Source organism: Flavobacterium hydrophilum, assembly GCF_003202405.1.
In the GTDB taxonomy this organism is placed as follows: Bacteria; Bacteroidota; Bacteroidia; order Flavobacteriales; family Flavobacteriaceae; genus Flavobacterium; species Flavobacterium hydrophilum.
Map to the genome: position 1 here is coordinate 1,095,614 of NZ_QJHL01000001.1, position 461,373 is coordinate 1,556,986.

The window sequence follows — 461,373 nt, forward strand, 5'->3', positions numbered from 1 at the left end:
GTTTTGAAATCTACCTGTGCAGAACAGGCAGTTGTTGATAACTGGAATCCAAAGAAAATCATTAATTTATACAAAAAATAAAATAAACATTCATTAAAACTAATGTCAGGCTGAGCGGAGTCGAAGCCTCTTTTTAATTTTAATCAATTTCTCAACTTATTAAAATAACATTCTATGTATTAAAAATTTTATTGCAATCAACTTTACTAACCAAATTAACCAAACCATGAACCAAAAATTACAAACCATTCTTTTCAAAAAGACAGTCTTTTTACTTCTGTTTTTATTTGGGATAACAAATCAAATAACTGCTCAGCGGAATGTTGAAAAACTAAATCGAGGCCTTATTGCTACCAGAATCGACGCCAATAAGGTTTATATAGGCTGGAGAATGTTAGGGACAGAACCTACAGATGTTAGCTACAACTTATATTGTGACGGAATAAAATTAGCAGCAAGTCCGTTCACAACTACCACAAACTATACTCATGCGACCACAGCCAACGGAAGTTATACAGTCCGTGCTATTATTAACGGTGTGGAAGAACCATCTTCGGAAGCTGCAACTGTTTGGGCGAATCAATATTTAGACATTCCCATGCAGATTCCTCCCGGAGGAACTACTGTAAGCGGATCTTATACTTACGACGTAAATGATTGCAGTGTAGGAGATGTAGATGGAGACGGACAATATGAAATCTTCGTTAAATGGGATCCTTCCAACTCAAAAGACAATTCTCAACCAGGTTTTACAGGCAATGTTTACATCGATTGCTATCGTTTAGACGGAACACGTTTATGGAGAATTGATCTGGGAAAAAATATACGTGCCGGTGCACATTACACTCAGTTTATGGTATATGATCTGGATTCAGACGGTAAAGCCGAAATGGCTTGCAGAACTGCAGACGGAACCATAGACGGAAGCGGGATTGTTATTGGTGATGCAGCAGCAGATTACAGAAATCCTAATGGAAGTACAACTTCAACAAGCACTTATGGTGCTGTGATATCTGGCCCTGAATTTTTAACTGTCTTTAACGGATTAACAGGAAAAGCAATGGCTACAACTAATTATTTGCCTGCACGCGGAACAGTATCTTCCTGGGGTGATAGTTATGGAGGCCGTTCAGAACGTTTTGTTGCAGCCATTGCTTATCTTGACGGATCTAAACCTAGTTTAATAATGGGACGCGGTTACTATACAAGAATGGTTCGTGTTGCCTGGGACTGGAGAAACGGTACGCTTTCTCAACGGTGGATTTTTGACAGCACAACTTCCGGAAATGCTGCTTATGCAGGTATGGGAAATCATCAAATGACCGTAGGTGATGTTGATGGCGACGGCAAAGACGAAATATTTAACGGTTCCAGCGGTATCAATGACGACGGGACAAAATTATATGCTAATTCTTTAGGCCACGGTGATGCTTTACACATGACCGATATGGATCCGGATCGTCCCGGAATGGAAATATGGCAATGTCTGGAAGAACCGGCTAAATACAAAACGAACGGCCTGGTTTTCTTAGACGCTCAAACAGGGGCAACATTATGGGGAATACCCGCAAATACAGATGTAGGCCGTTGTAATGCTGCAGACATCGACCCACGTTACAAAGGATATGAATGTTTTGGCAGCGCTGGAATAAAAGATGCTGGTACAGGGGTTACAACTACTACAAACTTTTTAATGGATTGTAAAGGAAACCTGATCAGCAATAAAAAACCAACGCAGAATTTTTCTATCTGGTGGGATGGGGATTTGAACCGTGAATTATTAGATTCAAACAAAATTGACAAATGGGATTATATGAATGGAAAAACAGTTAATATGTTAACTGCTACAGGATATAGCTCAAATAATACTACCAAAGCAACGCCCTGTTTAAGCGCGGATCTTTTTGGAGACTGGCGTGAAGAAGTGATATTTCGAAAAACAGATAATACTTCTATCCGAATTTACACTACCAACATTTCAACCACTAACAGATTATATACCTTGATGCACGATCCTCAATACAGAGTAGCGATAGCCTGGCAAAATTCAGCTTACAACCAGCCGCCGCATCCCGGGTTTTATTTAGGCGTAGATATGGCTCCTCAAACGAAACCAAATGTAGTTATATCAAACGAAACCTTATCGACAGATAATTTTTCAAATGGAAAATCTTCGCCAAATGCAGTTGTTTATCCAAATCCGTCAAACCAGACTTTTACTATTGCTGCAGAGGGTAAATTTAGTTACACTATCCACAATATCCTTGGACAGCAAACGGGTAAAGGTAAGGGTGAAAATGAATTGGAAGTGAAAGATATTGCAGCTTTACCGGGAGTATATATTGTTACCATTAAAACTGAAAGAGGAGTTTCTACCATAAAACTGATTAAAGAATAATCTGAAACGGGTTAACTAATATAAAATTAATGAATAAGACTAAAATCACTGTAATTTTTATATGGGTATTGACAGGTATTTTTCAGGTTAATGCACAGCAAAAATTAAAGCTGCAATATGATAAACCCGCCACAAACTGGAATGAAGCTTTGCCTCTTGGCAACGGTCGTTTGGGGGCAATGGTATTTGGAAATCCACAAAAAGAAGAACTTCAGTTAAACGAAGAAACAGTTTGGGCTGGTGAACCCGGAAATAATGTGCCTAAAAATGTATTTTCAAATATTGAGGAAATCAGAAAATTAATATTTGCAGGAAAAAATAAAGAAGCTCAGGATTTAGCCAATACAACATTTCCCAGACAAACTCCAAAAGATTTAAATTACGGGATGCCTTACCAAACAGTGGGAAGTCTGTGGCTGGAATTTCCGGGTCATGAAAAGTATGCAGATTATCAACGTGATTTAGATATACAAAAAGCGGTTTCATCTGTAACTTATAAAGCAAATGGAGTAAGTTATAAAAGAGAATTTTTGACTTCTTTCTCTGATGATGTTATTTTGATCAAAGTGACCGCGAGTAAGAAAAAAAGCATTAGTTTTTCTTTATCAGCGACAAGTCCTCAATTGTTGAGCAATTTCAAAACTCAGGAAAATAAACTGTTTTTTGAAGGAACAACGGGAAGTGTAGACAATAAAACCGGGAAAGTAAAATTTGTTGGTCAGGCCGCCTGTACTTTAAAAGGAGGAAATTTAACTTCGATAACTGATAAGCTAATCATAAAAGATGCTGATGAGGTTCTTATTCGTATTGCTATTGCTACCAACTTTAAAAATTACAAGGACCTTTCTGCAAAACCAACTGAAAAATCGAATGCAGTTTTGGCGAAAGCCTCTCAAAAAAGTTATGCCGAATCTTTTAAAAACCATGTAACAGCGTATCAGAAATACTTTAACAGAGTATCATTGTATTTGGGAGATTCACCACAGTCCAATAAAACTACTGATGTGAGAATAAAAGAATTTGCCAACTCTTATGATCCGCAGCTGGTGGGACTTTATTTTCAGTTCGGAAGATATTTGCTGATTTCGAGTTCACAGCCGGGAAATCAGCCGGCAAATCTTCAGGGAATCTGGAATCATAAATTAAATCCTTCCTGGGACAGCAAATACACGGTAAACATTAATACCGAAATGAATTACTGGCCGGCAGAAATAACGAATCTGAGCGAAATGCACCAGCCTTTATTTAGTATGCTGAAGGATTTGGCAATAACAGGAAAAGAAAGTGCTTCCGAAATGTATCATGCCCGTGGCTGGAATCTGCATCACAATACCGATTTATGGCGTATGACAGGAGTTGTTGATGGCGGTTTTTACGGACTTTGGCCTATGGGTGGTGCCTGGCTTACACAACATTTATGGCAGCATTATCTGTACACAGGCGATCGTGAATTTTTAAAAGAATATTATCCTGTTCTAAAAGGAGCCGCCCAATTTTATCTGGATGTGCTTCAGGAAGAACCGGAACATAAATGGCTGGTAGTCGCACCGTCAATGTCTCCTGAAAATACATACGAGAAAAGTGTAGGTGTTTCTGCTGGAACAACAATGGACAATCAGTTGGTTTTTGATACTTTCAATAATATTGTGAATGCATCTAAAATTTTAGAAACCGATAAATCTTTTGCTGATTCGGTTGCAGTTGCATTAAAGAGATTGCCTCCAATGCAGGTGGGACAGTATTCGCAACTGCAGGAATGGCTTCACGACTGGGATAAGCCCAACGACCATCACAGGCATATTTCACATCTATACGGATTATTTCCTTCCGGACAAATTTCACCATTTAGAACACCTGAGCTTACAGAAGCAGCAAAAAATACCCTGATATCAAGAGGTGATGTTTCAACAGGCTGGTCTATGGGCTGGAAGGTAAACTGGTGGGCAAGATTATTGGATGGTAACAGGGCTTTTAAATTGATAAAAGACCAATTGAGTCCTGCGCCAACAGAAAGTAAAGGAGAATCGGGAGGAACTTATCCCAATCTTTTTGACGCGCATCCGCCATTTCAAATTGATGGTAATTTTGGATGCACAGCAGGAATTACCGAGATGCTGCTGCAAAGTTATGACGGGGCAATTTATCTGCTGCCTGCTTTACCGGATGATTTTAAAACCGGAAAAGTTACGGGTCTGAAAGCCAGGGGAGGTTTTGAAGTGGCTATCGAATGGGAAAATGGAAAAGTAAAACAGCTATCCATAAAATCTTCTTTAGGAGGAAATTGCAGGTTGCGTCTCGCAGCAGATGTTAAATTGAATGGGGCGATTCAGCTTAATGAAGCCAAAGGAGAAAATTCTAATACTTTTTATAAAGTTGAAAGTATAAAAGAGCCTTTAATTGCTGAAAAAGCAGTCTTAAAAGGCTATAAATCACCTGATACAAAACTATATGATTTTAATACCTTAGCAGGAAAAACATATACTTTCAAAGCAAAATAATTTCTATTAACTAATAATATCTCAAAATGAAAATTTATAAATCAGTAATAAGCCTGTTTTTTGTGCTTTTATCTTTATCCTGTTCTTCTGATCACGATGAAAAACCAGTAAAAATAACCTCAATGGTGATAAGCGGTGACAATACATTAAGTGCCGAATCAAAACAGCTGACTGTAGTAGTTACACCAAGTAATGCTGCAAACAAAGAAGTTACATGGAGTGTTTCAGATCCGGCAATTGCTGTAATTACCGAAACAGGTCTTTTGACAGGTATAAAAAATGGTACAGTAAAAGTAACGGCTGCAGCCAAAGACGGCTCTGGTGTTAAGGCAGAAAAAAACTATACGGTTTCAGGAATCACTGAACCTGTTGTTCTGATTCAGAGTATCACAATTAATCAGGCTGTTGTAACCGATGGAAAGCCAATTCAGTTGAGCGCACAGATTGCTCCGGCAAATGCGACTACTAAAACACTGACCTGGACCACTTCAAGCCAGGCGATTGGACCAATTAGCGCTGATGGATTACTGACTCCAAAAATGAACGGTACGGTTACACTAACAGCAACTTCTGCAGACGGAAGCGGGAAAAGTGCTCAGCTTCAGATTGTTATTTCGGGTGTTACAACAGTTTACGCAACAACAGTTAGAGCAGAAAGTATATTGGTTTGGCAAAGAAATAACGGAGGCTGGGGCAAAGCTGTTGCCGATTTAAATGATTATAATACAGCACAAACACAATCTCAAATAACAACAGCATTAAATTCTAAGAACAATACAGATACAACTATTGACAACGGACACGTAGTAACAGAACTAAGATGGCTTCTGGCAGATTATAAAACAACGAATAATCCAAATTATTTGCTTGCGGCCGAAAAAGCACTTGATTTTTTGTTTACAGCGCAATATGCCAATGGGGGATGGCCTCAGTATTATCCTGATAAAAGCGGCTACAGACACCAAATAACCTATAATGACGGGGCAATAGCCAATGTAATGAATGTGATGTGGGATATCCAAAAAGGGAAAAACAATTTAGAACTGACTAACCCGACTTATAAAGAAAAAGCAGTAACAGCTTTCAATAAAGGAATTGATATTATTCTTAAAACTCAGATTACGTATAAAGGCAAAAAAACGGTTTGGTGCGCCCAGCATGATGAAGTGACTTTATTGCCTGCTTTGGCAAGAGCGTATGAATTGCCAACATTCAGCGGTTCGGAATCTGTGGGGATTGTACGAGTTTTAATGTTGGTTGAACAGCCTTCTGCAGAGATAAAACAAGCTGTTAAAGACGCTGTTGACTGGTTTAATGGTGCTAAACTTACCGGAATTGCAACTCAAAAAATCAATGACGCCAATCAGCCTTCCGGGCAGGATGTAATCGTTGTTTCTTCTCCGGGGAATGTTATATGGGCAAGATTTTATGATTTACAAAATAATTTACCTTTGTTCTGTGGACGTGACGGAATTCCAAAGTTGACACTGGCCGAAATTGAAAACGAAAGAAGAGTAGGTTATTCGTGGTATGGCAACTGGCCGTCAGGCTTAATAGGTTCTGAATACACGAACTGGAAATCGAAACATGGTTTATAAAATAATAACCGATTAAATAATAGTAATGAGAATAGTACAAAAGTTTTGCAAAAGTGGAAGACTGAAAACAATATTGTTTTTGGTAATTTCTTTCCAAAGTTTAAATGCACAATATCTTGAAGGAATAACAAATGTAAGAGACACTTCTTTTGCTACATCTACTGCTTTCAAGAAAACGCTGAAATATTTCCCAAATATTACGATGGTTCCGGAAATGCATTTTGATTTTGTAAAACAAAAAAATGATATTGTGTACTGTTCTTATGGAAAGCGTAAAATGAAACTGGATGCTTTTTTTTCTAAAAATGAAAAGAAAACCCAAACGGCAATCATTATCATTCACGGTGGTGGCTGGCGTTCCGGAAGCAGACAGCAGCATCATCAAATGGCACAAAAGCTGGCAAGTTTGGGCTATGTATGTTTTACGCCCGAATATCGTCTTTCAACTGAAGCACTTTTTCCGGCAGCTGTTTATGATGTAAAGGCTGCTATCCGTTGGGTTCGGGAAAATGCTAAGCAATACAATGTCAATCCAAACCAAATTGTATCACTTGGGTTTTCAGCAGGTGGAGAATTAGCCGCTTTTATGGGGACCACAGGAAATATGCCGCTCTTTGAGGGCGTTGTTACCAATTCAAGCTCAAAATCACAGGTAAATGCAGTTGTGGACATCGATGGTACATTGGCATTTATACATCCTGAATCTAGTGAAGGTGATGACAGCAAAAAAAAATCGGCTGGAACGTATTGGTTTGGCTATTCCATGAAAGAGAATCCAAAGTTGTGGGAAGCTGCAGCTCCATTGAGTTATGTAAATGCGAGTACACCACCAACCTTATTCATCAATAGTTCGGTTGCCAGAATGCATGCCGGACGTGATGATTACAGAAAGGTCTTGGATGCAAACGGTATTTATTCAGAAGTGCATGAATTCGAAAATTCTCCGCATGCTTTTTGCCTTTTTAACCCGTGGTTTGAACCCACTATTCAATATATAGATGCATTTTTAACTAAAGTTTTCCCAGTTAAATAACAACTTTGGATCACAGCTTAATTACTATTTAAACGTATGAAATCAACAGTAATAAAATCAATAGCTTATTTAACCATATTAGGTTTTCTAATGGCTTTTAGCCTGAAGTCAAAAAAAGTAACTACAATATACTTAATTGGAGATTCTACTATGGCAGATTATGCCAACAATTATGAACCTGGTAAAGATTATATGAAAGTAAGATATCCGGTAACAGGCTGGGGACAGGTTTTTCAGCAATTTATGACATCGGACAGTCTTCATAAAATTAAGAATATCATTAAAACAGATAGTGTATTTGTTGATGACAGGGCACGCGGAGGCAGAAGTACGAGAACATTTTTTCAGGAAGGACGCTGGCGTTCTGTTTATGCAAACCTTAAAAAAGGTGATGTTGTCATAATGCAATTCGGGCATAATGACGGAGCAAAAGACAAAACAGAAAGATATGTAGATGTTGAAGGATATAAGGAATTTTTAAGATTATTTGTATCCCAGTCAAGAGAAAAAGGAGCATATCCAATAATTCTGACACCGGTAGCCAGAAATTTTCCATGGAAAGATAATGTATTAAATGATGTTCATGGAGAATACGATCAGGCTCCAAAAGATGTTGCAAAAGAGCTGAATGTTCCATTAATTGATTTGAATAAAGACTCAAGAGACTTTTTTACCAAAAAAGGGAAAGACTTTGTTACTGAAAATTATTTCATGAATTTTCCTGCAGGGCGATATGAAGCATATCCGGAAGGACAAAAAGACAATACGCATTTTCAGACTGCGGGTGCAAAAGAGGTAGCAAGATTAGTGTTTACAGGCTTGCAAAATATCAAAAACATAAAATAATAGAATTAAAATTATCGAAATGCACTATTCTGCCAAAATTATATTTGCCGTTTTAAGTCTTGCTTTGTTTTCTTTAAATGCCAATGCACAACTGTCTAATAAGCAATTAACAATAAACGAAGTCTACAAAAATGTAGAATTCCCAATGCCAAAAGTAAAAGAGGCTGCATTTCCTGCTTACGAAATAACTATTTCTCAATTTGGCGCAATTGGTGATGGCATATTTAAAAACACCGAAGCAATTGCTAAAGCGATTAATCATGTTTCAGTGAAAGGAGGAGGAAAGGTAATTGTTCCTTCCGGTATCTGGCTTACGGGTCCGATAACACTTAAAAGCAACATTAATTTACATCTGAATAATGGGGCTATTTTACTTTTTAGCCGTGATTTTAACGACTATCCTTTGCAAAAAGTAAGCTTTGAAGGCTTAAATTCGTATCGTTGTGTTTCGCCAATAAATGCAAAAGGAGCAAAGAATATCGCCATGACAGGCGAGGGCATTATTGACGGAAATGGTGACGCCTGGAGACCAGTCAAAAAAATGAAAATGACCGATAATCAGTGGAATAATATCGTAAAATCAGGGGGTGTTTTGTCTAATGATGGCAAAATGTGGTTTCCTTCTGAAGGGGCAAAGAAAGGAAATGAGGTGATAGCAACAATTAATTTTCAGGTCGATGAAAACGATAAAGAACTAAATGCAATAAAAGATTTTTTGCGTCCGGTTATGGTTAGTTTGGTAGATTGCAAACAGGTAGTATTAGATGGTCCTACGTTTCAAAACTCACCTGCATGGAATCTTCATCCTTTAATGTGTGAGGATGTTATTATAAGGAACCTGTCGATTAGAAACCCATGGTATTCGCAGAATGGTGATGGTTTAGATTTAGAATCATGCAAAAATGTACTGGTTTACAATAATACTTTTGATGTAGGAGATGATGCTATCTGCCTCAAATCCGGGAAAGATAAAGATGGAAGGGACAGGAATTTGCCAACAGAAAATGTTATCGTGAAAAATAATGTGGTATACCATGCCCATGGCGGATTTGTTGTAGGCAGCGAAATGTCCGGTGGTGTTAAAAATGTGCATGTTTCCAATTGTTCTTTTATAGGAACAGATATTGGTTTGCGTTTTAAAAGCACCCGCGGAAGAGGCGGAGTTGTTGAAAATATTTATATTTCGAATATTAACATGACCAATATCGTGACAGAAGCCATTGGTTTCAATCTTTTTTATGGCGGAAGCATACCAAATTTAGAAGATCAGGATTTAAAAGCTCAGATTAAAGAAGATAAGCAATATAAGATTACAGAGGAAACGCCTTCTTTTAAAAACATTTTCATGGAAAATATTCAGGTGGCAGGAGCCGATAAAGCAGCTTTTTTTATGGGATTGCCTGAAATGAATTTAAAAAATATCCAGTTAAAAAATTCGATATTGAAAGCAGACCACGGAATCGAAATCATTGACGCTGACGGAATGCAGTTTACGAACGTAAAAATAATATCCCCAAAATCTAATGAAGTAACTATTTTTAACGGGAAAAATTTAAAATTTCAGGGTATTGCATTTGATGAAGTTTCAGATACAAAAGTTAGGATTTTAGGTGCTGAAACGCAAAATATTTCTTTTAGAAAAAAAGATTTTAAAACATCTGACAAACCAATCCTATTTAGTGAAAAAGTAAAAACTTCTGAAATTATTTATGAGTAAAACACAATCAGATGTTTTGCCTTTATACTGAAAATACGTTTGATGTAATTGATTAAAGTTAATTGCATCAAACGTATTTGTAATTTTTAGCAAATCTTCCCTTTTAGCCCCGATTGTAGTGGAAATCCTTGTAAGCCGGGGTTCGGCTTACAAGATTGTAGCGGAAAGCGGGACGATGCCGGCTGAAAATGCCAAATGATGCTGCTTCAAAAAAAATAATTAAACTGAGATCAAACGGTTCAATCTGTTTTTTGTTTAAGATAATCGGATGGTGCTATTTTAAAAATTTCTTTAAAACAGGTACTAAAATAGCCTGCACTATTAAAACCCACTTTATAAGCAATATCAGCAATATCCGTTTCACCTGCATCAAGGAATTGTTTCGCTCTTTTTACCCGCATATCTTTAACAAATTCTACAGGAGTCATATTGGTAAGGCTTTTAAATTTTCTGTTGAATGTTACCCGAGCCATATTCATTGAATTGGCTATAACATCAATATTGAATTTAGGATTTGTCAGACCTTCTTCTACGATAGCAATTATGTCTTTTAAAAATTGTTCATCCTTAGTTGTGATAACGATTTCTCCCGGTTCTAATGTTATGGTTTTTACGTTCGTCTGTAAGTTTTCAAAAAACTTCTTTCGCTGACTGATTAAATTTTCAATAGAAGCCAGTAGGAAATCAGTATCAAAAGGTTTTGTAATATAATAGTCTGCTCCATAATTTAAACCTTCAATGTGACTTTCTACAGAGGATTTGGCAGTTAATAAAATGACAGGTATATGACTGGTTTCTATTGTTTTTTTAAGAGCGTCAAGAAGTTCGATTCCATCCATTTCAGGCATCATAATATCGCTCAAAATCAAATCCGGCAGTTTTTCTGTTGCTATTGCCAAACCTTCTTTTCCGTTTTCAGCTTCCAATATGCGGTAATATCGATGCAACTGACTCTTTAAGAAAGATCTCAACTCAGTATTGTCTTCTACAATAAGAATTACAGGTAAGTTAGTATTGTTATTATGTTGTAATACTTCATTTTCTTTATGCTGTTTATTAGTGATAATATGTTTCTGTAATTTTTGGTTTGTCTGACTTGTTTTATTGTTGTTTTGAAGAATTTCATTGCTCAAATCTATTTGTATAGAAACTGTCAGGCCTCCATTACTGTTGTTTTCTGCATAAATTCGGCCCTGGTGTAATTGTACATATTCTTTGCAAAGAGCAAGCCCGATACCGGTGCCCACATTTTTGCTCTTGCCTGTATCTGTTTCGTAATACAGCTTAAAGATATCCTCAAGCTTATTCTCATCTACACCGGTTCCCTGATCAGCAACATTGATTTTTAAAAAAGTATTCTCTACTTTAAGTTTTATGGAAATTGTACTGTTGTCTGGAGAAAATTTAATGGCATTCGACAATAAATTATAGATTACAATATCTATTTTCTCTTTGTCCAGATTGACATAAAGGGTTTCAGAATCCGATTGTGTTTTGATCTTTATATTCTTTTCGTAAGCAATCTGAGAAAACAAAGCATTAATCTCATTTACAAAAGAAACCAATTCTATAGATTCAATATGAAGCTGTTCATTTCCGCTTTGCACTTTTCTAAAATCAAGCAGCTGATTAACAAATCGTACAAGGCGATTCGTGTTTTTTCTGACGGTTTCAATATAATCATTGCCTAAAGGGCTTAATTGCTCGTTTTTGGCAATTTCGTTTAAAGGATTAACAATAAGGGTAAGCGGTGTTCTTAATTCGTGAGAAATGTTGGTAAAAAAACTTAATTTCAATTCTGTCATTTTTTGTTCTACAACGACTTTGTTTCGTAATTCAATCATCGAATACGCAATCCTTCTGGCAATTTCCAGTAAAACTACGCAGATAACAAAATATAGAAAATAAGCCCAATAGGTTTTCCAGAAAGGAGGCGTAATGGTAAAAGTGAGGTTTTTTTGCGGAATGTTGGTGTACAATTCCGGATTCAGGCATTTTACTTCAAACTGATAATCACCGGGCGGCAAATTGGTAAAAGTTGCCTTTTTCTGGTTTTTTACAGGATGCCACGTATCATCAAAACCCTTTAATCTGTAAGCATACAATTGTTTGTTGCTGGACCTGTAATCTAATACCGTATAATAAATGCTGATGGTATTTTGCTGGTAATTTAATTGAATCTTTTTGCTATAATTTATATCCAGTTCCAAAGGATATTCCAATGATTTTACATTGGAGTTTTTATTGTTGATTTCAAAATTGGTAAAAACCATTTTTGCTGTAATTTTTTGGTTTTCAGTTTTTTTTGGGTTGAAGGAGAGATATCCGTTTCTGGAACCAAAAATTAAATTTCCATTAGGTAATTTTAAGCTCGATGATTCTGAAAATCCGGTTTTAACCAAACCATCATAAGAATCAAAATTTCTAAAAGTATGGTTTGCTAAATTAAATTTTGAGATTCCGTTTTCTGTAGCAAGCCACAAATTCTTGTCTTCGTCTTCAATCATACTCAGGATAAAATCGCTTGGCAATCCATTGTCTTTTGTGAAGTTTTTGAATTTTAAACGACTTTTTTCTGCTTGCATAGCCAGGTTGAGTCCGCCTCCGGCAGTAGAAAGCCACACTTTCTCATCAGAATCTTTATAGATAAACAAGACATCGTTACTCCCAAGACTGTTTTTATCGCTGGAGATTTTCACGTATCTCGAAAATTTTATTTGGTGTGGATTGTAATTTTCGGGGTTAAATGTTACTAATCCGTTCGTTGTTGCGACCCAGATTTGTCCTTTGTAACCTTCTGTCAGAAATCTTACTTTCGCTGATTCTATAATGGGATAATTCCTGAATTTTTTTATAAAGCCAGTCTCACCATTATTTTCTTGCAGTAAGTTAATCCCATTGCCATAAGTGCCTATCCAGATGCGCCCTTTTTTATCTTCTAAAATGGAGTAAATTAAATTACTGCCAATGCTTTTGGGATTATTTTTGTCCGTTTTAAACTGTTTTAATACAAATTGGGAATTTTGAGCATCAACAGGAGTTGCTTTATACAAACCATTTCCTTTTGTACCTAACCAAATATTTCCTTTTGAATCTCCAAGGATAGCATATACAAATCCAAGATCATCGTTTTTGTAATTTACAAACAGGTTTTTTACCTCTTGATTATTTTTATAAAATTTTAGTTTACCTGCTTTTGAAGAAACCCATAAACGATTTGATTTATCCGTAAAAAAGGCTCTGATATCATTCTCTGATTTATCTTTAGGATTGACTGCCAAAAGCTGCTGTTGAAAGATGTTTTTCTGGAAGATAATTTTATTGATTCCTCTGTCATTCGTACTGATCCAGAGAATTCCCGAAGGATCAAAATACATACTCGACAGTATATTTGAAAACTTCTGATTGTCGTCTCCCGGTTTGTTGAAAAAATAATCTAACGTACTGGTTTTTTGATTGTAATATCCAAATCCGCCACCGGCCAGTTTTACCCAGACCCTGTCAAAATTATCTTCAAAAACCCCAAAACTATGTTCGAGCTGTAGAAAAGTTGCATCGGTCTGCTGAGAAAAAAAATGTATGCTTTTTTGTTTTGGATTGACCATAAAAACACCATGTTTATGAGGTTCCACCCATAACAAGCCCTGTTTGTCCTGATAAATTTTGTGTACAGGTGAATCAGAAATTTTAAGCGTAGATTCTGTTTTTAAGGTTTGTATGTTAAATGCAATCAACTCTCCGGCAGAATTGGTGATGTACAATAAATTTTTATCTCTTGATTTTATAATCGAGTTGATGCCTTTATTGGATATGCTTAGTTTGTTGATTTTTTTCGAAATTACATTATAACCAATCAACACACCATCTTCAGTGCCAAACCAGGCAATATTATTAAGCGTTATCAGGCACTTAACATTGGTATTTTTTAATACATTTTTACTGGTATATTTTTGATTTTTAGATTTGGTTATGATATCTAATCCGTTTTTAGAGCCGGCCCAGAAAGTATTGTCCTTTTCTTCGGATACAAAATTTAATTCATTAGAAGCTAAAGCAAAATCAATTTTAGCACCTTGTTTGAAATGGACAATTTTTATTTGCCCTCTAACTCCTTTTTCCGCTAAAAAAACACCATTATTGATGGTCGTCAGCCATACATTTCCATTGCCCGACGGGATAATTTCTTCAAATGCAATTTTATTGGTTCCCAGGATATTTGCGATAGAGAGGAATGTCTCTGTGCTTTTTTCAAATCTGTAAATTTGATTGTCGTAAGCTTTAAACCAAATGTAGCCTAAAGCATCTTCTTTCATGACATCAATTCGGTTGTTGCCTAAACTACTGTTGTCGCCCGCAATTGCTTTATAAGTAACGAAATTTTTGCCGTCAAATCGGTTAATCCCGTCCCATGTTGCAAACCACATGAATCCTTCTTTGTCTTTTATGATGTCTCTGATAGCTTCATGAGAAAGTCCGTCTTCGGTAGAGTAGTGCTCAATTTTACATTTTATCTGAGCATTCAGTTTATTCATCTGAATGAAAAATAAAAGTGCAATTAAAGAAAAATCGAATAAAAGTTTTTTCATTTAAGAATTCTGATTTTTAAATCTAATACAGAAAAATTTAGTTCTTTAAAATTAATTTAAATGTTATAACAACACTTTTTAACCTTTGTAAATATAATAAGTAATTTGCTGAAATGGGATCTGAGGAGATAAATCTTCTGTTTGAAATCTGGGTATTAAAACAGGAAGATGTGATATATTTCAGGTGCTGCCGTATTATTATATTGATATGCCCCTTTTATTTTATTGTATAGCCCCTCTTGTAATATTTGGTGATATCTAAATTTGTGAACCTGCTTTTATTTCTGAATTAACTTCTTTGAAATAGAATCTGAAGTACTAAATTTTAAAACCTGATTTTATAAATGAAAAAAATTGTATTAGCACTTGCTTTATTTCTGAGTCTGCAAAATAATTACGCCCAGAATAATGAATGGGAAAACCCACAAATAGTTGATCGGGGAAAAGAAGCGGGCAGAAGTTCTTTTCTTTTATTCAGTAACGAAGCTGAGTTAAAAGCCAACAATCCTCAAAAATCAGCATTATATCAGAGTCTTAATGGAAGCTGGAAATTCAATATTGTTCAAAACCCGTCTCAAAGAGCCGCAGATTTTTATGCAATAAATCTGAATGATGCAGACTGGAAAAATATTCAGGTTCCTTCGAACTGGGAATTGCAGGGTTATGATATTCCAATTTATACGAATATTACGTATCCTTTTCCTAAAAATCCTCCTTTCATAAACGGTGATTACAATCCGGTGGCGACTTACAGACGTACTTTTACGGTTGCAGATTCATGGAATGATAAAGAAATCATACTTCATTTTGGTTCTATTTCAGGTTATGCAAGAGTATTTCTGAACGGAAAAGAAGTTGGAATGACCAAAGCATCCAAAACGCCTGCCGAGTTTAATATTACTTCATTTTTAAAAAAAGGAGAAAATTTAATTGCCGTTCAGGTATTCCGCTGGCATGACGGAAGTTATTTAGAAGATCAGGATTTCTGGAGACTGAGCGGTATCGAACGCGATGTGTATTTGCAGGCAATGCCAAAAACGACTGTTTTGGATTATTTTGTAAAAAGCGATCTGGATAATCAGTATAAAAACGGAATTTTTAATCTGGATGTGACTTTAAAACATTTTGAAAAGAATACAATCAAAAATCCGTCTGTTAAAGTAGAATTGTTTGACAAAGAAGGAAAAACAGTTTATTCTGAAAGTAGAAAAGTAAATGCTAAAGAAGAAAAAATCAGTTTTGCAGGTACGATTGAAAATGTAAAACAGTGGAATGCCGAAACGCCAAATCTGTACAGATATGCCATTACATTATTGGATAATAAAGGTAAAACGCTTGAAATTATTTCTAAAAGAACAGGTTTTAGAAAAGTAGAAATCAAAAATGCTCAATTGTTGGTAAACGGAAAAGCGGTTATGGTAAAAGGCGTGAATATTCATGAACATGATGACGAAACGGGACATGTTCCAAATGAAAAAACTTCATTGAAAGATCTTCAGTTAATGAAGCAATTCAATATCAATGCAATCCGAATGAGTCATTATCCACATGATCCGCATTTATATGAATTATGTGATGAATATGGTTTTTATGTTGTAGATGAAGCTAATATAGAGTCGCATGCTATGGGGGCCGAATGGCAAAACTGGTTTGACCAGAAAAAACATCCTGCTTACCTGCCGGAATGGGCCCCTGCACACCTGGATCGTATCAAAAGAATGTTTGCAGCTGACAAAAATCATCCTTCAATCATCATTTGGTCTTTAGGAAATGAATGCGGAAACGGTCCTGTTTTCTACGATGCTTATGATTGGTTAAAACAAGTCGATTCAACACGTCCGGTTCAGTTTGAGCAGGCCGGAGAAAACACGAATACAGACATTGTATGCCCAATGTATCCGGGAATTAAAAGCATGAAAAGTTATGCGGAGGCTGACAAAAAGCGTCCGTACATTATGTGTGAGTATGCACACGCAATGGGAAACAGCGGTGGAAATTTTCAGGAATACTGGGATATCATCAACAGCAGCAAACACATGCAGGGCGGTTTTATCTGGGACTGGGTGGATCAGGGTATCAAAACGAAGAACGAGCAGGGAAAAACGTTTTGGGCTTATGGCGGTGATTTAGGTGCTGAAAAACTTCAAAATGACGAAAATGGCTGTGCAGACGGTGTGATATTTTCAAACAGAACGCCAAAACCGGCTTTGTATGAAATAAAAAAGGTATATCAAAACATTCAATTTCAATTTAGTAGCGGATCTGAATTAACCGTAACCAACCATTATAATTTTACGAATCTTTCGGATTATACTTTTAAATGGGAACTGATTAAAAACGGAGAAAAAACAAAATCAGGTGAATTTAATGTAGAAGCCGCACCTGAAGAAAACAAAAAGGTAGTTCTGGATTTAGGACCAATTGATGATAGTTCAGAATATTATTTAAATGTTTATGCAGTTTCAAAATACGATGCACCTTTGGTTGCGAAAGGCCATGAATTTGCCAGAGAACAGTTTGCAGTAGGAAAAGGTTCTTATTTTAAAAATAACAGCATTGCAAAAAGTGCATTTAAACTGAAACATACGGTTAAGAATAATGTACTTTCTTTTGAGGCAGAAAACATTGCTGGAGAATTTGATCTGAAAAAAGGAGAAATCCTGAAATACAATCTAAAAAATGCTGATAACACTATTTTTACCAGTTTCCCAACGCCATATTTCTGGCGTGCCCCAACAGATAATGATTTTGGAAGCAATATGCAGGATAAATTAGTAATCTGGAAAGAAGCATCAAAAAATCCGACAGTTGTGAGTGTCAATTTGGATAAAAATACTTCGGAAGGTTTGCTCGTAAAGGTGATTTACAAATTGGCACAGGCGGAAGTTCCATACACTGTAAATTATCTGATTCAAAACGATGGGACAATTAAAGTTACTGCAGCTATTGATTTGACTGGGAAAGAATTGCCTGAAATGCCTCGTTTCGGAATGCGTGCCAAATTAAACGGAACGTTCGATAATTTGAGTTATTATGGAAGAGGACCCTGGGAGAATTATTCGGATAGAAATTCGGCAGCGTTTATTGGCGAATATTCAGATAAAGTGATTAATCAGTATACAAGAAATTATATTCGTCCTCAGGAAGGTGGTTATAAAACAGATGTTCGTTGGCTTACTTTAAAAAATGATAAAGGTCAGGGCATAAAAATTGAAGGATTACAAACTCTTGGTTTTAGTGCGCTGAATATTTCGACAGAGGATTTAGATCCGGGAAAATCTAAGGCTCAGCGCCATCCATCTGATTTGGATTTAGATTCAAAAGAATCAGTGTACCTTCACTTAGATTACAAGCAAAGAGGTTTGGGGGGCGATGACAGCTGGGGACGTTTGCCTCACGATCCGTACCGATTATTGGATAAGCAATACAGTTATTCTTATATAATTTCATTAATCAAATAATTTGACGTTTTTGTTTATGTTTGTGTAGAAAGAAAGCCTATGAATTGCTCATAGGTTTTTCTGATTTATCAATAATATTTAATTGTTAGAAGTAATTTAAAATGGCTGTCAGGCTGAGCGGAGTCGAAGCCCTTCAAAGGTAAATAGCCTCGACTAAGTTTATCATAAGCCAAGACAAATGATTCAGGATGACATTCGTTATCTAAAAATTTAAGATGTTTTTATTTCAGTTTATAATTGAATCGATTTGTATTTTTATAAAACTCATTTTACAATTAATAAGTTATATTTAGCTTTAAATACCTAATATTTTGAGAAATAAAGCCCTTTTGTTTTTACTGTTTTTAGTTTGCTTTACATCCAACTCACAGGCTGTAAAAACGGCTATTCCAAAATATGGACAGGAAAAATATGATATTGGTTACATCGGAATCAAAAACGGACTTGCTAATAATGCTGTAACTTCTGTTTACAAAGACAAACGTGGCTTAATGTGGTTTGGCACTTATGACGGAATCAGCAGGTATGATGGCTATAATTTTTTAAGTTTCAGAAACGAACCTAATGATTCCAATTCGTTAGTTAATAACAGGATTGTAAGTATTTGTGGTACTCAAAATGAAATTTGGATTGGTACCAAAGGAGGTATCAGTGTTTACGATTATCTAAGAAACAAGTTTACAACAAAGAGTTATGTGAACGCTAAAACTTCTCAGATTGAAGTGATTGATTTTGTAGTCAATCAAATCAGGGATTTTAAATCAAAAATGTACATCGGGACTGCAGGTAAGGGATTGCTTTATTATGAAGGCAATGAAGAAAAAATTATTCAGATTCCGCTTTATGTAAAAGGAAAACTGTTCTGGGATTATCATGTTCAGGAAATGGATTTTGATCCATCCGGTAAATTGTGGTGTTCTGTTGCCGGTGTTGGACTTGTTGCTATGGATGCATCCGCCAAAAAGCTTTCAGTTGTTTTTCCGGTTATTTTAGGCAGTGGTTGTCTTTTATACGATAAATTTTCAAATGTCTGGGTAGGAGCTGATCAGGGATTGCTAAAATACAATGTCATAAATAAAACGCATCATCTTTATAAAAATCAGGAAATTCAATATCCTGTTTCAGATTTGATGTGTAAACCGGATGCAAAAGAATTGTGGATCGCTACAAATGGTAATGGTGTTGTAAAATACAATTATACAACTAATAGTTTTTCTTTGTTGAATAAAGACCTGAATGAAGAAAAACTGAATAGTAATGCAATTTCATCCTTATTCAGGGATAATAAAAACCGCGTATGGATTGGAACTTTACGTGGAGGAGTTAACATCATTGAACAGAGAAAAAGTCCTTTTACGACAGTTTCAAAAAACGAAGAAATAAAAAATACACTGCCAAGTGATTTTATCCTTTCATTTTCAGAACAGGACAGTGAAAATCTCTGGATTGGAACAGATGGAGGAGGTGTAAGTTTATGGAACAGAAAGAATAATTCATTTACCAATTATTCCTATGAGGCTAATAATCCAAATTCGTTATCGAACAATTTCGTTTCAGCAATTATAAAAGATGCAAAAGGAATCTGGTTTGGAACTTACGGAGGAGGGGTTTGTCTGTTCAATTCCCAAACCCGAAGCTTTAAAAAATACAATCTTTTTAATCCTAAACTGAATGGGAATCAAAAAAATATCTGGGTACTCTTCCGAAGTAAAAACAATGTTTTATGGGCCGCTTCTCCGGATGAAGAAGGATTATATCGTTATAATGAAACAAAGGATCATTTTGATTTTGTGGATGCAGGAATCAGAGGGATCATTTCGATGGCAGAAGATAAAAATGGTAATCTTTGGATAGGAAATTTTTCAAAATTGTATCAGCTCAATCTTAAAACAATGAAACGGAAGGAGATTGATGTAAAATATCCGGTACGTTCTATTATTTCGCATTCGGATACAAAAATGCTCGTAGGTACAGAAGGTGGCGGTTTGATGCTTTTTAATCCACAGACTTTCAAAAGCAGCTTTTTAACCCAGAGAAATAAACTTCCCAATAACTCGGTTTTAAATATTGTTCAGGATAATCAGGGGAATTATTGGGGCAGTACTTATAACGGAATATTTGTTTACAATGCAGCTAACGGAAAAATAACAAGTTATCATGATGCTGACGGGCTTCAAAGCAATCAGTTTAATTATAATGCTGCGCTGAAACTTTCTACGGGTGAAATTGTATTTGGCGGAATAAAAGGTTTTAATATCATCAATACCAAAATTACGAATCAGTTTCACGATTTTCCAAAACTGATTATAACTTCGATAAAAGTAAATAATAAGGTTTATGATCAGTCGGGTTTCTCCGCTTTCGGAATTGATAAATTAAAATTACCGTATGACGAATCGATGCTCAATATTGAATTTGCCGCTTTAGAATATAGTTTGCCGGAGAAAATATCCTATGCTTATTTTTTAGAAGGATGGGATTCGCAATGGCATTATGTTGATAATATTCGGAATGCAAATTATTCCAGAATAACAGAAGGCGATTATGTACTGAAAATTAAATCTACCAACGCTGAGGGCATCTGGAACACAAAATCCATTTCATTGCCCGTTACCATCTTACCGCCTTGGTACAGAAGCGGTTTTGCATATTTCGTCTATTTTCTCCTTATCGGACTTATTATTTATGTAGTCGATAAATACCAGCGGCAGCAGGAAAAATTGAAATATGAGGTAAGGCTTTCTCAGGATTTGGCGAAGCAGGAAAAGGAACTGAATGAAAAGAAATTAACCTTTTTTACTAATATTTCACATGAATTCAGGTCGCCTTTGACCATGATTATAAATCCGTTAAAAGAAATCATTTACGGGACAGACCAGCAGATAGATCCGGCTGCGATAGAAATGGTATACAGCAATTCGAGAAGGCTGTTAAGTCTGGTCGATCAGCTGCTTCTTTTTAGGAAAACCGAAACCGAAACCGGAAAACTTAAAATTGGCCATATTGATATTGTAGAACTCTGCAAAGAGGTTTTTAGCTGTTTTGTACAGCACGCCAAAACAAAAAAAATCGATTATAGTTTTAGTATTTCCGAAGAAAAAGTACTGGTTTACGTAGATCGGGAAAAAATAGAAATGGCATTGTTTAATTTGATTTCGAACGCTTTAAAATTTACTGAAAAAGAAAATGGAGCCGTTACCGTTAGTTTGCGATGTTCAGAAAATGAAGTAATTATCAGTGTCATCGATAATGGAGAAGGAGTTCCGGATGGAGATAAAGACAAAATTTTTAATCTGTTTTATCAGTCCAATCAAAACATCCGGAATAACCGCAAAGGCTTTGGAATAGGTCTTTATCTGGTAAAACAGTTCATCACTCAGCATCACGGAAATGTCAGCTGTCGTGATAATGAAAATGGAGGGTCTGTTTTTGAAATTAAATTATTACCCGGAAAAGAGCATTTAGGAGATGTCGAAATCCGTGAAGATTTGAGTGACAGAACCTTATTTTTAGAAGAAGCTTTAGAAGATACCACAGTGGAGGAAAGTGTACTGCAAACTGTTGAAGAGCCTGACAATGTTAAAGATTTAATTAAGGATGCAAAAAGCATTTTGGTGGTAGATGATAATGTGCAGATAAGAAATTATTTGAAAAAGATTTTAAGTCCAAAATATCATATTACAGTTGCAGAAAATGCAGAAGCTGCTTTAGCCGTAATTAAAAAAGTAATGCCGGACCTGGTTATTTCTGATGTGGTGATGGGAGAAATGAACGGAGTCGCTTTTTGCAAACAAATTAAGTCGGATGAAGAACTAAAGCATATTCCGGTGATACTGCTCACAGGAGGAACATCGGAAGATGTAAAATTAAAAGGTGCCGAAGTAGGTGCTGATGATTACATTACCAAACCTTTTGATAACGACTATTTATTAGCCCGAATCAGCGGAATATTTGCCAGACGTGACAGTGAACAGAATTACCTGTTGAATTCGGTAACCAAAAAATCTACAACTTTAAAGTTATCTGACGAGGATAAAAAACTGATTGATAAAATCGTAGATATTATTGATGCAAATTTGGATGTAGAGCATTTTAATGTAAATGATTTGTCAGAACATTTAGGAATGAGTTATTCTTTGGTGTATAAAAAAATCAAAAAAATTACAGGAAAATCGGTTTCAGAGTTTACCCGAAACGTACGATTGAGAAAAGTAGCAACATTATTAATCACCACAGATTTGCAGATTAGCGAAGCGGCTTCGATTGCCGGTTTTGGTGATATTAAATATTTCAGGAAGCATTTTCAGCAATTTTATAATTTAAATCCTTCAGAGTTTAAGAAGAAATATCAAAACGTAAAGGATAATAAATACATTTTGAATGAAAGTTTCTGGAAATCAACCTGAATTGAAAACTACTGTCAGGCTGAGTCCATTCGGCTTCGTTCAGGATAAACTAAAGTCGAAGCCCTTTTCAAAACTCTTATGTTTAAAAGCCTTCGACTTCGCTCAGGATGACAATGTTATTCAGAAGAATAAAATTTAATAAATAAAAACAAATATATTTCTTTCACATAGCAAACTCTGTGTTTTTAAATAAGTGAAACATCTTTTTAAGAATGTAAAACTATGTTTCTATGTGTTAAGAAATTAATTATACGCAACGAGTTATGAGTAAATATTTTAGAAACGCTGTTTTATTAGGATTAATGTATTTAACTGGGATTAATACAATTCAGTCCCAATCAAAAAAGCTGGAAAAAGATTCGCCTAAAAAGGTCCGTGAATTTTTTGTGGCTTCATTGGTTAAAATTGGTGATCCGGTTTTAGACGCATTAAGCAAAAATGAATTGAAAGCAAAAATGCCTGTTGAAAGATCTCCGGGTGCCTGGGATGCGAGAACAAATGTAACTTATCTGGAAGCTTTTGGCCGGCTGCTTTCCGGTATGGCACCGTGGTTAGAATTAGGCCCTGACCAGACTCCCGAAGGAAAATTAAGAGCAAAATATATTGATTTGGCTCAAAAATCCATTCACAATGCAACAGATCCGAATAGCCCGGATTTTATGAATTTTGTCAATGATAAGCAGCCTTTGGTCGACGCCGCATTTTTTGCGCAGGCATTGCTTCGTGCACCAAAACAACTTTGGGAACCATTAGATGCAATTACAAAAGAAAATGTAATCAAAGCATTAAAATCCTCCAGAAAAATAGAACCGTATCAGAGCAATTGGCTGCTTTTTGCCGGAATGGTAGAAGCTGCCATCATTAAATTTGATAAAGATGAAGATCAAAAACGACTCAACTATGCTTTGGAACAGCATAAAAAATGGTATTTAGGTGACGGAACGTATGGCGACGGACCTGATTTTCATTGGGATTATTACAACAGTTTTGTAATTCATCCGATGCAATTGGATATTTACAATGTACTGAAAGATAAAACCAACGACTACAAAACCGATTTTAATACGGAGCTAAAAAGAGCCAGACGTTATGCGGCCATTCAGGAAAGATTAATTTCTCCTGATGGAACGTATCCTCCAATTGGAAGGTCATTGGCTTACCGTTTCGGGGCTTTTCAGTTGTTATCCCAAATTGCACTCTGGAAAGAACTGCCAAAAGAAGTTACCCCGGCTCAGGTTCGTTCGGCGCTTTATACTATGATTCATAACCAGATAAATGCAAAAGGAACTTTTGATAAAAATGGATGGCTTCAGGTAGGATTTTATGGTCATCAGAATAATATTGGCGAAGGATATATCTCTACAGGAAGTTTATATTTGTGTTCAGAAGCATTTTTAATTCTCGGTTTGCAGGAAACAGATGCTTTCTGGAGTGATGCGTATGAACCCTGGACACAAAAGAAAATATGGTCAGGTCAGGAAATTCCAATTGACCATGCTGAAAAATAATTTAAAAATAGGTGTCAGGCTGAGCGGAGTCGAAGCCCTTTTATTGTAAAATGCCTTCGACTCCGCTCAGGATGACACTATCTTCTGAAGAAATTAAGTTCGTTTTAAATCAATTACAACAAACAAATTAAAATACTAATTTAATCTCATAACCAAATGAATTTTAAAAAATCACTTTTTGTATTAATAAGTGCTGCTTCTGTAACAGTCTTTAGTTGTAAAAGCACTGCACAAAAAACAGCTGCAATAAAAGAATCAAAAAAAGAAGTGATTTCGATTATTGACAAAGTAAACAATCACTGGCAGGAAACCCATCCGGAATATGGAAATGCTTTTTGGCATGTTTCAGCTTATCATACCGGAAACATGGAAGCTTACAAAGTAACCCAAAACAAAAAATATCTGGATTATTCACTGGCATGGGCTGAAAAAAATCAGTGGATGGGAGCCAAATCAAATGATAAATCGGAATGGAAATACAATTACGGAGAAACTGACAAACATGTTTTGTTTGGAGACTGGCAGATTTGTTTTCAGACTTATATCGATTTATACAACTTTACAGGAAAAAAGGATCCACATAAAATTGCCCGTGCCCGTGAGGTGATGGAATATGAAATGAGTACCGAAGCCAATGATTATTGGTGGTGGGTTGATGGACTGTACATGGTAATGCCGGTAATGACAAAATTATATAAAGAAACCGGTAATGAAATGTATCTGGAAAAATTACATTCTTATTTGACGTATGCCAACGGAATTATGTACGATAACGAGGCAAAACTTTACTACCGCGATGCAAAATATATTTATCCAAAACACAAAAGCGCCAACGGTAAAAAAGACTTTTGGGCAAGAGGAGACGGTTGGATTTTTGCAGGTTATGCCAAAATTATTCAGGATTTGCCAAAATCGGCTAAACACAGAGCCGAATACATCAGTCGTTTTAAGGACATGGCCAAATCTTTGGCGGAAGCCCAACAAACTGAAGGTTACTGGACAAGAAGTATTCTGGATCCCGAACATGCACCGGGGCCTGAAACCAGCGGTACGGCATTTTTTACCTACGGATTTCTATGGGGAATAAATAACGGAATTTTGGATAAAAAGACCTATTTACCTGTAGTAGAAAAATCATGGAATTATTTAACCAAATTTGCGCTTCAGGAAGATGGAACAGTAGGCTATATACAGCCCATCGGTGAAAAAGCGATTCCGGGGCAGGTAGTAGATAAAAATTCTACAGCAGATTTTGGTGTAGGTGCTTTTTTACTCGCAGCATCTGAAATGTCCCGTTTTGTAAAGTGATTAATCTGATTTTATAACTAAAGGCTATCTTAACGGATAGCCTTTTTGTATTTGTACAGATGTAGAATTTAAAGTTTTTAGATGCCTTTTTAGTTATTATGAACCAGTATATTTTATATTCAAACATGATTTGAGCTTTACTTTAAATTCTTAAAAGATTGTGTATTGCGTATTTTAAATCATGCTTTTTTATCATACATGTAAAAATATCCTTTTTAAATAATAATATGCTGATTTGACCCTTTTATAATGCTGTAATTACCCCCCTTTGGGCGTAAGTGTTATAGTAGATTTGTGTTGCAATCTATATTTAACTACTTGACGATGTGTGCTCAGAATTTAAATTCTAAAAAAAAACACTTAAATATCATAGGTTCTATATTTTGCAAACTTAACTAATCAATTAACCAAAAATTACAACCAAAGATGACAAACTTTATTAGGAAAATCAAAGCTCCTGATTGCGTATCCGGATTTGATTTGAAAAAGAAACTTACAATATTTTGTGTATTGGTTTCTTTATCACAAATGAATGCCTACGCTGCCTCAGGAAGTGCAAAAGAACTTGAAAAAGTACAGCAGCAAAATAGTATAAGTGGACAGGTTAAAGATCAAACGGGTTTGCCGTTACCAGGCGCTACGGTTTCGATAAAAGGAACGAAAGTAGCAACTACAACAGATTTTGACGGAAAATTTAGTTTAGCCGGTGATCAGAATTCAGTATTAGTAGTTTCTTTTGTGGGATATGTAACTCAGGAAATTATTGTAAAAGACAAATCCAATATCATTGTACAATTAAAAGAGAATGCAGCTGCTTTAGAGGAAGTTGTAGTAGTGGGATATGGTAAAATGAAGAAAAAGGATTTAACAGGATCCATTGTTCAGGTTAAAGCGGAAGCTTTGGCTAATCAAAATCCACAGACTGTTCAGGATTTATTGCGAGGTGTTCCAGGTCTGAAAGTAGGTTATTCGGCTGATGCAAAAGGAGGAGGATCTTTACAGATTCGTGGTCAGACTTCTGTTTACAATCCTGATGGTGCGGGACATAATTCACCACTTATTATTTTAGACGGAATGCAGTTTTATGGTGAACTTTCAGAAATAAATCCTGATGATGTTGGTCAGATAGACATCTTAAAAGACGCATCTGCCACAGCTGTATATGGGTCCAGAGCAGCAGCAGGGGTTATTGTTATTTCGACTAAAAAAGGAAAAATTGGTAAACCTGTTATTAATGTTACTACCAACACGACAATTGTTAATGAAAGTGCCTACCGCGATGTGTATTCTCCGGAAGGGTATGTAAAATACCGTCAGGATTGGGAGACTGCTAAAACGTATGGCCAAAATACAGCAACCGGAAATTATGAGGCATGGATAACTGGAACAGCTGCTGGTAAAGCAGGTTATTACACAAATCCAAACCAATTAGATCAGTATGGTATAACTCAGGCGCAATGGTTAGCTTATCAGCCTGTTGGACAAACACAGGGAAAGAGTCTGAATGAAGTTTGGGGACTCCGCTTAGGAATTACGGATCCTTTACTTTTGAAAAATTTTACAGAAGGAAAAACACACAATTGGTATGATAGTACTTTTAGAACAGGAATCAATCATGACCATAATTTAAGTGTTTCCGGAGCAAGCGATAAAGTAAATTATTATATGTCTTTGGGGTATTTAACTTCAGAAGGAGCTATTCAGGGTAATGATTATGAAGCGGTTCGTGCCAATATGAAAGTGGATGCAAAGATTACGAGCTGGCTTGAATTTGGGGCAAACGTTAATTTCCAGGACCGTACAGATGGAGATATTGCCGTTGGTACCGGTACAAATTACTGGGATGCCAATATGTTAAGAAATAGTCCGTTTTCGGTTTTTAAGGAAGCAAACGGAGAGTATGCAAGACAGCCTATGGGGCAGACTATTGGAGGGTATAATTATTACTATGACCGACAATTTATACAACTTGAAAAAGGATATACGGTATTGAATACCATTTTTAATACTAAGGTAAATTTGCCTTTTGGGATTACGTATTCATTTAATGTCGCTCCACGCTATCAATTTTTTTACAATCGTTATTTTCAGTCATCAGGTCACAAAGGATGGAATGCTGCTACAATAGGAGTAGACAGGGAAAACGGTAAAAATTTTACATGGAACCTGAATAATACAGTAACATGGGATTATACATTTGCTGAAAAACACCATATTATAGCCACTTTTGTTCAGGAAGCTGAAGAACTCAGAACATGGTCAGATCGTATTGATGCAAATAATATTCTGCCTTCAGATGCCTTAGGGTTTCATAATATTGCTAATGCAACACTTGCCAACAGTTCGTTTACATCAAATGACACGCATCAAACGGCGGATGCATTAATGGCGAGACTTTTCTATTCGTTTAATGATCGTTATATGATAACAGGAACGATACGCCGAGATGGATATTCAGCATTTGGAGCTACATATCCGTATGGAACTTTTCCTTCTGTAGCAGCCGGATGGAGCTTTAATAAAGAAAGCTGGTTCAATTGGACGACTATGAGTACAGGTAAATTACGCTTGTCCTGGGGTAAAAACGGAAACAGAACGCTGGCCGATCCTTATTTAGCTTTGGCAAACTTAGCCTCAGGTACAGGCGCAACAATGGGGTATATTGATGCTTCAGGAAACATTGTTGATGTGAAATACTTAGGAATTGATCGTATGGCAAATCCAAATTTACAATGGGAAAAAACAGCTGCAACAAATATTGGTCTTGACCTTGGTTTCTTAAATGACCGAATTACAAGTACAATTGATATTTACAGATCAGTTACTCACGATATGATTATGAGTCAGCGTTTACCTGAGTTTACCGGTTTTGGATCAATTGCTACCAATCTTGGAGAGGTTGAAAATAAAGGGATCGAAATAAGCCTTAATACGATAAATATTAAAAATCCAAATTTTGAATGGACTACCAGTGTTGCTTTTTCATACAACAAGAATACCATTAATGCATTATACGGCAATATGGAAGACGTTAAGGATGCAAATGGAAACGTTATTGGAACTAAAGAATCAGACGATAAGACCAATAGATGGTTTATAGGCAGACCTATTTCTCAAATCTGGGATTATAAAGTTATTGGAATCTGGCAAAAAGAAGAGTTTGAAGAAGCTGCTAAATACGGACAACGTCCTGGTGATCCAAAAATTGAAAACAGTTACACTGCCGATGATGTCAATGGAAAACCAACTTATAATGAAAAAGACAAACAGTTTTTAGGACAGGAAGCACCGCCAATCAACTGGTCGTTACGTAACGAATTCAGGATTTATAAAAACTGGAATCTGGCCATTAACATGTATTCTTATATGGGGCACAAATCACTTGACGGACGTTATATGAATACTTACAATGATGGTAGTTTGTATACCAACAACTACAATCCGTTTGTGAATCCGTATTGGACAATAGATAATCCAACCAACGACTGGGCACGTCTTGATGCCAGAGGACCTGCAGGAGCCGGAACAGCAAAATTATACGATCGTAGTTTTATTCGTTTAGATAATATTTCGCTGGCTTATACGCTTCCTAAAGATCTTTTGGACCGCCTGCATGTTAGAAATTTCAAAATTTATGCTTCGGTTCAAAACGCTGCAACATGGTCTGCTTCCAAAGAATGGAAGTACTATGGAGACCCTGAAACAGGTGGATTAGCTACACGAATGTTTAATTTAGGTTTTAACGTTTCACTTTAATAATTATTCAACAATGAAAAAATATATAAAAAATAGCATCTCAACATTTTTGCCTTTAGTAGCTGCAGCTCTTTTGGTTTCTTGTTCAGAGGATTTTCTGGAGCCGGATCCGCTCTCGTTTTACGAACCGGAAACTACATTTACGACAGAATCCGGTTTGCAGGCAGTTTTGGCAAGTGCAGATAAACAATTACGTAATAATTATATTCATTACAATAATGCCGGTAATAGTGTGCCTATAGGTACAGAATATGTTTTCTCTGACATGGCAAAATATGGAAAAACGGATAACACCAGTACTATTTCGGATTTTGCGAATACTATAGTGCCTACCGGAAGTTTTAAAACGGCTACAAATGATGATTTTTACCTTGGATTTTATTGGGTTGAAGCTTATAACGGTATTAAACATGCCAATACCATATTGACCTATATTGATAAGGTGACAAGTTTAACTCAGGAAGTTAAGAATAAATATATCGGACAGGCCTATTTTCACAGAGCATACCGTTATCTGAATCTGGTATATCAATTTGGAGATATACCGTTAATTACTAAAATTCTGGAGGTTCCAAAACAGAGTTATTCTTCGACTAAGAAAGAAGCAATCATCGAAATGATCACAGCAGATATGGAAAAAGCTGTAGAATGGGTTCCGGAGCAATCTAAACTGCCTTATTTAGGTGTGGTGAATAAAGGGGCCTGCCGTCAGTTATTGATTAAATGTTATCTGGCATCAGGCAAATTTGCTGAAGCAGAAGCGCAGGCTAATATTCTGATTAACCAATCAGGTTACTCTTTAATGCAAAGTAATTTCGGAACTTTTGATCCGGGAGGAAATCCACAAACCTGGACCATTACAAGAAATGTTATCTGGGATTTGCACAGACCTGAAAACAAAATTATCGCTGCGAATAAAGAAGCTATCATGATAATGCCAAACGGAGGGGTACAATCCTTTTTACCTTTTGCTTCCATGAGAATTTTTGGACCTAACTGGAATTCCGGTACACTAACAACACCTGATGGTAAACAGGCAGCTGCCCGTTTTGCTTCAAACAATGCCAATTATCAGGTTAAGTATGATTATGCAAGAGCATTGGGGCGTGGTATTGCAACTATTAGCGCGTCTTACTATTCACAGCATCCTATGTGGGTTGTAAACGGTATTGAGGATAAGCAGGATCTTAGACATAATAATACTGTTGGAAACTGGGTGAATATGGAAGATCTTAAATACAGTGATAAGACTTCTGCATACTACCAGCAAAATTTTAGAATGAAAGAAGCAAATGTGCTGTTATCAAGAGATACCCTTCGTGAATGGTTTGATTTTCCGTTGTATAAAATCTATCTGCATGATGTTGTAAATGAAACCAATCCAAATGCAACTGATTTTCAGGGAGCCAGTACCGGAAGTAAAGCACATTGGTACTTATATCGCTTAGCTGAAACGTATTTGTTAAGAGCAGAAGCACGTTTTTATCAGGGTAATGTTGGCGGTGCCGCTCAGGATGTAAATGTTGTCAGAGCAAGGGCTGGAGCTTCTCAAATGTACGCTCAGGTAACCATTGGCGATATTTGTGCCGAAAGGGGAAGGGAACTTTACCTTGAAGAATGGAGAAATGTAGAACTAAAACGCATTTCGCACTGTCTCGCCCTTAGTGGAAAACCGGATGAATGGGGTCAGACCTACAGCTTAAGCAATTGGGACAAGCAGTCCGGAACTGACAATTCAGGAGGAAGTTATTGGTATCAGCGCATTGTGCATTACACGCTTTACAACAAATACTCAAGCGGGATTGTCGTACCAAACGGTACTAAGTTTTATACTATGGACAAACGTAATAACTACTGGCCTATTCCAAACAGTGCTATCACAGCTAATATAAAAGGCAAATTAAGTCAGAACTACGGTTATGACGGTTACGATGCCAACGTTAAAGTCTGGGATAAATGGCAGGATGCTGTCGCAGATGAAAGTGTATTATAGTATGCTGAAAATACCAATTTGAATGTAACAATACCACAAAGTGAATAGCTCAAAATTACCTAACATTTTGAGTATTTAAACCACAGTGCATTCATTTTGTAAAGAAATAATTTGCCCCTCAATTAATAGTTTTAAAATATCGACCACTAAAGCATTATCTGTAAAAGGATAATGCTGGCGGTCTTTATGAACCTGGATTTTAGACTGAAAGATATTTTTCTATTTCAGATCTGCTTCAATCCGGTTAGAATTCACATGAATCATACATTTTTACCGGTTAATAATTGCGGAAGTTTTTGGTTTCTGCACCAAATTAATTTGTTACAAACTAAAAAAGTAAAACAAAATTTTAAAACAATTTTAAATAGATTTCATATGAAAAAATTATACACCTTTTTATTTTTCGGGCTATCGGTCTTTCTGTTCCGGATACAGGCACAGGCTCCTAATCTTCCGGTCAGGGTAACTTTGGCAACAGCATTAAGCGGCCCCAAAACATTTAGCAATAATGCGGCTTCGGATGTGATATCTTTTCCATTATCCATTCAAACTGAATTTACCCTTGAAGTAAAAGCAAAAGTAAATGCAGCTCAGGGAAGAGGATTAGATGTCGAGGTTAAAAACGCAACCGGACTCGGATTTAGAACCTCTTTGGATAAAACCACTTTTAATCATTCCACAGTTTTATCAGCCATAGAAAATCTAAGTACTTCTGCTGATAATGCTCAGGAGCAAACGTACAGGTATGCGGTAAAAAACGGTTTTGTAAATATCTATCAGGATGGCCATTTTTTAACTTCAAAAGCACTTGATTTTATTATTGACAATTCAGTAACGCAAACGGTTTACGGCTCAGATAACCTGTTAGGAAGATGGGCAGGAGTTACAGGTAATAATTCTGGCAAACCAAATGATTATGGCTGGGCAAATACCGTTGCAACACTTCCGTGGAATACCGCTAATTCAACGAGTGGTGTCCGGTATCTGGATGTGACTTCAGGTCATACATTTGAATCCGATAATACAGCATACAATGGAAGGATCATGTACATACGCTGGGATAATAGCGCATACTCGACTTCAACTTACAGTTATCCTGTAAAATTAGAAAAAGATATTAAATATGAATTTTCATGGATTTATGAATATGTCTCCAATTCTGCTCCCGGAACTCCCATCAATGTAGCGATTTCAACAACGGCAAATGGAACAGGGGTTATTGCTTCTAAAAGTTTTGTTACAGGAAATGCCAATAAATTAAGAAAAGGTGATTTTTCTTTTATAGCAACAGCTGATGGTACATTTTACATTACCATTACCGCCGGATCCGGACTTATGGCAATTGGCGATTTAAAACTTAAATCGTCAAATTTAATCAATACCTGGGATGGTTTTGCGAATGATAATGCAGGAACTCCAGCTGTTTATGGCTGGACAAACTCTGTTTCTTCCTCGGTTTTTAATACGGCAAATGCTCCCAGTGGAGTTCGCTATATGGATGTGACTTCCGGACATGTACTAGAATCGGATGGTACAAATTATTCCGGAAGACTTCTGTACATTCGATGGGACGCCGCTCAGGAAAATTCAGTGTATTCTTTTCCCGTACAGCTGGAAGCTTCTAAGGATTATCAGTTTTCGTGGTTGTATGAGTATATCTCAAATTTAGCTCCCGGGTCTCAAATGAATGTTTCGGTTTCAACACTGGCTAACGGTGCCGGAACAGTTCTTTCAACCAAAAGTTTTACAACCGGAGATGTCAATAAACTGAAAAAAGGAGATTTGTCATTCCAGTCTCAGGCCGCCGGTACATATTACATCAACATAACTGGGGATAAAGCACTTTTCGGAATAGCCGATTTGAAAGTTCAGACGCAGCAAATAGCGAATATTGTGATTGGTAAAAATTATGCTGCAGGTGCCGTTGATATGGTTGTGAGTTCTGTAACTTTTGAAAATACAGCCTATGCTCCTGAAAAAGTAATCAGCCCTTCAACTGAAACGGCAGAAATTACAAGCAGCCTAAATGTTGGTGCTTATGCAAAATCAAGCGTGGTTTTGAACGGTGCTGCTTCTTTATATTTAAAAAATGCCAACAATCCATTAATTAATACAACAGTCAATTTAAATTCAGCAAACGCCCGATTGTATTTTGAAAACAAAAAACCGAGCGAGGTTATTAGTTCTTATCTACAGTACATTTCGTTGAATGGCGTTCCGGCCGGTAATGGCACAAATGTTCAGGTTACCAATTATGGAAGTGGTGCCGTAGTTGCTCCTTATTCGATAAACGAAATGCCTTTGGAGGTTTTTACAGCAGAAAATTTTGGAGGCACTTCCCAGCAATATGCAGCCGTAACCCCTCATGATAATTTGAGTTCGTTTGATAATACAATCAAATCCTTCAAATTGAAAAAAGGATACATGGCAACTTTTGCTTCAAATGCTGACGGAAGCGGATATAGCAGAGTTTATATCGCAGAAAATCAGGATTTGGAAATTGCAGTTTTGCCTGTGAATTTAAATGGAACTATTTCTTTTATCAGAACAATGAAATGGCATGAAGTCAACAAAAAAGGATTGGCAGGCGGAAGTACCGAGGCTATGGATGCCACGAATATTACCTGGTACTACAACTGGAATACCGGAATGAGTTCTACACCAAATATTGAATATGTACCGATAAGACAGACCAATTTCTGGCCTTCATTTACTCCTGCTTACACAAAAGAAGGTTATACGCATCTTTTAGGATTTAATGAACCAGACCGTCCTGATCAGGCCAATATGACAGTTGAAGCAGCGATAGCTTCCTGGCCGGCATTGATGAAATCTGGTTTAAGATTAGGCTCTCCGGCAACGTCAGATCCGTTCAATCCGTGGATGGGGACTTTCATGGCACAGGCTGAAGCCAATAATTACCGAATCGATTATGTAGCGATTCACTGTTATTGGTACAAAACTGCTGCTCAGTGGAAAAGTGATCTTCAGAATATCTATGACCGATACAAAAGACCGCTTTGGATTACGGAATGGAACATAGGAGCCAACTGGACAGCAAATAATTTCCCGGATGGGCCAACTTTATTGACGGATGCAAATGCAATCAAACATAAAAATGATTTAGCAGCGATATTAACCTTGCTGGAAACTACAGATTATGTAGAACGCTATTCAATCTATAACTGGGTTCAGGATGCAAGGGCAATGTATGTTACGATAGACGATGCCTTTAAGACCAGAAATCCGAACTGGCAAAATTATGTGTGGCTTCAATCTGCCCCTGTGATTTCAAGTACAGCTACAAGTTATGTGGTTTTAACCCCGGCAGGTGAATATTATGCCAATAATGCTTCGGCAAAAGCCTTTAGTTCGAATAGAGAATACATTCCAACCTGGAAAACAAAAGTGGAGACACTGAGTTATCAGCTGTCTTCAGATTATCAAAATATTACCGTAAACTGGACGGGTAATAATGCTGATTTAGTAAATAAATATATTTTGGAAAGAAAGTTAGACGGCGAAAATGACTTTTCTGTTTTTTATGAAACAACAGATTATAAAGTTATTAAGGAGGTTGATGTAGTTCATTCAAAAGCAGAATACCGAATCAAAGTGGTAGGTAAAGACAATACAGAATCAACGTACTCGGCTGTACTGGTTTTTGAGCAGTCTCCAATTGCCGCTACACCTTCCGATATCGTTGGAAAGGCATTATCGAAATCCATTATCAATTTAAAATGGCCGGCAGTTGCAGGAGCAGAATCCTACACAATCAAAAGATCGGAAACGGTGAATGGCACGTATGAAGATGTGGCTGTATATTTAAAGAAAACAACTTTTGATGATATTAATTTACAGGAGAATAAAGACTACTTCTATAAACTGGCTGCTGTAAATACAGGTGGTGAAAGTCCCTATTCTTCGCCTTTACAGGTTAAGACAATGGCGTTTGCAATTCCGCTTGCAGTTGAAAACGCAACTTTGGCTTACGGTGATGCAAGAGTTAATCTCAAATGGGATTTTATGTATGATGCCGGTTTTTATGTAAAAAGAGCCACTTCAGCCTCAGGTCCTTTTACGGTTATCGCAACGATTACTGCAAATGAATATGAGGATGTATCGGTTGTAAACGGAAATCCATACTTCTATAAAATCTCTGCTTACAACTCCTTAGGGGAAGGTCCTGATTCGGGCATTTTAAATGCAACACCTGCACAGGGTCAAAAAATTACGGGAAGTATAATTGGGCATCAGGGATCTTATAACAATAGTGGCTTCACAATCGAAAAGGCTTTTGATGAAGATATCACCACTTTCGTGGATGGTCCAACGGCAATTGGGTATTTAGGATACGATTTTGGAGCTGATAAAAAAGCGAGTTTGACAGACATCAGATATGTTCCCCGAAACGGATTTGGCAATCGTATGCCCGGAAGTGAAATTCGAGGCTCAAATAGCGAGGATTATCTGAATGTTTATGAGGTTTTACATGTGATTATGCAAACTCCTGCCAATGACCTTTTTGCAACAGACAGCGGTTTGGCTACTCCAAAATACAGATATATCTATTGGTACACGCCAACAGGTTACGGAAATATAGCAGAACTTGAATTTTACGGAAGTATCGATACAACATTATCAACAAATAAACCGCAGACAGGACTGGCAGGAAATATAACTGCTTTTCCAAATCCAACATCAGGATTTGTGGATATTAATTTCCCGAATGGCGATAATTCCCAAAAAATTACAGTTTATACGGTAGATGGAAAAATAATTTCTGAATCGGATTATACAGTTGAAAATGGAAAGGTTCATCTCAATCTGGAGCGTAACAGTGCAGGATTATATTTTGTAAAGCTGCATGCTTACCCGAATAAGACGATCAGAATTATCAAAAAATAACGATTAATTAAATCAAAAAATAAAGTTAGTTTGGTTTTATAATGTGTTTTGGAAAATGGGGGATTTTGAGCGATCCCCCATTTTTATCTGAAAATATAGAAAGACCAGATGATAAAAATGTATAAAATGAAGTTTAAAATCAGCAGTTATTTGGTTTTAGGAAGTGTAATAGGAGTATTGTACGGTTTCATTCCATTTGAAAATGAATTGATTAAAAATGAGCAATATTAATTAGTCTGGAGTGATGAATTTAATAAAGATGGTATTCCAGATGAAAAGAACTGGAATTACGAAACCGGCTTTGTGAGAAATCAGGAAGACCAATGGTATCAAAAAGAGAATGCCTATTGCAAAGACGGATTTTTGATTATTGAAGCCCGAAAAGAAAATCGGCTCAATCCGGATTTTGTATCTAAAACTTATGACGACTGGGCTAAAAGCAGAGATTCCATAAAAGTTACGTCTTCTTGTTTGATTACACGTGGCAAACATTCCTGGCAATATGGCCGGTTCGAAATGCGGGCTAAAATTCCTGTAGGAAAAGGAATGTGGCCGGCATTTTGGACTCTGGGCATAAAAGGGAACTGGCCTGCAAATGGCGAAATTGATATTATGGAATATTACACAGGAAAAATATTAGCAAATGCCTGTTGGAAATCAGATGAGTCAAAAACAGTCTGGGACAGTGCAACAAAAAGTCTGCGTGATTTTAAAGATAAATCCTGGTCAGATCAGTTTCATATCTGGAGAATGGACTGGGATTCGCAATGGATTAAATTATATGTGGATGATCAGTTGCTGAACGAAATCAGTGTTGCAGAATCAATAAAATATAAAAATCAAAAGATAAAGCCCTTTCAGCAGCCACATTATCTCTTAGTAAATCTGGCAGTAGGAGGAATGAATGGCGGTGAATTTACAACTGATGATTTGCCGTCACAATACATAATAGATTATATCAGGGTTTATCAAAAAAAAGCAATAAAATGAAATTAAAATATTCGATACTTATAAGTTTTATATGTGCCTTTGTTTTCGGTCAGAACAATCATTTTGCACCGGGAAAAGAATGGAAAGATACAGATGGAGTGCATATTAACGCTCATGGCGGCGGTATCATTTTTATGGATGGGACTTATTATTGGTATGGTGAATTTAAAACCGAAGGCAAAGGTGGAAATACCGCTTTAAAAGGTGTCAGCTGCTATTCATCAAAAGATTTGTACAACTGGAAAAATGAAGGCATTGTTTTAAAAGTAGAAGAAGACCGCAATTCTGAAATTACAAAAGGCTGTATCATGGAGCGTCCAAAAGTGGTTTTCAATAAAAAAACAGGTAAATGCGTTATGTGGTTCCATCTGGAATTGAAAGGACAGGGCTATGATGCTGCCATGGCCGGAGTTGCTATTAGCGATTCGCCAAAAGGACCTTTTACATATATAAAATCATACCGCCCCAATAAGGGAGTCTGGCCAATAGATTTTAAAGAAGAGTTTAAATCAGCTTCAGCCAATACACAAAATTTGAAATCCTGGACACCCGATTGGCTAACAGCAATACAAAATGGCATGCTGGTTCGCAGGGATTTTCAAAAAGGGCAGATGTCAAGAGATATGACGGTTTATGTGGATGATAACGAGAAAGCGTATCTGATTCACTCATCTGAGGATAATTTAACACTGCATATTTCGGAATTGACAGATGATTATCTGGATTTTACTCAAAAATGGACAAGAGTAGCACCTGCCGGTCATAATGAAGCACCCGCAATTTTTAAAAAAGACGGAATGTACTATATGATTACTTCCGGTTGTACGGGCTGGGATCCTAATGAGGCACGTTCGTTTAAATCGGAATCTATCTGGGGGCCATGGGAATCTTTGGGAAATCCTTCCTTTGGAAAAGATGCTGAACTGACTTTTCATTCACAAAGCACTTATATTTTTCAGGTTCAGGGCAAAAAAGACCAGTTCATTTTTATGGCAGACCGCTGGAAACCAGATAATCCAATTGAGGGAAGTTATGTATGGTTACCAATTATAATCGAAAATGAAAAACCCATCCTGAAATGGTCAGACGAATGGACTCTCGATGATTTTAATCAAAAGAAATAAAAGTAAAACATAAGCGTAATATTTATATATTTGAAAGTGTTGTTTTTACACTTGTTTTTAAAATATCTTATATATAAAATTAAATGAAAGAAAATATAAAAACGTTATTCATAATTAGTTTACTATTAATTGGAATTTCTAAAAGTTTAGCACAAAATAGAGATGTGGAGCGAAAACAACGGTTTAATTCGGATTGGAAATTTGCTTTGGGAGATGTTTCTGAAAGCAGCAACCCCAATTTAGATGACAGCAGTTGGAGAAAATTAAGTATACCTCACGATTGGAGTATTGAAGGAAAATCAGAAAAAAACAATGTAAGTGCCGGAGATGGCGGTTTTTATCCAATGGGAACCGGCTGGTACAGAAAAACATTTTCAATTCCTGCAGCATGGGCAGATCAAAAGATTTCAATCTATTTTGAGGGCGTTTACATGAATGCTGAGGTTTTTATTAATGGTAAATCAATAGGTTTTCAGCCTTATGGTTATACTTCTTTTGAATTTGATCTTACACCTCATTTAAATTTCGGACGGCAAAATACAATTGCCGTTAAAGTTGATAATTCACAACAAAAAAACTGCAGATGGTACAGCGGCTCTGGTATTTACCGCAATGCATGGCTGATGGTCAAAAACCCGGTTCATGTGAAAAACTGGGGTATTGCGATTTCTACCTTAGAAGTTAAAAATAACAAGGCTGCAATTCAGGTTAAAACGGTTGTTAAAAACGAAACCTCAATTTCACAAGATTTTTTGCTTTCAACAGTTATGAAGTTTAAAAAAGATAAAAACCCTGCCATTTCTGAAAGCAAAATTACAGTACTGCCAAATGAAGAAAAAGAAATCACACAAATACTGACAGTAGAAAATCCAAAATTATGGACAATTGAAGTACCTAACCTTTATGAAGTGAAATCCGTAGTTAAAACAGCTTCAAAAATATTTGATGTGGTAACAACAGATTTTGGAATCCGAACCATAAATTTTAGTGCTGAGAACGGTTTTTTATTAAACGAAAAAAAAATAAAATTAAACGGAGGCTGCGTACATCATGACAATGGAGCTTTGGGTGCAGCGGCTTATGACCGTGCTGAGGAGAGAAAAGTAGAGTTATTAAAAAAAGCAGGATTTAATGCTGTCAGAACTTCGCATAATCCGCCTTCTGAAGCTTTCTTAAATGCCTGCGATCGATTGGGAATACTTGTAATTGATGAAGCTTTTGATGGATGGAGAGAGAAAAAAAACGATTATGATTATGCTATAATTTTTGATAAATGGTGGAAGCATGATGTAGAATCTATGGTGCTGCGTGACCGAAATCATCCATCTGTAATTATGTGGAGTATTGGCAATGAAATTATAGAGAGAACCAAGCCTGAGGCAGTTGAAACAGCAAAAATGTTAGCCAATGCCATTCGAGATATAGACGCTACTCGTCCCGTTACATCGGCAATGACTACCTGGGATCAGGGATGGGATATTTTTGATCCTTTGATGGCAGCTCATGATGTTGCCGGTTATAATTATCAGCTGCATCGTGCAGAATCAGACCATGAAAGAGTACCTTCAAGAATTATTCTACAGACCGAATCGTATCCTAAAGATGCTTTTATCAACTGGAATTTGGTTCAGAAACACAATTATATACTAGGCGATTTTGTATGGACAGCAATGGATTATTTAGGTGAATCAGGTATTGGCAGTTATGTCTATCCGGGAGAAGCTGACGGAGAACACTGGACTGCTAATTTATACCCCTGGCATGGTGCATACTGTGGTGATGTGGATTTAATGGGCTGGAGAAAACCAATTTCGCATTACAGAAGTATGCTGTATAATGACAGCGAGAAATTATATATTGCTGTTCGTGAACCAAATCCTGAGAGCGGAGCCATTAAATTAACATCCTGGGCTGTTTGGCCAACTTGGGAAAGCTGGACATGGCCGGGTTATGAAGGCAAAAATATCGAAATCGAAATCTATTCTAAATATCCGAAAGTAAGACTGTATCTGAATGGAAAAAATATCGGTGAGAAAGAAACTTCAAGAGCACAGGAATTTAAAGCCACTTTTGCGATTCCATATGCAAGTGGTGAACTAAAAGCGGTTGGTTTAGAAAATGAAAAAGAAGTGGAATCGGTTTCGTTAAAAACAGCCAATCAGGCTTCTAAAATTAAATTAACAGCTGATCGTAAAACTATAAAAGCTGATGGTCAGGATTTAGTTTACATAAGCGTTGAAATCACAGATGATAAAGGTCTTTTGGATCCAAATGCAGGAAATGAACTTACTTTTAGTGTTTCAGGCGCCGGAACAATTGCAGGAGTAGATAATGCCGATTTAAAAGATCCTGATTTGTATGTTGCGAATTCCCGAAAAGCATGGCATGGGCGTGCTTTGGTAATTATTAAAAGTAATAATAAGTCAGGAGTTATTAATCTTGAAGTAACTTCTCCGGAATTAAATAAAGGCGTAATTAAAATACAATCTGCCGGAAAATAAAAAAATTGTAAATAAGACAGTTACAAAATATTAAAAAATGAATCAATTAAAAACATTGTTACTTTTAACCGGTATTTTTAGTGTGTCCTTGTTTTCTCAGCAAAAAGAAAATAAGGCATTACTTTTTTCTACTGATATTCAAATTAGTAATCTTAAGGTAGAAAATACAGTAACTCCTATTGGTCTTGATATATACCAGCCTGTCTTTAGCTGGCAAATGGAAACCGTTCACAAAAACAGAGGTTGTTATCAGAATGCTTATCAAATTATTGTAACAAATAATCTGGGCTTAGAAGTTTGGAACACTGGAAAGGTTAAAAGTGGAGCATCCATCAATATAAAATATAAGGGCACAAATTTTAAACCCACAACATTATATAATTGGAGGGTAACCGTTTGGGATCAAAAAGAAAAAAAGTACTCCGCAAAATCGTGGTTTGAAACCGGTTTGCTGAACTCTAAAATGGTAACGAATATCGATTCAGATAAAGAAACAACCGCCTGGTTCGGAGCAAAATGGATTGGAGGTAGTGTTAATGATATGGTTTTATATTCCCAATACCTCCCTGTGTTTGTTATCAATAGCACGATTCAGCTGGATAAAAAGCAGCAATCGACAAAAGCATCTTTAATTTATGGTGCTAACGATCAGCGTTTAATGGGCCGAAATAAAAATCAGTACAAACTCGAAAACAAGAACGGTGAGAGTTATATTCAGCTCGAATTAGATATGGCTTCTTTGAATTCTGAAGGAAATGCAAAACTGAATATTTATCGGGTAGGCTATCATCCAAATGATAAAAAAGAAACTCCTTTTAAAAGTTTTTCTATTCCGAATTCGATTATTAATAAAGAAAACCGGTATAATCTGCATACTATAAGTGTTCAGACTTGTTTGGGAGTTACCAAGATTTATATTGATGGGAATTTAAAAGAAAATCTGGCTGCCGAACTCAATTTAAATCCGTTAGGAGCCGGAGGTGATTTTATAGCTTTTCCTGTTGTAGGCGATATTGGTTTTTCAGTACCTAAAGGAGAAAAAGCACAGTTTTCGAAAATTGAAATTAAAAACTATAGAAGTCCTTCAAATGTGATTTTTTCTGATGAAGGCAATGCTCAAGGTATATTTTCATCATTTAAAGAAGTAACTGTTGAAAATAATAGCTATGCTGTAACAGGAGCAAATAAAGGAGCTTTTATTTTGGCAAATCCAAGTCAGAATTCCATGCCGATGTTGCGTACCGTATTTGGAATCGATTCTCCTAAAATAAGTAAAGCCCGATTGTATGTGACGGCTCGCGGTATTTATGATGTTTATTTGAATGGAAAAAAAATAGGAGACGATTATTTTAATCCGGGACTAACACAATACAACAAAACCCATTTATACCAAACCTATGATGTAACGGCAAATATCCAGGAAGGAAATAATGTTTTGGGAGCCATTCTTGGAGAAGGCTGGTGGAGTGGTGGCAGTAGCTATGTTGGAGAAAACTGGAACTTTTTTGGTGATCGTCAATCGATGCTGGCAAAATTGGTAGTTAGTTATGCCGATGGAAGCGAAAAAATTATAACCAGTAATCCTAAAACATGGACGTATTTTAATGATGGCCCCATAAAATACAGCAGTTTTTTTCAGGGTGAAGTTTATGATGCACAAAAAGAGAAATCGATTAAAGGCTGGAGTACACCTTCGTATGATGCTTCTAATTGGCATCAGGCGTCAGCCATAGGAACTGATGGTTTTGTAAGTTTAGAAGGGACGGCTTATTTACCCAATTTTAATAATTTTTCGGATGCTCAATTGATAGGGCAGCTTGGTACAACTGTTAAGCCAATAAAAGAACTAACAGCTCAATCAGTTACAGAAGTTCGGCCGGGCGTTTTTGTTTACGATATGGGACAAAACATGGTAGGCGTACCTAAAATCACCCTTAATAATGTAGAAAAAGGAAAGGAAATTACATTGCGTTATGCCGAAGTTTTATATCCGAATTTACCGGAATACAAAGGCAATGAAGATTTACTGATGCTTGAAAATGTCAGAGCAGCCATGTCACAGGATCTCTACACAACTAAAGAAGGCAACGAAACTATAGCGCCACGATTTACATTTCACGGCTATCGTTATATAGAAATAACTGGTATGGATAAACCCTTACCGTTAACCGATGTTAAAGGAACAGTATTAAGTTCGATACATGAATTATCTTCGCATTATCAAACCTCAAATCCTTTGGTAAATAAGTTGTGGGAAAATATTACCTGGTCAACTTATGGCAATTTTCTGTCAATACCAACTGATTGCCCTCAGCGTAACGAACGTTTGGGGTGGAGTGGGGATATTTCGGTTTTTTCCAGAACCGCAGTTCATTTAGCAGATGTGAAACAATTTCTGAAAAGACATATGCTGGCGATGCGGGATATTCAACGACAAGATGGACGTTTTCCTGATGTGGCTCCAATAGGCGTAGGGTTTGGAGAAACTTTATGGGGGAGTGCGGGAATTACCGTTGTCTGGGAAAATTATCTGCAATATGGAGATCTCAGTTTGCTGGAAGAGCATTATGAGGCTATGAAAAAGTACGCCAATTATCTGATAGCCGATATTGATAAGCAAACAGGTGTTTTAAAAGAAAAAGAAAGAAATACGTGGGGTTCTTTAGGAGACTGGCTGAGTTTAGAAGATTCTAAAAACGAAAAAACACTATTTTGGGAAGCCTACTTTATTTATGATTTGGAAATTATGTCTAAAGTGGCAGCTCTATTAGATAAGAAGAAAGATCAGGAACATTTTTCAGAGTATTACAAGCACCGAAAAGATTTTTTCAATAAAACTTACTTTGATAAAACAAGAGGAAAAACCTCATTTAGGGGTAAAGTTATAGATACCCAAACTTCTTATGTGCTGCCTTTTGCCTTTAATGTTTTGGATAAAGAGAATTCAGATTTGGCTATAAAACAGTTTGTAGCTTCCATACAAAGAGAAAACAAAACAGATCAGGGTGTTGTTTGTCCGCCCTATTCCTTAATGACTGGATTTATTGGAACTGCATGGGTCAATAAAACGCTTTCGGATAATGGGTATTCTGATGTAGCCTATCAATTATTACAAAACAAATCTTATTCTTCGTGGTTGTATCCTGTCACCCAAGGAGCTACTACTATTTGGGAACGATTAAATTCGTATACACATAAAAACGGATTTGGAGGAAACAACCGCATGAATTCTTTTAATCATTACGCTTTTGGCGCGGTAGGAGCATGGATGTATAATTATTCGTTAGGGATTGTAAGAGATGATAATTCACCCGGATTTAAACATTTTGTGTTACAGCCAGAACCTGATACTACCGGACAAATGACTTTTGCAAATGGCTATTACGATTCGATGTACGGACGTATTGAAAGCAGTTGGGAAACAAAAAACGGTAAATATGAGTTCCGCTTTGTTGTACCTGCCAATACAAACGCAACACTTTACCTGCCAGCTTTAAAACAAAATGATGTAAAGATAAATGGCGATAAAAACGGAATCAAATTTTTGAAGATAGAAAATAATAAGGCTGTTTTTGAAATAGAATCCGGAGAATATATGTTCGAAACAGTTATCAGGAATTAAACAGGCAAGATTGCAAAATCCTTAAAAGATGAATAAATTTAAAATATTGTTTTTAGTGACTATTTGTAGTGTTTCTTTATTTGCACAGCATAAAGAAAATACGGCAAATATTTTTGAGATACAAAATCCAGATTATAAAATTAGTCCTTATACAGGAATGACAAAACAGCATTGGAAAGATGCGGGTCTTTATTTGTTGGAAGGAGCTTTTAGCTATATTCATAAACTGGATGATCCAATGCAATTTCCAAAGCAGGAGGGAAAAAGTTATCCATCAAATCCAAATCAGGTTCCAACAGAAAAACTCGAAGGGCTTTGCAGAACCTTATTTATTGCTTCGCCTTTGTTAAAGGAAAATCCGGATTTAATCATCAATAATATAAAAGTAGCAGATTATTATCGTTATCAGATAAGCAAATTAACAGATCCGAATAGCACGACTTATATTGAACACCGTGCTAAAAACGGAGGGCCAAGTCAAAAATTGGTTGAATTTGGCGCTTTAGCACTTTCTCTTCTGACTAATCCTGAAGTTTTATGGAAACCGCTTCCGCAAAATCAAAAAGACAATCTAGCTAAAATAATGCTTAGTTACGGTGACGGGCCAACGGTAGATTCCAACTGGAAATTTTTCAACATTTTTGTGCTGAGTTTTTTTAAAGAACAAGGCTATACTGTTAATGAAAAATTGTTGGTCGAATATTTAGAAAAATCACTAAAACATTACCGGGGTAATGGCTGGTACAATGATAGTCCGGCTTTTGATTATTACAGCATGTGGGCTTTTCAGATGTATGGAAATATTTGGGCAGAGTTTTTTGGGAAGAAACATTATCCTGAAATTGCGGCTAAGTTTGCATCAAATTTTAGTGATTTAAAATACAACTATCCTTTTTTGTTTAGCAGAGATGGCGAAATGATTATGTGGGGAAGGAGCATCAGTTACAGAACCGGCGCTGTAGTTCCTTTTCCACTGATGGGATTTCATAATGATCCCAACATCAATTATGGCTGGATGCGCAGAATTTCATCTGGCGTAATGAAACAATTTTTGACACATCCGGATTTTATTAAAGACAAGGTGCCAACACTCGGTTTTTATGGCGAATTTGAACCAGCCGTACAAAATTACAGCTGTCGCGGAAGTGTGTACTGGATGGGGAAAATCTTTTTAGGTTTACTGGTTCCGGATAATAATCCTTTTTGGAATGCCAAAGAAAACAATGGCGACTGGGATACAAAGTTTAAAAAAGATGAAGTTTACAATAAATATCAGGGAGATTCGCAAATCCTGATTACAGATTATCCTAATATTGGCGCTTCAGAAGTTAGGGCCTGGTGTAATGAAAAAGTAAAAAACGACTGGCAGAAGTTCAGATCGACAGAAAATTATAACAGGTTGTCTTATAACAGTGCTTTTCCATGGCAGGCTGATGGTGAAAAGGGAGAAGTAGCGATGAATTATGTCATTAAAAATAAAGACGATAAATGGGAAGCCTTCAGACTATTCACTTTCAAAAAGTTTGAAAACGATATTTATTACAGGGATGTAGTTTTGGAAACTGATGAAAATATCCGTTTTAATTTGGCTGATATTCCTTTACCAAACGGAATTTTAAGAGTAGATAAAAACAATAGCGATAAACCTGTTTCGATGCGTTTAGGGCATTATGCCTTACCAAAATTAGACAAGGAAATTGTTGTCACTAAAAAGAAATTAGTAGGATATGATGTTACCATAATCGATAACGGAAAATATCAGCTGGCTATGATTCCGCTTTTAGGATGGGAGAAAACAGAAGTGGTAAATGCAAAAGAACTACATCCGGAAAGTAGTGAAAGTGCTGTGATTAATTGCACAAGTGATTCCAAATCAACTCAGCCAAATGTGTATGCAACTTTAATGCTTTGGAAAAAATCAGGAGAAAAGTGGTCAAAAAAAGAGTTGGTCCCAGTAAAAACTCTTTCTCAGAATAATGATATAATTACGATTCAATTCCAAAACGGAACAAGAAAAATAGTTGATTTTAGTAAAAACTAGTTTAGGAGATTAGAAAATCTAATTGTTACAGATTATAGATGCTTTTAAAATAAAATAGTATTTACAAATATTTCATTTTAATAATTTTGAAAGTGAAATTATTAACTGTGATACATTTACATTCGATTTTTTTATTGGTTATACGGTTAAGGTATTCAAAATAAAAAAGTATTGGTTAACCAATTGGTTTGCCAATACTTTTTATCACTAACCTGCTAAGACATAAATCTTATATAATAATTGTTTAATAAAAAAGGCATTTTTATTTGTTTTTGCTAAATCGTTTTAGTATGTTTATTTAAGAAATTTGACTAATAACCTAAAACTAAAAAAAAAACATAATGAAATACTACCATTTTTTACTCCTAATGCTTTTTTCCGTAAGCACATTTGCGCAAAAAGAAGCATTGTCTTCTCCAGACGGAAATTTAAAACTTCAGATTAATCTAAAAGACAGTATTACCTATTCTGTTTTTTTAGGCAATGAGACAATTTTTGAGAACAATAGTTTGAGTTTAGTATTAAAAGACCGTGTTTTAGGAAAACAGCCTAAACTAAAAGGAAAAAAAACCGAACAGATTAATAGCAAAGATAAGCCGTTTGTTCCGCTAAAGTTCAGTACTGTAACCAATCATTGCAATGTTTTGACACTTAACTTTAAAGGGGATTATAGTTTGCAGTTCCGTGCTTATAACAATGGAATTGCTTACCGTTTTATTACCGGTTTAAAACAAGCTGATATCGAAATCTATGATGAAAAATTTATACTAAATACTCCTTCAAATTTTACAGCACACTTGCAACAGGTTGGCAATTTTAAAACTTCGTATGAAGATGCATATTCTAAATTGAAAACGCAGGACTTTAATGCGAATACTAAAATGGCAACACTTCCGGCATTGTTGAATACCGCACAGGATCATAAAATATTAATTTCTGAATCAGATCTTACGGATTATCCTGCAATGTTTTTAAAAGGAATTGCTCCAAATAAAATGAAAGGCGTTTTTCCGAAAGCGCCATTAACCTTTGAAGATGAAGGAGACAGGAGTGTGAAAATTACTTCTCAGGCAGACTATATTGCAAAAACATCCGGTAAAAGAAATTTTCCATGGCGCTATTTTGTAATTACCAAAGAAGATAAGGAACTCCTGGTAAACACGATGACTTATAATTTAGCAGAGTCTAATAAAATAAAAGATCCTTCGTGGATCAAACCAGGGCAGGTGAGCTGGGAATGGTGGAACGGTGCAGCGCCTTATCATGTTGATTTTGAGTCAGGTTATAATGAAGAAACTTATAAATATTTCATTGATTTTGCTTCTACATTTGGAATCCCGTATATCGTTATGGATGAAGGATGGGCAAAATCTACTACAGATCCTTTTACTCCAAATCCTGATATTGATCTTTTTAAACTGATTGAATACGGTAAAAAGAAGAATGTAAAAATTGTTCTTTGGCTTACCTGGCTTACGGTTGAGCATCATTTTGATTTGTTCAAAACTTTTAGCGACTGGGGAATCGCCGGAGTAAAAATCGATTTTATGGACCGCAGTGATCAATGGATGGTAAATTATTATGAGCGTGTTGTAAAAGAAGCTGCGAAGTACAAAATGTTCGTGGATTTTCATGGTTCTTTTAAACCTGCAGGCTTAGAATATGCCTATCCAAATCTTCTGTCTTATGAAGGAGTAAGAGGACTGGAACAAATGGGTGGCTGTACAGTAGATAACAGTTTATTTTTGCCATTTATCAGAAATGCTGTAGGACCTATGGATTTTACACCGGGAGCAATGATCAATATGCAGCCTGAAATATACCATAGCGACAGACCTAATTCTGCTGCTAAAGGGACCAGGGCATTTCAAATGGCACTCTATGTAGCTTTTGAAAGCGGATTGCAAATGCTTGCAGATAATCCTACCAATTACTATCAAAATAAAGAATGTACCGAGTTTATTACCAAAGTGCCAACAACCTGGGATGAAACGATAGCACTGGATGCTAAAGCCGGAGAATATCTTATTGTCGCAAAAAGAAAGGGTGATGAATGGTTTATTGGAGCTATTACTAATGGAAGTGAGCAAAAAAGAGAATTTAAAATCAATCTTGACTTTTTAGCTAAAAATGCAAACTATGATATGATCTCTTTTCAGGACGGAATTAACGCCGGAAGACAGGCAATGGACTATAAAAAACAAGAGAGACAAGTAAATCATGATCAGGTAATCATCTTTACAATGGTAAGAAATGGGGGCTGGGCTGCGAGAATTACACCTAAAAAATAGGATCTAATATTCATTAGAAAAAATCAGATATCGGAATACTAATTCATAAATTGTATATTTGGAATTATAAATAAAAAAAAGCTGTCAATGAAAAAAATAGGATTTTTATCATTTGGACATTGGGCCAATCATCCTTCCTATAAAGCCCGTACGGCAAGCGATACTCTTTTGCAGTCTATCGATTTAGCGGTTGCAGCAGAAGAAATCGGTTTAGATGGTGCTTATTTCCGGGTACATCATTTTGCACAGCAGCTGGCATCTCCTTTTCCCTTACTTTCCGCTATTGGTGCTAAAACAAGCAAAATAGAAATTGGGACAGGAGTAATTGACATGCGGTATGAAAATCCGCTGTATATGGTAGAAGACGCTGGAGCTGCGGACTTAATTTCGGAAGGACGTTTACAATTAGGAATCAGCAGGGGATCACCGGAACAAGTAATTGACGGATGGCGTTCTTTTGGTTATGAACCTATGGAAGGAGAAACAGATGCTGATATGGGACGCAAAAAAGCGCTGGATTTTCTGGATAAACTTGATGGCGTAGGATTTGCCGAACCAAACCCGTATCCCATGTTTCCAAATCCTCCAGGTTTGTTGCGTCTTGAACCACATTCTGAGGGATTACGGGATAGGATCTGGTGGGGAGCTGCGTCTAATGCTACTGCTATTTGGGCAGCTGAAAACGGAATGCACCTGCAAAGTTCTACCCTGAAATATGACGAAAATGGTAAACCTTTCCATATTCAACAAGCTGAACAAATCAGGTTGTACAAAGAAGCATGGAAAAAAGCCGGGCATCAGCGGGAAGCCAGGGTTTCTGTTAGCCGTTCCATTTTTGCATTAGTCAATGATCAGGACAAATACTACTTTGGCAATCAGGGTAAAGGATCTGATAGTTTTGGAAATATAGAAAGTGACAAGCGTGCTATTTTCGGAAAGAGTTATGCAGCAGAGCCGGATAAATTAATTGAAGAGCTGGCTCAGGATGAAGCTATTCAGGAAGCAGATACTCTTCTATTGACCATACCCAATACATTAGGCGTTGATTATAATGTACATATATTATCATCAATACTAAAATATATTGCTCCAGCACTTGATTGGCGTTAAATCTTCAAAAACAAAATACAACAAAGCCCCAAATTTAAAAATGGGGCTTTTTTATTTCTTGCGATAAAACTATTTCTTCTGTTATATATGGGTGAATAGTTTTTTGTTCTTTGATCAAATGGATTTTTTTAAAAGTAAATTTATCAAATGATTTTTTCCTGTTCCTTATATTTAGAAGGTGATATTCCCATGACTTTTCCAAAAATCCGGCTAAAGTACGCAGCATCCTTAAAACCAAGTTTTGGATAAATATCACTGATTTTCAGGTTGGACAATTCCAGATATTGACAAGCCTTTTCGATTTTTAGGTTGATGAAATATTTTATAGGCGACTGTTTAGTTTCTTCCTGAAACAACATAGAAAAATGGGATGGAGAATAATTAAAGTGCTTTGCAAATTGTTCTAAAGTTAAATTGTGTTCTACATTTTCGCGCATGTAAGAAATAACTTTTTGGCTAAACTGATTTTCGATTCCGGCATGGCTTCGAATTTGACGGAATTGTTGTTCATATTTAAAAGAGGCCAAAAAATGAAAAAGACAAAGTGAAGCATAATTGTAATGATTACTATGAAAACTCAACTCCAGATTTTCATATATTTCCTCAAACATATCTATTCTGTCCTGCAATCTGGAATTAGCATCAGGCAAAATTTCATTCGGGGCTATTGGCAATATTAAAAATGATGAAGCCAGTTTTCCTTTGAAATGAATCCAGTATATGGTCCATGGATTTGACCTGTCTGCTCCAAAACTATAAGGTGTATTTGGCGGAAGTATCAAAAAATGATTTTCTTTTATAGCGTAAGTGTTTTCTCCTACTTTGCACCATCCTTCTCCGGAAGTGCAGTATATCAATATATAATAATCCACACCGGAATCCTTCTTGATATAATGATATTTTACAGCAGGAAAGAACCCTATTTTAGTGATGTAAAGGCTCATTGTTAACTGGTTGTGTTCGCTGTTTGAGAAGACTTCCGTACTGATGGCAATGAGTCTTTGTCCTTTAAAACCTTGTTTTTGCTGTAGCATAAAATTAAAATTTAATTCGTAAGATAGTACAAGTAAATCGCAACAAAGTTACATTTTTTTAATTTGGTTGCAGTATACATTTGTAATTCATCAGACCAACAACTTCTGGAATCGATTATTCAAAGAAGTATTTTTTTGAAAAACTCTTAAGTTTTGGGCGATTGCATTTTTAGAATTAATTACCATTTTATATATGAGCACTTATAACAAAACACCTTTTTTTCCCATTGCCGGAAATGCCTGCTGCGGTTGGGAAAATATTATTGAAGAATTACGATTAAAAATTAAAAATTCTGATTCAGGCCGCTATGTTTTGGTGGTTGAATGTTATCAGGGAGTTCATCATGCGGAGTTGCTAAGTGCATTTGGGAATTTAAACCCTGAATTGTTTATTAATTCAGAAGAAGCATTTTATGCAAATGAAAAAATTCAGGAAATAACGTATCCTGATGTTACAGATGATCCAATTTTTGGCTTTATAACAAGGCTGGATTATATTGATTTATTAGAGAAAGCAAAAGTTGAAAAACTGCGTGAGAAAATAGAAAGTGCTACAGGACTGGTTGTCGTTTACGGTCATGCAGCAGCTGTAATATGTGAAGAATACGATTGTCTGGTCTATGCAGACATGGCACGTTGGGAAATTCAGCTTCGCCAGCGTAAACATGAAGTTAATAATATTGGTTTACAAAATGCTGATGAAGAACCTAATATTCAATATAAAAGAGGATTTTTTGTCGATTGGCGTATTTGTGACCGACTGAAACAACAGCTGTTTGAAAAAGCAGATTACTGGCTGGACACGAATAAAAAAAATGAGCCAAAAATGATCCAGGCCCAAACCCTTTTGGATGGATTGACAGCAATATCAAAAAGCCCGTTTAGGGTAGTTCCTTATTTTGATCCGGGACCCTGGGGTGGACAATGGATGAAAGAAGTAATAGGACTGGATAAATCAAAATCCAATTATGCATGGTCTTTTGATGGCGTGCCTGAAGAAAACAGTTTGTTGTTTGAGGTGGACGGGCAAATTTTTGAAATCCCGAGTATAAACCTGGTTTTTTATAAAACTACAGCATTACTGGGTGAACCGGTTGAATCAAGATTTGGAAAAGAATTCCCCATCCGATTTGATTTTCTTGACACGATGGATGGTGGAAATCTGAGTTTGCAAGTGCATCCAACGACTCAGTTTATAAGAGAAAAATTCGGTATGAATTATACTCAGGACGAAAGTTATTATATGATGGACGCCAAACCCGACGCTACAGTATTATTGGGTTTAAAGACAGGATGTGACAGCGAGGAAATGATAGCTGAATTAAAAAAAGCACAAGAAGAAGGAACTGTATTCGATGCTGAAAAATATGTGAACGTATTCCCTGCAAAAAAACACGATCATTTTTTGATTCCAAATGGAACGATCCACTGTTCAGGAATCAATTCAATGGTACTGGAAATAAGCGCAACACCATACATTTTTACTTTCAAGTTGTATGATTGGGGACGCATGGGACTGAATGGTAAACCAAGGGCAATTAATATTGCTCGTGGTGAAAAGGTGATAAATTGGGGTACGGATACTGCCTATTGTCTTGAAAATTTAGTAGATCAGGTTCAGGAGGTCGCTAACGGTGATGGATGGCGCGAAGAGAGAACAGGTCTCCATAAAACCCAATTTATAGAAACCCGCCGTCATTGGTTTACAAAGTCGGTTTTGCATCAAACCGGAGACAGCGTAAATGTTTTGAATCTGGTGGAAGGAGCAGAAGCCATAATCGAAAGTCCCACAAATAAATTCGAACCTTTTGTTGTCCACTATGCCGAAACATTCATTATTCCCGCAGCAGTTGGCGAATATACGATTCGTCCATATGGTGAGAGTGAAGGTAAACAGTGCGCTACACTAAAAGCGTATGTACGACACAAATCGTAAAACGTTCTCATAATTAAACCTAAGGTTTGACTTTAAATAGTATTCAAACCTTAGAGTTAAATCAATTAACATAAAATTAAAATGGAACATACATATAACATAGGAGTTGATGTAGGAGGCTCGCACGTATCCTGTGCTTTCGTCAATAAAACAACCGGAAAAATCGTAGAAAATAGTTTTGTTGAACGAAAAATAGATTCTAATGGCAGCGTTCAGGAATTTACGGAATCTATGCGCTTATTGTTTGGACAGCTGTTTTCAGTAGCAAACCAATATTCATTTGATGCTGTTGGAGTTGCCATGCCCGGACCTTTCGATTATGAAAATGGAATTTCGAAAATTCAGGGAGTTCAGAAATTTGATGCTTTGTATGATGTAAACCTTAAAGAAATATTCAAAGATGTTTTGAACGGATATGACGTTCCGGTATGTTTTGCCAATGATGCAAGTTGTTATGCATTAGGGGAATATTATGGAGGGGCTGCGCAAAACAGCAAACGTACAATTGTATTAACATTAGGAACAGGACTCGGAAGTACTTTTCTCATCAATGGCTCGCAATCGATTGAGGGGACAGGTGTGCCTCCGGACGGATATTTATATAATGTGCCATTTGGAAAAAGTATTGCCGACGATTATTTCTCAACCCGCTGGTTTGTAAATACGTTCAAAGAAAGATTTCGTCTCGATATTTCCGGAGCCAGGGAAACGGCTGCGTTAGCTCAAAAAGACGAATGGCAGGCATTGGCAGTTTTTGATGAATTTGCTGATAATCTGACGGAAATGATTTATCCATGGGTTACCAAATTCCAACCTGACACTTTTGTCATTGGAGGAAATATTGCAAAATGCCACCCTTTCTTCCTGAATAAACTGGAGGAAAAACTCGCAAAAAGAGAAGTACACAACCTAAAGATAAAAACATGTGAATTATGGGCAGATGCCCCTATTGTTGGCGCGGCAATGAGTATGTGAAATAGAAGACCGGAAAAAATCACGTCATTTTCCAAACAATTACTAACTAACTAAAACTATTAAAAACCACAAACTTTATGAAACAATCTCAAAAAACCTCAGACAGAAAATTACTAAAAACGCAATGCCAGAGCTTATGAAAAATATGAAATCAGGCAGCACAAAGTTTGGGATAGTTCTATCCCCAAAACTTAAATTCATCCTATTACTATTTCTGATAGCAAATGCAGCAGTTTTACATGCCCAAAATACTATTTCAGGTACTGTAAAAGATGGTAAAACAAACGAACTTTTAGTTGGCGCCAGTATAAGTGTCAAAGGGACTACCAAAACAGCCAACACAGATTTTGACGGAACTTTTACAATTGATGCACCTAATAATGCCATAATTGTTGTCTCGTATGTGGGGTACGAGAATAGTGAGAAAGCAATAAACGGAAATCAGCCACTTCATTTTTTACTAAAATCAGAAGATCAGGTACTAAAAGAAGTTGTAGTAATCGGCTACGGTGTTCAGAAAAAAGTGAACCTAACATCAGCAGTGAGTAATGTTGACTCTAAAGTGTTTCAGAACAAACCTGTAACAAGTGCATCACAGGCATTACAGGGAACGGTTCCGGGATTGGTAATTCAGCAGGGATCCAGCGAACCTGGGCAGGGAACAAACATAAATATTAGGGGAATTGGTACCTTTCAGTCAGGAACGTATCCGTTAATATTGATTGATGGACTAATTGGAAGTATTGACAATATCAACCCAAACGATATTGAAAGTGTATCGGTACTTAAAGATGCTTCATCGACTGCGGTGTATGGTTCCAGAGCTGCTAATGGTGTTATTCTGATTACAACTAAAATCGGAAAAAAAGGCAAAACAAGAGTCTCTTATGACTATTTATACGGTATGCAGGCACCAACAAATTTGCCGGAATACGCAAAAGCATGGGAGTATGCCGAACTTAGAAATGAAGCATTGATCAATTCGGGACTTTCTGCACAATTCACACCCGATCAGATTAATGAATTCAGAAAAATGGGTAAAGGAACTGTCTGGTTAGATAAAATTTACAGAGATACGGCTCCTCAATCTACTCATAATCTTGCCTTTGATGGTGGATCAGATAAAACGATGTATCATATTTCGGTTGGCCATTTAGATCAAAGAAGTTTATTTGAAGGTAATAGCGATTATGGACTGAAAAGAAATAATGCAAGGGTAACTATCAATTCAAAACTATCAGATAAATTCACTGTTATTGCTACGGCTGCTTATAATGGAACTACAACAAAGGAGCATGCTTATTGGACGGAATGGCTTATTGAACAGGCAACCAGAATACCTGTCATTTATCCCATAAAAGATCAAAATGATAATTATACATTAGTTAGCGGAAGTAACTCAAATCCTTTAGCCAGATTAAATGAAGGCGGAATGCGAACCTATCAAAATGATGCCCTTGCAGGAAGTATTAGTGGAGAATGGAGCATTGTTAAAGATTTAAAACTTAAAGGTTTCTTTGGAGGTAATTTATCAACTAATAATAGTCATGAATTTAGAAAATCGATAGACTATGCTCCGTACAAGGGAGGCGGTGACAACGAAAGCTCTGTTATGGATGCATTTGACAGAACACTACTCCTTAATTCTACGCTTACATTAAACTACAGCAAAAAAATAGGAGACAGCCATAGTTTTGCAGGATTACTGGGAATTTCTAATGAAACCAGTAAAAGAAGATGGTATCAGGCGAGAAAAATTGGAATCCCCGGAAACGAATTTGGCGTTATAGGAAACGGTCAGATTACAGATGAAAAAAACACCTTCGGAAGTGCAGAACAATGGGGAATTAATTCTTTCTTTTCAAGATTAAATTATTCTTATAAAGATAAATATCTTCTTGAGGCAAACGTCAGAATGGATGGATCTTCCCGTTTTGCTTCAGAGAATCGCTGGGGGACATTCCCATCATTTTCAGCGGGATGGCGTATTTCGAATGAAGGATTTATGCAGGGAATTCGCGAGCAGGTAAGTAATCTGAAAATTCGGGCATCATGGGGTCAGACCGGAAATCAGGACATCGGATTGTATAAATATTTACGTACTATAAATATTGCTACACAAGCATATTCTTTCCGTGATAATTTAGCAAACGGTGCTTATTTTAGTGAATCAAATCCTGATATTACCTGGGAAACAAGTGAAATGATTGATTTTGGTATTGAAGCAGGTTTCTTCAATAATAAATTATCAGTAACACTTGATTTTTATAGTAAAGACACCAAAAATATTCTGGTTAGCAATCTTCCTGTACCTGGTACCTACGGAAGTGGTGCTCCTACGCAAAATGTGGGGGCATTAAACAACAAAGGCTGGGAATTTTCAGCTAATTATGCTTTTACAACAGGTAAGGTGAACCATTCATTGACGGGAAATTTATCTGATAACGTAAATGAAGTAACAGATGACGGGGGAAGAACTTTAATTTCAGGTTCTGATGTAGTTACAATTTTAAAAGAAGGATTTCCAATCAATTCTTATTATGCATTAAAAAGTGACGGTTATTTTCAAAATGCGCAGGAAGTGGCAAATGGTCCAAAACAAACCTTTAATGCGGCTGGTGCTAAACCGGGAGACATTCGTTACGTGGACAGGAATGGCGATGGCGAAATCAATGAATCAACAGATCGTTTTATTCTTGGAAACCCATTTCCGAGATACACTTACGGTCTGACCTATGCTATGGACTGGAACGGAATAGATTTCAGTGTTTTTTTACAGGGTGTTGGAAAACGCAGCATGTGGATTCGTGGAGAGGCTGTTGAAGCATTCCATAACAATAACGAAGGACCTGTCAGAGATTACCATATTGACAGATGGACACCTGCCAATCCGGATGCTTCATATCCCCGTTTAACAGTAGGTTCAGAATCTGCTAATAATGCTGCCAAATCTGATTTTTGGATACAGGACGCTTCTTACTTACGTTTAAAAAACATTCAATTAGGATATACGATACCTGAAAGGTTTACAAAGCAAATTGGTGTTTCCAGATTTAGAGCCTATGTAACGGGACAAAATTTGGTTACACTGACGAAACTAAAATCAGGATATGATCCGGAAATTAATTCCGGGGCTGCCTTGAGCGGACGTGTTTATCCGGTGACAAAAGTAGTCGCTGTAGGTCTTAACGTTAATTTTTAATCCATCAGACATGAAAATAAAATATATAATAGCAGTAATTATAATGACCGCTTTCTGGGGATGTGAGAGTCTTGATACCCCACTAGTTGATAAAGAGTCAGATTTGTCTTTTTGGGATAAACCGGAAGATGCACTTTATGCACTAAACAGTTGCTATCCGGATCTTTATGGTGCGGAGCAGTTTATTTTTAATGAATCACTTTCTGATAACTCTTATACAAAAAGCAACAATGGATCGCTCGTACGCGATGTTGCCAACGGAAGTTACAGCACTTCTGCCTCGTTAATGCGTGATGTGTGGATTGCAAGATATGCAGGAATTAAGCGATGCAATATCTTATTGGATAATATTGCAAAAGTTCCGGGACTCAATGCTGAACTAAGAAACCGATATATTGCTGAGGCAAGGGCGATACGTGCCTTTCATTACTTTATTCTGATCAATAACTTTGGAGATGTTCCCTTGGTTACAAGAGAAATAAGCATCGATGAGGCAAGTACTATTCCCAGAACAGCAAAAGCACAAGTACTGCAGTTTATCTTAGATGAATTGGATTTTGCTAAAATACTTCCAAATTCATATTCAGATCCTGATAAAGGACGTTTTACAAAAGGTGCTGCAATGGCATTAAAAGCAAGAGTATTGCTTTGTGAAAGTCGTTGGCAGGAAGTGGCCGATATTTGTGATGCCATTATCAACAAAAAAGAAGCCGGGAACCTGGATTTGTTTAACGGAAGCTATTCCGACTTATTCAAGCCTGCAAACAAAGGTAATATCGAAGTTCTTCTGAATGTTGAATTTATGCCCGTAAACAGAGAGCATGGAAATCAGTATTTCCTGATTCCGCCATCTTTAGGAGGATATGCAGCAATTTCTCCTTCACAGGAATTAGCAGACAATTATCTGCTTTTAAATGGTAAGACAATAGCGGATCCGGCATACAATGAATCCGATCCATATTCTAACAGAGACCCGCGTCTGGATGCGACAATTATTCGACATGGCTCAAAAATTGAAAATCAAAGTGGCGGTTTAGCGACAATAAACACCTATTTAGGAACAGGTGACGATGCAATAAATGCATCTTCAAATTGTACGCCTACCGGATATTATGTTTCGAAATTTTACGATAAAACAGCCCGAAACCTTACAAATTCAGGTTCAAATCTTATCCTGATTCGTTATGCCGACGTATTACTGATGTATGCCGAAGCGAAATCTGAATTAAATACTTTTGGTCAGACCGAATGGGATTTGACCATTAAAAAATTGCGTACAAGAGCCGGATTTACAAACGCAAATGCATTAAACTACCCTGGAGTTACAGGAACACTGATGCAGGAAATCATTCGTCGTGAACGTCGTTCTGAATTAGCGATGGAAGGCTTAAGATTAATGGATTTAAGACGCTGGAAAACGGCTGAAATTGTTCTGAATGGCTGGCTGCACGGTATTAAAACCAATCAGGACCCGGCTGTCGATAATGGTTACATACGCGTCGATAACAGGGTTTTTGACAAAACAAAACATTATCTGTGGCCTGTACCGCAATCGGAGAGAGATTTGAATAACAGTTTAACCCAAAATCCTAATTGGTAAATATCTAAAACATTATGAAAAAGAAAATTACCGGGCTTATGAGCCTTATAGCGATCTTACTAATACTGGCTGGCTGCAGCGAAAGTTACGAATTGCAAACCGGTTTTGACGCTCCGCAAGCTTTGGTGTCGCCAGCTCAAAATCAACTGATAGCAATAGATCTGGAAAATGGAACCACAACCAAATTTGAATGGGAAAAATCTATATCTCATCATGGAGGAGTAGTACTGTACGAAGTTGTTTTTGATAAAGAAAACGGGGATTTCACAAATCAGATATTTAAAACGGTTTCAAACGGAGGAGGAGGAGATGCCTGGCTCTCACTCACACCAAAACAATTAATTGCGTTGGCTAAACTTGCCAATATTGGAGTAGATTCTGAAGGTGTTGTTAAATGGAAAGTAATCGCTTCTCAGGGAGGTGAGCGAAAAGAGGTAGAAGAGGTACGTACCTTGAAACTTAAGCGCCCTGCAGGAATAGGTGAAATTCCAGCCGAATTGTTTGCTTACGGCTCTGGATTTGAAGTTAAAACTATCGAAACTGCAATGAAATTCAAAAAAATAGAAGATGGTGTTTTTGAAATTTTTGCATCCGTATCCAATGGAGAAATAAAATTTTGTAATGCTGCCACCGGAAATAAAGTGTTTTATATTCTTGGAAGCAATAACAAATTGGTTGAAGCTGATAATGAGTCGGGAATAGCAATGACTGGTACTGGAAATGCTTACAGAATTGTGGTTGACTTTAATTTGCTTACAGTTAAAACAACCGAAATAAAAGCAATTCAGATGATCAGAACCTGGCAGTATAATCTTGGAAACCTGACTTATATTGGAAACCATAAATTTGAAGTTAAAAACATCGCTTTGCCTTACTACCATGATTGGGGATATCCGGAAGAACGCTATCGTTTTTGGGTAACTACAAATCAAGGCCAGGAAATCTGGGGTAGTTATCATAATGATCAGATGAACGCATCCAATATTCCGGGATTAGTAGCTTTTAATGTTCAGCCTGACGGATCACAACCTGCTACGTATTATAACATCTATAATTTAGCAGATATCCCAAGTCCGGGACAAAATGGAGACTGGACAGGTATGTACAAACTGCCTAAAGGTTCTGAGAACAAGCATGCCAATGTTATCATAGACATGTCAACTACCGGAGCTTATAAACATTTCGTCACTATCATTGATTAATAAAATACAGACAGGCTGTTGTAAAAGCAGCCTGTTTTAAAACATATTCTACTATGAAAAACACCCAAAAATTAAGCATATTATTCTTTAGCTTTTTGCTTTTTTCCTGCACAGAGAATACAGATACTGCGATGACGCATCCGGATCCAACTGAACCGGGAGTTACGATTACCTATAGAGAAAAAGCGAAACAGGTTTTTGATTTAGTCCAGCAAAATTATAAAATCAACAGCACAGGGCTGTATTTGGAAAATTTTCCAAAGCAGGCTGGCGACAGGGAAGCGTCTTATCTATGGTCGCTTGATGGTCTGTTATCTGGTGTAAATCAATTAAAAGCCATTGGATACAAAGACCAGAAACTAAACGACGCTTTTCTTGCAGCTGAAAAATACTATGACACGCAACGATCACCTGCTGCCTATGCTGCCTATCCTGTTCAGTATGGATTAGAAGACCGCTTTTATGATGATAATGCGATTCTGGCTCTCGACTTACTTGAGGATTACCACCTTACAAAAAATCCAGCTACTCTGGAACGTGTGAAGAAAATTGCAGAGTTCAGTTTAACAGGTGAAAACAATGTCGCCGGGGGTGGAATGTACTGGGTGGAGCAATATCGCAACAAACCCGAAAGTGACATGTGCAACAAAGCAGTCTGTGCCAGTGCTTTTACGACAACGTATTTGCTGAAATTATATCAAATTACAAAAAACGAAGACTACCTGAAATTCGCAAAAAGGATTTATCAGTGGTTAACTACCAACATGAAAGATCCTGTTGATAATCTATTTTGGAATGACATTAGAATAAGGGATAATTTTGTGAACAAAACCAAGTGGACTTATAACTCGGGAGCCATGATCAGTAACAATGTTCTGCTTTATGAAATTACGAATGATGAAGCCTATCTAAATGAAGCAAAAACAATCGCGGCTTCTACTTTTACTGTTTTTACACATACTACAGATAATCAGTTATTTTTTCCGGACCACGATTCCTGGTTCAACGTATGCCTTTTCAGAGGATATTTAGATCTTCTTAAACATGCTCCAATGGCGCAGACTTACGTAAATACCTTCATAAAAAATGCTGACTATGCCTGGACAAAAGCAAGAAATAGCTACGGCCTGTTTTATGAAGACTGGTCAGGGGTTAAACCCGGAAGAGATAAATGGTTGTTACAGCAGGCAGGTCTTATTGAAATGTATGGTCGTATCGCATTATTAAAAGGAGAAAAAGAGTTATGAAAAAAATGATTGCTGCTTTTATAATTTGTTTTTTATTTTCTAATCAGATTAACAGTCAAAACAACGCAGATGATACTTATAAAAATAGGGCGGAATCCTTTTATGATTTGGTCTATAGCCTGTATTATCTTCCAAACTATAATCTGTTTTCAGAATATTATCCAAATACGAATCAGCCGAATATTAATTATTTTAATGATGGTGAAAAAAACGCTAAGGAAGTTTCGTTTCTATGGCCCTTTAGCGGAATGACATCTGCCATCAATGTTCTTTATAAAATTGACAAAAACAAATATAGTGCTCCATTGAAAAACCTGATAGAAGCACAAAAACAATATCGGGATACCGTTCGTAAACCTGCTGGTTATCAGGCCTACCCAACCCGTCTGGAAAAATCAGACCGTTATTATGATGATAACGGTCTGGTGGGCATTGATTATATTGAAGCGTATTCCAATACAAAACAAGCGCACTATCTAAAAGATGCTAAAGAGGTTTTCGAATTCATAATCAGCGGATGGAATACAGACCTTGAAGGCGGAGTGACCTGGCTCGAAGGAGTTCGTGATATGAAACCGGCCTGTTCTAATGGCAAAGCAGCTGTTTTGGCTTTAAAGATTTATGAACAGACAAAAGATAAATACTATTTGGATTGGGGCCTGAAATTTTACAACTGGATGTATACCCATTTACGAAGCAGCGAAAATATTTACTGGAACGACATGAAAACAGCTGATCGTTCTGTTTTAAAAACAGCCTGGACATACAATACGGGTACAATGTTACAATCTGCGGTAAGTTTATATAAAATTACAGGAAAAAAAGAATACCTTAACGAAGCACAATTACTGGCAGAAGGATCCTATTTATTCTTTGGAAAAAAACAAACTGACGGAAGAATTTCAATTTTGGATGACCCTTGGTTTACCCTTGTTTTATTCCGTGGTTATCAGGATTTATACGAAGTAGATAAAAAACCAAAGTACATTGATACCATTATCGGCAACATTAATTATGCGTGGATGCATGCCCGGGATGACAAAGGGCTTCTTTTTAAGGACTGGAACGCCGGATCAGATGAATCTAAAACGCCAAAATGGTTGTTAAATGAGGCTTGTATTGTGGAATTATACGCCAGAATTGCAATTTTAAAAAATAAATCGCGCTAAATTATATTACTATGAAAAAGATTTTAAGCCTATTATTTGTGGCCATTAGCTGTGTATCGCATACTGCTTACAGTCAAAAAGATAAAAAGAGGTTGTCTGATTACGTTAACCCAAACATCGGAACAGCACACAGCCGTTGGTTTTTTTATACTCCCGGTGCGATGCCGTTTGGTCTTGCAAAACTGGGACCTTCAACCAATGCACATATAGGCAACGTACAAGGCTGGGAAGCCACAGGTTATGATGACAGAGATACTTCTATTGAAGGTTTTGCCTGTTTACATGAATTTCAGGTAGGCGGAATCGTCCTGGCGCCTTCGGTTGGAAAATTACAAACAATACCGGGAAGCCTTGATAAACCTGACGAAGGCTACAGATCGAGATTTGATCGAAAAGATGAATATGCGACAGCCGGATATTATTCGGTTTTGCTTAAAGATTATAATGTTAAAGCAGAATTGACAGCGACAAAAAGAGTAGGTTTTCAGCGATATACCTTTCCGAAATCATCTCAGTCCAACATCATTTTTGACATTGGAAACAGACAGGGCGAAAGCGGAGCTGTAAAGGAATCAAAAGTGACTATTACCGAAGATGGAAGAATCGAAGGGTATGTGATTACCACACCTGAATACGTGAAAAAATATCAGGCAGGAGCTGATGTGGCGATGTATTTTTCTGCAGTATTAGACAAAAAACCAGCTAGTTTCGGAACATTCAACAAAAAAGAAACTCTGGCAAATGCTAAAGAAATAAGTGGAGAAGGAGCAGGAGTTTATCTGACTTTCGATACAAAAGAAAATGAAATGATCACCGTAAAAATTGGTCTTTCGTACACTTCAGTTGCCAATGCCAGACTTAATCTTGAAACCGAAGCCAAAAAACTCAATTTCGATTCAGCAAAAAAAGAAAGCCAAAAAGTGTGGAATGATTATTTGGGAAGAATTACAGTTGAAGGCAAGAACGAAACGGATAAAATTAAATTCTACACAGGCTTATACCATGCTGTATTAGGCCGCGGATTGGGCAGTGATGTAAACGGAGCGTATCCGATGAATAACGGAAAAGTAGGTCAGATTCCGCTTGACGCGAAAGGAAAACCGCAGCACAACTATTATAATACCGATGCTATCTGGGGAGGTTTCTGGAACTTAACTCAATTGTGGGCACTGGCATATCCTGAATATTATGCAGACTGGGTTCAGGGGCAAATATTGGTTTACAAAGACGCAGGATGGTTAGGAGACGGAATTGCAAACAGCAAATATGTTTCGGGAGTAGGTACAAATTTTACAGGTCTTGCTATTGCCTCGGCTTATAACTCCGGTATCCGTAATTTTGATGTAGAAAAAGGATATGAAGCAGCTCTGAAAAATGAATTAGAATGGAGAGACAGAATTGAAGGCGCAGGAAAAATGGATGTAAAACAGTTTGTAGAATTGGGTTATTCACCATTTGTAGATAATATGGATTACAATACCAATACAAATGGTTCCGGATTTTCAGCTTCGCATACGCTGGAATATTCCTATAGTGCCTATGCAGTAGCGCAATTTGCAAAAGCATTAGGTAAAACAAGCGATTACGAAAAACTCATCAAATTAGCTGACGGATGGAAATTGCTTTATGATAAAGAAACAGCTTTTATCAGACCGAAATATGCGAATGGAGAATTTATAAAAAACTTCAATCCATCAGAACCATGGAGAGGTTTTCAGGAAGGCAATGCGTGGCAATACACGTTTTATGTTCCTCACAATGTTCCTGAATTAGTAGCAACTTTAGGGAAAGATACTTTTAATAACCGTCTGGATGACATCTTTACAAAATCGCAACAGAATGTTTTTGGCGGAGGAAAAACTATAGATGCTTTTGCAGGATTATCAGGATTCTATAATCACGGAAATCAGCCTAATTTACATATTTCATGGTTGTTTAATTTTTCTGGCAAACCGTATCTGACACAAAAATGGGTACACGCAATTTGCGACGAATTTTACGGAACCGAAGGAATTCATGGTTACGGTTACGGTCAGGACGAAGATCAGGGACAATTAGGTGCCTGGTACGTTATGGCATCCATTGGATTGTTTGATGTAAAGGGATTGACTGATATTAATCCGTCATTTCAAATCAGCAGTCCGTTATTTGATAAAATTACAATCAAAAAGTTAGGAAAAGATCGTAATAAATCTTTTGTTATTGATGTGAAAAATAATTCCAAAACCAATATTTATCTGCAGGATGCAAAACTGAATGATAGCAGTTTAAATCAGTTGTCTATTGACTTAGATGTTATCAAAAAAGGAGGCAGTTTAAAAATGACCGTAGATGCTGCTGCCAGCGAAAAATGGTCTAACTAAATTTATTTCCTCAATTAAATAATAACGAACCAAAATAGTTATATGAAAAAAAATCAATTACAAAATGTGTTTCCGGTACTTTTCGGATTCTTTATTATGGGGTTTTGTGATGTTGTTGGAATTACTGCAACACATGTAAAAGCAGATTTTGGACTAAGCGATACCATGTCCAATATGATTCCGGTTGCATTATTTTCGATGTTTTTACTGTTTTCAGTCCCAACAGGAATTTTAATGAATAAAATTGGACGCAAACGTACCGTACTAATAAGCAACATCATCACTATTGTTGCTATGTTTTTACCTTTGATAGGCTACACTTTTGCCCTGTGTATAGTTTCATTTGCCCTCCTGGGAATTGCCAATACGATGTTGCAGGTTTCAATAAATCCGTTGTTATCAAACATTGTACAAGGAGATAAACTGTCTTCAACCATTACGGCAGGACAGTTTGTAAAAGCAATTTCATCCTTTTGTGGTCCTTTTATTGCTGCCTATACAGCCTCAGAGCTAGGTAACTGGCAATATATTTTTCCTATCTACGCGGTGATAACTTTAATTTCAACTATCTGGCTTACAGCTACTCCAATTCAGGAAGAACAAATTGTAGCTGATGATAAAGGATCATTTATAAATGTATTTAGTCTTCTGAAGGATAAAACTATTTTACAGCTGTTTTTCGGAATTGTATTTTTGGTGGGAATAGACGTGGGAGTGAACACAGCAGCACCTAAAATACTGATGGAGCGATGTGGATTAGATTCAATTAGTGCCGGTTATGGTACCAGTATGTATTTTGCTTTCCGTACTACCGGCTCATTTATAGGGGTTTGGTTATTAAGCAGGTTTTCTTCAAAGGCTTTCTTTAAAATCACGGCCGTTATCACTGTTCTGGCGTTGCTGGCCTTGATTTTTATTGCGAATGAAGCTGCCATTTTTGCTCTTTATGGCCTGATTGGTTTATCCATTGCAAATGTTTTTTCAATCTTGTTTTCAATTGCATTGCAGTCAAAACCGGAAAAAGCAAACGAAATTTCGGGATTGATGGTTACCGGGGTTTTTGGAGGTGCCGTAGTTCCTTTTGTCATGGGACTTGCTACTGATACATTTGGATCTCAAATTGGTTCAGTGGTTATTATTTTAGTTTGTGCTTTTTATTTGCTGTATTGCTCGTTTGCAGTAAGGGCTGAAAGTGGGACTGAGGAAAATTAGATATTTGAGATATGGATTAATTTAATCTTAGTATTTAATATACTGCTATATTATTTGTAGTCTTTTTTTGGTTACTTTTGAAAATAATATAAAACGAAACAAACATTCGTATCTGCATCCAAAATGGGATGGATTTGTGAATGTTTGTTTTCGTGTATAAATAAGTTAAGGGCATAACTAAAAAAACTTCAAGAACTAAAATCCATCAAATGAAAAAAATCGTATTTCTTTTCCTATTACTTCCAATTTTTAGCTTTTCAGATAATACAATCGATTCTTTAAGAATTGTCAAGAATGAAATAGAAATTAAAAATTTACAAAAGAGTAGTAATGAACTTCAACAAAAATACGACTATCAAGTCAAAATAAATGAACAAACTCTAAATAGTATTTCAAGTCAGATTGGTGCAACATCATATAATCTATCAATATTTGCGTTTCTCTTTGGTTTGTTAGCCATTTTACTTGGAGTTTATGTTACTTGGGTTGAGCGTAAAATAATTAGCCTCAAAGATGAAAATGAAAAACTTTTAAAAGAAACTAAAAGAACAAAAGGAGAAGTTGTTGCGATTAATGATTTAATTCAAAAAGATATTTACGGATTATTTTTAAAAATCAAGCGAGAAGAAACATTACATATATTAGATAGATTATTAAAAATACCACAAGACATAACTAACGTTTGTGAAAGTTTATTATCCCGAGAATTATTGCCTGATGATTTTATAAAATTGAAAAATGCATTTTTAGCTTTGCCAGAAAATGATGAATATGGTGATGAGTATAAGCATTCATACAAATCATTGTTTTTTCAACATTTTTTTGACATGACTTTGTTAGATATCAATTTAAGAAAGCATATGGAAAAATTTATTCCTATAGCAATTAGTCAGTCATTTGAAAATGATATAATATTTTCATCAAAGAATTTTATAGCATTATTAAACAAAAAAGGAATTAACGAATTTTCTAAAGAAATAAATGAATTTTTCAAAGGTTTAAGTAAATATCAATTTAGTAAGTTTACACCTGTATACGATTTATTTTGTGAAAATTTAAAAGATAAAAATTTAATTTTCGAATTATTTAACGAAATTAAATCTATACCAGAAAATAGAATCGCAAAAATAGAATATGGTAATTCAATATTAAATAAATTTAAACAAAGTGATTTTACTGATGACGAGAAACCTATATTAGAAGAATTGCAACAACTAAAAATATCCCAATTAAAAGAAGAGGAAGAGAAAATTAAAAAGAAAAAAGACGAACAGGAAAAAAAGCAGCAGAAAGAAAAAGCAGCAGAAAGAAAAAAATAGATTAAAGATAAATAGAAAAATAAGTAAAATAAAAAACAACCAGATTGCGAGGATTTGTAATCCCATTCTGTTGCTGGTTTGCAACGATTAGTTTCATAAATTAAAAACGATAAAAGGCGTTTGTATTGCGGCTTTAGAAACAGATTTTTTTAAGTTTTTAGATAATCTATTTCAAAAGGCGAGATTGTCTGCAACAGTACAAAGCTTTTGAACATTATATAACATTTCAAAAAATCCAAATGACAAGAACATTTATCTTATCAATTCTACTATTATTCGTTTATGGTTGTAATAAATCTAAAAGTATTAAAAGGGAAAACGAACCTCTTATATTGAATGTAGAAAGTGCAGATATAACAATGAATAAGGCTATTGAGGAAGCAAATCAAACATTGCCAGAGTTTTATAAAGCACTTGAAAGCCAAAACAAAGATTATTACGGTTTCGGTTTAAAAATGATCTTTAAAGCCCCTGATCGAAACGAACACATTTGGATTAATGGCCTTTTCAAAAAAAACAATGAATATTTTGGTGTAGTTGATAATCTTCCTGAGTTTACGAATGAGGTAAAACAAGGTGACACTATTAAAGTTGATTCAAATAGAATTAGTGATTGGATGTATCTGGATAATGGAAAATTACGAGGTGGTTTTACTATTAGAATTCTGAGGGAACAAATGACTGTGGAAGAAAGACAAGAATTTGATAAAACAAGTGGTATGATTATAAAATGAGAAATATTGCATAGCAACTTTTATTTGAGACTGGCGTTATTGTTAATTTCAAAATTTGCGCATCATTTGCTATTTACATAATTTTACATTCTATGTATGAAATATTCCAAAAATACCTTGAAGAAAAAGCTGAATTCAGTCAGGCCGAATCTGAACGTATACAATCATTCGCTATTATTAAAAAACTTCGAAAAAGACAATATCTGCTTCAGGAAGGAGATGTTTGGAAGTATGATGCTTTTATTACTCAAGGCTGTGTAAGGACTTACACTGTTGATGAAAAAGGAAGTGAACATGTAAACAGTTTCAGTATTGAAAACTGGTGGACAGGGGATCGCGAAAGTCTTATGATGCAGCAGCCGTCCCGTTTTAATATTGATGCCATTGAAGATACAGAACTTGTACTTTTTACCCATGAAAATTTCGAATCGCTGTGTAGAGAAATAGCTGCGTTTAATAATATGGTAAATATCATTTTGCAAAGAAGTTTCATATCAGCCCAAAACAGAATTCAGGCCTCGCTGACTTTAACAGCAGAAGAAAAGTATTTAAACTTTATAAATAAATATCCGGGTTTTGCTTCAAGAATTCCACAAACTATGATTGCTTCCTATCTGGGCATGACTCCGGAAACCTTAAGTCGCATTCGCAAACAAACAGCAAAAAAATAAATCAAATCAGGAGCTTTTAAAGCTCCTTTTTTTATGCCCGTTTAAAACTCTTGATCTATATCAAGTTTTTACTTATTCCTAATCAATGTACAGGTTTTGCATTCTGCGCAACTTTGTAATGTTCAAAAGAAACAAACATTATAAACATTTAAATAGTAGAAATCATGTCAAAAACAATTTTCATTACAGGAACAAGTACAGGCTTTGGAAAACTTACAGCTATAACATTAGCAAATGCAGGTCACTCGGTTATTGCAGGAATGCGTAACACAAATGATAAAAATGCCAATGCTGCGGAAGAACTTCAGGCAATAGAAAACATTGAAGTAGTAGATATCGATATTACGGAAGATACATCAGTTAAGAATGCTATCGAAAAAGTAATCACGAAATACGGAAAAATTGATGTTCTAATCAATAATGCAGCAGTAAGCGGTTTTGGTCTGCTTGAAGGGTATTCTATCGATCAGGTTCGCAAAATGTTCGATGTAAACGTTTACAGCGTGCTTCGTATGTATCAGGCGGTACTTCCTTCAATGCGAAAAGAAAAAAATGGTCTTGTAATTAATATCACGACAGGAGCAAGCGGACACACTCTTCCTTTTATGATTCCGTACATCGCTTCAAAACTTGTAGTAGAAAGCTTTACAGAAGGATTACAAGATGAGCTTACAGAGTACGGAATTGAAAATGTGAGCATTCAGCCAGGCGTATATCCAACCGAAATGAATAACGGTTCTAAAGCTGGAATTCACGCTGATAAAACTGAAATTATTGAAGAATATGGAGAAGAAGCAACCGAAAAATTCAATGCACTAGGAACTGCATTATTTGGTAAAATGGCTCAGTTTGATATGAACCCACAAACTATTGCTGATGGTATTTTAGAATTGGTAAGTATGAAAAAAGGGGAAAGACCACTTCGTTTTCCACTTGATGCCATTGCTCAGGGAACTGACAAAGAATTTATAGAAGCCCGCGCCAATATTAAAGCAAAGTGGGTAGCAGCTTACACTAATTAATTTTCTTTTTAAAATTTTTTAATAATAACAAACATAAATATAGTCATGAAAACAATTCATAAAAAATCAAATAAAAAAGTACAGACTTCAGCAGCAGCAATGCTTAATTTATTAATATTATTTTCCGCTTCAGAAAAAACAGTGGCACAGAACAATATAGGAATCGTTGGAGTCGATCATGTCGGAATCAATGTCCCGGATCTCAATAAAGCCGTTACATTTTTTAATGATGTGCTGGGTTTTACGCCTGTAACGAAGATAGGACCAATTCCTCTTGATGCACCCTGGAAAGAATTAAATCATATAAATCCTAAAACAGGTGCTGTTACCATAATAATGATTAATGCAGGAAACGGAGCAAGCATAGAGGTATTTGAATACGCAGATAATAAAGGAAGTTTAAGTCATCCTAATGCAGATGATATCGGAGCATCACATATTGCTTTTTACGTAAATAACATTAATATTGCTGTAAAGTATTTAAAAAGTAAAGGTGTAAAAATTTTAGGAGAACCGTTCACAATGCCATCTGGAGATACAGCCGGAGAATCCTGGGTTTATTTTGAAACACCATGGGGCTCTAAGATGGAATTGGTTTCATATCCAAACGGAAAAGGATATGAAAAAAATAATCCGGTAAAAATTCTTTGGTCACCTAAAGATCCAGCTAAAAAAGTGGCTGACAAATTGAATTCAAATTTGATTTCTGAATCTGAAATAAGATCTTTAGTAGAATCACATCTTGCAATATGGAATGAAAAAGACCTTAAAAAGCGTAAAAATTTAATAGAAAAAGTTTACGCCGATAACATCGAGATGGTAGACAGTCATTTTATAGCCAATGGACACAAAGAGATAAACGAATTTATAGATGATCTTCAGAAAAAAAGTCTGAACTCTAAATTTTCAATTATCAAGGAAATTGATGTAAACCATAATACTGCAAGACTTTATTGGAAGCACAGTTCTTCTGAAAAAACAGATTCGGTAACCGGAATGGATCTTTTTGTTCTCGAAAATGGAAAAATTGTTAAACTATATGTTTTCTTGGACATTGAAGATTAAATTTTACAGCTATGCAACAATCTGAAGGGTTGATGACGTTGGCAGTTTCATCGGAACTACAGGTTTAATAATTGACATAGTAAGCGGATCCGGACGGCCTCCGAAAAAGATATCTAATAATTCCTGAAATATTGGATTTGCGTTTTCTACCTGACTAAAAAGCGTTAATGATGAGCGCAATTTCATGGCGTCTAATTCTCCAAAAATGGATTCGGCAGACTTTCTTTTTAAAGTCAGTAATAGTTGTGAAATTTCAATAAAATTTTTAGCTAAAACAGGATGATTCAAAAATGCAGCTGCTTCCTCAAGATTAGCAATTGCATAATAATCAGCTATGCTGCTTTTTCCTAATCCTTTTATTTGCGGAAAAATAAACCACATCCAGTGAGATTGTTTTTTACCTTTATTAATTTCAGAATAAGCGTTTAGATAAAGCTTGTTTTGAGCATCTAAAAAGCGGGTTAAATCAGTATTGGAGTAGATCATAGGTTTAGTGTTTTTGATTAGTTTTAGTCAAATATTTATTCTTGAAATATTGGTCAAAAATAAGCGACGATGCGGACTACGTACTTATATAATTATTCCCTTTTTTTATATTATTTCCCGATTATAGTTTTTTTGTAAACAGAAATTAAAATTAACTCCGAATCTTTTCTTAGTTTTTCAATTATTTTAATAACCAATAAAACCCTATCAAAACTAAAAATTCTGATAGGGTTTAGTATTAAAAAAGTACTTGACTATTAAACTTATTTTTTAATAATGGTTTTATTTACAACACCGTTTTCAGTAATAATTTTAACTGCATATGTACCTGAACTGGCATTAATGTTTACTTTGACTGTTTGGTTAGTAATTTCATCTGTCACATAAATTTGTTGTCCCAGCATATTAAATACAGAAATCTGTTTGACTTTTTCAATACTACCAAGATCTATATAAAATTCATTTTTAAATGGTACAGGGTATATTTTTACTTCAGTTTTAACCTCTTCAACTGCCACATCCAGTGTACTATCCGAAGCTGTATTTTTAGATGTACTTCCACAACTAACCGGAGTGGGATTGATTCCTTCAACCTCTATTTTGTCTATATTAGCCAGACCTGATGATGTCGTAGCTTCTAATCTAATGTTATGAGTACCGGCAGAAAGTTCTATTGTAACTAAAGAGCTGGAATTTTCGGCCCAGGTTGTCCAATTGGTTGTAGCATTAAAAGCTGCTGTAGCCACAGTAACACCATCTACAATTACTTTAGCACCTCTTGAAGTAGTACCTCCATTAGAATATCTCCATCGAAGCGTATAATTTCCGGAAGAAGTATTCACAGACCATTCAATTCCTGCACCCACTGCATTATTGGCATTAGCAAAACCTGCACCCTGGAATCCGGCATTATTGCTATCTATAGTACCTTCAACAAAACAGAAACCCGTTTCATTTTCGTTGATAGAAATTTCACTACTTGCTGTAACCGAATCGGTATAGTTAGCAGTTCCAGTTTGATTTTGATTGGCAGTAATCGCTGCTACTAATCCATTAATATATACCTCTAAATTAGTATATATAGGGTTCAGCGTGTAGACTATTCCGTCTAAAATATTGTTGCTGTTCAAACCATTGGCACTTTCCCAGCTGTCAGGCATTCCGTCCTTATCTGTATCAGTAGGTGCTGTTGTAGAATTGTAAACAGGCCATCCTCCAACATCAGATTGTGTGTCAATCAGACCTTTAGTGCTTCCATTTGAACCGGTATAAGTAAAGGTCCCATTAGTTGCTTCTGATACTATTCTGCTATCCACGGCATCACGTTTAAGGCTTGCTCCTACGTATGCTAATACTCTATTGTAGGCATTTGTCGCAGAATGCGTTGTCATCTCACCAAAGTTATATTCAGTATTTACACGAAGTTCCGTTTTGCTTTTTGAAGACGGATTAGGGTCAACTCCATTCCAGTTATTGCCTGAAGTAGTTGAATTTGCTGTCGTATGATTTCCATTAACGTAAAAACTACCCCAGATACCTGCAGGCTGTGAGTTGGATCCATCATCTGGACTTGGAGAAATAATTCTGTCGTTTACACCCGAACCTGTTGCCGGACCTGCTTTGTAATAATTATTCGTAAGGTTGTAAGATCCTCCTTCAGCAGCATAAGCACTATTGCCGCCCCAGTTGTAAATAACATTATTTCTAAAATCAACCATCTCAAGATTAGGAAGAGCCGAATATCTGCTGCCGCAAAAACGGGCATTTCGACTATCATGATGCGCCAGCATATTGTGATGAAATGAAGCTTTTTTTCCTCCCCAAATTCCACCATAACCATGGGTTCCCTTACCATGAACAGACACACGCAGACTTTCAGACATCATGCACCACTGCAGAGTAAAGTTTTCATTGTCGTAAAATGAAGCACATTCATCTGTACTCCAGCTCATAGAGCAGTGGTCAACAATAATATTTTTATGATTTCTGCCACCTATGGCATCCCCTTCATGCTGTGCCTGATCTCATGCGGAAACGAATATATCGGACAATAACATTATCAGCATCTATATTTACAGAATAATTTTTCAAACATATTCCATCACCCGGGGCAGTCTGACCTGCAATGGTAATATCTCCATTGTTAATTCTCAAATCTGAATTAAGCGCAATAATTCCGGATACTTTAAACATCACAGTTCTGGCTCCCGTTGCTGAAACTGCTTCCCTTAAACTTCCTGAACCTGAATCATTCAAGTTGGTAACGTAGATTACTCTTCCGCCACGACCACCAATAGTATATCTGCCAAAACCTTCGGCACCCGGAAATGCAGGCGAAGCAACCGCCTGAGCAGCAGCAGCTTTTTGAGTTGAAGCAGTTATTGTCAAAGTCCCTGATTTTGTTGCATTTGGATTACCACCAACGGTGGTAATGGTATAGTTAAAAGTACCGCTTACAGTTGATTTTCCACTAAAGGTTATGGTTTTGGCTGAATTATCTATAGCGGCATTGATCCCTGATGGCAAGCCTGATATACTTACTGTGGTAGCATTTTCCCAGTTATAATAAAAGCCTGTAATAGCTGTATTTATTGCTACGGTTTGACTGGATCCTCCAGCTCCGTGCTTTATTAATACAGCTCCTAATGTAACAGAATTAATAATAGTATCCGGATTCCAGTTATCAGTAAACTGAGGGTTGGCATTATTTGCTTTTAAAACATTTAATTTTGTATAAGAAGCTGCCTGAGCAGCACTCAAAATCTTTGACCATGTAACTCTGGATGCGGGAACATACCCGGATCCTGAATTATTGTATTCTGCAAAACGTGCTGTAGTCTGGTTGGCAGCGTTACCCCAATCATTCCAGCCGACTGCTTTAATGGCATTGGTCATGCTGGTGTTCATAAAAGTAACAGAAGCATAACCTCCCCATGGACGGCCAAGATCTGTAATATTGCTTCCTGAACCTGTAATCTGGCAGTTATTAAATACATATCCATAAGCCAGATGGGATGGGGTATTAGCAGCAGTTAAAGAGCTTCCTCCTTTTGTATAAAGCTGGCAGTTTTGAAAATAGGCGATGGCTCCTCCAAAAATAAAGTCAGTCGTACCTTCGAAATAGCAGTTTTCATGATAAGATCTCCCGCTGTGAGGATAATAAGTGTCCTGATTTCCTAAGAAACGACAGTTCTTAAAAACGGCTTTGTCTGCAGTAGAACGAACCGCTACTGCCTGTCCAACAGGTCCTGATGAATTGGCGAATGTAAGGTTCAGTGCATAAAATCCTGCACCATTTATAAAACTACTGGCGGAATTTGAGGTTCCGTAAGCAGTTCCTGTAGCCGGATTAATTTTGCTGGCATAATTATTATAAGTTAAAATAGTTCCGGTTGAACTTTGGCCTATGAAGGTCAGATTGGTTTTATTTGAAGGAACCGTAATTACTTCATAATAAGTGCCATTTTTAATGTAAATTTTAGTTCTGGATGAACTATTAGAAGGAGCCGCATTCACTGCAGCCTGTACCGTGGTATAATTACCGGTACCGTCCTTGGCAACTACGATATCGTAGGTTTGTGCTTTCAGTTGTATTGAAAAGAAAGCTAAAAAAGCCCATAATAAAAATTTTTGTTTCATACTTTTTGGTTTTGGTTGAGGTTAGTTAATAGTCGTTTACATTCTTGTTTAGCAGAATGTAATCAAGTACTTTTCTTGTTAAAACAAAACTATGAAAATCAAATTCTAATAAAGTAGACATATCACTATTAAACAGGGGGTAAAAGTATATTGTTAATTATTTAAAAGTCAATAAATTAAGATGGTTAGGTGTGAGGTATTAACTTCTGTACTGACACTTACAGTCTCCCCAACAAGATAGTTTGATATCGGAAATGTAAAATGTCCTTCTACTTGAAAAATTTTTTTAAAAGCAAATATTTCGATTGATAGTCAAAACCTCATAAACGGGGTCTTCCTACATTCTTAGGAGGTACCAAAAGATAAAGATAATAAGGGTGTGTAAATGGATACATAGTGCTCAATTGCTCTGATTCAAAAGCTAAAACTATAATTTATTACAGTCATTTTGAGTTTGTTATATTTTATAGTTATTAATGTAATTTGTTACATTAAAACAAAATTGTATATATTTGAATTTCAATATTCATTTTTTTAAGCAATAAAATTATCAAATTGTAATTTTCAATAGAATAAATGAATGTTTGATAAAAAACAACTTCTCCCCAAGAGGCTGTTTTAAAAATATTGTGGTCCCAAACCACAAATAACCTACATACCGAAGAAAATGACGAATTTTATAATTAGATTATTAGTCTTATCATTATTTTTTGCGCCACATTTAAGCAATGCTCAGATTAAAAAAATTGGGGTTCCTTTTATCACCAATTACAATCCGAAAACATATAAAGCTGCTTCAGAAAATTGGGATGTTATCCAGAATTCCAAAGGCATGATGTTTTTTGCCAATCATTTTGGAATTATGCAGTTTGACGGAGTGCGTTGGAATATTGTTACACAGCCGGATAATAAAAGTATGGTTCGTTCTCTTGCCATTGACAACAAAGACCGAATCTATGTTGGTGCTCAGGGAGATTTTGGTTATGTAGTCCAGTTACCAAACGGGCAGTACAAATATACATCATTAGTAAAATTGCTTCCGGCTTCAGCAAGGAATTTTGGAGATGTCCTGCATACTGTTATTTATAATACTGAAGTGATTTTTTTCTCTACAGAAGGAATATTTATCTATAAGGACAACAAAATAAAAGTGATTCAGTCTAATGCAAAGTTTGATGAATTTTTTAAAGTCAATAATGATATATACGTTTCAGATAATGCAAAGGGTCTGTTGAAATTAAAAGATGGCATTTTAGTTCCTCTTCCGGAAAGTGAACAATTTACAGAAATGAAGATTCGGTATATCTTTCAAACTAAAAAAGGCTTAATTCTCCTCACACAAAAAAACGGACTATTCCTTTATAAAGATAATCAACTAAAGATATTTGTTACCGAAGCCGATTATTTACTAAAGCAAAATCAAATTTCTACAGGAATTTTGCTTCCGGACGGATACTTAGGTATTGGAACCCGCCAAACCGGATTAGTAATTCTGGATTCTGAGGGAAGAATGATTCAGCATATTAACAAACAAACAGGGCTGGAAAATGAGTATGTAACCAATCTTAAAACGGATAGGGAAGGTAATTTGTGGGTGACGATGAAAGAAGGTATTTCATTAATCCAGATTTCTTCGCCGTTGTCAAGAATATTGGACACATCCAATGCAGAAACCAAAATATATTGCAGTCACATTTATCAGAACAAATTATATATAGCCACTGATAACGGTTTGTTTTGGCTCGACTGGCAAACATATAAAAACGGTAAACATGAAAATATGTCTTTTCAGCATATCAACGGAATGTCTGAAAATGTATGGAATATTGGTGTTTTTGGTAATTCACTCCTGGCATTTGAAAAAAATGGCATATTTGAGGTTAAAGGCAATAATGCGAAATTAATAGCTAAAACTGATGGGGCCTGGCAGGGAATAATTATTCCACATCACCCTGATTTATTGCTTGTTGGTGGTTATACAGGATTACATTTGCTGAAAAATATAAATGGATCATGGGTATATCAAAACAAAATAGAAGGTTTTGCAGAAAGCAGCAGAATCATTATAACTGATAAGGAAGGGAATATCTGGATTGCCCATGGTTATAAAGGAATTTACAAATTAAAGTTTAATAAAAACTACGATGCTATTTCAGATATTGTTTTTTACAATAAGGCTGACGGTTTTCCATCCAGTTTATTTCTGAATACTTTCAAAATAAACAATGAAATACTTTTTGGAACAACAAAGGGAGTTTACAGGCAGGATGCAACTACAAAGAAAATGATACCGGATCCAATTTTTAAGAAATACCTTGGAATCGAAAATCATATTCGTTTATTGAAAGCGGATAATCAAAATAATATTTGGTACGTTTCCGGAGAAAATACCGGAAAAATAAACCAGAAGAAGCAAGGGAATTCAGATTTAGAAGAATTACCGTTTCGAAAGTTACGATATTTATATGTTCCGGGTTTCGAAAACATTCAGACAACTACAAGCGGAGATGTTTTTTTTGGTACTCAGGACGGTCTGATTCATTACAACAGTACAAAAAATAAAACCTATCAGGAAAAATACAAAGCAGTTATATCAGAGGTAAAATGTATTTTTCCAAAAGACAGTTTATTGTATTCCAGCAGATATGACGTACTTCCTTCGAATATTGAACTATTAAAAGAGGAGCTTTCTTCTATATTGTTGTATTCCAATAATGCCCTGCATTTTTCATTTGCATCCTTGTATTATGATGAAACTGAGGCTACAAAATACGAGTATTGGCTTGAAGGTTTTGAACCTAAATGGTCAGATTGGAGTCTTCAGACTGAAAAAGAGTATACGAACTTACCCGAAAATGAATACATATTTCATGTAAGGGCAAAGAATATTTATGATGTGGTGAGTGAAGAAGCGGTTTTTAAATTTGAAATTTTAGCGCCCTGGTACCGGACAATCTGGGCTTATATCCTGTATCTGATACTTTTTGGCATTCTGATTTATACGATTATAAAGTATCAAAAAAATATTGCAGTGCGGGATCGTGAACAGCTAATTTTGAATCAGGAAAAAGAGTTATTAAGAAACCGGGCTGAACTAAACGAGCAAAAATTAGCCATGGAGCAGGAGAACATGGCTATCATGAAGGAAAATCTGGAAACTACGATTAGTCTCAAAAATGCAAAAGTGGCTTCCAATACAGTGAATCTTATTCATTTAAATGAAATATTGCTTTCTATAAAAGAACTCATCAGTCAGATTGATAAAAAAAATGATTCAGGTACAAACTTTAGTCTACTGACCAAAATCAACCGGATTATTGATCATGAACTGCAAGGAGATAAACATTGGAACGAGTTTGAAGAGATCTTTAATCAGCTTCATGATAATTTTATGCAGCGTTTAAAAACAAGTTTTCCGGAACTGACACCACGTGATATGAGATTATGTGCTTATCTGAGAATGAATTTCAATACGAAAGAAATTGCTCCGCTGTTGGGGATCTCCGTAAGAGGGGTTGAAGACACCCGATACCGTATCCGAAAAAAATTACAGCTTCCATCAGACGCCAATATCACTGCATTTATCCTTAATTTTTAATCTTTTATTATTAAGTAAAATCGTATCCGGTTTTACATGTTTGACTGCTAATTACTACATTTTTTTTAGCACCACCGTAGTCAAACCGTATCCTGAAATACGATTCTTACAGGGTTTATTTTTTAATATTGTCTCACTTAATAAAATAACTTTCTGCTTTTTATAAACAGCAAAATTATTTTGTTGATACACTTTATTAACAAAAAACCAAAAAATGAAAAAAAAAGACTCTTTCTTCGGCCGACCACTGAGGAGCAACTACAATTTATTAAAAAAATGTTTTATTCTGGGATTATTACTATTGTCACCATTTCTAAAAGTACATTCACAATGTAATACTTTGATTTGGTCAGATGAATTTAATGGCATATCAGTAGATGCAAACAAATGGCAAAGTATTTCCGGAAACGGCTGTCCTTCGCTTTGCGGATTCGGAAACGGAGAAGCACAACGCTACGATCCTAATCAGGCAACGATTGTTAAGGAGGGAACAAACAGTTATCTGAACATTCAGGCTAAGTATGAACCCAATGCAGCATTTCCGCAGCAGCCTTATTCTTCTGCAAAATTAACTACACAGGGTAAATATGCAATAAAATACGGACGGATAGAAGCCCGTATGAAATTATCAACAGGAATGGGAGCATGGCCGGCATTTTGGATGTTACCGGCTGGCACCAGCAATTGGCCTTATACCGGTGAAATTGATATCATGGAAGCCAAGCACAGAAATCCAAAATCAATAGATGGTACGATTCATTATGACGGAGGTGGTTATCATTATACCGGCAGAAGTTATACATCGCCAACCGATTTATCTACAGAATTTCATGTTTATGCCGTAGAATGGGGACCAAATATCATCAAATGGTTTATAGACGGTAATTTATTTCATACCGCTACGCCAAATACTACTGTAAATGGAGGATGGCCTTTCAACGATCAGGAGTTTTATATCATTCTGAATTTAGCCGTGGGTAGTTTAGGAACGCCTTACACAAGCGTTAACGGAGCGGGTGTTGAACCAGTTCCGGCTGATTTTCCGGCAAAAATACAGGTAGATTACGTTCGTGTTTACAGCGGTAGTTTTACCTATGGCGTTATTGGTGATGCAAAAGTGTACAATAACGAAACCAATAAAACCTATTCAATTAATACAATTACAGGCGCAAGTTACAATTGGACAGTTCCTGCAGGTGCAACAATTACTTCGGGACAAGGCACTAACACCATTACAGTAAACTGGGGAACATCCGGGGGAGATGTTGCTGTAGCTACTACTGTTTCAGGATGTGCTGCGAATACTTATAAGTTAGCGGTAACAACAGAAGTACCTTTACCGGTAGAAAAAATTCAGGAGGATTTTCAATCAAACAGAAATATCGTTTATGGAAACAAAACCGGAGTCCTTACAGAGGCTGTTGCCAATCCGTCTGCTACAGGAATAAACACTTCGGCTTTGGTGGGTAAATATGTTCGTAATTCATCTGAATTATATGATGTTATGAATATCAAAAATGTAGTAATCAGTAATGCCAATGATTATGTGTATGGCAGAAAAAAGATTTCTTTTGATATCTATACTTCGGCTCCTGTTGGAACTAAAATTTCGATGCAGCTTGAAAATAGTCTCGTAACAACGGCTATCAATTTTCCATCAGGAAGGCACAGCGGTTACAAGGCTTCTACAACAGTTCAGAATAAATGGGAAACAATAGAATTTGAATTCGAAAAAGTAATTGATCCTAATACAAGTGCATTGACGATCAATACTGTAGTGTTTCTTTTTGAGTCGAATTCAAATTCCGGAGCTACGTATTATTTCGATAACCTGCTTACGAAAGCGGCACCGGAAAAACCGGTTATTGCAACTGATGTTTTGCAGAATTATGATGGCACGAATAAAATTATCAAAGGAACAACAACCGGAACGTATTCTGTTGTAGCAAATCCGGGGTCAAATTCGGTTAACAGTTCTGCGAATGTAGCGAGATATGTTCGAAATGTAACGGAACAATATGATGTGCTTTTCTTTAATACACAAAGCACTATCGAAGATGCTGGTTTATTGAAAAACCAGACGAATAAAATCATGATAGATGTTTATACTTCGGCACCTGTGGGGACGGTGGTGAGTATGAATTTAGAAAATAGCGCAACATCGCTTCCGACTAATTTTCCAACAGGAAGAAACAGTAATTATGTAGCGATTACTACCAAACAGAATCAATGGGAAACATTAACTTTCTACTATAATGCAAGTCCGGATTTAGGAACTTCCAATCTGGCAATCAACCAAATGGTTTTATTGTTCAATTCTGGTTCTTATACAAGCGATACGTATTATTTTGACAATATCAGAATTGGATCTACAAAATTACCGGATACTTTTACGACTGGTGTTGTTTACGAAGATTATCAAAATACACACAATATAACCTTTAGGGATGCTATTGGAACGTATACGCCAAACACTGCAAATCCTAATGCCAGCGGAATCAATACGTCTTCAAATGTGGCAAGATATGTTAGAAAAGCAACCGAATTGTATGATAATTTCTCATTCAATACCACTTTAACCAATGTGGCAGATTTCAAAAACGGAACGAAAATATTCGCTATGGATGTTTATACTTCTGCTCCGGTGGGATCTATAATATCCTGGCAGGCAGAAAGCAGTGCTTCGATTCCGTCTAATTTTCCGGCAGGCAGACACAGTGTTTATCAGGGAGTTGTGAAGCAAAGCAATGTATGGCATACCGTAACTTTTACATATGCAAGCTCGCCGGATGCTTCGACTTTAGATAGTGAAGTGAATCGTTTTGTATTTTTATTTGAACCGGGAACGAGTTCAGGAAATACTTATTTCTTTGATAATATCAGAGCTTTAAATTTAGTTTCTACTGAGAATCCTCCTGCAACTTTACCGGCTCCATGGGTGAGCACAGACTTGGGTGCGGTAACTCCCGCAGGTGAAGCCACACATTCCAGTGGAACTTTCACTATAAAAGGATCAGGAAACGATATTTGGGAATCAAGCGATCAGTTTCAGTATGTATATCAGCCGATAACGGGTGATGGAGAAATTATTGCCAAAGTAAATTCATTGACCAATACAAATACTTATGCCAAAGCAGGAGTGATGTTCCGCGAAACGCTTACACCAACTTCTAAACATGCTATGACAGATGTAACACCGGCTGCCGGAGCAGAATTTTTATCAAGAAGTGCTGTTTCAGGAGTAACTGTAGCTGATGTTGCTACAGGAACGGCTCCAAAATGGGTTCGTATCGTGCGATCAGGAAATATATTTACGTCTTACATATCTGATAGCGGTACAGCGTGGACACAGCTTGGTACTCCAAAAACAATTACAATGTCCAATACAATTTATGTGGGAATGGCTGTTACATCTCATGCAAATGGAACTTTAGGAACAGGAGTTTTCAGCGATGTGATTGTTAGAAATATTACGCCACCAAACAACAATGTCAATTTAGCTTTAGGGAAAACGGCCACAGCTTCTACAGAAGAAAATGCGACTTACACAGCAGGTAAAGCAACAGATACAGATTCGACAGTGTCCAGATGGGCAAGTTCTTTTGGCAATGCAACAGAATGGATTTATGTTGACCTGGGAAGTAATTACAACATCAACCGTGTAGTACTAAAATGGGAAGCCGCTTTTGCAACACAATACAAAGTGCAGCTTTCTACTGATAATGTTTTCACAGAAAATGAAACCATCAACACACAAACTGCCAGTGATGGAGGTACAGATGATTTAACGGTAACCGGAACAGGAAGATACCTTCGAATCTTATGCACTACAAAAGCTTTGGCTCCTTATGGATATTCATTGTATACGATAGAAGCTTACGGATCAGCTTCAACAGCTAAAAAAGCATTTTCTGAGGAAGAAACATTGAAAACAACTGATTTTGCAATGTATCCAAATCCTGCCAGTAATTATATTCAGCTTTCAATGCCTGAAAAATTAGATCATAAAATGGTAACGATTTATGACAATTCAGGGAAATTGATTCTACAAACGCAATTGGATAATAATTCTAATGAAAGCTTTATCGATGTAAGCAGACTTGCGAAAGGAATCTATATTCTGAATTTTAAATCAGATCAAAAAAGCTGGACAAAAAAACTAATCAAGCGATAAACTAAAAATCCGTTGGGTGTAAGTTGTCTCGAATACTATTTCAATATCCCCAAATTAGAAATAAATTCAAGAAAACAATATTTGCACCTGACGGATAAGTAAGTCATTATTTTTAAAATGACTTTAAAATCTATTTACGTAACCTCAAAATTATCTAGATATGAATAAAATTAAACTTACAAATTTTTATTTTCTGACAGCACTGTTTCTGGTGTTTTCAAATTTTATGTTTGGTCAGGGAGCAATTCCCTTCACGATTAGTAATACCTCTACATTTAATGATAATGAATTGTATGTAGCGATTGTGGGTATTGATTATACAACTGGAAACCATGTTTGGGTCAATGCCAAAACGAGTCAGGTTTTACCAATGAGTTCTTCTTATAATACCGTGACCGGACCAACAATTGGAGGCAACACCGGACCCGGGCAAAACTCAAAATATGCCAATTGCTTTACAAAATTGAGTGAAATTCCAAATAAGACTTTTACACTGCCTTTAATCGCAGGCTGCAGGGTTTTTATAGCCAAAGGACAGCAATTGTATTTTTATTTTTTTGGAGCAAGTGGTGCGCCTTCAGGATATACATCACCAAATCCATTAAACGCAACGGATCCGAATCAGGGAATTTTATATGAAATAATTGAGCTTACGAATAATCAATACGGTTTTTTTGGAAATCCATCAAGGGTCGATTCGTATAAATATCCAATGGGACTGGAGTTATTCGGAGCCAATGGATATCAAAAACGTGTGGGTGAATTAAAAAAACACGCCGATATCGTGGCAGCTTTTAAAGCCAATGTGCCATCAGAATTTCAGGGCTGTGTGAACGATGCGACAGGAGAAATTACAGCACCTTCAAAAACACCGGCTTTTGCTGATGGAACCGGAGGAACTTCAGTTGGACCTCAGGCAAATTATTTAAAACCATATATAGATGCTATCTGGAATAAATATAAAAATGAAGATTTAATCTTTTATGCGGGAGATGCCGGAGTTTTCAAAGGAAGAGTAATCGGAGAGCAGCTTGAAATGGTTGGACAATCCGGAGGTTTTGTGGGTCGCACAGGAAGAGTTCAAAACCGACCAACAACTCAGGAAGCACTGGAAGGAAAAGGCGTTCTGGACAGAAGACTGGTTGACGGAGATTTAGATCTTGTTATTCAGGCACAATTAACTGCTGCAATTAACAGACATGTTGTAAATACTACAACTGCAAATCCGGGTCAGCAAAACTGGTACGATGCTTCGAAATACTATCAGGTAAATCCAACGAATCATTATTCTAAATTCTGGCATTTACCGGGAATAAGTGTAGACAATCTCGCATACGGATTTGCTTATGATGACGTGGCTGATCAGTCGCCATCGCTTCATTCGCCTCAGCCAACAAAAGTAATTGCAGCTTTTGGAGGTTATGCAGGAACAGTTCCTTCTGTACCCGCTACAACCGATCTAATTACCGTTTATAAAGATTGTAATTACACAGGATTTTCCGGAGGATTGACTATTGGCGATTATAATCTGGCCCGTTTGAATACTTTGGGAGTTCTGAATGATGATATTTCATCACTGAGAGTGGCACAGGGGTTTAAGGCCATTTTGTATCAGGACGATAATTTTACAGGAACTTCAACAACTATTACTTCTGATAATACTTGTTTGAATACAACGTGGAATGATAAAGTAACTTCTATCCGAATTTTACCAAACGGAACCACGACTTTAGGTAACCAGACTTTCTTTTTGCAAAACAGAAACAGTAATTTAAATATGGATGTTTGGAATGCCAGTTTATCCAATGGAGCCAATGTGGCACAGGGAACAGCAAATTCAAACGCCAACCAGAAATTTGTATTTACGCATTTAGGTGATGGATTGTATAAAATTGTGGCAAGTCATAGTGGCCAATCTTTAGATGTAAATAATTTCAATAAAGATAATGGTGCCAATGTTGAGCAATATCCATACAATGCAACTACAAACCAACAATTTATATTGGTTGCTACAGGTGATGGATTTTACAAAATCGTTGCAAGACATAGTGGCAAATTGGTAGAAGTTGCAGGAGCAAGTACGGCAAATGGTGCCAATGTACAGCAATGGCAGGATAATGGACAGATTTGTGCACAATGGAAACTGGTTCCGGTTACAACATCACAAACATCTGTTTTAATTCAGGCCGAAAATTATTCTGCCATGAACGGAATTCAAGTTGAAGCTACAACAGATACAGGCGGTGGATCAAATGTTGGTTATACCGAAACAGGCGACTGGCTGGCTTATAACAGCATTAATTTCCCAACTACAGGATCTTATCTAATTGAATACAGAGTAGCAAGTGCCGTAACAGGAGGTAAATTATCTGCTGATTTAAATGCCGGAGCAATTCTTTTAGGAAATGTTGATGTACCAAATACAGGTGGATGGCAAAACTGGCAGACGGTTTCTCAAACGGTAAATGTAAATGCAGGAACTTACAATTTTGGTATTTATATTCAAAACACCGGAATGAACATCAACTGGATCAGAATTACGAAAATTGGAACTGCTGCAACTGCAAAAACGGCCTCGGCTCCACTTGCTGAGGAAGAGGCTATTGCTGCAACTACCTTAAATATTTATCCAAATCCGGTTGAAAGTACACTTTTCTTCACCACAGAAGTTTCAGGAAATGCGAGTATTGTAGATGCGCAGACAGGAACTTCGGTTTCTTCTCAAAAAATCAATAACAACAGTGTAGATGTTTCGCGTTTGAAATCTGGTGTTTATTTGATTATAATAGAAAAAGACGGTCAGAAAACGATAAAACGTTTCCTTAAAAAATAGTCTAATGATTAAAGCCTCGGACATTCTGATCAAAATTAGATTGTCTGAGGTTTACTATTCCCCAAAAATTACAAATTCCTTAATCTATTTAAAAATTATTATGAAAAACAATTACAAAATGATCCAGCCTACATGGGTCTTAATTTTCGTTCTGGGTGTTTTCAATTTGTCAATAGCCCAAAAAAAAGTAATCGCTTATATTCCAAACTGGATTGACCTGAATTCTTTTTCAACTACCATTCAATACAGTAAATTAACCCACATCAATATTGCGTTTGAAAATCCGGATGCTAATGGTTATCTGACTTTCAATTCTGGTTCTAATGCCATTATTAATGCAGCACATGCACAAAACGTAAAAGTTTTTGTTTCCCTTGGCGGAGGTGCCATTTCTGAAGGAGGTGCCATCCGTGATAATTATTTTAACCTGATTACTCCCGGAAACAGAACAGCATTTATTCAAAAAATCTACGATTATGTGATAGCGCATAATTTTGACGGCGTAGATGTAGATTTAGAAGGCCCTGCAATTAATGGTGATTACGGAGGTTTTGTGATTGCTTTGGCGAATAAATTACATTCAGGCGGAAAACAAATTACAGCAGCACTTTCAGAAGGATATGGTGGTGCAAATGTACCAGTTTCTACTTTTGCTGCTTACGACTGGATCAATATTATGGCTTATGACGCAACCGGACCGTGGAATACAGCAAATCCCGGGCCTCATTCTCCTTACAGTATGGCCGTTAACCAGTTTAATTACTGGACTGGTAGAGGTTTGCCGGCCAGTAAAGCCATTATTGGATTACCTTTTTATGGATATGGTTTTGGAGCTGCAGCCAATCAGGGAATTTCTTTTGCCAATATTGTAGCGCAATATCCGGGCTCAGAAAATCAGGATCAGGTAGGTAATACTATTTATTACAATGGAATTCCAACCATCAAAGCAAAAACAACATTTGCAATTCAAAATGCAGGCGGTGTTATGATCTGGGAATTATCTCAGGATGCTACAGGCTCGAAATCATTGCTAACTGCTGCTGATCAGGTTGTAAAAGGAAGTAATCCTCCAGCAACCGGAAATTTAATACAGGCGGAAAGTTATTCTTCTATGAGCGGAGTTCAAACAGAACCTACCACTGATACCGGCGGAGGTTTAAATGTTGGTTATGCCGATACAGGTGACTGGATGGCGTATTTCAATATCAATTTTCCAACTTCAGGCAACTATGTGATTGAATATAGAGTGGCAAGTGCTGTTTCGGGTGCAAGATTATCATCCGATTTAAATGCAGGAACGATTCAGTTGGGAGCTGTCAATGTACCCAATACAGGAGGATGGCAAAACTGGCAGACAGTATCTCAAACGGTTAATATCAATGCCGGAACGTATAACTTCGGAATATACATTCAAAATTCGGGTGTGAATTTAAACTGGTTCCGTATAACGAAGTCAGCTTCTGCTTTGGCAGCAAAATCAGCTTCGACAGAAAAAATCGAAAGCCTGACGGTTTACCCAAGTCCGACAGAAAGCGAACTTTTCTTTACTGCTGAGGTTTCAGGAGCTAACGTAAGCATTATAAATTCTCAGGATGGTGCAACAATTTATTCTCAAAAAGCAAACAACAACAGTATCGATGTTAGGGGCTTAAAAACCGGAATCTATTTGATTTTGGTAGAGAAAGATGGAATAAAAACAGTTAGACGTTTTATAAAAAAATAAAGCATCATGAAGAAAAATATAATAGTTTCAATGAACTCAAAGCTATTCTTTTTGGCGTTTATTTTGTTTGCTTTAAGTTCCCATTCACAGGTTATCATGTTTGATGATTTTAATTATTCAGGCAATACTGATCCACAATTGGCATCCTTTAACAAATGGCAGATTATCAATGGAGTAAGCGGACCACCGGAAGGAGCCACGTACAACAGAAATAATGTCAATTTTATTACAGACCCGAATGATGCATCGAATAAGCTGATGACATTGAAAACCACTGTAAATGGTCAGTCAAAAGCGGTAACACATTCCAGGATAGAAAGCTCTTATGAATATTTTGAAGGAACGTACGCATCAAGAGTCTATTTATCAGATGAAGCATTTGCAACTAAAGATGCCAATATACAGACCTTTTTTACCATTGTAAGTTCAGCGCTTGCACAGGATGGTTCAAAATATAGTGAATTGGATATTATTGAATATATGGCTGCCGATAAGTGGGGCGTTTCTCCGGACAACAGAGTTGGATATACCACTTCTTATCACAAATACATTGCAAATCCATGGACGCCTTGGAAAACCTATTCCACCCAGCAAAAATCATTGGCAGGCTGGCATACTTTTATTGCTACCTGTACGGATGGTGTGAATATCAGGTATTATATGGATAATACACTTATTGCAACGCATTCTGTTACTGATAATGAAACGCAGGCAGGTCTTTCGGTTTATCCCCGAAGTACTATGCAGGTTGCCTTTGCCAATTGGATTTGGAATAATGTATTAGGTACGAGCACCAGTAACAGAGAGAATACTTTCATGGCAGACTGGGTTTTATATTATAAAAATACAGCATTAGATCTGAATCAGATTAATACTTTGGTGGCTAATTATAAATCGCAGGGACTAAAAAGAAGAAATCTGGCAGGACAGACGTTTTATGATGTGCCTCAAAATAATGGTGTTGGCACAGTATACAAGGATTGCAATTATGGCGGGTATGCTGTTAGTCTGCCAACAGGAGATTACACTCTAAGTCAATTGCAGGCGAAAGGAATTTTGGATAACGATATTTCTTCTCTTAAAGTACAAAGTGGTTATGAAGTGGTGCTTTATGCCAATGATAATTTTTCCGGTTCTTCTGTAATTATTACCTCGGATGACACTTGTCTGGTTGATAACAGTTTTAATGATATAGCCTCTTCTGTAAGAGTTAGAGCGGTAAGCAATTCTTCTTCGGTTTTGATCCAGGCTGAGAGTTATACCAGCATGAGCGGAATTCAGACCGAAGCGACTACAGACACTGGTGGCGGATTAAATGTGGGATATGCAGATACGGGCGACTGGATGTCTTATGGCAATATTAATTTTCCAACATCCGGTTCTTATCTAATTGAGTACAGAGTAGCGAGTGGTGTCAACGGAGCAGTTATTTCTTCAGATTTAAGTGCAGGAACAATTCAGCTTGGTTCAGTTAATATTCCGAATACTGGCGGATGGCAAAACTGGCAAACAGTAAGTCAGACCGTAAATGTAAACGCAGGAACCTATAATTTTGGAATTTACATTCAGAATAGTGGTGTGAATTTAAACTGGTTCCGAATCACAAAATCGGGCTCTGCTTTAACAGCAAAAACAGCTTCTCAGGAAAAAATTGAAAGCCTGACTGTTTATCCAAGCCCTACAGAAGATACACTTTTCTTTACTGCAGAAGTTTCGGGAGCTAACGTACGCATTATAAATTCTCAGGATGGTGCTACAATCTCTTCACAAAAAGCCAATAACAACAGTATTGATGTTGCTGGTTTAAAAACCGGGATCTATTTGATTTTAGTTGAAAAAGACGGAATCAAAACAGTAAGACGTTTTGTTAAAAAATAAGTTTACTAAAAGTGCTATCCTTCTTTGTTATTCAGCAAGGAAGGAGTAGTGCTTTTATATTTAATTGTAACCCTTTAAACCCCAATCAATATGAAAAACAATTACAGACTTACGTTAAGTTTACTCATTTTTCTGGCTTTTGGTTATTTGGCCACAGCGCAGACTTCATTAGGTTCAAGTAAAACCTTTATGAATAATTTGAAAAAAGAACTGGTCGCCTCGACTTCAAAGAGTTCAGAAAAAACAGTTTTGCTCGAAGTTTCCAATTCCAAAAAATTCAATGGAAAAGTAAACTTCAAAGAATCCAGTTCTTCAAGTGAATTTTTAATTGGAGAAATCAAAAACATTGCAGAGTCTTCTTTTTTTATTAAAATAATGGATAAATCTGTGGAAGGACATATCATCTTAAAAAAGTCCAGAGAGGCATACAAATATTTCTCTGATGCTCAGGGAAATGCGTTTGTAGAAAAAGTAGATATCAATAAGTTGATTTGTATCGATTATGAAAATGTTCCGGAAGGCACAAATAAAACAGGTAAAGCAGCGGCCGCAGCTGCAATTGCCCCGGCATTACTGAATTTACAAAGTTTGCCAGGTGCGGCAGGTTGTGTGATGCTGGATTTTGATGGTTATAATATGCCAGCCGGAAACCTTTGGAACAACGGAAACGCTATTAATGCAGCAGCATCAGGAATGAGCGATGCCGCCGTACAGCAACATTGGGAGGTCGTTGCAGAAGATTACAGACCTTTTAATGTAAATATTACAACAAGTGAAGCCGTTTTTAATTCGTATCCAAGAAACAGAAGAATGCGTGTGGTGGTAACTCCAACCAATACAGCAGCCCCGGGGGCGGGAGGTGTTGCGTATATTGGTTCCTTTAACTGGGACAATGATGTACCTTGCTGGGTATTTATTACTTCAGGTAAATCGGGTGGAGATGCCTCAGCGCATGAAATTGGTCATACATTCGATTTAGGTCATGACGGTCGTACCAATCCGGCTGAAGGCTATTTTGTAGGTATCGACGGAACATCCTGGGCACCAATTATGGGTGCAGGTTACTACAGACCAATTGTGCAATGGAGTAAAGGAGAATACAATTATGCAGATAATAAACAGGATGATGTTGCTATTATCGCAAGTGCTAAATTTGGCATAGGATACAGAGGCGATGACTATGGAAATACTACGGGTTCTGCAGCAACTTTAGATTATAACGGAAGCGGAGCCATCAACCAGAAAAACGGAATAATTTCAAGTGAAGCCGATTATGATTTTTTTACGTTTACAACAGGCGGAGGGAATGTTTCTATTAATGCCAATACAGTTTCAAGAGACGGAAATCTGCATCTCTTGATTAGGCTTTATAATTCGGCTGGAGCAGAAATGGGAACGTATTGGAACTCTGATCCGTTTGCTTTGAATGCTTCTATGAATGTAAACTTGCCGGCTGGCAAATATTTTATTGGAGTTGACGGTAACGGGGCAGGCAATGCTGGTTACGGAGGCTATTCAGCTTATGGTTCAATTGGAAGTTATTCGATTACAGGAACTATTCCGCCAGGAGGAAATATTGCTCCTTCAACAGATGTAATTACAGCTTATAAAGATTGTAATTATACCGGGTTTTCAGGAGGACTAACTATTGGAGATTATAATTTGGCAAGATTAAACTCTTTAGGAATTTTAAACGATGATATCTCGTCACTTAGAATTACTCAGGGATTCCAGGCAATCTTATATCAGGATGATAATTTTGCAGGTGCTTCAACTGTAATCAATTCTAATAATGCCTGTTTAAATGCAACGTGGAATGACAAAGTAAGTTCAATACGCATAATTGCTAACGGAGTTACAACTTTAGGAAATCAGACTTTCTTCTTGCAAAACAGGAACAGCGGACTTAATATGGATGTCTGGGGAGCAAGTACAGCCAATGGTGCGAATGTGGCACAGGGAACAGTAAATACTAATGCTAATCAAAAATTTACATTTACGCATTTGGGAGACGGGTTGTATAAAATCATTGTAAATCATAGCGGTCAGTCTTTGGATATAAATGGATTTAATACAGCTAATGGAGCCAATGTAGAGCAATATCCATACAACGCAACAACCAATCAGCAGTTTATTTTAGTTGCAACAGGAGATGGATTTTACAAAATTGTTGCACGTCACAGCGGAAGAATTGTTGAGGTAGCAGGAGCAAGCACAGCCAATGGTGCTAATGTTCAGCAATGGGATGATAATGGACAGACCTGTGGACAATGGAAATTAATTTCGACAACCGGAGCACACACTTCTACTGTGATTCAGGCTGAGGATTATGCATCCATGAACGGAATTCAGGTGGAAGCCACGACAGATACTGGTGGAGGATCTAATGTTGGATATACTGAAACGGGTGACTGGATGGCCTACAACAATATTAATTTCCCAACTACAGGCTCGTATTTAATAGAGTACAGAGTTGCAAGTGCTGTAACGGGAGGAAAATTATCTTCTGACTTAAATGGAGGAACTGTTTTACTTGGTAATGTTGATATACCCAATACAGGAGGATGGCAGAATTGGCAGACTGTTACACAAAATGTAACTGTAACTGCAGGAACTTATAGTTTTGGTATTTATATTCAGAATACGGGAATGAACATTAATTGGATCAGAATTACGAAAGTGGGAGCCGGAGCAGCGATTGCCGATCCTGTAGCTTCTTCAATTATTGACGAAAATGAAACAACAGTCGTTAAGGTATTCAATATATATCCAAATCCGGTTTCAGAGACACTTTTCTTTACTTCTGATGTAACAGGAGGAAATATAACTGTAGTAGATGCTAAAACTGGGGTATTTATTAAAACACAAAAAAGTAATGATAACAGTTTAGATGTTTCTGCTTTAAAAACCGGGATTTATTTGATTGTCTTTGATAAAGATGGGAAGCAAACTGTTAAGCGTTTTATCAAGAAATAATATCAAATTCTGAAATAAAGATTTTATTCAGACGTAATAATTTTACAAAAAAGACTGTCTTAAAAGGGCAGTCTTTTTTATGTCCGGTTTTGCTGCTTATAATTTATTCTTTTATTTGAACAATACATTTTGGCTATTACTACAAATGCGAAAATTTAAATTTTTTGTAAAAAAATAAAAAAAGCAAAAGACTTTTAGAACCCGATAGCTTAGATTATAATTTGTGCCGCAAAGAATTACAAACTAAACATAAGAAAAAAGCCCCGGATTTCTCTGAAGGAGGGAAGCATTCAAATAGCTAATCAATTTTATAGAGGATTAAAATCTAATCGTTTAAAATATTGATTATTAGTGTTTTTTGAAAATTAATCCAGTTTTATCAACCTAAAAAAGCATGGAAAGATACATTTCTATGTAACATCTTTTTTCTGAATAATATTCAATTCCTTATTAAAAGAGTTTCTGTATTTTTTGATATATTCCGAAGGTTTCATACCAAACAGTTTTACGAACTGTTGACGGAAATAGCGCTGATCTTCAATACCAACCAGAGGGCCAACCTGCGCAATATTAATATTTTCGGTAAGCATAATTACTGCAGCTCTTCGGATTCTGATGGATCGGATAAAAACATTTACGGTTTGTCCTGAAATTGCCTTAATCTTTTTGTAAAGACTTGAATGGCTCATACCCATTTCCGCCGAGAAACTCTTTAGGTTAAATTCGCTGTTTTCGATATTAGCTTCGACAATTTCTATACATTTATCAAGAAACTCTTTGTATTCGAGAGGAACTTTATTTACATTTTCACGAAGTGTTATACTGTCCAGAAAATACTTGCGTAATTGCCCTCTGTTTCGAAGAACAGCATCTACTCTTGCCAGCAGTATATCACTGTCAAAAGGTTTGGTAACATAATCATCGGCACCTTCTGTAATGCTTTGCAAATGAATATCATTGCTGGTTGTAGCCGTGAGAAGTATCACCGGGATATGGCTAAAATCATCATCCTGTTTGATTTTTTTACATAAATCTAAGCCATTCATGCCTTCCATCGAAATATCGCTGAGGACAATATCCGGCATATGTTTTTCGACAAGTTTCAGTCCTTCCAGACCATTTGCTGCTGAATGTACAATATAGTTTTTAGAAAAAAGCTGTACGAGATAATGATTCATTTCGGGATTGTCTTCAACAATCAGCAATACTTTTTTTGTAGTGATTAATGCTGACTGCAGATTTTCCGGATCTGATGGGGGAATGTTTTTTTCATATGTATTTTGATGAGCGGCCGGCATTCCTTCAAGAAGTTCCCCTACCAGAGGCGACATTTGCGGATGATTCTCATTGATGTTTATTTCTGCAAAATGGCTATTTCCTTTTGGGAGTGTAATAGTAAATGAAGTTCCTTTTCCAACTTTGCTTTCACACTTTATTTCGCCATAATGTTTATTCACAAAATATTTGGCAACATAAAGACCTATTCCAAAACCATTACTGGATTTTGACTGAATCTGCTTGAATTTTTCAAAAATAGTATCAATGTCATTTTCATGAATTCCGCTTCCCGTATCTGATATAATGATCGAAACATCAGCAATGTTCTCGATTATCTGAATAGTTATCGATCCGTTATTTGGAGTAAATTTGAAAGCATTCGAGATTAAATTGAACAGCGTAATCTCTATTTTTTCATAATCACCATAGATTTCGGTCGGGGTTTCTTCTTCAATAAATTGGTAGTTTAGACTTTTAACCCCTGCCATTTGTGTAAAGCTTTCGTAGATTTCCCGGCACAGACTGTTTAAATTAATCTTCGAAATTTTGAGTTCATCAAGATCCGTTTCAGCTTTTCTGAACAATAGTAACTGATCGGTAAGACTCAATAATCGTTTCGCATTTTTATAGGCGAGATTGAGGTCAAGATCATCTTCAGAACGTTTTTTTCTTTCAATCGCACTTTTAAGCGGATTTATAATTAAAGATAGGGGAGTGCGCAATTCATGGGCCATATAAGTAAACATAGAAAACTGCTTTTCGGCATGTTCTTTGTCTTTTTTATGCTCCATTCGGGTAAGTTTTATTTCATAGCGAAGTCTTTCCTTGTTTTTATGGTAATCTACGTATGCATAAATCGCACCGGCAGCAACGATTAGATAAAAGGTATACGCCCACCATGTTCTGTACCATGGCGGAAGGATTTTTACCGTTGCCAGCGTTACTTCATTCGTCCAGTTTCCAAAAACATCGGTTGTCTTTACTTTGAAAACATAAGTTCCTTCGGTCAGTCTCGAATAATTTGCCCTGTTGTCCTTTGTGGTGTAATTCCAGTTTTTATCCCAGCCTTCGAGATAGTAAGCGGTATTTATTTTTTCAGAATTGACATAATCCAGATAAACAAAATCAAAACTCAATGCCGATTTGTCATAAGGGAGTTCGGCAGCACTTATCATATCGAGTTTTTTTTCTATTATATAAGGGCTGTTCATTTTTAAAGACTCATTGTTTACCAGCAAATCATTGAGTAGAAACTTGCCGGTATTTTTTTTGTCTTTTATATTATCAGGATCAAAAACATTGAATCCGTTTATACCTCCAAAAATAAATTCTCCTGTAGAAAGTTCCGTACCTGCACTCCAGCTAAATTGATTTCCCTGAAGTCCATCAGAAACGCCGAAATTTCTAAAAGTACTATTCTTAGGATTCAATCTTGAGATTCCGTGATACGTACTCATCCATAAATTTCCTTCTTTGTCTTCTAATAGGCGAAGTATCGTATTGCTCGAAAGGCCGTTTTGAGTAGTATATTTTTTAAAAGTCCCTGTTTTTCTATTAAATAAAAGCAGACCACCTTCAACCGTACCAATCCAAAGATTTTGTTTTTGATCTTCAGTTATGCATCTGATGGTGTAATCAGAATGATAGTTTTTTACTTTTTTTGTTTTTGGCTCTATCTCAAAAAAAGAATTGAATGTTCCGCCCCAGATTTTTCCGTCTTTGGTTTCATAGAGACAAGTAACATCACGTAAAGCAGTACTGTAACAGATGAATTTATTTTGCTTTCTGTCAAATTGATATAGTGCTCCGTTATTGGTAATGGCAAGCCATAACGTTTTTTTCGAATCTAAAAAAAGCAGCCATGATTCCTGTTCTGCTTTTTTGGTGAATTGGTTATAAATGGAGAAATTCTGAATTGCTTTTGATTTCGGATCGATACGACATACACCGCCTTTCCACATAGCCACCCAAATAGCATTGTCAGAATCTTTGACGATACTTGTAACAAAATTACTTTGAATCTTTCTACTGGCAGATGAAGTTGTAGAATAGGCTTCGTAGGTGTTTTGTTTCCTGTTCCAGTATCGCATTCCGGCACCATCTGTGCCTATCCAGATATTTTTCTTTTCATCTTCACAGAAAGAAATCATGAAATTTGCGGCAGGATCTTCGTCTTCTTTATTGGTCAGTGGATCCTTGCTTTTAAAATGGTTAAAATAGAGTGGTTTTTTTCCCATCATGCTTACACCTCCACGGAGGGTTCCAAACCACATTTCTCCGTTTTTGCTTTCGAATATATCATACAGGGATTTACTTTTGAGCAATGAAACAGGACCGCTGGCACGATATAAAACAGGAGTAGTCTGATTTTTTGTAATGGTGTAAAGACCCGCTCCGTCAGTAGCAATCCAGAGCCTGTTATCCTGCTGAAAAAAATCACGTACTGATGTCTTTTCCGGAAAGTAATTGTTAGAATAGGCATTCTGGCTGTCATTGTATAAGTAAGCACCTTCGTCTGACCCGATCCAGAGCCCCTGATTTGTCTGCTTAATGCAATTTGCGACTGTAATTGTATTGTTAAGAAGCGTTAGTTTTTTGGATTTAATATTGTACTGACAAAGACCGGCGCCGGTTACAAAAACATAGAAGATTTGTTTTTTAGCATTATAAGCTATTGATCTCGCGATATAATTTAATTTTCCTTTGAAGGGTATTGCCGTTCCAATTTTCTCGCCTTCCTTATAAAGTACGATCGCCTCTTTTGTAGCAACGAGAATTATATTTTGAGAATGTACAGCAATGATCTCATAGGCCGTAACTTTCAAAGGTTTAGCTTTTTTATCCATTCCGAAATACTGCAACGGAGTAAAGGAAGTACGTTCTGCATTAAAAACAACAGGACCAGCTGTTGTTCCTATCCACAAATTATTTTTAAAGTCACCTTCAATACAGCTAATGGCATTTCCCTGAATAGAATTAGGATCAGTGTGAACATTTCGATAAATCTTAAAATCATTTCCATCATATCTGTTGAGCCCGTCAAAAGTTCCAAACCACATATAGCCATTTTGATCCTGATATATAGAGGCAACAGAATTATTAGAAAGTCCTGATGTAATATCAAGATGTCTTATTGGGTAATTCTGTCCGGATGCATGTAGATACAGAAGACTAATAACAAGAAAGAACTTTAACTTATTCATAGAAAATTTTTTAAAAAGTGTGCTGTTCTTTGATATACGAAAAATAAAAGAGATGCGATCAGAAAGCGGATTAATTTTATGTGAATATTTGCTATCTGTGTACTCTGCGAAAGTAATAATTTATTATAAAATGGTAAAAAGAACATTTGTTTTTTAGATGGATTGCTGGTTGTGCTTTCTATGTTTTTTATAATTTAAAGATTATTCTTTCAAGTATTTGAAAATGTCTTAATTAAAAATGATAAATTAATGTATTATTAAATGTGTTATTATAGTGGTTAATTATTCAGTTTGTCATTTTTTTTAGCCTAAAAAATTGAAAAATATGTTTTTATTACGTGTTGCATATGGCCTTTTACGAAATTGTCCCCTTTTATAAATGAATTTTTCCCTGTCATAAAAACTTGTTGTATCCTTAATTTGCAATGTGATTTGATGAGCTATAACGTTTGAATAACATTGTTTCGTTTTTTATTCCAAAGCAAGTCTATGAAACAACCTTAAACAAAAACTAACTTAAACTAACCCAATTAAAAAGTATGAAAAAAATTCACAACAGAGTTTTGCTCTTATTACTTATGCTCCCGTTTTGTGTTTTCGCTCAGAACAAAATCAAGGGAGTTGTTCTGGACAAAAGTTCAGGACAGCCCATACCGGGAGTGAACATAAAAGTGTCAGGAGGAAACTTAAATGCCTCGACAGATTTTGATGGAAAATTTGAATTTTCGGGTGTAAAGCCAGAAAACCAAATTACGTTCTCTTACACAGGCTACACAACTCAAACCGTAACCATTGGAACAAAAAAAGACCTGACTGTTTATCTTCAGGAAGACACTAATGTACTTAAAGAAGTTGTGGTTCAGGTAGGATACGGATCTGTAAAAAAGAAAGATGCTACCGGTGCCGTTACAGCACTTACTACAAAAGATTTTAATAAAGGAAACAATATTACTACAGAAAACCTGCTTAACGGTAGAGTAGCGGGTTTGACAATTAACTCTTCCGGAGCTCCGGGATCCTTATCAGAAATCAGAATCAGGGGAGGAAGCTCGCTTTTTGCAAGTAACAATCCTTTAATCGTTATTGACGGTTTACCGCTTGATAATACAACCAATACAGGTTCTGCTTCATTTTTAGCTTCTTTAAATCCTGCTACGGTTGAATCGATGACCGTTTTAAAAGACGCATCTGCAACAGCTATTTACGGTTCACGAGCTTCAAACGGTGTGATTATCATTACGACTAAAAAAGGAAGCAAATCATTCTCTGCAGAATACAATGTACAGTATTCAGCTGGTAGACTTACCAAAACAGTCGATGTTTTTAGTGCTGATGAATTCAGAAAAGTTATCGAAGAGAGAAGATCTGAAGATGTTGACAAATTAGGGACAGCAAATACAGATTGGCAAAAAGCAATTTACAGAAATACCGGATCTCTTGATCAGAGTTTAGCAGTTAGAGGAAGTTTATTTGGTGTTCTTCCGGTAAGCTTAACTTTAGGTAATACCGATCAGCAAGGTTTGCGATTAACCAACGAATTTAAAAGAAACACAGTTGGTTTAGTGATGAATCCTACATTTTTTGATAATCATTTAAAAGCAAGATTATCTGCAAACTATGCTTACGAAAAAAATAGATTTACTGATGGAGTAGAAGGAGCTGCAATTGGTTTCGATCCGACTCAGCCAATAAAAGTCGAAGGTGCGCCTTACGATGGTTATTTTGAATATACAACCGGTATGGATTCTAACGGCAATTATCCATTGGTTTCAACAGCCGCAAGAAATCCTGTTTCGCAATTACTAAATACCCACGATATTGGAACAAGTGACCGCTTTTTTGGAAATTTCGAATTGGATTATAAATTTCACTTTCTACCGGAATTAAGAGCTGTTGCTAATGTTGGTTTTGATGAATCAAACGGAGAAAGAAGAAGACTTGTTGGTGCAAATGCAGGTTCGGCCCCATCAAACGAAAACATTCCGTATGGTACTAACGAGTATACTGAAGCAAGAAGACAAAACAAATTATTAGATACTTATTTAGTGTATAATAAAACGTTCAGTTCTTTAAATGTTGAATTGACAGGAGGTTACTCGTATCAAAGATTTGAGAGTTCAAAATTTGAAACCGGTAATATTTTAAATCCTGATTTACCTTCAACATTTCCTGAAACTACTCTTGACACAGATACGGTTCTGATAGGATTTTTTGCCAGAACGAATTTAAGTTTCAGAGACAAATATTTACTGACGCTATCTTACAGAAGAGACGGTTCTTCAAGATTTGAAGAAGATAATCGTTGGGGAAATTTCCCTGCAGCCGCTTTTGCATGGAAATTAAAAGAAGAATTCTTTAAAGACAATACTGTCATATCCGACTTAAAATTAAGATTAGGTTACGGTATTACAGGTCAGCAGGATATTCCCGAGCCAAACGGATACCTTCAGAAATATCTTGTTGGAGGAGGAAATTCTGAATACTATTTCGGATCTGATGCAATACCGGTTGCACTTCCATATAAAACAACCAAAAATTTAAAATGGGAAGAGACAACAACCTACAACGCAGGTCTTGATTTTGGATTTATAAACAACCGTCTCACGGCCGGTTTAGATGTTTATTATAAAGATTCTAAAGATTTGTTGGCCAATGTTGCTACTTCAGACGGAAGTAATTATTCTAACAGGGTATACCAGAACATTGGTAGCTTTACAACAAAAGGAATAGAATTAACGGTTAATGCCAATGCCATTAAAACTACAGATTTTAACTGGAATATGAATTTTAACGCTGCTAAATTCGAAAGAAGAATTACTGAATTAGCTATTGGTTCAGATATCTTTTTAGGAGATAACATCGCCGGAACCGGAACTCCTGGACAAATTTTCCGCGAAGGATTCACGCCTTATTCTTTCTATGTTTACAAGCAGTTATACGATACTGCCGGAAAACCAATTGACGGTGCTTTTGCAGATTTGAACGGAGACAATATTAAAAATGATGCCGACAAATATATCTATAATAATCCTGATCCGGATTTTACTTTAGGGTTTGCATCCAATATGAATTACAAAAAGTTTGATTTCTCTTTCAATTTAAGAGCAAGTATTGGTAACCGAATATTTAATGCAATAGATGCTTCAAGAGCTCAATATGATGCAATGGAAAATGGTGGTGTTTTAAGTAACATTCCTACTCAGGTAAACGAAACGAATTTTCAGACTACTTCAAATGTTGTATTGTCAGATCTTTATATCGAAAATGCTTCTTTCTTAAAAATGGACAACATTACTTTAGGATATACAATAAGCAATTGGTTAAACGATAAAGCAACTTTAAGAATCTCAACCGGAGTGCAGAACGTTTTTGTAATTACAAAATATAGCGGTTTAGATCCTGAAATTACAAACAACGGGGTAGACAAAACGATTTATCCAAGACAGCGTTCTTTCTTGTTTGGTCTTAACCTTAAATTTTAATCCAATGAAAAAATATATAGTAATAACAATTATAGCATTGACTAGCGTTTTTCATTCCTGTACGGATGATTTGAACGTAGTCTCAGAAGATGATGATGTGCTTTCATCTGATGTTTTATTTTCCACTCCGGCGGGATACAAAGCGGCTTTTGCAGGAGTTTATGGAAACTTAACCTTAACCGGAGTTATAGGCCCTAATGATTCTTCATTAGAAGGTGTAGATGCCGGAACAAGCCAGTTTACAAGATGTTTATTGTATATGCAGGAATTAACAACAGACGAATTGGTCTGGAGTTATGAAAATGACGGTGGAACTGCCGAATTGCAGCGTAATATCTGGACATCTGCCAATCCTGTTATTTTAGGAATGTTCAGTAGAACAATGGTTTCTGTATCCTACGCAAATGAATTTTTGCGTCAAAGTACACCGGAAAAATTAAGTGCCCGCAAAATTACAGATGCTGCGACTGTGGCCGATATTGAGCTTTACCGAAATGAAGTTCGTGTTTTAAGAGCGTATGCTTACTATAACATGATGGATTTGTTTGGAAAAGCGCCGATGTATACTGAAAATGATCCTTTAAATTTTAGAGGTCCTCAGTATGACAGAAAGCAATTGTTTGATTTTATTGAAAGTGAATTAAAAGCTGTTTTACCTAATCTAAAAGCGGCAAGAACGAATGTTTATGGAAGATTGGATCAGTCTATGGCACGTATGATTCTGGCAAAAATGTATCTGAACGCTCAGGTATATATTCAGGCCAACCGTTATAATGACTGTATCACAATGTGTAACGAAATCATTGCAGGAGGTTATAGCTTAAAACCGAAATATCTTGAAAACTTTATGGCTGACAACAATACGTCTGAAGAAATTATTTTCGGAATTCAGTCTGACGGAACTGTATCTCAAAACTGGGGAGCAACTACAGTTTTAACAAATGGACAAGTTGGAGCCTGGGAAAATAATCCGGGTGATTTTGGAATTGGCGGCTGGACAGGAGCACTTCGTATCAGAAAAGAATTTGTTCAAAAATTTGATGGTGTAAAATTCAGTCAGGATGACAGAAATACTATCGGAAAAGGTGTTGCGGGTGATCCAACAAAACAAAGAACTATTGATATTGCAGATATTGGTGTAAAAACGCAGGGGTATATCTTATCTAAATTTTCTAATAAAACTTCAGCAGGAGTAAACGGATCAAGTTCTACTTACGCCGATACTGATTTCCCTTTATTCAGACTAGCCGATGTTTACCTTATGTATGCAGAAGCAACTCTAAGAGGAGGAAACGGTACAACAGCTAAGGCATTAGAATATGTAAATGATTTAAGAGAAAGAGCGAATAACAATTCAACTATTGGGAACATTGTTTTAAGCGATCTTACACTTGACTTTTTAATCGATGAAAGAGCACGTGAATTGCACTGGGAAGCGCACAGAAGACAAGATTTGATTCGTTTTGGAAAATTTACCGGAGGATCTTACAACTGGGCATGGAAAGGAAATTCTGCAAAAGGAATCTCAATTCCGTCTTACAGAAGTGTTTTTCCAATTCCGGAAGGATCATTGGGAGCTAATAAAAACTTAACTCAGAATACTGGTTACTAACCCCCTTTTTTTAACAATATAAACGATAAGAAAATGAAAAATATATATAAAATATTCATAGCAATTGCAATGCTTACAGGATTATGGTCTTGTGAAAACGAAGAGAATTTAATGATTTTAAAGCCTCAGGAAGCGGCTTTTGCCATCATCACACCAGAAGCGGGTTCTTCTACAATCCTTAACAAAGAAACGCCAAACAACACTGCGTTGACTGTAACCTGGGAAAAAGTAAGCTACGGAGCACCAACTGTTGTAAGCTACACATTACAATTTGCTGTGAGCGATACCGAATTTGCCGCACCGGTTGATATTACAACTTCTACTTCAACTAATGCAATCGTTTCAGTTTCAGAACTGAATGCAAAAGCATTAGATTTTGGATTAGAACCTGGGGTGGAAGGTACAATTGATGTAAGAATCAAATCGACAGTAGGAACAACGGGTTCAGAACCAAAATTCTCAGACATCATTACCATTGTAGTAACTCCTTACCAAGGTGTTACACCTCCGGTTGACTTATATTTGATTGGGCCTGGAACAGCAGCAGGATGGAGTGTTACAAGTAATCTTATGCCAATTTTCAGAGATCCGGCAGACAATACAAAACACTATTACACAGGATATTTAAACAAAGACGGTTTTAAATTGATCGAACAAGTTGGTTTCTGGGCTCCGGCGTATGGTACAAATGGAGAAAAAGTACAATACAGAGCAACGGAAGGTGATGCTGATCCGGGTGTTTTCCCAACAAGCGCTTCAGGTTATTACTCTTTTGAATTAAATATTAAGGACCTTACCTATAAAATTGCGCCTTTTACCGGAACCATGCCAAGTTACACAACAGTAGGTATAATTGGAGATGCTGCACCATTAGACAATTGGGGAAGTAGTGTTGCAATGACTAAGTCTGCTTTTAATCCTCATATTTGGAAAATCACGTATACTTTTACAGCCGACGGTAAATTTAAATTCCTTGCCGATGCTAATTGGATTGGTGATAGTTCAGGAGCTGATATTCAGATTAAAGCAGGTAAATATGATATTTGGTTTAATGATATCGATAACCGTTACATGTTAATAGCTGTTCAATAATAATGACAAAAAGTTAAGATAAGCCTCAGGTAACTTATTTGAGGCTTCTTACTCTTTTTTTAAGTAGAAAAACAATTTATAAATTTCAATCATTATGATTTTACAGATAAAAAAACGCCTGTCAATAATTGCATTGCTGATGATTACAGCAATTCAGTTTTCCTGTTCAAATAACGATTCTTCCGATACGCCAATTGTAGATCCACCGGCTGCCGATGATACTTTTATCAGAGCTACTGATGTTTCTTACCTTCCGGAAATGGAAGAACGCGGAACTAAATTTTACAGCAACGGCAAAGCCGAAGACATGCTTACCACACTTAGAAATGCCGGTTGTAATACCGTCCGAATCCGTTTATGGAACAATCCCTCAAACGGTCATTCAGGTTTTGCAGAAGTGAAAAAATTTGCAAAAAGAATCAAACAATCTGGTCTTAGAGTCTGGCTTACCGTTCATTATTCTGATCATTGGGCAGATCCCGGAGTTCAGACTACTCCGAAAGAATGGGAAAATTTATCTTTTACAGATTTAAAAACGGCCGTTTCAGCGTATACAACAAAAATTATTACCGAAATCAATCCTGATATTATTCAGATCGGAAACGAAATCAACAGCGGATTACTTTGGCCACAGGGAAATTTAATTAGTAACGAACAACAATGTATTGACATCTTAAAGGCAGCAAGTGCAGCCGTTCGTGCAAAAGCTCCAAATACTAAAATCATGATTCATTATGCAGGTGTAAACGGAGGAGGTACAGATTGGTTTTTCAATAAGATGAAAACCATTGATTATGATTATATCGGATTATCATACTATCCTGTTTGGCACGGAAAAGATATCAGTCAGATCAAAACAACTCTTGATGCTTTAGGAAAAAAATACAGCAAAAGAGTCCTGATTGCTGAAACTGCTTACCCTTTTACCCTTTCGTTTAATGACTTTACCAATAATATTGTAGGAGCAGCTGATCAGTTAGTTCCAAATTATCCTGCTACACCAGCCGGACAAAGAACTTTTGTGCTTGCTGTTAGAAATCAGGTAGAATCATCAGAATTCGGACAGGGTTTTGCGTATTGGGGAGGCGAGTGGGTTGCTTTCAAAGGGCAACAGGCTACAAACGGTTCTACTTTTGAAAATCAGGCTTTATACAGTTTTGATAACAATGCCCTATCAGTAATGCAGGCTTTCAGTAAAGACTAAAACATGAAAAAATCACTTAAAATTATATCTTTTTTGATGATAACTGCCGTTTTATTTACTTCATGTAAATCTAAAATGGCAAGCCTGAAAGATTCTTTTTCAAAAGGAGCAGATGTAGGCTGGTTACCTCAAATGGAAGCAACAGGTTATAAATTTTATGATGTAGACGGTTCTCAAAAAGACTGTCTGCAATTATTAAAAGATCGTGGAATCAATACAATTCGTTTAAGAGTCTGGGTAAATCCAAATGATGATAAAGCCAGCGGACACTGCAGTCCGGAAGAAACAGTTGTCATGGCTGTTCGTGCCCAAAAATTAGGAATGCGCATCATGATTAATTTTCATTACAGTGATTCGTGGGCAGATCCCGGCAAACAAAATAAACCGGCAGCCTGGGCAAAACATTCTTTTCCTGAATTGTTAACAGATGTTTACAATCATACCTATGATGTACTGAAATTGTTGAAAAAAGCAGGAGTTACACCGGAATGGGTTCAGGTTGGAAATGAAATTCCAAGTGGTATGCTTTGGCCGGAAGGACATACAGACAACTTTGCTCAATTGGCGCAATTACTGAATAAAGGATATGAGGCTACAAAAGCTGTAGATTCAAAAATTAAAGTAATTGTACATTTGGACGAAGGAAACAAGAACGAAAAATTCAGATGGTTTTTTGACAAAGCAACAGAACTGAATGTAAAATACGATATAATTGGTCTTTCGTACTACCCGTTTTGGCTAAAAACAGATTATAAAGAAAACATTGCCGATTTAGAAAATAATCTGAAAGATATGGCTTCCCGTTACAATAAAGAAGTGATGGTGGTCGAAGTTGGCGGTGATTATACATTAGTAGAAAATACTAAAGAAATGCTTGAAGCAACTATAAAATCCGTAAAAAATGTTCCTAATAATAAAGGTTTGGGCGTTATTTACTGGGAACCACAAGGCGAAAAAAGCTGGAGTGGTTATCAGTTAAACGCCTGGCTTCCTGACGGAAAACCATCTCCGGCACTGGATGCTTTCAAAAATTAAATAAACAATAAAATTTTGCCATTAAAGATTAAGTGATTTAAACTTTATGGACTTAATTTCGTAATGGTAAAAATTAAACAGAAAATGAAACTAATTTTTAAGTCAATATTATTCTTATTGCCACTGATTTTTTCTTCGGGAAAAATGATGTCACAAACGGTCATTTTAAAAGACAACTGGCGCTTTTCTAAAGAAGTAAAAGAAGATGCTTTTTCTGTAGGTTATGATACTTCGAAATGGGAGAAAGTCAGTGTTCCTCACGATTGGGCTATTTACGGACCTTTTGATAAAGAATGGGACAAACAGGTTTCGGCAATTGTACAAAACGGAGAAAAAATTCCGACTGAAAAAACGGGTCGTACCGGATCGCTTCCTCATATTGGAACAGGCTGGTATCGAAATACATTTAGGCTTCCGGAATTTAAAAAAGGAAAAAAAGCACTTCTTGTTTTTGAAGGCGCTATGAGCGAACCGCAGGTTTTTTTAAATGGAAAACAGATAGGGAAATGGGGGTATGGCTACAGCTATTTTTCTATTGATATTACCAATGAACTTCTTGTTGGATCAGAAAATCTATTGGCTGTAAAACTAACTAATTTGCCATTTTCATCAAGATGGTATCCAGGAGCGGGTCTTTACAGAAAGGTTAGTGTTGTGGTAACTGAGGAGGAAAGCTTTACTCAATGGGGCACTTTTATTACCACTCCGGACATGAAAGACAATAATGCCGTTGTGGATATTAAAGCGGAGTTTCATGGCAGTAATTTGTCGATGGAAACCCAAATAAAGGATGCAGATAATAAGGTAATAGCGACACAAAAAACTGCAGAAACAAAAGAGGGGAAATTCCATCAAATAATTTCAGTTGGCAAGCCTAATTTGTGGAGCCCTGAAACACCTTATCTCTACACAGCTGTAACCAAATTATATGCTGCTGACGGAACTTTAAAAGATGAACAAAAGATAAAATTTGGTATACGATATATTAAATACGAACCCCACATAGGATTTAGCCTTAACGGAAAAATAACCAAATTTAAGGGAGTTTGTCTTCACCATGATTTAGGACCTCTTGGTGCGGCAGTAAACAAAGCAGCACTTAAAAGACAGCTTACAATTCTAAAAGATATGGGATGTAACGCAATCCGGAGTTCTCATAACATGCCTTCTTTTGAACAGCTTGAATTGGCTGACGAAATGGGATTTATGTTCCTTGCTGAAAGTTTTGATGAATGGGCAAAACCAAAAGTAGAAAACGGATACCATCGCTTTTTTGAAGAATATGCAGAAAAAGATATTGTGAACTTAGTGAAAGCCACACGAAACCATCCTTGTATTGTAATGTGGAGTTCAGGTAATGAAGTTCCGGATCAATGGGGAGCTGAAGGGGTAAAACGTGCCAGATGGCTGCAGGACATTTTTCATCGTGAAGATTCTACAAGACCTGTGACTGTTGGTATGGATCAGGTAAAAGCAACTATGGAATCTGGTTTTGGAGCTTTGCTGGATATTCCGGGATTAAATTACAGGGTTCATCTTTATGAAGAAGCGTATAAAACATTCCCGCAAGGATTTATTTTAGGTTCAGAAACAGCTTCAACAGTAAGTTCAAGAGGAATTTATAAGTTTCCTGTAGTTCAGGAAAAAAACAAACAATATGATGATTTTCAAAGTTCTTCGTATGATCTTGAAGCCTGCAGCTGGTCAAATGTTCCTGATGATGATTTTGTGCTTCAGGATGATAAACCGTGGGTTATTGGCGAATTTGTCTGGACAGGTTTTGATTATTTAGGAGAGCCTACGCCTTATGATGAAAAATGGCCGTCAAGAAGTTCTTATTTTGGAATTTCAGATTTAGCAGGGCTTCCTAAAGACCGTTTTTACCTTTACAGAAGCAGATGGAATACAGAGGATAAAACGCTACACATACTGCCACACTGGAACTGGAAAGGAAGAGAAGGCGAAATTACGCCGGTTTTTGTTTACACGAACTACGACAGTGCTGAGCTTTTTGTAAACGGAAAAAGTATGGGGATTCAGAAAAAAAACAATTCTACTCCGCAAAACCGTTACCGCCTGATGTGGAACGATGTGAAATATGAGCCTGGAACGGTAAAAGTTGTAGCATTTGATTCGAATGGAAAAATAGCAGCACAAAGTGAGGTTAAAACAGCCGGAGATCCGTATAAAATTATTCTTGAAGCAGACCGTAAAACGATTAAAGCTGATGGAGAGGATATCTCTTTTGTCACGGTTTCGGTAGTAGATAAAAACGGAATTCCATGCCCTACGGCAACTAATGAACTACAATTTAAAGTAACCGGAGCTGCAACTTACAGGGCTGCTTGTAATGGAGATGCTACATCATTAGAAGTATTTCATCAGGATCATATGAAACTTTTCAGTGGTAAACTGGTAGTTTTGGTTAAAGCAGTCAAAACTCCAGGCGCAATCAAATTGGAAGTAACAGGTAAAGGACTTCAGAAAGGAAAAATAAATTTGAAGTCTGAGCATTAATAATTTAGTATTATCCGAAACTCAATTCCTTTTTTTATATAATTGTGGTCGCTAAAATTGAAAAAATGACTAAATAAAAAGAACCAGACAGAAGTAGACTGTCCCCAAAAAAATAGAGTAATTTATAGTAAATCTAAAAAAAATGAGCCCGATATTATATCGGGCTCATTTTTTTTAGATTTACTATTGCTAATACATTTAGCTATTTCGATGTCAATTTTAATTCTTGACTTCCATTAAAAAAAAGTTTCCCAAACTTCTCCTGCAAATAGTTTTCCAAATTTAGTGACAGCATTTATGCATTCTTTATTATTATCAGGATAAATAGCTTTCATAGTTTGAAGCTGCTTCATGAAATCCCCTATTGCTATTTTCAAAATTCCTTTTCCAATGGTATTATTTTTATTATCATCCTCATACACTGTTATATAAAGTGTGGTTGTGTCAGCCCATAAATCAAAACCTTTGTCGTCTCTTATGTCTTTGAAGCCATAGAAGGAATAAGAGCGTCCCTCATAAGTTCTAAGCTGCATGGCATATTTCATTAGTTTTGTTTTTACATTGTTCTCATCTTTTACAAATAAATTAAAAATTCCGTTGGTAACTGTAATAGGATGTTTAGATAGGGCAGGACAATTAACCGTTCCAATCATACCAGCCTTATGATCGCTATCTGCTGTAAAGGCTTCAATATCCTGCGATTGAATGGTTAATGTAAAGTCAAATGGCGAATTGTTTTTTTCTCCTTCATCATATCCCTTTTTGAAATCCTCCTTTTCATTAAGTGAAATAAAACCACGCATAGTTTCTGTAAACGAAACTCCAACTTCATATTCTTTCAAAGGTGATATTGTAATCTTTTTAAATTCATAATCCATTGTTTTTTGATTGGCCTCAACAATGATTTTGGAATTCCGTTCAGCTAAAGCAGAAATGGTCAATAGAGGATTTGTTCCCAAAGGACGCGGAATTATTGATCCATCCATTACATACAATCCCTGATGTAAATCTGTGTTATTCGTATTGCTGTAAACCTGGCCACAGTGATTGGTAACACTTGTTGCCGGATTATCACCCATTATACAGCCACCCAATGGATGTACGGTTACCATATCGTAATTTGTAAGCTTATTCCATTGCGGATTAGGCATGTATGTTCCGCCTAAGGCTTTTGTTGCCTCCTGAAGCTTGCTATTTACTTTCTGAAAAATTTTTTGTTTGCCCACGTCAGGCCAGTTTATTTCAAGTCTGTTATTTTCTAATTGCATTGAACCGTTGCCGTCGTCATGTGTCATGACTAAGTATACTTGTGTATGATTTAAAGAACCGAAGTAAGGGCCTTTGAAAATACTTGTAGCTTCTCTCTTTTGTTCGGCTACCCAATCCTGCCAATTTTCATCCGCATGGTTTACAAAAAATTTAGAGAGTGAAGTAAAAGCATTGGTAAGTATTGGCGATATAGGACCAGGTATGCTTCCTTCTTCAAGTGTCATTCCATCATCGAGAATATCTCTTTTACGCATGTCAATTATTGACGTAATACAGGGACCGACAGGCTCTTTGTCTTTGTCAGCATGATATTTTCCTAAACCAATGCCATTCATTTTGACATCATTATTATATCCAAAACCCAGTACATCACCATTACCGGTAAAATGTTTACCAATTGCAGGTGAAACAGTTAGGCCTTTTTCGCGCGAGCGTAATAATATTTCTGTACTTCCTAAAGAACCTGCAGATAAAATCACATTATCAGAAGTTATACATAGGGGAGGTGCATCAAATTTTTCACGGCCGACATGGTAAGAGTCAAAATAAACCAGCCATTTATTGTCTTTACGCTCTATATATTGAACACCTGTTTCGCAAAAAATCTCTGCACCGTAATTTACAGCATCAGGAAGATAATTCAAAGTAAGCATATTTTTTGCACTATGGTTACATCCTGTCACACAATCTCCGCAGTTGTTGCATTTTTTTTGTTCTACCCCTACATGATTCAATTCACCGTTATATTCGAAATTAACATTAAGGTCAAGATATCTGAATTCTTCTTTCATAGCAGCTGCCGAAGCCTTCATTCCCTTTGTTTTGGCAAGTTCAGGATAACCTGGTGTGTTTTCAGGATAAGGAGAAGGTTTGAGCATTTGTTTTGCTTTTTGATATCCTTCCTTAAGAGATTGCATATCATTTCTAATAGCTGCCGGCCATCTTAAATCTTCAAAAACCCGAGGTTCAGGTTCTATGGAAACATTGGCATTTACATTAGAAGTACCCCCCAATGCACAGCCTTTGAAAACACTCATTTCTTTCCCCATATAAAACTCATACAAGCCGGTTTTATTGCCGATGTGTTTATTATCGGTATTCACCTGCATTTCTTTTACAGCATCATCTAAGTCTTCCGGGTATTCGCCAGGTCTGAATTCTTTCCCTTTTTCTAAAAGACAAACCTGAATACCGGCACGCGATAGGCGGGATGCGGCAATACTTCCGCCATAACCTGAACCGATAATGATAAAGGGATAATGCGATTTAATTGACGTAATTGGTTTTGATAGACGTTTCATGTTTAGTTATTTTTAATGGTGATTGGTGGTTCTATTAAAAAAACTTCAGGAGCATCATCTGAAGTGAATGTGATATCTTTTTGTGTTTCATCTTGTTTCCATTTCCTAACAACTTTTTTTATTCCAATAGGATAAATGGTAAGATCGCCATCGCTGTTAATATGAATTCTGAGGAAATTTTTATAATGCTGATATGAAAAAGAAGAGGAAGCTTCAGTAATATGAATGTTGAAAAAATAGCCGCTTATAAATAAATAGATTCCCATAAAGAGTCCATTTAGGAATGCACCTGAAAAAAAACAATATGTTATGGCAATAAAAATTTTACAAGTCTTATCTATTTCGAAAGAAGTGCAATAAAAAAAATCCTGAGCAATGTATACTGAAAAAAAGATTGCCGCCAAATGAAGTTTTCCGTGAATAAAGCCCCAGAGATAAAACCATTTTGTACGTTCTGTATCTGTAAAAAGAGTGAAGCCCGCCAATACCAATCCTGACATAAAAAGAAACACCGGATGATAAATGGTGCCTTTAAAAAGATTTAAGGTATAAGAGCAAAAACCTGAAAAAAATGGCTGAACGAATGTACTGTCGGTAATATGATCAAATACAACTATATTCCATAAAAAAAGCAATGCAAGAAATCCCATAAGCATGCAAAAGAACTTATTGAAATAAGGAAAAAGCAAGTTCAAAAAAATCAGTTTTTTAGAAAGTTTTCTGGAAGGAAAAGTCATTTCGAGATTCGGATATGATTTTAGTGTGGATTTCATAAAATCGTAATCTTCACTTAATTTATCCAATGATTTAGGAAGCATATGGGTTGTATGCATAAAAGCACCTCCACCGCCAGCAGTAAACAAATGATTGCATTCTGTTTTATTTCCTCCCTCTTCCATCAAGCGTTCTTCTGAATATCGGGAATAATGATGAAGGTCTCCGGTAAGGGTTGCTGCAATTTTAAATTTCTTCCCTATTTTATTATAAGAGTCAGCCGTGATATATATTTCCTCAAAATATTTCAGACGCTTATAGGTTTCATCATTACATTTTACTTGTTTGTATACCCAGCTTGGCTCTGCGGTGCATAAAATGACTTTGCTGTCAGGGGGCATATTTTCTTTTGCGATTCTTTCAAAGTAAAGTTTTTGCTGCTCATCAATATCTGCGTTAAGTTGTATGTCTATTCCCCACAGCCAGTAATTGTGAGGCAGTTTAATAGCAAAATAACTTCTCTTTTGTTTCGTAATCCAGTTTCCAAACCAGCGTACCTGGGCAAAAAGTTTCATGAAATTGGTTAGTCCGTCATACCAGTCGTGATTACCAGGAATGGCGTACATTACAGGTCTTTCATTTTCTGGTGGTCTTTGGTCATTAGGAATATTGTGTGCTGCGCTGAAAGGAATTTTAAATCGATTTGTATAATCATCCATGCCTGGAGTTGGATATACCTGATCTCCACCCAATATTAACAGATTTCCTGATTTTAATTTTTCGGTTCCCTCTTTTTTAAGCGCTTCAACCCGCGTTTGTTTTTCTGCGGTTTTTCTGTCAGGTGTTAACTCATAACTTGGCTGTAGTTTTAATGATAAATCTTTTGCCACAAGAGAAGCTACCGTATAAGTCGGATTAAATCCGTCACCTGTATCAGAAATATAATCAATCCATATTTCATTTAATGCAGTTTCGGTTTTATCTGAGTTTTCTTTTACTGAATGATCATAGAATGTATTTTTAGGATCAAGAGCTGCTTCAAGTTCACGTTTATCTGCATAATTTGCAAAAGTTCCTGAAATAACTGTTCTCAAAGCCGTTGATGCAAGAATAGAAGGTTGGTACCAATTGACCATCTTTGGCTGAATGTATTTTTTTTGTGAACTCATATCTGTAATTTAAGATGTATGATATTTAGTTATAAATTTTTTTGAGTATTCTAAATTTTTCTTTTTGCCTGCCCAACCAGCCATTGTTACTGTTTATGTGAATGAAAGGGATGTTTTTTATCCGGATCCATGCAGGCTGTTTTAAAGTAAATGAAACAGGTTTCGGAAATTTATCATTCTGTATGGCGCAATGGGCTTTTTTGAATTCCATACCTAACAATACATCATATTGGCTAATTAAATCCAGGTAACATTGTAAATGAAAAACTTCATCTTCAAAAACAAAGCTGCTTTCATAAATTAAAATATTCTCATGGTGATTAATGGTTACTTTATTATTGTATGTTGAGATTCTGTGTATACTGTTGTCAAATGAAAGTGATCCATATGCGCGTAAAACCAAATCATTAGCAATTAACCTAAAATTGAAACTAATATTCAGTGAGAAATGGATTGATTTAAGTTTCCAGTTTATCATTCCGGAAAATTGAGATCTAAAATTTAATGAAATCCCGGGTTCTTTCATTAATGATGCTTTGTAATCAGGATTTACACCTTTTTCTGATTTGTTTTGCAGGTAATGTTTTGCATCAGCATAACCACGATTGATTAATTCATCCACATTAATTTTATAAAACATTAAATCAGAATCTAATGGCAACGGAAACTCAGGTTTTATGACATGCAGAACAATTTTTTCATTTTCTTTTTTGCTATTGATCATTTCCAGTTGTTCCAATTCAAGAAGTAAACCGCCGTTTGCACTTATTTCTATCATGTGAACGTATTGGTTAAATGAGCCGTTTAAAAATTCATGTGAATTTCCGATTGCCCAGACTAACCAGATTTCGTTAGGATTTCGTTTTATTGCTTCGTTTATGTTTGCATCTTTAATCCAGACTGCATCAGTATACCAGTCTCCGTTTATTTTTATGGCTGGCATGAAAATAGGTAATGACATACCGGCTACTAAATGTTTAAGTGTTACATTCTGATTAGAAAGGGCTTCAATTGTTTTCTTTGAAAAATTACAGACATTAAAAGTTGCATCAATTGAGGTGTTTGCGTTCATCTTTTTAATATCAATTCCTAATGCAGGGAAGATTTTATTGATGATTCCATCTGCATCGCCAAGAGCATTAAAATTCTTTTTTGAGAAATAACTTTTGAAAGGAAGCAATGATGAAAAATGCATGACGTTTACTTTTCGCCAGCGCACAGCCATCTCTTTTGGAGTAATATGAGAGCATATCATGGCAGTATTGAAAATCCCGCCGGAAGTACCGTCAAAATGATTGAAATTTATACCTTCTTCTGCCAATGCATTTATCACACCTGCCTGATACGAAAGACGTGCACCGCCACCTGCCAGTATTAGGGAACGTTTAACTTCGTCTAAACCTGTGTTCGTTATGCTGTCTTTAAGTGATGTCATTTTGTGCAATAAGTTTGAGTGAATAAAAATAAATTACCAATACACCGATTAATTCAAATCCCAAAAAGAAATACATCAAAAAGCTGGGAGAACCGTCCATTACAATAGAAATAATCCTTGAGAGTACTCCTGCGCCCATAGTGATAATGAAAAAACTGTTGAATTTTTTTTCACTGAAAACATTTTTAACAAATAATATTGAAAACAGGCCAAAACCTAATTCAATTGCTCTAAGAAACCGATACTGGCTCATCATGTTTATGCGCTGAAAATCAGGTAAAGATTGTGTGTCAAAATCAAACAGCAGGCGATAATCAAAGTACGGATTGATAAAAGCTCCCCAGAAGCCGGCTGCAATAACTAACCCTATATAGGTATAATAAAAAAAGTAATTAGCTGACCGCATAATCTTTTAATGTTTTCAGATAATAAAAAAACAGTAAGCCTGACAGTAAGTCAAATACCGCAACAACAGCTGCAAGAGGTATAAAAACGTGTTTTATTATCCCGATAAAAACAGCAACAGAAGCACCTAGTTTTTGCAGACCTGACCAAATTATTGCAACCCGGTTGTCATTCTCATTATACAATGCATGGATCATCATAGCTCCAAAAAGAAACATAAACATGCCAATGGTTGCAAATAGCTGTTCAGTTGTAGTATCAATAGCCGCACCTACAAAATTTAAAACCACAGCAGGTACAATTACTTGCATAATACCGGATAATAAAGTAGTTATGGAAATTAAAAGAAGAATAATTCGTATAAACTTTTTCATGTCGTTACATTTTTATTATTTGGTTTTAACTTCTCTAAAGCCTAAGATCTGCGTGCTTTAGCTATAAAGAAATACATAGTCACTCCCCACATTACGGTAAGTATATAAAAACGGAGATCGTTGTAAAACATCCAGTCTTTTAATAATTCCTGAAGTACAGCCATATCTTTTACGCCTTCTTTGAACTTGTTGTTTATGTCTTCGATAAATTTTTGTTGTATTACTACAGGTATCAATAGACCAGGTATCCATAACAATGGAACCCATTTAAGTTTTCCTTTCCATTCTGTAATCAGCATGATTACTAAAGCAACTGACATAATAGGAATGGTTACAAAAAAATATTTAGTTGCTGTTTCTGTTTGTGGAATAATGGCATCATAATAATTAGAAATATTCAATGTAGAGGGGTAATGTGGAAACCAAAAAAAATGAAGCGTCCAGAACATCCCCAGATATACTGAGGAACAAAAAAATATGTAAGCGTTATTGATGTCAATTAAGGTTTGTTTTATTTTCATAATGCTGTTTTTATATTAGAGAATTAAATTTTAAATTTTTCATAATCGGTGATTGAAGGCGCCGGAAACCAGTCCTCATCCAATTTCAGATCAAATACGCTTTCGAAACCTTCAGGAGTCACTTTTTCAGGCTGTTTGTCATAAGTTATAAACCAGCTTTCAAAGTGATCGTCCAGTACTCCATTTGCTTCAGGCATGTACATGGTAAAAAACGGTTTGCTCTGAATTTGTAATTCTTTTAAAAATTTTGTTCGGGGATGGTCTCCGATATATAATCGGCCAGTTGCATTTTTTCCGATCCTAATTCCGGCTTTTGTTTTAAAATAAATGTAGGATGCCATCAGCATATTGCGAAAATGGCTGTAATTGGTCGCACCGATATTTATTGGAAAATTTGTTTTTTGCGGTTTGTCTATTTCAATTCTGAAAGCAAACTGATTGTCTTTTTCATATTGGGCACTTACCTGGTTTTGTGTTATTATAAAATCGAGACTGGCTTTATGTTTTGGCATTCCCCAAATTCCCTTTCCGCCTTTAACTGATATTTCAGAACTTACAGGCAGGTCTAAAATAAACTGCCCTGTCTTAAATGTTTTCATCATTAATGCCGGAAGGAATGCCGGAGCAGGTTTACGGCCTCTGGTTACTGCCAGTGCCAAACTATATTCTATATATTTTCCAATAGTAGTATGGCGATAATCAATTACTGTTACCATAAAAACAGCCTTACCGCCAAAAACTTTTACAGGGTGCAGTTCATTTCCGGGCATCAAAGCTTTTGCCTTTTCGTAGTCACATAAAAAGCCGACCATAATTGCAGGTGATTCTGTAGCATTTACAGGCAATTTAAAAGGTATACTATCAACCATAGCATATCGGCCTTCATAATTTTTAATCCGTTTAGGTATTGACATAAGTTTAGATTTTGTTGTTGTTTAAATTGTTAATTCAGGTATTCAATTCTTCAATCATGGCTGGGAAAATTTCTTTATGGGCGTTTTTACCCAGAAAAATATCCAAGTGGCTATAGGTGTCATAGACATATAGTTTATGATAATCGGGTTTTATTTTATTGAAATAGTTAAAAGAATTTTCCTGACTTTTACTTTTGAAGCATTTATTGAGTTTACCTGTAAAAAAGATAAAGCGGGCAGTGGTGGCAGGCTTGGAATCAGCATAATGTTTTTTGCCATCAAGAGAAACCAAGGAACCATGATGAACACCTTTCCTTATATGTCTGAAAAAATGGATTGGGACAGGACCAAATTCACCTCTTATCCACTCTTTAGTCTCGTTAGTAAGGTTTTTTAATTCCCATAATGCCGGAAAGCCTGAGCCATAAACAAAACTTACAAATTTTCCAACTGTTGTGTCTTTTTCAAAATGGGTACAGAGAACCAGTGCTTTGAAAAATTTAGAACGAAAATCAGGAGCTTTATTGCCCCACTCAGGATTGAGATAATTTGTTATCAGACTTGCCATTTCAAGAATTACATCTAGTTTTACCCGCGACCAATTTGGTACAACAGGATGAAGTGAAACTGCATTTGTGACAATGGTAGTAACCTGAGGGACGAGGCCAAGAACAGCTGAAATCATAAAACTTGTTGAGCCCTGACAATGAATAATTGCTTTGCAGGTTTTTGAGTTACTAACTTCGCATACTTTTTGAACGGCTGCAGGATGATCATTTATAGCTACAATATCTAAATCCCATTTGTTAGCAGGAAATTCAGTGCTTGCTCTCCAATTTTCAAGAAATATATCATAACCTGCGTCGACAAGTATATCCAATAAATTTATTTCATTGGGAGGGTTAAAAATATTAGCACGGACTCCTGCTCCATGTACCAGAAGCACAGGCCCGCGATGTTTAGAGCCGTCATGCTTTACTCTCCACAGATTACATTCAAAACCGTCAAGGGTTTTAAAAGGAATAATATCAAAGGTATGATTGGGCATATTGTAAAAATTAAACTGTTATTATATTTTGATTATTTGTTTTAAAATAATTTATCTAATTCTGTCACAGACTTTTATTGGCTTCAAGGAATTTGTTAATTAAAGCAATCACAGAAACTATACTGCCTCCCATTACAGCAACTCGGTCATAGCTGTCTTTGTTAAGATACATTAGTAAGATCAATGCGCTGATCGCGACAATAAAAATTGGAATTTTCAATTTGCTGAATGTGCCGTTTTTGCTTTCATCTTTAAAATCCTGGATAAATTTTTCATCGTTCTTACTTTTAGATAAGATAAAAATTCTAAAGCTCAGACTCATAACTTTAAGTCTCCCTGTTAATTGATGACTGTCAATTATTCCTTTTTCCATAAGATTCATCAGGATATTTTTATTTTTATAGTTTACAAAATGATCCTGAGCAAAATCAAAAAGGACATTACGGGTTTCATCGTCTTTTGGTAAGGAATCCCAAACTTTATTATAGGTTTCAGCAAATTTTTCGTTGTTGTAGTTCAGTATAAAGTCCATTCTTAAAGCTGGTGAAATTTCATTACCATTATCTTTATCAAAGACTTCATTGACAGTTATATTATTCTTTTGATTTATTGGTGTCGTTAGCTGATTATCGGATTTCTCAATTAATTTTTTAATATCATTATAATTCACCATCGGAATAAAAATATGATCATTAGCCAACGGCTCTTTTTTGCAGGGATAATATTTTTCATAGGCGGCCTGCATCAGATCATAAAAAAAGAAACGATTACTATAAAAATTGAGTAAATAATAGATTAGAGCGGTAAGAAAAATGAGTGTAATAAATAAAGAAGAAACGATAAAAATGAAATCATATAGGTTTCCACTTTTTACAATTGCTGTCGAGTTGAGATAGTATTTGTTATTAAGAGAATTAAATGTGAAATTTTTAATTTCAAACATAGCCGGACGATCCAAAAACCTAAGATTTGCTCTTTGAATTATGTCATCCTTGCAATTAGCTAATAGTAATGGTTGTTTACTTTCTACTGTACAATTACAGCTGTAAGCATTTATAATGTTTTTTTCAGATTCTTTATTTTGTACTTTAACCTGATCTGACGAACAAAAGTAACGTGCAAAATCATTCATTTCATTAACATAAAATGCACTAATTAAAACAAAAGGAAAGACAGCAAAATGGTACAATAATCTGGCTGTTAGAAATCTGGTATAAGCTTTTCTCTTAACTCCTTCATTCAGATCTTTAAAAGTATTGAGATCTTTTTTCTCTCTTTCTCTCCAGCCTCTATAATAATTGATTATACTGGTATGAGTAACAAAAAGAGCTATTATCGCAAAATATAAATTGCAGTAAGAGAACAAAATCAAGGGAAAACAAGTACCAAATACAAAGGAAAGCAGTAATAATGTGAAAAGATCTTTCCCAGGGTTAGAAGTACGAATATTTAATGTTATTAAGTTGATCAAAACCAAATTAACACCAACCAATATACAGAAAACAAATGCTATTGATGGAGAAGATATTAAAGACATTATAATAGCCAATGCTATCGCAGCAGAATTTATTAGTAATAACTTTTTATATTGATAAGCTCTTGTATTATCAGGGAAAAGATGGTAAAAGTGATGGTTTGAAAACAGGCTGAGCCGGCCAGCGTAAAAATAAGCTGAATAGAAATATGTAATTACTAATATGAAAAAACCATAAAAAAGAGAAATTAAAAATCCGTTACTAAAAGTAAACATCGATAAGCGATTGAGATGAGATAAATCACGAATTCCCAGAATATATATAGGAGAATCTACTTTGATACTTAATTTTTTTGCATATACCTGATAAAGTGTACCCTGATACTCCATCTCAAATGATTTTTTGTCTATGCCGGATAACAAACTTATCAGTTCAAGATTTTTTTTTGATCCGTTAAGTAAATTTTGATATAAATTCTTTTCGGGATCATTTTGCATAAGAACCTCTCCCTTTCTATCTATAAGCATATAACCTGTCCCCGGAGGCAGGGTTAGCTCTTCCGAGAAATATTGTCTGAAAGCGATGCCTTTAGTAATTCCTTTGTCTTTTAATTTTGGATTTTTTTCAGCATATATCCATTGGTATTTATTGTTTTCTCTGGAGAATACTGCTGTAAGTAACTTATCTATTTTTTGGTTATTCAGGTTTTTCTGTTTCAGTATTTGAAAATACATTCTATCAGCATATTTTCTGCGTATATCAGGAACTGTGGTGCTCAAATCAGTCGTTATTAACCCTTTAGTGTCCATGCGGAAATAACTGTCTAAATAGTTAAATAACTTCGAACTTTCTTTAAAACTTATTACATCAGATTTTTTATCAGTCTTTACAGTATTTTTTTTAAGTAATGGAGAGCGTTTTTTTATGCCCGATTTTTCATTTCCTGAAGTAGTTCCTGAAATCTTTTTTAAAGAAATTCCAAAAAATTTATTGTTAGAACTGTTCCATTCTTCTTTCATCATTGGATTTGTGGTCCAACTTTGATAGGCCATAATTTGTCTGCTGAATGAAGAGTCGATATTTTTTGCTAACTTTTCTAAATCATTTGTACTTCGGGATTTTACAGCAATATTCCAATATGATAATATTCCAAATGCAACAAAAACCGCAATCAAAACGCCTATAGAAAATGCAACACCAACCAAATCTGTCTGGCTTAGCCTTTCTGTGTAGCTGCTTACAATTGGTTTTATAAAATTGATTCCTAATATTAAAACAACAATCAAAAGCAAGCTGAAAATCAACAGGTCAGTGTCAATTTGTCTAATACTGGTCTGAAATGCAGAGTTATCAATGCCCGCCGCTAAATATATTGAATAACTGGTTCTTGGAATTTTTATTTGATCAGCATAATAGCGTTTTACAGATTCTTTAAAGCCAAAAGGACCATTTTTTCTACTGTATTTAATCAAACTATCCTGATCAGCTAAAGTGACATTTTTGGATATAAAAGATTTATGTGACTGACAGCTTCCGTTTTCGATTGGACAAATGTAAAATGAAGAAAAATATGTTATAGAATTAATTTTAGTCAAAAACCTGGTTAAGTCAATGTTGATACTGTCAGAAATATTTATATCTTTTTGAGTAAGGGTGTTTTTTAAATTTTTAGATGAAACAGATAAATTAATATATCTTGATAACCTGATTGTCCCATCTTCTAATTGTTTGAATTTATTTTTGTTAATTATTATTGTATCAATATAAACAGTAGGTGAACCTTTAAATCTGGAAAGCTTCAGGCTGTCCATTTTGTTTTCACTAATGTAATTTACCTGATCGTCTATGTAGGTTTTTAACTGCTCTTCGATACCTTTTAAAATGGCTATATTTTTTGCATCCTCCTTTCTTTCATTATTTGGAAGAATATAATAGAGATAACCAAATGTTAACAAAGCAATAATTATTGCTGTTATTATCGAATAAGTGTGTTTTTTGAATGATTCACTTATAGTAGAAGATAGTCCCATTTTGTTTGTAGAATTAGTTAAAGTATTAGACTCTTCCTGGACCTCCTTTTAAAGTTTATTAAACTTAAATATTCCGTACAAGTCCTTTTTCCAACTTACCATTAACTTTAAGTACACTGTTAGAATAATTTAACAGTGTTTCCAATTCTTTAAGTTTAGTTGATATCAGTTCCGGAATAGTACATTTTTATTTTCCTAAACGTATTCTTTTCCTGTATGTGATCTTAGTCAGCGATTAGTTGCTTCTCATTCATTTATTGAGCAATACAGCAGCTTCGCATTATCTGCCTGAATTATATAACTTTAGAAGATAATGTTGTAATATCTATGTCAAATTTATTTATTAATAATCAGATACTTATAGGTAGAAATACCTGTTTTTGTAGGTTTTTTTTTAACTAAAGATTGTGAAAAAGTTAAATTCGCTGGGTTGTTATGTGATGCAAGCGCATATACTTTTACAAATGAAGGCTTGAAACTACTTGACGGAAATCCGTTTAAGGAATGGGGCAGGAGACAATATTCAGGCAAATGGAATTAGTTTCCAGAGTATTTCTGATGAAAGCAGAGGAAATGTTTAGACAATTTTTTTGTTTTGGAGAGATTCGAACGTCTAAAAAAATCGGATCAATTTATTGAAGATTTAGATAAGATTGTTCGTTTTTAGGAATGAATAATAGATTTTGGATGATAAACATTGGAATTAATAGTTTTAAAAGTCAGGGATTCTAAATTTTCCGGATTTTAATCATCTTGCTTAAAAAAGTAATTTTAATCATTGTACAGCATGTATAGCAGGGAAATATGTTGTGAGTAAATTTAAGGTTGTTTCATAGAGTTTTTTTCTTCTCGCTTTTGCAAGTAGCCAGGATAAAAAACTCATGATTAAAATATCCTTAGGACCGCTTTCTGCTGAAATTATAAAATCTTCTATTGCTTTTTGAAATTTTTGTGTTTGAATAATTTCGGGTTTCATTACATATTGCTCTGTAAACAATAGATATTGAATAACGCGTTCTTCGTTTACCGTTAAGAGGTATTTTTTATAACGTCGTTTAAAACTTTTTATTCGGGATAAAGCCAGTTCTGTATTTTCCTGCTGTGCATGCAGAAGGATTTCGATAAGACACTTTTTTATTGTCCAGTCCATGCCCATTTTCTTTTCGTACCAACTGTCAGTATGGTTTAATTTTGCCATTTCTTTTACAGCATTACGTCCTGCATTTTGCTGTATATAAAAAACTATAAGCATAATGCGAATGTCATTACTGTCGTTAGGATCTGTTTTTTTGTTTGAAGAAAGGGCTTTTTCTGCAATTTCTATTGCTTTTTCAGGATGCCCAATATAATTTTCATTAAAAGCCAACAATAAAAAATACCTAAGGCAGAAACGCTGATAATACTTGCCGGATTGTTTCTGAAGTTCATTAAACATCAAATTAAGATAGTTCTGAGACTCCGTAAACTGACCATTCCGAAAATAGAAGTTAGCTATAAAATACAGGATGTATATATGATAGTATAAATGTCTGTCTGTCAGATCGGTTTTTTTACTAATGAACCGATAGCTTTTAATAACAAAAGGCTGTATAAGTGCGTAATTGTTGTTTATGGAAGCATATTCATTTGCAATAAATAATATTTGATACAAAGATTTAAAAGTTAATCCCTGTTGTAATGATATTCCATGTGTTTCGATAGTGTTTTTTATAAGCGCCTGAAAATCGACTATTCGTCCTTCGTGATAAATAGCAGCAAGTTCACGACGTAAAACTGCATAGCCTAAAGTAAGCTGTTCTTCATATTCGAGCTGTTTTTTATTTGCTTTAAACTTCTCTATTATTTTTTCGATTGGTTCCGACAGATTGAAATGAGCGAATTGTATCTGAGTCAGATAGATTTCATTGAGAAGGCTAAAATGTTCAATGTTCAATGCAGTCTCTTCGGCTTTTGCAAGGCATTTGAAAGCCGTTTTTATAAGTTTATGTTCAAAAAATAAACGGCTTACAACTATAAGACGAAGTATGATGTTTTCCTGTGAAGTATCATTTTCAAAACTCCGGTTAGCCATGAAATCAATTAGGCTGTCATAGAGTCTTTTTCTAAGAGCATGATAGGCATCGGCACTTTTTTTATCTTCTAAAGTCTTTTTTTTAAATTTTATATCGTCAGTTTTTAGAGAATTGAACAATTCTGTATTGCCTGTGTTTTTGCGCTTATTCTTTTTTGAAAGATACTGTATGAATGCCTTTTTTTCAGTTTCATTCATCATATTTGCTATTTCCTGAAGTGCATTCATAAGTGTGGTTTTATCAGAGTAAAAATAATAAAAATCATTTTTATATCATCAGTTTTATAAATAAATTGATTTTTATAACTCCTGTTTCATGCTGACATTTGCTTCATAATTATAAAACACAAAATTATGGAACCGCTAAAATCAAATGAATCAAACAACAATTCAGAATTACAACATGCAAGATTAAATAATGGCTATAGTCCATTAAAGCCAAGTGCCGCTTTTATCGGCGCATCCTGGATGACGTTACTTACAGGGATGACCTCCTATTGTATTGGTCTTTACAATTCGGATATGGCTTACAATGAAAAAGGATACTATTTTACCATTCTCCTTTTTGGTCTTTTCTCGGTAATATCAGTACAAAAAAGTGTGCGTGACAGGCTGGAAGGGATACCCGTAACGGATTTATATTACAGTATAAGCTGGTTTAGCACCATTGCTTCAATAGTATTACTAATAATTGGTCTTTGGAATGCCGATTTATTATTAAGTGAAAAGGGATTTTTCGGGATGTCCTTTGTATTAGGAATGTTTTCTGCGCTCGCTGTGCAAAAAAACACCAGAGATCTTAAACAATTTGAATCGGCTACTATATAGTTTAGCGGGCCTCATTACTGTTACAGAAATGTGCAGTTTTGGGGTTTTCTAACTTCTAAATTATATAAATAAAGTAATCGTGTTTTCTTCTAGCTGGCAGAGAATGCTTTTATAAGTCAATCAAAACCAAAAAGCTTCAGAGTGATCTGAAGCTTTTTAGTTGTAGCGCGGGAAGTATTGAAATATCTAACCAGTTTGTTGAAGATTATATTTTAGGATTTCGTATTTGCATCCAAATTAAATTTTTGATTTCCAAACCAAGTCGGCTTGGAAAACATTTCCGCTATCGTTGCCTTGATATATCTGCACCATCAGGATAATTTAAACAGGAGTAAATTTAAACAAGTATATTCTTGTTTTTTTTCTTTAAGATTCTTTTTAAATTAATATATTTAACAGAAAAATACGCCAGAGTCCTGATAGTATTAAGTAAAAAATAATGTGTTCAAAAAAATCATAAACATAACCTTTTTAATTAAAATGAAAAAAATAATTTTATTACTAGCATTAATGTTTTCAATAACAATATCTTTTGGTCAGGTTACCAGCGTTCAGTTATTTATAGGTAACTCTGGTAAAGATGTAAATGGTGGAGTTGAGCAAAATACTACAACACCAGAGATTACATTAAATGTTCCAGATGCCAGCGCAACTGCCAGAGGGGTGGTTACAAGAGAAGAGCAAACCTTTTCGGGGACTAAAACATTTAATAATGGGTTAGTAGTAAACGGTTTAACTTCTAATGATTCGTCTTGTTTGCAGGTTAATGGAGATATTCGTGTGGCTACTGACTTTGGCTTGTATTTAGGAGGAGGTTCTATACTTGGTGACCCCAACGGTTTGTTCCTAACAAGTAACAACACATACCTACAAGGAGATATAGATGGGTTGTCACAAATTTTTACAAATGAGTATTCGGTTGGTGTAAATGTGTTAGAAAATACTTCATTTCGCATTAAAGGCGGACGAGGTTTTGGTAGCAGCGATCAATTAGACAGAATGTCTATATCGCCAAATGGCAATATTTCATTTAATACTACAGACATACTTGGTCTGGGTAATGGAGGAACTTTTAATGTTAGTGGTAATACCAATATTTCCGGCAATGTAGGTATTGGCGGCGCTATGAATTCTACTGATAAACTGGCTGTTAATGGTATCGTTCACGCTAAAGAAGTGCGGGTAAATTTGCTCGGTTGGCCAGATTATGTTTTTGAAAAGCATTATACCGGAAAATCAACTCTGAATCCTGGTTATAATTTACCTACTCTTGCAGAAATTGAGTCCTACACAAAAGCCAATCACCATTTGCCAGAAGTTCCTTCAGCTGCAGAAATTACTTCAAAAGGACTAAAGTTAGGTGAGATGAATGGCGTATTACTGAAAAAAATCGAGGAATTGACGCTCTATGCAATCGAACAACAAAAAGAAATAGAGTATTTGAAAAAAGAGAATGAAAATTACAAATCACTTGCCGAAAGATTGTCTGTAATAGAAAAAGAATTAGAAACAAAAAAATAACCCCCGGCTGCTCAAATATGTCTCAAAGACAGCCCCTTAGCTGGCGCAAGCGCAATGTCATTAATTTAAATAGTACCTTTTTGATGTTTAGTTATTTTAGGCTTTATTCTAATCTGTATTTATCTGATTTTCTTTCAAATGACCGATTTGGTCTTATTGGAACGAGAATTTTTGTTTTTTGAAAACAGAAGTAAGCTTAATTACTTCTGTTTTACAAATGACTTTGTTGTAAAAGCTGTATTTTGTATTTCAATATAAGCTTACCTAAGTATCAGAGAGTAAAAAAGTTATTAAGTAGGTACTCGATGCAATCGACCACCAGAATGACGCACAAACGAGCGCTAGTGGGAATAAAACTTAATTACCGTTGTTTGTAATAACTTCATTGTAAATACTATGATTTGTATTCTAATTTACGTAAACATCTTTGTAAATATAAGAGAGTAAAAAAGCAATTCTTTTAGGAATTGCTTTTTTGATTATGTTTGTGTTTTATCTTTTCGGGTTTTATCGTTACGATGACATATCCGAGCCATCGGGCTTACCATATAACTGATGTGTGAGTACTTATTCCTAAAGGGAAGTAAAAATCACGAAACTTTTCATTTAAAAATATGCCTAATTTATTACTATAAATCATAGACTTTTCAAAGTTAATTTTACTAATTAAAATACCTCCCTTTTCTAAATTTTCTATATTAATGCATTCGATAATTTCTTTTTGATGAGAAGAATCTTCAATATCAAGTATAAAATCATCAATAAATTGCTTTTTTTCTTGATTACTAATTGCTTTTAGTTTAAAAACTAATGGATCATTTTGAATATATTTAGAATAAACAAGATTAAAGTTTTCAACTACATTATTTCTATAAGCACTATTAATTTGTTTAAGCTCCTCATTTTTAAAATATGGCAATGCATTATTATTTTTAAATAAAAAACTTAAAATCAAATCATTTGATTTATCGTATAGATAAACCATATCTACATTCTTGTTGAGTATCGCTTTCGTTAAAATACAATAAAAGTCGTCTATTTTATTCATAATTATTTAAATTAAAATTCAGGATTAATCACTTTTGATGTAGAATTAGCTTGAATTTCTGTGCTATATACTTGTTTTACTCCTGGTTGCCCATCTAAATTTACTGTGGAATGTAGTGCTTTAATTTTTTTAGTTAATGTAAATTCTTCAAACTGCCAATCTGCTGCTCCGGAAAATAAAGAGCTTTGAAGACCAGCTTCGGTTGGATGAAATCCTTTTTCAGTTGAGAAATATTCCTTTGAGCCTGTAAAAGATTTTCTGCTCCATCTATAAAGTTTTGTTCCAGGTTCAAGTACTTTGGTATAAACTTGAGATTTATAATCTATAGCTTTTAAATGCCTTAATAAATCTGTAGCTCCGTTTTTGCTTAAAAAATTTCGTGCTAAATTTTCTCTAATTTCTGCAACAGATTGGAGAGCTCTAGGCTTTTTTAAAGATTTAAAAGGATTACTAAATGAAATTTCACCATCTTCACCACCAATCCCATATTTGGCAGTTTCCCAAACAGACATTACTTCGAAAGTTGTATTGTATACAGATTTTAATGATTCAAGATTTTCTTGCGGACTACTTTGTATTAATGGATATTTCAAAATAGGTTTTCCTTGAGTTAACCTTCCAACATTTACAGATCCTTCATAAAAATCTAAAATTCTTAATGTTAGCCAAACTTTAATAGCACCGTGCTCATTTATTGCCTTTTGCTTTTCATTTTCATTGACTAATTTGCTTGTCTCTAATCCTTCTAATTCTACTGACATTATAGGCGAATTTGAGCTAAACTGATACGGGCTATAAAAAGGAAATTTGTGAGTGAGTGGATCCACAGCAAAAAACCTCCCCACTCTAGGATCATGCATCCTAAAAGTATAATTCAATGAATTCCCTTCACCTTTCAGTTCGTTGTCCATTTCCTGTCCCTGGAACCCATAACGATATTTATCACTATCCGCATGCCTATTAGGCACCAACATACCAAAAGGGTAATAATCAGAATAAGTAAGAACGTCAGGGTTAAATACTCCTGCTATGGCGGTCGGGATTTTTTTGTCGCTTATTAACGCCAGTACATTGCCTAAATGATTGGATAATTCAAAATGTTTATCACCAATCAAAGATAAGAAATTTGTCTGAACCGGGTCAACTGTTCCGCTGGTATTGGTACTGTTGTATACCACTAAACTTTTGGTTTCCAGACCCAGTCGGCTGCTGCCAAAAATATGGTGTTCCTTAAGAGTTAATACAGACTCGTTGTTATTGGCCTGCACAGGCGTAATTTGTGCTACAAAAGTACTGCCCTGAGCTGCTGTGAAATTTTTCAGCGTAATAGAATTCCCTGCCTGCAGCTTTAAATTTCCGTTTGCACTTACGCTTGCAGTACTGCCATCACTGGTCATAAATATGTTATTTATAGCGCGTTTTAAGGCAACACTAGTAACATTGTAGCTGTTTAAAAGCAGGTCGTTTTGCAGGTCGGTTTCCTTAGGTTTAAATTTTTCTTCATATACGCCAAGCACATTCCCCTGAGCATTAGGTTAAATACTCCTGCTGTGGCGGTCGGGTTGTGTGCACGAGCCAGAGGCATCGCGCCAGCGCCTGTATTAACTAATGCTCGGACCAGCCGGGGCAAGCGCAATGTCATTAATTTAAATAGTACCTTTTTGATGTTTAGTTATTTTAGGCTTTATTCTCAATCTGTATTTATCTGATTTTCTTTCAAATGACCGATTTGGTCTTATTGGAACGAGAATTTTTGTTTTTTGAAAACAGAAGTAAGCTTAATTACTTCTGTTTTACAAATGACTTTGTTGTAAAAGCTGTATTTTGTATTTCAATATAAGCTTACCTATGTATCAGAGAGTAAAAAGCCATTCTTTTACGAATTGTTTTTGTCGTTTATTAACCGCAAACGCTGCCTTTATCCTTTTAATTTAAGTAGGTACTCGATGCAATCGACCACCAGAATGACGCACAAACGAGCGCTAGTGGGAATAAAACTTAATTACTGTTGTTTGTAATAACTTCATTGTAAATACTATGATTTGTATTCTAATTTACGTAAACATCTTTGTAAATATAAGAGAGTAAAAAAGCAATTCTTTTAGGAATTGCTTATTTGATTATGTTTGTGTCTCATCGTTACGGGCACGGAAAACATTTCCGCGCTATCTTTGCGTTGATATATCCGCGCTATCTGGATACCAAGTCCTATTTAAAGCCATTTTATTCGATTTAAGACATTATAAAATAAAAAAACAACCCGAAGGTTGTCTTTTTTTAACTACGATATTACTCTAAATCGTTGATTTTCTGCAAATGTTATATCAAATAATTAACCACCAACACATCTATACATTACCCACTAACCGAGCACCAGAATGACGAACAAACGAGCGCCAGTGGGTTACCTAGTCTTCATTTCTTGCATAAATTAAATAAAAATCGTTAATTGATTTAAATATTTCACTAATACTTTCCTTAGTTACTAGATATTTATAAGTAGTATTTTTAAAAATCATATCACAGTCCATTTCTCCTGTTATATCAATCAATAATTCAATTTCATCTTGAGTTGGAATTTCTTCAAATATAATATTAACACAGAATTCCTCATGTTTATTTTTTGTAATATAAATGATTCTCATGTTTTCTGTAATATGATAAAGCAGAGCTCTTATTATATACGGTAAGTGTGTATTAATATCCATAATTAAAATTTTGAGTTTGGATGAACAGGAACAACTTTTGCTTGATTTTGTCTAATCCCTTGAACGTAAAATAAATTTGTAGGGACTTCGACGCCATTATTCATATAAGTCCCTGATACACCATTGTATTTAACATATACTTTCCCATCAGTTGTGATTTTCATTATTGTTGCTTGTCTATTTTGAATTGCATCTACTACCTTTTTAGCATCGCTTATTGAATTCATATAACTTTTGGTGCCTGCTGAAGTCTCAGGAAGATGTCCGTGGCTTTTCATTCGCTGTGCATTAACTCGAGCTCCTGTAGCTCCTTTGGCTTCACTTTTTAAATGAGCAGAATAACCTTCAATTGTACCTACAACAGCAAATAAAACTTGAACTGGATCACTCCATTGTTCTTTTAAATACCCTGTTAAAGCATCTTTTTTATTTCCGTTAAGGTAATTAATTTGCCAATCAGATAGTTTTGCATTTGCACCATACATTAAATTTGCTGCACCTTCAAATAACTGAACCTTCTCCTTAAATTCTCCTAATTTTGCATAAGGAATAATCCAATCTGTTCGAACTACATCTTTCATTCCGTCAGCAATATCTTTTATTTCTACACTTGCGGTATAATGGCTTAATTCAGAAGTATTTTCACTGGTTTTTACATAATTAGGAGTAATAGTATATCCTCCTATTTTCCATCTTTGTGAGGTTGAATAACCTCCTGGTACAGTACCTTTAGATTCTTCAGCTTCATAATTTGAAATACCTCCTTTATATGGCTCTTGAATCGGAGTATTAGCCTTACTAGGTTCAAGTCCTTCTAATTCGACAGAGGAAATAGGGTCATTCCCCCCAAATTGATAAGGACTATAAAAAGGATATTTAGATTCAAGAGGATCCACCGCAAAAAACCTACCAATCCTAGGATCATGCATCCTAAAAGTATAATTCAATGAATTCCCTTCACCTTTCAGTTCGTTGTCCATTTCCTGTCCCTGGAACCCATAACGATATTTATCACTATCCGCATGCCTATTAGGCACCAACATACCAAAAGGGTAATAATCAGAATAAGTAAGAACGTCAGGGTTAAATACACCTGCTATGGCGGTCGGGATTTTTTTGTCGCTTATTACCGCCAGTACATTGCCTAAATGATTGGATAATTCAAAATGTTTATCACCAATCAAAGATAAGAAATTTGTCTGAACCGGGTCAACTGTTCCGCTGGTATTGGTGCTGTTGTATACTACTAAATTTTTGGTTTCCAGACCAAGTCGGCTGCTGCCAAAAATATGGTGTTCCTTAAGGGTTAATACAGACTCGTTGTTGTTGGCCTGCACAGGCGTAATTTGTGCTACAAAAGTACTGCCCTGAACTGCTGTGAAATTTTTAATCGTAATAGAATTCCCTGCCTGCAGCTTTAAATTTCCGTTTGCACTTACGCTTGCAGTACTGCCATCACTGGTCATAAATATGTTATTGATGGCGCGTTTTAAGGCAACACTAGTAACATTGTAGCTGTTTAAAAGCAGGTCATTTTGCAGGTCAGTTTCCTTAGGCTTAAATTTTTCTTCATATACGCCAAGCACGTTCCCCTGGGCATCGTGAGCATAATAAGTGGTGGTGATAAGGCCCGGTTTCACTTCTTTTTTAGCGATTCGGTTTCCTAAGCCATTATATTCAAAAGCATACGTTACGGTTCCTTTTACGACACTTTTTACTTTTCCGTCTACACGCCAGTTTATGAGTATTCCTTCTGTTTTGTCTTCAATAAGCTGTCCTATATCGTCATAAATATAATTATGCGTCTCAGAATCATTGATATTATACGTTATTTGAGGAGTTAAGGCAGCCAGTTTGGCCACCTGATCTTCTAAATCGCCAGCAAATGTTGCTGCGGGTATCCCAGCTGCATCTTTAACCAGGGCCAGTTTATTGCTGTTTCGGTACTGCTGACCAGTTTCGTTAGGATACTCATAGGTCAGTTTATCCATTTCGGTTGGCACTCCGTTGCTGTTTGGGGCTTTTCTGTTTAGGGTCTGGAGGTTTCCGTTTTTATCATACGAATAACTCGAATCGTAACTGGTGGTGCCTGAAGAAGCATTAGGTACGATCGCACTGGATTTCATGCTTTTTATACGATTGAGCTGGTCATACGTATAGGTGTTCTTTTGAATGTTAAGCAAACTGCCGTCTGTTTTGCGTATGGCAGTAGTCATTTGCTTGATGTTGCCATTAAACAAATCTTTTGAATTGGGCTGAATCGTACTGTTTCGACTGTACATCAAAGGTTTGAAGCCCGAAGTTTCATCGGTACTGCCGATTGACTTATAATCTTTGTCGTAATAGTTTAAAGAATACCCAAAAGCATCAAATGTTTTGGTAGTTCCTGAAGCCAGTCCGTCTTGTCCCATATCATTGGCAGCAGCGGTCAGGTTTTCACCGTTTACGGCTTTGAGCCATCCTTGCAGGGTATAAGCGTAATCTATACCCTGTACTTTTTTATTTCCTAGTTCAACTCGTGCCAGAGGACCGTGGAGATAGTATTTATAATTCGCTTCTTTTTCCCATAGCACATTGTCTGATGAGGTTTGTACATCGACAATTCTGTTATCTGCATCATAATTGTATTTATGAACAAATAAATCCGGTTTGTTAGGCTGAAAAGTTACGGTATTGACATTCCCGCTGATAAGGTCATAGTCATAAACCACTCTTTTGATATGTGCTTCGCAATCATTTTTGGAAGATGAAATACAGTTTACATTCCTTAGTGCTGAATAATAATTGATTACCTCTTTTACATTGCCATGAATATCATAATTGTAAAAAATGGCGTTATTGAAATTTAACGGAGACGCTGCGATGTAAGTATCATAATAAAACACACCCGTTACCCTGTTTATATTGTTGAGGGCAGGAGTAGTTGATTTATCTGAAAAGAAATAAGATGCATTTCGTGTTAATACTGGGGGTGTCACACCCGGTGGTACCGTAGGGGTCCAGTTCTCTACACCCGGATCATCAGAATAAACAGTTCTGGTTACTTCAGTCTTGCTGGCAATATTAGCGGTAAAGGCATCCACAATTGTAACACCTCCATAAACTAATTTTCCTTCATCGTTTATAGTATAAGTCGTTGCGGTAGCTGTATTTGGATTTAGTATTTCACCGGCTTCAGTAATACGGCCTAATCCATCGTAGGAAGTATAACTGAATCTTACCGATCCAGATCCCGGCTTGGCTTGATTTGCATTTTGGGAAGCAATAATTCTGCCTAATTTGTCGTAAGCGAAACGGGTTTCACCTCCGTCAGGCGTTTTTTGCCACACCAATTGATTTAATGTGTTGTATTTATATTGGGTTTTAAAGGTGTGGGCAGGCTGCAAAGCTGTATTTTCTGCAGGATCATTGCCTGTTCGGTATGCATTTATGTTGTCGTTTGCTGCCTTGTCCAATGTCATACGTTTTACACCTTCAGGAGCTACTGTCTGCGTAAGGTTTCCTGCCTGGTCATAATAGTATAAGGTATATTGATATTCCTTATCTGTATAATTCATATCAAAAGTCTCAACTGCAGTCATCGCCTGAGTGATATAATCTTTTATGAATTTCTGTTTTTTGGCCTCTATGACACTGTTATAGATATCATTTCCAAATGCACCATCTATATTAATACTAAAATGATCGCAGGTTTTTGCTTCATCAGCAGGCATTGGGCTTGTGAAAGTATTTGACAGAGGAGCCGGCGGACATAAAGTATTGGTTTTCCTAAATTCTATATTTACCCAGTCATTCCAGTTCAGTAAATCGGCATCAGTTGCATGAGCTACGTAATAGGCGGAGTATTGTGTAATGGCATTTCCGATATCTGAAAAACCATAATTAAGATAGGTATTTCCAAATTCTGAAATGGTTCTGAAACGAATATCGTGCGCAGATGTTAAGCCAATACTTTTCATCTGATTGATATAGGCCTTATAACTATCAAAGATATATTGATAATTGTTCTCGCAGAACTGTATACTGGCTGCATCTATACTGTAATTGGATAGGGCAGGGGCAACATCGAATGCACCATTTATAAATTGTATATATTCTGTTTTTTTTGCGTTGTCACAAGCAACTGGTGCTATAGTCTGTGGGATACATTTCTGGGCTACAACAGGGCAGTCAAAGTTGTTATAAAATAAATCAATTTCTCCAACAAGGATACCTTCATAATTTCCATCATATTTATATTTTAATTCAAATCCATAGGTAGTTGATGAATTATTAAATATATTTAATGAAGTAAAGTTGTCAAATGAAAGTGTACTTAATTCATCACCTGCGGAATAAATATAAAATCCTGCTACTATTACATCTGCTTTTTTAATATAACAAACAGAAGCATTAGGGTACGAAGTATCCTTAACCCAGAAAGCTGAGGAATCTGAACCAAAAAACGATTGTAAATAATTGTTCCTGTAATTATTATAGTAGTAAAGATCAACCGGAGTAGTGCTATTTAAAGTTCCATTTGCCTTTAACTCATTTAAAAGAGCCACAAAAGCAGTCTCGAATTTAGTTTCTTTATCGCATACATTTTGACTATAATTAGTAGCATTTGGATTTAATACTTCTCCAATACTACTACTGTCCACTCCACATTCCCCTATCGCTGCAGAGGTTGTCCCTGTTAATAGAATTTCCCCAATTTTTACAGCATTTGATCCATTACTGATTTCAGCAATTACTTTAAATTTGAAAATTCCGCTTCCGGGAGTAGAAGTAGCTTTATCATAGAAAAATTGTTTTAGATTGATAATTTTCCAGGTCGAGCCATAACCAGACCAGTTGTAAGTGGAGGAAGGAGTAGTCAAACTTGTAATTCCGCTGGTGATGCTGGGAGTAGTACTGCTAAAACGAATGTCTAATTTTGTTCCTGTAGAAGTTGAATTGATATTAAGTGTCGTAGTAGGTATTGCAACGCCCGGAGATAATGCTTTTAATAAATTGGCGCTTAAATATTGCTTGTTAAATGTTGAATAAGTAGCATTTGTAGTAGTAAACGTAATAGGAAGAATTGGATCTTTAAAAAAAATATTTAAAAAAAGATCTAAATCTGACAAAAGAGGGCAGTTCCCTGTTTGGGCATAAACCTGGTAATTATTTACTGCTTTAACATTGGCTACTACTGTACCAGCATCTGTTGAAGAATCATAACCGTAATCTGTTGGAATAAAACGTCTTTCCAGTTTTGCATACAGAGGCGCACTGGTACTGGCACATAGTGTACCTGTCGCAGTTATTGCCTGAATGGCATTGTTAATGGCTGTTTTTTGAGTGGCAAAGCTACTCCCCAGAACATTGGCTACATTTTTAGACTTTTCTGTACCAATACAGCCATTATATGTTTTTTTCTCTAAAGCATATAGATTTAGATAAATGTGTTTTATATTAGCCTTTAGTCCCAGATATAAAGATTTATAGACGTTCCAGATTTCATCTTTTTGAGTTGCGCTTGCTGTACTAAATGCTGAAGAGCAGTTATTTATTGGAGAACATAAAACTACTTTAACTGCATTTTGAAACATTGTCTGATTTCCGGAATAATTGCTTTTTAGGGCCTGATACATGATACTGGTATTGCCGGAAGTATTCGGATTGTATCTTAAAGCAGACTGGTTTGTGGTTTCAATACCTGCTGTTGTAAAACTTTGAAAATAAGGATCGTTGGTGTAAATTAAATCAAAATTAGTACCCGCTAAATCAATGAATCCATTTGATTTTGCCAGTTCAAAAGTAGTGGCATTTTGAATACGGTTATCATAATCGTCTGATGTAAGCGCAACACCATTAATAGTCTTGGTAATACCGCATAGAGCTTTACTATATACCAGATAATTATATTCCGGATGATAATTTACCAGTGATACAGCCCAGCCGTCATTCCAGTTGTCAATAAAATCGGCACTATTTTTCAAATACTTCGGGTTTACTTTATAGGTATAAGAACCGTCGCCATTTGTTATTTTTTGTCTTTCAGTTGATGGTATAGAAATATATGTACGGTCTATTTCCGGTTTAAATGTAGTTTCATTATCTGTAGTTTCAATCTCAATCCACGGAATGGTTTCATCGTCATTTTTGTAAGGTGTTACAGGTTTTTTCCAGTTATTTCCAGAAGCTGAATTATCAGCGTAATAAAATAATTGATTTCCTGTTGAGCTCTCAGGACTAGTGTTATTAAAGACACTTACTTTATAGGCTGGATTTGGTGTAACCGGAAGGTTGGCATCATTGATATAGGTATTGGATGTAGCTCCATATTGACCATTCGGGCTAACATCACTCAGAAGCATTCCCTCATTTACATCGCATGAAGATGCAAATACAATATCCGGATCACAATATTTAACACACTCGCTGAATAGCAAATCCCATTCTTTTGAAAAACGGGTTGTTAAGCCTGATTTTTCAACTGGATCAATAGCAGAACCATCAATATTCGTAGCTCCGTTAAGCTGAACATCAATTGTTGTAGTTCCGGATGCAGTAATTAAAGTACTTGAATAAAAGGCATTAAAAGAATTCTGAACGTATGTTGCTTTGGGTCCTAATTTATCTTTACAACTTTGACAACCAAAATTACAACTTTCAAGCAGCAAAGTTGCATTGGCCTTGTAAGCATTTGGGTTTATATAACAGGACGAACCCGCAGTGGTCAGTTTTTTTACATAATCAGTAATATAGGATTTTAATACACTCTCATTTACTTTCAGATCTTTTGTTAAGCTATAGTTTCCTGCTGTTAACACTGTAGAAATGAGACTGCCTTTGTTCACCGTTACTGGTGTCGGTATTCCATCTAATTTTTTTTCACCTAAAGGCTGGTGTACAGGCGTTGTTAATTGTTCTTCGCCACAATTGTTTTTAAGGGATATATCCAGATCGTAAACAAAAGGATAAGAAAAAGCAGGGGTCTGGCATTCCAGCTGAAAAGAGCTGCTTTGATTTAAAGTGTAGCTAAAATTGTATGGTATAAGATCTGAAACTACAATTTCTTTAGTAATTGTTTTTTTATCCAGATTGCCTTTAAATGCACCACTTTCCTCTAATGTATTATTGGTAATTAAATTATTATCTACTCTAGTACCTGTACTTGTTTCCTCAGGAAGGCTCTCTAAATTGGTAGAATTTGCTCCGGCCAGCGCAGTAGCAATTGTTCTCCCTTGCGGATCTAAATAACTAACAGAAATTTGGCCATTGGGGTCAATTACGGTGTTTTTTTTGTAATGGGAAACATCTCCGACTTTATAGCCAAAAAGTCTGTTTAATTCCATGTCAGACGGTACTCCGTAGAAATATTTCATTTCATGCCCGGATCCCAATTGATGTTTGTCACCAACTCCTCCTTTGCGGGAAATTCTTCCGGTGTTGTCAGGAGTATACTCTGTCTGGGAAAAAGGAAACAGTTTTGCATCCGGAATGAAATTTCTATTTACAGAAGATGAGAATTCATTATTTGCCGAGTAGTATCTGCTTGCCCCTGAAACAGTATTGGTCATGGATGCTGTAGCAGTTGTACAGCTATTTGGCCCATAATCAAAATTTTTATTTGAATATCGTGTCGTGGCATTAAACAAATTGTAATTTGGAAAATAATGAATTGTATTATCTTGAGCGGGTGTTGGCAATATCTCAATAGCAGGCCTTCCCTGAGTATCATATATAACTTCACCTACAATAGCAACATTGTCTGAGTTTATTTTGGTAACGGTCTGGCGATTTCGGAGTGATCCGTCAAAATAACTAACGACTTCTTTTTTCTTCCCGTCCTCAGCATAGCTTGCCTGAAATTGCCAGTTTTTATTATTTTCATGCTCGGCTATTGTAATTTGATTGGGCCAGTCTGCAACAGTTGTTTTTGCTCCGGTTCCTGAACTCCAGGTTCCATATGTTTTTGCATTTTCATTAGTAGCATTTCGCCCTATTCCTCTTATTCTGTAGAGCAGATACCCTTTGCTGTAAATTTGTGGAATATCGTAATTGTTTGCAGATCCATTTGCTTTGATTACAATTCGGGTATTATTCAAATCGAAATTTCTTTCCGTAAACGGAATATTTTGAGGAGGAGTAACAGCAGTACTGTTTGTTTCACTATAATTATCAACCCATGTCCATTCTAACTCGTATTCAATGGCTCCTGTTAAAGCAGTCCACTCAATTTTAATGGCTGTTGCATTAGCATTTGTTGTTGCTATTGGGCTAATTAAAGTCGTAGCCAAAGGATAATATCTTTGGGCTTTGAAGCCCATATTTACTGTGACATTATTCAATTGTGCTGTGGCAGAAGCAAAAGGAATTACAGTATTGGAAAGATCTTTTACTACAATGCTGTTAGAAACCAGTGCGACTCTGAGACCGAATTTATTTTTGATTTTAAAATAGTTTAAGTCGCTAAAAGCAGGACTGACTGTGCTAAAGTTATGATTGTAGTTGACAGTCATAGTTTTGGTAACCATTTCGGCTGTAAGTAAAGTTCCAGACTGGTCATAAGGTGTAATCTCAAAAGCCGCCGTGACGCTATATCCGGTATAAGGTGCTTTTTCATTGTCAATAGATAATGAGAAATAGGAATAAGCATCTATGTTTTTTTGATTAGGGATATTGTATTCAGAATCCAGAACAGTACCGGCGGTAAAAGTTCGTAATGGTGTTGGGGTAAAACTGCCATATTCCTGTTCTTGTACCTGAGCGTGGGAGAACAGTGAAAAGCAAAATGCAACAAGCAGATAGAATTTTTTGATCCAATTTTTGAATATAATGTTCATATATTTTAATATTGATTTGGAATTAAAAGTTTTGTGCTAAAACAGAAAAATTATTTTTAGGGATTAATTTTAGCTGTACTGCTTCTGGTTTCCTGTATGGTATAAATTCCTTTTTCGGTTTCTTTTTTTACCCGGATAAGTCCTCCTTCTAAGTCATATTCATAGAAAGTAGCATAATTATTTTCATCTAATTCAGCCATTAGTCTTTGTGTATCTTCATCATAAACAAAACTTTTAAGGCTTCCTTCATAAGGATAGAATCGTATATCATCAAAATAACAGCTTATCGCATTTCCGTTGCAATTTAAATCAATTTTGATAGTGGCATTTGGATCTAATGTTGGTATAGGCGGAATTTCCAGAATACCAATAATTCGCTGCCAGCCATCAATAATTGCCCCTGATGGAACACAGGTTATGGTATGAATTACAGCAGGATTATTTATTGAAACAACTATTGAAGAATTGGTATAAGTTACAGGCAGTACTGTTTGCGTTTCTTTTACCCACCCACTTACAATATACTTTGTTGTTAAGGTAGTAGAAGTGAGGGGCATAAAAGAACCCTCATTATTAGTTTGAGCAAAAGTGGCTGACGTAATGAGGAAAATGATTAGGGTATATATTATTTTTTTCATTTTTTGATATTTAAATTTTACCAAGGTAGAGAGTCATTATTCAACTTACAGTCATAAGCTAATCCGCTTCCTCCACCAGTTATTTTGTTTCCAACCCTGATATTTGTTGTAGGAACACCGTCTACATAGAAACTTATTGTTATATAGAAAGACTGATTGGTACTTAATCGCTGATTGAATTGAGTTGCATTAAAACCAACATAGAGATTGTTATCAATTACTTTTACTAAATAAGCTGGGGTGTTGCCTTGGGAATTTGATTGTCTAATATCGCCTGCACATTTAAAAGTAAACTTGCTAACATACATGCCATTCATATCAGTTCCTGGATAGTTAGCATTTCCTAATGTATAACTAGTAGGACAATATTGTATAATGGGGTTAACAGCACAGCTCAAATACTTATATGATTTGTAAGTTGCGGATAGTTTTCTGGTTAATGATTTAGTCTGACCATTCAATACTTTCAGACTTCCTTTACCAGTATGGGATTCTGTTGAAACAAAATCGGGCGGAATAGTATTAAATCCAAAATGCTTATCGAATTTCCATGACTTTATTTCTTCGAATCCTTCAAAGCCCATTTGCTGATATTTAGAATTTGAAGCGACAGCCATTGGCAATTTATGTTGATACCCATATTGTGCAGCACTATAACGTTCCAAAGCATCTTTGTTTTCCAATTCTTCACCATACGGACTTACTTTCGTTACGCTGCTGGCGTAGGTCCAATTATTAGTTTTTGCTGTCCAAACCCCATTAGTCAGTTGGTAAAAAGGTGAAAAGCTATTAAAAAAACCTTCATTTCTGGGATTATTAGCCGAAGCTGAATTCCTTCCGGCTAAGTACGCGTATGATTTCTCTGCTCTCCAGTTTCCTTTTATATTCCATAAATAGGGATTAGTATTGAGCTTGAACGGATAAGTCGGATTTCCATCATTGTCTGTATAAGTCGGACCATTATACACCTGATATGGGCCTTCCGGACCATTAAGGGTAATATATAAACTTGGATCTTTTTCAGGGTAGGATGGAAAATCAATATTTTTTTGGATATTCCAAAAATCTTTGTACACTATTGCATTCGCATTTAAAATTTTTGGATTTACAGTTGAAGAGGCTGAATAAATTAAACTATTTGCATTTAAATTACCATTTGCGATTGGATTTGTCATCGTTATTATGGTTGACATGGCCGCTGATTGTAAATTTCGATAACCGGAACGTACAATTTTAAAGTTAAGCGCTGGGGTTTCAGCACATGGATTTATATAATTTCCATACCTGTCCATTAATAAGACTCCACCATTGTGTACTCTAATAACCCATAATTTGTATACTGTTGGAAGTTTCTCAGGAAAGTTCTCAGCAGTTTGTGTTAAACCGTCTTTTATACATAGTTCATCTCCTACATGGAATATACTGATCAAAGGTCCAGTGTAGTCTTTTAATCTGTATCCTGGGTCTATTGATGATGGATACTTACATGCCGGTTCGATTGGAGTATTCGCAACTAAAGTACCTTCAATACCAATATTTTTACTTGCCATTCCCATTCCGTCATACATCCAGTAGGCGGGATAAGTAAAAGAATAATAATTGTCATTATATTCATTTTGGGTCTGGGTCAAAATAACTTCGCCGGTATCAGCATCCCAGGCTATATTTTTAGTACTTATTGTTGAACCTAAATCGTAGGCCGTTTTTTCAAGCAGAATACCTGTTTTATGAACATGTTTTGTAGTTACCGCAGTTCGCAGCAAATTTTCATGATAAGACAATTTCGGGATAACTTTAGGTACAAATACAGGGAAAATACCAAACAAAACAGTGGCCATATTCGCATCAAATCCTTTAAGGCTGGTTTCAGAATGACTTTCGTTGAAATCATTAACTAGATCATAATCAACTCCTATTAATTTCGTTTCTACCTCTCCTGCCGAATTGATAGTCGTTAAATTGTTGACTAAATTATTATCTGCATCAATATTGTATTTATATTTTACATACGAAGTTGGGACAGCAGGACTCGCAGGATTTTGCTGTAAAAGTAAATCAGCCTGGCTCTCAGCATATACATATTGTGATTTTATTTTGCCATTCATGTCATTGGTTTCAATTGAATAACCTTGCGACATGGTAAGATGGTTTCTTACTCTTACATTTGCTGTTTTAATTATAGCTCCTAAAATATTATTTGGAACCAGGTCTGTTTTTGTATCCAGCTTTGTATAGCTAACTTTTGTTGGAAAATCATAGCTTGTATAATGTTCGGTAACAACAATTCCTGTAGCATGTTTTTTTACCTTAAATTGAGTTGCCTCATCTTTACGTTCCAGATTCTTTACCAAAACTCGGGAATACGTAATTCTTGGAGCAGGAAAAAAGTTTTGTCCAAATGGTTTTTCAATGTAATTGTTTTCTTTTGGTGCAGCAATGTTTTCCGCATAATTCCCCTGATTGTTATAAAAGGGCTCCACCAATGGATTTTCAGAACATGAATTAGGTTCGAAAGTCGCAACTCCGGATGATTTTCCTGATGCATCGTTATAAGTATAGGTTTGTCCATACTCCATAGTATCAGGGTCTGACTGTTCAGAGCCTGTATTGCCTAGCATTTTACCCCAACTATCGCTTAATTTTATTGATTTTACCCTTAAACCTCCACCTAATTTTCGGCCGTTCGGATTTTCTAACCTAATCCACGATTTATTTGGGTCAAAATTACTGGCACAGCCCTTATCTTTTAAAGCTTTGTTGGGACCGTTAAAAATTTCTGTTATAGCTTTTATACTTCCAACTAAATCTTTAACAATTGACGTAAAATCATCGTTTACGCTGTCGCCTCCTAAACTATATACGACTCTGTTCAGATACGTTCTGCCAAATCCCCAGCCTGCTTTTGCTATAGGATTAACATTATCATTACTATTAGTCCCTCCATCAAGCTTTAAAAATTCTAAAGGAATTGAAACTACTGTTCCTTCCGATCGTTCAGTTATCGTTATTGGATTAGTTTGTCCATCTTCTTTTATTTTAAAATAGCCCGAAACATATTCCTTCTGCCAGCTTTTGCTTGTCATATTTAATAAAAAGCGAAACTGTATGGGTTTATCTAAATTTTCTTTTAAATATTTTTCTACAAACGTATCCCTGTCTAAGTCCGAAGATTCATTATTTAATTTGACATAAAGATATTTGTTTTGTGTGCCATTACCATAGAGTGTACTGGTTATAGTTAAAGGCGGTACTGCCTGATTTCCACAACCTAAAACCTTAAACATCTGCATAGCCTTTTTGTTCTGGACATATTGATAATCATCACTTTCGGTTTCGATAGAAATTTTTCCGCCCGAAGGTAATTTGACATTTTTTAAGGTCCATGCACCGGTATATAAATTGGCCTTTGCCACATCTTGCTCTACAAAAGCAAATTCTGCGGTTGACAACGGAGATGATGATACTTCGCTGTTTCCACTAAATTCAGGATTCACTTTATAATTACCCCAAATATCAAAACCTTTTAAATCATAATCCGGATTATTAGTTCCGTAATCAAAAACATAAGGTGTATATTTTCCCATTTTCGAACCTCTGTATGTAAAATAAACACGTTCTAATGTCAACTTTCCTTTTGCATTATCACCTGTTAGTTCCACAGCGGTTCCGTCATTGTTTGGCATTCCTTTGCATAAGTTATAATTGTAAACAAAATGGGCTGTTTTTATAGGTTTTACAACTCCGTTTTCCCCCGGATCAGTGATGGTGCCAGATGAGTTGGATACTTCAGGTAATGCATAAAGTCTTATGGATTTAATTTTATACATTTTTCCTGAACCTGCACCTATGCCGCCAGTTTCTCCCAGAACACCTCTGGCATCTTTTCTTTCATCAAGATCAAAAAAGGCTACATGGGTTTTAGTAACAATTCGGGTTAAATATTTTAGTTCCTTTTCGCCATATAAGTATGTTCCTTTTTCGTCATCGGTTTTAGAAATAAGTCCTCTGTTATAAGTGGCCATGTTTTCTTCATACGGAATTCTCCATTTATAGGTAGAATTTCTAATTTGATACTCAAACTTAGTATAACTTCCCAGATCATTAATGGAGGGACCATTGTCATCAATGTCCTGATAGTCGGTGGACAAAACAGAAGTTAGTAAATAAGTGTGTGCATAGGGAGTTGTAGTGATTTTATTTAAATACTGATCGCTGTTATTGCTGTAATTTTTAGTTAAATCTGCATCATAAGGAACTAATCCACTAGTATTGTTTCCGGTTTTACCCGACACATCAAAAGTAGCTTCTACCTTTTTGGTATTATAAACCGTATTTCCGTATACATAAGTGGTACCATCATTTTGTACTACTTTTATTCCGGCAGTATGATGTGATTTGGCATTTGGGTTCCTTATAATAAAATTAGAATCCCTTATTGCTTCTTCATCCGTGATTTTGTGGACCAGTTGATTTCTCAGAACGCGTTTAGTTCTTTGATTTGGAATATTACTCGTAAGGGAAGTTTCATTAAAATATTTAGGTATCACAGTTCTGCTTTTGGATACTCCGCCAAGTCCAAATCGTAATGGATTTGTAGTTTGAATCCCGTCGTAAATATTAATTTCCGGATCTACAGACATACTTCCGACCAACCTAAAACTTACAGGTTCGTAACCTGCAGCTTTTTTATCTGTATTTTTTTCTTCTAAATGTTTTATCGCATTATTATTTTTAAACCAGCCATCAGTTGAGCTAACCGTAGTTGTTGCCTTAAAGTCAAAACCCCAGTGCAGTAATTCACCAATACCAAATTCTGCTCCAGTACTAATTCCAATTCCCCGGTCAACAACAGCATCATTATAAACATAACTTACTTTTGAGCGATAGGGTCTAAACATGCCAGAAACACCTTGTCCCTCAATATTATAAGTGTCATAAGTGTAATTTGTTACCGGAAGCGCCGTTGTATTTTCAGAAACGCTCCTATTGTATTCTCTGTTAAAGTCCAGTATTCCTGATTGCTTCTTTTTATGTTCTGTGTATTCATAACCAAAAGCTTTTTCTGGTCGATATTTATATTCCGGATCAATTTCCTGATACGATCCATATCCGGTCATTTGAAACTGTGGCTCTAAAAACCATGCTTCAACACCCACGGCACCATTAAAACTAAAACTGTAATTCTTAAAACCTATTCGTTTACTTGGTGTAAAACTTTGATTGTTAAAAGAAATACTTCCTCCAATACTCTCTTTATTTTCTATACGGGTATCATGATTAGATTCACAATTTGCAACATACGCTTTGTTTTTTACTGATGCAGATAAATTAAGATTCTCAAGTCCTTTTCGACTATTGAATCCCAATCCTATTGTACCTGTACCATCGATGTAATTAACTACACCACTTGATTGTGTTGTCATTTTTTGGGAAATACTTAGTGAAGGGGTCACACTTGCTCCCTCAGTTACTGAACTTGTAAAATTTAGTCCAACGCCTACTTCGTCGCTTAAATTAAATCCGACTCCAAATGAAGGACGAAAAGAAACACCTTCATAATTGTTGTATTCAACTCCAATACCTGCACCGGCTGTAAACAATTTGCTGTCAGTTCCAGCAAATGCCAGATTTACACCTAAATTAGTACCTACCGTGATATTCTTTTTCAGATTATTTTCATAAAGCACTTCATCACCATTAAAATCATCAGGTAATCCCCGAACCTGACGCTCAATCTGACCGACATTTAAATTCCATCCCAGACCTACCCAGGAAGCTTCCTGATCCATAGTGATTCCAGAATTATAAGATAGATTAAGTGGATATCCGCCTACGTCCATGATCGGGATATTGTAATTAAAATCTCCATTAGTTAAATCTACCATATCAGATGTGCCGATAGGGGTGAAGGAATTGAACTCGGGTTGTGTTGGACCACTTGTTAAGGCATACATCTGCATAGGTTGTAAGGTTTCCAGCAGAATCATCATAGCTAAGTAAATAGCCAGTAATTTTTTAAATTTGCTTACTTTTTTTTGCATAATCATAAGGCTAATGGAGTGTAATGAGATTTAAATTTTAAGAAGTCTTTCTAAAAAGGTAGTCGGTATATAAATTGTATTTTATCACTTGAATTAATTTGTTTTTGACGTGACCGTAAATTGAATATGTGATATATATAGTTATTTAGATTTTGCTTCTAACTTTTTCAAACGTGCTTCCTGATCATTGAAGCGTTTTTCCTGTTGAATAATATAGAGAGTCAGTTCTTCAATTTTTTGTAATAGTTTGGCATTCATTTCTCCCAATAGAATTCCATTTTCAGAAACTTCACTGGCCGAAGGAATATTTTGTAAATGACCATTTTCTTTAATATGCTGCTCTACTTCACTTAAAGTAGGTAAGTTGTACTCTTTTTTGAATACAAAATCCGGCCAGTTGGTGTAAGTTTGAACTTTTACTTCTTCAGTAATAAATTTTCCTTTTACAGCCATTGTATAACCTGTTGGAATTATATTGGTATTGATGCCTAATTGATCGGTATCGAATTTTCCGTAAATTAAAGGTGTAATTGTAGGGCTATTGTCTATATATAAGCGATTGCTGGTGGTTTCATTTTCTCCCGCCTTGTATCCTAAAAAAATGTTATAGGATCCGGCACTGTTTGAGTATCCTGCCTTATACCCCATAGCGACATTATAATTTCCAGTTACATTTTGATATCCTGCTTGACGACCAGTAAATGTGTTACCTGTGCCATTGCTTGAATACCCTGATTCATCACCAATAATTACATTATATTCTCCTGTTGAATTCAAATATCCGGCTTCATAACCCGTAAAAATATTATGACGACCAGTTGTATTATAGGTTCCTGCTCCATAACCACTAAATACATTATGAGACCCTGTTAAATTTCCATAACCTGATTTATAGCCTAAAAAGACATTGGCTACTCCGGAAGTATTAAAATATCCCGATTGGTTACCAAAAAACACATTAAAACTCCCTTCAACATTAAATTTTCCTGCTTCAGATCCAATAAATATATTTTTTTGACCAGTAGTATTTGTATTTCCTGATTTATAACCAGCAAAAACATTATTGCTACCACTGGTAGTATTTAAACCAGAATTAGTTCCAAAAAAAGAGTTGTTATTGCCTGTAACAACATTTCCGGCATAATAACCAAAAGCACTGTTGTTGGTTCCGGCATTTCCTGCGTCTGTTCCGGTATTTGTATTTTGAGCATTTATTATATTGCTATTAATAAAAAAAAGACTGGTTAGTGTTAGTAGTTTTAGCTTCATGTAAATATTTTTTGAGTTTTGTTAGGTCAGGTGAAAGTATTGTCGTGTTAAATAAAATAAATTTTTCCCATCATGTATTATGTTTTTTTAACTTGCAATCGATTGTATTTTAGTATATTGTGAAAAAAAGAAACTTTTTTTTATTAATTATAAATCATGAAGACTAATTAATAAAAAAAGACTTATTAAATAAAAACAAAAATTAACAAAATTGTTAAAAAAAGAGATACTGGGTTTGTATTCCTTTTTTCCAATTATTTTAGAACTATTATTAATGAATATTTCAAGTAGAACTATGTACTATCAATAATTAGATAATACAAAATTTAGGGTATAAAAAGTCTTAGAAATATATGTTTCTAATTGCTTTGCCATTTTTTTATTAGGGGAAAGTATTAAAATATTCAACCAGATTTGTGAGGTTTATTATAGTATTATTGAAAGTATATTTTAAAGATTTAATTTTAAAATATTGTGATAACTTTTTTGAAGAATAGAAAGAAGCCTTTTTTCGCTTCCTTTTATTTACATAATGATTTTCTATTTAAGTGTTTTGACAAAATGATAGAAAATACAAATAAATCCAAAGCAAAACTATATTCATACCAAAATTTAAAAAGTCAATAAAATTTCTCATCAAAATTGGTAAAAATAACATAAGGGTTTATAAAGAAAATGTAAGACTACTTGCAAATGAACTTATCAAAGAAATTGAAAAAGAGATGAATAAATAAAATGCACATTCACCGTAATACAATATGGCAGATTCATGCTTTATTTAAGCTTATTTTATGTTTGAAAAATTAATGATCAACTTAAAAATTAGGTTTCCTTAATCTGCCAACTCATCCTTTTTTTGGGGACAATCATGAACTCAATGAAAGGTTAGCAAAGAGAGTTTTCTTAAAGATTGTTAGAACAAAAAGCTTCAGAGAAATCTGAAGCTTTTTTCTTAGTAGGGGGAAGCATTGAAAAATCTAACCAGTTTGTTGATGATTATTACAATGTTTTAACATGTACATTTTAATTGTCTCTCCGCTTTTTTGCACATCTATTCTTTGCAGATTAAATACTGGAAGCAGTTAGTAAATATATAGCGAAATGGTCTTATACTTTTATTTCGACCTCTCATGGATAAAAATCCCGCACTCATGCCTTTTTTTTAATTTGAACTATGGCGTGACACTAATTTTATTACAGAAATGAGATAAGATACACAAGCAAATGTGCCTCAGAATCACTTTGCTAAACAAGACGTAACTAACCTGAAAAGGATTAAAATACTTAATAAAATGGAAAATTCAAACGGTTTACAACAGCAAACATGCCCTTATCAGGCTCAACAAGCAGCTGGAACGGTAACAGCACCACCAGCGGTAATTCCAGACATTACTACTCCGCTTGTATCAACAACGAACCAGCCGCCGGTTGTTGGTACTAATAATCTCGGACTTATAAATAATTTTATTGGTACATGGAATAGTCCAACGGGAGCAAATGCTACAGGTTACAATGTTATGCCTTTGCCTCAAACAGATGCTCCAAATGGTTACATCACTAAAAACTTTCCTTATTTTGAAGAAATCTCCTTTTCGGCTATTGCTGGAGGAGCACCAAATAGAGAAGGACAATATACACAGGCAAGCAGTGTTTTGTTTTATGAACAAAGAGTTTACATAGCAAATAACGCCGATCCAAATGGAGCACAGCCGATTCAAAATACCTTAATTCATGCTGAAAATGGTACTTGGCTTTATCATGTAATACAAAATCAAGTCGAAGGTCCTTATGGTCCTGGTTTTGTTCCGGATTCAAATCCAATTCCTGTACAAAATCCGGCAACTCAGTATAATAAACAAATTTCGGTTCCTCATGGAGTTTCCGTTTTAATGACGGGTGGACCAGTTGCTTCAGGAACAGGAAATCCGGTTTTTCCAACCGCCGACAGAACTAAATTACCTTTTACAGATCCTTCTATAATTGATCCGTCAACGTATTTGACACAGCAATTAAATACATTGAACAGTCAAGGGATTACTGTTGACAGCTACTCAAGTATTACAGTAAGTACTAGTAATGAAGGCGGTGCAGTAAGCAATATAAACTTTGAGACTTCTTTTGGAAAAGTGCTTTCAATCACCACTACTTGGTATGTTGAAAATTTAAGTAACGGAACGACTCAGTTACAATACATTCAAAATATTGTTTTACAATTTTTGATTAATGGTATGCCAACTCAGTTTTTGCATATTGATGCCAATACTTTACAGCTGGTAGAAACTTTTGTTCCGGTTAATGCAAATCAAGCATGGCAGAATACCGGAATTGCCGTGCAGCCAGGTAATACGATAACAGTAAGTTACGAATCTGGTTTATGGACAGCAGATCCGCAAACTAATAATGGTAACCTGTATGATGCAAATGGATGTCCGGGAATTATTATAACGCAATCAGGATATCCTGTTCAAAATGTAAACATGGGCTCACTTATAGGGCAAGTTGGAAATAATGCTCCATTTTATATTGGAAATGGACCCGTTACAACTCCCGCAGGTCAAAGCGGTCCATTAAAATTATGCATCAACGATGATTTAAATGCTGAATACGGAGCCGGATTAGCCGATAATATTGGCAGTCTGCAAGTGCGTATCAAAATTTAAAAGACTAACATAAATCTCTTCAGTTTATTTACTGAAGGGATTTTTCACTAAAACAAAAACCTAATTATAATACCAAAAAATGAAACCTACAAAAGAATTTACGGTAGCAGATTATCTGCTCACCCGACTCAAACAATTAAATGTTACCGAGGTTTTTCAGATTCCGGGGGACTATGTAAAACATTTTACACAGGCTCTGGAATACTTTGATGGAATCGAAACCATTGGAACTTCAAACGAACTAGACGCTTCTTATGCAGCAGATGCTTATGCACGTACCAGAGGTTTAGCCGCTGTATCTTTACAATACGGAGTAAGTACTTTTAGTGCATTAAATGCTATTGCAGGAGCTTATGTAGAAGGCAGTCCGGTTGTGGTAATTAGCGCCACACCCGGAGCCGATGCACGACAAATAGGAAGTATGTACAATGTACTTTACCATCATTCTACAGGTAATCTTAACGCAGATCAGGAAGTGTATGAAAGAGTAACTGTTGCTGCCGAGACATTGAGTACTTCTGCAGGTGCTCCTGAAAAAATCGATAAATTACTTATCGCAGCAATTACGCACCAAAGACCAGTGTACATAGCATGTTATAAAGAGGTGTGGGGCGAACCTTGTCCTAAACCTTCCAGTAAAAAACTAGAACCTCTAGTAATAAAAAGCGAACCAGCTGCACTTGAAAATGCTGTTTCTCAAGCTTGGTCACAAATTAGTCAGGCCAAAACACCAATAATTTTTGCAGGTATAGAGCTTTTGCGACATAAACTAACCAAGCAATTAGAAGAACTTATTAAAGCCAGCGGAATGTTGTACACAACAACTTCGCTTGGTAAAACGGTTCTGGATGAAAAAGGCGATAAATTTATCGGCACTTATTCTGATCAGGCTTCAATACCCGAAGTTATCAAGATAGTAGAAGCTTCTGACTGTATTTTATCCTTAGGAACTATTATTACCGATGATTATTTATGGCTGGTAGAAAATAAATTTTCGGATATGATTCAGGTAACGACTCAGGAAACAAGAGCTGGTTTTTTTACCTATTCAAATGTAACTTTAAAAGACTTTATCGAAGCCTTAACAGAACGCTTTAAAAGAGCTTCAGGATATCCTTTAAAAGCAATCGCTCCGGCTCAGCCAAAATTCCCTGAACCATGGCGATCTAACTCAGATCCTAAATATGATTTAACTCCGGAAGTAATAACATTTAACCGCTTTTTTGAGCATGCTACATCTTTTCTGAAAAAAGAAAAAATGCTGGATGATATTGTAATGACTTTTGGTGTAAGTTCCTCAATGTATGTGGCTACCAATATTTACGGATTATCTCAAAACGCTTATATTTCTTCGGCTGCGTGGCAGTGTATTGGTTTTGAAACCGGTGCAGCTTCAGGAGCACAACTTGGAAGCGGTAAACAAGCCTGGACTGTCGCTGGTGACGGTGGTTTTATGATGATTGCACAATCACTTTCTACCCTTGTAAAATACAACATCAACTCCGTAATTTTTGTGATGAGCAATGGAGTATATGCAATTGAGCAGGTATATGTTGACATGGACTCGTTTAAAGCAGGTCCGGATCATAAATTTGACGAATTTGATATTCTTCCAAAATGGGATTATCAGGCACTTGCCAAAGCATTTGGAGCAAACAGCTACCGTGCTCAAACTGTTTCAGAGTTAGACGAAGTACTTCTAAAACTTAAGAAAAAAACAAATCTTCCAACTTTGGTAGAAATTGTGATTCCTCAAAAAGATCTCGCACAGCAAATGGCAAGACTGGGAAATGAATAAAAACAAAAACTACTAAAAACTTTAAAATATACTATCATGAGCAAAAAAACATACTCTATTTTTGGAGCAGGTGCAGCCGGACTCTATACGGCGTGGAGATTACTTGATGGGAAATCTAAACTCGCCAAAAACGAAAAAATGCTCGTTAAGGGCGATGTATTAGAACTTTACGACTGGGGAAAATATGATTTTTCTAAAAAAAATCCGGGAACCAGAGAACCAGGCGCACGTGTTTGTACATGGCATTATAAAGATGATAAAGACAATTCGTACCTTGAATTAGGAGGTATGAGATATTTGTATTGGGATGGAACTCCTGAAGGACCCGGACATCGTTTAGTAACTAAAACCATTGAAGAATTGGATTTAAAGAAAGATTCAGTTCCGTTTAATGAATCTGCAGATCCTTTAATGTCTTTGCGTTCTAAAAACATGTATATCTCAGATATCAATTCTAACCAGCCAGCTCCATATTTTGCTAACAATTATGCTCAGGATGCTCCGCCAGATGATGGTTTTACAACGATACAATCTGTAGCAATCACTCAAACATCTGGGCCGACTACCCGAAGAGAATGGTGCAAATTTTATGAAGAAGGAAGAATTAATATCGATATGCCTGATAGTTCAGTCTATCAAAAAGGAGATTTACTAAAAGAAATTGGATATTGGAACTTAGGTTATGATATGCTTGGACAAGAAGGATTTGGCTATTTATCTGATGGTAATGGCTATAGTTCAAACGTAGTTAACAGCAATAGTGCCCAGTCATTTAATGTGAATGATGAGTTTCTTCCGGGAACAGAATACAAAACTTTAATAAAAGGATATTCCAGCTTATTTGATTCTTTATTTGAAGAAGTTGAAAAACTGGCAAAACAAAAAGGAATCACGCTAAATTATTATCCAAATGTTAGGCTGCGTTCTATTATACACACAAAATCTGGAGTGAATTTTACAACTGCAACACGCAAAGATCCGGATGCACTTGCAGAAAGAAAAAAATGTGATGCCGCATTTCTTGCTATGCCTAGAGCAGCAATCGACTTAGTGGCACAGGCAAGCAGATACAGTGATGATGAAGGAACCGATGTATTAAATCATGAAAAAGTACAGTTGTATTTAGAGTCTGTATTAATGGAACCTTCATACAAAATAGGAATGTTTTTCGATACTCCCTGGTGGAGAACTACCGAAGCCGGAAGCCCAACGTATCCCGCTAAACTAACCAGTTATTTCCTGACACAAGAAGGAATTGAGAAATTAAAAAAAGAGGGTTTTCCTTCTAACTATCTTAAAAAAATAGAATCGGCTAAAAATCCAGCTATCCTTGTTAATTCCTTTAACGATAAGGTAAGCTTTATAACTGCTGTAGAAAATGCAATCGAAGAACGTTTGACTTTTAAACAAGAAAAACAAATTTCGACTGTAGCCGAATTAGATACTATTGGCCCAAGTATTACAGATATGCCTATTCGACAAGTAGTTTATTTTGGTGATAATGCCAGAGACGGAAAAGGAAAAAAAGTATACGGTATTCTAGCTAGTTACGATGATATTCTATACGCAACATTCTGGAAAGCTTTAGAACTTGGACCAGATGCAACTCGTGAAATTCCTGAGTCAAGAGATGTACAGCCGCTTGAAGGGCCAAGAGAAGCCACTCCAGTAATGGTAAAAATGCTTCGTTCACAATTAGCATCATTGCATTTTGGACCACAAGCTGATTATTCGTATGTGCCAGAGCCTTTAGAAACGAAATACATGGACTGGTCGCTTCCTCCTTTTAATGCAGGGTATCATGCCTATAAATCGCACTATAATTTAGGTGATGTGCAAAGAAAAATTAGAAAACCATCACAGCTCGTTCCAAATACTGACAGCGAAATTTTTATTGTAGGAGAAACCTATTCAAACGATCAGGCTTGGGTAGAAGGTGCATTTTGTACTGCTGAATCTGTTTTGAATGATTTCTTTGGAATCGAACCTATTATTGACGAAAAATACTATCCATTTATCAGTCCGGAGTAATCTATTTTAACCAAAAACAAATGAAAACAAAAAAACTATTTACCTATTCTACTTCGGTAACAAAAGAGAATATTAAAGATGTAATGCAGCAGGCAATTGCACTGGAGCTTGCTACAATTCCCACGTATTTATCGACCTATTATTCGATAAACAGAGCGCAGGATCAGGATAAACTATACGCTAAACTTCATGCGCAGCTTTCACAATCGGGTGTGCGTACTGCTGCCGAAATCGACGAACTGGCGCAAGAACTGAAACTCGATATATTAGTTTATTCGAATAAATCGGCTGCCTTAATTATGAGCGTTGTTATTGAAGAAATGCTGCATCTGGCACTTTCATGCAATGTGAAACAAGCAGTTTGTCAAACGGCACCTGATTTAATGGGAATTGGAAAAGTATTAACATTTCCAACACAATTAGATGGACATATTCCTGAATTTCAAATTGATGCAGCAAAATTGTCATTGAAGCAATTGACTACATTTTTGCAAATTGAAAGCCCTGAACCGTTTAAAGATCCTTATGCAAATGCACAATTATTGGATACTGTTGAATATCAAACGATTGGACTTTTATATGAAATGATTATCAAATGCATAAAAGAGGATTTCCCGGGACCTTATGAGCAAAGACCACAATTGCTTCCTCCGGATAATCCGGATCGTCCGAGACCGTATTATTCTCAAAATTCAATGAATACGGTACATTATGACAGAGATCACAATCCTCAATTTGCCAATACAGATGATAGTGAAGGACTTGTTGGCGTACACGACGCTCACTCGGCAATTGAAGCTATACATCGCATCATTGAACAGGGAGAAGGAAAAAGTAAATACAAGCAGCATACCTTAATTTGGGGCGAAAATAAAATGCCGGTACCAATGGATATTGTTGATGGCAAAGTAGTTTTTTGGGAAGGTGATTATGATGATTCTGGGAAAGAACCTGCTCATTTTGCCAAATTTCTTGAAGCCTACACACTTGGCGGGCATTATCAGCAAAAGTTCCGTAACATTCAGGGATTAGATGATTTCTTCAGCTATTTTGTATATGATACTGATGCTAATCCTAAAACAGCCGATTACATAGCTTCGGGCAATCAGGCGCTGGCGCTGTGTTCACAATTAGGTAATGCAGTTTTTGCTTATATTCTTTTAATGATTGAAGCCTGCTACTATAAAGACGAAAGTACACAATACGATTTATTCATTTTTGGTATTCATAAATCAATGATCTGGCTTTTGAGCGGTGTGGGTAACCAAATAAATCAATACACCTATACGAAAGGCAATCAGGCTTATAAAGGCGCTTTAACATTTGAACCTTTTTCGTTTGAGCAAAGTTTCTTAAGACCAAAAGCACAAATCATGAGTTTGGTGGATCAATTGGCGAAGGCTGACCCTGTAAATTGGGGCTGGGCTATAAAAAGCGAAAACTATTTCCCGTCTTTACCAGATGTAGGATTGGATTACAGCATTGAAGCTGATATACCAAAAGTACCAAGTACGCCTTACAAACACCATCATTAATATAAAAAATATACAACATGTCAGAATTAGTAACTAAAGAACTTCATGTATGCATGGGACTTAATTCATGCAAAAATGCGGGATATTCAGGAAATAATGATTGTGCAGGTCAAGGCGATTGTTCAACAGCAGTTGGTCATCCTTGCCACACCTTAAACGCTTGTAAAGGGCAGGGAGGATGCGGAATTTTTGGAACTACCGAAGAACTTTGTCATCCGGGCGAAAATGATTGTCGCTATCAAGGGAGCTGTGGTGTTCCTATTTTATCTTCCCGTTTTATGGCACAAGGGCCTAACAAAGGACTTAGTGTTTGGCAATTAGCAAGAATACGTTTTGAAGAAAAAAGAATAAAAAAAGGAGAATCTTTTGGCGAAGCTCCGCAGCAATATGGGCCAAGCGATGAATATGTAAACTCCATTCGCGGTACTTCTGGAGTGGATTATTCTTCTTGCGGACAAAGCGGTTCAAGATCTTGTTCCTACATCAATAACCCTGCTGAAAGAAAAGCTGCGGCAGCGGAAAGAGTTTTGAAAATGGAAGAAGAAAGCGCTAAAAAACTACCGGAAAGTCTTTCAAATTGTCAACCCAAAAATAATGGACACTAGACTTGGATTACCCAATTTAGGATTGGGATTAGGACTCAGAAGCCAGCATTTTGAACATATTCTGGAGAAGAACCCTGCCGTAGATTGGTTTGAGGTAATTTCTGAGAATTTCATGGATTCACATGGACGTCCAAGATATATTTTACAACAAATAGCAGAAAAATATCCCGTGGTAATGCACGGGGTATCGCTTTCTATAGGAAGCACTGATCCCTTAAATTTTGATTATCTGAAAAGTTTAAAACAACTTGCAAGTGAAGTCAAGCCAGCCTGGATTAGCGATCATTTGTGCTGGACGGGAGTTTTAACCACCAATTCGCACGATTTACTGCCGCTTCCGCTAAATGAAGATTCATTAAAACATGTTTGTAACCGAATCAAACAAGTTCAGGATTATTTAGAACGACCGCTGATTGTAGAAAACCCAAGTACCTACGCAGCTTTCAATAATTCAACTCTTCCCGAATGGGAGTTTTTACGAATCATGACCGAAGAAACTGGCTGCGGATTGCTCTTAGATGTAAACAACGTATATGTTTCTTCTTTTAATAATGATTTTGATCCTGTAGCATACATCAATGGAATTCCGCATGATAAAGTTGTTCAGATGCATTTGGCCGGTCATCAAAATTGCGGCAATTATATTATTGATACACACGATAGAGAAGTAAACAGTCAGGTTTGGAAATTGTTTCAACAGGCTTATCAATTGTCAGATCAGGCATCAATTTTATTAGAATGGGATGGAAACATTCCGGCTTTTGATATCTACCATTCTGAATTGCTTAAATCAAAACAATATATGAATGCAGCCTTTGTTGGGGGTGAAAAAGAAGTTTTTTCTATTGATAAAGAGCAGGTTTCAAATCCATTGAATCTATTTGCGGTGAACAAATTTTAATAGACTCCAAAGATGCAGAAAACGGTAAAAATACCATTAAAAGACTTTCAGCAATGGATGCAGCAGCTTTTGCTTGATCCTTATCAGCAAACAGGAGTGAACCCTGATGATTTGCTTTCGAATGCAGAAAATGCAGCTTCAATTGAAGACGTGATTTGTCATTCGGAAAAGCTTACCGCAAAGCAACATCTAGCCATTTACCAGCGAAGTTATATTGCACGATTGCGAAATTGCATGTCACAGCAATTTAGTGCTTTAGAATATGCTTTAGGCGAAGCAATTTTTTGCGCTTTCGCCGATGATTATCTGGCTTCAAAACCTTCTTATAATTACAATTTATCTTTTTTGGGAGCCCATTTTGCAGAATATCTGGAAAACAACAGACCCGATGCCAATGAAGATGTTAAAGAAGATTGGATTGATTTTATGATTGAACTCGCCCGATTTGAATATGCCATTGGTGTTCTTTTTGATGAAAAAGCAGAAGAAAACTACCAATTAGCCACAATCTATACACCCGAAAATGAACTAAAATTGGTGCCTGTGTTTTCCTTATTTAAGTTCCAGTTTCCTGTTCGAAAGTACTATTATGATTTCAAAAATGACAAGAATCCTGATTTGCCTCTTCAAAATGAAAGCTATTGCGTGGTTTTACGACACAAATTTAAATTGTCAATTTACGATCTGCACAAAGAACAATACGATTTTTTATGTTTTTTGAAAGAGCATAAAGATATTGCTTCAGCAAAAGAATTGTTTAAGATTCATTGTAAAGAGAATACAGTTCAATTCGAACAGGTATGGAGCAGTTGGAAAGAACGCTGGCTGGATGCTCATTTTTTTAGAGTTTAACGAAATATTATAAAAGGATCCTGAATTTAGATGGGATGTAAAAAAGCAGTATTCTAAGGAATGCTGCTTTTCTGTATTAATCAGGGGAAGCTTCAAATATCTAACCACTTTTTTGCAGATTATTATGCGATTTTTGCATTAGCATCTTAATGTAATTATAGTAAGTGTAAATAAGTTTGACGTCATTTTTCCATGTATCTCTATTATTAAATTGCTTAAAGTCAGATTCATGAAAAAATGTTTGTAATCCATTTCAAGCAATCAGAAAATTTGAGGTCAATTTAACCGTTTATTCTTCTATATTTTTTAGGTGGTATTATATTTTTTATTACTTTTCAAACTAATTTTTCAAACTACCTACCCCCAATGGCAGCAATAAAAAATGACCTAACACGCTTTTTAGAAGCACAAAACAAACTATATCTCACAGCTCTTTCTGAGCTTAAAAAAGGCAAAAAAGAAACTCATTGGATGTGGTTTATATTTCCTCAGATAAAAGGACTCGGAAGAAGTGAAATGTCGGAGTTATATGCTATAGAAAATTTACAACAAAGTGAAGAATTCTTGGCACATCCAATACTAAGAAAGCATATTATTGAAAGCGCAGAAGCATTGCTAAGTTTTAAAATGAAATCAGTAGAGTCTATTTTTGGAGATCTCGATGCACGTAAATTGCAATCCTCAATGACACTTTTTAGTTTAACAGATAATACCAATCCTGTGTTTCAGGACGTATTAGATGCTTTTTTTTCAGGGCAATTTGATCCTCTTACTTTATCAATTCTAAATGAAATGATGCATCCGGCACTGCGCTGATAAAGAAAAATTTAAACTTAAATCCAAATCCCGGTATTTACATTGGAATTTGGATTTTACTCTTGGCTCTTTGAAGTGTTTTTATGAAATAGGTTTTTAGAATTTATAAATTATATAAGCCTATTTCTTTTTAATTTCTGAAAGTACTTCTAAAATTTTATCAGTAAATTTTTTAGTTTCAAAATTTTGAGGATCATCATGACTGTCGTTTAATTTTTGATCAATGTTGGCATGGAAAGCCGGCACAAGCCATTCGCTTTTTCGAAAACTTGAACAGATATATAGCAGTGCAAGCCTGTCATATTGAGCATCGGTAAATCCTGGTTTTGGTGCTACAGGAGCATTTTTTTCATTACCAGGAGGATAGACCCTTGGTTGCACTAATTCAATATGAATATATAAACCACGCGATTGGGTCCCTAATGTTTTCAGTTCAAATTTTGTAGCCCTTAATCCTTCTGAGAAATCTGCAACGGCTTTAGATTTTCCGGTTCTGGTAAGATAGACATGAGTTACTTTTTTAGTCCATTTGCTGACATTATTAAAACTCCAGGACTCATCGTTAATATTCGATGGAAAATCAGTTTTAAAAACCGGAGAGCTAACATCGTGGATAACAAAATATTTTGCAAAAACTTTTTTACCATTAACAGTGATATGAGAAACAGGAGAATTAATGTCTCCACCAATTTCATTATTGGTGATATTGTTAGAGGATAGATATTTTTGAAGATGCTCCTTAGTTATACCAACTTTAATACTCAATAGTTTTAAAAAGGCAGTGTCTAGTTTAGCTTCCTTTTCAGTTATTTTACCCCAAATTTCTACGTGCCTCATCAACATCTTGGCTTGTACTGATTTGGTACCTTTATATTCCATTTTTGCTTTGTCAAATTCTTCTGAAGGAATTTGTGCTTGTATAGTTGTTATCTTAAAAGATATTAATATGATAAGAAATAGATTTTTCATAATATGTTGTTTTACTGAAATTTAGCAAAGAATAAAACATCAAACAATACGTATTTATACTTGATTTAAATGTGTGATTTTTAGTTAGTTTTGTTTTATGTTGAATCTTAGACTACATGTAATTTATAGAAAGAATAATGAATTACTATTAAAAAATGAAACTATTGGAATTGACTTACTTTCTGGTTTTATAAGTGCGTGCACCAGAATAATTACTCAATTTGGTATAGATACCTTATAAAGATAATTGGCAATACAGCTTGTCATTATGATCTTGGTTGTGCAAGTATTAATTTTAGATTTGAGGAAGATGGGATATAGGCATAGATGAAATAGAGCATATTGACCGTACTTTAATAGTGTTGTTGTATTTTGCACCAGACAATAAGAAGGAAAGATACACAATAAGATTACTTAAAGTTGTAGGCGAAAAGTAAGCCTGATGCCCAACCTGATCACTCAGATTTGTCGACAACGATAACGCAGACTTGCAATCTGTGGTCACAAAGATAATTAGAAGGTAAAAATAAAAAGCTCCAGATTTCTCTGAAGCTTTTATCGTTGTAGCCCTAACGGGACAATTTTCGAACCATTTTATAAAGGATTTAAAAACTATAAGTGAAATATAAAAATATTTGAGATTAAGCAAAGCCACCTCAATTAAGCATTCATTTTGATTTTATGAATAACTCTTAAATTATTTGGTTTAAAAGTACCCAAAATGATATCATCTGGTAATGTAAAAGCTTGACTTAAATCTTTATCACTAAAACCTATTTCATCTATGTGAAGGTTATATGCTGTTTTGAATAAACTTGGTTCATCAATGTATACATTAATGCCTTCATCTTTTCTAATTCCCAATCGACTCAATTCAATATTAAAATAAGTATATCTATCTTTAGTAATACAGTTTAGGTCTTTTGCTCTACGAATTATTGATTGAATAGAAGTTAGCCAATAAGTTTTTAACTCTACTAAATTGCCTAATCGAAGTCCAATTAATGAGTTCCTTATGTAATCTGACGGCATTAAAAATTCGTTGGCAAATTCGTCAGCTTCATCTTCACGTTCTTTTTCACCTCGATGTTTTGGAATTGGAAAATAACAATGCATTAAAATATGTCCATATTCATGAGCCAGTGTTCGACGTTTTCTATCATTACTAAAATTCTTGTTAATGATAATTAGCGGATTTCCCTTATCAGTTAAAAATGAAACACCATCAAATTTTTCATGAGCTTCAATTTCAACAATAACAATTCCTTTGTTTTCTAGTAAGGTATTAATGTCTGCTACAGGGTCAGGTGGAAGTATGCCTAAGGTTTTTCGAGCATATTTTGCTATACTTTCAGGAGTATGGCCTTCTTCAATGTCTAATGGAGCATGATTAAATTCAGGCCATGTTATCGAATCAGACATTTGATCTACAATATAACCAATTAGCCTATTGCCATATTCTATTTTAGATTTTTCCTTTTTAGTAATAGTTGCTTTTTTTCTATAGTTCGCATTTTCTGGTAGATTTGATATATTAAGATATAGCCAATCTTTTGGAAAATTTAAATACTCTATGATCTTTTCGACCATATCGTCAGAGAGTGTATTAAACCCTTTCTCATATTTAGAAAGATTAGGTTGTGAAAGTCCAGTAATATTAGAGGCTAATTCTGATTGTGAATAACCTCTGTATTCACGTGCAAAAGTTAACTGTCTATAATTAATTTTCATAATTTGGGGTTATTTAAATTATATTATGGGGTATTATCGTTTGATGCTCTTTTTGTAGATAATATCTTAACGGTAGGAGATACTTTAACCGCAGGCAAAACTTTTTCAATTGCTGGTTTTCTATTAATGTTAAGTCCTAAACTATTTTCAACGGCAGATTCTGTAATCATCCATCTTACTTCGTTTTCATCTATGTAAACTAATTTTGGATCGTAAATTCCACCAATTCTATTCTTTTTATAACCAAAAATTAGAATTGGATCAATTGATTGATGACCATTATCAAATAATGATATTTGCATTTGATTAGAAATTGCGGTTGAATGAAACGTTTTTATATTCATTGGCTTGTTTTTATCATTCAACTTTTTAAAAAGCACAGTATATCCATTTGCTCTTAACATGAAACGTTTATATTTTCCAAATTTCCAATTTTTTGGAAAATGAGATTGAATACATTGAATCATCTTAGAATTTAACAACGATGCTTCTAAGGAAATTACTCTTGATTGAACAGGGGTTTGCATTATCTCTTTACTATAAAGAGAAACAGCTTCATGATAAGCGTCAAACATTTTTGGTAATTCTAAATTTAAATCTAGTTTACATTCATTCTCGGTAGCTGTTCGGCGTTTAATTATCTGGTAATCTTCTTGCGCAATTTGTAACATAGTATGTGGCTAGTTAAATTAATAGAGTACAAATATATAATTTTTAAATTAAATTGTATATAATTTTTAGTTTTTATTGTATTTTTTTTGTTTTTGACTTAACTTTAATTGCTTGTCTTAAATTATTTTTTGAATCATTATTTAAAAAAATAGTATCTATTTTATAGTGATCTTAGAAATTATTATAATCTACTGGATTCGATATATATATTGATTTTTTTAGTAGAGTAATTATTTATCCTTAAATTTGAGCAATTAATATAAAGCAAGATTACTATTTAAAAAAAACTCACTAATTATAATAATTTATTAAGGTTGAAGTGTCATAATGTTCTCTAAAAACTAAAATAAAAAAAAATAAATAACAAGTTTATATAATGTATACATTGAAAATTCTAAACAAAATGGTTTAAAAACTATTTAGAATTTAGCGTAACAATTATAACAAAATAATAATGTTGTTCTGTATATCTTTATAGCAGAATAAAATAACAAAAGTAATTGTAAATTATGCCTGATTTTAAATTCTCTCTACCATCAATCGCTTCATTGTATCCAGATCAACAACTTGCTTATAATTCTCGCAATTCAACTTTGGTAACTGGTGGTCCTGGAAGTGGTAAAACAGTTGTAACTATTTTTCGCTTTCTAAGGCCAGTTGGTGAAAGCAAGGATGTATTACTTTTTACCTTCAACCGTACTTTAATTTATTCTATTAGAGGAACTCTGCGAGACAGAGCTGAGGAACTATTTGGTAGATTAGATGAGGAGCAAATTGAAAAAATCGTTGAAGAAAAATTAAATACATTCTATAAATGGCACAAGGATAATATTAATTTTTTTGATTCGGAAGCAACAGATTTAGTTTTAGGGACAGGTTTTCAGAATTTCATAGCTAACGATAGACAAAATATTAAGTTTGATGAGTTATTTTTTGATGAAGGACAGGATTTACCCCCATCAGTATATGCAAATGTTCTAAAACTAACTCATACTGTGTCAGTAGGGGCTGATAAGGCACAAAATTATCGAGGGCATTATGTCGCAGATACTGTGGAAAATGTGATTAATAATAAGTTAAATACTCAAACAACAGCCTTTTGGCGATACTTGGGAGGGAATTTTAGAAATTCAAAAGAGATATTTCAACTAGCACAAAAGTTTGTTCCTAACGACTTGCGAGTGCAGGCATTGACTGCTACAAATTTACGAAGTGGAAATAATCCGGAAATTGAAGTAGGTTTTAGAACGGCTAGACAATTAGAGTATATTAAAGAAATTATAGAAAAAAATCAAAATTCTAATATTGGAATACTTGTACACTTTAAGAGAAAGGTCTTAGATATTAAAGAATATTTAGAGAAGCATGGGTATTCATGTGAAGAAGATGCGCCAGTGGATAAATCATTCTCTTATTATATAAGTAAAATGGATCAAAATGATGAAAGCATTATGATGAAAAAGTTAAAAACCCCATTTATAACCACTTTCGAATCATGTAAAGGTCTGGAGTTTGATATTGTGATTATGCCATTTTTTGAGCAATCTGACTATGCAATGAGTAATCGGAATAATGATGGTAGATTTTTCGCAACGAGAAATCACTATTATGTTGCGGTAACAAGAGCAAGAAACGACATTTTTATTTTGTGTGATAATAAGCCAAATGTTCTTAGTTTTTATAATGCCAGAACAAATATTACTCGCGAGGATTTACCATTTTAAATAATTACTAATATGGCAGAAAAAGATAAAAAGACAGCTAGAGCAACTTCAAAGAAAGTAGCAAAAAAAACGATTGTTGAAGAAAATAATTCATTATTTAGTGAGGACTTGTTAGTTAGCGAAAATGCGAAACAAGACGAATCGGAAAATAAAATGAAAGAAGTTCAATTAGAAATTACTAATAATATTGGTATTGAAAAAACAACTGAAATAGAAAAGAACTTTAATTTAAAAGCAGAAAATTTAAACAATAGTGGCTTTGACTTTAAGAAACCATTATATCTTGAGATACACAGAGGAAATATATTTCATTATTTTGCATCAGGACTAATATCGCCATCTCAGTACATATCTAATAGAGCATTTCCAGATTTACAATCTATACAAAAAGATGCTCTATTATTTTCAAATGGTTGCTCAAATTCGAATAGTGACGATATAGTTCTTTTAGAAATACAAATTTTAAAAACTGAGGAAAAATTTTTTAATATTGTTGACGATTTTGCATTTTCATTTATGCCTTTACCCATAAGTCGTATTAGAAATATTTATGTAAAAAAAGAAATTATAAAGAACTCAATTGTGAGTGATTCTTTAGTGTTTGATGGAGGTTATATTCCTCAACTTCTAATAAAAGTTAATTATCCCTCTAAACTACGGAAGAATAAATATGATATAGTTAACCAAAATGTTAGTGCTAAGGAAGACCATACATCCAAAATAAATAAGTTTGACAGAATACTTGGTTTACTTGCTTTTGTTAAAAATTACAATATACTAATATCTGAGAAAACTAATTCGTATACTACTATTTCAAATCATTTTTTCTATGCTATTCAATCTATTGATAGCTCTTTTGGATGTGAAATAATTCAAAATGCAAGTATTTCAGAGTTTTATTCATGGCTATTTGATGACAATTGCCCCTCCGATAAAAAACTTTTAAAATGGCTTTTTGAACGCCTTGATGTTTTAAATAATTTTAATGATAATGATACTAAAGAATTTGAAGTAATATTTGATAATAATTCAAATGAAACTGAATATGAAAAAATAATACGTCAAGTATTTTTTGGATTGAGAAAAAATATCGAAAGAAAGGGTGTTTTAGCAATCATTGAGACTATGAAATCTAAATCAGCATTACCCTTATATTTATTTTCATACTTACGTAATTACGCAAATTTAAATAGTATTGAAATAGCAAGACGTGATATTACCACCGTGTTTTCGTCGCAATTTGGAGAATATGCTTTTGCTATATTAGGTTATTTCTTTGGTTATAAAAACTTAAGAAATACTGATGAAAGATTTAGTAATTCAAATTTTATTTTTAAATTATTGAATAATTTACCTGTAAAACCACCAATTAAGTTTCAACTTACAACAGAATTTGATTATAAAATTTTGGAATTAGTTTATGCTCATTCATTTTCTGATAGCGATAATTACTCAAATTTAAATAATTTGAATATTAAAAATATTATAAGAGAGAAAAAAACAGGAGTAAATTTAAATTCTTCGGAGTATTTAATTATAGAAGAAATATTATATGGGAAGTTATATCAAAAAGTGACACCAAATGATCCTTTAAGTGATTTAATAACAATGTTAACTACATTGCCTAATAATATTCCATTACTATCAGAATTCGGGTGGTATTGTTATAAGTTAGGTGTTAAGATGAAGCCGTTTAGTTTAAATGATATTGATTTTTCTATTAGTTCACTGTTGAAAAGCATAGGCTACTTAAAAGAAGATTTTATCCTTTTCATTGAAAATAATAAAAAAATAATAGATACAGAAGAGTTAAAAGTTCGAATTAGATTATCTCAAAAAAACAAAGAAATATAATGACTATAGTGCAATTCCATAGTGAAGTACTTCAGATAAATGAGATTCAATTGATTGATCTTATTTCAAAGAATAAAAGAGAGTTAAAATTACTTTTTATAAATTTGGAAATTGAACCTAGTAATACAGAATTATTAGGACAAATACTTGTTCATTTGTCAGCACAGGAGCTTACGGATAATGCTAGAAACTCAGAAGAAATTCAATTTTTGTTTACGGAACTAGCCTTCTACTTTAAGCGTAATAATAATCAAGGATTTGTTGTATATGCCTTAGAAGTTATTTGTGATAGTGTATTAAAAAATAGGCTAAATGCTTGGATACAAATTAAACAGTACAGTGATATAGAATCCAATGTTTTAATGTTTGAAGAATATTTGAAAAAATTGTCAACAGCCATTACTGATGGGGTGGAGAATTATGAAAATGAAGTGCTACGTGATTTGAATAACTACTATGTAGCTACTATTGAGTTGTTTAATGAAAAAAATAGGCAAGAACTGCTTGAAAAATTCAATGAGCTATTTACAAGTGAAGAACTTCAAAATGTTTTCCCAATCCTAAAGTATTATGATGAAAATAAATTTCAATTTTCAGGAGAAATTCAAATAAAAGAAATAGCATATAAAATATTTGAACCTTCTTTATTTACGGAAAGTTTATTTAATGATAAATTTTTGAATTATATACGCCACCATAGCTCTACTAATTGGCATAGAATATTATTAGGATATGATAATAATACTATACGTTCTCAGATAATACATTTTGGACAAACAAATTTTGATAATGGATACAAAGAATTAAAAGCTTCAGACGTAGTAAAGCTTTATTCTTACTTTAATATGAGAAAACATTACTATTCTAGTTTAAGTTTATTTGAAAGATTTGACCAGTTTAATAAATTATATAAATCAAACGGTATAATTAAATTTATTGATATTGGTTGTGGTCCAGCAACTAGTGGAATAGCACTTATTGATTATTTAAGTTCAATTGGAAATACTCCAGTTTCTTTCGATTATTTTGGTGTTGATTATTATAAATCAATGAGAGATGAGGCAAAGATTTTTATGGATAATTCTCTGTATACTTCAGTATCGCATGAAGAGTATATCACTAGCCTTAATGACTTTGATTTTGACTGGCTAGCAAATGCAAATAGCATTTTTGTTAACGCTTGTTATTTATTTGCAAGCGATTCATTAGATGAAATTGAATTAGCTAAATCAGTGCAAAATATAAAGAAAGCGAAGCCAGATGTTCCTTTTTATTTTTTATTTCAGAATACTACTAACCCTTTGAAAAACACGAAATATTTTAAATTTAAAAATCAGTTTGCTAATAGTAAAGAGTTACTAACTGAAAATAATACTATTAGATATAATAATAAGAGAAATTCCACGTTCCCACCAGAGTCTGAAACAATATTTTTTGAAATATTAGAAATCACTTAATTATGTATGACTTATTTAATCAAGACGAAAATATTATAACTCAAAATGAGCAAAATAATATAAAAGTAATAAATGATATTGAACGAATTCAGGGATTAACTTATATTCCTAATTTCATAAATCAAGTTGCAGTTACAAATCTTATCAATTCAATTAATTCAGAACAGTGGTTATCTGATCTCAAAAGAAGAGTTCAGCACTACGGTTATAAATATGATTATAAAGCACGTCTAATTGATTATTCTATGTTTATTGGCCAATTACCGAATTGGGCTATGAATATTGCACAGAGATTATTTGATGAGAAATATATAGGAATTGTTCCTGACCAATTAATTATAAATGAATATGAACCAGGACAAGGCATTGCTGGACATGTGGATTGTGAGCCCTGTTTTGGAGATACAATTATTTCTCTTAGTTTAGGTTCTGCTTGCATAATGGATTTTATAAATCTTCAAACAAAAGAAAAGATAGAAGTAATGCTTGAATCAGGAAGTCTTGTAGTGTTAAGTGGAGATGCCAGATATAAATGGACTCATGGTATTGCTCAACGTAAAGCAGATAATTTTAACGGAGTAAAAAGCGATAGGAAATTGCGAATTTCTATGACTTTTAGGAAAGTTACATTAAAATAAAATTCACTAGGTGAGACCAAAGGCATATTAAACCTAATTTTTTTTTAAGTAGACAACATTATAGTGTTGTGAACCAATGTAGTTATAAAAAAACTTGCTAGTTTTTTAATTAGCTCCCTTGCAAAGATAGATCTATAACTGGCGTCTGTCAAGATTGCAAGTTTTATGATAAAATTAGGTTTCAATAAATTTTATCTTTTAAACAAACAAATCTTTGCGAAGCTCTCAATGATCGTCAAGCACCAGTACCATAGTTTTTAATGCAAAAAAATAAGCAAGTATTATGATTGAAGTAAAGATTTTTTTTGAAGAACTTAAAGGTGTCATTTATGAAGAACTTTTAAAGGCTAATTCGAGTGTAATTATAGCAGTAGCTTGGATTAACTTTAAAGAATATTATACATTATTTGATGAATTATTAAATAAAAACATCAAGTTGTCAATCATCTGTAGTGATAATAAGCAGAACAAATCTCATTTAGACGAAATAGACAAACTAAAAACAAAAGGAGCGAATATTAGGTTGCTTAAAATGCCTTCGTTAAGAAACCACATGCATAATAAATTTGTAGTTATTGACAATATTCACATAATAAATGGGTCTTTTAATTGGTCTCCAAATGCAGAAAAAAGTTTTGAAAATCTTATGGTAATTAAGAATGATAAAATCTCTGCGAAAAAGATAAATGATGAATTTAATCAGCTTTTAAGTATTGAGACTCAAACAATAAAAGACTTACATAAAAAGAATAAATGCAAAGAGAAAGGTTGCAACGGTCAATTATTTAATATTTTAGTTTTTAGTGAAAGAGCTTCCAAATATTTTGAAACATACGGAGATATTATGAGTGTTTGTAACGAATGCATTGAGTATAATTTAATTGTTGATTGTGTTTCAAATACGCAATTAGAAATGCTTCTTAATGAATTAGGAAGTGCTACTGATGATTACGAATACGAGATGTTTGACAAATATATTTCTGAATTATTATTGGAATATCAAAATAATGATGTGTTAATTCATGCTATTGGGAGGGTTAATACTATTCTTGATGGCAGAGATGATGAGTGGACAAACACAATTGTTTTGTGGAAAAATAAATTTGTTGGTGATAAAATCCCGAATGAATTTGAGAATGAAGCATTTGGAGTGTATTATGATAACTAAGCACTAAGCAATAACGGTTAGTGTTTAAAAAAATCATAAATAGCTATTATTTTTATAATGTAACTAGAAATATTTAATATCATTTTTACTCTTTCAATTAAATTATATTTTCTTTCAAGTTGATGAAATTTTAGAATCAATTTTAAGATCTGATTCTGAGATTGACATTTTAATTTTTTTCCTATTCTTAAAATTTGATTTTCGAAAATTGAAATTAAAAATTTCTTAACTACTATTGCTTTCATGATAAATTTTTTAAAATTACATGAAGCAAAAGAAAGAGGTTATTTAATGGTGATCACTTATCACCAAAATAACTTTTTTTTAAAAAGTAATGAGATCCTTTATATCATTATTGTAATCTCCTGCATAAGCTGAAAATTTTCTACTGGTGGTACTTTCTGTAGTATTATCTAACTGTTGAAAAAGATGTAATAATTCAATAAAAACAGATTTGTTCTTTTTATTTGTATGTAGGTAAACACAATGTATAGTTTTACGAATAAACTCAATGGTCGCACCTGTGTTAGGAAATCCTGTAGCGTCAGGTGGCAAATTGTTATTGTCTATTATATACAAAGTATATTGTTTTAATCTTGAAAAATCATTTTCTTTTAAAATTAATTTCTTACTCCACTTCCCACTTAAAGGTTTCAAAATAGAACTTATTTGTTGGATATCTTGATTTTTTTTACTTCCAGAAACAGAATTATCTGTACTTTTTTGAAGAATTACTTTTTTTTCATCTTCAGCCCTTTTGGTTTTTGCTTTTGTTTCTAATTCTATATTTTTATCTGTTTCTTCAATCCACCTTCTAGCAAATATAATATGGCTTTTTGGAGCATTAATTTCTTTTAAACCTGTCTCTAATAACAAAACGTCGTTTTTGATTTTTTCTTTATATTTTGAATAAAAAAATAATTTAAATTCAAAATTAAAAACATTACCAAAATAATTTAACCATTTGTTTATCCAGTCAAAATACATTTGTATCGTTAAAATTTTTGCTGGAGCAACGGTTCTTATTCTATTTTCTCTTTTATATTTATCTGTAAGATCTATAGTATAATAACTTTCAAGTTTTTCACAAAAGCCTTGAGTGAGAATACTAACTAAAGTGTCAATAGCTAAATTTACTTCCAATTTATCTGTAGGATTAAATTTAATACCCGAATTTTCTTGTATTTTAATAAAAAAATTACTTTGCAGTGGTATAAAAATATTTCCGTGCTCATCTACCAAGTTTACCTGAGAACCTGTATCGTTAATTGGGAAGCCATCTTCATCTTTTTCATTAAAATTATGTGGTGTTAAATTATTTGACATATGTTTAAATTAATTGTTTTTATAATAGATCCAATCTTTCAACACATAATTATATTTGTCATTAAGCTCTTCCATTATTGGTTTGCCCATTTCATAAATTGAATTAGGAATTGATTTAAGTTTTTCCTTTAATTCATCACTTATGTTTAATTTTTCTGAAATTCTTTTTGCAAAATCTAATGTATTATAGAATTTAAATGGAACTGAACTTGCGTTTTGAATAAATTCTAAAAGTAAATTTTGATCAGCGACATCTGGAATTTCTTTTAGATTTGATATCGTAATAATGAATTTATTGTCTGGATATGTTTCATTTAATATTTTTAATAATATTTTATTATCAATAAGTTCAAAAATCCCCTCTCTTTCAGAATGTTGAAGAATAATAATATTTTCTTTTATAGTGTTAACAATTTCATCTTTTCTATTCTCAATCTTATAGCTTTTTATCAAAATTGACCACAATTCTTTTGCAGAATCTATGTTACAGCAACAAGAAGCCGTGGCATAAATTAATTGCTTAGTTTCTATAGACTTTTCTTTAGAGTTAGTACATATTTTTTGCCATAGTTTGAGGCTTTTGGCAGGTTCTCTGAATCCATTGACACCATCAAATAAAAATTCGGTTAAACAAGTTTTGTAACCAATAATATGATTGTTTAGTAGTATGTAATTAGTGATATTTTGCCAAAGAGTGAAATTTTCATGTTTGGTCGATAAATCTGATAATTGATAAGGATGACCACAATAAACACTAAGACAATCTTCTAATAATTGCGAATCAAAATTTTTGACGATATCTTCAACATTTCCTTGAAAGTATTCTTTATTCCCAAGTATATTTTCAATAAGTTCTGCCGGAATATTATATGAAGTTAGTATTACAGCTTTAATCCATCTTTTATCTTTTCGTTCTCCTTTTAACAATTGAATTACTTGTTCTTTTTCGTAACCACTTAAAACACTCCAGTCGGCAATAAAGTATCTTAGGGATGATAATAGAAAAGAAGTACCGTTAAATGAAATTAATTTATCAAAGAGTTTTTTTCTTAGTAAATGATCTTCTTTCGTTGAGTCTAATAAGTGCTTAGCAATTGAGAATTCAAATCCATCTAATGCTCCCCTTTTTTCCATCTTTAATAACATACTATCATACCAGCAATCTAAAATTTCAATGTAATTTTGACTACTTAAATAATTCATAGCATCTTCTAAAGTAGCAATAAATCTAGGTGTGTGAATATTAATAATTGGAGGTACTGTTTTCTGAAAAATTTTAAACAAATATGACCATAGTTTCCATATTTCAATTGATTCTTCGTTATTTAATTCATCTAGTTTAATACCCTCTGTTGCATATTCAATTCCAAATGTAGTCATTAAACTAGAAGCTCGAATAGAGATATCTTTTCTTTTTAATGAGTATTCAAGTAATGGTTTTATTAAGGATTTGTTTTCAAGTGAATAATTTTTCCATGCCTGAAAGGATCCTCTTAAACAATTAAAAACTACAGATGGATGTTCATCTTTAAACGAACTTAATATAAGTTCGTTTACTGTTTTTTTTTCTATAGAAGATTTAAAAAATATGTAACATGCTTTTGCTCTTATAAATGAAACATTATAAAGCATCAATTTTTCGTAAATTTCTTTTATAATAATTCTGTTATTCCTTTCATAATATAATAATAAATACCAAGCCTTTTTTATTGTAACACTTTGATTTTCTAGAAATTTTTGTTCAATTTCCAATACTTCATGCGTCGTTAAAAAATATGTATTTCTTTCTAGCATGACTCTAGGGTTATGTGTTTCGAAGGGAGTATCACCATACCACTCTAAATTATAAATACTAACATTATTATGTGCAGTGGCATGAATAATACTGTTTTTTTGTTTCTCCTTTAAATCTTCAATAATAGACAGGAGAAATATTAAACAGTTATCAATGACCGATGGAAAAATCGATAGTAGAGATTTAAATGCAATTTTCACTATTTTCTCTTTGATTTCTTTATCAATCGAATTTGCATAGATAAAGGGTAATTTTTGAGTAGAAAAAAAAGAAATTTCTTCATTATTACAAGATATTGCCTTTAATAGATATTCTAAAAAAACATTTTGGTTGCTCTTTTTAAAATTCTTAAAAATGTACCTTCCCGATTCGTAGTAATTAGGATGTGAAAATAAAATACTTTTACTCTTTTCAACGATAAAGCCTCGCTCTTGTAAAGCAATTAATAGTTTTTTTTGAGATTTACCTAATCGATTTCTTTTTATGTATTTAAACGTAAATAATTTTTCATCTTTCAATGAATGTAATCTGCTTTTTACAATAGTATACTTAGTTTTGTCCTTGCCAAATATGTATTCTAAATCAATTATAGGAATACTGCTTATCGTACTTCCACAGAAAGATAATATGCTTAAGAACATTGCTAAATCATTATCCTTCCGAAATATTTCAATAGCTATATCATTTGAGTTTTGTCTCGCAATTGTTTCTAATTCAGCTTTGCCTTTTGTTAAGATCTCTTTTTTGTCAAATTTTGATAAATATTGAACTTGACCAATCTGTAAAGTTTTTAAGTTATCATTTAACTTAATAACGGAATTAATTTTATTAATTACTTCCAGAGAATAGTTTTTCAAGTCAGAAATTTTACCCCAAAATTCAATTGCTTCGATTTGATTTTTAAGAGTTAAATCTTGCCAGTTGAATTTTTTAAAAACTATTATACTAAAGTCCTTATATAAATCTTCAACTATTTCTTTTCTTGATGTTACAATTAATTTATGATTATCATGTAAATTATCAATTAAATGTTCGAGTTTTAATTTATGATTTGCTACTTCATTTTTTAATTCGATATGTCCAAATGGATCCTCTAATATTAAAATTTTATCTTCATTAGGATTAGTTGAAAAGAAAAAAGCTTCTGCAACTAAAAAATCTGAAGCAATATTATAATTGTATCCTTTTTCTACATAATGAAAAGCAATTTTTTTTGCAATTTCAGTTTTTCCACATAAAGATATACCTGTTAGTAATAGAATCTTTTCTTTGTCAATGTTTTTAATTAAATCGTCTTCGATACCTCTAAAAATATAATCTGTATTAAGCTTAGGAGAATTTACTTTATTTTTAATTAGTATTTCTCGAACCTCTGCTGTCAAATTATTTCTTCTATCTCTTACTTTTTTAATAGAATCCAATAGAAGCAAGTAAACTTCATTTAATCTTGAATGGGATATTTGAAATTTTGAGCTTAATAGTAATATTATTTGCGAGTCTAAACTTTCATCGCCTAAGTTCTCTAAAATAAAAACCTTTTTAAAGATCTTGTCAAAATCAATTTTCTTTTCTATTTTTTCTGAGAGTTTATTACAAAATTTGTTTCTTTTATCTCCTAGTTTAGTTGAACTAAAGAAGGATGAGTTTTTTAATCCCAAGTGAAAGTTTTGATGATGAATTTTGTCAGGATTGAAATTTTCATGGATGGCTATATCGTCATTTTTTTGTATTAAAAATGATGTACTATCTAAGCATCTTGAGCGTGTGATAAAAAGTACATAATTATCTGAATTAATTAATCTAGAGAGTAAACAGTTGTCAGAACTATGGGATTCAAAATGGCAAAGCCACTCATTTAATTTATCATCATTTAGTTTTGTACTTTCTCTTTTTACTTGGACTTCAATTCTGGTTTCTATTTTATTTTCATTGATTATTATCAAAAAATCTTCTCCATTAGTTGGCTCAACAAAAACACTAACGTCATGTTTTTTTTTTAGCAATTGTAATGTTATTAGGAGGGTTGCTTTATATTGAAATTCATAACCTTTAACCCCTGAAATAGAAATATCCATTATTTAAATTTTGTTATTATTTTTCTTGGATTTTTTTATAATAATATTCTTTTTTAAAATCTTTATGTTACAATATAAGATATTTTTTCAAAATTAACTCTCTCTTTTTATTGCATTCAAATATTTGTTTTTTATTCAATTAAATAAGGTTTAATTTCTACAGAATTTTTCATCATAAAGATTCTTTAGTGCTATATTCTTAGCAATGTCTCCACCGCCGAGTTCCGAGGTAATAAGGTGGCAAGATATCGGTTGTGATACAACCGGACATCTTGCCGATTGCAGGAACGTGGCAATCTTCGTGATTTTTTTTAAGGCGAATGTAATTTATATATAATATTTTTATTCAATTATTAAAGGTCTTTTTACTTATAAAAATTATTAAAGATTGGAAATTGGAAAAAGTTTTAAGAGTATTTTTAGGGAGTTTATTGCTTTCTAATTTTAAGTGTCTTTATTCTTCTAGTTGTGTTCTTAAATGGGTAATTGTTTTAAAAAGAGTTGTATAAGAAGTGTGTTGAAAGTATTTCGTATATTTGCATATATGATATTGCTTTTTCTTATTTGAAGATTAAGCACGTCAGCCGACTATTAAAAGAGTAATGAAACAAGAAAATAATATAGCGAATCTTTTTCCCAAATATTTATTTTGGGATATGGATTGTAGTAAACTTGATTTTAAAAGAGACAAGGCTATTATAATTCCAAGGGCGCTGTATGCCACTACTTCAGATACTTTTGAGGCTGATATTAAAATCTTAGAAAAATTATATTCTCCTGAAGATATTGTAAAGTATCTAAAAAGCACTAAAGAGAACATCAGTAACAAGGTGTGTTTAAGTGTCTCTAAACGTTACAATGTTGAGCCTTTTCAACGTTTTGTATTATCACTTTAAAAAATGGATGCCGTATCTCAAGATATTTTAAAAACTATCTCTGAGTTGCAAACTCTGCCATCACTTTCTGCCTTTGCATTAGGCGGAGGTACAAATCTTGCCTTACAGTTTAATCACAGAATTTCCGATGATATTGATTTATTCTGTCCTGATATTATTGGCAGAGAAGGCTTTCAAAAAATACAAAAAGAAGTTTCAGATTATTATGGCAATAAGGCAGGGAGATTTGATAATCCATGCGATATTAATGATCAGTTTATATTTTTGAGATTTTTTATAAATACCGATTCAGGATCGGTTTTAAAGGTCGAATTATTGCAGAACATGAAGAATATTTATCCTATTGAAATCAAAGATAATATTCGTCTTTTGTCAAAAACAGATATTGGATTATTCAAATTAGTAAGCGCGTCTAACCGAGCAACAAAAAAGGATATTTATGATCTTGACTTTATAACTAATGAGATTCCAATTGTGGATTTATATAAAGAATTAAAAAGCAAGATGTCTAAATTCTCAGAAGAAAAGACAAGACAATTTTTGATTTAGACAAACAGCTATCTCCTGTAGATAATCCTCAGCTTCTGCTTAAGTTTGATAATGTTTCAAGTTCCGGTAATCTGCCTTCACACACGCATGATAACATTCATATAGTTGAGGGAGGTAAAACATGGGCTGTATCAAAAATTGCCTGGCGTTCTAAAGTAAGAAGTCTTTATTCGCATCTTGGCATCCGCTTCCCTCAGACAAGAGGTATCAGGTTTAGATAAAAAATCTAGTTATCCTATTTTAATTCAAGGCAGGATTTTAGCCTTAGAATCTAAATAGTAATAATCCTTTTCAAAAGAAAAACGAAAAAAAGAAAGCAGTATTACATTGGACAGGCAGGCAAAAGAAGTGCTATAAGTCCCGAAGGGTGGCAAGGCGAGGAACGAGGCTTGGCATTATGCGCACTTTTTTGACGATGTCCAATACCTTGGCTTGCTTTTTATTGTTTAGAAATGGAGTATATAGGAAAGTAAATAATCCGTTTAAAATTATTTGTCTGGACTGCCCATAAGAGTGACAGTATCGCTCAGATTATTTACAGAGATATAATCCAATACAAAATCTTCGGCTTCCTTTCTGTGCTCTATAGAAGTTGAAAAAGAGTTGAGATAAAAATCTTCGCTTTCATCTTCAATGTGAATAATCTCAGTGAAGCCTTTAGTAATTAAGGAACCTTTTAATTTTAATATCTTAAGCTCATTACTTCTGTCAATTTCCCTTTTAACTCGAAGCTTTATAGTTTTATCCATGTTATAGTCTTTGGTGATACGGTAGATCAAATAATGTTCCAAAACAAAAAAAGAGACTCGAAAGTCTCTTTTGGAATTAATAAGTCTTTTATAAAAGCTTATTTAGCTTTTAGTAATTTTTCCAAATATTCAACTTTATCTTTTTCAGCTTGAACCAAACGTTCATAAAGTTTTCTGTTTTCGTCAACAATTTCCATCATTTTATCTAATGGATTAAATGAGCAATTATTTGAATGAATTGCTCCATTACTGTGACTAAAATCGTTGTCGTATATATTGTTAAAATAATTAATCACACCCTCATCAGAAAAGTTTTTAATAGCTTCTACACTTACTCCTAGAGCTTTTGCTACTTCGGCTAACTTTTCATCATCTATAGTCTCACTATTTTCTATTATTGAAACAGCCTGCTGGTTTGTTCCCATAGCCTGTGCTAATGCTTCCTGTTTCATGTCTTTTAGTTCACGAATACGGCTGATTTTGCGCCCTATGTGATTTGGTTTTGTTAATGTACTCATAGCTCAAAGATAATAATTACGAATAAAAAAGTAAGGTTTATGTATGATACATAATTTAGTCTTGTACGGTACGGAACAAATTGATACCGTACCATACAAGTAATTGCTTACTTGCCTGTGTGTTAGACAAAAATACAATTTTTCAGACAAGTATTAACTAAAAAGAGTAAAATTATGAAAGCAATTGATGATTTAGGATTACAGACAATTAGTAACATTATTAGCAAAAGTATCAGTACAAGCAGTATTTACTGCTTTGGAGAACGGAAACAGATTCAAGCAGTTCAGAATCCATTTCAGGAGTCTGTTTCAACACATAAAGAACAGACACATTTTTATTTAATGGTGCTGACAGATGAATATGTAATGAATGCGGTTGCTGATATCAGTGATATTATAAAAACTAAAACTGAAGGGCAGTATACAGTAACCCTATTGTTTTTTAAAGTGAAATATGGTCATTATCTCTGTTCAAATCAGAGATATTTTTATCATCAGGTTTTAACCAAAGGGTATAAATTTTATGAACGTGAAAATATGCCTCTAAATATAACATTTGATGAAATTACAAAACGTAATATTGATTATATACGTTCGTACTGGAAAAATAGAAAAAAAGTTGCTGAAACCTTTTTAATAAGCCAGAACCAAGTGGACTATATGGATACTGGATTTGTTCAGGACTCGATGATGCACATTGCTGTAGAGCAGATTTGTTTAGGTCTTATCAATGTATTTTTAGGATATCACCCAGATCATTTTTCATTGGCATACTTATTTGATCTCTGTGAAATATTCTCGCCAATAACTTCTGAATTTTTTCCACGAATTACAAGTGAAGATAAAAGGCTGTTTGACTTATTAAAAACAAATCCAAGTTCACTTCGCTGGATAAATGTTAAGAAGTCTTCTTTATTGGATACAGAGCACCTAGAGAGAAGATGTAATCTTTTCTACGAGAAAGCCTGCGAAATTGTAGAAGCAGAACTGGAGCGTATCAAAAACTTAAGTGCTGAGGTACGTTAATACGCTATTGATTAAATTACTTTAACACTTGAAATTATGAAAACGGATGAAATTGAAAAGCTGGAAATTATTAAAAGATTAACTTCTAATTGTCTCAATACTTTGAGACCATTTGACAATAAAAACAGGATGCACACTGCTGAAATAAAAGTATATGATTATTACGAACTTGCCTCAGTTATAAGAAACCTGATGAGGTTATGTATCGTGGCTTTGGATCATGATGGAGCTGAACTTCCCATTACAATCGAAAATCGGTCGATTGATGTCGGGCTTGTACTTGGGATTGCATTGCAGTTGTTTCCAATTGATGAATTTGAACTTTTAAATGAGATAAGCGTATTATTCCCTGTAGGTTCTGAAAATGAAGATGAAAATATCCTCAGTGCCAATCCACAGCCATCATAGCTATATTTTACCTATGATAGTTATTGATCAATGACTTATCTTTATAGCGATAGATGATTGTTGAACAAAAAAGACCATTTGTGGTCTTTTTTTAATGAAGGGAAATGTCAAATGGAAAGCGATGAAAAAAATGAAAGAGGGAAAATGACGGCTGAGAAAACATTGCAAATGTTGAAAGATGAAGGGGTAGAAGTAACGCTTGAACAAGCGGGAATGATTTTAGAATTTTTAAGAAAGCTGGCAAACATGTCAGTTTATAATTATTTAAACAAGAAAGATGAAAAGAATAGCAGACCTATACGTGAGAGTGAGTACAGATGAACAGGCAGATCGTGGCTACTCACAAAGAAATCAGGAAGAAATGCTTCGCAAATACTGCGACATAAATTCTATTGAAATACGAAATGTAATTTATGAAGATCATTCGGCAAAAACGTTCAATAGACCGCAATGGAAAAGACTTCTTCTGAACTTAAAGAAGCTGAAAAATAAATCAGAACTGGTGCTGTTTACCAAATGGGACAGGTTCAGCAGAAATGCAGGTGATGCTTATCAAATGATAAACATACTGCGAAAACTAGGAGTTGAGCCACAGGCGATAGAACAGCCTTTGGATCTTTCTATTCCTGAGAACAAAATGATGCTTGCCTTTTATTTAGCAGCTCCAGAAGTTGAAAATGACAGGCGAGCATTGAATACCTTTCATGGTATGAGAAGAGCAAGAAAAGAGGGGAGATACATGGGATATGCTCCTGTTGGTTATATCAATAGAGTAAAGGAAGACGGGACAAAATACATAACATTCGATCAGCCTGAGGCATCAATTTTGAAATGGGCTTTTGAAGAGCTTTCCAAAGGGATCTTTAATACTGAACAGGTTCTTCATATGGCAAAAGAAAAAGGACTTAAGGCGGGTAAAAATCATTTTTGGCGCGCTATTCGTAATCCGCTATATTGTGGAAAGATAGTTGTTCCTAAATACAAAGATGAAGATCTTCGTTATGTGAGGGGACAGCACGAGGCTTTAATCTCTGAATCATTATTTTATAAAGTACAGGATGTACTCGATGGCAGATCTAGAACCTATCTACCAAAGTCCGTTGCGTCTAAACCTTTTCCACTAAGAGGCTTTTTTCTTTGCCCTGATTGTGGAAAAATACTCACAGCAAGTATATCCAAAGGGCGTCATAAATATTATCCATACTACCACTGCAGTGCAGGTTGCAAATTCAGGATAAATTCTGAAACTGCTAATGATATATTTATAAATAATTTGAAGCAGTATATACCAATTCCTGAAATTAAAAATGTTTACACCTCTGTATTATCTGAATGTTATAAGGAACAAACTAAAGAAATTTTTGAAGAGAAAAATAAAATAATTACTCAGATCAAAGATTATGAAAATAGAATTTCACATGCTAGAGATTTGCTGGCTACACAACAGATTGAGGCAGGCGATTACAGGGATATGAAATCAGATTACGGTGATATGGTGAACAGGCTGGAGCTGAAATTATCAGCTATTGAAACTGACAGCAAAGATATTGAAGGACTTTTAAAAACAGGCATTGAAAATCTTTTAAAGCTCAATGAATACTACGAAACCGGCGATTGGGCTGAGTCAAGAGATTTGATAGGTTCGATTTATCCTGAGAATTTCACAATCTCAGAAAATGAATTTCGAACCGCAAGAGTTAATGAGGTGGTATGGCTGATCTACTATATTAACAAGCAAATAGCCTTAAATAAAAAAGGGACAAAGAAGAATATTTCTTCTTTGTCCCAAGTAGTAGCGGGAACAGGACTCGAACCTGTGACCTTCGGGTTATGAGCCCGACGAGCTGCCTACTGCTCTATCCCGCGATGTTTCGGGTGCAAAGATAAGCACTAAATACTGTTATCCAAAGAAATTTCTGAAATATTTTAATATAATTGATAAAGTTTAATAACCTGTTAACATATAGGTATTTAAGTAAGCTGAAATTGATCTTTATGATTTACTGGACGGAAATCCTGATATTTTTTTAACCAATATTAAGAAGCATCACATTCGGTTTTTGTCGTCTTTAGACTAATTCTACTGCGCTGATAATATTCGAAAACTTGAAAAAATCAATTTTTGCTGAAGTCTTTGGCTTCTTTAATTTCGTTTTCGATTCTTTTGCTGATGTTGATTTTTGCTCCTGTAAAAGCAAAAATTACGGTTTTATATTCTCTTGCAAACTTATTTGTTATTTGACCGCCAATTGCTGAAGATTCAAAGTATGGTCCGGTTTCATTCAATTCTGTACTGTTTTCTTTATGTTCTTTTACTCTGATAAGGTTTTTGTAATCTACATTTAGATTAAACCAATTCACATAATCTGCATTGAACGAAACTGCCTTGATTCCTTTTTTGGTGTAATAATTAATAGCTCCGGCCTGTCCATAATTATCACAAAGAATGAGCGTTTTTTGAGAATTGGGTAGCAAGGCATAAACAGAATCTGTTTTACGGGCAAGTTCTTTCCAGCCCAGCATATCGGCAAAGTCCTGAGGCAATTGATGATCCTGTCCGTCTTCCCAACGCAGAAGCCCTAGCTTTTTGTATTTTTCAGAATGGCTGGCAATATACTCAGGGTTTTTATTTGGGAAAGCAAGATCGTATATCGGAATAAAAAACAATATCGGAATGATTATGAATATTGATAGCAGATAACGTTTCCAGCCCTTTTTTAAAGTTTCGGACAGGAAAACCGAACCAAAAGCAATATAAATAGGGTATAGGCCAATAGCATAATATCCTTTTGCCTTAAAGTATAAAAAGACAAGAAGTGTCAAAAAAATAGAAAGGAAGAAAAATTTATATTTCGCAAATGGTTTGTAAAATAACAAGGCATACAGAGATGCTATTATCACAAAAAAAGAACCGATAAAAAGCAGTAATTGTTCTTTTAGAAAGCCAACACGATCTACATTCACTAATTGTGTTTCGGATAATACTTTCATATGGTGCACAACAGGAAATTGGTTATGGTATTGCCATAAAAGATTTGGCAGAATAAATATTAATCCTAAAATGAATGCAAAGTAGAGTTCTTTTTTAGCCAGCATTCTTCTTTGTCCCGAAAGTAAAATTGCAGGCAGCAGACCAATAAGTAAAAATAAGATGTTGTATTTGTTTAAAAAGCCAAAGGCAAAAATGATGGCAGCTATATAGAACCATCTTGTTTTTTCGCTTTTGATATAATGAACTATTGCATAGTAAAAAGCTGTCCAGCATAAAATGTCTAACGAGTTGGGCTGGTAAAGCATATTGATTCGCAGTAAGCATGAAAATACAATACAAACAGCACCTAAAATTAAGGCATATAAATTTCCTTTGAGAATTTCAATGGTTTTCCAGACGATTACCAATGTCAATGCGCCAAAAAGTGCGGGGAAGAACTTAACCCAGAAAACAGAATTTCCAAGCAATAGAATAATATAAGAAAACCAGGATGTTACAGGAGGGACTGATAAATATCCCCAGGCTAAATGATTGGCCTGATCCAAATGTAAATATTCATCACGCTGCAAATCATATTCCGGATTAAGCAGGGCATACTGTAGAACAAATTTTAAAATGATGAAACCTATTAAAATTATAGTTTTTTTGCTCATGTGGTTTCTGTTTTAATTCAAACACTTTAGTCTATAGCTAATATATAATTTATTTAGGGTTTATACTGTAAAACAATATATTATGAGGAATATAAAAAATAAAAGCTCCGGATTTCTCAGAAGCTTTGTTTATATATTGATAATTTATAAAAGTGATTAGGGCTTAATTTGATGCTTTCTTTTTTCTTTTCCCTAGCCAGATCAATAATCCGGTAACGGGTAATGTTATGGCAAAAAGACAAACCACAAAAGCAAGTATTTTAGTAGGATAACCATAAATACTTCCGGTATGGATTGGATAAATCAGTCGCTTTAATTTGTCTCCTTTCGAAAAGGATTCATAAGGCCTGATCTCTATCTCTTTACCGGTGTACTTGTCAAAATAAATAGCACTTGACTGATTTGGAATGCTGAATTCTAAGTTTTCTTTTAATATAAGAATACTGTTAATGGTATCAGCCGGCATCCTGATTTGAATATTACCTTGGTATGGAAATATACTGTCAGTTTTTTGATATAAAGTTTGATAAAAAGCAGTTTTATCTGTTAATGGATCAACTTTAGTAGGGTTTTCTACTTTTGGAGATGGTCTTTCCGTAGTACCGTTTGCTATAAAATACATTCCGTTTTCAAACCATTTAAAAGACCATGTCAATCCCGTCAGGGCAATAATGAGTAGAAAGATAAAAGTATAAAAACCAAAAGTCGAATGGAAATCCCAATTGACTCTTTTGAAAGATGCTTTCCATTTAACAGTCAGTCGCTGTTTTAAATTTTTTATCTTTTTTGGCCACCATAAAACTAAACCGGAAATCAACATAAAAACAAAGATTAAACACGAACTGCCTGTGATAATTTCTCCCACGTCGTGCAGTAATAAATGCCTGTGTATGTTTAAAACAATAGAGAAAAATCGACTCTCCTGTGCAATAGTCCCAAGTACTTTTCCTGTGTAAGGATCTACAGAGAAAATTTGGCTATCTCCTTCGCTGTTCTTTCCTATGATTGTCATAGTACGTTTAGGGTCGTTATAGACTACGATTCTGTTTATTTTTTCAATAGCGTACTGTTTCTGAATGGCAGCTGTACAATCATCAATTGTTTTTTTGCTGCTCCCAACATTGGATACATTATAAAACTCTGGATTAATAAACTGGTCAATTTCTTTTTCAAAAACCAAAAGACTGCCTGTCAAAGCTACCGTAAACAAAATCAGACCTGAAGCAAGTCCTAGCCAAAGGTGTAATTGTCCAATTTGTTTCTTCAATTTTTTCTTCATGTACTATTTGAATTATTACTGCAAATCTATACTTATTTAGACTAAATTTTGAATAATTTGTTATGAATCTAAATAAATCAAGATAATTACTTGTTAAACAACTATTAATTTTTACTTTTGCGCAGTTTTTATTTAGAATGAATAAAAACAAATACTAACCAAATTTAAAAATCAATGAAACATCTTAGTTTAAGAACATCACAATTTTTATTTATCATTAGCTTTTTATTTACAGCCATTTCTTCTATTGCACAACAAAATCACGGAAAAATGAAAGGGCAAATCACAACATCTGACGGTGAACCTGCGGCAGATGTAAATATTATTCTTAAAAATTCAAAATACGGTACCATTACTAATGACGATGGTGTGTTTGAAATAAACAGAATAAAACCAAATACATATACGTTGCAAATATCCCTGGCAGGTTATGAAACTTCTGAACAGGTCGTTACAGTAGAAGATAATAAAACAGCAACAGTTAATCTGCAGTTGAAAGTTTCAAACAAAGAATTGCAGGAAGTTGTAATTAATAACAGAAAGAGTTTATTGTCTAAAAAAACTGAAACAGTAGCCAGAATGCCACTAAAAAACCTCGAAAATCCTCAGGTGTATAATGTAATACATAAAGAACTTTTTCAGGAACAGGTAGCAATTGATATTACAACTGCTATGAGAAATGCACCAGGGGTAGTGCCGCTTAATTATCCTTCAGGAGGATTTGCACTTATCTTTAGAGGATTTACTGTTGGAATTAACGCCAGAAATGGTATGGAAACATTATCTGGTCGTTCTTCAGTAGGTATTGCAAATATTGAGCGAATTGAAATTTTAAAAGGACCTTCAGGAACTTTATTTGGTTCTTCAGCATCTTCTTTTGGTGGTGTTGTAAATTTAGTCACTAAAAAGCCTTTTGAAACTACAGCTACAGAAGTTGGATATACTGCCGGAAGCTACGGCACAAATATGCTTACCGCTGATATCAATACACCTCTTACTAAAGATAAAAAAGTACTTTTCAGACTTAATGTAGGTGTAAATAAAGCAAAAAGCTTTCTTGATTATGGTTATTCTAATACCTTGTCTTTTACACCAAGTCTTACTTTCAAAGCAACAGATAAGCTTAAATTTAATATCGATGCAGAGCTATATAACGCTAAAAGTACAAAACCCTTATATCCGGGTGCATCTGCAACATCAGGAGTAACAAACCCGGCCGATATCAAATTGGATTATAAAAAATCACTGGTGCATGATGATGCTGATGCTAAATCTACTGCTTCAAAAGCTTTTGTTCAGTCGGAGTATCAGATATCCGACAACTGGAAATCAACTACCTTATTTTCTTATGTAAGTGAAAATGTTGAATACAGTTATCAGGTTTTGCCAACCTGGACTTCTCCAACTACAGCTACTATTCGTGCTACGATGTTTGGGCCAATATCCAGTAATTATACCAATATTCAGGAAAATATTAATGGAGAATTTAAAACGGGTATCTTAAGCCATAAAATAGTAGCCGGAGTGAATTATAGAAATTATTCAGATACTTTTTCATCTACACCAACTCCGACAGCTCCATTTAGAACAATTGATGTGACAACCAACTTCGTACCAGTTAGAAAAAAAGACATTGATGCGGTCTTATTAGCTCCGGTTATACGAGCAGGCAGAGACGAACATACGTATAGTGCCTATGCTTCTTACGTTATGGGGATTGCAGAGAGATTACACATTATGACAAGTTTACGTTTAGATGATTTCGAACGTAAGCAAAGCGGTACGGTATTGGGTTACAAACAAACATCTGTATCACCGAAATTTGGATTGGTATTTGAAGTTCTTGATGATCAGTTGTCGTTGTTTGGAAATTATATGAATGGTTTCCAGAATATAGCTCCTGTAAATCAGCCTGACGGTGCACAATTTGTACCGGATCCACTTTATGCTAATCAATGGGAATCTGGGATAAAAGCTGAATTGTTCAATAAAAAATTAAGCACAACAGTGAGTTATTATGAAATTACTAATGATAATGCATTAATAAGACAAGCAGATTTAGTTTATCAACAGGATGGAAAACAAGTAAGCAAAGGAGTTGAATTTGAATTTCTGGCCAATCCTATCTCTGGTTTAGATATTACTGCAGGGTATGCCTATAATGATAACCGTATCGAAAAAACAAGCGACGTTAATAAAGCCATTGAAGGCAATAAAGCAGCTGATGCTCCTGAACATGTTGTGAATTTTTGGGTTTCTTATAAACTTCAAAATAAGTTAAAAGGTTTAGGTGCAGGTTTTGGCGCAAATTATGTAGATGAAAGTTATCTGACTACAGCTAATACATTTTATATTCCGTCTTATACTATTTATAGCGCTACAGTATTTTATGAGCAGCCAACGTGGAGAGTAGGACTTAAGATAGATAATTTAACTAATGAAAAGTATTGGAGTACTTGGGCAGCACCTCAGGCACCAACAACTATTTTGGGAAGTTTATCATTTAAGTTCTAATCCTTTTATCTTAATAAAAAAGACCTCTATTTGCAAGAATAGAGGTCTTTTTGTTTTACAATTTACAATTTTTATACTGCTATTTCAGATTCAAGAGATTCTTGAATAACAGGATAATTCACTTTTCCGTTTGCAGTAAGCGGTACATTATCTAATTGAATTACTTTTAAGGAACTGGAATGGAGGCTTAGTTTCGCTTTTAAAACTTTTACAATCACTTCTTTGTTTAAACTTGCGTCTGTATACAAAATTGCTAAATGTTTGTCATATATATTCAGGCAAATAAATGTTTGTCCTCCAAGAGTGTTTTTAAGAAGCAATTCTATTTCATCCAGATTGATCCGGGTACCGAATAGTTTTACGATTCTTTTCAGTCGGCCAGTAATATAATAATATCCTTCATTATCTACTCTTGCCTGATCTCCGGTATGCAGTTTTTCTTCCTGATCATAAAATTGAAGGTCGGCTCTTCGTTCGGCATAACCGCCAAAAATATTCGGTCCGTAATAAATAAGTTCAGAAGTTTCATTGTCTATTTCGAAACGTCCGTTTTTGATAGCGCGCCCAATAGAGCTTGCTTTTCTCAGCAAGTCTTTTGGAGGTAAATAAGACATACGTCCACTTGCTTCAGTTTGTCCATATTGTGCGAAGAACTGTTTGCCAAATTGTTCATTATATTCTGAAATGATTTCAATTAATTTATGACTCAGCAATCCTCCGCCATGAGTAAAATAACGAAGCGAAGGATGATCTTTTTTAAAGAAACCTATACTGTGCAGCATTTCGTAAAAATAAGGTACACCTCCTAAAGTAGAATAGCCATAATTTTTCAAATCAGACCAGAATTCTTTTTGAAAAACATCTTTATCAGTACAAACAATCTGATGTGCTTTTATACAATTGGTATGAAAAATAGACAATCCGTAAACCGAATGTACCGGAACATTCAGCGGTACGACGTCATCTGGTTTAATAGGCTGATAGTCCAAAATGGATTTCGCATTCTCTGCCAGATTTTCGTCCGAGAGCCTCACAAATTTCGGGGATCCTGTTGTTCCGGAAGTACTCAACAGCAGTTTAACTTTAGGGTGAATTGGATAAATCGAATTTTCATTGCGTCTGAAAAGTGTGATGCTGTCTGAAGCGTTCACGGTAGTGTAGCCTTCAATAGCATTCCGGGATGGATCATAAATATAATAAGGAGTATATTTTGCTTCTAAGTTTTCCTTAAAATCAGTATTGGTTCCTTGTCCAAGTAATGCAATAGTGTATCTGCTCTGATAAAAATTTAATAAAGTTTCAACTGCCGGCAGCAGGTTGTCATTATAAATAAAGGCAACAGATCGCAAATCATCAATTTCAAGCGATTGGTGCATTTCCCTGAAAGATTTAGAAATACCAGTAGCAGAATCCGTAAAGATTAAATTTTCGTTTTTTGAGATTAAATCATATAATTCCATAATTCTTTGTGTTGGTTTCTAGTTAATTTCAAAACCGTATTTTTTGAGTATTTCTTTAATTTTAATAACGCTTCCCATTTCTAAAATATCCTCCATTTCGATTGAGATGTTATACGTACTTTCGATTTCTTCAACCAGTACGAGATGGCTCATAGAATCCCATTCGGCAATTCCCTGATATTCTAATTCATCATTTATTTCCTGAACTGGTATTTCAAAAGCTCTTGAAAATACGCTGTGTAATTGTGCTGTTGTATTCATATTTTTATCTGAATTAAATTTTTATTAAACTTTAGTTGTTTTCCATTTTCCCTTTCGGAAGATGATAATACAGGCTACGGCTAATACAATTTCTGAAAGGAGTATGGCTGTAAAAACACCATTGGTACCTAAATTAAAGGCTATTCCCAATAAATAAGCAAGCGGAATTTGTACAATATAAAACATCAAAATATACAGCCAGGTTACAATTTTTACTTCTCCGGCAGCATTAAGTGCTCTTGAAATAACCATAGTGTAGCCTAATAAAACGTATGCCATAGAAATAAGATGGATATACATCGTACTTTGGGAAATTACCTCCGGAATATCAGTAAAGATTTTCACCACCGGGACTGCGAGGAATATCCAGCAGACGGCAATAAAAACAAGAAATCCCATATTTAGCATTCCGGCTCTCCAAACCGATTTTTCGGCACGGTCGGGTTGTCTGGCACCGAGATTCTGCCCGGTTAATATTCCGGCCGCATTGCCTAGTCCCCAGGCAGGCATTGTGGCAATTGAAGTTACTCTTTGTGCCAAAATATATCCAGCCAGAGCATGTTCGCCAAAATGGGACATAATTTTAATCATAAATACCCAGCTGGAAGCAGGAATGATAAACTGTATTGTTCCGCTAAAAGCCAGTTTGAGTATTCTTTTGAAAATTTCCAAATGGAATACCAATTGCGCTAATCCGATTTTCATTACGGTTTTGCCTCTGATGAGGTACCACGCCTGATAAAGTACTCCGATCAATCGGGCGATTAAGGTTGCGATTCCAACTCCCAGTAAACCAAAAGCGGGTATAACGCCCCATCCAAAAATAAATATCGGACATAAAATGATATTCAGTGCATTCGAGACCCATAATACCCGCATCGCTGTAGAAGCATCACCGGCTCCACGAAATATTCCGTTGATTACTATTCGGAGGATCAAAAATCCGCTGGAGGCAAACATGACTACACCATAAGTATATCCTTCCTGAATCATGGCAGGCGAGAGTCCCATAAGACTCATTATTTCGGCTGTCCATACAGCACAAACGATACTGATAATAACAGCAATTGGGGTTGTAATGTATATGACCTGCATGGCAGTTTGTCCGGCTGCTTTAAACTTCTTTTCTCCGATTCTTCTTGAAATCATAGACGAAGCTGCAATTCCCAATCCTATAGAAACTGAGTAACAAAAAGTAATAAAAGTAGTTGTGGCACCTGCAATAGAAATAGCGTTGGTTCCTAATCTGCTGACAAAAAATAAATTAGAACAGACAAATAAGGATTCCATTAGTAATTCGGCAACCATTGGGACAGACAATAAAATAATAGTTCTGTTTATACTGCCGGAAGTAAAATTGCTTTCCTTTCCTGAAATAGAACGCCTTAAAAGACTAAAAAACGAACGTGTTTTCAATAAGGCTGTTTTCATAAATTTTCTTTTACTATTAACATTTCCGAGTTTACCAACTGATACAACGGGTTGGGAATAAAACCGCTTTTTTTCATATGAGGAAATCCGGAAGTTTCTTCATAACCATTAAACAAACGTCGGGTATTGAAAATAAGGCGTTTAAATTCCGGAATCAGCAAATCATATTTTTCAAACATATCCTGTAGTTCCGGATGTTCGTCCTGATATTCCGTAATAACATCATAGACACCACTCCAAAAAGAAACTTCGGGATAATTAGCAGTCGTAATTAATATATCACTTAAATATCTGAAAAAAGCATCAAAAACAGCTATTAGAATAACCAACGGAGCATTCTCAGGATTTGGAGAAGCATTAAACATGTTATCAATGAATTCCTGAGGCAGTTTTTTCTTGCCTTCTTCGTTGATTAAGATATCGCCCACAAAATCCTGCAAAGCGATACGCGTAGGAACATAATCTTTTAGAATAAGGATTACATTCTGTCCGTGTGGATCAATGCATAATGAATGCTGGTAATAAATCTGCAATACTGGTTTAAGGTAAGCAGTGAAATAAGCTCTTAACCAAGCTTCCGTAGAAAGTCCTGATTTTTCGATAAGTTCCTGAATAAGGCTTTTTCCTTGATTATCTACATACAGCAATGCAGCCATAGTCATCAGATTTTCTCCTAATTTTAAAAAATTAACAGGACTCTCTCGCCACATCGCTCCCAAAAACTCATTGTATTGATAAGGAGGATTTACAATTTTACTATAACTCGGATGTGTGTAACTTACCGAAACAACTTCTCCTAAGAGCACAACGCCCATATTTTGTAGATGAAGATCTTTTTCAAGTATATCTTTAATCCAGCCTGTTAATTTTGGTGCGATTGACAATTGCCTGGCACATAATCCTCTAATATGACTGGTGTTCAGGATAGACATCGATGTTTTTACATAATGTCTGTGTGGCTGACTTTGATTGAAAAAGGTACGAATGCTTTGCTGCGGACTGTATAAATCATCTGAAAGTCCAAGTGGAATCAGGAATTTAGCCGCAATATCATGGGCAAACTGCATCACCAGTTTGTTTTGCCATTGCCACGAATGTACCGGAATAAAAATATAATCGTCCGGATTTACTTCTGCCTGATTCAATAGAGTTCTAAACGAAGCTATTTTTTCTTTTCCCAATTCATTTTCAAAAAAGAGCTGCTGATTCATACTATCTAATAAACGAAATGTAGCACGGCTTTTATGGGCAGCAATCCATACCAAACGGGTATTCTGACCCGATTCCGGTGTAAAGTTTTGATAATCCTGCGAATCAAATCCGATGCGGCCTTTGTTTACAATCACCCACGGATGTCCGTCCAGACTGTGTTCTATGGTTTGAAAATCAGAATCTGCAAGTTCGGAAGCCGACAAACGTTTGTTGGATTGGATAAAAGCATCAGCATATAAAGTATGCAGCAATTCTTCTGCATAATGTGCCAGTGTAAAAGAATTGATACCAAAAGTTTCCTGAAGTTCTATAAAGAAATTAGGAACATCAATTACATCTGATTGCTGTCCGTTTTCGCTTCTTCGAATACTTTCTCTGACAATATGCCAATAATTTATAAATCTTGGATAACCTGAAAAAGTGTAATACAGGTTCTCTTTATCGCTTGACAGTTTAAAATGCGTAAGGCCGTCTTCGTCCTTGCTTATGATTTCTGGTTTTGCCAAATCTTCGCGCATTAATTCTGAAATACTTTTAGCCAGTAGGTTTCGGTTTACTTTATTCCAAATATCTCCGTTAAGATGTTGTACATCTTTAAATGTGTTATCAGAAGTACTCATCTTAGTTTGTTTTTATTAATGCTTCAATATCCAGTGATTCATTCACCAGTTCCATAGTCTTGTTTTCTAAAGAATCTTCTGATTTCAATACACCAAATTCCTGAAAAGCGATTCGTTTTTCCACCTTATAAACTTCACGATTGGCTATCTGATTGATGATGTATGAATTTCTGTAAGGTCCCATGCCTAAGTCTGGAGTCGAAAGTCCGTGTGTATGCAGTTCCGCATTCTGAACAAAGATTTCGTTACCTTCTTTATCAATCGTATAATTGCGGTTTACATTGAACAAGCCATTTTCCAGACGGTTAATTTTGCTTTCAATTCCTTTAATGATTTCCGGTTCTTTGTAGGTGTAACCAGTAGCGAGAATAATGCAGTCACTTTCGTCCTGATATGGTTTTTCAAGTTCAGTATGCATGAAATCCATTTGATAAGAACCATCAGAATTTTCTGTTACGTCGGTAAGGCGAAGATTAGAACGTAATTCTACATTCAAAGGCTTATTTTCTAAACTCATTTCATACAGGCTGTCAAAAATTTCATTAATAAGTTCCTGATCGATGCCTTTGTAAAGTCCGTGTTGTCTGGCCAGAAGCTGTTTGCGTTTTTCGTAAGTCAGACTATGGAAATGATCTACATATTCAGGAGAAGTCAGTTCCAGAGTCAGTTTCGATTTATTATCCAAAGGGAAGAAGTGAGAAGAACGGGTAAACCATTTTAGTTTTAAACCATTTTCAGTTTCAGGCAGAAGATCCTTAAAAACTTCTGCGGCACTTTGTCCTGAACCAATAATAGTAACTGAATTATTGTTTTTAATTCTCGACTTGAAATATAAATATTTGGATGCGTGTATTACATTTGGTAATTCCTGTTTCTCAATAAAGTCCGGAACATAAGGAGAAGTTCCTGTGCCTAAAACAATCTTTTTGGCATAATAAGTTGAGGTGATACAGGTTTCTGTATTCATGACAATTACTTTGTATAAACCATCAACATAATCTAAAGAAACTACTTTGTGTGAGAATTTTAAATTATTAAGTTTAGAAACGACCCATTTGCAGTACTCGTTATATTCTCTTCTGAAAATAAAGAAGTTTTCACGAATGTAAAACTTATACAAACGCCCGCTTTCCTTGATGAAATTCAGGAATGTGTATTTACTTGTAGGATCAGCCATCGTAACCAGATCTCCCAAAAAAGGAACCTGGAGGCTTGCATTGTTTAGCATTAAACCCGGGTGCCAGTCAAAACCGGCTGACTGATCAAAAAACAGGGATGATAATTCTTCTACGGGCTCCATAAGAGCGGCAAGGCCAAGGTTAAAAGGACCAATTCCAATACCTATAACCGAGTATGTTTTTTCTGTACTCATTGCTATTTTTTTATTGATTAAACCTGGGTCGCTGCAACCGGAATGTTCTGAAAGTTTTTGGCAGCCGGAAATTTCTCCCAATACCATTCTCTATAACAAAAATTCAGATTGGCTTTTTTATGCGGCATTTCGATTACTTTTTGAATTTTGAATCCAACTTGTGCCTTATTCATCATGGAAGCCAGTGAATCTACGGAACCTTCACCAATCATTTTGCCAACTTTAGCTTCGGCAAAAACAAAATCCATCATAGATTGTGTTACGGCAGAAGTGAATTTAAGTTTGGAATCTGTAGGTGCAATAATTAAATGTGTACCGTAATCAGATGGGAGCGAATCGTAATGATTGCCAACAATGTCGCGATTTGCCCAATATACTTCCATGTTAAAAGTCGGAACACCATTTGCTTCACCAATATAACTGTGAGAGATATCGCCGGGAAGTAAGGTGCGGTAAAACATTTCCAGATCCTTAATCGGCCAGTTCATTTGCCAGATTTTCAGCGCATGTTCGCGATGAAACCATTCATGAAGTATTTCAAGATCGTTGTCAACATTTACGGGACGCAGGGTTATTGTTACGTTTTCCTTTTCGAAGTATCGGCTAAAAACTATGTCAGTTCCTTTTGGATTTATTAACTTTTTAGAAAAAAAGTATTTATTTAAGGGATTTGGATAGCTTAAATAAACCGCAGGATTGGTTCTTGGCGCACTCGCTTCATCCATATTATTAAGGCTCGTGAGCAGGTTTCCTTTTGCAAGGAGCTGAGTACTGTTGAGGAAATGTGAAGCCAGGCCTGTTGTATCAGAAGGTTCTTCTGCTTTAAAAACTTCATATATTAAATTAATAAGCTGAGGTTCATCAGCCAGTTTGTTTTTGCTCAATGCATTTACAATTCCAAACAGATGATTTACTAAAAGATAATAACCCCAAAGGTTAATAATTCGGCTTTCGGCTATAAAATTTCTGCTTTCGTCACCAAATCCCGGAAGTATTTTCTGTAATTCATCTACTTTTCCCTGACGGAAAAAATAGCCCTGATTGTCCCTGAAGTACATTTTAGAAGGAAAAAGATTGTCATCAAATTCAATAAGGATATTTTGTTGATGAAATTCTGCTCCAAATCCATATTTATTAAAAATACCTATTAGAGGATGTATCGTAATTTTAAGGTATTGCTTAAACCAGTCAACAGCAACTTCGGAGATTTCTTTGTTCAGCCTTTTTGCGGATTCCTGAATAAGATTTGATATTCTGGCTGTTTCTCCTAAAACCCCATCCTGAGTTAAAGACGCTGCCATACTCACATTTTTTCTGGAATTTGCTCCGTGAAAAGGATTTTGGCGCACACTGGTACTAAAGCCATCGATGATTTTATCCTGATAAATAACTGCTATGTATGCCGGATCGCAAATAAGATGGACCTCAGGATACTCTTTTTGAATTCCTTTTCCCCATTCTGTTTTCATGAGTTTGCTGGCATCATAACCACGATTCAGTTCATGAAGATAATTTACACGATAAGAGTTGGTAATTTTTACATGAAGTGAAAATTTGTACATCCATTTACTTTCAGCATTGTATACCGTTCGAACCGATGAGGTAGCCGTATACGATGGTCCGAATTGTCCCAGACTGAATAATAGTTCTTTGGATTGCATTTCCTTAATTTCAGTCTGATTTAGTAAGTACTCAGCTTCCCACGGATGGGTAGGAACTACTTTCCATGTAGGATGAGCAGCCAGTAATTCTTTAGCATTGTTATTCGCATACTTCGAAATTTCAGTTCTCAGATAATCCGTCATCAGATACTCTTCGGTGCTTTTCTCCAGGACATTATCCGAATGAATCAGAAAGAAATGCAACGGGAATTGCCCAGCTGTTTCAGGAGAATATTTTTTTAGTTCCTCATTCGTAAAACCTTCTCTGCTTTTTGGCAGAGGGTGTACGCTGTGTCCCAAAATCAGCGATTGTTCAGCTTCAATAAAAGTCTGTTCAGGACTATTGACCGCCTGATCACTTTTTTTATATTCAGAAAGATAAAAAGCCAGATTATCTATACTGTTCTGCATGCGTTTTTGAGTTGGCAGCGAATCGATTTCTGGATAATCTGTTTTAGAAAATGCTGATACAATTTCTACAAAATCAAATGGACTTATCTCTTTGATTTCGTCAGAAGAACTATTACGGACAACGATTGGAAAACCAAAAGAGTGCACACCGCTTTCTGAAAAGTAGGTTAGGGGAGCAAAAACTTCCTGACCTATACTCGTAAAATCAAATCTAAGAAATGATTTATGATGGATAGCCTGCATATAATCTGCCAGTGCAGGATCATATTTCGGAATGCCTTCGTAGCGGCTCCAGTTTTTGAATTCCCTGCAAAAGCAATTCAACAGGGATTTAAAATTCACCTGCTCTGCCTGCTGACGATAGTTAGTTAAGTTGTTGGTAGTCATTTCCGTTTTGTTTAATGAGTTTAAGAATATTTTTGATGTCATTAAGCGTCGTTAATGGATTGAAAATGGTGAATTTGAGATAGAATTTTCCATTTACTTTAGTACTGGCAACCAAAACTTCTCCGCTGAAAAATAATTTTTCTTTGATATACTGATTGATGTTGCAATAATTCGACTGATCAAGTCCATTAACAAAACGGAAGACTAATACCCCTATATCAGAATGGCATAGAAGTTCGAAATTTTCATCCTGTTCAATATAAGCAGCTGTCTGCTGAGCTGTTTCGATAATAGTGTCGGTATATTGTCCCAGTTTTTCTTTACCCATATAGCGGAGGGTGAACCAAAGTTTAAGTGCATCAAAACGGCGTGTACTCTGGATAATCGATTTATTGATTTGTGCCGGAAGAGCATCATAATTTTGCTCTTTCGGATTCAGATAATCCGCGTGATGTTTGATGATGTTAAGATGTAATTTGTTTTTTACAATAAAAGCACTGCTGCTGATGGGCTGAAAGAAAGATTTATGGTAGTCAATGGTTACAGAGTCTGCAAGTTCAATACCATTCAAAAGATATCTGTATTTTTCTGTTAACAATAATCCACAACCATAAGCAGCATCAACATGTAGCCATAAATTATGACGGCTGGCGACAGTAGCTATTTCAGTTAATGGATCAACATTACCAAAATCTGTTGTTCCCGCAGTGGCTGTAATCGCGATAGGGATATTGCCTTTTTCTATTTCTTTTGCAATTGCTTTTTCAAGCTGCTTAGGATCCATTCGATATCTGGCATCTACACCAACATGGATGATAGCTTGTTCGCCGAGACCTAAAATCCAGGCGTTTTTATGGTTACTGAAATGCGCTTTATCAGAAACAAATATTCTGAATTTACTGGCATCAGGAGGTAGACCATCAAGTTTGATGTTCCATTTTTGATATTCAAGAGAGAAGTAATCCCTTGCCAGTAATAATCCCATTAAGTTACTTTGAGAACCTCCGGCAGTAAAAATTCCATCAGCATTTTCAGAATAGCCAATTTGTTTACTGGTCCAGTCGATTAGTTTGCGTTCTATGAAAGTTCCCCCGGCGCTTTGATCGTACGTATCCTGAGAAGAATTTATGGCGCTAATTAGCACTTCTGCAGCCAGTGCCGGAATAACGACAGGGCAATTTAAATGCGCAATATATTCCGGTAAATGATAAGCTGTAGCGTGTTTTACATACAGTTCGTCTGCTTCATTCAGAAGACTCTCGTAATCAGGAAGAGGAATATCTAAATCTACATTTTCTACCTTAGATTTCATTTCGTCAGGTCTGATTCCGCTGAAAGGTTTTTGATTGTTTTTTAGAAAGTCTGTAACGCGGTTTTGTGCTAATTGTATGGCTTTAGCATATTCATCATTCGCATGTTGATGAAAAATATCTTTATAATAATCCTGATCTGGAGTAAGCACTGATTTTTTTTGTGCTTCATCATTCATTAATGTGTTGTTCATAATGGGTTTTATTTAGGGTTTGTTAATAATTTATTGCAGATAAATCACTTTTTTGGATAAAGGAGTTCTCTTCTTTTTTGATATTTTTAAATCATCTGCATAATATCCCAGATAGAGAAGACCTAATGACCTTTCGTTTTCAGCAAGACCGAATTCGCTCACGTAATCAATAGCCACATTTTTGGTACTCCAATAACTTCCAATATTATTAGCAGTACACGTTAACGCCATATTTTGTACAGCAGATGATACAGCGGCAATTTCTTCCCATTCAGGAAGATTGATTTTAGTGTTTCGAACGAGAATTATTCCAATCATGCAAACAGCATTCAAAGGATAGTTCCGCAGATAATCCAGTTTTTTTTCAAATGCTTCGGTTGTCAGTTCTTTTGCATAAGAGTCTTTGTAATAATCGGCCATGTATTGGCCATATTCTTCAAGATATTTTCCTCTTAAAACAATAAATCTCCAGGGTTCTGTCATTTTGTGATTTGGAGCCCAGGTAGCGTTTATTAGAATTTCATCGAGCAGTTCATCGGGCAATTTCCCCTTAATGTATTGGTCTCCAAAAATGCTTCTCCTGTTCCGGATATTTTCTGAAATTTTTTTTGGTTTGTCAGAGTAATCTGAAACTCCGGTATTACTGGGATTGTCTTTAATTTTCATTTTTTTTTAAATTTTTCTAAGAAAATCATTGCTATTTAGATTAATTAAAAATATATTTGTAAGTAAATCTTATTTAGACTAAGTAAAAACAAATGTATAAATTAAAATGAATAAAAAAAATAAATATGAAAAGTTTTATACGAATGCCCGTACATAAATAAATTTACTGTTCCAGATTTAATTTTATATGATGCTTATTTTTAGTGCATTGTGTTTAATGTTTCAATTGTATTTTAATAACCTAAAAACGGATTAAAAAATGAAATCACAATCAATTATTTCAATTGAAAGACCTACTGATAACCTACTGTCTTTTAATATTCCTACAAAACCCTTAATAATCGAAATAACACATCAGGAGAGAAATATTTTATCAAATGTGGGCAACCTTCTGGTGAAAGCATTTGGGAATTATGAAAACCCTGAATATATATCGTCTCTCCATCTTCATGCCTTTCAATTATTACCTGAACGAATTACCCGAATCTTAAGTCAGTTTGGTACTGATTTTTCAGCTGAGCAATATGGTGCAATTGTTTTTAAGGGACTATTAGAAGTAAATCAGGACGAATTAGGACCAACACCTCCAAACTGGCAGAAAGCAGATTATGAAAAGCTAAATAAATATGGTTTTATCTGTTCGCTTCTACACGGTGCTGTCCCTTCCAAACCAGTACAGTATTATGCCCAAAGAAAGGGTGGTGGACTTTTGCATGCTGTTATTCCAGATGAAAAAATGTCAAACACACAGACTGGTTCGGGATCAAAAACAGATTTGTTTGTGCATACAGAAGATGCTTTTTTGAAAAATCAGGCAGATTTTTTGAGTTTTCTTTATTTAAGGAATGAAGAGAGAGTTCCTTCAACATTGTATTCCATTCGTTCTCACGGGGAAGTTAATTCAGTAATGGAAAAATTATTTGATCCAATTTATCAATGTCCCAAAGATGCTAATTATGAGGACGAGGATGTTTCAGATACCGCACCGCTGGAGTCTGTTTTATATGGTAACCGTGAACTTCCTTTTATACGTTTTGATGCTGCAGAACAAATATTTAATGAAAATGCAGGACAAACATCTGAGGCACTTAATAATTTAATGGACTTTTGGGATGAAGCCAAAACACTAATAAATAGTGATTATATTCCGAATTCAGGAGATCTTATTTTTGTTAATAATCATTTATGTGCTCACGGAAGAAGTGCTTTTGTAGCCGGTCAGAGAATAGAAAACGGTGAGATTGTAAAATGTGAGCGTCGTCAGATGTTAAGAATGATGAGCAAAACAAGTTTGATACACATCAGGTCTTTTACCCAAAAAAATGATCCTTATTTTATTATGGAAGAGCACTTAGGGAAAATGTTTAATCTTGATTAAGTTACTTTGAAATAGGATATATTGGAATAAAAAAACTCAGTTGATCGGTATAGATGTTCTGGGTTTTTTTATTATTGAAATGGAGTAAATTGTTTTACTTTATAAATTATTTATCAAAGCGTAACTTCAAGTGCTGATACAATTTCTGCAATTGAAAAATAAGCTCCGCAGACAAATTCATCTGCAGCTCCGTAATATATTGTCAATTTATCTCCTTCTACTACATGACCATTTGTAAAAACAACATGTCCAAAAAAACCGCTCAGTTCATAACTTTCCTTGGGTATCATAATTGGGTCCAGGGTTCGGGAGATTACTTTAGAGGGATCTTCCAAATCCATTAAAAAAGCACCCAGGCAATATTGATGTTCCGCATTTGCACCATGATAAATTTCGAGCCATCCTTTATCTGTTTTAATTGGCGAAGCTCCTGCACCAACTCTGGCACTATCCCAGAAGCCTTTCCTGGTTCCTAAAAGAAATTGATGATTTCCCCAATGCATACCATCCGGGGATTCTGCCAGCCAAATAAAATTGCCTCCAATCTGTGGGCTGGAAGGGCGATGCAACGCATAAAATTTACCGTTTATTTTTTCTTCAAAAATGGTACAATCTTTATTATGCGGAGGAAATATCATGCCTTTTGTTTCAAAATTTTTCCAGTCTTTGGTGGTACGCAATCCAACCCCCACGCCATTGTTCGACACTGCTGTATAAGTAATATAGTAAGTATTTTCTAAATAGCTAATTCTGGCATCTTCTATTCCAAACTGCTCTAAAACTCCAGACCCCATAAGGGGATGAATATCTTCAGGAGTATAAAAATGAATTCCATCGTCAGTACATAAAATTCGTAAATGCGAAAGAGTAGTGAGATAGTCAAGCCCTTTATATTGGACTATTCTGGCATCTGTTGCTACTAAGTCGGGATCGTTTAAAGGTATTTCTATAATTTCGACTTTTCCAAAAGTATTGATTATGGGAAAGAAAATCACGCCTTCTTTTTGTGAAATGCATTCAGCTACCCGTACCAAAAGCCATGTTTTGCCCTCAAATACAAAAACACCGGGATTTAAAAGACTAATAATATGTAAATCAGGACTACTTGGAAGCAAATCTTTTGGCATTAAAAGTGGATTTTCAGGGAATCTGTGGGCAATGTCAATCATAATTTATTTCATGTTTAGTTACCTGAAAAATAATTTTGAAGTTTACTCAATACATAAGTAATAATTAACTTAAAGAAAACTATTTCATCACAAAATAGTTTATAAAATACCATCGGTTTATTATAAAATTTTCATTAAAGAAATGTGTTGCGGTAATAAGAATGGAGTCCTGTGAAGTCGATTTACAATAATGTCCAAATCCAAATTATCATTATTTTATGTTGATGTCATTTGGTTATTTTATTTTATAAAAAAAGTGACTAATTAATGAATTGATTATTACTACTTAAAGGTAATATTTTTTATAATTGAGAACTACTAGTTTTAACCTGTTTAAAATCAATTGTGTAAGAAATGTGTTTTTTTGTATCTTTAAGATGTTGTATCAAATGTTAAATTCAAGAATAATTCCTAAAACATTTTTAAATATAAATCTCTCAATATAGATTTTATCTATGAAAGTAGATTGATATAATATAGGATCGTATATAAAGTTTATCTATTGACTTTGTAATTTAGTAATTCGGTTAAATAATAAAATCAAAAAAATAAAACATGGAAAATCAATCAAATGACATTAGTAAATGCCCTTTTCATAATGGCAGTATGGACAAGGCAGCAGCTTCAGGGACAAAAAATCGCGACTGGTGGCCAAATCAGTTAAAAGTAAATATCCTGCGACAGAATTCTCCTTTATCAGATCCACTGGGAAATAATTTTAATTATGCGGAAGCTTTTAAAAGTCTTGATCTGGAAGCAGTAAAAAAAGATTTACATGATCTGATGACTGACTCACAAGATTGGTGGCCTGCAGACTTTGGTCATTATGGAGGTTTGTTTATTCGAATGGCGTGGCATAGTGCAGGAACTTATCGTGTACATGACGGACGTGGTGGCGCAGGTGCAGGACAACAGCGTTTTGCTCCTTTAAACAGCTGGCCGGATAACGTTAGCCTTGATAAAGCGAGAAGACTTTTATGGCCAATCAAACAAAAATACGGTCAAAAAATCTCCTGGGCTGATTTGATGATATTAACTGGGAATGTTGCTTTGGAATCTATGGGTTTTAAAACATTTGGTTTTGCGGGAGGGCGTGCAGATGTTTGGGAACCGGACGAATCAGTTTATTGGGGTTCTGAAACAACCTGGCTGGGTGGAGACGAACGTTATAATGACGGATCAGAAGGAGTGCCAAAAGATCATGGCGTAGTGTCTTCGGATGATGATGCAGATGGTCAGGTCCACTCCAGAAATCTTGAAAAACCTCTTGCAGCAGTACAAATGGGACTTATATATGTAAATCCTGAAGGACCGGATGGTAATCCTGATCCTATTCTGGCAGCGAAAGATATACGCGATACTTTCGGTCGTATGGCTATGGATGATGAAGAAACAGTAGCGCTAATTGCCGGAGGACATACTTTTGGAAAAACACACGGAGCAGCTTCATCAGATCATGTTGACAAAGAGCCTGAAGCATCTGGTATAGAACTACAGGGCTTTGGCTGGCAAAATAGTTTTGGTTCAGGAAAAGGTCCTGACACCATTACAAGTGGGCTGGAGGTTACCTGGACAAAAACGCCAACACAATGGAGTAATAATTTTTTCGAAAACTTATTTGGTTTTGAATGGGAACTTTCTAAAAGCCCTGCGGGTGCACACCAATGGGTAGCTAAAAATGCAGAGCCTATTATTCCGGACGCTTTTGATAGTACTAAAAAGCATTTACCAACAATGCTTACTACTGACTTATCATTACGATTAGATCCCGCATATGAAAAAATATCACGCCGATTTCTCGAAAATCCTGATGATTTTGCAGATGCTTTTGCGCGTGCGTGGTTTAAACTTACGCATAGAGACATGGGGCCGCGTTCGCGTTATCTTGGCTCTGATGTTCCTCAGGAAGAATTATTATGGCAGGATCCTATTCCGGAGGTAAATCACCCTATAATTGATGAAAATGATATTATTGAGTTAAAAGAAAAAATACTTAATGCAGGATTAAATACATCTCAATTAGTTGCCACAGCCTGGGCATCTGCATCTACCTTTAGAGGATCAGATAAACGTGGAGGGGCGAACGGCGCACGGATACGATTAGCTCCGCAAAAAGACTGGCAGGTAAATAATCCGGTACAGCTTAAACAGGTTTTAGATAAACTTGAAAATATTCAAACCGAATTTAATGCAAAACAGGGTAGTGCAAAAAAAGTTTCTTTAGCAGATTTAATCGTTTTGGCAGGAAATGCAGGGGTTGAAAAAGCAATTAAAGAAGCAGGTTACTCAGTTACTTTATCCTTCTATGCAGGACGTGCGGATGCCTCTGCAGAGCAGACAGATGTGGAGTCTTTTCAATATCTGGAGCCTAAAGCAGATGGATTCCGTAATTACAGAAAAACAAGATCAACAGTTTCTACAGAGGAACTTCTTATCGATAAAGCAAATTTATTGACACTTACGGCACCTGAACTGACTGTACTTTTGGGAGGATTACGTGTGCTTGATATTAATACAGACGGAAGTAAAAATGGTGTTTTTACAAATAGTCCTGGTCAGCTTACTAATGATTTCTTTATAAATTTATTAGACATGAATACACAATGGCAGGCTTTATCAGAGGACAAAGAGCTTTATGCAGGAAACGACCGCAATACCGGTCAGCCAAAATGGATTGGAACCCGTGCCGATCTTCTATTCGGATCCAATTCAGAATTAAGGGCTATTGCAGAAGTTTATGCAAGTAGTGATGCTAATGAAAAATTTATAAATGATTTCGTTGCTGTCTGGAATAAAGTAATGAATCTGGATCGATTTGATTTAATTTGATTGATTTCAAGAATTATAAAATAATTAAAAGGAGCCCAATTTTAGACGGCTCCTTTTTTATTACCATAAGAATTAATGTTTTGGCTTTTGAGTTTAAAAACACTAATTTTTTCCGGATAACCATTCTGTGCTAAATTTGTACCTTTTTTATACCTTTGTCTTATGATAAATCAAGATTCTATAGTTGCTTTGGCTACACCGTCCGGAGCAGGAGCTATTGCCATAATTCGAATTTCAGGTTCAGATGCTATTGCTATCGGAAACTCAGTTTTTAAATCCATAAAAAACAAGGATTTAACCAGACAAAAAACACATACTTTGCATTTAGGTCATATTGTTGATGATGCTAAAACTCTTGATGAAGTATTAGTTTCAGTATTTAAAGAGCCTAATTCATATACTGGCGAAAATACTATCGAAATCTCCTGCCACGGTTCAGCTTATATTCAGCAGCAAATTATTCAGTTATTGTTGCGAAAAGGCTGTCGAATGGCTGATGCGGGAGAGTTTACTTTGAGAGCTTTCTTAAATGGAAAACTGGATTTATCGCAGGCAGAAGCTGTTGCTGATTTAATTTCATCAGATAATGAAGCGTCCCATCAAATTGCGATGCAGCAAATGCGTGGCGGATTTAGTAATGAAATTGCGAAATTAAGAGAAGAACTTTTAAATTTTGCCTCCTTAATTGAATTAGAACTGGATTTTGCAGAAGAAGACGTTGAATTTGCAGACAGAACACAATTCTATGAATTATTAAACCGAATTGAATTTGTTCTGAAACGCTTAATCGATTCTTTTGCAGTTGGAAATGTTATAAAAAATGGAATCCCGGTTGCTATTGTAGGAGAGCCTAACGTTGGAAAATCTACTTTATTGAATGCCTTATTAAATGAGGAACGTGCAATTGTTTCTGATATTGCAGGAACTACCCGTGATACTATTGAAGATGAACTTGTCATTGGAGGGATTGGTTTTAGATTTATTGATACAGCAGGAATTAGGGAAACAAAAGATGTCGTAGAGAGTATCGGAATTAAAAAAACATTCGAGAAAATTGAACAGGCACAAGTTGTTTTGTACCTGGTTGATGGCTGCCTGTTGTCAGTTGATGGAAAACTAGATAATTTACTTGTAGAAATCAACAAAACACAAAATCAATATCCGCAAAAGCCTATTTTGGTTATCATCAACAAAAAAGACTTGCTTTCTAAAGAAGTTATTGATCGTATTGATGCAAAACTAACAACCAATAATCAACAACCAACAACTATATACATTTCTGCAAAACAAAAGATTGGTGTTGAAGAATTAAAAAATCAACTCCTTTCGTTTGTAAATACCGGAGCTCTGAGAAATAATGACACTATAGTTACTAATACAAGACATTATGATTCACTACTTAAAGCTTTGGATGAGATACAAAAAGTAAAATTTGGTCTTGAAACCAATCTGTCAAGTGATTTAATTGCGCTTGATATACGTGAAGCCTTATATCAATTTGGTCTTATTACCGGCCAGGTTTCAAATGACGAATTACTGGGTAATATCTTTGCTAATTTTTGTATCGGGAAGTAAATTATCTTTTTTAACTTCACTATTATGTCATTTTAACCGTATACCCAATCGGGTATGTTTTTTGATTTAAAATATATTTTATACCCGAAATGGTATTGTTTTTCTTTTTTTTATATATTTATACCTCAAAAGGTATAGATATGGATTCGTTACGATTATTTGTAAAGCAAAAGCGCAAAGAGTTAAAATTAACACAAGAGGACTTAGCTTTAAATGCCGGTGTTGGTTTGCGTTTTGTTCGTGATTTGGAGCAGGGTAAGAAGACGCTTCGTTTAGATAAAGTCAATGATGTATTAGCATTGTTTGGTAAAGAAGTTGGTGTAATCGATAAAATACGAGATTAATGGCAAGGCAGGCAAAAATATATTTTCAAGATCAATTAGCCGGATATTTGGTTGAAGGTGATGATGGGTACTCTTATAGCTACGACACAAAATACCTTGAAAAGTCTAATCCAAAACCTGTTAGTTTAACTTTGCCAATTTCTGAAAATACCTACCACAGTAAGGTACTTTTTCCATTTTTTGATGGTTTAATACCCGAAGGATGGTTATTAGAAATTGGAGAAAAACATTGGAAACTTAATCCTCGTGATCGTTTTGAATTGTTAATCAATTTATGCAGGGATACGATAGGTGCTGTTTCTGTACATCCGATGGAGGCGGAAAATTATGACTAATTGTTTGTTTTGTTATCGGCCCGTTGAAACGGGTGAATATCATGCTGCATGTTCAAAGAAATTCTTTGGTACAACACAAGTCCCTATTTTGGAATTAGACAAGCAAAAATTAAATAAATTAGCTCAAATCACAGTAAATGAACGATTAGCTTTGACAGGTGTACAACCAAAAATATCCCTTAGCTTAAACGGAGAAAAAGGAAATAAAAGACTGACTTTGGTTGGTCTATGGGGTGATTACATTCTGAAACCACAATCTGCTGATTTTCGTTTTATGCCTGAAGTAGAAGACCTAACAATGCATTTGGCCAGGCTGTTTAAAATAGAAACAGCTGAGCATACGCTAATACGAACATCTACTGGAGAATTAGCCTACATAACAAAGCGTTTTGATCGAAAAAAAGACAAGAAAATTCACATTGAAGACTTATGTCAGTTGTCGGAACTTTTGACAGAACAAAAATATAAAAGTTCCTATGAACGTGTTGGAAAAATAATAAAGCAGTACACTACCAATTCAGGATTGGATGTTATTAAATATTTTAGATTAGTATTATTTAGTTTTTTGACAGGAAATAATGATATGCATCTGAAAAATTTCTCGCTGATTCATACAGATAAAGGTATTTTATTTTCACAAGCATATGATCTTTTAAATGTCAGCCTAATTTATCCTCAGGATCACGAAGAGTTAGCTTTAACCCTGAGTGGTCGTAAAAACAAAATAAAACGAACTGATTTTGATCAATTTGCTTCTGGTTTAGGCATTGCAGAGATAGTTCGGGATAACATTTATAAAGATTTTTCTAAACAGTCTGAAAAAATACCAGACTGGATTTATCGGAGTTTTTTAAGTGATGAATATAAGGAAGGGTATATTCAGATTGTCAACAGCAAACTGAAGCAGATTGCGCTCTAAGAAAAAAAATGGATTTTTTTTTTACTGTTATAAAATAGATACAAAACTCATACAGCAATTTTAAAGAACAAAAAAACTTGCGAAAGAAACATATTCATTTATAGATTTTATAAGAAAATTTTAACTGTTAAATAACTGATAATTATCAGTTTGATTTGTTTTTAGAATGGTTAAATTAGTATAAACTAATTAATCAGATTTAAAAATGAAAAAGATATTATTCCCAACCGATTTTTCTGAAGCAGCTACAAATGCTTTTGTTCATGCTTTAGAGTTTGCTAAAGTTGTCAATGCAGAACTTATTTTGCTGCATACTTTTGAAATTCCTGTATATGACAGCCAATTCTTTCCGGAAAATTATGCAGCGATTTACAGTTCGATAGAATTAGCTAATTTTGAGATGTTTAAGGATGAAATTCCTAAACTAAAAACTATTGCAATTGAAAGAAACTTAGAAGAAATTGTTGTTAAGCATCGTTTGATGGATGGAGATCTGCTTTATAATTTAAAAAATGCTGTAGAAGAAGATAAAGCAGATTTTGTTATTATGGGGACAAACGGAATTTCTGACTGGACAACTTTTTTTACAGGTTCTAATACCAGTTCGGTAATTTCAGGAGTTGATGTTCCGGTTTTATGTGTACCAATAGATGCTAAATTCAAAAAGATAAAGGTTATTGGATTTACTACCCGTTATCGCGAAAAGGATAAAAAAGAATTAAAGAAAGTATTGAAAATAGCTAAGAAAATGGATGCTAAAGTTAGAAGCTTATATGTTAAAACTTCTGATTCTGATGTAGCTCCTGAAACCGTTAGAGAATGGGAGGTAGAATTTGCTGATGAAAATGTAGAATTTTTAGTCCTGCCAAGCGATGATGTAAAAGAAACGATACTTGATTTTATACTTTATAAAGACATTGATGTTCTGACTACAATTAAACACAAAAGATCTTTTTTTGAAAGTCTCTTTAATTCCAGTTTTAGTAAAAAGATAACAAAGGAAGTTTCTATTCCGGTTTTAGTGATGCATGACAACTAATTTCTGAAATAATTAAAGCCTGTTTTGTAATGGTAAAAACTATATTTGTGATTCATTAAATTAAAAAGATGGATTATTATCAAGACAGGGTTTCGCACTACAGTGAATTATTACGTAAAACCAATAAAAAATTCAATAGTATCAGTCTTTTAAGGCTCTTAAGTGTCTTTATTTGTTTGTTTATGATATTTTATTATATCAAAACCAATGAAATTTCATACTTAGCTGGTGCATTTGTGTCTTTTATTGGTTTTGTTTTTTTAATGCGTATGCATTGGAAATTATCTTTTCAAAAACAGCTTTTAATTGCGCTTTTAAAAATAAATAAAAACGAAATTTCTTTTCTGAAAAGAGAAGCACTTCCTTTTGAAAATGGTATAGAGTTTAACGATTTTCATCATCCTTATGCGTACGATTTAGATATTTTCGGTGAGCATTCTTTGTTTCAGAATTTAAACAGGACAGCAACTTTTATTGGTAAAAAGACACTGGCGAATCAATTATTGAAACTAAATTCTAATGAAGGAATTCTTGAAAATCAGGAAGCGATTAGCGAGCTTATATCAAAAATAAACTGGCGTCAGGAGTTTAATGCGCTGGCAGTTGTCAGTCATGACAGTAAAGATTATTACGAATCATTAATTAATTGGAATTCAGTTAAAAATGATAAATTACCTAAAGTTTTAAATATACTTTCATTTGCTTTTCCAATTTTGTTTTTTGGAGTTCTGGCGGCTTATTTTGTTACTTCAAAAACAATTTTGTTATCATATATGACTTATATTTTTATTGGAAATCTGATTGTTTTAGGCAGGGCAATAAAGCGAATTCAGTCTGAAATTGCTAAAGCTGATAATATTGATAAAATCATCAAACAATACAGTCTGTTAGTTGAGAAGATTGAACTTGAAAAGTTTGAATCTAAAAAATTAATTCAATTAAAGCAAAAACTGATTTTTAAAAACGCATCAGCAAGTTCGCATTTAAAACAGTTGTCTGAGTTGTTTTCACGAATGGATACCATTAGCAATTTAGTAACAGCTATTCTCTTCAACGGAACCTTTTTGTTTAATCTGCACGTTTTAAAAGCGCTTTTAAAATGGAAAGAAGATTATAGAGATGAACTTAAACAATGGATTGATGTGATTGGTGAATTTGAAGCTTTAAGCAGTCTGGCAAATCTGGCATACAATAACCCTGATTTTGTTTTTCCCGAAATCAATACAGAATATGAAATTGGATTTAAAAATCTGAGTCATCCATTATTAAATCCGGTGAGCAGGGTAGGGAATGATACTCATTTTTATCCGGAATCCTTTATGATTTTGACAGGCTCAAATATGTCAGGAAAAAGCACTTTTTTAAGAAGTTTGGGTGTTAATATGGTTTTAGGTGGTATAGGTTCAGTTGTTTGTGCTTCAGAAGCTAAGATACATCCACTTCCGGTTTTAGTTTCAATGCGATTGTCTGATTCTTTAGCGGATAGCGAATCCTACTTTTTTGCTGAAATCAAACGTTTAAAACAAATTATGGATGCACTGGAAGAAAAACCAGCTTTCGTTTTACTGGATGAAATTTTAAGAGGAACCAACTCTGATGACAAACGAAACGGAACAATTGAAGTAGTCAAAAAGGTAATTGCTAAAAATGCAATTGGTGCTATCGCAACACATGATATTGAAGTTTGCCTGACTACTAACGAATATCCTGAAATTTTAACCAACCAATGTTTTGAAGTTGAAATTAAAAACAATGATTTGCACTTTGATTATAAACTCCGTAATGGAATCTGCAAAAATAAAAGTGCTACTTTTTTAATGCAAAAAATGGGAGTTATTTAGTTTCTAAATAATTCCCATTTTAATATTTTAAATTGATTTTTTCTAATGAAAAATACTATAAGTTCGATTTAATTTTCTTTATAACAACATCATATTCAGCATCAGATAAATATGTTTTTTGAGGGTTCATTTCAAAAACGCTTCCAAATCCGTAACCATCTTTGTATTTTGGAACAATGTGCACATGTAAGTGAGATAAAGTATCACTGAATGCTCCGTAATTAATTTTGTCCGGGTTGAATACTTTCGCAATAGCTTTTGCAACTGTTGCAACATCTTCCATGAATAAATTGCGCTGTTCATCACTTAATTCATAAAATTCAACGGCATGATCTTTATAAACTACATTTAAGCGGCCTGTGTAGGATTGTTCTTTAAACAGAAAAAGCTGGGATACTTTTAAATCTGCAACTTTTATCATTAATTGATGTAAGGTATCGTTGTTTTGGCAATAAAGGCATTCTGAAACAGGACTAGGCATATTATGTATTTTATAAGGTTTTATAATAAATTTTATGATGCAAAAATACTTTTTATTTTAAAAGAAAAAACTTTTCCTGCTTTTCAAAAATGAAAGTGACAGAAAAAGTTTTTAGTAAAGTAGAATCCAGATCTAGGTTATAATTTGTATTTCAGACTAACCATTACCTGACGAGGAGCAATTGGGTTTACACTGTAGTTTTCGTGTACGGTATAGTTCAGCTCATTTGTAATGTTTGATACTTTACATAAAACTGAGATTTTTTTCCAGTTATATCCTGCTGATACGTCAATTGTTGTATAACCTTCTAATGGAATTTCTCTATACCAGATTCCATCAGGATATTTTGTAAGATCAGTATTGTATTGGTTGTTCCATCCGCCAATTCTTTTTCCAATATAATTTCCTATTGCTCCAACAGAAACACCTTTTAAGATTCCCGACGGCAAAGTATAGAAGAAGCTTAAATTAGCCGTATTTTGCGGTGTTCTTGCTACTCTGTCCCCTTCAATGAAACTTCCATTTTTTCCTGATGTTTTTGTGTAACGCATATCATTATAGCTGTATCCTGCGATCACACTTAGACCGTCTAATGGTCTGGCAGTAATATCTACTTCAACACCTTTACTTTTTGTTTCTCCACTCATAACTTTAATATTAGTATCGGAATTTGGAGTAACACCATCTTGCATAAATGCCGCAGTTTGAACTAAATTGTCATTTGTAATTTGGTATACAGTTACGTTTGTACTTAAAAGTCCTTCAAAAAACTCTTTTTTAATACCCGCTTCATATTGATCAATAATGGAAGGGTCAAGTGGTTGGTTATTGAATGTGTTTCCTGTATTGGGAGTAAATGAATTAGAATAGCTGGCAAATAATGACATATCCTTTGTTGGTTGAAATACCAATCCTGCTTTAGGAGAAAAGGCATTGTCTAAACGTTTTGCAGCAACAGTTGGTATAGCATCTTGTGGATTTCCGGCCCCAGTAGCTGTTTCTTTGTATGTAGTAACTTCAGATTCCTGCCAAGACCAGCGAATACCTGCAAGAATTTTAATTTTTTCTGTTATTGATATTAAATCCTGAAAGTAGGCTCCAAAACGATTGGCATCTGTTTTTGTGATTTGAGTATTTCTTGCATTAGGAATATCTTTTTTTTGTGTTGAAGGATCAAAATCAAAAAGATAAATAGTGTCATAATTTGCTGGAGAGAATACAAAAGTATAAGCAGTAGTAAAAGAGTTTTCCCAATCAGCACCAGTAAAGATTTGATGCTTTACAGATCCGGTTGTGAAATTTCCTTGTAAGCTTAATTGATCTCCAACAATTTGTTCTAAGTTTTTAGCCTGAGTTAGTGCTCTATTCCAATAACCTGCAACAGGATATGTTTTGATATTATCTAAGTCAGACATTTGTGCTGTTGATTTTTGGGTTCTGTCATAATTTTGAAAAGACCCATTGAAATTTAATTTCCAGTTTTTGTTAAAGTCATGATTCAATAATACAGATGCACTGGCAGATTTAGTATTTCCGGTTGACCAAAGCGCACCAAAATAAGTATTACGAGGAATATCTAAAATAGTTTTTCCAATAATCCCGGTTCCAAAATCCGGAGTCCAGTCTGCAGTCAGGTAATCTCCCTGTACTGTAATCTGTGTTTTTGGATTAATGAAAAAAAGCAAAGACGGATTAACATACAAGCGTTCATTTTTTACTACATCCCTGAAGCTTTCTGAATTTTCATAAGAACTATTAATTCTAAAAGCGATTGACTTGCTAAGAGGTCCGTAAAAATCAATAGATGGTTTGTAGTAGGCATAACTTCCCATTTGCATTGAAATTTCACCGCCTCTTGTAAACGATGGTGTTTTGGTTACAAGGTTTAAAATTCCGCCAGGGGCAACATTACCAAATAATAAAGCTGAACCTCCTTTTAGAAACTCTACCTTGTCTAAGCCAGAAACATCAGGAATAGAACCTGCATTATAACGAAAACCATTTTTAAACATATTATTGGCAGACATATCATATCCTCTGGAGTAGAAAGATTCCTGAGCACCCCCACGGGCTGAGCTTACATAAACGCCATTTGCATTCTTAAGAACTTCACTTAATCTTATAGCCTGTTGTTGTTCGATAACTTCTGAACCAATAACTTGTACCGTTTGAGGATTATCCATTGGTTTCAATCCAGAACGAACAGCTGTGACAGGTTTTGGCTCTTTAGCTTTGGTAACAATTACTTCATTCAGAATTTCTCCCTTTTTGTTTTTTACAGTATCATTAATTGCAGAAGTTGTATCATCATCAGACTCTGAGCGATTTTGACTTTGACTATAAGTTGCAAAACTTATAAGAGATAAGGCAAGTAGTAATGTATTCTTCATGCTATTTATTTAGATTTAATAAAGATAATTTTTTGTGCAAATATAAATACACAACCATCTTTTAACAAAATATTTAGATGCATAATCTTGCTTAAAACTTTATTAAAATTGTCTTAAGATTTAATTAAGATTTTGTTTTCTTTATTTAAATCAGTTATAAATAGCGCCTAAAAAAAACCTTGCTTATTTAGCAAGGTTTAGTCAAATTCAAAAAATGGATATGAATTATTTTACAGCAATCAGATAAGTTGCCATTTTCCAGATTTCATCATATTTTTTTCCATTATGTTCACCTGAAGCCTTTTCAGTATAGGCAAACTCAACCATATAATTGCCTGGCCAGATGGGTGTAAAAGAAATTTCACCATTTTCATTGCTCCATAATTCTTTCTCCCATCCGTTTGGTGCAATAACTTTCATTTTTTGCTCTTTTGCAATTTTGCCGTCGTAAGAAGCAATTACATTTACTTTATTTTTTTGTTTTGCGGTCGTTACATCTTTAGAAAAAAGACTGATTACATTTGAATTTGCAGTTGATTCGTTTCCTTTAGTAGCAGCTCCAACGGTAACTGTAGCACTTGAGTTATAATCTAAAACCATTGTCCCGTAAACATCTTTTACTTTATGGTGCATTACAATTGTATAAACACCATCCTCATCAGGTGTAAAAAATGCCTGATATTTATTTTCTAATGCTTTGGTCGTTAACTTCGTTTCTTTTTTTGACGGAGAAACTAATACAAGAGTAAAGTCTTTTAAGTCTGAAAACCATTTCTCTGATTTTGTAATATCATTGTCTGAGAATTCCCCAAAGTAAACAGATATTTCCTGAGCCTTACCTTTTGTCCCAGTAGCTTTTGTTTCGATCCATAAGGCGTGGGCAAATAGTGAAGGTGTCGTTACCAGCATTAGCAATAAGAAAGCTAATTTTTTTAGTGAATTTGATTTCATAGTACAATTTGTTTTATGTTGTAGAATTTATATTTCTACAAACTTAAGCCTTATTTAGAATAATTAAAAACAATTAACTATTTTAATTCGGTTAACTTTTTTTGCATTTGGTCAGCCAATACTTTATTACCGGATTTTATGTATGCTTTCTAAAGAGGAATATATATTTTTACTCTGGGGATAAAATTTGTTCGCTAATGTAAAAAACGAAATGGCCTGTTCAGTTTTGTCGTTTTGTAAACAATAATTCCCCATCCAGTCCAGATAACTTTCTGTTGGAAGAAAGCTAAAACCAGTATCTTTTGAAAGTTTTTGATACTGTTCTTTAACAAGATCGGGATTTTGTATAGCCTGCTTTACCTGAACCAAATGTTCTTTAAAAATGAATCGTAAGCCATCATATTCTGCCGGAATAGGAATCGTTCCATGATCTTCATTATCATAAAATTTAAATGCCCATCGCAGGTTTTTAGTTTTTTTTTCTTTTAATAGTTTTTCAAATCTCCTGATTCCTCTGGCCATATCCGTTGTAGTATCTTGCGGGATACTAATTTTATTTGCTATTGCAACATAAATATTTCTGTTTTCAACATCTTTTTTGTTGAAAACAGAATCTGCTTTTTTGATCATAATTTCATTATCCCACCAAAGACTCGGGTCAATAATAACATAAGAGTTGAGCAATTTTGTGTGATGTAGTAAAATATTGGTTGCAGTTAATCCTCCAAAAGAATGTCCGTTTAATATATTATATCCTGAGGTTCTGTAATTTTTATCGATATGCGGCCTAAGTTCATTTCTACCAAGTAAACTTAAAAATTAAAGGGAACCAATTTAAATCAGTTCCCTTTATATTCTCTTAAAATTTATAGCTAAAACTGGCTACAACATTTCGTGGTTTCTGAGGATTTACAGTTCCCCATCCGCCATTAAAATATTCCTTGTTGGTAATATTATTAATGTTTAGTGCTACTCTGAATTTGTTTGTACCGTAAAAAACAGATCCATTAATAACGGTGTAGAAGGGTAGTACAAATTTGCCAAGTTTATCACTGTTTACGACAGCATTTTCGCTGGCATAATTTCCGCCAAAACCTAAACCAAAATCTTTCAGGGCTCCATCAGTAAATTTATAGTTTGCCCAAAAGTTAACTAAACTTTCCGGTCCTGACCACATTGGTCTTTTTCCTTCTTCCAGCCAGACATTATTCAGACCGCCTTTTGTTATTTTACTGTCGTTATAGCTGTATCCCGCAATAATGTTTAAGCCTTTTACAGGAGAAGCATTAAGATCAAACTCAAAACCTTTGCTTCGTGCAGTACCTTCCTGTCTACTGTTTAAAGGAATATTTGGGTCGGTTGTAACCAAATTATCGACTTCTATATTATAATAGCTTACAGTTGCATTTAATTTCTCGTCAAGAAGATTCGCCTTAACACCAAATTCAAGCTGATTGGCGTGTTCCGGTTTAAAGGTTGCAGTTCCAGTTACATCTCCGTTGGTGTTATATGTTTTTTTGGGAGAAATGTTTTTAAAGCCATTCATATAATTGGCAAATAGAGCAAGCTTGTCTATGACAGGTTGATAGACCAAACCGAATTTAGGAGATAAAGAAGTTTGGTTATAATTATCACTATCCGTTTTTGTATCTCCTTCTGTATCAAAATAATCAACTCGTAAACTCGCCATCGCCATTAAACCTGGAAGAATATTTACAACATCAGATGCATATACACTGTATGTTGCCTCCTTGTTATTGTAGATTATGGATCCCGATTTTGCCAGCACCGCATCTACAGAACTGCGGGTTGGGTAAGTTGGCGGGTCCACAGTTCCGGTATAAGGATTGAGATAATTTACATCTCCCTGGGGAGTAGTATTATAAAGCCAGGCATAACCTGAACCGCCATATGTTACTTCCTGTGCAAAATAGTCAAGTCCGGCAACAATTCGGTTACGGATGTTGCCTATTTTAAAATCACCAATAAAGTTTTGTTGAATATCTGTGGTTACTGTTTGTGATTGCTCTTTGGTAATATTTACGGCAAATTCACCTAATCCATTTTCATTATCAGGCATGTACGAATAGTATCCGTCTGATTTTGCAGAACTTCTTGATAAGGCTGTTTGAGAAGTCCACTGATCAGAAATTTTATAATTCATTTGAGCCTGCAAATTAAACTTAGGGTTTTTTATAGATAAATCATTACCATAAAAAGAGAGTTTAGTATTGTAGTTTAATTCTTCTAAATTGGCAAATTGCAAAGGGGAGCTTCTGCCTAAAAATAACATTGGAGGTACTGCTCTTTCTTCCTGCATAAATTCGGTATTGATCAGGAAAGATAATTTTTCGCTGACCTTATAGGACAGTACAGGGGCTAAAAAATAAGATGTACGGAAACCGGCATCCTGAAAACTGTTTTCTGTCTGATAGGCTGCATTGACTCTTATAGCTACATTATCAGATTCATCTACATTGGTATTTACATCAGCAGTAACTCTGTTAAGACCAAAACTTCCGGTAAGATAAGAAACTTCTGCACCAAAACCTGAATAAGGTTTTTTAGTCACTGTATTGATAAGTCCTCCGTAACTAATCAAACTGCTCCCGAATAAAGTTCCTGATGGCCCTTTTATAACTTCTATTCGTTCAATGTTAGAAGGATCTAAACTCCCGTTTGTTAATCCGGGAAGTCCATTTACGATATTGGCCTGGGTTTGAAAACCGCGTATTGCATAAAAGGAGCTTCCGCCGCCACTACGACCTGTAGACTCCCATAATTTTTGAATTCCGGGAATATTTTTTATAGCATCATCAAAATTAGTTATAGCTTGTTCTTTTAGTAAATCAGCTGTAACTACATTATAAACTTGTGGATTTTCGATGTTTTTCAGAGGCATTTTAGAAACATAATTACTTTGTTTCGGGAAAAGTTTTGCTCTGTTGTTATTGTATATGGTTACTTCCTGTAATTGCTTGTTGGAAACTTTTAATTGCAGGTTAAGTTTTGTTGTTTCATTGCCATTTACTTTTACCTCTTGTTCAAGGGCTTCGTAACCGGTTAGAGATATTTGTAAAACGTAGTCGTTGCTTTTTAGGCGGTTTAGTTCAAAATTTCCATCTTGATTAGTGACTGTATTATATTTAGTGTTTTTGAGAATGACGTTTACACCGGCTGCAGGTTCACCATCTGATGTAGTTATGGATCCTTTTAGTTTACCATTGGTTTGAGCCAGTGTATTTGTGGTGGTTAAAATTAGAAATAAGCAAATTATAAAAATAAAATGCTGTGGTCTTAGGTTAAGATAATTCATTTGTATTGGGTGGTATTTGAATTTTTGCAAATCTAAAAATTTATTGATAGCAAAATGTAATTATCGTCACTGTGTAGATGATTTTATGAAAATATGTTTAATTAACAAAAAATACCTCTTAAGAAGAGGTATTTTGTTAAATAAATGAGTTAAAAAGAATGTTTAGAATTTGTATGTAAAACCTACTGTAATATTTTTCAACATTTGTGGTGTACCTGTTCCTACAATATAGTATTGCTCATTGGTAATATTATTGAGCTTAAGGTTTAGAATATATTTTTGAGCACTGTAAAATATAGATGCGTTTGCTACTGTATAACCGTTGAATATAAAAGTATTGGTTGTGTTGTACCAGGAGTCACTTACGTAATTTCCTCCTGCACCAAGGCCCAGGCCACTTAATTTGCCATTCATTATTTTGTAGCTAATCCAAAGGTTGGCAATATTTTTAGGTGCAAATGTTGAAAATTTACCCTGAAGAGCTGTTGAATTTTTAGTGTATATGTTTTCGTTAAACCCATAACCGGCAACAATGTTTAGTCCGGCGATAGGATTGGCAATTATGTCTGCTTCAAATCCTTTACTGCGTTGTGTTCCATTTTGTATTGTATAGGCGGCGTTTGCAGGATCAGCATAGGTAGCATTTGTTACCTGAATATCATAGTAGCTTAATGTACTACTCAATTTTCCGTTAAATAAATTTAATTTTAAACCTCCTTCTAATTGATTAGCCTGTTGTGGTTTTAGTACAGTTATATTTCCACTTGGTCCGGTAGGAGCAGGAGCAACATTTATAAAGCCATTATTGTAATTTGTAAAAAGTGATATTTTGTCTTTCAATACTTCATAAACGATACCTAATTTTGGTGAGAATTGGGTTTGGTTGTAATTACCGGTTGTCAAACCTGTATTTTGTGAATAGACACCACTATTTATTGCTCGTGTAATTCTCAGACTTGCCATTACATTCAAGTTATTTGTAATGTTTAGTACGTCTGAAACATAAGCACTATATTGATCTAATTTAGAACTTCTATAATTATATGTTAATAATGAATTTGCAGCCTCTATCTTGGCCTGACTAATTTCAGGAATAGGTTTGGTTAAATCTACGGTATCTTTATATCCGTCTGATAATACTGTAGGGCGATTCAATCCATAGTAATATTGAGACCAATCAATACCTGCTATAATGCGATTTCTAAGGTTACCTATTTTAAAATCGCCAACAAAGTTTTGTTGCAGTTGCATTTGACCAAATTTATTGTCCGGTATCCATAATGCAACCTGTCTGTTAACACTAGTGTTGCTTGTAAAAGTAGCAACAGAATACAGATATTGTTTTGGATAATGTCCTTCAGAAAACATATAACTGGTTTGTGAAGTCCATTCATCCGAGATTTTATAATCTGCTGTAGCATTTACATTATTCATAAAATTACGATTGGCAAGTCCGTTGCTGCTTAAACTTTTGTCGTAAGGAAGCAAATCTTTTAAGCTTTTTGCGGTAACTCCGGCACCAATGTTATAAACATAAGTTGCGTTGTATTTTTGACTTACAATTTCGGCATCAATATTTAAAGTAAGATCCGGGCTAACTTTGAAAGTCAATTTTGGAGAAAAAGAATAGCTGTTTGCCCAAAGTGCACCATCACCATTTGCATAACCATTTCTTGTTTGATAAGAAGCCGTTGCCCTAAACAATAGTGTTTTTTCTTTATCGAGAGGCGCATTTACATCTGCTGTCAGGCGGTTTAGTTGATAAGTTCCCGTTGTATAAGATATTTCACCTCCAATAGTTTCGTATGGCTTTTTTGTAACATAGTTAAGAACCCCTCCTAAACTGGTAGAAATATTGCTAAACAAAGTACCAACAGGTCCTTTTATAGCTTCAATACGTTCAATATTAATAGGATCTTCTGGTCCAATTGCAGCTGAATTCATACCGTTTCTAAGTGATTGATAACTGGTAAATCCTCTGGATACAATACCTACGCTGCCACCTCCGGCTGCTCCGGGTATAGCTCCAGGTATATTTCTATGGGCTTGTGACATATCTGTGACTAACTGTTCTTTTATCAAATCTTTACTAACCGTGTTGTAAACTTGTGAGTTTTCTAAATTTTTTAAAGGCAGTCGCGATACATAAGTGGTTTCCCGATCTGCAAATTTATTTGCCTTCCCATTATTGATTACAACCTCTTTCAATTCTTTATTAGAAACTTTTAATTGAAGATTTAATGATGTTGTTTCGTTTTCAGAAACACTTACTTCCTGTTCTAAAGTTTCATAACCTGTCAATGAAACTTGTAACGTATAAGTATTTGGCTTGATCCTGTTAAATTCAAACACACCATCTTCATTGGTAATAGTGCCGTATTTGGAATTTTTAAGAATAATATTTACACCTGCTGCAGCATCTCCGTCAGATGTTGTAACAGTTCCCTTTATTTTTCCATGATTTTGCTGGGCAACAGCACTAAAAGAAAAAAGTAAGAATGAATAAATTGTGACTAAAAAACATAGAATTCGTTTATTAGAATTTTTCATATTATTTTAATTGGTTAATAATTCAGTATAAAATTTTATTCTGCTCTAAATATTTAATTAAGCAGGTGTTTTCTTTTTCTTATTATTTCGTCCCCACCAGATGTAGAATCCGGTTATAGGTAGACTGGCACAAACCAGGCTAATTAAAAAAGCAAATACTTTACCTGGAAATCCGAGAATGCTTCCTACATGAATGCCATAATTCATGCCTCTGAATTTTTGTCCGGTACTCTTATCATTATAAGTTATAGTTTGAAGAGTTTTGGCCGTATGCTGATCAAACTGAATGGTTACATTATCAAAACTACTTTCGTATCCGGCGAATGTAAAAAGGGCAGCCAAAGAATCGTTGGCTTTGGGAACAGAGATATAATAACGTTTTGCCTTTGGATGCAGTTGCTTAATTGTATTATATACTTTATCGACAGGTTTTACAAGAGTATAATGAGTTGTATCAGACTCAACGACTTCTCTTTCAATCGTTTTTCCGCCGTTAAGAGCCCATTGTATTCCTTTATCGTAGCAATCAAATGCCCAGATTAATCCGGTAAGCGCAATGATTAATCCAAAAAGCATAGTGTAAAAACCTAATATATTATGCAAATCATAATTTTTACGTTTCCATTTGGTCGTATCTTTCCATCGAAACCAGTAGCGTTGTTTAGCTGCGCTTTTATTTTTTGGCCACCAAAGAATCAAACCAGTAATTAGGGAAATAATAAATATAATGGTAGCCGTACCCACAATTGGATCTCCAATGTCACTTCTTAGACAAAGTGTCTGGTGAAGTCTTCGTACGAAAACAAAGAATTCAAAATTAGATTCTTCCAGTTTTTTGACACTTCCGGTATAGGGATCTAAATATACTTCGGTAGCCTGATAATTATTCCAATACCAAATTGCATCTTTATCGAGTTCTTCAAAAAATGATACGGATGCAGTACGCTGTTCATCATTATAGGTTTCAAATCCCGAAAGTATTTGTTGAGGCTTATCTTTATTAGCCTCTTTTGCAATTTGGATTAATTGACTGACAGGCAGTTTTTTGTCTTTTACCTGATCTACATAATAATATTCATGAACTACAGGACGTAATTCTTCTTCAAAAGAGTACAAACAGCCTGTAATTCCGAGTATAACGACTATGATGCCAGAACTCATGCCTAACCATAAATGTATTTTTAGTATAATTTGTTTAAAAGTCATATTCATTAATTCTATAACAGCTTAAATGAAACTTTACTATTATAAAAACACTTCTCCTTATATTTAGGAGAAGTGTTTTTGTTGTAATTAATTTAAAATTTGAAAGTTACACTAACCAGCAAGTTTGTTGGCGATTGAGAGTTTGCATAGGTATCCCAATATTTTTTGTTGGTAAGGTTATTTAATTTAACGCCAACTCTCCAGGTTGGTTGGTCATAAAATAAAGTAGCATTGTAAACCGTATAAGACGGAATATAAACAATATTATCAGTTGTAATATAATTGTCATCTACATAATTAGCCCCAAAACCGACACCCAATCCTTTGAGTTTATTTTGGAATGTATAAGAAGTCCAAAAATTTACGACGTTTTCAGGAGAGGAAGCGGCTTTATTCCCTTCAATTGCTTTACTATTTTCACTCGTTTTAACTATTCTATTGTCATTATAAGCATATCCGGAAACAATATTTAAACCCGGGATTGGGTATGCGATCAATTCAAAATCCAATCCTTTGCTTACCTGAACTCCATCCTGAACATAATTTCCATCTGCATCTGTTCGTGTCACATTGTCAATTGTAATATCGTAATAGCTAAGAGATGCGCTCAATTTATTGTTAAAGGCTTCTGCTTTTATACCTCCTTCGTATTGTACAGCGTAAGTAGGATCTAAGACTAATAATCCTCCATTATTGGGTTGTTGTACTGGTTGGTTATTTTGGAATCCGTTCATGTAATTTCCAAATATTGAAACCTGATCTTTAACTAATTCATACACCAATCCTAATTTAGGGGCTAATGCTGTTTGGTGAAATCCTTCTGTAGTACCAATTTTTGCACGTTCAAAGTTGTCTAAACGTAAGCTTAACATAGCAGATAGTCTGTCAGTAAAGTTGATTACATCAGAAGCATAAACACTAAAAGTTTCCTGATCAGCAACTGGCCATATTATTTGAGGAACAACAGCATCAACGGCTTTTTTTCTAATAGGAGTGAAATTTGTTGTTACATCAATTGGAGCAAAAAACGGTGTGGTACCATATGTGAAGTTGCTTTTGAATAATCGATAATTTGCACCAGCTAAAAATTTGTGTTTTATAATACCTGTTGCAAACTGGCCATTGATGTTTTCCTGAATGTTTATATAGTTGTTGTATATTGGGCCATAAAGGGATACTCTTGTCACAGCTTCGGTTGGTGAATTCCAAGCGATATTGGTCTGATAACTGCGTTCTACATTTTCATCAACGTAAGAAAAAAGAGTAGTAGATTTCCAGTTCTCTGCGATTTCATATTCTGCCTGTGCGAAAACTTTTGTTGCTGAAGTTTTGGCATCTAAATCATCGTGGAATAACGTTTTTTTATAGTCTAATTTTACTTGTTCTATACTTGTTATTCCTGCCGCATACGTGCCATTATAGGTACGTCTGGTGTTATTTACATTAAATAATTCTGCATCTATTGTAAAGTGGAGTTTATCATTTGCTTTATAGATAAAACTTGGAGAAATAGCAAGAGTGTTGTTGAATCCATAGTCTAAAAAACTTTTTTCTCTATTTACGGCTATGTTAATCCTGAATAATGCTGTTTTGTCTTTGTTTAAAGGAGTGTTCACATCTGCAGTAAGACGATTTAAACCAAAACTTCCTGCTGTGTAGGATATTTCGCTTGCTGTAGTTTCAAAAGGTTTTTTAGTAACCAGATTCACTACTCCTCCAAAAGAAGAAATTGAAGAACCAAACAAAGTTCCGGATGGACCTTTCATAATCTCAATTCTTTCTACGTTTGAAAGATCAACAGATGAGCGGCCTGTTACTGTTTCCATACCATTACGAGCATTAATACCTGTGGTGAATCCTCGGAAACTAACTCCAAATCCGCCTGAAGGATAACTGGCTGGTATAACTCCCGGAGAATTTCGTACCGCATTGTTGATGTCAATAATAATCTGCTCTTGTAAAATCTCTTTATGAATTACACTATAAACCTGTGGGTTTTCAAGATTAGATATTGGCATTCTTGCTACATAATCTGTCTTTTTAGATAATATGCTCTTTTTGCCACTTATCACAACTTCCTGCAGTTCCTTATTCGAAACTTTTAGTTGCAGGTTCAGTGATGTTGTTTCATTTTCAGAAACATTTACTTCCTGTTCTAAAGTTTCGTAACCGGTCAAAGAAACCTGTAAAGTATAAGTATTTGCTTTTACTCTGTTGAATTCAAAAACACCATCTTCATTGGAGATTGTTCCATATTTGGAGTTTTTAAGAATGACATTTACGCCTGCAGCTGCATCTCCGTCAGAGGTTATAATTGTGCCTTTAATTTTCCCGTTGTTTTGTTGTGAAAACAGGATAAGAACAGAAAATAGCATGGTCATTGAAAATAGAAAACGCAGCGTTTTCAGTTTTGGATACTTCATTATGTTTAAATTTGGTTAAGGAATTATTTTTATTTAGAATTAATAAAAACAGTGCAAATGTAAAAATTAATCTTTCTTTAACAAATATTATTTAGATTGATTATATATAATTTGTAAGTCTTTGCAAAAAAGGAAGAAAAAATAAAGGATGTATATTTTTTAGTATAAAATATTATGCATTTCATTGTTTTGCTGTTTTGGGGAATTTTAGAAAAGTTTAAAAACGGAAGTTGGTTTTAAAATCCTTAATTTTGCACAACATTAAATTGACAAGAACTCCATGATTATTCCCTTTCTAAAAAAAATACAGAACACTCCCAAAGGATTTAGAGTAGCCAATACAGTATTTTTTTTCGTTTCGGGATTTGGATATTCTTCATGGGTATCCCGAATTCCGCATATTCAGGCTCAGTTGCATTTGTCAGAAGCTCAGTTTGGAGCTGTTTTATTTGCATTCCCAATCGGTTTAATGCTGACAATGCCTTTTACGGGAAAGTTATTGAACAAACATAGCAGCCGTTATATCATGCTTTTAGGGGCGATTATGTTTAATATTGTATTGTCTTTACCTGGTTTAGTTGCTTTTGTGTGGCAGCTTGTTTTGGTACTCTTAATTTTTGGCGCCTCCCGGAATATTTTCAATTTATCGATTAATGCCCAATCGCTTGAGGTCCAGAAATTATATCCAAAATCAATTATAACCCGTTTTCATGCGGTTTGGAGTATCGCTGTTTTCTCCGGAGCAGGTTTAGGATATATAATGGTGACACAGCACATTGCGCCATCTCATCATTTATTGGGAGTGAGTGTTTTTATGCTGGCTCTTACGGCTTGTTTTTATCCATTGAGTATACATAATGAGCCTGTTCCGGTTAAAAAGAAATTCTTTGCCATGCCGGAAAAAAACCTGGTAAAATTTGCAGTGATTTGTTTCGTTTCCATGGCCTGTGAAAATACCATGTACGACTGGAGCGGAATTTATTTTGAAAATATATTAAAGGCTTCTCCTAAATTAACCAGTGCTGCATTTGTATTTTTTGCAACAGCCGTAACTTTAGGTCGAATATTTGGAGATTATGGTGTAACGAAATTCGGAACCAAAAAGATTCTGCTTTACAGCGGAATATTAATTACTGTAGGTTTTGGAATTTGTTTTGTCCTGCCATATGCTTATCCGACTATTTTCGGTTATGTTTTAATCGGGGCCGGGGTTTCGTGTGTAGTGCCGTTAGTCTTTAGTATTGCCGGAAGATCATCAAAATTGAATAGCGGTTCAGCGATAACTTCTATATCTACAATTGGTTACCTCGGATTTTTGCTGGTTCCACCAATGGTGGGATTTATATCCGAATATTTAAGTATGAAATGGGCGTTTTTGATTATGGCGCTTTTGGGAATTCTGATGATTTTTATGGTGAATAAGATAGGGGAGAATGAGTAGATTTTTGTAAAGGAGGTCTAAGGTTCTGAGTTTTTTAACCGCAAAGTTCGCAAAGGTTAGCTCTAAGCACGCTGGATTTCTTTCTTGATTTCCAATCTTTATTTATAATCAGAGTCACTTAGTATAAGAATTCCGTAGAAATATCAATAATATCGTAGAAACGGATTTTAATCCGTTGACAATTGTATCGTTTCAGATAAAGCTTCGGAAGAACGAATCATTTTCTTTTTTTATTTTCGAAAACACCCAACATTTCGCTTAGCAATTTAAACTCTTGATTTGTAATCCTGTTTTCTTGTTCAGCAGAAACAATTACATCAGTTATATAATCAAATTCGATAATGCTTTTAATTGTACCTCGTTTTAAAATTTTACTTAGTTTATCTTTACGGCTATAATCAAGATTTTGATTTTTTATTTCCTTCCAGAAATATTCTACAAAATCTCCAGAGCCTTCATTGAATATTGTGAGTACACCTTCAATACTATACTTTAATGAAGCCAGACTTTTATATTGCGGTTTTGGGTCAAGAGCATTTTCTTTCCATTCAATATAGCAATTTTGAAAACGAAGCACTGTTTTTTTATCCCAAATGGCTGGAGGAAATTTTTTTAAAGCTTCAATTGCAATGTCGCACGCCTTAGAGAGTTTTAATGCTTCAGTTTCGTAATTTTTTCTAAAATTCATCACTAAAACCTTGATTACTTCTTAGTCATAATAAACTTCTCCGTAGTTTGCTTCCCATTCAAATTACCAGAAATTTCAGCAGTCAATGTATTATTAGCACCCTTTATATAAGTAATTTTTTGAGGATAGTCGTGTTTTAGGTTTTCAAAAACCAATTTATTTTCTGTTTCTGATGTTGAAGGAAAAGATACAGGTTTGCCTTCATTTTGACCTTTTACAGTAGCAATATATGTTAATGCTTCACCTTTTTGTGCTAAAACAATGCTTTCAAAATGTATAGTGTCTGCTTCTTTAATAAAATAAGAAGCAGCACTAAAAGTACTGTCGTTTACTTTTTCCCAGTTTTCGGTTAAAACGCCATCTGGTGAAGTATTTTCCCATTTTCCGATTAACCAGTCTGCTTTTTTGATTTTGTCTTTTTCAACGGTTTCTTTTTTCTGGCAGGAAAGAAATGTTAATACAAGTGCTAAAAGAGTAATTTTTTGAAACATATGTTTAGTTATTTAGTGTTGAATAGAAGTACTAAAGTATGAAAAAATAAAATTAGATAATTAGAAAACCGGATAATTAGATAATGTGAGTCTTAACTCATAACTTTTCCAATTAACCACAAAGAATTGAATAGACAAGTTCCTTTGTCGGTTTTTGATCTTTTAATTTTTCCCGAACTTCATCGAAAGTGACTTTAAAATCACAACCCGATTTATATTCTGTACAGCCATAAGCGGTTTTGCCTTTTAAGATTGTTCCTTTTTTACATTTCGGACAAACTAAAGCATCAGGAGCTTCTTGTTTTGATTTTTTTGCTTCAGTTTTTTTGAGTTCTAATTTCAGTTTGTAATTTTCCTCAAAACGAATCAAACCTTCAACAGTTCCGGAATCGGTTTTAAAGCCTTTTATATTTACAGTTGAACCTTTTTGAACCAATCGTAAATATTGGCTTTCCGTAATTTTTTTATCCTGAAAAACAAAGGGCAAAACGAAATCACAGCCCAATTTATATTCACTGCATCCAAAAGCTGATTTTCCCTTAATCAGATTTCCTTTTTGGCACTTCGGACATGTTTCTGCTAAAATTCCTGCTGAATTCTTTTTTTCTGGTTTTACAACTGGTTTTTCAATCGTTGCTGCATGCGAAATATTAGCATGTCTGGTTTCACTTCTTACTTCTGTAACCAAAGCTTCCACCATTCTTTTCATGTTTTTAATAAAGGCTCCGGCGGTATAAGTTCCTTTTTCAATGTCTTTCAACTGTTTTTCCCAGGAACCCGTAAGCTCAGCCGATTTGATTAATTCATTCTGAATCGTATCAATCAACTGAATTCCTGTTGGAGTTGGCAGAACCTGTTTTTTATTTCGAACAATATACTGACGCTTAAAAAGCGTTTCAATAATATTAGCACGAGTAGACGGACGTCCGATTCCGTTTTCTTTCATTAATTCACGCAAATCTTCGTCATCGACCTGTTTTCCTGCAGTTTCCATGGCACGCAGTAAAGTTGCTTCGGTAAACTGATTGGGTGGTTTGGTTTCTTTTTGAAGAAATGATGGTTCATGCGGTCCTTTTTCGCCAACCACAAAACCCGGTAATAAATCAGGCTCTTTTTCTTTGGCATTAGGATCTTCAAAAACCACACGAAAACCCTTTTTGATAATCTGTTTTCCTGTTGCCTTAAAAGTCACATCGGCTGCTTTTCCAATTACAGTAGTATTGGCAACCAGACAGTCATCATAAAAAACGGCAATAAAACGTCTTGTAATAATATCGTAAACCTGCTGTTGATTGTATTGCAGATTATTCTGAACTCCGGTCGGAATAATAGCGTGGTGATCAGTAACTTTTTTATCATTAAAAACCTTTGGTGATTTCTTGATTTTTTTTGCTAAAACAGGCTGGGTAAGTTCTGCATAATTGGTTAATTTTTGCAGAATCCCAGATACTTTCGGATAAATATCATTGGGTAAGAAAGTCGTATCAACTCTGGGATACGTAATTACTTTTTGTTCGTATAGTGTCTGTGCAATTTTAAGTGTTTCTTCTGCCGAAAATCCGAATTTCTGGTTGCAATATACTTGTAATCCTGTTAAGTCAAAGAGTTTTGGAGCGTATTCATTTCCGTTTTTTTTATCAACTGAAACAATTTCGAACTCACTTTCTTTAACTTTTTCAGCCAGAATTTCTCCATCTTCTTTTTTCAGGAATCGGCCGTCTTCATAACTAAAAAGTGTTTCTCTGTATAAAGTTTGCAATTCCCAATAGGGCTGAGGCTTAAAGTTTTCGATTTCCTTATATCGGTCTACAACCATTGCAAGCGTTGGTGTTTGCACACGTCCTATTGATAAAACTTGTTTGTAACCGCCATGTTTTACAGTATACAAACGCGTTGCATTCATGCCGAGCAGCCAGTCGCCAATTGCTCTTGAAAAACCGGCGTAGAATAAATTGTCGTAATTTTCAGAAGGTTTTAAGTTGTCAAAACCTTCTTTTATGGCTTCGGTGGTTAGGGACGATATCCACAAACGTTGCACCTCGCCCTTGTAATGCGCTTCGTTCATCACCCAGCGCTGAATCAATTCTCCTTCCTGACCGGCATCCCCGCAGTTGATGACCACTTCGGCTTTGTCGAATAAACTTTTTATGATTTTAAACTGCTTTTCGATACCTGAATTCTGAACCACTTTGGTCTCAAACTTTTCAGGGAGCATAGGCAGATTGTTCAGATCCCAGCTTTTCCAGTGAGGCTTGTAATCGTTGGGCTCTTTTAAGGTACATAAATGCCCAAAAGTATAGGTTACAGCGTAACCATTGCCTTCGTAATAGCCATCGTGTTTGTTGTTGGCTCCCAAAACAGAGGCAATTTCTCTTGCTACACTAGGTTTTTCGGCAATACAGACCTTCATTTTCTCTTTATATTTGAAAGCGAAATTAAGGATTTTTTACAGAAAACCGGCTAAGCTTCTAAGATACTATTTGTATAGACCTCCATTAAAATTAGCAAGGGGAATTATATTTTAAAAAGATCAATTCTTTGCATCCAGGAAATATCTGATTCTAAAAACTGAAGTTTAGTCTTAACTACTTTGTCGCTTTTATCTCTGGGATTTTTGGTTATGAATCGTGCTGTTGAATTATTAAAGTCCAAAGTATATTTATCATCGAAATCTTCTTGTTTTTTTGTCAAAAAAGAAATAAGATTATCTTTTGCGGTCCATTTTCCTTTTCCGTATTTGTTTGCTTCTGGCGGGATTCCGCCTTTCACTTTTGAGTAGGAATGAAATACAAATGTTCCATCCGGATTTAAAGTGAGTTTATATTCAATTAAATGCTTCCCTTCTTCACCAAGAGTACGTGTATAGATGCCGGCAAATTGATTTGATTGAGCAAACAGCGAAATATTGCAAAGCAAAAACAAAGTAGAAATTAATAGTTTCATAGGTTTTTTATAGTTTAAAATACTGAAGTTTAATTTTTAAAACATTACATATTAACATCCTATGGTAGGTTGTGCATATTTTATATTTTAAAAGTTATCGCAAAGTAGGAATTTTTTCACTATGAATATAAAATAAATTATCTTCCTAAATAATCACCTTTTTCCTATAATGATAAGAAGGACATAACTTCATTGTGAAGTTGCAATTTTATTTGTTTTCGACAAATTAGCCATTCGCATTTGTAAGATTTTATATTTTTAGTCTTCACCAAAAAAAGCCATCATTTTTTTAAGAGCGTCATTAGAATGCATTTTTTCACCATTTTCAAGTGATTCCTGGGCTGCTTCTGAAGCTCTTTTGCGCATGATAATTTCATAACCGGAAATAGCTTCCTGTACTGTTTTGAATTTATCAGATGTGAGACATTCACTTAATTCCAAAGCATCCAGCATCGCCATATTGGCACCTTCGCCGGCAAAAGGAGGCATTACGTGTGCAGCATCGCCAATCATGGTTAAGTTTGATAAAGTTTCCCAGGTTTGATTTAAGGGCATACAATAAATCGGACGTGGGATAAAGGGAACAGAAACATTTTCGAATAATTCATACCAAACACTGCTCCATTCCGGATATTCTTTTTTAAACCAGTCTAACATTTGTGTTTTATCAGCATAGTCTAAACCGTTTGTTGCAGACCAGTTTTCATCAGCTTTAAAACTTGCGTAAAAGCCAAGGTCGCCACCGCCTTTTTGTCCGAGTAATAAATTTTGAGTATTTCCAAATGCCATTATTTTTCCACCATCTATTAAGGAAGAAATATGTGGAGCATTTTTTTTAGATTCATAAATATTCCCTTCCAGCATTATTATACCGGTGTAAAAAGGTTTAATATCTGTAATATAAGGCCGGATTTTAGAATTGGCACCATCAGAGGCAATTACAACATCTGCATATGCTGATGACCCGTTTTTAAAATGCAGCAACCAGCCTTCGTTTTGAGCTTCCATTGAAACAAAATGGCTGTTCCAAATTATCGTTTCAGGCAATAAGGATTCCAGCAATATTTTTCTTAATGCACTACGGTCTATTTCAGGGCGAAAATGTTCATTACCAAAATCTTCATCAAGATTTGTTTCGTGATCGCTGTAAAATATTTTTGCCTGTTCGTTTACAATCAGGGTTTTATCTGCTCCGGGCAGAAAATTATTTTTGAACTCATTAAATAAACCGGCTTTATGAATTGCGGCTAAACCTGATTTGTCATGTAAATCCAGAGGTGAACCCTGGACCCGTGCATTTTTGTTTAAATCTCTTTCGTACACTTTTACATTAACGTTTTGCAATTGTAAAAGTCTGGCTAAGGTAAGTCCGCCCGGGCCTCCGCCAATAATAGCTACTTGTTTGTTTTTTAGTAACATCCGTTTTATTTTAAATTAATTTTATCCCATTCGGCAATCAGCCTTTGGTTGGGACAAAATTATTGCTGTTTCAGGACGGATAATAGTATAAATCGGTCATCTTTGTTTTTTAGTAATTCGCTTGGAACTACACCGGAGAATTTTTTGATCTCTTTTATAAAATGAGTTTGATCTGTGAAGTTTAATTCAGGGAAAAGCCTGCCTTTTGCAATATGCTCTAAGGATGCTTTGAAACGTAAAATTTTGCAGAAAGCATTTAAGGAAAGACCAAATTGTTTATTGAAGTAACGATTGATTTCACGGCTGCTCCAGAATATTTTTTCTGAAAGTTCCAGTACTTTTATTTCACCGTTTGTTGCGTAAACCAGTTTAAAAAGTTTGCGTTTTCTTTCGTCAATTTCTTTAGGTAAAATCTCCTTTAGTTTTTTGGCTATTTTGGTATGAAAGGCATCAAAATTTTTCAAATCGTCGGTGGTCATATTCCAAAAGTCTTCTGGTAAAATTTTGGCACTGTTTAAAATATCGGCAATAGAAGTTTGTAAAAGATATTCGGCTCCCAAGGGTTTAAAGCTAATTTTAAAAGCCAGTGTATTTTCCGGAATAACTTGTTGTTCAGGCACATTTTCAAGACCAATAAGTGTTACTTGAAATGCCTTAGATTCAGATTGCATAAAAAACAAATCAATTCTTCCGTCTGGCATTAAAACCACTTCCATTGGTTTGTCTGATTTGTTATGAAACATTCCAATATTTTCTACAAAGTCAAGAAGTGACTCGTCTGGCTCTATAGCCTTGTAGTAGAAGTCATTGTTCATATTGCTGTATATCAATTGTTGTAACAAAGTCAAATTTATCACAAAATATTGAGGTTTGCTCGTTAGCTCCTTCGTAAAATAAAAAAGCTGCAGAAATTATTTCCTGCAGCTTTTTATAAACCACTGTAATGGGGCAAAAAAACTATTTAATAAATTTAAATGATTTTTTGTGGTCTAATTTTAATATATAAACTCCATGGCTATATGAACTTATGTCAATTGAGTTTTCGTTTGCAGAAAGTTCTTTTGAAGCTATCAATTGCCCGGATAAATTATAAATACCTGCCTGAGAATTGTTTTCTAATCCGGTAACAGTAAGTGTCGTTTTTGAATTGGAAACAGAAACAGCTTTTAAATCCTGATTGAATTTATCGTTAGCTAAATTAGCGTTTTGAATGGTAACAACTTTTCCCTGATTTAATAAGGTCATATACAGTTTGTCTCCAATTAAAACAACGTCTCTAAAGTTAGCATTAAAGGGAGGATTGCTGCCAATTTGATCTTTATAAACTGTATTTTGAGCAACAAAGGTTAATGATGCAGATATGTTTAGTGGTTTTGTTCCAATACGATTTCCATCTGCAATAAATACGTTGTTGCCATTTACAAATAATCCTTTGTTGAAACCCAGATTGTTCAAATATTCTGTTACTGTGATTACCGGATCTGTAATATCAAATCCAAAAACTTTGCTATGGCCACCCACCGATATCATCAAATTATTATTATAAAAAGCCATATCAGTAGCTTCTTTATCTTGAGTTAAGTTATTTACTACAACTTCTGCCACTAAAGGGTTAGTGATATCAATTTTTTTAACCTGAACTGTAAATTTATCTTCTGCATCAGGAGAAGTTTCAGCTGAAAAATAGATAGTAGATCCGGTAATGGCTAATGCAGAAACGTATTGCGTAGTATTATAAATTACGTTTAGTGGCGCTCCCAGGTTATTTGTGTCAAGAGCAATAATTCTGCTGCCAATATAGGTATTTGTCGATTCAATATAATTTTCTTCTGAGATATAAATAATATTGCCACTAATGGTAAGGTTGCTCATATAGTAATTTGTTCCAGCAGTATAAATTACATTTGCAGCAGGAGAGCCAGAAGCGGTATTTATCTCATATAATTTTTTCGGTCCCTGTACATACAATGTGTTTCCCTTATTGATCATTGCTGATGGTTCTTCTAAATTTGACAGATAGTCAGATGCTTCCTGCTGCGAGTAAGAAGTGGAGAAAATTGCAATAAATAAAAGGGTAAAAAGTAATTTTGTCTTCATAAATAAGGCTTTTATTAAGTTTATAATTGTATCAATCCTCAAAATTAGGTCATTTATTAGTAGGGAAAAATACTCCTTTAGGTGTATTTTTCTTATTGGAATAGAATAGGAAAATCCATTTTGTAAGATGTTCTAATCACGGTTTGAAACAATATGTTAGTAACGAAAGTCTAAAATTCTTTTTCTCCTAATTCACTTGCTGGCAATTTAGTCTTGCTGTTTAATTTATTGAGATTGTAACTAAAGTTCAATAAAAAAACATCCGTTTCATAAATATAGTTTGTTGTAGTATAAAAATCCGGACCTGAAGTGGTAATGCGCTGCTGGTTTGAGCTCATAAAGCCAAGATTCATATTTTGCCATTGTAAACCAATCGTCATTTTTCCATTCATAAATGATTTTTTGACCGAAGTATTAGGAGATAAAAAACTGGAATCTTCACCTTGTGCCGTTGGCTTAGCAGACAAATAATTTACATTGGCCTGCAGTATCCAGTCTTTTCCTAAATCAAATGTGGAGTTCATGTTTAGTGAATATACAAAGTCAGAATTACTGCCTGTAGTACCCAATTCGGCTATTTTTGAGCCGCTGGTAATTTTGTAATTATAAAGATTAGTACCAATATAAGTAGAAAACCAATTTACAGGTTTGTATGTTGTTCCAATTTCTAAACCTATTAATCTTGCACGGTCAGCATTTGTAAAAAGTCTGTTCAAAATAGTTTCAGAATATACACTATTAACTCTTTGTACGGGATTCTTAATGTTTTGGTAGTAAAGGGTAGAGAAGAAGCTTGCTTTTTTGAAACTATGATTGATTCCCAATTCAATCAAGTCTATAAATTGAGGTAATAAATCAGGATCGCCCTGTTCTAAAGTTTCGGAATGCTCTCTTTCCGGAATTGGATTTAATTCGTAATTGTTATTTCTCTGAATCCTTTTGCTATATCCGGCCTTCGCATTCCAATTGGCATTAAAAGTATATAGTAAATTCACTGATGGAAATAATTTGCTCAGATACTGAACATGTTTTTCGCTATCGATTGATAAAATAACTTCTCTTTCCGAATATTCATATCTTAACCCTGCTGTATATTTTAATTTAGAATATTCTCCTGAATACTGGCTGTATAGTGCATTTATCAGGTTTGATGATTTTGCTGTCCCCCTGAATTTTTCATCTTCGTCAGGTGTTGTAATAGGATTCACGATATAATCAAATTTTCCGTCTTGATTGTCATTTCTGATTTGATAGCCTGTTTCTATTACCCCTTCACCAATTTTTGTGCTGTAATCTAATTTGAATCGAAAACCCTTTATTGGATTGGTATATGGATTATTTACTTCCTGGAAAAGATTATTCTTTTGGGGAAAATCCAAATTTTGGTTGTGGGTATTTCCAAATAAATTGGCATATTCATAAATGGCCGAACTATAAATTTTTGAATTATTTTTAAAGATATGAGTGTAATCAAAACTGCCTAATATAAAAGTACCTTCTTTTTCCTGTACGTTTGAATTAAAATAAGTAAGCTGATTAAGTATTTCGCCTGTAGTTAAATCTTCGGTGGAATTGTTATAGACGATATCGGCTCTTCTTTGCTGGTATTTTTTACTGGCTGAAAAACCAAAGCTGAATATATTATTTTTATCAGCAGTATAGGATATTGAGGTCCTCGCACCATAATTATACCTGTCAAAACTTCTCTCACCATTAGAAGGAAATTTTGTTATGGTATTGTTGCTAAAGTCTTTGGTATAAACATCTCCTTCTCTTTTTCCGTTTGCATCATTTCTTGTATAATTACTGCTTACAGATAAATCCCATTTCTCCTTTTTGTAATTAAGTGTAAAATCACCTCCAAAACGCAATGGATTTTCTAAGTTATTGTAATCTGTCGTACCTGGTAAACCCAATAGAAAATTGGTTTGTAAAGAAACACCATCTGTAACTCCTTTTTTTGTAGTAATATTGACAATTCCCGCCTTACCATCAGCTTCATATTTTGCAGAAGGTGCCGTTATTAATTCAATATTTTCTATAGTATTAGCAGGTATCTGGCTTAATATGGTTTGTGCATCGGTCAAAACAGGCTTACCATTTATTAAAACTAAAAACCCGGATGAACCTCTAACACTTATATCTCCATTACTATCCACTGCTACAGATGGTAAATTTTTAAGAACATCTACCGCATTTCCACCCTTTGCAGATTCAAATTGATTTGCTTTGTAGGTCTGTTTATCTATTTTGTTTCGTATGTTGTTTTTTTCTCCTTGGATGACAACTTCGTTCAAAAGTTTATTTGATAAATTCATTTTTGTATCCAGAATAATTTTCTCTGTTTTGTTTGAAATTACAAAATTAACCTCTGTAGTTTCGTAGCCAATTGAAATTATTTTGAGGACATAATTGCCAATATTTAAATCTGTTATAATAAACTCACCATTGTTTTTTGTTAAATCTCCTTTTACTATTGCTGAATTTTCTTTTTTCAATACCGATACACTCGCAAATTCAACAGGCAGACTGGTATCATTTTCTGTTACAATTCCTTTAACTGAAGCATTTTGTGCATTAGAAATGTTTAAAAAGAATATTGATGTTATTAGGATTAAGGAACGCCTGAATGTTATTAAATGTATTTTGGAATTCATCGTTTGTTAGGTTTTATTATATCTATTAATTTTATAGAACAAATATAGTATTATATTATATTTTCAGCCAAGCCAACTTTGATTTAAACGCTGACATATTAAAACTTTTTTAAAGATGTTTGTTAGAAAACAGTTTAGAGGACTTTGAAGTTTTCTTTTTGATTGTTTGTTAAGGCAAAACCAAATCTGTTGTACTATTTTTCTTCTATTGTTTTGTATTATGTGTATATTCGCGATTCTAACCATAACCAGCTAGAAATGAATATAAAACAAGCCACTACAATAAATGAAGTGATTCAGTTATTGGATGAAATAATTGAAGAATCAATATCAGAACAAAGCGCTGTAGGTTTATTTACTATGCTATATCGTGAAGTGACTGTAAAAATCAAAGAAGGGATTCAAATTGGTTCTTTTCAGAATGGGGAGCGAATGGAAAAACTGGATGTTATTTTTGCCAATCGGTATTTAAAGGCGTATTACCAATACAAAGCCAAAGAAAAAGCATCGGAATGTTGGGAGTTTTCTTTTCAGCAGGCAGAAACTTTTTGGCCAATAGTGGTTCAGCATTTACTGCTCGGAATCAATGCACATGTGAATCTGGATTTAGGAATAGCTTCAGCAGAGGTCAGTACCGTAGAAAACATAAAGGATTTAGAATCTGATTTTAATCAAATCAATATCATTCTTAGTAATCTGGTTGAGCATGTCGAAAAATGCTTAATCAAAATCTGGCCTACACTCACGATTATACTAAAATTAACGGGTAAAATAGACAATTTTTTTATTGACTTCAGCATGAAAACAGCAAGGGATGGTGCCTGGAAATTTGCGAATGAATTTGTGACTACTCCGGAAGAACAAAGAGAAGACTGTACACAGAAAAGAGATAAAAGAATTGCCGAAATCGCCAGATTGGTTTCAAATCCCGGATATTTTGTAAGTGCTGTTTTCAAGTTCATTCGTTTATTCGAAAGGGGAGATGTTGCTCAAAAAATAATGAATTTGAAAATAATTGAAGAAAAAAAACCTGAGTGTGTGGTTATTTAGTTTTAAATAATCTATTTCAACATAAAAACCACAAACTTTCGCTTGTGGTTTTTTTATATTTAAATTTTAGATTTGCTTTAATAACTAAAGTGATAGCCATTTAGTTATCTTAATTTTTGTCGCAAATTATAATCGTCCATGATTTCCTTAACACTTTCCTGTTTGATTTGCTTTCTGGTTAAGCCTTTCAGGCTTCCTACATACCCATTAAAAACATGGCTAATATAAAGGGGAGAAAGTTTCGATCTGTGAGAGGCATTATGACATGAGAAGCAATTAACTAGACTATCGACTGTAACCTGATGTATTGATTTTGGGGCAAATCCTACCTGTACATAGGTTTCCATAGTAATATTGTAGGCGGCAACAGAACCTCTTGTCAATTTGCCCGGATTAGAATTTGAAAGATCATAACTTAACGAATCTAATAAAGCAGCTTGTTGCTGAGTAGTGTTGTATCCTGCTGTATTAATCCATATGGATCCATTGTAAAAATAATTGTTCCAAATACCTTTTAGCTGTGATTTAACGCTTTGATTGATAGTACGAATATTATTTAAGTTCTGTGAACCATTTTGACTAGTTTTCATGAAAAGCTGAACATTAAAAGAACCTTTCATCGCTTTTTCAACCGGAACACCATATTTATAAACTGAAAATACATCTGTGTAAAGCCCATTTCCTGAAGTTATATTAGTGACCGTAGCTGTGCTGCTCTTATTAAAAAAAGGATAATCTACTGTACTTGTTACAGGTGCATCAGTTGTTGGTGTTGCTTTTGACCAGTCATATGCAGGTGCAAGATTTTCATGCTCGAAAGTAGCCCAAACGAATTCAGGATGATTTTCTACAACTCCTACGACATGCATTCCTAAAAGAGCCACTCTGGTTTTAACTCCATTAATTACTCCCTGAGTTGTAAAATAAGAAGAAGGATCTTTAAGAACGCTTGCATCAACCCACGAAGTTTTAAGTTCTAATGAACCTACAGGAAAAGTTATGTCTTTTACTTTAGAAGGATCGTTTTTTGCTATAGGACCGTATTTTAGCATTGTTGTATACATCAATTTGTCCATGAATATAGAATAATATACTGTAGCAGATCGCGGAACACCTGATGGATAATTAGGTGTTTTTAAAATATCTGAAGCAGAACTTGCCTGAGCAGTATCCGTTAAAACAATTCCGTTACCTGGATTTAATCTCTGACCATCTGCATTCACTTGTATTAGTGTAGTCATAAAGGATGGCATTCCATTAACCTCATTGGTCAGCCAAAGAAATTTTTGCCAGGACCATTGGTGAAAGTCACAATTGGTTACTGTTGCATTGTTGGCAAATACGCTTGTTGGTCCTTCATTTGGCGGAGGAGTTTGTCGGGTGTTGTTTACCATTGTAAACCAATTAGCAGGAGCCAGACACTCAGAAGCAGCGGCACTATTTTTTACAGTTGTATAATTATCGTTTTCTCCTTTTGCATCCTTTTTACAGGAGCAGAATGAGATTAGCGTAATTAAAAGTAATACCTTTTTTGTCGTTTTCATCTTGGGTTTCTTTAGTTAATTTTTGGATTTATCTCTTTTGAAGACCTGAAACTAAATAATTAAGAAGCTGACTTGTGAAAAAATGCATTGAGCCTTTTATATTTAGGTATGAAGGCAGGAAAAAGGTGTATGGGAAATTTGTATGAAAATGTTTTTCGATTGTTTTCTAAAATAGAATTAGAAGCATGATTTTGAAATTTTGCCAGTTACAGAGAGTCTGGTAGTTTGTTACAATTCACCTTAATTTATTTATGTTACTTAATTGATTATTAATGTTAAAGTGAATATTTTTTTACGGATTGTATTTTTTTAGTTGTAAAAAAATACATAATTACCAATATCACCTTGTTTTTTTTCCAATTTACCCCCTTAACATCATTTTAGTAAGATATTACTTTGTAGTTGTAATTATTGACTAAATGTGTATTTGTTTACCAAAGTGACGTTAAATTGCTTTTTGTCTCAAATTGATGCCATATTAATTTATTAATGTGCTGAAAAACAAAAAGTAAGTTTTTTTTTCTGATGTTTGAGAACTAACATATACTTAGTTATGGTTGCAGTTACAATTCAATAATTTCTAACCAAACCAATATTTCCTATGAAAAGACCTTACGATTAATTACAGCAAAGCATTATTAAATACATATACCAAAAGCACTATTAAAGTGAGATTAACATGTGTGTTTGTACGGGATACAGAATATTAATTTAACCATTTAAACTATTTTATGACAATGAAAAAAAAGTATGTAGTTATGTTGGGCATCATTTTGTGTGCCTGCTCAAAAGATGATGTTGCAGAAGTTAACCAGGCTAATGCAGCAAAAAATACCCTTGAAGTTGAAAATACAACAGTAAGTAATTCTTTAACTGCTAAGGTTGGAGCAGCATCGATTGCGGGGTTAAACTGGGCTGATGGACGAGATAATTTTGTAGACGGCTGGGTTATTCTCTCAGGATTGACTGCAGGAGATTCTTATGCTACGGTTGTATCCAAAACAGATGCCGTTCTAAATGGCTTTACGAGTAAAATAAGCGGAGTCAATACGATACGCATTCCAATTAATCCGCCTTCGGTTGCAGAGAGCTGGTGGGCTAGTTATCAGGGTGTAATTGATAAAGCGACCAGTAAAGGCTGGAAAGTAATTATTGCCTGTTGGGAGTCTTCATCCTCAAAAGATGGTCTCATTGACAACACAACAGCTTTTTGGAGTATGTGGAATACAGTTGTAACTAAATATCAAGGAAATGCGAATGTGTATTTTGAGCCCTTCAACGAGCCTCATGGCTATACTTTGTCGCAGCTAACGGGTATTTATGCCCAATTTCTTTCTAATTATCCCAATGTTCCAAGAGGTAGAATAATTCTCGACGGAATAGGATATTCTGAGAATGTTACAGGAGTGGGAGCAGACAGCCGTTTTACTAGCTGTTTACTTGGATTGCATAATTATGCTTTTTGGGCCACCAGATCAGTCACGCAATGGAGAGCAGACTGGCGCAGCAGAATAGGAAGTTATGGCAGCCGCACCGTTATTACTGAATTTGGTGCCGGCATGAACTCAGGTAAAGATTACCAAAATGGAAATCAGTCAGACAATGAAATTGCTTATATAGTAGCAACCAGCGATGTATGCAGAACAGATAAGATTGCCAGTGTGTATTGGCCCGGGCTAAGAGATGGTGACTCTTACAGTTTGTTTACCAGAGGTGGCAGCGGAAACAATATTACCATTAACACAGTCAGCACTACCGGTGTTTTCCGGGTAAGATATGGCTGGGGTGAGAATTAATTAAAAATTTATAAAGGAGAAGGTCAGTGATGGCCTTCTTTTTATATCCAGAGGTATTACTTTTTTTAATGAAAGTCGCAAATGCAATTCTGTCCCATCTGGTTTGGAAATCTTCTTATGCTGGCCAGCTAAGGTAGTATTTATTGCTTTATAGCTATAGCTACTCTATAAAATTCATATCCTTTTTCGGCTCTATTTGGCAGATATTTTAAACGATATTCATTTGCGCCCATATCTTCAATAATTTTCATGTCAAATGATTTTAAATAGTTTGATAATTCCTCTGGTTGAAATCCAAAAGTCCATTTTTCTTCAAGTTTATTTAGGTCGTTCAAAAGCTTTTTACCTCCTAAAAACGAAGCTGGATTCTCCAGGATATTTTGGTGTACATAAGTAAAAATCACATAACTGTTTTTTGTGAATTTCTGAATAAAGCCAAATGTACTCTTTATTGCATCTTCTGAAAGGTAATTTGTAACACCTTCCCAAATAACCGTAGTAGGTATTGAAAAATCAAAATTATGTTGTTCTGCCAATTCCTCCAGGCTTTGTTGATTGAAATCAATTTGATAAAACGCAACATTTTCCGGAAGTCGGCCAATACGTTTTTTGTATATTGCAGCTTTAAAATTAGAAGTATTTGGATGATCAATCTCTATAACAGGAATTGACTTTAAAAAGCCAAGTCTCAACGCTCTTGTGTCAAATCCGGCTCCTAAAATTATTACCTGTTTAACGCCATTGGAAATTGTTGATTCTAATTGATCGTCAATATATTTTGTCCTGGCAATTGCCGACGAAAATGCGCCTGGGATTTTCTTCTGAATCGTGGTACTAATATATTTCTTAATAATTGGATATTTAAACATCCTTGCTGCAAATCTCAATTTAGTTTCAAGAAAATGTATAGCATAATGGTCAGAAAATAATTTATCTTTTGAATCGCGTTCTGTTTCCAATGCTCTAAATAAAGCCATATATTGAGCTGTTCGGCTTGTTTTCTTTATTTTCATCTCATTTATGAAGTTTTCTTTACTATTGTTATTGATATGGCTTGTATTCTAAGAGCGTGAGGCTTGCTTTAGCGAGGAGATTTTATTATTTCTTTTTAATAGGAGCAAGGAGTAAATAAAAAATCCAGGCAAACCATGATATAAAAAGCACCGCCAATATCCATGCTAATTTTTCTCCACCAGTAGTTTTACGAGAGAAGAGAATACTTAATATTGGTAATAGCCATACAAATGCTATCACAGCCAAAACTATAAATAAACCCAAAATAGAATTATCCATATTATATTTTTTCAGAAATAAATATTGATTTTATAAATCCTTAAATTAAATGGCTCCTAAAAGATTTAGTTTGATCAGCTTATTCATTAATAGATTATTTATTATCAAATATAATATATTTCTTAATTTTTTTTTAAAGGTATATTATTTTGATTTTATAAATCGGTTGTATACAACTGATTGTATGCAATCCTCTAAAAGTGATCGATTAGATGTAATTTCGTTTGTGAAAAATCAGAATAAAAAGACTAACAAACTGAAATAGAATTTATGGAAACAAAACATAAAGAGCAATTAGTAGAATTTCTTCAATCAATGTATGCCGCAAAAAAGTTTAAAAAGCTAAAACCGCATAGTAATAGTGATAATTCGTTTAACGTATCACTAAAAGTATCCGGTTACAACCAATTAAACTTAATGGTTTCAGATTTGCTAAAAGCAAGTATTTTTTTGCTTCATCATGATGCGCCAAGTTTGCCAAGCCATACCGTAAACACTGATATTAATGTAATGACTTTACTTGAAATTGCCTTGCAGTTATTGCCGGAAGAAGAAATGGAGTTATTGGATGAATTGTATAAATTAAATTTGAAAGTTTAATGATTTTATTTGTTTTTTATCATAGAATGCGTAGCGATTCAGTTTGAACATTTCGGAGAGCTGGGGTTTGGGACTAAATTAAGCCCATTCTTCGGATTTGCCAAATCATTCAGATACAAGACCATTTTTCCATTAAGCCTAAATGCCCAAATGCGTTGTAGTGCCTGTTAGGCACTGGCTTTTTAGTCGAAGTATTTTTCAAATTCTTCTTTCATAACTTCGTTCCCTCTAATTATACTTCTTTTAAATGCTGTGAAATTAGAAGACCTACTTAAATGTCGTCTAATATTTGCTAAAAAAAATGCTTTGTCTTCGGCAACAAAACCGTCTTCAAAATAATTGAATAGGTACTTTTGAAAATCTTTAATTTCTATTAATATGCTGTTTCTCAGATTAGAGGCCTCAATAGTTTTAAGTTTAGTAGTTCCATTATAAACTGCATTTAATAATGTAACAGTAGTTATTGTTGAAGGGTTATCATCTAAAGCCTCTATAATTACTTTTTCTTTTGGAAACGGATTAATAGAAACTTTTACACGATTTTCAATATCTTCATTTAAGTCGGTACAATTAATTAAATCTATATAATCGTCAGATTTTATATTATTGCAATGACCACAAGACCAAAACAAATTATTCCAATCAAATTTTAGGTCTGTGTCCCCTTTGTGGGGTCTAAAGTGCTCTATGTTAATTGTTACGGGCTCTTTAAACTCACAGATATAACATTTATTCTTAAAGTCTGTTTTTATTCTTTCAAATACTTCTCCGCATTTATAATCGCCACTAACTTTTGTTTTTTCAGTATTTAAACAAGAAGGTGATGGCTGAGTCTTTTCTAAATATACCATTCCTCTTAATGTTTTATCTTAGTAATTTCTTTCAAATCAATTTCTTGTAGCTTTACGATTAGCTCATCAGACATAAACTTGGGCGAGTGAGCAAAGTAATTTCTAAGACTTTTTAATGATTCTTTTTCACCGCTATTTAATTCTGATTTGTCTATTAAATTTTCAAATTGAGAGACTTTTGACTTGACTTCTTCTGAATATTTGTCAGTTCTAAAATAGCTTTCTATAAGCGCATCATATGAATAGCTTGTTAAATCATTCGTTACAATTTTCGATTCTAGGTCGCAAATAGTTGCATTTGATATTGAAGATAATATGAATGGAGAGTGAGTGGTAACTATAAATTGTAGTTTTGGGAAAAAATCTATCAAAAAAGGCAATACTATTTTTTGTAATTCTACGTGTAAATGAGTTTCAATTTCATCAATGATTACTATACCTTCCAAATCGTAAGATTTGTTATTATGTGCCTCCATTCTTAAAAGCAATTCTGAAACGATACTTATTATTGCTGAATAACCATCCGATAAATTATTAAAACTGAAAGGTTCTCCTATTCCACTTTTTATGTTGAAATTATATGCTTTTCTATCAAATTTTAGCTCTAATTCATTATCATCAAATAAAGTTTTTAATCTATTTTCAAATTGAATAAACCAATCATCAATTTTTGAAACTGTTTCCATTTCATTGTCATCTCTAGCAAATGACCTATCAGCTTTTAAGTTCACAATGTACTGTATAAAACTTGGGTTAGCTTTATCTTGAAGATTGTATTTCTTTTTAAGCTCTACTTTATTTATTCCTTTTGGAACGATTAAATTAGTATATCTTTTAGAATCAAAAAAAGCAAGTAGAAACTCACCACTTTTACATTTTGTTGATATATTTTCATCAGTATTTGAAAATTTAATTTTAGTACCACCAAAACTTAATATCCAATTTTCGTACTGTTTTATTTTATTTTTGAGATCTAATATCTGTTTTTCACTTAAAGAATTTTTCGTTAATTCTTCTCGGTAAGTTTCGAGTTGTTTAAAGTTTTTTGAGTAATTTTTGCTTTCACCGGAATCTATTTTTGTTAGATATTTATTTAATTCTAGCAAAAGACTTGTTTTTCCACTTCCGTTTTTTCCGGTAAGAATTAAATGTTGTCTCTTTTCAGATGATATGGGAATATTGAGATTCGAAACATTCCTAGAAGATACAATTTCGATTTCGGTTATATAATTTTCCATTTATTTTGTTTATTTTTTTGTCAACTTATTTAGGACGATGCGTTTTTTAAGCTTGTGCCTAACGTTCCGCGGCTTGGGGTAGTAGCGGGTATTTAAAATTTATTTCTAAAGATAATAAAATTTCCTGTTGAGTACTTTCCGTCTAAGAAAGAAAAACCAGCTATTGCGCCAAACCGCTGTTACCTGCTGGCTTTATTTGTTTTCGCGCTATCTTTTGCTGGAAGACTTATGTTGAACTTTTAAACGCGTCTAATTTGTAATGCAAATATTCTAATGTTTTATCGGATAACCATTTTTCACATTTCTTTCTTTCTTCTATAGGTAGTAAATAATGAATTTTTTTCAATGAATCTTCAAAGTCTTTTAGATCTTTTTCAACTATATTGTCTTTAAAGGAGTCAAAATTGATGTCAACTTTGCCATTCTGGTAAGATACTAATTCTCTTTTTTTTATACTTTTTTGCTTTTTAAAATCTTCATTAAACCGAGCTTGAATTAGAATTAATTGATGAATATCTTTTTTTGTTTTTGAAATAATTGAATTGTATTCATTAGAATCTTTTCCAAGCTTTTCGATGAGCTTTTGAGCGATTTCAATTTTTTCATTTGTAATCTCAAGACTAGTTTTAAGCATTAATGTACTGTCTTTTAACTTTTTATTTTCTGATTTTATTCTTTCTTTTTCAAGTTTTAAGACTTTAGTGTCAAAAGCTAATTCTTTTTTTTCAATTTCAACTTCTTGTTTTTTATTTTCTGCTTCTTGTAATTTTACTCCAATAATATCGGATTGTAATGCATAGATGATTGAACCTATTGCTATAAATGTAGGTAGAAAAGCTTGCCATATTTCTGGTTTTTTATACCAAGCTTTTTTTATAATTGAAATTTCCAGTTTTAATTTTTCTTTCTCTAAATCTTTTAAATCCATGGTGTTGATTTTTAAAGTTAGGTATAAAGTCTTGAAAGCTTGCAGGTAACTCGTTTATATACGCATAAATTCAACTCATTTTATTCCAAATGGTTATGTTATGCGCATGTTTCGGTTCGTATTATTTTTCAAATATAATTTATTTATAACGAAAATTCATCATATAAAATTCTAAAATATTCTTTTACAATACCATTTTTATAAAACCCAAAAGCCCTAGCCCTGATAGCAGCGGCACCCTTTTTAGGCAAGCGAAAACATTTAAGTAAACCGTAAATATTCTGCCTAAAAAGATATAGCGGATAGCAGGAACAAGCTCCTGAAAAAACCATTAACCAACAAACTTTTAACTATCAACTATTTTTCGTAATTTTGCACTCCAAATAAAAGGGATTATACAATGTTAGATAAACTTCAATATGTAAAGCAGCGTTTTGACGAGATTTCGGATTTGATTATTCAGCCCGATGTTATTGCAGATCAAAAGCGTTATGTACAGCTTAACCAGGAATATAAAAGTATTAAAGCTCTGGTTGACAAAAGAGAAGAATACATTCTTGTTCTGGCAAACATTGACGAGGCAAACGAAATTATTGCCGACGGAAGTGATGCAGATATGACCGAAATGGCCAAAATGCAGTTGGATGAAGCTAAGGAGCGTTTACCGCAATTGGAAGAAGAAATTAAATTCATGCTGATTCCTAAAGATCCTGAAGATGCTAAAAACGTTATGGTGGAGATTCGCGCGGGAACGGGTGGAGATGAAGCGAGTATTTTTGCAGGAGATTTGTTCAGAATGTATACTAAATATTGCGAAGGGCAGGGGTGGAGAACGTCTGTTGTGGATATGAACGAAGGAACATCAGGAGGTTTCAAAGAGGTGATTTTTGAAGTTTCGGGAGAAGATGTTTACGGAACTTTGAAGTTTGAAGCCGGAGTACACCGTGTACAGCGTGTTCCGCAGACAGAAACTCAGGGTCGTGTCCATACATCGGCTGCTACAGTAATGGTTTTGCCGGAAGCGGAAGAATTTGATGTACAGATTGATATGAATGATGTTCGTGTGGATTTCTTCTGTTCATCAGGTCCAGGAGGACAATCGGTAAATACTACGAAATCTGCTGTACGTTTAACGCACATTCCAACCGGATTGGTGGCGCAATGTCAGGATCAGAAATCGCAGCATAAAAATAAAGATAAAGCGTTAACGGTTTTACGTTCCCGTTTGTACGAAATGGAATTGGCTAAGAAAGAGGCTGAAGATGCTACAAAACGTACTTCTCAGGTAAGTTCTGGTGACCGTTCTGCTAAGATTCGTACGTACAACTACGCACAAGGTCGTGTAACAGATCACCGAATTGGTCTTACGCTTTACGATTTAGGAAACATCATGAATGGTGATATTCAGAAAATTGTGGCTGAGCTTCAGTTAGTAAACAATATGGAGAAACTGAAAGAAGCTTCGGAAGTGTACTAAATTTTGATTTCTTAGAATTTTAGACTTCTTAGATTGTTAGATTTTTAGACTTCTTAGATTTTTAATTAGGATGAATAATATATGAAAGCCGAACTTTATTAAGTTCGGCTTTTTTAATGCAAAAAAGCAAAGTCCGCTAATGCAAACTTTGCTTTTTTTTGTAAGGCTCTATTTAACAAAACAGAGATTTATAGTGAAGTATTAACTGTTTAACCGTTTGTTATAGCTGAAACGTATAAACGAGTTAGATACCTAGAAATACTCTTGTGTATTCAAAACATTTATAGAAATTTGAGTAAATGTACACACCATTTTTTATTATTATTTCGTTTATCTTTTCCATAATACATGTATTTAAGTTTTACAAATACTCTTCGGATGGTTCGTGTTTTAATGAATCTTCTTCTGTTTCTTTTGAAGGGTTTTGATGTGGTTTTGATACTAAAGTTGTTACAGCCAGCTGTAAAACAGATCCCAAAATGTTTTTAAAAGTCGAATCGGTTTTTCCGATAACAATTTTTTTAGCCAGATAACCAATTCCAATGCTTATTGCAGACTTTGCCAGTTCGCTCTTTAAGCCAATTGCTTCATTGAGTTCGCCAACTGCGTTTCGAATTAGGCTTGTAGGCTTTAAATTTTCTTTGATATCACCTATTTCTTCCTTAATATCGAGCCAATCTTTATCTTGTTGTTCTTCTAAAAATTTTATTCTCTGATTTAATGTATCTATAGTGTAAATATCCATAACATTCATTTTTTTAGTTATTAAATCAGTTTTTAGAGTCTTTTAAAATGCTGGAAATAATCATGTTTCCAATAGGCGTTTTAATAAGTTTATGCTGTGTTTTGTGTAATACAATAGCAACGATTAAATAAAATCCGGCTATTACAAAAAAACCATAATAGTACTCACCAAGTGCTTTTCCAATCCATAAACTAAGTCCAATATTAAGGAAAAGGGTAAAAAATGCAACAACAGCTCCAACCGCAATTCTTGATGTTACTGTAGACAATGCGTCTGCAGCGGCAGATACTGTTTTGAGTTTGATTAACTCTAAACTCGTTTTAGTATAATTTTCAGCTTTTTCATAAAGATTAAGGTTTTCAGATGTTGTTGCATTAGTTTCCATGATATTTGGTGTTTATGGTTTGAAAGGACACTTTTTAGTAGTTCGTTTTTATAGCCTTTGCTTCATCTTTAACAGAATTGAAGTCTTCTTTTACCTGATTGAATTTTGCTTTTCCTTCTTCAATAATGTCTTTGCCATTTGAACTTATTGTGCTTAAGATACCATCTACTTTACCTTTAAGATTATCTCCGTAATCTTTTGATTTATCTTTGATTTTTCTTCTTGTTTCTGAACCTTTGTCCGGTGCAAATAATACTCCAATGAATGCTCCCGCCGCTGCGGCTCCTAAAATTCCTAAAATTGTGCTACTAGTTTTCATAATGTTTGATTTAAAGATTAATATAAATTGTTTTAATAATTTTGATTTTTAAATTTCGCGACCTTTAATAAGTCTGAACAGTATTGCTATAATGGCAATTACCAATAATATGTGGATAATACTTCCTGCACTGTATACAAAGAACCCAAGGGCCCAAAGAATGACAAGAATAACCGCGATTGTATATAATAAATTTGACATGGTTTTTGATGTTTATGGTTAATAATAATTGTTTTTCTAATTTAATTTATATGCTAAGTATAAACTTAAGTTGCTGTTTTTTACATCTGGAAAAGTGTAGCTTGTTCCTGCCACGTCTCTCTCTTTACCAATAGTTGTTAGTCCATAGTTATAGCGTAATCCAATACTGATTGGGTTGAAATCTAAACCAACACCTGCAGATAAACCGGCATCAAATCTTTCGAAATCATCTGCATCTAAATCTTCGTCAAATTCAACATCTCCTTCACCTGTTACTTTAGCGTTTACTAAATAGGATGCATAACCACCAACATGAATATTGAAATTGTCAGTTAAATTAAATCTTACTAATAATGGAACTTCAACATAACCAAGTTTGAATTTAGATGTGCCTTCCACACCAGCAGTGTCGTATTCTAATTCAGCACCTTTAGTAGTGTATAAAATCTCTGGCTGAATAAAAATGTTATCTGCAATTGGGAATGCGGCAAAAACACCGGCATTAAATCCCCAAAGAACATTTTCATCGTTGATATCGTCAGAATCAGAATATAGATTCGACATGTTAACACCTCCTTTAATACCGAATTCAGGCCCTACTACTGTGCTGCTTTGAGCAGATACTATTCCAAATGAAGTCATCATAAAAAGAGATAAGGCGTATAAAAAATTTGATTGCATTTTCATAATTTAAAAATTTAGTTAATAATTCTAATTTGATTTTAATTGATTTGTTTTTTAATTTTTTCAGTTTCTCTTAAAAATTCGTATTGTTTTGGTAAATAATGAGTAACTAATTTTAATATCACCGGATCATTTGTTTCTTTTGCTATTGATTCAAATAATTTTATCATTTCGGATAAAGAATTGGTAATAACATTTAGATATTCCTTGTCAAAATCAACTTCTTTTTTACCAGCAAGCTCGTATAGTTCTTTATTTGTAGCTGCTGTGTTTATTTCAGTTATGATAATGAGCTTTTGAGTAGCTATTTTATTAATCTCCTGCAATAACAAACTTTGATTGTTTTCTATTTCGGTACTGACAAGCTTTATTGAATTTTGTAAACTTTTAAGTTGTGCCAGCTGTGTTTTAGAAATAATTGATTTTGTAATGCTTGCAGTTGCAACAAAAAAATTAGCTTCAATTTCTTCTGTATTGTTTGTAAGAACGTATTTGTTGTTTCCCTTTTCAGGTTTTTCATTTTCATTACAAGACGAAATAGTTACTGTTAAAATCACTATAAAAGCTGTCTTTAAAAATGATGGTTTTGATGAGGACATCTGTTAAAATATTTACTTCATTATTACATTACAAAGATGCTAACGAATAGTAAGTTTTACTTTACAGCATAAAAAAGAAACGTTATATAATTCCCATTCTGGAAAAATATAACGTTTTTAATAAGGTTTTATGAGAAGAGTTATTGAGGAAGAAACACAGTAAATACAGAGCCTTGACCCGGTTTGCTGTCTGCTGTTATATAACCTTTATGGTTCTCAACAATTTTTTTACAAATAGCTAATCCGATTCCGGTTCCGGGATAATCGGTTTTGGAATGCAGACGCTGAAACAGTACAAAAATATTGTCTTTAAATTGTGGGTCAAATCCCATTCCGTTATCCGTAAAAGTAATTTTAAAAAATTTCTTAAAAGGCTGATCAATTATTTCGGGATATTCATTGGATAAAATTTCTTCACACTTTATAATAATGTGTGGAGCAATTCCGGGCTGACTATATTTTAAAGAGTTGCCAATTAAATTAATAAAAAGTTGTTCAATCTGATACGGAATTACATCCAGGCTTGGCAGCTTGTCAGCATTTAGATTTGCTTTCTTATCATCAATGATTACTGCTAACTCTGATTTCACATTTTCAAACAACTCATTCAGATCAGATTTTACAAACTCTTTTTTAGTGGTATTTGTTTTTGAAAACAATAATAAGTCATCAATTAAAACGCGCATTCTTTTTGCAGAAGTTTCAACTTTTAGAATGTATTCTTTACCGCTTTCAGAAAGTGCTGCTTTATCTGTTTCAGAAATTCTGGAAATAAAGGTTAGAATTTTGCGTAATGGTTCCTGTAAATCATGACTCGCAACATGATTGAATGATGCAAGTTCTTTATTGATTTTTACAAGTTCATTATTATGTTCCTGAAGTTTGATATTAAGGAGATGTTCATCAGTAATATCAAAATTTATTCCCAGTAAAATATTACTGCCATTTTGATCTATAAGCAGTTTTCCGGTAGATTTAAAATGCCTGATTTGATTGTTAGGCTTAACAATTTTATAATAGATAAAAGGAAGTTCTTTATTGTTTATTATGCCTTCCATAGAGGTGGCAATAGCTTCTTTGTCATCTGGATGTACGTAATTTAGAAAAGTATCCTTATTAGGTACAAAAGCATTTGGCAGAAATCCTAAAAGGCGATACAAATTATCTGAATATTCAATCTTATCTGTTTGTAAGTCCCATTGCCAGGTACTGAATTTACCAATAGTTTCTGACTCGGCCATTAATCCGGATGATATTAAAAGCTTCTTATTGTATATTGTCAGGCGTTCTAAGTCGTTACTTATTTTTCTATAGGCCAATAAAATGAAGGCTAAAGCAACTAAAAACAATGAAATTGAAAAAACGGGACCAAGAGAAATTTCCTGATCATATTTTTTCAGACTTTTGTTTAAAAAATCTTTTTCAATGCTATTCATTTCGTCTACCTTAAAACGAATGTTTTCCATTAGAATACGACCTCCAAACATATGGTTGTCTAATTTTCTTTTGTCATAAGTTTCAGGTGCGCTGTATTTTAAACAATTTTCGAAAGAAACATAACGCTGTATAATCAGCTTGTATATTTTTTCGAGATTTTGTTTTTGTACCGGATTGTTGGCAGTAAGTTTTTTTAAGGCAATAAAGGAAGTGTTTACTTTATCGCGTGAAAAAATGTACGGAGCAAGAAAACGATGATTGCGGGTAATCATATACCCACGCTGGCCCGTTTCTGCATCTTTTATTGCCGACATTAGCCGCTCAAGTTCTATGTTTATTTCATAGGTGTGCATGAGCAGTTTACTGGATTCGTTTAAATCCTTGTTATGTTTGTAAGCTATTGATGAAAGAAAGAGTAAAATGAAAATAGCTATTATAAAAATAACTCTCAAATAATTTGAGGAATTAAACTTAGGTATCCATTTCATTATTATTGCAATTATTTAAGGCTCAGCAAGAAATTATCACGATTTAATCCTGATGTATGATAATGCCAGTTCAGAGTTATAACTTCATTAATAATTTTTTTAAGTGCATTAAAATCACTAGGCTTTTTGATGTAAATATTCGCTCCTTCAATAAATGTGTCTTCAATATCCTCATCAGAAGAAGATGTAGAATAAATTGCAATTATCAGGTTTTTAAGATGTTCGGTTTTTTTAATTTCTATCAAACATTCTTTACCGGTTTTTTTAGGCATATTCAAATCCAGAAATAGAATATCGGGCAATTTGGTATCCGGATTCATTAGGTGTTCCATTAGCTGTAAGCCGTCAAAAACAAATTCGACTTTGGTTTGTACCTTTACTTCTTCAAAAGCATCTTTGAAAAAAAGTCTGTCGTCTTCGTCGTCATCGGCCAGTAAAATGTGTAATGCGTTTTTTTGCATTGATTAAAGTATTTGGGTTTTATTTTAAATTTTCTCTTCTTTTTTTAATAATTCTCAGAAATGCTGAAGGTGTTATTCCGGTTGTATTTTTGAACTGAGTACTTAAATGGGCAACACTGGAATAATTAAGTAAAAAAGCAATTTCGGTTAAACTCATTTCGTTTACAATCATTAGCTGTTTTGCTCTTTCAATTTTTTGAATAATTATAAAATTTTCAATAGATGAATAGGTTACTTCAGAAAATACATTTGATAAATAACCATAACTGTGATTTAATTTATCAGCTAGATATGCTGAACTTTTAAAGTTGTTATTATCATCTGTATATACTAATTCTATTATGGCGTCCTTTATCTTTTGAACCAAAACACTTTTTTGATTTTCTACAACTTCAAAACCAAAAGGGGTTAAACTATTTTTAAGTTCATCTAATGATTCACTGCTAAGATTTTCATCTAGTTCAATTTCACCAAATCCTAAGGTTGAAAAGTTTAGATTTTGCTCCTCCAGTTTTTGTTTTAGAAAAAGTGTGCAAATTGTATTGATATCAAATTTTATAAATAATTTCATTTTTGTAAAAAAATATGGTTAAAGATAACTAATTTAATTTGATTTATGCGTTAATATTGGCTTTTAGGTAAGGTAATCTTTAAGGCTTGAAAATCAAAAAAATACCGCCTAAGAAAAGTTAAGCGGTATTGAATATTTTGAGATGATGTTATAAATCTGATACAATTTCATCCCATTCTTCTTTTGTTTTACCTAGTTTTTGCTGTATTTTTCCATAAATTTCATCTTCTTTTCCTTCTTCATATAGCAAATCATCATCGGTCAAATCAGCATATTTTTGTTTTAATTTTCCTTTAAACTCGTTCCAGTTTCCTTTTATTTCAGTAGTATTCATGGCTTATATGTTTTTTAAATTAATATAATGTAAAATTCAAAATTTCATTGATGTTTTATGTTATATAAATTTTTCAAACTGTTGTATAATTCACATTTTACTGTTTGTAAAGCCCATTCCTAAGACTTTTTTAAACGATGAATACTTATTAGACATAATAAGTCTAAGATGTTACATCAAATCAATGTTTTGGTAATACACTTTCAAATCTATTATTGTAGTTTTGCCGCCAATTAAACCTAAAACCCCTATTTTAATGAAAAAACAATTACTCATTCTATTAACTTTGAGTTCTTTTGTTGCACAAGCGCAATCTTATTCAGGTTATTTTCATGACAATTATGCCGGTGTACAAAGTGTACTTTTTAACCCAGCATCAATAGCTGATTCCCGTTTTAAAACCGATATTAATTTGTTTTCTGTCAGCAGTGCTGTTAGTAATGATTTGTACGGTGTTAAACTTTTTGATGTTTATAAAGATGGTTATGATTTTGACAGTCAGTCTAAAATGACCCCGTCTAATGCAAACAATGCTCTCATAAATTTGGATATCATGGGACCATCATTTATGTTTAATATTGCTCCAAAACATACATTGGCACTTTTTACCAGAGCAAGATCAATTACAAATCTTAGAGATGTTAATGGTAGTCTTATTGATCAGGTAAAGGATGGTCTGGATCAGGCAAGCGGTTTTGGTCCTATTAATGCAGGCAGTCCAAACGGAGCTGCGCATGCATGGGGAGAATTAGGACTTTCTTATGCAGCAGTTTTGTTAAATAAGAACCAACATTTCTTAAAAGGAGGTTTAACTGCAAAATATCTACAAGGTGTTGGAAATGCATATATTCAGGGGAAAAATGCCAGTGCATCATTACAAGAAGATACCAATAATCCGGAAAACAGTAAATTATTTACAACTGGGGAAATGATAATTGGCGGAAGCCAGGACTGGGAAGCCAATGAAGACTATGAGTTTGATATAAATTCAAGTGGAATAGGTTTTGATTTTGGATTTGTTTACGAGTGGAGACCGGATTATGCTAAATATGATTTAAATAATGCAAAACCTGCTGATAATAATTTCAGGGATCTGAATAAGTATAAGTTGCGTTTCGGATTATCGGTTACCGATATTGGTTCTATAAATTATAAAAAATCAAAACAGGATATCTATGATATATCAGGTGAACTTACTCAGGAAATGATTGACGATACAGATAATTTATACGATTTATTAAATGATCGCTATACAAAAACATCAACTTCAAAAGGAGTTAAAACAAATTTGCCGACAGCACTTCATGCAGACGTTGACTGGAATATCCATAATAAATTCTATCTGAATCTAAATGGAGATATCAGTATGGTTTCAAATTCAAAATTAAACGCAGTTAATATTGCTGATAGAGTAAGTTTGACTCCTCGTTATGAAAGCAGATGGTTTAGTTTTTATGTTCCTGTTACCTGGATGGAATATAGCGGAACTCAGATAGGTACAGGCTTGCGTGTAGGAACTTTCTTTGTTGGTTCTGGATCAATTGTTTCTAATTTAGTTTCTAAAGAATCAAAAGCAGCCGACTTTTACGTTGGACTTAAGATTCCGGTTTACCAAAAGAAATTTAAAGACAGAGATCAGGACGGTGTTATTGATAAACAAGATTCTTGTAAAAAAGTTGCGGGACCAATTGAAAATAAAGGTTGTCCTTGGCCTGATACCGATGGTGATAAAGTTTTGGATAAAGATGATGCTTGTCCTGATGTCGCTGGTCCTGTTGAAAACAAAGGCTGTCCCTGGAAAGATACAGATGGAGATACTTTATTAGATAATGTAGATGCATGTCCAACAGTTTCTGGTCCGGTAGAAAATAAGGGTTGTCCATGGCCGGATACAGATGGTGACACCGTTTTAGATAAAGATGATGCCTGTCCGGATGTTGCAGGTTTAGTAGAAAACAAGGGATGTCCGGTTTTGGATACTGATAAAGACGGAGTTGCAGATAATGTAGATGATTGTCCATTAATTGCGGGACCAGCAGCTAATAAAGGTTGTCCTGAAGTTAATAAAGCAGCTTTGGCACAATTACAGGTAGAAGCAAAATCTATTTTCTTTACATCAGGTAAAGCTACTTTAAGTGATGCTAAAAAAGTAGAAACATCAGGGAGACTTGATGCAATCAAAGAAATTTTGAAAAATTATCCAAATGCAAAGTTTGCTGTTTACGGTCATACTGATAATGTTGGGAATGATAAAGTAAATCAAAAATTATCTGAAGAAAGAGCAAAAGTTATTATGGACGCTTTAATTGAAAAAGGAGTAAATCCTGCTAACTTGACATCACAGGGATTTGGAGCTACAAAACCAGTTAAGTCTAATAAAACAGCTGCCGGAAGAGCAGAAAACAGAAGAACAGAAATTGTTTATTTAGGTAATTTCTAATTGCAATTGAATATAAATACTAAAAGCCATTCTTAATTGAGTGGCTTTTTTTATTTTTGTATGCTTTCTAAAAGAATCATTTCTTAAAATTGAAAGAACTAAAAAATCAACAATGACTACACAACAATTACACGAACAAATACTTCAAAAAAAATCATTTTTATGTGTTGGATTAGATCCTGATCTGGATAAAATTCCAGCTCATTTATTAGAAACAGAAGATCCTATTTTCGAATTCAATAAAGCTATAATTGATGCGACACACGATTTGACGGTCGGATATAAACCTAACACTGCTTTCTTTGAAGCATATGGTATAAAAGGGTGGATGTCACTTCAAAAAACAATCAATTATATCAACGAAAATTATTCTGATATTTTTACCATTGCAGATGCAAAACGTGGTGATATCGGAAATACTTCAAGCATGTATGCAAAAGCTTTTTTTGAAGATTTGAATTTTGACAGCGTAACCGTTGCGCCTTATATGGGAAAAGATTCTGTTGAACCTTTTCTGGCTTTCGAAAACAAGCATACTATAATGTTAGCTCTAACTTCAAACGAAGGCGCATTCGATTTTCAGACTCTGACTACGAACGGTAAGGAACTGTATAAACAAGTTTTAGAAACTTCTAAAACGTGGAAAAACAGCGAAAACCTAATGTATGTGGTTGGAGCTACGAAAGCCGAATATTTTACCGAAATCCGTAAAATTGTTCCGGACAGTTTCTTACTGGTTCCGGGAATTGGTGCTCAGGGTGGAAGCTTGTCTGAAGTTTGTAAATACGGCATGAATGATAAAGTTGGTTTATTAGTAAATTCTGCCAGGGCAATAATTTATGCTTCAAACGGAACTGATTTTGCTGAAAAGGCCAGAGAAGAGGCTTTGTCAGTTCAACAAAAAATGGAAAGTATAATTAATTCCAGATTTCAGGTTTAAAATTTCAGGTTGCTTGACCATAAATTTTTCTACCACAGAGATTTACAAAGTTTTTTCACAGAGATTCACAAAAGTTTAATTATTCCTTTGCGAAACTTTGCGCAACTTTTGCGAATCTCTGCGAAATAAAATGCAATCCAATAAACTTGTAACCTGAAATAAAAAATGAAACTTCAAAGACATGAAACAACTCATAGATCAAATTGGCACGTTACATTCTTTTGAAACAGCTCCAAAACGCATTATTTCCTTAGTTCCTTCTCAGACAGAATTGTTATATGATTTAGGCCTAGAGGAGAAAATTATCGGAATTACAAAGTTCTGTGTTCATCCATATCATTTAAAATTAACGAAGAAAGTTGTTGGTGGAACTAAAAAGATTCATATTGAGAAAATAAAATTATTACAGCCAGATATTGTCATTTGTAATAAGGAAGAAAACACAGAAGAAATTGTAAACAAATTAAGCGAAATCTGCCCGGTTTGGGTAACTCATATTGTTTCTGTTGAAGACAATTTTCAAATGATATCGGATTTTGGTCAGCTTTTTAATTGCAGAACTGAGGCTCAAAAATGGAATGACAAATTGACTTTCGCTTTAAGCGATTTTAAAAAATACATTCAGAATATTGAGATTAAAAAAGCAGCCTATTTTATTTGGAAAAATCCATACATGGTTGTAGGGAATGAGACTTATATTAATGAATTATTAAAGTTAAATCATTTTAAAAATATCTACGAAGATAAAGGTCGTTATCCTGAAATAGAACTTAAAAAAATGAGATTGGAAGGAGATCCTGATTTAGTTTTTCTTTCTTCAGAACCTTATCCTTTTAAAGAAGAAGATGCTTTTGAAATAGGACGTTTCACGCATCACGCCAAAACCGTTTTTGTTGACGGCGAAATGTTTTCCTGGCACGGAAGCCGGCTTTTAAAAGCTTTTCAGTATTTTAAATTACTTCACGAAAGATTAAAAAATTAGTTTAAAGTTTTCTTTGTTTCATGTTTCAGGCTGTTGGAGCATGAATTTAATCTCAAAGTATACAAAGCTTTACGCACAGTTCGCAAAGTTTATATTTACACAGTTGTCGCATAAAACCTTGTGAACTTTGCGGATAAATAGTGCAAAGTAAAACAACATGAAACTTGAAACAAAAAACAAACCATATAATATAAAAAAAGAATGCCGGCATCTCGAAGACGCCGGCATCATTTAACTAACCAAAACCAAAATAATAAATAACCAGTTTATTACATTACAAATGTCCGACATATATCTTTCTTTCGCTGTTAAGGTTTTGTTATTACTTTGTTGGACATAAGTTAAGATTTTAATATGTCTTTTTTGAAGGCTTGTGTTCAATTATCGACTGTTTAATTTTGCTTTCTCTTTGATGATATCAGCAATTTTTCGGTTTTCGATTTTGCTTTCCAGCCATGAAATAATATCTAAATAGAGGAAGGCTCTTTTTTCGTACGTGTTTTTTTCTAATTCAATAAAACGTTCACGCATTTTAATAAACTCCTTTTTTATGTCGGCTGGATAAAAATTATTAAGGTTTCTCATGAATTTAATAATTTCCTTCTGAACTTCATGTAAGTCATTCATTTTTAATAAAAACTTGTAGGTGCTTTTAAGATGATTCTCCAAATAATAGTCTTTTCCTAGTTCGTAATGTGCAATTAAAGACAAGAGTCTCGCAAAACACATTAAATCTTCCCGCATCGTTAAGTTTTTGTTATTTATGATTTTATCTAAGTAATAGATTGACTCATTGTATTTTTCATTTCCAAAATAAATTGAGGCAATCTTGTAATAAAATAACATTTCGTGATGTTCGTCAAGATGTTCACTGTGAATTTTTATTTTCTCTAAAATTTCCGGAATCAAATATTCGCTTTCAGCAAAAGTACCTTCCAAAATGTGATAATTTAATTTATTATTATACACGTATAGAAATGATAGCGATGCAATGTTATCGTTGACAGGGAATTTCTCATCCTGAATGGTTTCTTCTAAAAGGGTTAAATATTTTTTGAAATTCGACTTGTATTTCAACATATAGAGGGATTCTAAAAAATAATGATTCCCCTTTAGAAAAAATACAGGATTTAGATAAATCATATTAGGATTATCATAAAAAAGTCTAACCCATTTATAAGCATATTTATAACTTGCTAAAAAGTCCTGAACAAGAAAGCTGCGCCAAAGATTGGCATTATAGAACCAATATTTTTCACGGAAGCCAAATTTACTTTCGTCTAATTTTGAAATGTGCTTATTGAAATAGTCATCAATATATTTGTATTCCTCATCGCTTTTTACATAACCGGTTTTCAACATGATTCCGTAAAGCTGTAATGACAGATTAGATAATTTGCTGGAGATTGTATTTCGATAATTTAATTCCTTTGCCTGAATAACCAATTCATCAGCGCGTCCCTGAATACTTCTTGTAATGTATTGTGATTCAATTAATTTTTCGAATTCAACAATTTCATAAGCCATTAATTTTTCGTCATTTTCAAGTGCAAGGATTTTAGTTTTGTCCAAAATTTTCAAACTCTGTTTATACAAGCCTTTGTTGTATAAAATAACAGCAAAATCTATTTGTTCCCTTAATTGATAACGAATGTTCTGGCTTGGAATATTTAAACGAATACTAACTAAAATTTGTTTGTATAGATATGATTTTAAGTTAGATAACTGAACTTTCTTGATGATTCCACTTTTTAAAATAAGCTTTTCATCGTAAGTTTCAGATTTATCCAAAATATTAAACAATTCAATGAATTTAGTATTCGAACTCGTTTCTAAACGGCTTGCAAAAATTTTAAACTGTCTTTTCTCAGATTTAGAAAGTGATTTAATCAGTACAAATAAGAAATCTTTTTGATGGTTAGCCATTGTAAAATATAATAATGTAACTTATTGTTTTTTAGATAATTAACTACTTATAAATTGTTTTATGAACAGTATAATTTCATTAAAATGAATTTCGTACTGAAGAAGTACAATATATATTTGTTTCAAGATGTGAAATTACATTAAATAAATGAATATGAATAGAGAGAAAGTTCAAATTTTTGACACCACTTTGCGTGATGGTGAACAGGTTCCAGGATGTAAGTTAGATACCAACCAAAAATTGGTTATTGCAGAAAGACTAGACAAAATGGGAGTTGATATCATCGAAGCAGGTTTTCCTGTGTCAAGTCCGGGCGATTTTTTATCGGTCTCTGAGATTTGTAAAATTGTAGAAAATGCAACTGTCTGCGGATTAACAAGAGCCGTGAAAAACGACATCGATGTTGCTGCTGCTGCCTTAAAGCATGCTAAGAAACCTAGAATCCATACGGGAATCGGAACTTCACAATCTCATATTCTCCATAAATTAAATACTACTCCCGAAGATATTATTGCCAGAGCAAAATATGCTGTAGCACACGCAAAATCATATGTAGAAGACGTGGAGTTTTATGCGGAAGATGCTGGTAGAACTGATAATGCATTTCTTGCAAAAGTTTGCGAGGAAGTAATCAAATCAGGTGCAACTGTTTTAAATATTCCTGATACAACAGGATATTGCTTGCCTGAAGAATATGGAGCAAAAATCAAATATTTAAAAGAAAACGTAAAAGGTATTGAAAATGTAATTCTTTCATGCCATTGTCATAATGATTTAGGAATGGCAACTGCAAACTCAATCGCAGGTGCTATAAATGGAGCAAGACAAATTGAGTGTACTATAAATGGTATAGGAGAGAGAGCAGGAAATACGGCACTTGAGGAAGTAGTGATGATTTTTAAACAACACCCTTACTTAAATTTAGACACAAACATTAATACAAGAGAATTAAACGAAATGAGTCGTTTGGTTTCTGAAAGTATGGGAATGATTGTTCAGCCCAATAAGGCAATCGTAGGAGCGAATGCTTTTGCACACAGTTCAGGAATTCATCAGGATGGTGTGATTAAAAACAGAGCAACTTACGAAATCATGGATCCATTAGATGTTGGTGTTAATGAATCTTCAATTATTTTGACCGCAAGAAGCGGAAGAGCTGCTTTGGCGTACAGAGCTAAAAAAGTGGGTTACGAGCTTACTAAAACACAATTGGATATTGTTTATGTTGAATTTTTGAAATTTGCAGATATTAAAAAAGAAGTTTTAGACGAAGATATTCATCAAATTATTGAAGCTTCTAAAATTCAGGGAGATTTAATAAGAAATTAAGTTTACAAAATTAGGTTTTAAATACATAAAGAACGAGACATTATGAATTTGAAAATAGCAGTTTTACCAGGAGACGGAATAGGACCGGAGGTAATTGCACAAGCCAAAAAAGCTTTGTATGCAATTGGCGAAGTGTACAATCATGAATTTGTTTTTGAAGAAGCTCTCATGGGAGCAATTGCTATTGATAAAACCGGGAAGCCACTTCCTGAACAAACACTGAATCTTTGTTTAAATACTGATGCAGTTTTGTTTGGAGCAATTGGTGATCCAAAATATGATAATAATCCAAATGCAAAAGTTCGTCCTGAGCAAGGGTTGTTGAAACTACGTAAAGAATTAGGGTTGTTTGCAAACATCCGACCAATTAAACCTTATAAGTCATTAATTGATGCATCTCCTTTAAAAAGAGAAATTATAGAAGGAGCTGATTTTACTATTTTCAGAGAATTAACAGGTGGAGCTTATTTTGGAGCAAAAACATTAAATGAAGAAGGTACACATGCTTCGGATTTATGTGAATATTCAGAAGAAGAAATTGCCAGAATTGCACATCTTGCTTTTAAATCGGCGCAAAATCGTCGTAAAAAGTTAACAATGGTGGATAAAGCAAACGTCTTGGAAACCTCAAGGTTGTGGAGAAAAGTTGTTCAGAAAGTAGGGGAAGAATATAAAGATGTAGCACTGGACTTTTTGTTTGTTGATAATGCCGCAATGCAATTGATTTTAAATCCAAAGCAATTTGATGTGATTTTGACAGAAAATTTATTTGGAGATATTTTATCAGATGAAGCAAGCGTAATTACAGGTTCTATCGGTTTATTGGCTTCGGCTTCGCTAGGTGAAAAAAATGCGCTTTTTGAGCCAATTCACGGTTCTTATCCACAGGCAAAAGGAAAAAATATTGCAAACCCAATAGCTTCTATTTTATCAGCAGCAATGTTATTAGAGCATTTTGGATTGTTAAAAGAAGCAAATGTGATTTATAAAGCAATTGAAAAAGCAATTGAATTTAAAGTGGTTACAGTTGATTTAAAATCAGATTCAAAATTTGGAACTAATGAAGTAGGTGAATTTGTTTCAAATTTTATTTTCAGCAAAGATGATTTGCTGTATTTTAATAATGACAACGTTCATATCGGACAATCAACGATTGTTTAAGTTTTTTTGTTAAAAAACACAATAATTAACAAGAAGTGTTTAAAATGTTGAGATTTTATTTTTTTAGTCCTATTAGTTTTTGTACTTTTGTGACACTAAAAAAATAAGAAATGCAAATCTCAATTATTATTACTTCTGTCATTGTTGTCAATGTGTATAGCACATTTGCATCGGGAATGGTATAGATATAATTGAAAAGATATATTATATAACCTCCCACATAGTTGGGAGGTTTTTTTTAGGAATAAAATTAGAAATTCAAATAATACATAATGGAATTAAACAAATACAGCAAAACAATCACGCAAGATGAAACTCAACCAGCTTCTCAGGCAATGTTCTACGGAATTGGTTTGACAGAAGAGGATCTTAAAAAAGCGCAGGTAGGAATTGTGAGTATGGGTTACGACGGAAATCCGTGTAACATGCACTTAAATGACCTGGCTAAAGATATTAAGAAAGGGGTCTGGGATGCTGATTTGGTCGGTTTGATTTTTAATACTATTGGTGTAAGTGATGGTATTTCTAATGGTAATGATGGAATGCGTTTTTCTTTGGTTTCCCGTGATGTAATCGCAGATTCAATTGAAACTGTTATGGGAGCACAATGGTACGATGGTATGATTGCCGTTCCGGGCTGCGATAAAAATATGCCGGGAGCTTTAATGGCTATGGGAAGAGTAAACCGTCCTTCTATCATGGTTTATGGAGGATCTATTCACCCGGGAAAATGGAAAGGGGAGGATTTGAATATTGTTTCGGCTTTTGAAGCTTTAGGTAAAAAAATTAAGAATACGATTACACCTGAAGATTTCAAAGGTGTAATTCAAAATGCATGTCCTGGAGCAGGTGCTTGCGGTGGAATGTACACTGCAAATACAATGTCATCAGCAATTGAAGCATTAGGAATGAGTTTGCCTTACAGCTCTTCTAATCCTGCTTTGAGTCCGGAAAAGAAACAAGAATGTGTTGATGCCGGTAAAGCAATCAGGATATTATTGGAAAAAGATATTAAGCCTAGAGACATTATGACTCGTAAAGCATTCGAAAATGCAATTACGATGGTAGCTGTTTTAGGTGGTTCTACAAATGCAGTTATGCACTTAATTGCAATGGCGCACTCAGTAGGTATTGAATTGACATTAAAAGATTTTCAGGATATTAGTGATAAAACACCATTATTAGCCGACTTGAAACCAAGTGGTAAATACTTAATGGAAGATTTGCATAATGTTGGAGGTGTTCCTGGAGTAATGAAATATTTATTGAGAGAAGGTTTCCTGCATGGTGATTGTTTAACTGTAACAGGGAAAACAATTGCTGAAAATTTAGCTTTAGTTCCTGATTTGCACGATGGTCAGCAAGTGGTTTTTGAAATCGCAAAAGCATTAAAATCAACTGGAAATATTCAAATTCTTTATGGAAATATTGCAACTGAAGGTTGTGTAGCTAAAATTAGTGGTAAAGAAGGGGAATTTTTTGAAGGTACGGCTGTCGTTTTTGAAGGTGAAAAAGATGTAATCAGAGGAATACAAGCTGGTGAAGTTAAACCAGGAAACGTGGTGATTATTCGTTACTGTGGTCCAAAAGGAGGTCCGGGTATGTCAGAGATGTTAAAACCAACATCTGCCATTATGGGAGCTGGTTTAGGAAGTACTGTAGCTTTAATTACTGATGGACGTTTCTCTGGAGGTTCACATGGTTTCGTAGTAGGTCACGTAACTCCGGAAGCTTATGAAGGAGGGGGAATTGCATTAATAGAAAATGGTGATGTTATTACAATTGATGCTGTAAACAATACTATTGATATGAAGATTTCTGATGATGAATTGGCAATACGTAAAGCCAATTGGAAAAGACCGGAATCACCAATTAAACAAGGAGTTTTACTTAAATATATGCGTTCGGTCTCCAGTGCCTCAGAGGGATGTGTTACTGACAAATAATTTAATAAAAACTACCTCTAAATCTGCAATTAGAAAGATTTAGAGCTGAAAAAATAAGATAAGATGAGAATATCAGGGGCAGAAGCCGTTATTAGATGTTTATTAGCAGAAGGAGTAGATTTGGTTTATGGTTACCCGGGTGGAGCTATTATGCCGGTTTACGACGAATTATATAAATTTCAGGATCAATTGCACCATGTTTTAGTTCGTCACGAACAAGGTGCGGCGCATGCAGCGCAGGGTTTTGCAAGAGCTACGGGAAAAGTAGGGGTTGCAATTGCAACTTCAGGACCTGGAGCAACTAATTTAGTAACTGGTATTGCAGATGCTCAAATTGACTCAACACCAATGGTTTGTATTACAGGCCAGGTTGGAAAACATTTACTAGGATCTGATGCTTTTCAGGAAACAGATATTATTGGAATTTCAACTCCGGTAACCAAATGGAATTATCAGATTACAGAGGCTTCAGAAATTCCTGAAATTATTGCCAAAGCTTTTTATATTGCGAGATCAGGTCGCCCTGGACCGGTTTTAATTGATATAACTAAAAATGCTCAGTTCGATGAGTTTGATTTTAGTTATGAAAAATGTACAGGAATCAGAAGTTATCATCCAAAACCGGTATTAAATCTTCAAAAAGTACAAGAGGCTGCTGATTTGATTAATAATGCAAAGAAGCCATTTATTGTTTTCGGTCAGGGAATTATATTAAGTGAAGCCGAAGAACAGTTAAAAAGGTTAATTGAAAAATCTGGTATTCCGGCTGCATGGACTATTTTAGGATTGTCAGCTTTGCCAACAGATCATCGTTTGAATGTAGGGATGGTAGGGATGCATGGTAACTATGGTCCGAATCTTTTAACTAATGAATGTGATGTCTTAATTGCATTGGGAATGCGTTTCGATGATCGTGTTACAGGAAAATTAGCTACTTATGCTAAACAGGCTAAAGTAATTCATTTCGAGATTGATCCGGCAGAAGTTGATAAAAACGTAAAAACTGAAGTTGCAGTTTTAGGTGATGTCAAAGAAGCATTAACTGCTTTGATTCCATTGATTGATAAAAAAGCACATGATTCATGGCATAATGAATTCAAAGAAAAATATAAAATTGAATTAGATTCGGTTATTAATGAAGAGTTGGCTCCAACTAATGGCAAAGGAATCTCAATGGGTGAAACTATCGAAATGATTAATAAACATTCTAAGGGAGATGCGATAATGGTTTCGGACGTGGGTCAGCATCAAATGTTTGCCTGTCGTTATACCAAATTCAACTCAACTAAAAGCAATGTTACTTCGGGAGGTTTAGGTACAATGGGATTTGCTTTACCTGCAGCTATTGGTGCCAAAATGGGAAGACCGGATCGAGAAGTTGTTGCCGTTATTGGCGATGGTGGTTTTCAAATGAATATCCAGGAATTAGGAACAATTCACCAGACAAAAGTTCCGGTAAAAATTGTTGTATTAAACAACGAATTCTTAGGAATGGTGCGTCAGTGGCAGGAATTATTTTTTGACTATAGATATGCTTCTACAGTTATGATAAACCCAAATTTTTGTGCTATAGCAGAAGGATATTATATCAAATCAAGAAAAGTAACTAAAAGAGAAGATCTGGATGCAGCTGTTGCAGAAATGATGGCTTCAAAAGACTCTTATTTCTTAGAAGTTATGGTTGAGAAAGAAAACAATGTATTCCCAATGATCCCAACTGGTGCTTGTGTTTCAGAGATCAGATTAAGTTAAAAAAACATGGAAGAAAAAACATTTACCATATCGGTATATTCAGAGAACAATGTGGGTTTACTTAACAGGATATCAGGAATATTCTTAAAACGCCACATCAATATATTAAGTTTAAACGTTTCAGAATCAGAAATAGAGAATGTTTCAAGATTTATTATTGTAGTTGAAACAACAGAGAAATGGGTTAAAAATATTGTTGGACAAATCGAAAAACAAATTGAGGTTATAAAAGCATTTTATCATACAGATGAAGAGACAATTTATCTGGAAAATGCGTTATTTAAAATAGCATCAAGCTTATTGTTTGACGAAAAACAAATTCAGAATATAATTAAAGATAGTCAGTCAACGATTGTGACTGTTTCACGTGATTTCTTTGTAATTTCAAAATCTGGAAGGCGCTCAGAAATAGAAGAATTATATGCGAAATTTAAGCCGTACGGAATTATGCAATTTGTACGCTCAGGAAGAATTTCAGTTTCTAAAGAGAAAATGGAAATTTCATCATTATTAATAAATGAATTAAAATAGTTACAAGCATTCACAATTAAACATCATACTTATTAAATATTAAAAAAATGGCCAATTATTTCAACACATTACCACTTAGATTACAATTAGAACAATTAGGGGTTTGCGAGTTTATGGATCAATCAGAATTTGCAAATGGGATAGATGCATTAGCAGGAAAAAAAGTCGTAATCGTAGGTTGCGGAGCTCAGGGTTTGAATCAAGGTTTAAACATGAGAGATTCAGGTCTTGATATTTCTTATGCTTTGCGTGCAGATGCAATTGCAGAAAAAAGAGCTTCTTATAAAAATGCTACTGAAAATGGTTTTAAAGTAGGTACTTATGAAGAATTAATCCCAACTGCTGATTTAGTTTGTAATTTAACTCCGGACAAACAACATACTGCTGTGGTAACTGCAATTATGCCATTAATGAAGCAAGATTCTACATTGGCTTATTCTCATGGTTTTAATATCGTAGAAGAAGGAATGCAGATTCGTAAAGATATTACAGTAATCATGTGCGCCCCTAAATGTCCGGGTTCTGAAGTACGTGAAGAATATAAAAGAGGTTTTGGTGTACCAACACTTATTGCTGTTCACCCGGAAAATGATCCAAATGGTTTAGGTTTAGATCAGGCAAAAGCTTATGCTGTTGCAACAGGAGGACACAGAGCAGGAGTTTTAAAATCATCATTTGTAGCTGAAGTAAAATCAGATTTAATGGGTGAGCAGACTATTCTTTGCGGATTATTGCAAACAGGTTCTATTTTATGTTTTGATAAAATGGTTGAAAAGGGTATCGATGCTGCTTATGCTTCAAAATTAATTCAGTTTGGATGGGAAACTATTACTGAGGCTTTGAAACACGGAGGTATCACAAATATGATGGACCGTCTTTCTAATCCTGCAAAAATTGAAGCTTACGAATTAGCAGAAGAATTAAAAGACATTATGCGTCCGTTATTTCAAAAACATCAGGATGATATCATTTCTGGAGAATTTTCTAGTACTATGATGGCTGACTGGGCAAATGATGATAAAAATCTATTGACATGGAGAGCTGCTACAGGAGAAACTAACTTTGAAAAAACAGCTCCGCAAGAAGCACCAATTTCAGAGCAGGAATATTTTGATAATGGAGTATTAATGATTGCAATGGTAAAAGCTGGTGTTGAATTAGCTTTCGAAACAATGACAGAAGCTGGAATCATTGAAGAATCAGCATATTATGAGTCATTACATGAGTTGCCATTAATTGCAAACACAATCGCCAGAAAGAAATTATTCGAAATGAACCGTGTAATTTCTGATACTGCAGAATATGGTTGTTATTTGTTTGATCATGCATGTAAGCCTTTATTGACTGAATTCATGAAAAAAGTAGAAACTAATATTATTGGTAAGCCATTTTCAACTTCAAACGGAGTGGATAATGCAGTTTTGATTGCTGTAAACAAAGAAATTCGTCAACATCCTATTGAAGAAGTAGGAGCTTGGTTGAGAGAGTCTATGACAGCAATGAAAAAAATAGGATAATATATATAATACGCACCACGTTTGTGTGTTGGGATTTTGCACTGTATCTTTGTTTTATATAATATTTTGAATTAGTAAGCACTTATTAAAAGAATAACAGATAGAGCGCATTTACATTCACTTAACTTCAATTTATGATTGGGTTAAGTGAAGTAATCCCTAATTTAATTTTGAGTATGTTTTAGATTAATATACTTGTAGAAATTTCTGTTATAATTAATAATGTTGCTGCTATTTTCAAAATAAAGAGGATACTGGGCAAGATTAAAAAAATTAATTGTTATTGAAATTGTTAAATTTAAAAAGGCATGGTATTTTAAATATCATGCCTTTTTGTATTACTAATATTTGATTAAAAGTTCATATTTTAAGAAAAACACATTAAAGTAATTGTTTTTTTTAATCATTGATATTTTTTTGATAAAATTTATAAATTAAATAATTTTAAGAATACATTGTTATTTAATACATTTATAAAAAAATTACAACAACTATGAGTTATTATAAAATTGAAAATTTAGAACAATATTTTAAACATTACAATAAGTCAATAAGAGAACCAAGAAAATTTTGGGGCAAAATAGCTGAAGAAAATTTTACATGGTACCAGCAATGGGAAAAAGTTGTTGATTTTAACATGGCTGATGCAGAAGTAAAATGGTTTACTGAAGCCAAAGTTAATATTACAAAAAATTGTATCGACAGGCATTTAAGTAAAAGAGGAGAAAAAACGGCTATCATCTTTGAACCAAATAATCCTTCTGAAGATGCAATACATATTACATATAATGAATTATATGAAAGAGTTTCCAAAATGGCTAACGTTTTGCGTGAGCAAGGCGTAGTAAAAGGGGACAGGGTTTGTATTTATTTGCCAATGATTCCGGAACTTGCTGTGGCAGTATTGGCTTGTGCCAGAATTGGTGCTATCCATTCTGTTATTTTTGCAGGTTTTTCAGCATCTGCAGTTTCTGCAAGAATCAATGATTGTGAATGCAAAATGGTTATTACTTCTGATGGAGGTTACAGAGGAAATAAAACAATTGACCTTAAAGGAATTGTTGACGAAGCTTTAGAAAGCTGTCCTTCCGTTTCGAAGGTTTTAGTTGTAAAAAGAACTCAAACTGAAATAAAAATGCAAGAAGGCAGAGATCTTTGGTTGCAGCCACTATTAGATGCAGCTCTTGATTATAATGTAGCAGAAATTATGGATGCTGAAGATCCTTTATTTATTTTATATACTTCAGGGTCTACAGGAAAACCAAAAGGTATGGTACATACAACAGCCGGATATATGGTGTATACAGCTTATACTTTTAAAAATGTTTTCAGTCATGAAGAAAATGATATTTTTTGGTGTACTGCAGATATTGGATGGATTACAGGACACTCATATATTTTATACGGACCATTATTGAATGGAGGTACAACGGTAATTTTTGAAGGAGTTCCGTCTTATCCTGATTTTAGCCGTTTTTGGGAGATCATCGAAAAACATAAAATCACACAATTTTATACTGCACCAACAGCCATTCGTTCTTTAGCAAAAGAAAGTTTAGATTATATTCAAAAATATCCTTTAAAATCCCTCAAAGTTATCGGTTCTGTTGGAGAGCCAATCAACGAAGAGGCGTGGCACTGGTTTAATGACCATGTTGGAGATAAAAGATGTCCTGTTGTAGATACATGGTGGCAAACAGAAACAGGTGGAATTATGATCTCGCCAATTGCTTTTGTAACACCTACAAAACCGACCTATGCGACTTTACCTTTACCAGGAATTCAACCCGTTTTAATGGATGAAAAGCGTAATGAAATTGAAGGTAATCAGGTAGTAGGTAGCTTATGTATTAAATTTCCATGGCCAGGAATCGCAAGAACGATCTGGGGTAATCACGAACGTTATAAAGAAACTTATTTTTCTGCTTTTCCAGGTAAGTATTTTACCGGAGATGGTGCTCTAAGAGATGAAGTTGGATATTACAGAATTACAGGTAGAGTAGATGATGTTGTTATCGTTTCAGGACATAATTTAGGGACAGCTCCTATCGAGGATGCTATTAATGAGCATCCGGCAGTTGCTGAATCTGCAATTGTTGGTTTTGCCCATGAAATAAAAGGAAATGCATTATATGGTTATGTAATCCTAAAAGAAACCGGAGAAGTTAGAAATAAAGAAAATTTAGCGAAAGAAATCAATCAGTATATTGCTGACCACATTGGGCCAATTGCTAAATTAGATAAAATTCAGTTTGTGTCTGGATTACCAAAAACACGTTCTGGTAAAATTATGCGTAGAATTTTGCGTAAAATTGCAGAAGGAGATTTTTCTAATTTTGGAGATACTTCCACATTATTAAATCCTGAAGTTGTTGAAGATATTATGAAAGAAAGAATTTCGTAATATATTTAGAGTAAAAAATAAGCCGTCTTAATTCATTTTAAGACGGCTTATTTTTTTAAAGTATTTGTTGTTTTTAAAAGATTTTACTCTTTCTTCAAATTCAATCCCATCGGAACCATCAAAATGCCTTTTTCATAAATATTAAGATAAAGAGTAATTGGTTTTTTCTGTCCTTCCCACTTTAATTCATATACGTTTAAAAATCCGGCACCCATATCGCTTCGTTTAGTTGGAAACGGACAACAGGTCTCTAATCTCGTATAAGTAATTTTTTCTCCATTCGGACCTGCTAAAGCGTTTAAAAAACGGGTTTCATTAAGAGCTTCATCTTTTGTGTTTCTGTAGAAAATATTTATTGGATAATCTGGGTTATAACCATATTTTTTGTCTTTGCTAAATTCTTTAATGATAAACGTATTATTTTTGCTTAAAACTAAATCAGGGGCGTTGTCATCTACATTCTTTAATGTTGACTTAGTGCTTACACATGAAGTAACAGAAATTAATAGAACTATAAAAATGGTTATTTTTTTCATGAGTTTGATGATGTTTTTAATACAAATGTAAAAGATTTTTTTGCTTTGTAGTAGTGAAAACAAATATTATGCCTCAGCTTTTGCAAATAAAAAAACATTCTATCTTATTCATATTATAGAACAAAACAGAATGTTTTCTGAATATTTTTCGGCTAAACAATTTCGGCGCTAAGACCTGCTTCCAAAAGTTGAGTACATTGTGGTTTTAATTTATCTATTGGACCAGTTTTCACGGTGCATTTTCCATTATAATGTACAATTAAGGAGCATTGTTCTGCTTGTTCGGCTGTATGGCTGCATACACGCATTAAAGTGTCTATTACGTGATCAAAAGTATTTACATCATCGTTATAAACAATAATTTCGTTATTGAAACCTACAGCTTCTTTTTCACGAACTTTTTCTCTTACTATTTCTTTAGTACTCATAATTTTAGATTTTGTACTTTAGTAGTTTGCAGTTATCTAATTTACGTATTTTAATGAAACCCAATTGTTTCTTTGAAACTTTTTAACATAAGTGAGACCTTTTTCTGTACATGAGGCATCTATATAAGGAATATCTTCTTCGTAAAAACCACTTAAAAGTAAAATTCCTTTTGGGTTCAAGCAATCAGCATAAAATTGCATATCATTAAGCAAAATATTGCGATTGATGTTTGCAATAATCAAATCGTAATTTTTACCGGCTAATAAAGCTGCATCGCCTTCATAAACGGTAATATGTTTACAATTATTGCGTTCTGCGTTTTCAATAGAATTCAAATAACACCAGTTGTCAATATCTATGGCATCTATAGGCTGTGCACCTTTCATCTCTGCTAAAATAGCAAGAATTGCAGTTCCGCAGCCCATATCTAAAGTTTTTAAATTTTCAACATCAATTTCTAACAAATGCTGAATCATCATGTGTGTTGTTTCGTGATGACCTGTCCCAAAACTCATTTTAGGTTCGATTACAATATCAAATTCAGCATCGGTTTTTGGGTGAAAAGGAGCGCGAACATGGCATTTTCCATCCACATCAATAGCTTCAAAATTCTTTTCCCATTCTTCATTCCAGTTTACCTGATCGATTTCTTCAATCGTATATTCAATTTTAAATTCTTCCGATTGTAAAATATAAATGTCCTCTAAGATATTTTCATCCCATAAATCTTTCTTTACAAATGCCGAAATTCCATTTTCAGTTTCTGTAAAACTCTCGAAAGCTTTTTCGCCTAATTCTGCAATTAATATTTCTGATCCAAGTTCTTTGGGCTCAATTGAAAAATGATACCCTAAATATATATTTGACATAGATAATTTTTTTGCAAAGGTAAGAATCGAAAGCAGAACTTTTTTATAAATAATTTGTTATTATTTTAATTTGATTCCGACTGAAATGTATTTTTTAAGAACTGGCGTATTAAGTTAAAATGGATTGCTGTTAACTAATGTAGTTCCATATATTTTTTTTCTTCGTTAATTCGATGAAAACAGCCTTTAATGTAGCATGTTCCGGTTTTTGAAGAGGAGCATCTTCTTTTAAGATTTTCATTGCATAATTTCTGGCTAAACTCAAAATATCACGGTCACGGACAATATCGGCTATTTGAAGGTTTAAAACACCGCTTTGCTGTGTCCCCATCAAATCACCGGGACCCCTAAGTTTCAGGTCAACTTCTGCAATTTCAAATCCATCATTCGTTTGTACCATTGTTTCCATTCGGGTTTTACTATCGGAACTTAATTTATGGCTTGTCATTAAAATACAATAGCTCTGTTCTGCACCACGACCTACACGGCCACGTAATTGATGTAGCTGTGATAGACCAAAACGTTCGGCACTTTCGATAATCATCACACTCGCATTTGGAACGTTTACACCAACTTCAATTACAGTTGTAGCCACCATAATGTTTGTTTTGCCTTCTGAGAAACGTTTCATTTCAGCATCTTTATCTGTAGGTTTCATTTTTCCGTGTAAAATAGAAATTGAATACTGAGGTAATGGAAAATCACGTGAAATACTTTCGTAGCCATCCATTAAATCCTTAAAATCCATTTTTTCAGATTCCTGAATCAACGGATAAACTATATATATCTGTCTTCCTTTTGCAATTTCATCACGTAAAAATTTCCAGACTTTTAATCGGTTACTGTCAAATCGATGGACGGTCTGAATGGGTTTTCTTCCGGGAGGCAATTCGTCAATTACCGAAATATCCAAATCGCCATATAAACTCATTGCTAAAGTTCTTGGAATTGGCGTAGCAGTCATCACCAAAACATGAGGAGGGATATCGTTTTTCTTCCACAATTTTGATCTTTGCTCAACTCCAAAACGATGCTGTTCGTCAATAACGGCTAATCCCAAATTTTGAAATTTCACCTTATCTTCCAACAATGCATGTGTTCCGATTAAAATATGCAAAGAACCATTTTCAAGCTCTTCGTGAATAATTTTTCTGGCTGCAGTTTTGGTTGAACCGGTTAATATTTTTATGTTGATATTTAATGTTTTCGCCAATTCAGATAACCCAATAAAATGCTGGTTGGCAAGAATCTCGGTAGGAGCCATTAAACAAGCCTGAAAATCATTGTCAATTGCCAGAAGCATACTCATAAAGGCTACGATTGTTTTTCCAGAACCTACATCTCCTTGTAGTAATCGGTTCATCTGGGCGTTGCTGCCCATATCTGAACGGATTTCTTTTACTACCCTTTTTTGAGCATTGGTTAGTTCAAATGGTAAATGATTTTGATAAAACTCGTTGAAGAACTGACCAACTTTTGTAAAAGGATGTCCTTTAATTTTGTGCTTTCTAATTAAGTTTTTGGTAATTAATTGCAGCTGAATGAAGAACAATTCCTCAAATTTTAATCGAAATTGGGCTTTCGCCAAAGCATCGGCACTTTTGGGAAAATGAATATTGAATAAGGCAGCTTTTTTAGAAATCAGCTTCAATTCTTCAATTAGATAAGAAGGAAATGTCTCAGTGAATAAAACCTGAGTCTCAATAAAAAGCTGTTCCATCATTTTATTGATCGTACGGTTTGAAATTCCTCTGTTTGTCAGGGTTTCTGTCGAGGGATAAACCGGCTGCATGGCAGAACGAAGACTTTTCTCATGCTCAGTTAAAAGCTCAATTTCCGGGTGCGCCATACTAAATTGGCTTCCGTATAAAGAGCATTTTCCAAAAATAACGCAAACTTCGTTCAATTTTAAACTCTCGCGAATCCATTTATGTCCCTGAAACCAGTTTAATTCAATTTGCCCTGTATCATCGACAAATGTAGCCACCAGACGTTTCTTATTTTTAGCAAATTCAACTGTTTTAATATTAATTATTTTGCCAATAATCTGAACTTCTGACCCCGTATTTTGAAGTTCGTTTATTTTGTAATAACGGGTCCTGTCAATATATCTGTTTGGAAAGAAATTAACCAAATCTCCGTATTTATGAATTCCCAGCTCTTTCCTAAGCAACTGGCCACGACTTGGACCAACGCCTTTTAAGTATTCGATAGGTGTTTCGAGGAGATTATTAGACATTTAATTATTCGTTTTTAGATTGCTTATTTTAGATTTGGAGAATTGGGATTTATTGAAAAGCGAAGATAAATTTTAATTACTAAATTTTAAAATGAATTTTAGGGATTAACTACTTCAATGTTAAGTTTGTCATTAAGTAGAATATTACCACGCAACCATTTTAATAAAGTAAAATCTTAATAATAAGTAACCTTAAAAATATAAATCAAATGAAAAAAATTGGACTTTTACTTGTATTACTTGTGTCTTTAGTGTCTTGTTCTAACGATGATTCAGATAATAAGAAACAGCCAGTTGTTACAAACTATTATGGGATATGGATACAGTATACGGAACCCAGGTTTGCAAATGATCCATCTTCAAATCAGTTTTCTTATATATTTAAAAAAGATAATACATTTTCGAAAACCAGATTATATGAAAACATCAATACGACTCTAACAGGAACTTTTGAGATTATAAAAAAAGATAATGTAACTCAGTTTATATTAACTTACAAAGAATATAATCCGTTAATTTCAAATTGTTCAAGTGGTTTGATAGAAAGTTTTACTTTGGAGTCAGGACATTTGGTTGATGATGCTCGTGCATGCGATCGTTCCTATGTATTTAAAAAGATATACTAAAAAGAATATATTTTAAGTTCTAAAACTCCGTTGGATTTCTAACGGAGTTTTTTTATAGCGAATAATCTTTGAAAAAGAGTTTCATTAACGGATAAAAGGAATTTAATTTGAATTCGATAAAGTCTAATGAAGATACAGATGAGATTTTAGATTAAGCCAAAATAAAGTTCATGGGAAAACTGGAAATTTGATATTAAAGTAGGAGATGAAGATGATGAAGAGTAATAGTTTTTTATCTTTGAATCTAAATTAGAAAAAATGACAACCCACTTAGCGCTTTTACGAGGCATCAACGTTTCAGGTCATAACATGATGAAAATGGAGGCATTAAAAACAATGTTGGAAAATATTGGTTTTACGAATGTAAGAACATATCTGCAATCCGGAAATGTTTTTGTTGATACTGAAGAAGAAAGTGCTTCAAAAGTTGGATTTATGATCAAACAGGAAATTTTTAAAGTTTTCGGGCATGAAGTTCCTGTTATTGTTATTACAAAAGAAGATTTGGAATTGTGTTTTAAAAACAATCCTTATTTAAAAGAAAAAGATTTTGATACTAAAAAGCTTTATGTTGCTTTTGTTTCAATTGCTTTGAAAAAAGAAAATATAAATGATTTAAAGATAAGTCAGTTCAAACCGGACGAAGCGAGTATTGATAGAAACAGGATTTTTATTAAATATGCTGTTGGAGCAGGAAAGACCAGATTTGATCAAAAATATATTGAAAAAAAACTCAATGTCACGGCAACAATTAGAAACTGGAATACTGTTACCAATCTGCTTAATATGTATACAGAGTAAAACAAAAAAACAGGTTTCAATATTAATTTGAAACCTGTTTTTTATTATAGAGTATAATGTCTTTTAGATTCTGAAAATTCCTCCGAAAGCAATAATTCGCTGAAAGAAGAAAAAGTCCTGAAAAGCACTATCATCATTACTTGAAGTAGTTTTAATATCCTGCATGTTGATGTAACCGCCTTTTAACTCTCCCTGTACATAAAAATGTTTGAAAAAAGTAACATTAATTCCTGCTTTTGCAGATACTCCATAGCCTGAAACATGAAAATCATCGTGACGTTCTTTTCCTAAAAGCATAGTGTTGGTTTTAGGATACAAAAGCCCGGCACCAAGACCTTCTGTTAAATTAATCTGAACTTTATCAGTATTTGGTAGTCTGAACCATTTTGAAACGTCATCAAATCTTGACACTTCTGTATTGACGTAATTTAAGCCATCAGTATGTTCGTAAGTTAAGAACGTTTCATCTGTGAAATCTATAGGCGTATTATTGTAAGTGCCATTGTGTATAGAGCCAGCATCAGTTAAAGGTAAATTAATTTTTCCTGTAACATTCGCTATTTGATTCTGTGTCATTACATATTTCATGTGATCAACTCCAATTGTTACACTATAATGATCACTAAAAAAATAACCCAATCTCAAATTTGTCTGTGGAATAGTCATTCTTGCAGGGTTAAGGTAGTCAACATGCCATCCTTTTGGTTTGTCGTGTGCACTCATATTATGAACGGTAAATTCATAATCTTTTCCTCTGAAGGTTACATCAGATTTAGAATAACTTTCTCTATTACCTCCCCATGAAACAAAGAACTTTCCTTTATTGTGTGCTGTGTATTTGTCTTGTATTGCAATTTCTTCCTGAGCAAATGTATTTACAGCAAAACACATTAAGAAGAAAGGCAAGAATAAAAACTTATTTTTCAATTATTGAATATAGAAATTAAAATGAATTAACTGTTTTTCTGATAGCAACTAATTTGGTCATTAAACCTTCGAAATAATCTAAATTAAGCATGTTGGCGCCATCGCTTTTAGCGTTTGCAGGATCAAAATGCGTTTCGATAAAAATACCGTCAACACCCACAGCTATACCTGCTTTGGCAACAGTTTCAATCATGTCAGGTCTTCCGCCCGTAACTCCTGCAGTTTGGTTTGGCTGTTGCAAAGAGTGCGTTACATCCAAAACCGTTGTAGCATATTGCTGCATAGTTGGGATTCCTCTATAATCAACAATCATATCCTGATAGCCAAACATAGTCCCACGATCTGTAACCATAACATTCTCGTTGTGACAATCTAAAACTTTTTGTACAGCATGTTTCATGCTTTCCGGGCTCATGAATTGACCTTTTTTCAGGTTAACGGTTTTTCCTGTGTTAGCAGCTGCTACAACTAAATCTGTTTGTCGTACTAAAAAAGCAGGAATTTGTAAAACATCTACATATTGCGCTGCCATATCAGCATCCTCATTGGTGTGGATATCTGTTACAGTTGGAACATGAAAAGTTTCAGAAACTTTGCGTAAAATTTTTAATGCTTTTTCGTCACCAATTCCAGAGAAACTATCAATTCTGGAACGGTTGGCTTTTTTAAATGATCCTTTAAAAACATAAGGAATCTGAAGTTTGTCGGTAATACCAACTAGTTTTTCAGCAATTCTGAGAGCCATTTCTTCTCCTTCGATAGCACATGGTCCCGCTAGTAAAAAGAAATTGCCACTGTCTGTATGCTTAATTTGTGGAATATGCTGTAAGTTCATATCTATGATTTTTTGACAGTGCAAAGGTAGCTATGATTTACGATTTACAGATTACGATTTAAGATTATTTTATGTTAAGTATTAATTTAAAATTTTGAAAACAAAAAAGCCTTTTAAAATTTTAAAAGGCTTTGAGTATAATTATCTTCTTTGCTGACCCGGTGCGTGTGATTTTGCACTTTTATTTCCCGATATTTTTTTTGCCTGTCCCGGGGGCATCTTTTTTGATTTATGATTTGAATGAGAATGTGAGTGGTTGTGATGTACCGTACAGCTTAACATGCTTACAATTACAAACAGTATTACCATAATAATCACGGCAATTTTAGTGTACTTGGAATTTTTCATAAGGTTATTTTTAAATTTGGAACTGCAAATATAATGGTTCGAGAAATATTTATGCATTCCTGAATTTGTTTAAAATCATTATAAACAAAAAAGCTCTGAATTTTCAGAGCTTTTGATTATTTATAAAAAAGAAAATTACTCTTCTTTCATCGTATGATAAACGTTCATTACGTCATCATCTTCTTCTATTTTTTCAATTAATTTTTCAACATCAGCGATTTGTGCTTCTGTTAGTTCTTTAGTAATTTGAGGGATACGTTCAAAACCTGAAGATAAGATTTCCAATCCTCTGTTTTCCAGTTCTTTTTGTAAAGCTCCAAAACTTCCAAAAGGAGCGTAGATTAAGATCCCGTCTTCATCTTCAAAAACTTCTTCGGCACCAAAATCAATTAATTCTAATTCTAATTCTTCAGCATCAAGACCATTATTGGCAATTCTGAAGTTACAAGTGTGATCAAACATAAACTCAACAGAGCCCTGAGTTCCCATTGTTCCGTTGCATTTATTAAAATAGCTGCGAATATTTGCAACCGTTCTGTTGTTGTTATCAGAGGCTGTTTCAATTAAAATTGCAATTCCGTGAGGTGCATATCCTTCAAACAAAATTTCTTTATAGTTGGCAGTATCTTTATTGCTTGCATTTTTTATAGCGCGTTCCACATTGTCTTTAGGCATGTTAGCCGCTTTTGCATTTTGTATAACCGCTCTTAATCTGGAATTGGCGTCTGGGTTTGGTCCACCTTCTTTAACAGCCATAACGATATCTTTACCAATTCTGGTAAATGTTTTGGCCATAGCTGACCAACGTTTCATTTTTCTTCCTTTTCTAAATTCGAACGCTCTTCCCATTTCTAATTTTTAGTTTTGTGATGCAAAAATACAGTTATTCCTTATTTTTCCAAAATCAAATTCTATTCTTTTTAAAATTATGTTTTTAGCACAAGAAAGACCAAATTAGCTATAACTAAATAGGTTCTGTTTTTTTGGATGATAGCAAAAAAGTAAAATGTTTCTTTTAGCCCCGATTACTTCACTATACTTTTATTGTCATTGGAGTTCAGTGAACTTTGTTTGTAGTGGAAATCCTTATAAGCCGGTGTTCGGCCTGCAAGATTACCTCACTTTATTTTTATTTTTGATTGGTGTTCAGTGAACTTCGTTTGGAACGGAAAGCGGGACTAATGTTGCTAAAATGCCAAATGTTTCTGCTTCAAGACAGATTTGCAGAATTCAGTTTTTGCATTTCAGGTATTGATTTTGTGTAATCTGAAATTTATTTTGAGGCATTAAATTCATTAATAATAATTACGGCTTCGTTTAAGTAAGGATTGGTTTTGAGATTATCAATTTGATATTGATTTATTGTCTTTTCAGCGGGATATACACCAAGTAAAAATTGATTTATAGTAGAATTGTATACATCTAATGGATTATTTTCATCACTGAAAGTATTGATTTCTTTCCATAATTTCTCTCTGGTCGTTTTTTGTTCAAAAATAGAAGTTAGTGTCATTGGAACTTCAGATTTTGGAACATTGATCATTTTGTCAATTTTTGAATTGATTACTTTAATTTGTTTAAAATAGAAATTATCAGCCAGTCTTGCAGAACTGTTTTTCGCAATTTTATCAATTAGAGTTCTTTTTACATATGGTTTATATTTTAACAAAGAAATAATACTGTCATTTTTGATGGCAGTTGGGAAATTGCTTTCTTTTTGATAAACATTTTCATAAAATTCAGGAAGAACAACATCTGGTGTAACCCCCGTATTTTGGTGACTTTTTCCTGTTACCCTGTAAAATTTATTGATACTGATTTTTAAAAAATCGGTAGTTGTATTTTCATCAAGGGGAACGATTGTCTGCATTGTAGCTTTTCCTAATGTATTACTGCCTATTAATAAAGCACGGTTGTAGTCTTGTAAAATTGATGCAAAGAATTCACTGGCAGATGCCGTGTTACTGTTTATTAATAGTACGATTGGACCTTTGTAGATCAAACCTCTGTACGGATCGTTTATTACGGATTTGTTTTGTTGATTATCTATAACCACAGATAGTGGCCCGTAATCAATAAACATTCCGGACAGCCTTATGGCTTCTTCCATAGAACCTCCGCCATTATTAATTAAATCAATTACAAGGCCTTTTATATTATCTCTTTCAAGTTTTATAACTTCCCGTGCAACATCATCTGCACAGCCTTTACGGTCATTTTCGTCCAGGTCAGCATAAAAACTTGGAATTTTAATATATCCAATTTTGCTGTCTTTACCAATAATGAAACTATAGACTGAGTTTTCTTCGTCTTTCATTATTTGTTTTTCGATATAAACCTCAAAATTTTTACCGGAATTTCGTTTTAAAGTAAGGGTGATTTTTTTATTAGACTCTGATAAAATCATTGTCGAAACTGATTCTAAGGAAGCGCATGAAACATGTAAAGTGTCTTTTTGGTTTGAAATTGAAACGATCTGATCTCCTTTCTTAATCTGTCCTGTTTGAAAAGCAGGGCCATTTGGGTCCAGTTCTTCAATAATGATTTCATTTTTTTCATTTAATTTTAAACTTACTCCTAAAGAAAAATGCTCTTTTGAGAGTGATGCCATAAAACTCGATTTTGAATCATCACTAAAGTATGCCGTATGCGGATCAAAATAGGTACAAAAAAAATTGTAAAGGTTTTCCTGTTGTGAATCTTTTCGTTCTAATAGTGTATTGATTCTGCAAATTTCATTCGATAAAATAATTGTTCTTGACTGTAATTCTATCGATTTAAAATTTAATTTAAGAGAATCCAGATTATTACCGGTTTCAGCAATATCATCTAAAATTTGATAGCGAAGTTTTTTGAGCCAGACTTTTTCTATATCTTCTTTTTTGAGATAAAATGTAAATGCTTTTTTATAGAACCGAATAGTGTCTTTTTTACTGTAATCAATTGGTCCTACCTGAATTTTTTCTAAAACAGCTTTTGTACGCAGAAGCCCATTTGTGTATTTAGTCGTAATATCAGCTAAAAAACTACAATCACCTTTTAAGATTAGGTCATCTAAATTTAAGCGATAAAGTTTAGACATTTCATCATATTCCGATTTGAAAAAAATATTTCGGGATGGATCTAATTCATCCATTAGATTGTCAAAAACATAAACAGATAAACTGTCATCTACTTGTTTAGGTTTAATGTGTTCCTTTTGGATCAGACGATTTATTTTGTTGAGTATTATGCATGTCTGATCGCTATTTTGTGAAAATAGGATGTTGGTACTTAACATAAATAGCAATAATACTCTTTTCATATTCCAGTTGAATCTTAGATTAAATTTACGCTTAATTTTTCATTAGTTGTTACATTATTTTTAGATATTCTTACATCAAAATGGTTTATTTTGATGATAATAAAAAATGCATTACAATTAAGTAATGCATTCATAAGTATTTGTTTTGTTTATTTGTTTTTATTTCTTGTAAAAAGGTAACTTAACCACTTTAGCCGGAACATCATTTTTTCTGATCCTGATAAAAATATCATTGTCAATAGCGCTATTATCTACAGTAACATACCCTAAACCAATTCCTTTATTTATTGACGGAGACATAGTTCCGGATGTAACAATACCAATTACAGATCCTGATGCATCAACAATTTCGTAATCGTGTCTCGGGACAGCGCGTTCCTGCATTTCAAAAGCTACCAGCTTTTTAGAAACTCCTTTTTCTTTTTGGTTTTTCAGGTTTTCAGAATTTGTAAACTCCTTATTGAATTTGGTAATCCATCCTAAACCTGCTTCAAGCGGAGACGTTGTATCATTAATGTCATTTCCATAGAGACAAAATCCCATTTCTAAGCGTAAAGTATCACGGGCTGCCAGACCAATTGGTTTTATTCCGAAAGCTGCTCCGGCTTCAAAAACTTTGTTCCAGATTTGCTCAACTTCACTGTTTTTGCAATAAATTTCAAATCCGCCAGAACCCGTATATCCGGTTGCAGAAATAATTACATGCTCGATTCCAGCAAAATCAGCTACTTCAAAGTGATAATAAGCTATTGCTGATAAATCAATTGATGACAATGATTGCATGGCTTCAACAGCTTTTGGCCCCTGAATTGCCAATAAGGAATAATCATCCGAAAGATTCTTCATTTCAACCCCTAAATCATTGTGTGCCGATATCCAGTTCCAGTCTTTTTCAATATTCGAAGCGTTTACAACCAGTAAATACTGCTCTTCTTTCATCTTATAAACAATCAAATCATCTACGATTCCCCCGTCATTGTTTGGAAGACAAGAATATTGCGCTCTTCCGATGGTCAAAGCCGAAGCATCATTTGAAGTCACTTTCTGAATCAAAGCCAAAGCATTAGGCCCGGTTAATAAAAACTCTCCCATATGCGAAACGTCAAAAACTCCAACACTGTTGCGAACCGTTTCGTGTTCGGCATTCACTCCTTCGTAAGTAATTGGCATATTATAACCTGCAAAAGGAAGCATTTTTGCTCCTAAACCTTCATGTATGTGCGTAAGCGCAGTATTTTTCATTGTATTGTAGTGTAAAATTGAGTCGCAAATTTATTTAAAAAATATCGAAAATAAGGAGTCTAAATTATAAATTTCGCAATGATTAGGAGCTGTTTCCTGTTATTCGCTATATCTTTTTGTTTTTAAAGGAAAAACAAAAAGGATGCCGCTGCTACCAGGGCTAGGGCAGCAGGTTTCAAAAGAAGAAATGGTTTTCAATTTTTTATGTAACTTTAGAATATAAAAGCATTCAGATGAAGCCTCCATATCTAATCACCAAAGAAGAAATTTTAAAATTTTATAAACCTGTAAACCCTTTGACACACAAAGGACTTCAGGGGCACGCTGTGATTATTGCAGGGAGTTATGGAAAAATAGGGGCAGCAGTTTTGGCTTCAAAATCCTGTATTAAATCCGGTTGCGGACTTGTAACTGCTTTAATTCCAAAATGTGGCTATCAAATTTTACAGATCTCAATTCCGGAAGTTATGGTTGTCACTGATGAAAATGCAAATTTTATTACTCAAATAAATTTGCCGTTAATTCCAAAAGCAATCGGAATCGGTCCGGGAATAGGGAAGGAGTTGGGGACACAAAAAGCTGTATTTGAATTTTTAAGAATCAATAAAGCACCTTTAGTTCTTGATGCAGATGTCTTAAATATTTTGGCCGAAAACCAATCCTGGCTGGAATTAGTTCCTGAAAAAACAATCCTGACGCCACATCCAAAAGAACTGGAACGTTTAATAGGCAAATGGGATTCTGAAGCCCAGAAGTTTCAAAAGGCAATTGCATTTTCAGAACAATATAAAATTATTATCGTTATGAAAGGCGCGCCCACTTTTATTATTAATCAAACAGCAGTTTGTCAAAATACGACAGGAAATGCTGCTTTGGCAACGGCCGGAAGCGGCGATGTACTTACCGGAATTATTACCAGTCTGCTGTCCCAGAGTTATGAACCCCTTCATGCAGCCCAATTAGGTGTTTTTATTCATGGCTTAACAGCAGATATTGCATTGCCAAAAACCGGTTATCAGTCTTTTATAGCATCTGATATTATTAAAAATCTTGGAAAAGCTTTTTTGAGTCTTGAAAATTGATTTTAACTTCTAATATATTTCTCTAAGCTTTCTTTTTCGGCCTGAGCAATAAAAAAAATAAAATCTTCCGAATCATTGTTCTCAGTTAATTGTGAGTACTTTTTTTTATTATCATTGTCACCTTTTATATTGGTTTTTAAATACCCTTTTTGTAATAAAATCAAATTCATTATCAGTCGGGAAGTTCTTCCGTTTCCATCACTGAAAGGATTAATTTTTAAAAGACGAAAATGCATTTCTGCTGCTAAAATTACAGGATGGAGTTTGCTTTTATTGGTTTCATACCAAAAAAAATATTCTTCTATTTCTTTAGTAATGATGATTGGTTCAGAATCAATATTGAAACTCTCATTGTTTAAGATTTTTGTTTTTCTGTAACTTCCTGCAGCTTCTGGATTTATTCCTCTCAGGATCAAATTATGTATGGACAAAAGATCTTGTTCATTAAAAGAATTACTTTTTTGCTGTAAATCTTTTATAAAACGAATTGCTTCGTGATGATTAATTGCTTCCAGATGTTCACGCATACTTTTACCAGGAATAGTTAAACCTTCATTTATAACCATTTCTGTTTCACGAAGTGTCATGGTATTTCCTTTCATTCGGTTGCTTTCATAAGTATACTCCAGATCCAAATTCTTTGAAATTTCATAAAATTCATTTTTCGGTAAAGCTTCCACCTTGACTTTAAGTAAATCAATCTCTTTTAATATCCTCTCTAAACTATTGGACAGTTTTATTGTAGAAACCGATTTTCTATATTTAAGTTCCTGCTCCGCTACAGCGAGTGCTTTCAGCGCAAATTCTTCATGTTCAATTTCATGTAAAATTTTTTCTTTTAGCCAGTCAACCATTAAAGTTTCGTAATCAATTTCTAAAAGTTCAGACAGCTTCAAAACCTGCTCTTTGGTAGGTTTTCTAAGACCACTTTCGAATTTACTGATTAAAGCCTGATCAATATTCAGTATTTGTGCAACCTCCCGGGTTTTTAATCCTTTTTGCTCTCTTCCGTTTTTAAGAAGTGATTTCATTTTTTTTAAGTATTAATCGTCTTGACATATTGTCATTAAAAATAAAATAAAAAAAGCAATACTTTGAATATTGCTTTTGGTATTTTGAACTGTAAATAAAATGCAAAAAAGTTTTTTAATTTTAATTAAACGCTTTCTTTATGCGGTCTAAGTCTCGTTTCGTGTCCTGCTCTTTCAGGGATTCGCGTTTATCATAATTTTTCTTTCCTTTACAAAGACCAATTTGAAGTTTAGCAAGCCCTTTTTCATTTGTAAACAATTTAAGGGGAACAATTGTCAATCCTTTTGCCTGGACACTTTTCTGAAGATTTTTTAATTCTTTTCTGTTCAAAAGCAATTTTCTTTCACTTCTTGATTTATGATTGAACTGGTTACCAAAAGAATATTCTTCGATATAAGTATTGATAGCAAAGAGCTCATTATTACTGAACTCACAAAAACTTTCGGTAATATTGGCTTTCCCTAATCGGATGGATTTTATTTCTGTTCCTGCCAAAACAATTCCGGCAGTGTAGGTATCGATTATTTCATAATCAAACCTCGCTCTTTTATTAAGTATATTGACTGTTTTTAACATAGGAAGACAAATTTAGCAACAAATATATGAAAGAGCAATTGTTTTTGTATAAATGATATAAATTTGCAGTATGGAAAACCAAAAATCAAAAGATCCTTTACACGGAATTACACTTCAGAAAATAGTAGAAAAATTAGTTGACTACTATGGTTTTGATACTTTGGGTGAGTTAATCCCGATAAAATGTTTTACAGATAATCCCAGTGTAAAATCTAGTTTGACCTTTTTAAGAAAAACAGATTGGGCCAGAAAAAAAGTCGAAGAATTGTATATAAAAACGCTTTCTAAATTTCCTGAAAATTAATTTATTTTATAGGAAATCATAACTCCACCTCCATAAGGCAGCCATTCACCGCTTTTATTCCAGTTTTTTACGTTCTCGTACCTGCCGGGCGTACCGTCATTATAATATCCCTTGTAGAACCCCTGATGCCAGCCTCCTCTTAAAAAGATGTCTAATAAAAATTTATCACTTAGTTTTTTATTGTAACCAATAGTGGCTCCAATACGATATCCCTTTCCTTTCTCGTACCAGTTTGGATTATCTTTCCAGTAATTCCATTTCTGGAGTTCATAAGTATCAAATCCGGCATTTATCCCTGTGTAAAAGCCATTGTATTTTTCTTTGAAATGATATCGGATTTCCGGTGTATAAGTTGCAAACTTCATCGGTTTTTTTCCATCAAATGAATTCCAAAAAGAAGCCATTATGTCAAAACTAAAAGTAGTTTTATCTCCAATACCAGTTTCTATTCCGATATTTGGAACAAGTACCACTGCTGTAATTGTATTAAGCTTTACATAAGTTTGGCTTTGTGCGTTAATAGAAAATATGAAAACGATTATAAAAAGTATTTTTTTCATTCTTCAAAGTTTAAAAACAACAAATTTTCTTGTTTTGCCTGCAAATATAGCATAATAGTTTAGTCACAAATAAAATAAGGTGGTTGAGAATTTATTTTGAATAAAAATTATTGATTCAGTAAGGAGTAAATTACTTTATCCAAAAACTTTCCATCATAAAACTCAGATTCTTTCAAATGAGCTTCTTTGATAAAATTACATTTTTGTAAAACTTTTTCAGAAGCAAAATTTTCAGGATCAATTACGGCTTCAATTGAGTGTAGTTTTAAATCATTAAAACCATAAGTAATTAATCGTTTTACAGCTTCAGTAATAATTCCTTTTCCATGAAATTCTGGTAACAGCATGTAGCCTATTTCGGCTCGATAATTTTCAGGCTGAAGTCTGTAATATCCAATAATACCTAATACTTTAAGATTATCTTTTAAAGTAATTCCCCAATTGATTCCATTATTTGTCGCTATTTTTTCTTCAATCATTGCAATATGTTCAAGTGCATCTTCAGTAGTTTTAGCTAAAGGCCTCGGAATATATTTCATGGTTTCCGGATTAGATCGCAACTCAAAAACTTCATTTACATCGTCATTTGTGATTCGTCTTAAAATCAATCGATCTGTTTCTACAATCGGAAATGGAGCAAAATTAAAATTCAGCATATTTAATTGATATTAGGATGAAGTATAAATCGAACTATAATTCATTAAACTCCGGATTATTTCTTTTAAAAAAAGTAATCTGCATAAAAAGTGATAATAAGATAGTCAGAATTGCACCAATAAAATTTAACCATAAGTAGCCCAGTTTTTCTTCGCCGCTAGGATAAATATAAATCATGAAATAATAAATGATAAAAATGGTCAACTGGCTAATAATTGCACTGTAGAACATTGGCTTTGCCTGAACCCGACGCAAATAAAAACCAACCAGAAAAATACCCAAAACAGTCCCGTAAAAAATAGAGCCAATAATATTTACCAATTGAATTAAATTCTCAAATAATGTTCCTACACAGGCAAAAAGTATGGCAACAATTCCCCAAAAAAGCGTAAAAAACTTGGTTGCGTTGAGATAATGCTTTTCTGATTTTTCTTCTTTGAGATTTCGTTTATAAATATCAATTGCAGTTGTTGATGCCAGTGCATTTAAACCTGAAGCTGTTGATGACATTGCAGCAGAAATAATTACGGCCAGTAATAATCCAATAAGTCCTTTTGGTAAATAATGCAATATGAAATGAAAAAACACATAATCTTTATCATTGGTTTCGCTATTGCTGTCAGCCTTAGAAATAATTTCTTTCGCGCGGTCACGCAAATCCTTTTCCTTGTTGGATAAGGTAACTAATTCTTTTCGAAGAATTGGATTGTCATAATCCTGATTTAATTGTTCGATATACAAAAGATTGATTACCTTTTTATCTTCTGAAAGTTTATTCAGTTTGATTTCCAAAGCATGATATTCATCTTTAAAAGCTGATTTTTCAATGACAATTTTGTTATTCGGATTAAAATTTAAAGGAACAGGATTGAATTGAAAAAATACAAAAACCATAACCCCTGTCAGTAATATGAAAAACTGCATCGGAACTTTTAATAATCCGTTCATGATTAGTCCCATTTGACTTTCTTTAACGGATTTCCCGGATAGGTAACGGCCAACTTGCGACTGATCTGTTCCAAAATAGGCAAGCATTAGGAAAAAACCACCTGTAATTCCGCTCCAAAAAGTATATCTTTCTTCAGGATCAAAAGAAAAATCTACAATATTCATCTTGTCATTGGCACCGGCTATATGCATGGCACTTGAAAAAGTCATATCCTGTGGTAAATAATGCAGAATCAGGAAAAAAGTGATAAACATCCCGGACATAATGACGAACATTTGTTGTTTTTGAGTAACGTTTACGGCTTTTGTTCCTCCTGAGAAGGTATAAATGATAACCAGGACACCAATAATAATGTTCATTAAAGTTAAATTCCAGCCTAACAGAGTCGATAATATAATGGCTGGAGCATAAATGGTCAGACCGGTCCCTAATCCTCTTTGAACCAAAAATAAAATTGCGGCCAACGAACGTGTTTTTACATCAAATCGCTTCTCCAGAAACTCATAAGCTGTAAATACTTTGTTTTTATGGTATAACGGAATAAATGTCAGACAAATGATAATCATGGCAATAGGCAATCCAAAATAAAATTGCACAAAACCCATTCCGTCATGATAAGCCTGTCCCGGTGTAGATAAAAAGGTAATGGCGCTGGCCTGAGTAGCCATAACAGAAAGACCTACAGTGTACCATGGTGTTTCATTATTTCCTAAAATAAAGTCTTCAACATTTTTACTTCCTTTGGTTTTCCATGAGCCATATCCTACAATAAACAAAAGAGTAACAATCAGTACGATCCAGTCAAATAGCTGCATAATTTATGAGTATAATTGCATGATTAGAAAAAAAATAATAATGTAAACCGCATTAGCGACTAATACATAAGTGTAGCTTTTTTTCCATTTTTTTTCTTTTTTAGCTTCCATTTTCGATTTATCTAATTTTTTAATTCTTGTTTTGGAGCTTCTATAGGCTGTTTTAACGAAATAATATTCGAAAGTAATCGGTAAGCACCGGAAACACCTTCCGGCAGTTCTCTGAAAAAGCTTAAGCCTGTGTAAATATAATAGCCTTTTCCATACGGAGCGACCAATAAAGCGCCTTTTTTATCCGATTCTCCTTTATCGTGCGACGAAATAATTGGCGTAAAAGCAGGGTCATATTGATTAGGATAATACAAACCTTGTTCCTGAGTCCAGCCTTCAAAATCTTTTACAGTGATTTTATTTGGAGTATTTAAAACAGGGTGATTTGGAGCTAAAAATGTGACTTTAGCATTTTCCTCAGTTACACGATCATTAGAAGGCTTAAGTGGGTAAGGCGCAATCTTCTCAGTTACTAATCTGCCATTGGTATTGTATTGAACAATCATGGTTTTGCCACTTTTTACAAAATCAAAAAGAAGAGGCTGTTTGTTGGCCAATGCGTTTACGGTATTATAAGCACGAACTCCGGTAATGATAACATTAAACTGATCCAGTTTTTCAGGTGTAATTTCTTCAGGCTTCAAAAGGGTGACTTTATAGCCCATCTGTACTAAACTTTCCGGAACTTCATCACCCGCACCCATAATGTAACCAATAGGATCTCCGGTAGTTTTTAAATCGATTCGGATACATTTTGATTCGGCGGATTTTAAAACCAGTTGTTTTGTAATGTGATTAAAATCAATAATAGTCTGATCTTTATCAAATTTTTGATTGTCAATCGTAACCATGCTTTTTGCAAAAACTTCTTCAAAGTTTGACGGAGGCGTAACTTCAAAATAGAAAGTTTGTTCTGTTCCTCTTTTGTCCAAAGCAAACGAAATTTCTTTTGGCGACACCATCCAGTTTTTAGGGAGTTCAAGCTGTAAATTTCCTTTAATTCCGTCTTTTCCTGCACGAACTTTAACCGGAACTAATTTACTTTTTGAGTCCTTAAAAATCAGGACTTTTTCAAGGATTGAAGTTGTAACTTCCGGTACAATATCAAGAAAATTATACATTTCGCCTTTTACGCCATCATTGTATTTATAGACAACGGTTCTTTCAAACGGAATCTCAACTCCACCAATTTTGATATTAAAAATAACTTTGACGTCTCTGATAATATCCGGAACACCTATTATTTCCTGATTCGAAACCGTGTACATCCCAACGCTGGCTTTTTCTTTAAGCCAATACGGCTGCGTATATTCCATAGTCTCAGGCAGCTGAATTTCAAGTTTGAATTTCTGGTCGTTATTGTTTTTTAAGAAAAGCTTATATTTAACTGTGGTTTTATTATCCGGTAACGAAGTTAAACCTGTTAGCTGCATATCAACCGAGCATCTGTTGATTGCTTCAATATTCAATTTGATAGTACTTCCGGGTGTTGCTTCCTGTTCTTCGGCAACAGCTTCCAGATATAAGCCCGCACAGGATGCGATGATGTTTTTTAGAGCATCCGATTTTAAATCTTTCCAATGGGTGTCATCCAAATCCTGAATCATCGAATATACTTTCACTAAATCCGGGATACTTGCCGAGGGATTACTAAAATTGTAATTCGCAATAATTGTAGAAATTAGTTCGCCAATTGGTTTTCCGTTTTCAACACGGTTCCATGACGTATCGATTCCGTCAAATAAATCATCTCGGTTTTTTGGTTTTTCTCCATTAATGAGCTCCAGATATTCGGTTTCATTCCCTCTGGCTCCTGTACTTCCAAAACCTTGTGATTGATGGCTGCTACGGCTTAAAGCGGCAATTTCCTGATTCGATTTCCCAATTCCGGCATAATAAACACCAGTTTCCAAAGTCGTATATTTGGATTTATCTGCGGCATCAAATTTTTCCTGGCTTCCAAAAAACCACCATGACGGATTAAAAAATAAGCGTTTTACCTGCCATGGTTTTACATATTGAAGCTGTTCCGAATATATTTTAGCATTATTGGTCAAATTAAAACTTTCCACACTCAACATTGCCGAAGACGTGTGATGGCCGTGAGTTGTTCCCGGCGAGCGGTGGTCAAAACGGTTGATAATAACATCAGGCTGAAATTTTCGGATAGTCCAAACTACATCGGCTAGTACTTTATCCTTGTCCCAGATTTTTAGAGTTTCATCAGGGTTTTTTGAAAATCCAAAATCATTCGCACGAGAAAAAAACTGTTCCCCACCGTCTATTTTACGGGCTTCAATCAGTTCCTGAGTCCTGATAACACCTAATAATTCACGTAATTGCGACCCAATTAAATTTTGTCCTCCATCACCCCGGGTCAAGGATAAATAACCTGTTCGCGCATTGACTTCATTCGATAAATACGAAATGAGGCGCGTGTTCTCATCATCCGGATGCGCTGCAACATACAGTACAGATCCTAAAAAGTTTAATTTTTGAATTTGATTATAAATAGCAACAGCATTAGGTTTTTGTGGCTGTTGGGCAAAAGAAATTTGAATACTAATAAAAAAAAGTAAAAATAACTGAGTTTTTCGCATAGCGTGGTTCGTATTTTTGAAAGAGCTCCAAAAATAGTAATTATATCTTTTAACAGTATTTAAATGAAATGTTAATGTTGAATTTCTTTATTATTTTTAATAAGGAGCTATTTCCTGCTGTCCGCTGTATCTTTTGTGCCGAACTCCGGCACAAAAGGATGTCGCTTCCATCTGGGCTAGGAGTAGTGGTTTTTCATAAGAGGATTTTTAGGATTTATAAAATTGTATATCTCATAGAGTTGTAAGAAAAAATAAATATATTTGGAAAGAATAATATGAAACAAACTTTCGTATATACATCCAAATTTGGGTAGATATGCGAATGTTTGTTCCGTATATACAAGTTGGTGGTCAATTTATCACTGAATTGGAAAATACTATACTTAAAAGAAATACAAGTCATAAAATAATCCAAATAAAAAATAATTAAGTTTACACAAATTTTTTAATATGTATATCCCTAAATATTATTTACTCCTAATTTTTGTACTAGTTTTTATAATTTTACTATTAAAATATAAACTAAAACCTTATCTGTCAATTTTAAGTGTTATAAAAAGATTCTTTGTAAATCATACATATATTTTATTGTTGTTTTTTCCATTACTTATAATACTTAATAAAAGTTTTATATCACCTATTGAATATGAGAATAATGACTTTGTGAAGTTTATACTTAATAATGAATTTCTTAAAAATTTATCATATGCTTTTGTAATAACTGGTAGTGGTATTGGTGCTGCTAAATATCTGGGAAACTTACATTATTTCAAAAATCAAATAGATAATGTATTAAGTTCTGACAAATTTCAAAATATACTATTTGAAAAAATATCTGAAGCAAACTTTTCTCCAGAATATCTTTCAAATTTAAGTAATATTGATAAAAAATGGAAAGCATTAACCTTATGTAAGTATCAGAAAAAATTTCCTGAATTGATGCCTAAAATTGAACCACTTCTAGAAAACGAATTATTTAAAGATAATAATCTTGTTTGTTATTATAACAATTTTAGAATATTAATCGAAATTGAATTATTAGAAAACAACATTGTAAAAATTATCGAAAAAAACTTTTTTTATGTTAAGCCAACTTCAAACGAAAAAGTGCCTCTAACATTTTCAATAAGCTCTATACCGGACGATTTAAATGAAAAAACATATACAAAACTAGATGAAGAAAACACAAAGATTGATAACGTTAGTTTAAAAGAGTTAAAAGCTAAAGATAATGACTGTCTAAAAGAAATTATTGACAATACTGTAGGTAATAACAACCAAAATTACACACTTAATCTGGAAGGCAAAGATATTTATTACATTGAAAGAGTAATTGAAATGAGGCAAGATTTAAGTATAGACCGTTTATCTTCATTTTCAAGTAGTAAAATAATTGATCATTTGAATATTGAAATAAAAACTTGTAAAAAAACAGATATTTTTTTTAGTGGAGCCGAAAAAAATCAATTTAAAAAAGATAATTTTAAAAATAATAAAAACCATTATATTAAAGACAGTCCTTCTTTGCCAGGAGATATATATAATATATTTATCTTCAAAAAAGATGAGCGTATTTAATTAATTATATATATATTTGTCAAATAACTATTAAAATAAAAAATTATGAAAACAACTAAATCACTTACATTAGGTAAAACAGGAGTTTAAATTAATTATCAATAAATAAAAAATGCCATTCTAAATTAGAGTGGCATTTTGCTTTATAATTCTTTTAAAGCATATTAAAAAAGAAAACCGAATTGGCAACACACGCTACAAGCAGTTTGGGTTTAGGCTTAATTTGGAATTGGTTTTGTATTTGGAATATTTGCAAATTCGAAAACAGGGCTTAATTTAGTCCCAAACCCGCTGCAGTACCCTAGGCTGTGAAAAAAACTCTTCAAATTAGAAAGTATTTGGAGAGCTACCGGAGAAAAATCTCAAATCTGTGATTCCCAAGAGGCAGATTTTAGTTTTTTCACAGACTGACGTCAGTGGTAATTTTGACAAAAATCTACAAAATACTAAAGACAATAACACAAAATTAAGGATGAAAATATTTAGTACAGCACCAGATGGAAATCAAATGGCTGATTTAGAACCGGCCCGTTATTTTAATTTAGCAATAGAACAAATTAAACAAGCAGACGAATGGCTAAGAACATCTAACGAGATATGTCAGCCTTTACTTGTACATATAGATGCGTTTATTCATTTCGGAAAGCACTATCCTGAAATGGCGAATAGAAGAATTACTAAACTAAATATCATTCAAATAAAACAAAATTTCTATGATTGGTATGAACGAGTAAAAGGTAAAATACCTGCAAAATTTAGAGAAGGTATAAAACAAAACGCAGACGAACTTTTTAAAGAATTAGAACAATATGAACATTAATAATTTTAAGAAAGTAATTTGGCCATTCTTTTGGGTTGAACATGAAAAAAGTGTTTCGGTATGTTTGAATGTTGGGGAATATAAGACTGAAATTTTCCAAGAGAGGGAAGAAGAAGGATTTGAGGGAAATGGCTACGATTGGGCTTCTTTAGCAAAAGTATTTTTAGAGGAACGAAAGCCTGAACTAATGGAGGACGTTAAGTTTGACCCCGAAGCAGATATGTTTTGTGCTTATTCATCAAATACGGATGCTTTAAAAATTTTTATTATTGCATTTAAAGAAGCCTGCGAAAATAAAATTTTAATACAAGATTTATTTTCAAGAGCAGAATTAGATTAATGCAACAATAAAAACCCACACAGTAATCCTAAGAATAATATTTCTTCCGAAACCAAAAAGCAACATTCACAAGGGCAATCAACGCAGGAACTTCAACCAAAGGTCCAATAACACCTGCAAAAGCCTGTCCGCTGTTTATTCCGAAAACACCAATGGATACAGCGATTGCCAATTCAAAATTATTTCCGGTAGCTGTAAATGCAATCGCAGTACTTTTTGAATAATCGGCACCAAAATACTTTCCGATAAAAAAGCTGATGATGAACATGACCACAAAATAAATTATCAAAGGAATTGCAATTCGAACAACATCCATCGGAATATGAACAATCAATTCACCTTTTAAACTAAACATAATTACAATCGTAAATAGCAAAGCAATCAGGGTAATTGGAGAAATTAACGGAATATATTTATTCTGAAACCATTTTTCACCTTTAAATTTTATTAAACTATATCGGCTTATAATGCCAAGCGCAAACGGAATTCCTAAATAAATGCCCACGCTTTCTGCAATTTGTCTAATACTTATATTCATATTAAATCCTGTATAACCAAAATAAGGAGGCAGAATTGTGATAAAAATATACGCATAAACACTATACAGTAAAATCTGAAAAATGCTGTTCAGGGCAATTAATCCAGCTGCATATTCACGGTTTCCATTGGCAAGATCGTTCCACACAACGACCATTGCAATACAGCGGGCCAAGCCAATTAGTATTAACCCAACCATATATTCAGGATACTCTTTCAAAAATAAAAGAGCCAGTGTAAACATTAGAATTGGTCCGATAATCCAATTCAAAAATAATGAGGCACCTAAAATTTTTGTGTTTTTAAATACGTCACCCATCTTCTCGTATTTTACTTTTGCCAATGGTGGATACATCATCAGTATGAGTCCAATAGCCAGCGGAATATTGGTGGTTCCGCTGGAAAAGGAATTGATGAAATTTCCGCTTGACGGAATAAAATATCCGATAGAGACACCTATTGCCATAGCAAGAAAAATCCATAAGGTTAGGAATCCGTCTAAAAACCCCAGTTGTTTTCTTTCTGCAGGAGTACAATTATTTACACTCATCTTATTTTTTTATTTGCGAGAAAACATAAAATAGTTCAGTTGCAATTTGAAGACTGCGTTCCTGATATTTTTCAGTTTGTTGTGGGGTATTATCAAAGGCTTTCGGGTCTTCAAACGTAATTGGAATTCTTTTTTCGGCTCCTGCTATAAAAGGACAGCCTTCATCTGCACCTGAACAGGTCATAATGGCTGCGAAACCACTTTCAGGATTAAATTCATCATCATACGTTTTAGAAAAACAGATAACAGGAGATTCGTTTTTAGCAAACTTTATGGCATAAACAGGATTATTTCCTTCAGAAAGTTTGTGAATTTTGAATCCTGTATTTTCTAAGGTTTCGGCAATTTTCGGGAACATGGCTGTAGCTTCAGTTCCACCTGAATAGCAAAAAACATTTTTTATTTCGAAATAATGTGCCGCTGTTTGTGCCCAGACTTGTGACAAATGACTTCTTCTGGAATTGTGAGTACAAATTAAATTCAATCGTATTTCTTCTTGATTTTCAACTTTAAATCGAATAAAATCAATAAGAGATTGCAGCGTTTTTTTGCGTTCCGGAGTTATGTCGTTTAATTTAAACGATGATACAACTTTTTCTATTTCAGGAAATAAGATTTCTTTATTTGACATATATTTTTTAGATTAGCAACAACCTCCGCCTGGAGTACATGAATTAGCATTTTCTGCATTAAGTTGAGTAAGATTCAATTTAGATTTTTCTTTAGGAATTCCACAATTTTCCATAGCTAAACAAGCTGTTTTCGTGTTTAGAAGTTGAAAATCTTTACCATTGAAATCCAAATCATATTTTCCAATTGTAGTAGTGTCCTGATATTCGACTTCAATTTCAAAATCTTCAATTTCTAAAACTTTTTCAGAAAGTTCAATAATATGAATCAGTTTTTGTGGTTTTAAACGATGTTCAAAATCGTTGGCATTCCAAAGCTGAAAATTTACTACGGTTTCCTTACGAACAGTTCCTCCGCAATCAATGAAGTTTTTAGTTATTAAACCTACTTCTGTAACATGGAAATGGTCCGGTACGAAGTTTCCGTTTGGTAATTGAAAATTTACTGTTTCTACAGTTTCGAGTATTGTTTTAATTTCGGATAGTTTCATAGTTTTATTATTTAGTTGTTTATTGCAATATTACGATTGATCGTGACAAAAAAATGTTTAACAACATTTTTGATTGGTAACAGTCAGGATAATTTTAGAAAAATAATCATTTAAAATTTCAATAACCTTTTCATCAATACAGTAACAAATTGCTGTACCTTCAATATTCCCTTTAATAATTCCGGCATTTTTTAACTCTTTTAAATGTTGCGATACGGTAGGCTGGGCGAGAGGAAGCTCGTTTACAATATCACCACAAATACAAGTATTTACTTTGAGGAGATATTCAATAATGGCAATTCTGGCAGGATGTCCTAATGCTTTTGCAATTTTGGCAATCTGATTTTGTCTCTCGGTAAAATGATCTGTTTTAGTAGCGCCCATTATATTATTTTTATATTGCAATATTACGATAAATGTTTTTGAAAAAAAAACTAATGATGATATTTTTTTATACTTAAAGATATAGGTTAATTAAATTCCATTTTTAAGATGTAGAAAATAATAACAAATATCATTCAAAACGCATTCTTCACATTTAGGTTTGGGTCTGCACGTTTCCCTTCCGTGAAATGAGATAGCCATACCAACTTCTGACCAGATTTTCTTTGGTAAAGCTTCCATTAATTGCTTTTCTACTTTGTTGCCATCCTTGCTTTCCTGAGCGATTCCGAGTCTGGGCGCAACACGAATTACATGTAAATCAGTGATAATGCCTTCAGCTGGCTGATGGGTTTCTCTTAAAATAACATTCGCAGATTTTCTTCCCAAACCTTTTAAAGCTGTCAATCCATTCATGCTTAAAGGGATATCTTTATCGTTTTGAATCGTTTTGGCAATTTCTAAAAGCCAGTTGGTTTTAGTAGTATGATTTCGAACCTTGCTTACATAAGGTATAAAAGTTTCAGAATCAGTTTTTGATATACTTTTCAAAGTTGGGAATTTTTCAAACAGAGCAGGAGCAATGTTGTTTATATTCGCATCAGAATCCTGTGCTGACAATACAACCATCACCAATAACTGATATGTGTTTTTATAATCTAAAGGATGTTTCTTTCCTTTGTATTTCTTTAAAATTGGTTTTAAATCATGTTCCCAATCTTTTGTTTCTCCAAATAAATCCATGGCAGTTTTAATTAAGTATGAATTCAATAATTTTGTTGATTACGTCGTGATTTCCCAAAATTTTGCGGTGGCCAAGACCTTCTGTCAAAAATAAACTCCCTTTTTGAAGGTTGTCATGAATGTGAATTCCGGCTTTTGCAGGGACTTCAGGATCATTTTTATCGTGAATTACCAAAACAGGAGTTTCTATTTTCTTTGCCGCTTTATATGCCGAAAAATCATCCATCTTTACCTGATATTTTTTTTCAAAGTAATCACGCAGACGAACACTAATTTCGGGTTTTAATCTCAATTTAGAAATAAAATCATCCAAAATATCCTGTACAACATCGCCACTTCCAATCACTACAGCTCTTTTAACCTGCAAACCATTTTTAAGGGCATTCAAAACAGACATTCCACCAAGTGAATGCCCAATAGCAATTTCAAAAGGCCCATACTGTTTTTCAATTTCTAAAATGGATTCAATAAATTCAGACATGATACTTGATTTTCCTGCTGATTTTCCATGTGCCGGAGCGTCAAAACTTACAACAGAATATCCATCTTCCAATAATGAATCAGCAATTTTAAATAATTGTGTTCCGCGTCCTGACCAGCCATGAACGAGCAGTGCTTTCTTTTCACTTTTACCATATTCATAAATCGTAATGCTTTTATCAATTGCTGGAATATGAAGTGTATTCTGGAGACTTTCAGAATCCATTTTCAATTCTCTTTTCGGAATTTTATGTTTTATAGGCGTCGTAAAAAGTTTTGCCGCGTATGCCGTGACGAGTTTACGGGAAATAAGTGCACATAATTTGACAGAAACAATAATAAAGAATGGGATTTTTAGGGATTTTGTAGGATTTGGTGTTTTTTTTGGCATAATGATAATTTTTATTCCAAGGCTATATTTTACTTATTTTTTCCTAAATTTAAAAAACATAAAAGTACCACAAATTATCAGAGTTTTAATATTAATCAACTCAACTATCAATTTTCTAAAATAGAGGTTTTACATGAAAATATTTCATATCAGTGCAGAATGTTATCCAATGGCAAAAGTAGGCGGTCTCGCAGATGTTGTTGGAGCATTACCTAAATACCAAAAAAATGCAGGTCATGAAGTCAGGGTAGTGGTTCCCTGTTATGATACCAAATTTAAAAACGAAAATACTTTTGAAACAGTATATTCCGGAAATGTAGTATTAGGAAATTTTACTTTTCCATATAATGTGCTGAAGGAAGCTACAGATAAATTAGGATATGAATTGTACCTGATTGAAATAAAAGAGCTGTTTGACAGATCAAATGTATACGGATATGAAGATGATATTGAACGGTTTTTATCCTTTCAAATTGCGACTTTAGACTGGATTCTGGCATCCAATATCATTCCTGATGTTATTAATTGCCATGATCATCACACAGGATTAATTCCGTTTATGCTTCAATACAGTTATAAATATGAAGTGCTAAGCAATGTCAGAACTGTTATTACGATACATAACGGATTGTATCAGGGGTGGTTTAGTCATGATAAAATGAATTATATCCCTGAATTTGATGTGCGTCATGCCGGGTTTTTGGAATGGGATAATTCTTTGAATTCATTAGCAGTTGCGGTTAAATGTGCGCATGCGGTCACCACGGTTTCGCCGAGTTACCTGGATGAAATTAATGTTTCGGCAAACGGACTGGAATCATTATTCAATAAAGTCCGAAGTAAATCAAAGGGAATTTTAAACGGAATAGATATCGAGTTGTGGAATCCATTAACAGATCAAATGCTGGAAGAACATTATGCAATCGAAAACTTTGACTTTGGAAAGCACAAAAACAAACAAAAGTTGTGTGAACGATTCGATTTAGATCCGTCAAAGCCTTTATTTAGTTTTATCGGACGCTTGTTTGATGAAAAAGGAGGTGATTTGTTGCCTCAGGCTTCCGCGTTGTCTCTGTCTGAGAATTTTGAAAATATAAATATCCTGATTTTAGGATCGGGAAATCCTGATATTGAAAGCCAATTAGGACAGTTAAAAGAAGAATATCGAGGAAATTATAATGTTTTTATAGGCTATAATGAAGAATTGGCGCATTTAATTTATGCCGGTTCGGATTTTATTTTAATGCCTTCAAGAGTAGAGCCCTGCGGATTAAATCAGATGTATGCGCTGCGCTACGGAACAGTTCCTATAGTAAGAAGAACGGGCGGCCTCCGGGATACTGTAATTGATTTTGGAGATAATGGAAACGGAATCTGTCACGATCAGGCATCGGTTGGAGATGTTTGCTATTCTGTTAACCGTGCTGTGAAATTATACGATGATAAGGATCATTTTAAAGAAATAATAAAAAGAGGAATGGCTACAGATCATTCCTGGGAAAGAGTTTGCCAAGAATATATTGAAACATATAACCAAATAATTGAAAAAAATGAAAGTTAACAAAAAGGGAGTCGTTGCTATTATTTTAGGAGGTGGTCAGGGATCACGTTTATATCCATTAACAGAAACCAGATCGAAACCGGCTGTTCCGATTGGTGGAAAATACAGACTGGTGGATATTCCGATATCCAATTGTATTAATTCGGATATTTTTAAAATATTTGTTTTGACACAGTTTAACTCAGCTTCATTAAATGCGCATATTAAAAACACTTTCAATTTTAGTATTTTCAGCCAGTCATTTGTTGATATTTTAGCCGCTGAACAAACTCCTGATAATCCAACGTGGTTTCAGGGTACTGCAGATGCTGTTCGCCAGTGTATGTCGCATTTCTTAAAACATGATTTTGAATATGCCTTAATTCTTTCAGGAGATCAGTTGTATCAAATGGATTTTAACGAAATGCTGGAAGCTCATATTGCTGCTGATGCTGCGATTTCTATTGCTACATTGCCGGTAAATGCTAAAGATGCCCCTGAATTTGGAATTCTGAAAACCAATCATGAAAGCTGTATTGAAGCTTTTATAGAAAAACCTAATGCTTCTCTTTTACCGGAATGGGAATCTGAAGTGAGCGAACAAATGCAGGCTCAGGGTAAAAAATACCTGGCTTCAATGGGAATTTATATTTTCAACCGTCAATTATTAGAAGATTTGATGGCTGATCCTGATACCAAGGATTTTGGAAAAGAAATTATTCCGCAAGCTGTTGGTAAACATAAAATTCTGAGTTATCAGTATGAAGGGTATTGGACAGATATTGGAAACATCGAATCCTTTTTTGAGGCAAACATTGGCTTGACTGCAGATATACCGGAATTTAATTTGTTTGACAACGATAACAAGATTTTCACACGCCCGAGATTATTGCCGCCTTCAAAATTCAGAAACTCAAATATCAATCAATCTCTAATTTCTGAAGGCTGTATCATCAACGCCAATGAAATTAAAAGTTCTGTAATTGGTATTCGTTCCCGAATTGGAGACGGAACTGTAATTCAGCACTCCTATGTAATGGGTAATGATTTTTATCAGGATATTGATGAAATGAATAAGGATTCTGCGAACAATAAAATTCACATTGGAATTGGAAATGACTGTTTTATAAAAAATGCCCTGATTGATAAAAATGTGCGAATAGGAAACAATGTTCATATCAACGGAGGCAAGCATTTAGAAAACTTCACAAATGATTTATACAGTATTAAGGACGGAATTGTTGTCATCAAAAAAGATGCAATTCTTCCGGATAATTTCAGGATAGATTAATTTTTTAGTTCTTTAATTAGTTGTTAGTCCTTAGTTTTTAATGCTTAATGATTAGATTGAGGAATTAATTCTATACAATTTATTAAAGTGTTTTTGACAAAGTATACTTTTTTAATACTAATTTATCACGACTGAAATATTACTACATAAACGAATTATATAAGTATCAATAACAAAATGGTTAATTACCAATTGCTTAAACTAATCACCAAGTACTAAGGACTAACAACTAAGTACTAATTACTAAAAAATATGTCCAACGTCATTACGCATTCTCTTTTTACCGATTTTGATATCGATTTATTCAAGGCAGGAAAACACTTTAAATTATACGAAAAACTAGGGGCACACTTAGTTGAAGTTAATGGGGTTAAAGGGGTTTACTTTGCAGTCTGGGCTCCAACTGCAAAGTCTGTTTCGGTTGTAGGTGATTTTAATTACTGGACTCAGGGAGAACATTTGCTTCAGGTACGCTGGGATTCCTCAGGTATTTGGGAAGGTTTTATTCCGAATTTAGATAAAGGGGCTATTTATAAGTATAAAATCCAGTCTCATATTGACGGAATTGTAACAGAAAAAGCAGATCCCTTTTCTTTATATTGTGAAAAGCCCCCTCATACTGCTTCCGTAGTCTGGGATCTGGATTATAACTGGAAAGATGAAAAGTGGATGCAGTCGCGTCAGGAACATAATGCTTTAGACAAGCCTTATTCGGTTTACGAAGTACATTTGGGGTCCTGGAAACGTGGTAATGACAATAGGTTTTTGACTTATTTGGAATTGGCTGATGATTTGGTTGCTTATGTTAAAGAAACCGGTTTTACGCATGTTGAGTTTATGCCGGTTATGGAATATCCTTATGATCCTTCGTGGGGCTATCAATTAGTAGGATATTTTGCGCCAACATCCCGTTTTGGTAAGCCGCAGGATTTTATGGTGCTGGTAGATAAATTGCATCAGGCAGGTATTGGTGTAATTCTCGATTGGGTTCCGTCACATTTTCCTGATGATGCGCATGGTTTGGGATTTTTTGACGGTTCGCATCTATACGAACATCCGGATCGCAGAAAAGGCTATCACCCTGACTGGAAAAGCCTTGTCTTTAATTATGGGCGTAATGAAGTTCGTGCTTTTTTAATTAGTAATGCTGTTTTTTGGCTTCAAAATTATCATGTTGATGGTTTGCGTGTTGATGCTGTAGCCTCAATGCTTTATTTGGATTATTCAAGAAACGATGGTGAATGGGAACCTAATATTTACGGAGGAAATGAAAATTTAGAAACCATTAGTTTTCTGAAGGAATTTAATGAAGTAATCTACGCTAATTTTGATGGAGTTCAGACCATTGCGGAAGAAAGTACTTCTTTTTCAATGGTTTCAAGACCAACATTTACAGGTGGATTGGGTTTTGGAATGAAATGGATGATGGGCTGGATGCACGATACTTTAAAATACTTTCAAAAAGAAACAGTTTATAGAAAATACCATCAAAATGATTTGACTTTTTCGATGACATATGCCTTTACAGAAAATTTTATGCTGCCTTTTTCACATGATGAAGTGGTTTACGGAAAACAGTCTATAGCTAATAAAATGCCTGGTGACGAATGGCAGAAATTTGCCAATTTAAGACTGCTCTACGGTTATATGTTCACGCATCCCGGAACCAAATTGTTATTTATGGGATCTGAATTTGGACAAACTGCCGAATGGAATTTTGAAAACAGTCTGGACTGGCATTTGTTACAATATGATTATCATTCAGGAATAAAAAAGATAATTACCGACTTAAATCAGTTATATAAATCACAGCCTGCTTTATATGAAAAACAATTTAGCGGGGAAGGTTTTGAGTGGATCAACTATTCAGATCATCAAAATGCGGTTATATCGTACATCCGTAAAGGGAATAATCCTCAGGAAGATTTAATTATTGTTTGCAATCTTACTCAGATTATTCGCGAAAACTATAGAATTGGAATTCCTCAGAAAGGAAAATTAAAAGAAATTTTCAATACTGATTCTCCTGTTTATAGCGGAAGTGGAGTAAGTAATCCCGGAACTTTGAAAATAGAATCTTTTCCTTATGATGGGAGAGATTTTTCTGTTGAACTAACTTTGCCACCCTTGAGTGTTACGGTTTATTCTTTTACATAATTAAAATGACTTTTTTTACGATGCTGTTTTATTATTTTTTCGATTATAAATTGCTGAATTAATTTTTTTACGATATGTAAATTATCACTCATCTATATAAAACGTTTTCGTTAATAAACCTTTTATTCATAGGGGATTAATAAGTTTTTTTGTAAGTTTGAAATAAAGACAAGAATCCTTAAATTAATTCATTAGCCATATGATTACAAATACCGCATTAGAATACAAAGGCAATTTATTTCCCTCAAAAGTAGTTTCGTATGAACATGAAGGCGATTCCATTTCTTTTAATACTGACAATAATGTAATTTTAAAAGTTACCATTCTTAGGGACAGTTTAATTCGTTTTCGTTTTACCACAAAAGGTTATTTCAGTAACGATTTTTCGTATGCAATTGATAAAAGCCAGTTGCATGGCTATAATTTTTTGACAGTTACCGAAGAAGAAAATCATTTTGAAATCAGAACCAGTAAAGTAAAATGTAAAATCAAAAAGGCAGATCTTCGTTTGTCTATTTATGATCTGAATGATTTTTTAATACTGGAAGATGAGCTTGGTTTTCATTGGGAAGAAAGCTATGAATATGGCGGAAATATTGTAAAAATGAGTAAATCATCGAAAGATGGTGAATGTTTTTACGGCCTTGGCGATAAAGCCACTCAAATGAATTTAAAAGGCAAAAGAGTAGAAAATTTTGCTACCGATCAATACGCCTATCAAAAAGATCAGGAACCTTTATATAAGGTAGTTCCTTTTTATATAGGCCTTCACAATAAACAATCTTACGGTATTTTCTTTGACAATACATTCCGTACTTTTTTTGACTTTTGTCAGGAAAGAAGAAACGTAACCAGTTTCTGGAGTGAAGGTGGAGAAATGAATTATTATTTTGTTTACGGTCCACAAATGCAGGATGTGGTTACAACTTATACCGATTTGACAGGTAAGCCGGAATTGCCACCGCTTTGGGTTTTAGGATACCATCAATGTAAATGGAGTTATTATCCGGAGAGCAAAGTAAAAGAAATCACTTCGAAATTCAGAGAGTTAAAGATTCCTTGTGATGCCATATATCTGGATATTGATTATATGGATGGTTTTCGATGTTTTACATGGAATAAGGATTATTTTCCGGATCCAAAGAAAATGGTTGCCGAATTAGCCGAAGATGGGTTCAAAACAGTTGTAATCATTGATCCCGGAATTAAGATTGACAAGGATTACTGGGTTTATAAAGAAGGTCTGGAAAAAGATTATTTCTGTAAAAGAGCAGACGGACCTTATATGAAAGGAAAAGTCTGGCCGGGCGAATGTAATTTTCCCGATTATACAAATCCTGTGGTTCGCGAGTGGTGGGCAGGATTGTTTAAAGAATTAATTTCGGATATTGGGGTAAAAGGAGTGTGGAATGATATGAACGAACCAGCTGTGATGGAAGTTCCGAATAAGACTTTCCCGATGGATGTTCGCCATTCTTATGACGGAAATCCCTGCAGTCACAGGAAAGCACATAATATCTATGGTACTCAAATGGCAAGAGCGACTTATCATGGAGTAAAACGATTTGTGTATCCAAAGCGTCCATTCGTAATTACAAGATCTGCTTATTCAGGTGCTCAGCGCTACACATCTTCGTGGACAGGAGATAACGTGGCAACCTGGGAACATTTATGGATTGCCAATATTCAGGTACAGCGTATGAGTATTTCCGGAATGGGATTTACCGGTTCTGATATTGGCGGATTTGCTGAACAGCCAACAGGCGAATTATATGCGCGTTGGATTCAGTTAGGGGTTTTCCATCCGTTCTGCAGAACACACTCATCAGGAGATCATGGAAATCAGGAACCATGGGCTTTTGATGAAGAAGTGGTTGATATTACCCGAAAATTTGTTAGTCTTCGTTATCAATTATTACCGTACTTATATACAATGTTCTGGCAGTATATCGAAGAAGGAATTCCGATGTTGAAACCCTTGGTATACTACGATCAGGATGATACTCAGACACATTATCGCAATGATGAATTTATATTCGGAAATCACATATTAGTTTGCCCAATTCTGGAGCCTAATGCTGTAGGAAGACGTATGTATATTCCAAGAGGGGAGTGGTACAATTATTGGACAAATGAATTTGCAACAGGAGGACGAGAAGTATGGGTTGATTCTAAATTTGATGAAATTCCGGTTTTCGTAAAAGCAGGATCAATTATTCCGAAATATCCTGTACAGCAATATGTTGGAGAGTTAGAATTTGATGAGTTAGTTCTTGATTATTATTTCAAAATCGGAAAAGAAAAATCAGAAGTTTATGAAGATGCGCAGGATGGTTATGATTATAAGAAAGGACGTTTCAGCTTTTTATCCTTTAGAACGATTGGAAAAGAAAAAGAAGTAATTATACAATTGCACAAAGAAGGAAAATATGAAACACCTTACAGTAAATACAAGATTAACTTTTTTGGATTGCCTTTTAAAGTGACTGAAATTGAAATTGACAATGAAAAATTTGAATTCAATTCAGCTGATTTTGAAATGAATGGTTTTCTAATAGTTGATAAGGAGTTTAGTGAACTTCATATCAGCGGAGAATAATTTGCAATTGTTACAATTTAAAAACCCAGCGAAACTAAATTATTGAGTTTTGCTGGGTTTGTTTTTTATTGCTTTTTTAAGGCATTAATTTCTGAGGAAGAAACTTTAATAACAGTTCCATGTCGTGTTCCTGAGGGAAAACTAACTTGCTCTGATATATCTTCCCAGCCTTTTGAAGTTTGTTTTACTGCTCCATATTTTTTCTGGGTATATTTATCAAAATAAACAATCCATTCATTATTGATTTGAATAGCTGTAGGCCCTTCTGCCCAGTAATTTCCTGTAATAGGTTCACTTGCTTTTGTGTATGGACCTTCCAGTTTTTTGCTCGTAGCTACTTTTAAATTTTTCTGAACCGGCACTTTTGTTTCATCTTTTAAGTACATTGTAAAACCATTATTTATTTTTACAATCGTAGCATCAATAACATTAAAACCTGGTTCGTAAAGTAATTTGGTTTTAGAGAACGTTTTAAAGTCTTTAGTTGTGATGTAATAAATCCTGTGATTATATCCTTTTTCTTCCTCTGATTTTGTTTCCGGAAATTTACCGTCAATGGTAGAAGCCCAGTAAATCATGTATGTTTTAGACTTTTCATCATAGGTAATTTCAGGCGCCCAGGTGTTTCTGGTTTTTTCTTCATGCGCCATCACCGGAATAAATTCTTGTTTTGACCAATGAATCAAATCCTTTGAAGATGCGTAGCCAATTCCTTTATCCGTCCAGCTAACTGTCCAAACCATGTGATATAAACCATCTCCGCCTTTAATTACACAAGGATCTCTCATCAGTTTGTCTTTTCCAACTTCGGGAGTTAAAAATGATTTATCATTTTTTAAAGTATTCCATTTGTATCCATCATCGCTATAAGCTAAATGGAGCCCATCTTCGCCATTACCTTTGAAATAGGTAAATACATAACCGTCGTTTTTTAATGTATAATCGTTAACAGTAAGCCATTTTTCAAAGGTTTTAGGCCAGGATGCATTAGTGCCTTTAACTCCTAAACCAAATCCGTGACCTCCGTCTTCATATAAATGCATTTCTGCAGACACTTTTTCTTTTTTTAAGGCTAAATAATAATTGATACTATTTTCTACAGGAACCGCTTTGTCATCAGTAGCGTGAACTAAAAATGTTTTTGGCGTTGAAGCTGTTATTTGTTTTTCATTCGAATATTTTTCAACTATTTCTTCCTGAGCATTTTTGCCTAACAAATTATCTTTTGATCCCTGATGTGTAACTCCCTCCTGCATGGATATTACAGGATAAATTAAAACAGAAAAGTTTGGTTTGGCACTTATTGTATCCGTAGGCGTATACACTTTGTCATTATAATGTGTAGATAAAGTAGAAGCTAAATGTCCACCGGCTGAAAATCCCATAATACCAATTTTATTAGGATTTAGTTTCCACTTAGCAGCATTTCTTCGTAGCAGACGAATGGCTTCCTGTGCATCCTGCAGAGGTGCAACAGTTTTGTTTTTCATAATCAAATCGCTCGGCAATCTGTATTTTAAGACAAAAGCATTTATTCCTAAACCGTTAAACCATTCGGCAACTTTATAACCTTCTTTGTCAATGGCCAGCATTCCGTAAGCACCTCCAGGACATATTATAACAGCTGTTCCGTTTGATTTTTCCTGATCTGCAAAATAAGCTGTGAGAGTTGGAGTAGTTACTTTACGGACATCTACAGCAATACCATCTTTATTGGTTACTATTTTTTCTGCATATTCTGTAGACTCAATAGCATCCGGGATTTTATCCCACAGCGGAATTTCCTTTTTTTGGGATAAAGCTGAAAAACTTATCCCCAGAGAAATAAAATAGAAGAATGCTTTTTTCATTATTTCATTTTATAAATTTCTGATCCGGCTAATAAAAAACAGCCTAATCCGTAATCTTCAAAATCCGGAATTTTGTCATAAGATAGTGGCTGACCGTCTTTTGGCTCTTTTCCTGTTGATTGTAAAAATCCTAAGAATCCATTTTCATGTAAACTTTCTTTGGTTATTGCATTCCATGCTTTTTGAACGACTGGAAGATACGTTTCTTTTTTCAAAATTCCGCTATTGATTCCGTAAGCCATTCCGTAAATGAATAAAGCAGTACCGGATGTTTCTTTTTCACCAAAATTAGTTGGATCATGTAAACTTACATTCCAGAATCCGTCAGCTCTTTGAATTGGAACTAAGGCTGCAGCCATTGCTTTTAAGTCTTTTACATATTGCTCTCTGTGCGGCGCATTTTGAGGAATGATAGTCAGTACTTTTGCCAAAGCACCAATTACCCATCCATTACCACGGCTCCAGTAGCAATCTTCGCCATTTGGTTCTTTGTATGGAGGATCAAAATCGGCATCACGCCACCATAAACCATCTTTTGGATTGTAAAGTCCGTGATCTCCATGATTGTTTCTTGAATACATATACATTTGGTACATTTTTTCGAAATAGCGATTGTCTTTTTCTAAAACGCCCAGTTTTGCAAATACCGGCATTCCCATCTGAATAGCATCGATCCAAGACCAATCATCAAGCTGAGGCGTATTCAAAAGCATATTGATATTTGCTTTTGTATTTTTTAATTTTTTAGCATCCGGTTCTAAATTGTACAAATCAATATAGGTTTGGGCTGCACAATAATTATCTGCATTACGGGTTGTGTTTCCGCTATTAAAACCCCATTTATGAAATTCTGACCAGTCATAGGCATATTTATAGTAGGCTTCTTTTGGGAAAATTTCATGCAAAGCCATTAATCCTTCATAATAAACCCCACGAGTCCAGATATTACTTGGACGTTCTTTATTTGTAATAATAGTTTTACCAGTTTCAGGCCATTTTTGCATAAAATAATCATTGGCTAAAATCATTTGTTTGAGCACTAATTTTTTATCAAATGGCTGTTGTGCGTTTGTGGTATTCGTACACAAAAAGCATATAGCGAAGATTAAAAGTAACTTTTTCATTTTAGTATTATTGATAAATTAATTTTTTTGTTTTAAAGGGGTAATTGTAATTGGTCCTAATAATCCTGATGGCATCGGACTCCATTTTGTGGCGTCGAATTTTTTATAATCTTTGTCCACCATATTGATTTCGTAAAAAATCTTCCATTCTTCGCCTTTTAGTTCTTTATCACGAATTCGGTTTGCAGAAAGGTTTGTTACCTGAATTTTTATAGTGTTTTTTCCCGGTTTTAATTTTCCGATATTCAGTTTATAGGGAACAGACCATGCTGTACCAGCGAACTCGTCGTTTAGCCAGACTTTTGCACTTTCACGGACATCACCTAAATTTAAACTCCACGATTCTGTTTTTGGATTCGGGTTGTCAAATTCTAAAGTGTATGTTGCAGATCCTGAAAATGCTTCTGCTTCAGAACCAAGTTTTGTCCAGGATTCTAAATTTGTGACTGTGGCAGTTGGAGGTAATTTTGGTCCACCCTTATCAAAATTTATTTTCCAGTTTCCTTTTAATGCAATTGCATCAGCAGTTGGTTCGAAGTAATTCCATTTTTTCTGTGAAGCAGTATTTTCTGTTTTCAAAAAGTAAGATTGTCCTGGTTCAATTTTTATTTTTACCAAAGTGTTTTTGGCCGTTTTTTGAACAATTGCATTTCCAAAGTTTCTATTTAAAGGATCAAAAATGACAACTTCTTTATTACCAATTTCTAACGGAATAAAGCCATCAATTGTTTTTGGGGTATGATTGACCAAATAATAGATTTTTTCTCCGTCAATATTTCTTCGAATGAATTTTAAACCGGTATTTACCAGTGTTTCAGGATATATCTGAGAATTTTCTAATGTTTCAAAGATATTCGAAACAGGTTTTACAGCTTCTTGATTTTCAGCCAAAACAGACTGAAGTTTTGCTTCCTGATTTTTATAATCATGAAAACCCGGAACAGATTCCGGTAATCCCTGAAAAATTACTTTACCGCCGGCTTTTTGCAGTTCAATTAATTTTTGCAAAGTGGCAAGAGGCATTTTTTTACAGGACGGAATAATTAATGATTTGAAAATACCACCCGGAAGACTGATATTCCCGTTTACGATTTTCGCCTCAGCAATAAAATTATCAGAAATAAAATCAACTCCATAGCCTTTTTTCATCAGTTCTTTTGTAGTGTTGTAAAACGGAGTTCCATGCAGCCATTCGTCTAAAGAATGTATTTTGTATTCAACAAATAAACTGCCTTTTTTGAACTTATCCCAATTGTCAAAAATGGGCCAGTAAAGTAATATTTCGTTGTCGGCTTTTCCCTGTTGCAGCATTGACTGACAGTTTGCTATGTAAGAGAACAGGGCAGGAGCATCTTCCCAAATACTATTGGTTGCATTAAAGTTTACAGAGGCATAAAATTTCCATCCCGGCCACACAGCTCTTTCCGGAGAATAAGTAGATCCATGAAGAAAAATGTGATTGACACCATTTAGCATTAGATCTTCTGCTTCTGGTTTGCATTGTGATAAAGCGGTTTTAAAATGTTCTCTCAGCCATGTAAAAGTTTCTGATGATACCAGGTTTTTGCCGGAAATATGTGCGGCTGATGATGAGAATTTAAGCATTACAGGGTCGGCATCGCCTTCGCGAATATCTTCTTTATCCCTTCTAAAGCCTGGAATATCAAATGGCATTGAACCAAAAGTTTCACATTCAGGAATATCAGCCGAGGCATATAAATCAATTAAATTTCCGGGTGATCCATGTGCCTGAAGTTTAGTTTTAAAATTTTTTGAATGTGCCCATTGCGTCCATGGCTTATCAAATTTATTTAATAATAAGTCGGCTATGGTTTGTCTGTAATCACTTCTTATTCGGTTTGCTATTTCGTTATCAGTTTCACTCAGTATTAGAGGCAGTTGTTTTTTAAGATCGTAGCCTCTTCTATTTTGAAATTCTTCGAAAAAATTAGGCGTAAAATCAGTTCCGTATACTTCATAACTGTCATTAAAAACAGCTCTTATTTTTCCTTCTCTTCCTTTTAAAGCATTGTTAAAAGGAACAACATAAGCATTTAGAGCTTCTTCGGAATAGTGATCTAAAGTATAACCTTTCCCTCCCGGGGCAGATCGCTTTACCTGCTGTCCGGTTTTACCGCTAAAAACAGCATATATAGTATAATCTGTTTTTTTTGCTTTCCATTTTAATTTGTTTGTTTCCAGTGTGTTTGGTAATGTTACTGAAGTTCCTTCAATCCCTTTGTCGTTTACCTTCGAATTCCTGTTTTTTAATTGATCTGTCAGGTTTATATAGCTGCCGTCGCTACCGTAAGCGACTACATATAAAAGTTCAGCAGGTGTTTTTTCTTTAGTGCTTTCCAGTTTAATAGAGCGGTCAATTGTTTCGTTCTTTTTGAGTTGATATTTTTCTACAATCAGTTTCGTAGCTGCGTGAGGTAAGGTTACATGAGAACCTCCGTAAGGCCATCCGGTTCCTAAAACCATATCAACCTGCATATGCAAACTGTCAGAAACATGAATAGTATAATCGAGCATTTCCATCCATTTTGGGGAGAGATAATCGATGAAATTATTTTCTTCACCTTTTACACCGTATATAGGAGTGATTTCGACACCGCCAATTCCTGCTTTATGAAAATCTACAAGATTCTTTTTTAAGTTAGGTTTATCCACAGCGCTTCCCATCCACCACCATCTGGCCCAGGGCTGATTAATATTGGTTGATATTGGCCAAGGTGAATTTGTGTCCTGAGAAAATGAATTAATTATAAAACAAACAATAAATAAGAAAGAAAGGCAGGTTTTGGTATGTTTCATTATAGAGATGTATTCAATGATTGAAATTATTCCCCAATATTTATAAATCAGGGGTTATTTTATGTAATAGCTAATCAAGTAAAAATATATAGCTTTTGTGAAATTGCTATCCTGTTGCATCCTGTAGTAAATTATTAATAATATTTTAGTAAATACTTAATCAGGTGTGTTTTTTTAGATTTATTGGTTTTTTGTATTAAAAATTAGGAATATGTGAAAAATAATTTAGTTAAATTTCTAATGTTCTATTGGTGGGAAAATAGTGTTTTTGATGTTGTCAATCAGTAAGTTGTCCGTTTTCTCGTTAATTAAAAATTAAAAAATAATTATAATATACTGAAAGTTAACAGGATACTACAGGATGCTGTGGGTATCTCTTCTAAATAAATTTGACTAAACTAATTTATTAACGAAATTTAACTTTTTATGAAAAACCAAATTAATCAGCTGCTGATTGTAGTCCTGTTTGCTTTATTGCATGCATCGGGTTATTCGCAGAACAAAGAGGTGACGGGGGCAGTTACTGATCCGGCCAAACTCTCTATACCAGGAGTGAATGTATTAGTAAAAGGGACAAATCGAGGTACGAGTACAGATTTTGATGGTCAATATAAAATATCAGTCGCTCCGGGAGAAACTTTAGTTTTTTCTTTCGTTGGGTTTGTTTCAAAAGAACTAAAAGTTGGAGCATCTAATAATTATAATGTTTCTTTAGATAATGAAAGTTCGAGCTTAAATGAAGTTGTAGTTATTGGTTATGGTACTCAAAAGAAAAAATTAACTTCAGGTGCTATATCTGGTATTAAAACAGAAAATTTTACAGACCGCCCTATTTCAAGAGTTGATCAGGGTATGATTGGTCAGATTGCCGGGGTTAGGGTAAAACAAACTACCGGTTTGCCTGGTCAGCCTTTTAGCATTGAAATTCGTGGTGCAGGCTCTATTACTGCAGGAAACGAGCCTTTATATGTAGTGGATGGTTTTCCTATTTCAACTGAAGGAACAAATGTTAATGGAGGTTTTTCTAATGGAAGCCCTTTAGATAATATGAATCCAAATGATATTGCTTCTATTGAAGTATTGAAAGATGCTGCTGCATCCTCTATTTACGGTTCGAGAGCGGCCAATGGAGTTGTTTTGATTACGACAAAAAAAGGAAAAAAAGGAAAAGCTAGATTTACTTTTAATACCTATGGAGGTATAAATAAGGAAGCTAACAGGGTTGATATGTTATCGGCTGAAGGCTGGATTAAAAGAGCTAAAACAATGATTGACACTCAGTGGGCGGGATCAGGTATACCTGGAGCTTCAAAAGGTCAGACTAACGCTGAACGTATTGCTACATATAATGCGAAGAATCCAGCAACTCCTTTGATTCCAAGTAATAACAGTTATTATACGTATTTGTATGATGAAAGATGGGATATGCCTGGTCACCCTGGGTTAGATTATATTGACTGGCAGGACAAAGTTTTCCGTACAGGAGAATTTAGTAATTACCAGCTTTCTGCTTCTGGAGCAACCGATGTAGTTAATTATTATGTATCGGCTAATTATCAAAAAAATACAGGATACATTGTGGGGACAGATTATACTTTGTTTTCTGCAAGGGCTAATATTGATGTTAAACTGTCCGACAGTTTTAAAATGGGAATTAATTTAGCTCCTTCTTATTCTGAAAAAAATGATCCGGGGGTTGAAGGAAAAGATAATACACTATTTAAAGCTCTTACAGCTACTCCTGTTTTTGAAAGTGCTGCTAATGCCGCTGGTGAAAAATATACAACCCGATACGCATGGGGTAGTAGTACAACAAATATGCTTAATGCTTTGGCCAGAACAGGTAAAAATTCAATGTACAGAAATATCGTTTCTACTTATGCTGATTATAAATTTGCAAATGCATTTACATTAAAGAGTACTGTCAATTTTGATAATTCTGATAACGTATTTGAAAGCTACACACCAAATGATGTTTTAGCAAGTATAAGGGGAGCTTATAATACTTACAGAAGATTGAATATTGTTAATGAAAATACATTAAATTATAACAAATCTGTTGGGAATCATAATTTTAATGTTCTTTTAGGAGAATCATTTAGTTCTTATAAAATTACCAGATCGAGCCTTGCTTCGGGAGGACTTTATACTAGTTCTACTATTGAAACACTTCCAACAGGATCGCTTGGTTCTACTAATGCAGAAAAAAATACTTTATTGTCTTATTTTAGTAGGTTTCAATATGATTATAAAGAAAAATATATGCTTTCTGCCAGTGTTAGAAGTGATGGTTCTTCTAAGTTTGGAAGTGACAAAAGATGGGGGACGTTTTATTCTCTATCATTGGGATGGAGAGTTAAACAGGAATCATTTTTGCAAAATGTGGACTGGCTAACTGAATTAAAATTAAGAGCAAGTACAGGAACTAATGGTAGTAATAATATAGGAAGCTATTCTTCATTCTCAACATTAGGGCAATTTAATTATTCTGTGGGAGGAGCTGTTGGAATTGGACAGGGCGTAAATTCTATTGGAAATCCTTCTTTGCACTGGGAAGAGTCTAAAAGTGTTGATTTTGGATTGGATTTGTCAATTCTAAAAAACAGAATTTCTGCAACATTTGATGTTTACAGAAAAACAAATAGTGATTTATTACTAAGACTTCCGGTTCCTGCTGCATCAGGATTTACAAGTTATCTTACTAATGTGGGGGCTGTACAAAATCAAGGTTGGGAGTTTGAATTAAATACAGTGAACTTTAAGACTGATAATTTTGAGTGGAGAACATCGGCCAATATAAGTCATAACGAAAATAAAGTGATTGCATTGGGACCAGATCAGACTAAAATTGAAATTAGTAATTCTTTTGACGGAGGAGTTCCATTTATAAAATTAGAAGTAGGAAAACCAATGTATACTATCTTCGGTTTGAAGCAAAATGGTGTAGTAACTCAGGCTGACATTGATGCTGGCGGAACTACTATAGGTGGTAATAAATTAGTTTTGGGAGACCCGAGATATATTGATCAAAATGATGATAAAAAAATCAATTCAGAAGATCGTGTTGATTTAGGAAATCCAACACCAAAATACACTTGGGGAATTACCAATAATTTTAAATACAAAGATTTAGATTTAAGTATATTGGTGCAAGGACAAAATGGAGGTACAGTTTACGGGTTAACAGGAAGAGCAATTGATCGTACGGGAATGGGATCTGTTGAAAATGCATTAAATGTAGATCCTGCTGTTAGAGGGAATTGGAAAACTTCATTTGGTTATCAGGCAAATTCTGATTGGCTGTATTCCTCAGATTATGTAAGTGTGAGAAGTATTTCTATTGGTTATAACTTAAGAGAAGCTGTAAAAAGCTTAAAAAGAATTGATAATATGAGGCTTTATGTAACTGGTGAAAACTGGTTTTACTGGAATAAATACAAAGTAGGTTTTAATCCTGAAGCGGTAAATACCTCAGGAAGCTCAAATAATGATTTTGCTGTTCCTGTAGATTATGGAGGAGCGCCTCTGGCAAAATCAATAGTTTTAGGTCTTAACATTAATTTTAATTAAAATGAAAAAATATATTTATTTATTAGCGGCAAATTTACTTTTGTTAGGAACAGTTTCCTGTACGGAAGAGCTTACGCAGGTTCCTTTGTCACAAGGGACTGAGGAAAATTTTTATGCTACACCAGGAGATTTTGTTCAGGCAAGGAACGCAGTTTATTCGGTTGCATTTCATGGAACAGGTACTTATGGGTATGCAAATCGAGTTTTGAATTTAAGTGAAACCAGGTCAGATAATTTGTTAGCATTGACAACAGCTTCAAGAGACTGGGAGGGGATTAATAGTTTTTATACCTCTATTAGTTCTAATACGTATGTAAAAGAAGCGTATGTGAGTAATTTTAATGCCATCTATAAAGCGAACCAATTATTAGAAAAAATTGCAGAAAAGGGGGATGTTATTTTTACAAATCCTGCTGATAAAGCTACAATGGCAGCTGAGGCACGTTTTTTAAGAGCATTTTGTTATTTTGATTTAATCAGATGGTTTGGGAGAGTTCCGTTGATCGACAGAACAATGACAGCTCAGGAAGCATCTAAAATTGGAAGAAGTCCGGTTGCGGATATTTATAATTTGATTATTTCAGATTTGCAATTAGCAATTCCTGATCTTACAGCTTCAACTACTGATGCTGCCTATGTTGGTCGTGTTACTAAATATGGAGCGAAAGCAGTATTAGGTTTAGTATATATGACTCGTTCAAGTCCTACTTACGGTATTGATGGTGCCATGCTCGGTTTGAATGAATGGGATAAGGCGTATCAACAATTAAATGATATTAAAACAAGTGGCTCATTTGTATTTGGAACAGATTATGCTTCTATATTTAAACTAGAAGGCGTTGCTAACAAAGAGAATGTTTTGACTATTCCGTATACACAAAGTTTAGCAAGTTCTATTGGAGGAAACTTCATGGTTGAAGTTGGTTATGAACCATATTTTGCTTCAGTAGGGATAGGATCAAATCAAGGATCTTTAGAGCCCAGACCAATTTCAACAGGATTTTTAAATATGTTTGCGGCTAATGATAATAGAAAAACTGTTGGTATTGCGACAAGTTATACAGTTGCTTCCGGAACTTATAAAGGAAGTTATACGCTTCCGGTTTTTAAAAAATATATAGATGCTGCCAGATATGGAACAGGAGGACGTGAAGACTGGGGAGTAGATTTCATGGTGATTCGCTATACAGATGTATTGATGCTGATGGCTGAATGTACGCTTCATGGAGGTGGTGGAACCCAGGCAGATGTTGACGGAATTGTAAATCAGGTAAGAACAAGAGCTGGTGTACCGGCAAATGCTTCTAATATTACTTTAGATCAATTATTTGATGAAAGAAGAAAAGAATTCTTTTCTGAAGGTACAAGATGGTTTGATTTGATCAGGTCTGGTAATGCGTTAACGATTATGAATGCCTGGAAAGCAGCTGAAGATACTGGTAATAAAATTAGAACAATTGATAAAAATTCATTGTTATATCCAATTCCTTTATCCGAAATGTTAGCAGTTCCCGGACTTTATGATCAAAACCTGGGTTATGATTAATTAAAATAAATTTGCCCCCAATTTTATTTTGCTTTAAAAACCGTTTCTCATGAAACGGTTTTTTTGTTTCCGTTAGTTTGTACAATACGTACATTTCTAATCTTTGTCATCGATTACATTTATGTTAAAATTAAAATAATTTTTTAACAAGATTGATACTTCTATTTTTGTATTTAACTATTTTTTTATGATAATTTATATATTATTATAAAAAAAAATGATGTATTATTTTTTATAATAAAAAAAATAATACATTTGTGTAATCGATTGCATTTTATTGGTGTTTTATTTTAAGTTTTAATTAATACTTATTTATTTACTAATGATTTTTGATCAGTGAAATTGCAATTGCTTTTAGATACAATGTCAGGAGAAATAATTGCATAATCAACACATAGAAACCAACTCTTAGCGATAATATATAAACTTTAAAATTTTACAGGATACTGCAGGATACTGTAATTATAGTTTATAGATAAATTTAAATAACTAATTAATTAACCAAATTTTAACTTTTATGAAAAACAAATTTAGCCTTCTGTTGGCTATAGCGGTATTTACATTGCTCAATGTATCCGTTTATGCACAGAGCAAAACAATCAAAGGGGTAGTTAAAGACGCTTCCGGATTACCTGTACCGGGAGTTAATGTACTTATTAAAGGAGGTCAGAAAGGGGTAAGTACTGATCTGGATGGAAGTTACTCGATTAATGCCGCTTCGGGAAATGTTCTTGTTTACAGTTTTATAGGTTTTAAGAAACAGGAAATTACTGTTGGTAATGCAAATGTTTATGATGTAGTACTTAAGGAAGAAGATAACTCACTTGAAGAAGTAGTTGTTGTAGGTTATGGCGTAAAGAAGAAAAAAGATTTGACAGGATCAATTGTAAGTGTAAGTTCTGAAGTAATAAATTCCAGACCTGTTCAAAATGCGGTTCAGGCTATGCAGGGAAAAGCTGCAGGGGTAGATATTTCTTCAAATGAGCGTCCTGGAACTGTAGGGAAAGTTACTATTCGTGCGCCTCGTTCTATTTCGGCTTCAAATGCACCTCTTTATGTAGTTGATGGTGTGCCGATAAATGGTAAGCCTTTGTCTGGAGCATTAGGTCAAAGTATAGCAAATTCCAGTGATTCAAATGCCGGAGGGATCGACTTCTTGAATCCTACTGATATTGAGTCGATAGATGTTTTAAAAGATGCATCCGCGACTGCTATTTATGGTTCCCGTGGTGCTAATGGAGTTATTATTGTAACTACAAAAAAAGGTAAAAATGGTAAGTTTACTTTAAATTATAACACTGCAGTTACTACTGAAGAGATTCATGAAAATGCTCCAATGATGTCAGCTGGAGAATACATTGAGTTTCGTAGATGGTCGAGATATTATGCCGCTCCAACCACAACTCCAAAAGGCGATGCGCCAACTATTGCTAATGATGCTAATATTTTCTTAGCATCATCTGATCCTTCAGCATGGGCAAATATTTCAAAAGGATGGAGTAAGGATGCTGGTGGTAATGATGTATGGGATGGTTCTAAAGTAGCAACTACAGACTGGACAAAGTTTGTTACCCGTACAGGAATTACACAACAGCATACTATTGCTGTTAGTGGAGGAACTGAAAAAATGAAGGGGTATGGTTCTTTTGGTTATACAGGAAGTACAGGAACATTAAAAGGACAAAGTTTTAAACGTTATTCGGGTATTGCGAATGTGGATATTACTCCGACAAATTGGTTTTCAATGGGGGCTAATCTTAATACAAGTTATAGTCTAAATGAATACGGACAATCTAATATTGGAAGGACGTCAGTTAATGGTACAACTGGTATATATAATTCGGCACGCCAGAATTTACCTTATGCAGTTCCTTATGACAGTAATGGTAATAGAATTGATTTTCCGGGAGGAGATAATACAATCAGAACGGTTGTTGATGAAGATAAATATTCTCAGGATCAACGTATAACATTAAGAGCATTTGGTAGTTTTTATGGTCAAATTGACTTAGGTAAACTTATTCCTGTTTTAGATGGTCTGAAATACAGATTAAATTTTGGGCCAGATATCACTTCTTATCGTGATGGTGCTTATTTAGATGGTAAATCTTCGGCAACTGGAGGAAAAAGCAGTGCTTCATTAATTAAAGCGCAAACAATTTCTTATACCTTAGATAATTTACTTTTGTATAATAAATCTTTTGGCAAACACGATTTAGGCTTGACATTTTTACAGAGTAAAACTGTTTATAATTATGAAGATAGTCAGATGGCTGCAAATGATATTAAAAATCCTGAAAACAAATGGAATGCTTTGACTCCGGCGAATGTAACACTTAGCAACTATTCTTCTAGTTTAATCGAATCAGGTTTATTATCATACATGGGCAGGGTTACTTATGGTTATGATGATAAATATTTGCTTACAGCGTCTGGACGTTTTGATGGTGCATCACAATTAGCAGAAGGAAACAAATGGGATTTTTTTCCAAGTCTCTCATTAGCCTGGAATATCAATAAAGAGAGTTTTTTAAATAATGTTTCCTGGATAGATCAATTAAAACTTAGGGCTGGTTTTGGTATAACTGGTAATGCTTCTGTTAATCCTTATGATACACAAACACGATTCACTGGTGTTGTTTACCCGTCAGGTTCTGGATTGGTAAATCATCCAACTTTAGGAAATCCAGATTTAGGATGGGAAAAAACAAAACAGTTTAACTACGGTATTGATTTCTCTTTTATAAACAGCAGAATAGCTGGATCTTTAGAGTATTACACTAGTAATACAACTGATTTGATATTAAAAGCAATCATACCTACACCTACAGGTTTTAAGGATACTTTTAAAAATGTAGGAGAAACTAAAGGAAACGGAGTAGAACTTACATTAAATACTATAAATGTAAAAGCAAAAGATTTTGAGTGGAGCTCAAATTTAAGTGCATCATATCAGGAAAGTGAAGTTGTAAAATTACAAAATGGTGATGATATCTTAAGTACTTTATTTATTGGAGAATCACAAAATGTAGTGTATGGTTATCAATCAAATGGAATTTGGAAACCAGAAGATGCTGCAGAAATGGCTAAATTTAATGCTTTTTCTGCAACTCCGGTTTTTACATTTGGTAATGCAAGACCGGTTGATCAAAATGGAGATTATAAAATTGATGCTAATAATGATCGTGTAGTAATTGGCAGCACTAATCCAAAATATATTGGGGGATTAACAAATACTTTTAGATATAAAAATTTTGAACTATCATTCTTCATTTATGGAAAAAGTGGATATATCTTCAATGCTGGGGGCGAGAATCAAGGTGGTAAAACAAGTCAAAGATCAATCAATTATTACAATGATAATAATACTAATGCCGAATATCAAAAACCAATTTACTCTACAGGTACAGGAGATCCGTTTTTTACAACTTTGGGTTACGAAGATGGTATGTTCTTAAAAATGAGAAATATTTCTTTCGGGTATAACTTTACTGAAGATATGGCAGCCAAAGCAGGAGTTAACAAATTAAGACTTTATTTTCAAATCATGAATCCAGGTATGATTTTAACTAAAACAAAATGGATGGACATGGATACGCAATCAACGGCTTCTAATAGAGGATTTACTTTAGGTTTAAACGTAGAACTTTAACATTAAAATTTAATAATGATAATTATGAAAAAATATAAAACACTATATGTTAATTTGATGTTGGTTGTTGCATTAGGACTCAGCAGTTCTTGCAGTGATGATTTTCTGGACGAAAAGTTAACAACAGAATACAACAGTGAGTATTTCAAAACGGAAGCCGGAATTCAGGCTTTAGCAATTGGAACCTATTATCAGGTTTTTGCTTTAGAATTTGCAGGTGAAGTACCTTTAACTGCAAGAGAATCAGGTACTGATGAGTTTCAGGCTGGTAGTGATTCATCAAATTACATTTGGAATTCTTATGCATCTGGATTTGGTTCTTTTATAACGATAACTAACGCAAACACTGTTGTTGCCAACACTAATTGGGATAATTTATATGTTGGAATTGGAAATGCCAACCAATTAATAGCATCTGCTACAGCAATCGTTTCAACAAATAATGCTATAAAAAAGACTGCTTTAGGCGAAGGCTATTTTATGAGAGCATTCAATTATTTAAAATTAGTAAGCCAGTATGGAGGAGTTCCATTAAAATTAGAAGTTAGCTCTACTGCAGAGACAGAATTTAAAAGAGCAACTGCAGAGCAGGTTTTTACACAAATAATAAGCGATTTTACACAAGCGTACGACTTGCTTGATAATGCTGGAGGATCTGCAAAAATTACAAAAGATGCAGCTGCTCATTATTTAGCAAAAACTTATTTAGCTCGTGCAAGTGAAATAAACGATACTTGGAATTCAGCAACAAAAACGGCTGATTTGCAAAAAGTGGTTACTTTGTCAGACGAGGTTATTGCCCGTCATCCTTTAGCGCCTAACTTTGCTAATTTATGGAGTTTTACTGTTGCTGATGGAGCTAATGAAAAATTGTCAGAAGTAATATTAGCAGGTCAGTTTAATTCAAGTTTATTAAATACAGGTTCTAATCAGCAGCATTTGTATTTCCTTTCTGTTTACGATCAATTGCCATATATGCAGCGTAATGTTGCTGGAGGAAGACCATTTAGCCGTTTGGCTCCAACATATTTTGCTTACGATGTATTTGATAAGGTTAATGATTCGCGTCTTTGGAAAAGTTTTCAAACAAAACTTAATGTTAATAAAGCATCGGGTAAATATGTAAATGGAGATTTGGGGGTTATGTATTTATTAAATGCAGAAACTGATACTCGTTTTGCAAAAAGTAGAAATAATGATGTTATAATTAATCCAAAAACTGGAAAAACAATTCCTACTGTAATAGCAGCTTATGCCGCAGATAAGATTGGATTCTCGGCTGATTTACATAGGTATTTTGCATCTTTAAGTAAATATTTAGATGGTTCTAGAATTGATTTAACAAATACTAGAGGATCGAGAGATATAATTTTGGCTCGTTCTGCAGAAACATATTTAATGGCAGCAGAAGCGAAAGTTCGTTTAGCAAAAGCAGGCGCGGCTTCATTTAGTGATGCATTACCCTATATTAATGCTGTTCGTGACAGAGCAACTTTCAAGACTGGTGAAAATCGTGCAGCCTATGTGGATGGTCTAGCGGGATGGACAGTATCAGGACAAAATAACGTGCCTTCTTCTTACATAGGTGAAAACTCTTATTATGAGTCTAATAATATTGCTACTCCTACAACTGCTCCTACAATTTTAACGATTAGTAGTATTACGGTATTACCTGCAGAAGATCAGGCGGTAATTACAAAATTGGGCTATAGTAGTGATTATGACAAAATGTTGTGCTTAGTATTAAATGAACGCACAAGAGAGCTTTGTGGTGAGTTTCATAGATGGGGGGATTTGAGTAGAACCAAAACTTTAGTAGCCAGAGCTAAGGCTTATAATCCGGAAGCTTCTCCAAATATTAAAGAAACCCATGTTTTGCGTCCTATTCCTCAAACTTTCTTAGATGGAATTACTGCTAACGGAGTTCGTTTGACTGCTGCTGAAAAACAAGCAATGCAAAATCCTGGTTATTAATACATTTATAAATTTTGTTTTTCTAAACCGTCTCTTTTTGAGACGGTTTTTTTATTCACAAGCAGGTTACAACAGGATTGTTATCATTGATTGAATAAATAAATTTGAACATTAAATCTTTCAAAAAGATAGTTTGGGAATTTAATGGTAATTGATAAAAAAAATTAAGTGGTTTTAATTTTAAAGGGCATAACATAGTTTTGCCCTTTTTTTGTTTATAGATTTGATAACAGGGAAGCACAGGATAGCTATATACTTTTAGTCTTTTACTTTTAAGTTTCTAATATTAAATTTTAAGTCCATGAATTCCATAAAAAATCTGTTTTTATTTTTTATTTTTTTTAGCGTTTCATTTTCCATCAAAGCTCAGGTTAAACTACCTGCTTTGGTAAGTGATAATATGGTTTTGCAGCAAAATACAAAAGTTAATTTATGGGGATGGGCATCTCCAAACGAAAAAATAAACATTCAGTTAGGATGGCAAAATTCATCAATCGAAGTTGTTGCGAACTCAACAGGAGACTGGAAAGTAGGCGTAGATACTCCGCAAGGAAGCGAAAAAGCATATTCAATAAACATTAACGCTTCTAACAAAATTGTACTCAATAATATTCTGATTGGAGAAGTATGGATTTGTTCCGGTCAGTCGAATATGTATTTTCCTGTCGGAAAGGAAGAAGGTACATGGAAAACCGGGGTTAAAAATTATGAAGAAGAAATCGTAAATGCCAATTTTCCAAATATCAGATTGTTTACAGTTCTAACTAATGCTTCTCCGAAACCGCTTGACGATGTTACCGGAAGATGGGCTGCATGTTCGCCTGAAACAATAAAAACGTTTTCGGCAGTAGCTTATTTTTACGGAAGAGATTTATATAAGAAATTAAATGTTCCAATTGGTTTAATTTCCACTTCATGGGGCGGGACAAAAGCCGAGGCCTGGACTTCTCAAAATGTTCTGGAAGAAAATCCGGATTTTTTAACCATTTTAGAAGAAGATGCTAAAAACGAAAAAACATATCAGGAGAAGCTGGAAAGCTATTATCTAAATTTAAAAAATGAAAAATTGGCTAATAACAACGCTTTAAAAACAGAACTTAAAAAGCCTAAAAAAGAAGCCAATAAAACTTCGTATGTACTTTATAATGCAATGTTGCATCCTTTGATTAATTACACTATGAAAGGCGTAATCTGGTATCAGGGAGAAAGTAATTCCGGTAAAGCACAATTATATCAAACCTTATTTCCGGCTATGGTAAAAAATTGGCGTGATGACTGGAAACAAGGTGATTTTCCTTTTTATTATGTACAAATTACACCTCATAAAGGGCAGACACCTGAAATCAGGGAAGCTCAATTATTATCACTAAAAACAATACCAAACAGTGGAATGGCTGTTACAACAGATGTAGGGGATACAAACAACATCCATCCAATTAACAAACAAACCGTTGGTCACAGGCTGGCATTAATAGCTTTGGCAAAAACGTACAAAGAAGATAAATTGGTATATTCAGGACCTATATATAATCATATGAAAATCAAAAAAGACAAAATTCAGTTATTTTTTGATCATGCTGATTCAGGTTTCAAAAAAACAAATGAAAATTTAAAAGAATTTGAAATTGCAGGAGATGATAAAACCTATTATCCGGCTGTTGCTAAAATAGATGGAAAGACAATAGTGGTTTCTTCTGATAAGGTAAAAAATCCAAAATCAGTCCGTTTTGCATGGAAAGCTGTGCCGGAACCTAATTTATTTAATGCTGAAAATTTACCGGCATCTCCCTTTCGTACTGACCTGAATAATTAAAATTCGATGTCATATTATATTTGAAATTATTTCATTCCCGGTTTATCTCTAGTTGAGAATAAACCGGGAATTTATTTTTATAAAAACTGTTTCAATTGGTAATAGATTAAGAATTAAATAAGTGATAATTTATTTTTATAACAAAATAAATGCTTAAAATTTATTTAATTGATTTTCAGTTAATTAATTGTTTTTTATTGGAGTTGATAAGGCGTAAAAATCTAATTTACAGAAAATTAGCAGGTTACAGCAGGATGGTGTTAAAGAATTATCCAGATAATTTTAGTAGTACTAACCTTTTAACCACCAATTATGAAAAAACAAATACTTTTTGAATCTGCTCGGATTCATCTTCGGAATAATTTTTATAAAATTATTCTTTTTACAATTTTTAATCTTTTAATAAGTCACAATTCTTTTTCTCAAAATTGGAATATCTTGGGCAACGAATCTCAGGTATCTGCTGTTGCCTCAAGCTATACTTCTATTGCAGTTTTAAATGATGTTCCTTATGTAGTTCTTAGAGAAGGAACCGGACCTGTAGTTAAAGTAAAAAAAAGAAATACTGTCACAGGAAATTGGGAACAAGTAGGTAACGATATTGGAGCGAATCTTAATTTTTCCAGAATAATACTGGACAAAACAAACCGCTTTTATGTTACTTACGTGGATGCCGCAAATGGTAATAAACTGGCGTTGAAAATATATAATCCGCTCACAGATGCTTGGGAACCATTGAATAACGACACTGGTAATCTTTACGTTTCGACTGGATCAGTTACAAATACTAGTGTTTCGGGATTAAATTCTACACCACGCAGTTCTTTGGCATTCGATTCAGATAATACGCCTTATATTGCTTTTGGTGATGGCGCAAACCTAAATCCCTATGTGAAAAAATTTGATGGTAATTCCTGGGTTACAGTTGGTGGTGGTGCAGTGAACTCTTCAGTAGCTGCTTTTGGTGTAAGTCTGGTTATTGACGAGGCAGATATACCTTGGCTGGTGTTTTGCAGTTCGGCTTTGGCTAGCGCAGGAACCGGAACAATGTCTCTTTATAAATTAAATGCCGGTGCTTGGACTAATAGTCCTAATATTATTCCTGCTTCTCCTGTTACTGGTGGTGTTCGTCATACGAGTATGGCTCTTAGTTCTACAAATAATTTGGTAATTGTATATTTTGATGCTACTCCAAGTCCACCGGGCCCTGCAGGTAACAATCGAGCTACAGCAATTGAGTATAGTAAAAATGCTGCAACTCCTGTCTGGAGCGCTATTACAAGATTAGGTTCAAGAGATTCTCCAAATTTAAGTTTAATCAAGGATGTTTCAAACAATCTTTATTGCTCTTTTATTGATAATATAGACAAAAACACTCCAACATATTCTGCCCGTGTGTTTAAACAGGCTACTGGTGAAACTGCATGGACAGAAATGAAAGATCCGACAGTAATTAGAGGTATTGATGAACCTGCTGGTAATTTAACTATTGCTGCAGGAAGCCAATACCCGTTTGTAGTTTATACAAAAGCAAATACAGGTGGTATTGTAACACCTATTGTTAGAACCTATGTCCCGGCTCCTCCGCCGGCAACACTTACTACAAATACGGTTACAAATTTGACAGCAATTACAGCAGAAGCAGGAGGAGATATTACCTCAGATGGAGGAACTGTAATTACAGAAAGAGGTATCGTTTATAGTACAAGCAGTAATCCAACCGTAGCTAATACTAAAATTATAGCAGCTACCGGTGGAACAGGCAATTTTTCAGTAACCATTCCTGGCCTTACACCGGCAACTTTGTATTATGTTAGAGCCTATGCAATAAATGGTGGCACTACTTATGGACAAAATGTTAGGTTTAATACGCTGGCTCTGCCTGATGCGGTAGTGAATACGCCAAAACAGGTAGAATTTTTGAACCGTGGTGTAGTTGCCTTGCGTAAATCGACCAATGAAGTTTTTATCAGTTGGAGATTGTTAGGTAATGATCCTGCAAATGTTGCTTTTAATGTTTACAGGGATAATGTAAAAATCAATTCGGCTCCTATTACAACTTCGACAAACTATATCGATAATATTACAACAAATGGAAGCTACACAATAAAAACAGTTGTTGGTGGTACTGAAGGTGCTGTATCGGCTCCTGTTTCGGTATGGGCGAATAACCAATTATCAATTCCATTGCAAATTCCTCCTGGAGGAAATATTCAAATTCCTTCTGGAGGAACTGTTCCTGATGCTGGTACAGCGTATACGTATACCGCAAATGATGCCAGTGTTGGTGATGTTGATGGTGACGGAGAATATGAAATTTTCTTAAAATGGGATCCTACATTATTGAATCATAACGGAGGAGGTTTTTCGGGAGAACAAATTTTCGATTGTTATAAAATGAACGGTACTTTACTTTGGCGTATCAATTTAGGTAAAAACGTAAATGCAGGTCCGCATTTCAATCAATTTATGGTGTATGATTTTGATGGAGACGGAAAAGCTGAAATAATTTTAAAAACAGCCGACGGAACTATTGATGGAACTGGAACAGTGATTGGTAATGCTACTGTTGATCACCGAAATTCAGGAGGATGGGTACAGGCAGGTCCTGAATTTTTGACTGTTTTCAATGGTCTGACAGGAGCAGCTATGGCAACAGTTGCTTATCAGCCGGCAAGGGCAAATACAGCAGATTGGGGAGATACGTACGGAAATCGTCAGGATCGTTTTGTTTCTGCCGTGGCGTATTTAGATGGCGCACGTCCAAGTCTTATTGTGGGGCGTGGTTATTATGATAAACTGATGCGAGCTGCTTATGACTGGCGCGATGGACAATTAACGCTTCGTTGGATTTTCGATAGTAAAGACGCGAGTGATCCTGCCAATAATGCATTTTCAAGTCAGGGAAATCATCAGATGACTATTGGTGATGTGGATGGTGACGGAAAAGATGAAATCATCAACGGTTCCAGTGCTATTAATGATGATGGAAAACGTCTTTGGACTTACGGTCAGGGTCATGGAGATGCGCTTCACATGTCGGATATGGATCCCGATCGACCAGGTCAGGAAATCTGGCAGTGCCTGGAATCAGAAGGCCAATATAGCCCTTATGGCATCAGACTTAACGATGCCAAAACCGGTAAAATGATTTTTGGAGCGGTAACTACAGGAGATGTCGGTCGTGCTCTGGCAGCAGATATCGATCCAAACCACAGAGGTTACGAAATGTGGAGTTCTTCCGGAAACTTGTACAATGTTCAGGATGGTCAGATCGGAACCAGTAAACCAACTTACGGAAGTCAGGCTGTAAACGGTGCTGTATGGTGGGATGGTGATTTAGGACGTGAATTACTCGACGGTACCATCATGGACAAATGGAACCCGGCAACACAATCACTAAACCGCTTGTTTACTATTTATCAGGCAGCTCCGGTTTCTTCTAATAATGATTCTAAAAAAAATCCGGCTCTTACCGGTGATATTTTAGGTGACTGGAGAGAGGAAATTATTCTTCGTCGAACAGATAACACAGCTTTGATTCTTTTTACAACGAATATTGCAACAGGTCACCGAATTCCTACTTTGATGCACGATCCTCAATACCGTACAGCAATTGCCTGGCAAAACTCGGCTTACAATCAGCCTCCACATCCAAGTTATTTTCTGGGTTATGATATGGCTCCGGTTCCGACACCTAATATTACCATAAAAGATATTTCTAATTTAGAAGTTAAAAAATCAAAAGTTTCAACAGCAGAAGTTTTGGTTTATCCAAATCCTTCTTCTGGACAATTGAATGTTCGATTTAATGGTTTTAAATCTTCTAAAGCTACGGTTGTAATTTCTAATATCACGGGACAGATTGTATTAAAAAAAGAAATAGAACTTACAGGTAATGATCAAAATGTAGCCATTAGTATTCCGAATCAAAATCAGGGCGTATATCTTCTAAAAGTAATTAGCGATGAAGATACTAAAACACTTAAAATTATAATTGAGAAGTAATATTGTAATGATCTCTTAAAAAGAAGATTTACAGTTTTTGTAAATCTTCTTTTTTTATGATTTAAACTTAACAGTATAGCACAGGATAGTATTCGGCGAATAAGTAAATATATTTGAAGATACCCTTATTTTCTTTTCATGAAATTTAATCTCATCAAGTTCACAAAAATAATCCTCTTGTTGCTTCTGTTTTGTCTTCCGGTTTTGGGCCAGAACGTATCACAAAAAGGGAATGATGAAATAGCAGATAAACCATTATATCGCGACCCCATTTTTGACGGGGCAGCTGATCCTACTATAATTTGGAGCAGTAAAGACAAAAAATGGCTTATGTTTTATACCAACCGAAGGGCAAATATTGGCGGAAATGGTGTAAGCTGGGTACATGGAACTCCCATTGGCATTGCCGAATCAGAAGATGGGGCACACTGGAAATATAAAACCAATTGCAATATTGGTTATTCGATTAAGGATGTTACGTATTGGGCTCCGGAAGTTATTAAACATAAAAACAAATACCATATGTACTTAACAATTGTTCCGGGTATTTTTGAAGATTGGAAACATCCTCGATATATTGTGCATTTGACCAGTAAAAATTTAGTCGACTGGAAATTTGAATCACAATTAAAACTGGCTTCAGAGCGTTGCATTGATGCTTCTGTTTTTCAATTGCCTGATGGAAACTGGCGTATGTACTACAATAATGAAAATGACGGAAAATCTATTTATTATGCCGACAGCAAAGATTTGTACCATTGGACAGACAGTGGAAAAAAAGTAGTAAAAGACAGGGGAGAAGGCCCGAAAATTTTTAGCTGGAAAGGGAAAAACTGGATGATTACAGATCCATGGAAAGGTTTGGCTGTTTTCTCTTCGGATGATTTTATAAACTGGAAAAGACAGGAAAAAAACATTCTTCAAATTCCGGGAACAGGAGAAGACGACAAAGTAATCGGAGGACATGCAGACGTAATTGTAAATGATGATAAAGCGTATGTTTTCTACTTTACACATCCCGGAAGGACTCCTGAAAATAAAGGAATCGATAATTTTGAAACCAGAAGAAGTTCCATACAGGTAGCCGAATTAGAATATAATAATGGAGAAATATTCTGCGATAGGGATAAGCGGGTTCATATTAATCTAAAACATTAATTGATTATTTTCAAAATGCTTAAAATTTGATTTTTATCTAAAAAAAATGAATAGAAGAAAGTTCATAATTGGGAATTCGCTTGCTCTTATAGGGTTATGTCTTCCTTTCTCACTAAGAAGCAATAGCTTTAAAAGTGATCCAAAAATTTCCGATTTTGAAAAAAAACTGAAACCGGTTGGACGTGCCCTTGAATTTGAAGATTATTATGTATGGTGCAATAGTCCAATTGAAGGGCCTGATGGTAAAATTCATGTCTTTTTTTCGCGTTGGAAAAAATCTAAATCAATGAGTGGTTGGATTAACGGATCTGAAATTGCTCATGCCACAGCAGATTCTCCAGAAGGTCCTTATACTTATGTAAGTACTGTATTAGCTCCCCGTGGTGAAGGCTTTTGGGATGCAACCACCTGTCATAATCCAAGTATTCATTTTGTGGATGGAAAATATGCGCTTTTTTTCATGGGAAATTCTAATGGCAAAATGAATACCAAACGCATTGGATTAGCCACTTCGGATTCCCTTTATGGACCATGGAAAAGACCGGATGAACCTTTGTTGCTTCCCGGAGATGAAGGATCATGGGATGATCTTTTGACTACAAATCCGTCTTTTTTAAAACATCCAAATGGTGAATACTGGCTTTACTATAAATCATTGGATACAGAAAATTATGTGCATCCAAAATTTCCAGTTAAAGGAAACAGAAAATATGGTTTGGCAGTTGCTAAATCTCTTTATGGACCTTATAAAAAATATAAAGGAAATCCTGTTGTTGATTTCTCTAAATTAGGAGATAATAAACAATGCGAAGATGCTTTTGTCTGGTATGAAGATAAAAAGTTCAAAATGCTGGCAAGGGATTTGGGCGTTTTTGGACAGGACAACGGATTGTATATGGATTCGGATGACGGAATTCACTGGTCTGACCCTTCAATATCCTATCAACCGCTGAATAAATACATAAATCAGCCGGAAGCGCCAAAACATCTTAATCGGTATGGGCGTTCAGAACGCCCTCAGTTATTATTTCAAAACGGAAAAGCGACTTATTTGTTTACTGCTTCACAAGGCGGAAAATTTGAAACTGCTTCCTCGTTTATTTTCAAAATAATGTAAATATCTTTAGAAAAAATATTCTTTAAAAATTAAAAATTTATGGTAAGAAATGCTTTTAAAATGAAATTAAAACCGGGCTTTGAAGCGGAGTATAAAAAGCGACATGATGAGATCTGGCCTGAATTAGCAAGTCTCCTTTCAGAAACCGGTATACAGGATTACAGTATTTTTCTGGATGAAGAAACATTGATACTTTTTGCCGTTCAAAAAATAAGTGATGATTTCGATTTTGATTTGCTGCCAAACCATCCAATTGTAAAAAAATGGTGGGCTTACATGGGCGATATTATGGAAACTAATCCTGACAATTCTCCTGTTGCTATTGGCCTGAAAGAAGTTTTTCATTTAGATTAATTATTTTTGTGATTCCCCATATTTTCAATATTGCAATAAGGGTTGAAAAATTTTAAAAATAAACTTATGAGACTTCATATAAAAAAAACATTGTTTTGGGCAATACTGTTTTCCACATTATTTCAATGCTGGTCACAGGACACCAGAACTTTTAAAGTTTTTCAGTTTCCGGCGAATAAAATTCCAACCATTGATGGAAAAGCTGACGACTGGAAAATGGTTCCGGAAAGTTATACTGTTGGAATGGATCATTTATGGGAAGATAGCGGAAAGCACTCAAAAGCAAATCCAAAAAACTTAGACGTAAGCGTAAAGGTGGCCTGGGTGAAAGGTCTGAATCGGCTGTATTTTTTATATGAAGCTTATGATGATTATTGGGATTTTTCTTTACCGGGTCTGCATAACGATACTTTTGAAGTTATTGTAGATGCCGATCAATCAGGCGGGCCATTTATAGACAGGTTTCATCCCAATGCGGCCTTGACTAATACAATGGATGCCTATTTTTCATATCATGGAGTGCATGCCCAAAACTATCATATTTTCACTCCCGCAGAAGGCAAAGACTGGACATTAGTATGGGGAAGCCAGCCTTGGATCAAAGAATTACCTTATGCAAATGCCGCTTCTAATTATAATTTTAAACCCGGAGAGTCAGGAAAACTGACATTAGAATTCTGGATTACTCCTTTTGATTATGCAGGAAATGATCCTTCCAGAGCTGTAGAATCTATTTTGGAAGAAAACAAAAACATTGGGCTTTGCTGGGCGATTATTGATTATGATAATGTCAATAAGGAAGCAAACAATGGCTTTTGGAATCTTTCTAAAGAGCATAAAATGTACGGAAATGCTTCTTACAGCCTGCCTTTTAAATTGATGCCTTTAGAAGAAAAATTCAAAAAAGAAATCAGTGCAAAATGGACTTTTAATGTAATTGATAAAAATAAGAGAACGGTTGCTTTTGTCGATCAGTCTGAAGGTGAAATTGAGTCGTACAAATGGGATTTCGGTGATGGGAATACTTCATCAGAAAAAAATCCGATTCATGAATATAAAGAGGCCGGAAAATATATCGTAGTTTTAGATATTTCAGGTCCAAAAGGAAAATCGAGATTGTCCAAAATCTGGGATGTTGCCGTAAAATAAGTAGTAAAATAAAAATAAGAATAATGAAATCGAAACTCTGTCTTTCAATAGCTTTATCGGCTATGATTTTTATAAGTTGTAAAGCTCAAAAATCACAATCGGCTAAAATTGTTTTAACTAATAATTCGGATTTGGAATTGCCTCAAAAAGCCATTTCAATAAAAAGAAATACTCTCAATACAAAAGGTATCGAAAAATCTTTTCCAATAGTTTTGCAAAATTCAGATACGATTCCGGCACAGCTAAATGATCTGGATGGTGACGGAAAATGGGATGAATTATTCTTTGTGGCTGATTTTTCTGCTAAAGAAAAGAAAACAGTTGAACTTAAATGGTCCAATACGGATCCTAAGTATACAGTAAAAACCAGTGCACGTTTCGGAAAAAGAGAAGCAGAAAATTTACCTGTACAGCCTGCAACTGAAGAAGTTTTGTTAGCGAATCAGGTTTACAAGAAACTTGGGTTTCAAAAATACCAAACTGATGGCCCAACCTGGGAAAATGATAAAGTAGGTTTCAGACATTATCTGGACGGAAGAAATTGTAAAGATGTTTTTGGTAAAAGAACTCCCGGTATCACACCTGAAAATGTAGGTATCAGTAGCAAAGGCGCCGTAGAAGACAATTATCATCAGATGCACGAATGGGGAAGGGATATTTTTCCTGTGGGAACTTCTGCCGGATTAGGCGGATATGGCTTAATCGTTGGAGATGAAATCAACAGACTCGGAATTCTGATTAATGATACGATCAATAATGTTGAAAAAACGACTTTTAAAATTGTAAGTGAAGGCCCGGTAAATTCGGTTTTAAGTTATAAATATCAAAACTGGCAGGCTTCAGGAAACAAATATCAGGTACAGGAAACGGCTTCAATCTGGCCTGGAATGTACGGATATAAAAATACAGTTTCCTTAAATGGACTGAAAGGTAATGAAACATTGGTTATTGCGTTTTCAAATATCAATAATCAAAATCCGTTGCAGGTAATTGATGCCGGAGATTATGTTTGTTTTATCCTTCATGATAAATTAACCTATGAACGTCAATGGATTTTGGGAACTGCTGTAATTATTCCAAAAGATGCTTACAAAGGCTATATCGAAGCTCCAAAAACAGGTAAACTGACCAATTCCTATTTGATAAAAGTAAGTACAAAAAATAATCAGCCGATTAGTTATTATCCAATAGCTGGATGGGAATTGAGCGCTAATAAAAACTTTAAAGACTCAGCTTATTTTAGCAATTATGTGACCAGTTTGGCGAAACAGCTTTCTGCGAAAATTACTGTTACTGTCAATAAGTAATCTAACCGTTTTTAACCTTTAAATGGTAAAATAGATGAAAATTAAATTTTTTATAAAAGCACTGGTTTTCATGTTATTATTGTCGATTTTGATAGTAAATGCATCCTTTATTATAAAGGATAATAATTCAGATGATGATCAAATAGCGAAAGATTTTGCCGATGCAAATGGACCAACTCCCTATATTTTATGGCAATGGATGAATGGTTGTGTAACCAAAGAAGGAATTACATCTGATTTGGAAGCATTTAAAAAAGTAGGGATAAAAAATGTCCAGCAATTTTTAGTAGGCGGATCTGAAGCCGATATTACCGATCCAAATATAACTGTTTTAGGGGGGCAATGGAATGATTTAATGCAATTTTCATTAGACGAATGCCAGAGATTAGGAATGGATTTTGGAACCCATAACAGCCCTGGATGGTCATCCAGTGGTGCTCCGGGTTTAAAGGTAGAAGATTCTATGCAAAAACTGATTTGGGCAAAAACATCGGTTTCCGGAAAAACGGCTATGGGAAGTATTGTTGCAAAAGCACAAATAGAAGCTAAATGGAATTATTATAAAGATATATGCCTGATTGCTATACCAAAAGGAAAAGAGAATCTTACTAAAGAGAATATAATTGTTATTACTGATGGACTTGATAAAGAGGACCGATTAAATAAAAAATTACCGGAAGGGCAATGGGAAATATTTCGGTTTGGACATACCACTACAGGAGAAATGAATATGACTGCCCCGGTTTCAGGACAAGGTTTGGAAGTGGACAAAATGAACCGAAATGCCCTTGATAAATTTTGGGCTTTATATCCGAAAAAACTATTAGACTTGGCTGGTAAACATAGTGGAAAAACTTTCAAACGGATCGAAATTGATAGTTATGAAGCTGGTTTTCAAGACTGGACTCCTAAAATGTCAGCAGAATTTAAAACCCGAAGAGGTTATGAATTACTCCCGTGGCTTTTGGTTAAGGCTTGTTATGTCATTGATTCAAAAGATAGTACAGAACGTTTCCAATATGATATGCAACGGACTATCAATGAACTTTATGCCGATAACTATTATGGATATCTGGAAGAATTAATACATAAAACGCCGGGATTGGAATTTTTATGTGAACCTTATGGAACGGGAAAGAAAAATTTTGATGAAACGGCTATTCGTGGTATTGGTGATATGGTGATGTGCGAATTTTGGACAAAACCTGCAACCTGGGGATGGGATTCCATTTTGCCTGTTTCCAGTAATGCACACGTTAACGGAAAAAAAATTGTAGCAGCAGAAGCTTTTACGGGACAACCGCAATACGCTTTTCAAAATGATTTAGCCGATTTGAAAGCCACAGGCGATCTCGCATTTTGTGAAGGCGTAAATCTTTTTGTGCTTCATGCAAGTGCGCATCAGCCTTGGCCTCATTTAAAACCGGGTATGACAATGGGATGGTGGGGAACACAATTCGGGCCATCACAAACCTGGTGGGATCATGGAGCGGCGGAATGGATACAATATGTATCCCGCTGTCAGCTTCTCCTTCAAAAAGGATTGTTTGTCAGCGATATATGTTATTTACAGTTATCAAGACAAAAGAAAACCTTTATTCCGGGAGGCTATAAAGGAGACATCTGCAACGAAAAAGAACTATTGACGCGTTTCTCCGTTAACGATAATAAATTAGTACTTCCTGATGGTATGACTTATAAAATACTGATACTGCCAAACGATTGCAAGCTGGAACCGGAACTGGCCCACAAAATAGAGAAATTGGTTGACGATGGTGCTGTTGTTGTTGGAAATGGATTTGCAGGAAGTCCAGGTTTAAACAAATCAATTGAAAATACTCTTGAAATAAAAAGTATTAGTGAACGTTTGTTTGGCTCATTTGGAGAAAAAAAATCAGAAAAAAGAATACTTAATATTGGTAAAGGCAAAGTATATAGCGGCTATTCCGCAAAAGAGGTTTTGGCATTAGAAGAAATCTCAAAAGATGTGGAAGTGTTAGACAATGAAAAAGATCTTAATTGGATTCATCGAAATGATAAAAATGTGGATTATTATTTCATTTCCAATCCTACATCAGATAATAAATCATACCGAATCAACTTCAGAATTAAAGACATGAAGCCGGAACTTTGGGATCCTGTTTCCGGAAAAATGACAGATGTGTTAATTTGGGAAAATAATAAAAATCAAACTTCTATTTCTCTTAATCTGGAAGCGAATGGTTCTTGTTTTATTGTATTCCGTAAAAAAAATGAAGGAAATTCAAACTCTGTTAAAACAATTTCCCTAAACGGAGAAGATTTAAAAACTAAACTTCAGATAACAAATGATAATAAACTGATTTTGAGTAAAAAAGGAGTTTATGAAGTTAGCTTTAAAAACAATAAAACAACCACGATAAAACAAAATAAAGATCCTGAAACGATACTTTTGAATGATAATTGGAATGTTAATTTCGAAGAGAATCGTGGAGCAGCTCCTACAGCTCACTTTGCAAAACTAATTTCATGGCCATTACATACTGATCCTGGTATTCGTTTTTTTTCAGGAACAGCCTCTTACAAAAAAACATTTCAACTGAATTCGAAACAACTTAAAACCAATAAACGTCTTTTGTTGGATTTAGGAAAGGTTAAAAATATTGCCACTGTCACAGTAAATCAGAAAAAAGTTGCTGTGATCTGGAAACCGCCATTTTCTGTAGATATAACTGATTATTGTAATTCAGGAGAAAACCAATTAGAGGTAACTGTTACTAACCTTTGGCCGAATAGAATTATTGGTGATAAAAACGAGCCCGAAGATTGTGTTTGGGGACCAATTCGCGACTTTCCATATGTGAAGCCCGCTCCCGTCATTGGACGTAATCTTCAGGAAATACCTCAGTGGGTTGTTAATAAAATTGAACGTCCCAGTAAAAACCGTATCACTTTTTGTACCGTAGATTTCTTTGAAAAAAACACCCCACTGTTAGAATCGGGATTAATTGGGCCTGTGCGAATAAATATTGAAGACATTTTGGATTTAAAAAACATTAAGTAAAAAAATAATTTATATAAAATAATCTATGAATCGAATTCAGATAAAATAATAAACAGTAATAATTATAAATTTTAAACTAACATTAACCATGAACTATAAATCAACCAAAATTATCGCCTTATTTGTTTTGGGTGTCAGCAATTTTGCAAACGCCCAAACCAATGATGCCACAACACCTTTGCATCTAATGCAGCCTGATTATCCAACACCGTATGTAATTCCGCAAAAAGAAAATATAAAATCGGTATTGGACAGAGTCTATAATTTTTTAGATAAAAATTCGGCTTCAAAAATTATAAATGCAGCAACAAAGGCTGAAATTACCGACTATAAAAAAAACAAAGAAGATGTTATTTTCGAACCAGGAGCTTTTAGATTAACGAGTTACGAATGGGGCGTTACCTATGCCGGAATGTTGTTAGCATCTAAAGCTACAGGAGAAAAATACTTTGCCGATTATTCGAATAAAAGAATACAATTAATCGCTGATGTTGCAGAAAATATTCAGGAAAAAAATATCAAGGATAAAGACATGCTCAAAACGCTTCATCCCGAAGCTTTGGATTTTGCAGGAGCGCTTTGTGCTGCTTTTATTAAGGCAAAAAAAGAAGGTTTAAAAGCCAATATTGATCCTTTGGTTAATAATTATATCCACTTTATCAGCAGTGAACAGTTTAGGTTAAAAGACGGAACTTTAGCCCGAAACAGGCCTCAGGATAATACGCTTTGGTTAGACGATATGTTTATGAGCGTACCGGCTTTAGCACAAATGGGGGCTTACACAGGTGACACAAAATATTTTGATGATGCTGTAAAACAAGTGAATCAGTTTTCTAAAAGAATGTTCAACGAGCAAAAAGGAATCTACATGCACGGCTGGGTTGAATCGATGGAAGTACATCCGCAGTTTCATTGGGCAAGAGCTAATGGTTGGGCTATAATGACAATGGTTGAATTACTGGAAGTTTTACCTAAAAATCATCCGGGATATCCACAGGTTTTGGCACAATTACAAAAACACATCGCCGGTTTGGTGCAATATCAGCACGGAACTGGTTTTTGGCATCAGTTATTAGATAAAAATGATTCCTATCTGGAAACTTCTGCGACAGCTATTTACACGTATTCTATTGCCCGAGCAATTAATCGTGGATATGTAGATAAAATGACTTATGGTCCAGCCGTTTTATTGGGTTGGAATGCAGTTGCTTCAAAAGTAAATGAAAAAGGTCAGGTAGAAGGAACCTGCGTAGGTACAGGTATGGGCTTTGATCCTGCGTTTTATTATTACCGTCCGATAAACGTTTTTGCCGCTCATGGTTATGGTCCTGTTTTATTGGCTGGAGCCGAAGTAATTTTGTTGTTAAAAGACAATCAGTTTCAGATAAATGACAGTGCAATACAATTAAAAGTTGAAGGTAAAAACAATTTACACAAATAAGATGAAGAGCCATTTAAGTGTCATTTTTTTATTAGCAACTATGACTTCTTTCAGTCAGATTGGTACCCGTTTTCCATCAGAAAAAAAGATAATAAAAGATCCGGTCACAGGTCAGGAATTGATTTTTTTGACAACCAAACAGGCAGGAGATTCTAAAACCTATCCAACACATCCGCAATGGACATCAGATGGAGAATGGCTGATTTTCAGAACCAAAAGAGCCAATGGAGAAGCAGTAGCTGTCAACGAAAAATCAGGCATAATGGTTCAGGTTACCGAAGGAGGGTATACCGGAACTTTATGCATGGCTCAAAAAAGCATGAAACTGTTTTTTATGCGAAAAGGAGAAGGAGATAAAATGCAGATTGTAGAGGTAAATCTGGATGCTGTTTTTAAAGACAGTCAGGCAGGAAAAATGAAACCGGTTTCAGCTTACGAACACGTTCGCGGTGTGACAACTCCTGAAATGGGTGCTTCAGGCGATATGGCGCTGGATGCTGATGAAGAACGAATTTATTTCAGAATCGGAAAGGAAGAAGCGGGAAGACACTTAGATTCGAATGTAAAAATAGAGAAAAGTATCGGTCCGAGGAATATGGGAGCAGGTCCGGGCGGAATCAGCAGCATGAATTTAAAAACAGGTGAATTTAAACATGTCGTTTCAGTACCATTTCAGGTTGGACATATTCAGTCGAACATATGGAATCCTGGAGAATTGGTTTTTTGCTGGGAAACAGGAGGGAAGTCACCTCAAAGAACGTGGACCGTTATGGCAGACGGAACGGGTTTACGTCCTTTGTATCCCGAATCTGATTTTGAATGGGTAACGCACGAGGCAGTGATTTCTAAAGATGAAGTAGCGATAGCCATCATGGGACATCGTAAAATAGATATTCAGAAAGAAGCTCCTGTAGAAATTGCTGAAAATGGCGAAATCAGAAATCCGGTTAATCCCGGACAGGAAAGCAATTGGGGAAATACCGGAACCCGTGAAAAACCTACTGGCTTAGGAATTGTAAATCTTAGAACCAGAGAAATGATTATTGCCGGACAAACCAAAAGCGGCAGCGGATTGTGGCATGTACATGGTTCTGCAGACGGACGATGGGCAGTAGGGGATGATTTTTCGAGAAGTTTGTATTTAATAGACAGAAACACAAACGAAATGATGATGCTTACTACGGGACATAAACAAACTGCAGCCGATCACATTCATCCAACATTTAACAGAGACGGAACCAAAATCCAAATTCAGTCGGCGATGCTTTCTGAAGACAATCGTACGATGAATATCTGTATTGTGAATGTGCCGAAAGAATGGCTGAAACGAAAATAATAATCTGATTTTAAAAATGAAAAAATGAAATATTTTAAAAGAATAAAGATTAAACAGTTATCATTTGCTTTACTGTTTTTAGTTTTAGTAACAAGTGGTTTTTCGCAGGCACGTAAAGTTATTAATTTTGATAATGGCTGGCAGTTCACAAAAGGCGAAGTTGTTAGCGCGGAGAATCCGTCATTTGATGATACAAAATGGAGAACCCTTAATGTGCCTCATGACTGGAGTATTGAAGGACCTTATGACAAAACAAATCCAACGGCTCGTGGTGGAGGTTATTTGCCAGCCGGAATTGGATGGTACCGCAAAACATTCAAAATCGATAAAGAAGATGTCAAAAAACTAATCACTATCGAATTTGATGGTGTAATGGCCAACAGCGATGTCTGGATAAACGGCCAACATTTAGGAAAACGACCTTATGGATATATCAGTTTTGCGTATGATTTGACTCCTTATCTAAATTTTGACAAACCGAATGTCATTGCAGTAAGAGCTGATAATACAATTCAGCCGGCTTCCCGTTATTATACCGGTGCGGGTATTTATCGTCATGTTCGTTTGGTTTCGGTTAATGCGACGCATTTGAAACATTGGGGGACCTTTATTACTACCCCAATCGCTACAGCTTCTAAAGGTGTTGTGAATTTAAAGGTGGAAATTGACAACAAAGCAGCTGCAGGTGATTACAAATTGCAAATCGAAATTGCCGATGCTACTGGAAAAGTGGTTAAAACAGCTGAAAGCGTAAAGAATATTGCTGCTAATGGTACAGTTTTGTTTTCGCATGATATTGAAATCTCAAATCCAAAATTATGGAATTTGGAGACGCCTAATTTATACACGGCAACCACCAGATTATATTCGGGAAAAACACTTATCGACAATCAAACCATTCCATTTGGAATTAAAAAATCAGAATTCATTGCCGAATCCGGTTTTTGGTTAAACGGTAAAAATTTGAAGCTAAAAGGCGTTTGTCTGCATCATGATGGAGGTGCAGTGGGAGCAGCAGTTCCTTTAGGGGTATGGAAAGAACGTTTTAAAAAATTAAAAGAAGTAGGTGTTAATGCCATTCGCACTTCGCATAATCCTGTCGCTCCGGAATTTCTTGATTTGTGTGACCAAATGGGATTTCTGGTTATGGATGAAACTTTTGATACCTGGACGGCTGCGAAGCACAATGGAGAAAAAGGATACAACTTGTATTTTAAAGAATGGTGGGAGCAAGATACGAGAGATCTTATTTTGAGAGACAGAAACCATCCGTCAATTGTAATTTATAGTATAGGAAATGAAATTCATGATGATTTAAGTTATCCGGAAGGGTACAAAAAATATAAAATGCAGGAAGATGTGGTAAAAAAATATGATGATACCAGACCTGTAACAATGGCACTTTTCAGGCCTGCGAATTCTAAAGTATATTTAAGCGGTTTTGCCGAGCAGATGGATGTTGTAGGACAAAATTACCGTGAAAATGAATTAATAGCTGCTCACGAAGCACATCCAACCTGGAAAGTCTTGGGAACTGAAAATACACACGTTTTGGTTCAATGGCTGGCTTTACGCGACAAACCGTATATGGCAGGCCAGTTTTTATGGACAGGTTATGATTATCTTGGAGAAGCAGATTGGCCGGAAACCACAAACAATCAGGGTTTATTTGACAGAGCCGGAAACTGGAAACAGCAATCCCTGCAAAGAGACAGCTGGTGGTCAGAAGAACCAGTGGTTCATATCATGAGAAAATCTGAAAACGCCGGAGAAGGAAAATGGGTTGCCGACTGGACGCCGAATGATTTTGATACCTACGATAATGCGAAAGTTCAGGTATACAGTAATTGTGAGGAAGTAGAGCTTTTTCTTAACGATAAATCATTAGGATCTGTAAAAAAGCCTGCAGATGATTCACCAAGAGAATGGAATGTCACTTTTGAAGAAGGAACAATAAAAGCTATTGGAAAGGATAAAGGCAAAGTAGTGGCTGAAGAATCCTTTACATCTGCCGGAAAACCATCAAAAATTATTCTTACCAAAAGTAATCCAACACTTGTCAACAATTGGGATGATGTATCTTTTATCACAGCGACAATTGTTGATGATAAAGGCATTCGATGTGCAAATGCAGATAACCTAATTAAATTTACAGTTACAGATTCAGGTAAAATTATTGGAGTTGACAATGGTAATATCATTAGTCATGAATCTTATCAGACTCCTGAAAGAAGTGCTTATAACGGAAAAGCAATTGCAATCATTAAAGCCACTAAAAATAGTGGGAAAATCGAAATAAAAGCTTCAGCAGAAGGTCTGGAAGCAGCAGCAATCAGCATTGATATTGTTCCGGAAAAAGGAAAGTAATATTGGTGAAAGTAGTAATTACAAAAAATCCCCGAAGACTCTTTTCGGGGATTTTTTGTGATTTTTTATATTAAACTATTTGATTTTATTCTGATTAGAATTAGGTTTCAATTCATCCGGACTGTCTTTGGTAAACGTTTTAAATTGTTCTTTTGAAGGGCTTACGAAAATATCGATTAAGACATCAAAGCTCAAATCCTCTTTTGGATTAAAAGTATCAGAATTCATGTATTGCTGCAAGGAAATGAACAATTGCTTTGCAGCAGGTTTATTTTCTAAATCCGGACCTAAATCGGCGCTGCTCACGATAATTTTTCCTTTACCGACTTTAGCTTCTATTATTAATGCCAGTCTGCGGTTCATAAACCAGGTATCGATAGGCTGAACCAAAGGACGGAAATTTGCCGGAAAATCTTCAAGATTCATCACCTGTGAGCGATTTTGAATTTCCCACCATTGCAAATCACTATGAAAACTGGTTGGGAAATTAGCAAAAGCAGGGCTTTTATCCTGAATAAGCATTCCCGTGACGTGTGGAGGGCGCATTTTGAACCACGAAGTATTCCAGAAAACCGGAAGAAAATGCATTTCTACCTCTTTCCCTTTTACAACTTTGCCTGATGCATTCAAAAAGACTTTTCCTCCATTCTGCAAAACATCTTTGGCTTTGTCATCCAGAACAGTTGTGTAATATACAGAGGAAGTAATTTTCGTATTTTTGTCAGGATAAACCCAAAAATCCCAATCGTTTACAAAAGACGTATTATTGACTTTTACTTCAAGATTTAGTTTGGATGCTTCTTTGATTTCTGCTAATGGAAAAGTCAGATTTCCAACTAAAATACCGTTTCCATTTTCATAAGTTTTAGGGTCAAAATTTCCTTCAGAAAGAGCAATTCCTTTTTTATTTTTGATAGTCCAGCTAATTACCGCATTTTGTAAAGGACTTTTTCCTGAGTGAAAAAGCGCTATTTCAGCCTTAAAGATTTCGGTGTTGGTATAAATAAATTTTGGAACTTTCAGCAACGGAACCGTTTCGTTACAAAATCGTTTATATTCCTGAGAAGTTACATATCCTTTTTCCTGAAAAAAAGCATCCAAAACACCTACTAAAGCGGTTCCCTGACCAGGAAAATCCTGCAACCCTAACGCTTGGAATCCTGCATATCCGGGAGTTCTCAGCATTTTTTCAATTTCGTTTTTATAACACAAAACCTGTAGTTTTCCGGAGGCATTCAAAAAGTCTTTTGCCTGATCTGCCATGTTGTGATCGGCAAGATCCTGACGGAACATTTCGAAATTTTTAGCCCTGTAAACCCCTTTGTATTTAGATATTTCTTCAAAATTCGGAAAAACACAATACTGACCGATTTCATGCGCAACAAATGGCACTTTAAAAGGAGCAATTCCGGCACTGAAATCTGTTTCTGTTTCGGGCAATTTATTCCAGTTCAAACCTCGTACACCGCCACGTGACTGATATTCTGCATTTGGAACCACAGGCCAGCTTCCGCCAACAGACATTCCGGTATAAACCCTTCTACTGTCTTTGGCTTTCCAAAAATCCACAAATTTGTTGAGATACTCTACCTGCTTTCCTGCAGGCTCATTGCCTGCAGATAACATTGTAAACGAAGCATAATTGCCATAATCTTTTGCCATTCGTATAGTTTCGTCATACAAGAATTGGTCAATCGGCTGCCCTAATCCTATTTTTGGACCGTGATTGGGCCAGCTTGGGCCTTCCGGCTGTAAATAGATTCCGCCCTTATCTGCCGCAATAAAGGCTGCTTCGGGAGGGCACCAGGAATGAAAACGCACATGATTTAAACCATAGGATTTGATAGTCTTAAAAATTTTGTCCCATGCTTCTACAGTAGTCGCAGGATAACCTGTTAATGGAAATTCGCAATTATGCACCGTTCCCCGGAGGAATACCGGAATATCATTAATCAAAAACTGATTATCCTTAATTTTAAATTCACGCATCCCAAACTGAATCTTTTTCTCAGATTGTATTCCTTTAGCATTAAGTTTTACGGACAGATGATACAAAGCCGGATCAAATTCGTCCCAGGTCAGCATTCCTTTTCCGAAAGGAAGTTCTATTTCAATAATTTTGCTGTCAGCGCCAGAAATAGCCACCTGATTGGTAATTTCTTTGGTCTGGTCTGATTTTGGGCTGTTGAAACTTTTTGCAGACAAGGACAACTTTCCATTAAATTCATTTGCTGTGCTATTATTTAAAATGATTTTTACACGTGCTTTTCTGTTTTTTATATCCGGATAAATTTGAACATCATCAATATAAACAGGTGAAAATGATTCTAAAGCTATTTTACCAATGATACCATTCCAGTTTCCCTGTGTGTGATCCGTAACGCTATGGGAATCGGGCCCCACATTTATTTTAGTGATCCGGTTATCAATCCGAATAGATATGCGCTGTTTTCCCGGTAAAAGAAATGCGCTTAAATCGTAAATATGTGGAGCTACTAAGGAGTTTTGCAAACCCACTTCTTTGTCGTTTATCCAGACTCTGGTTTCTATATGAGCTCTTTCTAAATGAAGCAAAATTCGTCTGCCTTTCCAGTTTGCAGGAACATTAACTTCTTTCTGGTACCAGGCAGTGCCAACATAATGTTTTGCAGGTGTAAGCCAAAACGGAATATGTATATTTCCGGGCTGGCGGTATTTCTCCAATCGCGGAATAAAATAGAAAGAACTGTCATAGATCGAACCTGTCCATTTTGTTTTTAGTGTGATGTCATCTCCTTTCAGAAATTCAGCCATTGAGCCAGGAAGTTTTATAACATCTGCGAGATTTTTGTTATACCATTTCTGAGTTATTCCTTCATCGTTCCGGTCAATTTCAAAATACCAGTTGCCTTTGAGATTAATTTCATCATTTTTAAAACTGCTTAAAGTAAATAAAATGGTCAGTAACAGACAGATGTAGCCGTATTTCTTTGTCATGATCTTAGTTTAGTATAAGTAAAAATAACCGGTCAGGCAAGAATTGTCATCCTGTAGCATCCTGTCTTTTATTTAACAGTTATAACCGATAGTACAGGATACAAAAAAAATAATAATAGAATAAATTTGATTAATTAAGAATTGGAATCGTAAAAATGAGCAGAAATAATTATTTTATTTTTAAATATTTAAGAAAAGTTACATGGTGTATTATGCTTATGATGTGCGTTTCTGCTTCGTATGGACAACAGTCAGGAAAAATGGATGCGATTTATTCCGGAACTCCCTGGTTTGACCAAAACGGGAATGTTGTTAGTGCTCATGGTGCCAATATTATTAAAGAGAAAGATACTTTTTATTTATTTGGTGAAGCTCATACAGACACCAGTAATGCATTTGCAGGTTTTAACTGTTACTCATCAAAAGATTTGTATAACTGGAAATTTGAAAGCATTGCACTTCCGCTGCAAAAATCGGGTAAACTGGGTCCTAATCGTGTTGGTGAAAGACCAAAAATAATGAAGTGCATTAAAACAGGTGAATTTGTTATGTTCATGCATGCAGATACTTTAACGTACAAAGATCAGTTTGTTGGTTATGCCGTTTCAAAAAACATTAAAGGTCCGTATCAGTTTAAAGGTCCGCTTTTGTATCAGGGCAAACCGATAAAAAAATGGGATATGGGAACTTTTCAGGATACTGATGGTTCCGGTTATATTTTGGTTCACGGAGGAGAAATTTACAAACTGAGCGATGATTTTAACTCGGTTACGGAGAAAGTAAACGAAAATATTACATCAGGATTTGAATCTCCGACAATGCTTAAAAAAGAAGGTCTATATTATTTTATAGGGTCGCATTTAACAAGCTGGGAGAAAAACGATAACTATTATTACACTTCAAATTCACTGAAAGGTCCCTGGCAATCTCAGGGTTTAATCGCTCCGGAAGGAACACTGACGTGGAATTCACAATCGACTTTTGTATTACCAATTCAGTGCACAAAAGGCACAACGTATATGTTTATGGGTGACAGATGGTCTTTTCCTAAACAGGCTTCTTCAGCAACGTATGTCTGGCAGCCGCTTGTAATTTCGGGAACATCACTTTCGATTCCTGATTATCAGGATGCCTGGCAACTATATACTGTAACCGGAATTTCATCTGTTGCAGACAGTAATGACGAAATCATTAAAAATACTGATACACAAATCCAATATAAAGGCAATTGGAAAGAAACAACATCTGAAAGCAGATCTGAGGAAAAAGATGCTTCGTTTACAGTTAGTTTTACCGGTGAGCAAATTGCATTGTATAGTTTAGTTGGTTCTGAAAACGGGTATGCTAAAGTTGTTTTAACCGATAAAAAAGGCAAGGTAATTGTGTCAGCCCTCGTTGACATGTATAGCAAATTTTCAATCGAAACACAAGTTTTCAGGTCTCCGTTGCTTAAAAAAGGCAATTATCATTTAACCGTTTCTGTTACAGGGGAAAGGCCAAACTGGTCAGATAAAAGAAAATCAAATTACGGAAGCACAGGATATTATATTTCTATCAGTCAAATTAAAATAAAACCTCATAAAATTTAAAAACCAAAAAAGATACAATGAAAAGATTATTGACACTTGCAATCTGCATTTTTGGAATTTTCCAGTCTGCATTTTCTCAAAATTATAAAAACGATACATTTCCTGATGGAAGCGCCATTACACCATGGTTTAAGGATTACACTAAACTTCAATTGAAAGATTTAGGAAAACAATACACCATTACAGATTTTGGAGTTACTAAAGACAGTACCAAAATCCAGACCGTTGCGATTCAAAAGGTAATTGATAAAGCAGCCAAAAGCGGAGGAGGGGTAATTGTGATTCCAAAAGGGGTTTTTCTGAGCGGTGCTTTGTTCTTTAAGCCTAAAACAAGTTTATATGTTGCTGAAGGTGGAACTCTAAAAGGTTCAGATGATATTGCCAACTATCCGATTATGCCATCCAGAATGGAAGGTCAGAACCTGGATTATTTTCCGGCTTTGGTCAATGCGTATGGTGTGGATAATTTTTCGATTTCAGGAAAAGGAACTATCAACGGAAATGGTTATAAATATTATGAAGCTTTCTGGGCGAGACGCAAGATCAACCCAAAATGTACCAATTTAGAAGTTTCAAGACCAAGACTGGTTTTTGTATGGAATTCCAATAATGTGCAATTTCAGGATGTTAAACTGATCAATTCAGGTTTCTGGACGAATCACTTTTATAAATGTAATAATGTAAAACTATTAGATTTATACATCTTCTCTCCGCATTTAGAAGTTAAAGCTCCAAGTACGGATGCAATCGATGTTGATATCTGTACGAATGTGTTAGTGAAAGGATGTTATTTGTCTGTAAATGATGATGCAATTGCATTAAAAGGCGGTAAAGGTCCTTATGCAGATCAGGATAAAAATAATGGACCAAATGCTAATATCATCATCGAAGATTGTCGATTTGGTTTCTGTCATTCGGCGTTAACAAACGGAAGCGAATCTATTCACAACAGAAATGTGATTATGCGTAATTGCCAAATCGATGGTGCCACGAGAATGCTTTGGTTAAAAATGAGACCGGATACACCTCAAAGATACGAGTACATTAGAGTAGAAGACATTAAAGGACAGGCGAAAAATTGCCTTGTTGTATTGGCATGGAAACAATTTTTTGATTTAAAAGGCCGTCCTGATGTTCCGTTATCTTATGGCGATCATGTGACTTTAAAAAATATCGAAATGAAATCGGATACGTTTTTTAATGTAGAAAAAGACCCGAATGTTCGTTTATCTAATTTTACTTTCGAAAACCTGAATATTGAAGCAACTAAAACAGCTGTTGATAAAAGTATTGTAGACGGAATTACCTTAAAAAATGTGCTTTTAAACAAGCAGTTGGTGGAGTAATTTTTTCTAATAATCTAAAGATACAGAAGTTCAAAGTTGTAACATAATCAGTTGTAAACTTTGAACTTTTGTTTTTAGATAAACAAACTTAAATATGAACAAAAATATACTTGCAAGGTTGCTGTTGTTGCTTATTTTTTTGAGTAACAACATTTACAGTCAGGATAAAAACGCAGTTAATTTTTCAATTGCAGATTCCAATCAGTTAACTACAATTTATATCGATAAAAATACAGACGAATTAGTTATTTGGGCTGTAAACGAATTGGCTGATGATGTAAAAGAGATAACCGGAAAAAGACCCGAAATTGTTCCAACACAAACTATTTCGAAAAAAGGAATTTATATTGGACAGGCTTCATCAGATCTTTTTAAATCAAAATCAAAAGATTTGTCTGGTCAGTGGGAGAAATTTTCCATTAAAAAAGAGAAGGAAAATCTTGTGGTAGTTGGAAGCGATATAAGAGGAACAGTTTATGCCATTTTCGAAATTACAGAGCGTCTGGGAATTTCTCCATGGAAATGGTGGGCAGATGTTCATCCGATAAAAAAAGAAAAACTAACATTGCTTCTTCCTCAAAAAGGCATCATTTCATCACCATCGGTACAATACAGAGGAATCTTTTTAAATGATGAAGACTGGGGATTAGAGCCGTGGGCAGAAAAAACATTCGAACCGGAAGTTGGAAACATCGGACCCAAAACTTACGAAAAGATATTTCAGTTATTACTGCGTTTAAAAGCCAACACCATCTGGCCGGCTATGCATCCTTCTACAAAAGGTTTTTTTACCCTTCCGGGGAATAAGGAAATGGCTCAAAAATACCATATGGTTATCGGTTCATCACATGCTGAACCAATGCTCCGAAATAATGTGGATGAATGGAAACCTAAAATTCATGGAGATTATAATTATTTTACCAATAAAACACAGGTAGATAAATATTGGCAGTATCGTTTAGATGAATTAAAATCGGCTCAGAACGAAACCATTATGACATTGGGTATGCGTGGCGTTCACGACAGTAAAATGGAAGGTGCCAAAGATTTGAAAGAATCCAGCGATATGGTGGAAAAAATCATTTTAAATCAGCGTGAGATGCTTTCGAACACTTTTAAAAAACCGTTAAAAGACATTCCTCAGGCTTTTGTACCGTACAAAGAAGTGTTGGAATTATACGATAACGGACTTAAAGTTCCCGATGATATAACTTTGGTCTGGCCAGATGATAATTACGGGTATATTCGTCGTCTCAGTAATGAAGAAGAGCAAAAAAGGGCAGGAGGAAGCGGTGTTTATTATCACATCAGTTATTGGGGAAGACCTCATGATTATCTTTGGCTAAGTACAACTCAACCGGGTTTGATTTGGTATGAAATGACCAAAGCGTATGAAAATGGAGCTAAAAAAATGTGGATCGTAAATGTTGGAGATATAAAACCTGCCGAATATGATACAGAACTTTTTCTGGATTTGGCATGGGATATTAACAGCATAAAATCGGATGGAATTAATAAGTATCTGAAAGACTGGATTACCAGAGAACTCTCTTCCCAAATTGCAGAATACTTAAGTCCTGTATTTGAAGAATATTACCGATTAGCATTTCTCAGAAAGCCTGAATACATGGGATGGAGTCAGACTGAACCTACTACGCAAATAAAACTATCCGATTTTACTGAAGAAGAATGTCAGAAAAGAATAAAAGCTTACAATAATTTGGTTAAAGAAGTAGATGTTTGGAACTCTGCCGTTTCAGTAGATACTGGCCAACTTGTTCCTGATGAAAGACTAAATGCTTATTTTCAATTGGTAACTTATCCGATTAAATCAGCTGCTTATATGAACCATAAATTTTTATACTGGAATTTGGCTTGCAGGGCATCAGATGTAAATGAGAAAAAAAAATACGAAACACTATCTAATGGATCATATAACAAAATAAAAGAACTGACTGATTTTTATAATGAGAAACTGAGCAGTGGCAAATGGAATCACATGATGTCGATGCGCCCGAGAAATCTGCCGGTTTTCGATTCTATTAAAAAAGCCGAATTTTCAAAAGAAGCATCAGTTAAAGAAACTTCAAAAGCGATAAAATTCATAAGTGCAAATCAGTTTATTTCTATAAAAGAATCTAAAGAATACCAATGGAAAACCATTAACGGTTTAGGGTATAGTAATAATGCTATTACTTTATTTCCGTTAAAACAAAAGTATTTTAAAACTGAAAAACCGTCAGTTTCTTATGATTTTGAAATTGAAAATGTGGGTAATTATGAAATAGAAATTCACTTGTTGCCTACGCATGCCAATAACTTTGATCATCAAATCGAAGTACAGATAGACGGAAATAAAACGCAGTCCTTTTCGATCAATACAAAAGACAGGGATAAAACCTGGAAAGAAAATGTATTGCGCAATAGTGCCATTGTAAAACTGCCTGTTTCAAATGCAAATAAAGGAAAACATACGATTGCAATTAACGTGAATCAAACAGGAATTGTATTGGATTATATCACAGTAAATACTAAAATCTAAGATGAATCAAATTTTAAAATGATAAAAAATATGAATACAAAAAATCAATTGTTAGTACTGTTATCGTTTTGTTTTTCAATTTCATATAGTCAGGAAAATCAAATGAGTTCATCAGAAAAACCGAATATCATTTTGATAATAGCTGATGATGCAGGATGGAATGATGTGGGGTACCACGGTTCGGTAATCAAAACGCCAAATATTGATTTTTTAGCTAAAAACGGGGTAGAACTGGACCGGTTTTATGTTAATCCAACCTGTTCTCCATCCAGGGCAAGTTTGTTTACAGGACGACCTGCCAGTCGTATGGGGATTGTAGCGCCAATTAGTGATAAAAGTCAGTTTAAGCTTCCGGATTCTATTCCGACATTGCCAAAATTATTGCACAAAAACAATTATCAAACCGCACTTATTGGCAAATGGCATCTGGGTTTGCAGCCAAGCAGCGGACCAAAAGCATACGGATTTGATTATTCATATGGTTTCCTGCACGGACAATTAGATCAGTACACTCATTTGTATAAAAATGGCGATAAAAGCTGGTATCGAAATGGTGAATTTATTGAAGAGGAAGGGCATGTTACAGACTTGCTTACCAATGAAGCTGTCAAATGGATTTCGGAAATAAGAGATCCAAAGAAAAGCTTCTTTTTGGAAGTAGCTTATAGTGCACCGCATTTTCCTTTACAGGAAGAACAGAAATGGAAAGATCCTTATATAAATTCCATAAAAGATAGTTCGCGCAGGGATTATGCGGCGGCTATGAGTCACCTCGACAATAGTGTTGGAATATTGCTTGAGAAGTTAAAACAGCAAAAACTGGATAAAAATACGCTGGTTATTTTTATGAGCGATAACGGTGCTATGCAGGATTGGGACTCTAAAAACGAATATAATGGAATTCATCCATCAAATACTGTTCTCGGAGATAATACACCGCTCAGGGACTGGAAAACATCAAATTATGAAGGGGCAATACGAGTTCCCTGTATATTTTACTGGAAAGATCATTTGAAAAAATATAAGAATGAAAATTATATTTCGGTAATAGATTTATTGCCTGGTATTTTGTCTTTGGCAGGAGATAACGATCTGCCAAAAAGTATAGAAGGTAAAAATGTCTGGCCATCCATTTCAGAAAATAAAGCAATCTCCGATCAGGAAATTTATGTCAGAGGCCATTTGCAGGAATCTTTAATCAGAAAGCCATGGAAAATAATCAGGACCAGACATGCCAATACTCCTGCAGATTTAGAACTTTATAATATTGAAAAAGATCCTGGGGAGAAGAAAAATTTGATACTGGAAGAGAAATCTGTAGCCGAAAAAATGGAGATTGCTCTGGAAAATCAATTTAAAAAAGATGCTAAAAAGGTGAATTATGATAAAATTAAGTAGGTTTTGCGGGTTCTACTTGAAATATTATTTAGAAATATAAAGTTTTCGTCTTTTGTAATTAGCTGGTTTTTAGGAGTGAAAAGCATAAAAAAAAGAATAGTAACTCAATCTCAAAAAACTGTGATAATTTTAACACTAAACTTACGTTATCTATAGAGCAAACTTTTATTTTTGCCACTTAATTTAACATATATAAGCATGAAAGATCTATTAGTAAAAATCAACGCTGAATTAGAAGTATTCAAAACAGAATCTGAATCATTATCTGAAAAAGGTGTTAAAGCAGCAGGAGCAAGAGCACGTAAATCATCTTTGGAAATTGAAAAACTTTTAAAAGAGTTCAGAAAAGTTTCTATCGAAGAATCAAAAAAATAATATTCTACTGAAAGAAAGAAACCTCGTCAACAGACGAGGTTTTTTTATGTATTAAAAGTGAAAAGTGAAAAACTGCAAATTCCACCTTCACGTAATTTATATTCTTAAATTTTATCAAAAATTTCACATCTACATTTTACATCTAACATTTCACATACCATATAACTTACTTTAGAATTTCAATATACTCCCTCAATGCGCAGTCTTTTATTTTTTTTAGGCTTTCAGCTGCTGTCAGTGCATTAAAAGCAGCACCATCAGCTCCTGTGTGTGTATGATCTTTCGGGAAAAACGATTTTACTTTTTCTTTGCCTAAAGCTTCGTATTTTTGAGCTACGATTTCATTGAGGTCGATATAAAACGCTTTTTCTCTTTCGGCAGCTATTTTCGACCAGTTTCCATATGTATCGGTTCTGCGTTCTACTTTATCATTCGGCCATTCGTTTCTTGGCGTCTGGCTTAAAACAATCGGAACAGCGCCTTTTTCTTTGGCTTCTCTGATGAATTTCTGCATGTACCAGCCAAAAGTATGTACGGTTTCAGTTAAACTGTCACGAACAACTTGTTGTGTTTCGTCACCGTTTCCTTTTAATGAACCTCTGAATTTTTCTTTATCAACAGCCCCTGTATCATTATGACCAAACTGAATCATCACAAAATCACCTGGTTTCAATTGATTCTTAACTTCATCCCACAAACCTTCTTTGGTATAAGTACGTGTACTTCTTCCTCCACGGGCTTTATTGATTACTTCAATTCTGGTAGTATCGCAATATTTTGGAAATGTAACTCCCCATCCTACAGCATTGGGATTATTGCCATTGTTTGCCATAGTAGAATCACCAATTAAAAACACTCTTTTCTTAGCCGGAAGTACAATTTTAGGATTTTTTAAAATGTAATTTTTTAAAGAGTTTTTACTTGATTTTAGTTCATTGATAATTAATGAAGCTGCCAACACAGCACCTTTTGCAGATGGATGTGTATGATCTTTTTTGTAGAAATAAGTTCCGGTTACTTTTGCTTCACCCAGCTTTTCCATTTCAAGCGCCATTTTATCGTTCAGTTCGATAAAAGTGACTTTTTCTTTTTCAGCAATTTGTTTTGCCCATAATCCATAAGATTTATTGTTACGTGGAACTTTTCCCTCTTTCCAGTCATTTCTTGGAATTGGCGAACAAATAATCGGAATAGCGCCTTTTGATTTGGCTTCCTGAACTACTTTCTGAATGTACCAGCCGTAAGTGTGCACCGTTTCATGCTTTTTGGTCAGCATGTTGTCGATTTTCTGTGTTTCGTTTCCGATCCCTTTAATTGTTCCTCTGGCACGAAGCGTGTCATTTAATGGACCATCATCGTTATGTCCAAACTGAATCAGGACATAATCGCCTTTTTTTAGTTTGTTCAGAACCGCTGTCCACAAACCTTTATCCTGAAAAGTCCTGCTGCTGGTACCTCCTAAAGCATGATTTTCGATTTTAACTTTCGTAGTATCCAAAAACTGTCCAATATAATCTCCCCAGCCCCAAAGTCCGCCGGATCCGTCACCTCTTCCATTTTTTACGGTGGAGTCTCCCACGGTGTAAACGGTAGGTTTATTGTTTTGTTTTGGCGTAAAATTGAAAAATAATACTGTCAGACATAAGACAGAAAGTATTTTAATTGATTTCATAATTAATTGTGAATTGTAAATTGTGAATTGTGTAATTCTGTCCAGTTTGTCATTCTGAGGAACGAAGAATCTTCGTAAGTAACTCTACAAAGATTGAAAATCGTTATGGCTAATTGTCGCGGGGATTCTTCGTTCCTCAGAATAACAAAACTATGAGCATAAATTATAGGCTAAGAGCAAAACCTGAAACCTGAAACAAAACAAAACCTGAAACAAATTTTTTACTTCCTAAAATCAAACCATAAATTCATTTTGATTCCGTCATCACCACTTTTAATTCTGATATTGGTCGCCTGACTTTCTGGTCCCTGATGTTCCAAAGGTTTGAAATCTCTCATAGCCGGAATTTCATACATAAATGAAATATCCCCTTCAGGAAATGTCGGTTGAGGATAACTTCCTGCGAAACCATTTTTAGGCAAATCAGGTGTAAATAATCTCAAAAATAAATTATCAGATTCGCTGAAAACTTTAAACGATGATGGTCCCGCCTTTAAATTTGCTCCTAATAAGTTCGCGTGATATCCTTTGAATTCAGGATAGATCAGATTCTCAAAACTTTCTCCGGTTATGGTAGTGTTATAATCTTTCTCCCAGATACCGAAAGTAGTTCCTTTTAATCTGTTTTTCCATACATGGTAAGGGCCTTTTCCAAACCATTTGATACCTGTTACTCCTTTTTCGGGAAAACTAAAAGTAATTCCCCATGAATTTATTTTATCTTCAAAAGCAGCGCCATCAAAGCCTCCATTATTTTCTGAATTTTTCAACGCAACCAATTCCATTTTAAATCGGCCATCCGGTTCCATAATCCATTTGATAGAAGATAAACCGCCCACATATAATACTTTGCAGATGGCTTTGTCGCCTTCCTGCGAAACCTGAACTTCTTTTAGTTTAGCTTTCATTCCAATCGGTCGAGGACCATTTGTTAACGGAATAGTGGATGTACCGTTTTTAACAGAAGAAATTTCTCCTGTCAAAGCATCAAGAGTTACCGTTACATCGTTTCCTTTTAGAGAAATTTCATTACCATTTTTTGTTACTGAAGCTTTTGCTTTTGTATTTTGAATTGCTAAGAATTTCTCCGCATAATATTTTGCTTTATGGATAGGCCATGTCCAGGTATAGATTTCTTTATTGAACTGATCGTAGGCGGAGATTGATAAAATGTCCCCTTCAGCAAAATTATTAGGAACATCAAATTTAATTTTACGTGTTTCACCCGGATCTATACTTGGAATCTCAATTTTACCTGAGCTGATTGCTGCCGAAGTTCCATTCGTGTACAAAACATCATGATCAGATTTTAGTACTTTAAATTCCATTCTGCAGGAATTCAGATTACTGAAAAGATAATCGTTTGTAATCAGAAAAGAGCCATCAAAGTCCGCATTAACCTGTTTTGGCTGAAACTGAATAGGTGCCCAGACTTCTTTTACGGTATAATAACTTCCTTCTTTTTCACGGTGCGGGCCTAAAATTCCATCGGCTGCCAATGAACCTTTTGAGTCAAATTTTGCATCTCCGGTCCAATCAGAACGAAATACGGCTTCGTCTAACATCGCCCACATAAATCCTCCTGCAAAAAGTGGACTTTGTTTGTAACGTGTCCAGAAATCTTCCAAAGCGGCTCCGTGTCCGTTGTCGTAGGTTCCGTGCATGAATTCGGTTGGGAAAAATACATTTTCTCCATTGTTAAAACGATGCATTCCCGTTAAATAAGTTGGATAATGATGCGTGTCCCAGCCATTAAAATCAGCCCAAGGGTGAATGACGATTCTTTTTTGAGGGTCATTATCTTCAAAAACTTTATCAACGTTGTAATTCCAGCCACCTTCGTTACCATTATCCCAGATAATTACAGAGGGGTGATTCACATCGCGAACGACCATTTCGGTTACTAATTTAGTTCCGGTTTCGGTATCATAAGAGTTTTGCCAGCCAGCTAATTCATTCAGGACAAAAAGGCCTAATGAATCACAAACGTCAAGAAAGTGCTCATCAGGAGGATAATGTCCGCGAACAGCATTAATGTTCATGTCTTTTAATAATTTCACATCCAAATCACTGATTCTCTTGCTGGTGCTTCTTCCTCCTTCAGGCCAGAACGAATGACGGTTGATACCTTTCATCACGATTTTGGTACCATTGACATAAATTCCATCTTGTTTTTTGAATTCTAAAGTTCTGAAACCAATTCGTTTGTCGTATTTATGAATTATGGCTCCGTTTTGTTTTAAAACCAGTTCCAGATCGTATAAATTAGGACTTTCAGGATTCCATGGTTTGATGTTTTTCCATTGAGCAGCGATTGATGCCGCAGTACTTTTTGCTTTTACAGGAAAAGTAAAAGTTTCGAATTTTTCTCCGTTTAAACCTTTCAATGTAGCTTCTAAAAAAGCATTTTTAGAAATGTTTTTAAGATTTAAATCTACAGTAATCGAGCCGTCCATTTTTGGATTTACTGCAATATGTTGAATATGTGTTTTAGGAGAAACCTCCAGCCAAACCGGACGATAAATTCCTCCAAAAAGCCACCAGTCTGCTCTTCTTTCAGCTGCATTTACTGATTTATTGGCAGAATGTTTCCAGACATGAACTTCTAAAGTGTTTTTAGAACCGAATTTTAATAAGGAGGTAATCTCATATTTAAATTCATAAAAACCACCCTGATGAATTGCTCCGGCCAGTTTTCCGTTGACTTTTACCTCGGTATCTGTCATAGCTCCGCCAAAAACAATCTGAACCTCTTTGTCTTTATAATCAGCTGGGACATCAAATTCAAATTTATACAAACCTTCTTCCTTGCTTGGTTCTTTCTGGTTCAGTTCTTTATACCATCTTCCATACGTATATTCTCCAAAACCTTCTAATTCCCATTGAGAAGGAACATTTATCTTAGACCAGGTTTTGCTGTTGTTGCCTCCGGTACAATAAAAATCCCATTGTACAGGATGTTCAAAATCTTTTCCGGAAAGATAAACTTTATCCGTTTGCTGTGCTGCGCTGTTTTGATAAGAAAATAAAGCTACGGCAGCAATTGTAAGGTTTTGGATTGTGTTTTTTAGTAACATAAATAGGTGTTTCTATAATGGTTTAGTTTCCATCTGGTTTAGTAATTTCAAATCGGTCACTCAAAGGAAGTGTCCAGTTCGAAATATAATTTGGTTTTTTGGGATTGTAATTTGGAACTTCTTTTCGGATTTGCTTTTTTAACGGAATATCGAGTTCGCGAATTCCTTTAAGTACACATAGCGCAATTTCGTTTGCTCCAAAACTATTAAAATGAGTGTTGTCTTCCAAAACTTTTACCTGTCCAGGAAAAGTATTCGCAGGATATTGCACAAAAGCCTTTCTTGACGGTTCATCACCCCAGGTTTCGTATAATTCGGTTGTTATTTTGGTAATATCGATAAGTGCTACATTGTTTTTTTCTGCAACAATTCGCATGGCGGCAGGAAAATCACCATGTGTTTCTTTTAAAGTTCCGTTTTCATTAAAAGCACGACGTTGCGTAGGCGTCACCAAAACCGGAATTGCTCCTTTATCTCTGGCAGACTGGACAAATTCGGCTAAAAGAGTAGAGTAAGAACCCCAGGCACCATTTCCTTCACCTTTTATCTTTTCGTCGTTATGTCCGAATTCCACAAATAAATAATCTCCTTTTTTAATAAGCGAAAGAATCTTTTTTAAACGATTACCACCTTTAAAAGAACTCAGCGCTGAACCTGAAACCGCATAATTGGCTACCACAACCGTATCGTCAAAATAGTTGGTTATAAATTGTCCCCACGAAGCCCATGGTTCCACATCCTGATCGGTAACAGTTGAATCTCCGGCTAAATAAACGACTGTAAGATTGTCTTTTTTGGTGATTTTTATACTTTGAATAGTAACATCTCCTAAAAACTCCAGTGTAAGTTTGTCATCCCAATTCAGAATATCTTTTTCTCTGTCTTTAAGGGAAACATTCTGGGTCTCATTAATTTTTGGAGTTCTCACATTTACATTAAAAATTTTGGTTACCGGTTTTCCTTTTTTTATCGAAAACTGATCCAGCATTAATCTTCGTGACTCCGCTTTAATAGTAATATTTGATGCTCTTTCAGTACTTCCCATAACCACTTCAATCTGGTAATTTCCTTCTGGAAGTTTTACAGAAAAATAAGTTGGTTTAATCGCAGAAAATGTATTCGGGTTGATTGTTGCATTCGGGGCTGAATTTATGTCAAAACCATATCCTTTCGCAGCATCATATAGTAAAGGTGTGTTTACAGATATTCCTTTTTTACTTTTTAATGCAGTTCCAAAATTAAATAGTTGATTTTCAGTATTATCATTTGGATTAATTTCAGTTAAAGAATCGCTATTTAAAGCATATAAATTTACCTGTATTGCTAAGCAAAAAAATAGACAGAAGGAAGTTTTAAATTTTATCAAGTTTTTCTTTTTTAAAATTATTGTAAAATCAAAACTAACGGTTACTTATTTATATAGTATCCTGTACTATGATGTTAAAAAAATGAAAGAATATAAATTATGATATTGAAAAAATCAGGTAGGTACAGGATGCAATACCATAAAAAAACGAAGAAATTGCGTTTAAATTATCAAAATCATTAGGTGTTTGATAATGATTATGTGCCTCTGAATTATTAAATTTTATGAAAACCAAAAACAATACCATCCCGACTTTTATTGGCTTATTATTGCTGTGCCCTTTGCTAACTATAGGACAGGAAAAAGAAGCTGTGCGTAAAATTCATTATGCTCCTGAAGGAAATAGTTTTGTTTTAAAAAACGGTACCAGAAAATTCAACAGGGCACTTTATGGCTCGAATACAGGTTTTAGGGTTGAGACAGGGGATTTGCCTGAATTTGCGATGTACATGCCGGGAATGGGCGGGAATTTTAAACTAGGTTTAATAAATGGCAAAGACAGCAAATGGATTACTGAGGCTTCAAAAATTGATACAAAATATGTATTGGGTACGATGCAATACGAAATTCAGGACCCCATTTTAGATAACGGAAAACTGATTGTAAAAGTAGTTGCCTTAAAAGAAAAAGAAGGCTTTATTGTAAAAGTATCAGGCGAAAATGTATCCAAAAAGATAAATTTAGTCTGGACATACGGCGGTGCAACGGGGAAAAAATTCAGTCGTGACGGCGATATTGGTGCCGACCCTGAGTCGGTGTTTTATTTACAGCCTGAATATTGTACCAATAATAAATATACGCTAAAAAAACAGTCTTTTTTACTGGAATACGGTTCTGAAAGCAATAAAGAGAAAACAGGTAATAACAAAAAACTAACAGTTTATTTTCCGGGTTCTGATATAAAGCTAGCCAATCCAAAACAGCAGAAAACACCTTTGGAATTATACAGTTCCAATCCTGAAAATCTGACGCTTGTTACAGGAAAAAATGCCATTTCAAAAAGCGACATGTTTTGGCTGTTTTCAAGCGAAGATTTAAAATCGGATGTTTCTCAAAAAGGATTATCGCAATTGTATGACAAATCGGTTCAGGAAACATATCTTTTAGCGAATAGAGTAAAGGTTGTAACTCCGAATCCTTACATTAATACATTAGGTTCAGCACTTTCAATAGCAGCCGACGGAATTTGGGAAAGCCCGGCTTACCTTCATGGTGCTATTGCATGGCGAATGTACCTGAATGCCTGGCGTGGCGCTTATACGGCTGATCCATTAGGTTGGCATGATCGTGCGAAAACTCATTTTACAAGTTACAGCAAATCACAGGTTACGGCTCCTGAAAGCGGTCCTATTGTTTTGGATACGGTCCGAAATTTTGCCCGTCAGAAAGAAGTTTTGGGAACCTCAATGTTCAGTAGTGGCTACATCAGTCGAAACCCGAATAAAAATACGGTGGCACATCATTATGACATGAACCTGGTTTTTTTCGATCAGATGCTGAGACATTTTAAATGGACTGGAGATACTTCGTTCATGAAAGAAATGTGGCCAACGATCCAAAGACATTTAAATTGGGAAAAAAGAAATTTCGATCCGGATAATGACGGACTTTATGATGCCTATGCCACAATATGGGCGAGTGATGCGTTGCAATACAGCGGTGGTGGTGTGATTCATTCTTCGGCATATAATTTTTACGCAAATAAAACGGTGGCTGAAGTTGCCAAAAGAATTAAGGTTGACGGAAATCCTTTCCTTAAAGAAGCGGATAAAATCCTAAAAGCTTCGAAAGACCAGCTTTGGATTCCTAAAAAAGGCATTTTTGCAGAATATAAAGACGCTCTTGGAAACAGATTATTGCATGATTTTCCCGGTGTCTGGAGCATTTATCACACTATCGATTCCGAATTATCGAATCCATTTGAGAGTTATCAAATGCTGAGCTATGTGGACAAGCAGATTCCGCATATCCCGATTTCGGCAGAAGGACTTGATAAAACCGATCTTTACACGATAAGCACCACCAATTGGCAGCCTTATACCTGGTCTATCAATAATGTTGCCCTTGCAGAACAATTGCATACTTCGTTGGCTTTCTGGCAAGGTGGACAATCGGAAAAAGCATTTAAGATGTGGGAAAGTGTGTTGATCGAAAGTATGTATCTGGGCGCTTCTCCGGGTGGTTTTGAGCAGCTTTTATATCAGGATGCCATAAGAGGCGAATTGTACCGCGATTTTGCTGACCCGATTGGAATGGCGTCGAGAACTTTGGTGGAAGGACTTTTCGGAATCCAGCCTGATGCTTTGGCCGAAGTTTTAACGATTCAGCCCGGATTTCCTTCAAAATGGAATCACGCAGCTTTAGATATCCCGGATATTTCAATTGATTTTAAAAGAGAAAACAAAACAGATTCATATCTCATAAAAAATCAGTTTACAGCAAAAATGAATCTGAAACTGGTTGTAAATGCACCTTTTGAGGGAATTCAGGATATAACTGTTAATGGAAAAACGGTTAGCTGGAAAAATATTCCGGAAAGTATCGGAGCTCCAAAAATTGCTGTTGAAGTACCTTATGAGGCTGCTTATGATGTGAAAATTAACTGGAAAGGCGAGGCTTTAGAAGAAATACAATCTGTAAAGTCTTTGACAGCAGGCGAATCTTTTGTCATAACAACTGCTAAGGCAGACATTGTTTCCGTTTATGACCCGCAGTCTATTTTGAGCGAAATTTCAAAAACAAATAAATCGTATGAGGCAATTGCATATGGCAACAAGGTTAAAACATTTTTTATTCAGTTAAAGCAAGGAGATGTAACCTGGTGGCAGCCTGTTGATGTTGATTTGAAACCGAAAATTGAATCAGAAATTATTCAGTTAAAAAATAACAATGTAGAAATTACATTGAAAAATAATTCGGAAAGCAAAATTGAAGGAAATATAGTTTTTGATGCTTCCGCAAAAGACAATCAGCAAAAGATTTCTCTAGGTACAAATCAGAAAGAAAGTCTTGTTATCCCGTTTGAAAAATTAGTTCCGGGAACCAATAAATTCTCAGTTAACTCGGGTTCAAATACCATAAAAGAAGTAACTTTTACAAACTGGGATATTCCGTTCAGCAATTCGAAAAAACAAGAAACTGTTTTGCTTTCTTCTTTTTTTAATTCGAAAGTAACAGATGTTTTCATCGAGAAATACTTGTCTCCAAGACCGCAAACAGTAACCTTGCAGCTTCCAATAAACGGAATCGGAAATTGGTGTTATCCAAATGTTTCTGTAAAACTGGACGATTCAGGACTACGTCAAAAAGCAAAATCAAATGGAGAAATTACAACTCCTGAAGGAATTGTTTTCAAAACTCCTTCTGATGAAAATCAAAAAAATATTGTTTTTACATCACAGTGGGATAATTTTCCAAAAAGTGTCAACATCCCGTTAAGCGGAAAAGCTTCGCATATTTATTTTATGGTGGCCGGAACGACTAATCCAATGCAAAGCCGAATTGTAAATGGTGAAATTGAAGTAAATTATACCGATGGGACTTCAGAAATTTTACAGTTGAAAAACCCTGAAAATTGGTGGCCAATCGAACAGGATTATTTTGTTGACGGACTGGCGTTTACAACAGATGCCCCAAAACCGCCGAGAGTTTATTTGAAATCAGGTGAAATTTCAAGAACTTTTAATGATTTCAAGAGTATAAAAGGATATTCCAATTTTGGTATTGATGGTGGAGCCGCAACGATTCTGGATTTACCTTTAAACAAAAATAAAACCTTAAAAAATCTTACAATCAAAGCAATTGCAAATGATGTGGTTATTGGGCTGATGAGTGCTACACTAATTAGATAAAAAGAATTCAATGTCAACATCAATTTCAAAAATCAATATCAATCAACTCGAAATAAATTAACTGCTATATGAAATGAGCATGACTAAAAGGTTGTTATAAATACCATCGAAGATATGCAAATTACACATGACCAATAAAAAATAATAAATAGCTACATATGAAAAAAATATTCTCCCTGTCTTTTTTGATGTTGTCGATTTCTTTGTTTTCACAACAAAAAATAGACAGGAAAGCATTGGTAACAAGACACAATGTTCAGATTACTGCAATAGATACTTTAGCTTCTTTAACCGTTGGTAACGGGACATTTGCTTTTACGGTTGATGCGACCGGACTACAGAGTTTTCCGGAAAAATATCAAAACGGAATTCCGCTTGGAACGCAATCTGAATGGGGGTGGGACAGTTATAAAAATACTGAGAATTATAAGTTTTCTGAGACTCTAAAAGACGTAGATCAGTATGGTCGTAAGATTTCGTATTCAACACAAATTAAAGAACCTGCACGAAAAAAAGAAGCAGTCGAATGGTTTCGTCAAAACCCGCATTTATTACAATTGGGAAATATAGGTTTTGAAATCACTAAGAAAGATGGCAGTTTAGTAAAACCGGATGATATTAAAGCTATTAATCAAAAGCTGAATTTATGGTCAGGAAAAATTGAGAGTTATTTTGAGGTGGAAGGCACTTCCGTGAAAGTGATAACGGCTTGTGATCAGACAAAAGATGCTTTAGGCTTTAAAATAGAATCAGATTTAATTCAGCAAGGGCGTTTGAAAATTCGTGTCCGAATCCCTTTTCCAACAGGACTATGGGGTGATATGGGCACGAAATGGGAAGAAAAACAGGATGTAAGTATTTCAGCCGTAGCTATTGCGGGGACTGATATGGGGAAAAAATGGGGCGGAAAACAAGATTATAAAAGCAATCTAAAAATCAAAAATAAATCAGAAGCTACAATTACACACGTAATGGACAGTATTTCGTATGATATTAATTTGAAATGGAAAGGCACTGCATCAATTAAAGAAAAAGCAAAGCATTATTTTGTTGTAGAACCTTCAAAAAGTAATACAATTGAATTGAGTTGTTCGTTCATCCAAACATATAAAAACAAATCTGTAATTCCTTCTTTTGAAGCGATTGAAAAAAGCAGTATCGGTGGTTGGGAATCCTTTTGGGAAAGCGGAGCGGCAGTTGATTTTTCAGGAAGTACAGACAAACGTGCACATGAACTGGAGCGACGTGTTATTCTTTCGCAATACCTGACCAAATTGCAGTGTACCGGGAAAGTTCCGCCACAGGAAACGGGTTTGACTTATAACAGCTGGTACGGAAAACCACACTTAGAAATGCACTGGTGGCATGGTGTGCATTTTGCACTTTGGGACAGACCGGAATTACTGGAAAAAAGTCTTCCGTGGTATCAGAAAGTTTTTGAAAAGGCTAAAAATATCGCTAAGAGACAAGGTTTTGAAGGGGCAAGATGGCAAAAAATGACAGATTATGATGGTAATGAAAGTCCGTCTTCTGTAGGGGCATTCTTAATTTGGCAGCAACCGCATTTTATCACGTACGCAGATTTAATATACAGTGCCAATCCAACAACGAAGACTTTAAATTTATACAGTGAACGTGTTTTTGCAACGGCAGATTTTATGGCTTCATTCGCTAATTACGACAGTAAAAATGATCGTTACGTTTTAGGGCCGGGCGTGATTCCGGCGCAGGAAAGATTCAAAGCGATCGAAACTTTTAACCCAACCTATGAACTTGCATACTGGAACTGGGCATTGAAAACTGCTATTGCGTGGAAGAAAAAATTAAATCAAAAAGTACCTGAAAAATGGGAAGACGTTTTGAAAAAACTATCTCCTTTGCCAATTGCAAAAGATGTGTATCTGGCAACAGAAAGCGCTACAGATTCCTATACCAATCCTGAATTTAAAACGGATCATCCATCGGTTTTAGGAACTTTCGGAATGCTTCCGGAAACGTCTCTTCTGGATAAAAAAATCATGAAAAACACATTTGATTTAGTTTGGAATACCTGGACATGGGATAAAACCTGGGGTTGGGATTTCCCAATGACAGCGATGTCTGCAGCCCGTTTGCAAATGCCTGAAAAAGCAGTTGACGCCCTTTTTATGAATGTAGTAACCAATACGTATTTAAAAAACGGACATAATTACCAATCGCCAAGACTAACGCTGTATCTTCCGGGTAACGGAGGATTACTAACAGCTGTTGCGATGATGTGTGCAGGCTGGGAGGGAAATACAGTTGAAAATCCAGGGTTTCCTAAAGATGGAACATGGAAAGTTAAAAGTGAAGGATTTAAGAAGATGTTTTAATTTATTGAAGATGTTAAGCTGCTAAGATTCTTCAATCGAAGTTTTTTTTAATCTCGCAAAGTCGCTAAGACGCAAAGAAAAATATAAAATCAAAACTTTGCGATTCTGCGACTTTGCGAGATTATTTTTTTTCAAGTAAACCTTAACCGTAAAAGACAGTCTAAACTTGCGTTAAACTTTACCAACCAAACCAATTATGAAAAATAGAATTTTAGTAACGTTATTCCTTTTGTCAGGTTCAATTTCATTTGCCCAAAGACAAATGGAAAGTTTAGACCGTGGCGTAATTGCCATAAAAGATAAAGGCCAGTTTTTTATCAGCTGGCGTGTTTTAGGAACAGATACAGATGATCTGGCTTTTAATTTATACCGAAAGAGCGGTTCAAAAAAAGCGATCAAACTAAATGAAAAGCCTATAACCGGGGCTACAAATTTTGTTGATACCAAAGCAAATCCGCAGGAAGAAAATACCTGGTTTGTAAAAACGGTTTTAAAAGGAAAAGAGGCAGAAGCCAAAGGAAGCTTTACGATTACTGCTTCAAGTCCGGACAAGGATTATTTGTCAATTGTGATAAAACCCGTTGAAGGTTACATTCCGAATGATCTTTCGACCGGTGATTTAGATGGCGACGGAAGATATGATCTAATTGTTCACATGACCGGAAAGGGACATGATAATTCGCATACCGGTATTACAGATCCGCCTATTTTTCAAGCCTATACTTTGGAAGGGAAATTTTTATGGCAGATTACTTTAGGCAAAAACATTCGTGAAGGAGCGCATTATACACAGTTTATGGTCTATGATCTGGATGGTGACGGAATTGCAGAACTGGTTTGCAAAACAGCTGACGGAACTACGGACAGTGAGGGAAATGTGGTTGGAGATGCTTCAAAAGACTGGGTTGACAGAGATCCAAAATCGGGAACTTATGGAAAGATTTTAAAAGGCCCTGAATATCTTTCCGTTTTCGACGGACGAACCGGAAAGCTGGTTACAACTACAGATTATATTCCGGAGCGTGGTGATTTGGCAGGCTGGGGCGGACATGGAGGTAGCGGAGGTAATGATACCAAAGGAAACAGAATCGACCGTTTTACAGCCTGTGTTGCTTACCTGGACGGGATTCATCCAAGCGTGGTAATGTGCCGTGGATATTACGGCAGAACGGTTTTGGCGGCCTTCGATTTTAAAAATAAAAAACTGACTTCAAGATGGGTTTTTGACAGTAAAGACGCTGAAAACCCTTATTCCGGAATGGGAAATCACGGATTAACGGTGGCTGACGTTGATAACGACAGGAAAGATGAAATTGTTTACGGCTCGATGTGTGTAGATGATAATGGCAAAGGATTGTATACGACCGGTTTCAGGCACGGAGATGCACTGCATGTTTCTGATCTGGATTTGGATGTTCCGGGCTTAGAAGCATTTGGTATACATGAAATTGAAAATAAAACAACCGGTCCGGGTGTAGCCGTTTTTTCAGCAGCAGACGGAAAAGTTTTGTTTACCGATTCTTTAAATGAAGATGTTGGCAGGGGAGTGGCAGATAATATCGATCCGACAAGAAAAGGAGCACAGTGCTGGTGGTCAGGCTCGCCGTTTTTGTATGATATGAAAGGGAATAAAATAGGGGATGCTCCAAAATCAATCAATTTCCTTATTTATTGGGATGGAGATACTTCAAGAGAGCTTTTAAACTCGAATTATATTGACAAATATGGCAAGGGCAGATTGTTTACGGCAACAGGAGCAGTTTCGAATAACGGAACAAAATCAACCCCGGCACTTTCTGCGGATATTTTGGGAGACTGGCGGGAAGAACTGATTTTAAGAAGCGAAGACAATAAAGAGTTACGAATTTATTCAACTACAATTCCAACAGATGTAAAACAATATACTTTAATGCACGATCCTCAGTACCGTTTGAGTATTGCCTGGCAAAATGTAGGGTATAATCAGCCACCCCATACCGGTTTTTATTTTGGAAGCGGGATGCAGCCGGCTCCAAAACCTAATATTGTTTTGGTTCCTTTGAAGGAGTAGATTTTATTTAGATTAGCCATAGATGTCAGGCTGAGCGGAGTCGAAGCCCTTTCGGTAAAAAAGTCCTTCGACTAAATTCCGTATGATATCATTCTTAAAAGACACATAAAAAAAGTCCGTTTCATGTATTTGAAACGGACTTTTTAGATTTGTGATTTATTGGGGCAAAAAACAAACCTTGTTTTAATTTTGAAAATCAGATTTCCAATAATAAAACTATTTGATTATTATTTTAGTTGTAGAAGTTTGACTGTTTTTAGTTAGTTTTAAGATATACAAACCAGTTTTTAAATTTAAATGAAGTGAATTGTCATTTGTTTTGCCGGTGACTTGTTTTTCACCTAATATATCAAACACTTCGTATTCTATAGTTTCATTATCTGTATTGTTGATAAAGAAATTCCCATCTGAAGGATTTGGGTATACCGCTACAGCTTCTAACTTGTTTTGATCTTTTACAGAAAGGGTAGTAGGTGTGTAAGAGAAAAGTTCTTGCCCGTCAGTTCCTGTAGCTGCAAAAAACAATTTGTTTCCTACTTTTGTTAAACTGCTAACTCCTGTTGGATTAATGCTTCCTGAAATCAGTGAGCTTACCAAAACAGTACCGGCTGCAGTACCATCAGTTTGCCACAACTCTCTTGAAGTATCAGCGTTACTATCGGCAGTAAAATATACTATTCCGTTTAGTTCAATATAATCAACAGTTGCAGCTGATGTTGGTGCATTAAAATCAACCAGTTTGGTTAATGTAGAATTAGTGTATTTGTAAAAATCATAATTAGTGCCGTCATCAGAAGCGAAGAAATAAAGCACGCCATTTACAGATTGAATCTGATCAGGTGTCGAACTGCCTGTTCCTGGGTTAATGTCAGCAACTTCAGTAGTTCCTGCTTCTGTTCCATCAGTTTGCAATAATTCTACTCCGTTAGGACCGTTTGCTCTAAAAAAAGTAACATTACCCACATTAGCAAAACGAATAGGAGCAGATCCTGTAGTTCCGGGATTAATATCTTTAACTAATAATGTTCCTGCTTCTGTTCCGTCAGTTTTCCACAATTCAAATCCGGTTGTACCAATATTTCCCTGAAAATAAATAGTATTTCCATTTTTGAAATACGTTGTTCCAACACCATGTCCTGTTCCTGAATTGATATCCTTAATATTGTTATTCGAATCTGTAGAAATACCGTCCCATTTGTATAATTCTCTTCCTGTTGTAGTAACAACTAACTGAGTATAAATAGCGTTACCATTTAGGTTTTCAATCCAGCTGAAGCTATTTGCTGTACCAGGCTGATCAATAAGATTTGTTATAGTAGTACCATCAGTCTTCCATATTTCAGTACCAGTGGTTCCATTGTTAGCTGCAAAAACCATAGTTGTTGGATTAATCACAGTAAGAAATGAAGGGTTTGAAGCTGTAGTGCCGGGATATAAATCAAATATCATTTGTGTCCCTGCATTAGTACCATCAGTTTTCCAAAGCTCTGTTCCGTTTACACTTGTTCCGTTTGATGCGGTAAAATAAACCTGATTGTTAAAAGCTGTAAAATTTGCTGGATTTGAATTAGAAGCAGCAGTTGTTGTAGTGTTGATATCTTTAACCATTACTGTGCCAGCTTCAGTTCCGTCAGATTTCCATAATTCTACGCCATTTGTACCATCGGTAGCCCTAAAAAATAATGTTCCATTAAAGTCGAAAAAATTTGTTGGACTTGAAGAGTTAGCATTTCCGGGATTTATGTCCTTGATCTGAGCTATTTGCCCAAATGACAGGGAAGAAATTAATAATAAAAAGAGGTATTTGTTTTTCATATTGTACTGGTATTAAATTAATGTATTTACAAAGAGTTGAAAATTTTAATAAAATTATAAACGGATTATGCTTTTGCTTTTTTGATGTTAAGCGCAATTATTGCAGGTATTGAGACAATAAGTGGAAAGACAATAACAAGGAAAATCAAAAGATAAGGCTGTTTAAATTTATGTCGGTCTTTTATAATATATAATAGTGCAATAGGCGTTAGGATCAGATATAATAAAACGCAAAGCTGATATAGAAATAAATCTGTTTCAAATGGGGCAATTAATTCATTCATAATAGTTTATGTTTAAATTTTACTAAAATTATTTTGGAAGATCCGGGGTCATAATCCTTCTCGTTGGCGTACTTAACGTTTCTATAAAAGCCAGTAAATCGCTGATTTCTTCTTTACTTAAGTTTAATTTCTTAAGCATTGGATCTACTTTCGGAATTAAGGTATCACGTGCTGTTCCCAAATATTTTTTCTGAACAGGAGAAGGATTTCCTAAATTATAAAGTTCTACAACATCTAGTAATGTTGGGAAATGTCCGTGGTGCATCCATGGTCTGGTATTGACTACTTCACGAAGTGTTGGCGTTCTGAATTTGCCAATATCCTTAACATCTTTCGTAACATTGTAACGACCAAAATCTTCATTTTTTGTTCCGAATAAAACCTGTCCGTCATTATGAAACTGATTGTCGCTGAAATAAGGTGTATTATGACAGTTGATGCATTGCGCTTTGGTTCTGAACAAATGCAGTCCTTTTACCTGCGAATCTGTATAAGCTTCGGATTTTCCGCTAATGAAATTGTCAAACTTGCTTTTTGGACTGTTGATGGATCTTTCGAATGTGGCAATCGCATACTGAATTCTTTCAAGCGTAACTTTTTTGTCTCCAAAAGCAGCTGTAAAAAGTGGGTTGTATCCCTTTATCTTTCCAATTTTATTGACTGCAATCGTAAGTTTTTCGTTCATTTCTAAAGGATCACCTACAGGAAATTGCGCTTGATCTTCTAAGCTCTTAGCACGTCCGTCCCAAAATAAAGAAGTGGCATAAGCCGAATTCAAAATGGTCATCGAATTTCGTTTTCCGGTTTGACGGTCATGACCAAATGAACGCGTTAAATTGTCTGTCCAGCCTAATTCAGGATTGTGACAGGAAGCACAGGCAATTTGTCCGCTGACAGATAATCTTGGGTCAAAAAACAATACTTTGCCCAGACTTTCTTTTTCTTTAGAATATGTATTGTAGGCAGGATAAGGAACAGCAGGAAGCACCCCGATATCCTGAAATTTAGATTTGTCTATGCTTTCATGTAATTCTGCAGCAGGCCATTTTGAGGTATCTCCACTGGAATAGAGTTTTCGTAATTCAGGAATATCAATATAATCAGGATCTTCGATGCTTTGATATGCTGTTAAACTCAAAAGCAGTAAAACGGGTATTATTAATTTTTTTACTTTCATAGTTATAATGTAACTTCTTTAGGACAAGATTCATTTAAAGGTGCTAATGTTGGATAAACTTTATTATTGTAAATCCTATATTGAGAAGAGATTGTTCCTCCAAAAAGTTTATCGTTGGTTAATTTCAATTCAAAAGAAATTTCAAATAAACCCGTACTAATTTCTTTGTAAGTTCCTTCACCTGAAATTGCAATACTATAGCTGTTTTTATTCGTTCCGGTAATTGTGATATATTGCGGAATTACGAGAACTTTTCCATTCGTTTTGCTGTTACCGTTTTCAGGGAAAAATTCTAATGCTGATGTAATATTAAATCCTGGTGAGTTTGCTGCGGTAGTACTTTCGTTAGAAAACCATCTTTTTAGATTAAATGAATTGGTTGTATTGGTACCGGTAGAAACATTAAACCCAATTTTAAAAGCATCATGGTAAACATCATCATTAGGGTTTGTGTTTCCTTTGTCACTGTAAAAAATGGCATTTTCATTATCCTTCGTTACTACCACAGGAAAAGTAAAAGCATTAAAAGCCTGCCATGCACAACTACCACTTCTGTCAAACCAGTTTTCACCATATGTCAGGTAAAATTGATTTGATAAATCATAAAATTTAGAAGCAGGATTTGTAAGAATATCACGATTTGATTTTATAGGTTTAACGATTTGTAAAACAGTCGTTCCCGTAGCAATATAATCACCTGCATTTATAAGTGTAATACTGGTTTCATAATATACATCGTCTTCCTGAATATCTTCTAAAAGAGTTAAGTGATAGGTAATTGATTTTCTGTTATCCCCAAAGTCATCATGAGTTAAAGAATAATCAAAGCCATTCAGAAATTTGAAAATAGTAAGATTTTCAATTTCTGAAGGAATAAATCCGTTAGGAAAATTTACTTTAAAGTCAATTGTTTCCCCTGCAGCTCCTTTGACAACTATTCTGTTTGCTGACAATGAATACGGTGTACTCACTTCACCTAATATGATTGTTAGGACGTCATTTGAAACAGATGTATTTAAATTACCAATATGAATTTCAGGATCAGATGTACTTTCTAATTTTAAGGTTATAATTTGTTTTTCTTTCCATCTTTTTTCAAAAGAAAGAAAGATAGTATCGGTTAATTTACTTCCTTCAAAAAGTAATTCGTTTGTAGGTTCTATACTAAAACTATTTACATCTCCGGAAGTAACGGCACTAAATTTTGCTGTAACAGCAGATTTTAAAGGTGTTGAACTTAATGTTACCGGTACTTTTAATGTTTTAACCGATTTGTTTTCATAGCTAACTACCGGTGCCAAAACGGTATTAACAGATGGATATTCTAATGGAACGTTGCTAGTAGAGTTTACTAATAAATTAAACCTTATAAAAGGGCCAAAGTTTTTTGAGTCTAATCTGTAATCGTCCTTAGAACAAGAAGAAACTAATGTTATAACAATACTTAATACAGATATAATTTTAATACGATTCATTTTGTTCTAAGTTTGAGTTAATGTAAAGAGTATTTAGAGGTATTGGTAATACATATTTTGGTGACGGGTAGGTAAGTCCGCAGCTTAATGATATACAGCCATTGATACGTGAAATATCTTTTTTATTTCTTGCGATATCAAAAAGCAGATGCCCTTCAAAACACAGTTCTTTTCTTCTTTCCAGAAACAAAGTTTCGGAAATATTATCTGTAGTAGTTAATAAAGCAGCGTTTGCTCTTTCTCTTATAATATTAATATCTTTCTTTGCCTGTTCCGGGTTATTAAGTCCTATTGCTGCTTCGGCCCTTATTAAATATTGTTCACTTAATCTAAATGCTACATATCCGGGATTTCCCTGGAATTTTTTAGTAAAATAATAGTTAAGCATTACCGGTTGTAGATTCACTAACGTAGAAAGTGTTTTTACTAAAAACAGCTGTTTCCTAATATCATTGGTTTCATACAGATCAATCAAATCCTGCGATGCTGTATACCTTTCATAATTAGTATCAAAAGTATATCCAAAATAAGAAGATAATGATCCACTGACAGATCCATCTGTACTTTTTGTTACGGAAAATTCTAATAAGGTTTCGGACGTAGGTAGGTCTATCTTTTCCCATTGCGAAATATAATCAGCTGAACTTATCAGGCTTACACCAGAATTTTCGATTACATCATTTGCCGTATCATAAGCATTTTTCCAATCCTTTTTAGAGAGATAAACTCTGGCCAACAAAGCTTTTGTACTGTTAGTATTAAAATAAGAATAGGCAGGACCATTAAAAAGGATCGCGTTACTATATAAATCCAGAGATGTTTGAAGATCATTTATAATCAAAGAATAAGTATTGGCAGCAGTTTCCCTTGCAGGATAAGTAATACCGTTACTAATCGAGTGGGTACTGTAAACAATTCCCATATGAGAAGCATCCTGAGTATATCCGTAATTTTGACTATAGACTTCACTTAGCAAAAAATGCATATAAGCCCTAATAGTCAAAGCCTCAGCTTTTATTTGACTTTTTTCTGCTGTAGTAGCATCTGCCAGAGCATCTGTATATTCTAAAATAAGATTTGCCTGATTGATAATGCTATAGCCACTTGTATAGAATAATTTAAAATTAGAGTCAGTAGATTGATCTTCAAAAGAATATACTTCTTTAATGTTTTCAGGAATAGTAATTTCTCCTTTCGTACTTGATCCCAGAGAAGGGCTAAATTTTATATTGCCTCCTTGTAAATCTGGATAAACAGAAAATATTTCACCACTCACATTATTTTTAAGAGTCAGGTATAGACCGTTTAATGCCATTAATACCCCTTTTTTATCTTTTAGCTGTTCTGTAATAGAAGTTTTGTCTCCAGGTTCTTGTTCTAAAAAATTGCTACAGTTTTGCAGCAAAAAACTTATTGCAAAAAGCATTATAAATTTTAATCTTATGGAAGTTTTTAAATATTTCATCTTTTAAAATTTAGTGTTAATACCGCACGAAATAGTTCTGGCTTGCGGATAAGTGTAGCTGAATTCTCTAATGCCATTGATTCCTGACGGGCTTTTTTCTCTATACCAATACAATGCATTTGAAATATTTGCAAAGACAGTCAAGTTATCCAGAAAAGTATTTTTTACAGGAACATTATAACTTAAGTTAATGTTACTGATTTTGATATAGGTAGCATCATAAATATTCCTGTCTAAATTAGGCAGTAATGTAGTATTACCAGGTGCAGGCTGAGAAACAACATCTCCCTGTTTTCTCCAATAGTCAAAAGCATTTACAGACATATTTCGGTTAGAAGTAGTTTGATATTTCGAAATAATCTGGTCAGAAACTAATTTATCTCCACCCCATTGAAAAGCCCCTGTTATACCTAATGTAATACTGTTGTTTAGTGAAAAACTATTATTAAAACCTCCAAAAGCTTTAGGCTGTGAGTCGCCAATCGGTTCCCAATCTACAGCCGTAAAAGTTCTGTTGTAGGCTGCCGCATCATAAATTTGGCCTCCCTTGTTTATTAAATCTCTTCCAGTTGCAGGATCAACTCCAGCCCACCTAGCACCCCATATTGTGGTGGTGCTGTAACCAATTTTTTGAGCAAGAGCAATTGACGATATAGAATAATCGCTTCCTAATCCTACCAAATCAGTTACTTTACTGTTTACAGTTGATACGTTAAACGCAGTTGTCCATTTAAATTTGCCTTTTCGTAACCATTTGATTCGAGTACTCAATTCAAAACCTTTATTATACATACTTGCTGCATTTAGCTGTACAGATCCATAACCGGTTTCTATCGGAATATCTCTACCTGTAATTAAATCACTTAGATCATCATAATAATATTCTAATGTTAATTCAATAACATTAAAAACATTAAAATCTACACCGGCATTAAATTTTTTATTTTTTTCCCATTTTAAATTACCATTAGGAGCATCGGTCGGAATTGCATATTCGCCACCATTGTAGCCATTTTCCAAAATATTGTAAAGTCCCTTAGACCTATATGATCCAATTCTTGAATTACCTGTAGAACCATAACTTACTTTTAGTTTTAGAAAATCAATCCAGGAACTTGATTTTAAAAAGCCTTCATTGCTTGCTATCCAGGCCAGACCTGCACCACTGTTTAAGGCAACATTTGTATCGTTTCCAAAAACGGAACTTTCATCACGTCTAATATTTCCTAAGAAATAATATTTTTTCTTATAATTATAATTGATTTGAGTAAAGAAGGAAACTCTCGAATTATAATTAATATCACTTTCAAAAGCTTGTCTTGCTTTGGATTCATCGACTAAAGGAGTTAAAGGGTCGTCATCCTGAATTGCATCCCCGATATCGTTAATTACATTTGGATTCGTAAAACCTCTGGCCGATGAATAGTTAAAATTGGTTCTTTCTTCAGAAAGTTCAGATCCAATGACACCATCTATAGCATTGTTTTGATTGATTTGTTTATTAAATAATGCTTGTCCCTGCCAGTTCCATTTGCTTGAATTTCGTTCATTGATCACACGTCTTCCCCAAGCCGGATAAATATTTCCTTCGTAAGTAAAAGAGCCATTAGCCTGGCCACTTTCATTTTCAGCAGAAAAATAACGATCCTGAGTTTTATCTTTATAATCAATACCAAATAAAGTCGAAAATTTGATGTTTTTATTTAGTTCATATCCCAAACTCAAACTTCCTAATATCCCATATGAATCGGTTACATTTTTATTTTGCTCAATTGCAGCCAGAGGATTTCCGCCAGTTATACCATTTAATCCCACTTTAGAGTAAGTACCGTCTTCATTATATGGTGAAAGATTGGGTAAATAAGCAAAATCATAATAAATGTTTGGAGCATCTTTTTTGATGTAACTAGGATTAAGGGATAGATTTATATCCCATTTTGAAGCTCTGAATCCTAAATTTATTCCACCATTTAATTGTTTTGTTGTATTGCCCAATTGAGGTTCATCGATATTTAAGTACGTTAAATTTGTATTGTAAGAAAATTTTGAAGTAGATCCTGAAACGCTAAAATTATATTTGTTGTAAATTCCGGAATTATTTAATAAATCAAACCAATTTGTGTTAATACCGTTATAAGGGACCATGACATGATTTGCAGTTGTGTTTTTTAAATAATCATTTCTAAGTTCAGCATATTGAGCACCGCTTAAATATTTTATTTGATTAATAGCAGTAGACGTTCCAAGTTGATTAGAAAAACTAAATTTAGTTTTTCCTTTTTTTCCTTTTTTAGTTGTAATTAAGATTACTCCATTTGACCCATCTGCACCATATAAACCTACTGCGGCAGCGTCTTTCAATACGGTAAAACTTTCAATATTATCCGGAGAGATTCTTGCCAGAGGGTTTGATAACGTTTCACCGTCAGCTCCAACTCCAGTAAAGAAACCATTGTCAATACCAGTTTCTTCAGTCATAATTATACCATCAATAATAATCAGAGGCTGTGATGATGTACTTATAAGATTTCCATTTAAAGGTTTTAAAGTTCCTTGCCCGCGAATATTTATTTTTACCGGACCTCCAACACCTGAAGTGTTTTCAATTAACACTCCTGCAACCTGACCTTCCAGCATTTTGTCTATACTTTCAGATGCCTGCTGAACTGGAATATCTTTAGCGGTTATAGTAGAAATACTTCCTACAATTTCCTCTTTTAGCTTTTGGGTTCCGTATGATGATGTAATAATTACAGGGTTTAATTCATCTACAGCTTCTTCCATATAAAAAGTGAAATTAGTTTTGCTGTCTACTTTTTGAATTTGAGTTACCATTCCTAAATGCTCAACCTGAAGTATAACTTCGCTTATGTTTTTTTCGCTTAACTGATAAATGAATCTTCCGTCAAAGTCAGTTATAGCACCTCTTCCTGTACCTTTTACTAATATTGAAGCTCCCGGAAGAGGCGATTTATCTTTTGCACTCAATACAATTCCTTTGATTGTTCTTTCTGTTTCTTCTGAACTATCTGTTGAAGGAGGAGCAGAGCTTGTTAATAAAACCTGCTTTTTCTGAATATAAAATGAAATGTTTTTGCCTTTAAATAATTGCTTTAAAGCAGTTTCCAACGAAACATTTTTCACATTGATACTGGCCTTTTGATCCGTATCAATTTTTTTTGCATTATAAATAATCCTAAAATCACTTTGATCTTCAATAGACTTGATAATCAAACTGATGGGCTCATTGTTTATATGTAATGTAATCGATTTGTTTTGTGAAAAACCTTTTAAACCGGATAATATAATGGCTAAGAAAAATAAAATTTTTCTTGAAAATTGTACAGTAAGTTTCATATTGCTAAGTGGTTACGGAATATTGGTAATGATAATCGTGTTTTGCTTAATAGTGTAATCAAAAGGGGTGTCACGTTTTAGAAGTTCTAAAATGTTTTCGACGCTTGATTCACTAATTTTAATTGTTCCGGTGAAAGTCTGTCTGGCTAAATCCGAATTTTCATTAATAATTTCAACGTCGTAGCTACGCTGAATTATTTTTACAATAGTTGAAAATGGAGTATCCTTAAATGTGAGTTCGCCTTTTGTCCAGGCTGAATAGAAAGCAGGATCAACAGATTTTGTTGTAATTTTTTTCGAATTGTTTTGCCAGACTGCCATCTGATTTGGTTTTAGCAAAACAGCATTCGATGGATTTTCTTTGTCATACATCTGAATGCTTCCTTCAACCAAAACACTATTTACAGTGGAGGTTTCAGGATAAGCATTTACGTTAAACTTCGTTCCCAAAACTTCAATATCAACCTGATTGGCGTTTACTATAAAAGGATGTTCTTTGTCTTTGGCAACTTCAAAAAAGGCTTCTCCGGTTAAATAAACAGTCCTTTTTCCGCTAATTCCAAATTGTTCCGGATAGCGAATGGTAGTTCCTGAATTTAAATTCACAACAGTTCCGTCTGAAAGTATAAGTTTAAATGTTTTACCATAAGGAACTTTAAGAGAATTGTATACAATTACATCATTTTCAGCTTTTCCAAAATATACAATTTGATTAGCAAACTTTTTAGCTACTAATTGGCCTTTCTCGTTTACTAAATTTCTCTGATTGTTTTTTGTGATAATTTCTGTTCGTCCATCTCCTAACTCAAGAACAATTTCTTTAGAATGTTTTCTTTTATGATTAAAATTTAAAGCAATTTTTCCTAATCCAAAAAGAAATAAAAGCACAGCAGCATATTTTAAATACTTTACAGCTTTATTTTTTGGTTTAATTTTAATTACCGGAGCATTGTCTTTTGAAATACCTTCAGAAAGAGAAGTTATTGCCCAGGCTTTTTTTAAGGTTATAAAATGCTTTTTATTTTCTTCAGAAGCTTCAATCCATTCAAAAAGAGTTTGAATTTCCTGTTCTGAGGCTTCGTTAGCTAAATATTTATAAATTATTTCTGATGGCATATTTGAGTTTTTTATGACTTCTTAAAGTAAGTACACTTCAAAAGTTAAAAACCCTATTTTTATTTCTTAATTATTGAAAATAAGAATAAATAATGCAAACATATAATCAGATAACCTGATTTTTAAAAATTTCAGAGCCTTTGTCATGTGGGCTTCAACGGCTTTTAGGGTAACCTGCATTTCTTCTGCAATTTCTGCATTTTTTTTATTTTCAAAACGCTTTTTTATAAAAACTTCACGGGTTTTTGGAGGTAAATCGTTGATTGATTCATTAATTATCCGTTCTAATTCGGTCAATTCTAATGTGTCAAACTGAATCGAATTTAAGATTTCGATATCAAGTTCTCTTTCTTTATGATTCAATAAATCGTTTTTGAATTTGTCCTTAACTTTATTATGTCGAATAAGGTTTAGACATTTCGATTTGGCGTAGGTGTATAAAAAAGATTGTATTCCGTTTAAGGAGTCAATATTTTCCCTGTTTTGCCATAAATTGATAAAAGCTTCCTGAGCCAGGTTTTCAGCTTCTTCCTGATCATAAACAAACTGAATGCTAAAAGAGGTAATTCTACGGAAATATTTATCATAGAAATAGGTAAACGCAGCTTCTTCTCCTTTTTTAAAAGATTCAAAAGTTTCGGATTCAAAGCTTGCATTAATATTCATCTATAATATATTGACTCTGGTAAAGGAATCACAATAATTTGTTATCCTAAAGTGGTATTAGTTCAGTAGTCGGGACAAAGATAAAATATTATTTATATTAATTCTAAATAAAAAATTAAGATTTAAAAAATTAACATTTGACTCATTATAATCATATAGAATTTCTGTCAATAAAATTAAAAGGGACTTTTACTTCTCCTTTTTCTTTGTTTAAAATCATTCGGGCAGCAATTTCTCCCATTACATTAAAGTCGGTTGACATAACTGTTATTCCCAATAAATCTTTTAGAGGTGTATCATTATAAGAGATTACCCCAATGTCCTGACCTAAAATATATTCTTCGTCTCTTATTTGTTTGACCAAATTCACGAGATCAGATTCTTCAATGGTGATAAATAAATCGCCTTTTTTCAAAATCATGTCATCATAAACTTCACTCAGAATTTCAAAGTTAATTTCATGTTCTACACAAAATTTTCTGAAACCATGCAAAATTCTTCTCGGATAAGGATAAACTGCTTTTTCCGGATATACTAAAATAAGTCTTTTGTATTTGTTTATTTTGTTAAGTCCCTCTTTTAAGGCATTATAAATATCATTTTCAAAATCCTGATATATTTTGATTACCTCGCTTCCTAAGCCGATTTTTATGTTATCCATAATTACCAGTTTATCCTGTGGTATTTGTTGGATTGCTTTTGCAACTTCATCTGTAAAACTCAAATGTTTTAATTCATCAGTTTTAAAGTGTGTTGTGATTACATAATAATCATAAGCGCCTTCAAATTTATCCAGCAGGTTTAGAAACAAAGTTTCATCGCAATGGTAAATATGTAAATCTACATGTGCATTTGCTCCTAAAGTATTAATAAAGGAGCTGTAGGTTTTCATTTTATAAGCACTCAGTTTATTAAATAAAAACAAAATATTGACTTTAGATTCTAATTTTGTTCTGGTAATATAGTATCCTTTTCCTCGTATTGAAGAAATAATTTTACGTTCTTTTAAAATATTATAAGCTTTCTCAACAGTATCCCTTGACATATAAAACTCCTCACTGAAATTGTTTATCGATGGGATCTTTTGGTTTATTTTCAGGTTACCATTAGCAATATTCTGTAGAATAGAATCTACAATTTGCTTGTACTTAGGTACTCTTGAATCTTCATCTATTTTAATTAACTTAATCATGGTTGGTATAGTAAAGTTTCTCTTAAATGTTAAGAGACGGGATTATAAATTGCATAATATGTAATATTTTTCTTCAAAAAGACCTGAAAAATATTAATTACGCATGCGTTCGCTAAAATATGAATTTTAAATTTAAAAAACCACGATATATCCAATCTTATCGCAATAATTTATGATTTAAAGTAAATATAAATTAGGGAAAGGACAGTACAGGATAGTTTTCTTTTTTACATTCTATTATTTTACAAAACCAAAATTAACTATCACTAAACCACAAAAAATAAATAAATGGAATCATTATTAGGAATCATTTTTCACTCCATTGGAGGATTTTCTTCAGGCAGTTTTTATATGCCTTTTAAAAAAGTTAAAGATTGGGCATGGGAAAGCTACTGGCTTGTTGGAGGTTTTTTCTCATGGCTAATTGTTCCGCCAATTGCTGCTTATTTAACGATTCCGAACTTTACTGAAATCATTACTACAGCAGCTCCGTCAGTTAAAGCGTTAGCGTACACAATGGGGTTAATTTGGGGTATTGGTGGATTGACTTACGGATTAGGTGTTCGTTATTTGGGAATGTCATTAGGTAATTCAATTACTTTAGGATTTTGTTCTGCTTTTGGAGCCTTGATTCCGCCGATCTATTATAATTTCAATGCAGTTGAAGGAAAAGAATCAATTAGTGATATGTTTGCTAACTCAGGCGGACAAATGGTTTTGTTTGGTGTTCTTGTATGTATTATAGGTATTGCTATTTTAGGTAAAGCCGGAATATTAAAAGAAAAAGATTTTCAAACCGGCCATGAAGACAAAGACAAAGATTTTAGTCTGGTAAAAGGCTTGATCATTGCGATAGTTTCAGGTATTTTAAGTTCGTTTTTTAATTTCGGAATAGAAGCTGCAAAACCAATGGCTGATGTCGCGAATGAATCCTGGAAAGCATTGCATCCAAATCAGGGCGAATTTCTGTTTCAAAATAATGTAAGCTACATTATTATTCTTTGGGGCGGATTAACAACCAATTTTATATGGTGTATTTATCTGAATTTCAAAAACAAAACTTTTGGTAATTACACAGATACAAAAACACCAATTTCAAAAAATGTACTTTTTTCTGCTATTGCAGGTACAATGTGGTTTCTTCAGTTTTTCTTTTACGGAATGGGAGAAAGCAAATTAGGAAACGGAGCAAGTTCATGGATTTTACATATGTCAACCATCATTCTTACCGCAAACTTTTGGGGCTTTTATCTGAAAGAGTGGAAAGGTGTTACTAAAAAAACCTTCAATACTTTTCTGTTAGGGATTGTACTTATGTTTCTATCCATTGTTTTGGTCGGAATCGGAAATTCATTATAAATAATAATAAACTATCAATACAAAATGTCAAATATAAACACAAACAGTATGACTTTTCAGCATGTAAGCTATCTTTGGGATGATGCTAAAGCTGCAGCATTAGCAGGAGATGAAGTAGCTCTTTTTATCTATCGTTCTAATTTATTAGGAGCAGATTTAAGACTTACTAATTATGGAGGAGGAAACACTTCAGTAAAAATTACAGATAAAGACCCATTGACAGGCGCAAGCTCAGAGGTAATGTGGATTAAAGGTTCTGGTGGAGATATCGGAACATTGACAAAATCAGGTTGTGCTGCTTTATATTTAGACAGATTACGCAATCTTGAAAACGTATACAGAGGTATTGAGTTTGAAGATGAGATGGTGGAGTTGTTCAATCACTGTATTTTTGATTTAGCTTCAAAAGCACCTTCTATTGATACACCTTTACACGGTTTCTTACCGTTTAAACATATCGATCACTTGCATCCTGATGCTGCTATTGCTATTGCAGCAGCAAAAGACGGAGCAAAAATCACAGAAGAATTATTTGATGGAGAAATCGGTTGGGTAGGATGGCAGCGTCCAGGTTTCGACTTAGGGCTTCAGTTAAGAAGCTGTCTGGAAGAAGCGGAGAAAAAAGGAAAAAAATTACGCGGTATTATGTTAGGTTCTCATGGTTTGTTTACATGGGGAGATACTGCTTATGAAAGTTATATCAACACACTTGAAGTAATCGAAAAGTGTGCTGACTATTTAGAAAGTAATTACGGAAAAAAACGTCCGGTTTTTGGAGGTAAAAAAATTGACAGCCTTCCGGAAGCTGACCGTAAATTAAAAGCGGCAAAAGTGGCTCCGATTTTAAGAGGTTTCTGTTCTTCAGAGCGTCAGATGATTGGTCATTATACAGATGATGCAAGAGTTTTGGAATTCATTAATTCTAATGATTTGTCAAAATTAGCTCCGTTAGGAACGTCTTGCCCGGATCACTTTTTACGTACGAAAATCAGCCCTTTGGTTTTAGAATTAGATCCAAACGAAGATTTATCAGATGTAGCTGCAATCAAAGCAAAATTAACTCCTGCTTTTGAAGCTTACAGAGCAATGTACAAAGACTATTACAATGCTTGTAAAAAGTCTAATTCACCTGCAATGCGTGACCCGAATCCAGTTGTAATTTTATATCCTGGAGTAGGTATGTTTACGTTTGCCAAAGATAAAACGATGGCTCGTTTAGCATCAGAATATTATGTGAATGCAGTAAACGTAATGAAAGGTGCAGAAGCTGTTTCAGAATATACTTCATTGCCTCACCAGGAAGCTTTTGATATTGAATACTGGTTGTTGGAAGAGGCAAAATTACAGCGTATGCCAAAACCAAAAGCACTTTCAGGAAGAGTAGCATTAGTTACCGGTTCTGCTGGTGGAATTGGTAAAGCTATCGCTAAGAGATTTGCTGAAGAAGGGGCTTGTGTTGTAATCAACGATATCAACGAAGAGCGTTTAGAAGGTGCAAAAGCAGAATTCATCAAATCATTCGGTAAAGATGCTGTTTCAAGTACTTTATTAAATGTTACTGACGAAGTAAGTACAGAAAAAGCATTGGATGCTGCTTGTTTAGCATTTGGTGGAGCTGATATTATCATCAACAATGCGGGTATCAGTATTTCAAAATCAATTGCAGAACACACTCTTGAAGAGTGGGACAGATTATATGATATCTTGGTAAAAGGACAATTTATTGTTTCTAAAGCCGGAATCGAAGTAATGCGTAAACAAGGTTTTGGTGGAGACATCGTAAACATTGTTTCTAAAAATGCAGTGGTAGCAGGTCCAAATAATCCTGGTTACGGTTCTGCAAAAGCAGCTCAGGCACATTTAACACGTTTGATGGCTGCGGAGTTGGGTGCTGATAAAATTCGTGTAAACACAGTGAACCCTGATGCTGTTATATCAGATTCTAATATCTGGTCTGGAGGATGGGCTGAAGGCCGTGCAAAAGCTTACGGAATTACCGTTGCTGAATTGCCTGCTTACTACGCGAAACGTACCTTATTAAATGAAATTATATTGCCTGATGATATTGCAAACGCATGTTTTGCATTCGTGGGAGGCCTGTTAAACAAATCAACAGGAAATGCCCTGAATGTAGACGGTGGAGTAACAATGGGCTTTTACCGATAAGTTGTTTAGTTTTTTTTAAGTTTATTTAACAAAGTGGTTTTTGTTTTCTAACGTTCGATTTCGGTCGGACGTTAGATTTTTTATGACAATTCTATTTTATAAATAATTTTCCTAAACACACAGAAAATAAAGAAAAAACAAGAAAAAAGTAACATAAAACAAGGGTTCACTTTGCAGAAATAGCCTTATATTGTAGACCCTAATAAAAAGAAATAAGTATGATAATCCAATCAAACACTATCGCATCTCATAATGATGGTTTATTAAAAAAACATCAGAATAAATTAGTTTATACAGCTTCAGAAATTGCAGAAAGTGAAGCTATCATCCAAAAGTTGATCGATTTTCAAATTGCAATTCCATCATGGGCTTTAGGAACTGGAGGAACAAGATTTGGGCGTTTTCCGGGTGGTGGAGAACCTCGTTCTATCGAAGAAAAAATTGAAGATGTAGGTTTGCTTCACGCTTTAAACAATGCTTCAGGAGCTATTTCTTTACACATTCCATGGGATATTCCAACAGATCATGCTGCTATCAAAAACCTGGCAGCACAGCATAATTTAAAATTTGATGCTGTTAACTCAAACACTTTTCAGGATCAGGCAAGTGCAGAGCAGACTTATAAATTTGGTTCTTTGCAAAATGTAAACAAAGCTGTTCGTAAACAAGCTGTGGCTCATAATATTGAAGTAATTCAACAGGGAATCGCTTTAGGTTCTGAGTCTTTAACGGTTTGGCTGGCTGATGGTTCTTCTTTCCCGGGACAATTAAATTTCAGAAAAGCATACCAGAATACATTAGAAAGTTTAGAAGAAATCTACGATGCATTGCCTTCAAACTGGAAATTGTTCTTAGAATATAAATGTGCAGAACCAAATTTCTATTCAACAACAGTAGCAGATTGGGGACAATCTTATTCTTATGTGAAAAAATTAGGTGACAAAGCACAAACTTTGGTTGATTTAGGTCACCATTTACCAAATGCTAATATCGAGCAAATCGTTTCTTTATTATTGATGGAAAATAAATTAGGAGGTTTCCATTTTAATGATTCAAAATACGGGGATGATGATTTAACTGCAGGAGCTTTAAAACCTTACCAGTTGTTCTTAATTTTCAACGAATTGGTTGAAGGAATGGACGCTCGCGGAATGAATCATGCTAAAGATTTAGGCTGGATGATTGATGCTTCTCACAATATCAAAGATCCTTTAGAAGACTTACTACAGTCTGTTGAGGCGATTATGATTGCTTATGCACAGGCTCTTTCTGTTGACAGAAAAGCATTAGAAATCGCTCAGGAAGAAAATGATGTTGTAAAAGCACAGGAAATTCTTCAAAATGCTTTCCGTACAGATGTTCGCGCATTAGTTGCTGAGGCTCGCTTACGTTCAGGAGCAGCTTTAAACCCGGTAGAATTATATCGTTCTCTTGCGGTTAGAAATAACTTAATTGGAGAAAGAGGATTAAAAACGATGGCCACAGGATTGTAATTATAAGTTATGAATTATGAGTTATAAGCTAAATGACTCAGCTAAACTCATAATTCTGTAATTCAAATATTTATAATTTATAATTCACAATTTACAATTAAAAAGAAATGAACGTAGTTGCAATTTTTGATATTGGTAAAACCAACAAAAAGGTATTTTTATTTGATGAAAATTATAAAATCGTTTGGGAAAAATCAGTAAATCTGGACGAAACCGTTGATGAAGACGGTTTTCCATGCGAAAATATTGATGTACTAAAAGAGTGGATTCTTGAGCGATTATCAGAAATAAAAGAACTGAACAACTATGTTCTGAAAGCTATAAATTTCAGTACTTACGGGGCTAGTTTTGTTTATATTGATGAAGAGGGCAATTCATTGACACCTTTATACAACTATCTAAAAGATTATCCGGAAGAACTGAAAAATGGTTTTTACAAAAAATATAAAGGAGAAGAAGTTTTTGCAGTAAAAACAGCTTCTCCTGTTTTAGGAAGTCTGAATTCCGGAATGCAGATTTACAGGCTAAAAGAAGAAAAACCGGAATTATTTGAGAAAGTAAAATATTGTCTGCATCTGCCTCAATATCTAAGTTTTCTTTTAACTGGTGAAGCTTACACTGATATTACAAGCATTGGATGCCATACAAATCTTTGGAATTTTAAAAAGATAAAGTACCACAAATGGTTAAAAAATGAAGGTATAAAAGAAAAACTTCCACCGATTCATCCCGGAAGAGATGTCATAAAAAAAGAAAATGATTTAGCGGTAGGGATTGGTTTACATGACAGTTCATCTGCCATTATTCCGTATACCATCAATTTTACAGAACCGTTTGTTTTATTGTCAACCGGAACCTGGAGTATTTCTTTGAATCCTTTTAATAATAAGGCCTTAACGTTTGAAGAACTTAAAAATGACTGTTTGTGTTACATGCAGTATACTGAAAAACCGGTAAAAGCAGCACGTTTATTTTCAGGAAACGAACACGAAGTACAAGCAAAAAGACTGGCAGAACATTTTAAAGTGCCGTTTGATTCTTTTAAAGAGGTTTATTTTGATAAAAAAATAGTATCGAATTTAAGAGCAGTAAATTTTCAAATTGTTTACCCGAAAAAATACGATTTTGATATTCTGAATGAATGTCCGTTTCAAAAAAGAGATCTTTCGGTATTCAAAACTTACGAAATTGCCTATCATCAGTTGATGCTGGATCTCGTTGAACAGCAGGTTTTTTCAACTAATTTAGTGATTCATAACAGCCCTGTAAAGAAGATTTTTGTGGATGGAGGATTTAGTAAAAATTCAATTTTCATGAACTTACTGGCAGAAGCTTTCCCGGATGTAGAAGTTTATGCTGCTTCAATGGCTCAGGCAAGTGCTTTAGGCGCTGCATTAGCGATTCATCAAAACTGGAATCCTAAACCGATTCAGAATGATTTAATTGATTTGAAATTTTATAAACACTGATTTTAAATCAAATTTGTAAATAAAATACGGAACACATAGCACATCGATTTAAATTATAAACTATGTTTTTATGTGTTTAAAATAATTATCCAGAATATGAAAGTTGGACTTTTTATACCTTGCTATGTTGACCAATTTTACCCAAAAGTAGGAATTGCAACCTATGAGTTACTAATAAAACTAGGATGCGATGTTCGTTTTCCTATGAAACAAACTTGTTGCGGGCAGCCTATGGCTAATAGCGGTTATCAGCATTTAACGAAAGGCTGTGACGCCAATTTTATAGCTAATTTTTCAGAATTTGATTATATCGTTTGCCCGTCAGGAAGTTGTGTTTTACATGTAAAAGACCATTTGCATGATGAAAAACAAGAAGATTTGGCTGCAGCAATGCGCAAAAAAGTTTTTGAACTGACAGAATTTATTACCGATGTTTTGAAAGTAGATCACATCGAAGGAAATTTTCCGCACAAGGTAGGAATGCATGTAAGCTGCCACGGACAACGGGGACTTAAGCTTTCGCAGATGACCGAATTAAATGCTCCTTTCTTTTCAAAACCGGAACAATTACTAAGCAATATAAAAGGTTTGGATTTGGTTGCATTAACCAGAAAAGACGAATGTTGTGGTTTTGGAGGTACTTTCTGCGTTACCGAAGAAGCAGTTTCTGTTAAAATGGGTCAGGACCGAATCAGAGATCATGAAAAACACGATGTTGATTATATAACTGGTGGTGACATGTCTTGCTTAATGCATTTGGAAGGAATTCTGAAAAGACAAAAAAGTAATATAAAGACAATTCATATTGCTGAGATATTGAATTCTGGAATAAAATAGTTTAATAAAATGCGCTAAAATTTAAACACATAGACACATAGTTTTCTTTTTTTAATTAAGATTAAAATAAATGACATATCATTTACACATAGCTATGTGTTTTTTAGCAAAGTGAAACGCCTTTTTTTAGAGCTTTAAAAATCTATGTCTCTATGTGTTAAATTAAAAATGTACTAATGAAAAAACTAACGACCGGTTTTGTATTAATCCTTTCACTTATTTTTTTATCGTTTAAAAAAGATCCGTCTTTGGTAACTTTAACAGAAATATTGGTAAAAGCACCTTTTGAAATGCCGGCTATAAAAATCCCGGATTTCAGCAAATGCAAAAAATATTCGATAGTTGATTTTGGAGCAGCCCAGGGTGATAAAAATAAAACTTCAGAAGCGATAAATAAAGCAATTTCCAAAGCTAATAAAGCTGGAGGAGGAATTGTCGTAATACCGCAAGGAGAATGGCTAACAAAGAAATTCCACTTTAAAAGCAATGTAAACCTTCATTTAAATAAAGGAGCTGTTTTACTTTTCTCTGAAGATCCAAATGATTATTTACCTGCAGTTAGCTCAACATGGGAAGGATACGAATGTTTCAATTATTCGCCATTAGTTTATGCTTATAAATGTAAAAATATTGCCATTACAGGTGAAGGCGAACTGAAAGCTAAAATGGACATCTGGAAACAATGGTTTACCCGTCCAAAATCACATATGGAAAGCCTCAAGAAATTGTACAATCTGGCTTCGTACAACAAACCGATGAAAGAAAGACAAATGGCAAATGACAGTGCACGTTTTCGTCCACATTTCATTCAGTTCAACCGTTGTGAAAATATTTTGATGGATGGTGTTTCTATTACAAACAGTCCTTTTTGGACGATTCATCCTTTTTTGTCTAAAGATGTAGTCCTTAGAAATTTAAAAGTATATGCACACGGACATAACAATGACGGAGTTGATCCTGAAATGAGTCAGAATGTACTTATTGAAAACTGTGTTTTTGATCAGGGAGATGATGCCATTGCAATAAAATCAGGTTGTGGGAAAAATGCATGGGTATTGGATACACCTTCAAAAAACATTGTTATTCGTAATTGTACCGTAAAAAATGGTCATCAGTTAGTCGCTATTGGAAGTGAACTTTCAGGCGGAATAGAAAATGTATTTATTGATAATTGTACGGTTGTGGATGGTGCAAAACTAAATCATCTTCTTTTCATAAAAACAAACGAACGCAGAGGCGGATATGTTAATAATATTTACATGAGTAATATTATTTCAGGTAAAATTGATGCAGGAATTCTTGGTATCGATACCGATGTTTTATATCAATGGCGTACTTTAGTTCCCACAATCGAACGCAGGCTTACGCCAATAAAAAACGTATATCTGGAGAATATAAAAGCAACGAATGTGAAATTTATTTCGAAAATTTCAGGTCAGAAAGAACTTCCTGTTGAGAATATATTTCTAAAGAATGTGAGTGCTGATGCTGTTCCGGAAAATCAAAATATTCATGAAAATGTTTTGAATTTTGTAAATAAAAATTGATTCTAAATTTACCAACAGGTTTATTTTAAACTATTAAAAAATGTCTTCAAAAAAAACAATACCACATAGCGAAGCCTCAACACGTTTTAATAAAGATGTAGAACGAGTTAACTGGCATGATGAAACACTTTGGTTTGTTCGTGAAAAACGAGATAGGTCTGCGCATCAAATTCCGGATTGGGAATTGCTCAGGGAAACAGCTTCACAAATTAAAAATAATGTACTTTCTAATATTCATGATTATTTAGTTGAATTTGAGACAAACGCTCAAAAAAACGGAATAATAGTTCATTGGGCAGCCGACTCAAAAGAGCATAATGAAATTGTACATTCTATAATGGCAAAAAATAATGTTAAGCAAATGGTGAAATCCAAATCCATGCTTACTGAAGAATGCCATCTGAATGATTATCTGGCCGAAAAAGGAATTGAAGTAATCGATTCTGACTTGGGAGAATTTATTGTTCAGCTTCGTAAAGAACCGCCAAGTCATATCGTTTTACCCGCTATTCACCTTAAAAAGGAAGATGTAAGTGAAACTTTTCATGAACATTTAGGTACGGAAAAAGGAAATTTTAATCCTCAATATTTAACCGAGTCTGCACGTCAGACTTTAAGAGATACTTTCCTAACACGTAAAGTAGCTTTAACAGGAGTTAATTTTGCCGTTGCAGAAACCGGTGAATTTGTAGTTTGTACCAACGAAGGAAATGCAGATATGGGCGCTCATCTTGCAGATGTTCACATTGCGTGCATGGGATTTGAAAAACTGATTCCGCAACGCAAACATTTAGGTGTTTTTCTTAGATTATTGGCAAGAAGTGCTACGGGACAGCCGATTACTACTTTTTCAAGTCATTTTAAAAAACCAAGAGAAGGTCAGGAGATGCATATCGTTATTGTGGACAACGGAAGAAGTACTCAATTAGGAAGAGAAGATTTTAGAAATTCTCTAAAATGTATTCGCTGTGGTGCTTGTATGAACACTTGCCCCGTTTACAGAAGAAGCGGGGGACACAGTTATCACAATGCGGTGGCAGGACCAATTGGCTCAATTTTAGCTCCTAATTTAGATATGAGCAAAAATGCAGATTTGCCTTTTGCGAGTACACTTTGTGGCTCCTGTACCAACGTTTGTCCCGTAAAAATTGATATTCACGATCAATTATACAAGTGGCGTCAGGTATTGGTTAAGGAAGGGCATACACCTGCTGCAAAAACAGTCGCAATGAAAACGATGGCGACGGTTTTGGCAAATCCGACAATTTTTAATATTGCAGGAAAATCAGGCAGGTTTGTGATGAAAAATATTCCCGCGATGGTGAATAATAAGATGAATAAATGGTACGATCAGCGTGAAATGCCGGCTGTTCCCGAAGAATCATTCAGAGAATGGTACAAGAAAAATTCACGTGAATCTAAAGCTAAGGATAATGAGTAGTAAAGCCGAAATATTACAGAAAATAAAACAGAATCAGCCGTCTAACATTACAAATTTACCGGACCTTGATGTTATAAGTTCTGAAAATCCGAATGTTTTGGAAACGTATAAAACCGTTTTGAAAAACATTGGAGGAGAAAGTGTTGAAGTAGCTAATTACAATGAAATTTTAGATTTTATCAGAAATAATTACGCGCTTGACAGAAGAATTATTACTACTATTCCTGAACTTTCTGAAGTTGCAGCATTAGATTGGAAAAACGATGATCCGCATACACTTCAGAATGTTGAATTGGCTATTGTAAGCGCCCATTTTGGTGTTGCTGAAAACAGCGCACTTTGGGTTACGGATGATATATTAGGTCAGCGTGTAGCCCCTTTTATTGCTCAATATTTAGCAATTATTGTGAATAAAAGTGACATATTGGCAACGATGCATCAGGCTTACAAGAGAATTGGAAATTTGGAGTATGGTTTTGCAACTTTTATTGCAGGACCTTCAAAAACAGCCGATATCGAACAATCTTTAGTGTTGGGCGCACACGGAGCAAGAGGATTAATTGTATTTTTACTGGATTAAAAAAAATTAAAAGATAAAAAATTGAAAACAGATTTTGAGTTAAACGGAAAAGTAATAATTGTTACCGGTGCAACCGGAATATTAGGTGAAGCTTTTATCAACGGAATTGCAGCTGCAGGTGGAATTGTAGGTGTTTTGGGAAGAAACGAAAAAGTAGCTAACGAAAGAGCTGATTTAATTATAAAAAATGGAGGAGAGGCAATTGCTTTAATTGCTGATGTAACGATTGAAAGTGATTTGATTAAAGCACGTGATTTGGTTCTTTCAAAATACGGAAAAATTGATGGTTTAGTAAACGCTGCCGGAGGAAACATGCCGGATGCTGTAATTCAGTCAGATCAGGATATTTTTAAATTAAACATGGATGCTTTACAAAAAGTGATGAATCTGAATTTATTCGGAACACTTTTGCCTACACAAATTTTTGGTGAGGTTATCAAAAATAATGAAAGTATAGGAAGTATCGTAAATATTTCATCTGTAGCAACAGAACAGGCTATCACAAAAGTTCTAGGATACAGTCTGGCGAAATCAGCTATTGACTCTTATACAAAATGGTTTTCTGTGGAATTGGCAAAAAGATATGGAGATAAAATCAGAATGAATTCAATCGTTCCTGGTTTTTTTCTAACAGAACAAAACCGTACTTTATTAACGAACCCTGATGGAAGTTTAACAGAAAGAGGCAATTTAATCATAGCAAACACACCTTATAAACGTTTTGGAAATCCTGATGAGTTAATAGGAGCTTTAGTTTGGTTGCTAAGTGATGCTTCAAAATTTGCGACAGGTTCAAAAGTGACTATCGATGGTGGATTTACAATCTTTAGTGGTGTATAATTTTTAAGATAAGAAAGTATGAATAGAATGATACAAACCTGGAGATGGTTCGGACCAAATGATCCAGTAAGTTTACAGCACATAAAACAAACCGGTGCTACCGGAATTGTAACAGCCCTGCACCACGTTCCTCACGGAGATGTATGGACTGTGGAAGAAATTAATAAAAGAAAAGCGGAAGTTGAAGCATACGGTCTGACATGGGATGTTGTTGAAAGTATTACGGTTCATGAAGACATTAAAACAAAAACCGGCGATTATCAGCTTTACATTGACAAATACAAAGAAAGTATTCGTAATGTAGCTGCTTGTGGAATCAAAATTATTACGTATAATTTCATGCCGGTAAATGACTGGACAAGAACGCAGCTGGATTACGTAATGCCGGACGGTTCTGAGGCTTTGTATTTTAACTGGGTGGATCTCGCGATTTTTGACATTTATATTTTAAAAAGAGAAAATGCAGAAAGTAGTTTTCCTGCAAATATTGCAGCTAAAGCAAAAGAGCGCTTTAATACCTTAAATGAAGAGCAATTACAAGCACTTTCAGATGTTGTAATGTTTGGAATCCCAGGAGAAAAAAAGATGACTGTTGCCGATATGCAGGCAAAGTTAAAACCTTATAAAAACATTGACAGAGCAGCTTTAAGAGAAAATCTGAGCTACTTCCTGAATGAAATTTGCCCTGTAGCAGATGAAGTTGGAGTAAAACTGGCGATTCATCCGGATGATCCTCCTTTTGATATTTTAGGATTGCCGCGTATTGTAAATTCAATGGAAGATTATGATTTTATTCTTTCAAAAGCGCCTTATAAATCAAACGGAATTTGTTTCTGTACCGGTTCTCTTGGAGCTTCAGAAAAGAATGATTTACCGCAAATAGTAAAAGCTCTTGGCGATAAAATACATTTTATTCACTTGAGAAATGTTCGCAGGGACGAAGAAGGAAATTTTTTCGAAGCCGATCACTTAGACGGAAATGTGGATATGTATGCAGTGGTAAAAGAATTATTGCTAATACAAAAAGATAATAATCTTTCGATTCCGTTCCGTCCTGATCATGGTCACCAAATGCTGGATGATTTAGGAAAAGTGAACAATCCGGGTTATTCTGCAATTGGAAGATTAAGAGGTTTAGCCGAATTAAGAGGGCTTGAAGAAGGTATTATTCGGTCATTGTAATATTATAATATAAGTAAATTAAAGGTTGTCAGGGTTTTGTTCTGGCAACTTTTTTTTTGCACTTATATCTTGTGGAAATATAAAATTATTGTCAGAATTTATTTGTGTATTTCTTTTTAAAGTCTATTTTTGAAAAAAAATTCTTACTTAATATTTTAGCAAATAACTTATGGGACATTTTTCAGAACAGGTACATATCAGCATTGGGAGTTTTAACCAAAACGTTATTTATCATAATTTAGAGCTGTCACAAAAGATGGCAGATCACCATCATTTTTCTTTTGTATGGCAATATACAGGCAAAGCAATCATCAATCCGGCTGATCAGGCAAAAGCATTGCGAACCTATCTTGGGGATGAAGTTATTTTTACCTTTAAAAGTCTTACCGGAATCCGGTTGATGAGCAAAGGAATCATAACAGAACTCTCTTCTATAGATCTCCACGGCAGTGCAGAAGGATTGCATGTAAAAGGAATTAGCCACAGTATCGTTCTGGATGATATGAAAAAATCAAGAACCTATCAGCAAAGAGGAATGAATGATATCGTATTGGATATTTTAGCAGAAGGACCTGGAGAATTCTATGAAAGAGATGCTATAAAATCCACTTATCTTCAGGAGTTCAAATACATGGCTCAGTACAATGAAACCAATTTTGATTTCTTAAAACGATTGGCCAGACGTTATGGCCAATGGTTCTATTTTGACGGAATGCGAATGCAGTTCGGACAAACCAAAACCAGTAAAATAAAACTTATCAACGGATCTTCGCTGCATGGTTTTAAAATACAGACCAATATGGCTTCTCATAAAATTTCTTTGGGAGGGTATGATTACAACGGAGCTACAAATATTCGTAATTCCTCAGCAAGAACCTCTTCAGGAAGTAAAGACAGTTTCTCTGCCGTTGTGGGACACAATCAGGGAACCGTTACTCAAAACGACCTTAATAATGGAGCTTATACCACCAATGCCCAAAGCAGTGAAGAAATAGAAGAAATGGTCAAACTGCAAACAGCAGGCAGCGACGCCAATAGTGTGTATTACAGTGGAACCTCTTATTTTCCGTTAGGACTTGGACAGGTTTTCAGCATCGTAAACCAAACTGTAGAACACGAACTGATTGTAACAGAAGTGACACATCTTTCGCAAGTTCATGGAAACTATGCCTGTAATTTCAAAGCCATTCCGGCAGACGTTGCAGCACCACATTTTACAGACGTAAATGTATTTGCGAAAGCTGAAACACAGCCAGCCAAAGTGAAAGACAACAACGATCCGGAAGGATTAGGGCGTGTAAAAGTACAGTTCAACTGGGCAGGCGGAAACAATTCAAGTGAGTGGATTCGAATGATACAGCCACATTCAGGATCAGGAAAAGGATTTTACTTTATTCCCGAAATCGGTGAAGAGGTTTTGGTAGGCTTTGAGGGAAACAATGCCCAGAATCCGTATGTTTTAGGAACACAATACAATGGAAGTGCTACCAGCGGTTATGCAGATAGTAAGAATAATGTAAAGGCAATTCATACTAGAAGTGGACATATTCTAAAATTTACTGAAGACGAAAGTATCATTATCACAGATAAAATTGGTAATGAAATTCAGTTCGATACGATTGATGGCAATATTAATATCACTGCTCCAAAAAATATAACCATGAATGCTTCCAATATTGTTATGAATGCTTCTGAAAATATTAGTACCACTGCAGGAATGAGTATTACAGAAAGTGCGGGAACTGATAAATTTACTTCCGTGGGAATGTTACATACTACTACAGTAGGAGGAGATAGCCTGCTAAATGTTACTGGAAGTCATTCTGAATTTATCGAAGGAGACTTACATTCGGAAACTAAAAAAGAACGAAAAACTGTAAGTGAAGGTGAAATTGCTTCTCATAGCACAGAAAAATATAAAATACATTCGGAAAAAGGAATTGAGAAAAACAGTACTGAAAATACCAATCAGAATTAATAGGAGTACTATGAAAGCAATTCACGGAATAACAATAATGGAGATAGAAGATAACCCATATATGTTTTGCAATCTTAAAAATAATGCAGTCTATATTATAAAGGACAATAATGTAACTTATAAGGACCCTTTTGGTAACTCTATGTCAAATACCTTCAGACAAATAAGAATTAATGGTAAATCTTTTGAATTAAATTCTTATAGAGAAGAGGTTCGCTTACAAGATGGAAAAACCATAATACTTTTACCTAAAGAAGACATTCAGTATCTGGCCAACAAAACATTTTTTAATGATGAGCAATCAAAAATTATAGATTTTCTAACCAATACAATAATCCCGCAATAAAAGTATGTCAAGAACAAGATACGTAAAAGGGAATATCACCGAGATAACAGGTGGTAATAACACTATATATGCTAAGAACGGAATTAAATTTTTTTCGGAGAAAAGAATAGAAATCTCAGCACCTGAAACAAAGTATGGAGAACCTGAAAAATATGTTCCTCCTCCAATTAAAATTGTAGAAAGTCAATACAAACTCGAAAGCCAATATGGTCATGAACAATTAGTTTTCTTAGCCAAACAATTAGGCGAATTTCCTTTTATGATTTTTATGATTATTGTTTTTGGCGAGGAAATTGAAGCAAGTGCATTGAGTAAGTTATATAGAGGACTTAGTGACGGTTCTATTAAAGCTCCGGAAATTGTAGTTACAAAAGTTCCACACAAAGGAAGAAAAGCTAATTATAGTAATTATGAAAAAAAGATACTAGTATGGGAACATTTTATTGATATGGCAGTAAAAGACAATGATACAAGAGCAGAATTAATGGCAGCTTTGGTAGAAGAGTATGGACATCATATTGATAACTTATTAAGAACAGAACTCGCAACTAAAGGGATTGAAGATACCGATTATATAGACGAAGGAGCTAAGTTTGCGTATGCCTTGTTTAGTTTTGATATTTTTAAAGAAACGCAGCTTTGTTTTGCAAAAGCAAAGACTCCTAACTTTGCAGGAGATCTTATTATAGACTTCTCTGAATTACATACGCAATTAAAAGAATATGTAAACGAAGACAAACAATATGATGCCAACCCTAAAGAAGACAAAGAGGGGTTTGGTGCCGGCTTTGAGGCTGGTATGCACGGAGGTATTGAAAGAGAGGCTTTACAAGAAATGGTTAGATATAGAAAACTAACTGAATTAGAAGTAAAACAAATCTACTATGGAAACTGGCTTCGTGATTATTCCCAGATTATATTAGAAAGTACTATCAGACTGGAAAAAGCAGATGTTGACAAAATCAAACAGAGCGGAATAAAACATCTAAACAGTTTGCTGAAAATGAATCCGTATAAACTATCTCAAGATGGCCTGGTAAAGCTTTTGGAAATATTAGCTGCTAAAGAATTTGTTTTCGGTTCAAATAAATTTACTCATAATTATCAGGATCATGTAAAGGTTTTTAGAAAAAACTACGGAAGTCTTACCAAAGATATTTTGGGGATATACCGTCCTGAAGAACACATCGACAACCCGAAAGGATTAGAAGATTTTAGCAGTCTTAGTATTTCTTTTCAATATGAATATTCAAAAGGAAATTTTACCACCAAGAAACTTTATGCAGGAGAAAGTCCCAAATCTTTATTGGTAAACGAACTTAATGTTAAAAACTACATAGCTACAAAAGGGGAAACAGATCCTCAAAGACCTACATCTGATACTTATATGTTTCAACAGCTAAAAATGGCAGTTCAATATGGCAGGAACAAAGATGGCTTCAGGCATTTAGGGGCAGCTTTTCATGTGCTCGAAGATTTTTTTTCGCACACTAATTTTGTAGAATTATCGTTAATAAAAGCAGGAAGTTTGTTGCTCGATAAAAATAAAAATAATGCTTTAGGAAAAGAACTGTTGCTGGTTTATCCTTGGGTAGAAGGCAAACAGGGCGCAGATTATAGCACAATACCTCTAATAACGGGTAAATTTTTACTGGATGATACTATGGCAAGTGTATTGCCCAAAGTAGGAGATAAAATGTTTCCTGTCGGTATACAGGATTATGAACAAAGAAAACCTGGAGACAGAACTTTTCAGGATGCTTTTATACTCACCACCTTGGAAGATTTGTCTACCGGTCAACAATCAGATGGTTTGGAGGAAAATTCTACTTATAAAGGTGTGAAGACTTCAGATATACTTAATATGTATAAAAATTATTTAAGACTTATTGATGCCAAATCAGCAGCAGTAGAATATACCGGCTGGTTAGGCAGAACAATAGACAGAGGACTAAGTTATATGGGAGATTCGTTAGCGACGTTTAATAATATAGCATACAACTTGCTTTTAGGTTCTGCAGATGACGATATAAAAGTAGAACAAACAGAAAACAGTAATAAAAATTACGGTACCGACCCAACCCATACCCAGGTAGCCAAAGATGCCCTTAATCATCCGCTTAATCCTTTGGCATCTGAACTTGCCAAAATAGCAGTAAAAGATGTAGCCACAAGAATTTTGGATATTTGGAAGACAGGCAGTGATCCAACTGGGGAAGAACTTGCCAAATATGTAATAAACAAATACACCTTACATCCTGTATACCAAATTACGGATTGGGCTAATGAAACGGTTAACAAATGGATTGATGAAAATGATACTATTATTCCAAGACTCCAAAGTGCTACTGTATATGAACATGCTGAACAGGTTACTCAAAGAGCCATAAGTAATAAAAAAGTGCAGGAAATTTTAAATTATTTTAAATGAAACAATTCGCAATCTTAATATTGAGCAGCATACTTATGCAATGCCAAACTTCAAAAAAAGAAACAATGCCAAAAACCGATTTTTATATCAGCGAACATACTATCACCTATAAAAGCAAAGAATTACCTTTTGGCAAATCGGTAGCCGAATGGGTAAAAATTTTTGGAAAATATGATAGAATATTTCAAACTAGTGTCTATATATGGGACGATATAGGAATTTATGTTTCCGAATCCGATAAAGATAATAGTATTGATGAACTCCATATTTTCTTTATGAACTTAGACAGTCCTTTGGGACAGAAGGGAAAACTTGAAGAAGCTAAAGGAAGAGTATCCGTTGCATTTATAAAAGAAAAAGATAAAAATGTAGACTGGCTTGAAGAAGAATATAAAAAAGAAAAATATGAAAGGATAGAAGAAAGAAATACCACAGGCTCAGACGCACCAAAAAATTTCATTTATCCCTTTAAAATTTTCTCAAAATCTCTAAATATTGAAGGAGCAGAAGTAAAAGCAGGTATGAAAGTATCAGACATTAATAAAAAAAGAGAAACGGCAGATTTACCAGTCATTAAATATTATGATGCTGATATGAATTCGAAAAATGAAGATGGTTCTCTCACTACGTTATCCAATGGTTATTTTACGACTTTTAATGGTTTCGATAATGACAAAGAACGATCAAAAGCTGATTTTTATAATATCATGTATCGGCAGACAGAAGGCGAAATAGAATACATCCGTATTGTGCATGATAAAGGGCAGGAATATTTTAAGTTTTGATTTTTTAGACAGGATAGTTTAATAACATGTTTTAATTACATTTAAACAGTTTAAAAATCTATTGTTTAAAATATGCTATATGACTTATTCATAATTAAGGCATTTAATCTAAAAAATAAGAACATGAAAATTAAAAAAACATACTCTGTTTTAATGATGACTATTTTGGCTTTAAGTATCATTATGAATGTTAATGCACAAAAAGACAACATCAAGAATGATATTTTTTGGAATACTAAAGACGGAAAACCATTAAATAGTCAGGGAGGTGGTATTTTTAAATTTTCAAAACCCGTTGCAGGAGTACAAAAATATTACTGGTACGGTGTTCAGTATGAAGAAGCGGATATCTACAGAAATGCTCCACATATCACTTTGCCGAATGCTACATTTAAATCGGTTACCTGTTATAGTTCTACAGATTTAGTTAATTGGACATTTGAAGGAGATGTTGTAACCAAAGACGATGTGAATAAGTCAGGTAAAACATGGGTAGGGCGTTTAGGTGTTACTTATATTAAGGAAATGAATAAGTATGCCATGTTTGTTCAGCATGGTAATGAAGTATTGATTATGCTTTCGGATTCCCCAACAGGACAATTTAGCTGGCATCAGAAAATCAATATGGAAAAAATGATTGGAACGAGTAATACCGGAGATCAGACTGTATTTACTGACGAAGATACCGGAAAATCGTATTTAATTTATTCTTACGGAAAAGGAAGGAATAAAATATATGTTTCAGAAATTGGTATTAAGGAGGGCAAAGTAAATCTTTTAGACTGTACTCAGATTTTTAAGGGAGAAAGCCGTGAAGGGAACTGTATGTTTAAGTATCAAAACAAATACTACATGTTCGCTTCAAATATTTATGGCTGGGACGCATCTTTTGCTTATTATCTGATTGCTGATGACATCAGAGGACCTTATTTACCTGCTAATGATATGTTGGTTACGAATGGAGCTTCAGAAGATTTTGCCCATATTTCACAAACCGGTTTTTTCTTTTCTGTAAAAGGAAGCAAGCAGGAAACCATACTATATTGTGGAGATCGTTGGGCTGATTTTGCAGGCAATGGATTAGGATATAATCAATGGTGTCCTCTTTCGTTTGATGGAAAAACACCTTATTTTAATTCACTTAATTCGTGGAATATTAATGCCAAAACAGGAGAGTGGAAAGTCGCCAAAGATAATGATTATGTTAAAAACGGTAGCTTTGAAGCAGATCGCAGACATATCCCAAGTCCTGTAAAACCGATACAAATTGAATTGACGGGATGGACAAACGAAGTTATTGAAGGAAATAAAATAAGTTTAGACACTGTTACTTCACCTGTTATTAATTATTTCAATACTGAAATTGACAGAAAGATTGTTATTGGCGAAAAAAGTTTAAATATTAGCGATAAGATTTATTTTAAACGAAAAACATCTCAAACGATTATTTCATCTTCTTATGTAAAACTCGAAGATGGCTTATATACGCTTACAGCTAAAGTTAAGAATACCAAAGGTTTTAAAAGCTTAGAAATGTATGCTTTTAGCAATGGTAAAAAACTTCAATACGATTTCAAAGAAGAGAATGCATCATGGAAAACAATTTTGATAAAAAACATTCCTGTTAAGGCCGGGAAAATTGAAATTGGTTTTATGACTGAAGGAACACCAAATGCTTCCTGTGAGGTTGATGATGTTACGCTGGTTAGAAAATAAGAAAACTAGTTGGTTATAATTGGAAACAGGTGTCAGGCTGAGCGGAGTCGATGCCCTTTACAATTAGAAGCCTCTATATATCTAAATTCATTAAACTTTGATAAAATACTATTAATTCCGGTTGTCCAAAAAGGGTATATTTATAAACTTTACACGACTATCAAATTAACCGGAATTATTTATGAAATCTATTGCTCTTAATCGATTTTTTCTCAGTATTATTTTTTTAATATCTCTGTATACTTCAGCGCAAAAGCAGGCTGAACGAGATTTAATTTTAATTGATAAGGACTGGCGCTTTTCTTTCGGTCATTTATACGATACCCAGAAAGATTTTAACCATGCAACAGGTTATTTTTCGTATTTAACCAAAACCGGATTTGGTGATGGTCCTGCTGCGCAAAATTTTGATGACCGTGCCTGGAGAAAATTAGATCTTCCGCATGATTGGGCAGTTGAACAGCCTTTCAGTGAAAAAGGAAGCTTCAGCCACGGATTTAAAACTGCCGGAAAAGGTTTTCCAGAAAAAAGTATAGGCTGGTACCGAAAAAAAATCAATATTCCTGATAGCGATAAAGGTCGGATCATCTCTTTAAAATTTGATGGGGTTTTTAGAAATTCAAAAGTATTTTTCAACGGCTATTTTCTAGGAACAGAAGAAAGCGGCTATAACGGATTTGAATACGATGTTACGGCTTATGTAAATTATGGAGGCGAAAACACGGTTGTAGTGCGTGCTGATGCTTCGATGGAAGAAGGCTGGTTTTATGAAGGAGCCGGAATTTACAGACATGTGTATCTGAAAAAAACAAATCCAATTCATGTAATTGCAAACGGAAGCTATGTAACCTCCGAAATAAAAGAAAACAATGCTGAAGTTACCGCTGAAGTCTCTGTTGAAAATAAAGGGAATTATAAAGGTCAAATTGAAATTCTTCAAAGTGTTATAGATGCTGATGGAAAACAAATTGCAAACATTTCCCAAAATGTTATTGCTCCGGATTTTTATAAAACGTCCAGTTACAGTTCGAAATTACAAGTCAATAATCCATTATTGTGGGATATTGAAAATCCGAATTTATATCGTTTAATAACTGAAATTAAGCAGGAAGGAAAATTAATTGACCGCTATGAAACTTCTTTCGGAATCCGTACAATTAAGTTTGATGCTGAAAAAGGTTTTTTCCTTAACGGAAAATCATTAAAACTAAAAGGAACCAACAATCATCAGGATCATGCCGGAATTGGTACAGCTTTACCAAATGAACTGCAGTATTACCGAATCAAAAAGCTGAAAGAAATGGGATCGAATGCCTATCGTTGCTCGCATCATCCGCCAACACCGGAATTGCTTGACGCCTGTGATAAACTCGGAATGCTGGTTATTGATGAGACCCGTTTGATGGGAATTAATGATTATCACCTAAATGATTTGAAACGGATGATGGAGCGTGATCGTAATCATCCGAGTATTTTTTGCTGGTCTGTAGGAAATGAAGAATGGAATATCGAAGGCGGTATTGTTGGTGAACGCATTACAAATGTGATGCAGGGATTTACAAAAAATATTGACCCTACAAGACCTGTTACGGTTGGAATAAGCAGTGGTTTTAAAAGCGGAATATCGTCTGTGGTCGAAATTATGGGTTATAATTACCTTGGTAACGGTGATATTGATGCGCATCGAAATCAATTCAAACAACAGCCGGGAATGGGCACAGAAGAAGGTTCTACGTTTGCAACACGCGGTATTTATTTTGATGATGAAGCCAAACATTATAAAAGTGCTTATGACAAAAAACCACGCCCAACATTTTACAGCATCGAAGAAGGCTGGAAATTTTATGCTGAAAGACCTTATTTAGCCGGAATGTTTATTTGGACAGGATTTGATTATCGTGGCGAACCTACGCCTTATGGCTGGCCATCTGTTACCTCTTATTTTGGAATGATGGATGTTTGCGGTTTCCCGAAAGACAATGTTTATTATTTAAAATCATGGTGGGGAGACAAACCGGTTTTACACATTATGCCACACTGGAACTGGAGTGGAAAAGAAGGCAAAGAAATAGATGTCTGGATACATTCAAATTGCGATGAAGTAGAACTTTTTCTGAACAAAAAAAGTCTTGGTAAAAAGAAAATGGAATTGAACAGCCATTTAGAATGGAAAGTAAAATATGCACCAGGAACTCTTGAAGCAATTGGTTATAAAAACGGCAAAAAAGCACTTTTAGAAACTCAAAAAACTACTGATGTTGCTCAAAATATAAAGCTTTCTGCTGATCAGGAAAACCAGGTTAATGCAAATGTTGTAGTTGTGAGCGTTGAAACCACAGACAAAAAGGGATTGCATGTACCAACAGCGAATCATGAAATTACATTTTCAGTAAAAGGAGGAAAGATTTTGGGTGTTGGAAACGGGAATCCGACTTCTTTAGAAAAGGATCAATTCATTGATGCAGTTGAACTTGTTCCGATTACGAATTTTGAAGAAAAGAAATTAGCCTCAGCAAATGCTTCAAACTTAATATCGTCTGATGATAACAACTGGAAAGAAGCCTTTAAAGACCGTGATTATAAAAATCAGGCTCCGTCGTATGTGTATCGTGGTAAATTTGAATTAAGTAACAATTTAAGTACAAATACCGTTAATTTCTTTTATAAAAAAATAGGTACTGATGCAGTTGTTTTTGTAAACGGAAATAAAATTGCTGCCAGTGTAGAAGATAATCAAAAGTATGTTTTGACCAGCAATGTTTTAAAGCAGGGAACAAATACCATTCAGATTATTGCACCGCCTTTGCAAAAAGTAAAAGACTGGGATGTTATGAATACAGACCCTGGAATTATTCAGGTGATTACAACGGCTGAGGCATGGAAAAGAAAGCTTTTTAACGGATATGCTCAGATTATCATCCAAAAAGACGAAAATGCTGCTGAAGTAGTTTTATCGGCTGCGGCCAATGGATTAAATACAGGAACTTTAGTTATGAAAAAATAATTTAAGGTTTCAAGTTTTTAGTTTACTAAACGTGAAACTTGAAACCTTAAACAAAAAACTTAATTTACCCTTTGAATTGCATAAGATGACTGGCTCTTATCTCCTGATAATAATTTACCTAATTTAGAGCTAATAACATACACATTGCCGTCTGTTGCCAAAGCAGCAGTGGTTGGGAATTCATCTTTTCCAATGTTGGTTTCATTTATTTTAGTTGCACTCGACCAATTGTTTGTGCTGCTAAAAGTATACGTTTTGCCTAATCCTAAACCATTTTCTACAATAACCAAATTATTGTTTTTGTCTAATTCTATTCCGTCGGGAGCGTTAAATGTTGTCCCCGTCACTTCTGTAATGTTTTCAGGATCAGTAAGGGATATTTTCAACAATTTAGAAGTATCTGTTTTAACTGCGAGTAAATAGTCGTCGGGGTGAAAAACAATTCCGTTTAAACCAAATTCATTTGGTTTTGGCTGAAATAAAGTGTTTTCTCTAAATACGGAAGCATTGTAATTAGTATCAAGTTTATAAATAATCGGAGAAAAAGAATCGGTAATATAAATGTTTCCGTTTTTATCAACCGCAATATCATTCGGGCAGGAACCTGCATTTGGGGTAAAATTCTTTAGATCAACTTCTTTTATTAATTCACCTGAGGCAAGATTAAAAATACTGACAGTCGCTATAGTTCCTGCGCTTCCTGTGGTACTTTTTTGCGAAATTCCCAAATCGGCATTGGCTACTATGAGTCGATTACGAATTTCGTCAGTGTACACTCCTGTTGGTAAAACCAGTTTACTGCTTGTAGCAAAAACAGAAAATTCGCCTTTTGGATTCATTGCATAAATAGCTCCTTTCTGTAGGGAACTCAATAAGAATTTTTGGTTTTTGAAATCGTAATCAATTCCTTCAGGATAAAGACCTGAATCTGTAATGATATATTTACTTTTAAGGGAAACGGAAGTTTCTCCGGATTTTTTCTCGCTGTCACAAGCTATAAAAAGAAGCGAAAATGCTGAAATCAAAATTGTAGTTTTCATTTTTATTAATTTAAATTATTTGTCGGTATTGACTATGCAAAACTGGGACAGAATAGGGGAAATAAAAATGAACTGGTTTAGGAAATAGAGTTGAACCAGTTTAACTTTTTGAAATTTTACGATTGCGTATTTTACTTAAATACTCGGTACTGAAACCTAAATAAGAGGCTAATGCATATTGAGGGACGCGTTTAGCAATTGCTGAATATTTGCTCATAAACTCATCATAGCGTTCTTCAGCGGTTTTGGTTAAATTCGATAAAAGTCTTTTTTGATGAAAAGCTAATGACCGCTGCGTAATGATGCGTTCAAATTTTTCAAGTTTCGGAATCTCTTTCAAAAATTTTTGCTCGTCTTCGTATTCAATCTGAATGAGAACTGAATCTTCGAGCGCTTCTACAAACAATGTGGCAGGTTCCTGATAAATCAGACTGCTATAATCTGAAATCCACCAGTCTTCGATTGCAAAAGAAAGTGTGTGTTCTTTTCCAACATTATCGACCAGATAACCTCTGAAAGCACCTTTAACAACATAACTTTTATGTCTGCATACAAAACCGGGCTGTACAATAAATTGCCTTTTTTTTACTTTAGTTATTTTTAAAAAGGTAACCAGATGCTTTTTTTCGTCATCAGTTAAATCAACGTATCTGGAAATATAATCTATTACAGGCTGTAAATCTTTCATATAGCAAAGATAAAGTGTAAATTTTAATTTCGATAAAAAACAAATTCCAAATTGAACAACAGTGAAAATTGAAATTGAATTTTGAAATTTATTATTTTTTGTTTGATTTTCATAACTTTGCAAAATGAATAATGAAACAGAAAGTCAGAATTGCGATTTTACTTCAGATTTAAAGCTGAAAGGCTTTAAAGTGTATCAAATAAATGGAGATTTGAGTAAGATTCCGGTTTATAGTCGTAGAGACTTTTATAAAATTTGTATTAACACCAGTAAAAGTATTATACAATATGCTGACCGCGGAATAGAAACTGATGGTACAATTCTGTTTTTTGGTAATCCGATTATACCTTATTCCTGGGAAATAGTTTCTGGTGAACATGAAGGATATGCTTGTGTTTTCACGGAAGAATTTTTGAGAGCAAAAGATCGTTCAGATGCACTTCATGAATCACCTTTATTTAAAATAGAGGGGACTCCAATTTTTTCTTTATGTACTGAACAAAAGAACTTTATAGATTCTTTATTTCAGAAAATGATAAAAGAATATCAAACAGATTATGTTTTTAAAGATGATTTGATGCGTAGTTATATTAATCTGATTATTCATGAATCAATGAAGATGCAGCCTTCAGAAAATTTTTTCAAACATAAAAATGCTTCATCAAGAATTACCTCTTTATTTTTAGAACTTTTGGAAAGACAATTTCCAGTTGAAACAAAAGATCAGCCTCTTGCCTTGAAAACACCGCAGGATTACGCTCAAAGCCTTTCTGTACATGTAAACCATCTTAATCGTTCGGTTAAAGAAATTACCGGAAAATCGACCACAGCACATATTACCGAAAGAATTATAGGAGAAGCAAAAGCATTGTTGCAGCATACAAACTGGAGTATTGCCGATATTGGGTATTCTCTCGGATTTGAATATCCAAGCTATTTCAATAATTACTTTAAAAGACTTACCGGAACAATTCCTAAATCTTTAAGAATGTAAATTGTTTCAAATTCATAATTTTTTGTTTGAATATTGTTATTTCCGGAAAGCATAGTTGATTTAATTTTGCTTTTAAATTACAGTATTGATCATTTATCAGTTTTAACAGACTAAATAAACTTCTTAAGCATATTCTTCGCTTTTCTAATTTAGTCTTTAGATTATAATTAACTTAAAAACAACTAATTATGTCATTAAATTATTCACCTATTATTGAAGAAGGAAAAGTATCAAATAGCTTTATGACCGGCGAAGTATCTTATAAGAAACAGTCCAGCGATATTCATCCTGAAAATACTATGATTAAAGAAGTTGCGTTTGAGCCTTGCGCAAGAAGTAACTGGCATAGTAATGTGAGCCTGCAATTACTTATTGTAACAAGCGGTACAGGTTATTATCAGGAAAAAGGCAACGCAATACGATTGCTTCATAAGGATGAAGTGGTTACAATTTTGCCGGGAGTTGAACATTGGTATGGAGCTACTCCGTTTAGAAAATTTTCATACATCGCTATCATCACAGAAATTGACAAAGGTCATGGTAAATGGCTAGATAGTGTAAGCGATGATGAATATTATAGTTTCGGAAAGTAGGCTGTAAATGAGTCTGAAATAATATGGAAACAAAAACATAAAAGCTTTAGGTGCAGAAGCAGCTGAAGGACTCTTAAATATGCTTGATATTAAAAGGAGAAGCGTTCAGTCTCATGATATTGAAATTGAAATTTTATATTGTTGAATTGCCATTCTGATTTACATTCTGTCAGATATGAATGGCACGGAACTTATGGTCGTTCTTTCGATTCATTTGAGTCTGTTTCCATTTTTTCTATTTCAACCTTTTCTTTTTTAATGGTTTGTCTCAATAGAGCAAAAAGACTCATATAAATATTAGCCAAAAAAACAAGTGAAAAGCCAGCGATAAAATAGCCTCTCCAGTCTGTTATTAATAGCTTAAAGTCGCAAAAAAATATAAAAAACAGTGTGATGTAATGGCTAAAGCAATACTCACAGGTAAAGAGATAGAAAAATTTTCTATTTAAAAATTTCTTGTTGTTTTGAGAACGATTCACACACCATTCTCTGGGCTCACGAAATACTTCTTCATGAGTAACAGTCCAACTGATGCATGCAATGGGAACAGCGAGGATAAATAACCAGAAGATTTGTGTTGTAGTATCCATTCATCCTTAATTTAAACATTTGATACTAATTTAAGGATGAATGATATTGATTGTCTTATATAATTTAAGTGCTAAATTATATAATTTCTTTACTATGTTCTAAAAAATCCCTAAACCAGATTCCGGATTGTTTGATAGTCCTTTTTTGTGTTTCAAAGTCAATATGAACTAATCCAAACCTTGCGTTATATCCTTCAGCCCATTCAAAATTATCTGTAAGGCTCCATACAAAATAGCCATCAGCTTTACATCCATCTTGTTTTGCTTTAAGTAATTGCTCTAAATGATCTTGTATATAATGAGTTCGCTTAATGTCATATATTTTTCCGTTTGTAACAATGTCAGGAAATGCAGCACCGTTTTCGGTAATTATAATTTTTTTAATTCCTTCATAAGAATTAAATTTTTGAAGTATATGATAAAGTGCAGGAGGATAAATTTCCCAACCCATTTCTGTCGATATAACATTTCTTTTTTCGACACTTACTAACTCGGCGCCAATATACGGAGTGAGTAAGGATGATTTGACAATTTCGCGTGTATAACACTGAAGTCCTATAAAATCAAAATCAAAAGCTAAATTGGCGAGATCATCGCCCTGAATATAATTATTAAGTTTTTTAAGAACCGGAAGATCCTCCTGTGGATATCCAAGTCCTAAAATAGGTTCTATAAAAGTTCTGTTTAATAACGTATCAACGCGTTTAGCTGCCTGGATATCTGAAGGTTTATCCGTGAATGGTTCAATATGGGTACAGGAAAAAGTAGTACCAATATTAGCATCAGGTATGTTATGTCTCAGTTTTTTTGCACCAGCTGTCGTAGCTAACGTTACATGATGTATAGCTTTTAGATAATTGGTTATACCTTTTTTTCCGGGAGCATGAATGCCAAGAAAATAACCAGCTCCTGTAAAAACAGAAGGCTCATTTATAACCATCCAGTTTTTTACCCGGTCGCCAAAATGTTGTGCACATACTTCTGCATATTCTGAAAACCAGGAGGCACATTCTCTGTTTGTCCATCCACCTTTTATTTCGAGAGCATGTGGCAAATCCCAATGATAAAGTGTAACCCAAGGTTCAATTTTACATTCCAGTAAAAAATCTATTATTTTATTGTAATAATCTATTCCCGCCTGATTGACAGGATGAATACCGGCCGGCATAATGCGTGACCAGCTAATAGAAAACCTGAAGTTCGGAATATTAAGTTCTCTTATTAAATGGATATCATCTTTATAGCAATTATAAAAATCGCATGCATTTATAGCATGATGGCCATTTTTTATCTTACCTTTTTGACTGGTAAAAACATCCCATATCGATGGGCCTTTTCCGTCAGCATCATGAGCACCTTCTATTTGAAAAGCCGCAGTCGAAACACCCCATAAAAAATCTGAACCAAATTGGTCCTTGTTTAAAAATGACTTCTCTAATTTATTCATTCAGATGTACTTTCCTTTATTTTGAAAATTAATGAATGAATGAAGAGTGCATTGCTCTTAGAAAAAGCCATTCTTTGAATGAAACCAGAAATTTTAAGCTGAAGAATTTCATAATATTTGTTTTATTCAAAATAAGAAAACAAATATAAATTTACAGTAATCTAAATGTTATCAAATAGTTAACTATTTTTTAAACATTGCTATTTGAAAGAGATGTCTTTCGGAAACATAATTTTACCTAAATCAGCATCACGGTCATACACATCCGGAAAGAAATTAATTTCTCCTTCTCTGTTAACCCAGGCCGTAAAATATCCAATATAAATAGGTATTTTTTTTGTCAGCATACAAGTAGTTTCTTTTTCACCGTTCATAGCATTATTTATTTTATCAACTGTCCAGTCAGGATAATTTTTTAACATAGCAATTGCCAATTCTTTTGCTTTCATTACATTGATACAGCCATGACTAAATATACGTTTTTCGAATGTAAATAAACTTTTGGCAGGGGAGTCGTGCAGATAAATATCATTTGGATTAGGGAACATAAATTTAACTAATCCCAATGAGTTTTTTGGACCGGGTTTTTGTCTGACCCTTCCATTATTCCATTCCATATTATGATCTGCCAAATAGTTTTTATCTTCAGCCATTTTCAACTTTAATTCATTATTGATGATACTCGTCGGTACATTCCAATAGGGACTAAAGACGATTCGGTCAATCTTACCGCTAAAAATAACGGTTTTGGTTAATGGTGTTCCGATAAAAACGTTTGATACCAAATCATAATTTCCATTTCTTACATAATACAACATAAATGAGGGAATGTTAACCATAATATATTCATCACCCTTTTCAAGAGTTGGAGGAATCCATCGGCAGCGTTCCATGTTTAGCATAATTGTTTTTATGCGATTACTTATGGGTTCATTCATTTGTTTTATATGATCTTCCATTATTTTATAATTTAATGTCAGACCGTATCGTTGTTTGTATTTTAAAATTCCGGCCATTAATTCCTCATCATAAACATTGCTTTTAGAATCTTTTTGCAAATCACCAATTACGAAAAGACGCTGTCTGATTTGAGCTATAGTATTTGAAGTATCATCTGGTCGTAAATCTTTATAAGGAGAATTTATGCTGATAGGTGTCCATGTATTATTTTTTTCTATTATTCTGTACTTTTTTAAAAATTCATGTAGTTTATAATACTGGCTAAAAAGCACTTCATTATTTTTATCCATTAACCTGGGATTCATCACTATTGAATCTAATAAAGATTCATAAGATATCTTTTTCTTAGGTAAAAACCATCCGATATCCGTTACTGTTTTTGCATCAATTCCCTCATAAACATGCTTCGCATAAATGATATACATTGAGCTAATGAATATTTCAGTATCAGATTCTGAGAATTTTTCATCAGGGTTTTCTTCATCAAAAATTTCGTCAATTTTATTTTTATAAGGTAAATTTATTTGGACACCCTCATCGCTGATCAGATTCAGTTTATGATATAATAAATGTCCAAATTCATTGATTTCATTACCTCCATACCAAATTGATTTATATGATTTACTCTTATAAAGTGCGGTAACTTCAGTCTGATATTTTTTCAGTTCAGGATATTTTTTGAAAAAAGCAATTAAAATGGCATTGTCGATAAGCGGAGCGCTATACTTGTTGGAATTAGAAATTTCTTCAATACTATTTTTAAAAAAAGTATAATTGTTTGAAAATGTTAATGAAGAAATTAAAAAGCAAACAATAAAAAAAACTGAGCGGAGCGTAAAATTTTTCATTTTTTTCTCTTTTAAGAATTACAATAAAAACTTATATCGTTAAAATGATTTGGGGAGTATTTTACTATATCAAATTTAAGAAAAATAAGATAATATTAGTATAATGGCAGCTATAAATAAAATACCAAATAAAGTTTACTACGGATATTATCGCACTATTAGAGGAATAAAAAACAACAATTACTAAAGAGATATAAAGTGAGCTTTATTATATTTGATATAAAAAAAAAGTCTCAATCACTTGAGACGTTTAACTTTATAAGCTTTTCAACTTTTTCATGAAGACAGGAAACACTTGATTTATTTCATCAAAAAGAGGATTCTTTCGATGTTTTAGTTTTATCTCCCCAAATAATTTTAAGCCCAGAGCAAATTGTGTTGCTTCAGATTCATTGTCAAATAATTTTTTAGCTTTTATTCTTTCTATAATGCTAAAAATTTCATCGTGGTTTTCAAATTCAATTCCAAGTTCTTTTGCGGGCTTTGTTTCGCCGTTTGCATATTCTTTTAGACTTAATGTGAGATAATATTTATTTGATCTTTTTTCCATTTTATTTAATTATAATTATTTAAGCCATTTTTCAACAATGGTTCTAAATGCTTCTTTGTATTGTTCACCAACCGTAATTTCAGTTTTTCCAATAAAGATGGAGTTTTTACTGATCGCATTTATTTTATCAAGTGAAACGATAAATGACCGGTGAATTCTCATAAATTTCGCCGAGGGTAATTTTTCTTCTAATGCTTTTAATGAAATCAGGGAGAGAACAGGTTTTTGAGAATCAATAAGATGCACTCTTACATAGTCTTTTAAGCTTTCGATATATAAAACATCTTTCAGTGAAATTCGTACCCATTGATATTCAACTTTTAAGAAAAAAAACTCATCATCTGCAGCAATGGGCTGGTAGTGATTTGAAGCTTCTTCACTTATTTGAAGCACTTTGTTGGCAGCACGTAAAAATTCTTCGTAACTAAAAGGTTTTAAAAGATAATCGACTGCATTAACCTTATAACCTTCTATTGCATAATGATTGTATGCGGTTGTAAAAACTATTTTTGGTGTTGACCCTTGATGTTCCTGTAAAAGTCTGGCCAGTTCCATTCCGGTAAGATTGGGCATATTAATGTCCAGGAAGACAAGGTCCGGCTGTTTTTCTTTAATCAAACTCATTGCTTCAACAGCATTATCACAGCTTGCTGTCAATTCCAGAAATGGCGTCTGTCCAATAAAGGTTTCGACCAGTTTTAAAGCGAGTGGTTCATCATCGACGGCTATACATTTTAATACCATGATTATGCTAAATTTATTTTCAGTTTTACATTGTATTTACCATTTTGGGCAATACCGGCTTCTAAAGTATGTTTGTGCGGATAAATTAAGTGAAGTCTTCTTTTAGTATTGGTTAAACCAATTCCGCCTACATCTGATACAGCAGATTTTTCGAAATACGTATTCTCTACCTCAAATTCAAGATTGCTTCCATTTTGTCTGAGTTTGATATAAATTTCACTTTTGTCAGTTGCATGAATTCCGTGTTTAAAAGCATTTTCTACTAAAGGTAATAATAACATCGGAACAATTGGGTAATCGTGTATTTTTTCGGGAATGTCTGTTGTAATTGTTAGTTTGCTATTGGCACGAAGTTTCATAAGGGCGATAAAGTCCTTCATAAAATCAGCTTCTTTAAGCAATGTGGTTGTTTCTTCTGTACTGTAAAGGAGATATCGCATCATTCGGCTTAAAGTATGAAGCGCATTTCTGGAATCTTCGATATCAGTATAAGTAAGCGAATAAATACTGTTTAGGGAATTGAAGAAAAAGTGCGGATTAATCTGTGCTTTAAGCATAGCCAGTTCTGCTACTGTTTTATCTTGTTCCAGTTTTTGTTTATGCTGTGCGGCTTTTTGCCAGTATTGTAACATCGCCCAGCTCGTGCTGATTCCTAAAACCAATAAAGTGAGCATTAAAACATAATTGTCAAAATAAGGATTTCGGTATTTTTTAAAACCTAAAACCAAACTGACTTTGGCATGAAGATCTGTTTGTGAAGTATAACAATAAGCAATAACCTGCATCACAAAAACCGTAAGAAAAGCCCAGACTAAAAACGGAGAAGTATTGTCTTTTATAATGGTTTTTGGAACTATGATTTTGGCATTAGAATAAAAAATGATGATGAGTAAAATCAATACAATAATCTGCCAAAGCCAAAATACTCCCGGAAGAATTACATTCCACGCTAAAGGGATATAAAACAGCATAATAAAACCTAATAGCAGCCAGCTCAAGATATGAAGTCCGGTAAAATAATAAGGTCTGTATAGGTTTGATGCCATGATAAATTTGTTATTTAGGGACAATATTACATTTTATTTAAATACAATTCCGGACCAATCGCTCAAAATCGGTTTGGAGTCCTTAAAAACCATTTCAGAGCCGATAAGACTAGAATTAAACACTTGTTTAATTTATTAAAAATACTCATCGGGTCTCAGGTTGTCTCTATCGATTATCTTTTGCTGTTCGTCTATTTGAAAAATTTTGCCTGAACTGTTTTAGTTACTTTGTTCCTTAATAAATAGATAATCTCATATTTCATCAAAATGAATAAGCAATCTTTTTTAAGCATTCTTGCTGCATCTGTTATCATCGCTTCATGCGGAAATAAAAATGATAAATCTGCTCAGGCTGGTGGCGCTCCACAAGTTAAGGAATATAAAACGTTGACTTTAGAGTCTAAATCAGCAACCTTATACACTGATTTCCCTGCCACTATTCAGGGACAGCAAAATATAGAAATTCGTCCAAGAGTAGAAGGTTACATAGATAAGATATTTGTAGATGAAGGTGCTGTTGTAAAAGCAGGACAGCCTTTATTTAAAATCAGTGCACCGGAATATGAGCAGGCAGTTCGTACCGCTTCTGCAAGCATAAAAAGCGCTCAGGCAGAAGTAAGTACAGCAAAATTGGCTGTGAATAAAGTTAAGCCTTTAGTAGACAAAGGAATCATCAGTAAATATGAGCTGGAATCTGCGCAATATACTTATGAGTCTGCAATGGCAAGTTTAGCTCAGGCCAATGCAGCTTTAGTCAATGCCAGAGTTAATTTAGGATATACAACGGTTACAAGTCCTGTGAGTGGGGTTGTCGGTTCAATACCTTTCCGTTTAGGAAGTTTGGTAAGTTCAAATACTACTGAACCAATGACAACCGTTTCGAGCATCGGAAATGTATATGCCTATTTTGCTTTGAATGAAAAAATGCTCCTAAACTTTACTCAGGAAAACTCCGGAGCATCAATAGCACAAAAAATAAAAAAAATGCCTGAAGTAACTTTAGTACTTTCTGATGGAACTACTTATGACGAAAAGGGAAGGATTGAAACCGTAAACGGATTAATTAATACAGAAACCGGTACAGTAAATATCAGAGCGCGTTTTCCTAATCCAAAAGGAATTATCAGAAGCGGAAGCAGTACCACTGTGAGGATTCCAAATGTAATTAAAGAAGGAATCATTGTTCCGCAGAGTGCCACATTCGAATTACAGGATAAAATTTTTGCAGTTACAGTGGGTAAAGACGGAAAAACGAAAAACGTCAATATTACCAAACTTGAAAATACAGCGGGCAATTATTATGTGGTAACAAGCGGATTAAAAACCGGAGATCAAATTGTGCTTGAAGGAGTTGCTTCACTTAAGGACGGATCTGAAATTAAAGCGAATAATGTGAGTGCAGAAACAGTTTATGCCGATTTAAAATAAGAAAAAATGTTTAAAATATTTATACAAAGACCTGTTCTTTCGACAGTAATATCTGTTATTATTGTCATTCTGGGCGTTTTAGGCCTTGTTGAGCTGCCTATTTCCCAATATCCGGATATTGCTCCCCCTACGGTAAATGTTTCAGCAAGTTATACGGGTGCCAATGCAGATGTGGTTTTGAAAAGTATTGTGATTCCGCTGGAAGAGCAAATTAATGGTGTAGAAAACATGACTTACATGACATCTACAGCAACCAATGATGGAAACGCTTCTATCAAAATTTATTTTAAAGTAGGAACAAATCCTGATTTAGCAGCGGTAAACGTTCAGAACAGGGTTTCGAGAGCGACCAGTTTATTACCTGTAGAGGTAACTCAGGCAGGTGTTACGGTAACCAAGAGTCAGAGTAGTAACTTGTTGATTTTCTCTTTATACAGCGATGATAAGGCTTATGATCAGACTTTCCTTCAAAATTATGCTAAAATCAATCTTGTGCCTCAGATTCAGCGTGTCGTTGGTGTGGGGGATGTAACTGTTTTTGGTGCCAAAGATTATTCGATGAGAATCTGGTTGAAACCAGACGTAATGCAGCAATACAAACTGATTCCAAGTGATATTTCGGCAGCTTTGGCTGAGCAAAATATTGAAGCAGCACCAGGTAAATTTGGTGAAAACGGAAATCAGGCTTTTCAATATGTAATTAAATACAAAGGACGTTTGGCCAGCGAAAAAGAGTTTGGTGATATTATCATTAAATCGGTTGGAAACGGACAAATGTTACGATTAAAAGATGTAGCAAAAGTAGAATTAGGATCTCTAAGTTACGCTTCTACCATTAAAACAAACGGTGTAGAATCTGCGGCAATGGCCATCAGCCAGACGCCGGGTTCGAATGCACGTGATGTAATCATCAATTCTAAAAAACTGATTGAAGAAGCAGCAAAGAATTTTCCAAAAGGGATGAAATATACCATTATGGTGGATGTTAACGAAAACCTGGATGCTTCTATCGAAAAAGTAATTCATACATTGATTGAAGCTTTTATTCTGGTTTTCATAGTAGTATTTATATTCCTTCAGGATTTTAGGTCGACATTAATTCCGGCCATTGCGGTTCCGGTTGCGATTGTGGGTACGTTTTTCTTCCTGAATTTATTCGGATTTACGATCAACTTATTAACGCTTTTTGCGATGGTTCTGGCTATTGGTATTGTCGTCGATGACGCGATTGTGGTTGTGGAGGCAGTACACGCCAAACTCGATCACGGTTATAAATCAGCTAAAAAAGCGACGATTCATGCGATGGACGAAATTTCGGGTGCGATTATTTCGATTACGCTTGTAATGGCTGCAGTATTTATTCCGGTAACGTTTATTACAGGATCTACAGGGGTTTTCTACAAACAGTTTGGTATTACGTTGGCAGTTGCGATTATTCTTTCGGCAGTAAATGCATTGACTTTAAGTCCTGCTTTGTGTGCTTTATTATTAAAACCTCATGCAGATGATCACAAACACAAAAGTTTTCTGCAAAGATTTTACACTTCTTTTAACGTTGCTTTTGACAATGTAACAGGAAGATACAAACGTTCGGTTGAATTTCTTTCCTTTAAAAAATGGATTGTTTTAGCCTCAATTTTGATTGCTGGTCTTGCTTTATTTTATATGATGAAAACAACTCCATCAGCTTTCGTACCTGCGGAAGATCAGGGAACTGTTTTCGCCAATATTAGTTTGCCACCGTCAGCTTCTATGGAACGTTCTGACGTAATTGCTAAAAGAGTAGATAGCATTGCCAAAACGATTCCGGGTGTAAAAAATACGCTTCGTATTGTGGGACAGAATTTTACAGCAGGAGCGGGTAGTGCTTACAGTATGGTAATTGTAAAATTGAAACCCTGGGGGGAACGTGATTTGAGTGTTGACGATGTTATCGGACAGCTTTTTGCTAAAACAAGCGGTATTCGCGAAGCCAGTATTTTCTTTATTTCACCGCCGACTATTCAGGGTTTCGGGCAAAGTGGCGGATTCGAATTTCAATTACAGGATAAAGGAGGTCATACAACGGCTGAATTCTTTAAAGTAAATCAGGAATTTTTAGCCAAATTAGCCGAGCGTCCGGAAATTCAATATGCAACAACACCTTTTAATCCAGGTTTCCCGCAATATATGATGGATGTGAATCTGGCAAAAGCCAAAGATGCCGGAGTTTCTGTAAATACTATTTTATCTACAATGCAAGGATATTATGGAGGATTGTATGCTTCTAACTTTAACAAATTCGGAAAACAATATCGCGTAATGGTTCAGGCAGCTCCTGAATTTAGAGCGAATACAGAAGGTTTAAATAAAATCTTTGTTCGTAACAGCGCAGGAACAATGGCGCCAATTACAGAGTTTGTAAAAATGACAAGGGTTTTTGGACCAGAATCGATTTCGAGATTTAACTTATTTACGTCGATTTCTATTACAGGAGCTCCCAATCCGGGATTTAGTTCCGGAGATGCCATTAAAGCAATTCAGGAAGTGGCTGCAGAGAATCTTCCGGCAGGTTATGGATATGAATTCTCAGGGTTAACGCGTGAGGAATTAGCTTCTGGAGGTGAAACGATTTTTATTTTCATTCTGTGTTTGGTTTTCGTGTATTTCTTGTTGAGTGCACAGTATGAAAGTTATATTCTTCCATTTGCGGTATTATTCTCAATTCCGTTTGGATTGGCAGGAGCGTATTTGTTCTCGATTATTTTCAAATTGAATAGTAACATTTATCTCCAGATTTCCTTAATCATGCTGATCGGACTTTTAGCGAAGAATGGTATTTTGATTGTCGAATTTGCCTTAGACAGAAGACGAAAAGGTCTGCCAATTGTACAAGCTGCAATTGAAGGTGCGGTAGCGCGTTTGAGACCAATTTTAATGACTTCTTTCGCTTTTATTTTGGGGTTAGTTCCGTTAATGTTTGCTACTGGTGCAGGAGCTGTAGGAAATAAATCGATTGGTACAGGAGCTGTAGGAGGAATGTTGATTGGAACCATTTTGGGAGTATTCGTTATTCCGGTATTGTTTATCATTTTCCAGACTTTACAGGAAAAAGTAAGTGGGCCAGCCAAAGAAAATTACGATGACGAAGATGATGAGGACGAAATACAATTAATAGAAGCTCATAAAGAGTAATAATTTAATTTAGAAGAAATGAATCATAGTTCAAATAAATATATTTTACTGGTATTGGCAGCGGCGCTTTTGAGTGCGTGCTCCATTACCAAAAAGTACGAACGCCCCACAACTTTAAAAACGGATCAATTGTATCGTGATCAGGCTTCCGCCGATTCTACTACAATTGCCAATATGCCCTGGCAAAGTGTTTTTAAGGACGAAAAACTAAACGCCTTAATTCAAAAAGGATTGGATCAGAACCTGAACCTGAAAAATGCTATTGAAAATATTGTTCAGGCTCGTGCTTCATTACGTCAAAGTAAATTAGCATATTATCCAACATTAAATCTGGATGCAAATGCAACTCACAATAAACAATCAGAAGCAGGACTGAATTTTCCGGCCGGGATCAATATCAATACGCTAACGACGACTTATAAATTAGGTCTAAGTACTTCCTGGGAAGCTGATATCTGGGGAAAATTAAGCAGTTCTAAAAGAGCGGCTTTAGCGACTTATTTAGCTACAGATGCAGCCAAACAAGCAGTTCAGACACAACTGATCGCTGATATTGCCAATAACTATTTTTTATTACTGGCTTATGATAAGCAATTGGTTATTACGCAGGAAACTTTAGAAAGCCGTATCAAAAATGTTGAAACAATCAAAGCTTTAAAAGAAGGTGCTATCGTTACAGGTGCAGCTGTTGTACAAAGTGAAGCCAATCAGCATGCAGCAGAAGTTTTGATTCCGGATTTAAAACAAAGTATTCGTGAAACCGAAAATACACTTAATATTTTACTTGGCCAGGCGCCGGGACCAATTGAAAGAGGAACTTTAGAAAATCAGTCCATTCCTGAAAATTTAGCACTGGGTTTGCCATCACAATTGCTTCAAAATCGTCCTGATGTCCGTCAGGCAGAATTTAATTTCAGAAACGCTTTTGAAACGACCAATATGGCTAAAACTTATTTTTATCCGAGTTTGACATTAACAGCAAGTGGCGGATTTTCGAATTTGGAATTGAAGGACTTTTTTACCAATTCAGTTTTTTATTCCATAATTGGCGGTTTGACTCAGCCAATTTTTAATCAGGGACTTAATAAAATGAGACTGACAACAGCTCAGTCCCAGCAATTACAGGCTTATAATAATTTTCAGCAAAGCCTTTTAACAGCAGGTCAGGAGGTGTCGAATGCTTTATATGCCTATCAGATGGCAGTTGAAAAACAAGAATCAAGAGAAAAACAAATCGAATCTTTGGTGAAGGCAGTTGATTTTACTCAGCAGCTTTTAGAGTACAGTTCGGCTACCAATTATACAGACGTATTGACGTCAGAACAGAATTTATTAGCTGCTCAATTGAGTGGTATCAATGATAATTTACAAAAATTACAAGCAGTTGTTGATTTGTATCGTGCTTTGGGTGGTGGCTGGAAATAAAATTTCAGATCATTATGTTTAATTGAAATTGTTAAAATGAATAGCGCCTCAGCATTTGGGGCGCTTTTTTATTTAGTAATCTGTGTATCTTTGTTGAATCTGTTACTCTCCAGATAAATATTCTAATGAAAATAACTGCCCTAGCCCCGATAGAAGCGAAAATCCTTTTGTGACGGTGTTCGGCACAAAAGATTGAAGCGAATAGCGGGATTAGCTTCTTAAAAAAGTGTTGGTTATGTATATCGGCTGAAAAGTGGTGTTCGTCGATTTTTTTGATTGTTTCGTATAATGAAGCGGATAAATTCGAATATTGGCACTAATTTAGATTAATCTCTTATGAAATTAATATTTAAAAACAAAAAAGATGAAAAAGTTAGTATTAGCTATTGTGTTTTTTATGAGCGCATTAGCACATTCGCAGGTTTCGGTAAATGTGAATATAGGTACACCTCCAAACTGGGGACCTGTAGGATATGATGACAGCAGATATTATTATTTACCGGATATTGACATCTACTATGATGTAACAGACAGCCAGTATATCTATCTTAATAATGGCGTATGGATACGTGAAAGAAGAGTGCCGGCAAGATACAGAAATTATGATTTCTATTCAGGTTACAAAGTTGTTTTAAAGGATTACAGAGGCAATAAACCTTATAGTTACCATTCAAAACACAGAGCAGCCTATCCAAAGGGGTATGTTGGACAACCTCAAAAAAACAGAGGACCAAAACCGGATAAAAATTATAAATCTCAAGGAAAACAAAAGTCGAATGGACATGACAATGGAAATGGTAAAGGGAAAGGAAATTCTAAAAAGGATCACAACCATTCTCATGGGAATGGTAAACATTAATTAAATTTATTGAACAGAAACGCCTCCAATTGGAGGCGTTTTTAGTTTATAGTCTTAGTTATGGGCTAAGTTGAAAAAGTCAATCCTTTAGCTTTAAAAGTACTGAATAAAACCTGACGTGCGCTGCTGATGCTTTCTTCTGTACGATAAATACTGCACCAGAATTTTACAAGCACTACATATTTTCCGTCAGAAATGGCGCTGTAATAAATTTGAGGCGTTTTATCCATATTGATTAAAGTTACACTTTCCAAGGCGTGAATTATGATTCCATTAATAGCATCAGGAGTAGTGTCGCCGCTGATTTCTATTGAAATTTCTACAAGTTTAAAGTTGTCGGTATACGTCCAGTTGGTAATGTTTTGCGATAATAAATTTCCGTTCGGAATAATAATTTCAGCGCCGTTTGGAGCATTGATTTTTGTAGTTCGTAATCCCATCGCTTTTACCCGTCCAGACTCAGAACTTATTTCAATAACATCTCCTACCTGAATCGGTTTATCAAAAATTAGAATAATACCCGACACAAAATTATTTACCACATTCTGGAGTCCAAGTCCAACTCCCACTCCTAAAGCCCCTAACAGAATACTCAATTTATCCAAAGGCATTCCGGATGCTGCAACTGCCAGTAAATAACCGGCAATTAATACAAGAAGTCTGGTGATCAGTAATTTTGAATGTTGTCTTTTATTGACATTTTCTTCGTTTTCATCTTCAATTTCACCAAAAAAGTAAGCTACATATTTTTGAAGCAAATGGGCAACCCAGATGATAATAAAAAACAGCACAATATTTCCTAAAGTAAAAGTAATGCTTCCGATAGTATTAGGATGGGTGAGAAGCGATGCTAACGACGAACGAAGCGATTCCCAAATATTTAAATTAGAAGCAATAACTATAATCCACATATAACTCATCAGAATTATGAATGGTTTTTTTAAAGTATCGGATAAACTTTCATGGTCGAAAATCTTTTCGATTCCACGTTTCACTCTGGTTGTATAGATTTGTAAAAGAATGATTTCTAAAATGATTTTCAAAAGTACACTCAGAGCGACAATCTGTGTAAGCGAAATAAAAGCAGTCAGGCTGAGCATATTTGAAAGAGAAACCCGTCCGAAAAGATTATACAGTATCGACAATCCATTTAATCCGATAAAAAGTATACTGGCCCATTTAAAGAAAGCTTTTATATATAGCTGATCCTTTAAACTTTTGATTTGTACGAGACCGTAACGGATTCCCAAAATATTGATGATGATAAAGGCACAACGCTGTAATAATCCAACTTCTATAAATAAATCCAGAAAGCAAAGTATCATGAATAAACCTAATAACAAGAGCCAGTTTCGCATTGATTTTCCGGACCATTGATTTTTGAAAAGCAACGTCAGAATTCCTAGTAAAAGCAATTGCAACAGCTCTAAAAATAATGCAGGGGCATATAAATTGCTGACAACGGCAATACTAAGTCCGACTACGGCAACCGGAACCAAAATGCCTCTGTTTAAATATTTAAAATTAAATAACGAAAGATTTTCAGCGTATCCATTTGTTTTGAGGTACTTTAAATTTCGTGAAATATACCAGGCTAAAATTCCCATAAAGAACACTAAAGTCAGCAGTCCTGCAGTACGATAGCTTAAATAATATTCTGCTACACTTTCTTCAATAACTATTTTTGATCCGATATTTTGTACTGCTTTTCTGGGAACTGTTTCTGTAATATTCCATAAAAAAGGCTGTTCTTTATGAAACATACTGATTCCTGATTTTTCCAGATTATTTTCAACAGCAATCAAAGCATTGGAAACCGCAATTTTTCGCTGTACCGTAATTCTTTTTTTATTGTTTAAAATCCCCTGATTTTTAGTCATCAGACTATCTGTACTGAGGTATTTTTTTCTCAGATTGGCAAATTCTCTTTTAAATTGTTTTCTTCGAATTGTATCTTTTATAAGCGCCATTAAAGTTTTGTCTTTTCGGAGCTCTATAAAACGGTTTTTAATTTTTTCCAGATTTTGATTCCGTAAATTGATAGCCGTATTTTGTTCTTCTAAATCCTGCTCGATTTCTTTCAGGACCGTATGATACATTTGCTGATTGCGTACATTTGGATTTGCACCTTTCAGACTGGTCAGAATAAGATTGAGTTTGCTTTGTGTTCTCTTGATTTCACCAAACAAATGGTGCGAAGCACTGTCAAAATCGGAATCGTTATAGGCGGATTCCATTACTTCACCGGCTTTTTCAATAGCCATTAAATAATCACTGTCTGTGGTAGTTTCTTCAAATAATTTCGAACGACTTTCCTTTTTAGGAGACGTGGTTTGTGAACTAACATTCGGAGCATAAATCAAAACAATTAACGCAGCGAAAAGATGGATAAAACTTCTTTTTTGGAACATAATTTAAATATGAATTTGGGATTTCAAAAGTAATTTTTTTAAAACACTTTAGTACAATTTACAAATGAATAATTTAAAACTTAACAAAAAAATATTTCTATAATTATGTAGTTATTTCATTCTAAAACACAGTATTTTCTTAATATAGATATTCTGTAAGACTTTGCAAATATCATATAAACCAATTCATTAAGAGTGTTTTAATTTTGAGTGAATTAAAACTAACAAACAATGATACATATAATTGACACAGCAGACAATGTAGTTGCTTTCAGAGCACTTGCAGAAGTAACAAAAGATGATTTTCAGGCAGCTGTTGTTCCTGCCATAGATAATTTGGTAAAAAGAATCAACGAAATTAATTTTTTACTGGTATTGGATACTGATATCGGAAACTTTACGGCAGGTGCATGGCTTCAGGATGCACTGATCGGACTGAAACATCTGGGAAAATGGAACAGGGCCGCAATTATTACAGATACAGAAGAAATAATTTCATTTACAAATGGTTTCAGTTATATTGTTCCCGGAGAATTTCGTGGTTTCAAAAAAGCTGAATTCAACAAAGCACTGAATTGGGTAGAAGGAAATATTTGATTTCCTGACAAACATTTTTTAAATCATGTATTATGAGATCAATATGGACAGGTTCAATCAGTTTTGGTTTGATAAATATTCCGGTTAAACTATTTTCTGCGGTACAGGAAAGCAGCCTTGATATGGATATGCTGGATAAAAAAGATCATGCCAATATCAAATTCAAACGTGTAAATGAAAATACAGGTAAAGAAATTGATTTTTCAAATATTGTTAAAGGCTACAAAATTGAGGATAAATATGTAATTCTTGAGGATTCAGATTTTGAAGCTGCAGATGCTATAAAAACAAAAACCATCGATATTCAGAGTTTTGTTGAGGAAAAAGAAATTGCGAGCATTTATTATGAACAGCCCTATTATCTGGAACCCGACAAAGGCGCAATGAATGCTTATGCTTTGCTTCGTGATGCACTTGCAGCTTCAGGGAAAGTTGGCATTACAAGTTTTGTGATGCGAAATAAGGAAGGACTTGCCATTTTAAAACCTTATAAAAATGTTATTGTCTTAAACAGAATCCGTTTTGAACAGGAAATTCGTACTGCGGATGAATTAAAACTTCCTCCCGTTTCTAAGGCTAAGACCAAAGAAATTGATATGGCCAATAAATTGATTGAACAGCTGACTGAAAAATTTGATATCAGTGATTTTAAAGATGAATACACAGCTAAACTTTTGGATATCATTAAGAAGAAAGCCAAAGGAAAAGCACCCAAAAAACCTGCAAAACTCAAAGTGGTTCACAAGCAAAGTGATAGCTTGATCGATATGCTCAAAGCAAGTTTAGAGACCAAAAAGAAAAAATCTTCTTAATCTTTTTGGTCTTCAAATTTTTTCAGGATCTTTTTAATGTTGGCTCCTTTTGATAAAACAGGAGTCCATAAATCACCTTTTTTCTCGAATCGTTTCAATACGTTTTTAATCGTAAATTGTGAAGGATGTAGTTTGCTGTTTACCTCACTCCATTCTAATGGTGTAGAAACCGTAGCACCTGGTTTGGGTCTTACAGAATAAGGCGCGGCTAAAGTCTGACCTATTCTGTTTTGCAAATAATCGATATAAATTTTATGATCCCTTTTTTTGATACTGCGTTCTAAAGAAGTCGTTTCCGGAAGTCTTGATTGTACTTCTTTTGCTATCAATTCAGCTAAAATTTTAACTGAATCATAATCATACTGCCCGCCAAGCGGAATGTAAACATGAAGTCCCGAAGCTCCTGAAGTTTTGCAATAACATTCCGTCTCCAGTTCATCCATAATATCTTTTACTACTAAAGCCGTTTCAACAACAACAGAAAAATCCTGTTTGTCAGGATCAATATCAATTACCAGCCAGTCTGGATTTTCAATATTTTGTATGGTAGAATTCCACGGATTGATTTCGATACAACCTAAATTAGCCATGTAAATAAGCGTTTCTTTGTTGTTGCAAACAAGATAGTTAATATATTCATTGTTAGATTCAGAGAATATCTTTTTGGTTTTTAGCCATGAAGGAGTTTTCTCAACATCAACATCTTTCTGGTAAAAACTCGGTGCATCTATTCCGTTTGGATATCGGTTCATCGATTCAGGACGATTTTTAAGATAGGGCAGAATAAGCTCTGAGACTTCATTGTAATATTGGACGATTTCACCTTTGGTGATTCCATCATTGGGAAAATATATTTTATTTTGATTTGTTAAATGGAGTACTGTTTTACCAATTTTCAAATCATAATCATTTTCTGCTTTCTTAGTTCCCTTTGCTTCCTTTGCTTTTGCTTCTTTAGTTTCGCTCATTTTTTCTGTTTTTAAGAACTCTGATTTCTTTATGATAGAAGGTGTGAAAACCTCGTTTGCTTTTTTGTCTATTCTCAAACCGAGGTAAACTGGATGTCTGAGATGCTTGTCCTGTGTCCATTCAGAATATTTAACCTGACAGACCAATTTTGGTTTAACCCATTGTATTTTATCCCGTAATCCTGTTTTTTCTGTAAGGGGAGAATCATCAATAAAATAGGGCTTTAATTTGGTGTACAGTTCTTTCAGGGTTTCTTCGGTAAAACCGGTTCCGCATTTTCCAATAAACTGTAACTTTTTGCCGTAGTATTGCCCTAACAATAGGGCTCCGAAATACTTTCGTGAATTTTTAGGTTCTGTAATTCCAATGATAATTGCTTCTTCCTGATTCGCAGCTTTTATCTTCAGCCAGTCGTTACTGCGTCTGCCTACTGCATAAGTACTGTCAGCTCTTTTAGCAACAATACCTTCTTCTTTATTTTTAATGGCAAGATCAAATAATTCAAGTCCTTTTTCGACTATATGATCAGAATAGAAAACATTTGTAAAACCATATTTATTAAAGAGAATCTTCAGGAGCTCTTTTCTTTCAAGCAATGATAATTCTGTAATTGAATTTCCATCTAAATTCAAAAGATCAAAAACATAATATTTTAAAGTTCCTGAACCTGTTTTAAGGTAATTTTGAAGCAGCTGGAAATTTGCTTTTCCGGATTCATCCTCTACTACAACTTCACCGTCTAAAATAGCGGTATGGTCTATTTTTTTTAAATCTTCAGCAATAGGTTTGAAATTCAAGTCAAAAGAAAGTTCATTGCGACTGAATAGTTCAATATCGGGTGGATTTATTACAGCAACGGTACGGTATCCATCGTATTTTTTTTCAAAAACCCATTTCGGATCATCAAAAGGTTTTTCCTTTATGTTTGCCAGCATGGGTTTAATAAAAACAGCATTTTCAACGGGATTAGTCTTTTTTTTTGAAGTCGTTTTTTCTTTAACCGCGGCAACAGCTTTCTCCGATTTTTCTTCCAGTTCTTCCAGTGCTCTTTTTGATAATACGGACTTATTTTTTTCTAATATATCAGCATCAGAGGAGTATTTATCTGTTTTTTTAATCAACAGCCAGGCATTTTCCTGTTTACCTTTTAGTTTGACCAATGAAAATTCTCCTTTCAGTTTCTTTCCTTTTAAAATAAAACTCAAACGCCCTTTTTTAAAATCAGCTAAAAGCGTTTTTTCAGGAGTTGCAGTTTCTTCATCAGAAGTATAAGTTCCGTTATCCCAGACAATCACATTTCCGGCTCCGTAATTTCCTTCAGGGATGGTGCCTTCAAAATCTTTATAGCTGTACGGATGATCTTCAACCATCATCGCAAGACGCTTATCATCAGGATTCATTGAAGGTCCTTTTGGAACTGCCCAGCTTTTCAGAACACCATTCATTTCAAGTCGAAAATCATAGTGCAGGTGAGAGGCAGCATGTTTCTGTACGACAAAAATGAGTTCATTTGCCGACTTTTCAACTTTACCCTTGGGCTCTTTAGTTTGCCTGAAATCTCTTTTCTGATTGTATTTAGATAGTGACATTGGACTTTGCGATTAAGATGATGGTTAAAGTGAGGTAATAAAATAATGCAGCTACAAGACCGAAAATGATATGGGCAAAAAAGAGCTGAATATAATAGCCTTTAAAATCGATGTTGGGCTTATAATCAGCTAATTTGAACATTATCATCCAGCCTGTAATTCCGATAATTCCACTTATGCTTCCTAATAAAATAGCATTCAATATAGATAATTTCAAAATGTTATTAGCCCATAAAAAATGGTAAATCAGTACAAATATAAATCCGATAAAATAATGCAGAACCCAGGCTAAAGTCGCTTTTGTTTTGATTGAAACATCAATTTTTAGTTGCGTCAATAGAAAAGTTAATAGTACAGGTTCTTTATATAATTCTCTAAAACTTGCAGAAATTGCATAGCTGAACAAGGTCATAGCTGATGTTGCTGCAATGGTGGCTAATAGAATTTGTAAAAGTGTATAGATATCCATAAGTTAATTTTTATTATTAATTGCTTATTGTATTAGTAATAAAAAAATTAAGACATAATATTTAAAGCTTTTATTTATACATATAAATAACATTAATTTCTGATTGCATCCAATCACAGGAGGTAATTAAATGACTAAAACTTTAAACTTAATAATTTTTACATTATCAAATTTAAAGTCATTAGTTCGTTTTTTTTTATACAATTAAAAGTTCAGATTATATAATTACAAGTAAAATAGCTATATGAATGTAATTTCTAAAACATAAGTCGATAAGTCATTTTTATCAAAAATGTGTTGCCTGGTTTTCTGCCTAAAATTTGAGAGTTCAGTTCAGACATCAGATTTTCATTTGGATTTCCGTTTGAAGTGATTCCTTGTGACCAGACAAAAAAGATTTCTGAACCCGGAATGTACTCCCAGCGTGCCACCAAATTAGAACGGAATTGCACAAATGAAAAATCGGGGTTGTGTATTCTGTAATCTATTTCGCCATTTGTGTCTTCATCTATTTCATAAAGATTTTCAGATTCGTTAAAACCAATTTGATTTTGATTAAATAAACTTACCCTGTCGCCATAATATTCTGTAAGCGGATTAATCACTTTGTTAAATTGATTGTACTTTCCTTTTGAAATAAAAGGCTGTCCGTAATACTGGATAGTGAAATTCGGATTTATATTGTAATCAAGACGGATGGATGCGCTAAAAGTATTCTGATCTAAATTGGCAGTAATGTATCTCGGATCTACATCGAAACTGGATTGGGTAACATACTGTAACTTGTTTTTATTCGAAGAAAGAGCAGGAGTTACAGAAATAGCAAAAGCATTGATAGGCTGATACGTCAGTCCAACATTGATTTCGGAATAGGAAAACGAATTATTTTTCGCCTTATTGTCATAAATGTTCATAGTATATCTGAATTTTTTTCTGCTGTCTGAAACAATAGTAACCGATTTGAAAAAATCTTCTGAATAACGAAATCTCGGTCCGCCCTGAAGGATCGTATTCGAATAGTTAACAGGTTTATAGATAGCAGAAACAATAAGATTCCAGTTATTTTTGAACATGGCGTCAGAACCGACCATATATTGCATTCTGTTATAGTTTCCTTCAAAATCAAAGTTCGAAGTCTGATCCAGATAAGTCGTTATTTTTCGAAAACTGCCAAAAGGTTTCAAGGTTTCGTAAGACAAAAAAGCGTACTGTTTGATTTCATCAGCCTGTCTTAGAAAGCCAATGTCATTTAATTCTAATTCGGGTGACCGCCAAACAACATATCCTCTGTAACGCCAGTTTCCAACACTTGATTTTCCCATTTCAAATTGTCCGCCCGTTCCTGTTAGTGATGTTCTTTCGGTATCAACCTTTAAGTGTCCCGCATCTGCTCTCTGAAATAAATGCGTCATGTTTCTTTGCGTTGTCGTAATGGCTTCTTTACTCCCTTCAATTTTGCTGGCAACAAAATTACCTTTGAAATAATACTTTCTGTTGTTCCAGTTGTGCCTGAAATCGATACCAGCTGTATAAGCCGATTTGTGCATAAAATTCAGAAAATCAGTTTCTAAATTTCGATTGGTCGCTGTAAAAATACCTCCTATGTAACTGTTACGGCTATTAAAATCTTTCTGTATACGGCCCACCAGATAATTCGTTAAGGGGTCAACTAAAACTTTTCTCGTCTGATCATTTTCCTGAATTTTTGCATATTCTTTGCCTGTTACGCTTTCAAGGATTCCTATTGACCAGCCGTTTTTGGTTTTTCCGCTAAATTTTGCAGCGCCCAAAATTGTTGTATTGACAGGAATAGTCATAAAAGCACCTTCCGGAAGATTAGGCTGGCCGTTGGGGTTTCTTCCGATCCTGCGGGAATAAAACAAATTGTCTTGATCATCAGCAAAAGTGTAGTTGAAAATATTTCTGTTCTCAACAAAAAATGGCCTTCTTTCATCATAAAAAACCTGAAAACCGTCTAATACAATAGCAGCCGGATCAGCTTCGACCTGACCAAAATCAGGGTTAATGGTCAGGTTTAATGTGAGGTCATTGGTGATTCCGATCTTCGCATCCAATCCTCCGTTGAGTTTAAAATCATTTCCGGTTTTAAAAGGATTTCCTTCTTCTTTTGGATATGTTTCTAATTGAGAAAGTACAAAAGGCTGGATTTCTATTTGTCTTTTTGGAGATAAACCTTTCAGTCCATGCAATTCCCCAAACTCACTTACCCAGCCCGGAGCATCAAGTGGAATCCGCTGCCAGACAGAACGCTCTTCGGTCCTGAAATATCGGCGTGTAGACTGAAGTCCCCAAATTTGCTCAGGGGCATCACTAAATTTTAACTGACTCAGCGGAATTTTAATTTCTGCAGTCCAGCCTTCATCATCAATATTTGTTTTTAAATACCAGATTGGATTCCAGTTGCCCTCCCAGGTTCTTCCGTTATCAGAAATGAAACCATCGCTTTTTACACCCGCAACGGATGCAGCAAATGAAAAAGCCGTGAGCTGATCATAATGACTGCTGATGTTAATTTCAATCCAGTCGCCTTCAAAGCCATCACGTCTTGATAATCTTTTGATAATGCCTTTCGGATCTTTATCATAACATCTAAAACCAAAATAGATGAATTCTTTATCATACACAACTTTGAACTTTGTGGGTTCAATAGGTGCTGCATTTTCATCAGGAAGGTTTTCAATATAATCACCTGTCCAGTCTACAATATTCCAGCTTTCATCGGTTAAAATACCGTCTATCGCGGGAGCCGGTAAAGCACCTAAAGATTTTGTGATGTAAACCTTCTTATTTACTTTAGGTGCTGTCTCCTGACCAAAACTTAACTGAAATATGAATAATAGCAATGAAGCTTTTTTTAGGTATTTCATTTTTTGGCTTTTTATGAAATTGAATTTTATTACAAGAAATCCGGATTATTTATTTAGTTCTAAAATCCACATTTTCATAGCCGGAATCGTAGTTTTATTTAGTGAAGAAAAAACTTCATCAGTAACTACATTTTTTGCCGAATTAAAACCATTTGTTATTTCGTTATATTTCTGAAAATCAATTTCTTTATCCGTTTCACTTGTATTCATGATACACATGATCGTCTGCTTTTCATCATACCTGAAATACACATATAAACCTTCTACCGGAATGTAATGCATCATTTTTCCAGTTGTAATTGCCGAAGCTGTTTTTCTGAAATTAGCCAGCTTTCGAACCAAATCCTGAGTTGATTTTTCGTCTTCTGTCAGTCCTTTTCCAGTAAAAGCATTTTTGGTATCGGTACTCCATCCACCAGGAAAGTCAGAGCGTACCAATCCATCAGGAGCTTTGAATCCTTTGACTAATACTTCAGAACCATAATACAATTGCGGAATACCACGGCAGGTCAACAGCCATTGAAAACCCATTTTTTGTTTTTCAACATTTTCACCTACAATCGAAAAAAATCTTGGTTCATCATGATTGTCCAGGAGCAATACTTTTTGCATCGGATTCTTGCTCAAAAAATCACTACTGAGTGTGTAGTATAATTTATTCACGCCGTCTGTCCATCCGAAAGGCTGGGTGAGGGCAGGAATGATTCCGTAATATAAACTCTGAAAATCTACTACCGATGGAAGGTTGCTTTTAAAGCTGGTATCGATAGTATTCTGTTCAAAATAAGCCTGATTTGCGGCTCCGTGTACCATGATTTCTCCAAAAATGGTGATTTTAGGGAATTCATTCATAATCGCCGCGTTACAACGATTTGCAAAATTTAAATCATTATACGTGTAAGTGTCAAGACGAATTCCGTCGATACCAAAGGTTTCAACATGCCAGATACAATTCTGAATCAGAAAATTAGCCATATAAGGATTGTCCTGATTGATATCTGGCATTATTTTGTCAAACCAGCCATTGCTCATTTTCTTCTGATCTGATTTTGCACCATAAGGATCAAACAAAGGCTGCTCTCTGTAATTGGTCTGGGTGTATTCCGGCCAGCGATGTACCCAGTCGTTATCCGGTGCATCCTGTTCCAGAAAATGATAAAGCCCAAAATGGTTATAAACGGCATCAAAAATCAGTTTCATACCACGCTGGTGGAGGTTGTTGCTTAATTTTTTATAAGCCTCATCACCGCCATATCGCGCATCAATTTTATAATGATCTGTAATGGCGTAACCATGCTCGGTTCTGTTTACCATGTCATTTTCCATTATAGGAGTAAACCATAGAGCGGTAACACCCAATCCCTGTAAATAGTCCAGATTATTAATTACGCCCTGTAAATCGCCACCATGACGGTCGTACATTTGGTTTCTGTCCAAAGACTGGTCTCTCATTCCTTTTATACGGTCGTTTGTTGTATCTCCATTACTGAAACGATCCACCATAATCAGGTCAATAAAATCAGCTGAATTTACGCCCTGTGCATACTCAGTTCCGTTTCCGGTTCTTCGTTTATAAATGGGCCAGTTTATTTTTTGCTTTTTGCCTTGCTGAATGACTTCTATTATTATTTCGCCCGGAAGGGTTTCAGGAGCAATTAGAATATCAACAGCCAGATACTTTTTGTTTGAAAACTGATGTGTTTTTAAAATAGAAATACCCGGATAATTAATACGGACATTATCAGATGTAAAAGCATTTTCGGTGCTGCGGATTAATAACTGAACAGAATTGGTTTTCATTCCGGTCCACCAATTTGTTGGATAGACATCATTTTTAGCATTTGCAGTGAACGCTAAAGCCATTAAAATCAGGAAAAAAAAGAGTGTTTTTTTCATCTTTGGTTGTTTTAAGTTAGTTTTATGAGCGAAAGATATTTTTCTTTAACAGTTCAAAAAAGCAACTTATTTAAACAGCATGATTTGCATTGTAAACAGCAATTTTGATTTGAAGTAAAAGCACTATTTTTACATTCAAGCAAAACAGAAGAAATGGATATATTGACATACAATCCTGAAAACAGATTTCAGATAATTAAGCTCTATGCTTTGTACTGGCTGGGTTATATTTTGTTATTCAGTTTGATTCAAGGATTGCCCGAAGGAGATTTTATTGTAGCCTGGCGAAATGAATGGTATAGTGTACTGCCAAAAATAGGTTTTGTGACTATTGTAGTGGAGTTATTGATGCCACAATTATTATTCAGAAAAAGAACAGCTGCTTTTTTTATTGCTTATATCACTCTGATTTTACTTTTTGCATTTCTACAGCGTCTTATTGATAATTATATTATTCTTCGTTATTACCTGACTTTCTGGAAGACTGTACCGCTTTTGTCAGCTCCGGTGTTCTTATATAATGTGAGTAAATTGCAGTTTGTAGTGACCATTCCGGTTGCTTTTCGATTGTTTTATCATTTGGCAGAAGAAAAAAATAAGGTTCAGACTATATTGTCAGAGAAATTGCAAGCCGAATTAGCTTCTCTGCGAAACCAGTTTCATCCACATTTTTTATTTAATGTTCTGAACAGTTTGTATTCTAAAATTCTAAGTAAATCGGATGATTCGGCTGAGATTGTTCTTAAAATATCAGATCTGCTTCGGTTTTCGATTTATGATGTAAATAATAAAAGTATCTCTCTGGAGAATGAAATTGATTATCTGAAAAATTATATTACGCTTCAGCAGCTGCGTTTTGACGATCGCCTTCAATTGAGTTTTAGTGTTTTTGGAGAGATTGAAAATCATTCCATAGAGCCTTTTTTAGTTCTTCCGTTTATCGAAAACAGTTATAAATATTGTCTGGATGAAAATAATCAGGGCTGGATAACGATTGCAATCAGTATAACAGATGATTGGTTAGCGGTTAAAATTGAAAACAGCCTCCCGGAAAACTTTATTGCTCCAATTGAAAATATAAGCAGCGGAATTGGGATTGCAAATGTGAAAAGAAGGCTGGAATTACTTTATCCTGATGAACATATTCTGACCATTAAAAATGAAACAACCAGTTTTTTTGTTTCTTTAAAACTAAAGATGAAAAATGGCAGTCATTAATTGTATTATAATCGAAGATGAATTGCCGGCCTCTATATTGTTGGAGCTTCATATTGCTAAATTTGATTTTTTAGATCTCAAGGGTAAATTCAGCAGTGTTTCGGGGGTACAAAATATTTTAAAAACACAAAAAATTGATCTGATTTTTTTGGATATAAACCTTCCCGGAAAATCAGGAATAGAGTTTGCCCGAAGTATTAATCCTGAAACAGCTGTAATATTCACTACTGCTTACACTGAATATGCTGTTGAAGGTTTTGAATTGGAAGCGGTCGATTATATTTTGAAACCCATTTCATATGAGCGCTTTGTAAAAGCAATAAATAAATTCAGCAAAACGCGGGAACTGAATGAAATAGTATTGCTTGCAAAAAAGACAGAAGCCGAAAATCCTTTTATTTTTGTGAAATGCGAACGAAAAATGGTAAAATTTTTTTTGGATGAAATCGATTATTTCGAATCACAGGGAAATTATTTGATGATTTATACAGAAACAAATAGTTATAAAACCTATCAGTCTATTTCAGAAATGGAAGAGAGGCTTCCTGAAGGGTTATTTTGCAGAATACACCGCTCTTTTTTAGTTGCTATTAAAAAAGTAAATAATTTTAAAGCAAATAGCCTTCAGATAGGGAACAAGCAATTACCTATTGGAAGGTTGTATAGTAGTGCAGTTTTTAGTTTATTAAATTCTTATATAAAATAGATGATTAGTTATTAAAATGTTATGAATAAACTGATTAATACTTTACATTATTTATAATTGTACTTATTTTTAATATTATTTTTAAAATAAAGTCATTTTAATTTTTTTCATAAATGACAATTTTATATGTTTACACAACCGATTGCAATATTTTAAAATAGTATTGTATTTCAAACAAAAATATAATCAGCTAAACAATGATGCCTGAATTATATTTTTTTAGAATTTTACACAACCGATTGTTTTTATTATTATTTTAGCGCAAAATTAAAAAGCATTTATTTAAATTAAAGAATACAGTAAACTAAAAACTTAACTAACCACAATATTTAACCACACAGTAAAATAATGAATTTATCCTCTCAAAAATTATCCATAAAAGAAAAAATAGGGTATAGTCTTGGTGATTTGGCTGCCAATTTAGTTTTTCAAACATTAATGACCTATCTGGCTTATTTTTACACAGATATATACGGATTATCTCCAACACACTCCTCCATAATAATGCTTGTTGTAGGCTTAATTGCTGCTTTTATTTTTAATCCTGTTATTGGAGCACTTGCAGACAGAACAAATACAAAATGGGGTAAATTTCGTCCCTGGATTTTATGGACATCAATTCCTTTAGGAGTCGTTGCACTTTTAGCTTTTACAACACCTGATTTTTCGTATCAGGGAAAAGTAATATATGCTGTTGTAACCTATTCATTATTGTTATTATTGTATGCGGCGAATAATTTGCCATACTCTGCTTTAAGCGGTGTTATTACAGGAGATATGTCGGAGAGAAACAGCATGTCGTCATATCGGTTTGTTGCTGTAATGTTTGCTCAGTTTTTTGTTCAGGTCTTTATGCTTGGCATTATTAAAAGTGCCGGCAACGGAGATAAAGCAATTGGTATCGAAAAGGTAATGACTGTATTAGCAATAATTGGAACGATTATGCTGCTGATTACTTTTGTTACTACCAAAGAGCGGATCGTACCAAAACCGGAACAAAAATCAAGTGTAAAGGAGGATCTAGGCGATTTGGTAAAAAATAAGCCATGGATTATTATGCTGACTCTTACTTTATTGGTTTTTATTACACTTGCAATGAAAGGCGGCTCTTATGTATATTATTTTGAGAATTATGTAAACAAACAAGAACTGGCTTTATTTATACAACCTATTTTAGATTTTCTTTCAACAATAGGATTAAATACTTTTGGTAATGATCCTATTTCTGCAGGATTTGGATTATTTAATGCCGGTGGTATTATTTTTATGATAGTCGGAATTACATTGTCAAAAAGATTCGCTGATAAATATGGTAAAAGAAACGTTTTTGGATTGTTTTTATTTATTTCCACCTTATTTATTATTGCTTTTTATTTCTTTTCTCCAACCTCAGTTAGTCTGATGTTTTTCTCTCAAATTTTTCACGGGTTTTTCTACGGAATTACGATTCCGCTCCTTTGGGCAATGATAGCAGATGTTGCTGATTATTCAGAGTGGAAAAATAATCGTCGTGCAACTGCCATTATATTTTCTGCAATGATGGTGGGGTTAAAAGCAGGATTAAGTATTGGCGGTGCATTAACAACATCACTTTTAGGGCATTTTGATTATGTCCCAAATTCGACTGAACAAACAGATATTGCCATCAACGGTATCAAATTATTGGTAAGTATTTTTCCTGCAATACCTTTCTTAATAGGAGTAGGGCTATTGTTTTTCTATAAAATTGATAAGAAAATGGAAGTACAGATTGAGGCAGATTTAAAAGAAAGAAGAGCATAAATTATTATCATTAAAACAAAAATACGACTATGCCTGAAGATAGCATTGAACAGATTAATTTTGAAACAATTAACAAAATAGCCATATCGCAACCTTTAGTTAAACACATGTATACTGCTGATCCTTCAGCACACGTATTTAACGGAAAAATTTATATTTATCCATCTCATGACATCGATGCCGGGATTCCGTTCAACGATAACGGGGACCATTTTGGAATGGAAGATTACCATGTGTTTTCTATGGAAAATATAGAATCCGCAGTAATAGATAATGGTGTAGCCCTCCATGTGAACGATGTTCCCTGGGCAGAAAAACAAATGTGGGCTCCTGATGCTGCCTGCAAAAATGGCAAATACTATTTGTATTTCCCGGCCAAACGTGCTGACGGAATTTTTCAGATTGGAGTTGCTATTAGTGATTCACCAACAGGTCCGTTTATTCCGGAACCGGAAGCAATTAAAGGCAGCTATACAATTGATCCGGCAGTTTTTGAAGACGAAGACGGAAAATTTTATCTTTATTTTGGAGGTATTTGGGGAGGTCAGCTTCAAAAATACAGAAATAATAAATTCTCTGAAGAAAACGAAGAGCCTAACAAAAATGAACCGGCATTAGGACCAATAGTAGCTTTATTAAATGATGATATGAAGCAATTTGCCGAATCTCCGAGAGAAATTAAGATTCTGGACAGAAATGGTGAAGTTTTATTGGCAGGTAATAATGAGCAGCGCTTTTTTGAAGGTCCATGGATGCATAAATACAATGGCAAATATTATTTATCCTATTCAACAGGTGATACGCATTTTATTTGTTATGCAATTGGTGATAATCCTTATGGGCCATTTACATACCAGGGACGAATTTTGAATCCCGTAATTGGCTGGACCACGCACCATTCTATCTGTGAAGTAGAAGGGAAATGGTATCTTTTTTATCATGATTCCAGTCTTTCAAAAGGTGTTACTCATTTGAGATCTATAAAAGTAACTGAAATCACTTATAATGAAGATGGTTCGATAAATACGATTGATCCATATGGCAAAGAAAAGTAGATAAATTTTTGTTATCGAAAAAAGCAGGTACTTTAATTTAATTTTCTATGAAAACGAATGAGGATAGAAAAACAAATACTGCCAGACATTATTTTATTAGTATTGATTGTGTGATATTTAATTTTGATCAAGGTGGATTAAAGGTTTTATTGGTTAATGATCAGAATGAAAAAGAAAATTGGAGATTGCCAGGTCATTTGATTTCTGAGGGTGAGACGATTGAAAGCACTTCAAATCAGATGTTAAGGAAATATGTCGGTGCTGAAAAATTTTATGCAGAACAGCTTAAAGTTTTTAATCCTATTTCGCAATACTCCTCATCAGATGAGATTACAATCGGATGTTTTGCGTTGGTAAAAAGTGACAATCATTATTTGAAAAATGATTTAAAATTATCCGAAGTTCAGTGGTGCAAAATTGATGAAGCTTTAAATTTAAACGACAAGCATCGCATGATACTTGATTATAGTTTAAAGGAATTAAGAAGCCGTATTTGGCAAAGTACCATTGGATTTAATTTATTGCCTGAAAAATTTACATTATTACAGGCTATGCAACTGTATGAAAAAATTTTGGGAATAGAAATGAATAAATCGAATTTTAGACGAAAAATATTTAAAATGGGTTTAGTTCTGGATATAGACGAGAAGGAGGAAGATGTTTCACACAGAGCTGCTAAGTTCTACAAATTCAATTTAGAGAATTATGAACAATTAGAACAACGTGGGCTTAATTTCAAGTTTTAGCTAAACAATTCAAATGATTAAATCTAAATAGTATTTCAGTTTGTTTATCTGTTTTAACAAATATGCAAGGCAGAGATCTTTTTAGAAGATAACAAATTTCATGGAAAAAATATTTTTTTATAAAAAACAAATACCTACTTTAGCAGACCAGAACAGAACGGAACAGTATGATAAACGAAGAGCAACAAAAGTTTGTATTTGTAATTAATCACGATAGTGATATTCCGAAATATCAGCAATTGGTAAACGGAATAAATAATGCGATTTCAGAAAACATTTTACAAAAAGGAGATTTGCTTCCGTCTGTGAATGCTATTTGTAAAGAAAATCAGTTATCGAGGGATACTGTTTTTAAAGCGTATTCAATTTTAAAGGATCAGAAAACAATTGATTCTGTTCCGAATAAGGGATATTATGTTTCAGGAGAAACCAGAAAAGTGCTTTTGGTATTAGATACTTTCAAAGCCTATAAAGAGGTTTTGTATCACTCATTTGTGAATAATTTGCCTGACAATGTTATTACGGATGTACAATTTCACCATTATAACATTGATGTTTTTAAAACCATCATTAATAATAGCGTTGGAAAGTATTATAAATATGTGGTAATGAATTTTGATGATAAAGAAGTATCATCAACCTTATCGGCCATTTCAAATGATAAATTGCTTTTAATTGACTGGAATATACATTCAAAAAAAGAAAATAATTATGTCTTTCAGGATTTTGGAAAAGCATTTTATAGTTCATTGAAAGAAGCTACTGATTTATTTAAAAGGTATAAAAGTATCTGTTTTGTTTATCCGGATTATACGAATCATCCAAAAGAAACATTAGATAATTTCAAGAAATTTTGTACTGATTTTAATTTTAAAAATGAAATTATCACAGATCCGAAAAAGTTTGATATTGAAAAAGGAATCGCATATATCAGTATCAGTGACAGGATTTTGGGACACTTTTTAGAACAATGCAAAGAGAAAGAACTTGAACCAGGTCAGGATGTTGGTTTTTTATCTTACAATGAAACTCCAATGAAAAAATTTATATACAAAGGAATTTCGGTTGTCTCAACTGATTTTAAGGAAATAGGAACAAAAGCAGCAGCATTTATTACGCATGACGAGGTTATGCAATGTTATGTACCAACAAATTTAATATTAAGAGAATCTTTATAAATTATGTATTATATCGGATATGATATTGGAAGCTCTTCAGTCAAGGTTGCCTTGGTTGAAGCAGCAACAGGCAAAAAAGTAATTGTACTGAATGAGCCGCAAAACGAAATGGAAATCTTGTCATTGCAGCCGGATTGGGCAGAACAGGATCCTGAAATGTGGTGGCAGTACATTTGTACAGCTACAAAAAGAGCTATTAAAGAAGCTAATGTTGACGCTTCGAAAATTAAGGGTATTGGTATTTCGTATCAAATGCACGGATTAGTTGTTGTGGACAAAAACGGAAAATCGTTGCGCAATTCAATTATCTGGTGTGACAGCCGTGCGGTTGAAATTGGTAACAAAGCTTACGCTGAAATCGGAGCTGAAAAATGTGCTGAACATTTGTTGAATTCACCTGGAAATTTCACAGCTTCAAAACTAAAATGGGTTAAAGAAAACGAACCTGAAATTTACAGCAAAATTGATAAATATATGCTTCCTGGAGATTACATCGCTTTGAAATTGACAGGCGAAGTAACGACTACTAAAAATGGTTTGTCAGAAGGAATGCTTTGGGATTATAAAGAAAATAAGGTAGCTGACTGGCTATTGGATTATTACGGAATAAATCAGTCACTGACACCAAATATTGTAGAGAACTTTACAAATCAGGGTGTAGTTACTCAAAAAGGTTCTCAGGAATCAGGACTTCCAGCTGGAATTCCAATTGTTTACAGAGCCGGAGATCAGCCAAACAATGCATTGTCATTGAATGTGTTGCGTCCCGGAGAAGTAGCGGCAACCGGAGGGACTTCAGGCGTTTTTTATGCCGTTACTGAAACAAATTCGGGCAAAAGTACTCGTGTAAACAACTTCGTTCATGTAAATTATTCCGAATCAAATCCGAGAGTTGGAAAATTGCTGAACATTAACGGAGCCGGAATCCAATACAGATGGATGCGCAACAATACCGGAAATGAGTCTTATGAAGAAATGAACGAAAAGGCATCTCAGGTAAATGTGGGTTCACAAGGATTGGTTGTAATTCCGTTTGGAAATGGTGCTGAAAGAATGTTTAACAATAAAAATATCGGTTCTCATATTTTAAATCTGAATTTTAATATTCATACCAATGCTCATTTATACAGAGCATCTTTGGAAGCAATTGCATTTTCATTCGTATACGGAATGGAATGTTTAAAAGATGACAATGCCAAAATTAATGTGATCAGAGCCGGGAATGATAATTTATTTCGTTCAGAAATTTTCTCGAATACCATTGCAACTTTAATTGGGCATGAAATTGAAATCTACAACACAACCGGCGCAGTAGGAGCAGCCAGAGCAGTAGGTTTAACTGATGGAGACTTTGAAAAATTTGGCTCAGATATTACAACCCACGATCATGTGATGACCTTTTTACCATTAAAAAACAAAGAGGAATATGAGAAAGCATATCAAAACTGGAAAAAAGAATTAGAATTAATATTAACAAACAAATAAAAAAATAGAATGATAACTTTAGGAAATAAAGAATACTACAAAGGTATTGGGCAAATTAAATTTGAAGGAAAAGAATCTGATAATCCGTTAGCATTTAAATATTATAATCCGGATCAGGTTGTTGCAGGAAAAACAATGCGTGAACACTTTAGATTTGCGATTGCATACTGGCATACTTTCTGCGGACAAGGAAGTGATCCGTTTGGACCAGGAACACAAAATTTTGCATGGGATCAGTCTTCAGACCCATATCAGGCTGCAAAAGATAAAGCAGATGCTGCTTTTGAATTTATCAGCAAAATGGGATTTGATTATTTCTGTTTCCACGATTACGATTTGATTGCTGAAGGAGCAACTTTTGCTGAATCAGAAAAACGTTTAGCATTCATTACTGAATATTTGAAAGAGAAAAAAGCAGCATCAGGTATTAAATTACTTTGGGGAACTTCAAACTGTTTCTCAAATCCAAGATTCATGAACGGAGCAGCTACAAATCCTGATTTTAATGTTGTAGCAAGAGCCGGAGGACAAGTAAAATTAGCTTTGGATGCCACTATCGCATTAGACGGAGAAAACTATGTATTCTGGGGAGGTAGAGAAGGTTATATGTCTTTACTAAACACAGATATGGGTAGAGAACTAGACCACATGGCACAATTCTTAACAATGTCAAGAGATTATGCAAGAGCACAAGGATTCAAAGGAACTTTCTTTATCGAGCCAAAACCAATGGAGCCATCTAAACACCAATACGATTTTGACTCTGCAACCGCAATCGGTTTCTTAAAAGAATACGGTTTAGATAAAGATTTCAAAATCAATATTGAGGTTAATCACGCAACATTGGCGCAACACACTTTTCAACACGAAATTGAAGTGGCAGCAAAAGCGGGAATGTTAGGAAGTATTGATGCTAACAGAGGTGATTATCAAAACGGTTGGGATACGGATCAGTTTCCAAATAATATTCAGGAGACAACAGAAGCAATGTTAGTATTCTTAAAAGCAGGTGGATTACAAGGTGGTGGAGTTAATTTTGATGCAAAAATCAGAAGAAACTCTACAGATTTAGAAGATGTTTTCTTAGCTCACATTGGCGGTGCTGATACTTTTGCAAGAGCATTACTTACTGCAGATAAAATCATTACTTCTTCTCCTTATGAAAAATTAAGAAAAGAAAGATACAGTTCATTCGATTCAGGAAAAGGTAAAGATTTCGCTGATGGAAAATTAAGCCTTAAAGACCTGTATACTATCGCAAGTGAAAATGGAGAATTAAATCTTCAAAGCGGTAAACAGGAATTATTTGAAAATATCATCAATCAGTATATTTAATCGACTGAAAGAAAAATAATTTTCGGTTTTATAAAACCGAAATCATGATTGTTTTGTAGTTTTTTATCTCTGGCAAATATTTAGGTTAGTGTATTTGCCAGAGAAAATTCGGTGAATTATTTTAGTAATTTTAGCCGTTGAATGTTGAAGATTCAACGGCTATATCATTATTTTCTTCAAAAAAAACAGTCTCTCGGCTGTTTGCATGGTGAATTCTCTTCACCAATTTTCATTTTTAATTACACATATTTATTACTCGTTTCTAATTCATTTTTTGAATAGGAATTACATTATTATTAATCAAAAAAAATAAACCACAAACGAATGAAATTTTTTATAGATACAGCAAATTTAGAAGATATTAGAGAAGCCCAGGCGATGGGTGTTTTAGATGGAGTTACTACAAATCCGTCATTGATGGCAAAAGAAGGTATTGCAGGCAAAGAAAATATTTTGAAGCACTATCTTGATATTTGCAATATTGTAGATGGTGATGTTTCTGCCGAAGTTATTTCAACAGATTATGAAGGTATGGTGAGAGAAGGAGAAGAGCTGGCAGCTTTGCACAAACAAATTGTAGTCAAACTGCCTATGATTGGGGATGGTGTAAAAGCCTGTAAATATTTTTCATCAAAAGGGATCAGAACGAATGTAACTTTGGTGTTCTCGGCAGGTCAGGCATTATTAGCAGCCAAGGCCGGAGCTACGTATGTTTCACCTTTTCTAGGAAGACTGGATGATGTTTCTACAGACGGGATGCATTTGATTGAAGAAATCAGAGCCATTTATGATAATTATAATTATGAAACGCAAATACTTTCAGCTTCTATCAGACATACGATGCACATCGTAAATTGTGCCAAAATTGGATCAGATGTTATGACCGGACCTTTATCTGCAATTAAAGGTTTATTAAAACATCCATTAACTGATATTGGATTGAAACAATTTGTTGAAGATGCAAAAAAAATGAATCTTTAAAGTAAAATTTATTAAATATAGGTCCTTAAATCATTTTGAAGTAGTTTATATGGTATTATTTTACGAGCCAGCTTCAAATGTTGACTGAATATTAGTTTTGAAGGTAAAAACCTAAAATAAGACTCCAGACAAACTATAGTCTTTAGAATTTATTATAATGAATCCGTATTAACATCTCAATTCCATATGAGGTTTTGATATGGATTCGTTTTTTTTAAATTCCCTTTCACACGAATTTGAAAATTGATTTTTAATATTAAAAAATACATTATGTTTAATTTTAAAAAAAATAGATTTGTTTTATTGGCTTCATTAATAATTCAGTTTGGATTTGCTCAGGAAAAGATTCCCCATCTTCATAAAAAAGGGAATAAAACCCAGTTAATTGTCAACGGTAAACCGTTTATTATTCGGGGAGGAGAATTAGGGAATTCTTCTGCAACAAGTATAGAAAGTATGGAGCCAATCTGGTCAAAACTGACTGAAATGAACCTGAATACTGTTTTGACTCCTGTTTATTGGGAACTCATAGAACCTCACGAAGGCAAATTTGATTTTTCTTTGGTAGACGACCTGGTTCTTAAAGCCAGAAAAGAAAATTTAAAATTGGTATTTCTTTGGTTTGGATCCTGGAAAAACAGTATGTCAAGCCATGCTCCGGACTGGGTGAAATTGAATCAGAAAAAATATCCTAGGGTTAAAGATGACAAAAATAAAAGCCATGAGATTTTGACTCCTTTCAGCGAGAATAATTTAGAAGCCGATTTAAAAGCTTTCCAAAAATTAATGGGCCATATTAAAGATTTTGACCAGAAGGAACAAACGGTCATTATGGTTCAGGTTGAAAATGAAATTGGAATGTTACCAACAGCAAGAGATTATTCTTTAACGGCAAATGAAGCTTTTAATAAGCAGGTTCCTGATGAACTATTAAGATATCTGCAAGCAAACAAAGAAAAACTGGTGCCAGAGTTTTTTGAGGTTTGGAAAAAAAATGGTTTTAAAACCTCTGGAAACTGGGAACAGATTTTTGGAAAAGGATTGCAAACAGATGAGATTTTCATGGCGTGGTTTTTTGCAAAATTCACTAATCGAATAGCTAAAGCCGGAAAAGATACTTACGAAATTCCATTATTTGTAAATGCAGCCTTAAACGCCCCTGAAAAAAAACCGGGAGAATATCCTAGTGCCGGTCCGTTACCACATTTAATGGATGTTTGGAAAGCCGCAGGAACTTCAATCGATCTACTTTCTCCGGATTTCTATAATCCTTTGTTTAAACACTGGAATGATTTATTTACGCGTCAGGGTGATCCGTTGTTTATTCCGGAACATAAGTTTGATGCTACCGCACCATTCAAAGGTTTATATGCAATTGGACATTATGAGGCAATAGGTTTTTCACCTTTCTCAATTGAATCTGTTGCCGATGCTAAAAAAGAACCTTTAGGAAAAATATATGATTTGATCAGACAACTAACTCCTACAATTGAAGCTAACAAAGGAAGCGGGAAAATTGAAGGGGTTTTATTAGACAAGGAAAATAAATCGCAAATAATTCAATTAGGTAATTACGAATTTACTTTTAAACATGACTATACTTTAAATTGGTCAGATGGCGCCAAGGATGAAATTTGGCCAATGACAAGCGCTATAATTATTGAAATAGGTGCTGATGAGTTTTATATTGCCGGATCAGGAATTGTAGTGACTTTTAAACCTTTAAAAAACAAATCTCTTAATGCCGGAATATTAAAAACAGATCAGGGCAGATTCGAAAATGATGTTTGGAAAACTGTTCGGCATTTTAACGGAGACCAAACACATCAGGGGAGACATGTTCGAATTGCCGTAGGAGATTATGAAATTCAGAAACTTAAGTTATATACTTATGAATAATATAGTCCTGAATCAACATAAGACTTTAACAACTTTATGCTGAAATCCAAAAACAGATTTTTTGTAATTGATTAATCTTTAATTATTTAACTTTTGTTCAATTATGTAAAGGTGCTTTTTTAATTATTTTCGTAAGAAAATATATGAAAAACAGATATGATCGAAACAGACTTTATATAATCGAAGAGGAACAGAAATTAATAAAAAACACTTCTATATTATTAGCAGGAGCCGGTATTGGCAGTGTCATTGCAGAATGTTTATTGAGGTTAGGCTTTGAAACCTTAACTATAATTGATGGTGATATTGTAGAACTCTCCAATTTAAACAGACAAAATTATATTGAAAAAGATATATCGATATCTAAAGTAGAGGCTCTTAAAGAAAGACTACTTTTAATCAATAGTGAAGCAAAAATTACGATTCATAATTGCTTTTTAACACCCGATAATGTTGATCAGTATATTGATGGCCATAAAATTGCTATTAATGCACTGGATTTCACTTCTAAAGTTCCGTTGCTTTTTGATTCCCTATGCCAAAAGAAGAACATACCAGTTCTGCATCCCTATAATTTAGGATGGGGAGCACTGGTATTGGTAATTTCAAAAGATCAGGGACTGCATATTTTAGAAAAACCAAATGAACCATTTAACGAAGTCAATGTAGTCGACTACGTTTCAAATTACATGAGATACTCAGAAAATCCGCAGGAATGGCTTGAAGAGATAATAGATAAATATAAAAAAGAAAACAAAAAACTCTCTCCGCCCCAGTTATCAATTGCATCGTGGCAGGCAGCAGCAGTTTGTGCTACAATTGCTTTTGACATTGCTACTAATAAATCAATAAAAATTTTTCCGGAATTTTATTTTACGACCATCAGATAGTGACATTAAAATTAAAAAAACCTCTATTTTCAATACTTTAGAATATATTTTTCTTCCTAATTAAAGACTGTGCCGGATTTTGTTCTGCACAGTTTTTTTATTTAGAAATAAATCCGGCAATAGTATATAAAAAAAATAATTACAAAAGACTACCAAAAAAGGTAATAAATAAGTTATTTGGACTTTTGTCAGTCTATTTGGCAATTCTATATTATTTAATGCTAATAATTTTACAAGAGTAAAAAACAAGTTTAATCTAAAATATAGAAAAAATGGAATTAATTAATGATCAGAAAATTTTGGAATCCATTGTCAAAAAAGCATGGGAAGATTCCGTTTTTAAAAGCAATTTATTAGCGAGTCCGGTTGCAACATTAGAAAGTTTTTTAGGAAAACCAATCCATCTGCCTGATGGAAAAACCATTACTGTCGTAGATCAGTCAAACGCAGCTGTAATCTTTATTAATATTCCCGCTGACCCAAATGTATATTTTGAAGACGTGGAATTATCCGAAGAGCAATTAGATATAATTTCTGGTGGAGGCGGAGACGGACAAACGCCTCCAATTATTGTTAAATAGTTATTTATACAGAAGAAATTAAAAGGAATTCTATTTAGAATTTTAATTATGGGATAAAGACGTATATGCTCATTTTGAGTATATACGTTTTGAATTTAAATTAAGATCATCAATGAAAATTTTACACACCTATCTGTTTTTTCTTTTTCTGATGTTTGGAACAAGTATGAAATTATGTGCGCAAACAAATGTGCCACATAAACAAATTATACATCATACCCCTGAAAACAAAAAAATAGCTGACAGTTTGTTGCGTATTGGAGAAAAGCATCAGGATGCCGGAAAATTTTCAGAAGCAATGATCTTGTTCGAAAAAAGCCTGAAAATATACCAAAAATTAGGTGATCAAAAGGGAACTGGCGACAGCTTTAATAAAATTGCAACCACACATTATTATCAGGGAGATTATTTAAAAGCGCTTTCTTACTACACAAAATGCAAAGAAACCTATGAAAAAATTAATTTCAAAAAAGGAATTTCTTCTGCATTAAATAATATGGGTGCCGTTTATTATTATTTAGGAAATTATCCAAAAGCGCTGGAATATTATAATCATGCCATTAAAATTCAAAAAAAAATAGGAGATAAAAAAATAATCGCTGCAACTACCCAAAACATTGGCGGAATCTATATTGATATTAAAGATTATGCCAATGCAATGATTTACTCCCAAAAAGCCAACGCAATTTACAAAGAGTTAAAAGATTCAACAGGAATCTCTCATAACTTAAATGGTGCTGGAAAAATTTATATGATGCAAAAGCAGTATTCTAAGGCTTCCGATTATTTTAATCAGGCTTTAGCAATTGCTGAAAAAATTAATGATGAACAAAAAAAGATAGAAGTCCTTTATAATTTAGGGGAACTATTTCATATTCAGGGTAATCTTACCAAGTCTTTATCTTACTATAATGACTGTTTAAAATCATCACAAAAAATTAATAGTTTACAATATATTGGTACTTCACAAGTAGCTATCGGAACTATATTAAATGAATTAGGAGAAAATCATAAAGCCATTGTGAAATGTAAAACAGGACTTGAAATTGCAGAAAACTTAGGAGCCATATCTGTAAAAAAAGAAGCCTGCAAATGTCTTTATGAAGCTTATAAATCTTCTGGAAATGCTAAATCGGCTCTTAATTTTTATGAAAAGTCTAATGCTTATGACGATAGTTTGCAGTCAGAAGAAACATCCAATAAGATATTAAATATGGAGTTTCAAAAGGAACTGTTAATGGACAGTATTGCATATGTTACCAAAGAGCATACTATTGAACTCAGACATAAAGAAGAAGTTGAGAAGAAAGAGGAACAAAGAAATTTAATTATTATTTCTTTAGGCTTTATAGTATTGATAGCTATTGCTTTGTGGAATAGACTAAACTATGTCCGAAAATCCAGGGAAGCTTTAAAAATAGAAAAAGATCGCTCAGAAAAGTTATTACTAAATATTCTTCCGGAAGAAATAGCCGAAGAATTAAAAGAAAAAGGCTTTGTGAATGCCCGGGATTTTAATTTGGTTTCTATTCTTTTTACTGATTTTAAATCCTTTACACAAACTGCCGAAAAAATGTCACCACAAGATCTTGTTGAAGAAATTAATGTTTGTTTCAAGGCATTTGATTTAATTTCAGACAAATTCAATATCGAAAAAATTAAAACTATAGGCGACTCTTACATGGCTGCTGGCGGAATACCTAATCCAAATAAAGATTCACTAAAAAACATTGTACTGGCAGGATTAGAAATGCAGGAGTTTATGACAGAGAGGAAAAATCAAAACTCAAATATAAATAAGCCAGCTTTTGAAATGCGCCTGGGAATACATGCCGGACCAATTGTAGCCGGAATTGTTGGGGTGAAAAAGTTTCAATATGATGTCTGGGGTGATACTGTAAATACTGCAAGCAGGGTAGAAAGCAATGGAATGGCAGGTAAAGTAAACATAAGTGAATCTCTTTATAATCTTATTAAAGATGAAAAGTGTTTCCTGTTTGAATACAGAGGTAATATTTATGCCAAAGGAAAAGGTGAAATCAAAATGTATTTCGTAGAGAAAAATATCTTTTTTGCCGATAAAAAGACTTTATTTATCGATTAAATACATGATTAAGTGTTTTTTGTCAGTTTATTTGGCATTTTTATAATGTAATGGAATTCTAATTTTACATTGTAGAAAAGGAAATAAATCATGGAACAGAAAAAAGAAGAAGAGGTTTTAAGATTAATAATATCCAAAGCTTGGGAGGATATTAATTTTAGAAAAAGCCTGGTTTCAGATCCAATAAAAGCAATTGAAGATTTGACAGGCGCAAAAATTGTTTTACCTGAAGGAAAGACACTCGTAATTAACGACCAGACTGATAAAACTAAAGTTTACGTGAATATTCCAAGTGAACCCAATATTGAAGATATTGAACTTTCAGAAAGTGAATTAGAGATAATTGCCGGAGGAGGCCAAACAGTATGGCCAGACTTGATTAACTCTTTATTTCCCGCCTTAAAAAATTACATCATAGTATAATCTCTGAAGGGCTTTAAGTCAAATTTTAAAGATTTAGTTTCTTAAATCAACCCTTCATTTACCCATATTTTACGAATAATCACTTTAAAAAATTATTATCATGGAATTTACAAAAGAACAAAAGCTGTACGCAGAAATTGTACAAAAAGCATGGGAAGATGCTGAATTTAAAAAAGAATTAGTAGCAAATCCTGTAGCTGCCATTGAAAAATTTACAGGAAAAAAACTGAATTTGCCAGCTGGTAAAACGTTTGTTGTAAGAGATCAGACAGATGAGTCTGCTGTTTATATCAACATTCCTGCTGCTCCTAAAAAATCGGTTGATGCAGAATTAAATGATGCACAATTAGAAGCTGTAGCCGGAGGTATTATAGGACCTGGAGGCTGTATACTTTTACCTCCTGGACCTTGGAATCCAACTCCTACTTTTCCTAAAGATATAGTTCTTTACTAAAATATTAACCCAAAACCTTTTAAATCATGGAATTTACGCAAGAACAAAAATTGTATGCAGAAATTGTACAAAAAGCATGGGAAGATGCTGAATTTAAAAAAGAATTAGTAGCAAACCCTGTAGCTACTATTGAAAAATTTATTGGTAAAAAATTGAATTTACCAGAAGGGAAAACATTAGTGGTAAGAGATCAGACTGATGAATCTGTGGTTTATATTAATATTCCTGCTGCAAAACAACTGGAAGATGCTGAATTAAACGCAGAGCAATTAGAGTCAGTAGCCGGAGGGTTACAGACTATTGCAATCTGGCCTCCAATTTCGGTAGTTCCAAAATGGCCACCTATCATTTGCTTTCCTCCAGGACCAGAACCAGAACTATTCTAAATTCATATTTATTATTAACAAATTAAAATTATAAGATCATGGAAATTACACAAGAACAAAAATTAAATGCACAAGTAGTACAAAGAGCATGGGATGATGCACAATTTAAGAATGAGTTGATAGCAAACCCTGTTGAAACAATTGAAAAATTAACAGGTCATAAAATTAGTTTACCAGAAGGTCAAAAACTAGTAGTAGCAGATCAATCAGATGAGTCTACGGTTTTCTTTACTATTCCAAGAAAAGTTGATGTCAATAATTTAGAGTTAACAGAAGAGCAATTAGAATTGGTTGCTGGTGGAATTACTCCATTACTTCCTGCAATTGGATACGGTATCTGTGTTGGTATTGCGATTTATGCAGCATCTCATCAATAAAAACGAATATAGAATTTAAATTTAAGAAACATGAAATTTACAGCAGAAGTACAAGAAAAAGGAGCAGAGTTAATGAAAACTCTTGCGCAAAAAGCATGGGAAAGCACAGCTTTTAAAGAGCAATTAGTAAATAATCCTGTGGCAACAATTGAACAAGTTACAGGCAAAACGCTTCCTACGGATAAAAAAATTATAGTAGATGATCAAACAGACGAGTCTGTGATTTACTTTAATATTCCGGCAAAAGTAAACTTTGATGAATTAGAATTGACTGAAGAGCAATTAGAAATGATTGCTGGTGGAATTACCCCTGTACTTGGTGCATATGCATTAGGAGTAGGTATCGGTTTAGGATTATGCTGGGTTGCATCTCATATCTAATTTGAACAAAATTTTTAAGATGATTGAACAGCCATTCTACCAGAATGGTTGTTTGATTTTCTTATAAAAAGTATATTTATGTTTTAAAAATAATAAATCATGAGAAATAATAATTTCAGGTTTCCTGCAATAATCATAGCGGTAATATTGGGTGTTGTAATCTTTAAACATTTTAATTTCAGTACACTGACATTCAAAACACTTTGGTTAGATATTATTTACATTATAACATTTGTAGTACTGTTGTTTTTTATATTCAGGAATAAAAGAATATAGAATGTATTATTAAAAAAAATAAATACTCATTTAACGATACACGAAAACTGCCAAATATTTAAGCAATTAAAATGAATAATCAAACTACATATTTGCTCAGGGATGAGTTTGAAACAATACCATTTGTTGACATAATATTGCCATATACCTATAACTTTTTAGAAAAACTTGAAGTAATAAATATCTCAGGTGAGCTAATTAACAAGTTACACTTAACTCTGTTACAGCAATTAGGCGTAATAGCAGAAGTAACGCTACAAGAAGAATTAGATTCCTATAAAAATAATAAGGGTGAAAATTATCAGGAATTTGTAGAAATAACGATTTCATTATTAGAAGTCAAATATCCTGTATTAGATAAAATATTAAAAACAAAATGTGATTATTATTTAATACAAGTACAAAAGATTTTTTTAAATTTTGATAAAGATTTTCCAGTTATTTCCAGGACTTTCTCCATAACAGCAGCAAAAAACAAACAAATCAAAGACATAGATACCAGTCTTGGTGATGGGCACAATGGCGAAGGCACATCCTTAATAACATTATTGGATGGAACAAAACTGATATACAAACCGGGAAATCTTCATATAACTAATTCATACAATAAATTTATTGATTGGGTTAACCAAAATTTAAATACAGATTTGAGAACTTTCAAATGTGTAAGCTGTGAAAATTATGGCTGGTTGGAGTTTGTTACTTATGAGCCTGTTAATTCTCCTGAAGAGTTTCAGGAATATTATTACAAGGCAGGAATTCTTTTAGCGATTTCCTTTCTTTTGGGGAGTAAAGATTGTCATTATGAAAATATAATAGCATCAGGTAAAAATCCTATTTTAATAGACCACGAAACTATTATTCAACCGCTTTTTGCAAATCAGTCAATTCTTAGTTGGGATGAGAAAAACAAGGTACCGCTTTTATCTGTGTTAGAAAGTATGTTAATAGCTAATCAGGATACAGGAGTTCCATCAGAATGTGTTGGATTTGGTATTAGAGGATCTATTGAAGCTATGGATATAGAGAGGAAACTATTGAAGCCAAATACAATTGATTCTAATAGAGATGTACGTATTGTTTTCAGAAAACTTGTAAAAGAAAATGTACCATTTTATAACGATACCCTTGTATTTGCTAATAGTTATGAAAATTATTTCATAGAAGGCTTTTCAGTTACATACAATTTATTTATGAATTCGAGAGAATTTTTGATGTCTGCTCAGTCTCCAATAATGCTATTTCATAATCAAAAAATACGTTATGTATGGAGGCCAACGTTCATATATTTCAGAATTTTAAAACACATGAGAAGTGCAGCTTTTATGTCAGGTTTTGAGGTATATAGTTCAAAACTACACGAATTATTATCAAAAGCTTATCAAAAAGAAAGTTTCAAAAATTTTAAATTTATTCTCGATTCTGAAATGGATCAAATGTTAAATGGTGATATACCCTTTTTTAGCCTTAATAGTCAGGATCATCATTTAGAAGACGATAAATCATTTAATATTTTTAAGTATAGCTGTATTGAGAATATTAAATGCAGGATAGATTCATTATCTACCCATCACAAAAATGAACAAATTGAATACATCAAAAAGTGGATTAAAATATAAATATCAGCAAGTGAAATAAGCCATTTATCTTTTTTAAATTAATAAAACAATAATTTTATGAATATTCTAACCATCCCATATATCGCAGGAGGAATTTCACATTTAATTCCTTTATATGTTCTGCAACAAAAATACTTAAGAAGTAATGTTGAGATTAAAAATCAGTTTTTAGTTAATAATAATTCGCAAATCTTTTTGAAGATGCAAGGTGTCAACTGTGTACCGGTAGATTATACTTTTGAAGAAAACATAATTGCATCTAAAGATTTTGGAAAAATTAATGAACGTTTAATTGAAATGGAGCAGGAAGCTTACGATATAGTTAAACCAACACTTATTATTGAGGATACGGCTTGTATTACTCCTTTGATTGCTGAGAAAAACCATATACCGAGAATTTCCATTCAGCGTACCGGAATTTTTAGAGCTATTGATAAGCGCTACAGAAATCCGAACCACGTACATTCTTTTCAGAAAGGCAGTAATGTTGATAAATCTGAAAGTTTCTCAAATTCTTATAATGCAGAAGCATCATTTTTTAACAAGACTGATTTGGGATTTTTAGAACAATATGTAAAACCGAAAGTTAAGATTATTCCAGGAATCTCAACAATTGAGCGTTTACCCGAAAATATAGAAGAAAGGGATTCCTATTTTTACTGTGGACCACTTCTTGTTATGGATAAGCCTTCTAAAAATCTATCTGAAAAATTAGAGGAGTTTTTAAATAACAATAAACAAAAACCTATAGTTTTTATTACTACTGGCACGATAGATCGAACTCCTATAGAAAATTTTATAGAGTTCTTTGTGAAGCGCAACTACGCTGTTATAACTACTTGTAATTGTGAAATAAATGATAAGTACAAAGAAGAAGTTTTTTATAATAGATTGTTTCCATTAAATTATATATGTGGAATTTCAAATTTAGTAATTCATCAATGCAGCGCCTCAATTTACCATTATCCAATAATGAACAGAGTAGCTTCCTTAACAATTGGTACTCAGTGTTATGATCGGGAAGATATAGCATTAAGGCTTCAGGAACTTGGAGTTTCAGGGCACATTCCTCATCCTGACGATAATTCTGACTACTGGAACGTTTTTCTTGAATTGGTAGACAGGTTTGAAAAAAATACACTGTCAGATTTTAATATGATACATAAACTTCGTGATGAAATAAATGAAACAATGTCAAATTTTGAAATGGACAAAGTTATTCAGTATGCATTAGCATAAAAAATATTAATGAACTTTTATTGATAGTTAAATTTATATCTAAACATAAAAAGAATGTAAGATAGTCATAGAACGTTATTAACTAAATTAGTTTATTATTTGTAGCATATACAATTGCTTCAGAGATATTTGTTACTTCTAATTTTTCAAATAATTTTCTTCTGTGGAATTTTACGGTATCAGGAGAGACAAATATTTCATTTGCTATTTCGTTTATAGTAAATCCTCTGGTAGAAAGCTGTAAAATTTCTTTTTCTCTTTTGGATAAGGATGTTTTTTCCGCATCTTCCCAAAAGTCCTGATTAAGATTGTAATTAAAGACTTTATTTACACCGTTTTTATAGATTTTAATATTCCCTGCTTTACGTTCAGACGATAAAGAAATAATACATATTGCCTTCCATATTTTTCCCGTATCAGTTAAAAATACCGGGGTAAGTTTTTGGTTTATTAAAATCAGTTTCCCCTCTTTATTTTTTAAATGAAAATCATACGTTATGGTATATAGTATTCTTTCAGTAATGGGTAATTTTTCATAAAAATCAAAACCGGCAGAATTAATTTTAAGCAATAATTCTAAATCGGCTTCAGGAACATGTTTGAAATAAAAAGAATATCCCATGTCCAATACTTCTTCAGCTGTATTACCACATAGAAATAAAGGATTGTCTGAAACAAATTCAAAGCCTTGTTTTAAGTAATCTATGACATAAATACTAGTGTATGTGGCCCTTGAAAATGCTTTTATTGGTTCTAAATATTCTAAATGTTTTGTTTTCTCTTCATTAGTTAATCCGTGAATTGTATTTCTGGAATCAAAAAACGAATTTAAATCTGCTGCATTCATCTCAAGTAGGTTTTACCCAAATTTAACTGTTTTTTATTATGTATGAAAATAATTACATATTTATCAAGGGTTTTTATCAAATGAAAAATAGATAAGAGGGTTGTTTGAATAAAATTTATGTTTTTAACTGAATTACAGATAATTAAATCTTAAATAAAAAAATCGAAAATTCATAAAACAGAGACTATAAATTTCAAAAGTTAAAATTACTCCAATATTCATCAAATTATAACCCTGAAGTATTTTTACAAGCTACTTATCAATACAATATCTTCAAGAATTTAATGTTGTGAGAACTCTACACAAAAGTGTAGTTTATTGATATAGAACAAAATACTACTATTTGGTGTAGTCATATAAAGTCTAATCAAAATTAGCTTTGATATAAACCAACAGCCATGACTATGATACAAAGTTATTTAGAAAGATTAGAGTTAGATCAGCTAACTGAATTAGCAAAGTTTGTAGTTGAAGAGAATTTCAGTCATCATTGCGAAAATGTAACTACAAAGGAACTTATAACCGATACTCAGGAAGTGTATGACGAAGAATTAAATTATTTTAAGAATTCTGAAATTTTCGTTGCCAAAGATTTTTCCGGAAACATTCAGGGTTCCATACGGGTAATCAAATGGGATTATAAAGCAAAACTCCCTCTTCAGAAAATTTTTAATATCGATCCGCTGACTGTATTGAATTATTCTGAGAAATTATCTTCAGTGTGGCATATTGGAAGATTTGCTACAAAAAAAGATATTAAAGACAGAACATTATTCAGAAGGTTAATGGTATGTGCCATTGCCCCAATATGTGAACAAAAAGATGGTGTTGCTTTTGCTGAATGCGACAGTAAACTATTAAGGATTATGAACCTGCTTGGAATAAAAACAGAGATTATTGGAAACTCAGTTAATTATTTAGGTTCAGAAACCATTCCAATATCGATGTGCTACGACGGACTAAAAGAATTTTATCATAGCAACAAGTATTTAGTCACATCACAGCATATAGACAAAATATCCAGTCAGATATTTGATAATGCTCAATATCCATATCAAGCTTAATTTTTATTCCGTAACAGATTGCTAAAATAATTGAATAACCAATTAATTTCCCGGTAAAATGATAAATCAAATTTCAAAAAGTACTACAATAGATTGGTCATCTCCTGATGTTCTAAATCAGATTGTTCAAAATATTAAAAATCCATTAGATACCATCATTACAGCCAGTAAACCAGATACTGTTGACAATAAAAAATCTCAAAATGAGATTATATTTTCCAGCAGTAAACAAATAAATGATCTCATTGAAGAAATTTTAAAAGAAATCAAATCAAAATCTGTTAGCCTGACAATTCAGGGACGTCCTGATATTTTTGAAATTTATGAATCCAATAAAAATGTTCAGGGCTTATGTCTGAATAAAATAAATCCGCAAAAGGTTACAAAATTAGATCAGGACTGGTTAATAAATTTAGAAAAAGAGATTTACAATTCAATTAACCAAAATGATATGAATTTGTATGAACTATCATACAAAATGGCAGTTAGTGAAAGACAATTGCATAGAAAAATAGCAAGCTTAGTTCATTTAACACCCAATAAGTACATACGTATCCTGCGATTGCATAAAGCAAAACATCTGATTGATAATTATATTCAAAATTCAATTTCGCAAGTTGCATATTCTGTGGGCTACAATGATGTCCATTATTTTTCAAAATTGTTTTCAGGCCAATATGATATTTCTCCTAAGGAATTAATAAATTCTTTGAGATGAAATTATAAAAACAATTATTACCAGCAAAAATAAATTTAAAAACAAAAACATGATATTAACAGAAGAACAAAAAAGAGGTCAGGATGTATTTTTCAGGATCATAACAGAAGCCTGGGAAAATGATAATTTCAAAAAATCATTACTTACAAATCCTGAAGAGACACTGGAAAAGTTTTTTGGAAGAAGTTTACCAACCGGAAAAAAAATTAAAGTAGCTGACCAGTCAAATCCAGAGTACATATACATAAATATTCCTGTAAAACCACAGATGAAGGATGTAGAACTGGATGAAAAAAAATTAGATACTGTTAGTGGCGGTTCATCAAATGGAACAGGTATGACTGATTATGAAAGTTTGTATGATTCTTTACGAAGCATTTATAAGTAATATATTAATGTCAGAGCTATCAGAGTTTTTGTCTTAATCAACAGTATGAATTCAAATAAATTAGTACAACCTTAACAAATACATTATGAAAAGAGCACTTTTTTTCTTAGGCCAGTTAGATAGCAGAGATGTAGAATGGATGATCCGGAACGGCCAAAAAATTGAATTAGGAATTGGAGAAAAACTGATTCAAAAAGGCAATTTTATAGACAGCCTTTATATCATATTATCAGGTCAGTTAGCTGTGTGTGCAGAAAACGGTGATAAGGAGGATATTGCAACATTAGGATCCGGAGAAGTGGTAGGCGAAATGTCATTTCTGGAAACAAGGCCTCCTTCAGTTTCAGTAATTGCAAAAAAGGCATCGACAGTATACAAAATTTCAAGACAGGTTGTAGAGCTGAGGCTTTCAACAAACCCTGATTTCAAGGCTAATTTTTATTATGCACTGGCATTATTTCTTTCTAACAGGTTAAGAAAAACTACGGATCAGTTAGGATACGGTACGCCAGAAGAAGAGGATTTAATTGACACAAAAATATTAGACGGAGTTGCACAGGCCGGTTCTCGTTTTGGACAAATTTTGAATAGGTTTTCTCAGGCATAATAATAAAGATCAGAATTTATATGAGGGCTTACTATTTCTTTTTTACTATATTGATTGGTGCTTTTACCAGTATATACAGTCAATCTAAAATTAAATGTGATTTAATTGAAATTTCAAGCATTGCATTTAATAAAAATCCAAATATTATAAGCACTTATTATGCTGTACAAAATGCAGAAGCAGGCGTTCAGGTACAGGCTGGCACATTTGATTATAATTTGAATTCAGGGCTTTCTTACCAACGAAGCCGTTATAATCTTTATGACGCTGATCCCAGAAACGAATTTATTGACAGTCCCTTAAAATCCAATTCAGTTGATTTTTCGGCGAACCTGTTAAAAAGATTCCGGACATCACAAATTGCAGAAGTAAGCTTACGCTATCTTTATAAAGACAGCAATTTTCCGTTTAATAACTTTAATGAATTTGTAGGACCTTTTTACGGTAACCATACCGGAGTTGTAAATTTTTCATTGACGCAACCGCTTTTAAGGGGGCGCGGAAAACGAATTGCAACAACAGGAGAAAGAATTTCAAATCTTTATATTGATAAAAATAAAAACGAATATGAGTTTACAAATTCATATGAAATCTTGCAAATAGGGCTTGCCTATTGGAGTTATTATACTGCCTTTAAAAGTTTAGATGTTTATATACAGAATGAAGCCCGGGTGCGAAATTTGTTAGAAATGACAAATGAACTGGTTAAAGCTGATAAAAAACCGCAGGGCGATCTGGCTCAAATTAATGCCGATTTAACCAATCAGGAAAGATTAACCGTTGTTGCCAGGCAAAATTTATATAATGCAAGACTAAATTTAGGAAGAGCCATTGGTTTATCTGAGCAGGAAAGCCAGCAATTAGATGATCCTGTGAATGATTTTCCGGCAGTTGCACAAAGCGGTTATAAACAAAATAGCAATAAAGAACCTTTTCTAAAAGCGGCAATAGAGAACCGCGGGGATTTAAAAGCAGTTAAAAAGGTAACTGAAGCTATAGAACTTCAGTATCAATTGGCAGAAAACAATTTGAAGCCTCAGCTGGATTTGACCGGATTTGTTTATTACGGAAGCACCAGTAACGGAAACGGAATAGATAAAACATTGTCTTCTTTTGTCAATAATCAGGGACAGGATGTTGGAGGAGGAGCTAAACTGACTTTTTCATTTCCATTAAATAATAACATAGCAAAAGGTAATTATTCGATAAGTAAAATCGCAGTCAAAGATCAGGAAGTGATTGCAAATAACACTCAGAGAAACATTGAGTTAAATATCAATATTGCACTTAATAATTTAAGTAATAGTGTCCTGATTCTTGAAAAAGCAAAAGAATCGATGATGTTTTATCAGCAGGCCTTTAATAATGAACAGGAGAAGTTTCAAATTGGCCTTACAACACTATTTAATTTGATGCAGTTTCAGGAAAGATTTACGTATTCAGAATTAGAATATCTGAATGCAGAGCAGCAGTTTTCAAATGCAATTATAAGTCTAAGACATGAAACAGGTACACTTCTTTCAAAAGAAAAACAGGATTTGAGCGTGCTTCAAAATGCTTTTTATACAGTTCCCAACATAGAAAATTAACCAAAATAAAGAAATCATGTCGGCAAGTTTTTTCAGAAAATCGGCGTTAGAAAAGCTTTCTACACCAGAAAAATTAGATCAGTTAATTAAAGTTACAGGACCAAAAGCCTGGATAGCATTGGTTACAGTTGCATTGGCGTTATTTACCGGAGTAGTTTGGTCGTTTGCAGGTACTGTAAAAACAAAGTTGGATGCCGTTGGAGTGGTATTAGGAGGTGAAGTGCATGAGGTTGTAGCAACTTCACAAGGACAGTTAGTAGAATTAAAAGTGGCTGTTGGAAACAAAGTAAAAAAAGGAGATATTATAGCAACTATTAAACAACCTGAGTTGTCCCAACAAATAGAAGATGCTAAAGCAGTGGTTTCAGACCGAAAGTTCGAAATGGGGAAATTATCATCTTATGGAAATCAGGGTACGCAGCTGCAAAGCGAAATGATCAAACAGACACGTGTCAGTATTCAGGGTGAAATCGAATCTGAAAAAAAGAAATTATCATTTTTAAACAATCAGCTGGAATCTGAGACTGTCCTTCTAAACAAAGGTTTGATAACAAAATCTGAAGTAGCCGGTACAAAACAGCAAATTGAAACCTCAAAAAATAATATCGAAAGACTGAAAGGCCAAAAAGTTGAAACATCAAACCAACAGCATAATCTGGGTTTTGATATGCAACAGAAAGTTACACTTCAGCATCAAAGAATTGCGGAAGCCGAAAGAAATTTGCAGTTCCTTACGGAACGTTATGATACTCAAAGAAATATAAAAAGCCCTTATGACGGAGAAGTTGTCGAAGTTTTGACCGATGCCGGAGTTGTTGTAGGTGCCGGAACTCCATTATTCAAACTCAAAAATCTCCATCAAACTTCAGAATCCAAATTAAAAGGAGTGCTTTATATTCCTTCACAGGACGGAAAAAAAATTAAAAAAGGAATGGAAGCTTTGGTAGTTCCTTCTACCGTACAGCCCCAGGAGTATGGCTTTATAAAAGGAAAAGTGACCTATGTTTCTGATTTTCCGGTAACACAACAAGGAATGCTGACCTTAGTTAAAAACGATCAGTTAGCAAAAAGTCTTTTAGCTGCCGGAGCATTGTTTGAAGTTCATGTAGATTTTGAAATTGATACGGAATCGTACAGTGGTTTTAAATGGACTTCAGCAAAAGGTCCTGATGTTTTTATAAAAGAAGGGACTTCATGTATGGGGAAAGTGACCATAAAAGAAGAGCCTCCGGTAACTATTGTAGTTCCTGCATTCAAGAAATTTTTTGACTTATATTAATACATACAAATGGCAACCAGTTCAACTTTTGTTATCGAAAAACAAGCCCGGCCCGTTAAGGTTCCAACTGTTTTACAGATGGAAAGTGTAGAATGCGGTGCAGCGGCGCTTAGTATTATTTTAGGTCATTTTGGAAAATTTGTTCCTTTAGAAAAATTAAGAATATCCTGTGGGGTTTCCAGAGACGGTTTAAAAGCAACCAATATTTTAAAAGCAGCCAAAGAGTTTGGACTGGACGGCAAAGGTTATGCAAAGTCTATAGAAAAATTGATGATGATTAAAATGCCTGCGATTATTTTTTGGAATTTTAACCATTTTTTAGTTTTAGAGGGCTTTACTAAAAACAAAGTATTTTTAAGTGACCCTGCGCAAGGAAGATATTCTGTAACTCATCAGGAATTTGACGATTGCTATACAGGGGTAGTTTTAACTTTTGAAACCAATACCGCTTTTGAGAAAGGGAATGAAAAACGAGACTTAATTTCTTCGTTATTATCAAGGGTAGCCAATTCCAGGTGGAGTATTACCTATATTATTCTGGCAAGTTTGTTTTTAATAATTCCTGGCTTAGTAATTCCGTCTTTTCTTAAGGTTTTTATAGATAAATATCTCATTAATAATTTTTCGGGATTTGTAATGCCATTGCTTTTGATTATGGGAGCAATATTGATTATTAATGCTGTTTTGGTTTATCTCCAGCAATATTTTTTACTCAAATTAGAAACAAAACTGGCATTAGTTACATCCAGTAAATTCCTTTGGCATGTTTTTCATTTGCCAATAGCTTTTTTTACACAGCGTTATAGCGGAGAAGTTGGTAACAGGGTTTCGCTGAACGATAAGGTAGCGAAATTATTAAGTGGTGATCTGGCAAATGCTGCTCTGAATGTTATTGCGGTATTATTTTATGCAGCCCTAATGTTCTCCTATGATGTTACCCTTACATTAATTGGAATTTTCATGGCAGGATTAAACATTTTAATTTTAAGATATGTTTCAACGGCCAGAAAAGACGGAAGCCGCAGATTGAGTAATGAAACTGGAAAACTCTTAGGAACCACAACTTCCGGAATTAGTATGATTGAAACACTAAAAGCCTCAGGAAGAGAAAATGATTTTTTTACGAACTGGATAGGATATCTGGCAAAAGTAATGAATGCCCAGCAAGAATTAGGATGGTTAACAATTAGATTGAATGTTATGCCAAGTCTGATTACATCGTTAACTAACGCATTAATTTTAGGAATAGGAGCTTTGCAGATTATGAATGGAGAAATGACTCTGGGAGCTTTGGTTGCTTTTACTTATTTAATGTCAAATTTTATCAATCCTGTAAATCAGCTTGTGAGTGTAGGAACCATGCTTCATGAGACAGAAAGTGATATGGGACGAATTGACGATGTTTTAAACTATGAAATCGACAATCAGTTTAGAGAAAAAGAGCAAAATGAAAATAGTAAACAAGACAATAATCAACAGATAAAAAATAAATTAATTGGATACTTTGAAATGAAAAATGTCACATTTGGATACAACACCACAATGCCGGCATTGATTGAAAATTTCAATTTAAAACTAAGACCCGGAAGCAGAGTAGCTCTAGTAGGAGGCTCTGGAAGCGGCAAATCGACTATAGCGAAAATAGCTTCCGGTCTTTATGATCCATGGAATGGAGACATTTTACTTGATGGTAAAAACAGAAAAGAAATTCCAAGAAATGTTATTACAAGTTCATTGGCAGTTGTAGACCAGGATGTAATTGTTTTTAATGGCACTATTAAGGAGAATATCTCTTTTTGGGATTCAATGATTCCTGAGAAACACATTATAAATTCTGCCCGTGATGCCGTTATTCATGATGTTATTGCGGCCCGAAGCGACGGATATGACAGTTTTGTAATGGAAGGCGGAACTAATTTTAGCGGAGGACAGCGCCAGCGTATTGAAATTGCAAGAGCCTTAGCCGGAAATCCGACTATTTTGGTAATGGATGAAGCAACCAGCGCCTTAGATCCTACAACCGAAAAAACAGTAATGGATAATATCAAAAAAAGAGGATGTACCTGTTTGATTGTAGCTCACAGATTAAGCACCATAATTGATTGTGACGAAATAATTGTCATGGAGTATGGAAAAATAGTGGAGCGGGGTTCTCATCAGGAATTATTAAAGTTAAACGGTGTGTATTCACATCTGATTGAAACAAAATAAATTTAGTTAATATGTCAGCGAAAGAGAAAATACATATCGGCGTTGAGCAACCACTGATTCTAAATCATACAAACCGTTTTTGGATGATTATTTCGGGAGAAGTAAATGTGTTTTACACTAAAATTGATGATGAGGGAGAATATTTATGTGCTTTAAAATATCTTTATTCTGCCAGACAAGGAGAATTATTATTTAGTTTATTACCTCAGGAGTGCTCTGATAATACGAGACTGATTGTTTTTTCAAATGAAGCTAAATTATTATCAATTCAAAAAAGTGATCTTCTGAATGTTGATCGTTTCTTTTTAAAAAACATGATCAATAAATGGATTTTAAAAACATCAGCCGAATTAAGTTTTAAGAATGCACCAAGAGTTTACACTGCACTCAATGATTTTGATCAAATAACTCTGAATGAAAACGTAATAGCATATCCTTCAAACGGAATAAATTGGGTAAAATTACTTAAAGGAAATCTTTCAGTTTTCTCAGATGAAATGAAAATTAGTTCAACAGATGAAACTAGTTTTCCAATACCCGTATCTAACAAATTATGGATTAAATCCTTATCGGATAATTCAGATATAAAAATATTAAACACCCGGGAAGTTATTGAAGAAGAAATTAATTTTTTAATCTCTTTAGAAAAGATGCAATCCTATTTTTATAATCAGATTAATAAAAGCATAGAAAGCAACAGTTTAATCGAGAATACGCATTTTAATGATAAACTCATAAACGAGGAAGATGAGTTAAAAAATACTCTCGAAAAAATAAAATCGATAGTTTCGGGCCATAAAAATAGTGTTCCTCATATTTCATCTAAAAATACAAATAAACAAAGTATACTGCATGCTACCTGCCAGTTAATAGGAGACCAGACAGGATTTAAGTTCGAGGAACCCAAACATGTTGAAACGCATCAAAATAGTGCAAGTAATCTGCTGTACGCCATTGCAAAAAGTTCTAAAATACGAGTGCGCAAAATCATCTTAAGAGATGTTTGGTGGAAAGAAGAAAACGGTCATTTACTGGCTTTTTTAAAACCCAATAATGAACCGGTGGCTTTAATACAAAAAACTTCAAATAGTTACTTGATTAAAAATTTATCTTCCGGTACAGAGTCTGTTGTAAATCAGGAAATTGCCGAGAAATTAGAACCAATTGGCTATATGTTTTTTTCAGGATTCAATGTCAAAATGAATTCGATGAAAAAAGTATTAAATTTTGCAATGAATGGCGTTAAAAAAGATGCTAAATTATTAATTCTGGCTTCTTTTGCAGGCAGTTTGATAGGCTTGCTGATTCCAATTCTATCAGGGATAATTTTTGACGATGTTATACCAACAGCTGACAGGTCAATCCATTTTGAAGTATTTAGTATTATGATCATAATAGCTTTAGTCACTGCCGGTCTTCAGCTTGTCCAGGGCGTATTACAAATGCGTGTAGAATCAAAATCAAGTATCAATCTGCAGGCGGGTGTTATGGACTATATACTGAGATTGCCGGTAACTTTTTATAAAAAATATACAGCAGGAGATCTTACCAACAGAGTTTTAAGCATTAATTCTATCAGACAAATATTATCCAACACACTGATGACAGCAGTTTTGAGTGGTGCATTTTCATTTGTTAACCTAATACTGCTTTTTTATTACGATTCTGGTTTAGCATGGGTAGGAGTAGGTTTAGCTTTGGTTGCCGTTATATTTATGATTGTAATGGGGTGTTTAAAATTAAAATACGACAGGGAAGTCTCTAAATATCAAGGAGAAATTCAGGGATTTCTTTTTGAATTTTTATCAGGAATCAGTAAAATAAGGATTACAGGCGGCGAAAAAAGAGTCTTTGCTCTTTGGGCTGATAAATTTTCAAAACTCAAAAGCTTAGGATTTAGTTCGGGTAGTTATCAGAATTTTGTAGAAGTTTTTAATAGTTCATACCCACTTTTTACCAGTATTTTCTTTTTTTCGTTTATATATTATACAGTTCACAATGCCGATAAAATGACCACTATGCTGACAGTAGGAGCTTTTATGGCTTTCATAACAGCGTTTAATAAATTTTTAAGTGATAGCTTAAGATTAAGTATGGCTTTTATAACTTCACTCAATGTTATTCCGCTCTACGAAAGAGTTAAACCCATTTTAGAAGAAGAAACAGAATCTGTAGAACAAAGTGTTGATCCCGGTGAATTAAGCGGTGAAATTGAAATGAATTCAGTTTCATTCCGATATAACGAGAATCAGCCTTTGATATTAAAAAATATTACCTTCAAAATTAAGCCCGGCGAAATGGTAGCTTTCGTTGGTGCTTCCGGATCCGGAAAATCAACAATTATGAGGCTACTCTTAGGATTTGAGCACCCGGAAATGGGATCTATATTTTATGACGGAAATACTTTTGATACCATGAATAAAGAGCTGGTAAGAAGACAAATTGGGGTGGTACTACAAAACGGAGCATTAATGTCCGGAAGTATTTACCAGAATATAGTTGGAAATTCTGAGCTGACATTAGATGACGCCTGGGAAGCAGCACGCATGGCCGGTATGGAAGAAGATATCAAAACCATGCCCATGGAACTGCACACTTTTATAAGTGAAGGCGCAGGAACATTTTCGGGAGGGCAAAGACAAAGACTGATGATTGCAAGAGCCATTGTACATAAACCAAGATTACTTTATATGGATGAAGCCACCAGTGCGCTTGATAACAGGACACAAAATATCGTAGCAGAAAGTTTAGATAAACTTCAGGCTACCCGAATTGTTATTGCACACAGATTGAGTACTATAAAAAACGCTGATCGTATTTTTGTATTAGATAAAGGAGAAATTAGAGAATCCGGTACTTACGAAGAATTAATGCAGTTAGATGGTTTGTTTACCCAGCTGGCAAAACGTCAAATGGCATAATATGGATAATTCAGTTTCCTTAAAAGTGAATCAGGAGTTTCCTTTTAATTTGTCTCACACACTTAAAGAATATCTTTTTAATAAGTTTGGTAAGAAACAATCTTTTTTAGAAGAATCAAATATCGAATTTTGGGATGACTATTCTGAAAACAATAAAAATAACAATGCATTTGATTTGTTAAAAAGATGTTACCCTCAACTCAATTTCCCCATAGAAACAGGAATAGAAAAAACGGAGTTGTACAAAGACGCTACATTACGAGGTAAAAAAGATTTTACAAATTTATCTGCCTGTTTAGAATTAACCGATCCTTCAAGTATAAAATTTGAAGTTAATCAATGCATAGCAGGAAAAGTTCCTGTTTTAATTGTTTCAAATCAAGATGATTTTATAAAAATAATTCAATCGCTATTATACAAAAATAATCCTGTAGAAATTCCTGTTTCAATGGGAGCTGCGTTGATAAACGGTATCAATAATTGGGAAAGAATCAATATTCTAAAAAAGGATTGGCTTTCAAAAAATCCTTTAGGAAACTGGAATCAGGAATTTTCTACTATTATACCTAACAAATCTTTGTATAAAGACAAATTGATTATCCTCAGCACAAAACCGTATAGCAATGTACCAGCAAAACAATTAGGCTTAACCGAAGATATATGGATTAAACACTCCATTTCAATTAGAAAAGAACATGAATTTACACATTTGTATACTTTAAAAAGATACGGATTGGCTTCTAACAATCTTCACGATGAATTAATTGCCGATTATATAGGAATCATAAAAGCCATAGGATATTATGACAAAAACTGGATGCTAAATTTCATGGGACTCGATGAATATCCTAAATATAGAAGGGGAGGCAGATTAGAAAATTATGTTCAGGAAAACAGACTGACTCAGCAAGATTTTAAGCAATTAATAAAAATTATTAAAAATGCTATCGACACCATTGCCATCTTTGATAAAAAATTAGGAAAATTAACATCCGTAAAAGATGAAAGATGCAGGATTGAAGCACTTTGTGAAACAGGGCTCACAGTATTGGCCTCTCAAAACGATGCTTCCATACTTCTTGATAATTACTACGAAAAGTTTAATACCCCATTATGATATCGACCTGAGATTTCTTATTATTAAAAAAATCATACTTAAATACAATTTATAGTTAGAAAATCATTTTTATATTGTTTACAACAAAAACTACAACCCTAAAAAAGTTGTAGTTTTTTGTTTAATGCCCTCAATTTATCCATAAAAAAACCATTGCAAAATATGTCCATAGTTTTGAACAATGTGTCCATTTCTTAAAGATTCTTTACCAGTAATTTTATCATAAGTTAATCATCTGGTTTGGAAGAGAGATGAGAAAATGTTAGAAGTGTTTTGAAGTCAATATTTTGGTAAGATGTTGAACTTAAATTTTGAGTTAGTTTTTAAGTTGATTTGAAAAAGGGAGATTAATTCATAATCTCCCTCTTTTTTATGCTTAAGTTTTTAAGAAAATGATTTGTTGTTAATCTAAATATGTATTTATATGAAAAGTGAGTATCCGGAAATTAAAAATTATCATTCTTTAATTAATAACAGTGTTATACTGTTTTTTATAATCCTGTTTTTTCTGGGATCAGATTCGTATTGCCAAAATGCAGATAAAAAAAATGCAGATGCTGTACTGGAAAGACTTCTTGGTAATCGTGCGAAAGAATTTGATTTGCATATTATGGAAAATAAAAGTCAGAATCCGGATTCGTTTGAAGTGGAAACGACTGAAAGTAAAGTAATAATTAAAGGAACCTCAAATACTGTTATTTGTTATGCAGCTTATACTTTTCTAAAAGATATTGGAGCCGTTTCAGTAAGCTGGGAAGGAAACAGAATCAATCTGCCTAAAAAATGGCCTGCATATTCAAAAAAGCTTGTTACTCCTTTTAAATATAGGAAATATTTGAACGCCTGTACTTTTGGCTACACAACTCCATGGTGGGACTGGAAACGCTGGGAACAGGAAATTGACTGGATGGCCCTTCACGGCATTAATCTGCCTACAGCTCTGGAAGGACAAGAGGCGGTTTGGCAAGAACTATGGAAAGAGTATGGGGTAACAGATACACAATTACAGGCACATTTTGCAGGACCCGCATTTTTGCCCTGGCAGCGAATGGGAAACATAAATAGTCTCGATGGACCTTTACCTCAGGAATGGATTAATAAAAAGCAAAACATCCAGAAAAAATTATTGCAAAGGATGAGAGATTTGGGTATGCATCCGGTTGTACCGGCATTTAGTGGTTATGTGCCAAAAGCTTTTGCAGAGTCACATCCTAATTCAAAAATCAGTGAATTAAAATCATGGTCAGGAGGAGGTTTTGAGAGCACTTACCTGTTAGATCCTAATGATCCTTTGTTTAAAGAAATAGGGAAACGTTTTATAGAAATCTATACCAAAACATACGGGCCATCTGATTTTTATTTGGCGGATTCCTTTAACGAAATAACTCCTCCGGTTTCTGAAGAACATAAAAATGAAGAATTAGCAGATTACGGAAAAACTATTTTCGAAACCATCAATGAAGCTTCTCCAAAAGCAACCTGGGTGATGCAGGGCTGGCTTTTTGGAGATAATAAAGAATTCTGGACAAAAGAAGCAACGAAAGCTTTCTTAAGTAAAGTACCGAATGACCGAATGATAGTTCAGGATTATGCAAATGACAGATATAAAGTTTGGGAAAATCAGGAAGCTTTTTACGGAAAACAATGGAGTTATGGTTACGTACATAATTATGGTGGATCGAATCCTGTGTATGGCGATTTGAATTTCTATAAAAATGAACTTACAAGCTTGCTGGAAAACCCTAATAAAGGCAATATCGTAGGTTATGGTGTTATGCCTGAAGGTTTGAATAACAACTCGATAGTTTATGAATATATTTATGATCTTCCATGGACACTGGGAAAAGAACAGGTAAATGACTGGCTAAAGAAACATTTGAATGCCCGATACGGAAAAACTTCAGATGCAGTTTTTCAAGGCTGGCAATTATTAATAGAGTCTGTTTACAGTACTAAATATTGGGAAACCCGCTGGTGGAATGACTGGGCCGGAGCTTATTTGTTTTTTAAAAGACCTACATTAAAGATAACAGAATTCAAAGGCAATCCCGGAGATAAAGAAAAACTAAAACAGGCTTTGGATATTTTGAATAAAGAAGCTAAAAATTATGAGAAAAAGAACCTCTACAATTATGATCTTATAGACGCTTCAAGACATTATTATTCACTTTGTATTGATGAAATGCTGATGGAATGTGTAAAAGCGTATGAATCAAAAAACATACAAAAAGGTGATGCATTATTCAAAAAAATAGAAAAACAGGCTGTGGATATTGACAAAATGATGTCAGGTCAGCCTTTGAACAGTTTGAATAATTGGGTAAAATCAGCATCTGAATACGGTAAAACCACTGCTGAATCCAAATTATATGTAAAAAATGCCAAAACATTAATAACACTTTGGGGAGGAGAAGGCCATTTAAATGATTATGCCTCAAGGGCATGGAAAGGGATGTACAAAGATTTTTACTGGCCAAGATGGAAAATGTTTTTGCAGGCACAACGGGAATCGACTGTTAAGAATACGGTTTTCGATGAAGAGAAAGTAAGAGCATCCATAAAAGCATGGGAAACAAAATGGTGCGAAAACAACTAAAAAGATTAGAACTAACTATTAACTATAAAAAATAAAACAATGTTAAAAAGCAGTATAGACAAAGCAACAAGTTTTGAAAAGCGATTTGAGAATATTGGTACTGTGGTTTATGAAAATTCAGTAATAGCATCGAAATCAGTAGCCAATGAAATAGCGGGTTTAATCAGAGAAAAGCAATCACAAAATCAGTTATGTATCTTAGGCCTGGCTACCGGATCAAGTCCAAAGAGCTTATATGCAGAACTGGTGAGGCTTCATAAAGAAGAAGGATTGAGTTTTAAAAATGTAGTGTCATTCAATTTAGATGAATATTACCCAATGGAACCGGATTCTATCAATAGTTATGTGCGTTTTATGAAGGAATTATTATTCAATCATGTAGATATTTTGCCTGAAAACATCCATATTCCGGATGGTACTTTATCCAAAGAAGCAATTGCAGATTATTGTGCTGATTACGAAACAAAGATTGAAGCACTGGGAGGTCTTGATCTTCAGATACTCGGAATTGGAGGAAACGGTCATATCGGATTTAATGAATCGGGATCGCTACAAAATTCGAAAACCCGTTTAGTAGCTTTAGACCATATTACCCGTGTGGCTGCAAGCAATGATTTTTCGGGCCTGAATAATACACCGAGAACTGCGATTACTTTAGGTATAAAAAAAATCATGGAAGCCAAAAGAGTTATATTATTGGCGTGGGGAGAAGGAAAATCAAATATCATTAAAGCTTCTGTAGAAGGATCAGTAACTAATTTGGTTCCGGCTTCTTTTTTACAGGAACACAATAATACCACTTTCGTGCTGGATAAAGCAGCTGCTTCAAAATTAACACGTATTAATACACCCTGGCTTGTTGAAAATGTAATCTGGACAGACAATCTTATTCGAAAAGCAGTTTTAGGTTTGGCTTTACATTTAAAAAAACCAATCCTGATGTTGACAGACGCTGATTATATAGAAAACGGAATGAGCGATTTACTGGCAGATTTAGGTCCGGCATATGATATCAACATTAAAATTTTCAACAAACTTCAAAATACCATTACAGGATGGCCGGGAGGGAAACCAAATGCTGATGACAACAAAAGACCGGAGAGAGCAGAACCTGCAAAAAAACGGATCCTTATTTTTAGTCCGCATCCTGATGATGATATTATAAGTATGGGAGGCACTTTTAAACGTTTACACGAGCAGGGGCACGAAGTACATATCGGCTATCAAACCTCAGGAAATATTGCTGTTGCCGATGATGAAGCATTGCGATTTGCCTCTTTTGTTTGCGATTA

The 461,373-nt window shown here is 34.5% G+C and carries 307 protein-coding genes, 1 tRNA gene and 1 pseudogene (2 of these 309 only partly in view); 181 read left to right on the forward strand and 128 right to left on the reverse strand.

All coding sequences use genetic code 11. From position 1 onward, the window contains the following. The 7 genes from DMB68_RS04380 to DMB68_RS23830 form a co-directional block, all read left to right on the forward strand. Positions 1 to 81, forward strand: partial view of a pectinesterase family protein gene (locus DMB68_RS04380; protein ID WP_110345430.1) — the final stretch only. The gene continues 960 nt to the left of window position 1, outside the view; 81 of the gene's 1,041 nt are visible here — the last part of the coding sequence; its start codon lies beyond the left edge, outside the window; its stop codon occupies positions 79 to 81. 145 nt (positions 82 to 226) lie between these two features. Beyond that, positions 227 to 2,398: a rhamnogalacturonan lyase family protein gene (locus DMB68_RS04385; RefSeq protein WP_165830094.1), complete on the forward strand. Its 2,172-nt coding sequence runs from the start codon at positions 227 to 229 to the stop codon at positions 2,396 to 2,398. A 29-nt stretch (positions 2,399 to 2,427) separates the two neighbouring features. After that, positions 2,428 to 4,896, forward strand: coding sequence for a glycoside hydrolase family 95 protein (locus tag DMB68_RS04390; RefSeq protein ID WP_110345432.1), 2,469 nt, complete (start codon positions 2,428 to 2,430; stop codon positions 4,894 to 4,896). A 26-nt stretch (positions 4,897 to 4,922) separates the two neighbouring features. Continuing rightward, complete coding sequence (pelA, locus tag DMB68_RS04395) at positions 4,923 to 6,494, forward strand: pectate lyase (protein WP_110345433.1); 1,572 nt, start codon at positions 4,923 to 4,925, stop codon at positions 6,492 to 6,494. A 25-nt stretch (positions 6,495 to 6,519) separates the two neighbouring features. Continuing rightward, positions 6,520 to 7,527 carry an alpha/beta hydrolase gene (locus tag DMB68_RS04400; RefSeq protein ID WP_110345434.1) on the forward strand — a complete coding sequence of 336 codons (1,008 nt, stop codon included), beginning with the start codon at positions 6,520 to 6,522 and terminating at the stop codon, positions 7,525 to 7,527. A gap of 36 nt (positions 7,528 to 7,563) precedes the next feature. Next, positions 7,564 to 8,373 (forward strand): rhamnogalacturonan acetylesterase, encoded by an 810-nt coding sequence (locus tag DMB68_RS04405; protein ID WP_110345435.1) that lies wholly within the window; start codon positions 7,564 to 7,566, stop codon positions 8,371 to 8,373. 19 nt (positions 8,374 to 8,392) lie between these two features. Beyond that, complete coding sequence (locus DMB68_RS23830) at positions 8,393 to 10,090, forward strand: glycoside hydrolase family 28 protein (RefSeq protein WP_110345436.1); 1,698 nt, start codon at positions 8,393 to 8,395, stop codon at positions 10,088 to 10,090. A gap of 239 nt (positions 10,091 to 10,329) precedes the next feature. Here DMB68_RS23830 and DMB68_RS04415 read toward each other — a convergent pair whose 3' ends face one another. Further along, positions 10,330 to 14,676, reverse strand: a complete 4,347-nt coding sequence (locus tag DMB68_RS04415; RefSeq protein WP_110345437.1) for a hybrid sensor histidine kinase/response regulator transcription factor — start codon at positions 14,674 to 14,676, stop codon at positions 10,330 to 10,332. A gap of 344 nt (positions 14,677 to 15,020) precedes the next feature. Here DMB68_RS04415 and DMB68_RS04420 point away from each other — a divergent pair, with 344 nt between their 5' ends. The 14 genes from DMB68_RS04420 (at position 15,021) to DMB68_RS04485 (ending at position 49,695) form a co-directional block, all read left to right on the forward strand. Further along, a complete protein-coding gene (locus DMB68_RS04420; protein WP_110345438.1) occupies positions 15,021 to 18,137 on the forward strand; it encodes a glycoside hydrolase family 2 TIM barrel-domain containing protein in 3,117 nt (1,038 codons plus the stop codon). A 311-nt stretch (positions 18,138 to 18,448) separates the two neighbouring features. Next, the gene (locus DMB68_RS04425; protein WP_110345439.1) at positions 18,449 to 22,543 is read left to right on the forward strand and encodes a hybrid sensor histidine kinase/response regulator transcription factor; all 4,095 of its coding nucleotides are present in this window, start codon (positions 18,449 to 18,451) and stop codon (positions 22,541 to 22,543) included. A gap of 263 nt (positions 22,544 to 22,806) precedes the next feature. Next, positions 22,807 to 24,051 (forward strand): DUF2264 domain-containing protein, encoded by a 1,245-nt coding sequence (locus tag DMB68_RS04430; protein WP_196783674.1) that lies wholly within the window; start codon positions 22,807 to 22,809, stop codon positions 24,049 to 24,051. A gap of 156 nt (positions 24,052 to 24,207) precedes the next feature. Further along, on the forward strand, positions 24,208 to 25,359 hold the full coding sequence (locus DMB68_RS04435; RefSeq protein WP_110345441.1) for a glycoside hydrolase family 88/105 protein: 1,152 nt from the start codon (positions 24,208 to 24,210) through the stop codon (positions 25,357 to 25,359). Between the two features lie 426 nt (positions 25,360 to 25,785). Then, complete coding sequence (locus DMB68_RS04440; RefSeq protein ID WP_110345442.1) at positions 25,786 to 29,115, forward strand: SusC/RagA family TonB-linked outer membrane protein; 3,330 nt, start codon at positions 25,786 to 25,788, stop codon at positions 29,113 to 29,115. 13 nt (positions 29,116 to 29,128) lie between these two features. Continuing rightward, positions 29,129 to 31,108, forward strand: coding sequence for a RagB/SusD family nutrient uptake outer membrane protein (locus tag DMB68_RS04445; RefSeq protein WP_110345443.1), 1,980 nt, complete (start codon positions 29,129 to 29,131; stop codon positions 31,106 to 31,108). Between the two features lie 375 nt (positions 31,109 to 31,483). Then, a complete protein-coding gene (locus DMB68_RS04450; protein WP_165830095.1) occupies positions 31,484 to 36,016 on the forward strand; it encodes a glycosyl hydrolase in 4,533 nt (1,510 codons plus the stop codon). Between the two features lie 303 nt (positions 36,017 to 36,319). After that, positions 36,320 to 37,006 carry a glycoside hydrolase family 16 protein gene (locus DMB68_RS04455; protein ID WP_196783675.1) on the forward strand — a complete coding sequence of 229 codons (687 nt, stop codon included), beginning with the start codon at positions 36,320 to 36,322 and terminating at the stop codon, positions 37,004 to 37,006. After that, complete coding sequence (locus DMB68_RS04460; RefSeq protein ID WP_110345446.1) at positions 37,003 to 38,130, forward strand: glycoside hydrolase family 43 protein; 1,128 nt, start codon at positions 37,003 to 37,005, stop codon at positions 38,128 to 38,130. The genes DMB68_RS04455 and DMB68_RS04460 overlap by 4 nt, the downstream gene beginning before the upstream one ends. 83 nt (positions 38,131 to 38,213) lie before the next feature. After that, a complete protein-coding gene (locus tag DMB68_RS04465; protein WP_110345447.1) occupies positions 38,214 to 40,631 on the forward strand; it encodes a sugar-binding domain-containing protein in 2,418 nt (805 codons plus the stop codon). A 37-nt stretch (positions 40,632 to 40,668) separates the two neighbouring features. Beyond that, positions 40,669 to 44,253 (forward strand): alpha-L-rhamnosidase, encoded by a 3,585-nt coding sequence (locus DMB68_RS04470; RefSeq protein WP_110345448.1) that lies wholly within the window; start codon positions 40,669 to 40,671, stop codon positions 44,251 to 44,253. A gap of 28 nt (positions 44,254 to 44,281) precedes the next feature. After that, positions 44,282 to 46,294, forward strand: coding sequence for a DUF2264 domain-containing protein (locus DMB68_RS04475; protein WP_110345449.1), 2,013 nt, complete (start codon positions 44,282 to 44,284; stop codon positions 46,292 to 46,294). 341 nt (positions 46,295 to 46,635) lie between these two features. After that, complete coding sequence (locus DMB68_RS04480) at positions 46,636 to 48,585, forward strand: glycoside hydrolase family 97 protein (protein WP_110345450.1); 1,950 nt, start codon at positions 46,636 to 46,638, stop codon at positions 48,583 to 48,585. An 87-nt stretch (positions 48,586 to 48,672) separates the two neighbouring features. Next, positions 48,673 to 49,695, forward strand: a complete 1,023-nt coding sequence (locus tag DMB68_RS04485; RefSeq protein ID WP_110345451.1) for an LLM class flavin-dependent oxidoreductase — start codon at positions 48,673 to 48,675, stop codon at positions 49,693 to 49,695. 143 nt (positions 49,696 to 49,838) lie between these two features. Here DMB68_RS04485 and DMB68_RS04490 read toward each other — a convergent pair whose 3' ends face one another. Further along, positions 49,839 to 50,729 carry an AraC family transcriptional regulator gene (locus DMB68_RS04490; protein WP_110345452.1) on the reverse strand — a complete coding sequence of 297 codons (891 nt, stop codon included), beginning with the start codon at positions 50,727 to 50,729 and terminating at the stop codon, positions 49,839 to 49,841. 193 nt (positions 50,730 to 50,922) lie between these two features. On the opposite strand from DMB68_RS04490, the gene DMB68_RS04495 reads away from it, so the two are divergent. The 14 genes from DMB68_RS04495 (at position 50,923) to DMB68_RS04560 (ending at position 70,446) form a co-directional block, all read left to right on the forward strand. After that, positions 50,923 to 52,665 carry a class I mannose-6-phosphate isomerase gene (locus tag DMB68_RS04495; protein WP_110345453.1) on the forward strand — a complete coding sequence of 581 codons (1,743 nt, stop codon included), beginning with the start codon at positions 50,923 to 50,925 and terminating at the stop codon, positions 52,663 to 52,665. Between the two features lie 81 nt (positions 52,666 to 52,746). Then, on the forward strand, positions 52,747 to 53,640 hold the full coding sequence (locus DMB68_RS04500; protein WP_110345454.1) for an ROK family protein: 894 nt from the start codon (positions 52,747 to 52,749) through the stop codon (positions 53,638 to 53,640). 136 nt (positions 53,641 to 53,776) lie between these two features. Further along, positions 53,777 to 56,842, forward strand: a complete 3,066-nt coding sequence (locus tag DMB68_RS04505; RefSeq protein ID WP_196783676.1) for a SusC/RagA family TonB-linked outer membrane protein — start codon at positions 53,777 to 53,779, stop codon at positions 56,840 to 56,842. Positions 56,843 to 56,852: 10 nt separating this feature from the next. Further along, the gene (locus tag DMB68_RS04510; protein WP_110345455.1) at positions 56,853 to 58,442 is read left to right on the forward strand and encodes a RagB/SusD family nutrient uptake outer membrane protein; all 1,590 of its coding nucleotides are present in this window, start codon (positions 56,853 to 56,855) and stop codon (positions 58,440 to 58,442) included. A gap of 14 nt (positions 58,443 to 58,456) precedes the next feature. Then, positions 58,457 to 59,644: a SusE domain-containing protein gene (locus tag DMB68_RS04515; protein ID WP_110345456.1), complete on the forward strand. Its 1,188-nt coding sequence runs from the start codon at positions 58,457 to 58,459 to the stop codon at positions 59,642 to 59,644. 53 nt (positions 59,645 to 59,697) lie between these two features. Continuing rightward, a complete protein-coding gene (locus tag DMB68_RS04520) occupies positions 59,698 to 60,891 on the forward strand; it encodes a glycoside hydrolase family 76 protein (protein WP_110345457.1) in 1,194 nt (397 codons plus the stop codon). Next, the gene (locus DMB68_RS04525) at positions 60,888 to 62,060 is read left to right on the forward strand and encodes a glycoside hydrolase family 76 protein (protein WP_196783677.1); all 1,173 of its coding nucleotides are present in this window, start codon (positions 60,888 to 60,890) and stop codon (positions 62,058 to 62,060) included. Before DMB68_RS04520 ends, DMB68_RS04525 begins: the two co-directional genes overlap by 4 nt. 11 nt (positions 62,061 to 62,071) lie before the next feature. Next, entirely contained in the window at positions 62,072 to 64,423 is a 2,352-nt protein-coding gene (locus DMB68_RS04530; protein ID WP_110345458.1) for a GH92 family glycosyl hydrolase, read from the forward strand. A gap of 42 nt (positions 64,424 to 64,465) precedes the next feature. Further along, the gene (locus DMB68_RS04535) at positions 64,466 to 65,635 is read left to right on the forward strand and encodes an MFS transporter (protein WP_110345459.1); all 1,170 of its coding nucleotides are present in this window, start codon (positions 64,466 to 64,468) and stop codon (positions 65,633 to 65,635) included. Positions 65,636 to 65,844: 209 nt separating this feature from the next. Continuing rightward, positions 65,845 to 66,954: a hypothetical protein gene (locus tag DMB68_RS04540; protein WP_110345460.1), complete on the forward strand. Its 1,110-nt coding sequence runs from the start codon at positions 65,845 to 65,847 to the stop codon at positions 66,952 to 66,954. 239 nt (positions 66,955 to 67,193) lie between these two features. After that, on the forward strand, positions 67,194 to 67,688 hold the full coding sequence (locus DMB68_RS04545) for a DUF2314 domain-containing protein (protein WP_110345461.1): 495 nt from the start codon (positions 67,194 to 67,196) through the stop codon (positions 67,686 to 67,688). A 92-nt stretch (positions 67,689 to 67,780) separates the two neighbouring features. Continuing rightward, a complete protein-coding gene (locus DMB68_RS04550; protein ID WP_110345462.1) occupies positions 67,781 to 68,359 on the forward strand; it encodes a Crp/Fnr family transcriptional regulator in 579 nt (192 codons plus the stop codon). Between the two features lie 164 nt (positions 68,360 to 68,523). Beyond that, the gene (locus tag DMB68_RS04555; RefSeq protein ID WP_110345463.1) at positions 68,524 to 69,381 is read left to right on the forward strand and encodes an SDR family oxidoreductase; all 858 of its coding nucleotides are present in this window, start codon (positions 68,524 to 68,526) and stop codon (positions 69,379 to 69,381) included. 45 nt (positions 69,382 to 69,426) lie between these two features. Next, on the forward strand, positions 69,427 to 70,446 hold the full coding sequence (locus tag DMB68_RS04560; protein WP_110345464.1) for a VOC family protein: 1,020 nt from the start codon (positions 69,427 to 69,429) through the stop codon (positions 70,444 to 70,446). Between the two features lie 9 nt (positions 70,447 to 70,455). Here the strand turns inward: DMB68_RS04560 and DMB68_RS04565 are convergent, their stop codons facing one another. The 3 genes from DMB68_RS04565 to DMB68_RS23550 form a co-directional block, all read right to left on the reverse strand. Next, entirely contained in the window at positions 70,456 to 70,932 is a 477-nt protein-coding gene (locus DMB68_RS04565; protein ID WP_110345465.1) for a DUF1810 domain-containing protein, read from the reverse strand. Between the two features lie 263 nt (positions 70,933 to 71,195). Further along, positions 71,196 to 72,884, reverse strand: a complete 1,689-nt coding sequence (locus DMB68_RS23545) for a T9SS type A sorting domain-containing protein (RefSeq protein ID WP_110345466.1) — start codon at positions 72,882 to 72,884, stop codon at positions 71,196 to 71,198. A gap of 55 nt (positions 72,885 to 72,939) precedes the next feature. Beyond that, entirely contained in the window at positions 72,940 to 74,571 is a 1,632-nt protein-coding gene (locus DMB68_RS23550) for a pectinesterase family protein (RefSeq protein WP_196783678.1), read from the reverse strand. 667 nt (positions 74,572 to 75,238) lie between these two features. Between DMB68_RS23550 and DMB68_RS04580 the strand changes: the two genes are divergently transcribed. From DMB68_RS04580 to DMB68_RS23555, 6 genes are all read left to right on the forward strand, one after another. Then, positions 75,239 to 78,169 (forward strand): triple tyrosine motif-containing protein, encoded by a 2,931-nt coding sequence (locus DMB68_RS04580; protein WP_110345467.1) that lies wholly within the window; start codon positions 75,239 to 75,241, stop codon positions 78,167 to 78,169. 214 nt (positions 78,170 to 78,383) lie between these two features. Next, a complete protein-coding gene (locus tag DMB68_RS04585) occupies positions 78,384 to 82,343 on the forward strand; it encodes a family 16 glycosylhydrolase (protein ID WP_110345468.1) in 3,960 nt (1,319 codons plus the stop codon). Positions 82,344 to 82,503: 160 nt separating this feature from the next. Next, entirely contained in the window at positions 82,504 to 85,176 is a 2,673-nt protein-coding gene (locus DMB68_RS04590; RefSeq protein WP_110345469.1) for a beta-1,3-glucanase family protein, read from the forward strand. Positions 85,177 to 85,276: 100 nt separating this feature from the next. Next, on the forward strand, positions 85,277 to 86,899 hold the full coding sequence (locus tag DMB68_RS04595; protein ID WP_110346344.1) for a glycosyl hydrolase family 18 protein: 1,623 nt from the start codon (positions 85,277 to 85,279) through the stop codon (positions 86,897 to 86,899). A gap of 6 nt (positions 86,900 to 86,905) precedes the next feature. After that, complete coding sequence (locus tag DMB68_RS04600) at positions 86,906 to 88,777, forward strand: carbohydrate-binding protein (protein WP_231131580.1); 1,872 nt, start codon at positions 86,906 to 86,908, stop codon at positions 88,775 to 88,777. Positions 88,778 to 88,867: 90 nt separating this feature from the next. Then, the gene (locus tag DMB68_RS23555) at positions 88,868 to 91,753 is read left to right on the forward strand and encodes a carbohydrate-binding protein (protein ID WP_231131581.1); all 2,886 of its coding nucleotides are present in this window, start codon (positions 88,868 to 88,870) and stop codon (positions 91,751 to 91,753) included. Between the two features lie 410 nt (positions 91,754 to 92,163). On the opposite strand, the gene DMB68_RS04610 is transcribed toward DMB68_RS23555, so the two are convergent. Further along, a complete protein-coding gene (locus DMB68_RS04610) occupies positions 92,164 to 96,234 on the reverse strand; it encodes a hybrid sensor histidine kinase/response regulator transcription factor (RefSeq protein WP_110345470.1) in 4,071 nt (1,356 codons plus the stop codon). A gap of 539 nt (positions 96,235 to 96,773) precedes the next feature. Between DMB68_RS04610 and DMB68_RS04615 the strand changes: the two genes are divergently transcribed. The 6 genes from DMB68_RS04615 (at position 96,774) to DMB68_RS04640 (ending at position 107,176) form a co-directional block, all read left to right on the forward strand. Further along, positions 96,774 to 99,716, forward strand: a complete 2,943-nt coding sequence (locus DMB68_RS04615) for a SusC/RagA family TonB-linked outer membrane protein (RefSeq protein ID WP_110345471.1) — start codon at positions 96,774 to 96,776, stop codon at positions 99,714 to 99,716. A 4-nt stretch (positions 99,717 to 99,720) separates the two neighbouring features. Then, complete coding sequence (locus tag DMB68_RS04620) at positions 99,721 to 101,328, forward strand: RagB/SusD family nutrient uptake outer membrane protein (RefSeq protein WP_110346347.1); 1,608 nt, start codon at positions 99,721 to 99,723, stop codon at positions 101,326 to 101,328. 33 nt (positions 101,329 to 101,361) lie between these two features. Continuing rightward, positions 101,362 to 102,420 (forward strand): SusE domain-containing protein, encoded by a 1,059-nt coding sequence (locus DMB68_RS04625; RefSeq protein ID WP_110345472.1) that lies wholly within the window; start codon positions 101,362 to 101,364, stop codon positions 102,418 to 102,420. Between the two features lie 94 nt (positions 102,421 to 102,514). Beyond that, positions 102,515 to 103,624 carry a glycoside hydrolase family 53 protein gene (locus DMB68_RS04630; RefSeq protein ID WP_110345473.1) on the forward strand — a complete coding sequence of 370 codons (1,110 nt, stop codon included), beginning with the start codon at positions 102,515 to 102,517 and terminating at the stop codon, positions 103,622 to 103,624. A 3-nt stretch (positions 103,625 to 103,627) separates the two neighbouring features. Beyond that, positions 103,628 to 104,659, forward strand: coding sequence for a glycoside hydrolase family 53 protein (locus tag DMB68_RS04635; RefSeq protein WP_231131582.1), 1,032 nt, complete (start codon positions 103,628 to 103,630; stop codon positions 104,657 to 104,659). Between the two features lie 84 nt (positions 104,660 to 104,743). Next, on the forward strand, positions 104,744 to 107,176 hold the full coding sequence (locus DMB68_RS04640; protein WP_110346349.1) for a DUF4982 domain-containing protein: 2,433 nt from the start codon (positions 104,744 to 104,746) through the stop codon (positions 107,174 to 107,176). Between the two features lie 236 nt (positions 107,177 to 107,412). On the opposite strand, the gene DMB68_RS04645 is transcribed toward DMB68_RS04640, so the two are convergent. The 10 genes from DMB68_RS04645 to DMB68_RS04690 all read right to left on the reverse strand — a co-directional run bounded on the left by DMB68_RS04645 (position 107,413) and on the right by DMB68_RS04690 (position 122,130). Continuing rightward, positions 107,413 to 109,746, reverse strand: coding sequence for a GMC oxidoreductase (locus DMB68_RS04645; RefSeq protein WP_110345474.1), 2,334 nt, complete (start codon positions 109,744 to 109,746; stop codon positions 107,413 to 107,415). Between the two features lie 2 nt (positions 109,747 to 109,748). Then, positions 109,749 to 111,629, reverse strand: a complete 1,881-nt coding sequence (locus tag DMB68_RS04650; RefSeq protein ID WP_110345475.1) for a metallophosphoesterase — start codon at positions 111,627 to 111,629, stop codon at positions 109,749 to 109,751. Positions 111,630 to 111,654: 25 nt separating this feature from the next. After that, positions 111,655 to 113,064 (reverse strand): patatin-like phospholipase family protein, encoded by a 1,410-nt coding sequence (locus DMB68_RS04655; RefSeq protein WP_110345476.1) that lies wholly within the window; start codon positions 113,062 to 113,064, stop codon positions 111,655 to 111,657. Beyond that, positions 113,051 to 113,470, reverse strand: coding sequence for a DUF4345 family protein (locus DMB68_RS04660; RefSeq protein WP_110345477.1), 420 nt, complete (start codon positions 113,468 to 113,470; stop codon positions 113,051 to 113,053). Before DMB68_RS04660 ends, DMB68_RS04655 begins: the two co-directional genes overlap by 14 nt. Then, positions 113,457 to 113,843 (reverse strand): patatin, encoded by a 387-nt coding sequence (locus tag DMB68_RS04665; protein ID WP_124019385.1) that lies wholly within the window; start codon positions 113,841 to 113,843, stop codon positions 113,457 to 113,459. The genes DMB68_RS04660 and DMB68_RS04665 overlap by 14 nt, the downstream gene beginning before the upstream one ends. 41 nt (positions 113,844 to 113,884) lie before the next feature. Then, on the reverse strand, positions 113,885 to 114,364 hold the full coding sequence (locus DMB68_RS04670) for a hypothetical protein (protein ID WP_196783679.1): 480 nt from the start codon (positions 114,362 to 114,364) through the stop codon (positions 113,885 to 113,887). A 23-nt stretch (positions 114,365 to 114,387) separates the two neighbouring features. Continuing rightward, on the reverse strand, positions 114,388 to 115,278 hold the full coding sequence (locus DMB68_RS04675) for an acetoacetate decarboxylase family protein (RefSeq protein ID WP_110345480.1): 891 nt from the start codon (positions 115,276 to 115,278) through the stop codon (positions 114,388 to 114,390). 34 nt (positions 115,279 to 115,312) lie between these two features. Next, entirely contained in the window at positions 115,313 to 116,326 is a 1,014-nt protein-coding gene (locus tag DMB68_RS04680; protein WP_110345481.1) for an alpha/beta fold hydrolase, read from the reverse strand. A 64-nt stretch (positions 116,327 to 116,390) separates the two neighbouring features. Then, positions 116,391 to 119,831 carry a hypothetical protein gene (locus DMB68_RS04685; protein WP_110345482.1) on the reverse strand — a complete coding sequence of 1,147 codons (3,441 nt, stop codon included), beginning with the start codon at positions 119,829 to 119,831 and terminating at the stop codon, positions 116,391 to 116,393. Between the two features lie 775 nt (positions 119,832 to 120,606). Further along, the gene (locus DMB68_RS04690) at positions 120,607 to 122,130 is read right to left on the reverse strand and encodes a hypothetical protein (protein WP_110345483.1); all 1,524 of its coding nucleotides are present in this window, start codon (positions 122,128 to 122,130) and stop codon (positions 120,607 to 120,609) included. 126 nt (positions 122,131 to 122,256) lie between these two features. Here DMB68_RS04690 and yiaA point away from each other — a divergent pair, with 126 nt between their 5' ends. Then, positions 122,257 to 122,730, forward strand: a complete 474-nt coding sequence (gene yiaA, locus DMB68_RS04695; RefSeq protein WP_110345484.1) for an inner membrane protein YiaA — start codon at positions 122,257 to 122,259, stop codon at positions 122,728 to 122,730. A 510-nt stretch (positions 122,731 to 123,240) separates the two neighbouring features. Beyond that, the gene (locus tag DMB68_RS04700; protein ID WP_124019386.1) at positions 123,241 to 124,251 is read left to right on the forward strand and encodes a hypothetical protein; all 1,011 of its coding nucleotides are present in this window, start codon (positions 123,241 to 123,243) and stop codon (positions 124,249 to 124,251) included. Positions 124,252 to 124,792: 541 nt separating this feature from the next. Here the strand turns inward: DMB68_RS04700 and DMB68_RS04705 are convergent. The 7 genes from DMB68_RS04705 to DMB68_RS04735 all read right to left on the reverse strand — a co-directional run bounded on the left by DMB68_RS04705 (position 124,793) and on the right by DMB68_RS04735 (position 144,771). Then, a complete protein-coding gene (locus DMB68_RS04705) occupies positions 124,793 to 125,299 on the reverse strand; it encodes a hypothetical protein (RefSeq protein ID WP_110345486.1) in 507 nt (168 codons plus the stop codon). An 11-nt stretch (positions 125,300 to 125,310) separates the two neighbouring features. Then, positions 125,311 to 126,816 (reverse strand): RHS repeat domain-containing protein, encoded by a 1,506-nt coding sequence (locus tag DMB68_RS04710; RefSeq protein ID WP_110345487.1) that lies wholly within the window; start codon positions 126,814 to 126,816, stop codon positions 125,311 to 125,313. Positions 126,817 to 127,707: 891 nt separating this feature from the next. Beyond that, complete coding sequence (locus DMB68_RS04715) at positions 127,708 to 128,007, reverse strand: hypothetical protein (protein ID WP_110345488.1); 300 nt, start codon at positions 128,005 to 128,007, stop codon at positions 127,708 to 127,710. 2 nt (positions 128,008 to 128,009) lie between these two features. Beyond that, complete coding sequence (locus DMB68_RS04720) at positions 128,010 to 136,823, reverse strand: RHS repeat-associated core domain-containing protein (RefSeq protein ID WP_110345489.1); 8,814 nt, start codon at positions 136,821 to 136,823, stop codon at positions 128,010 to 128,012. Between the two features lie 56 nt (positions 136,824 to 136,879). Continuing rightward, positions 136,880 to 137,461: a hypothetical protein gene (locus tag DMB68_RS04725; RefSeq protein WP_124019387.1), complete on the reverse strand. Its 582-nt coding sequence runs from the start codon at positions 137,459 to 137,461 to the stop codon at positions 136,880 to 136,882. 17 nt (positions 137,462 to 137,478) lie between these two features. Further along, on the reverse strand, positions 137,479 to 143,502 hold the full coding sequence (locus DMB68_RS04730; RefSeq protein ID WP_124019388.1) for a hypothetical protein: 6,024 nt from the start codon (positions 143,500 to 143,502) through the stop codon (positions 137,479 to 137,481). A gap of 141 nt (positions 143,503 to 143,643) precedes the next feature. Further along, complete coding sequence (locus tag DMB68_RS04735) at positions 143,644 to 144,771, reverse strand: autotransporter outer membrane beta-barrel domain-containing protein (protein WP_110345492.1); 1,128 nt, start codon at positions 144,769 to 144,771, stop codon at positions 143,644 to 143,646. Positions 144,772 to 146,063: 1,292 nt separating this feature from the next. Between DMB68_RS04735 and DMB68_RS04740 the strand changes: the two genes are divergently transcribed. The 8 genes from DMB68_RS04740 to DMB68_RS04775 all read left to right on the forward strand — a co-directional run bounded on the left by DMB68_RS04740 (position 146,064) and on the right by DMB68_RS04775 (position 155,969). After that, positions 146,064 to 147,431, forward strand: coding sequence for a heme-binding protein (locus DMB68_RS04740; RefSeq protein WP_110345493.1), 1,368 nt, complete (start codon positions 146,064 to 146,066; stop codon positions 147,429 to 147,431). A gap of 79 nt (positions 147,432 to 147,510) precedes the next feature. Then, a complete protein-coding gene (locus tag DMB68_RS04745) occupies positions 147,511 to 149,229 on the forward strand; it encodes an alpha-keto acid decarboxylase family protein (protein ID WP_110345494.1) in 1,719 nt (572 codons plus the stop codon). A 36-nt stretch (positions 149,230 to 149,265) separates the two neighbouring features. Further along, complete coding sequence (locus tag DMB68_RS04750; RefSeq protein ID WP_110345495.1) at positions 149,266 to 151,260, forward strand: flavin monoamine oxidase family protein; 1,995 nt, start codon at positions 149,266 to 149,268, stop codon at positions 151,258 to 151,260. A gap of 20 nt (positions 151,261 to 151,280) precedes the next feature. Next, positions 151,281 to 152,795 (forward strand): ferritin-like domain-containing protein, encoded by a 1,515-nt coding sequence (locus DMB68_RS04755; RefSeq protein ID WP_110345496.1) that lies wholly within the window; start codon positions 151,281 to 151,283, stop codon positions 152,793 to 152,795. 17 nt (positions 152,796 to 152,812) lie between these two features. Next, on the forward strand, positions 152,813 to 153,400 hold the full coding sequence (locus DMB68_RS04760; protein WP_110345497.1) for a hypothetical protein: 588 nt from the start codon (positions 152,813 to 152,815) through the stop codon (positions 153,398 to 153,400). Then, on the forward strand, positions 153,390 to 154,301 hold the full coding sequence (gene bufB / locus DMB68_RS04765; RefSeq protein WP_110345498.1) for an MNIO family bufferin maturase: 912 nt from the start codon (positions 153,390 to 153,392) through the stop codon (positions 154,299 to 154,301). The genes DMB68_RS04760 and bufB overlap by 11 nt, the downstream gene beginning before the upstream one ends. A 12-nt stretch (positions 154,302 to 154,313) precedes the next feature. Then, positions 154,314 to 155,153 (forward strand): HvfC/BufC N-terminal domain-containing protein, encoded by an 840-nt coding sequence (locus DMB68_RS04770; protein ID WP_110345499.1) that lies wholly within the window; start codon positions 154,314 to 154,316, stop codon positions 155,151 to 155,153. A 366-nt stretch (positions 155,154 to 155,519) separates the two neighbouring features. Continuing rightward, positions 155,520 to 155,969 carry a DUF1810 domain-containing protein gene (locus DMB68_RS04775; protein ID WP_110345500.1) on the forward strand — a complete coding sequence of 150 codons (450 nt, stop codon included), beginning with the start codon at positions 155,520 to 155,522 and terminating at the stop codon, positions 155,967 to 155,969. Between the two features lie 120 nt (positions 155,970 to 156,089). On the opposite strand, the gene DMB68_RS04780 is transcribed toward DMB68_RS04775, so the two are convergent. The 3 genes from DMB68_RS04780 to DMB68_RS04790 form a co-directional block, all read right to left on the reverse strand. Beyond that, positions 156,090 to 156,938, reverse strand: coding sequence for a hypothetical protein (locus tag DMB68_RS04780; protein WP_110345501.1), 849 nt, complete (start codon positions 156,936 to 156,938; stop codon positions 156,090 to 156,092). Positions 156,939 to 157,598: 660 nt separating this feature from the next. Then, positions 157,599 to 158,669 carry an XRE family transcriptional regulator gene (locus DMB68_RS04785; protein WP_110345502.1) on the reverse strand — a complete coding sequence of 357 codons (1,071 nt, stop codon included), beginning with the start codon at positions 158,667 to 158,669 and terminating at the stop codon, positions 157,599 to 157,601. 23 nt (positions 158,670 to 158,692) lie between these two features. Further along, complete coding sequence (locus DMB68_RS04790) at positions 158,693 to 159,340, reverse strand: hypothetical protein (RefSeq protein WP_110345503.1); 648 nt, start codon at positions 159,338 to 159,340, stop codon at positions 158,693 to 158,695. Positions 159,341 to 159,850: 510 nt separating this feature from the next. Here DMB68_RS04790 and DMB68_RS04795 point away from each other — a divergent pair. The 5 genes from DMB68_RS04795 (at position 159,851) to DMB68_RS04815 (ending at position 166,182) form a co-directional block, all read left to right on the forward strand. After that, positions 159,851 to 161,065, forward strand: coding sequence for a 3'-5' exonuclease (locus tag DMB68_RS04795; protein WP_110345504.1), 1,215 nt, complete (start codon positions 159,851 to 159,853; stop codon positions 161,063 to 161,065). A 12-nt stretch (positions 161,066 to 161,077) separates the two neighbouring features. Further along, positions 161,078 to 162,919: a hypothetical protein gene (locus DMB68_RS04800; RefSeq protein ID WP_110345505.1), complete on the forward strand. Its 1,842-nt coding sequence runs from the start codon at positions 161,078 to 161,080 to the stop codon at positions 162,917 to 162,919. Then, positions 162,919 to 164,376 carry a hypothetical protein gene (locus tag DMB68_RS04805; protein ID WP_110345506.1) on the forward strand — a complete coding sequence of 486 codons (1,458 nt, stop codon included), beginning with the start codon at positions 162,919 to 162,921 and terminating at the stop codon, positions 164,374 to 164,376. The genes DMB68_RS04800 and DMB68_RS04805 overlap by 1 nt, the downstream gene beginning before the upstream one ends. Positions 164,377 to 164,378: 2 nt before the next feature. Then, positions 164,379 to 165,014, forward strand: a complete 636-nt coding sequence (locus tag DMB68_RS04810; protein ID WP_196783680.1) for an alpha-ketoglutarate-dependent dioxygenase AlkB — start codon at positions 164,379 to 164,381, stop codon at positions 165,012 to 165,014. Between the two features lie 283 nt (positions 165,015 to 165,297). Then, on the forward strand, positions 165,298 to 166,182 hold the full coding sequence (locus DMB68_RS04815; RefSeq protein WP_110345507.1) for a phospholipase D-like domain-containing protein: 885 nt from the start codon (positions 165,298 to 165,300) through the stop codon (positions 166,180 to 166,182). Between the two features lie 17 nt (positions 166,183 to 166,199). On the opposite strand, the gene DMB68_RS04820 is transcribed toward DMB68_RS04815, so the two are convergent. The 3 genes from DMB68_RS04820 to DMB68_RS23615 form a co-directional block, all read right to left on the reverse strand. Then, positions 166,200 to 166,427, reverse strand: coding sequence for a hypothetical protein (locus DMB68_RS04820; protein ID WP_110345508.1), 228 nt, complete (start codon positions 166,425 to 166,427; stop codon positions 166,200 to 166,202). A 79-nt stretch (positions 166,428 to 166,506) separates the two neighbouring features. Next, complete coding sequence (locus DMB68_RS04825; RefSeq protein WP_110345509.1) at positions 166,507 to 167,508, reverse strand: hypothetical protein; 1,002 nt, start codon at positions 167,506 to 167,508, stop codon at positions 166,507 to 166,509. Between the two features lie 9 nt (positions 167,509 to 167,517). Beyond that, on the reverse strand, positions 167,518 to 171,378 hold the full coding sequence (locus DMB68_RS23615; protein WP_231131583.1) for an nSTAND3 domain-containing NTPase: 3,861 nt from the start codon (positions 171,376 to 171,378) through the stop codon (positions 167,518 to 167,520). Positions 171,379 to 171,980: 602 nt separating this feature from the next. Here DMB68_RS23615 and DMB68_RS04835 point away from each other — a divergent pair. Together DMB68_RS04835 and DMB68_RS04840 are read left to right on the forward strand one after the other, a co-directional pair. Beyond that, positions 171,981 to 172,274: a DUF6922 domain-containing protein gene (locus tag DMB68_RS04835; RefSeq protein ID WP_110345510.1), complete on the forward strand. Its 294-nt coding sequence runs from the start codon at positions 171,981 to 171,983 to the stop codon at positions 172,272 to 172,274. Between the two features lie 3 nt (positions 172,275 to 172,277). Continuing rightward, entirely contained in the window at positions 172,278 to 172,823 is a 546-nt protein-coding gene (locus DMB68_RS04840; protein ID WP_110345511.1) for a nucleotidyl transferase AbiEii/AbiGii toxin family protein, read from the forward strand. Between the two features lie 488 nt (positions 172,824 to 173,311). On the opposite strand, the gene DMB68_RS04845 is transcribed toward DMB68_RS04840, so the two are convergent. Next, positions 173,312 to 173,572, reverse strand: coding sequence for a hypothetical protein (locus DMB68_RS04845; RefSeq protein ID WP_110345512.1), 261 nt, complete (start codon positions 173,570 to 173,572; stop codon positions 173,312 to 173,314). 98 nt (positions 173,573 to 173,670) lie between these two features. Further along, positions 173,671 to 174,090 (reverse strand): helix-turn-helix domain-containing protein, encoded by a 420-nt coding sequence (locus tag DMB68_RS04850; protein ID WP_110345513.1) that lies wholly within the window; start codon positions 174,088 to 174,090, stop codon positions 173,671 to 173,673. A gap of 174 nt (positions 174,091 to 174,264) precedes the next feature. Here DMB68_RS04850 and DMB68_RS04855 point away from each other — a divergent pair, with 174 nt between their 5' ends. The 4 genes from DMB68_RS04855 (at position 174,265) to DMB68_RS04870 (ending at position 177,358) form a co-directional block, all read left to right on the forward strand. Then, positions 174,265 to 175,116 carry a hypothetical protein gene (locus DMB68_RS04855; protein WP_110345514.1) on the forward strand — a complete coding sequence of 284 codons (852 nt, stop codon included), beginning with the start codon at positions 174,265 to 174,267 and terminating at the stop codon, positions 175,114 to 175,116. A 36-nt stretch (positions 175,117 to 175,152) separates the two neighbouring features. Beyond that, positions 175,153 to 175,524: a hypothetical protein gene (locus DMB68_RS04860; protein WP_110345515.1), complete on the forward strand. Its 372-nt coding sequence runs from the start codon at positions 175,153 to 175,155 to the stop codon at positions 175,522 to 175,524. A gap of 111 nt (positions 175,525 to 175,635) precedes the next feature. Next, a complete protein-coding gene (locus tag DMB68_RS04865; RefSeq protein ID WP_110345516.1) occupies positions 175,636 to 175,845 on the forward strand; it encodes a hypothetical protein in 210 nt (69 codons plus the stop codon). Next, a complete protein-coding gene (locus tag DMB68_RS04870) occupies positions 175,802 to 177,358 on the forward strand; it encodes a recombinase family protein (protein WP_110346351.1) in 1,557 nt (518 codons plus the stop codon). The genes DMB68_RS04865 and DMB68_RS04870 overlap by 44 nt, the downstream gene beginning before the upstream one ends. Here DMB68_RS04870 and DMB68_RS04875 read toward each other — a convergent pair. The 3 genes from DMB68_RS04875 to DMB68_RS04885 form a co-directional block, all read right to left on the reverse strand. Then, a tRNA-Met gene (locus tag DMB68_RS04875) sits at positions 177,318 to 177,390 on the reverse strand. The genes DMB68_RS04870 and DMB68_RS04875 overlap by 41 nt on opposite strands. 249 nt (positions 177,391 to 177,639) lie before the next feature. Beyond that, a complete protein-coding gene (locus DMB68_RS04880; protein ID WP_110345517.1) occupies positions 177,640 to 179,169 on the reverse strand; it encodes a glycosyltransferase family 39 protein in 1,530 nt (509 codons plus the stop codon). A gap of 163 nt (positions 179,170 to 179,332) precedes the next feature. Next, positions 179,333 to 180,448 carry a PepSY-associated TM helix domain-containing protein gene (locus DMB68_RS04885; protein ID WP_110345518.1) on the reverse strand — a complete coding sequence of 372 codons (1,116 nt, stop codon included), beginning with the start codon at positions 180,446 to 180,448 and terminating at the stop codon, positions 179,333 to 179,335. 174 nt (positions 180,449 to 180,622) lie between these two features. On the opposite strand from DMB68_RS04885, the gene DMB68_RS04890 reads away from it, so the two are divergent. Beyond that, a complete protein-coding gene (locus DMB68_RS04890) occupies positions 180,623 to 182,962 on the forward strand; it encodes a TonB-dependent receptor (RefSeq protein WP_110345519.1) in 2,340 nt (779 codons plus the stop codon). A 71-nt stretch (positions 182,963 to 183,033) separates the two neighbouring features. Here the strand turns inward: DMB68_RS04890 and DMB68_RS04895 are convergent, their stop codons facing one another. Genes DMB68_RS04895 through DMB68_RS04930 form a run of 8 tightly spaced genes read right to left on the reverse strand, consistent with a single transcriptional unit; the run spans position 183,034 to position 193,947 of the window. Further along, positions 183,034 to 184,422 (reverse strand): AMP-binding protein, encoded by a 1,389-nt coding sequence (locus tag DMB68_RS04895; RefSeq protein ID WP_110345520.1) that lies wholly within the window; start codon positions 184,420 to 184,422, stop codon positions 183,034 to 183,036. A gap of 18 nt (positions 184,423 to 184,440) precedes the next feature. Beyond that, a complete protein-coding gene (locus DMB68_RS04900) occupies positions 184,441 to 184,683 on the reverse strand; it encodes an acyl carrier protein (RefSeq protein WP_110345521.1) in 243 nt (80 codons plus the stop codon). A 24-nt stretch (positions 184,684 to 184,707) separates the two neighbouring features. Next, positions 184,708 to 186,114, reverse strand: a complete 1,407-nt coding sequence (locus DMB68_RS04905) for an MATE family efflux transporter (RefSeq protein ID WP_110345522.1) — start codon at positions 186,112 to 186,114, stop codon at positions 184,708 to 184,710. Continuing rightward, on the reverse strand, positions 186,111 to 187,946 hold the full coding sequence (locus DMB68_RS04910; protein WP_110345523.1) for an IucA/IucC family protein: 1,836 nt from the start codon (positions 187,944 to 187,946) through the stop codon (positions 186,111 to 186,113). The genes DMB68_RS04905 and DMB68_RS04910 overlap by 4 nt, the downstream gene beginning before the upstream one ends. Position 187,947: 1 nt before the next feature. Continuing rightward, a complete protein-coding gene (locus tag DMB68_RS04915) occupies positions 187,948 to 189,318 on the reverse strand; it encodes a lysine N(6)-hydroxylase/L-ornithine N(5)-oxygenase family protein (RefSeq protein WP_110346352.1) in 1,371 nt (456 codons plus the stop codon). Positions 189,319 to 189,335: 17 nt separating this feature from the next. Further along, the gene (locus DMB68_RS04920) at positions 189,336 to 191,777 is read right to left on the reverse strand and encodes a GNAT family N-acetyltransferase (protein WP_110346353.1); all 2,442 of its coding nucleotides are present in this window, start codon (positions 191,775 to 191,777) and stop codon (positions 189,336 to 189,338) included. Beyond that, positions 191,755 to 193,281 (reverse strand): pyridoxal phosphate-dependent decarboxylase family protein, encoded by a 1,527-nt coding sequence (locus DMB68_RS04925; protein ID WP_110345524.1) that lies wholly within the window; start codon positions 193,279 to 193,281, stop codon positions 191,755 to 191,757. Before DMB68_RS04925 ends, DMB68_RS04920 begins: the two co-directional genes overlap by 23 nt. A 30-nt stretch (positions 193,282 to 193,311) precedes the next feature. Next, positions 193,312 to 193,947, reverse strand: a complete 636-nt coding sequence (locus tag DMB68_RS04930; protein ID WP_110345525.1) for a nitroreductase family protein — start codon at positions 193,945 to 193,947, stop codon at positions 193,312 to 193,314. Positions 193,948 to 194,206: 259 nt separating this feature from the next. Here DMB68_RS04930 and DMB68_RS04935 point away from each other — a divergent pair, with 259 nt between their 5' ends. Beyond that, positions 194,207 to 195,325: a Fe(II)-2OG oxygenase family protein gene (locus tag DMB68_RS04935; RefSeq protein ID WP_110345526.1), complete on the forward strand. Its 1,119-nt coding sequence runs from the start codon at positions 194,207 to 194,209 to the stop codon at positions 195,323 to 195,325. A 113-nt stretch (positions 195,326 to 195,438) separates the two neighbouring features. On the opposite strand, the gene DMB68_RS04940 is transcribed toward DMB68_RS04935, so the two are convergent. Further along, on the reverse strand, positions 195,439 to 196,494 hold the full coding sequence (locus tag DMB68_RS04940) for a glycoside hydrolase family 130 protein (protein ID WP_110345527.1): 1,056 nt from the start codon (positions 196,492 to 196,494) through the stop codon (positions 195,439 to 195,441). A 555-nt stretch (positions 196,495 to 197,049) separates the two neighbouring features. On the opposite strand from DMB68_RS04940, the gene katG reads away from it, so the two are divergent. The 7 genes from katG to DMB68_RS04975 all read left to right on the forward strand — a co-directional run bounded on the left by katG (position 197,050) and on the right by DMB68_RS04975 (position 205,376). After that, positions 197,050 to 199,323, forward strand: a complete 2,274-nt coding sequence (gene katG / locus DMB68_RS04945) for a catalase/peroxidase HPI (protein ID WP_110345528.1) — start codon at positions 197,050 to 197,052, stop codon at positions 199,321 to 199,323. A gap of 162 nt (positions 199,324 to 199,485) precedes the next feature. Next, the gene (gene mnmE / locus DMB68_RS04950; protein ID WP_110345529.1) at positions 199,486 to 200,898 is read left to right on the forward strand and encodes a tRNA uridine-5-carboxymethylaminomethyl(34) synthesis GTPase MnmE; all 1,413 of its coding nucleotides are present in this window, start codon (positions 199,486 to 199,488) and stop codon (positions 200,896 to 200,898) included. A gap of 140 nt (positions 200,899 to 201,038) precedes the next feature. Next, positions 201,039 to 201,242, forward strand: coding sequence for a type II toxin-antitoxin system Y4mF family antitoxin (locus tag DMB68_RS04955; protein ID WP_110346354.1), 204 nt, complete (start codon positions 201,039 to 201,041; stop codon positions 201,240 to 201,242). Further along, positions 201,242 to 201,577 (forward strand): HipA N-terminal domain-containing protein, encoded by a 336-nt coding sequence (locus tag DMB68_RS04960; RefSeq protein ID WP_110345530.1) that lies wholly within the window; start codon positions 201,242 to 201,244, stop codon positions 201,575 to 201,577. Before DMB68_RS04955 ends, DMB68_RS04960 begins: the two co-directional genes overlap by 1 nt. Beyond that, the gene (locus DMB68_RS04965; RefSeq protein WP_110345531.1) at positions 201,570 to 202,496 is read left to right on the forward strand and encodes a HipA domain-containing protein; all 927 of its coding nucleotides are present in this window, start codon (positions 201,570 to 201,572) and stop codon (positions 202,494 to 202,496) included. Before DMB68_RS04960 ends, DMB68_RS04965 begins: the two co-directional genes overlap by 8 nt. Positions 202,497 to 202,701: 205 nt before the next feature. Further along, positions 202,702 to 203,535 carry a universal stress protein gene (locus DMB68_RS04970; RefSeq protein ID WP_110345532.1) on the forward strand — a complete coding sequence of 278 codons (834 nt, stop codon included), beginning with the start codon at positions 202,702 to 202,704 and terminating at the stop codon, positions 203,533 to 203,535. Between the two features lie 68 nt (positions 203,536 to 203,603). Further along, positions 203,604 to 205,376, forward strand: a complete 1,773-nt coding sequence (locus tag DMB68_RS04975) for a MutS-related protein (protein WP_110345533.1) — start codon at positions 203,604 to 203,606, stop codon at positions 205,374 to 205,376. A 55-nt stretch (positions 205,377 to 205,431) separates the two neighbouring features. On the opposite strand, the gene DMB68_RS04980 is transcribed toward DMB68_RS04975, so the two are convergent. From DMB68_RS04980 to DMB68_RS05015, 8 genes and pseudogenes are all read right to left on the reverse strand, one after another. Next, positions 205,432 to 205,857, reverse strand: coding sequence for an HIT family protein (locus DMB68_RS04980; RefSeq protein WP_110345534.1), 426 nt, complete (start codon positions 205,855 to 205,857; stop codon positions 205,432 to 205,434). Between the two features lie 137 nt (positions 205,858 to 205,994). Beyond that, complete coding sequence (locus tag DMB68_RS04985) at positions 205,995 to 208,247, reverse strand: TonB-dependent siderophore receptor (RefSeq protein WP_110345535.1); 2,253 nt, start codon at positions 208,245 to 208,247, stop codon at positions 205,995 to 205,997. Between the two features lie 225 nt (positions 208,248 to 208,472). After that, a complete protein-coding gene (locus DMB68_RS04990; protein ID WP_110345536.1) occupies positions 208,473 to 209,198 on the reverse strand; it encodes a DUF4198 domain-containing protein in 726 nt (241 codons plus the stop codon). 126 nt (positions 209,199 to 209,324) lie between these two features. Further along, positions 209,325 to 209,987, reverse strand: a pseudogene (locus DMB68_RS04995) (alpha/beta hydrolase); the annotation flags it as partial. 70 nt (positions 209,988 to 210,057) lie between these two features. Continuing rightward, on the reverse strand, positions 210,058 to 212,514 hold the full coding sequence (locus DMB68_RS05000; RefSeq protein WP_110345538.1) for a TonB-dependent receptor: 2,457 nt from the start codon (positions 212,512 to 212,514) through the stop codon (positions 210,058 to 210,060). Positions 212,515 to 212,676: 162 nt separating this feature from the next. Beyond that, entirely contained in the window at positions 212,677 to 215,064 is a 2,388-nt protein-coding gene (locus DMB68_RS05005; protein ID WP_110345539.1) for a TonB-dependent receptor, read from the reverse strand. A gap of 57 nt (positions 215,065 to 215,121) precedes the next feature. Further along, positions 215,122 to 216,270 carry a PepSY-associated TM helix domain-containing protein gene (locus tag DMB68_RS05010; protein ID WP_165830096.1) on the reverse strand — a complete coding sequence of 383 codons (1,149 nt, stop codon included), beginning with the start codon at positions 216,268 to 216,270 and terminating at the stop codon, positions 215,122 to 215,124. Between the two features lie 92 nt (positions 216,271 to 216,362). After that, a complete protein-coding gene (locus DMB68_RS05015; RefSeq protein ID WP_110345541.1) occupies positions 216,363 to 218,693 on the reverse strand; it encodes a TonB-dependent receptor in 2,331 nt (776 codons plus the stop codon). 280 nt (positions 218,694 to 218,973) lie between these two features. Between DMB68_RS05015 and DMB68_RS05020 the strand changes: the two genes are divergently transcribed. Next, positions 218,974 to 220,134 carry an MFS transporter gene (locus DMB68_RS05020; protein WP_110345542.1) on the forward strand — a complete coding sequence of 387 codons (1,161 nt, stop codon included), beginning with the start codon at positions 218,974 to 218,976 and terminating at the stop codon, positions 220,132 to 220,134. 217 nt (positions 220,135 to 220,351) lie between these two features. On the opposite strand, the gene DMB68_RS05025 is transcribed toward DMB68_RS05020, so the two are convergent. The 8 genes from DMB68_RS05025 to DMB68_RS05060 all read right to left on the reverse strand — a co-directional run bounded on the left by DMB68_RS05025 (position 220,352) and on the right by DMB68_RS05060 (position 230,429). Further along, positions 220,352 to 220,822 carry a hypothetical protein gene (locus DMB68_RS05025; protein WP_110345543.1) on the reverse strand — a complete coding sequence of 157 codons (471 nt, stop codon included), beginning with the start codon at positions 220,820 to 220,822 and terminating at the stop codon, positions 220,352 to 220,354. A 14-nt stretch (positions 220,823 to 220,836) separates the two neighbouring features. Continuing rightward, the gene (locus tag DMB68_RS05030) at positions 220,837 to 221,313 is read right to left on the reverse strand and encodes a DUF6265 family protein (protein WP_110345544.1); all 477 of its coding nucleotides are present in this window, start codon (positions 221,311 to 221,313) and stop codon (positions 220,837 to 220,839) included. Between the two features lie 112 nt (positions 221,314 to 221,425). Continuing rightward, positions 221,426 to 223,723 (reverse strand): DNA topoisomerase 3, encoded by a 2,298-nt coding sequence (locus tag DMB68_RS05035; protein ID WP_110345545.1) that lies wholly within the window; start codon positions 223,721 to 223,723, stop codon positions 221,426 to 221,428. A gap of 104 nt (positions 223,724 to 223,827) precedes the next feature. Then, on the reverse strand, positions 223,828 to 224,256 hold the full coding sequence (locus DMB68_RS05040) for a hypothetical protein (RefSeq protein WP_110345546.1): 429 nt from the start codon (positions 224,254 to 224,256) through the stop codon (positions 223,828 to 223,830). 258 nt (positions 224,257 to 224,514) lie between these two features. After that, entirely contained in the window at positions 224,515 to 225,675 is a 1,161-nt protein-coding gene (locus DMB68_RS05045; RefSeq protein WP_110345547.1) for an FAD-dependent oxidoreductase, read from the reverse strand. Between the two features lie 59 nt (positions 225,676 to 225,734). Continuing rightward, positions 225,735 to 226,490, reverse strand: coding sequence for a helix-turn-helix domain-containing protein (locus DMB68_RS05050; protein ID WP_110345548.1), 756 nt, complete (start codon positions 226,488 to 226,490; stop codon positions 225,735 to 225,737). Positions 226,491 to 226,632: 142 nt separating this feature from the next. Continuing rightward, positions 226,633 to 227,772, reverse strand: coding sequence for a T9SS type A sorting domain-containing protein (locus DMB68_RS05055; RefSeq protein WP_110345549.1), 1,140 nt, complete (start codon positions 227,770 to 227,772; stop codon positions 226,633 to 226,635). A gap of 170 nt (positions 227,773 to 227,942) precedes the next feature. After that, positions 227,943 to 230,429: an outer membrane beta-barrel family protein gene (locus tag DMB68_RS05060; RefSeq protein WP_110345550.1), complete on the reverse strand. Its 2,487-nt coding sequence runs from the start codon at positions 230,427 to 230,429 to the stop codon at positions 227,943 to 227,945. 258 nt (positions 230,430 to 230,687) lie between these two features. Here DMB68_RS05060 and DMB68_RS05065 point away from each other — a divergent pair, with 258 nt between their 5' ends. Beyond that, positions 230,688 to 231,479 (forward strand): DUF5995 family protein, encoded by a 792-nt coding sequence (locus DMB68_RS05065; protein ID WP_110346355.1) that lies wholly within the window; start codon positions 230,688 to 230,690, stop codon positions 231,477 to 231,479. Positions 231,480 to 231,583: 104 nt separating this feature from the next. Here DMB68_RS05065 and DMB68_RS05070 read toward each other — a convergent pair whose 3' ends face one another. Further along, positions 231,584 to 233,023 (reverse strand): hypothetical protein, encoded by a 1,440-nt coding sequence (locus DMB68_RS05070; RefSeq protein ID WP_110345551.1) that lies wholly within the window; start codon positions 233,021 to 233,023, stop codon positions 231,584 to 231,586. Positions 233,024 to 233,760: 737 nt separating this feature from the next. Here DMB68_RS05070 and DMB68_RS05075 point away from each other — a divergent pair. Next, positions 233,761 to 234,819, forward strand: a complete 1,059-nt coding sequence (locus tag DMB68_RS05075) for a cellulase family glycosylhydrolase (RefSeq protein ID WP_231131584.1) — start codon at positions 233,761 to 233,763, stop codon at positions 234,817 to 234,819. Between the two features lie 140 nt (positions 234,820 to 234,959). Here the strand turns inward: DMB68_RS05075 and DMB68_RS05080 are convergent, their stop codons facing one another. Beyond that, the gene (locus DMB68_RS05080) at positions 234,960 to 235,832 is read right to left on the reverse strand and encodes a class I SAM-dependent methyltransferase (protein ID WP_110345552.1); all 873 of its coding nucleotides are present in this window, start codon (positions 235,830 to 235,832) and stop codon (positions 234,960 to 234,962) included. A gap of 85 nt (positions 235,833 to 235,917) precedes the next feature. Further along, entirely contained in the window at positions 235,918 to 236,112 is a 195-nt protein-coding gene (locus tag DMB68_RS05085; protein WP_110345553.1) for a hypothetical protein, read from the reverse strand. Between the two features lie 270 nt (positions 236,113 to 236,382). On the opposite strand from DMB68_RS05085, the gene DMB68_RS05090 reads away from it, so the two are divergent. Beyond that, complete coding sequence (locus DMB68_RS05090) at positions 236,383 to 236,712, forward strand: hypothetical protein (protein ID WP_110345554.1); 330 nt, start codon at positions 236,383 to 236,385, stop codon at positions 236,710 to 236,712. 182 nt (positions 236,713 to 236,894) lie between these two features. Here the strand turns inward: DMB68_RS05090 and DMB68_RS05095 are convergent, their stop codons facing one another. From DMB68_RS05095 to DMB68_RS05105, 3 genes are all read right to left on the reverse strand, one after another. Continuing rightward, positions 236,895 to 237,563, reverse strand: coding sequence for an HNH endonuclease family protein (locus tag DMB68_RS05095; protein ID WP_110345555.1), 669 nt, complete (start codon positions 237,561 to 237,563; stop codon positions 236,895 to 236,897). A 5-nt stretch (positions 237,564 to 237,568) separates the two neighbouring features. Further along, entirely contained in the window at positions 237,569 to 238,801 is a 1,233-nt protein-coding gene (locus tag DMB68_RS05100) for an AAA family ATPase (RefSeq protein ID WP_110345556.1), read from the reverse strand. 226 nt (positions 238,802 to 239,027) lie between these two features. Then, positions 239,028 to 239,729: a hypothetical protein gene (locus DMB68_RS05105; RefSeq protein WP_110345557.1), complete on the reverse strand. Its 702-nt coding sequence runs from the start codon at positions 239,727 to 239,729 to the stop codon at positions 239,028 to 239,030. A 400-nt stretch (positions 239,730 to 240,129) separates the two neighbouring features. Here DMB68_RS05105 and prfA point away from each other — a divergent pair, with 400 nt between their 5' ends. Then, a complete protein-coding gene (gene prfA / locus DMB68_RS05115) occupies positions 240,130 to 241,206 on the forward strand; it encodes a peptide chain release factor 1 (RefSeq protein ID WP_110345559.1) in 1,077 nt (358 codons plus the stop codon). Positions 241,207 to 241,567: 361 nt separating this feature from the next. On the opposite strand, the gene DMB68_RS05120 is transcribed toward prfA, so the two are convergent. The 10 genes from DMB68_RS05120 to DMB68_RS05165 all read right to left on the reverse strand — a co-directional run bounded on the left by DMB68_RS05120 (position 241,568) and on the right by DMB68_RS05165 (position 247,430). Next, positions 241,568 to 241,951: a hypothetical protein gene (locus DMB68_RS05120; RefSeq protein ID WP_231131585.1), complete on the reverse strand. Its 384-nt coding sequence runs from the start codon at positions 241,949 to 241,951 to the stop codon at positions 241,568 to 241,570. 25 nt (positions 241,952 to 241,976) lie between these two features. Continuing rightward, positions 241,977 to 242,336 carry a hypothetical protein gene (locus DMB68_RS05125; RefSeq protein ID WP_110345561.1) on the reverse strand — a complete coding sequence of 120 codons (360 nt, stop codon included), beginning with the start codon at positions 242,334 to 242,336 and terminating at the stop codon, positions 241,977 to 241,979. 34 nt (positions 242,337 to 242,370) lie between these two features. Next, positions 242,371 to 242,655, reverse strand: coding sequence for a YtxH domain-containing protein (locus tag DMB68_RS05130; RefSeq protein WP_110345562.1), 285 nt, complete (start codon positions 242,653 to 242,655; stop codon positions 242,371 to 242,373). A gap of 48 nt (positions 242,656 to 242,703) precedes the next feature. Further along, positions 242,704 to 242,856 (reverse strand): lmo0937 family membrane protein, encoded by a 153-nt coding sequence (locus DMB68_RS05135; protein WP_007811479.1) that lies wholly within the window; start codon positions 242,854 to 242,856, stop codon positions 242,704 to 242,706. Positions 242,857 to 242,892: 36 nt separating this feature from the next. Then, positions 242,893 to 243,543, reverse strand: coding sequence for a porin family protein (locus tag DMB68_RS05140; protein ID WP_110345563.1), 651 nt, complete (start codon positions 243,541 to 243,543; stop codon positions 242,893 to 242,895). 35 nt (positions 243,544 to 243,578) lie between these two features. After that, complete coding sequence (locus DMB68_RS05145) at positions 243,579 to 244,139, reverse strand: DUF4142 domain-containing protein (RefSeq protein WP_110345564.1); 561 nt, start codon at positions 244,137 to 244,139, stop codon at positions 243,579 to 243,581. A 140-nt stretch (positions 244,140 to 244,279) separates the two neighbouring features. Further along, positions 244,280 to 246,064, reverse strand: a complete 1,785-nt coding sequence (locus tag DMB68_RS05150; protein WP_110345565.1) for a sensor histidine kinase — start codon at positions 246,062 to 246,064, stop codon at positions 244,280 to 244,282. A gap of 11 nt (positions 246,065 to 246,075) precedes the next feature. Then, entirely contained in the window at positions 246,076 to 246,525 is a 450-nt protein-coding gene (locus DMB68_RS05155; protein ID WP_110345566.1) for a response regulator, read from the reverse strand. Between the two features lie 19 nt (positions 246,526 to 246,544). Beyond that, positions 246,545 to 247,096 carry a helix-turn-helix domain-containing protein gene (locus DMB68_RS05160; protein WP_110345567.1) on the reverse strand — a complete coding sequence of 184 codons (552 nt, stop codon included), beginning with the start codon at positions 247,094 to 247,096 and terminating at the stop codon, positions 246,545 to 246,547. A gap of 148 nt (positions 247,097 to 247,244) precedes the next feature. After that, positions 247,245 to 247,430 carry a CsbD family protein gene (locus DMB68_RS05165; protein WP_110345568.1) on the reverse strand — a complete coding sequence of 62 codons (186 nt, stop codon included), beginning with the start codon at positions 247,428 to 247,430 and terminating at the stop codon, positions 247,245 to 247,247. 256 nt (positions 247,431 to 247,686) lie between these two features. Here DMB68_RS05165 and DMB68_RS05170 point away from each other — a divergent pair, with 256 nt between their 5' ends. The 3 genes from DMB68_RS05170 to DMB68_RS05180 all read left to right on the forward strand — a co-directional run bounded on the left by DMB68_RS05170 (position 247,687) and on the right by DMB68_RS05180 (position 251,792). Further along, entirely contained in the window at positions 247,687 to 249,870 is a 2,184-nt protein-coding gene (locus tag DMB68_RS05170) for a DUF5723 family protein (protein WP_110345569.1), read from the forward strand. A gap of 112 nt (positions 249,871 to 249,982) precedes the next feature. Beyond that, positions 249,983 to 250,810, forward strand: a complete 828-nt coding sequence (gene pyrF, locus DMB68_RS05175; RefSeq protein ID WP_110346357.1) for an orotidine-5'-phosphate decarboxylase — start codon at positions 249,983 to 249,985, stop codon at positions 250,808 to 250,810. 181 nt (positions 250,811 to 250,991) lie between these two features. Beyond that, on the forward strand, positions 250,992 to 251,792 hold the full coding sequence (locus DMB68_RS05180; RefSeq protein WP_110345570.1) for an ABC transporter substrate-binding protein: 801 nt from the start codon (positions 250,992 to 250,994) through the stop codon (positions 251,790 to 251,792). Positions 251,793 to 252,173: 381 nt separating this feature from the next. Here the strand turns inward: DMB68_RS05180 and DMB68_RS05185 are convergent, their stop codons facing one another. After that, positions 252,174 to 253,718, reverse strand: coding sequence for a hypothetical protein (locus DMB68_RS05185; protein ID WP_110345571.1), 1,545 nt, complete (start codon positions 253,716 to 253,718; stop codon positions 252,174 to 252,176). A gap of 154 nt (positions 253,719 to 253,872) precedes the next feature. On the opposite strand from DMB68_RS05185, the gene DMB68_RS05190 reads away from it, so the two are divergent. The 7 genes from DMB68_RS05190 to acs all read left to right on the forward strand — a co-directional run bounded on the left by DMB68_RS05190 (position 253,873) and on the right by acs (position 264,359). Next, entirely contained in the window at positions 253,873 to 255,048 is a 1,176-nt protein-coding gene (locus DMB68_RS05190) for a 2-isopropylmalate synthase (protein WP_110345572.1), read from the forward strand. Between the two features lie 42 nt (positions 255,049 to 255,090). Continuing rightward, positions 255,091 to 256,209, forward strand: coding sequence for a 3-isopropylmalate dehydrogenase (leuB, locus tag DMB68_RS05195; protein ID WP_110345573.1), 1,119 nt, complete (start codon positions 255,091 to 255,093; stop codon positions 256,207 to 256,209). A gap of 272 nt (positions 256,210 to 256,481) precedes the next feature. Then, entirely contained in the window at positions 256,482 to 258,155 is a 1,674-nt protein-coding gene (gene ilvD / locus DMB68_RS05200) for a dihydroxy-acid dehydratase (protein WP_110345574.1), read from the forward strand. Between the two features lie 63 nt (positions 258,156 to 258,218). Then, a complete protein-coding gene (gene ilvB / locus DMB68_RS05205) occupies positions 258,219 to 259,907 on the forward strand; it encodes a biosynthetic-type acetolactate synthase large subunit (RefSeq protein ID WP_110345575.1) in 1,689 nt (562 codons plus the stop codon). Between the two features lie 6 nt (positions 259,908 to 259,913). Then, complete coding sequence (gene ilvN, locus DMB68_RS05210) at positions 259,914 to 260,438, forward strand: acetolactate synthase small subunit (RefSeq protein WP_110345576.1); 525 nt, start codon at positions 259,914 to 259,916, stop codon at positions 260,436 to 260,438. Between the two features lie 47 nt (positions 260,439 to 260,485). Beyond that, on the forward strand, positions 260,486 to 261,955 hold the full coding sequence (gene ilvC / locus DMB68_RS05215) for a ketol-acid reductoisomerase (protein WP_110345577.1): 1,470 nt from the start codon (positions 260,486 to 260,488) through the stop codon (positions 261,953 to 261,955). 493 nt (positions 261,956 to 262,448) lie between these two features. Further along, on the forward strand, positions 262,449 to 264,359 hold the full coding sequence (gene acs, locus DMB68_RS05220) for an acetate--CoA ligase (RefSeq protein WP_110345578.1): 1,911 nt from the start codon (positions 262,449 to 262,451) through the stop codon (positions 264,357 to 264,359). Between the two features lie 83 nt (positions 264,360 to 264,442). Here acs and DMB68_RS05225 read toward each other — a convergent pair whose 3' ends face one another. The 4 genes from DMB68_RS05225 to recG form a co-directional block, all read right to left on the reverse strand. Further along, positions 264,443 to 264,895: a 2-dehydro-3-deoxyphosphooctonate aldolase gene (locus DMB68_RS05225; protein WP_110345579.1), complete on the reverse strand. Its 453-nt coding sequence runs from the start codon at positions 264,893 to 264,895 to the stop codon at positions 264,443 to 264,445. 152 nt (positions 264,896 to 265,047) lie between these two features. Further along, positions 265,048 to 265,323 carry an ATP-dependent Clp protease adaptor ClpS gene (locus DMB68_RS05230; RefSeq protein ID WP_110345580.1) on the reverse strand — a complete coding sequence of 92 codons (276 nt, stop codon included), beginning with the start codon at positions 265,321 to 265,323 and terminating at the stop codon, positions 265,048 to 265,050. A gap of 36 nt (positions 265,324 to 265,359) precedes the next feature. Continuing rightward, on the reverse strand, positions 265,360 to 266,193 hold the full coding sequence (prmA, locus tag DMB68_RS05235) for a 50S ribosomal protein L11 methyltransferase (protein WP_110345581.1): 834 nt from the start codon (positions 266,191 to 266,193) through the stop codon (positions 265,360 to 265,362). A gap of 130 nt (positions 266,194 to 266,323) precedes the next feature. Next, entirely contained in the window at positions 266,324 to 268,432 is a 2,109-nt protein-coding gene (recG, locus tag DMB68_RS05240) for an ATP-dependent DNA helicase RecG (RefSeq protein ID WP_110345582.1), read from the reverse strand. Positions 268,433 to 268,641: 209 nt separating this feature from the next. Here recG and DMB68_RS05245 point away from each other — a divergent pair, with 209 nt between their 5' ends. Beyond that, on the forward strand, positions 268,642 to 269,058 hold the full coding sequence (locus DMB68_RS05245) for a hypothetical protein (RefSeq protein ID WP_110345583.1): 417 nt from the start codon (positions 268,642 to 268,644) through the stop codon (positions 269,056 to 269,058). Between the two features lie 258 nt (positions 269,059 to 269,316). Next, the gene (locus tag DMB68_RS05250; RefSeq protein ID WP_110345584.1) at positions 269,317 to 269,859 is read left to right on the forward strand and encodes a DUF1697 domain-containing protein; all 543 of its coding nucleotides are present in this window, start codon (positions 269,317 to 269,319) and stop codon (positions 269,857 to 269,859) included. A gap of 63 nt (positions 269,860 to 269,922) precedes the next feature. Here DMB68_RS05250 and DMB68_RS05255 read toward each other — a convergent pair whose 3' ends face one another. The 6 genes from DMB68_RS05255 to gcvT form a co-directional block, all read right to left on the reverse strand. After that, complete coding sequence (locus DMB68_RS05255; protein WP_110345585.1) at positions 269,923 to 270,786, reverse strand: hypothetical protein; 864 nt, start codon at positions 270,784 to 270,786, stop codon at positions 269,923 to 269,925. A gap of 16 nt (positions 270,787 to 270,802) precedes the next feature. Continuing rightward, a complete protein-coding gene (gene kdsA, locus DMB68_RS05260; protein WP_110345586.1) occupies positions 270,803 to 271,621 on the reverse strand; it encodes a 3-deoxy-8-phosphooctulonate synthase in 819 nt (272 codons plus the stop codon). A 141-nt stretch (positions 271,622 to 271,762) separates the two neighbouring features. Further along, positions 271,763 to 271,969, reverse strand: coding sequence for a hypothetical protein (locus tag DMB68_RS05265; RefSeq protein WP_110345587.1), 207 nt, complete (start codon positions 271,967 to 271,969; stop codon positions 271,763 to 271,765). Positions 271,970 to 272,104: 135 nt separating this feature from the next. Further along, complete coding sequence (locus tag DMB68_RS05270; RefSeq protein WP_026729302.1) at positions 272,105 to 272,818, reverse strand: YebC/PmpR family DNA-binding transcriptional regulator; 714 nt, start codon at positions 272,816 to 272,818, stop codon at positions 272,105 to 272,107. A 424-nt stretch (positions 272,819 to 273,242) separates the two neighbouring features. Further along, positions 273,243 to 275,273 (reverse strand): S41 family peptidase, encoded by a 2,031-nt coding sequence (locus DMB68_RS05275; RefSeq protein ID WP_110345588.1) that lies wholly within the window; start codon positions 275,271 to 275,273, stop codon positions 273,243 to 273,245. Between the two features lie 159 nt (positions 275,274 to 275,432). Continuing rightward, a complete protein-coding gene (gene gcvT, locus DMB68_RS05280) occupies positions 275,433 to 276,515 on the reverse strand; it encodes a glycine cleavage system aminomethyltransferase GcvT (protein WP_110345589.1) in 1,083 nt (360 codons plus the stop codon). Between the two features lie 233 nt (positions 276,516 to 276,748). Between gcvT and DMB68_RS05285 the strand changes: the two genes are divergently transcribed. Continuing rightward, on the forward strand, positions 276,749 to 277,597 hold the full coding sequence (locus DMB68_RS05285) for an NAD(P)H-hydrate dehydratase (protein WP_110345590.1): 849 nt from the start codon (positions 276,749 to 276,751) through the stop codon (positions 277,595 to 277,597). Between the two features lie 2 nt (positions 277,598 to 277,599). Here DMB68_RS05285 and DMB68_RS05290 read toward each other — a convergent pair whose 3' ends face one another. Continuing rightward, positions 277,600 to 278,628 (reverse strand): Fic family protein, encoded by a 1,029-nt coding sequence (locus DMB68_RS05290; RefSeq protein ID WP_110345591.1) that lies wholly within the window; start codon positions 278,626 to 278,628, stop codon positions 277,600 to 277,602. A gap of 121 nt (positions 278,629 to 278,749) precedes the next feature. After that, a complete protein-coding gene (smpB, locus tag DMB68_RS05295; RefSeq protein ID WP_110345592.1) occupies positions 278,750 to 279,205 on the reverse strand; it encodes an SsrA-binding protein SmpB in 456 nt (151 codons plus the stop codon). Positions 279,206 to 279,275: 70 nt separating this feature from the next. On the opposite strand from smpB, the gene DMB68_RS05300 reads away from it, so the two are divergent. Beyond that, positions 279,276 to 279,509, forward strand: coding sequence for a VF530 family protein (locus DMB68_RS05300; protein ID WP_110345593.1), 234 nt, complete (start codon positions 279,276 to 279,278; stop codon positions 279,507 to 279,509). Here DMB68_RS05300 and DMB68_RS05305 read toward each other — a convergent pair. The 4 genes from DMB68_RS05305 to DMB68_RS05320 form a co-directional block, all read right to left on the reverse strand. After that, positions 279,506 to 280,069: a DUF3575 domain-containing protein gene (locus tag DMB68_RS05305; protein WP_110345594.1), complete on the reverse strand. Its 564-nt coding sequence runs from the start codon at positions 280,067 to 280,069 to the stop codon at positions 279,506 to 279,508. The two genes, DMB68_RS05300 and DMB68_RS05305, sit on opposite strands and share 4 nt — an antisense overlap. 107 nt (positions 280,070 to 280,176) lie before the next feature. After that, on the reverse strand, positions 280,177 to 280,725 hold the full coding sequence (locus tag DMB68_RS05310) for a GNAT family N-acetyltransferase (protein WP_110345595.1): 549 nt from the start codon (positions 280,723 to 280,725) through the stop codon (positions 280,177 to 280,179). Between the two features lie 34 nt (positions 280,726 to 280,759). Continuing rightward, positions 280,760 to 282,490 carry a sodium:solute symporter gene (locus tag DMB68_RS05315; protein ID WP_110345596.1) on the reverse strand — a complete coding sequence of 577 codons (1,731 nt, stop codon included), beginning with the start codon at positions 282,488 to 282,490 and terminating at the stop codon, positions 280,760 to 280,762. A 122-nt stretch (positions 282,491 to 282,612) separates the two neighbouring features. After that, a complete protein-coding gene (locus DMB68_RS05320) occupies positions 282,613 to 285,141 on the reverse strand; it encodes a PIG-L family deacetylase (RefSeq protein WP_110345597.1) in 2,529 nt (842 codons plus the stop codon). Between the two features lie 450 nt (positions 285,142 to 285,591). Here DMB68_RS05320 and DMB68_RS05325 point away from each other — a divergent pair, with 450 nt between their 5' ends. From DMB68_RS05325 to DMB68_RS05335, 3 genes are all read left to right on the forward strand, one after another. Next, positions 285,592 to 286,719 (forward strand): hypothetical protein, encoded by a 1,128-nt coding sequence (locus DMB68_RS05325; protein ID WP_165830097.1) that lies wholly within the window; start codon positions 285,592 to 285,594, stop codon positions 286,717 to 286,719. Between the two features lie 472 nt (positions 286,720 to 287,191). Then, the gene (locus DMB68_RS05330) at positions 287,192 to 287,539 is read left to right on the forward strand and encodes a hypothetical protein (protein ID WP_110346358.1); all 348 of its coding nucleotides are present in this window, start codon (positions 287,192 to 287,194) and stop codon (positions 287,537 to 287,539) included. Continuing rightward, positions 287,529 to 287,879, forward strand: coding sequence for an immunity 51 family protein (locus DMB68_RS05335; RefSeq protein WP_110345599.1), 351 nt, complete (start codon positions 287,529 to 287,531; stop codon positions 287,877 to 287,879). The genes DMB68_RS05330 and DMB68_RS05335 overlap by 11 nt, the downstream gene beginning before the upstream one ends. A 28-nt stretch (positions 287,880 to 287,907) precedes the next feature. Here DMB68_RS05335 and arsB read toward each other — a convergent pair whose 3' ends face one another. The 6 genes from arsB to DMB68_RS05365 all read right to left on the reverse strand — a co-directional run bounded on the left by arsB (position 287,908) and on the right by DMB68_RS05365 (position 292,082). Then, the gene (gene arsB / locus DMB68_RS05340; RefSeq protein ID WP_110345600.1) at positions 287,908 to 288,966 is read right to left on the reverse strand and encodes an ACR3 family arsenite efflux transporter; all 1,059 of its coding nucleotides are present in this window, start codon (positions 288,964 to 288,966) and stop codon (positions 287,908 to 287,910) included. A 1-nt stretch (position 288,967) separates the two neighbouring features. Next, a complete protein-coding gene (locus DMB68_RS05345) occupies positions 288,968 to 289,597 on the reverse strand; it encodes an arsenate-mycothiol transferase ArsC (RefSeq protein ID WP_196783681.1) in 630 nt (209 codons plus the stop codon). Between the two features lie 12 nt (positions 289,598 to 289,609). Beyond that, complete coding sequence (locus DMB68_RS05350; protein WP_110345601.1) at positions 289,610 to 290,086, reverse strand: DUF6428 family protein; 477 nt, start codon at positions 290,084 to 290,086, stop codon at positions 289,610 to 289,612. Positions 290,087 to 290,143: 57 nt separating this feature from the next. Further along, positions 290,144 to 290,470, reverse strand: coding sequence for an ArsR/SmtB family transcription factor (locus tag DMB68_RS05355; protein WP_110345602.1), 327 nt, complete (start codon positions 290,468 to 290,470; stop codon positions 290,144 to 290,146). Between the two features lie 90 nt (positions 290,471 to 290,560). Further along, entirely contained in the window at positions 290,561 to 291,211 is a 651-nt protein-coding gene (locus DMB68_RS05360; protein ID WP_110346360.1) for an endonuclease III domain-containing protein, read from the reverse strand. A 7-nt stretch (positions 291,212 to 291,218) separates the two neighbouring features. Next, positions 291,219 to 292,082 (reverse strand): alpha/beta hydrolase, encoded by an 864-nt coding sequence (locus tag DMB68_RS05365; RefSeq protein WP_110345603.1) that lies wholly within the window; start codon positions 292,080 to 292,082, stop codon positions 291,219 to 291,221. 133 nt (positions 292,083 to 292,215) lie between these two features. Here DMB68_RS05365 and DMB68_RS05370 point away from each other — a divergent pair, with 133 nt between their 5' ends. The 4 genes from DMB68_RS05370 to DMB68_RS05385 all read left to right on the forward strand — a co-directional run bounded on the left by DMB68_RS05370 (position 292,216) and on the right by DMB68_RS05385 (position 299,669). Then, the gene (locus DMB68_RS05370) at positions 292,216 to 293,643 is read left to right on the forward strand and encodes a glycogen synthase (protein WP_110345604.1); all 1,428 of its coding nucleotides are present in this window, start codon (positions 292,216 to 292,218) and stop codon (positions 293,641 to 293,643) included. Beyond that, a complete protein-coding gene (locus DMB68_RS05375; protein ID WP_110346361.1) occupies positions 293,633 to 294,913 on the forward strand; it encodes a glucose-1-phosphate adenylyltransferase in 1,281 nt (426 codons plus the stop codon). Before DMB68_RS05370 ends, DMB68_RS05375 begins: the two co-directional genes overlap by 11 nt. A 252-nt stretch (positions 294,914 to 295,165) precedes the next feature. Further along, positions 295,166 to 297,070: a 1,4-alpha-glucan branching protein GlgB gene (glgB, locus tag DMB68_RS05380; protein ID WP_110345605.1), complete on the forward strand. Its 1,905-nt coding sequence runs from the start codon at positions 295,166 to 295,168 to the stop codon at positions 297,068 to 297,070. Between the two features lie 199 nt (positions 297,071 to 297,269). Beyond that, positions 297,270 to 299,669, forward strand: coding sequence for a glycoside hydrolase family 31 protein (locus tag DMB68_RS05385; RefSeq protein ID WP_110345606.1), 2,400 nt, complete (start codon positions 297,270 to 297,272; stop codon positions 299,667 to 299,669). Between the two features lie 65 nt (positions 299,670 to 299,734). Here the strand turns inward: DMB68_RS05385 and DMB68_RS05390 are convergent, their stop codons facing one another. The 3 genes from DMB68_RS05390 to DMB68_RS05400 are packed head-to-tail and all read right to left on the reverse strand — an operon-like array spanning position 299,735 to position 305,460. Continuing rightward, on the reverse strand, positions 299,735 to 301,519 hold the full coding sequence (locus DMB68_RS05390) for a prolyl oligopeptidase family serine peptidase (RefSeq protein ID WP_110345607.1): 1,785 nt from the start codon (positions 301,517 to 301,519) through the stop codon (positions 299,735 to 299,737). Further along, on the reverse strand, positions 301,519 to 302,643 hold the full coding sequence (locus tag DMB68_RS05395) for a glycoside hydrolase family 88/105 protein (protein WP_110345608.1): 1,125 nt from the start codon (positions 302,641 to 302,643) through the stop codon (positions 301,519 to 301,521). The genes DMB68_RS05390 and DMB68_RS05395 overlap by 1 nt, the downstream gene beginning before the upstream one ends. Positions 302,644 to 302,661: 18 nt before the next feature. Continuing rightward, positions 302,662 to 305,460, reverse strand: coding sequence for a glycosyl hydrolase (locus DMB68_RS05400; RefSeq protein WP_110345609.1), 2,799 nt, complete (start codon positions 305,458 to 305,460; stop codon positions 302,662 to 302,664). A 426-nt stretch (positions 305,461 to 305,886) separates the two neighbouring features. Here DMB68_RS05400 and DMB68_RS05405 point away from each other — a divergent pair, with 426 nt between their 5' ends. From DMB68_RS05405 to DMB68_RS05480, 15 genes are all read left to right on the forward strand, one after another. Next, complete coding sequence (locus DMB68_RS05405; protein ID WP_110345610.1) at positions 305,887 to 309,030, forward strand: SusC/RagA family TonB-linked outer membrane protein; 3,144 nt, start codon at positions 305,887 to 305,889, stop codon at positions 309,028 to 309,030. 1 nt (position 309,031) lies between these two features. Further along, the gene (locus tag DMB68_RS05410) at positions 309,032 to 310,576 is read left to right on the forward strand and encodes a RagB/SusD family nutrient uptake outer membrane protein (RefSeq protein WP_110345611.1); all 1,545 of its coding nucleotides are present in this window, start codon (positions 309,032 to 309,034) and stop codon (positions 310,574 to 310,576) included. A 517-nt stretch (positions 310,577 to 311,093) separates the two neighbouring features. Then, entirely contained in the window at positions 311,094 to 314,228 is a 3,135-nt protein-coding gene (locus tag DMB68_RS05415; protein WP_110345612.1) for a SusC/RagA family TonB-linked outer membrane protein, read from the forward strand. Positions 314,229 to 314,252: 24 nt separating this feature from the next. Beyond that, complete coding sequence (locus DMB68_RS05420) at positions 314,253 to 316,202, forward strand: RagB/SusD family nutrient uptake outer membrane protein (RefSeq protein WP_110346362.1); 1,950 nt, start codon at positions 314,253 to 314,255, stop codon at positions 316,200 to 316,202. A 301-nt stretch (positions 316,203 to 316,503) separates the two neighbouring features. After that, a complete protein-coding gene (locus tag DMB68_RS05425; RefSeq protein WP_110345613.1) occupies positions 316,504 to 318,015 on the forward strand; it encodes a sialate O-acetylesterase in 1,512 nt (503 codons plus the stop codon). A 438-nt stretch (positions 318,016 to 318,453) separates the two neighbouring features. Further along, a complete protein-coding gene (locus tag DMB68_RS23330; protein ID WP_165830098.1) occupies positions 318,454 to 322,023 on the forward strand; it encodes a rhamnogalacturonan lyase family protein in 3,570 nt (1,189 codons plus the stop codon). 138 nt (positions 322,024 to 322,161) lie between these two features. Beyond that, a complete protein-coding gene (locus tag DMB68_RS05440) occupies positions 322,162 to 323,181 on the forward strand; it encodes a family 43 glycosylhydrolase (RefSeq protein WP_110345615.1) in 1,020 nt (339 codons plus the stop codon). A gap of 46 nt (positions 323,182 to 323,227) precedes the next feature. Further along, positions 323,228 to 324,298, forward strand: a complete 1,071-nt coding sequence (locus tag DMB68_RS05445; RefSeq protein ID WP_110345616.1) for a glycoside hydrolase family protein — start codon at positions 323,228 to 323,230, stop codon at positions 324,296 to 324,298. Between the two features lie 39 nt (positions 324,299 to 324,337). After that, positions 324,338 to 324,652, forward strand: a complete 315-nt coding sequence (gene rhaM / locus DMB68_RS05450) for an L-rhamnose mutarotase (protein WP_031453496.1) — start codon at positions 324,338 to 324,340, stop codon at positions 324,650 to 324,652. Positions 324,653 to 324,718: 66 nt separating this feature from the next. Then, positions 324,719 to 325,801 (forward strand): PKD domain-containing protein, encoded by a 1,083-nt coding sequence (locus DMB68_RS05455; RefSeq protein WP_110345617.1) that lies wholly within the window; start codon positions 324,719 to 324,721, stop codon positions 325,799 to 325,801. Between the two features lie 23 nt (positions 325,802 to 325,824). After that, on the forward strand, positions 325,825 to 327,108 hold the full coding sequence (locus DMB68_RS05460; protein WP_110345618.1) for a DUF4861 domain-containing protein: 1,284 nt from the start codon (positions 325,825 to 325,827) through the stop codon (positions 327,106 to 327,108). A gap of 34 nt (positions 327,109 to 327,142) precedes the next feature. Beyond that, complete coding sequence (locus DMB68_RS05465) at positions 327,143 to 330,151, forward strand: glycosyl hydrolase (RefSeq protein ID WP_110345619.1); 3,009 nt, start codon at positions 327,143 to 327,145, stop codon at positions 330,149 to 330,151. 88 nt (positions 330,152 to 330,239) lie between these two features. After that, a complete protein-coding gene (locus tag DMB68_RS05470) occupies positions 330,240 to 331,592 on the forward strand; it encodes a glycoside hydrolase family 88/105 protein (protein ID WP_110345620.1) in 1,353 nt (450 codons plus the stop codon). A 1-nt stretch (position 331,593) separates the two neighbouring features. Beyond that, positions 331,594 to 332,928, forward strand: a complete 1,335-nt coding sequence (locus DMB68_RS05475; protein ID WP_110345621.1) for a hypothetical protein — start codon at positions 331,594 to 331,596, stop codon at positions 332,926 to 332,928. Positions 332,929 to 332,952: 24 nt separating this feature from the next. After that, complete coding sequence (locus tag DMB68_RS05480; protein ID WP_110345622.1) at positions 332,953 to 335,295, forward strand: glycoside hydrolase family 2 TIM barrel-domain containing protein; 2,343 nt, start codon at positions 332,953 to 332,955, stop codon at positions 335,293 to 335,295. A gap of 75 nt (positions 335,296 to 335,370) precedes the next feature. Here DMB68_RS05480 and DMB68_RS05485 read toward each other — a convergent pair whose 3' ends face one another. Beyond that, positions 335,371 to 338,271 (reverse strand): exo-beta-1,4-galactosidase, encoded by a 2,901-nt coding sequence (locus DMB68_RS05485; RefSeq protein ID WP_110345623.1) that lies wholly within the window; start codon positions 338,269 to 338,271, stop codon positions 335,371 to 335,373. A 155-nt stretch (positions 338,272 to 338,426) separates the two neighbouring features. Between DMB68_RS05485 and DMB68_RS05490 the strand changes: the two genes are divergently transcribed. From DMB68_RS05490 to DMB68_RS05510, 5 genes are all read left to right on the forward strand, one after another. Further along, positions 338,427 to 339,860, forward strand: a complete 1,434-nt coding sequence (locus DMB68_RS05490) for a family 43 glycosylhydrolase (RefSeq protein WP_110345624.1) — start codon at positions 338,427 to 338,429, stop codon at positions 339,858 to 339,860. Positions 339,861 to 339,877: 17 nt separating this feature from the next. Further along, positions 339,878 to 341,206 carry a rhamnogalacturonidase gene (locus DMB68_RS05495; RefSeq protein WP_110345625.1) on the forward strand — a complete coding sequence of 443 codons (1,329 nt, stop codon included), beginning with the start codon at positions 339,878 to 339,880 and terminating at the stop codon, positions 341,204 to 341,206. Between the two features lie 94 nt (positions 341,207 to 341,300). Further along, positions 341,301 to 343,748, forward strand: coding sequence for a glycosyl hydrolase 115 family protein (locus DMB68_RS05500; protein ID WP_110345626.1), 2,448 nt, complete (start codon positions 341,301 to 341,303; stop codon positions 343,746 to 343,748). Positions 343,749 to 343,778: 30 nt separating this feature from the next. Further along, positions 343,779 to 345,146, forward strand: a complete 1,368-nt coding sequence (locus DMB68_RS05505) for a sulfatase-like hydrolase/transferase (RefSeq protein ID WP_231131586.1) — start codon at positions 343,779 to 343,781, stop codon at positions 345,144 to 345,146. A gap of 198 nt (positions 345,147 to 345,344) precedes the next feature. Next, positions 345,345 to 345,521, forward strand: a complete 177-nt coding sequence (locus tag DMB68_RS05510) for a histone H1 (RefSeq protein ID WP_031453507.1) — start codon at positions 345,345 to 345,347, stop codon at positions 345,519 to 345,521. A gap of 166 nt (positions 345,522 to 345,687) precedes the next feature. On the opposite strand, the gene DMB68_RS05515 is transcribed toward DMB68_RS05510, so the two are convergent. The 3 genes from DMB68_RS05515 to DMB68_RS05525 all read right to left on the reverse strand — a co-directional run bounded on the left by DMB68_RS05515 (position 345,688) and on the right by DMB68_RS05525 (position 351,636). Next, positions 345,688 to 347,193: a rhamnogalacturonan acetylesterase gene (locus DMB68_RS05515; protein WP_110345628.1), complete on the reverse strand. Its 1,506-nt coding sequence runs from the start codon at positions 347,191 to 347,193 to the stop codon at positions 345,688 to 345,690. 221 nt (positions 347,194 to 347,414) lie between these two features. Next, positions 347,415 to 350,270 (reverse strand): glycoside hydrolase family 2 protein, encoded by a 2,856-nt coding sequence (locus DMB68_RS05520; RefSeq protein WP_110345629.1) that lies wholly within the window; start codon positions 350,268 to 350,270, stop codon positions 347,415 to 347,417. Between the two features lie 22 nt (positions 350,271 to 350,292). Next, positions 350,293 to 351,636, reverse strand: coding sequence for a rhamnogalacturonan acetylesterase (locus tag DMB68_RS05525; RefSeq protein ID WP_231131587.1), 1,344 nt, complete (start codon positions 351,634 to 351,636; stop codon positions 350,293 to 350,295). Between the two features lie 224 nt (positions 351,637 to 351,860). Here DMB68_RS05525 and DMB68_RS05530 point away from each other — a divergent pair, with 224 nt between their 5' ends. The 3 genes from DMB68_RS05530 to DMB68_RS05540 all read left to right on the forward strand — a co-directional run bounded on the left by DMB68_RS05530 (position 351,861) and on the right by DMB68_RS05540 (position 359,891). After that, complete coding sequence (locus DMB68_RS05530) at positions 351,861 to 355,487, forward strand: DUF4450 domain-containing protein (RefSeq protein WP_110345631.1); 3,627 nt, start codon at positions 351,861 to 351,863, stop codon at positions 355,485 to 355,487. Positions 355,488 to 355,645: 158 nt separating this feature from the next. Further along, complete coding sequence (locus DMB68_RS05535) at positions 355,646 to 357,841, forward strand: hypothetical protein (RefSeq protein WP_110345632.1); 2,196 nt, start codon at positions 355,646 to 355,648, stop codon at positions 357,839 to 357,841. Between the two features lie 196 nt (positions 357,842 to 358,037). Continuing rightward, complete coding sequence (locus DMB68_RS05540; RefSeq protein WP_110345633.1) at positions 358,038 to 359,891, forward strand: rhamnogalacturonan lyase; 1,854 nt, start codon at positions 358,038 to 358,040, stop codon at positions 359,889 to 359,891. Between the two features lie 216 nt (positions 359,892 to 360,107). Here DMB68_RS05540 and DMB68_RS05545 read toward each other — a convergent pair whose 3' ends face one another. The 9 genes from DMB68_RS05545 to DMB68_RS05585 all read right to left on the reverse strand — a co-directional run bounded on the left by DMB68_RS05545 (position 360,108) and on the right by DMB68_RS05585 (position 372,438). Beyond that, the gene (locus DMB68_RS05545; RefSeq protein ID WP_110345634.1) at positions 360,108 to 361,706 is read right to left on the reverse strand and encodes an ELWxxDGT repeat protein; all 1,599 of its coding nucleotides are present in this window, start codon (positions 361,704 to 361,706) and stop codon (positions 360,108 to 360,110) included. 65 nt (positions 361,707 to 361,771) lie between these two features. Beyond that, positions 361,772 to 361,990, reverse strand: a complete 219-nt coding sequence (locus DMB68_RS05550) for a hypothetical protein (protein ID WP_110345635.1) — start codon at positions 361,988 to 361,990, stop codon at positions 361,772 to 361,774. 28 nt (positions 361,991 to 362,018) lie between these two features. Further along, positions 362,019 to 363,167 carry a cytochrome-c peroxidase gene (locus tag DMB68_RS05555; RefSeq protein WP_110345636.1) on the reverse strand — a complete coding sequence of 383 codons (1,149 nt, stop codon included), beginning with the start codon at positions 363,165 to 363,167 and terminating at the stop codon, positions 362,019 to 362,021. A 2-nt stretch (positions 363,168 to 363,169) separates the two neighbouring features. After that, positions 363,170 to 364,642 carry a hypothetical protein gene (locus tag DMB68_RS05560; RefSeq protein ID WP_110345637.1) on the reverse strand — a complete coding sequence of 491 codons (1,473 nt, stop codon included), beginning with the start codon at positions 364,640 to 364,642 and terminating at the stop codon, positions 363,170 to 363,172. Further along, positions 364,629 to 366,107: a RagB/SusD family nutrient uptake outer membrane protein gene (locus DMB68_RS05565; RefSeq protein ID WP_110345638.1), complete on the reverse strand. Its 1,479-nt coding sequence runs from the start codon at positions 366,105 to 366,107 to the stop codon at positions 364,629 to 364,631. The genes DMB68_RS05560 and DMB68_RS05565 overlap by 14 nt, the downstream gene beginning before the upstream one ends. Before the next feature lie 3 nt (positions 366,108 to 366,110). Then, positions 366,111 to 369,464 carry a SusC/RagA family TonB-linked outer membrane protein gene (locus tag DMB68_RS05570; protein WP_110345639.1) on the reverse strand — a complete coding sequence of 1,118 codons (3,354 nt, stop codon included), beginning with the start codon at positions 369,462 to 369,464 and terminating at the stop codon, positions 366,111 to 366,113. Between the two features lie 12 nt (positions 369,465 to 369,476). Further along, on the reverse strand, positions 369,477 to 370,580 hold the full coding sequence (locus DMB68_RS05575; protein ID WP_110345640.1) for a FecR family protein: 1,104 nt from the start codon (positions 370,578 to 370,580) through the stop codon (positions 369,477 to 369,479). Between the two features lie 66 nt (positions 370,581 to 370,646). Beyond that, complete coding sequence (locus tag DMB68_RS05580) at positions 370,647 to 371,246, reverse strand: RNA polymerase sigma-70 factor (RefSeq protein ID WP_110345641.1); 600 nt, start codon at positions 371,244 to 371,246, stop codon at positions 370,647 to 370,649. Between the two features lie 151 nt (positions 371,247 to 371,397). Beyond that, the gene (locus tag DMB68_RS05585; protein ID WP_110345642.1) at positions 371,398 to 372,438 is read right to left on the reverse strand and encodes a GntR family transcriptional regulator; all 1,041 of its coding nucleotides are present in this window, start codon (positions 372,436 to 372,438) and stop codon (positions 371,398 to 371,400) included. A gap of 288 nt (positions 372,439 to 372,726) precedes the next feature. On the opposite strand from DMB68_RS05585, the gene rhaT reads away from it, so the two are divergent. From rhaT to galA, 16 genes are all read left to right on the forward strand, one after another. After that, a complete protein-coding gene (gene rhaT, locus DMB68_RS05590) occupies positions 372,727 to 373,797 on the forward strand; it encodes an L-rhamnose/proton symporter RhaT (protein ID WP_110345643.1) in 1,071 nt (356 codons plus the stop codon). A 24-nt stretch (positions 373,798 to 373,821) separates the two neighbouring features. Then, a complete protein-coding gene (locus DMB68_RS05595) occupies positions 373,822 to 375,963 on the forward strand; it encodes a bifunctional aldolase/short-chain dehydrogenase (protein WP_110345644.1) in 2,142 nt (713 codons plus the stop codon). Between the two features lie 218 nt (positions 375,964 to 376,181). Next, complete coding sequence (locus DMB68_RS05600; protein ID WP_110345645.1) at positions 376,182 to 377,456, forward strand: TIM barrel protein; 1,275 nt, start codon at positions 376,182 to 376,184, stop codon at positions 377,454 to 377,456. Positions 377,457 to 377,563: 107 nt separating this feature from the next. Then, positions 377,564 to 378,925, forward strand: a complete 1,362-nt coding sequence (locus DMB68_RS05605) for an FGGY-family carbohydrate kinase (protein ID WP_110345646.1) — start codon at positions 377,564 to 377,566, stop codon at positions 378,923 to 378,925. A 96-nt stretch (positions 378,926 to 379,021) separates the two neighbouring features. Beyond that, entirely contained in the window at positions 379,022 to 379,762 is a 741-nt protein-coding gene (locus DMB68_RS05610; protein ID WP_110345647.1) for a (Fe-S)-binding protein, read from the forward strand. A 176-nt stretch (positions 379,763 to 379,938) separates the two neighbouring features. Beyond that, the gene (locus DMB68_RS05615; RefSeq protein ID WP_110345648.1) at positions 379,939 to 381,309 is read left to right on the forward strand and encodes a glycoside hydrolase family 28 protein; all 1,371 of its coding nucleotides are present in this window, start codon (positions 379,939 to 379,941) and stop codon (positions 381,307 to 381,309) included. 40 nt (positions 381,310 to 381,349) lie between these two features. After that, complete coding sequence (locus DMB68_RS05620) at positions 381,350 to 382,750, forward strand: lactate utilization protein B (RefSeq protein ID WP_110345649.1); 1,401 nt, start codon at positions 381,350 to 381,352, stop codon at positions 382,748 to 382,750. Next, positions 382,743 to 383,330 carry a LutC/YkgG family protein gene (locus tag DMB68_RS05625; RefSeq protein ID WP_110345650.1) on the forward strand — a complete coding sequence of 196 codons (588 nt, stop codon included), beginning with the start codon at positions 382,743 to 382,745 and terminating at the stop codon, positions 383,328 to 383,330. The genes DMB68_RS05620 and DMB68_RS05625 overlap by 8 nt, the downstream gene beginning before the upstream one ends. Before the next feature lie 21 nt (positions 383,331 to 383,351). Beyond that, positions 383,352 to 384,170, forward strand: a complete 819-nt coding sequence (locus DMB68_RS05630; RefSeq protein WP_110345651.1) for an SDR family oxidoreductase — start codon at positions 383,352 to 383,354, stop codon at positions 384,168 to 384,170. Positions 384,171 to 384,197: 27 nt separating this feature from the next. Then, positions 384,198 to 385,352: a mannonate dehydratase gene (uxuA, locus tag DMB68_RS05635; protein WP_196783695.1), complete on the forward strand. Its 1,155-nt coding sequence runs from the start codon at positions 384,198 to 384,200 to the stop codon at positions 385,350 to 385,352. A 169-nt stretch (positions 385,353 to 385,521) separates the two neighbouring features. Then, entirely contained in the window at positions 385,522 to 387,330 is a 1,809-nt protein-coding gene (locus DMB68_RS05640; RefSeq protein ID WP_110345653.1) for a type VI secretion system Vgr family protein, read from the forward strand. Between the two features lie 10 nt (positions 387,331 to 387,340). After that, entirely contained in the window at positions 387,341 to 387,676 is a 336-nt protein-coding gene (locus DMB68_RS05645) for a hypothetical protein (RefSeq protein WP_110345654.1), read from the forward strand. A 4-nt stretch (positions 387,677 to 387,680) separates the two neighbouring features. Continuing rightward, the gene (locus DMB68_RS05650) at positions 387,681 to 390,107 is read left to right on the forward strand and encodes an HET-C-related protein (RefSeq protein ID WP_110345655.1); all 2,427 of its coding nucleotides are present in this window, start codon (positions 387,681 to 387,683) and stop codon (positions 390,105 to 390,107) included. Next, positions 390,104 to 390,892: a DUF7738 domain-containing protein gene (locus DMB68_RS05655; RefSeq protein ID WP_110345656.1), complete on the forward strand. Its 789-nt coding sequence runs from the start codon at positions 390,104 to 390,106 to the stop codon at positions 390,890 to 390,892. The genes DMB68_RS05650 and DMB68_RS05655 overlap by 4 nt, the downstream gene beginning before the upstream one ends. A gap of 123 nt (positions 390,893 to 391,015) precedes the next feature. Then, a complete protein-coding gene (locus DMB68_RS05660) occupies positions 391,016 to 392,608 on the forward strand; it encodes a family 43 glycosylhydrolase (RefSeq protein WP_110345657.1) in 1,593 nt (530 codons plus the stop codon). A gap of 181 nt (positions 392,609 to 392,789) precedes the next feature. Beyond that, on the forward strand, positions 392,790 to 395,612 hold the full coding sequence (gene galA, locus DMB68_RS05665; RefSeq protein WP_110345658.1) for a beta-galactosidase GalA: 2,823 nt from the start codon (positions 392,790 to 392,792) through the stop codon (positions 395,610 to 395,612). Positions 395,613 to 395,671: 59 nt separating this feature from the next. On the opposite strand, the gene DMB68_RS05670 is transcribed toward galA, so the two are convergent. Both DMB68_RS05670 and DMB68_RS05675 read right to left on the reverse strand, forming a co-directional pair. Then, on the reverse strand, positions 395,672 to 396,652 hold the full coding sequence (locus tag DMB68_RS05670; protein ID WP_110345659.1) for an SMP-30/gluconolactonase/LRE family protein: 981 nt from the start codon (positions 396,650 to 396,652) through the stop codon (positions 395,672 to 395,674). Positions 396,653 to 396,752: 100 nt separating this feature from the next. After that, a complete protein-coding gene (locus DMB68_RS05675) occupies positions 396,753 to 397,340 on the reverse strand; it encodes a Crp/Fnr family transcriptional regulator (RefSeq protein WP_110346363.1) in 588 nt (195 codons plus the stop codon). Positions 397,341 to 397,464: 124 nt separating this feature from the next. Here DMB68_RS05675 and DMB68_RS05680 point away from each other — a divergent pair, with 124 nt between their 5' ends. Both DMB68_RS05680 and DMB68_RS05685 read left to right on the forward strand, forming a co-directional pair. Then, positions 397,465 to 398,334 carry a helix-turn-helix domain-containing protein gene (locus DMB68_RS05680; protein WP_110345660.1) on the forward strand — a complete coding sequence of 290 codons (870 nt, stop codon included), beginning with the start codon at positions 397,465 to 397,467 and terminating at the stop codon, positions 398,332 to 398,334. A 188-nt stretch (positions 398,335 to 398,522) separates the two neighbouring features. Next, positions 398,523 to 398,927, forward strand: a complete 405-nt coding sequence (locus tag DMB68_RS05685; protein ID WP_110345661.1) for a cupin domain-containing protein — start codon at positions 398,523 to 398,525, stop codon at positions 398,925 to 398,927. A gap of 191 nt (positions 398,928 to 399,118) precedes the next feature. Here the strand turns inward: DMB68_RS05685 and DMB68_RS05695 are convergent, their stop codons facing one another. The 6 genes from DMB68_RS05695 to DMB68_RS05720 form a co-directional block, all read right to left on the reverse strand. After that, positions 399,119 to 399,517, reverse strand: coding sequence for a hypothetical protein (locus DMB68_RS05695; protein ID WP_110345662.1), 399 nt, complete (start codon positions 399,515 to 399,517; stop codon positions 399,119 to 399,121). Between the two features lie 76 nt (positions 399,518 to 399,593). Next, positions 399,594 to 400,964: a GH1 family beta-glucosidase gene (locus DMB68_RS05700; RefSeq protein WP_110345663.1), complete on the reverse strand. Its 1,371-nt coding sequence runs from the start codon at positions 400,962 to 400,964 to the stop codon at positions 399,594 to 399,596. A gap of 200 nt (positions 400,965 to 401,164) precedes the next feature. Then, on the reverse strand, positions 401,165 to 402,772 hold the full coding sequence (locus DMB68_RS05705; protein ID WP_110345664.1) for a L,D-transpeptidase family protein: 1,608 nt from the start codon (positions 402,770 to 402,772) through the stop codon (positions 401,165 to 401,167). Positions 402,773 to 403,028: 256 nt separating this feature from the next. Beyond that, positions 403,029 to 403,322 (reverse strand): DUF3861 domain-containing protein, encoded by a 294-nt coding sequence (locus DMB68_RS05710; protein ID WP_110345665.1) that lies wholly within the window; start codon positions 403,320 to 403,322, stop codon positions 403,029 to 403,031. A gap of 15 nt (positions 403,323 to 403,337) precedes the next feature. Continuing rightward, positions 403,338 to 404,066 (reverse strand): LytR/AlgR family response regulator transcription factor, encoded by a 729-nt coding sequence (locus tag DMB68_RS05715; RefSeq protein WP_231131588.1) that lies wholly within the window; start codon positions 404,064 to 404,066, stop codon positions 403,338 to 403,340. Positions 404,067 to 404,068: 2 nt separating this feature from the next. Continuing rightward, positions 404,069 to 405,112 (reverse strand): sensor histidine kinase, encoded by a 1,044-nt coding sequence (locus DMB68_RS05720; protein ID WP_110345667.1) that lies wholly within the window; start codon positions 405,110 to 405,112, stop codon positions 404,069 to 404,071. Between the two features lie 267 nt (positions 405,113 to 405,379). On the opposite strand from DMB68_RS05720, the gene DMB68_RS05725 reads away from it, so the two are divergent. From DMB68_RS05725 to DMB68_RS05740, 4 genes are all read left to right on the forward strand, one after another. Then, positions 405,380 to 406,540: an efflux RND transporter periplasmic adaptor subunit gene (locus tag DMB68_RS05725; protein WP_110345668.1), complete on the forward strand. Its 1,161-nt coding sequence runs from the start codon at positions 405,380 to 405,382 to the stop codon at positions 406,538 to 406,540. Between the two features lie 6 nt (positions 406,541 to 406,546). Further along, the gene (locus tag DMB68_RS05730) at positions 406,547 to 409,714 is read left to right on the forward strand and encodes an efflux RND transporter permease subunit (RefSeq protein WP_110345669.1); all 3,168 of its coding nucleotides are present in this window, start codon (positions 406,547 to 406,549) and stop codon (positions 409,712 to 409,714) included. Between the two features lie 18 nt (positions 409,715 to 409,732). Further along, entirely contained in the window at positions 409,733 to 411,139 is a 1,407-nt protein-coding gene (locus DMB68_RS05735) for an efflux transporter outer membrane subunit (protein WP_110345670.1), read from the forward strand. A 364-nt stretch (positions 411,140 to 411,503) separates the two neighbouring features. Continuing rightward, positions 411,504 to 411,998 (forward strand): hypothetical protein, encoded by a 495-nt coding sequence (locus tag DMB68_RS05740; RefSeq protein ID WP_110345671.1) that lies wholly within the window; start codon positions 411,504 to 411,506, stop codon positions 411,996 to 411,998. A gap of 65 nt (positions 411,999 to 412,063) precedes the next feature. Here DMB68_RS05740 and DMB68_RS05745 read toward each other — a convergent pair whose 3' ends face one another. Then, positions 412,064 to 414,409, reverse strand: a complete 2,346-nt coding sequence (locus tag DMB68_RS05745; RefSeq protein ID WP_110345672.1) for a mechanosensitive ion channel family protein — start codon at positions 414,407 to 414,409, stop codon at positions 412,064 to 412,066. Positions 414,410 to 414,640: 231 nt separating this feature from the next. Between DMB68_RS05745 and DMB68_RS05750 the strand changes: the two genes are divergently transcribed. Together DMB68_RS05750 and ku are read left to right on the forward strand one after the other, a co-directional pair. Then, the gene (locus DMB68_RS05750; RefSeq protein ID WP_110345673.1) at positions 414,641 to 415,006 is read left to right on the forward strand and encodes a SpoIIAA family protein; all 366 of its coding nucleotides are present in this window, start codon (positions 414,641 to 414,643) and stop codon (positions 415,004 to 415,006) included. A 32-nt stretch (positions 415,007 to 415,038) separates the two neighbouring features. Further along, entirely contained in the window at positions 415,039 to 415,818 is a 780-nt protein-coding gene (gene ku / locus DMB68_RS05755) for a non-homologous end joining protein Ku (protein ID WP_110345674.1), read from the forward strand. Here the strand turns inward: ku and ligD are convergent. The 4 genes from ligD to DMB68_RS05775 all read right to left on the reverse strand — a co-directional run bounded on the left by ligD (position 415,815) and on the right by DMB68_RS05775 (position 423,629). Next, positions 415,815 to 418,376 carry a DNA ligase D gene (ligD, locus tag DMB68_RS05760; RefSeq protein WP_110345675.1) on the reverse strand — a complete coding sequence of 854 codons (2,562 nt, stop codon included), beginning with the start codon at positions 418,374 to 418,376 and terminating at the stop codon, positions 415,815 to 415,817. The genes ku and ligD overlap by 4 nt on opposite strands. Then, entirely contained in the window at positions 418,363 to 418,845 is a 483-nt protein-coding gene (locus DMB68_RS05765; RefSeq protein WP_110345676.1) for a hypothetical protein, read from the reverse strand. The genes ligD and DMB68_RS05765 overlap by 14 nt, the downstream gene beginning before the upstream one ends. 257 nt (positions 418,846 to 419,102) lie before the next feature. After that, positions 419,103 to 421,733, reverse strand: coding sequence for a DUF5916 domain-containing protein (locus DMB68_RS05770; RefSeq protein ID WP_110345677.1), 2,631 nt, complete (start codon positions 421,731 to 421,733; stop codon positions 419,103 to 419,105). A 45-nt stretch (positions 421,734 to 421,778) separates the two neighbouring features. Then, positions 421,779 to 423,629, reverse strand: coding sequence for an alpha-amylase family glycosyl hydrolase (locus DMB68_RS05775; protein ID WP_110345678.1), 1,851 nt, complete (start codon positions 423,627 to 423,629; stop codon positions 421,779 to 421,781). A gap of 153 nt (positions 423,630 to 423,782) precedes the next feature. Here DMB68_RS05775 and DMB68_RS05780 point away from each other — a divergent pair, with 153 nt between their 5' ends. The 20 genes from DMB68_RS05780 to DMB68_RS05875 all read left to right on the forward strand — a co-directional run bounded on the left by DMB68_RS05780 (position 423,783) and on the right by DMB68_RS05875 (position 444,744). Beyond that, complete coding sequence (locus tag DMB68_RS05780; RefSeq protein WP_110345679.1) at positions 423,783 to 424,847, forward strand: sensor histidine kinase; 1,065 nt, start codon at positions 423,783 to 423,785, stop codon at positions 424,845 to 424,847. Further along, positions 424,834 to 425,553: a LytR/AlgR family response regulator transcription factor gene (locus DMB68_RS05785; RefSeq protein WP_110345680.1), complete on the forward strand. Its 720-nt coding sequence runs from the start codon at positions 424,834 to 424,836 to the stop codon at positions 425,551 to 425,553. The genes DMB68_RS05780 and DMB68_RS05785 overlap by 14 nt, the downstream gene beginning before the upstream one ends. A gap of 348 nt (positions 425,554 to 425,901) precedes the next feature. Further along, positions 425,902 to 427,335 (forward strand): MFS transporter, encoded by a 1,434-nt coding sequence (locus tag DMB68_RS05790; protein WP_110345681.1) that lies wholly within the window; start codon positions 425,902 to 425,904, stop codon positions 427,333 to 427,335. 29 nt (positions 427,336 to 427,364) lie between these two features. Next, entirely contained in the window at positions 427,365 to 428,390 is a 1,026-nt protein-coding gene (locus DMB68_RS05795; protein ID WP_110345682.1) for a glycoside hydrolase family 43 protein, read from the forward strand. A 47-nt stretch (positions 428,391 to 428,437) separates the two neighbouring features. Then, positions 428,438 to 429,136: an NUDIX hydrolase gene (locus DMB68_RS05800; RefSeq protein WP_110345683.1), complete on the forward strand. Its 699-nt coding sequence runs from the start codon at positions 428,438 to 428,440 to the stop codon at positions 429,134 to 429,136. 167 nt (positions 429,137 to 429,303) lie between these two features. After that, a complete protein-coding gene (locus DMB68_RS05805) occupies positions 429,304 to 430,314 on the forward strand; it encodes a GntR family transcriptional regulator (RefSeq protein WP_196783682.1) in 1,011 nt (336 codons plus the stop codon). A gap of 3 nt (positions 430,315 to 430,317) precedes the next feature. Then, the gene (locus DMB68_RS05810; protein ID WP_110345684.1) at positions 430,318 to 431,799 is read left to right on the forward strand and encodes a xylulokinase; all 1,482 of its coding nucleotides are present in this window, start codon (positions 430,318 to 430,320) and stop codon (positions 431,797 to 431,799) included. Between the two features lie 9 nt (positions 431,800 to 431,808). After that, a complete protein-coding gene (xylA, locus tag DMB68_RS05815; RefSeq protein ID WP_110345685.1) occupies positions 431,809 to 433,134 on the forward strand; it encodes a xylose isomerase in 1,326 nt (441 codons plus the stop codon). A 324-nt stretch (positions 433,135 to 433,458) separates the two neighbouring features. Continuing rightward, on the forward strand, positions 433,459 to 434,115 hold the full coding sequence (fsa, locus tag DMB68_RS05820) for a fructose-6-phosphate aldolase (RefSeq protein WP_110345686.1): 657 nt from the start codon (positions 433,459 to 433,461) through the stop codon (positions 434,113 to 434,115). A gap of 270 nt (positions 434,116 to 434,385) precedes the next feature. Further along, complete coding sequence (locus DMB68_RS05825; protein ID WP_110345687.1) at positions 434,386 to 436,014, forward strand: GH35 family beta-galactosidase; 1,629 nt, start codon at positions 434,386 to 434,388, stop codon at positions 436,012 to 436,014. Between the two features lie 143 nt (positions 436,015 to 436,157). Next, on the forward strand, positions 436,158 to 436,904 hold the full coding sequence (locus DMB68_RS05830) for a HesA/MoeB/ThiF family protein (RefSeq protein ID WP_110345688.1): 747 nt from the start codon (positions 436,158 to 436,160) through the stop codon (positions 436,902 to 436,904). 272 nt (positions 436,905 to 437,176) lie between these two features. Further along, the gene (locus DMB68_RS05835; RefSeq protein WP_110345689.1) at positions 437,177 to 437,485 is read left to right on the forward strand and encodes an NHLP leader peptide family RiPP precursor; all 309 of its coding nucleotides are present in this window, start codon (positions 437,177 to 437,179) and stop codon (positions 437,483 to 437,485) included. 112 nt (positions 437,486 to 437,597) lie between these two features. Further along, entirely contained in the window at positions 437,598 to 439,589 is a 1,992-nt protein-coding gene (locus DMB68_RS05840; RefSeq protein ID WP_110345690.1) for an adenylate/guanylate cyclase domain-containing protein, read from the forward strand. Between the two features lie 90 nt (positions 439,590 to 439,679). Then, a complete protein-coding gene (locus tag DMB68_RS05845) occupies positions 439,680 to 440,012 on the forward strand; it encodes a TOMM propeptide domain-containing protein (RefSeq protein ID WP_110345691.1) in 333 nt (110 codons plus the stop codon). 100 nt (positions 440,013 to 440,112) lie between these two features. Further along, positions 440,113 to 440,466 (forward strand): NHLP leader peptide family RiPP precursor, encoded by a 354-nt coding sequence (locus DMB68_RS05850; protein WP_110345692.1) that lies wholly within the window; start codon positions 440,113 to 440,115, stop codon positions 440,464 to 440,466. A 26-nt stretch (positions 440,467 to 440,492) separates the two neighbouring features. Then, positions 440,493 to 440,852 carry an NHLP leader peptide family RiPP precursor gene (locus DMB68_RS05855; protein ID WP_110345693.1) on the forward strand — a complete coding sequence of 120 codons (360 nt, stop codon included), beginning with the start codon at positions 440,493 to 440,495 and terminating at the stop codon, positions 440,850 to 440,852. A gap of 38 nt (positions 440,853 to 440,890) precedes the next feature. After that, on the forward strand, positions 440,891 to 441,229 hold the full coding sequence (locus DMB68_RS05860) for a class IIb bacteriocin, lactobin A/cerein 7B family (protein ID WP_110345694.1): 339 nt from the start codon (positions 440,891 to 440,893) through the stop codon (positions 441,227 to 441,229). 30 nt (positions 441,230 to 441,259) lie between these two features. Continuing rightward, positions 441,260 to 441,610: a class IIb bacteriocin, lactobin A/cerein 7B family gene (locus DMB68_RS05865; RefSeq protein ID WP_124019390.1), complete on the forward strand. Its 351-nt coding sequence runs from the start codon at positions 441,260 to 441,262 to the stop codon at positions 441,608 to 441,610. A 347-nt stretch (positions 441,611 to 441,957) separates the two neighbouring features. Further along, positions 441,958 to 443,505 carry a type 2 lanthipeptide synthetase LanM gene (lanM, locus tag DMB68_RS05870; protein WP_110345695.1) on the forward strand — a complete coding sequence of 516 codons (1,548 nt, stop codon included), beginning with the start codon at positions 441,958 to 441,960 and terminating at the stop codon, positions 443,503 to 443,505. 57 nt (positions 443,506 to 443,562) lie between these two features. Next, positions 443,563 to 444,744 carry a glycosyltransferase family protein gene (locus DMB68_RS05875; protein WP_110345696.1) on the forward strand — a complete coding sequence of 394 codons (1,182 nt, stop codon included), beginning with the start codon at positions 443,563 to 443,565 and terminating at the stop codon, positions 444,742 to 444,744. An 82-nt stretch (positions 444,745 to 444,826) separates the two neighbouring features. Here the strand turns inward: DMB68_RS05875 and DMB68_RS05880 are convergent, their stop codons facing one another. Beyond that, on the reverse strand, positions 444,827 to 445,591 hold the full coding sequence (locus tag DMB68_RS05880; RefSeq protein WP_110345697.1) for a response regulator transcription factor: 765 nt from the start codon (positions 445,589 to 445,591) through the stop codon (positions 444,827 to 444,829). A 398-nt stretch (positions 445,592 to 445,989) separates the two neighbouring features. Between DMB68_RS05880 and DMB68_RS05885 the strand changes: the two genes are divergently transcribed. From DMB68_RS05885 to nagB, 11 genes are all read left to right on the forward strand, one after another. Continuing rightward, entirely contained in the window at positions 445,990 to 446,655 is a 666-nt protein-coding gene (locus tag DMB68_RS05885; RefSeq protein ID WP_165830099.1) for a hypothetical protein, read from the forward strand. Positions 446,656 to 446,713: 58 nt separating this feature from the next. After that, positions 446,714 to 447,373 (forward strand): helix-turn-helix domain-containing protein, encoded by a 660-nt coding sequence (locus DMB68_RS05890; RefSeq protein WP_110345699.1) that lies wholly within the window; start codon positions 446,714 to 446,716, stop codon positions 447,371 to 447,373. A gap of 49 nt (positions 447,374 to 447,422) precedes the next feature. Further along, positions 447,423 to 447,761, forward strand: a complete 339-nt coding sequence (locus tag DMB68_RS05895) for an NHLP leader peptide family RiPP precursor (protein WP_110345700.1) — start codon at positions 447,423 to 447,425, stop codon at positions 447,759 to 447,761. An 85-nt stretch (positions 447,762 to 447,846) separates the two neighbouring features. Then, on the forward strand, positions 447,847 to 448,368 hold the full coding sequence (locus DMB68_RS05900; RefSeq protein ID WP_110345701.1) for a cyclic nucleotide-binding domain-containing protein: 522 nt from the start codon (positions 447,847 to 447,849) through the stop codon (positions 448,366 to 448,368). Between the two features lie 20 nt (positions 448,369 to 448,388). Next, positions 448,389 to 449,957 (forward strand): TolC family protein, encoded by a 1,569-nt coding sequence (locus DMB68_RS05905; protein ID WP_110345702.1) that lies wholly within the window; start codon positions 448,389 to 448,391, stop codon positions 449,955 to 449,957. Between the two features lie 16 nt (positions 449,958 to 449,973). Further along, complete coding sequence (locus DMB68_RS05910; RefSeq protein WP_110345703.1) at positions 449,974 to 451,236, forward strand: NHLP bacteriocin system secretion protein; 1,263 nt, start codon at positions 449,974 to 449,976, stop codon at positions 451,234 to 451,236. Between the two features lie 9 nt (positions 451,237 to 451,245). Then, entirely contained in the window at positions 451,246 to 453,447 is a 2,202-nt protein-coding gene (locus DMB68_RS05915) for an NHLP family bacteriocin export ABC transporter peptidase/permease/ATPase subunit (protein WP_110345704.1), read from the forward strand. Between the two features lie 11 nt (positions 453,448 to 453,458). After that, positions 453,459 to 456,368, forward strand: a complete 2,910-nt coding sequence (locus tag DMB68_RS05920; protein ID WP_110345705.1) for an NHLP bacteriocin export ABC transporter permease/ATPase subunit — start codon at positions 453,459 to 453,461, stop codon at positions 456,366 to 456,368. Between the two features lies 1 nt (position 456,369). Further along, a complete protein-coding gene (locus tag DMB68_RS05925; protein ID WP_110345706.1) occupies positions 456,370 to 457,485 on the forward strand; it encodes a DUF7005 family protein in 1,116 nt (371 codons plus the stop codon). Positions 457,486 to 457,909: 424 nt separating this feature from the next. Next, positions 457,910 to 460,081, forward strand: a complete 2,172-nt coding sequence (locus DMB68_RS05930; RefSeq protein ID WP_110345707.1) for an alpha-N-acetylglucosaminidase — start codon at positions 457,910 to 457,912, stop codon at positions 460,079 to 460,081. 39 nt (positions 460,082 to 460,120) lie between these two features. Then, positions 460,121 to 461,373 carry the 5' portion of a glucosamine-6-phosphate deaminase gene (gene nagB, locus DMB68_RS05935; protein WP_110345708.1) on the forward strand. Its footprint extends 676 nt past the window's final position, so only the first 1,253 of its 1,929 coding nucleotides appear in the window; it begins with the start codon at positions 460,121 to 460,123; the stop codon falls past the right edge of the window.

Coding starts and splice junctions, on each gene's coding strand:
- DMB68_RS04755 (WP_110345496.1), top strand. CDS start 151,281: ATGAAAACAAAAAAACTATTTACCTATTCTACTTCGGTAACAAAAGAG.
- DMB68_RS05020 (WP_110345542.1), top strand. CDS start 218,974: ATGATTATTCCCTTTCTAAAAAAAATACAGAACACTCCCAAAGGATTT.
- DMB68_RS04470 (WP_110345448.1), top strand. CDS start 40,669: ATGAATCAATTAAAAACATTGTTACTTTTAACCGGTATTTTTAGTGTG.
- recG (WP_110345582.1), bottom strand. CDS start 268,432: ATGTCTAATAATCTCCTCGAAACACCTATCGAATACTTAAAAGGCGTT.
- DMB68_RS04850 (WP_110345513.1), bottom strand. CDS start 174,090: ATGAGTACATTAACAAAACCAAATCACATAGGGCGCAAAATCAGCCGT.
- DMB68_RS05150 (WP_110345565.1), bottom strand. CDS start 246,064: ATGAAATGGATACCTAAGTTTAATTCCTCAAATTATTTGAGAGTTATT.
- yiaA (WP_110345484.1), top strand. CDS start 122,257: ATGGAACCGCTAAAATCAAATGAATCAAACAACAATTCAGAATTACAA.
- glgB (WP_110345605.1), top strand. CDS start 295,166: ATGTCCAACGTCATTACGCATTCTCTTTTTACCGATTTTGATATCGAT.
- uxuA (WP_196783695.1), top strand. CDS start 384,198: ATGATACAAACCTGGAGATGGTTCGGACCAAATGATCCAGTAAGTTTA.
- DMB68_RS04725 (WP_124019387.1), bottom strand. CDS start 137,461: ATGAAAAAAATAATATATACCCTAATCATTTTCCTCATTACGTCAGCC.
- DMB68_RS23555 (WP_231131581.1), top strand. CDS start 88,868: ATGAAAAACAATTACAGACTTACGTTAAGTTTACTCATTTTTCTGGCT.
- DMB68_RS04435 (WP_110345441.1), top strand. CDS start 24,208: ATGAATTTTAAAAAATCACTTTTTGTATTAATAAGTGCTGCTTCTGTA.
- DMB68_RS05565 (WP_110345638.1), bottom strand. CDS start 366,107: ATGAAATATTTAAAAACTTCCATAAGATTAAAATTTATAATGCTTTTT.
- DMB68_RS05585 (WP_110345642.1), bottom strand. CDS start 372,438: ATGATTAAGTTAATTAAAATAGATGAAGATTCAAGAGTACCTAAGTAC.
- DMB68_RS05300 (WP_110345593.1), top strand. CDS start 279,276: ATGGAAAACCAAAAATCAAAAGATCCTTTACACGGAATTACACTTCAG.
- DMB68_RS04955 (WP_110346354.1), top strand. CDS start 201,039: ATGGATTCGTTACGATTATTTGTAAAGCAAAAGCGCAAAGAGTTAAAA.
- DMB68_RS04840 (WP_110345511.1), top strand. CDS start 172,278: ATGGATGCCGTATCTCAAGATATTTTAAAAACTATCTCTGAGTTGCAA.
- DMB68_RS05890 (WP_110345699.1), top strand. CDS start 446,714: ATGATAAATCAAATTTCAAAAAGTACTACAATAGATTGGTCATCTCCT.
- DMB68_RS05160 (WP_110345567.1), bottom strand. CDS start 247,096: ATGAAATTATTTATAAAATTTGATATCAATACAATTTGCACACTTTTT.
- DMB68_RS05320 (WP_110345597.1), bottom strand. CDS start 285,141: ATGCGAAAAACTCAGTTATTTTTACTTTTTTTTATTAGTATTCAAATT.
- DMB68_RS05130 (WP_110345562.1), bottom strand. CDS start 242,655: ATGAAAACTAGTAGCACAATTTTAGGAATTTTAGGAGCCGCAGCGGCG.
- DMB68_RS05895 (WP_110345700.1), top strand. CDS start 447,423: ATGATATTAACAGAAGAACAAAAAAGAGGTCAGGATGTATTTTTCAGG.
- DMB68_RS05695 (WP_110345662.1), bottom strand. CDS start 399,517: ATGGATACTACAACACAAATCTTCTGGTTATTTATCCTCGCTGTTCCC.
- acs (WP_110345578.1), top strand. CDS start 262,449: ATGAGTTATTATAAAATTGAAAATTTAGAACAATATTTTAAACATTAC.
- DMB68_RS04690 (WP_110345483.1), bottom strand. CDS start 122,130: ATGAATGCACTTCAGGAAATAGCAAATATGATGAATGAAACTGAAAAA.
- DMB68_RS05270 (WP_026729302.1), bottom strand. CDS start 272,818: ATGGGAAGAGCGTTCGAATTTAGAAAAGGAAGAAAAATGAAACGTTGG.
- DMB68_RS05060 (WP_110345550.1), bottom strand. CDS start 230,429: ATGAATTCCAAAATACATTTAATAACATTCAGGCGTTCCTTAATCCTA.
- DMB68_RS04515 (WP_110345456.1), top strand. CDS start 58,457: ATGAAAAAGAAAATTACCGGGCTTATGAGCCTTATAGCGATCTTACTA.
- DMB68_RS05045 (WP_110345547.1), bottom strand. CDS start 225,675: ATGTTACTAAAAAACAAACAAGTAGCTATTATTGGCGGAGGCCCGGGC.
- DMB68_RS04890 (WP_110345519.1), top strand. CDS start 180,623: ATGAAACATCTTAGTTTAAGAACATCACAATTTTTATTTATCATTAGC.
- DMB68_RS05145 (WP_110345564.1), bottom strand. CDS start 244,139: ATGTCCTCATCAAAACCATCATTTTTAAAGACAGCTTTTATAGTGATT.
- DMB68_RS05830 (WP_110345688.1), top strand. CDS start 436,158: ATGAAAAACAGATATGATCGAAACAGACTTTATATAATCGAAGAGGAA.
- DMB68_RS04745 (WP_110345494.1), top strand. CDS start 147,511: ATGAAACCTACAAAAGAATTTACGGTAGCAGATTATCTGCTCACCCGA.
- DMB68_RS05490 (WP_110345624.1), top strand. CDS start 338,427: ATGAGCAGAAATAATTATTTTATTTTTAAATATTTAAGAAAAGTTACA.
- DMB68_RS04900 (WP_110345521.1), bottom strand. CDS start 184,683: ATGAATACAACAGCACAATTACACAGCGTATTTTCAAGAGCTTTTGAA.
- DMB68_RS04975 (WP_110345533.1), top strand. CDS start 203,604: ATGGATTATTATCAAGACAGGGTTTCGCACTACAGTGAATTATTACGT.
- DMB68_RS04555 (WP_110345463.1), top strand. CDS start 68,524: ATGTCAAAAACAATTTTCATTACAGGAACAAGTACAGGCTTTGGAAAA.
- DMB68_RS04825 (WP_110345509.1), bottom strand. CDS start 167,508: ATGTCAAATAATTTAACACCACATAATTTTAATGAAAAAGATGAAGAT.
- DMB68_RS04390 (WP_110345432.1), top strand. CDS start 2,428: ATGAATAAGACTAAAATCACTGTAATTTTTATATGGGTATTGACAGGT.
- DMB68_RS05740 (WP_110345671.1), top strand. CDS start 411,504: ATGAAAAAGTTAGTATTAGCTATTGTGTTTTTTATGAGCGCATTAGCA.
- DMB68_RS04630 (WP_110345473.1), top strand. CDS start 102,515: ATGATTTTACAGATAAAAAAACGCCTGTCAATAATTGCATTGCTGATG.
- DMB68_RS04670 (WP_196783679.1), bottom strand. CDS start 114,364: ATGAAAATAAAACAAACCTTAATTGACATCAATAACGCTTACATATTT.
- DMB68_RS23830 (WP_110345436.1), top strand. CDS start 8,393: ATGCACTATTCTGCCAAAATTATATTTGCCGTTTTAAGTCTTGCTTTG.
- DMB68_RS05470 (WP_110345620.1), top strand. CDS start 330,240: ATGAACTATAAATCAACCAAAATTATCGCCTTATTTGTTTTGGGTGTC.
- DMB68_RS04615 (WP_110345471.1), top strand. CDS start 96,774: ATGAAAAAAATTCACAACAGAGTTTTGCTCTTATTACTTATGCTCCCG.
- DMB68_RS05575 (WP_110345640.1), bottom strand. CDS start 370,580: ATGCCATCAGAAATAATTTATAAATATTTAGCTAACGAAGCCTCAGAA.
- DMB68_RS05250 (WP_110345584.1), top strand. CDS start 269,317: ATGACAACCCACTTAGCGCTTTTACGAGGCATCAACGTTTCAGGTCAT.
- DMB68_RS05265 (WP_110345587.1), bottom strand. CDS start 271,969: ATGAAAAATTCCAAGTACACTAAAATTGCCGTGATTATTATGGTAATA.
- DMB68_RS04620 (WP_110346347.1), top strand. CDS start 99,721: ATGAAAAAATATATAGTAATAACAATTATAGCATTGACTAGCGTTTTT.
- DMB68_RS05140 (WP_110345563.1), bottom strand. CDS start 243,543: ATGAAAATGCAATCAAATTTTTTATACGCCTTATCTCTTTTTATGATG.
- DMB68_RS04835 (WP_110345510.1), top strand. CDS start 171,981: ATGAAACAAGAAAATAATATAGCGAATCTTTTTCCCAAATATTTATTT.
- DMB68_RS04855 (WP_110345514.1), top strand. CDS start 174,265: ATGAAAGCAATTGATGATTTAGGATTACAGACAATTAGTAACATTATT.
- DMB68_RS04520 (WP_110345457.1), top strand. CDS start 59,698: ATGAAAAACACCCAAAAATTAAGCATATTATTCTTTAGCTTTTTGCTT.
- DMB68_RS05610 (WP_110345647.1), top strand. CDS start 379,022: ATGAAAGTTGGACTTTTTATACCTTGCTATGTTGACCAATTTTACCCA.
- DMB68_RS05170 (WP_110345569.1), top strand. CDS start 247,687: ATGAAAAAACAATTACTCATTCTATTAACTTTGAGTTCTTTTGTTGCA.
- DMB68_RS05330 (WP_110346358.1), top strand. CDS start 287,192: ATGAAAATATTTAGTACAGCACCAGATGGAAATCAAATGGCTGATTTA.
- DMB68_RS04805 (WP_110345506.1), top strand. CDS start 162,919: ATGACTATAGTGCAATTCCATAGTGAAGTACTTCAGATAAATGAGATT.
- DMB68_RS04930 (WP_110345525.1), bottom strand. CDS start 193,947: ATGAAAATTAAAGACAATCCCAGTAATACCGGAGTTTCAGATTACTCT.
- DMB68_RS05355 (WP_110345602.1), bottom strand. CDS start 290,470: ATGGGCGCTACTAAAACAGATCATTTTACCGAGAGACAAAATCAGATT.
- DMB68_RS05475 (WP_110345621.1), top strand. CDS start 331,594: ATGAAGAGCCATTTAAGTGTCATTTTTTTATTAGCAACTATGACTTCT.
- DMB68_RS05105 (WP_110345557.1), bottom strand. CDS start 239,729: ATGGATTTAAAAGATTTAGAGAAAGAAAAATTAAAACTGGAAATTTCA.
- DMB68_RS04650 (WP_110345475.1), bottom strand. CDS start 111,629: ATGAGTTCACAAAAAAAATACATTCAGCCAAAGATGGTCAATTGGTAC.
- DMB68_RS05345 (WP_196783681.1), bottom strand. CDS start 289,597: ATGTCAAATAAAGAAATCTTATTTCCTGAAATAGAAAAAGTTGTATCA.
- arsB (WP_110345600.1), bottom strand. CDS start 288,966: ATGAGTGTAAATAATTGTACTCCTGCAGAAAGAAAACAACTGGGGTTT.
- DMB68_RS05640 (WP_110345653.1), top strand. CDS start 385,522: ATGGGACATTTTTCAGAACAGGTACATATCAGCATTGGGAGTTTTAAC.
- DMB68_RS23615 (WP_231131583.1), bottom strand. CDS start 171,378: ATGGATATTTCTATTTCAGGGGTTAAAGGTTATGAATTTCAATATAAA.
- DMB68_RS05290 (WP_110345591.1), bottom strand. CDS start 278,628: ATGAAATCACTTCTTAAAAACGGAAGAGAGCAAAAAGGATTAAAAACC.
- DMB68_RS04790 (WP_110345503.1), bottom strand. CDS start 159,340: ATGTTACAAATTGCGCAAGAAGATTACCAGATAATTAAACGCCGAACA.
- DMB68_RS05095 (WP_110345555.1), bottom strand. CDS start 237,563: ATGGTATATTTAGAAAAGACTCAGCCATCACCTTCTTGTTTAAATACT.
- DMB68_RS05840 (WP_110345690.1), top strand. CDS start 437,598: ATGAAAATTTTACACACCTATCTGTTTTTTCTTTTTCTGATGTTTGGA.
- rhaM (WP_031453496.1), top strand. CDS start 324,338: ATGGTAAGAAATGCTTTTAAAATGAAATTAAAACCGGGCTTTGAAGCG.
- DMB68_RS05570 (WP_110345639.1), bottom strand. CDS start 369,464: ATGAAACTTACTGTACAATTTTCAAGAAAAATTTTATTTTTCTTAGCC.
- DMB68_RS04715 (WP_110345488.1), bottom strand. CDS start 128,007: ATGGATATTAATACACACTTACCGTATATAATAAGAGCTCTGCTTTAT.
- DMB68_RS05850 (WP_110345692.1), top strand. CDS start 440,113: ATGGAATTTACAAAAGAACAAAAGCTGTACGCAGAAATTGTACAAAAA.
- DMB68_RS05540 (WP_110345633.1), top strand. CDS start 358,038: ATGAAAAATAGAATTTTAGTAACGTTATTCCTTTTGTCAGGTTCAATT.
- DMB68_RS04735 (WP_110345492.1), bottom strand. CDS start 144,771: ATGAAGCTAAAACTACTAACACTAACCAGTCTTTTTTTTATTAATAGC.
- ilvD (WP_110345574.1), top strand. CDS start 256,482: ATGGAATTAAACAAATACAGCAAAACAATCACGCAAGATGAAACTCAA.
- galA (WP_110345658.1), top strand. CDS start 392,790: ATGAAATCTATTGCTCTTAATCGATTTTTTCTCAGTATTATTTTTTTA.
- DMB68_RS05795 (WP_110345682.1), top strand. CDS start 427,365: ATGCCTGAAGATAGCATTGAACAGATTAATTTTGAAACAATTAACAAA.
- DMB68_RS05495 (WP_110345625.1), top strand. CDS start 339,878: ATGAAAAGATTATTGACACTTGCAATCTGCATTTTTGGAATTTTCCAG.
- DMB68_RS04845 (WP_110345512.1), bottom strand. CDS start 173,572: ATGGATAAAACTATAAAGCTTCGAGTTAAAAGGGAAATTGACAGAAGT.
- DMB68_RS05885 (WP_165830099.1), top strand. CDS start 445,990: ATGACTATGATACAAAGTTATTTAGAAAGATTAGAGTTAGATCAGCTA.
- DMB68_RS04880 (WP_110345517.1), bottom strand. CDS start 179,169: ATGAGCAAAAAAACTATAATTTTAATAGGTTTCATCATTTTAAAATTT.
- DMB68_RS05370 (WP_110345604.1), top strand. CDS start 292,216: ATGAAAATATTTCATATCAGTGCAGAATGTTATCCAATGGCAAAAGTA.
- DMB68_RS05530 (WP_110345631.1), top strand. CDS start 351,861: ATGAAAACCAAAAACAATACCATCCCGACTTTTATTGGCTTATTATTG.
- DMB68_RS05545 (WP_110345634.1), bottom strand. CDS start 361,706: ATGAAAAACAAATACCTCTTTTTATTATTAATTTCTTCCCTGTCATTT.
- DMB68_RS04895 (WP_110345520.1), bottom strand. CDS start 184,422: ATGGAATTATATGATTTAATCTCAAAAAACGAAAATTTAATCTTTACG.
- DMB68_RS04770 (WP_110345499.1), top strand. CDS start 154,314: ATGCAGAAAACGGTAAAAATACCATTAAAAGACTTTCAGCAATGGATG.
- ligD (WP_110345675.1), bottom strand. CDS start 418,376: ATGTCACTATCTAAATACAATCAGAAAAGAGATTTCAGGCAAACTAAA.
- DMB68_RS05680 (WP_110345660.1), top strand. CDS start 397,465: ATGAATAATGAAACAGAAAGTCAGAATTGCGATTTTACTTCAGATTTA.
- DMB68_RS05090 (WP_110345554.1), top strand. CDS start 236,383: ATGGAAACAAAACATAAAGAGCAATTAGTAGAATTTCTTCAATCAATG.
- DMB68_RS05735 (WP_110345670.1), top strand. CDS start 409,733: ATGAATCATAGTTCAAATAAATATATTTTACTGGTATTGGCAGCGGCG.
- DMB68_RS05135 (WP_007811479.1), bottom strand. CDS start 242,856: ATGTCAAATTTATTATATACAATCGCGGTTATTCTTGTCATTCTTTGG.
- DMB68_RS05625 (WP_110345650.1), top strand. CDS start 382,743: ATGAGTAGTAAAGCCGAAATATTACAGAAAATAAAACAGAATCAGCCG.
- DMB68_RS05350 (WP_110345601.1), bottom strand. CDS start 290,086: ATGAAACTATCCGAAATTAAAACAATACTCGAAACTGTAGAAACAGTA.
- DMB68_RS04590 (WP_110345469.1), top strand. CDS start 82,504: ATGAATAAAATTAAACTTACAAATTTTTATTTTCTGACAGCACTGTTT.
- DMB68_RS04920 (WP_110346353.1), bottom strand. CDS start 191,777: ATGACTACCAACAACTTAACTAACTATCGTCAGCAGGCAGAGCAGGTG.
- DMB68_RS04625 (WP_110345472.1), top strand. CDS start 101,362: ATGAAAAATATATATAAAATATTCATAGCAATTGCAATGCTTACAGGA.
- DMB68_RS05040 (WP_110345546.1), bottom strand. CDS start 224,256: ATGAAACTATTAATTTCTACTTTGTTTTTGCTTTGCAATATTTCGCTG.
- ilvB (WP_110345575.1), top strand. CDS start 258,219: ATGAGAATATCAGGGGCAGAAGCCGTTATTAGATGTTTATTAGCAGAA.
- DMB68_RS04990 (WP_110345536.1), bottom strand. CDS start 209,198: ATGAAATCAAATTCACTAAAAAAATTAGCTTTCTTATTGCTAATGCTG.
- DMB68_RS05750 (WP_110345673.1), top strand. CDS start 414,641: ATGATACATATAATTGACACAGCAGACAATGTAGTTGCTTTCAGAGCA.
- DMB68_RS05385 (WP_110345606.1), top strand. CDS start 297,270: ATGATTACAAATACCGCATTAGAATACAAAGGCAATTTATTTCCCTCA.
- DMB68_RS05025 (WP_110345543.1), bottom strand. CDS start 220,822: ATGAATTTTAGAAAAAATTACGAAACTGAAGCATTAAAACTCTCTAAG.
- DMB68_RS04440 (WP_110345442.1), top strand. CDS start 25,786: ATGACAAACTTTATTAGGAAAATCAAAGCTCCTGATTGCGTATCCGGA.
- DMB68_RS04815 (WP_110345507.1), top strand. CDS start 165,298: ATGATTGAAGTAAAGATTTTTTTTGAAGAACTTAAAGGTGTCATTTAT.
- DMB68_RS04785 (WP_110345502.1), bottom strand. CDS start 158,669: ATGAAAATTAATTATAGACAGTTAACTTTTGCACGTGAATACAGAGGT.
- DMB68_RS05400 (WP_110345609.1), bottom strand. CDS start 305,460: ATGAAACATACCAAAACCTGCCTTTCTTTCTTATTTATTGTTTGTTTT.
- bufB (WP_110345498.1), top strand. CDS start 153,390: ATGGACACTAGACTTGGATTACCCAATTTAGGATTGGGATTAGGACTC.
- DMB68_RS05070 (WP_110345551.1), bottom strand. CDS start 233,023: ATGAAAACGACAAAAAAGGTATTACTTTTAATTACGCTAATCTCATTC.
- DMB68_RS04545 (WP_110345461.1), top strand. CDS start 67,194: ATGACAAGAACATTTATCTTATCAATTCTACTATTATTCGTTTATGGT.
- DMB68_RS05425 (WP_110345613.1), top strand. CDS start 316,504: ATGAATTCCATAAAAAATCTGTTTTTATTTTTTATTTTTTTTAGCGTT.
- DMB68_RS05230 (WP_110345580.1), bottom strand. CDS start 265,323: ATGAGTACTAAAGAAATAGTAAGAGAAAAAGTTCGTGAAAAAGAAGCT.
- DMB68_RS04400 (WP_110345434.1), top strand. CDS start 6,520: ATGAGAATAGTACAAAAGTTTTGCAAAAGTGGAAGACTGAAAACAATA.
- DMB68_RS05905 (WP_110345702.1), top strand. CDS start 448,389: ATGAGGGCTTACTATTTCTTTTTTACTATATTGATTGGTGCTTTTACC.
- DMB68_RS05455 (WP_110345617.1), top strand. CDS start 324,719: ATGAGACTTCATATAAAAAAAACATTGTTTTGGGCAATACTGTTTTCC.
- DMB68_RS05285 (WP_110345590.1), top strand. CDS start 276,749: ATGAAGCCTCCATATCTAATCACCAAAGAAGAAATTTTAAAATTTTAT.
- DMB68_RS05715 (WP_231131588.1), bottom strand. CDS start 404,066: ATGGTATTAAAATGTATAGCCGTCGATGATGAACCACTCGCTTTAAAA.
- DMB68_RS04405 (WP_110345435.1), top strand. CDS start 7,564: ATGAAATCAACAGTAATAAAATCAATAGCTTATTTAACCATATTAGGT.
- DMB68_RS05705 (WP_110345664.1), bottom strand. CDS start 402,772: ATGAAAAATTTTACGCTCCGCTCAGTTTTTTTTATTGTTTGCTTTTTA.
- DMB68_RS04730 (WP_124019388.1), bottom strand. CDS start 143,502: ATGCAAAAAAAAGTAAGCAAATTTAAAAAATTACTGGCTATTTACTTA.
- DMB68_RS05765 (WP_110345676.1), bottom strand. CDS start 418,845: ATGGATATCTATACACTTTTACAAATTCTATTAGCCACCATTGCAGCA.
- DMB68_RS04450 (WP_165830095.1), top strand. CDS start 31,484: ATGAAAAAATTATACACCTTTTTATTTTTCGGGCTATCGGTCTTTCTG.
- DMB68_RS04905 (WP_110345522.1), bottom strand. CDS start 186,114: ATGAAAACAGCCTTATTGAAAACACGTTCGTTTTTTAGTCTTTTAAGG.
- DMB68_RS05645 (WP_110345654.1), top strand. CDS start 387,341: ATGAAAGCAATTCACGGAATAACAATAATGGAGATAGAAGATAACCCA.
- DMB68_RS05510 (WP_031453507.1), top strand. CDS start 345,345: ATGAAAGATCTATTAGTAAAAATCAACGCTGAATTAGAAGTATTCAAA.
- DMB68_RS04865 (WP_110345516.1), top strand. CDS start 175,636: ATGGAAAGCGATGAAAAAAATGAAAGAGGGAAAATGACGGCTGAGAAA.
- DMB68_RS04460 (WP_110345446.1), top strand. CDS start 37,003: ATGAAATTAAAATATTCGATACTTATAAGTTTTATATGTGCCTTTGTT.
- DMB68_RS04565 (WP_110345465.1), bottom strand. CDS start 70,932: ATGATCTACTCCAATACTGATTTAACCCGCTTTTTAGATGCTCAAAAC.
- DMB68_RS05245 (WP_110345583.1), top strand. CDS start 268,642: ATGAAAAAAATTGGACTTTTACTTGTATTACTTGTGTCTTTAGTGTCT.
- DMB68_RS04810 (WP_196783680.1), top strand. CDS start 164,379: ATGTATGACTTATTTAATCAAGACGAAAATATTATAACTCAAAATGAG.
- DMB68_RS05675 (WP_110346363.1), bottom strand. CDS start 397,340: ATGAAAGATTTACAGCCTGTAATAGATTATATTTCCAGATACGTTGAT.
- DMB68_RS04595 (WP_110346344.1), top strand. CDS start 85,277: ATGAAAAACAATTACAAAATGATCCAGCCTACATGGGTCTTAATTTTC.
- DMB68_RS05535 (WP_110345632.1), top strand. CDS start 355,646: ATGAAAAAAATATTCTCCCTGTCTTTTTTGATGTTGTCGATTTCTTTG.
- DMB68_RS05915 (WP_110345704.1), top strand. CDS start 451,246: ATGGCAACCAGTTCAACTTTTGTTATCGAAAAACAAGCCCGGCCCGTT.
- DMB68_RS04420 (WP_110345438.1), top strand. CDS start 15,021: ATGAAAAAAATTGTATTAGCACTTGCTTTATTTCTGAGTCTGCAAAAT.
- DMB68_RS04965 (WP_110345531.1), top strand. CDS start 201,570: ATGACTAATTGTTTGTTTTGTTATCGGCCCGTTGAAACGGGTGAATAT.
- rhaT (WP_110345643.1), top strand. CDS start 372,727: ATGGAATCATTATTAGGAATCATTTTTCACTCCATTGGAGGATTTTCT.
- DMB68_RS05375 (WP_110346361.1), top strand. CDS start 293,633: ATGAAAGTTAACAAAAAGGGAGTCGTTGCTATTATTTTAGGAGGTGGT.
- DMB68_RS05910 (WP_110345703.1), top strand. CDS start 449,974: ATGTCGGCAAGTTTTTTCAGAAAATCGGCGTTAGAAAAGCTTTCTACA.
- DMB68_RS04610 (WP_110345470.1), bottom strand. CDS start 96,234: ATGAATAAGTTAAAGTTCTTTCTTGTTATTAGTCTTCTGTATCTACAT.
- DMB68_RS04495 (WP_110345453.1), top strand. CDS start 50,923: ATGAGCACTTATAACAAAACACCTTTTTTTCCCATTGCCGGAAATGCC.
- DMB68_RS05460 (WP_110345618.1), top strand. CDS start 325,825: ATGAAATCGAAACTCTGTCTTTCAATAGCTTTATCGGCTATGATTTTT.
- DMB68_RS05790 (WP_110345681.1), top strand. CDS start 425,902: ATGAATTTATCCTCTCAAAAATTATCCATAAAAGAAAAAATAGGGTAT.
- DMB68_RS05775 (WP_110345678.1), bottom strand. CDS start 423,629: ATGAAAAAAACACTCTTTTTTTTCCTGATTTTAATGGCTTTAGCGTTC.
- DMB68_RS23545 (WP_110345466.1), bottom strand. CDS start 72,884: ATGAGCTGGAGTACAGATGAATGTGCTTCATTTTACGACAATGAAAAC.
- DMB68_RS05225 (WP_110345579.1), bottom strand. CDS start 264,895: ATGAAAAAAATAACCATTTTTATAGTTCTATTAATTTCTGTTACTTCA.
- DMB68_RS05420 (WP_110346362.1), top strand. CDS start 314,253: ATGAAAAAATATAAAACACTATATGTTAATTTGATGTTGGTTGTTGCA.
- DMB68_RS05900 (WP_110345701.1), top strand. CDS start 447,847: ATGAAAAGAGCACTTTTTTTCTTAGGCCAGTTAGATAGCAGAGATGTA.
- DMB68_RS04925 (WP_110345524.1), bottom strand. CDS start 193,281: ATGAACAACACATTAATGAATGATGAAGCACAAAAAAAATCAGTGCTT.
- DMB68_RS04465 (WP_110345447.1), top strand. CDS start 38,214: ATGAAAGAAAATATAAAAACGTTATTCATAATTAGTTTACTATTAATT.
- DMB68_RS04740 (WP_110345493.1), top strand. CDS start 146,064: ATGGAAAATTCAAACGGTTTACAACAGCAAACATGCCCTTATCAGGCT.
- DMB68_RS05165 (WP_110345568.1), bottom strand. CDS start 247,430: ATGAATACTACTGAAATAAAAGGAAACTGGAACGAGTTTAAAGGAAAA.
- DMB68_RS04510 (WP_110345455.1), top strand. CDS start 56,853: ATGAAAATAAAATATATAATAGCAGTAATTATAATGACCGCTTTCTGG.
- DMB68_RS23550 (WP_196783678.1), bottom strand. CDS start 74,571: ATGAAACAAAAATTTTTATTATGGGCTTTTTTAGCTTTCTTTTCAATA.
- DMB68_RS04550 (WP_110345462.1), top strand. CDS start 67,781: ATGTATGAAATATTCCAAAAATACCTTGAAGAAAAAGCTGAATTCAGT.
- DMB68_RS05405 (WP_110345610.1), top strand. CDS start 305,887: ATGAAAAACCAAATTAATCAGCTGCTGATTGTAGTCCTGTTTGCTTTA.
- DMB68_RS04385 (WP_165830094.1), top strand. CDS start 227: ATGAACCAAAAATTACAAACCATTCTTTTCAAAAAGACAGTCTTTTTA.
- DMB68_RS05595 (WP_110345644.1), top strand. CDS start 373,822: ATGTCAAATATAAACACAAACAGTATGACTTTTCAGCATGTAAGCTAT.
- DMB68_RS04560 (WP_110345464.1), top strand. CDS start 69,427: ATGAAAACAATTCATAAAAAATCAAATAAAAAAGTACAGACTTCAGCA.
- DMB68_RS05920 (WP_110345705.1), top strand. CDS start 453,459: ATGTCAGCGAAAGAGAAAATACATATCGGCGTTGAGCAACCACTGATT.
- DMB68_RS04660 (WP_110345477.1), bottom strand. CDS start 113,470: ATGCGGTCAGCTAATTACTTTTTTTATTATACCTATATAGGGTTAGTT.
- DMB68_RS05305 (WP_110345594.1), bottom strand. CDS start 280,069: ATGAAAAAAATACTTTTTATAATCGTTTTCATATTTTCTATTAACGCA.
- DMB68_RS05365 (WP_110345603.1), bottom strand. CDS start 292,082: ATGCCAAAAAAAACACCAAATCCTACAAAATCCCTAAAAATCCCATTC.
- DMB68_RS05780 (WP_110345679.1), top strand. CDS start 423,783: ATGGATATATTGACATACAATCCTGAAAACAGATTTCAGATAATTAAG.
- DMB68_RS04760 (WP_110345497.1), top strand. CDS start 152,813: ATGTCAGAATTAGTAACTAAAGAACTTCATGTATGCATGGGACTTAAT.
- DMB68_RS04645 (WP_110345474.1), bottom strand. CDS start 109,746: ATGAAACGTCTATCAAAACCAATTACGTCAATTAAATCGCATTATCCC.
- DMB68_RS04720 (WP_110345489.1), bottom strand. CDS start 136,823: ATGAACATTATATTCAAAAATTGGATCAAAAAATTCTATCTGCTTGTT.
- DMB68_RS05480 (WP_110345622.1), top strand. CDS start 332,953: ATGAAATATTTTAAAAGAATAAAGATTAAACAGTTATCATTTGCTTTA.
- DMB68_RS05465 (WP_110345619.1), top strand. CDS start 327,143: ATGAAAATTAAATTTTTTATAAAAGCACTGGTTTTCATGTTATTATTG.
- DMB68_RS04415 (WP_110345437.1), bottom strand. CDS start 14,676: ATGAAAAAACTTTTATTCGATTTTTCTTTAATTGCACTTTTATTTTTC.
- DMB68_RS05650 (WP_110345655.1), top strand. CDS start 387,681: ATGTCAAGAACAAGATACGTAAAAGGGAATATCACCGAGATAACAGGT.
- DMB68_RS05120 (WP_231131585.1), bottom strand. CDS start 241,951: ATGGATATTTACACTATAGATACATTAAATCAGAGAATAAAATTTTTA.
- DMB68_RS04970 (WP_110345532.1), top strand. CDS start 202,702: ATGAAAAAGATATTATTCCCAACCGATTTTTCTGAAGCAGCTACAAAT.
- DMB68_RS04505 (WP_196783676.1), top strand. CDS start 53,777: ATGAAAAATATGAAATCAGGCAGCACAAAGTTTGGGATAGTTCTATCC.
- DMB68_RS05030 (WP_110345544.1), bottom strand. CDS start 221,313: ATGTTTCAAAAAATTACTCTTTTAGCACTTGTATTAACATTTCTTTCC.
- DMB68_RS05725 (WP_110345668.1), top strand. CDS start 405,380: ATGAATAAGCAATCTTTTTTAAGCATTCTTGCTGCATCTGTTATCATC.
- DMB68_RS05500 (WP_110345626.1), top strand. CDS start 341,301: ATGAACAAAAATATACTTGCAAGGTTGCTGTTGTTGCTTATTTTTTTG.
- DMB68_RS05800 (WP_110345683.1), top strand. CDS start 428,438: ATGAAAACGAATGAGGATAGAAAAACAAATACTGCCAGACATTATTTT.
- DMB68_RS05880 (WP_110345697.1), bottom strand. CDS start 445,591: ATGAATGCAGCAGATTTAAATTCGTTTTTTGATTCCAGAAATACAATT.
- DMB68_RS04445 (WP_110345443.1), top strand. CDS start 29,129: ATGAAAAAATATATAAAAAATAGCATCTCAACATTTTTGCCTTTAGTA.
- DMB68_RS04640 (WP_110346349.1), top strand. CDS start 104,744: ATGAAACTAATTTTTAAGTCAATATTATTCTTATTGCCACTGATTTTT.
- DMB68_RS04490 (WP_110345452.1), bottom strand. CDS start 50,729: ATGCTACAGCAAAAACAAGGTTTTAAAGGACAAAGACTCATTGCCATC.
- DMB68_RS04795 (WP_110345504.1), top strand. CDS start 159,851: ATGCCTGATTTTAAATTCTCTCTACCATCAATCGCTTCATTGTATCCA.
- DMB68_RS05710 (WP_110345665.1), bottom strand. CDS start 403,322: ATGGAAAAAAGATCAAATAAATATTATCTCACATTAAGTCTAAAAGAA.
- DMB68_RS04585 (WP_110345468.1), top strand. CDS start 78,384: ATGAAAAAAAAAGACTCTTTCTTCGGCCGACCACTGAGGAGCAACTAC.
- DMB68_RS05015 (WP_110345541.1), bottom strand. CDS start 218,693: ATGAAGTATCCAAAACTGAAAACGCTGCGTTTTCTATTTTCAATGACC.
- ilvC (WP_110345577.1), top strand. CDS start 260,486: ATGGCCAATTATTTCAACACATTACCACTTAGATTACAATTAGAACAA.
- DMB68_RS05035 (WP_110345545.1), bottom strand. CDS start 223,723: ATGAAGGTCTGTATTGCCGAAAAACCTAGTGTAGCAAGAGAAATTGCC.
- DMB68_RS05660 (WP_110345657.1), top strand. CDS start 391,016: ATGAAAATTAAAAAAACATACTCTGTTTTAATGATGACTATTTTGGCT.
- DMB68_RS04780 (WP_110345501.1), bottom strand. CDS start 156,938: ATGAAAAATCTATTTCTTATCATATTAATATCTTTTAAGATAACAACT.
- DMB68_RS05745 (WP_110345672.1), bottom strand. CDS start 414,409: ATGTTCCAAAAAAGAAGTTTTATCCATCTTTTCGCTGCGTTAATTGTT.
- DMB68_RS04485 (WP_110345451.1), top strand. CDS start 48,673: ATGAAAAAAATAGGATTTTTATCATTTGGACATTGGGCCAATCATCCT.
- leuB (WP_110345573.1), top strand. CDS start 255,091: ATGAATTTGAAAATAGCAGTTTTACCAGGAGACGGAATAGGACCGGAG.
- DMB68_RS05520 (WP_110345629.1), bottom strand. CDS start 350,270: ATGTTACTAAAAAACACAATCCAAAACCTTACAATTGCTGCCGTAGCT.
- DMB68_RS04430 (WP_196783674.1), top strand. CDS start 22,807: ATGAGTAAATATTTTAGAAACGCTGTTTTATTAGGATTAATGTATTTA.
- DMB68_RS04985 (WP_110345535.1), bottom strand. CDS start 208,247: ATGAAGAATACATTACTACTTGCCTTATCTCTTATAAGTTTTGCAACT.
- prfA (WP_110345559.1), top strand. CDS start 240,130: ATGTTAGATAAACTTCAATATGTAAAGCAGCGTTTTGACGAGATTTCG.
- DMB68_RS05010 (WP_165830096.1), bottom strand. CDS start 216,270: ATGACTTTTAAACAAATTATACTAAAAATACATTTATGGTTAGGCATG.
- DMB68_RS05855 (WP_110345693.1), top strand. CDS start 440,493: ATGGAATTTACGCAAGAACAAAAATTGTATGCAGAAATTGTACAAAAA.
- mnmE (WP_110345529.1), top strand. CDS start 199,486: ATGATAAATCAAGATTCTATAGTTGCTTTGGCTACACCGTCCGGAGCA.
- DMB68_RS04475 (WP_110345449.1), top strand. CDS start 44,282: ATGAATAAATTTAAAATATTGTTTTTAGTGACTATTTGTAGTGTTTCT.
- gcvT (WP_110345589.1), bottom strand. CDS start 276,515: ATGAAAAATACTGCGCTTACGCACATACATGAAGGTTTAGGAGCAAAA.
- DMB68_RS05180 (WP_110345570.1), top strand. CDS start 250,992: ATGAAACAACTCATAGATCAAATTGGCACGTTACATTCTTTTGAAACA.
- DMB68_RS05515 (WP_110345628.1), bottom strand. CDS start 347,193: ATGAAATCAATTAAAATACTTTCTGTCTTATGTCTGACAGTATTATTT.
- DMB68_RS04600 (WP_231131580.1), top strand. CDS start 86,906: ATGAAGAAAAATATAATAGTTTCAATGAACTCAAAGCTATTCTTTTTG.
- DMB68_RS04750 (WP_110345495.1), top strand. CDS start 149,266: ATGAGCAAAAAAACATACTCTATTTTTGGAGCAGGTGCAGCCGGACTC.
- DMB68_RS05655 (WP_110345656.1), top strand. CDS start 390,104: ATGAAACAATTCGCAATCTTAATATTGAGCAGCATACTTATGCAATGC.
- DMB68_RS05560 (WP_110345637.1), bottom strand. CDS start 364,642: ATGAATCGTATTAAAATTATATCTGTATTAAGTATTGTTATAACATTA.
- DMB68_RS05100 (WP_110345556.1), bottom strand. CDS start 238,801: ATGGAAAATTATATAACCGAAATCGAAATTGTATCTTCTAGGAATGTT.
- DMB68_RS04820 (WP_110345508.1), bottom strand. CDS start 166,427: ATGAAAGCAATAGTAGTTAAGAAATTTTTAATTTCAATTTTCGAAAAT.
- DMB68_RS05805 (WP_196783682.1), top strand. CDS start 429,304: ATGATAAACGAAGAGCAACAAAAGTTTGTATTTGTAATTAATCACGAT.
- DMB68_RS05315 (WP_110345596.1), bottom strand. CDS start 282,490: ATGCAGCTATTTGACTGGATCGTACTGATTGTTACTCTTTTGTTTATT.
- DMB68_RS05685 (WP_110345661.1), top strand. CDS start 398,523: ATGTCATTAAATTATTCACCTATTATTGAAGAAGGAAAAGTATCAAAT.
- DMB68_RS05065 (WP_110346355.1), top strand. CDS start 230,688: ATGAATATAAAACAAGCCACTACAATAAATGAAGTGATTCAGTTATTG.
- DMB68_RS05055 (WP_110345549.1), bottom strand. CDS start 227,772: ATGAAGACAAAATTACTTTTTACCCTTTTATTTATTGCAATTTTCTCC.
- fsa (WP_110345686.1), top strand. CDS start 433,459: ATGAAATTTTTTATAGATACAGCAAATTTAGAAGATATTAGAGAAGCC.
- lanM (WP_110345695.1), top strand. CDS start 441,958: ATGAATAATCAAACTACATATTTGCTCAGGGATGAGTTTGAAACAATA.
- DMB68_RS05505 (WP_231131586.1), top strand. CDS start 343,779: ATGAATACAAAAAATCAATTGTTAGTACTGTTATCGTTTTGTTTTTCA.
- DMB68_RS05835 (WP_110345689.1), top strand. CDS start 437,177: ATGGAATTAATTAATGATCAGAAAATTTTGGAATCCATTGTCAAAAAA.
- DMB68_RS04800 (WP_110345505.1), top strand. CDS start 161,078: ATGGCAGAAAAAGATAAAAAGACAGCTAGAGCAACTTCAAAGAAAGTA.
- DMB68_RS05445 (WP_110345616.1), top strand. CDS start 323,228: ATGAATAGAAGAAAGTTCATAATTGGGAATTCGCTTGCTCTTATAGGG.
- DMB68_RS04525 (WP_196783677.1), top strand. CDS start 60,888: ATGAAAAAAATGATTGCTGCTTTTATAATTTGTTTTTTATTTTCTAAT.
- DMB68_RS04935 (WP_110345526.1), top strand. CDS start 194,207: ATGAAATCACAATCAATTATTTCAATTGAAAGACCTACTGATAACCTA.
- DMB68_RS05485 (WP_110345623.1), bottom strand. CDS start 338,271: ATGACAAAGAAATACGGCTACATCTGTCTGTTACTGACCATTTTATTT.
- kdsA (WP_110345586.1), bottom strand. CDS start 271,621: ATGAACTTACAGCATATTCCACAAATTAAGCATACAGACAGTGGCAAT.
- DMB68_RS05080 (WP_110345552.1), bottom strand. CDS start 235,832: ATGAAAATAAAGAAAACAAGCCGAACAGCTCAATATATGGCTTTATTT.
- DMB68_RS05770 (WP_110345677.1), bottom strand. CDS start 421,733: ATGAAATACCTAAAAAAAGCTTCATTGCTATTATTCATATTTCAGTTA.
- DMB68_RS05605 (WP_110345646.1), top strand. CDS start 377,564: ATGAACGTAGTTGCAATTTTTGATATTGGTAAAACCAACAAAAAGGTA.
- DMB68_RS05615 (WP_110345648.1), top strand. CDS start 379,939: ATGAAAAAACTAACGACCGGTTTTGTATTAATCCTTTCACTTATTTTT.
- DMB68_RS04665 (WP_124019385.1), bottom strand. CDS start 113,843: ATGAAAAAGTTTATACGAATTATTCTTCTTTTAATTTCCATAACTACT.
- DMB68_RS05730 (WP_110345669.1), top strand. CDS start 406,547: ATGTTTAAAATATTTATACAAAGACCTGTTCTTTCGACAGTAATATCT.
- DMB68_RS04540 (WP_110345460.1), top strand. CDS start 65,845: ATGAAAAAAATCGTATTTCTTTTCCTATTACTTCCAATTTTTAGCTTT.
- DMB68_RS05190 (WP_110345572.1), top strand. CDS start 253,873: ATGAATAGAGAGAAAGTTCAAATTTTTGACACCACTTTGCGTGATGGT.
- prmA (WP_110345581.1), bottom strand. CDS start 266,193: ATGTCAAATATATATTTAGGGTATCATTTTTCAATTGAGCCCAAAGAA.
- smpB (WP_110345592.1), bottom strand. CDS start 279,205: ATGTTAAAAACAGTCAATATACTTAATAAAAGAGCGAGGTTTGATTAT.
- DMB68_RS04480 (WP_110345450.1), top strand. CDS start 46,636: ATGAAATACTACCATTTTTTACTCCTAATGCTTTTTTCCGTAAGCACA.
- xylA (WP_110345685.1), top strand. CDS start 431,809: ATGATAACTTTAGGAAATAAAGAATACTACAAAGGTATTGGGCAAATT.
- DMB68_RS05700 (WP_110345663.1), bottom strand. CDS start 400,964: ATGAATAAATTAGAGAAGTCATTTTTAAACAAGGACCAATTTGGTTCA.
- DMB68_RS05810 (WP_110345684.1), top strand. CDS start 430,318: ATGTATTATATCGGATATGATATTGGAAGCTCTTCAGTCAAGGTTGCC.
- DMB68_RS04680 (WP_110345481.1), bottom strand. CDS start 116,326: ATGCCCAATCATACCTTTGATATTATTCCTTTTAAAACCCTTGACGGT.
- DMB68_RS05125 (WP_110345561.1), bottom strand. CDS start 242,336: ATGGAAACTAATGCAACAACATCTGAAAACCTTAATCTTTATGAAAAA.
- DMB68_RS05075 (WP_231131584.1), top strand. CDS start 233,761: ATGAAAAAAAAGTATGTAGTTATGTTGGGCATCATTTTGTGTGCCTGC.
- DMB68_RS05390 (WP_110345607.1), bottom strand. CDS start 301,519: ATGAAAAAAGCATTCTTCTATTTTATTTCTCTGGGGATAAGTTTTTCA.
- DMB68_RS05440 (WP_110345615.1), top strand. CDS start 322,162: ATGAAATTTAATCTCATCAAGTTCACAAAAATAATCCTCTTGTTGCTT.
- DMB68_RS05930 (WP_110345707.1), top strand. CDS start 457,910: ATGAAAAGTGAGTATCCGGAAATTAAAAATTATCATTCTTTAATTAAT.
- DMB68_RS05875 (WP_110345696.1), top strand. CDS start 443,563: ATGAATATTCTAACCATCCCATATATCGCAGGAGGAATTTCACATTTA.
- DMB68_RS05155 (WP_110345566.1), bottom strand. CDS start 246,525: ATGCAAAAAAACGCATTACACATTTTACTGGCCGATGACGACGAAGAC.
- pelA (WP_110345433.1), top strand. CDS start 4,923: ATGAAAATTTATAAATCAGTAATAAGCCTGTTTTTTGTGCTTTTATCT.
- DMB68_RS04915 (WP_110346352.1), bottom strand. CDS start 189,318: ATGAGTACAGAAAAAACATACTCGGTTATAGGTATTGGAATTGGTCCT.
- DMB68_RS04960 (WP_110345530.1), top strand. CDS start 201,242: ATGGCAAGGCAGGCAAAAATATATTTTCAAGATCAATTAGCCGGATAT.
- DMB68_RS04635 (WP_231131582.1), top strand. CDS start 103,628: ATGAAAAAATCACTTAAAATTATATCTTTTTTGATGATAACTGCCGTT.
- DMB68_RS05555 (WP_110345636.1), bottom strand. CDS start 363,167: ATGAAAGTAAAAAAATTAATAATACCCGTTTTACTGCTTTTGAGTTTA.
- DMB68_RS04775 (WP_110345500.1), top strand. CDS start 155,520: ATGGCAGCAATAAAAAATGACCTAACACGCTTTTTAGAAGCACAAAAC.
- DMB68_RS05050 (WP_110345548.1), bottom strand. CDS start 226,490: ATGAACAATGACTTCTACTACAAGGCTATAGAGCCAGACGAGTCACTT.
- DMB68_RS05410 (WP_110345611.1), top strand. CDS start 309,032: ATGAAAAAATATATTTATTTATTAGCGGCAAATTTACTTTTGTTAGGA.
- DMB68_RS04580 (WP_110345467.1), top strand. CDS start 75,239: ATGACGAATTTTATAATTAGATTATTAGTCTTATCATTATTTTTTGCG.
- DMB68_RS05000 (WP_110345538.1), bottom strand. CDS start 212,514: ATGAATTATCTTAACCTAAGACCACAGCATTTTATTTTTATAATTTGC.
- DMB68_RS05720 (WP_110345667.1), bottom strand. CDS start 405,112: ATGGCATCAAACCTATACAGACCTTATTATTTTACCGGACTTCATATC.
- DMB68_RS05395 (WP_110345608.1), bottom strand. CDS start 302,643: ATGAAAAAGTTACTTTTAATCTTCGCTATATGCTTTTTGTGTACGAAT.
- DMB68_RS05825 (WP_110345687.1), top strand. CDS start 434,386: ATGTTTAATTTTAAAAAAAATAGATTTGTTTTATTGGCTTCATTAATA.
- DMB68_RS04980 (WP_110345534.1), bottom strand. CDS start 205,857: ATGCCTAGTCCTGTTTCAGAATGCCTTTATTGCCAAAACAACGATACC.
- DMB68_RS05865 (WP_124019390.1), top strand. CDS start 441,260: ATGAAATTTACAGCAGAAGTACAAGAAAAAGGAGCAGAGTTAATGAAA.
- katG (WP_110345528.1), top strand. CDS start 197,050: ATGGAAAATCAATCAAATGACATTAGTAAATGCCCTTTTCATAATGGC.
- DMB68_RS05005 (WP_110345539.1), bottom strand. CDS start 215,064: ATGAAAAATTCTAATAAACGAATTCTATGTTTTTTAGTCACAATTTAT.
- DMB68_RS04685 (WP_110345482.1), bottom strand. CDS start 119,831: ATGGGACTATCTTCTACTATAAGTGAATCATTCAAAAAACACACTTAT.
- DMB68_RS05600 (WP_110345645.1), top strand. CDS start 376,182: ATGATAATCCAATCAAACACTATCGCATCTCATAATGATGGTTTATTA.
- DMB68_RS05860 (WP_110345694.1), top strand. CDS start 440,891: ATGGAAATTACACAAGAACAAAAATTAAATGCACAAGTAGTACAAAGA.
- DMB68_RS05620 (WP_110345649.1), top strand. CDS start 381,350: ATGTCTTCAAAAAAAACAATACCACATAGCGAAGCCTCAACACGTTTT.
- DMB68_RS05550 (WP_110345635.1), bottom strand. CDS start 361,990: ATGAATGAATTAATTGCCCCATTTGAAACAGATTTATTTCTATATCAG.
- DMB68_RS05415 (WP_110345612.1), top strand. CDS start 311,094: ATGAAAAACAAATTTAGCCTTCTGTTGGCTATAGCGGTATTTACATTG.
- DMB68_RS05185 (WP_110345571.1), bottom strand. CDS start 253,718: ATGGCTAACCATCAAAAAGATTTCTTATTTGTACTGATTAAATCACTT.
- DMB68_RS05925 (WP_110345706.1), top strand. CDS start 456,370: ATGGATAATTCAGTTTCCTTAAAAGTGAATCAGGAGTTTCCTTTTAAT.
- DMB68_RS05325 (WP_165830097.1), top strand. CDS start 285,592: ATGTATATCCCTAAATATTATTTACTCCTAATTTTTGTACTAGTTTTT.
- DMB68_RS04940 (WP_110345527.1), bottom strand. CDS start 196,494: ATGATTGACATTGCCCACAGATTCCCTGAAAATCCACTTTTAATGCCA.
- pyrF (WP_110346357.1), top strand. CDS start 249,983: ATGACTACACAACAATTACACGAACAAATACTTCAAAAAAAATCATTT.
- DMB68_RS05085 (WP_110345553.1), bottom strand. CDS start 236,112: ATGGATAATTCTATTTTGGGTTTATTTATAGTTTTGGCTGTGATAGCA.
- DMB68_RS04910 (WP_110345523.1), bottom strand. CDS start 187,946: ATGAGTACTTCTGATAACACATTTAAAGATGTACAACATCTTAACGGA.
- DMB68_RS04500 (WP_110345454.1), top strand. CDS start 52,747: ATGGAACATACATATAACATAGGAGTTGATGTAGGAGGCTCGCACGTA.
- ku (WP_110345674.1), top strand. CDS start 415,039: ATGAGATCAATATGGACAGGTTCAATCAGTTTTGGTTTGATAAATATT.
- DMB68_RS04675 (WP_110345480.1), bottom strand. CDS start 115,278: ATGTCAATACCTAAACGGATTAAAAATTATGAAGGCCGATATGCTATG.
- DMB68_RS05845 (WP_110345691.1), top strand. CDS start 439,680: ATGGAACAGAAAAAAGAAGAAGAGGTTTTAAGATTAATAATATCCAAA.
- DMB68_RS05335 (WP_110345599.1), top strand. CDS start 287,529: ATGAACATTAATAATTTTAAGAAAGTAATTTGGCCATTCTTTTGGGTT.
- DMB68_RS05275 (WP_110345588.1), bottom strand. CDS start 275,273: ATGAAAAGAGTATTATTGCTATTTATGTTAAGTACCAACATCCTATTT.
- DMB68_RS04860 (WP_110345515.1), top strand. CDS start 175,153: ATGAAAACGGATGAAATTGAAAAGCTGGAAATTATTAAAAGATTAACT.
- DMB68_RS05360 (WP_110346360.1), bottom strand. CDS start 291,211: ATGGATTTATTTGGAGAAACAAAAGATTGGGAACATGATTTAAAACCA.
- DMB68_RS05785 (WP_110345680.1), top strand. CDS start 424,834: ATGGCAGTCATTAATTGTATTATAATCGAAGATGAATTGCCGGCCTCT.
- DMB68_RS04870 (WP_110346351.1), top strand. CDS start 175,802: ATGAAAAGAATAGCAGACCTATACGTGAGAGTGAGTACAGATGAACAG.
- DMB68_RS04535 (WP_110345459.1), top strand. CDS start 64,466: ATGAAAAAAAATCAATTACAAAATGTGTTTCCGGTACTTTTCGGATTC.
- DMB68_RS05580 (WP_110345641.1), bottom strand. CDS start 371,246: ATGAATATTAATGCAAGCTTTGAATCCGAAACTTTTGAATCTTTTAAA.
- DMB68_RS04530 (WP_110345458.1), top strand. CDS start 62,072: ATGAAAAAGATTTTAAGCCTATTATTTGTGGCCATTAGCTGTGTATCG.
- DMB68_RS04700 (WP_124019386.1), top strand. CDS start 123,241: ATGTTTTCAATAACAATATCTTTTGGTCAGGTTACCAGCGTTCAGTTA.
- DMB68_RS04705 (WP_110345486.1), bottom strand. CDS start 125,299: ATGAATAAAATAGACGACTTTTATTGTATTTTAACGAAAGCGATACTC.
- DMB68_RS04885 (WP_110345518.1), bottom strand. CDS start 180,448: ATGAAGAAAAAATTGAAGAAACAAATTGGACAATTACACCTTTGGCTA.
- DMB68_RS05670 (WP_110345659.1), bottom strand. CDS start 396,652: ATGAAAACTACAATTTTGATTTCAGCATTTTCGCTTCTTTTTATAGCT.
- DMB68_RS04655 (WP_110345476.1), bottom strand. CDS start 113,064: ATGACATCACTTAAAGACAGCATAACGAACACAGGTTTAGACGAAGTT.
- DMB68_RS05310 (WP_110345595.1), bottom strand. CDS start 280,725: ATGCTGAATTTTAATTTTGCTCCATTTCCGATTGTAGAAACAGATCGA.
- ilvN (WP_110345576.1), top strand. CDS start 259,914: ATGGAAGAAAAAACATTTACCATATCGGTATATTCAGAGAACAATGTG.